General features: G+C 73.3%; 316 protein-coding genes, 4 tRNA genes, 2 pseudogenes and 1 CRISPR repeat array. Of the genes and pseudogenes, 183 read left to right on the top strand and 139 right to left on the bottom strand.

The window, feature by feature from the left end; all coding sequences use genetic code 11:
* Positions 1-411: 411 nt before the first annotated feature.
* Complete coding sequence (locus LPU61_RS21255) at positions 412-660, bottom strand: SCO4848 family membrane protein (RefSeq protein WP_043960735.1); 249 nt, start codon at positions 658-660, stop codon at positions 412-414.
* Positions 661-752: 92 nt separating this feature from the next.
* Between LPU61_RS21255 and LPU61_RS21250 the strand changes: the two genes are divergently transcribed.
* The 3 genes from LPU61_RS21250 (at position 753) to argS (ending at position 4,129) form a co-directional block, all read left to right on the top strand.
* Entirely contained in the window at positions 753-926 is a 174-nt protein-coding gene (locus LPU61_RS21250; RefSeq protein ID WP_176734417.1) for a hypothetical protein, read from the top strand.
* A 96-nt stretch (positions 927-1,022) separates the two neighbouring features.
* On the top strand, positions 1,023-2,081 hold the full coding sequence (gene trpS / locus LPU61_RS21245; RefSeq protein WP_043960736.1) for a tryptophan--tRNA ligase: 1,059 nt from the start codon (positions 1,023-1,025) through the stop codon (positions 2,079-2,081).
* A gap of 317 nt (positions 2,082-2,398) precedes the next feature.
* Positions 2,399-4,129, top strand: a complete 1,731-nt coding sequence (gene argS, locus LPU61_RS21240; RefSeq protein WP_043963525.1) for an arginine--tRNA ligase — start codon at positions 2,399-2,401, stop codon at positions 4,127-4,129.
* A gap of 33 nt (positions 4,130-4,162) precedes the next feature.
* Here the strand turns inward: argS and LPU61_RS21235 are convergent, their stop codons facing one another.
* Positions 4,163-5,470 (bottom strand): hypothetical protein, encoded by a 1,308-nt coding sequence (locus LPU61_RS21235; RefSeq protein ID WP_043960737.1) that lies wholly within the window; start codon positions 5,468-5,470, stop codon positions 4,163-4,165.
* Positions 5,471-5,637: 167 nt separating this feature from the next.
* On the opposite strand from LPU61_RS21235, the gene LPU61_RS21230 reads away from it, so the two are divergent.
* The 4 genes from LPU61_RS21230 (at position 5,638) to LPU61_RS21215 (ending at position 12,411) form a co-directional block, all read left to right on the top strand.
* On the top strand, positions 5,638-6,258 hold the full coding sequence (locus LPU61_RS21230) for a response regulator transcription factor (RefSeq protein WP_043960738.1): 621 nt from the start codon (positions 5,638-5,640) through the stop codon (positions 6,256-6,258).
* A 204-nt stretch (positions 6,259-6,462) separates the two neighbouring features.
* A complete protein-coding gene (locus LPU61_RS21225; RefSeq protein ID WP_229405836.1) occupies positions 6,463-9,513 on the top strand; it encodes a DUF11 domain-containing protein in 3,051 nt (1,016 codons plus the stop codon).
* 13 nt (positions 9,514-9,526) lie between these two features.
* Positions 9,527-10,249, top strand: coding sequence for a DUF4255 domain-containing protein (locus LPU61_RS21220; RefSeq protein ID WP_077935086.1), 723 nt, complete (start codon positions 9,527-9,529; stop codon positions 10,247-10,249).
* Positions 10,246-12,411, top strand: coding sequence for an ATP-binding protein (locus LPU61_RS21215; protein WP_229405835.1), 2,166 nt, complete (start codon positions 10,246-10,248; stop codon positions 12,409-12,411). The genes LPU61_RS21220 and LPU61_RS21215 overlap by 4 nt, the downstream gene beginning before the upstream one ends.
* 75 nt (positions 12,412-12,486) lie before the next feature.
* On the opposite strand, the gene LPU61_RS21210 is transcribed toward LPU61_RS21215, so the two are convergent.
* A complete protein-coding gene (locus LPU61_RS21210) occupies positions 12,487-13,647 on the bottom strand; it encodes a DUF4157 domain-containing protein (RefSeq protein WP_229405834.1) in 1,161 nt (386 codons plus the stop codon).
* Between the two features lie 433 nt (positions 13,648-14,080).
* On the opposite strand from LPU61_RS21210, the gene LPU61_RS21205 reads away from it, so the two are divergent.
* The 13 genes from LPU61_RS21205 to LPU61_RS21145 all read left to right on the top strand — a co-directional run bounded on the left by LPU61_RS21205 (position 14,081) and on the right by LPU61_RS21145 (position 27,406).
* Positions 14,081-15,631: a phage tail sheath subtilisin-like domain-containing protein gene (locus tag LPU61_RS21205; RefSeq protein ID WP_043960740.1), complete on the top strand. Its 1,551-nt coding sequence runs from the start codon at positions 14,081-14,083 to the stop codon at positions 15,629-15,631.
* A 30-nt stretch (positions 15,632-15,661) separates the two neighbouring features.
* Complete coding sequence (locus LPU61_RS21200; protein ID WP_043960741.1) at positions 15,662-16,102, top strand: phage tail protein; 441 nt, start codon at positions 15,662-15,664, stop codon at positions 16,100-16,102.
* Positions 16,099-16,575 (top strand): hypothetical protein, encoded by a 477-nt coding sequence (locus LPU61_RS21195; RefSeq protein ID WP_043960742.1) that lies wholly within the window; start codon positions 16,099-16,101, stop codon positions 16,573-16,575. Before LPU61_RS21200 ends, LPU61_RS21195 begins: the two co-directional genes overlap by 4 nt.
* Positions 16,572-16,730, top strand: a complete 159-nt coding sequence (locus tag LPU61_RS21190) for a DUF6760 family protein (protein ID WP_176734419.1) — start codon at positions 16,572-16,574, stop codon at positions 16,728-16,730. The genes LPU61_RS21195 and LPU61_RS21190 overlap by 4 nt, the downstream gene beginning before the upstream one ends.
* 2,727 nt (positions 16,731-19,457) lie before the next feature.
* Complete coding sequence (locus LPU61_RS21185) at positions 19,458-19,979, top strand: hypothetical protein (protein WP_229405833.1); 522 nt, start codon at positions 19,458-19,460, stop codon at positions 19,977-19,979.
* 36 nt (positions 19,980-20,015) lie between these two features.
* Entirely contained in the window at positions 20,016-20,447 is a 432-nt protein-coding gene (locus tag LPU61_RS21180; RefSeq protein ID WP_043960744.1) for a phage tail protein, read from the top strand.
* On the top strand, positions 20,444-21,175 hold the full coding sequence (locus LPU61_RS21175) for a LysM peptidoglycan-binding domain-containing protein (protein WP_043960745.1): 732 nt from the start codon (positions 20,444-20,446) through the stop codon (positions 21,173-21,175). The genes LPU61_RS21180 and LPU61_RS21175 overlap by 4 nt, the downstream gene beginning before the upstream one ends.
* Positions 21,162-22,925, top strand: coding sequence for a VgrG-related protein (locus tag LPU61_RS21170; protein ID WP_043960746.1), 1,764 nt, complete (start codon positions 21,162-21,164; stop codon positions 22,923-22,925). The genes LPU61_RS21175 and LPU61_RS21170 overlap by 14 nt, the downstream gene beginning before the upstream one ends.
* Before the next feature lie 14 nt (positions 22,926-22,939).
* Positions 22,940-23,311 (top strand): PAAR domain-containing protein, encoded by a 372-nt coding sequence (locus tag LPU61_RS21165; protein WP_052503541.1) that lies wholly within the window; start codon positions 22,940-22,942, stop codon positions 23,309-23,311.
* A 7-nt stretch (positions 23,312-23,318) separates the two neighbouring features.
* Positions 23,319-23,765, top strand: coding sequence for a GPW/gp25 family protein (locus LPU61_RS21160; protein WP_043960747.1), 447 nt, complete (start codon positions 23,319-23,321; stop codon positions 23,763-23,765).
* Positions 23,765-25,726, top strand: a complete 1,962-nt coding sequence (locus LPU61_RS21155; RefSeq protein WP_229405832.1) for a putative baseplate assembly protein — start codon at positions 23,765-23,767, stop codon at positions 25,724-25,726. The genes LPU61_RS21160 and LPU61_RS21155 overlap by 1 nt, the downstream gene beginning before the upstream one ends.
* A 16-nt stretch (positions 25,727-25,742) precedes the next feature.
* Positions 25,743-26,312 carry a phage tail protein gene (locus LPU61_RS21150; RefSeq protein WP_043960749.1) on the top strand — a complete coding sequence of 190 codons (570 nt, stop codon included), beginning with the start codon at positions 25,743-25,745 and terminating at the stop codon, positions 26,310-26,312.
* A complete protein-coding gene (locus LPU61_RS21145; RefSeq protein WP_229405831.1) occupies positions 26,309-27,406 on the top strand; it encodes a zinc ribbon domain-containing protein in 1,098 nt (365 codons plus the stop codon). The genes LPU61_RS21150 and LPU61_RS21145 overlap by 4 nt, the downstream gene beginning before the upstream one ends.
* Here LPU61_RS21145 and LPU61_RS21140 read toward each other — a convergent pair.
* Complete coding sequence (locus tag LPU61_RS21140) at positions 27,393-28,184, bottom strand: BTAD domain-containing putative transcriptional regulator (protein WP_229405830.1); 792 nt, start codon at positions 28,182-28,184, stop codon at positions 27,393-27,395. The genes LPU61_RS21145 and LPU61_RS21140 overlap by 14 nt on opposite strands.
* 273 nt (positions 28,185-28,457) lie before the next feature.
* Between LPU61_RS21140 and LPU61_RS21135 the strand changes: the two genes are divergently transcribed.
* A complete protein-coding gene (locus LPU61_RS21135; protein ID WP_052503543.1) occupies positions 28,458-28,982 on the top strand; it encodes a LuxR C-terminal-related transcriptional regulator in 525 nt (174 codons plus the stop codon).
* A 74-nt stretch (positions 28,983-29,056) separates the two neighbouring features.
* Positions 29,057-29,764 carry a response regulator transcription factor gene (locus LPU61_RS31635; RefSeq protein WP_305071964.1) on the top strand — a complete coding sequence of 236 codons (708 nt, stop codon included), beginning with the start codon at positions 29,057-29,059 and terminating at the stop codon, positions 29,762-29,764.
* On the opposite strand, the gene LPU61_RS21125 is transcribed toward LPU61_RS31635, so the two are convergent.
* A complete protein-coding gene (locus tag LPU61_RS21125; protein WP_229405829.1) occupies positions 29,757-31,070 on the bottom strand; it encodes a helix-turn-helix domain-containing protein in 1,314 nt (437 codons plus the stop codon). The genes LPU61_RS31635 and LPU61_RS21125 overlap by 8 nt on opposite strands.
* Before the next feature lie 100 nt (positions 31,071-31,170).
* A complete protein-coding gene (locus tag LPU61_RS21120; RefSeq protein WP_229405828.1) occupies positions 31,171-32,145 on the bottom strand; it encodes a GlxA family transcriptional regulator in 975 nt (324 codons plus the stop codon).
* Positions 32,146-32,199: 54 nt separating this feature from the next.
* Between LPU61_RS21120 and LPU61_RS21115 the strand changes: the two genes are divergently transcribed.
* Positions 32,200-32,655: a PaaI family thioesterase gene (locus LPU61_RS21115; protein WP_043960752.1), complete on the top strand. Its 456-nt coding sequence runs from the start codon at positions 32,200-32,202 to the stop codon at positions 32,653-32,655.
* A 105-nt stretch (positions 32,656-32,760) separates the two neighbouring features.
* On the opposite strand, the gene LPU61_RS21110 is transcribed toward LPU61_RS21115, so the two are convergent.
* The 17 genes from LPU61_RS21110 to LPU61_RS21030 all read right to left on the bottom strand — a co-directional run bounded on the left by LPU61_RS21110 (position 32,761) and on the right by LPU61_RS21030 (position 55,946).
* On the bottom strand, positions 32,761-34,374 hold the full coding sequence (locus tag LPU61_RS21110) for a polyketide synthase (RefSeq protein ID WP_229405827.1): 1,614 nt from the start codon (positions 34,372-34,374) through the stop codon (positions 32,761-32,763).
* Positions 34,374-35,459, bottom strand: coding sequence for a branched-chain amino acid aminotransferase (locus LPU61_RS21105; RefSeq protein WP_229405826.1), 1,086 nt, complete (start codon positions 35,457-35,459; stop codon positions 34,374-34,376). The genes LPU61_RS21110 and LPU61_RS21105 overlap by 1 nt, the downstream gene beginning before the upstream one ends.
* Positions 35,456-36,742 carry a beta-ketoacyl-ACP synthase II gene (gene fabF, locus LPU61_RS21100; RefSeq protein WP_229405825.1) on the bottom strand — a complete coding sequence of 429 codons (1,287 nt, stop codon included), beginning with the start codon at positions 36,740-36,742 and terminating at the stop codon, positions 35,456-35,458. The genes LPU61_RS21105 and fabF overlap by 4 nt, the downstream gene beginning before the upstream one ends.
* A gap of 130 nt (positions 36,743-36,872) precedes the next feature.
* On the bottom strand, positions 36,873-38,669 hold the full coding sequence (locus tag LPU61_RS21095) for a condensation domain-containing protein (RefSeq protein WP_229405824.1): 1,797 nt from the start codon (positions 38,667-38,669) through the stop codon (positions 36,873-36,875).
* On the bottom strand, positions 38,662-39,930 hold the full coding sequence (locus LPU61_RS21090; RefSeq protein WP_229405823.1) for a cytochrome P450: 1,269 nt from the start codon (positions 39,928-39,930) through the stop codon (positions 38,662-38,664). Before LPU61_RS21090 ends, LPU61_RS21095 begins: the two co-directional genes overlap by 8 nt.
* A 58-nt stretch (positions 39,931-39,988) precedes the next feature.
* Positions 39,989-41,851, bottom strand: a complete 1,863-nt coding sequence (locus LPU61_RS21085; RefSeq protein ID WP_229405822.1) for an ABC transporter ATP-binding protein — start codon at positions 41,849-41,851, stop codon at positions 39,989-39,991.
* Entirely contained in the window at positions 41,848-43,932 is a 2,085-nt protein-coding gene (locus tag LPU61_RS21080) for an ABC transporter ATP-binding protein (RefSeq protein ID WP_229405821.1), read from the bottom strand. Before LPU61_RS21080 ends, LPU61_RS21085 begins: the two co-directional genes overlap by 4 nt.
* Entirely contained in the window at positions 43,929-45,917 is a 1,989-nt protein-coding gene (locus tag LPU61_RS21075) for an FAD-dependent oxidoreductase (RefSeq protein ID WP_229405820.1), read from the bottom strand. The genes LPU61_RS21080 and LPU61_RS21075 overlap by 4 nt, the downstream gene beginning before the upstream one ends.
* Positions 45,914-46,708, bottom strand: a complete 795-nt coding sequence (locus LPU61_RS21070; RefSeq protein WP_077935111.1) for an SDR family oxidoreductase — start codon at positions 46,706-46,708, stop codon at positions 45,914-45,916. Before LPU61_RS21070 ends, LPU61_RS21075 begins: the two co-directional genes overlap by 4 nt.
* Complete coding sequence (locus LPU61_RS21065; RefSeq protein WP_043960759.1) at positions 46,705-47,853, bottom strand: acyl-CoA dehydrogenase family protein; 1,149 nt, start codon at positions 47,851-47,853, stop codon at positions 46,705-46,707. Before LPU61_RS21065 ends, LPU61_RS21070 begins: the two co-directional genes overlap by 4 nt.
* On the bottom strand, positions 47,850-50,987 hold the full coding sequence (gene aroA, locus LPU61_RS21060; RefSeq protein ID WP_229405819.1) for a 3-phosphoshikimate 1-carboxyvinyltransferase: 3,138 nt from the start codon (positions 50,985-50,987) through the stop codon (positions 47,850-47,852). The genes LPU61_RS21065 and aroA overlap by 4 nt, the downstream gene beginning before the upstream one ends.
* A 21-nt stretch (positions 50,988-51,008) precedes the next feature.
* Positions 51,009-51,893: an SDR family oxidoreductase gene (locus tag LPU61_RS21055; RefSeq protein ID WP_229405818.1), complete on the bottom strand. Its 885-nt coding sequence runs from the start codon at positions 51,891-51,893 to the stop codon at positions 51,009-51,011.
* Positions 51,890-52,147 carry an acyl carrier protein gene (locus LPU61_RS21050; protein WP_043960761.1) on the bottom strand — a complete coding sequence of 86 codons (258 nt, stop codon included), beginning with the start codon at positions 52,145-52,147 and terminating at the stop codon, positions 51,890-51,892. The genes LPU61_RS21055 and LPU61_RS21050 overlap by 4 nt, the downstream gene beginning before the upstream one ends.
* A 30-nt stretch (positions 52,148-52,177) precedes the next feature.
* The gene (locus LPU61_RS21045) at positions 52,178-53,308 is read right to left on the bottom strand and encodes a radical SAM protein (protein WP_043960762.1); all 1,131 of its coding nucleotides are present in this window, start codon (positions 53,306-53,308) and stop codon (positions 52,178-52,180) included.
* A gap of 19 nt (positions 53,309-53,327) precedes the next feature.
* Entirely contained in the window at positions 53,328-54,047 is a 720-nt protein-coding gene (locus LPU61_RS21040; RefSeq protein WP_176734421.1) for a Phenylacetic acid catabolic protein, read from the bottom strand.
* 110 nt (positions 54,048-54,157) lie between these two features.
* Positions 54,158-55,732, bottom strand: coding sequence for a class I adenylate-forming enzyme family protein (locus LPU61_RS21035; RefSeq protein ID WP_229405817.1), 1,575 nt, complete (start codon positions 55,730-55,732; stop codon positions 54,158-54,160).
* On the bottom strand, positions 55,725-55,946 hold the full coding sequence (locus LPU61_RS21030) for an acyl carrier protein (RefSeq protein ID WP_043960764.1): 222 nt from the start codon (positions 55,944-55,946) through the stop codon (positions 55,725-55,727). The genes LPU61_RS21035 and LPU61_RS21030 overlap by 8 nt, the downstream gene beginning before the upstream one ends.
* Positions 55,947-56,172: 226 nt before the next feature.
* Between LPU61_RS21030 and LPU61_RS21025 the strand changes: the two genes are divergently transcribed.
* Entirely contained in the window at positions 56,173-57,237 is a 1,065-nt protein-coding gene (locus LPU61_RS21025; RefSeq protein WP_229405816.1) for an IS630 family transposase, read from the top strand.
* Here LPU61_RS21025 and LPU61_RS21020 read toward each other — a convergent pair.
* On the bottom strand, positions 57,198-58,022 hold the full coding sequence (locus tag LPU61_RS21020; protein WP_082106345.1) for an SAM-dependent methyltransferase: 825 nt from the start codon (positions 58,020-58,022) through the stop codon (positions 57,198-57,200). The two genes, LPU61_RS21025 and LPU61_RS21020, sit on opposite strands and share 40 nt — an antisense overlap.
* 452 nt (positions 58,023-58,474) lie before the next feature.
* Between LPU61_RS21020 and LPU61_RS21015 the strand changes: the two genes are divergently transcribed.
* The 3 genes from LPU61_RS21015 to LPU61_RS21005 all read left to right on the top strand — a co-directional run bounded on the left by LPU61_RS21015 (position 58,475) and on the right by LPU61_RS21005 (position 62,713).
* A complete protein-coding gene (locus tag LPU61_RS21015) occupies positions 58,475-59,542 on the top strand; it encodes an SMP-30/gluconolactonase/LRE family protein (RefSeq protein ID WP_052503547.1) in 1,068 nt (355 codons plus the stop codon).
* A gap of 31 nt (positions 59,543-59,573) precedes the next feature.
* Positions 59,574-61,277: a PQQ-dependent sugar dehydrogenase gene (locus tag LPU61_RS21010; protein WP_229405815.1), complete on the top strand. Its 1,704-nt coding sequence runs from the start codon at positions 59,574-59,576 to the stop codon at positions 61,275-61,277.
* 113 nt (positions 61,278-61,390) lie between these two features.
* Entirely contained in the window at positions 61,391-62,713 is a 1,323-nt protein-coding gene (locus LPU61_RS21005) for a PHB depolymerase family esterase (RefSeq protein WP_374199704.1), read from the top strand.
* A gap of 83 nt (positions 62,714-62,796) precedes the next feature.
* On the opposite strand, the gene LPU61_RS31630 is transcribed toward LPU61_RS21005, so the two are convergent.
* Positions 62,797-64,560: a sigma-70 family RNA polymerase sigma factor gene (locus tag LPU61_RS31630; protein ID WP_305071961.1), complete on the bottom strand. Its 1,764-nt coding sequence runs from the start codon at positions 64,558-64,560 to the stop codon at positions 62,797-62,799.
* Positions 64,561-64,690: 130 nt separating this feature from the next.
* Between LPU61_RS31630 and LPU61_RS20990 the strand changes: the two genes are divergently transcribed.
* The gene (locus LPU61_RS20990; protein WP_229405813.1) at positions 64,691-67,225 is read left to right on the top strand and encodes a S8/S53 family peptidase; all 2,535 of its coding nucleotides are present in this window, start codon (positions 64,691-64,693) and stop codon (positions 67,223-67,225) included.
* Between the two features lie 451 nt (positions 67,226-67,676).
* Positions 67,677-68,114, top strand: a complete 438-nt coding sequence (locus LPU61_RS20985) for a helix-turn-helix transcriptional regulator (protein ID WP_229405812.1) — start codon at positions 67,677-67,679, stop codon at positions 68,112-68,114.
* 14 nt (positions 68,115-68,128) lie between these two features.
* Here the strand turns inward: LPU61_RS20985 and LPU61_RS20980 are convergent, their stop codons facing one another.
* The 5 genes from LPU61_RS20980 to LPU61_RS20960 form a co-directional block, all read right to left on the bottom strand.
* Complete coding sequence (locus tag LPU61_RS20980; RefSeq protein WP_229405811.1) at positions 68,129-68,989, bottom strand: hypothetical protein; 861 nt, start codon at positions 68,987-68,989, stop codon at positions 68,129-68,131.
* Positions 68,990-69,045: 56 nt separating this feature from the next.
* Entirely contained in the window at positions 69,046-69,693 is a 648-nt protein-coding gene (locus LPU61_RS20975) for a response regulator transcription factor (RefSeq protein ID WP_043960771.1), read from the bottom strand.
* Positions 69,681-70,970 carry a histidine kinase gene (locus tag LPU61_RS20970; RefSeq protein WP_229405810.1) on the bottom strand — a complete coding sequence of 430 codons (1,290 nt, stop codon included), beginning with the start codon at positions 70,968-70,970 and terminating at the stop codon, positions 69,681-69,683. Before LPU61_RS20970 ends, LPU61_RS20975 begins: the two co-directional genes overlap by 13 nt.
* A 69-nt stretch (positions 70,971-71,039) precedes the next feature.
* Positions 71,040-71,525, bottom strand: coding sequence for an SRPBCC domain-containing protein (locus LPU61_RS20965; RefSeq protein WP_229405809.1), 486 nt, complete (start codon positions 71,523-71,525; stop codon positions 71,040-71,042).
* Positions 71,526-71,541: 16 nt separating this feature from the next.
* Positions 71,542-71,862, bottom strand: coding sequence for a helix-turn-helix domain-containing protein (locus tag LPU61_RS20960; RefSeq protein WP_229405808.1), 321 nt, complete (start codon positions 71,860-71,862; stop codon positions 71,542-71,544).
* Between the two features lie 136 nt (positions 71,863-71,998).
* On the opposite strand from LPU61_RS20960, the gene nshR reads away from it, so the two are divergent.
* Positions 71,999-72,901: an NshR/TsnR family 23S rRNA methyltransferase gene (gene nshR / locus LPU61_RS20955; protein ID WP_043960775.1), complete on the top strand. Its 903-nt coding sequence runs from the start codon at positions 71,999-72,001 to the stop codon at positions 72,899-72,901.
* Between the two features lie 13 nt (positions 72,902-72,914).
* Here nshR and LPU61_RS20950 read toward each other — a convergent pair whose 3' ends face one another.
* From LPU61_RS20950 to LPU61_RS20935, 4 genes are all read right to left on the bottom strand, one after another.
* Positions 72,915-73,529 carry a dihydrofolate reductase family protein gene (locus LPU61_RS20950; RefSeq protein ID WP_229405807.1) on the bottom strand — a complete coding sequence of 205 codons (615 nt, stop codon included), beginning with the start codon at positions 73,527-73,529 and terminating at the stop codon, positions 72,915-72,917.
* Between the two features lie 46 nt (positions 73,530-73,575).
* Positions 73,576-74,784: an aldolase/citrate lyase family protein gene (locus tag LPU61_RS20945; protein WP_229405806.1), complete on the bottom strand. Its 1,209-nt coding sequence runs from the start codon at positions 74,782-74,784 to the stop codon at positions 73,576-73,578.
* 158 nt (positions 74,785-74,942) lie between these two features.
* Positions 74,943-76,370, bottom strand: coding sequence for a non-reducing end alpha-L-arabinofuranosidase family hydrolase (locus tag LPU61_RS20940; protein WP_229405805.1), 1,428 nt, complete (start codon positions 76,368-76,370; stop codon positions 74,943-74,945).
* 266 nt (positions 76,371-76,636) lie between these two features.
* The gene (locus LPU61_RS20935) at positions 76,637-77,317 is read right to left on the bottom strand and encodes a lytic polysaccharide monooxygenase (RefSeq protein WP_229405804.1); all 681 of its coding nucleotides are present in this window, start codon (positions 77,315-77,317) and stop codon (positions 76,637-76,639) included.
* Between the two features lie 277 nt (positions 77,318-77,594).
* On the opposite strand from LPU61_RS20935, the gene LPU61_RS20930 reads away from it, so the two are divergent.
* The 3 genes from LPU61_RS20930 to LPU61_RS20920 all read left to right on the top strand — a co-directional run bounded on the left by LPU61_RS20930 (position 77,595) and on the right by LPU61_RS20920 (position 82,715).
* Positions 77,595-79,496: a serine hydrolase gene (locus tag LPU61_RS20930; protein ID WP_229405803.1), complete on the top strand. Its 1,902-nt coding sequence runs from the start codon at positions 77,595-77,597 to the stop codon at positions 79,494-79,496.
* Between the two features lie 163 nt (positions 79,497-79,659).
* On the top strand, positions 79,660-82,284 hold the full coding sequence (locus LPU61_RS20925) for an AAA family ATPase (RefSeq protein ID WP_229405802.1): 2,625 nt from the start codon (positions 79,660-79,662) through the stop codon (positions 82,282-82,284).
* Positions 82,281-82,715, top strand: coding sequence for a globin domain-containing protein (locus LPU61_RS20920; protein WP_043960779.1), 435 nt, complete (start codon positions 82,281-82,283; stop codon positions 82,713-82,715). The genes LPU61_RS20925 and LPU61_RS20920 overlap by 4 nt, the downstream gene beginning before the upstream one ends.
* Here the strand turns inward: LPU61_RS20920 and LPU61_RS20915 are convergent.
* Positions 82,691-83,290 (bottom strand): TetR/AcrR family transcriptional regulator, encoded by a 600-nt coding sequence (locus LPU61_RS20915; protein ID WP_043960780.1) that lies wholly within the window; start codon positions 83,288-83,290, stop codon positions 82,691-82,693. The two genes, LPU61_RS20920 and LPU61_RS20915, sit on opposite strands and share 25 nt — an antisense overlap.
* A gap of 107 nt (positions 83,291-83,397) precedes the next feature.
* Between LPU61_RS20915 and LPU61_RS20910 the strand changes: the two genes are divergently transcribed.
* On the top strand, positions 83,398-83,814 hold the full coding sequence (locus LPU61_RS20910; protein ID WP_229405801.1) for a nuclear transport factor 2 family protein: 417 nt from the start codon (positions 83,398-83,400) through the stop codon (positions 83,812-83,814).
* A complete protein-coding gene (locus LPU61_RS20905; protein WP_043960781.1) occupies positions 83,811-84,668 on the top strand; it encodes an oxidoreductase in 858 nt (285 codons plus the stop codon). The genes LPU61_RS20910 and LPU61_RS20905 overlap by 4 nt, the downstream gene beginning before the upstream one ends.
* Before the next feature lie 69 nt (positions 84,669-84,737).
* On the opposite strand, the gene LPU61_RS20900 is transcribed toward LPU61_RS20905, so the two are convergent.
* From LPU61_RS20900 to LPU61_RS20875, 6 genes are all read right to left on the bottom strand, one after another.
* On the bottom strand, positions 84,738-85,484 hold the full coding sequence (locus LPU61_RS20900; RefSeq protein WP_229405800.1) for a hypothetical protein: 747 nt from the start codon (positions 85,482-85,484) through the stop codon (positions 84,738-84,740).
* Between the two features lie 87 nt (positions 85,485-85,571).
* Positions 85,572-86,069, bottom strand: coding sequence for a YcxB family protein (locus LPU61_RS20895; RefSeq protein ID WP_229405799.1), 498 nt, complete (start codon positions 86,067-86,069; stop codon positions 85,572-85,574).
* A gap of 28 nt (positions 86,070-86,097) precedes the next feature.
* Entirely contained in the window at positions 86,098-86,871 is a 774-nt protein-coding gene (locus tag LPU61_RS20890) for a hypothetical protein (protein ID WP_199485947.1), read from the bottom strand.
* A 360-nt stretch (positions 86,872-87,231) separates the two neighbouring features.
* Entirely contained in the window at positions 87,232-89,184 is a 1,953-nt protein-coding gene (locus LPU61_RS20885) for a carboxypeptidase-like regulatory domain-containing protein (RefSeq protein ID WP_229405798.1), read from the bottom strand.
* Between the two features lie 194 nt (positions 89,185-89,378).
* Positions 89,379-90,173, bottom strand: a complete 795-nt coding sequence (locus tag LPU61_RS20880; RefSeq protein ID WP_229405797.1) for a PrsW family intramembrane metalloprotease — start codon at positions 90,171-90,173, stop codon at positions 89,379-89,381.
* An 89-nt stretch (positions 90,174-90,262) separates the two neighbouring features.
* Entirely contained in the window at positions 90,263-91,792 is a 1,530-nt protein-coding gene (locus LPU61_RS20875) for an RICIN domain-containing protein (protein WP_229405796.1), read from the bottom strand.
* Positions 91,793-92,274: 482 nt separating this feature from the next.
* Between LPU61_RS20875 and LPU61_RS20870 the strand changes: the two genes are divergently transcribed.
* Both LPU61_RS20870 and LPU61_RS20865 read left to right on the top strand, forming a co-directional pair.
* Positions 92,275-93,702, top strand: coding sequence for an extracellular solute-binding protein (locus LPU61_RS20870; protein WP_043960787.1), 1,428 nt, complete (start codon positions 92,275-92,277; stop codon positions 93,700-93,702).
* Positions 93,699-95,735, top strand: coding sequence for an ABC transporter permease subunit (locus tag LPU61_RS20865; protein WP_229405795.1), 2,037 nt, complete (start codon positions 93,699-93,701; stop codon positions 95,733-95,735). The genes LPU61_RS20870 and LPU61_RS20865 overlap by 4 nt, the downstream gene beginning before the upstream one ends.
* Positions 95,736-95,762: 27 nt before the next feature.
* On the opposite strand, the gene LPU61_RS20860 is transcribed toward LPU61_RS20865, so the two are convergent.
* Together LPU61_RS20860 and LPU61_RS20855 are read right to left on the bottom strand one after the other, a co-directional pair.
* On the bottom strand, positions 95,763-96,170 hold the full coding sequence (locus LPU61_RS20860; protein ID WP_229405794.1) for a nitroreductase family deazaflavin-dependent oxidoreductase: 408 nt from the start codon (positions 96,168-96,170) through the stop codon (positions 95,763-95,765).
* Between the two features lie 107 nt (positions 96,171-96,277).
* Entirely contained in the window at positions 96,278-97,012 is a 735-nt protein-coding gene (locus tag LPU61_RS20855) for a hypothetical protein (RefSeq protein WP_229405793.1), read from the bottom strand.
* Between the two features lie 419 nt (positions 97,013-97,431).
* Between LPU61_RS20855 and glyA the strand changes: the two genes are divergently transcribed.
* From glyA to LPU61_RS20835, 4 genes are read left to right on the top strand one after another with little or no spacing between them, the layout of a single operon-like run.
* Entirely contained in the window at positions 97,432-98,730 is a 1,299-nt protein-coding gene (gene glyA, locus LPU61_RS20850; protein WP_043960791.1) for a serine hydroxymethyltransferase, read from the top strand.
* Between the two features lie 19 nt (positions 98,731-98,749).
* On the top strand, positions 98,750-100,012 hold the full coding sequence (locus LPU61_RS20845) for an ATP-grasp domain-containing protein (protein WP_229405792.1): 1,263 nt from the start codon (positions 98,750-98,752) through the stop codon (positions 100,010-100,012).
* Between the two features lie 31 nt (positions 100,013-100,043).
* Positions 100,044-101,294 (top strand): MFS transporter, encoded by a 1,251-nt coding sequence (locus LPU61_RS20840; protein WP_043960793.1) that lies wholly within the window; start codon positions 100,044-100,046, stop codon positions 101,292-101,294.
* Between the two features lie 33 nt (positions 101,295-101,327).
* Positions 101,328-101,786, top strand: coding sequence for a hypothetical protein (locus LPU61_RS20835; protein ID WP_043960794.1), 459 nt, complete (start codon positions 101,328-101,330; stop codon positions 101,784-101,786).
* A gap of 69 nt (positions 101,787-101,855) precedes the next feature.
* Here the strand turns inward: LPU61_RS20835 and LPU61_RS20830 are convergent, their stop codons facing one another.
* Positions 101,856-102,029 (bottom strand): putative ATP-grasp target RiPP, encoded by a 174-nt coding sequence (locus tag LPU61_RS20830; RefSeq protein ID WP_077935160.1) that lies wholly within the window; start codon positions 102,027-102,029, stop codon positions 101,856-101,858.
* A gap of 255 nt (positions 102,030-102,284) precedes the next feature.
* On the opposite strand from LPU61_RS20830, the gene LPU61_RS20825 reads away from it, so the two are divergent.
* Positions 102,285-102,905, top strand: coding sequence for a TetR/AcrR family transcriptional regulator (locus LPU61_RS20825; RefSeq protein WP_229405791.1), 621 nt, complete (start codon positions 102,285-102,287; stop codon positions 102,903-102,905).
* Positions 102,906-103,027: 122 nt separating this feature from the next.
* Complete coding sequence (locus LPU61_RS20820) at positions 103,028-104,530, top strand: FAD-dependent monooxygenase (RefSeq protein ID WP_229405790.1); 1,503 nt, start codon at positions 103,028-103,030, stop codon at positions 104,528-104,530.
* 37 nt (positions 104,531-104,567) lie between these two features.
* Here LPU61_RS20820 and LPU61_RS20815 read toward each other — a convergent pair whose 3' ends face one another.
* The 4 genes from LPU61_RS20815 to LPU61_RS20800 form a co-directional block, all read right to left on the bottom strand.
* Positions 104,568-104,840 carry a hypothetical protein gene (locus LPU61_RS20815; RefSeq protein ID WP_144420110.1) on the bottom strand — a complete coding sequence of 91 codons (273 nt, stop codon included), beginning with the start codon at positions 104,838-104,840 and terminating at the stop codon, positions 104,568-104,570.
* 10 nt (positions 104,841-104,850) lie between these two features.
* Positions 104,851-105,246, bottom strand: coding sequence for a transposase (locus tag LPU61_RS20810; protein WP_229405789.1), 396 nt, complete (start codon positions 105,244-105,246; stop codon positions 104,851-104,853).
* A 213-nt stretch (positions 105,247-105,459) separates the two neighbouring features.
* Positions 105,460-105,897, bottom strand: coding sequence for a hypothetical protein (locus tag LPU61_RS20805; RefSeq protein ID WP_043963559.1), 438 nt, complete (start codon positions 105,895-105,897; stop codon positions 105,460-105,462).
* 59 nt (positions 105,898-105,956) lie between these two features.
* Positions 105,957-108,776 carry a tetratricopeptide repeat protein gene (locus LPU61_RS20800; RefSeq protein ID WP_043960797.1) on the bottom strand — a complete coding sequence of 940 codons (2,820 nt, stop codon included), beginning with the start codon at positions 108,774-108,776 and terminating at the stop codon, positions 105,957-105,959.
* A gap of 73 nt (positions 108,777-108,849) precedes the next feature.
* On the opposite strand from LPU61_RS20800, the gene LPU61_RS20795 reads away from it, so the two are divergent.
* A complete protein-coding gene (locus tag LPU61_RS20795) occupies positions 108,850-109,254 on the top strand; it encodes a hypothetical protein (RefSeq protein WP_043960798.1) in 405 nt (134 codons plus the stop codon).
* Between the two features lie 676 nt (positions 109,255-109,930).
* Entirely contained in the window at positions 109,931-111,181 is a 1,251-nt protein-coding gene (locus LPU61_RS20790; protein WP_043960799.1) for a S8 family peptidase, read from the top strand.
* 132 nt (positions 111,182-111,313) lie between these two features.
* Here LPU61_RS20790 and LPU61_RS20785 read toward each other — a convergent pair whose 3' ends face one another.
* On the bottom strand, positions 111,314-112,885 hold the full coding sequence (locus LPU61_RS20785) for a cellulase family glycosylhydrolase (protein WP_229405787.1): 1,572 nt from the start codon (positions 112,883-112,885) through the stop codon (positions 111,314-111,316).
* Between the two features lie 856 nt (positions 112,886-113,741).
* Between LPU61_RS20785 and LPU61_RS31765 the strand changes: the two genes are divergently transcribed.
* Positions 113,742-115,757 carry a cellulose binding domain-containing protein gene (locus LPU61_RS31765; protein ID WP_308102577.1) on the top strand — a complete coding sequence of 672 codons (2,016 nt, stop codon included), beginning with the start codon at positions 113,742-113,744 and terminating at the stop codon, positions 115,755-115,757.
* A gap of 63 nt (positions 115,758-115,820) precedes the next feature.
* Here the strand turns inward: LPU61_RS31765 and LPU61_RS20770 are convergent, their stop codons facing one another.
* The gene (locus tag LPU61_RS20770) at positions 115,821-117,113 is read right to left on the bottom strand and encodes a hypothetical protein (RefSeq protein WP_229405786.1); all 1,293 of its coding nucleotides are present in this window, start codon (positions 117,111-117,113) and stop codon (positions 115,821-115,823) included.
* Positions 117,114-117,321: 208 nt separating this feature from the next.
* On the opposite strand from LPU61_RS20770, the gene LPU61_RS20765 reads away from it, so the two are divergent.
* From LPU61_RS20765 to LPU61_RS31625, 3 genes are all read left to right on the top strand, one after another.
* On the top strand, positions 117,322-118,011 hold the full coding sequence (locus LPU61_RS20765; protein WP_043960801.1) for a response regulator transcription factor: 690 nt from the start codon (positions 117,322-117,324) through the stop codon (positions 118,009-118,011).
* Positions 118,004-119,884 (top strand): cell wall metabolism sensor histidine kinase WalK, encoded by a 1,881-nt coding sequence (locus LPU61_RS20760; protein WP_229405785.1) that lies wholly within the window; start codon positions 118,004-118,006, stop codon positions 119,882-119,884. Before LPU61_RS20765 ends, LPU61_RS20760 begins: the two co-directional genes overlap by 8 nt.
* A gap of 346 nt (positions 119,885-120,230) precedes the next feature.
* Positions 120,231-122,768, top strand: a complete 2,538-nt coding sequence (locus LPU61_RS31625; RefSeq protein ID WP_305071959.1) for a tetratricopeptide repeat protein — start codon at positions 120,231-120,233, stop codon at positions 122,766-122,768.
* Positions 122,769-122,783: 15 nt separating this feature from the next.
* Here the strand turns inward: LPU61_RS31625 and LPU61_RS20745 are convergent, their stop codons facing one another.
* Both LPU61_RS20745 and LPU61_RS31875 read right to left on the bottom strand, forming a co-directional pair.
* The gene (locus LPU61_RS20745) at positions 122,784-123,548 is read right to left on the bottom strand and encodes a serine protease (RefSeq protein WP_229405784.1); all 765 of its coding nucleotides are present in this window, start codon (positions 123,546-123,548) and stop codon (positions 122,784-122,786) included.
* A 452-nt stretch (positions 123,549-124,000) separates the two neighbouring features.
* Positions 124,001-124,417, bottom strand: coding sequence for a peptidase inhibitor family I36 protein (locus LPU61_RS31875; RefSeq protein ID WP_374199703.1), 417 nt, complete (start codon positions 124,415-124,417; stop codon positions 124,001-124,003).
* Between the two features lie 365 nt (positions 124,418-124,782).
* Between LPU61_RS31875 and LPU61_RS20740 the strand changes: the two genes are divergently transcribed.
* The 4 genes from LPU61_RS20740 to LPU61_RS20725 all read left to right on the top strand — a co-directional run bounded on the left by LPU61_RS20740 (position 124,783) and on the right by LPU61_RS20725 (position 130,855).
* Positions 124,783-126,288, top strand: a complete 1,506-nt coding sequence (locus LPU61_RS20740; protein WP_229405783.1) for a carboxylesterase/lipase family protein — start codon at positions 124,783-124,785, stop codon at positions 126,286-126,288.
* A gap of 538 nt (positions 126,289-126,826) precedes the next feature.
* Positions 126,827-128,464, top strand: coding sequence for a fibronectin type III domain-containing protein (locus LPU61_RS20735; RefSeq protein WP_229405782.1), 1,638 nt, complete (start codon positions 126,827-126,829; stop codon positions 128,462-128,464).
* A 320-nt stretch (positions 128,465-128,784) separates the two neighbouring features.
* Positions 128,785-129,603, top strand: a complete 819-nt coding sequence (locus LPU61_RS20730) for a hypothetical protein (protein ID WP_229405781.1) — start codon at positions 128,785-128,787, stop codon at positions 129,601-129,603.
* 577 nt (positions 129,604-130,180) lie between these two features.
* Complete coding sequence (locus LPU61_RS20725) at positions 130,181-130,855, top strand: cytidylate kinase family protein (RefSeq protein ID WP_229405780.1); 675 nt, start codon at positions 130,181-130,183, stop codon at positions 130,853-130,855.
* A 1,206-nt stretch (positions 130,856-132,061) separates the two neighbouring features.
* On the opposite strand, the gene LPU61_RS20720 is transcribed toward LPU61_RS20725, so the two are convergent.
* Positions 132,062-133,342, bottom strand: a complete 1,281-nt coding sequence (locus LPU61_RS20720; RefSeq protein ID WP_229405779.1) for an alpha/beta fold hydrolase — start codon at positions 133,340-133,342, stop codon at positions 132,062-132,064.
* A 120-nt stretch (positions 133,343-133,462) separates the two neighbouring features.
* Here LPU61_RS20720 and LPU61_RS20715 point away from each other — a divergent pair, with 120 nt between their 5' ends.
* The 5 genes from LPU61_RS20715 to LPU61_RS31760 all read left to right on the top strand — a co-directional run bounded on the left by LPU61_RS20715 (position 133,463) and on the right by LPU61_RS31760 (position 138,698).
* Positions 133,463-135,661: a histidine kinase gene (locus LPU61_RS20715; RefSeq protein ID WP_043960810.1), complete on the top strand. Its 2,199-nt coding sequence runs from the start codon at positions 133,463-133,465 to the stop codon at positions 135,659-135,661.
* Entirely contained in the window at positions 135,658-136,452 is a 795-nt protein-coding gene (locus tag LPU61_RS20710) for a response regulator transcription factor (RefSeq protein ID WP_043960811.1), read from the top strand. The genes LPU61_RS20715 and LPU61_RS20710 overlap by 4 nt, the downstream gene beginning before the upstream one ends.
* Positions 136,449-137,387: a hypothetical protein gene (locus tag LPU61_RS20705; protein WP_043960812.1), complete on the top strand. Its 939-nt coding sequence runs from the start codon at positions 136,449-136,451 to the stop codon at positions 137,385-137,387. Before LPU61_RS20710 ends, LPU61_RS20705 begins: the two co-directional genes overlap by 4 nt.
* A 13-nt stretch (positions 137,388-137,400) precedes the next feature.
* Entirely contained in the window at positions 137,401-137,874 is a 474-nt protein-coding gene (locus LPU61_RS20700) for a hypothetical protein (protein ID WP_229405778.1), read from the top strand.
* A 176-nt stretch (positions 137,875-138,050) separates the two neighbouring features.
* Positions 138,051-138,698, top strand: coding sequence for a transposase family protein (locus tag LPU61_RS31760; protein WP_374199698.1), 648 nt, complete (start codon positions 138,051-138,053; stop codon positions 138,696-138,698).
* Positions 138,699-139,292: 594 nt separating this feature from the next.
* Here LPU61_RS31760 and LPU61_RS20690 read toward each other — a convergent pair.
* Positions 139,293-139,365, bottom strand: a tRNA-Arg gene (locus LPU61_RS20690).
* A gap of 35 nt (positions 139,366-139,400) precedes the next feature.
* A tRNA-Ser gene (locus tag LPU61_RS20685) sits at positions 139,401-139,491 on the bottom strand.
* A 1,016-nt stretch (positions 139,492-140,507) separates the two neighbouring features.
* Here LPU61_RS20685 and LPU61_RS20680 point away from each other — a divergent pair.
* On the top strand, positions 140,508-141,218 hold the full coding sequence (locus tag LPU61_RS20680) for a hypothetical protein (protein ID WP_229405777.1): 711 nt from the start codon (positions 140,508-140,510) through the stop codon (positions 141,216-141,218).
* On the opposite strand, the gene LPU61_RS20675 is transcribed toward LPU61_RS20680, so the two are convergent.
* The gene (locus LPU61_RS20675; RefSeq protein WP_043960816.1) at positions 141,205-141,978 is read right to left on the bottom strand and encodes a CPBP family intramembrane glutamic endopeptidase; all 774 of its coding nucleotides are present in this window, start codon (positions 141,976-141,978) and stop codon (positions 141,205-141,207) included. The genes LPU61_RS20680 and LPU61_RS20675 overlap by 14 nt on opposite strands.
* A gap of 157 nt (positions 141,979-142,135) precedes the next feature.
* Here LPU61_RS20675 and LPU61_RS20670 point away from each other — a divergent pair, with 157 nt between their 5' ends.
* Entirely contained in the window at positions 142,136-143,254 is a 1,119-nt protein-coding gene (locus LPU61_RS20670) for a globin domain-containing protein (RefSeq protein ID WP_043960817.1), read from the top strand.
* Positions 143,255-143,437: 183 nt separating this feature from the next.
* On the opposite strand, the gene LPU61_RS20665 is transcribed toward LPU61_RS20670, so the two are convergent.
* A complete protein-coding gene (locus LPU61_RS20665) occupies positions 143,438-144,970 on the bottom strand; it encodes a peptide deformylase (RefSeq protein ID WP_043960818.1) in 1,533 nt (510 codons plus the stop codon).
* Positions 144,971-145,425: 455 nt separating this feature from the next.
* Between LPU61_RS20665 and LPU61_RS20660 the strand changes: the two genes are divergently transcribed.
* Positions 145,426-146,151 (top strand): IucA/IucC family C-terminal-domain containing protein, encoded by a 726-nt coding sequence (locus LPU61_RS20660; protein WP_374199702.1) that lies wholly within the window; start codon positions 145,426-145,428, stop codon positions 146,149-146,151.
* Between the two features lie 76 nt (positions 146,152-146,227).
* Here the strand turns inward: LPU61_RS20660 and LPU61_RS20655 are convergent, their stop codons facing one another.
* Positions 146,228-148,078, bottom strand: coding sequence for a hypothetical protein (locus tag LPU61_RS20655; RefSeq protein ID WP_229405776.1), 1,851 nt, complete (start codon positions 148,076-148,078; stop codon positions 146,228-146,230).
* A gap of 211 nt (positions 148,079-148,289) precedes the next feature.
* On the opposite strand from LPU61_RS20655, the gene LPU61_RS20650 reads away from it, so the two are divergent.
* Positions 148,290-149,000 carry a class I SAM-dependent methyltransferase gene (locus tag LPU61_RS20650; protein ID WP_043960820.1) on the top strand — a complete coding sequence of 237 codons (711 nt, stop codon included), beginning with the start codon at positions 148,290-148,292 and terminating at the stop codon, positions 148,998-149,000.
* A gap of 108 nt (positions 149,001-149,108) precedes the next feature.
* Here LPU61_RS20650 and LPU61_RS20645 read toward each other — a convergent pair whose 3' ends face one another.
* The 6 genes from LPU61_RS20645 to LPU61_RS20620 all read right to left on the bottom strand — a co-directional run bounded on the left by LPU61_RS20645 (position 149,109) and on the right by LPU61_RS20620 (position 153,902).
* Entirely contained in the window at positions 149,109-149,642 is a 534-nt protein-coding gene (locus LPU61_RS20645) for a YbhB/YbcL family Raf kinase inhibitor-like protein (protein WP_043960821.1), read from the bottom strand.
* 144 nt (positions 149,643-149,786) lie between these two features.
* Positions 149,787-150,179 (bottom strand): type II toxin-antitoxin system VapC family toxin, encoded by a 393-nt coding sequence (locus LPU61_RS20640; protein ID WP_229405775.1) that lies wholly within the window; start codon positions 150,177-150,179, stop codon positions 149,787-149,789.
* On the bottom strand, positions 150,176-150,442 hold the full coding sequence (locus LPU61_RS20635; RefSeq protein ID WP_043960822.1) for a hypothetical protein: 267 nt from the start codon (positions 150,440-150,442) through the stop codon (positions 150,176-150,178). Before LPU61_RS20635 ends, LPU61_RS20640 begins: the two co-directional genes overlap by 4 nt.
* A gap of 83 nt (positions 150,443-150,525) precedes the next feature.
* A tRNA-Ser gene (locus tag LPU61_RS20630) sits at positions 150,526-150,602 on the bottom strand.
* Between the two features lie 109 nt (positions 150,603-150,711).
* Positions 150,712-152,075: a CRISPR direct-repeat array (repeat unit 28 nt; unit sequence GGATCACCCCCGCGTGCGCGGGGAACAG).
* Positions 152,076-152,253: 178 nt separating this feature from the next.
* Positions 152,254-153,066 (bottom strand): protein phosphatase 2C domain-containing protein, encoded by an 813-nt coding sequence (locus tag LPU61_RS20625; RefSeq protein WP_229405774.1) that lies wholly within the window; start codon positions 153,064-153,066, stop codon positions 152,254-152,256.
* 5 nt (positions 153,067-153,071) lie between these two features.
* Entirely contained in the window at positions 153,072-153,902 is an 831-nt protein-coding gene (locus LPU61_RS20620; RefSeq protein ID WP_229405773.1) for an RNA polymerase sigma factor, read from the bottom strand.
* A 704-nt stretch (positions 153,903-154,606) separates the two neighbouring features.
* On the opposite strand from LPU61_RS20620, the gene LPU61_RS20615 reads away from it, so the two are divergent.
* The 13 genes from LPU61_RS20615 (at position 154,607) to LPU61_RS20555 (ending at position 165,632) form a co-directional block, all read left to right on the top strand.
* Positions 154,607-154,987, top strand: a complete 381-nt coding sequence (locus LPU61_RS20615; protein WP_229405772.1) for a DUF6284 family protein — start codon at positions 154,607-154,609, stop codon at positions 154,985-154,987.
* Positions 154,987-155,370, top strand: coding sequence for an RRQRL motif-containing zinc-binding protein (locus LPU61_RS20610; protein ID WP_229405771.1), 384 nt, complete (start codon positions 154,987-154,989; stop codon positions 155,368-155,370). The genes LPU61_RS20615 and LPU61_RS20610 overlap by 1 nt, the downstream gene beginning before the upstream one ends.
* The gene (locus LPU61_RS20605) at positions 155,367-156,266 is read left to right on the top strand and encodes a DUF2637 domain-containing protein (protein ID WP_229405770.1); all 900 of its coding nucleotides are present in this window, start codon (positions 155,367-155,369) and stop codon (positions 156,264-156,266) included. The genes LPU61_RS20610 and LPU61_RS20605 overlap by 4 nt, the downstream gene beginning before the upstream one ends.
* Positions 156,267-156,356: 90 nt before the next feature.
* On the top strand, positions 156,357-156,818 hold the full coding sequence (locus LPU61_RS20600) for a Pycsar system effector family protein (RefSeq protein ID WP_229405769.1): 462 nt from the start codon (positions 156,357-156,359) through the stop codon (positions 156,816-156,818).
* A gap of 123 nt (positions 156,819-156,941) precedes the next feature.
* Positions 156,942-157,109, top strand: coding sequence for a hypothetical protein (locus LPU61_RS20595; RefSeq protein ID WP_229405768.1), 168 nt, complete (start codon positions 156,942-156,944; stop codon positions 157,107-157,109).
* Entirely contained in the window at positions 157,106-158,449 is a 1,344-nt protein-coding gene (locus tag LPU61_RS20590; RefSeq protein WP_229405767.1) for a hypothetical protein, read from the top strand. Before LPU61_RS20595 ends, LPU61_RS20590 begins: the two co-directional genes overlap by 4 nt.
* Positions 158,449-160,650, top strand: coding sequence for a hypothetical protein (locus LPU61_RS20585; protein WP_229405766.1), 2,202 nt, complete (start codon positions 158,449-158,451; stop codon positions 160,648-160,650). Before LPU61_RS20590 ends, LPU61_RS20585 begins: the two co-directional genes overlap by 1 nt.
* A 412-nt stretch (positions 160,651-161,062) precedes the next feature.
* On the top strand, positions 161,063-161,407 hold the full coding sequence (locus LPU61_RS20580) for a hypothetical protein (RefSeq protein ID WP_229405765.1): 345 nt from the start codon (positions 161,063-161,065) through the stop codon (positions 161,405-161,407).
* Between the two features lie 103 nt (positions 161,408-161,510).
* On the top strand, positions 161,511-162,398 hold the full coding sequence (locus tag LPU61_RS20575; RefSeq protein ID WP_229405764.1) for a bifunctional DNA primase/polymerase: 888 nt from the start codon (positions 161,511-161,513) through the stop codon (positions 162,396-162,398).
* Positions 162,395-163,627 carry a DUF3631 domain-containing protein gene (locus LPU61_RS20570; protein WP_229405763.1) on the top strand — a complete coding sequence of 411 codons (1,233 nt, stop codon included), beginning with the start codon at positions 162,395-162,397 and terminating at the stop codon, positions 163,625-163,627. Before LPU61_RS20575 ends, LPU61_RS20570 begins: the two co-directional genes overlap by 4 nt.
* Positions 163,628-163,885: 258 nt before the next feature.
* The gene (locus LPU61_RS20565) at positions 163,886-164,053 is read left to right on the top strand and encodes a hypothetical protein (RefSeq protein WP_229405762.1); all 168 of its coding nucleotides are present in this window, start codon (positions 163,886-163,888) and stop codon (positions 164,051-164,053) included.
* On the top strand, positions 164,050-164,259 hold the full coding sequence (locus tag LPU61_RS20560) for an AlpA family transcriptional regulator (RefSeq protein ID WP_036373105.1): 210 nt from the start codon (positions 164,050-164,052) through the stop codon (positions 164,257-164,259). The genes LPU61_RS20565 and LPU61_RS20560 overlap by 4 nt, the downstream gene beginning before the upstream one ends.
* Entirely contained in the window at positions 164,256-165,632 is a 1,377-nt protein-coding gene (locus LPU61_RS20555) for a tyrosine-type recombinase/integrase (RefSeq protein WP_229405761.1), read from the top strand. Before LPU61_RS20560 ends, LPU61_RS20555 begins: the two co-directional genes overlap by 4 nt.
* 135 nt (positions 165,633-165,767) lie before the next feature.
* On the opposite strand, the gene LPU61_RS20550 is transcribed toward LPU61_RS20555, so the two are convergent.
* Positions 165,768-165,854: transfer RNA gene (locus LPU61_RS20550), tRNA-Ser, on the bottom strand.
* 144 nt (positions 165,855-165,998) lie between these two features.
* Here LPU61_RS20550 and LPU61_RS20545 point away from each other — a divergent pair.
* Positions 165,999-166,973, top strand: a complete 975-nt coding sequence (locus LPU61_RS20545; RefSeq protein ID WP_229405760.1) for an NAD(P)H-quinone oxidoreductase — start codon at positions 165,999-166,001, stop codon at positions 166,971-166,973.
* Here the strand turns inward: LPU61_RS20545 and soxR are convergent.
* Together soxR and LPU61_RS20535 are read right to left on the bottom strand one after the other, a co-directional pair.
* Positions 166,970-167,449 carry a redox-sensitive transcriptional activator SoxR gene (gene soxR, locus LPU61_RS20540; RefSeq protein ID WP_043960842.1) on the bottom strand — a complete coding sequence of 160 codons (480 nt, stop codon included), beginning with the start codon at positions 167,447-167,449 and terminating at the stop codon, positions 166,970-166,972. The two genes, LPU61_RS20545 and soxR, sit on opposite strands and share 4 nt — an antisense overlap.
* An 87-nt stretch (positions 167,450-167,536) precedes the next feature.
* Entirely contained in the window at positions 167,537-168,244 is a 708-nt protein-coding gene (locus LPU61_RS20535; protein ID WP_043960844.1) for a glycosyltransferase family 2 protein, read from the bottom strand.
* Between the two features lie 124 nt (positions 168,245-168,368).
* Here LPU61_RS20535 and LPU61_RS20530 point away from each other — a divergent pair, with 124 nt between their 5' ends.
* On the top strand, positions 168,369-170,624 hold the full coding sequence (locus LPU61_RS20530; protein ID WP_229405759.1) for a hypothetical protein: 2,256 nt from the start codon (positions 168,369-168,371) through the stop codon (positions 170,622-170,624).
* A gap of 31 nt (positions 170,625-170,655) precedes the next feature.
* Here LPU61_RS20530 and LPU61_RS20525 read toward each other — a convergent pair whose 3' ends face one another.
* From LPU61_RS20525 to LPU61_RS20500, 6 genes are all read right to left on the bottom strand, one after another.
* Positions 170,656-171,273 (bottom strand): hypothetical protein, encoded by a 618-nt coding sequence (locus LPU61_RS20525; protein ID WP_229405758.1) that lies wholly within the window; start codon positions 171,271-171,273, stop codon positions 170,656-170,658.
* Between the two features lie 56 nt (positions 171,274-171,329).
* Positions 171,330-172,808: a HAMP domain-containing sensor histidine kinase gene (locus tag LPU61_RS20520; protein WP_229405757.1), complete on the bottom strand. Its 1,479-nt coding sequence runs from the start codon at positions 172,806-172,808 to the stop codon at positions 171,330-171,332.
* Positions 172,801-173,496, bottom strand: coding sequence for a response regulator transcription factor (locus LPU61_RS20515; protein ID WP_229405756.1), 696 nt, complete (start codon positions 173,494-173,496; stop codon positions 172,801-172,803). The genes LPU61_RS20520 and LPU61_RS20515 overlap by 8 nt, the downstream gene beginning before the upstream one ends.
* A gap of 69 nt (positions 173,497-173,565) precedes the next feature.
* Entirely contained in the window at positions 173,566-174,075 is a 510-nt protein-coding gene (locus LPU61_RS20510) for a hypothetical protein (protein WP_043960849.1), read from the bottom strand.
* 81 nt (positions 174,076-174,156) lie between these two features.
* Positions 174,157-175,191: a phosphotransferase gene (locus LPU61_RS20505; protein WP_229405755.1), complete on the bottom strand. Its 1,035-nt coding sequence runs from the start codon at positions 175,189-175,191 to the stop codon at positions 174,157-174,159.
* A 58-nt stretch (positions 175,192-175,249) separates the two neighbouring features.
* Positions 175,250-176,422, bottom strand: coding sequence for an acetyl-CoA C-acyltransferase (locus tag LPU61_RS20500; RefSeq protein WP_229405754.1), 1,173 nt, complete (start codon positions 176,420-176,422; stop codon positions 175,250-175,252).
* Between the two features lie 127 nt (positions 176,423-176,549).
* On the opposite strand from LPU61_RS20500, the gene LPU61_RS20495 reads away from it, so the two are divergent.
* Positions 176,550-177,059 carry a PH domain-containing protein gene (locus tag LPU61_RS20495; protein ID WP_229405753.1) on the top strand — a complete coding sequence of 170 codons (510 nt, stop codon included), beginning with the start codon at positions 176,550-176,552 and terminating at the stop codon, positions 177,057-177,059.
* A gap of 514 nt (positions 177,060-177,573) precedes the next feature.
* On the opposite strand, the gene LPU61_RS20490 is transcribed toward LPU61_RS20495, so the two are convergent.
* Together LPU61_RS20490 and LPU61_RS20485 are read right to left on the bottom strand one after the other, a co-directional pair.
* Positions 177,574-178,485 (bottom strand): rhomboid family intramembrane serine protease, encoded by a 912-nt coding sequence (locus tag LPU61_RS20490; RefSeq protein ID WP_043960852.1) that lies wholly within the window; start codon positions 178,483-178,485, stop codon positions 177,574-177,576.
* Positions 178,486-178,549: 64 nt separating this feature from the next.
* Positions 178,550-179,080 carry a peptidylprolyl isomerase gene (locus LPU61_RS20485; RefSeq protein ID WP_043960853.1) on the bottom strand — a complete coding sequence of 177 codons (531 nt, stop codon included), beginning with the start codon at positions 179,078-179,080 and terminating at the stop codon, positions 178,550-178,552.
* Positions 179,081-179,164: 84 nt separating this feature from the next.
* Here LPU61_RS20485 and LPU61_RS20480 point away from each other — a divergent pair, with 84 nt between their 5' ends.
* Entirely contained in the window at positions 179,165-179,899 is a 735-nt protein-coding gene (locus LPU61_RS20480) for a hypothetical protein (protein WP_229405752.1), read from the top strand.
* 117 nt (positions 179,900-180,016) lie between these two features.
* Here LPU61_RS20480 and corA read toward each other — a convergent pair whose 3' ends face one another.
* Entirely contained in the window at positions 180,017-181,165 is a 1,149-nt protein-coding gene (gene corA / locus LPU61_RS20475; RefSeq protein WP_043960855.1) for a magnesium/cobalt transporter CorA, read from the bottom strand.
* Positions 181,166-181,564: 399 nt separating this feature from the next.
* Entirely contained in the window at positions 181,565-182,659 is a 1,095-nt protein-coding gene (locus LPU61_RS20470) for a PLP-dependent aminotransferase family protein (protein WP_043960857.1), read from the bottom strand.
* Between the two features lie 234 nt (positions 182,660-182,893).
* Between LPU61_RS20470 and LPU61_RS20465 the strand changes: the two genes are divergently transcribed.
* Positions 182,894-183,724, top strand: a complete 831-nt coding sequence (locus LPU61_RS20465; protein ID WP_229405751.1) for a 3'(2'),5'-bisphosphate nucleotidase CysQ — start codon at positions 182,894-182,896, stop codon at positions 183,722-183,724.
* A gap of 38 nt (positions 183,725-183,762) precedes the next feature.
* Positions 183,763-184,911: a hypothetical protein gene (locus LPU61_RS20460; RefSeq protein ID WP_052503559.1), complete on the top strand. Its 1,149-nt coding sequence runs from the start codon at positions 183,763-183,765 to the stop codon at positions 184,909-184,911.
* Positions 184,912-184,917: 6 nt separating this feature from the next.
* On the opposite strand, the gene LPU61_RS20455 is transcribed toward LPU61_RS20460, so the two are convergent.
* The 4 genes from LPU61_RS20455 to LPU61_RS20440 are packed head-to-tail and all read right to left on the bottom strand — an operon-like array spanning position 184,918 to position 187,851.
* On the bottom strand, positions 184,918-185,868 hold the full coding sequence (locus tag LPU61_RS20455) for a glycosyltransferase family A protein (RefSeq protein WP_043960859.1): 951 nt from the start codon (positions 185,866-185,868) through the stop codon (positions 184,918-184,920).
* Entirely contained in the window at positions 185,865-186,830 is a 966-nt protein-coding gene (locus tag LPU61_RS20450; RefSeq protein WP_077935230.1) for a sulfotransferase, read from the bottom strand. The genes LPU61_RS20455 and LPU61_RS20450 overlap by 4 nt, the downstream gene beginning before the upstream one ends.
* Complete coding sequence (locus tag LPU61_RS20445) at positions 186,818-187,354, bottom strand: glycosyltransferase (RefSeq protein WP_082106348.1); 537 nt, start codon at positions 187,352-187,354, stop codon at positions 186,818-186,820. Before LPU61_RS20445 ends, LPU61_RS20450 begins: the two co-directional genes overlap by 13 nt.
* A 56-nt stretch (positions 187,355-187,410) precedes the next feature.
* Positions 187,411-187,851, bottom strand: coding sequence for a polysaccharide biosynthesis protein (locus tag LPU61_RS20440; RefSeq protein WP_043960861.1), 441 nt, complete (start codon positions 187,849-187,851; stop codon positions 187,411-187,413).
* A gap of 249 nt (positions 187,852-188,100) precedes the next feature.
* Here LPU61_RS20440 and LPU61_RS20435 point away from each other — a divergent pair, with 249 nt between their 5' ends.
* Positions 188,101-189,084, top strand: a complete 984-nt coding sequence (locus LPU61_RS20435; protein ID WP_082106107.1) for a sulfotransferase — start codon at positions 188,101-188,103, stop codon at positions 189,082-189,084.
* Positions 189,085-189,097: 13 nt separating this feature from the next.
* On the opposite strand, the gene LPU61_RS20430 is transcribed toward LPU61_RS20435, so the two are convergent.
* Complete coding sequence (locus LPU61_RS20430) at positions 189,098-190,024, bottom strand: hypothetical protein (RefSeq protein ID WP_043960862.1); 927 nt, start codon at positions 190,022-190,024, stop codon at positions 189,098-189,100.
* A 202-nt stretch (positions 190,025-190,226) separates the two neighbouring features.
* On the opposite strand from LPU61_RS20430, the gene LPU61_RS20425 reads away from it, so the two are divergent.
* The 16 genes from LPU61_RS20425 to LPU61_RS20350 all read left to right on the top strand — a co-directional run bounded on the left by LPU61_RS20425 (position 190,227) and on the right by LPU61_RS20350 (position 209,407).
* A complete protein-coding gene (locus LPU61_RS20425) occupies positions 190,227-192,104 on the top strand; it encodes a lipopolysaccharide biosynthesis protein (protein ID WP_229405750.1) in 1,878 nt (625 codons plus the stop codon).
* The gene (locus tag LPU61_RS20420) at positions 192,101-193,093 is read left to right on the top strand and encodes a DUF3048 domain-containing protein (protein ID WP_043960865.1); all 993 of its coding nucleotides are present in this window, start codon (positions 192,101-192,103) and stop codon (positions 193,091-193,093) included. The genes LPU61_RS20425 and LPU61_RS20420 overlap by 4 nt, the downstream gene beginning before the upstream one ends.
* Positions 193,090-194,598 (top strand): O-antigen ligase, encoded by a 1,509-nt coding sequence (locus LPU61_RS20415; RefSeq protein ID WP_144420113.1) that lies wholly within the window; start codon positions 193,090-193,092, stop codon positions 194,596-194,598. The genes LPU61_RS20420 and LPU61_RS20415 overlap by 4 nt, the downstream gene beginning before the upstream one ends.
* Positions 194,598-195,848, top strand: a complete 1,251-nt coding sequence (locus LPU61_RS20410) for a hypothetical protein (protein ID WP_229405749.1) — start codon at positions 194,598-194,600, stop codon at positions 195,846-195,848. Before LPU61_RS20415 ends, LPU61_RS20410 begins: the two co-directional genes overlap by 1 nt.
* Positions 195,845-196,705, top strand: a complete 861-nt coding sequence (locus LPU61_RS20405) for a sulfotransferase domain-containing protein (protein ID WP_043960866.1) — start codon at positions 195,845-195,847, stop codon at positions 196,703-196,705. Before LPU61_RS20410 ends, LPU61_RS20405 begins: the two co-directional genes overlap by 4 nt.
* Positions 196,693-198,228, top strand: coding sequence for a lipopolysaccharide biosynthesis protein (locus LPU61_RS20400; protein ID WP_229405748.1), 1,536 nt, complete (start codon positions 196,693-196,695; stop codon positions 198,226-198,228). Before LPU61_RS20405 ends, LPU61_RS20400 begins: the two co-directional genes overlap by 13 nt.
* A gap of 77 nt (positions 198,229-198,305) precedes the next feature.
* On the top strand, positions 198,306-199,343 hold the full coding sequence (locus LPU61_RS20395) for a glycoside hydrolase family 26 protein (protein ID WP_043963587.1): 1,038 nt from the start codon (positions 198,306-198,308) through the stop codon (positions 199,341-199,343).
* A gap of 223 nt (positions 199,344-199,566) precedes the next feature.
* On the top strand, positions 199,567-201,582 hold the full coding sequence (locus LPU61_RS20390; RefSeq protein WP_052503560.1) for a delta-60 repeat domain-containing protein: 2,016 nt from the start codon (positions 199,567-199,569) through the stop codon (positions 201,580-201,582).
* An 80-nt stretch (positions 201,583-201,662) separates the two neighbouring features.
* Positions 201,663-202,112, top strand: coding sequence for an NUDIX hydrolase (locus tag LPU61_RS20385; protein WP_043960867.1), 450 nt, complete (start codon positions 201,663-201,665; stop codon positions 202,110-202,112).
* Positions 202,109-202,879 (top strand): hypothetical protein, encoded by a 771-nt coding sequence (locus LPU61_RS20380; protein ID WP_043960868.1) that lies wholly within the window; start codon positions 202,109-202,111, stop codon positions 202,877-202,879. Before LPU61_RS20385 ends, LPU61_RS20380 begins: the two co-directional genes overlap by 4 nt.
* An 81-nt stretch (positions 202,880-202,960) precedes the next feature.
* Positions 202,961-203,692, top strand: coding sequence for a sugar phosphate nucleotidyltransferase (locus LPU61_RS20375; RefSeq protein ID WP_043960869.1), 732 nt, complete (start codon positions 202,961-202,963; stop codon positions 203,690-203,692).
* Positions 203,680-204,744, top strand: coding sequence for an iron-containing alcohol dehydrogenase family protein (locus LPU61_RS20370; protein ID WP_043960870.1), 1,065 nt, complete (start codon positions 203,680-203,682; stop codon positions 204,742-204,744). The genes LPU61_RS20375 and LPU61_RS20370 overlap by 13 nt, the downstream gene beginning before the upstream one ends.
* On the top strand, positions 204,722-205,441 hold the full coding sequence (locus LPU61_RS20365) for a CDP-alcohol phosphatidyltransferase family protein (protein ID WP_043960871.1): 720 nt from the start codon (positions 204,722-204,724) through the stop codon (positions 205,439-205,441). The genes LPU61_RS20370 and LPU61_RS20365 overlap by 23 nt, the downstream gene beginning before the upstream one ends.
* 103 nt (positions 205,442-205,544) lie before the next feature.
* The gene (locus LPU61_RS20360; protein WP_229405747.1) at positions 205,545-206,420 is read left to right on the top strand and encodes an alpha/beta fold hydrolase; all 876 of its coding nucleotides are present in this window, start codon (positions 205,545-205,547) and stop codon (positions 206,418-206,420) included.
* Between the two features lie 185 nt (positions 206,421-206,605).
* Complete coding sequence (locus LPU61_RS20355; protein ID WP_082106109.1) at positions 206,606-207,415, top strand: pectate lyase; 810 nt, start codon at positions 206,606-206,608, stop codon at positions 207,413-207,415.
* A 435-nt stretch (positions 207,416-207,850) separates the two neighbouring features.
* On the top strand, positions 207,851-209,407 hold the full coding sequence (locus tag LPU61_RS20350; RefSeq protein ID WP_229405746.1) for a VCBS repeat-containing protein: 1,557 nt from the start codon (positions 207,851-207,853) through the stop codon (positions 209,405-209,407).
* Positions 209,408-209,503: 96 nt separating this feature from the next.
* Here LPU61_RS20350 and LPU61_RS20345 read toward each other — a convergent pair whose 3' ends face one another.
* From LPU61_RS20345 to LPU61_RS20330, 4 genes are all read right to left on the bottom strand, one after another.
* Complete coding sequence (locus LPU61_RS20345; RefSeq protein ID WP_229405745.1) at positions 209,504-211,204, bottom strand: cellulose binding domain-containing protein; 1,701 nt, start codon at positions 211,202-211,204, stop codon at positions 209,504-209,506.
* A gap of 624 nt (positions 211,205-211,828) precedes the next feature.
* The gene (locus LPU61_RS20340) at positions 211,829-212,635 is read right to left on the bottom strand and encodes a hypothetical protein (RefSeq protein WP_229405744.1); all 807 of its coding nucleotides are present in this window, start codon (positions 212,633-212,635) and stop codon (positions 211,829-211,831) included.
* A gap of 247 nt (positions 212,636-212,882) precedes the next feature.
* Entirely contained in the window at positions 212,883-213,326 is a 444-nt protein-coding gene (locus tag LPU61_RS20335; protein WP_229405743.1) for an SUKH-3 domain-containing protein, read from the bottom strand.
* 112 nt (positions 213,327-213,438) lie between these two features.
* Complete coding sequence (locus tag LPU61_RS20330) at positions 213,439-213,633, bottom strand: DUF397 domain-containing protein (protein WP_229405742.1); 195 nt, start codon at positions 213,631-213,633, stop codon at positions 213,439-213,441.
* A gap of 980 nt (positions 213,634-214,613) precedes the next feature.
* Between LPU61_RS20330 and LPU61_RS20320 the strand changes: the two genes are divergently transcribed.
* Genes LPU61_RS20320 through LPU61_RS20310 form a run of 3 tightly spaced genes read left to right on the top strand, consistent with a single transcriptional unit; the run spans position 214,614 to position 216,179 of the window.
* Complete coding sequence (locus LPU61_RS20320; protein ID WP_176734093.1) at positions 214,614-214,784, top strand: hypothetical protein; 171 nt, start codon at positions 214,614-214,616, stop codon at positions 214,782-214,784.
* On the top strand, positions 214,771-215,973 hold the full coding sequence (locus LPU61_RS20315; RefSeq protein WP_229405741.1) for a helix-turn-helix domain-containing protein: 1,203 nt from the start codon (positions 214,771-214,773) through the stop codon (positions 215,971-215,973). The genes LPU61_RS20320 and LPU61_RS20315 overlap by 14 nt, the downstream gene beginning before the upstream one ends.
* 2 nt (positions 215,974-215,975) lie before the next feature.
* Positions 215,976-216,179: a hypothetical protein gene (locus LPU61_RS20310; RefSeq protein ID WP_043960881.1), complete on the top strand. Its 204-nt coding sequence runs from the start codon at positions 215,976-215,978 to the stop codon at positions 216,177-216,179.
* Between the two features lie 335 nt (positions 216,180-216,514).
* On the opposite strand, the gene LPU61_RS20305 is transcribed toward LPU61_RS20310, so the two are convergent.
* A complete protein-coding gene (locus LPU61_RS20305; protein WP_229405740.1) occupies positions 216,515-217,174 on the bottom strand; it encodes a TetR/AcrR family transcriptional regulator in 660 nt (219 codons plus the stop codon).
* A 146-nt stretch (positions 217,175-217,320) separates the two neighbouring features.
* Here LPU61_RS20305 and LPU61_RS20300 point away from each other — a divergent pair, with 146 nt between their 5' ends.
* Together LPU61_RS20300 and LPU61_RS20295 are read left to right on the top strand one after the other, a co-directional pair.
* Positions 217,321-218,121 carry an SDR family NAD(P)-dependent oxidoreductase gene (locus LPU61_RS20300; protein WP_043960882.1) on the top strand — a complete coding sequence of 267 codons (801 nt, stop codon included), beginning with the start codon at positions 217,321-217,323 and terminating at the stop codon, positions 218,119-218,121.
* On the top strand, positions 218,096-218,635 hold the full coding sequence (locus LPU61_RS20295) for a cupin domain-containing protein (RefSeq protein ID WP_043960883.1): 540 nt from the start codon (positions 218,096-218,098) through the stop codon (positions 218,633-218,635). The genes LPU61_RS20300 and LPU61_RS20295 overlap by 26 nt, the downstream gene beginning before the upstream one ends.
* Before the next feature lie 199 nt (positions 218,636-218,834).
* Here LPU61_RS20295 and map read toward each other — a convergent pair whose 3' ends face one another.
* A complete protein-coding gene (gene map / locus LPU61_RS20290) occupies positions 218,835-219,617 on the bottom strand; it encodes a type I methionyl aminopeptidase (RefSeq protein ID WP_229405739.1) in 783 nt (260 codons plus the stop codon).
* 66 nt (positions 219,618-219,683) lie between these two features.
* On the opposite strand from map, the gene LPU61_RS20285 reads away from it, so the two are divergent.
* Positions 219,684-220,001 carry a helix-turn-helix domain-containing protein gene (locus LPU61_RS20285; RefSeq protein ID WP_229405738.1) on the top strand — a complete coding sequence of 106 codons (318 nt, stop codon included), beginning with the start codon at positions 219,684-219,686 and terminating at the stop codon, positions 219,999-220,001.
* A gap of 22 nt (positions 220,002-220,023) precedes the next feature.
* On the opposite strand, the gene LPU61_RS20280 is transcribed toward LPU61_RS20285, so the two are convergent.
* The gene (locus LPU61_RS20280) at positions 220,024-221,277 is read right to left on the bottom strand and encodes a glycosyltransferase family 4 protein (RefSeq protein WP_229405737.1); all 1,254 of its coding nucleotides are present in this window, start codon (positions 221,275-221,277) and stop codon (positions 220,024-220,026) included.
* Positions 221,278-221,301: 24 nt separating this feature from the next.
* On the opposite strand from LPU61_RS20280, the gene LPU61_RS20275 reads away from it, so the two are divergent.
* The 11 genes from LPU61_RS20275 (at position 221,302) to LPU61_RS20225 (ending at position 234,343) form a co-directional block, all read left to right on the top strand.
* Entirely contained in the window at positions 221,302-222,162 is an 861-nt protein-coding gene (locus LPU61_RS20275; protein WP_229405736.1) for an Fpg/Nei family DNA glycosylase, read from the top strand.
* Between the two features lie 266 nt (positions 222,163-222,428).
* Positions 222,429-224,000: a sugar transferase gene (locus LPU61_RS20270; RefSeq protein ID WP_043960888.1), complete on the top strand. Its 1,572-nt coding sequence runs from the start codon at positions 222,429-222,431 to the stop codon at positions 223,998-224,000.
* A gap of 32 nt (positions 224,001-224,032) precedes the next feature.
* Positions 224,033-225,256: a sensor histidine kinase gene (locus tag LPU61_RS20265; RefSeq protein WP_043960889.1), complete on the top strand. Its 1,224-nt coding sequence runs from the start codon at positions 224,033-224,035 to the stop codon at positions 225,254-225,256.
* A complete protein-coding gene (locus tag LPU61_RS20260; protein ID WP_043960890.1) occupies positions 225,253-226,014 on the top strand; it encodes a LytTR family DNA-binding domain-containing protein in 762 nt (253 codons plus the stop codon). The genes LPU61_RS20265 and LPU61_RS20260 overlap by 4 nt, the downstream gene beginning before the upstream one ends.
* Positions 226,015-226,154: 140 nt before the next feature.
* Positions 226,155-226,865, top strand: coding sequence for a response regulator transcription factor (locus LPU61_RS20255; RefSeq protein WP_043960891.1), 711 nt, complete (start codon positions 226,155-226,157; stop codon positions 226,863-226,865).
* The gene (locus LPU61_RS20250; RefSeq protein ID WP_082106111.1) at positions 226,862-227,920 is read left to right on the top strand and encodes a HAMP domain-containing sensor histidine kinase; all 1,059 of its coding nucleotides are present in this window, start codon (positions 226,862-226,864) and stop codon (positions 227,918-227,920) included. The genes LPU61_RS20255 and LPU61_RS20250 overlap by 4 nt, the downstream gene beginning before the upstream one ends.
* 195 nt (positions 227,921-228,115) lie before the next feature.
* On the top strand, positions 228,116-229,552 hold the full coding sequence (locus LPU61_RS20245) for a DUF4153 domain-containing protein (RefSeq protein WP_229405735.1): 1,437 nt from the start codon (positions 228,116-228,118) through the stop codon (positions 229,550-229,552).
* A 184-nt stretch (positions 229,553-229,736) separates the two neighbouring features.
* Positions 229,737-230,087, top strand: a complete 351-nt coding sequence (locus tag LPU61_RS20240) for a hypothetical protein (protein WP_043963597.1) — start codon at positions 229,737-229,739, stop codon at positions 230,085-230,087.
* 1 nt (position 230,088) lies between these two features.
* On the top strand, positions 230,089-231,747 hold the full coding sequence (locus tag LPU61_RS20235; protein ID WP_043960893.1) for a cation acetate symporter: 1,659 nt from the start codon (positions 230,089-230,091) through the stop codon (positions 231,745-231,747).
* A 101-nt stretch (positions 231,748-231,848) separates the two neighbouring features.
* Positions 231,849-232,613 (top strand): ABC transporter ATP-binding protein, encoded by a 765-nt coding sequence (locus tag LPU61_RS20230; RefSeq protein ID WP_043960894.1) that lies wholly within the window; start codon positions 231,849-231,851, stop codon positions 232,611-232,613.
* A 26-nt stretch (positions 232,614-232,639) separates the two neighbouring features.
* A complete protein-coding gene (locus tag LPU61_RS20225; RefSeq protein ID WP_229405853.1) occupies positions 232,640-234,343 on the top strand; it encodes an ABC transporter permease in 1,704 nt (567 codons plus the stop codon).
* 7 nt (positions 234,344-234,350) lie between these two features.
* Here LPU61_RS20225 and LPU61_RS20220 read toward each other — a convergent pair whose 3' ends face one another.
* Positions 234,351-234,605 (bottom strand): hypothetical protein, encoded by a 255-nt coding sequence (locus tag LPU61_RS20220; protein ID WP_229405734.1) that lies wholly within the window; start codon positions 234,603-234,605, stop codon positions 234,351-234,353.
* Between the two features lie 48 nt (positions 234,606-234,653).
* Here LPU61_RS20220 and LPU61_RS20215 point away from each other — a divergent pair, with 48 nt between their 5' ends.
* The 13 genes and pseudogenes from LPU61_RS20215 to LPU61_RS20155 all read left to right on the top strand — a co-directional run bounded on the left by LPU61_RS20215 (position 234,654) and on the right by LPU61_RS20155 (position 247,678).
* The gene (locus LPU61_RS20215) at positions 234,654-235,148 is read left to right on the top strand and encodes an SRPBCC family protein (RefSeq protein ID WP_229405733.1); all 495 of its coding nucleotides are present in this window, start codon (positions 234,654-234,656) and stop codon (positions 235,146-235,148) included.
* Between the two features lie 333 nt (positions 235,149-235,481).
* Positions 235,482-236,024 (top strand): annotated as a pseudogene (locus LPU61_RS20210) (flavin reductase family protein); the annotation flags it as partial.
* Positions 236,025-236,185: 161 nt separating this feature from the next.
* Entirely contained in the window at positions 236,186-236,584 is a 399-nt protein-coding gene (locus tag LPU61_RS20205; RefSeq protein ID WP_043960900.1) for a DUF485 domain-containing protein, read from the top strand.
* On the top strand, positions 236,562-238,235 hold the full coding sequence (locus LPU61_RS20200; protein ID WP_043960901.1) for a cation acetate symporter: 1,674 nt from the start codon (positions 236,562-236,564) through the stop codon (positions 238,233-238,235). The genes LPU61_RS20205 and LPU61_RS20200 overlap by 23 nt, the downstream gene beginning before the upstream one ends.
* 142 nt (positions 238,236-238,377) lie before the next feature.
* A complete protein-coding gene (locus tag LPU61_RS20195) occupies positions 238,378-239,355 on the top strand; it encodes an NAD-dependent epimerase/dehydratase family protein (protein WP_077935279.1) in 978 nt (325 codons plus the stop codon).
* A 77-nt stretch (positions 239,356-239,432) separates the two neighbouring features.
* Positions 239,433-240,662, top strand: coding sequence for an LCP family protein (locus tag LPU61_RS20190; RefSeq protein WP_043960903.1), 1,230 nt, complete (start codon positions 239,433-239,435; stop codon positions 240,660-240,662).
* Between the two features lie 244 nt (positions 240,663-240,906).
* A complete protein-coding gene (locus tag LPU61_RS20185) occupies positions 240,907-242,133 on the top strand; it encodes an LCP family protein (protein WP_043960904.1) in 1,227 nt (408 codons plus the stop codon).
* A 190-nt stretch (positions 242,134-242,323) separates the two neighbouring features.
* Positions 242,324-243,262 carry an LCP family protein gene (locus LPU61_RS20180; protein WP_229405852.1) on the top strand — a complete coding sequence of 313 codons (939 nt, stop codon included), beginning with the start codon at positions 242,324-242,326 and terminating at the stop codon, positions 243,260-243,262.
* A gap of 148 nt (positions 243,263-243,410) precedes the next feature.
* Positions 243,411-243,746 carry a rhodanese-like domain-containing protein gene (locus LPU61_RS20175; protein ID WP_043963601.1) on the top strand — a complete coding sequence of 112 codons (336 nt, stop codon included), beginning with the start codon at positions 243,411-243,413 and terminating at the stop codon, positions 243,744-243,746.
* An 18-nt stretch (positions 243,747-243,764) separates the two neighbouring features.
* On the top strand, positions 243,765-244,556 hold the full coding sequence (locus LPU61_RS20170; protein WP_229405732.1) for a glycerophosphodiester phosphodiesterase family protein: 792 nt from the start codon (positions 243,765-243,767) through the stop codon (positions 244,554-244,556).
* Between the two features lie 175 nt (positions 244,557-244,731).
* Complete coding sequence (locus LPU61_RS20165) at positions 244,732-246,186, top strand: PAS domain-containing sensor histidine kinase (protein ID WP_229405731.1); 1,455 nt, start codon at positions 244,732-244,734, stop codon at positions 246,184-246,186.
* 112 nt (positions 246,187-246,298) lie between these two features.
* Positions 246,299-246,715, top strand: coding sequence for an ATP-binding protein (locus tag LPU61_RS20160; protein ID WP_229405851.1), 417 nt, complete (start codon positions 246,299-246,301; stop codon positions 246,713-246,715).
* A 72-nt stretch (positions 246,716-246,787) separates the two neighbouring features.
* Positions 246,788-247,678 carry a DUF5926 family protein gene (locus LPU61_RS20155; protein WP_043960908.1) on the top strand — a complete coding sequence of 297 codons (891 nt, stop codon included), beginning with the start codon at positions 246,788-246,790 and terminating at the stop codon, positions 247,676-247,678.
* Between the two features lie 55 nt (positions 247,679-247,733).
* On the opposite strand, the gene LPU61_RS20150 is transcribed toward LPU61_RS20155, so the two are convergent.
* Positions 247,734-248,930 carry an arginine deiminase gene (locus LPU61_RS20150; RefSeq protein ID WP_043960909.1) on the bottom strand — a complete coding sequence of 399 codons (1,197 nt, stop codon included), beginning with the start codon at positions 248,928-248,930 and terminating at the stop codon, positions 247,734-247,736.
* Between the two features lie 164 nt (positions 248,931-249,094).
* Between LPU61_RS20150 and LPU61_RS20145 the strand changes: the two genes are divergently transcribed.
* The 5 genes from LPU61_RS20145 (at position 249,095) to pheA (ending at position 252,715) form a co-directional block, all read left to right on the top strand.
* Positions 249,095-249,835 (top strand): hypothetical protein, encoded by a 741-nt coding sequence (locus LPU61_RS20145; protein WP_043960910.1) that lies wholly within the window; start codon positions 249,095-249,097, stop codon positions 249,833-249,835.
* Positions 249,836-250,012: 177 nt separating this feature from the next.
* Positions 250,013-250,471: a hypothetical protein gene (locus LPU61_RS20140; protein ID WP_043960911.1), complete on the top strand. Its 459-nt coding sequence runs from the start codon at positions 250,013-250,015 to the stop codon at positions 250,469-250,471.
* A gap of 136 nt (positions 250,472-250,607) precedes the next feature.
* Positions 250,608-250,991, top strand: a complete 384-nt coding sequence (locus tag LPU61_RS20135; protein WP_043960912.1) for an ACT domain-containing protein — start codon at positions 250,608-250,610, stop codon at positions 250,989-250,991.
* Positions 250,992-251,113: 122 nt separating this feature from the next.
* On the top strand, positions 251,114-251,749 hold the full coding sequence (locus LPU61_RS20130; protein ID WP_374199697.1) for a hypothetical protein: 636 nt from the start codon (positions 251,114-251,116) through the stop codon (positions 251,747-251,749).
* Between the two features lie 9 nt (positions 251,750-251,758).
* Positions 251,759-252,715 (top strand): prephenate dehydratase, encoded by a 957-nt coding sequence (pheA, locus tag LPU61_RS20125; RefSeq protein WP_043960913.1) that lies wholly within the window; start codon positions 251,759-251,761, stop codon positions 252,713-252,715.
* Between the two features lie 100 nt (positions 252,716-252,815).
* Here pheA and LPU61_RS20120 read toward each other — a convergent pair whose 3' ends face one another.
* From LPU61_RS20120 to LPU61_RS20110, 3 genes are all read right to left on the bottom strand, one after another.
* Positions 252,816-253,538 carry an AIM24 family protein gene (locus tag LPU61_RS20120; protein WP_043960914.1) on the bottom strand — a complete coding sequence of 241 codons (723 nt, stop codon included), beginning with the start codon at positions 253,536-253,538 and terminating at the stop codon, positions 252,816-252,818.
* A gap of 170 nt (positions 253,539-253,708) precedes the next feature.
* Positions 253,709-254,050 carry a metallopeptidase family protein gene (locus LPU61_RS20115; protein ID WP_043963608.1) on the bottom strand — a complete coding sequence of 114 codons (342 nt, stop codon included), beginning with the start codon at positions 254,048-254,050 and terminating at the stop codon, positions 253,709-253,711.
* 125 nt (positions 254,051-254,175) lie between these two features.
* Complete coding sequence (locus tag LPU61_RS20110) at positions 254,176-254,607, bottom strand: OsmC family protein (RefSeq protein WP_043960915.1); 432 nt, start codon at positions 254,605-254,607, stop codon at positions 254,176-254,178.
* A gap of 174 nt (positions 254,608-254,781) precedes the next feature.
* Here LPU61_RS20110 and LPU61_RS20105 point away from each other — a divergent pair, with 174 nt between their 5' ends.
* From LPU61_RS20105 to LPU61_RS20095, 3 genes are all read left to right on the top strand, one after another.
* Positions 254,782-255,468: a hypothetical protein gene (locus LPU61_RS20105; protein WP_229405730.1), complete on the top strand. Its 687-nt coding sequence runs from the start codon at positions 254,782-254,784 to the stop codon at positions 255,466-255,468.
* A gap of 173 nt (positions 255,469-255,641) precedes the next feature.
* Positions 255,642-256,463 (top strand): HAD family hydrolase, encoded by an 822-nt coding sequence (locus tag LPU61_RS20100; protein WP_043960917.1) that lies wholly within the window; start codon positions 255,642-255,644, stop codon positions 256,461-256,463.
* A complete protein-coding gene (locus LPU61_RS20095) occupies positions 256,463-257,275 on the top strand; it encodes an HAD family hydrolase (protein WP_043960918.1) in 813 nt (270 codons plus the stop codon). The genes LPU61_RS20100 and LPU61_RS20095 overlap by 1 nt, the downstream gene beginning before the upstream one ends.
* A gap of 38 nt (positions 257,276-257,313) precedes the next feature.
* Here LPU61_RS20095 and LPU61_RS20090 read toward each other — a convergent pair whose 3' ends face one another.
* A complete protein-coding gene (locus LPU61_RS20090; RefSeq protein ID WP_043963610.1) occupies positions 257,314-257,916 on the bottom strand; it encodes a bacterial proteasome activator family protein in 603 nt (200 codons plus the stop codon).
* 105 nt (positions 257,917-258,021) lie between these two features.
* Between LPU61_RS20090 and LPU61_RS20085 the strand changes: the two genes are divergently transcribed.
* Together LPU61_RS20085 and LPU61_RS20080 are read left to right on the top strand one after the other, a co-directional pair.
* The gene (locus LPU61_RS20085; protein WP_043960919.1) at positions 258,022-258,819 is read left to right on the top strand and encodes a S9 family peptidase; all 798 of its coding nucleotides are present in this window, start codon (positions 258,022-258,024) and stop codon (positions 258,817-258,819) included.
* A 78-nt stretch (positions 258,820-258,897) separates the two neighbouring features.
* Complete coding sequence (locus LPU61_RS20080) at positions 258,898-260,103, top strand: ABC transporter substrate-binding protein (RefSeq protein ID WP_043960920.1); 1,206 nt, start codon at positions 258,898-258,900, stop codon at positions 260,101-260,103.
* Between the two features lie 76 nt (positions 260,104-260,179).
* Here the strand turns inward: LPU61_RS20080 and ddaH are convergent, their stop codons facing one another.
* Positions 260,180-261,013 (bottom strand): dimethylargininase, encoded by an 834-nt coding sequence (gene ddaH, locus LPU61_RS20075; RefSeq protein ID WP_338390893.1) that lies wholly within the window; start codon positions 261,011-261,013, stop codon positions 260,180-260,182.
* A 59-nt stretch (positions 261,014-261,072) separates the two neighbouring features.
* On the opposite strand from ddaH, the gene LPU61_RS20070 reads away from it, so the two are divergent.
* Together LPU61_RS20070 and LPU61_RS20065 are read left to right on the top strand one after the other, a co-directional pair.
* Complete coding sequence (locus LPU61_RS20070; protein WP_043960922.1) at positions 261,073-261,528, top strand: Lrp/AsnC family transcriptional regulator; 456 nt, start codon at positions 261,073-261,075, stop codon at positions 261,526-261,528.
* Positions 261,529-261,595: 67 nt separating this feature from the next.
* Positions 261,596-263,500 carry a beta-propeller domain-containing protein gene (locus LPU61_RS20065; protein ID WP_229405729.1) on the top strand — a complete coding sequence of 635 codons (1,905 nt, stop codon included), beginning with the start codon at positions 261,596-261,598 and terminating at the stop codon, positions 263,498-263,500.
* Positions 263,501-263,623: 123 nt separating this feature from the next.
* On the opposite strand, the gene LPU61_RS20060 is transcribed toward LPU61_RS20065, so the two are convergent.
* The 3 genes from LPU61_RS20060 to LPU61_RS20050 all read right to left on the bottom strand — a co-directional run bounded on the left by LPU61_RS20060 (position 263,624) and on the right by LPU61_RS20050 (position 265,723).
* Positions 263,624-264,778: a YbjN domain-containing protein gene (locus LPU61_RS20060; protein WP_229405728.1), complete on the bottom strand. Its 1,155-nt coding sequence runs from the start codon at positions 264,776-264,778 to the stop codon at positions 263,624-263,626.
* Between the two features lie 94 nt (positions 264,779-264,872).
* On the bottom strand, positions 264,873-265,127 hold the full coding sequence (locus LPU61_RS20055) for a DUF6457 domain-containing protein (RefSeq protein ID WP_043963612.1): 255 nt from the start codon (positions 265,125-265,127) through the stop codon (positions 264,873-264,875).
* On the bottom strand, positions 265,124-265,723 hold the full coding sequence (locus tag LPU61_RS20050; protein ID WP_229405727.1) for a molybdenum cofactor guanylyltransferase: 600 nt from the start codon (positions 265,721-265,723) through the stop codon (positions 265,124-265,126). The genes LPU61_RS20055 and LPU61_RS20050 overlap by 4 nt, the downstream gene beginning before the upstream one ends.
* A 224-nt stretch (positions 265,724-265,947) precedes the next feature.
* On the opposite strand from LPU61_RS20050, the gene LPU61_RS31620 reads away from it, so the two are divergent.
* Positions 265,948-268,857: a LuxR family transcriptional regulator gene (locus LPU61_RS31620; protein WP_305071955.1), complete on the top strand. Its 2,910-nt coding sequence runs from the start codon at positions 265,948-265,950 to the stop codon at positions 268,855-268,857.
* Here LPU61_RS31620 and LPU61_RS20035 read toward each other — a convergent pair.
* From LPU61_RS20035 to LPU61_RS20025, 3 genes are all read right to left on the bottom strand, one after another.
* Positions 268,844-269,434 carry a flavin reductase family protein gene (locus LPU61_RS20035; protein ID WP_229405726.1) on the bottom strand — a complete coding sequence of 197 codons (591 nt, stop codon included), beginning with the start codon at positions 269,432-269,434 and terminating at the stop codon, positions 268,844-268,846. The genes LPU61_RS31620 and LPU61_RS20035 overlap by 14 nt on opposite strands.
* Positions 269,431-271,542 carry a tetratricopeptide repeat protein gene (locus LPU61_RS20030; RefSeq protein WP_229405725.1) on the bottom strand — a complete coding sequence of 704 codons (2,112 nt, stop codon included), beginning with the start codon at positions 271,540-271,542 and terminating at the stop codon, positions 269,431-269,433. Before LPU61_RS20030 ends, LPU61_RS20035 begins: the two co-directional genes overlap by 4 nt.
* Positions 271,543-271,609: 67 nt before the next feature.
* Positions 271,610-272,800 carry a hypothetical protein gene (locus LPU61_RS20025; protein ID WP_052503565.1) on the bottom strand — a complete coding sequence of 397 codons (1,191 nt, stop codon included), beginning with the start codon at positions 272,798-272,800 and terminating at the stop codon, positions 271,610-271,612.
* Positions 272,801-273,154: 354 nt separating this feature from the next.
* Between LPU61_RS20025 and LPU61_RS20020 the strand changes: the two genes are divergently transcribed.
* The gene (locus tag LPU61_RS20020; protein WP_043960925.1) at positions 273,155-273,727 is read left to right on the top strand and encodes a flavoprotein; all 573 of its coding nucleotides are present in this window, start codon (positions 273,155-273,157) and stop codon (positions 273,725-273,727) included.
* Between the two features lie 35 nt (positions 273,728-273,762).
* Here LPU61_RS20020 and LPU61_RS20015 read toward each other — a convergent pair whose 3' ends face one another.
* Positions 273,763-274,455, bottom strand: coding sequence for a hypothetical protein (locus tag LPU61_RS20015; protein ID WP_144420115.1), 693 nt, complete (start codon positions 274,453-274,455; stop codon positions 273,763-273,765).
* Between the two features lie 39 nt (positions 274,456-274,494).
* The gene (locus tag LPU61_RS20010; RefSeq protein ID WP_255700178.1) at positions 274,495-274,959 is read right to left on the bottom strand and encodes an RNA polymerase sigma factor; all 465 of its coding nucleotides are present in this window, start codon (positions 274,957-274,959) and stop codon (positions 274,495-274,497) included.
* 199 nt (positions 274,960-275,158) lie between these two features.
* Here LPU61_RS20010 and fdhD point away from each other — a divergent pair, with 199 nt between their 5' ends.
* Complete coding sequence (gene fdhD / locus LPU61_RS20005; RefSeq protein ID WP_229405723.1) at positions 275,159-276,040, top strand: formate dehydrogenase accessory sulfurtransferase FdhD; 882 nt, start codon at positions 275,159-275,161, stop codon at positions 276,038-276,040.
* A gap of 16 nt (positions 276,041-276,056) precedes the next feature.
* Here fdhD and LPU61_RS20000 read toward each other — a convergent pair whose 3' ends face one another.
* Positions 276,057-276,620 carry an NUDIX hydrolase gene (locus tag LPU61_RS20000; protein ID WP_043960929.1) on the bottom strand — a complete coding sequence of 188 codons (564 nt, stop codon included), beginning with the start codon at positions 276,618-276,620 and terminating at the stop codon, positions 276,057-276,059.
* A 301-nt stretch (positions 276,621-276,921) separates the two neighbouring features.
* Between LPU61_RS20000 and LPU61_RS19995 the strand changes: the two genes are divergently transcribed.
* Positions 276,922-278,283, top strand: a complete 1,362-nt coding sequence (locus LPU61_RS19995; RefSeq protein WP_229405722.1) for a helix-turn-helix domain-containing protein — start codon at positions 276,922-276,924, stop codon at positions 278,281-278,283.
* Positions 278,284-278,385: 102 nt separating this feature from the next.
* Here the strand turns inward: LPU61_RS19995 and LPU61_RS19990 are convergent, their stop codons facing one another.
* The 3 genes from LPU61_RS19990 to LPU61_RS19980 form a co-directional block, all read right to left on the bottom strand.
* A complete protein-coding gene (locus LPU61_RS19990) occupies positions 278,386-279,885 on the bottom strand; it encodes a cellulose binding domain-containing protein (RefSeq protein WP_043960930.1) in 1,500 nt (499 codons plus the stop codon).
* Between the two features lie 172 nt (positions 279,886-280,057).
* A complete protein-coding gene (locus LPU61_RS19985) occupies positions 280,058-280,576 on the bottom strand; it encodes a nucleoside deaminase (protein WP_229405721.1) in 519 nt (172 codons plus the stop codon).
* Positions 280,577-281,358: 782 nt separating this feature from the next.
* The gene (locus tag LPU61_RS19980) at positions 281,359-282,399 is read right to left on the bottom strand and encodes a DUF4192 domain-containing protein (protein WP_043960932.1); all 1,041 of its coding nucleotides are present in this window, start codon (positions 282,397-282,399) and stop codon (positions 281,359-281,361) included.
* A 174-nt stretch (positions 282,400-282,573) separates the two neighbouring features.
* Here LPU61_RS19980 and LPU61_RS19975 point away from each other — a divergent pair, with 174 nt between their 5' ends.
* The 5 genes from LPU61_RS19975 to LPU61_RS19955 all read left to right on the top strand — a co-directional run bounded on the left by LPU61_RS19975 (position 282,574) and on the right by LPU61_RS19955 (position 289,368).
* Positions 282,574-283,491 (top strand): fructosamine kinase family protein, encoded by a 918-nt coding sequence (locus LPU61_RS19975; protein WP_229405720.1) that lies wholly within the window; start codon positions 282,574-282,576, stop codon positions 283,489-283,491.
* Complete coding sequence (moaA, locus tag LPU61_RS19970; protein WP_043960936.1) at positions 283,488-284,555, top strand: GTP 3',8-cyclase MoaA; 1,068 nt, start codon at positions 283,488-283,490, stop codon at positions 284,553-284,555. Before LPU61_RS19975 ends, moaA begins: the two co-directional genes overlap by 4 nt.
* Positions 284,556-284,558: 3 nt before the next feature.
* The gene (locus tag LPU61_RS19965; RefSeq protein WP_043960938.1) at positions 284,559-284,822 is read left to right on the top strand and encodes a MoaD/ThiS family protein; all 264 of its coding nucleotides are present in this window, start codon (positions 284,559-284,561) and stop codon (positions 284,820-284,822) included.
* Between the two features lie 9 nt (positions 284,823-284,831).
* Positions 284,832-286,076: a metallophosphoesterase gene (locus LPU61_RS19960; RefSeq protein ID WP_043960939.1), complete on the top strand. Its 1,245-nt coding sequence runs from the start codon at positions 284,832-284,834 to the stop codon at positions 286,074-286,076.
* A 103-nt stretch (positions 286,077-286,179) separates the two neighbouring features.
* Positions 286,180-289,368, top strand: a complete 3,189-nt coding sequence (locus LPU61_RS19955; protein WP_043960940.1) for a UvrD-helicase domain-containing protein — start codon at positions 286,180-286,182, stop codon at positions 289,366-289,368.
* Positions 289,369-289,384: 16 nt separating this feature from the next.
* Here the strand turns inward: LPU61_RS19955 and LPU61_RS19950 are convergent, their stop codons facing one another.
* Together LPU61_RS19950 and LPU61_RS19945 are read right to left on the bottom strand one after the other, a co-directional pair.
* Positions 289,385-290,059 (bottom strand): prepilin peptidase, encoded by a 675-nt coding sequence (locus tag LPU61_RS19950; RefSeq protein ID WP_229405719.1) that lies wholly within the window; start codon positions 290,057-290,059, stop codon positions 289,385-289,387.
* A gap of 10 nt (positions 290,060-290,069) precedes the next feature.
* Positions 290,070-291,044, bottom strand: a complete 975-nt coding sequence (locus LPU61_RS19945; protein ID WP_229405718.1) for an EamA family transporter — start codon at positions 291,042-291,044, stop codon at positions 290,070-290,072.
* A gap of 834 nt (positions 291,045-291,878) precedes the next feature.
* Here LPU61_RS19945 and LPU61_RS19940 point away from each other — a divergent pair.
* The 3 genes from LPU61_RS19940 (at position 291,879) to LPU61_RS19930 (ending at position 294,604) form a co-directional block, all read left to right on the top strand.
* The gene (locus tag LPU61_RS19940; RefSeq protein ID WP_229405717.1) at positions 291,879-292,376 is read left to right on the top strand and encodes a hypothetical protein; all 498 of its coding nucleotides are present in this window, start codon (positions 291,879-291,881) and stop codon (positions 292,374-292,376) included.
* 417 nt (positions 292,377-292,793) lie between these two features.
* On the top strand, positions 292,794-293,225 hold the full coding sequence (locus tag LPU61_RS31755; protein ID WP_043963626.1) for a hypothetical protein: 432 nt from the start codon (positions 292,794-292,796) through the stop codon (positions 293,223-293,225).
* A 143-nt stretch (positions 293,226-293,368) separates the two neighbouring features.
* A complete protein-coding gene (locus tag LPU61_RS19930; RefSeq protein WP_043960942.1) occupies positions 293,369-294,604 on the top strand; it encodes an ATP-binding protein in 1,236 nt (411 codons plus the stop codon).
* A 15-nt stretch (positions 294,605-294,619) separates the two neighbouring features.
* Here LPU61_RS19930 and LPU61_RS19925 read toward each other — a convergent pair whose 3' ends face one another.
* Entirely contained in the window at positions 294,620-295,165 is a 546-nt protein-coding gene (locus LPU61_RS19925) for a GNAT family N-acetyltransferase (protein WP_043960943.1), read from the bottom strand.
* 226 nt (positions 295,166-295,391) lie between these two features.
* Here LPU61_RS19925 and LPU61_RS19920 point away from each other — a divergent pair, with 226 nt between their 5' ends.
* Both LPU61_RS19920 and LPU61_RS19915 read left to right on the top strand, forming a co-directional pair.
* Positions 295,392-295,937: a DoxX family protein gene (locus LPU61_RS19920; RefSeq protein ID WP_043960944.1), complete on the top strand. Its 546-nt coding sequence runs from the start codon at positions 295,392-295,394 to the stop codon at positions 295,935-295,937.
* A 215-nt stretch (positions 295,938-296,152) separates the two neighbouring features.
* Positions 296,153-297,598 carry a glycosyltransferase 87 family protein gene (locus LPU61_RS19915; RefSeq protein WP_043960945.1) on the top strand — a complete coding sequence of 482 codons (1,446 nt, stop codon included), beginning with the start codon at positions 296,153-296,155 and terminating at the stop codon, positions 297,596-297,598.
* Here the strand turns inward: LPU61_RS19915 and LPU61_RS19910 are convergent.
* From LPU61_RS19910 to moaC, 4 genes are all read right to left on the bottom strand, one after another.
* Positions 297,585-298,010, bottom strand: a complete 426-nt coding sequence (locus LPU61_RS19910) for a molybdenum cofactor biosynthesis protein MoaE (protein ID WP_144420269.1) — start codon at positions 298,008-298,010, stop codon at positions 297,585-297,587. The two genes, LPU61_RS19915 and LPU61_RS19910, sit on opposite strands and share 14 nt — an antisense overlap.
* 20 nt (positions 298,011-298,030) lie before the next feature.
* Positions 298,031-299,293: a molybdopterin molybdotransferase MoeA gene (locus LPU61_RS19905; protein WP_043960948.1), complete on the bottom strand. Its 1,263-nt coding sequence runs from the start codon at positions 299,291-299,293 to the stop codon at positions 298,031-298,033.
* 68 nt (positions 299,294-299,361) lie between these two features.
* Positions 299,362-299,832 carry a molybdenum cofactor biosynthesis protein B gene (locus LPU61_RS19900; RefSeq protein ID WP_043963628.1) on the bottom strand — a complete coding sequence of 157 codons (471 nt, stop codon included), beginning with the start codon at positions 299,830-299,832 and terminating at the stop codon, positions 299,362-299,364.
* Positions 299,829-300,320: a cyclic pyranopterin monophosphate synthase MoaC gene (moaC, locus tag LPU61_RS19895; protein WP_043960949.1), complete on the bottom strand. Its 492-nt coding sequence runs from the start codon at positions 300,318-300,320 to the stop codon at positions 299,829-299,831. Before moaC ends, LPU61_RS19900 begins: the two co-directional genes overlap by 4 nt.
* A 598-nt stretch (positions 300,321-300,918) precedes the next feature.
* Here moaC and LPU61_RS19890 point away from each other — a divergent pair.
* The 5 genes from LPU61_RS19890 (at position 300,919) to LPU61_RS19870 (ending at position 306,689) form a co-directional block, all read left to right on the top strand.
* Positions 300,919-303,441: a bifunctional diguanylate cyclase/phosphodiesterase gene (locus tag LPU61_RS19890; protein WP_043960951.1), complete on the top strand. Its 2,523-nt coding sequence runs from the start codon at positions 300,919-300,921 to the stop codon at positions 303,439-303,441.
* Entirely contained in the window at positions 303,438-304,766 is a 1,329-nt protein-coding gene (locus LPU61_RS19885) for a glycosyltransferase 87 family protein (RefSeq protein WP_043960952.1), read from the top strand. Before LPU61_RS19890 ends, LPU61_RS19885 begins: the two co-directional genes overlap by 4 nt.
* A 58-nt stretch (positions 304,767-304,824) precedes the next feature.
* Positions 304,825-305,460 carry a phosphoribosyltransferase gene (locus LPU61_RS19880; protein ID WP_043960954.1) on the top strand — a complete coding sequence of 212 codons (636 nt, stop codon included), beginning with the start codon at positions 304,825-304,827 and terminating at the stop codon, positions 305,458-305,460.
* A 22-nt stretch (positions 305,461-305,482) separates the two neighbouring features.
* Complete coding sequence (locus LPU61_RS19875; protein WP_043960956.1) at positions 305,483-305,878, top strand: zf-TFIIB domain-containing protein; 396 nt, start codon at positions 305,483-305,485, stop codon at positions 305,876-305,878.
* Between the two features lie 91 nt (positions 305,879-305,969).
* Entirely contained in the window at positions 305,970-306,689 is a 720-nt protein-coding gene (locus tag LPU61_RS19870) for a maleylpyruvate isomerase N-terminal domain-containing protein (protein ID WP_229405715.1), read from the top strand.
* A 57-nt stretch (positions 306,690-306,746) separates the two neighbouring features.
* On the opposite strand, the gene dnaB is transcribed toward LPU61_RS19870, so the two are convergent.
* Positions 306,747-308,993: a replicative DNA helicase gene (dnaB, locus tag LPU61_RS19865; RefSeq protein WP_374199696.1), complete on the bottom strand. Its 2,247-nt coding sequence runs from the start codon at positions 308,991-308,993 to the stop codon at positions 306,747-306,749.
* A gap of 373 nt (positions 308,994-309,366) precedes the next feature.
* Here dnaB and LPU61_RS19860 point away from each other — a divergent pair, with 373 nt between their 5' ends.
* Positions 309,367-311,109, top strand: coding sequence for a hypothetical protein (locus LPU61_RS19860; RefSeq protein ID WP_229405714.1), 1,743 nt, complete (start codon positions 309,367-309,369; stop codon positions 311,107-311,109).
* A 179-nt stretch (positions 311,110-311,288) separates the two neighbouring features.
* Here the strand turns inward: LPU61_RS19860 and rplI are convergent, their stop codons facing one another.
* The 4 genes from rplI to rpsF all read right to left on the bottom strand — a co-directional run bounded on the left by rplI (position 311,289) and on the right by rpsF (position 312,931).
* On the bottom strand, positions 311,289-311,735 hold the full coding sequence (gene rplI / locus LPU61_RS19855; protein WP_007073788.1) for a 50S ribosomal protein L9: 447 nt from the start codon (positions 311,733-311,735) through the stop codon (positions 311,289-311,291).
* 14 nt (positions 311,736-311,749) lie between these two features.
* The gene (gene rpsR / locus LPU61_RS19850) at positions 311,750-311,989 is read right to left on the bottom strand and encodes a 30S ribosomal protein S18 (protein WP_007073789.1); all 240 of its coding nucleotides are present in this window, start codon (positions 311,987-311,989) and stop codon (positions 311,750-311,752) included.
* Between the two features lie 41 nt (positions 311,990-312,030).
* Positions 312,031-312,561, bottom strand: a complete 531-nt coding sequence (locus LPU61_RS19845; protein WP_176734099.1) for a single-stranded DNA-binding protein — start codon at positions 312,559-312,561, stop codon at positions 312,031-312,033.
* 79 nt (positions 312,562-312,640) lie between these two features.
* Positions 312,641-312,931, bottom strand: a complete 291-nt coding sequence (gene rpsF / locus LPU61_RS19840) for a 30S ribosomal protein S6 (protein ID WP_043960965.1) — start codon at positions 312,929-312,931, stop codon at positions 312,641-312,643.
* A 585-nt stretch (positions 312,932-313,516) separates the two neighbouring features.
* On the opposite strand from rpsF, the gene LPU61_RS19835 reads away from it, so the two are divergent.
* Positions 313,517-314,308 (top strand): deoxyribonuclease IV, encoded by a 792-nt coding sequence (locus LPU61_RS19835; protein ID WP_043960966.1) that lies wholly within the window; start codon positions 313,517-313,519, stop codon positions 314,306-314,308.
* The gene (locus tag LPU61_RS19830) at positions 314,305-316,404 is read left to right on the top strand and encodes a hypothetical protein (protein ID WP_229405713.1); all 2,100 of its coding nucleotides are present in this window, start codon (positions 314,305-314,307) and stop codon (positions 316,402-316,404) included. The genes LPU61_RS19835 and LPU61_RS19830 overlap by 4 nt, the downstream gene beginning before the upstream one ends.
* Positions 316,405-316,479: 75 nt before the next feature.
* Here LPU61_RS19830 and LPU61_RS19825 read toward each other — a convergent pair whose 3' ends face one another.
* Complete coding sequence (locus LPU61_RS19825; RefSeq protein WP_043960968.1) at positions 316,480-317,994, bottom strand: glycosyltransferase family 87 protein; 1,515 nt, start codon at positions 317,992-317,994, stop codon at positions 316,480-316,482.
* Between the two features lie 139 nt (positions 317,995-318,133).
* Between LPU61_RS19825 and LPU61_RS19820 the strand changes: the two genes are divergently transcribed.
* Together LPU61_RS19820 and LPU61_RS19815 are read left to right on the top strand one after the other, a co-directional pair.
* Positions 318,134-318,706 (top strand): DUF2690 domain-containing protein, encoded by a 573-nt coding sequence (locus LPU61_RS19820; protein ID WP_082106115.1) that lies wholly within the window; start codon positions 318,134-318,136, stop codon positions 318,704-318,706.
* Positions 318,707-318,920: 214 nt separating this feature from the next.
* A complete protein-coding gene (locus tag LPU61_RS19815; RefSeq protein WP_082106116.1) occupies positions 318,921-319,751 on the top strand; it encodes an AfsR/SARP family transcriptional regulator in 831 nt (276 codons plus the stop codon).
* 65 nt (positions 319,752-319,816) lie between these two features.
* On the opposite strand, the gene LPU61_RS19810 is transcribed toward LPU61_RS19815, so the two are convergent.
* The 3 genes from LPU61_RS19810 to LPU61_RS19800 all read right to left on the bottom strand — a co-directional run bounded on the left by LPU61_RS19810 (position 319,817) and on the right by LPU61_RS19800 (position 324,047).
* Positions 319,817-320,338 carry a DUF2690 domain-containing protein gene (locus LPU61_RS19810; RefSeq protein WP_158499144.1) on the bottom strand — a complete coding sequence of 174 codons (522 nt, stop codon included), beginning with the start codon at positions 320,336-320,338 and terminating at the stop codon, positions 319,817-319,819.
* A 179-nt stretch (positions 320,339-320,517) separates the two neighbouring features.
* Entirely contained in the window at positions 320,518-323,382 is a 2,865-nt protein-coding gene (locus LPU61_RS19805; RefSeq protein ID WP_229405712.1) for a transglycosylase domain-containing protein, read from the bottom strand.
* Between the two features lie 191 nt (positions 323,383-323,573).
* A complete protein-coding gene (locus LPU61_RS19800; protein ID WP_043960971.1) occupies positions 323,574-324,047 on the bottom strand; it encodes a DUF5318 domain-containing protein in 474 nt (157 codons plus the stop codon).
* A gap of 174 nt (positions 324,048-324,221) precedes the next feature.
* Here LPU61_RS19800 and LPU61_RS19795 point away from each other — a divergent pair, with 174 nt between their 5' ends.
* Together LPU61_RS19795 and LPU61_RS19790 are read left to right on the top strand one after the other, a co-directional pair.
* On the top strand, positions 324,222-324,860 hold the full coding sequence (locus LPU61_RS19795; RefSeq protein WP_043960972.1) for a PadR family transcriptional regulator: 639 nt from the start codon (positions 324,222-324,224) through the stop codon (positions 324,858-324,860).
* 23 nt (positions 324,861-324,883) lie between these two features.
* Positions 324,884-325,963 carry an inositol-3-phosphate synthase gene (locus LPU61_RS19790; protein ID WP_043960974.1) on the top strand — a complete coding sequence of 360 codons (1,080 nt, stop codon included), beginning with the start codon at positions 324,884-324,886 and terminating at the stop codon, positions 325,961-325,963.
* A gap of 202 nt (positions 325,964-326,165) precedes the next feature.
* Here the strand turns inward: LPU61_RS19790 and LPU61_RS19785 are convergent, their stop codons facing one another.
* Both LPU61_RS19785 and LPU61_RS19780 read right to left on the bottom strand, forming a co-directional pair.
* Positions 326,166-326,651, bottom strand: coding sequence for a methylated-DNA--[protein]-cysteine S-methyltransferase (locus LPU61_RS19785; protein WP_229405711.1), 486 nt, complete (start codon positions 326,649-326,651; stop codon positions 326,166-326,168).
* Between the two features lie 187 nt (positions 326,652-326,838).
* The gene (locus LPU61_RS19780) at positions 326,839-327,606 is read right to left on the bottom strand and encodes a hypothetical protein (RefSeq protein ID WP_229405710.1); all 768 of its coding nucleotides are present in this window, start codon (positions 327,604-327,606) and stop codon (positions 326,839-326,841) included.
* 360 nt (positions 327,607-327,966) lie between these two features.
* Between LPU61_RS19780 and LPU61_RS19775 the strand changes: the two genes are divergently transcribed.
* Together LPU61_RS19775 and LPU61_RS19770 are read left to right on the top strand one after the other, a co-directional pair.
* Positions 327,967-328,512: a hypothetical protein gene (locus LPU61_RS19775; RefSeq protein WP_043960977.1), complete on the top strand. Its 546-nt coding sequence runs from the start codon at positions 327,967-327,969 to the stop codon at positions 328,510-328,512.
* A 39-nt stretch (positions 328,513-328,551) separates the two neighbouring features.
* Entirely contained in the window at positions 328,552-330,063 is a 1,512-nt protein-coding gene (locus LPU61_RS19770; RefSeq protein ID WP_043960978.1) for a flotillin family protein, read from the top strand.
* 159 nt (positions 330,064-330,222) lie between these two features.
* On the opposite strand, the gene LPU61_RS19765 is transcribed toward LPU61_RS19770, so the two are convergent.
* Together LPU61_RS19765 and LPU61_RS19760 are read right to left on the bottom strand one after the other, a co-directional pair.
* The gene (locus LPU61_RS19765) at positions 330,223-332,298 is read right to left on the bottom strand and encodes a S8 family serine peptidase (protein ID WP_229405709.1); all 2,076 of its coding nucleotides are present in this window, start codon (positions 332,296-332,298) and stop codon (positions 330,223-330,225) included.
* A gap of 241 nt (positions 332,299-332,539) precedes the next feature.
* On the bottom strand, positions 332,540-334,000 hold the full coding sequence (locus LPU61_RS19760) for a CCA tRNA nucleotidyltransferase (protein ID WP_229405708.1): 1,461 nt from the start codon (positions 333,998-334,000) through the stop codon (positions 332,540-332,542).
* A 126-nt stretch (positions 334,001-334,126) separates the two neighbouring features.
* On the opposite strand from LPU61_RS19760, the gene murJ reads away from it, so the two are divergent.
* From murJ to LPU61_RS19725, 7 genes are all read left to right on the top strand, one after another.
* Entirely contained in the window at positions 334,127-335,872 is a 1,746-nt protein-coding gene (murJ, locus tag LPU61_RS19755; protein WP_229405707.1) for a murein biosynthesis integral membrane protein MurJ, read from the top strand.
* A gap of 470 nt (positions 335,873-336,342) precedes the next feature.
* Complete coding sequence (locus LPU61_RS19750) at positions 336,343-337,947, top strand: protein kinase family protein (protein ID WP_229405706.1); 1,605 nt, start codon at positions 336,343-336,345, stop codon at positions 337,945-337,947.
* 43 nt (positions 337,948-337,990) lie between these two features.
* On the top strand, positions 337,991-338,773 hold the full coding sequence (gene sigM, locus LPU61_RS19745) for an RNA polymerase sigma factor SigM (protein WP_043960985.1): 783 nt from the start codon (positions 337,991-337,993) through the stop codon (positions 338,771-338,773).
* On the top strand, positions 338,770-339,741 hold the full coding sequence (locus LPU61_RS19740; RefSeq protein WP_043960987.1) for a hypothetical protein: 972 nt from the start codon (positions 338,770-338,772) through the stop codon (positions 339,739-339,741). Before sigM ends, LPU61_RS19740 begins: the two co-directional genes overlap by 4 nt.
* A 212-nt stretch (positions 339,742-339,953) precedes the next feature.
* Positions 339,954-340,907 (top strand): thioredoxin-disulfide reductase, encoded by a 954-nt coding sequence (gene trxB, locus LPU61_RS19735; RefSeq protein ID WP_043960989.1) that lies wholly within the window; start codon positions 339,954-339,956, stop codon positions 340,905-340,907.
* Between the two features lie 70 nt (positions 340,908-340,977).
* Positions 340,978-341,301, top strand: coding sequence for a thioredoxin (trxA, locus tag LPU61_RS19730; RefSeq protein WP_043960991.1), 324 nt, complete (start codon positions 340,978-340,980; stop codon positions 341,299-341,301).
* 149 nt (positions 341,302-341,450) lie between these two features.
* The gene (locus tag LPU61_RS19725; protein WP_043960992.1) at positions 341,451-342,620 is read left to right on the top strand and encodes an N-acetylmuramoyl-L-alanine amidase; all 1,170 of its coding nucleotides are present in this window, start codon (positions 341,451-341,453) and stop codon (positions 342,618-342,620) included.
* Between the two features lie 82 nt (positions 342,621-342,702).
* On the opposite strand, the gene LPU61_RS19720 is transcribed toward LPU61_RS19725, so the two are convergent.
* Positions 342,703-343,368 carry a hypothetical protein gene (locus tag LPU61_RS19720; RefSeq protein ID WP_043960993.1) on the bottom strand — a complete coding sequence of 222 codons (666 nt, stop codon included), beginning with the start codon at positions 343,366-343,368 and terminating at the stop codon, positions 342,703-342,705.
* Between the two features lie 306 nt (positions 343,369-343,674).
* Between LPU61_RS19720 and LPU61_RS19715 the strand changes: the two genes are divergently transcribed.
* Together LPU61_RS19715 and LPU61_RS19710 are read left to right on the top strand one after the other, a co-directional pair.
* Positions 343,675-344,991: a PLP-dependent aminotransferase family protein gene (locus LPU61_RS19715; protein WP_043960994.1), complete on the top strand. Its 1,317-nt coding sequence runs from the start codon at positions 343,675-343,677 to the stop codon at positions 344,989-344,991.
* Positions 344,992-344,998: 7 nt separating this feature from the next.
* Complete coding sequence (locus tag LPU61_RS19710; protein WP_043960997.1) at positions 344,999-345,997, top strand: D-alanine--D-alanine ligase; 999 nt, start codon at positions 344,999-345,001, stop codon at positions 345,995-345,997.
* A gap of 142 nt (positions 345,998-346,139) precedes the next feature.
* Here LPU61_RS19710 and LPU61_RS19705 read toward each other — a convergent pair.
* The 9 genes and pseudogenes from LPU61_RS19705 to rpmH form a co-directional block, all read right to left on the bottom strand.
* Positions 346,140-346,737 (bottom strand): annotated as a pseudogene (locus LPU61_RS19705) (hypothetical protein); the annotation flags it as partial.
* Between the two features lie 2,813 nt (positions 346,738-349,550).
* Positions 349,551-350,579: a ParB/RepB/Spo0J family partition protein gene (locus LPU61_RS19700; RefSeq protein ID WP_229405705.1), complete on the bottom strand. Its 1,029-nt coding sequence runs from the start codon at positions 350,577-350,579 to the stop codon at positions 349,551-349,553.
* Positions 350,580-350,606: 27 nt separating this feature from the next.
* Positions 350,607-351,950 (bottom strand): ParA family protein, encoded by a 1,344-nt coding sequence (locus tag LPU61_RS31615; RefSeq protein ID WP_082106118.1) that lies wholly within the window; start codon positions 351,948-351,950, stop codon positions 350,607-350,609.
* Between the two features lie 263 nt (positions 351,951-352,213).
* On the bottom strand, positions 352,214-352,927 hold the full coding sequence (rsmG, locus tag LPU61_RS19690) for a 16S rRNA (guanine(527)-N(7))-methyltransferase RsmG (protein WP_043963641.1): 714 nt from the start codon (positions 352,925-352,927) through the stop codon (positions 352,214-352,216).
* Between the two features lie 202 nt (positions 352,928-353,129).
* On the bottom strand, positions 353,130-353,726 hold the full coding sequence (locus LPU61_RS19685) for a R3H domain-containing nucleic acid-binding protein (RefSeq protein WP_229405704.1): 597 nt from the start codon (positions 353,724-353,726) through the stop codon (positions 353,130-353,132).
* A gap of 213 nt (positions 353,727-353,939) precedes the next feature.
* Positions 353,940-354,923 carry a membrane protein insertase YidC gene (gene yidC, locus LPU61_RS19680; protein ID WP_077935361.1) on the bottom strand — a complete coding sequence of 328 codons (984 nt, stop codon included), beginning with the start codon at positions 354,921-354,923 and terminating at the stop codon, positions 353,940-353,942.
* A gap of 3 nt (positions 354,924-354,926) precedes the next feature.
* Positions 354,927-355,214 carry a membrane protein insertion efficiency factor YidD gene (gene yidD / locus LPU61_RS19675; protein WP_077935362.1) on the bottom strand — a complete coding sequence of 96 codons (288 nt, stop codon included), beginning with the start codon at positions 355,212-355,214 and terminating at the stop codon, positions 354,927-354,929.
* Complete coding sequence (gene rnpA, locus LPU61_RS19670) at positions 355,211-355,627, bottom strand: ribonuclease P protein component (protein ID WP_043961004.1); 417 nt, start codon at positions 355,625-355,627, stop codon at positions 355,211-355,213. The genes yidD and rnpA overlap by 4 nt, the downstream gene beginning before the upstream one ends.
* 36 nt (positions 355,628-355,663) lie before the next feature.
* On the bottom strand, positions 355,664-355,801 hold the full coding sequence (gene rpmH / locus LPU61_RS19665; RefSeq protein WP_013736606.1) for a 50S ribosomal protein L34: 138 nt from the start codon (positions 355,799-355,801) through the stop codon (positions 355,664-355,666).
* Between the two features lie 620 nt (positions 355,802-356,421).
* Between rpmH and dnaA the strand changes: the two genes are divergently transcribed.
* The 5 genes from dnaA to LPU61_RS19640 all read left to right on the top strand — a co-directional run bounded on the left by dnaA (position 356,422) and on the right by LPU61_RS19640 (position 363,070).
* Positions 356,422-358,317, top strand: a complete 1,896-nt coding sequence (dnaA, locus tag LPU61_RS19660; protein WP_043961005.1) for a chromosomal replication initiator protein DnaA — start codon at positions 356,422-356,424, stop codon at positions 358,315-358,317.
* Positions 358,318-359,197: 880 nt separating this feature from the next.
* A complete protein-coding gene (gene dnaN, locus LPU61_RS19655) occupies positions 359,198-360,331 on the top strand; it encodes a DNA polymerase III subunit beta (RefSeq protein ID WP_043961006.1) in 1,134 nt (377 codons plus the stop codon).
* A gap of 40 nt (positions 360,332-360,371) precedes the next feature.
* Positions 360,372-361,244: a phosphogluconate dehydrogenase (NAD(+)-dependent, decarboxylating) gene (gnd, locus tag LPU61_RS19650; protein ID WP_043961007.1), complete on the top strand. Its 873-nt coding sequence runs from the start codon at positions 360,372-360,374 to the stop codon at positions 361,242-361,244.
* Between the two features lie 16 nt (positions 361,245-361,260).
* Positions 361,261-362,394, top strand: a complete 1,134-nt coding sequence (gene recF, locus LPU61_RS19645; protein ID WP_043961009.1) for a DNA replication/repair protein RecF — start codon at positions 361,261-361,263, stop codon at positions 362,392-362,394.
* A 7-nt stretch (positions 362,395-362,401) separates the two neighbouring features.
* Positions 362,402-363,070, top strand: a complete 669-nt coding sequence (locus LPU61_RS19640) for a DUF721 domain-containing protein (protein WP_374199701.1) — start codon at positions 362,402-362,404, stop codon at positions 363,068-363,070.
* A gap of 172 nt (positions 363,071-363,242) precedes the next feature.
* Here the strand turns inward: LPU61_RS19640 and LPU61_RS19635 are convergent, their stop codons facing one another.
* On the bottom strand, positions 363,243-363,797 hold the full coding sequence (locus LPU61_RS19635) for a hypothetical protein (protein ID WP_043961011.1): 555 nt from the start codon (positions 363,795-363,797) through the stop codon (positions 363,243-363,245).
* 519 nt (positions 363,798-364,316) lie between these two features.
* Here LPU61_RS19635 and gyrB point away from each other — a divergent pair.
* Complete coding sequence (gene gyrB / locus LPU61_RS19630; RefSeq protein WP_043961013.1) at positions 364,317-366,263, top strand: DNA topoisomerase (ATP-hydrolyzing) subunit B; 1,947 nt, start codon at positions 364,317-364,319, stop codon at positions 366,261-366,263.
* Positions 366,264-366,419: the final 156 nt, after the last annotated feature.

Raw genomic sequence — 366,419 nt, 5'->3', positions numbered from 1 at the left:
TCACCGTCTCTGCCGTGTCAAACCGTGTGTCCCGGTCTGTCGTGCTTCGTACGGATCCGGCACCGGTGAGCGCGCGCAGCGGCGAACCACTGCTCGTGATCATCGGATTTGGCAGGCCGGCCGTCGTGGTCTCCCACGATCTCGCCCGGTTCCCCGCCGATCGTCAACCTTACCCGGTCGGTTTCGCCGCTCCAAATCCGCCCTGCGGCAGATCCGGTGGCCCCGCCCGGCTCGCCCCCGGAGGGTCGAGCTGTGCTGTCCGGCGCTCCGGCCTCCCAGGACTTTCGCCCTGTTTCGTCCGTTCCGCGCTGGCAGAGAGAAAGTTACGCGTCCCGGGGTTTCAACGTCAAATCGGGGGGTAGAGGCCCGCGTCACACCATTCGTGACCGAAGATACCCGCAGCTCAGCGGGTCAGCCCCGGCTTCGGGCGCCCCGCCAGCCCCGTACGCCGAGGACACCGACCGTGGTGCCGATCGCCAGCGACGCCGCGATCAACAGGGCGTGGATCCAGAGGAACCCGGTGGGCGTCCCCTCGCCCACGACGCCGCCGGCCCACGCGCGGGGGTCGTTCCAGATGGCGACGGCGAACCGGGGCCAGATCACCCACGTCCACACGCCGACCCCGACGAGGAAGAGCGCCCAGCCGCGCGACAACACCATGGTCCGCGAGTATGCCAGCGGGCCCGCGACGCGTACCCCGTTTGGTCTGTGAGGGGCGCACGGACGGCGGCCTGGCGGTCTATCGTGGAAGCGTGGTCCGGCCCTGCACCCTCGCGCCGGAGGCCGTCGACGGCCTCCCGGTGGGTGCCGCGCCGGTGCCGCCCGGCAGCTCCGGCGACGGCCGCGAGCGCATCCTGGACGTCCTGCGTGCCGGCGGACTGCGGTTCCGCGCCGGCGGGCGATGGCGCACCGGCTCCCTGATCTGACGAGCCGATCCACCCGACCTCCGACGGGCATTCGCCCGAGGTCGGTGCGCGCCCGCGCGCCTCCCACCGCTTCCACGGCACGAAAGGCACATCCCCATGTCCGTCGCACGGATGCTCACCGGTGACCGCCCGACCGGGCGGCTGCACCTCGGCCACTACGTCGGCAGCATCGCCAACCGGGTGCGGCTGCACCAGCGTTACGAAAGCTTCTTCATCATCGCCGACCTGCACATGCTGACCACCCGCAACACCCGCGAGGACATCGCCGCGGTGTCCCGCAACGCCCGGGAGATGGTCACGGACATCCTCGCCGCCGGCGTCGACCCCGCGCGGGCCACGTTCTACCTCCAGTCGGCCATCCCCGAGGTCGGCGACCTGAACACCCTGCTGCAGAACCTGGTGACCGTGCCCCGGCTGGAACGGGTGCCGTCGCTCAAGGACATGGCCCGGGCCGCCGGCAAGGAGGAGATGCCGTACGGACTGCTCGGCTATCCCGTCCTCCAGGCCGCCGACATCCTCTGCGTGAAGGGGCAGGTGGTGCCCGTCGGGAAGGACAACGCGGCGCACGTCGAGGTGACCCGGGAGATCGCCCGCCGGTTCAACCACCTCTACGGGGAGGTCTTCCCCGTGCCGGAGACGATCGCCGCCGAGACGCCGTCGCTGGTCGGCACGGACGGCCGGCGGAAGATGAGCAAGAGCCTGGGCAACACGATCTCGCTCTCCGCCGACGCGGCCACCGTCCGCCGGGCTGTCATGGGGATGTACACCGACCCGAACCGGGTGCGCGCGGACGTCCCGGGCACGGTGGAGGGGAACCCGGTGTTCGCGTACCACGACGTGTTCAACCCCGACCGGGCGCAGGTGGCGGACCTGAAGGAGCGGTACCGGGCCGGCCGGGTCGGCGACGTCGAGGTCAAGGAGCAGCTCGCGGTGGCGCTGAACCGGTTCCTCGACCCGATCCGGGAACGGCGGGCCCGGATCGAGGCCGACGCCGGCCTGGTCGACCAGCTCATCGTCGACGGCACGGAGCGGACCCGGGCCGAGGTGCGGCGCACCCTGGTCGAGGTCCGTCGGGCGATGGGGCTGACGGGGGCGTACCAGCAGGTGCGGCGGCGGGCCGAGCGCGCCCGCCGGGCCGCGGGCACCCGGACCTGACCTGTCGGGTACGCCGGGAGCGGGCTGGCCGGAGCGGGAAACGCGGCAGCGTCCACCGGGCCGGCCGGCTATGCTCCGCCACGTGATCAGCCGCGGCAGCCACGCCACCGCCGACGCGTCCCAGGACGCCCCGGTCGGATCGGTGCGCCGCGAGCGACGCCGGGCTCGGACGAGCCCCCGTCGACGCTGAGCTGACCCACGTTCTCCTGCGACCGGCGGATCGAGCCGCCGGTCGCGTACCCGATCAGGCTCTCGCTCCGTCGGAGTCCCTTCCGGTGGTCCGTCCGACGGCGGGCCCGAGCGAGATCGGCGTACCCATGGATCTGGAGCAGTTGCTGGCCGACCGGCTGGCGCCCGCGTTCACGGCGGTGGCCGGCGCCCCGGTCGACCCGGCCGTGCGGCGCTCGGCGCACGCCGACTACCAGTCGGACGCGGCCCTGGCGCTGGCCCGGCGGCTCGGCCGCCCGCCCCGCGCGATCGCCGCAGAGGTGCTGGGCCGGGCGGTCCTGGGCGACCTGTGCGCGGCGGCGGAGGTGTCGGGGCCGGGCTTCATCAACCTGACCGTCGCCGACCAGGCCCTCGGCGCGGCGGTCGCCGGGCTCGTCGGCGATCCCCGGCTCGGCGTGCCGCGCGTCGCCGGACCGGAGACGGTGCTGATCGACTACTCGGCACCGAACGTGGCGAAGGAGATGCACGTCGGCCACCTGCGGTCCACGATCATCGGGGACGCGACGGCCCGGCTGCTGCGGTGGCGGGGCCACCGGGTGATCCGGGCCAACCACCTGGGCGACTGGGGGACGCCGTTCGGGATGCTGATCGAGCACCTGCTGGACCTCGGGGAGGCCGACGGGGCGGCCGAGCTGTCGGTGGGCGACCTGGACTCGTTCTACCGGGCCGCGCGAGCGAAGTTCGACGCGGACGAGGGGTTCCGGGCCCGGTCCCGGCTGCGGGTGGTCGCCCTGCAGGCCGGCGACGAGCGGACGGTACGGCTGTGGCGGCTGCTGGTCGGCCGGTCGGAGGGTTACTTCCTGGGGGTGTACCGGGCGTTGGACGTGACGCTCACCGAACGGGACTTCCAGGGGGAGAGCCGCTACCAGCCGATGCTCGGCCCGGTGGTCGAGGAGCTGGACCGGCTCGGGCTGCTCCGGGACAGCGACGGCGCCGCCTGCGTCTTCCCGCCCGGCTCGGTGGGCCGGGACGGGGAGCCGCTGCCGCTGATCGTCCGCAAGCGGGACGGCGGGTACGGCTATCCGGCCACGGACCTGGCCGCGCTGCGGTACCGGACCGGCGAGCTGGGAGCCACCCGGCTGCTGTACGTGGTGGGCCTGCCGCAACGGCGGCACTTCGAAATGGTCTTCGCGGTAGCCGCTGCGGCCGGCTGGCTGCCCGGGGCGGCCCGCGCCGAACATGTGGGCTTCGGCTCGGTCCTCGGCGCCGACGGGCGGATGCTCCGCAGCCGGGCAGGCGCCCCGGTCAAGCTGGCCGACCTGCTGGACGAGGCGGTGGCGCGGGCCACCGAGTTGGCCCGGCGCAAGAATCCCGGGCTGGATGCCGCGGAAGTGGCCGAGGTGGGCCGGGCGGTCGGCATCGGCGCGGTGAAGTACGCGGACCTCGCGACCGACCGGCACCGGGACTACGTCTTCGACTGGGACCGGATGCTGTCCCTGGACGGCAACACCGCCCCCTACCTGCAGTACGCGTACGCGCGGATCCGGTCGCTCTTCCGGCGGGCGGGGGCGGACGGGCTGCCGGCGGCGGTGGAAGCCGCACGGGTGCCGCTGGCGGACCCGGCGGAGCGCGCACTGGTGTTCGCGCTGCTCGGCTTCGCCCCGGTGGTGGTCGAGGTGGAACGGACGTTGGAGTTTCACCAGCTCGCCGGCCACCTGCACCGGGTGGCCGCGGCGTTCAGCGCGTTCTACGAGCGGTGCCCGGTGCTGCGCGCGGAGGGGGCCGTCCGGGAGGGCCGGCTGGTGCTGTGCGGGCTGACCGCGCGGGTGCTGCGGCAGGGCCTGGACCTGCTGGGCATCCGCACCCCGGAACGGATGTGAGGCGCGCGGAAAGCGGCGGCCAGGCGCTCACGGTCAGTCCTCCGGGTCCGGGTTGTCCCGGAGGATGCCGTTGAGGTAGAGCGACTCGCGGCAGGTGGTGGCGCGGGGGGCGTTGGCCGGGGTGCCGGGGCGGCGGCAGACCACCGTGAGGGTCACCCGGCCCCGGGCGGGAACGCGGATCGGGGTGACCGAGTGGTAGTCCTGGTTGCGGAAGTTCTCCAGGGCGTAGGTGACGACCCGCACCTGGTTCGCGGTGACCGTCAGCGTGCCCTCGTCCCCCTGCACGTTGTCGACCAGGAAGTCGGTGAGCAGGAACGTCTTGCCCGCCGGGACGGTGTAGCTGCGCTCCGCCGAGCCGTTGGGGCTGGTGCGGAAGGTGATGGCGACGGAGAACTGCTCCCCGCCGAGGCCACCGGCACCGGCGGGGCCGCCCACCCCGCTGCCGTCGGTGCTGCCGTCGCCGGGGGTCCCGCCGCCCGGGGTGCCGGCACCGGGCGGGGTGGTCGTCGGGGCCGGGTTCGGCGCGGCGCTGGGCACCGGCTCGCCCCGCGCGACCTGCCGGGCCTGCTCCGCCTCCACCGCCTCCCGGGCGGCGGTCTCCACCTGCGGGCGCAGCAGCCCGAACCAGAGGGCCAGCAGCGCCAGGAGCAGCGCAAGCAGGGCCGCCAGCAGCTTCAGCAGCCCGGCCGAGATGATCGGGCGCTGGACGAAGACGGCGTCGAGGCCACGGGCCCGGCCGTCCGAGGTGCGCAGCTCGACGGCGAACGGGTACTCCTTCGGCGCGCCCCACCAGAGCAGCCGGCGGGCGCGTACCCGGAGGGGGGTCTCGGCGCGGGTGCCGTTGGGCACGGTGACCGGCTCGGCGGGCAGCGCGAACGTCACCTGGTCGGTGCCCTCGGCGGCGGCGAGGCCGACCTGCTCGGTGACGTTGCCGAGGTTGTCGGTGTCGATGCGGTAGCGGGCCCCGCGCAACCCGCTGCGCGACGGCGGCTGCACCTGCGCGGCCAGCTCGGAGAACGGCTCGACGGTGAGGATGCCCTCCTCCACCACGGCGGAGTCGGGGTATTCGGCGGGGACCACGCGGACGCCGAAGGGCCGGTCGCCGGCGTCCACCCGGGCGGAGCGGGGCGGGCGGAAGGTGACCGTGACGGTGTCCGAGCCCGCCGGGTAGAGGTTGAGCGTGGGCGGCTGCACGGTCACCCACTCGCCCGGCACGCCGAGGATCTCGAACCGGTACGCCTCGACCGTGTCGCCGGCGTTCCGCACGGTGACCGGGACCTCGACCTCGCCGCCGGGGGCGACGCTCACGGAGGTGCTGGCCAGATTCGCCGATGCGCGCATCTGCTGGAGCGTAGGAGCGCTTCTGCGGCCTGTCAGGGGCCATCGGGGTACGACGGCGGGCAGAGGTCGCTGCCCGCCGGGCGACGTTAAGTACACGCAAAGACACCGCGCCCATACTCGCCGTGCCGTCGGCCCGCCGGCCGTCGGCACGGGGAGAGGAGGCGAGGATGCAGCGGATACCGGTCTACGTGCACGCGACGGATCCGATCTCGTGGACGGGCGTGACGGGGCAGCTCACGGGTCGTCCCGAGGTCAGGGTCCTGGCCCAGGCGGACGCCGCCGAGGCGGCGGTCACCCTGGTCGTCGTGGACAGCCTGACCCCGCCGGTGGTGCAGGCCCTGCGGCGGCTGCGCCGGGAGCAGAACCGACTGGTGCTGGTGCCGGCCACCATCGACGACGCCCAGCTGTCGGCCGCCGTCGAGTGCGGGGTGGTGGGGGTGGTACGCCGCAGCGAGGCGTCCGCCGGCCGCCTGGTCGAGGTGATCCTGTCGGCGGCGCGGGGCGAGGGGAGCGTCCCCGCCGACCTGCTCGGTCGGCTGCTGAACCAGATGCGCCGGCTCCAGCGGGAGGTGCTCGACCCGCGCGGGCTGAGCCTGGGCGGGCTGAGCTCGCGGGAGGTGGACGTGCTGCGGCTCGTCGCCGACGGGTTCGAGACGCGGGAGATCGCGGCGAAGCTGTCGTATTCGGAGCGCACGGTGAAGAACGTGGTGCACGGCATGACGACCCGGCTGCACCTGCGCAACCGGGCGCACGCGGTGGCGTACGCGCTGCGGCACGACCTGATCTGAGCGGCCGGATCCGGGCCGCACCGGCGGGCCGGCCGGGGCGGGGCCGGGGTCGCCGGTGCGGGCGGGTGTTGCCCGTACCGGCGGCGGTTCTGCCCCGGTCCCTGGCCGGCGGTCCCTGTGCCGGGCGACGGCGGGCGGCCACGATGGCCCTCTGGGCCCTGCGCGACGTGGCCGCCCGCCCGCCGTCTCCCGTCGAGGTGCCGATTGCGTCCCACCCGAAGGTCTCCCCTCGTCGCCGCCGCGACGGCGGTCGCCGCGTTGCTGGGCGCGTGGGCGCTGGGCGTCCCGCCCGACCGGGCGTCGTACGCCGAGCCGGCCGACCCGCCGCCGGTCACCGACCTGCGGGTGGCATACCTGGGCACCGGGCACCGCAGCATCGGCGTGGTCTCCGGCACCGGGGCGGAGGCGACCGCGCCGCCGTTGTTCGGCGGCGGCCCGGCGCACTTCGACGACGAGGTGTCCGCCACGGGGGACGTGGTCGTCTGGGTCAGCCGGCGCGGGTCGGAGCTGGCCCAGCTCTGGATGCGCCGTGGCTCGGGGGAGCCGACCTGCCTGGTCGACGACCCGGTGCAGGTGGCCGGGGCGCCGTCGGTGTCGCCGGACGGCACCCGGGTCGCCTTCGAGCAGACCCGGGAGGGCGTGGGGAGCTGGCACGACATCTTCGTGGTCGGCGTCGACGGCACCGGGCTGCGGCAGGTCACCGACGGCACCAACGACAACCGCCGGCCCACCTGGTCACCCGACGGCACGACGCTGGCGTTCGAGCGGCGCGACGACGCGGGCGTGCCGCAGGTGCACCGGGTGCCGGTCGACGGCGGGCCGGTGACCGCGCTGACCGCCCGGCCGGAGGGGGCCGGGGAGCCCGCGTGGGATCCGGACCCGGCGCACGACCGGATCGCGTACACCGCCGCGCCGCAGGACCCGGACGCCCGGCAGATCCACCTGATCAACACCGTCGGGGGCGACGACCGGCTGCTGCTCGCCCCGTCGTGGGACAGCCACCAGCCGAGCTGGTCGCCGGACGGGACGACCCTGGCGTTCCTGAGCCGGACCACCGACGACGGCACGCGGGGGGCGTCCGACCTGGTCTACACGGGGGTGCCGCGCCCCGACTGGTGCCCGTGCGAGGCGGTGCTCCGCCTCGCCGAGGACCGCCTCGTCGGCGATCCCGCCTGGTACGTCCCGCCGGGTGCCGGCGCGCCGGCGCTGGTGGTCAGCCGGACGACCGCACCGGACCGGTACACGGTGACGTTGCAGGACGTCCGTCCCGACGCCACCGACCCCCGTGACCTGGGGCTGACCGTGCTGCGGGAGGACCCGGGGGCGGCGACGGATCCGGACCTGCTGTGGCGGCCCGTCGACGGCGACCCGTGGACGGCCCGCCCCGACTACTCGCCGGACGGCCGGCGGATCGTGGTGAACCGGTTCGAGACCGTGGGCGGCAACCGGGTGTCCCGCCTCTGGATCGTCGACGCCGACGGCGGAAATCCCCGGCTGCTTCCCCTCGCCGGTCGCGGTGCCGCCGACGTCGAGACCGACCCGGTGTGGTCGCCGGACGGCACCCGCGTCGCGTACGCGCTGGCCGGGCCGGGCGGGCCCAGCCGGGTGGTGGTGGCAAACGTGACCACCGGGGAGCACCTGCTCACCGTCGGGTCGGGCGGCGATCCGGACCGCTCCGACAGCCAGCCGGCCTGGTCGCCGGACGGGTCGACGCTGGCCCTGGTGCGGGGCCAGCCGGACGGGGCGGCGGCCGACAGTCACGTGTGGACGGTCGACGCCCGCGACGGCAGCGGGCAGCGGGACCTGACCGCCGTCGGCTGCCCCGGGTGCGTCGGGGCGGACTACGGCCCGAGCTTCTCCCCGGACGGCGGCCGGATCGCGTTCGGGCGGGGCCCCGACGGGCTGGTCGTCACCGGCACCGACGGCGACGACTGCCGGGTGCTGGCGCCGCAGACCCCCGGGGCGGGCTGCGCCGGCCCGCTGGTCGCCCCGCCGGACGGCCCGCACCGGCCCCGGGACGTCGCCTGGTCGCCGGACGGGCACCGGCTCGCCCTCAACTCGCGCCGGTACACCGACCCGGCCAGCCCCGAGTACGTCAAGACGTACGACTTCGACACCGCCGTCTTCGACGGGCTGACCTGGGAGTTCCCCGGCCGGCACCGGAAGCCGACCTGGCAGCGGTCGGTGGACCTGGCCACGGACGTGGCGGAGCCGCCCGCGCCGGTGCGGGTCGGCGAGCGGACGACGCTGACGTTGACGGTGACCGACCGGGGGCCGACCCCGGCGGCGAACGTCCGCCTCGACCTGCGGGTGCCCGACGGGGTCCGGGTCACCGCGCTGGAGCCGGAGGTGGGCTCCTGCCAGCTCGCCCCGCCGGGTTGCGACCTGGGGCCGATCGGGCTGGGCAACACGGTGCGGGTACGCGTGGAGCTGACCGGGGTGACCGCCGGGACGTACCCGCTGGAGTGGACGGTCGGTGGTTGGACGGCCGACGCCCGGCCGTCGGACAACACGGCGTCGGTGCCGGTGACGGTCGTCCCGGTCCCCCCGCCGACGACCACCCCGCCCCCGGCCACCCCGACGCCGACCCCGACGGGCCCGCCGCCCACCAGCCCACCGGCGGCGGGCCTCGACATCACGGTCACGGTCGACCCCGTCCCGGCGTACGTGGGTGGGACGGTCACGGTGACCTACACGGTCCGCAACACCGGCGGCCGGCCGGCGACCGGCATCCGGATCACCCCCGCCCTGCCGGCGGGGGTGCCGGTGCGCAGCAGGCCGGCGGGGTGCTCCGCGACCTCCTGCCCGGTCCCCGACCTCGCCCCGGGCGCCCGCCGGTCCCTGGAGTTCGTGCTGGCCCCGGGCGCGGCCACGTCGATGACGGTGCGCGGCACGGTGGCCGCCGACGGGGGTCTCGACGACACCGCCCAGGCGCCGTTCCGGGTGCTGCAGCCCCGGATCGTCGCCGTGCCGGCCATCGGGCCGCCCGGCTTCGTCACCTCGGTCCGGGGCACCGACTTCCCGCCCGGCGTGCCGGTGCGGCTGGCCTGGGACGTCGGCCTGACCGCGGCCGCGAATCCGGCCGTGCCGGCGGCCGACGGCACCTTCGCCGCGCAGCTGCTGGTGGTGCCGCGCGACCAGCTCGGCCCTCGAAGGATCCTGGCCACCGGCGCGGGGTTCGGCACCGTCCGCACCGACTTCCGGGTGATCCTGCCCGCCCAGCAGCCGCCCGGCCTGCTGTTCCGTGGCTGGTGAGGGGACGACGAGGATGATCCACGAGGTGGACGAGGCGCTGCACGCGCTGCTGACCGAGGAGATGCTCGCCGGCACCGACGTGCAGCTCGCCTTCGACGCGCCGACCCGGGAGTGGGAGGCCCGCCGCAACGCCCCGACGGTGAACCTGTTCCTCTACGACGTACGCGAGGAGATGACCCACCGTCGGGAGGGCCGGGTCGAGGAGTACGACGCCGACGGCGCGGTCGTCGCCGAGCACCGCCCGCCCCGGTACTTCGCCCTGTCGTACCTGGTGACGGCGTGGACGGCGCAGCCGCAGGACGAGCACCGGCTGCTGTCGGTGCTGCTGGCCGGGCTGGTCGTGCACGACGTGCTGCCGCCGTCCCGGCTCGTCGGCGGGCTGGCCGCGCTGGGGCTGACCGTGCCGATGAGCGTCGCGGTGCCGCCGTCGCGGGACCGGGGGCTCGCCGACATCTGGTCGGCCCTCGGCGGTTCGCTGAAGCCGTCGCTGGACCTGGTGGTGACCACGCCGATCGCGGCGTCCGCGACCTTCGCCGCCCAGCCCGTCACCGACGGGCTCCGGCTGCGCGCCGCCGACCGGGCCGAGCCCGTCGCGGGCGGGGAGACGCGGCGGCTGCGCCACCCCGAGCCGGTGGACACCACGACCCCGATCGGCGTACGTCGGGCGCGGGGCACCGCAGCCGAGCGGCAGCGCCGGCAGGGCACGGGCGGGCCCATCCGGGGCGGCCGGCGGTGAGCGCTGCCGTCGAGGCGGAGCCCGGTGCGGCCGCGCCGGAGGGCCCACCTTCCGGTGCCCGGCGGTCCGATCGGGTCGAGCCGGCCGGCACCACGTACCTGCGGGCCCGGCTGTTCCTCGTGGAGCAGCGGGTCCGGCGGGCCGTCGCGGCGGCCCGCGCGGCGGACCCGGCCCCGGACGACCCGCTACGCGGGCTGCACGTCTCCGACGACGACGCCTGGCGGCTCGCCGACGGCCCGGCCCCGCCCGTCCCCGACGAGATCGCGGCGGAGGCGGTGGAGACGGCCGACCGGTGGGCCGACGGGGCCCGGGCGGCGGGCGCCCGGGTGCCGCTGCGGGAGGTGGCCGAGGAGTTCCGGCTGGGCCCGCTGGACGTGGAGGTGCTGCTGATCGCGCTCCTGCCCGACCTGGACCGGCGCTACGAGAAGCTGTACGGCTACCTCAACGACGACGTGACGCGCCGCCGCGCCACGACGGGGCTGGCCCTGTCGCTCTGCGGCGTCTCCCCGGCCGCCGGCCCGGCCCGCGCCCGCCTCGCCGACACCGGGCCGCTGGTGGCCGGGGGACTGCTCCTGGTCGAGGAGCCCGACCGGCCCTTCCTGACCCGTTCACTGCGGGTGCCGGACCGGGTGGCCGGGCACCTGCTCGGGCACGCCGGCGTGGACGAGCGGCTCGACGGCCTGCTCCGTCGGTCGGGTCGGCCGGGGGCGTCGGCGGGGCCGGTGGCCGCCGGGTTGGCGGCGGCGATCCGCGCCGGTGACCGGTTGGCCTACCTGCGCGAGGAGCCCGGCGGGGCGGCCGACGAGGTGGCCGCCGCCGCCCTCGCTGCGGCCGGTCGGGGCGTCCTCGCCCTCGACCTGGACGTGTTGGGCGTCGACCCCGCGCCGGAGGAGGCCCTGGCCTGCGCGGTGCGGGAGGCCCGGCTGCGGCGGGCCGGGCTGGTCTTCGGCCCGGTCGACGCCCTCGACCCGGCGGCGGGCGCGGCCCCCGCCCGGCTGCTGCGCCGGCTCGCCGGCCTCCCGGTGCCGGTGCTGCTCACCGGGCGGCTGCGCTGGGATCCGCACTGGGCGGAGGAGTCCCCGCTGCTGGTGACCGCCCACCCGGTCGGGGCAGCAGAGCGGGCCCGGCTGTGGCGGGACACCCTGGCCGGCCGGTCGACGCGGCTGGCGGACGATGTCGACCCGGAGCGGGAGCTGTCGGCGTACGTGCTGTCGCCCGACCAGACGCGGCGGGCGGCGGTCGCGGCGGCGCAGCAGGCGGTGCTCGACGGTGCCGACCGGGTCGCCGCCCGGCACGTACGGGCCGGGGTGCGCTCGCAGAACGCGGCGGCGCTGGAGAAGCTGGCCCGGCGGGTGGAGCCCGCCGTCGGCTGGGACGACCTGGTCCTCCCGGCCCCGGTGCGGGAGCAGCTCACCGAGCTGGCGCTGCGGGTCCGCCACCGCGAGCAGGTGCTGGGCGGCTGGCGGCTGCGCCCCGGCGGCGGGCGGGGCCACGGGGTGACCGCCCTGTTCGCCGGGGACTCCGGCACGGGCAAGACGATGTCCGCCGAGGTGGTCGCCGCCGACCTGGGGCTCGACCTGTACGTGGTGGACCTGTCCACCGTCGTCGACAAGTACGTGGGTCAGACCGAGAAGAACCTGGAGCGGATCTTCACCGAGGCGGCCGGGGTGAACGGGGTGCTGCTGTTCGACGAGGCCGACGCGATCTTCGGCAAGCGATCGGAGGTCAGCGACGCCCACGACCGGTACGCGAACCTGGAGAGCGCGTACCTGTTGCAGCGGATGGAGTCGTTCGACGGCGTGGCGGTGCTGACCACGAACCTGCGGGCCAACCTGGACGAGGCGTTCCTGCGCCGGCTCGACGTCGTCGTGGACTTCCCGACCCCGGACGCGGCGCAGCGGCGGGCGTTGTGGGACCGCTGTCTCGGCGGCGAGCTGCCCCGGGCCGACGACGTCGACCTGGACCGCTGCGCGCGGGACTTCGAGCTGAGCGGGGGCGGTATCCGGGCGTGCGTGGTCAGCGCCGGCTATCTGGCCGCCGAGGCGGGCGGCCCGGTGACGATGGCGATGCTGGTGGCCGCCGCCCAGCGCGAGTACCGCAAGTTGGGCCGCCTGGTGCTGCCCCGAGACACACCGACCGGCCGGGTGCCGCACCGTCGCTGACCCGCCGCGCCCGGCGGGCACGCGCTGGACGCGGCTGGGGACGGCACGGTCACCGCGACGACCGGCGCGACCCGGTCAGAGCGAGACGGTCCACTCGTGGTCGCCGGCGGCGGCGTGGTCGATCGCGCCGCTCTGCGGCGGGTCGTCCGGGTCGAAGTCGGAGGTGAGGGTGTGCACCATCTCCGGGCTGCTGACCCAGGTCTGGCTCTCCACGTCCCGCCGCCTGACCCGCCACCGGAACCGCACCTCGTACTCGGCGAGCCAGCTGCCCTCGCCGATCGCGCTGGTGGTGGAGAAGCCCGGATCGTCGTTGAAGACGATGGCCGCCGGCATGGTTTGGATGACCGGGTTGGAGTAGTTCGGGCGGTACGGCCCGTCCTGCACCCAGGGCCGGTTGACGCGCTGCGGGGAGCCCACCTCGCCGTCCTCGTCCACTGTGTAGGCGACGAACTGGTCGGTGACCTCCTGCCGGAAGTCGTAGAGCGTCGCCGCCGACAGCGCCGCGTTGTCCGGCCGGTGCAGGGTGGCCACCTGGGTGAACCCGATGGACTGGCGCGTGTCCAGTCGCTGGGTGGCCGGGCCGGTGTAGGAGGAGGTGAAGGTCAGCCGGGGAGCGTTGAGGTCCGCCTCCGGTTTGGACTTCGACCGGGTGGCCCGGCCGCTGTACGGCTCGCTACGGTTGGTCGCCCTGGTGCCCTCCGCCTTCGGCAGCCGCTGCACCGGGGTCTGCGCGCCGGGGCCGGCGAGGGCGGGCAGCTCGACGGTGGCCGGGTCGGCCTGCGCCGGGACGTCGGTGGCGAGGGCGCGGTGGGCGTTGGCCTCGGCCTCCCGTTCGAACCGGTCGCCCGGGTCACTGACCCGCAGGCCGGAGCCGTTGTCGGTGCCCGCGACCGGGCCGAGCCGCTGCTGGATGACGTGGGTCAGCTCGTGGGCCAGGGTGTGCCGGTCGCCGCCATCCTCGCCGAGCACCACGTGGTCGCCGGACGTGTACGCCCGCGCGCCCAGCTCGGCCGCCGAGGTGCGCGCGGTCGTGTCGTCGTGGATCCGCACGTCGGAGAAGTCCGACCCGAGCCGGGCCTCCATGTCGACCCGGGTCGCCTCGTCGAGCGGCCGCCCGCCGCCACGCAGCACCTCGTGCACGGTGGAGCGCTGGACGGCGGGGGCGTCGTGGCCGCAGCCCGCGCCGTGCTCGTGCCGGTCGCGCTCGATGGCCCGGGTCGCCGCGCGGTTGCCCACGGCTCGTTGCAGCGTGAGGATCTCCCCGGGGCTGTGCCTCGCAGCGACGCCGACGCCGGGTGCGGGTGCGGGTGCGTCGCCGCGCCGGCCGCCGGGTGGGGCGGGGCGGGGCCGCTCCTCGCGTGAGCTGGATGTCGCTGCGGGCCGCTGCGCGCGCACGTCGGCACCTCCTCGTTGCGAGGGCGGGCATCGACGTACACGGTAGTCCCGGCTCCGCGGTCCGGTCGAGGTGCGCGCGGACAGGATCAGAGGCCGGTGCGACCGGGCCGGCCTGCGGGACGGGTGCCCGCCGGGCGGCGCACGTCCGGCGGGCACCCGCACCCCTGCCCCTGCGGCGCGGGACTCTGCCCCCGCGCGGCCCGTAGGGACCTTCCCGCCGGCTCCCCGGCCGAGCAGGCTGGCCAGCGTCCGCCGACCTGGCAGAGGAGCTTGCATGCCGACGTACCTGTCCCCGGGCGTGTACGTGGAGGAGGTGCAGAGCGGTTCGCGTCCCATCGAGGGCGTCGGGACCGCCGTCACCGCCTTCCTGGGATTCGCCGAGAAGGGGCCCTTCCACGCGCCGACCCTGGTCACCAACTGGAGCCAGTACGTCCAGCTCTTCGGCGGGATGGTCGAGGGCGCCTACCTGGCGCACGCGGTGTACGGGTACTTCGCCAACGGCGGGGGCGTCTGCTACGTGGTGCGGATCGGCGACCCGTCGACCGGCCGGACGACCGGCGGCCGGGGCGGGCAGAAGGCGCTGCCCGCCGGGGAACCGTCGGCGCTCGGCACGTTCCGGGTGGCCGCCCTCCCCGCCGGCGGCGGCGAGATCAGCGTGGAGGTCGCCGACGTCGAGGGCGAGGGGGCCGGCGAGGACCGGTTCCGGCTCGTCGTGCACCGGGACGGCCAGGTGGCCGAGGAGTACGACGGCTCGTTCCGGCGCAACAGCAAGACCTCGGTGGTCAGCCAGGTCCGCGAGCGGTCCAAGCTGATCACCATGGAGGAGGTCGGCCCGGCCAACGCGCTGGCCCGGCCCGCCAACCAGACGGTCACCCTGGCCCCGGCCACCGCCCCCGGCGACGCCGTGCCGGCCGCCCTCACCGCCGGCGAGTTCGCCGGGGACGTCGACTCCCGCACCGGCCTGGCCGGCCTGGAGGCCATCGACGAGATCACCATGGTCGCCGCGCCGGACCTGATGGGGGCGTACCAGCAGGGGGTCGTCGACCTGGAGGCGGTCAAGGCCGCCCAGCTCGCCCTGATCTCGCACTGCGAGCAGATGGGCGACCGGATGGCCCTGCTCGACCCGCCGCCGGAGTTGACCGCCCAGCAGGTGCGCGCCTGGCGGCAGGACGAGGCCGGCTACGACTCCCGGTACGCGGCCCTCTACTACCCCTGGGTGAAGGTGTTCGACCCGAGCACCGGCCGGGCCGTGTTCATGCCGCCGAGTGGGCACCTCGCCGGCCTCTGGTCCCGCAACGACACCGAGCGGGGCGTGCACAAGGCCCCCGCCAACGAGGTGGTGCGGGGCGTGGTCGACCTGCAGAACAACGTCACCAAGGGCGAGCAGGACCTGCTCAACCCGATCGGGGTCAACTGCATCCGGGCGTTTCCCGGGCGCGGCGTCCGGGTCTGGGGCGCGCGCACCCTCTCCTCCGACCCGGCGTGGCGCTACATCAACGTCCGGCGGCTGTTCAACTACGTCGAGGAGTCCATCCTCCTCGGCACGCAGTGGGTGGTGTTCGAGCCGAACGACCAGCGGCTGTGGGGCACGATCCGGCGCAACATCACCGCCTTCCTCACCGAGGAGTGGCGGCGGGGCGCGCTGTTCGGGGCGACCGCCGCGGAGGCCTTCTACGTCAAGTGCGACCAGGAGACCAACCCCCCGGAGGTGATCGACCGGGGCCAGGTGGTGTGCGAGATCGGCATCTGCCCGGTCAAGCCCGCCGAGTTCGTCGTCTTCCGGCTGGCGCAGTTCTCCGACAGCACCAGCCTGGTCAGCGACTGACCGAACAAACCCTGACGAAAGGCGGCCACGATGGCCAGTGGTGACACCCTTATCGTGCACAGCTTCCAGGTGGAGCTGGGCGGCATCCAGGTGGAGCTGGTGCAGGAGGTCAGCGGCCTGACCGTCGAGCTGGACTCGATCGAGGTCAAGTCGGTGACCGCCACCGGCGAGCTGATCATCCGGAAGATCCCGGGGGCCCGGAAGGCCGGCGAGGTCACCATCACCCGGGGGCTCGACAAGAGCAGCGCCTTCACCGACTGGATCAAGGAGACGTTCCTGAAGGGCGCGGTGGAGGCGGCCCGGCAGAACATCAGCATCATCCTCAACAACGCCGACAAGTCCGAGACGCGGCGCTTCGACCTGTCCAACGCGTGGGTGAGCAAGTGGGAGGGGCCGGGGCTGAAGGCCGGCGACCCGACGGCGGCGACCGAGAAGGTCACCGTGGTCTACGAGGAGATCAGCGCGCAATGAGACGCCGTGGTGTCTCGGCCGGGGGCCTCGACACCCTCGTCGACCCGGCCGGCGGCCCGGAGGAGGCCGCCTCGCCCGTGGTCGCGCCGGTCGCGCCCGTCCGGCTCCAGACGGAGTTCACCTTCCAACTTCCCCGGGGGTACGTCGACGAGGACGGCACCGTACACCGGGACGGCAGCATGCGGCTGGCCACCGCCCGCGACGAGCTGGCGCCCCTGGTGGACCTGCGGGTCAAGCAGAACCCGGCGTACCTGTCGATCGTCCTGCTCAGCCTGGTGATCACCCGGCTGGGCACGATCACCCAGGTCCGGGCGGAGGTCGTCGAGCGGCTCTTCGCCTCCGACCTGGCCTTCCTGCAGGACCTGTACCGGCGGATCAACGCCGAGGGGCACACCCTCGCCGAGGTCACCTGCCCGGCGTGCGAGTCGGTCTTCGAGGTGGACCTGGCCGGTGGTCGCCCGGGGGAATCGTGACGTACGGGGCCGACCGGCTCCACGAGGAGGTCTCGTACGTCGCCTACCACTTCCACTGGCCGCGCACCGAGATCCTCGCCCTCACCCACGCCGAGCGGGCCCGGTACGTCGCGGAGATCGCCCGCATCAACACCAGGATGAACGAAGGTCAGTGAGGCGCGATGGGGCTACGCGACAGGATGCGGCGGCTGGCCGCCGGCACCCGCGCCCGGGTGGCCGGCACCGTCGGTGACGCCCGCCCGTCCCCCGCCCCGGCCGGGCCGGCGGGCCCGCCGCCGCCCGGCGACCCGGGCAGCGTCCCCACAGATGCCGGCGACCCCGGCTGGCGGGCGCTGCCGCCGCTGATGCGGGCGGTGTCCACGGGTCCGCTCCAGGTCGCCGACCTGCCCCGGTTCACCGACCGGCTGGCCACCTACCGCGACCCGACCCTGCGCACGCCGCTCGACCACCTGGTCAGCGACCAGGCACCGCTCGGGGTCGTCCACGACCTGGCCCGGCCCCGCCCGGCCCGACCGGACGCCGGCCGGGGGCCGGCTCCACAGTTGCCCGCCGTCCAGCGGAGGGTCGCCGGTCTCCCCGCCGACGGCCCGGGGGCGGACCACCCGGCCGCCGATCCGGCCACCGGCGGCGCGCCGGCCGTGCCTACGCCGGTCCCACCCCTGGCTCCGGCACCGCCCCCGGTGTCGGCACCGGCCTCGACGTCAGCTCCGACCTTGGCGTCGGCCCGGCCCCTGGCTCCGGCCTCGGACCCGGCGACGGCACCGGCGGGGGTTGCGGCACCAGCGGGTGCCTCGCGCCCGCCCCTGGTGGCGGCCACGAAGCCGGCCGGGGCTGCGGCAGGGCCAGGGGCAGGGGCAATGGTCACCGCGCCGCCACCGGGCCCGGTCCGCAGGCTGGCCGGTGCGCCGCTGCCGGCCCGTCGGCCGGCCACGGTCCAGCGGGCCACGCCGCCCGCGACGGCGGCGACGGCCGTCCCCCCTCCGACGGGCCGCCCCCCGTCGGCCGCCGATCCGCGCCCCGCCGGGCCCGTCGCCCCGACCGGCGGCCGGACCCGCACCGTTCCGGCCGCCCCCGGCCCCGCACCCTCCGGCCCCGCACCCTCCGACGCCGCCCACTCCACCGCCGCCCATCTCACCGGCGCCCCGCCCAGCGGTGCCACCGGCAGCATGCCGCCCGGCCGACCGGACGCCACGGCTCCGCCCGCCGGGCCCGACGGCGGATCCCCACCGGGTGCCCCGGATGGCGGGTCGGCCGCACCGGTCGTCCACAGTGGATCAGGGCAGGGGCGCGGCGGGCCACCGCCGGTGCGCCCCGCCGCCCGGCTCGGCCTCGGCGACCCGCTGCCCGCGCTGCCCGGGACCGCCCGACCCGGCGCGGCCGGGCGACCGGCTCCACCGGGACCCTCCATCGGCACGACCGCCGGCGACCTGGCGGGCCGGGGGCCGTCCGGCCACCCGCCGACGGTGCAGCGCGCACCGGCCGGTCGGGAGCCGGCCGGGACGAGCACCGGCCCGGGCCCACGACCGGGCGGCGACCCGCGCCGGTCGACCGGTCCCGAATCGACCGATCCCGGGGAGCGCCGTCCCGGACGCGCCGGCCTGGGGCCGCCGCTGCCCGCCGACGCCCCGCCCCCGCTGGTGCGCCCGACCCCGCCCACCAGCCACGACGCGCTCCCGACCGACGCCTCCCGAGGCGGGTCCTCCCGGCCCGGCACACCATCGGCCGTCGCCCCCGCAGGCGGTGCCGACCGGCCGGCCCCCGCGCCGCCGCGTCCCGCCCCGACGGGCGACACCCCTCGGCCCGCTCGCCCGGCCCCGGCCGGCGCACCGGCCACCCGGGCGGGGGGAACCCGGCCGTCGCCGGGCACGCCGGACGGCCCCCACCGCGCCACGGACGGCGACCGGCACCGGGCGATGCCCGTACCGCCACGCGTACCGGTCCGGCCCCCGGTCGGCGGCGCGTCGGGCGGTGCCGCCGGCACCTCGTCGCGGCCGGCGGTGCAGCGGCTCCGGTGGCGGCCGGCGGACCTGCCCGGGACCGCAGGCGGTCCCCCGGCGGTGGTCGCCCCCTCCGGCAACACCGGCCCGGACCCGGCCGCCCGCGCGGTGCCGCCGCCCGCACCGGTGCCGCAGGGCGTGCCGTCAGCCGGCGTCGTCCCGCAGGGAGCACCGCCGCCCGCGCCGGTCCGCCCCCGCGACGCGCCGCCCGCCCGGGTCCCGCACGACGCGCCGCCCGCCCCCGACGCGCAGGGCGCGCCGGCTACTTCCGCGGTGCAGGGTGCGCCGGCTGCTTCCGTCGGGCAGGACGCGCCGCCCGCCTCCGGCACTCAGGGCGCGTCGCCCGATCCGGCCGGTCCGCGCCGGGTTCCGCTGCTGGCCGGACGCGGGCTGCCCCTGCTGACCGGGGCATCGGCACCGGCCGGCGCGGTCCCGGCCGGTGCACGGACCGGGGTGCCGGTGACCTGGCGGACGCGCGGTGCGGGCAACCCCGAACCGGCCTCCGCCGGGCTGTCCGGCGGGGCGGGAACCTCGTCCGGCAGGGCGGGAACGCAGTCGGGCAGGGCGGGAACGCCGTCCGGCGGCCCGACCGCCGTCCAGCGGGCCCCCCGGTTCGGCGCGGGCAGCACGCCCCGTCCGGCGGCCACGGCCGACGGACGACCCGGCGGGGGGAGCCCCCAGCGAACGGGCCGGCACCGGTCGGGACCATCCGGCGCGGGCGGGCCGGCCGGGGCCAGCGGCGGTCGGGCACCCGACGGCCACGGCACGACCGGACCCGTCGGGGCCGGTCCCGACGGCCGGACCGGGCAGGGCGGGCAGAACAGGCAGGGCGGGCAGGGCGGGCGGGCGGATGGTGGGCCGGGCACCGGGCGGGGCTCGGTTCCCGTGCTCCTCCTCGCCGGGGCGGCCACCCCGGCACCGCACGCGTCGCCGGGCACGTCGCGGCGGCAGGCCGACTTCGCGGGCGTACCGCTGCCGACGCGGCGGGCGGCGGGCCCGGTGGCGGCCGGCGGACCGGACGGCACCACGGGCCCGGCGCGGCGGACGAGCACGGCGACGGGGGTCGCCAGCGGCACCCCGGCGGCCGTCCAGCGGGCCACGGCCCGGCCGGACGCGACGAGCGGCACCGGCACGACGAGTGTCGCCGGGGCCCGGCCGGGGGGCGGCGGGCCGGCGCGGCGGGCCGCCCCACCGGCGGCCGTCCAGCGGCGGGAAGCCGCCGTGAGCACCGGCACCGCCCCGGAGCCGGACCCGGGGCCGGACCCCGAGACCCTGCTGCGGGGCTTGGACCGGCGGCACCTGGACGCCCTGGCCCACCGCCTGGTCGAACCGGTCAGCCGGCTGGTCCGGGCCGACCTGCGGGCCGCCCGGGAACGGACCGGCCGGTGGCGGGACGGCACCCGATGAGCCGGCGCACCGATCAGCACGAGAGGGGAGACGGCGATGGCCGGTGACGACCCGGGGACCAGCGTCCACTTCCGGCTCCAGATCGACGGCATCGACCTGGGCGACTGGAGTGGCTGCGACGGGCTCGGCTGCGAGGTCGAGCTGGAGCAGTACCAGGAGGGCGGCAACAACGAGTTCGTCTGGCAGTTGCCGTCGCGGCTGCGCTACTCCAACGTCACCCTGACCCGCCCGCTGACCAGGGACACCGCCAAGGTCTCCAGCTATCTCGCGCAACTGCCCAGCGGGGTGCGCCGGGGCACCGCGCAGATCGCCGCGCTCCGGCCCGACCTGGCGATGCTGGTGCAGTGGGGACTGGCCGACGTCGTCCTGGTGCGGTGGTCCGGGCCGTCGTTCGACCCGAACCGCTCGGAGGTGGCCAGCGAGAGCATCGAGCTGGCGTACCACGGCTTCCTGGAGGTCGGCGGATGAGGTCACGGGCCGGGAAGGTGGCGGCGCACCTGCAGCGGTACCAGCCGCCCACCTCGGGCGGGAACCAGCCGGGCGGTGCCCTCGGCGGGCCGATCACCTTCATGTTCAACCCGCAGCAGCTCGCGCTGACCAAGTCGGCGAGCTGGATCCCGCACGTCGTACGCGGGGCGGCGGACGTCGGGGTCGCCGAGTTCAGCGGGTCCGGGCCCCGGACGCTGACCCTGGAGGTCTTCCTCGACGCCACGGACACCCACTCCCGCACCGTCCAGGACCGGGTCGACGCCCTGCTCACCTGCTGCGTGCCCACCAAGGCGAGCATCGCGGCGAAGGCACCGTCCCCGCCGTGGGTGAAGTTCGCCTGGGGGCAGTTCCAGACGGTGTCGTTCTACTCGTACGTCAGCCAGGTCAACGCAACCTACAGCCTGTTCGACCCGGACGGCACCCCGCTGCGGGCGACCTGCTCGCTGACGCTCAACGAGGTCAGCGGCTCCACCCCGGGGCAGAACCCGACGTCGGGCAGCCGCACCGCCCGCCGGGTGCACCGGCTGGTCGCCGGGGACTCCCTGGAGCTGCTGGCCCACCGCGAGTACGGGGACCCGACCGCGTGGCGGGTCATCGCGGAGGCCAACGACATCGACGACCCGGTGCGGCTGCGCCCCGGCCGCCAACTCCTGCTGCCCGCGCCGGAGGAACTGCGTACCGGGGAGGGCTTCGATGTCCAGCGGTGACCACACCAACAACCTGGTCGTGGGCCTGCCCGGCGCGCTGCCCCGGGCCTGGGCCGACCGGCTGGTGTCGGCGGTGGTGGAGGACAGCACGAACCTGGCCGCCACGGCGACCCTGCGCTTCCGCGACCAGCAGAGCCGGTTCCTGCGGGACAACGGGGTGACCATCGGCACCGACGTGACCGTCCGGGTCCGCACCGGCCGCGACGCCGCCCCGCTGCCGCTGTTCGCCGGGGAGGTGGTGACGCTGGAGTCGGAGTACGACGGGGTCGGCACCTTCACCACCGTCCGGGCGCTGGACCTGTCGCACCGGCTGATGCGGGGGCAGCGGGTGCGCAGCTTCGTCAACCGCAAGGCCTCCGACATCGCCCGGGAGGTCGCCGCCGCCGCCGGGATCCCGGTGGGCCGGATCGACCCCACCCCCACCGTGTACGAGACGGTCACCCAGCCGAACGTCAACGACTGGGAGTTCCTCAAGATGCTCGCGGTCGACAACGACGCCGAGGTGGTGGTGGTCGACGGCCGGTTCTTCTTCCGCCGGTCGGTGCGGGCCGCCGCCGCGCCGGGCGCGGGGGTCACCGCCGAGCAGAGCCCGTTCGTGGTGGAGATGAACGAGAACCTGCTGTCGGTGCGCTCCACCGTCACCTCCGTGGGTCAGGTGGCCGGGGTGACGGTGCGCGGCTGGGACGTGCGGGCGAAGCGGCCGGTGAGTACGGAGGTCGCCACCGACGCCAGCGACGAGGTGCAGATCGGCACCACCCCGGCGAAGGCGGCCCAGCCGTTCGGCGCGGCCCGGCTCTGCGTGGCGGACGTGCCCTACCGGACGGTGGCCGAGACGCGGGCGGTGGCCGGGGCGGTGGCGGCCGACGTGACGGCGGCGTTCGCGGAGCTGGAGGTGGGGATCCGGGGCAACCCCCGGCTGCGGGCGGGGGTGCCGCTGTCGCTGCAGCAGGTGGGCGCTCCGTTCGAGGGGAAGTACACGATCACGGCGAGCCGGCACGTCTTCGGCCCCGCCCAGCTCTACGAGACGTGGCTGACGGTCAGCGGCCGGCAGGACCGGTCGACGTGGGGCCTCGCCACGGGGGCCGCCGCGCCCGCGCGGGCGACCCGGATCCCGGGGCTGGCCGTCGCGATCGTCACCAACACCAAGGCCGACGTGGACCGCCGGCACCCCGAGCGGGTCGGCCAGGGCTGGGTGCGGCTGCGCTTCCCGTGGCTGACGGACGCGCCGGACTACGAGACGGACTGGGTGCGTACGGTGCAGCTCGGCGGCGTCGGCGGGGGCGGGGTGTTCTGCCCGGAGGTCAACGACGAGGTCCTCGTGGGCTTCGAGCAGGGGCTGCTGGACCGCCCGTACGTCATCGGCGGGCTGTACAACGGGGTGGACAAGCCGTCGGTGCACGAGGGCGCGCTGGTGGACGCCTCGTCGGGGCGGATCAACCGCCGCTCGTTGGCCTCGCGTCGCGGGGACCGGATCGAGTTCCTGGAGTCGGCGCTGCCCTCGGGGCCGCGCGGGATCCGGCTGACCACGGCCCGGGACCGGCTGACCGTGCACCTCGACGACCGGCGTACGGCCGTGGTGGTGCACAGCGACGGCAGCGTCGAGATCGAGGCCCGGCAGCAGGTCACGGTGAAGGGGCGGGGGATCACCCTCGACGCCGGGGCGGGCGAGCTGACCCTGAAGGGCCGGTCGGTCAGCGTCGACGGCGGCACCCAGGTCGACATCCAGGCACCACTCGTGAAGCTCAACTGACCGGAGGGACGCTCATGCCGCCGGCCGCGCGCATCGGTGACAAGATCAGCCACCTGGCCACCGGGGTCACCCCGGGGCCGCCCACGGGGACCATCGGGCCGCCGGGCGGGCAGGCCCTGCCGCCGGGCACGCCCGGCGCCCCGCTGCTCGGGGTGTCCAGCGTGCTCATCGCCGGCAGGCCGGCCGCCGTGGTCGGCACGGTCTGCGTCTGCGAGAAGCCGCCGCAGCACGCCGTGCTGCTGCTGACCAACCGGATCGTGCCGGCGGTGCCGCCGCCGCTGCGCCGGGTGCTGATCGGCGGGCACCAGGCGGCGCGGCGCGGCGACGCCACCGGTTGCAAGGCCGTGGTGAGCACCGGGGCGACGACCGTGCTGATCGGCGGGTGAGGCGGCGGTGGCCGAGCAGTTCATCGGGGCGGGCTGGGCGTTCCCGCTGCGCACCGACGCCACCGGCGGCATCGCCCTGGTGGACCGGGAGCGGGAGATCGTCGAGGCGATCGGACTCATCCTCGGCACCGCGCCGGGCGAGCGGCCGATGCGGCCGGAGTTCGGCTGCGGGGTGCACGACTACGTCTTCGCCCCGGCCGACGAGAACACCGCCGGACGGATCGCCTTCGAGGTGCGCCGGGCGCTCGACCGGTGGGAGCCCCGCATCGACGTCACCGACGTGGTGATCAACTTTGACGCCGAGGACGCCGGGGTGCTCTACATCGACGTCCGCTACTCGATCAGGGGCACCAACGACCCGCGCAACCTGGTCTTCCCGTTCTACGTCATCCCCTCCCACGAGGAGAGCACCCTCTCGCGCGGGGGAAGCAACCACGAGGAAAGCGCCGCCTGATGCCGCTGCCCGCGCCCAACCTGGACGACCGCCGTTTCCAGCAACTCGTCGACGAGGCGAAACGCTTCATCCAGCAGCGCTGCCCGGAGTGGAGCGACCACAACGTCTCCGACCCCGGGGTGACCCTGGTCGAGACGTTCGCCCACATGGTCGACCAGCTGCTCTACCGGCTCAACCGGGTGCCGGAGAAGAACTACCTGGCGTTCCTCGACCTGATCGGGGTGCGGCCGTTCCCGCCGACGGCCGCGCGGGGCGACGTCACGTTCTGGCTCTCCGGCCCGCAGACCCAGCCGGTGCTGCTGCGCGCCGGCACCGAGGTCGGCACCGAACGCACCCAGACCGACGAGGCCGTCGTGTTCACCACCACGACGGACCTGGCGGTGGTGCCCTGCGAGCTGACCCGGCTACGCAGCCACCCCGCCGAGGGCCCGCCGGCGGACCGGACCGAGGAGCTGCTCGACGGCCGGGACGTGTCCTGCTTTCCCGCCGTCCCGTCGGTGGGCGACGCCATGCTCGTCGGCCTCTCCGCCGCCGTGCCGTCCTGCGCGGTGCTGCTGCGGATGGACAGCCGGGTGGAGGGCGTCGGCGTCGACCCACGCCAGCCGCCGCTGGTGTGGGAGGCGTGGACGGGTGAGCGCTGGTCGCCGTGCGACGTCGACCACGACGACACCGGCGGGCTGAACCGGCCCGGCGAGGTGGTGCTGCACGTGCCCGCCGCCCACGTCACCTCCGTGGTGGCCGGGCAGCGGGCCGGCTGGCTGCGGTGCCGGCTGGTGGCGGCCCGGCCCGGCCAGCCGTTCTACGCCGCCTCGCCGACGGTGCGTTCCGTGGAGGCGGCCACCATCGGCGGCACGGTCGGCGCCGTGCACGCCGAGACGGTCCTCGGCGAGCAGGTCGGCGAGGCGGAGGGGGTGCCCGGCCAGCGGCTGACGGTGGCCCGGCCGCCCATCGTCCCCGACGAGCACCCGCTGGTGGTGGAGAGCAGCGACGGCACCGGGTGGCTGGAGTGGACGGAAGTGGAGACGTTCGGCGGGTCCGGGCCGGGCGACCGGCACGTCGTCGTCGACCGCACCGCCGGGGAGATCCTGTTCGGCCCGGCCGTCCGGCAACCCGACGGCACCCTGCGCCGCTACGGTGCCGTGCCGACGGCCGGTTCCCGGATCCGGGTGCGGCGCTATCGCACCGGGGGCGGGCACAGCGGCAACGTCGCCCGGGGGGCCCTGGCCGTGCTGCGCAGCTCGATGCCGTACGTGTCGCGGGTGGAGAACCGGGCCCCCGCCACCGGCGGCGTCGACGGGGAGACCGTCGCGGAGGCCCGGCTGCGCGGGCCGGTGCAGCTGCGGGCCCAGGACCGGGCGGTCACCGCCCGCGACTACGAGCTGCTGGCAAGGCAGGCGTGCCCGGCCGCCGCCCGGGTCCGGTGCCTGCCCGCCGGTGACGGCAGCGCGGCCGGCGGCGTACGCCTGCTGGTGGTGCCGGAGGCCGTCGCCGACGAGGAGGGCCGCCTCCACTTCGAGGACCTCGTCCCCCCGGACGGGATGCTCGCCACCATCGCCGAGCACCTGGAAGCCCGCCGCCCGATCGGGGCGCGGCTGGTCGTGGAGCCGCCGTTCTACCAGGGCGTCACGGTCGTCGCCCGGCTCGTCCCCCGCCCCGACACCGCCGTCGCCCAGCTGCGGGCCGAGGCGACGGCCACCCTCTACCACTATCTCGACCCGGTGCGCGGCGGGCCGGAGGGGACCGGCTGGCCGTTCGGGCGGCAGGTGCACTCCGGCGAGGTGTTCGGGGTGCTGCAACGGCTGCCGGGGGTCGAGGTCGTCGAGGAGGTACGCATGTTCCCCGCCGACCCGCTGACGGGCCGCCGGGGCGAGCAGGTGACCCGGATCGAGCTGGACCGGCACGCCCTCGTCTTCTCCCACCAGCACCAGGTCCGCGTCGACGAGCACCGGTCGGGTGCCTGAGCGAGAGGGGGGTGGCATGCGCGCCGCCGTCGAGGGGCTGGCCACGCCCGACCCGCTGGGTCGGCGGCTGCCCGCCGTCTACGCCGCCGACGACCTGGCCCAGCGCCTGACCGGCGCGTACGACCAGGTGATCGCGCCGGTGCACGCCACCCTGGACAACCTGTGGGCGTACTTCGACCCGGCGCTGGCCCCGCCCGACTTCGTGGACTGGCTGGGCGGCTGGGTCGCCGCCGGTGGCCCGCCCGACGGGGCCGGCGACGACCGGCGGCGGGTGGTCGCCGGTGCGGTCGGCCGGCACCGCGTACGCGGCACGGCCGCCGCGCTCGCCGAGGAGGTGCGGCTCGCCACGGGGATCGCCGCGGAGATCGTCGAGAGCGGCGGCACCGCCTGGTCGGCCACCCCCGGCGGCGCGCTGCCCGGGTCGCCCGAGCCGGCCCTGACGGTGCGGATCCGCGTCGCCGAGCCGGGCCCGGCGCTCGCGGCGCGGCTGCGGGCGGTCATCGAGGCGAACAGGCCGGCGCACGTGCCGTACACGGTGGAGGTGCTGCCGCCCGACGGCGGCCCGGCGACGGGTGGGGCGCGATGAGGACCTGCGACAACTGCGGCGCCGAGGTTTCCCCCGGCGACGGGTTCTGCGGCAACTGCGGTGCGTTCCTCGCCTGGAACGACCCCACGCCGCCGCCCGCCCCGACGGCCACGGCCCACGATGCCACTGCCGAGCCCGTCGCGGACACCGCCGCCGAGCCCGTCGCGGACGCCGGGGACACCGCCGCGCGGCGGGCCGCCGCGCTCGTCGTACCGGTGCGCCCCGCCGACGACGACGGACCTGGCGGGCCGCCCGACCCGGTGCCCGCGGCGGCCCCCGCCGAGCCGCCGCCCGCCGCCGACCAGCCCCGGGCGGTGCAGCCGGGGTTGCCCGTGGCCCCCGCGCCGGTGGTCCGCGACTTCGCCGGGGACACCGCTGGCGCGCCGGGCGACGTGGTCTGCCCGGCCTGCGGGACCGGCAACCCGGCGGGCCGGTCGTTCTGCCGCCGCTGCGGCGGGCCGCTGGCCGCGCCGACGGGCCCGGCGGGGGCCGTGCCGTGGTGGCGTCGTCTGCGCTGGCCCCGGCGGCGACCCGGCCGGGGCGGGCTGCGCCGGCTGCTCGCGGTGCTGGTCGTCCTGGCCCTGCTCGCCGCCGCGGTCTGGGCGGCGGTCCGGTTCGGTCCCCGGGCCGTCGACGCGGTGCGGGACCGCACGGCGACGCCCGAGGCCGTCCTGCCCAGCGCCGTGGTGGCCTCCAGCGAGGCGCGCGGGCACCCCGCCCGGTCCGTCGTGGACGGCCTGAACAACCGCTACTGGGCGCCCGCCGCCGACCGGCCCGCCGCCGGCCAGTACGTGGAGTTGACCTTCGACCCGCCGATCCGGCTGATGGACCTGATCGTGCACACCGGGGCGTCGCCGCAGCAGGACGCCTTCGTCCGGCAGGCGCGACCGGCCGAGCTGACGATGACCCTGTGGACCGGGGACGGCCCGAGCAGCGCCCGGCAGCTGCGGCTGACCGACCGGCCGGGGCCGCAGACCTTCCACCACGTGGTGGGCGGGGTGACCCGGCTCCGGTTAACGATCGACGCCAGCTACGGCGCGCAGCGGGGGCGGGAGGTGGCGCTGGCCGAGGTGGAGGTGTTCAGGCGGCCGTGACGTGCACGGGCCGGGCCGCCGACGGGTGGGCCACGCCCAGCGAGCGCAGTACCCGCTCGTACGTCTGCTGGCTGCGCCGGGACGCGGCCACGTCGCCGGCCCGGCGCTGCGCGGCCACGAGCAGCCGCCAGCCGTCGTCGTGGTAGCCGTCCAGCTCCAGCGCCCGCCGGGCGGCCAGCACCGCCGCCCGTGCCCGCCCCCGGTCCAGTTCCACCCGGGCGAGCAGCGCCGCCGCCTCCGTCGCCCGCGCCCGGTACCGTTCCCGGTCGGCGACCACCCATTCGGCGGTCCCGTCCTCCGGCAGCAGGTCACCGCCGTAGTGGTCGAGTGCGCCGCGCAGCGCCCCGGTGACCGTGGTGGCGTCGCCGGTCGGCCCGGCGTGCCGGGCGACGGCCAGCGCCGCCTCGAAGGCCAGCACGTCGCTGCCGCCGCCCGGCCCCGGGTCCAGCAGGTACGACGCCCCGTCCCGGACGACGAACCGGGACGCGCCCCGGGCCACCCCGGGCTCCAGGAAGGTGCGCAGCGTCGACACGCTCACGTGCAGGTTGTTGACGGCGGCCCGTTCCGGCAGCTCCGGCCAGAGCGCCGCCATGATCCGTTCCCGGTGCACGGGCCGGCCGGCCTCGGCCGCCAGGTAGCGCATCAGGGTCCGGACCCGGGGCCGGACGCCCGACCAGACCACCGGGACGCCGTCCAGTTCCAGCCGGAATCCGCCGAAGCACCGCAACCACAGGCGGGGGTGTTCTGCCGCAACGATCGGGCGATCCCTCGAAATCATGTGATCTGTCTCCCTTGCCGCCACGGCGACGCCGACCGCGCGCCGGCACGCGCCGGACGCCGACACCGGGCCGCGCGGGGCGACGACGCCGGGGCGGCGCAGGCGGGACGGCCGGTGCTGGGGAGGTGGCGACGTCGACGCCGCGGGGGACAGTGTGCGCGGCGCGCGGGGGACATGGACAGCCGTCATTTTGGGGACTTCTCCGGCATCTACCATCGGTAGCGCTCGGTACACGCTGGGGTTCGGGCACCCCTCCTCCCCGGGAGCAACCTGATGCCGACCGTCGATCCACCCGACGCCGGCCCCGCGCCGGTCGTCGTCCGGTGGGACCGCCTGACCGGCGAACGCTGGCCGGAGCTGGCCACGCTCGCCGCCGACGGGCTGGTGCTGCTCGTGCTGCCCCGCGCCACCACGGTCGACCCGCTGGCGTTGCTCGCCGCCGGGGCCCGGGCCGTCCTGCGCGACGGCGACGGCGTCGACGAGCTGGAGCTGGCCCGGTCGGCGGTGCTCACCGGCGGGTCGTACCTGTCGCGGAGCGTGGCGGCGCTGGTCGGCGGCCGACCGGACGGCGGCGGCCGGGCGTCGCCGGGCGGGTCGGAGGTGTCGCTCGGCCCCCGCGAGGTGGAGACGCTGCGGTGCATCGCGCAGGGCCTCACCCACCGGCAGGTCGCCCACCGCCTCGGGGTGACGGAGCAGACCGTCAACACGTACGCCAAGCGGCTGCGCCGCAAGCTCGGGGCGGCCAACAAGGCGGAGCTGACCCGGCGGGCGGTGGAACTCGGCTATTTGTCGGTGTGAACCCGTTCTTGCCGGTCGTCTTGCCTCGCCCCGCCACCCGCACCGTAGTTGACTGCTCACCGAGGGGTGGGGCGATGTTCGACGTGTGTGTGGTGGTGGCCGAGCCGTTGGCCCGGCGCGGGGTGCGCCAGCTCATCGACGGCAACGACCGGGTGCGGAGCCTGCGCGCCGTCGACGCGGTGAGCGAGGTGGCGGCCGGGACGGTGGCGGTCGTGGTCCTGGTCGACCCGCCACCGCAGGTCCTCCGCTGGTCGTGCGCCCGGCACCCGACGCTGGTGATGGTGCCGGAGTCCGCGGAGGGCGCGACGCTGGACGCGATCCGGGCCGGCGCCCGCTCGGTAGTGACCACCGCGACCGAGCGGGTCCACCTGTGGACGGCCCTCGACGTGGTCGCGGCCGGCGGGTTCTACCTGTGCCCGACGCTGTCGGCGCGGCTCCGGGCCTGCGCGACCGGCCCGGAGGCGGGGCGGCCGGTGGCCGGCGGAGGTCGGGCCCCGGCCTGCGCGCCGGGGCCCGGCCCCGGCCGCGACCGGGCGCGCTTCCGGCCGCCCGGCCGCCCGGCGCTCGCCCCCCGGGAGGCGGCGACGCTGACGCTGATCGCCCAGGGGCTGACGCACGCGCAGGCCGCGCGCCGGCTCGGCATCTCCGAGGCGACGGTGAACACCTACCTCACCCGGATCAGGTCCAAGCTGGACGTCGGGAACAAGGCGGAGCTGACCCGCGAGGCGATCACCCTCGGCCTGGTGCGGCGGCGGTCGGGGAGCACCGACCCGGTCACCTGAGGGAACCGGGCCCGCCGGCCCCCGCGCCCCGACCCCGCAGGTGGGCGGCCAACCGCCCCCGGGCCGCCTCCCGGTCCCCGGCCACCTCGTCACCGGCGAACCGCTCGGCGGCGAACAGCGCCAGCAGCGTGTGCAGGACGTACCGGCCGGGGGCCGCGCCGGTGCCGAGCAGTCCCGCGTCGACCAGCCTGTCGAGCCGGTCCTCGGCGACCGGCACCGGCTCGCCGGACAGCGCCGCGACCACCGGCGCGGTGTACTCCGGCAGCGGGGCCGCGCCCAGCAGCCGGAACGTGCGCCGGACGGACGGATCGAGCAGCCGGTACGACCGTTCGAACGCCCCCCGCACCTGGATGTCGCCGGCCCGCAGCAGGTCGAGCCGGCGCTGCTCGTCGCGGAGCCGCTCGACGAAGCACCGCGCGCTCCACTCGGGCCGGACCGCGAGTCGGTTCGCGGCGGCCCGGAGGGCGAGCGGCAGCCCGCCGCAGAGCCGGCCCAGCTCCGCCGCCGCCGGGTCGTCGGCGGCGATCCGCCCGCCACCCACGGACGCGGCGAGCAGGGTGCGCGTCTCGGCGTCGGACAGCACGCCCAGCGGCATCCGGTCCGCCCCGACCAGCCCGGCCAGGGCGTTGCGGCTGGACACCAGCACCAGCCAGCCCGGCCCGCCCGGCAGCAGGGGCCGTACCTGCGCCTCGTCGCGTGCGTCGTCCAGCACCAGCAGCCCGCGGCGGTCGGCCGCGAGGGTGCGCCACAGGGTCAGCCGGGCGTCCGTGGCGGGCGGTGGGGCCGTCACGCCGAGGGCGGTCAGCAGTTGGTCGAGGGCCTGCGCCGGGGTTGTCGGCTCGTCGTCCAGGCCCCGCAGGTCCACGTACAGGGGCCCGCCCGGGAAGCGGCGCGCCAGCTCGTGTGCGGCGTGCACCACCAGGCTGGACTTGCCGACACCAGGCGCGCCGCTGACGACCACGACCCGGCTGACGCCGGACCGTCCGGCCGCCTCGGCCGCGCCGGCCAGCCGGCGCAGTTCCCCGGCCCGGCCGGCGAAGTCGGCCAGGTCACCGGGGAGGGAGCCCGCCCCGTCGTCCCACCCGCCCCCGCGGGCCGCGGTGAGCAACCGGGACCGGTCCGGCTCGGAGAGGCTGAGGCGGTCGGCCAGTTCCTGCACGGTGCGGCGCTGCGGCCGGGCCACGCGGCCGAGCTCCAGGTTCCGCACCGTACGCACGGCGACGCCCGCGAGGTCGGCCAGCTCCTCCTGGGTCAGGCCGGCGTCCGTGCGGTGCCGCCGCAGCAGGGCGCCCAGCCGGCCGTTCATCCCGACGTCCCCGAGACGCCGACCCCATCCGTGAACGTCACCCCACGGATAGTTACAGAAACCACGGGCCGGTGCCCAACCCCGGTCCCGCCCGACGGGGTCACGGGGCGTCGACGGTCCTGCGGCGCTCGGCCCGGAAACGCGACGGGGTCACCGCGTAGTGGGCGAGGAACGCCTGGCGCAGCGACTCGGTGGAGCCGAAGCCGCACCGCCGGGCCACCGCCGCGAGCGGAAGCGCGGTCGACGTCAGCAGGTGCGCGGCGGCCTCGGTGCGCGCCCGCCGCACGTACTGGGCGGGGGTCGACCCGGCGTGGGCGAGGAAGAGCCGGGAGAGCTGCCGCTCGCTGACCCCGGCGAGCCGGGCCAGGGTGGCGGTGCCGAGGTCGTCGGCCAGGTGGGTGGCGACGTGGCTGCGGGCCCGGCGCACCACGAGGTCGTCGGTCGAGCAGCGGGCCAGGAACATGCTCAGCTGCGCCTGGGTGCCGGGGCGTTGCAGGTAGGCGACCACGCCCAGCGCGACGCCCCGCGCCAGGGCCATGCCGTGGTCCTCCTCGACGAAGGCGAGGGTGAGGTCGAGGGCGCTGGTGACGCCGCCGGAGGTGGCGACGTTGCCGTCGCGGATGTAGATCGGCTCCGGGTCGACGGTGACGTCGGGATAGCTGCGGGCGAGCTGGTCGGCGTACATCCAGTGGCTGGTGGCCCGGCGGTTCGCGAGCAGGCCGGCCTCGGCGAGCACGGTCGCCCCGGTGCACACCGACGCGACCCGGCGGGCCAGCGCCGCCAGCCGGCGCACGTGGCCGGTCACCAGCGGGTTGGCGGCGGCCCGCGTGTGGCACAGGCCGCCGGAGACGACCAGCGTGTCGACGGGCCCGGTGCACCGCTCCAGCGTCTCCTGGGCGCAGAGTCGCAGGCCGGAGTCGCAGGTGATGGGCCGCCCGCCGGGCGTGGCCAGCACGATCCGGTACGGCGGGTCCGCGCCGATGCGGTTGGCGATGTCCAGGCTGGAGCTGACGCAGGCGATGTCGATCAGCTCCGCGCCCTCGTAGCCGACGATCAGGACCGTTCTCTCCCCCATCGCCCCACCGTACGAGACGACCGGAAGAGATCGATCACGACTTATAGTGTGGCCATGGCGTGGCAACCGGTGATGGCGATCGACGAGGCGCGGGCGTGGCTCGCCGAGATCCTGTCCGGCACCGACCGGCTCCGGGTGGAGGCGATCGACGGCGGCCGGGTGGTCTGCGCCGCCGGCCCCGACGGGCTCGAACGCCGCATCGACGGGGCGCTGTCCGGGCCGGCCATGTTCTGGGCGATCGACCTGGCCGGCTTCGTCGCGGTGAACGTGCTGGTCGGGCCAGCGCCCGCGATGGCGCTGGCCAACAGCAGCATCAGCTTCCTGGAGCCGGCCGAGCCCGGCGTGCTGCGGGTCGCCGCCGAAGTGGTCAACATCGCCAGCCGCTCGGCGGTCGTGGACGCGCGGGCCACGGACCACCGCGGCCGCCTGGTCGCCATGGCCACGCTGCACTTCGCGCTGCCGTCGCGGGCCGCCCGCGCGGCCACGCTCGCCGCCCAGGCCGGGGCGTAGCACGGGGCCGCCCAGGTCGGAGCCGAGTCAACCGGGCCGGAGCCGAGCCAGCCGGGCCGCACGGGCCGGGGCGGAGGTGCCGGCCGGACCGGGTGGCCGGGGCGGTCAGGCCGGGGCGGAGAGGTAGGTGCCGCGCTGCCACGGGTAGCCGGGCAGCGAGACGACCGCCCGGCCGGGCGGGGCCGGCACCGGCTCGTCCGCGTCGAGCGCCCGCACGGCCGGGTGCGCCTCGCCCGCGGCCAGGGCCGCCAGCGCCGCCGCCGCGCCGGCCGGCTCGGCCGCCTCGACCCACACCGCATGCTTGAGCCGGGTACGGCCGCCGGTGGCGGTCGACGCGAACGCCGGGTAGTCCGCGCCCGGCAGGGCGGCCAGGTGCGTCGCGTACCGGCCGGCCAGCTCGGCGAGCGCGCCCGGGGTGGCGGCCGACACGGGGAAGCCGCGCGCGGCAGGCGCCTCCCCGGCCGGCTCCGGCGGCGGCGCCGGGGACAGCACCGCGAAGGCGTTGGTGCCGCTCATCCCGTACGAACTCGTCGACGCGCAGGGGCCCAGCCGGTCGTCCCAGGGCACCGCCGCCGCCGCGATCTCGATGCCGGTGCCCGCCAGGTCGACGCGCGGGTTGAGCGCCCGGTAGTTGGCCTGCGGGGCGATCGTGCGGTGGTGCAGGCACAGCACGGCCTTCACCAGCCCGAGCACCCCGGCGGCCGACTCGGTGTGGCCGACGTTGCCCTTCACCGAGCCCACGTACAGCGGGCGGCCCTCGCGGCGGCCGAGCGCGGCCACGACCGCCTCCAGCTCGGACGGGTCGCCCAGCGGGGTGCCCGTGCCGTGCGCCTCGTGGTAGCCGACGTCCCGCGCGGACACGCCGGCCGCCGCGAGGACGGTGTCGATGAGCCCCGCCTGGGCCGACACGTTCGGCGTCGTGAACGTCGCCGTACGCCCGTCGTGGTTGATGCCGGTGCCGCCGATCACCGCGAGGACGCGGTCGCGGTCCCGGCGGGCGTCGGCGAGCCGCTTGAGCACCAGCAGGCCGCAGCCCTCGCCCCGGACGAACCCGTTCGCGTCGGCGTCGAACGGGCGGGAGCGGCCCTGCGGCGACAGCGCGCCGGTCTGCGCCACCGCCCGGGTGGTGCCCGGGGCGAGGACCAGGTTGACGCCGCCCGCGAGGGCCACGTCGCAGTCGCCGTGGGCCAGCGCCCGGCACGCGGTGTGCACCGACACCAGCGACGACGAGCAGGCCGTGTCCAGCGCGAACACCGGACCCCCCAACCCCAGGGTGTACGCGACCCGGCCGGCGGCGAACGCGTGGCCGTTGCCGATGGTCCAGTACGAGTTGGGGTCGCCGGAGAGCCACTGCCAGTAGTCCCGGCCGGTGATGCCGACGAACACACCGGTGGACGCGGCGACGGCGGCGACGGGGATCGCCGCGTGCTCGAACGCCTCCCAGGCGACCTCCAGCAGCAGCCGGTGCTGCGGGTCGAGCACCCGGGCCTCCTTCGGCGCGATGCCGAAGAACTTCGGGTCGAAGTCGAACGCCGCGTCGAGGTATCCGCCCCGGGTGACCATGCCGTCCCATGCCGCGCCGAACGCGTCACGCCGGTCGGCCGGCAGGTCGCCGGTGAGGTCGCGGGCGTGCAGGATGGCCGACCAGTACGCGTCGAGGTCGGCGATGCCGCCCGGCGCGCGGACGGCCATCCCGACCACCGCGATGGGTGTGCCCACTACAGGACCCGGTGCATCCAGCCGTGGGTGTCCTCGGCCCGGCCGTACTGGATGTCCAGCAGGTGGGTGCGGAACTGGCGGGTGTACTTGCCGGGGGTGCCGTCGCCGACTTCGGCGGCGAACTCCTCGCTCTTGAACCCGATGATCGGGGTGATCACGGCGGCGGTGCCGGCCGCGAACGCCTCCGTGACCGTGCCGTCGGCGAGCCCGTCGCGGATCTCGTCCATGCCGATCGACCGCTGCACCGGGTCGAGGCCGTGCTCGGCGGCGAGCGCCAGCACGCTGTCGCGGGTCACCCCGTCGAGGATGGTGCCGAGGCTCGGCGTGACGAGCTGCTGGTCGCGGGTCACGAAGAAGACGTTCATGGTGCCCGACTCGTCGATGTCGCGCCGCTGCTCGCCGCCCAGGTAGAGCACCTGCTCGCAGCCGTGCCCCAGCGCCTCGCGCTGCGGGGCGAGGCTCGCGGCGTAGTTGCCGCCGCACTTGGCCGCGCCGGTGCCGCCGATCGACGCCCGGCTGTACTTCGTAGAGATCCACAGGGTCACGCCGGTGACCCCGTTGGGGAAGTACGACCCGGCCGGGCAGGCGATCACGCAGTAGGTGACCTGCTGCGCCGGCCGCACCCCGAGGAACGCCTCCGAGGCGAACATGAACGGGCGCAGGTAGAGGCTCTGCTCCCCGCCGTACGGCGGCACCCACGCCTCGTCGGCGCGGACCAGCGCGGCGACGCTCTCGACGAAGGTCTCCTCGTCCAGCTCGGGCAGGACCAGCCGGTCGGCGGACGCGGCGAACCGACGCGCGTTGAGGCCGGGCCGGAACAGCCAGATGCTGCCGTCGGCGCGGCGGAACGCCTTGAGCCCTTCGAGGATCTCCTGCGCGTAGTGCAGGACGGCCGCCCCGGGGTGCAGGGTGAACGGGGCCAGCGCGGTGACCTGGTGGTCGTGCCAGCCCGCGTCCGGCGTCCACGTCACGGTGACCATGTGGTCGGTGAAGTACCGGCCGAACCCGGGGTCGGCGAGGATCTCCTCCCGCTGCTGCTGGGAAGTCGGGTGGTCGGTTCGCCTCAACCGGAACTCGGCGGTCATCTGGGCTCTCCTCGGGACGGTGGCTCGGTGAAGACGGCGACGCAGTTCTGCCCGCCGAAGCCGAAGGCGTTGGTGAGCGCGGCCCGCACCGGCATCTCCCTGGCCTGGTGCGGCACGTAGTCCAGGTCGCACTCCGGGTCCGGCTCGTGCAGGTTGATCGTGGGCGGCACGACCTGCTCGCGGATCGCCATGGCGCACACCATCGCGCCGAGCGCCCCGGCCGCGCCGATCAGGTGGCCGAGCATCGACTTGGGCGCGCTGACCGCCACCCGGTCGGCGGCGTCGCCGAGCGCGGCGCGGATCGCCACGGTCTCCGTGCGGTCGTTGGCCTTCGTCGAGGTGCCGTGGGCGCAGATGTAGTCGACGTCGTCGGGGCGCAGCCCGGAGCGGGCCACGGCCTGCCGGATCGCGGCGGCGGCGTGCACGCCGCCCGGGGCGGGGGCGCTCACGTGGAAGGCGTCGCTGGTCAGCGCGCCACCGGCGAGGGTGGCGTAGGGGGTGGCCCCCCGGCGGCGGGCGTGCTCGGCCGACTCCAGGACCAGCACCACCGCGCCCTCGCCGAAGACGAAGCCGTCGCGGTCGGCGGAGAACGGCCGACTGGCGCCCGCCGGGTCGGCGTTGCGCTCGGACATCGCGCCCATGCTCACCAGGCCGGCGAACATGGCCGGGGTGATCGCCGCGTCGGTGCCGCCGCAGACGACCACGTCCGCCTCGCCGCTGAGGATCAGGCGGCGGGCGTCGAGCAGCGCGTACGCGCCGCTGGCGCAGGCCAGGGCGCTGGCGTTGACCGGCCCGTGCGCGCCCAGGTCGATGGCGATCTCGCAGGCCGGCATGTTGGTCAGGGAGGACGGCACGAACTGGGCGCTGGGCGCGGACGGCACGGGCGCGAGGAGCCCCCGGGTGGCCGCCTCGACGGTGTCGAAGCCGGCGACGGCCGCGTTGACCACCACGCCCACCCGGTCGGCGTGGTCGGGGTCGACGGTCAGGCGCGCGTCGGCGACCGCCTCCCGCGCGGCGACGACCGCGAACTGGCTGAACCGCGCCATCCGGCGGGCCCGCTTCGGGGTGAAGTGCGCCGCCGGGTCGAAGCCCCGCACCTCGGCGGCGATGCGGGTGGGCAGGTCGGCGGCGTCGAACGCGGTGATCGCGCCGACGCCGGACTTGCCGGCCAGCAGGCCGTGCCAGGTGCTCTCCCGGTCGAGGCCGAGCGGCGTGACGGCACCGATGCCGGTGATGACGACGTCGCCCCCTACCATCCCGCCACGGCCCCACTTCTCAGGCATCGAACGACCCACCGCAGACTATCAATCGCCGTGACCGCGCGGCAGGCGTCCGTGCGGCGGTTGCCGCTTTCGCCGACCTCTCCGCCGCGCATGCCGGCCGCCGCGCCGGTCGTCCCGGGGAGCCCGCCGGTCATGCCGGCCGCCCCGGGCCGCGTGCCGCGACGGGCACGCCCCGCCAGGCGTCGGGCCCGGCCCCGGCGGGCGGGGCCGCCACGCAGGCGACGTACCCGTCGGGCGCGGCCACGCCCGTGCGGCCCGGCAGCAGGTCGAGCACGCGCCGGTGCAGTTCCTCCGGTACGGCCGAGGCGTCGGCGACGTACGCCGTCAGCCCGGTGTCCGGCGCGGGCCCGGCGGCGAGGACGGCGACCTCGACGCCCCCGGCCGCCTCGCGGACCAGCTCCGCCACGTCGGCGGGGCGCACCCAGCCGGCGGGGGTACGCACCCAGTCCGCGCCCCGGACGGCGGGGGTGAGGCCGATCCGGTCGGGGATCTCGGCGACGCGGATCTCGTCGGCGACCGCGTCGCACAGCAGCGTCTCGATGCCCCGCACGATGGTCTCGCCGAGCGCGCCCGGCAGGTACGTCGTGTCCACCAGCAGGCCGAGGCGGCAGATCCCCTCCCCGGCGTTGCTGGCGGCGACCATGAACTTCATGTCGCTGCGGGGCAGCGGGTCCAGCCGCGTGTAGCGGGACCCGGCGCGCAGCTCGGCGAGCCGGTCCGGCCCCGGTTCCGGGCCGGTGACGGCCCAGTCGTTGCCCCGGTGCCCGTTGTTGAAGTAGGTGGACAGGTCGAACGACACGCCCCGCCGCCGGCCCACCTCCTCGACCACCGTCCGGACGGCGCGTGGGTCGCACTGCGCCCGGCGGTACGCGTCGAACGCGGGCCGGTGCGTCTGCCGGATGGCGGTGAGCAGGTCCACGTCGCGCGGGACGGTGAACGCCAGCAGCGCGTCCAGGGTGTTCAGCGCGATCAGGTCGCGGCTGCGCCGGTCGAGCCGGTTCCCCGTGATCAGCTTGAGCACGGCGGTGTCGTGGCCGTTGTAGGCGGTCAGGACGAGCGTGGTGAGGCAGAGCAGCACGGTCGAGAACGACGTGCGGGTGCGCGCCGCGAGGGCGGCCGCCGCCGCGGCGACCGCCGCCGAGTCGAGCAGGTGCCGCTCGATGGGCTGGTCGCCGGTGGCCGCGCGCGGCAGGTCGAACATGGACGCCGGCGCGGTGGACAGGCCCTGTTCCCAGTGCCGCAGCCCGAGCCGGCTCTGCTGCTGGCCGGCGGGTGAGCCCTCGAAGGCGGCCTGCTCCAGCGCCTGCGGCACGCCCCCGCCGGCCGCCGGCTCGGCACCGACGGGCGGCCCGACGGCGGCGGCCGACGCCGGCTCCGGCTGACCCCGCTCCCCGGTGAGCCCGGCGAGCAGGAGGTCGACGAACGTGTGGAACGCCCAGCCGTCGAACGCCAGGTGCGACCCGACGAGCGCCACGGCGGTGACCCGGCCGTCCCCGTCGACGACGCAGCCGACCCGCAGCGGCCACTCGGCCTCGTGGTCGAACGCGGTCTCCGCCAACCGCCCGGCCAGTTCCTCCGCGACGCGCGGCGGGTCGTCGTGCCCGTCGGCCACCACGACGTCGTACGCCCCCGAGGCGTGGACCTCCTGGCGGGGCTGGCCCGACCGGGCCACGTACCGGGTCCGCAGCGTCTGGTGCGCCTCGATCAGGTCCCGCAGGGCCGCGAGCAGCCGGGCCTGCCCGACGGGCTCGGCGAGCACGAGGGGCTGGCCGATGTTGAACTGGTTCGCCTCCTTGCCGAACCACTGCATCGCGTCCCACATCACGCTCTGCGCCCAGGTCAGCGGCCCGGACGCGGCCTCGCCGACGGCGAACGGCAGGTCGAGCACGGCCGGGTCCGGCGGGCCGCCGGTGGTCGCGTCACGCACGGTGCCCCCCGTTCACCGGTGCGGCGGCCGGGCGACCGCCCTTCGGGGTGAGGCGCAGCGGCAGGTGGTCGAGCCCCCGGAACGCCGGGCTGGGGATCTTGACCAGCTCGCCGATCAGCTCGATGTCGTCGGTGCGCTCGATGAGCAGGCGCAGGAACGTCGCCGCTTGGAGGCGGGCCAGGTGCATGCCGACGCAGGTGTGGATGCCCGCCCCGAAGCCCAGGTGCCCGTCGGTGCGGCGGTCGATCCGGTACGCGTTGGGGTCGGGGAACTTGCGCGGGTCGCGGTTGGCCGCCGCGAACGACAGCTCGACCCGGGCGTCCCTCGGGATGGTGGTGTTGCCGACGACGACGTCGGTCGTGGCGGTGCGGAAGACGTTCTGCACGGGCGGGTAGAAGCGGGCCGTCTCCTCGATCGTCGCCGGGATCAGGTCGGGCCGGCTGCGCACCAGGCGGAACTGGTCGGGGTGGTTCAGCAGGGCGTCCAGCATGTTGCCCAGGAAGTGCGTCATGGTCTCCTGGCCGCCGACGAGCAGGGTGAGGCAGAGCCAGAGGATCTCGTTCTCGGTCACCCCGCCCTTCTCGGCGGCGGCGAACAGCTTCGACACCAAGTCGCTGCGGGGCGGCTGCGCCCGGCGCTCCTCCAGCAGCCCACCGAGGAAGGTGGACAGGCCGGCGACGGAGGAGAGCGCGGACTTGGCGGCCCGCAGCCGCAGGGCGTTCTCGTCGGGGTCGTCCGGGGCGTCCTCGCCGACCTTGGCGTTGGCGATGAAGCTCTCCAGCACCCCGGCGGTCAGCTTGAGCTTGGCGAGGTTGTCGCTGGGCACCCCGACGATCGTGGTGACGACCTTGACGGGCAGCAGGATGATCGCCTGCTGGACGAGGTCGATGTCGCCGGTGGCGACGGCCTCGTCGAGCAGCTCGCCGCAGACCTGCTCGATGAACGGCCGCCAGAACTGCACGCCACGGGGCGAGAAGTCGTGCCGGATCAGCCCACGCATCCGGGTGTGGTCGGGCTGGTCGAGCCCGAACAGCACGGGCAGCGTGGACCGGTGGTAGGCGATCCCCTCGGCCGAGGAGAGGCCGCCGTGGTCCTTGGCCGCCGCGCGCACGTGGTCGTACCGGATGACCAGCCACATGTCGCGGTCGGCCAGGTACAGCGGCTCCTCGTGGCGCAGCAGCTCCGCGTACGCGGGATAGGGGTCGTCCATGGCGCTCGGGGAGAAGGGGTCGAACTCTGCGGTGTGCGTCGCGCTGGTCACTGACGGGTCCTCCGGACTTCGCTGTGGCTGGTGGGCCGGACGTCGGCGTCCACCCCGGTCACCGGTACGCCCTCGCCTGCAGCTCGAACATCTCCGCGTAGAGGCCGTCGGCGGCGATCAGGTCGGCGTGGCCGCCCAGCTCGGCGACCCGGCCGTCGGCGAGCACCACGATCAGGTCGGCCAACTGGACGGTGGAGAAGCGGTGCGACACGAACACGCTGACCGCGCCGGTGGCGGCGGCGACCCGGGCGGCCTGGAGCCGGTACCGCTCGAACATCGCGTGCTCGGCCTCGGCGTCGAGGGCGGCGGCGGGCTCGTCGAGGACGACCAGCAGGGGGGCGTCGCGCATGAACGCCCGGCCGAGGGCGAGCTTCTGCCACTGGCCGCCGGAGAGTTCGGCCCCGTCGGCGTACTCGCGGCCGAGCTGGGTGTCCAGGCCGGCTTCGAGCTGCCCGACGAGGTCGCCGGCGCCGGCGCGCTCCAGCGCGGCGCGCACCGCCGGCTCGTCGTCGAGCCGGGGCAGGTCGCCGACGCCGACGGTCCGCCGGGCCGGCAGTTCGAGGCGGACGAAGTCCTGGAAGCCGGCCGCGATCCGGGCCCGCCACCCGGGCAGCGACAGGTCGGCCAGGTCGACGCCGTCGACGAGGACCCGGCCGGCGGTCGGGCGCAGCAGCCCGCAGACGAGCTTGACGAGGGTGGTCTTGCCGGCGCCGTTGTCGCCGACGATCGCCACGGTCGCGCCCGCCGGCAGGTGCAGGTCGAGGCCGGCGAGCACCGGCTGCTCCCCGCCGGGGTAGCGCAGCTCGACGCCGACGAGCCGGATGCCGTCGCGCAGCCGCTCCGGCGGCGGCGACCCGGCCGGTGCGGCGGCGGGAGGCACGGCCGGAAGGGCAGGCGACGCGGCCGGAGCGGCGGCGGGGCGGGCCTCGTCCCGGTCGGCGCGCTCCCCGGCCCGGACCAGTTCGTGGACCTCGTCGAGCCGCTGGTAGACGCTGCGCAGCCGCTGGAGGTCCTGGAGGACACCGACCGCGGCGGCCACCTGCTGGTTGACCTGCGCCGCGATGGTGATGACCAGGATGACGTCGCCCACGCCCCGACGGCCGGCGACGGCGTCGCGCAGGATCAGGAGCACGGCGGCGATGTAGCCGCCCGCGAACGCCAACTGCCCGAGCATGCGGACGAGGCTCGCCACGGCCTGCGTGCGCCACAGCCGCCGGGTGGCGTCCTGCCAGAACGCGCCGTGCCGGCGGCGTACCTCCTGTTCCAGGCCGAAGACCCGCAGCTCCTTGCCGGACGCGGCGTGGGTGGCGAGGCGGAACAGCCCCAGGGCCCGGCGGGTGGACTCGGCGCTGGCCTCCCTCGACCGGTCCACCATCCGCTCCGCCCGGCGGCCCGCCAGCAGCGGCGGCACGGCGACCAGCGGCAGCAACAGCAGCAGCGGGTGCAGCGAGGCGAGCACCGCCGTCGTCAGCGTCATGGACACGGCCAGGCCGACGCCGGTCAGCACGGCCTGGAGGCCGACGCGGAGCTGCTCGACGTCCTCCTCCAGGATCCTGACCTTGTCGGCGAACTCGGGCTGTTCGAAGTGGGCCATCCCGGCCGAGCCGTTGGTGGCGTCCATCAGCTCCTGGTGCAGGTGCAGGACGTCCAGCTCCGACAGCTCGAAGTACGCGATGTGCGCGAAGTGGCCGAGGGTCAGGCCGGCGATCAGCAGCACCGCCACGGCGACCCCGGCGAGGCTCGCGGCGACCGGCCGCCCGGCGTTCGCGGCCTCGAACAGGACGCGCAGCATGATCGCCACCAGGGGCCACGCCGCCGCGCCGGCGACGACGAGCACCAGCGCCGTGACGGCCTTGCGCCGGTCCTGCCGCAGCGAGGTCCGCCACAGCGACCAGGCGGCCGACAGCAGTCCGCGACTCATCCGAGGCTCCGTTCCTGTCCGATCTCCGCCGGCGCGCCGTCGCCCTCCGGGCCGCCCGGGTCGTCGCCGTCCCGGCCGCCCGGGTCGCCGCCGCCCGGGTCGTCCGGGTCGTCGCCGTCCGGGCGGTCGTCGAGGAACCGGGCCGCCTGCAACTCGAACAGCCGGGCGTACCGGCCGCCGTGGCGCAACAGTTCGTCGTGCGAGCCCTGCTCGACGACGCGCCCCTCGGCCAGCACGACGATGTGGTCGGCGCGGCGCACGGTGGCGAACCGGTGCGAGATGAGGACCGTGGTGACGCCCGCCGTGGCGGCGATGATCTCGTCGAAGAACCGCGCCTCGGCGCGGACGTCCAGGCTGGCCGTCGGCTCGTCGAGGACGAGCACCGACGCGCCGTGGCGGACGGCGAACAGCGCCCGGGCGATGGCGAGCCGCTGCCACTGGCCGCCGGAGAGGTCCACCCCGCCGCGCAGCTGCCCGGACAGCGGGGTGTCCAGCCCTCGCGGCAGCGCGTCGAGCGTGCCCAGGATCCCCGCCGCCTCGGCCGCCGCCCGGATGCCGGCGAGGTCACCGGCGTGCCCGGCGGCACCGAGCGCGATGTTGTCGGCGGCGCTGGCCTCGTACCGCAGGTAGTCCTGGAAGATCACGGCGAGGTTGCCGCGCCAGCGCGCCACGGGCAGGGCGTCGACGGGCTGCCCGCCCACGGTGATCCGGCCCGAGGTCGGGGTCGCCAGCCGGGCGAGCAGCTTGACCAGGGTGGTCTTGCCGGCGCCGTTGAGCCCCACGATCGCGGTGCACCTGCCCGGGGGCAGGGTGAGGTCGAGGTCGGTGAACACGGGCGCGGACCGGTGCGGGTAGCGGTAGCACACCGCCTCGAACCGGATCGGCACGGCGGCGGGCGGCGCGCCCGGCTCCCCGGCGGGGCGCGGCGCGGGCACCGGCGGGGGTGCCGATGCGGGAGCGAGGGCGGGGGCCTGGACCGGGGCGGGGGCCTGGGCGGGGGCGGGGGCCTGGGCCGGGGCGGATCGGGCCCGCATGCCGGCGCGGAACTCGTCGACCGCCCGGTAGGCGTTCATGCCGAACTGGGTCTGCACGTCGGCCTCGGGATAGAACTCGCCGAGCTGGATCGCCGCCAGGACGGCCTGGATGACCAGCGCCAGCCGGGTGAGGTCGACCTCCCGCTGCCCGCCGGCCAGGCCCAGCGCGGCGAGGACCGCGACGAGCACCACCAGCCCGAGGGCCGTGTAGCCGAAGTAGGGCCGCAGGTAGACGCGGCGGCGCTCGGCCCAGACCGGGCGCATCCAGTCCAGGTACGCCGCCGCGTACTGCTCGCGCAGCCACGGCAGGAGACCGAAGACGCGGATCTCCTTGGCGGCCGGCTTGCCCGTGGCGACGGAGCGGAAGTATGTCAGCCGGCGCACCCGGGCCACGATCGTGCCGTAGATCGCCGCGTACTTGCGCAGGCCACCGCGCTGCCCGTGGCGGAACGCCAGGACGGCGGCGAGCAGGCCCACGCCCGCGAACCAGGAGAACACGACGCCGACGACCACCGCGTACCCGGTGAGCTGGCCGTAGCGGGCGAGCAGCGCCAGCATCCCGGCGCAGGCGGCCCCCGGGCTCTGGATGCCCTGCTCCACCTCGCGGGACGCCTCGCTGAGCCGGTCGGTCAGCGCCCGGTCGTCCAGCGGTTCCATGCCCGGGCTGCTCAGCGCGGCGGCCATCAGCTCGTCGGCGACCCACCCGTCGACGCGGCGCTGGACCAGCAGCCCGGTGGTGAGCTGGAGCTGGGCCAGCAGTTGCTGCGCGCTGAGCGCGGCGGCGGCGACGACGAACGCGGTCACCAGCCGCCCGAACGCCGGCGAGTCCACGCCGTCGCGGACGGCGGCGGGCAGCCGCCCGACGAGCAGGCTCGTCATCACGATGAACAGCACCGGCGCGGCGGCCAGCAGCACGTTGTTGACGACGGCGGCGGTCACCGCCGCCCAGCCCGCGCGCGGCAGCAGCCGCACGATGCGCCACCGGTCCACGGCGGTGCGCCGCAGCACGCCGAGCGCGGTAATGCGTTCCGGCCCGTCGACGGTCATACCCGTTCCTCGATCCCAGCGAGTTGGTCGGCGCGGTCCTGCGCGCGCCGGAACGCCTCCGCCGCCGCCCCGCCCTCGGCGAAGGCCCGCACCGCGTCCAGCCCGGCGGTGTCCCGCGCGCCGCCGACGACGTGGTGCCAGACGCCGGCCGCGCGCACCGTCGCGACGAGGCCGTCGTCGGGCACCTGCCCGGCGGCGATCACCACCGTGTCGGCGGGTACGGTGCGCGGCTGCCCCTCGGCGTCGGCGAAGTGCACCCCGGCCGGGCTGATCCGCAGGTCGCGGACGCCGGGCACGACGTCGACCCGCTGCCGGCGCAGCTCGGCGAGCACCGCCCACCGCGTCGAGCGCCCGAGCCGGGGGCCGAGCCGGCGGCCCCGGTGCAGCACCGTGACCCGCCGTGCCGGCCCGGCCGGGTGGCTGGCCAGGTGCGCCAGGTCCACGGCGACGCCGCCGCCGCCGATCACGACGACGCGTTCCCCCAGCGCCCCTTCGGCGAAGGCGGCCGGGTAGCCGAGCACGTGCGGCAGGTCGGCGCCGGGGATCGGCACCGGCCGGGGCAGCACGCCGGTGGCGACGACCACCCCGTCGTAGCCGCCGAGCAGGTCCCCGTCGGCGGCGGTCACGGGACGGCCGGTACGCAGCTCGACGTCGAGCCGGGCCAGCTCGGCGACGAGGAAGCCGATCGCGGCGAGGTAGTCGGACTTGCCGGGCACCCGGCCCGCCAGCCGGAACTGGCCGCCGGGCTCGTCGGCGGCCTCGTACACGGTGACCCGGTGCCCGGCCAGCGCAAGTTCGCGGGCGGCCCTGAGGCCCGCCGGGCCGGCCCCGACGACGGCGACCCGGCGGGGCGACGCGGCGGGCGACACCGCCGGCTCGTGCTCGCGCCCGACCCGGGGGTTGACCATGCAGGACACCGGCTCGTCGGCCAGCGACCGGTCGATGCAGGACTGGTTGCAGGCCACGCAGACGTTCACCGGCCGGCCGGCGCGGGCGTTGGCGACCAGCTCCGGGTCGGCGAGGAACGGCCGCGCCATCGACACCAGGTCCAACGGCGTGCCGGCGAGGACGGCCTCGGCCTGCGACAGCCGGTTGATCCGGTTGCTGGCCAGCACGGGGAGCGCGCCGACGGCCTGCTTGACCGCCGCCGCCACCGGCACCCAGTGCCCGGGCGGGACCACGGCCTGCACGGTGGGGACCGGGGACTCGTGCCAGCCGACCCCGACGTTGAGGGCGTCCGCGCCGGCGGCGGCGAGCGCGCGGGCGTACGCCAGCACGTCGTCGCGGGTCGTGCCGCCGGCCATCAGGTCGTCGCCGGTCATCCGCATGATCACCGGAAAGTCGGGGCCGACGGCCGCGCGCACCGCCCGGACCACCTCCACCGGGAAGCGGGACCGCCGCTGGGGGTCGCCGCCCCACTCGTCGTGGCGCTGGTTGGTCAGCGGGGAGAGGAACTGGTCGAGCAGGTAGCCCTCCGAGCCCATGATCTCCACGGCGGCGAAGCCGAGGTCGCGGGCGTGGGCGGCCCCCCGGGCGAAGTCCGCGACCGTGCGGGCGATGCCGGCGGCGTCGAGCGCGGTCGGGGTGTGCCGGGAGAACGCGCTGTGAACGGCGGACGGGGCGACCGGGTGGGGGCCGCCCGCCGCCGGCCGGGCGTACCGGCCGGCGTGGAACAGCTGCAGCGCGAGCAGCCCTCCGGCGGCGCGCACCTCGGCGGCGACGCGCCGCAACCGGGCGCGGAAGCGGGCGTCGTCGAGCACCCCGTAGCCCGGCCCCCCGGCGCCCTCCGGGCTGACGGCCGCGCCGCCGGTGACCATCAGCCCGGCCCCGCCCCGGGCCCGCTCGACATAGAACGCCGCCAGCGCCGCCCCGCCGTCGTCGCGGGCCTCCCAGCCCAGGTGCATGGCCCCGGTGACGACGCGGTGCGGCAGCGCCAGCCGGCCGATCCGGCCGGGGCGCAGCACGTGCTCCAGGCCGGTCGTCATGTCAGGGGGGCGGTCAGGTCCTGGACGAACGGCGGCGAGACGATCGACAGGCCGCCGTCGGCGACGATGGTCTGCCCGGTGATGTACTCGGCCGCCGGGGAGAGCAGGAACGCGACGACGTCGGCGATCTCCTGCGCGGTGCCCATCCGACCCTTGGGGATCTTGGGCAGCACCGTGGACAGCGGGGCCATCCCGGGCACGTCGTAGAAGTACTGCGACGACTCCGTCTCGATGATGCCGCCGTTGACGGCGTTGACGTTGATGCCGCGCCCGCCGAACTCCAGGGCCATGTAGCGCACCCACGCCTCGATCGCGGCCTTGGCCGCGCCGAGGTTCGCGTACGTGGGGTAGGCGCGGATGCTGCCGTAGCTGGACAGGGCCACGATCCGGCCGCCGTCGGGCATCAGCCGCACCGCGTGCTGGCAGCCGAGCACGAACGCGCGCAGGTTCATCGCGTACGAGCGGTCGAGGTGGTGCACCTTCAGGTCCATGATGTTCTTGAACGAGCTGGCCGCCGCGTTGCAGACGAAGTAGTCGAGGGTGCCGAACTCCTGCTCGGCGGCGGCGAACAGCCGGTCGATCTCCTCGGGCTGCTCGACGTCGGCGGCCACGGTGAGCGCCCGGCCGCCGAGCTGCTCGATCTCCTTGCGGACCTGGTCGGCCAGCTCCGCGTTCTTCTTGTAGTTGACGACGACCGAGCCGCCGCCCCGGGCCAGGGTGAGCGCGAGGGCCCGCCCGATGCCCCGGGAGCTGCCGGTGATCAGTGCGGTCTTGCCGTGGTAGCTCGTCACCGTTGCTCCGCCAGGATCTCTCGTGCGATGACCGTCTTCTGGATCTCGTTGGTGCCTTCCTCGAACCGCTGGGCGCGGGCGTCGCGGTAGACGCGCTCGATGGGGCTGCCCTCCCAGTAGCCGATGCCGCCGTGCGCCTGCAGCGCCTTGTCGGTGACCCGGGTCAGCATGTCGACGGCGACCAGCTTGGCCATCGAGGACAGCGCGTCCGCGTCGGCGGCCCCCGCCTCCCACCGCCGCGCCGCGTGCAGGGTTAGCTGCCGGGCGGCCTCGATGTCGGCGGCGTTCTCGGCGAGCGCGAAGGCGATCGCCTGGCGGGCGGTCAGCGGCTTGCCGAAGGTGACCCGGCGGCGCGCGTGGGCGACCGCCAGCTCCTGGGCGCGTCGGGCCAGGCCGACGCAGGTCATGGCGACGCCGATGCGGCTGGGGGTGAGGAAGCCGCCGAGGGCGACCGTGAGGCCCGCGCCCTCCTCGCCGAGCCGGTTGGCCACCGGCACCGGGGCCCCGTCGAAGATCAGGTGGGCGTGGTCGGTGCCGCGTACCCCCATGGTGTCGGCCATCGGCTCGACCCGGACGCCCGGGACGTGCCGGTCCACCATGAGCGCGACGGTGCCGTCCTTGCCGGTGGTGCCGGCGAGCCGGGCGAACAGCAGCCAGTAGTCGCAGCTCACCCCGAAGGTGATCAGGTGCTTCTCGCCGGAGAGGAGGTAGGTGTCGCCGTCGCGGACCACGCTGGCGCGCAGGTCGGCCCCGGTGCCGGCGGTGGGCTCGGTGAGGGTGAACGCCACCCGCAGGTCGCCGGCCACCTGCGGGAGCACGAACCGCTTGCGCTGCTCGTCGGTGGCGAACTGGTCCATGGCCCGCCAGACGCCGTTGCAGACGTGCACGATCATCCGCAGCGACGCGTGGGACATGGAGAACAGTTCGAGCAGCCGCAGGTACTGCGTGAAGGAGAGCCCGGCGCCGCCGTACTCGGCCGGGGCGGCCAGCCGCAGGTAGCCACGGTCGCGCAGGTCGTCCCAGAGCTGCGGCGGCACCGCCCGGGTGCGCTCGATGGTCTCGGCGTAGTCCTCGCCGGGCCCGCGGACGAACGCCTCGACCTCGCGGGCGAGCGTCGCGAACGCCTCGCCGTCGTCGTCGGTCACGTGGCCTCCTCGCTGATGATCTGCTTGAGCTGGTCTCGCAGCACGAACTTCTGCACCTTGCCGACCACGTTGCGGGGCAGCTCGGGCACGGTCTCCAGCCGCTCGGGCCAGTACTGCTTGGCGACCTTGCGCTCGTCCAGGAACCGCCGCATCCCGTCGAGCGTGAGCGGTTCGGACGAACCCCCCGGCCCGGCCGCCTCCGGTCCGGTTACCTCCGGTCCGGTTGCCTCCGGTCCGGTTGCCTCCGGTGCCGGCTGCGGCACGACGAAGGCGCAGGCCCGTTCGCCGAGGCGCGGGTCCGGCATCGCGACGATCGCCACGTCGCGGACGGCCGGATGGGTGTGCAGGAGCTGCTCCACCTCGGCCACCGGGATCTTCTCCCCGCCCCGGTTGATGACGTCGCGCACCCGGCCGGTGATCCGCACGAAGCCGGCCTCGTCGATTACCGCCAGGTCCCCGCTGCGGTACCAGCCGTCCGGCGTCAGCGCGGCGGCCGTCCACTCCGGATGGTCGAGGTAGCCGGCGAAGAGGCAGTCGCCGCCGACCTCGAAGTTGCCCTCGGTGCCGGCGGGCAGGACGGTGCCGTCGTCGTCGGTGACCCGGATCCGCACGCCGCGCAGCGCGCGGCCGTCCGTGCCCCAGGCGCGGGCCGGCTCGTCGGTCGGCGCGGCGAGCGTGCCGAGGCAGGACTCGGTGGAGCCCCACGCGCCGCACACCGCAGCCCCCAGGGTGCGGGTGGCCCGCTCGGCCAGCGTGCGGGGCACCGCCGCGCCGGTGGCGACGAAGACGCGCAGCGCCTCGGGCGGCCCGCCGCCGGCCTCGACGGCGTCCACCAGGTCGGCGAGGAACGGCGTGGCGGCCTGGACGAAGGTCGCGCCGGTGCGGTGCAGGGTGGCCAGGGCGGCGGGGCCGCTCCAGACGGGCTCCAGCACGACCGGCGCGCCGAGGACGAAGCCGACCCACATGCCGTAGAGGAAGCCGGTCTGGTGCGCCAGGGGCGACGGCACGTACAACCGGTCGGCCGCCGTGAGCCCGAGGTGGCGGGCCTGCATGGCCGCCGCGCGGGTCAGCGTGTCGGCGCGGTGCAGCACGCCCTTGGGCTGCCCGGACGTGCCCGAGGTGAACATGAGCTGGGCGAGGGCGTCCGGGGCGGGCCGGCGGGCGGCCAGGGCCGCCGCGTCGGGACGCTGCCGGGCGAGGGCCGCGTCGAACCGCTGCCACCGCGCGGCCGGGCCGCCCTCCGGCGGCGGAACGGACGCCACCGGACCCGCCAGCTCCGGGCCGGGGCACGCCGCGCCCGGGGACGCCGCGCCCGCCGGCAGCGGGCCGTCGCCGCCGACGACGAGGACGTGCGCCACGGCCGGCGCGCCGGGCGCGGCCAGCACCGACGCGGTCTCGGCGACGTGGTCGCGCCCCCGGAAGGCGGCGGGCACCACGAACACCCGCGCCCGCGAGCGGCGCAGCAGGTCGTCGACCTCCCGCTCGCGGAAGAACGGCATCATCGGGCAGCAGACCGCGCCGACGCGCAGGGTGGCGAGGGTGAGCACGACGAACTCGTGCCAGTTGGGCAGCTGCCAGGCGACCACGTCGCCCGGCCCGACGCCCAGCTCCAGCAGCAGCGCCGCCGCGGCGTCCGCGCGCCGGTCCAGCTCCCGCCAGGTGAGTACGCCGCCCGGCCGCCCCGGCGAGGCGGCCTCGATCACGGCGGCGGTGCCCGGGTGGGCGCGGGCGTGCCGGCGTACCAGGTCGGCGGGGCCGGTGGCGGCCAGCCGGGCCGGGGACGGCAGCGCCGCCGGCCGGGCCGGCTCCCGGTCGGCCGGCGGCCTGTCGACCGGTGCCCGGTCGACGGACATGTTCAGGCCGACCGCGTTCATCTGGTCGAGGAACTGCGGATAGGAGATCCGGTGGGCGTTGGGGTAGGTGAGCCGGCTCTCCCCGGAGGCCCGGGACGCGGCCACGGCCAGGGCCATCAGCACCCGGTGGTCGTTGAACGACGACAGGTCGGCCTCCCGCAGCCGGTCCACGCCGTCGCAGACGAGCCGGTCGGCGTCCAGCCGCACCCGCCCGCCCATCCGGTTGAGCTGGAGCATCGCGGCCACCCGGTCGGACTCCTTGAGCCGCACGTGCGCCACGTTCTCCAGGACGGTGCTGCCCCGGGCGTGGGCCCCCAGCACGCTGAGCACCGGGAGCATGTCGGGCACGGCGCGGCAGTCGACGCGTACGCCGCCCAGCCGCGATCCGTCGTGCCGCACCCGCGTCCAGCCGGTGGCCGGGTCGCGCAGCAGCGGCAGGCCCATCTCGCGCAGGTGGTCCAGCAGGTCGGCCTCGGGGTGGTCGACCTCGCTCGACGGCCCGGCCGGCAGCCCCCGGAAGAGGACGTCGGACGGGTGCAGGGCCGCCGCCGCCAGGCCGAAGGCCGCCGCGCCGACGTCGGGCGGCAGGTGGACCTCGGCGGGGGTGGCCCGCTGCCCCGGCTCGATCTCGAACCGCCGCCCGTCCGCGCCGACGCTCACGTGCAGGCCGAACCGCCGCATCATCGCGATGGTCAGGTCGACGTAGGAGCGTTCGTTGAACGGGCCGACGACGTCGACCACGGTCGGGCCCGTGGCGAACGGGCCGACCAGCAGCAGGCTGGAGATCCACTGCGAGAGGGTGCCCGGGATCTCCACCCGGCCCCCGGTCGGCGGGCGGGCCGGGACCCGGATCGGCAGGAGCCCGCCGGTGGACTCGATCTCCACGCCGATGCCGGCCAGCGCGTCGAGCAGCGGGCCGATGGGCCGCCGCCGGAAGTACTTCTGGCCGGTGATGGTGACCGGCGACCCGGCCAGCGCGGCCAGCCCGGTCAGGAAGTAGAGCGTCGTGCCGGAGCTGCCGACCGAGACCTCCGGGCGGACCGGCCGGTAGGGGCCGCCCCGCACCACGAACGTGTCGTCGTCGACGGTGATCGACGTGCCGAGGTCACGCAGGGCGCCGATGGTGTGGCGCACGTGGCCGGCGCCGCAGGCGCCGTGGATGCGGCTCGTCCCGTCGGCGAGCGACGCCAGCATCAGCGCGCGGTGGGCATGGTATTTCGATGCCGGTATGTCCAGCTCGCCCACGAGGGGTTCGCTGGTCCCCTTGATGACAAGACGCACGGTCGCTCCCCGCAGTGTGTGTCAGCCGGTCGCGGTCTCGCCGCGCGACGCCGTCGTCCCGCCGGCCGGAGCCGTCGCGGCGGGGGGCACGCCGGTGCCCGTCGCCGGCGACACGCCGACCCCGCCGAAGACGGCGTGCATGCCGCCGTCGGCGTGCACCACCTGCCCCGTGGTGTGCCGGGACAGGTCCGACAGCAGGAACAGGACCGCGCCGACGACACGCGCCGGGTCGGCGCGGTCCCAGCCCAGCGGGGCCCACCGCTCGTACTGGTCGGCCAGCTCGGCGAAGGTGCGCACCCCGCGCGCCGAGACGGTCTCGACCGGGCCGGCGGCGACCAGGTTGACCCGGATGCCGGACGGCCCGAGGTGCAGCGCGAGGTAGCGGGCGACGGCCTCCAGCGCCGACTTGTAGACCCCCATCCAGCCGTAGCCGGGCAGCGCGCGGGTGGAGTCGACGGTCAGGCCGACCGCTGCGCCGCCGCCCGGGGCGCGCGCGAGCAGCGGCGCGAGCGCGGTGGTGAGCTGCTGGAAGGAGTACGCCGACGCCCGGAACCCGTCGAGCACGCCGCTGGCCGGCGCGCTGACGAAGCCCGGGCCCAGCGCGTCGGGCGGCGCGGCGGCGATGCTGTGCAGCACGCCGTCGAGCTGCCCCCAGCGGCTCTCGATCTGCTCGGCCAGGGACGCGACGCTCTCGTCGGACATGACGTCCAGGTCGAGCACCTCGGCCGGGGACGGCAGCAGGTCGGCCACCTTGCGGGTGATGCGGGCCACCCGACCGAACGAGGTCAGGACGACCTCGCAGCCCTCCCGTTGCAGGGCCGCCGCCACGTGCCAGGCGATCGACTCGTTGTTGAGGACGCCGGTGACGAGGTAGCGGCGCTTGTCCAGGCTGAGCAGGGAGGTCAATGTGACGCGCCCGCGACGATCCGCGTGACGAGTTGCCCGATGGTGACGTCGGCCAGCTCGCTGCGCGGGATCTCCACCTTGAACTCCTTGACGACCATGGCCATCAGGTCGGCGACGTCCAGCGAGTCGATGTCGAGCTGGTCGAACTTGGCGTCCGGGGTGATCGCCTCCTCGTCGACGCCGAGGTCGATCAGCTCGACGCGGAGCCGGTCGGCGACGACGGACTCGGTGATCGGGGCAGAGGGGGAAGACATGCGGGGCACTCCTTCGATCGGATGGGTTGGCTACGCGGCCAGCGGCGCGCGGCGGGCGAAGTTGGCGTGGTGCCGCTGCGCCCAGTACCACTGCCGCCAGTAGCTCTCCGCCAGGTCCAGCCAGGTCTCCAGCCGGCCGACGTCGTCGAGGAACCGGTTGGCGCTGACCAGGAGCCAGCTGTAGACGCCCTGGCTGTCGCGGCAGTCGGCGCAGTTGCCGGACGTGCAGCAGAACTGGAGGGTCTGGTAGTCGGCGCCGTAGACGGCGAAGCCGTCCAGGACGGGGTTGCCGTTGGCGATCCGGTCGGCGTGGTCGGGGTGCTCGACGCTGATGCTCGGGCAGACGTCGTAGCCGAACTGACCGCCCCAGTGGCTGCGCCCGGTGATCAGCGTCTCGATGAAGTACGGGTGGCTGACCACGGTCTCCGGATACTGCTCCTTGATCCGCAGCGCCTCGGCGAGGGTGCGCTGCTCGTTGTCGATCCGCAGCGCGTGGTCGCTGCCGTGGTCGGAGTAGAAGTTGAAGGTGACCTGGTTGCCGTTGTCCTGGATGGCCCGCACCGTCGGCTCGACGTACTGCAGGCCCTCCTCGGACAGCGCGTACACGAAGATGACGCGCGGGTCGTTGCGGTAGTGCCCGAGGGCGGTCTCGAAGAGCCCGGTGAACGCCGATCCGTTCGGACGGTAGCCGCGCAGGGAGTCGTCGAGCGGGCCGCCGCCGAACAGGCTGATCGCCACCGCGACGTCCTCGAACCCGGCGCGCGGCAGCGGCCGGATCCCGTTGGTGGAGATCGTGACGTACGGGAGCCGCTCGACGAACGGCACGACCCGGTTGAGCACCAGCGTGGGCTCGCCGCCGATGAGCGTCGCCTGGGTGACGCCCCGGGCGACGAGCGAGTCGACGAAGTCGGAGATGACCACGGGGTCCGACGTCTCCGGGACGGCCGCGTCGAAGCCTCCCTCGAAGTACCAGCAGCCCTTGCACCGGATGTTGCACGTGGTGGTCAGGTGGACCTCGGACGCGGTGACCCGCAGGCCCATGTCCCGGACGGCGGCGAGCCGCCCGGCCAGGTCGGGGCGGCCGGCGAGCAGCGCCTGGAGCCGGGCCTTGGCCTCCTTGCGGGAGGGCGGGCGTGGATTGATGGCGACAGGGGTGGGCATGACGCGGTCGTCCCTTCCGTCAGTCCGGTACGACGAGCCCGAGGGAGTGGATGCGGGGCGTGACCGTCTGCAACCACTTCTCCAGGGCCTCGCGGTTGGTCGTCCTGCGCAGGCCGAACCGGACCGCCCGCTTGGAGCGCTCGGAGTCCGGCGTGCCGAAGAGGCCCTGGAACACCGGCCACAGGCGGTTGAGGCCCGCCTGAAGCTGCTCGCGGCCCTCGTCGGTGGTGGCCAGGTTGCGGCAGACCCGCGCGCCGTGCGCGATGTGGATCTTCTCGTCCAGGATGATCGTGCGGACGGCGTCGGCCCAGGGCTTGTAGCTGCTCTCGGCGAACTCCCTGATCATCAGCAGGGCGCTCTCCTCGCCGATGTAGGAGTAGATCCCGCGCTCGGCCCACGTGGTGCACTGGTGCAGGCGCTTGTCGGAGAAGAGCCGCCGCTCCTCGATCGTCTGCTCCTCCATGTAGGTCGTGTCGATGCCGATCTCGGCGAGGACCCGCTTGCCGATCTTGTAGTGGTCGTACTCCTCCGCCGCCCGCTCGGCGCACACCTGGCGCTCCTCGGCGTTGGGGGCCAGCGGGATGAACATCATGGTGTAGTCGTCGCCGCCGGAGAGCTCGCCCTCCGTATTGATCATGACCTGGCTGATGAGCGCCTTCTGGTACGCCCGGGGCATGCGCTTGAACTCTTCGGGGGTGCGCACCACGACTTCCTCGTCGTCGAGGATCTCGACTGACATGACAAACCACCTCCTGTCGACTAAAGCCCGAATGGTGCCGGCCGGAAAGAATGGGATGCCGCACCGTTACGGCATTCCCGCCTAATCGCGTGGAGTTCTGGTGGCCCGAATCAGGTCCGGGTCGGTGAAAGACCGTCGACGGCCAGCCGCTGCACTTCCGGCCGCTGGATCTTCCCGAGCGGGGTACGGGGGAAGGCGTCGACGCCGATCTCCTTGAGCGCGACGAACCTGCGGGGCACCTTGAACGGGCTCAGGAACCGCAGCAGCGTCGCGCGCCAGGCGTCGTCGTCGGCGACGGCGCCGGGCAGCAGCGTGTAGACGAGGATCAGCTCCACGCCCGTGACCGGGTGCGGCAGCGCCGCGACGACCGCGTCCTCGACGCCCGCCAGGTGGGGCACCGCGTTCTCGATCTCGGCGGGGTAGACGTTCTCGCCGCTGACGATGACCATGCTGTCGATCCGGTCGACGATGGACAGCTCGCCGCGCTCGTCGAGGTGCCCCAGGTCGCCGCTGCGCACCCAGCCGTCGTCGAGCCGCTTCGCGGTGAGCTCCGGCGCGGCCTCGTAGCGGGTGAAGATGCTCGGGCCGCTGAGCAGGACCTCGCCGTTCTCGCCCGCCGGGACGTCCCGCCCGTCCGGGCCGACCACGCGCACCCGGGCGAACGGCACGGGCAGGCCGGCGCTGCGGGGCTCCCCCGGCCGGCGGTCGCGCGGCTCCACCGTCGTCAGGGAGGTCATCTCCGTCATGCCGTACACCTGGTAGACGCCGATGCCGAAGGTGTCCTCGAAGCGGTGGATCAGCTCCGGGCCGAGCGCCGAGCCCCCGGCGAGGACGCCCTTGAGGCTGTCGGTCGCCGGCCGCTCCGGCCGCTCCACCAGGTTGGCCAGGTAGGCGTTGACGACCAGCGTCCAGGTCGGGCGGTGCCGGTCGACGTAGTGCCAGAACCGCACCAGCGCCGTCTCGGAGCGCACGCAGACCGACCGGCCGCCGCTCCACAGCGGGGTCAGCGTCGGGAACCCCTGCCCGCCGGCGTGGAACAGGGGGACGACGTTGAGGAAGACGTCGTCGGGGCCCGCGTCGGCCCACTTCACCATGGCCAGCGAGTTGGCGAGCAGGCTGCGGTGCGACAGCACGACGCCCTTGGGGACCCCGGTCGAGCCGGAGGTGTAGACGATCTCCGCGTCGCCCGCCCCGCCGTCGCGGGGGGCGGTCAGGTCCCCCTGGTACGCCGCGCCGCGCGCCAGCACGTCGGCCAGGAGGGCCTCGGCGTCGTCCACGGCGACCCGGCGGGGCCCCGGGCCGATCTTCGCGGTGACCGGCGTGGGGGCGAGCACCAGGGCGGGCGCGCAGTGCGCGAGCAGCGCGTCCAGCTCTCCCGGCCCCGACTTCGGGTTGAGCGGCACGAGCACGCGTTGCGCGGCGATGACGCCGATGAACAGCAGCGCCGTCAGCGAGGAGTTGTGCATGACCACCGCCACCCGGCCGCCCGGTGGCACGCCGTGCTCGTCGAGCAGTGCGGCGCAGCCCCGGGTGAAGGTCAGGACGTCGGCGAAGCTCGCCGTCCGGCCGCCCGGCTCGGCGGGGACCAGGTACGGGCGGTCGCCGTGGCGCTCGGCGGCGGCGCGGACGAGGTCGAGCAGGTTCGTGGTGACCGCGAGATCCGGCTCGTCCAGCGGACTAGGCATGTGTGCTGTCGCTGCCGGCGGCCGCCCCCACCAGGTCACAGAGGCGGTTCACCGTGGGATTGTCGAAGATGACGTCGACGACGTCGACCCCGTAGGCCGTCTCGACGCGGGTCACGATCTCCACCGCCGCGACCGAGTCCATGCCCAGCGCGACGAGGTCCTCGTCCGGCCCGAGGGTGGAACGGTTCAGCACGTCGGCGCAGATGGATGTCATCTTCAGTTGCAAATCGGTCATAGTCACTGAAGCGGTCTCCATGTCAATGTGATTCCACGGGCCACCGCGACCTTGCAGCAGCGAGCGAATCCCTCGCTTGGGAACTCGTCGGGACCATACCGAGGGGGCCTGACGCTGTCCAGAAGGGACATCGATTCGTCCCACCACCTGCGACGTCCGAATATCTGCGCCACAAATTCGTTTACATATATGTACCATCGGCCGCATGGGGGGAAAGGGCCGGCCGAAGGCCGAGCTGATGCTGAGCGAAGAGGAACGGGCACGGCTGGCGCGGGGCGCCCGGGCGGCCCGCTCGACACAGGCGTACGCGCTGCGCTGCCGGATCGTGCTGGCCTGCGCCGACGGTGCCAGCAACGCGGAGGTCGCGGCCCGGTTCGGCGTGTCACCGCCGACCGTGGGCAAGTGGCGGTCCCGGTTCGTGGCGCGCGGGCTGCCGGGCCTCGCCGACGCACCGCGCGCCGGCCGGCCCCCGACGATCGGGCCGGGCCGGGTGGAGCAGGTGGTGGCCGCCACCCTCAGTTCGCAGCCGGAGCGGGCGGCCCGCTGGTCCCGGGCGTCGATGGCCGCGCACAGCGGGCTGTCCGCCTCGACGGTCGGCCGGATCTGGCGGCGGTTCGACCTGCGGCCGCACGTCCAGGACGGGCACCGGCTCGCCGCCGACCCGCGGTTCGTGGCGCGGGTCGTCGGCGTCGTCGGCCTCTATCGGCATCCGCCGGGGCGGGCGGTGGTGCTGTGCACGGACGACGCTCCGCCGACGCGGGGCCCCGGGTGGACCCGGTCGACGACCGTGCCGGCCCCCCGCGCGCCGGCCGGCGGGGCCGCGACGGGGCGCGGGGGGAACCGGTCCGCCGAGTACCGCAGGTTCCTCCTCGCCGTCGACCGGGCGGTGCCGGCCGCACTGGACGTGCACGTCATCTGCGACGACGCCGCCGTGCAGGGATCGGCGGCGGTGCGGGCCTGGCTGGCCCGCCATCCCCGCTTCCACGTCCACCTCACGCCGGCCGGCCGGTCGTGGGTGGAACAGGCCGAACGGTGGTTCGCCCTGCTCGGCGAGGAGCTGCCGGCCTGGGCGGGCGGCGACGCCGGGGCCGACAGCCGAACCTGGGTGGCGCAGCCCCGCACCTGGTGGCGAGCCCCCGGGGAGGTCCGCCGCTCGCTCGCCGGGCATCGTGAGCGAACACCCGGACATCGTGAACGAACTTCGGGCGCGGAGCCGCCGCCCGACGGGCCTCAGGGCTTGCGGGCCACCCCGCCGACGATGGTGTGGTAGGTGGCGGTCTGCTTGGGGTCCTCCTCGCCGTCCGGGTGCCACTCCGCCAGCGGGACCAGCCCGGGCGGCAGCAGCTCCAGGTCGCCGAAGAAGCCCATGATCTCCTCGCGGGTGCGCCACCGGCCGGTACCGAGGGTCGCGTTGAACACCTTCTCCACCGCCCGCGCCCGCTCCGAGACCTCCGGCTGGGCGTCGCCCGGATCGTGGAAGTGGGAGATGGCCAGGTAGCTGCCGGAGGGCAGGGCGGCGACGAGCCGCCGGGCGACGCCGGCGGGGTCGTCCTCGTCGTTGAGGTGGTGCAGGATCGCCAGAAGCAGCAGGCCGACCGGCTGGTCGAAGTCGATCAGCTTGCGTTCGGTGAGCTGCGCCAGCAGCTCCTCGGGCCGGCGGGCGTCACCCCCGAGCACGGTGGTGGTGCGGGCGTCGGCGAGCAGGGCCCGGCCGTGGGCGAGGGCCATCGGGTCGTTGTCCACATAGACCACCCGGGCGTTCGGGTCCACCTCGTGGGCGATCTCGTGCACGTTGCCCTGGGTGGGCAGCCCGGAGCCGATGTCGAGGAACTGCCGGATGCCGGCCTCGGCCGCGAGGAATCTGACCGATCGACGGAGGAAGGCCCGGCAGGCCAGCCCCGCCTCGGGACCGTCCGGCGTGACCTGCATGGCCATCTGGGCGGCCTGCCGGTCGACCGCGAAGTTGTCCTTGCCGCCTAGGTAGTAGTCGTAGACCCGGGCAATGCTGGGCCGGGTGGTGTCGACGCCCGGAGGCGCCACCTTTTCGCTGGTCAACGCTTCGACCCCTCCGTACACGGCCATGGTCGCTCACAGACTGGCGGGGAGACCACACACGACACCCATGGCTGCCGAACCGACGCCGGCCCACGAAAGTTGAGGCCGGATGTGCCCTGAGGGTAGATGAGCAACCCCGAAACGTCGATTCCGCCCGCGTCGGGTCAGGCGCCCAGGGCTCGAACGGTGCCCACTCCCGACGAAAGCCATTGAAGCTTTGCGATATTACCGGGCCATTTCGCCCAAACTCAAGACCCGCGCAGCACCCCGCCCCACATGGGAAGTTGGCGGCAACGAAATCATGCGGATCGATGGATTAGGACTTATGCTGCCCGATGTCCCCATCGCGCCCGACGGGCTCGCCCGCCGCCACCGGAGCCACTCGGCGGATCCGTCACCGCGCCACCCCGCGCCCGCCATCGGCGGCGGGCCCTCGCCGATCGGAGCCCCCGATGGTCCCGACTCCCACACTCGCCGCGCTGGCCAGCCTCTGCCTCGCCCTGCCCGCCGCCGTCCCGGTGGGCGCCGCCGCCTCGCCCCCGCAGATTCTTCGCGCCGGCCATGTGAGCGCTCACACCACGACCGCGCTGGCCGGGCCACCCGGGGCCCCGCCCGGCGTCTGCCCGTCCGGCGCCAGCTACGGCCCGCCGCTGCCGGCGACCTCGGTCACGGCGGCGAAGATCCGGGGCGGCTTCTCGTTCCTCGAAGGGCCCGTCTGGCTCGCCGACCGGGGCTACCTGCTGGTGTCCGACATGGGCGCGGCCACCGGGCCGGAGCGGGTCCAGCCGTCGACCATCCGCCGCTTCACCCCGCCGGCGACCTTCGACACGTTCCTCGCCAACTCCGGCAGCAACGGGCTCGCCCTCAGCCCCGACGGGCGGCAGCTCGTCGCCGCCACACACGACCAGCGCAGCGTCTCGTCGTACCGGATCGACGACCTGACCCGCGGCGTGGTCGCCGCCAACTACCAGGGCCGGGCGTTCAACTCGCCGAACGACGTGGCGGTCCGCTCCGACGGCGTCGTCTACTTCACCGACCCCAACTTCCAGCGCGGGGCCCGCGCCGACCAGATGAGCGGGCGCACCAGCGTCTTCCGCGTCTCCGGCGGCCAGGTGTCGCTCGTCGACGACGCGCTGCGCCAGCCCAACGGCATCGCGCTCTCCCCCGACGGCGCGACGCTCTACGTGGGCGCCTACGGCGAGAACAAGATCTACAAGTACGCCGTCGCACCCGACGGCAGCACCGGCCCCCGCAGCGTCTTCGTCAACTACGTCGGCGGCCCGGACGGCGCCACGATCGACTGCGCCGGCAACGTGTACTGGGCGTCGGGCTTCGACGGCCTGGTCCACGTCTACTCGCCCACGGGCGTCGAGCTCGGCACCGTCCGCTCCGGCTCCACGGGCACCACCAACGTGGCGTTCGGCGGGTCCGACCGGCGGACCCTCTACGTCACCTCCGGCCCCACGAACGACTCCGGCCTCTACAGCGTGCGGCTGAACGTGCCCGGCTACCCGTACTGACCGCCAGGATCGACCGGAAGGGACGAATCACGTGTCAACCCGCCCCCTCGCCACCCTCGCACTGCTGACCAGCGCCTGCACCGTCCTGGCAGGTGCACCCGCCATCGCCGCGCCACCGCCGGCCGGCGGGTCGACGGCCGCAGCCGCCCGGTCCGCCGCCGACACCAGGCCGCCCACCCCGCCGACCAACCTGCGCAGCAGCAGGCTGACCTGCCAGTCCGTCACGCTCACCTGGTCCGCGGCCCGCGACGACGTCGGCGTCACGAACTACGACGTCTACCACGACGGGCAGCTCGTCACCTCCGTCGGCGGCAGCACGCTGACCGCCACGCTCACCGTCGCGCAGGGCGTCACCTGGGGCTGGTACGTCAACGCCCGGGACGCCGCCGGCAACGTGTCGCAGGCCAGCGCCACGCTCACCGTCACGCCACCGTTCTGCCAGGTCGACACGTCTCGGCCCAGCACGCCGACCAACCTCGCCGCCACCGCCAACGGCACCGACGTGCGCCTGACCTGGTCGGCCGCCACCGACAACGTCGCCGTCACCCGGTACGACGTCCTGCGCGGCGGCACGACCGTCGGCTCCGTCACCGGCACGGCCACCAACCCGCCCGCCACCACGTTCACCGACACCGGGCTGGCGGCGAACACCCAGTTCAGCTACACCGTCGTCGCCCGCGACGCCCAGGGCAACGCCTCGACGGCGAGCACCCCGGTGACCGTACGCACCGGCTCGGCCTGCACGAGCGCGGTCTGCGGCACGACGGTGGTCACCACCGAGCGGGACCTGCCGTGGGGGCTGGTGCAGCTCTCCGACGGCACCGTCCTGTACGGGCGGCGCGACCTGTTCGACGTCGTCGCCATGAACCCCGACGGCACCGACAAGCGCAGCATCGGCTCGGTGCCGAACGCCGCCGGCACCAACGGCGAGGGCGGCGTTCTCGGGCTGGCCGTGGCGTCGACCTTCGCCACCGACCGGTGGCTGTACATCTACCACACCACGGCGACCGACAACCGGATCGTCCGCATGCGCTACGACGGCACGCTCCAGACGAGCAGCCTCCAGGTGCTGGTGACCGGCATCCCGCGCAACAAGTACCACAACGGCGGTCGGCTGCGCTTCGGCCCCGACGGGATGCTCTACGCCGCCACCGGCGACGGGCAGACCCCGGACCGCGCCCAGGACGTCAACGACCTGGCCGGCAAGGTGCTGCGGATCCGCCCCGACGGCACCGTGCCGGCGGACAACCCGTTCGGCAACCAGGTGTGGAGCTACGGCCACCGCAACCCGCAGGGGCTGGCGTTCGACTCCCGGGGCCGCCTCTTCGAGCAGGAGTTCGGCAACAACGTCATGGACGAGACCAACATCATCGTCCGGGGCGGCAACTACGGGTGGCCGGCCTGCGAGGGCACGGTCGGCGACTGCGCCAACCCCAACTACCGCGCACCGGTACGCACGTACCCCGTCGCCGACGCCTCGTGCAGCGGCCTCGCCATCGTCCGCGACGTGGTGTACCTCGCCTGCCTGCGCGGCAACCGGATGTACCGGGAGGTGATCAGCGGCGACACCCTCACCGACGTGCAGCAGTACTTCGTCGGCACCTACAGCCGCCTGCGCACCGTCGAGCCGACCATCGACGGGAACCTGTGGCTGACGACGAGCACCGGCGGCGACAAGGACAGCGTCCCGAACAACAGCAACGAGCGGATCCTCAAGGTGACCCTCGGCAGGTAGCCCCACCCCACCACCATCCCCGTCCCACCAGATCGGAGCCCATGTCCGTGAAGCGTCTACTCAGGGCGGTGGCGGCCCTCGCGGTCGTGCCACTGCTCGCCATGACGGTGCTGATGGCCGCGCAGCCGGCCTCGGCGGCGGCCCTGACCCAGGTCACCAACTTCGGCAACAACCCCAGCGGCCTCAACATGTACCTCTACGTGCCCGACAACGTCGCGCCCAGGCCGGCGCTGCTGGTGCTGATCCACTACTGCGGCGGCTCCGGGCCGGCGATCTTCAACGGCAACGGCCGCGACTACGTCACCGCCGCCGACCGGTACGGCTACATCATCGTGCTGCCCGAGGTCACGCGCAGCAGCAAGTGCTTCGACGTCTACTCGCCGCAGGGGCTGCGGCGCGGGGGCGGGAGCGACTCCGACGGCATCATCTCCATGGTCAACTACGCGAAGCAGCGGCACAACGTCGACCCCGCCCGAGTCGTCGTCAGCGGCTTCTCCTCCGGGGCGATGATGACCAACGTGATGGCCGCCGAGTATCCGGACGTGTTCGCCGCCGGCTCGGCGTTCAGCGGGGTGCCCGCGACCTGCTTCGCGACCGGCAGCAGCACCAACACCTGGAACGGCCAGTGCGCCGGTGGGCAGATCACCAAGACCGCCCAGCAGTGGGGCGACGCCGCCCGCGCCATGTACCCCGGCTACACCGGCCGGTACCCCCGGATGCAGTTCCTGCACGGGACCACCGACACCACCCTGTCGTACGTCAACTTCGGTGAAGAGATCAAGCAGTGGACCAACCTGCACGGGTTGAGCCAGACGCCGGCGTTCACCGACCGCCCGCAGTCGAACTGGACCCGCACCCGGTACGGCGACACCGGCACCCGGGCGACGGTCGAGGGCATCAGCATCAGCGGCGTCGGGCACGAGCTGCCGCAGGCCGGTCAGATCGCGTACTCCATCGCCTTCCTCGGTCTCGACGGCACCACCACCACGCCGACGCCGACCCCGACCCCGACCCCGACGACCCCACCGCCTACGACCCCGCCGCCGGCGGCCGGGGTGACGGTCGTCGGCACCCAGTCGGGCCGCTGCCTGGACGTGCCGACCAACGGCGGCAACGGCGTCCAGATCCAGCTGTGGGACTGCCACGGTGCCACCCAGCAGCGCTGGACCTACACGGCGGGCAGGCAGCTCACGGTGTACGGCACCAAGTGCCTGGACGCCAGCGGCGCCGGCACCAGCAACGGCACCCCGGTGATCATCTGGGACTGCCACGGCGGCACCAACCAGCAGTGGAACGTCAACGCCGACGGCACCATCACCAACGCCCAGTCCGGGCTCTGCCTGGACGCCAGCGGGTTGGGCACCGCCAACGGCACGAAGATCATTCTCTGGTCCTGCAGCGGCCAGGCCAACCAGCGCTGGACGCTGCGGGCCTGATCCACGCGCCCTGGGGAGTCGTCCGGCCGGACGACTCCCCAGGAACGGCACGGGCGGGGCGGGGTCGCGTCGACTCCGCCCCGCTAGCCCGGCCGCAGGCACGGATCGGTGACCGGGTAGGACGGGCTCTGCGCGGTGCGGCCGTCGGCGGCGGTCGCCCGCACCGTCCAGGTCAGGGCCGACGCGCGGAGCTGGCCCACGCTCGCCCGCGCCGACGACCCGTCCACGGTCATGGCCCGGCTCGACGCGGTCCCACCGGACGCGGTCCAGCGCACCTGGGCCGCGTCGATCGCGGCGCTGCCGGTGGCCTGCACGACCAGGGTGTAGGTGTCCGCCCCGCAGCGCACGTGCGCGCTCGCCCGCAACGTGAACGCCGTGGCCAGCTTCGGCGTGCCCGTCGGCCGGGGCGCGACCGGCGACCCGGTCGGCGAGGCCGTCGGTCCGGGCCCGGAGCCCGGTCCGGCGACCGGACCGGTCGCGCCGGGCGGCGGCGCACCGGGCGGGACCGCACCGGTTGACGTGCCGCCGGTGCCGTCCGGCTCGGGTCCCGGCCCCGCCGGAGCCCCGGAGCCGCCGGGCGCGGCGGCGTCGGTCGGGCCCGCCGACCCCACCGGGGGCGTCGCCGTTCCGTCGGCCGCCGCGCCGGAGGTCGCCGCCACCCGGTCGGCGGCCGGACGACCGGGCCCGAGCGCCCAGGTGCCGGCCGCTGCGAGCAACACCAGCAGCCCGGCGCTCGCCGCCAGCCGACGCCGCCGCCGGGACCGCGACGCCGCACGCGGAGACTCCGCCCCGGCCCGCGGAGCCGCCGCGCCGCCCCCGGCCAACGCGGTGGCGGGCCCGGCGGCGGGCCGCTCCGCCGACCTCGCGGCGTGCCCGCCCTCCTCCGACGCCGCGCCCTTCTCCGGCCCGCCGTCCGGCCCGGCCGTCTGCGGCGGGCCGGCGGGCTCGACCGGTGCCGGCGGCGACGCGGTCGCCGCGTCGGCGGCGGACGGCCCGACCCCACCGTCGGCCGCCCCGGTCACCCCACCGTCGGCCGTCTGCGCCGGCCCGCCGTCGGGCGACCCCGGCCACACCGAGTCGGCCAGCCTCGGCCACACCGTGTCCGCGACGACCAGGAACCCCGGAGCCGTGTACGCGGAGAGCAGCGCCGCCGGGTTGAGCTGCTCGCGCCGGAGCAGCCCGCAGGTGGCGCAGCCGTCGATGTGCCGGGCGACCCGCTTGCGCAGGGTCGGGGTGAGCCGCCCCTGCCAGCCGTCGAGCACACCGGCGAGGGCCGGGCAGTCCCGGGACCCGCTGCGGGCGACGAGCAGCGCGCCGAGCGCCCGTTCGAGCTGCGACCGGGCCCGGGACAGCCGGGCGTGGGCATGGTTGGTGGGTACCCCGAGAGCCGCGCCGATGTCGACGGAGGACAGGTCGTGGCGGATCGCCAGGTGCACCACCTCGCGGTCGCCCGGGTTGAGCGCCGCCGCCGCGCTGTGCACGAGCTCACGCACCTGGTCGGCGTTGACCCCGGCACCCGGGTCGACGGTGTCGGCCACCGGGTCGCCCGCCTCCTCCAGGGCGGAGGATCGGGACCGCTCCCGCAACTGCCGGAGGCATTCGTTGCGCACGATCGCGTACAGCCAGGGCCGCAGCCGGTCGGGGTCACGGAGCTGGTCGATGCGCCCGCTGGCGGTGAGGAACGCATCGTGGACGACGTCCGCGGCGGCCTCCGGCTCGCGCACCAGCACCCGCGCGTACGTGTAGAGCCGGTCGGCGTACCGCCGGTACATGCCCTCCAGGCCGGCCCGGTCGCCCCGGCGCACCGCCTCGACGAGCGCCCTGTCGTCCTGTGCCGCCGTGTCCATCCGTGCCCCCACCGCTCTCCGACCGGTCCAGTAGAACGGAAAAGATAAATCCCGGTGCGTTTCTGTTGGCATGCCGACCCGCCCGCGCTCCCACCGGTGTCAGCGCACCGCCGACACCGAGGAGACGCTCATGACACCGACACCCGCCAACCGCCGTACCGCCGCCGTACCGCGCCGGATCCTGGCCGCCGCCGTGGCGGCGCTCGCCGCAGGCATGGTCACGAACACCGGGGCGGCCGCCGTCGCGGCGCCGGCGCCAACCAGCACCGCCGCGCCGGCAACCGCCGACCTGGCCGTGACGCCCGGCGGCACCGGCGCCGAGCCGCTGGCCTTCCGGGTCGACCCGGGGCTGGCCCCTCCCCGGCTGCCGATCGACCCCGTCGGCCGGCTCGGCACCGACCGGCAGCTCGGCGTGGTGGCCGGGCCGGACGGTTCGCCCGCCGGCCTGGTGCTCGACGAGGTGATGGTGCGGGTCGCCGACCAGGCCGAGTTGGACGCCTTCCTGACCCGCTGGGGCGGTCAGGTGCTCGACTCGTTCGCGCCGGACGAGCAGGGGCAGGACCACCTGGTCCGAGTGGACGCCGACCGCGCAGACCCGGCCAAGCTGGTCGAGGACCTGCGGGCCGCCGAGCCGGGCCAGTCCGGCACCTACCGGGTCGGCGACGAGCGGGCGCTGCGGCTGCTCGCGCTCGCCGCCGCCGAGTGGCGGGCGGGGACCGAGCTGGTCCTCGACTGGCTGGTGGAGCCGACCGGCATCGCCGACGGCGAGGTCTACGAGGCCCCCGACATCACCAACAACGTCTTCGACTGGATGTTCATGGAGTACGGCGGCGCGATGGACATCGGGGTCGCGCCGGCCTGGCAGCTGCTGGAGGCCAAGGGCAAGCTGACCAAGCAGGTGAAGTACCTGGTGCAGGACGGCGGGTTCCAGTCCAATCCCGACTTCCCGACCAAGGTGTCCCTGCACTCGGTGGAATGGGGCAAGACCAACACCAACGACTGCACGGGCGGCACGCCCTGCCCGTGGCACGCCACGGACGTGGTGCTCGCCGCGATGGGCCGGGTCGACAACGGCTACGGCACCGCCGGGCCGGCCGGGCCGGTGGTCGACGAGCTGGTCGCCGTGCGCAACGGCATCGAGTACTGGACGGTGCTGCGCCGGCTTGAGAAGGCCGCCGAGGCGAGCCACCCGGACGTGGTCAACCTCAGCTTCACCCGCGACGTCAACCTCGGCAAGTCCTCGGCCAGCAAGTGGACCGACCGGCGGATGAAGCACATCCGGGACACGGGGGCGCTGATCGTCTCGTCCGCCGGCAACGACACCGCGAACATCGACGGCGACACCCTCTACGTGCCGTGCGAGAGCACCCACGTCATGTGCGTGGGCGGCATGAGGACGGACGCGACGCTGGACGGCATGTCCAACTTCGGCACCAGTGACCTGACCACCTCCGTGGAGATCTACGGCCCGATGTGCGTCAATGGACTCAAGGACCCCGGCAACCCGGCCGTCAACAAGACGCACTCCCAGTTCTGCGGCACCAGCGCCGCTGCGCCGTTCGTGGGTGGCGTCGCCGCGCTGGTGATGGCCGCCGACCCGAGCCTGACCGCCGCGCAGGTCCGGGACATCCTCAACGACACCGCGCACGTCGGCGGGCTCGGCGCCAAGGTGACGGGCAGCCAGCGCCGGGTCGACGCCCTGGCCGCCGTCGCCAAGGCACTGGGGGTCAAGGTCGACAAGCCCGCGGTGAGCATCAGCGCGCCGACGACCGGTCAGCACGTCGGGGTGGGCCAGTCGGTCGACCTGTGGGGCAAGGCGACCGACTTCCTCGGCAAGCAGCTCCCGATCACCTGGATCAGCAGCCTCGACGGCGTGCTGGGCCACGAGTCGCAGACGTTCGTGCCGTCGCTGTCGCCCGGCACCCACGTCATCACGGCCAAGGCCACCGACGGCCTCGGGCGCACCGGCTCGGCGACCGTCTCGGTCACGGTGGTGGACAGCCCGACGACCGCGGCCATCATCTCGCCGCCGGTCGGGCTGACGCTCGCCCCGGGCCAGTCCGTCAGTCTGGTCGGCACGTCACACGACCCGGACGCGTTCGGGCCGGTGCCCGACGCCGAGGCGTCCTGGACGGTCCGGCGGGGCGGGACGGTGGTCCACCAGCAGACCGGGCACCAGGCGCTCCTGCCGGCCGGCAAGGTCACGGCGGGGTCGTACACGGCGACGTTCACGGCCGGCGGCGCGAGCGCGCAGCGCAGCTTCACGGTCACCGCACTGTTGGCCGGGCAGAACCGGCCGACCGCCACGATCACCAAGCCGGCGGCGGCGCTGGACCTGTCGGTGGTCGACGGCAAGCCGAAGGTCGTCGCGTTCGCCGGCACGGCCACCGACGTGGAGGACGGCGCGGTCGCCGGGACCCGCTACCGGTGGACCGCGTACGGCGACGGCGGCGTCAAGAAGGTGCTCTGCCAGGGCAGCGCGGTGCCCACCGGCGGCCCGGTCGACGACATCGTCCTGCCGAAGAGCTGCGGCAGCTTCAGCGCGGAGCTGGGCCTGGGCAAGGACAACATCACCACCTGGTCGGTGTGGCTGGAGGTCTTCGACTCGGCCGGGCTGGTCGGCGTGGACTCCGTGCCGGTGCGGATCCAGGTGGCCACGCCCTGACCCGGGCGTCCGTCGGTCACCGGGCCCGGCCGAACGGCCGGGCCCTCCCGGCTGGGCAGCCCTCGGTGGGCCGCGGAACCCAGCATGCCTCGGGCACTCCCCGTGATGATCGCGGAGCCGCACCCTGCGGCCAGTCGACCTGACTCTTCGTGATTCTCCTCCGGCCCCCATGGACGCCCTCGACCCCTTTGCTCTGCACCCATCGGCGCAGCACCTCGCCCGACCAGCGCTCACACCGGAGCACGGACGATCAAGGCCGTGACGGCCGATGACGCTACGTGGCTGTTGCGCAGGTGGGTGCAGAGCAAAGGGATCGGGGTGGGGTGGGCCGGCGAGCGAGGCGACCACTCGACGTCACCGATCGGCGCGGGGAGGGAGCGACCGGAGGAGATGGCGATGCCAACGGCACGGTCCTTCGTCGCGGCGCGGACGGGGTGGCATGATCCCGGGAATGATCAGCGGTGCCGCCGAAGCCCAGCGCCTGCGCGACCTAGCGCGGCTGCGGCGGGTCCGCGACCGGATCGACCGGGACTACGCCCAGCCGCTGGACGTGGAGGCGCTCGCCCGGGGGGCGAACATGTCGGCCGGCCACCTCAGCCGCCAGTTCCGCCTCGCCTACGGCGAGTCGCCGTACTCCTACCTGATGACGCGCCGCATCGAGCGCGCGATGGCGCTGTTGCGCCGCGGCGACCTCAGCGTCACCGAGGTCTGTTTCGCGGTCGGCTGCGCGTCGCTGGGCACCTTCAGCACCCGCTTCACCGAGCTGGTGGGGATGCCGCCCAGCACCTACCGGCAGCGCGCGGCGCTCAGCACGGTGGGGCTGCCGGCCTGCGTGTCGAAGCAGGTGACCAGGCCCGTCCGGGACACTCCCCGGCACCAGGCGACCTGACCGGGGGAACCCGATCACCAGCCGCCCTGGAAGAAGGCCAGGAGCGCCGGTGCCGGGTCCGCCGCCGTGGTCGCGTTCGCCACCGCCAGCGCGACCGCCGGCAGCAGCAACAGCGCCGAGAGAAGACCGTACGCCGCCAGCACCTGCCGCTTCCGCCGGTCAGCGGGGCGGGTCGCCGCGAATCTCCGCCAGGCCAGCACGCTCGTGGCGACGAGGACCACCGCCACGACGGCGGCTGTCCCGGCCATCGCCTCGTGATACCAGGAGAAGTCGTCGATCATGAGGTCGAGGGCGGGTGGGATGCTGCCACTGGGGCCGCCCGACTCGGCCAGTCCCCGCTCGACCTGGGTCAGGGTGTCGGCGAGGTCCGCGTCGGTCACGCCTTCGGTCAGCATCGGCAGCAACGAGGCGAAGGGCGCGACGGCACCCTGGACGTTGGCCATCACCATCGCCAACGAGAACGGTGCGAGCACCGCGACGAGGACGCCGGCCGACGCGAGGGCGGCCCGCTTTCCCGCCCCGAGACCGCCGGCCGTCACGAACGCCCTGGCGAGACGAAAGCCGAGGGCAACCAGCACGGTCAGCAACAGCGCGGCGAGCACGGCCTTGACCAGGTGGTAGCGGGACCAGTAGTCGACCACCCGCGCCAGGTCCGGGGGGAGGTCCCGGTCGCCGGAGCGCCAGTATGCGACGAACGCCGCCCGCAGGGCCTCGCTGAGGTCGCGCCTGTCGACGATGCCACCCGCCCGGTCCGCCGTCAGCGCGGGCGGGGCGACGACGAAGGCGACGACCAGGGCCGCGGCGAGTACGCCGAGCGCGGCGACGACCCGGCCGGAGACGCCCGCCGGGTGCGGCGGGGCAGCGGAACTGATCACGAGGGCTCCCTGGATCGATCGAATGGGTGAGCGGGGCTGGCCGTCCCGGTCGTGGATCACGGTTGACCCCGCAGGTACGTGAGGACGGCGAGGACCCGCCGGTTCGTGTCGTCGCTGACCGGCAGGCGCAACTTGGCGAGGACGTTGCCGATGTGCTTGCCCACGCCGGCCTCGGTCAGGGTGAGCATGCGGGCGATCGCGGCGTTGGAGTGGCCCTCGGCGACCAACGCCAGCACCTCGCGCTCCCGGGGCGAGAGGTGCTCGATCGGGTCTCGGCCCCGCAGCATCAGCTGACGCACCACCTCGGGATCGACGACCGTGCCGCCCTCGGCCACCCGCCGCAGCAGGTCGGCGAACTCGGCGACGTCGGCCACCCGATCCTTGAGCAGGTAGCCGATGGCCCGGCCCTGGCCCGAGCCGAGCAGCTCGCCGGCGTAGCTGTGCTGCACGTACTGGCTGAGCGCCACCACGGCGAGGTCGGGGCGCGCCGCGCGGAGGGCCACGGCGGCCCGCAGCCCCTCGTCGGTGAAGCCCGGCGGCATGCGGACATCGGTGACGACGAGGTCGGGGGCGGTCTGTTCCACCGCCGTCACCAGGGCGGCGGCGTCACCGACGGCGGCGACGACGTCGAAGCCGAACCGGGAGAGCAGCCCGACCAGCCCCTCGCGCAGCAGGACCGAGTCCTCGGCGATCACGACGCGCACGGCAACTCCACCCGCAGGGTCGTCGGCCCGCCGGGTGGGCTGGAGATGAGCAGCCGACCGCCGGCTGCGGCCGCCCGGTCGGCGAGGCCCGTGATGCCCGACCCGCGCGACGGGTCGGCACCGCCGCGCCCGTCGTCGCGCACCTGGACCGTCAGCATGCCGCCGGATCGTCGGGCGGCGACGGTGGCCTCGGTGGCGGCGGCATGCTTCACGGCGTTGGCGAGCGCCTCCGACACGGCGGCGTAGGCCACCGTCTCCACCGCCGGCGGGAACCGACCCGGGTCGGCGTCGACGTGGACCCGGAGAGGACTGCCGGCGGCGAGCTCCTCGATCGCGGCCCGCAGCCCGAGTTCGCGCAGCGTCTGTGGGCTGATGCCCCGGATCAGGTCGCGGAGTTCCGCCATCAGGGCCTTTGCGTGGTCGTGCGCCGAGGCCACCGCGACCGCCGCGGGCGAGCCGCTCGGCAGGTCGAGCCTGGCGAGGCCGAGCTGCATGGTCAGGCTCACCAGCCGCTGCTGGGCGACGTCGTGCAGGTCACGCTCGATGCGGTGCCGCTCGGCGTCGAACGCGTCGGCCAGCCGCGCCCGGGACCGGGTCACCTCGACCAGTTCGGCTGCGGCCGGGTCGGGCTCGCAGCACAGCAGCAGCCGGGCGAGCGCGGCGTGCCCACCGCCGAACGCCGAGGTCAGATAGAGCACCGCCGGGATCAGCACCAGCCCCAGGACGGCACGGCTGACCGCGCTGCCCGTCGACTCCATGGTGACCAGCCGGTAGTGCACCGCGATCGGGGTGGAGACGACGAGCAGGCCGGCGAGGCCCAGCACGCCGAGCCACACCGGCGCGATGATGCCGAGGAGCAGCAGATAGGCCACGGAACGCCAGGTGGCCGGGTCGGTGTAGAGGTTGCCGCTTCGACGCGCCACCGCCGGGGCGTCGTCGGCCAGCCGCAACCGCCACCGCTCGATGCCGGCCATGGCGATGGCCAGCTTCGGCACCGTCAGCGCGAGCAGGCCCACCCCGACCAGGCTGAGCACCACCGCGACCGACACGTAGGTGCCGGCCCACCAGTGTGGCGCCGCCCCGACCGCCCGCGCCCCTTCCGCCTTGAGCACCCCGACGGCCAGGGCCAGCGGAGCCAGCGGGAAGGAGAGCACGAGCCAGAGCAGACCCGAGGCCACGGCCGTGGTCGCGGTGTAGACGATCCCGCGCCACGGCCACGTCGACAGGAGGAAGCCAGGCCGCATCACCGCCCTGAGCAGCGTGGTCGTCGACGTCATGCGCCCAAGCTAGCCAAGGGGACCGGTGCGAACCAGGGCGCTGGACCGAGTCTTCGGGTGGGGCTGGCCCTACCCGGCGAGCAGGCCGTCGATCTGGCCCAGGGCCTCGCGGAGGCCCTCCTCCATGCCCATGTTCACCATCCGCTCGAGCTGCTCGGCGTCGACGAAGCTGCTGACCAGCGTCAGTCGGGTGCGCGCACCGTCGGCCGTCAGCGTCGCGACGGCGTGGGTCGGCCGGTCGGTGTCGGTCGGGGTGCCGTGCTCGTCCGAGAAGCCGTCGTCGAACTCCAGCCGGTGCGGCGCGTCGAGCGCGGTGATCCGCCACCAGCCGCGCGCCTTCTCGCCCTCCGGGCCGGTCATGTAGTAGTGGGACCAGCCCCCCACCACGAAGTCGTGCTGCTCGAACGTGGCCGGCCAGGTCGGCGGCCCCCACCACCGCTCCAGCTGGCGGGCGTCCGCCCACACCTGCCATACGCGCTCGACCCCGGCGTCGAACTCGGCGACGAAGGTCAGCGTCAACGCCTCGGTGTCCTTCTGGATGCTCGTCACGGGCATGGTTCGGTTCCCTCTCTCAGTCTTCGGCGATCAGCTGGTCGATGCGGGCCACACGTTCCCGCCAGATCTCCTCGTACGCGTCGAGGAGCCTGGCGGCCCGGCGGAGCACGGTCATGTCCGCGTGCACGAGCTGCTCCCTCCCCCGCCGCTCCTTCGTCACGAGCGAGGCTCTCTCGAGCACCGCGACGTGCTTCTGCACGGCCGCGAAGCTCATCGGGTAGTGCCGGGCGAGCGCCGAGACGGACTCCGCGTGGCGGATCACCCGGGCGACGATGTCGCGCCGGGTGGCGTCCGCGAGGGCGTGGAAGACGCGGTCGGCCTGCTCCCCGCTCACCATTTCTACAACCATATGGTTGTACGTTAGTGGCGGCCGGCGGGCGGCGCAAGCGACTCGGCGCATTACCCCGACCGGCGGCGCTCCGCCCCGGTCCACCACGGACGGGGCCGATCACGCCTCTGTTAGGGTCGATTTCGTGGTAAACCTCGACGTCATCACCGACCGGTCGGATCCGGCCGTGCAGCGGATCGCCGACGTCACCAAACCCTCGCGGTCCGTCGTCCGCACCGTGCTCATCGAGGACGCCGAGCCGCTGGTCGAGTGCATCCGCGCCGGGCTGGAGTTCATCGAGGTCTACGGGGTGGAGACCACCCCACTGCCCGGCGAGGTGCTCGCGGCCTGCAGGCAGCGGGAGATCCCGGTCCGCCTGGTCGGGGCACCGATCATGAACGACCTGTTCAAGACGGACAAGAAGCCCAAGGCGTTCGGGATCGCCCGGGTCCCGAGGCCGTGGAGCTTCGACGAGTTGGCCCGCACGACCGGCGACATCATCGTGCTGGACGGCGTGAAGATCGTCGGCAACATCGGCGCCATCGTGCGCACGTCCTTCGCGCTCGGCGCCGGCGGCATCGTGCTCGTGGACAGCGACCTCACCACCATCGCGGACCGACGCCTGGTCCGGGCCAGCCGGGGCTACGTCTTCTCGCTCCCGATCGTGCTCGCGTCGCGCGCCGACGCGATCGCCCACTTCCAGCGCACCGGCGTCCCCCTGATCGCCTTCGACACCGAGGGCGACCTCGCGGTCGGCGACCTGCGCGACGCCGACGAGCAGCTCGCGCTCCTGCTCGGCAGCGAGAAGACCGGCACGTCACGCTCGTTCGAGAGCATCGCCAGCCACTCGGTGTCGATCCCCATCAACCCGGCCGCGGAGTCGCTGAACGTCTCCGTCTGCGCCGGGATCGCGCTCTACGAGCGTTCCCACTGGAACCTCGCCGACCGGCGGCGCGCGCCGCAGCCGCCCCGGGCCGAGCGGCCGGCCGCGGGGCGCGGCTCCGGGCGGCCCACGCGACCGGCCTACCCGGGCCGCCGGAGCCGCTGACCCGACCCGTGCGCTACCTCCCGCCCGGCACCTGGTCCTTGATCTCGTCGTAGCCGACCTTCCCGGGTGCCACGGTCGGGGCGTAGATCACGCGGAGCACGCCCGTCGGATACGCCTCCGTCGCCGTCACCCTCAGGTGGTACGGCGCGTCCCCCTCGTCGAACAGCCGGCGCCCCTTGCGCGCCGCCACCGGATGCACCAGCAGGCGCAGCTCGTCGACCAGCCCCGCGGCGAGCAGTTGCTGCACCACGGAGATCGACCCGGGGATGAGAATGCCCCGGATGCCGGCGTCGGACTTGAGCGAGGCGACAGCCTCCAGGAGATCGCCGTCGACCAGCTCGGAGTTGCGCCACGAGAACTCCAGCGGCTGGCGCGAGACGACCACCTTGCGCATGTCCCCGAGCTGCTTGGCGAACGGCGCGTCGTCCCCACCCGCGGCCTCGCGGTCGGGCCAGGCCCCGGCGAAGCTGTCGTAGGTCTCGCGGCCGATGAGCAGCACGTCGGCGGCGTCGTAGTCCTCGCCGACGGCGCGGCCCATGTTCTCGTCGAAGTACGGCATGTGCCAGTCGGGATCGATCTCGGCCACCCCGTCGGCCGAGATGAAGAGCGTGGAGATGACCTTCGCCATCGGATGCCCCCTTGGGATCAGGTGATTCGGTAGGCAGACCGGCGCATCATCCCAAACTCATCGGCCGGCCACCGGCCGTCTCGCGCAGGTGGGAGCGGTCGACGCCGGCCAGGCCGACCACCTCGGCGTCGTTCAGCGCCCCGCAGTCCAGCCCGCGCAGCAGGAACCCGGCGAGCGCCCGGGCGGTGGCCGGCTCGTCGAGGATGCCGCTGTCGACCCGGTCGAGGTACGCCCGCAGCCGCCCGGCAGCCGCCGGCAGCCCGTCGCGGTAGAAGGCGAACGTCGCCGCGAAGCGGGTGGGCAGCTGCCCGGGGTGCAGGTCCCAGCCCTGGTAGAGGCCGCGTTCCAGGGACCGGCGGACCAGCCGCAGGTGCAGCGCCCAGCCGGCGTGCACCGCCGCGCGGTCGCCGGTCGGCAGCACGTTGGTCGACCCGTCGCTGACCGCGACCCCGGTGCCGGCCGCCGCCACCTGGAGCACCGCCTTGGCGTGGTCGGCCACCGGATGCTCCAGGCTCTGCCAGCCGGCGGCGACGCCCAGTGCCGCCGAGTAGTCGTAGGTGCCGTAGTGCAGCCCGACGCAGCGCCCGGCGGCGGCGTGCACCATCCGGGCGACGGTCGCCGTGCCGTCGGCACCGAGCACGGCCTGTGGGGTCTCCACCTGGATCTCGAAGCGCAGTGGCGGCAGCCGGTGGGCGGCCTCCAACTCGGCGCAGAGCTGCACCATCGCCTCGACCTGGGGCAGCGACGTCACCTTCGGCAGGGTCACCCGGAACCCGTCGGGCAGGCTCCGGTGCCGCAGCAGCGCGTCGAGGAAGAGGTCGAGCGTGCGTACCGCCCGACGGCGGGTCGCCGGCTCCAGCGACTTGATCCGCAGCCCGACGTGGCGGGGCACCGGCCCCCGGGCGAGCGCGGTGGCGGCGGCCCGGACGGCGGCGTCCTCCTCGGCGTCGCCCCGGACGCCGTACCCGTCCTCGAAGTCGATCCGCAGGTCCTCGATGGGCTCGGCGGCGAGCTTGGCGCGGACCCGGGCGGCCAGCGCGTCGGCCACGCCGGGCAGCGGGCCGTACCGGTCGAGCGCCGCGAGCGCGGCGGCCCGCCACTCGTCGACGGTGTGCGGGCCGTACCGGTCGGCCGGCACGTAGACGGTGTGCACGGGCTGGCCCGTCGGCGGGAGGCCCGGGTATCGCGCGGCCCGCTGCCGGTCGTCGTCGGCGAGGAGGGCGTCGAGCCGGTGCAGGACTGCAGGGTCCAACATCCATCGATCATCCCGTATGCGGGCAGGGCGAGGAAGCCCGGCGACGCGGTCGCCGTGGACCACCACGACGATGCGGCGGGCCCGGCCTGCGCCGGACCCGCCGCTCGATCGAACTCACGCCGGCCGCTGACTCACGCCGTCAGCGTCGGCTCGCGCTGTCAGCGCTGCAGGGTCAGCAGACCCGGCCGGTACGGCAGGAGGCCGTAGTCGACGCCGTTGGAGCTGGGGGAACGACCCTGGTAGAGCAGCTGCAGGTTGCACGGGTCGACGGTGAACGTCTGGTCGGCGCTGGTGCGGATCAGCTCACCGTGGCTGATGTCGTTGGTCCAGGTCGCACCGCTGTTGGCCTTGCCGGCGAACGGGTTGCTCTCCGTCGCCGCCTGCGGCGTCCACGAACCACTCAGGCTGGTGGCCGTGAACGAGCGGAAGTAGCGGCCCTGCGAGCCGATCGCCTCGACGATCATCAGGTACCGGTCCTGGCCCTGGAGCTTGTAGACCTGCGGTGCCTCGAACAGGTTGTTCGTCGTGTCGCTCATGATCGTCGTGTACGACGAGCCGAAGCTGCCCGGGAAGTTCCCGATCGGCATGCTGGCCCGGTAGATCTTGCCGTTGTCCCCGGCGAAGAACAGGTACATGTTCGTGCTGTCGGCGATCAGGGTCTGGTCGATCGGCCCGGTGCCGGAGCCGGTGATGCTGCCCGTGAACAGCGTCTGCGGCGCGGACCACCCGTTCGGGTTGGTCGGGTCGGTCGACGTGCGGTAGTTGAACGCCGCGCCGCCCCACTGGTAGGCCAGCACCCAGATGTTCTTCGGCGCGAAGTAGAACAGCGTCGGCGCGACCGTCCCCGAGGACATGGTGTTCTGGCTCGCGGTGGCCATCTCCGACCAGTTGGTGAACAGCCCGAAGTTCATCGAGCCCCACTTGGTGCCGAAGTCGTGGGTCGTCGCGTAGACGAGCTGCTTGCCGTTGTAGGGGGCGACGGTGAAGTCCTTCAGCGAGACCCAGCCGGACTTCGGCTGCGCCAGCGCGCCCGTCGACGACCACCGGTACGTCGACGGCAGGTTGCACGTGCCGGTAGGCGGCGGCGTCGTCGGCGGGGGCGTCGTGGGGGGCGGCGTCGTGGGAGGCGGGGTGGTCGGGGACCCCGTCGGCGGGGTCGTCGGCGTCGTGCCGCCGTTGCACGTCACGCCGTTCAGGGCGAAGCTCGTCGGCGCCGGGTTGCTGCCCGACCACGACCCGTTGAAGCCGAACGACACCGAGGCGTTGGTCGCGATCGCCCCGTTGTAGCTCACGTTCTTCGCGGTGACCGCGGCCCCGCTCTGGGTGACCGTCGCGTTCCACGCCTGCGTGACCGTCTGGCCAGCGCCGTAGGACCACGTCAGCGTCCAACTGCTCAACGGGTCGCCCAGGTTGGTGATCGACACGTTGGCGCCGAATCCGTCCTGCCACTGCGACGACACGGCGTAGTTCACCGAGCAGCCGGCGGCTGCGGCGTTGGCCGGCAACGCCACGGCGACCGTCGCCGAAGCCAGCAACGCGACGCCGGCGGACACCACACTGACATTGGTCGCTTTGGATCTTGCCATAAGGCATCCTCCTGATGGGACGGCGGCCTGCAATTGGTGGTGGTCTCAGCATGTGACCGTTAACAGCCGCGTCAGGTATGTTACGGGAGCGCTCCCAACGCCTCAAGACATCGACGCACTTGCCATCTGTTCAGCCCGACCAGACTGAGCCCCGACTCAGCAGGGAGCGGGCCGGTCCCAGGCGGGGCACCCCACACAGCGCCGGCACCGCCCCGGCCCGGGGTGTCGTCGGGCCGGAGCGGTGCCGATGCTGCCGGTCGTGCCGATCAGGAGAAGTTCACGTCGCTGCACCACATGTAGGCCTGGTCGAGGTGCGACGCCTGCCAGATGACGAAGACGATGTGGTGACCGGTGTATCCGGAGGTCGAGACGTTGAACGTGATGTTCTGCGCCGGCGCGTAGCGCCCGGTCTGCGTGATGAAGTCGAGGTTCCCCCAGCCGAGACTCTGGGTGGCGGGGTTGAACCCCTGCTTGCTGACGTAGACCTTGAAGTAGTCAGCGCCGTGGCTGGCCTGGTCGTAGAGCTGGATCGAGAAGTTGCGACCGATGTTGGTCTTCTTCCACGCGCCGGGCCTGTTCAGGCTGTCGTTCCGGCTGAGGGCGTTGCTGCACAGCTGCCCGTCGGGAGTCTTGGCCTGGAACTGGCCACCGAGGCCGTCCCGGAGCGCGCTCATCCAGTTCCACATGGTGTCCGGGTTGGCCTGGAATGCCTGGTAGCACATAGGGTCCTGCTGCTGCATGGCCGGGTCCGTGTGATGACTTCCCCATGCCTGCCAGCACTGGTAGGCGCGGGTTGCCGGGCTGACGATCGTGCCGTGGGCCTGGGCCGCGCCGGCCCAGGTCAGCGTGCCGGCCAGCATGGCGAACACCACGACGAGCGCCTGCACGGACCGACGGACGGCCGAGGGGGACCGCCGACCGGATTGATCGGACTGGGGTGGAAGCACAGCACATCCTCCTTCTCCGGCGCTCAATATAGGGTTAAGAGCGCTTTCCACCAGCATCGCACCAATAGGTCACTATATCAATGATCATCTATAGATATCTGGCCGAGAAGGACATTCGGCGTGCTCCCCGTGGCTTCGATCCCGGCCCTCCCCGGGGTAGGTAGCCGGGGCGGGGGCGGATTGAGTAGTCGTTGCTCAGGATGCGACGGGGCCTCGTCCCGAGACTGGTTCCAGCGAGCCGGGGATCCCGGTTCACCGGTCCAGGAGCGACGAAACCATGCCGTACACCACCTTTGCCCGTACCGAGAGACACCGCCGACGCCGCCGACGCCTGGCTGCGGCGGCCCTCGCCGCCGTCACGGCCGCGACCGTCTCCACCGTCGCTGCGGCCCCGCCCGCCGCGGCGGCCACCGGCCCTAACCTGCCCGACCCCGAGCGCTACTCGGTCACCTCGACCGGCTGGGGCTGGTTCATGTCCGCCGACAAGAACACGATCAACACCTGGGCCACGCAGAACAACATGCGGGTCATCGACATCGAGGTGGAGACGCCGACCACCTTCACCGCCGTCCTGGTCGGCAACAGCGGCGCCTACCAGCGCGGCGTCACCGGGCCCACCTCGTGGACGACCGGCGAGACGCCCGCCTCGCTGGGCACGAAGCTGGCCAACGGGATGCGCCTGCTCGACCTGGAGCGCTACGTCGACAACGGGCAGACGAGGTTCGCCGCGGTGCTGGTCGACGACCCGGCCAGCAACCACCACGAGACCCGGTGGTACTACAACGGCACGATCGACACCATCAACGGCTGGGTCGCCGCCAACAACGGCCGCCTGATCGACGTCGACTACGTCTCCCCCGGCCGGTACGACGCGGTGATGATCAAGAACGACGGCGTCGACTACCAGCAGTGGAACTGGCTGCCCTCGGCCACCCTCGACGACATCAACGCCGAGATCCAGGACCACAGCAGCCGCGTGGTGGACGTGGAGCCCCTCGGCGCGGGCCGGTTCTCGGTGCTGTTCACCCGCAACGACCTCGCGGTCAACCGGTGGACCTGGTTCGGCGCGCTCACCTTCCAGCAGGTCCTCGACCTACAGAAGACCGAGGGCTACCGCCCGGTCAACCTGCGGCCCTACTGGCTCGACGGGCAGCGGCGCTACGCCGGCGCGTTCATCGAACAGGTCGGCGGGGTGCAGGGCGAGGCGTGGCAGGCGATGCGCAACGTCTCCGGCGACGCGAACTTCGGCTTCTACCTCAAGCAGGTCGACGGCGCACCGATCAACAGCTTCCTGTCCAGCCTGCCGTTCGAGCCGGCCAGCTACCTCAAGTCGCTGCACCACGTCCAGGCGCTGACCGAGGTACGCAACGGCGGCGTCACCCTGAACACCCCGATCACCTACTTCGCGAACCCGAACGACCCCAACAACAAGGACGTGTGCGCGTACGACGGGCAGGGCAACCCGCTGACCACCGCGCCCCGGACCGAGCCGCTGTCGTCGGTGCTCTCCCGGACCATGAAGAACTCCGACAACCGCACCACCGACGCCCTCTACAACCGGTACGGCCGGACCACCCTGAACGCCACCGCCGCCGGCCTCGGCATGAAGGACACCGTCGTCAACCACCGGATCGGCTGCACCTGGCTCGCCCCCAACCAGGTGGCGGCGAACAACCGGACCACGCTGGAGGACATGGGACGCCTCTACGAGGCGGTCTACCGGACCAGCAACCCGGTGCTGGGCACCGGCGACGAACGCACCCAGTTCGGCAACCTCATGTTCAACGGCGTCGACGGCTGGGCCGACCTCGTCCGGCAGGAGGCCGCCAAGCTGGGCAAGTCCGACGCGGTGGTCACCGAGTTCCTGGCCAACATGAGGTACGTCGGCAAGCCGGGCGGCTACCGCAACGGCGCGGCCGACTGCACCGACGCCGGCTGCGTCCGGGAGCTGATCCGCAGCACCGGCGGGGGATACATCGCCCTGCCCGTGAAGGGCGCCCACCGCGGCTACGCCCACCGGGGGTACGTGCTCGGGGCGTACTACGACGGCACGTTCGACTGCGGCCCGGACGCCACCCGCAACTGCGCCGACGAGTACGCGCTGCTGTCGCAGGGCCGGTTCGACGCTCTCGTGGCGATGCTCCGCCCGCAGGTCCGCTCCGCCCTGTTGACCTGGTGATCCGTACGGAAGATCGGGCGGCCGGAACCACCGGCCGCCCGAGCCGTGCTGTGCCTTCGGACGATCACCGGCCGCTGCCACGGGTGCGAGGATTGGCCCCGCCGGGCCGGCTGGCGGGCCGTGCTGCCGGCACCGGGGCGACCGGGCAGGACAGGGGGCGACGGTGGCGACTGCGACCGCGATCGGTTGGCCGTTCGTCGGCCGGCACGCCGAGGTGGAACAGGTGACCGACGCGCTCGTCGCCGGGCACCTCGACGCGGTGCTGCTGACCGGCGCCTCCGGGGTCGGCAAGAGCCGGCTGGCGCGGGAGTGCCTGGCCGAAGCGGAGTCCCGGGGCCACCCGGTCGCGCACGTGGCCGCCACCGCCAGCGCCTCCGCCGTACCGCTGTCCGCGCTGGCCCCGCTGCTGCCGGCCCAGGTCCAACTGGCCGATCCGCACCAACTCTTCGAGGCGGTGCGCCACCGGCTGCGCGAGCAGACCGGCGGCCGGCGTTTCGTCCTCGCGGTGGACGACGTCGACCTGCTCGACACGGTCTCCCTGGCGTTGTTGCAGTTCCTGCTGGCCGACGGCAGCCTCTTCGTGATCGCCACCCAACGCACCGAGAGCCAGGTGCCGGACGCGCTGGACAGCCGGTGGCGGGACGGGCGGGCGCTGCGGCTGCGGCTCGACTCGCTGGAACGGCGCAGCGTCGAGACCCTGCTCCACTTCGCCCTCGGCGGCCCGGTCAGCGCCGCGGCCAGCGAGGCGCTCTGGCAGGCGAGCCAGGGCAACGTGCTCTACCTGCGGGAACTCGTGAGCTGCGGGCAGCGGGACGGCACCCTCGTCTGCGCCGACGGGACGTGGCGGCTGACCGGCCCGCTGACCGGCAGCGCCGGCGTGGTGGAGATGGTCAGCCGACGGCTGCACGCCCTGACCCCCGGGCACCGCGCGGTGCTCGAACTGCTGGCCCTGTGCGAGCCGCTGGGCGTGGACGACCTGCTGGCGCACGCACCGATGGACGTCCTGGCCGATCTGGAGGAGCAGGGCCTGGTCCAGGTCCGGGAGGACGGTCGCCGACAGGACCTCACCCTGGTCCATCCGCTGCACGCTCAGGCGCTGCAACGGGCCATGCCCCGGCTGCGCGCCCGGTCGCTGTTGCTCACCCAGGCCGACCGGATCGAGGCGTACGGGGCCCGGCGCAGTGGGGACCCGCTGCGGCTGGCCTCGTGGCGGCTGGACGCGACCGGCACCGCCGACCCGGACCTGCTGGCCCGGGCCGCCCACCTGGCCCGGTTCGCACACGACCTGCCCCGCACCGCGCGCCTGGCGGAGGCCGCGCTGCGGCACGGCCCCGATCCGGCGGTCGGCCTGCTGCTCGGCGCGGCCCTGCACGAGCAGGCCCGCTACGTCGAGGCGGAGCGGGCGTTCGCCGCGGCGGCGGGGGTGGCCGGCGGGCCCCCGTTGCTGCGGCTCGCGGTGACCCGGGCACTCAACCTGCTGCACGGCCTGCGCGACGTGGCCGGGGCGGACGCCTGCCTGGCGGACGTACGCGCCCAGGTGCCGCCCGACCATCCGGCGCTCGCCGCGGTGGAGGCGCTGCTGCTGAACGAGACGGACACGGACTCGGCGCTGCGGCGGCTGGGCGACGAGCCCGCCGACGAGCACCACGACCTCAGCCGGGTGCTGTGGCTGCGGACGCAGGCCACCCTGCTGGTCGACGCCGGGCGGGTGGTCGACGCGGTGGCCGGCGCGGAACGGGGCGTCGACCTGCACCAGCGGCTCGACCACCGGATGGTGGTGTCGCACCCGGCCACCCAGCTCACCGTGCTCGGCGAGGCGCTGCTGCGGCAGGGCCGCCTCGACGAGGCGGCGCAGGCCGTCCGGCGGGGCCTGCGCCTGGCCGTCGGCGACGGCGTCGATTCGCTGATCGGGGTCTTCTCGGCCCAGCTCGGCGCGATCGCGTTGCTGCGCGGCCTGGTCGTCACCGCCGAACGGCACTTCCGGGAGGCGCTCGCCCAGCTGCGCGGGACCGGCCGCCCGGCGGCCCTCGGCGGGGCGCTGTCCGGGCTGGTCGTCTCGCTGGCCTGGCAGGGCGTGCCGGCCCCGGACGAACCGCTCGACGATTCGGAGCGCGACCTGCTCACGCCGGCTGCCCGGGCCTGGGCGCTGGTCGGCGCGGGGCAGCAGCGGGAGGCCCGCCAGGAGCTGCTGGCCGGGGCCACGACCGCGCTGGGCCGGGGCCGGCGGGGGCTGGCCGTGGAGCTGCTGCACGACGCGGTGCGGCTCGGCGACCAGGACGCCGCCCGGCAGCTGCTCACGGTGTCGGGCGTGCAGGGCCAGCTCGCCGCCGCGCGGGTCGGGCACGCCCGGGCGGTGCTCGACCGCGACCCGGAGGCGCTCACGGCGGTGGCCCGCGCGTTCGAGGCGTGCGGTGCGGACCTGCTCGCGGCGGAGGCGCTGGTCACCGCCGCCGACCTGCACCGGTCCGCGGGCCGCCCCCGGCAGGCGGCGCTGTGCGCCAACCAGGCGGCGGCGCTCGCCGCGCGCTGCGAGGGGGCGCGCACGCCGGGCCTGCTCACCTCGTCGGCGCAGCAGCCGCTGACCGCCCGGGAACGCGAGATCGCGCTGCTGGTCGCCGGGGGCCAGAGCAGCCGCAGCATCGCCGAGACACTGGTCATCTCGGTGCGCACCGTGGACAACCATCTGCAGAGCATCTACGCCAAGTGCGGGGTGAACAGCCGCAGCGAGCTGGCCGAGATGATCGGGCCGGTGGGTCGGGCCCGCGCCGGAGAGGACGGTGCGGCGTGAGCCCGGAGCAGGTGGAGCTGGTGCGGGACAGCCTGCGGGCGATGGCCCCCCGGTTGGACGCGGTGGCCGACGACTTCTACGGACGGGTGTTCGCCCACCACCCGGAACTGCGGGCGATGTTCCCCGCGGAGCTGGCCGGCCAGCGGGAGAAGTTCGCCGAGGAGTTGCAGACCATCGTGGCGGCGATCCCGGATCTCGACGGGTTCCTGGCCCGGGCCCGGCTGCTCGGGGCCCGGCACGGCGGGTACGGGGTCCGCGCCGCCCACTACCGGCTCTTCCGCGACCTGCTGCTGGAGTCGTTCGCGGCCGAGTTGGGCGAGGCGTGGACCGAGGCGCGCGCGAGCGCCTGGCGGGGCGCGTACGACATGGTGTCCGAGGCGATGATGATGGGCACCACCCGGGCCCGTCAGCCGTCGTTGTTCCGCCGCTGACGTATCCCCGGACCGGGGCCGCCGGTGGCCGTCCCGCCGCCCAGCACCGACCGGGTCAGTGCGCCCAGTCCGGCGTCCCATTGCTCGGCGGACCAGTCGCGCAGGTGCTCCACGAGGTCGCTACGGACGGCCGCCAGCAGGGCGTGGGCGAGGTAGTCCGCCGCTTGCGGGCCGCGCGCCTCGGACACGAGGGCGGCCAGCAGGGCGTGCCAGTGCTCGTAGGACTCGGTGCGGTAGGGGCTGCCGTCGCCCGCGTTCTCCAGGGCCAGGGTCAGCACCCGGTTGTCCCGCTTGAACCTGACCAACTCGCGGAGCAGGTGCAGGGCCCGTTCGGCAGGTGAACCGCCCGCTCCGTCCGCCGCGAGGGCCGCCCGCAGGTCGTCGCCGCGTCTCTCGTAGAGGGCGCGGACGAGGCCCACCCGGTCGCCGAAGTGGCGGAACAGCGTGCCCTTGCCCACGCCCGCGGCGGCGACGATGTCGTCCATGGAGACCTGCTCGGGGTCGGTCGCGGCACCGAACAGCCGGTCCGCCGCGGCCAGCACCGCCTCACGATTGCGTACCGCGTCGGCGCGCACACCCCACCCCCTCGCAAACGGACCAGCGGTCCGCTAAGCTGGAAACGGACCAGCCGTCCGCTAATGGTAGTCCGCAGCGAACGGCCACCGACGACGAAGGGACGACCGTGTCGCACCCCGCCACCGACCTGTTCCACCAGGCCATGGATCTCCTGCTCGCCAAGGACATGGCGGGATTCATCGCACTGTTCGCCGACGACGCCGTGCTGGAACTCCCCTTCGCGCCGGCCGGGCAGCCGGACCGGGTGGCCGGCCGGGCCGCCCTGCACGACTACCTCATCGGCTATCCGCAGCTCCTCGACGTCCGCGAGATCACCGACGTCACCGTGCACGAGACCGCAGACCCGACGGTGGTCGTCGCCGAGTTCACCGCCTCCGGCGTCGTCGTCGCCACCGGGAGGCCGTACCAGCTGCGGTACATCGCCGTGCTGACCATCCGCGACGGACGCATCGTGCGCTACCGCGACTACTGGAATCCGCAGGCCGCGCAGGAGCTGCTCGGCGAAGGGCTGCTGCACTCATGATCCTCGTCATCGGGGGCACCGGAACGACCGGCCGGCTCGTCACCGCCAGACTCGCCGCCACCACCCACCCGACCCGCGTCGCCAGCCGCCGGGCATCCGCCGGAGACGTCCGCTTCGACTGGTACGACCGCAGCACGCACGCGGCCGCGCTGGACGGCGCGACCGGCCTGTACCTGATCGCGCCCGTCGGCGACGCCGACCCGGCACAGGTCATGCTGCCCTTCCTGGGCCTGGCCCGGCAGGCCGGGGTGCGACGGGCCGTCCTGCTCAGCTCCTCGGCGATCGAGGCGGGCGAGCCGGGGCTGGGAGAGGTGCAGTCCCGGCTGGGCGGGATGTTTCCCGAGTGGGCGGTGCTGCGGCCGTCCTGGTTCATGGAGAACTTCGTGGGCGACCACCCGCACGCGACGAGCACCCGGGAACGCGGCGAGATCGTCAGCGCCACCGGCGACGCCCGAGTCGGGTTCGTCGACCCGGCCGACATCGCCGAGGTGGCGGTGCGCGCCCTCACCGACCCGACGCCGCACGACACCGAGCACGTCATCACCGGCCCCGAGGCGCTGAGCTACGCCGACGTCGCCGCGATCCTCACCGACATCGGCGGCCGGCCGGTCCGGCACCGTGCCGTCGACGAGGACGCGCTCGCGGCGTACCACGAGGCGCACGGCCTCCCGCCCGACTTCGCCCGGCTCCTCGCGGGGCTCGACACGGCGATCGCAGCCGGCGCGGAGGACCGGACCACCAGCACCGTCGCGGACGTGACCGGCCGCCCGCCCCGGTCGTTCCGGGACTTCTGCCGGGACCGCCTGCCCGACGGGCTCCCGACCGTGGGCGGCGCGGGGCGACCGGGCGCCTGACGCCCGGAGAGGCACCCACCCGGTCCCGCTTTCGGGTCGGCTTCCACCGGCCCGGCAGCGGGACGTCCGTCAGTCCCGGCCGAAGACGCCGCTCAGGGCCACCTCCGCCGAGCAGCTCAGCTCGCCCGGCGCGAGCTGCGTGTGCGACGGCCGCCAGAGCCGGGCACCGCCGGCGGTGACGCGGGCCATGACGCAGTCGTACTGCGCCGCCCGCAGGGCCACGCCGACCTGGCCGCCCTGGCCGAGGACCTCCTGGCGTACGGCGGGATCGATCCCGAGCCCGGCGAGCGCGGCCCGGACGGACGCCTCCGTGGGCTCGGCCTTGTCCAGCGCCTTCGCCAGCCGGTCGTCGACGCCCCGCAGCGACGGGTCCCTGCTGACCGGCACGGGCTCGCCGGCCGGGCAGTCGACGTCGTCGGCGCGGCTGTCCTCGTCGGGCCCCAGTTCGAGGCGGAAGCAGATCGGCACGTCCCGCTCGTCGATCACCGACCGGTCCGCGCCCAGTTCGACGCCGTGCCCGACGACCCGCAGCACCAGGGTCACGCCGGTCTGCCAGTGGGCCTCGCCCCGCACCGAGAGCACCGTGACGTCGGGGTGCTGGCCGGCGGAGTGCACGAAGTCGTCGGCCTTGTAGATGTGGTCGTAGTCGAAGCGCTGCTCCACGGCGTCCACCTTCTTGGCGGCGTCGGCGACCGCGCTGTCGTGCAGCGGATCCGAGGGGCGGAGGAAGAACCAGTACGTGCCGGCCGCCAGCAGCACCACCACGGCGCACAGCGCCACCGAGCCGTACACCAACCACCGGGAGACCGCCCTCACCGGGCCTATTCTGCCGGCCACGGGTCCCTCCCCGCTGCCCCGGAACCGGACCGTCCTGCACCGACGGGCCCGTCGGTGCAGGACGGGTCACCGGTCCTGGAGCAGCCCGCGTGCGGTCATGAAGGCGCGCAGCGTCTCGGCGTCCTCGGTGGACATCAGGCCACGTGGGATCACGGTCGCCGGCATCCGGCCGACGTACACGATCCAGAACTCCGGGGTGACCCGCACCTGATCGACCCCGTCCCACGCGATGCCGCCGGACTCCGAGCCGCTGCGCATCATGATGTTGGTGTCGGTGATGTCGTAGCCGCCCTCGACGGCATAGCTGCCGGACCGCCGCCGGGCCCGCCACCGCACCCACGGCGCGTACAGCATCGACAGCAGGCCGCCCACGAGCATCGCCAGCCACAGCGACGAGAACTGCTCGCCCCGCGCGGACCCCCGCGAGACGGCGAACCCGATCGCCCCGACCACCGTCAGCACCGCGCCGACCAGGCCGTACCTCCGCAGCCGGACGCTGCTGAGCGCCGCGGCCACGCGGCCCGGGTAGTCAGGGTCGGCGGGTACGTCGAAGCGGATGTGCACGCCAGAACGATAGTGCCCCCGCCCGGCCTCAGCAGCCCAGCCGCTGGGTGGAGAGCGCGATGTCGTCGATCCAGAGGTCGAACTCGCCCGGCGTGGTGCCGCCCTGGTAGAGCTGCCAGCCGATCTTGACCGTGTCGACCGCCGGCAGAACGAAGGGGACGTCGTTGCCGCCGTGTTCGGTCGTGGAGGCGGTCAGCTCCGGGTTCGCCACGCCGTCGATCCACACCGCGACGCGGTTGTCCGCCGGGTCGAGTTCCCACTCGAAGCACTGCCAGGTGTCCTCGGTGACCGGGGCGGACTCCCGCCAGTTGGTCCAGTCGCCGGTCGGGCCGCCGTCGGCGCCCACGCCCCAGAAGGTTCCGGGGACCGTCGGCGCGTACTGGCCGCCGACCGGGCGCACGACCTCCGAGCTGCCCGTGCCGGTCGCCTCCACCAGCGTGAAGTGCGCCCAGTCGGGGGCGGTGGGGAAGGCGTCGACGCGCAGGCGCATCCGGCCGAAGAAGCGGTTGCCCGGTGCGGCGAAGTCGTCGACGCGCAGGAAGGCGCGTCCGTTGTCGACGGTGTGGACGTGCAGCACCTGGTTGCCGTGGCGGGCCCGCTCGACGGTGAGCGTGCCGTTGCGCGTGTCGACGCCCCACTTCAACGTGCTGGGACCGCCGGGCGGCAGCCGCTCGAAGTCTTCGCAGAAGAGCAGGCCACGGTCGCAGGACCGCGGGGAGACGCCCGACGCACCGGCCGGGACGCTGCCGGCGGCGCTGCCGATGATCAGGGCGGCGGTGAGCACCGCGAGGAAACTGCGCATGGTCATCCTCCATGACGTCCGGAGCCTCGGCCGTTTGCGGCGGGTCGGGGGTCGCACGTCTCGGTCGTGCGGGACGGGAAACGGACGGCGGGGCACCTGCCCGTCGTCGCGGAACTGCCCGGCGATGCGGCACGCGCCCGCCGAAGCGGCGCGGTGCCGGCGCTGCGATGCTCCCGTGCTCACCGTTCCCAGCGCGGTTGCCCCCGTGCTGCGGCGATGTGATCCATTCCAGCACGCCGCACCCGTTCCGGCAATATCGACGACCATGAGCGCCGTTCCGGTCGGCGCGACGACCGGCGCGGGCACCGCGCGCCCCGGAGGCGGTGGGGCCGGCGAGGCTGTCGGCCGGCCCCACCGGGCTCACCCGGCGGTCAGCCGCACGTCGGCCGGCCGGAAGCCGCCCGCGTCGGCGCGGACCGACAGCACGTCACCTGACGCGGCGGGCACGTCGAACGAGACGGTGCCGTCCGCGCCCGTCGTCGCGGTGACCCCGCCGGCCTCGACGGTGGCGCCGGCCACCGGGCGGTACGTCGCGTCGGCCGGCACGCGGCTGTCGACCGTCACCCGGATCCGGGCGGTGCCGGCGGTCACGGCGGTGGCGGTGGCGGTGAGGCGCAGGCCGGGCTGGTGTACGCCGGGGCACGTCGCCTGCGTCGGTACGCCGCCGAGTCGCCTGCCGTCGACCTCGCTTTCGATGCTGCCCCGATACCGGTCCTGCCCGAGGACGGTGAGGTCGGCCCGGAGGTAGCCGCGCCGGCTGCCGGTGAGGCTCAGGTCGGCCTGGTAGACGCCGAGGAGGACCGGGCTGGGGGTGGCCATGCTCTCCGAGCCGTCGAGGAACGTGACGCCGTCCTCGGAGTAGTGGTCGTAGTCGACGGTCCACGACCCGGCGGCGAACGTGCCGAGATACCGGACGCGGGCGGTGCCGGCGGCCTTGCCCTTGATCGTCCGGTCGGTCACCGCGTGGGCCCCCATCCCGACGTAGCGGTCGTACGGGATCGCCCAGCTGGCCATGTCGACCGTGTCGAGATCGACGACCGGCTTCGGGGCGGTCGGCTTCCGGTCGGGGAAGGACAGGATCTGCAGCCGGACCCGGTCGGCGGGGTTGCCCGGCGCGACCTCGGACGGGTCCCGGAACTCGGTGACGAGTGCCCTCGTGCCGTCGGCGAACCAGCTCCAACCACGGATGTGCCAGTTGTCCTCGGGGACGACGGGCTGCCCGCCGTAGGTGCCGGACTGGGCACCCCGGGGCATGAGCCACATCTCGTTCATGCACAGCCGGTTGTTCCACAGCGCGATCCGTCCGAGCTGGGAGAAGCTCATCAGGTCGATCAGCGGCGGCCGGGTCACCTGGGAGAACACGGTCATCCGGTCGAGGCCCCGGCCGGAGCTGTAGGCGAGGCTGGTGCCGTCGGGCGAGGCGGCGTACAGCTCGTTGTAGTCGAGGTCCGTCGTGACGCGGGTGCGCCGCCCGGTGGCCAGGTCCAGCTCGTAGATGTCGTAGTTGAGCGCCGTGCCCTCCGTGCCGTACTTGAGGGTCCGGCCGCCGTCGGCGAAGGCGCCCGTCTCGTAGTAGCGGCTGCCGTCGGACCACGCGGCCACGTCCGAGTCGAGGCGGTACGGCGGGTTCAGCACGAGCGGATCCCGCACGGTGTACTTCGTGCCGTCGGCGTGGAGCCGGCCGATGACCATCACCGAGCCCTGGAGCGTCCGGATCTCCGCCCACTTGACGTACCTGCCGTCCGGCGAGACGGACACCGTCCGGTTCTGCGCCCCCTCAAGGAGGGAGTTGCGGGGGAACTCCAGTGGTTGCCGCCGCAGGGTCCGGCAGTCGTAGACGCTCGGCAGGCACTCGACGATCGCGTAGCTCTGGTCGCCGGTGCCGGCGGAGAGTGGGTTGAGCCCGTCCGGCAGCGCTTCCGTCACCCTGTCGACGGGGCTGGGAACCTGCACCAGCATCCGCCGTTGGTCGGGGAAGATGTCCGGGCTCCAGGCCGACTTCATCCTGCCGCAGGTGATGCAGCGGAAGCCGGTCCCGTCGAGGTCCATCACCCCGACCTGCTTCTCCCCTTCGGTGGGCGCGAAGGTGGTGACGATGTGCCGGCCGTCGGGGGCCAGGTCGGCGCTGAAGTTGGTGCCGCCGGTCTTGGGATCCTGCGGGACCACCCCGCCGGGGAAGGGGATCGTCGCGACGACCTCGATCGGTTCGTAGTGTGGGCCGGGGGAGGTAGCCGGTCGCGTCCGTGCGCTCGCCGGCGGCACGGCCGCGGCCACGGCCAGGACGACGAACGCCGTCAGGAGGCGTCTGCGCATGCTGCTCCTCGGGGTGTGCTGGGCGGCGGGCCGGGTGGCCCGGTGCTCGCCACCACGGTCGCAGCGGCACCTCGGAGCCGGGCCGGACGACGATGAGAGCCCGTCATGAGCCCGGCGAGGCAGCGGGGTGGCACCACCAGCAGCTGCACTGTCGCGGCTGCGCCTGAGCGGCGCGGCTCACGGTCGGCCGGCTGTCACCCGGCCATCGGCGGTCCCGCGATCCGGGCCCGGGAATCGGCCCGGCGGTACAGGTGCATCTGCAGCAGCACCCAGCCCAGCGAGACGAGGCCGACGACCACGTACGCGATCTGGCTGGCGAAGGTGTCCCAGCACGCGTGCAACGCCACCGCGGCGACGAACGTCGCCCCGAACACGATCACCCGGCGCGCGCTGGGCGCGGCGGCGAGCGCGAACAGCGCGCCTGCGGTCAGCCCGGTCCAGGACAGGTGGGCGGCGGGGGCGGTCAGCCCGCGCACGAGCAGCGTCTGCTCGACGTCGCCGAGGTTGCCCTGGGACTGGACGAGGGCGGTGAACGCGTACCCCATGGTCTCCAGGGCGGCGAACCCGGCGCCGCTGGCGACGCCGATGACCAGGCCGTTGCTGGCCGAGCGGTGTCGCCACCAGAACAGCAGGATCAGCACGGGGGCGACCAGCTTGGCGGTCTCCTCGATCAGCCCCACGAACAGCATCGGCAGGGCGCCGAGGCTGCGCAGGGTGTCGTACTCCAGCCAGCCGGCGGCGACCACGCCGATGATGCCGCCGAAGAACGCCGCCGCCGCGATCACCGACCCGGGCACCTGCCAGTGGCCCGAGCGACCCTGCGCGAACGTCAGGAACGTCGCGGGGGCGATGGACGAGCCGAGCATGATGAGCGCCGGAATGAAGTTGATGTTCCGGGTGTCGACGAGCGTCGCCAGCACGAGCATGTACAGGGCTACGCCGAGCACGAGGACGGCTACCCACGCCCACCGGCGTCCGAACTTGGCCATGCCGGGAGTATTCCAAGGTCAGGGTCGGGGCCGGAAGGTGCGCTCAGCCATCACTTCCGCGCCGCCGACGGGACACGACCGGCCGGTCGTCAGACTGCCGTACGCGACCACTGCTGGTTGGTGCCGGTGTTGCACGCGTACTGCTTGAGGACCACGCCGTCGGCGGTCGACGCGGCGGGCACGTCCACGCACCTGCCGCTGTGCCGCGCCCGGAGCTGGAAGTAGCTGCCGTTGGCGACCATCTGGAACTGCTGGTTCGTGCCGCTGCCGCAGGTGTACTGGATCAGCTCGGCACCGTCGGCGGTGGAAGCGCCCACCACGTCGAGGCACTTCCCGCTGTGCCGGCTGACGATGCGCCAGTAGCCGCTACCTGCGTCCTGGAACTGCCACTGCTGCCACGCGTTGCCGCCGTACGTGTACTGGCCGACGCGCGCGCCGTTGTCGGTGTTCGGCTGCTGGACGTCCATGGCCTTGCCGCTGTGGCGCACGGTGACCCGGTAGTACGTCCCCGTGGCCGGCGGAGGCGTCGTGGGTTCGCTGCCGATGGTGTCGCCCCACCCGTAGCGGACCCGGTCGGCGCCGGAGGGGTTGCGGACGGTGAGGTTGAGGTCGGTGCCGCTGCCGCCGAGCGAGTACATCGAGTACCAGTCGTAACCGATGCTGCCGGGCTTGCCGCCGAGGGCGGGCCAGTAGGTGCCGCCCATCTGGTTGTCGCGCATGACCTGCGCCATGGCGCGGATGTAGCGGACGAAGTTGTCGGTGCTGTTGGCGTCGGCGTAGTTGCGGCCGTCGTTCATGGGCGCGCCGAACTCGGTGGCGACCGCCCGGGAGGCGCAGTTGCCGAGCCGGGCCTGGATGTGGCTCCGGAAGGCGTCGTAGGTCATCTCGCCGTAGAAGAAGGCGTAGTAGTGGAACGACAGCAGCGTCGCGTTGAAGCGGCTGTCGTTGCAGATGTCCCGCAGGTCCTGGCTGAAGCCGGTACCGCCGATGAGCACCCGGCCGGGCACCGCCGAGTAGTGGTAGCTGAGCCAGTTGGCGGCGACGTTGCGCCACTCCGTCGAGCTGTAGCCGTGCGGCTCGTTCATCGGCTCGAAGTAGACGTTGGGGTCCGAGCCGTACGCGTTGGTCACGGTGGACCACATCGCGTTCCACGCGGTGAGGTTCGTGATCCTGCCGCCGGAGGCGGCGCCGTCCTCCCAGTAGGCAAGGATGACCTTGAAACCGCGGGCGGTGGCGGCGTCGATGGCGCCTCGATAGGCCTCCCACCACGCCGTCCCCACCGTGTGGGTGTTGATGGGCAGCCGGATGGTGTTGACCCCCATGGTGGCGGCCATGTCGTCATAGAGGGCGTTCGCCTTGGCCCGTACCGTCGCATTGCTGTCGGACGAACTCAGGCCCTGCACGACGAGGGGGCCGGTGCTGAAGTTGTCACCCAGCACGGCCCAGTTCATGCCACGGAACTGACTGGTGGCGGCAACGGCCGGTGTCGACACGACGGCGACGCCGCCGACCATCGCAGCCATCGCGGTCACCAGCGCGATCAGCAACCGACGTGACGACCGGGCCACTCGACGGGAAACCACGGTCACGACGTCCTCCAGGAACGGTGCGGGCAGCATGTTCTGGCTGTTAACTCCACGTTTCGGCCCAGTGTTAGCGATCTCATCCGGGCTGTCAAGACATCGAGACTGCTCGCTTGAATCGACCCTCCCCCACCGCGAACAAGGACGCTCACAGCGCGACCACCCTCAATGGCAACACCCCGCCGAACGAGTCACCGGTTGACCAAAGACATTGATCTTCGATGATGCTGATCTGATTTCCGGAAATCGCTCCACCCCTAGGCGCGACTTTCCGAAATGTGTAAAGTGAGCGCACCGCCGGCCAGCCGATGTCGGGCCAGCGGCGCGTGTCCCGGAACAGGTCGGGGGAGGGCCACCGCGCACCGGGGCAACTTTTCCGATGACTGCGCGCCAGAGGCCGGCTGCGACCACCCGACCGGGCAAGCGCCCTCGTGTGCGGGTCGCCTGCGCCCAGAGAGGGCAGCACGCCTCTCGGCCGCCTCCGGCGTGCAGCGGCGAGGCGAAGGAGGCGACAGGCCATGGAGGACAACCCGTTACGCACCCGACGCGGCTTTCTGGGCATGGGGGTGGGACTGCTCGGCGCGGCCGGCCTGGCCGCGTGCGGGGACACCTCGTCGGCGCCCCGCGTGCAGGCCGAGGTCCCGAAGGAACTGATCGACGCTGCGGCAGCGCTGCGGGGCTCCTCGATGGGGATGCTGTCGCAGAAGCTGTACTCGGAGGCGGCGAACGCGGCGCTCGACAGCTCGATCAAGAACTTCGCCGACGCCACCGGCACGAAGATCGGCAACAGCCTGGTGCAGGCCGACGCCGGTGACGCGGTCGCCAAGATCCACGCCGAGGTCGAGGGTGGCGTGGCACGTGACCTCGCGTTCATGACCGACTCGCGGTTCGTCGCGCAGTTCCAGGCGCTGGGCGACCTGGAGGACGTGACGGACGTCGTCCAGGCGCTGACGGCGAAGTACGGCGAGCCCACCGCCGAGTCCAAGAACTACTGCGTCTTCGACGGCAGATGGTTCGCCATCCCCTACCACTTCATCGGGATCGGGTCGTTCCTGCGCAAGGACTGGATGCAGGACAAGGGCATCTCCCCCAAGGACGTCTACACCTGGGAGGAGTTGCGGGACGTGTGCCTGGCGATCTCCGATCCGGGCAAGCGCAGGTTCGGCTGGGGCATGACCGTGAACCGGTCCGGCGACGCCAACGGCATGATCGAGGCGTTGATCAACTCGTACGGCGGGGCGATCGCCTCCAACGACGGCAGGAAGGTCACGTTCGACTCGCCCGAGACGGTGCAGGCGGTGACCTTCCTCGCCGACATCTACACCAACCCCCGGTTCAAGCCGATGCTGCCGCCGGGCGTGGCCGCCTGGACCGACTCCAGCAACAACGAGAACTGGCTCGCCGGGATCCTCGGCTACACCCGCAACCAGTTCAGCGTCTACGCGGACTCCAAGACGAAGAAGAACCCCGTCTACGCCAACACCCACGTCTTCGCCGACTGCACCGGGCCGGCCACCGACACGTCCCTGCTGCTCGGCCAGTCCCAGAGCTTCGTCGTCTTCAAGGGCGCCAAGAACGCCGCACTCGCCAAGCTCCTGGCGCAATACCTGATCACCGCGCCCGCGCTGCTCGGGGTGGCGAAGGAGGCACCCGGCCTGGCGCTGCCCGCCTGGGACAAGGTCTGGGACGCCGACCCGTTCTTCACCAGCGGCGACCCGGCGTTCCCCGTGATGCGCAAGATCACCCAGCAGACGCTGCCGCTGTCCACGAAGAACGGCCTGGACTTCCCGCAGAAGGCCAGCGCGGGCCAGCAGGCCGCCGTCGGGGCCTACGTCCTCACCGACATGATGCAGCAGGTCATCCAGGGCACGCCGCCGGCGCAGGCCGTGCAGGCCGCCCACGCCAAGATGGTGCAGATCTTCACCCAGCAGGGGCTGCCGCAGTGACGTCCACCCGGTCGGCATCGGCCCCGGCGGCGGCAGCGCCCCCGCCGCCGGGGTCCGGCTCCCTCACCGCCACCCAGCGACGGCTGGGCCGCGACTGGCGGCTCGCGGCGCTGTTCCTGGCGCCCACGGCCGTGCTGGTCGGCAGCCTCGTGCTCGTGCCGATCGCCTGGTCCATCGTCACCAGCACCACGGAACGGCACGGGCAGCACAGCGTGTTCGTCGGCCTGGCCAACTACGCCGCCCTGGCCGACGACGAGCAGTTCCGCACGGGCGTGGTGAACTCGTTCGTCTTCACCGCCTACGCCGAGGTGTTCAAGGTGGTGCTGGGGCTGTCGGCCGCCCTGCTGCTGCACCAGCTGCGCCGTGGCCGGGCCGTGCTGGCCGGGCTGCTCCTGTTGCCGTGGGTGGTGCCGACGGTGGTCACGGCGTTCAGTTGGCGCGCGCTGCTCGACCCGATCTTCGGCAGCGTCAACGTCCTGCTCACCGACTCGGGGATCGGGCCGCTGCTGGCCAGGGCGCACCTGGTCGAAGCCTGGCCGGCGGGCTGGCTGTCCGAGGCGTCGCTGGCCATGCCGTCGGTGATCGGAGTCAACGTGTGGAAGGGCGTGCCGTTCTTCACCGTCGCGTTCCTCGCGGGGTTGAAGGCCATCCCGGCGGACCTCTACGAGGCGGCGACCGTCGACGGTGCCTCGCCGTGGCAGCGGTTCGCCCACGTGACGCTGCCCGGGCTGCGCCACGTGATCACCGTGACGGTGACCCTGTCGTCGATCTGGACGTTCAACAACTTCGACCTCATCTGGTTGCTGACGCAGGGCGGCCCCGGCAACGCGACGGCACCGTACGTGCTGGTCGCGTACTCGAAGGCGATCCTGCAACTGCAGTACGGCGCGGGGGCGGCGGTCACGCTCGTGATGCTGCCGGTCATCGGCGGCCTGGTGTACGTGCTGGTCCGGCTGTTGCGCCGGGACGCCGGCACCGAGCCGCCCCGCCGGGCCCGCGCGACGCGGAAGGCCCGTACCGCGTCGACGGCCCGTACCGCGCGGAAGGCCCTGCCGTGGGCGGTCGCCGCGGTGGTCGCCGGCCTGCTGGTCTGGGCGTCGCCACACATCGCCTGGAAGGCGGCGCTGCTCCTCGGGGTGCTCCTGCTGGTCGCGGCGGCGGTCGGCCGGGTGGTCTCGGCGCTCGGCGCACGGGGAAGCCGCCGGTCGTCGGCGCTGGTGTCCGGGCTGGCGTCCGGCGCCGCCCTGGCCCTGTTGCTGGTCTTCGTCCTGGCCCCGCTGTACTGGATCGCCGTCACGGCCTTCAAGTCCGAGGGTCAGATCGTCATGCGCGTCCACGACCTGTGGCCGACCCCGTGGACCCTGCAGCAGTTCACCGACCTCTTCGCCACCAAGCCCTTCGGCCGCTGGTATCTCAACACGGTGCTGGTGTCCGTGGCGTCCACCGTGGTGGCGCTGGTCTGCGCCGCCCTCGCCGGCTACGCGCTGGCCCGGCTGCGGTTCCGCGGGGCGCAGGGCTTCACCGTCACGGTGCTGATCACCTACGTCATGCCGGGCGCGCTGCTGTTCATCCCGCTCTACCAGCTGCTCATCGGGGCGCGGCTCACCGACTCGTTGTGGTCCCTGGTGGTGACGTACCCGACGTTCACGCTTCCGTTCGCCACCTGGCTGCTGACCGGATACTTCGCGTCGATCCCCGTCGAGTTGGAGGAGGCCGCGCTGGTCGACGGCTGCACCCGCCTCCAGGCGTTCGGCCGGGTGGTGCTGCCCCTGGCCAAGCCGGGACTGCTGGCGGTCGCGCTGTTCACCCTGACCAACGCGTGGAACGAGTTCCTCTTCGCCTTCGTGTTCATCACGAAGGACGAGTACAAGACCCTCCCCGTCGGGATGCAGTCGATGATCACCGGGGACGTGGTGCCGCAGGGGCAGCTCGCGGCGGCGTCGCTGCTCGTCAGCATCCCCGTGGTGATCATGTACGCCTTCGGGCAGCGCTTCCTGACCGAGGGGCTCACGGCGGGCGCGGTGAAGGGCTGACCCGGCATGTCAGCGCACCGTCACCGGCTACGGCGCGGGCTCCAGCACGACGACCGGGATCTGGCGGTCGGTCTTCCGCTCGTAGTCGGCGAAGCCCGGATACGCGGCCTTCTGCGCGCTCCAGATCCGCTCCCGCTCGTCCCCGGCGGCGACCCTGGCGACCAGCTCGACCGTCTCCATGCCGATCTCGGCCCGCACCCGGGGATGGGCGAGCACGTTGTGGTACCAGTCGGGATTCGTGGGCGCGCCGGCCTTGGACGCGAACACGGCGTAGCCGCCGTCCACCTCCTGGTACATCATCGGATTCACGCGGGCCTGGCCGCTCCTGGCGCCGACGGTGTGCAACAGCAGCAGCGGGGCACCGGCGAACTGGCCGCCCACCCGTCCACCGTTGGCGCGGAACTCGGCGATGACCTTCTCGTTCCAGTCGCTCATGACCACTCCTCGCCCCGCCCGCCCCGGTTTCCTGCGCACCATCCTGCCAGCTCCGGCCGGACACGACAGCGCAACCGGTGCGGGGCGGGGCGGGACTCAGATCCTGCTCAGCCGACCACGGCCACCCCGGACTGGGACTCGCCGAACTCCCAGCCCGCCACCAGCTTGCGCCGACCGTCGAGGGCCGAGGTGCCGGTCGGCCACTCGCTCGCGCCCAGGTAGCAGGCACCCGCTGCCCGCGACCAGAACGGCTCCAGGCAGTGCAGGCGCAGGTGGTCACGTAGCTCCGGCGGCTCGACCCCGGCCAGCGCCTCCGCCCAGCGCTGCTCGACCCGCCGCTGACTGTTCGAACCGAGCACGGCCAGCGCCGGCAGGCGGTGCGTGAACGTCGCCATGCGCATGGCGTCGTGGAGCGTGCCGTCCGTGGCCAGGCGCAGCAGCGCCGTGATGCGGTACCTCAGGCGCCGCGCCGACTTGGCCGCCAGTTCGATGCCGTGGCGGGCGAGGAGCACGCCCAGGTCGGCGCCGCGTACGAGCATGTCGGGATCGGCCGCCCGCACGTCGGCGAGGAACGCCGTCGGCAGCACGTCGTCGGCCCACTCGACCGCGAACAGCGAGTTGGCCAGGTCGAACTCCCAGGCGAGGGCCGCATGGTCGTCGTCGAGGTAGCAGGCGACGTCTGGCAACGCGACCGGGGCGGACGACGCGAGGGCGGCCGTGGTGAGCCAGGGGGCCGGAAACAGGAACTCGTCGAGGGTGTCGCCGCCGTAGTAGGCGTCGTAGGAGCCGGCGGGAAGATCGGACCGCCCGAGCAGGGCGGCGAACGCATGCGTCAGGTCCACGCCACGCAGTCTGGACCAGGGGTACGACTCCGGCGGGCCGGGCGGGCCGTCGGTGGAGTTGGCGACCGGCGCGTCACCGTCCGGCCTGAACCGGCAATGCGCCGTCCCGCAATCACGGATTCACATTAATCCGGTAACTGCCGTCAGCCGCCCCGGTTCGACGAGCACCGCCGCGGAGGAAGCGGCAGCTCACCACCGTCCATCCTGGAAGCCGGCCGACCGGGGTGCGACTTAACAATCGTTAGACATCGACCCATGTGGCCTTTCCGTGAACAGGAGGAGAAGAGCATGAGCAGTGTTGACATCGACCATCGCTACTGTTTGAATTACCCCCGTCACAGGGAGAGACGCCCCTGAATTCTCGCGGACCCCGGTCAACCGATCCGCTTCAACGCATTCTCATCCTCGCTGGAGGGGCGATGCCCATGCGCGCGTTCACCGAGCCGGTCGACGCATTCTTCAATGCCGGGCTCGACCGGTCCGACCCCGGCGTGCAGGAGGCGATCAGCCGGGAGGAGGGCCGCCAGCAGCGCCAACTGGAGCTGCTCGCCCCCAAGAACTACGCCAGCATGGCCACTCGGGAAGCGTTTCGATCGATCGTTTCCTTCACCACCATCGAGGGCTACCCGGGCAAGCGGTTCCATGCCGGAATGGACAATCTCGACGTCATCGAAAACCTCGCCCGGGACCGGGCGAAAGAACTTTTCAAATGCCGGTACGCGAATGTCCAGCCACATTCCGGCACCCAGGCCAACCAGGCGGTTTTCTTCGCCCTGCTCCAGCCGGGCGACACCGTCCTCAGCATGTCGCTGGATGCGGGCGGCCACCTCAGCCACGGCCTACGCTCGAACTTCTCCGGCCGGTACTTCACCGTGGTCAGCTACGGCATCGACCCGCAGAGCGGCCTGATCGACTACGACCAGCTCACCGCACTCGCCCGAGAGCACCGCCCGAAGCTGGTGGTCGTCGGCGGCTCGTCGTACCCGAGGGCCGTCGACTTCGCCCGGATCCGGGCCGTCTGCGACGAGATCGGGGCGTACCTGCTGGCGGACATCGCCCACTTCGCGGGCCTGGTGGCGGCGGGGGTGCACCCCTCCCCCTTCCCCCACACGCACGTGGTGACCAGCACGACCAACAAGAACCTGCGCGGGCCCCGGGGCGGCCTGATCCTCACCGACGACCCCGACCTGGGCCGGCGACTGGACTCGGCGATCTTCCCGGGCGTGCAGGGCGGCCCGCTGCCCGAGTTCATCGCCGCGAAGGCGGTCGCCTTCGGCGAGGCCCTCCGACCGGACTTCCGGGAGTACGCCGAGGCGGTGCTCGCCAACGCCCGCCGGCTCGGCGCGGTCCTCGCCGACCGTGGCTACGACATCGTCACCGGTGGCACGGACACGCCGATCGTCATGGTGGACCTGCGCCGGCACGGCCTCACCGGCAACGTCGCCGAACGCAGCCTGGAGAACGCCGGCATCCCCTGCAACAAGAACCTCGTCCCCGGTGACCCGCACAAGCCGTCGGTCACCTCCGGGCTGCGCTTCGGCACCTCGGCGGTGACCACCCGAGGGCTGCGCGACGCGGAGCTGCGCGTCCTCGCCGGGCTCGTCGCCGACGTCCTCGACGGCCTGGTCAACCAGCCCGAGCACATCGCCAAGATCGAGACCGAGGTCCGGACCCAGGTCGAGGAGTTGGCCGGCCGGTTCCCCATCCACCAGCACTGACCCACCGGAGGGTGGACCGATGGCACACATTCTCTTCGTCGACTCGAACGTGCCGGGCATCGACGCCATGCGGCGGGCCCTGTCCGCCGGGCACCGGGTCACGTTGATCACCTCGACCGACTACCGGATGTACCCGGACAACGCCGAGACCGCAGCGGCCTTGGCCGCCGTGCACCGCAGCCGCCGGATCGAGATGGCGAGCGACGTCGCGGCGCTCACCGCGACGGTCCGTGCCGTGCTGGCCGAGGAGCCGGTCGACGCGGTGATCACGCAGAACGAGTTCTGCGTGGAGGCCACCGCGCTGATGGCCCGGGAACTCGGCCTGCCGTTCACCGACACCGACGCCGTGGTCACCGCGCGGCACAAGGGACGCACCCGGGAGCGGCTCGCGGCGGCCGGGCTCGCCTCCGCCCGCTACGCGGTCTCGTCGACCGTCTCCGAGGCCGTCGCGGCGGCCGAGGCGATCGGCCTGCCGGTCATCGTGAAGCCGCCGAGCGGCGCCGACAGCATCCTCGCGTTCCGCGCCGACACGCCCGCCGAGGTGGCGGACGCGGCCCGCCGGGTGCTCGACGAGGTCGAGCGGCTCCCCCGGCTGATGCACGACCAGTTCACCCGGGGCGTGCTGGTCGAGCAGTACCTGATCGGGGACCTCGTCTCCGCCGAGCTGGGGGCCGGGAACGGGCGCTTCTACCGGTTCATGCTCTCCGGACGCCCCCGGGCGATCACCAACGAGTGCGTGGAGATGGGCGCGTTCATGCCCGCGGACGTCACGCCCGCGACCGCCGACCGGTGCTTCGCGTACGCCGAGGAGGTCTGCCGGGCCCTCGGCCTCGACCTGGGGATCTTCCACATCGAGCTGATGGTCACCGCCGACGGGCCGGTCCTGGTCGAGGCGAACCCCCGGCTGATGGGCGGGGTGATGCCCAGCCTCTACCAGCACGTGACCGGGGTGAACATCCACGACAGCCTGCTCCGGATCCACCTGGGCCAGCCGGTCGAGGAGCCGCTGCCGGTGGCGACCTCGTGCGTGACGACCCGGAAGCTGATGCCGTTGCGGGCGGGCCGGCTCGCCGACGAGATCCCGCTGGAGTGGCTCGACCAGTACGACGACCGGGTCATCGCCTTCGACCCGTACCGGTTGACGCCCGGGGCGCAGGTCGCCGAGCTGGAGATCCTGGCGCGCTACCAGGTGCGGGGCGCGGACCTGGCCGAGGCGAGCCGGGAGGCGGACAACCTGCTGGGCCTCTTCGAGAAGAGCGTCGGCGTACCGCTGATCCGGTGACCGGCACGCCCGAGTGAGGGAAGGCGGCACGATGGAAACCCGCGACAGCCTCCGTACGCTGGCCCGGTCCCGGCCGTTCGTCGCGCTGTGGAGCAGCATGTTCGTCAGCACGATCGGAACCGGCCTGCTGCTCGTCGCGCTCTCGGTGGCGTACTACCAGCGCAGCGGGGAGGCCCTCGCCGCCGGGCTGGTCTTCGCCGCGCAGTTCCTGCCGCTGATCGTGCTGATGCCGATCGCCACCCGCCTCTGTGACCGGCTGCCGACCCGGACCCTCATGGTGCGGCTCGACCTGGTCTCGGTGGTGGTGTCGCTCGGCATCGGGGTCGTCTTCGGGGCCGCCTTCCTCCCGGTCTTCCTGCTCCTCGTCGCCCGGGGCTTCCTGGAGATGACGACGAAGTCCGCCCGGGGGGTGGCCATCAAGACATACCTCCCGGACGAACTGGTGGAGCGGGGCAACACCCTGCTGAACAGCGCGTACTTCCTGGGGTCGACGGCCGGGGGCCTGGTCGGCGGGGTGGTGATCGGCCGGGTGCCGGTCGTCGTCGTGGCCGCGCTCGCCTCGGTGGGCTTCGCGGTCTCGGCGGCCTGCTGCCGGGCCCTGCCGCCCGCGCCCGCCCCGGGCAGCGGAGCCGGCGTGGCGTCCGGGGTGTGGCGTCGCTCGCTGGGGGTGCTGCGGCGGGACACGGAGCTGACCCGGGCGTTCAGCTACCTGGTCGCGACCGTGGTGCTCTTCCAGGGGGTAAACCAGATCGCCCGGGTCTGGCTCCCCCTGACCTGGCTCGGCACGCCGGCCAGTGGCGCGGCCTGGCTGGAGGCGGTGAGCGTCTCCGGGATCGTCGCCGGGATGGTCCTGGTGATGGTCGGCCTGCCGGCGCGCTGGCGGCTGCCGGTCCGCCTGCTCTTCGCGCTGACCGCCGGACTGATGCTGGTGCCGTTCGCCACGCACCGGACGGCACCGGCCTTCGCCAGCTACTTCGTCTACACGATGGTCTTCGAGATCGTGTACCTGGTCTCCTTCGGCGTCGTGCTGGCCCGCACCGACCAGGGCGACCTGCCCGCCGTGATGGTCCTCTTCTACGGGGTCGCGTTCTCCGGGATGACCGTCACCGTGATCGCCGTGGGGGCGCTCACCGACCGGTACGGGCTCCCCGCCGTGCTCCTGGCGGTGGCGGTGGCCGCGCTGGCCACCGTGGTCGGGACCGAACGCCGGGCCCGCCGCGCCGCCGGCCGGGCGGCGGTGGTCGCGCCGCCGGCCATCCCGCAGGGCGCCCGCCCCTCCTGAAGACGCCCGCCTCTCCCGGACAGGTAGAACGCGATGAACATCCGCTTCGTGAAGCTCCAGAGCGGCACCTCCGACCACCTCGTCGTCAACGCGGTCGACGTACCGGCCCGGCACTGGGCCGGCCTGGCCCGCAACCTGTGCCAGCCCACCCGGGGTGCCGGGGCGGACGTCCTGGTCGGCATGGTCCACACCGGTCAGGGCCGGTTCGACCTCAGCTGCCTGGGCGGCGACGGGGTCACCGTGCCGGCGACCGTCTGGACCGCTGCCGCGGCGGCGGTCGCGATCCGCCGCCGGTACGGCTACCAGGCGGTCCGGCTCCGCGCCGATCACCTGGCCTTCGAGGTCTCGGTGGCGGGGCAGGACGTCCGGGTGCACCCGGGTGGGCACCAGTCGGCCCCGGACCACCCGGACGGCTGGCAGATCAGCGTCCGGTACGTGTTCGACGGCGAGATCGCGCACCACGCCCCCGCCAGCGACCTCTTCGCGGACTGACGCCTCCCCGCCGCCCGGAGCGGCCGGCGCCGACCTGCCCGGGGAGGGCGGGTCGGCGCCGGCGGCTGATCAGAAGTCGCTGTCGGTGTCGTTCCGGCCCCCGCTGGGGATGTCGTCGATGGTCTTCGACGAGCCGCCGGCGTCCCGCCTCGGCAGGCCACCCAGCATCCGGGCGAGCTGCTCGTCGGCCAGTTCCACGCCGTCGGCCGGGATGGTGTCGATCCGCACGGTCTTGCGCCTCATGTCGTACCCCTCTTCACCCTGATGGAACGCCCGGCTGCTCAGCCGGACGGTTAGCAGCAGTGTGTGCCGCCGGCGCGGCGTACGGACCGGGGTTCTCCCTGGTCTGGGCCCCAGTCCTGGCTGGTGGCCAGCGCCCCCGGGCCGACCGGGCGGCTCGCGGCCAGGGGCACGTCGTGGAGGTGCCCGCACCCCGGCGACGAATTCCTGCGGAGCACGCATATTTGCGTCTCACGCAACCAATGCTAGTGTGGCGGCATGACGGGGCTGCGGGAGCGCAAGAAGGCCGAGACGCGGGCGGCGCTCAGCTGGGCGGCGATCCACCTCACCGCCGAACGCGGCTACGACAACGTCCGCGTCGAGGACATCGCCGAGGCGGCCGGCGTTTCCCCGCGCACCTTCAACAACTACTTCTCCAGCAAGGCGGAGGCGATCGCCTGCCGCCACCTCGACCGCAGCCTGCGCACCGCGGCCGCGCTGCGCGAACGCCCCGCCGACGAGCCGCTCTGGGCGGCGCTCACCGCGGCCGCACTGGAACAGTTCACGCCCGGCCCCGAGGTCGAGGCGATGCCGTCCCCCGCCCACGCCCAGTGGGTGGCCGGCGTGCGGACCATGCTCGCCGAGCCCGCGCTGCAGGGCGAGCGGCTGCGCGCCGCCGCGATCGCCGAGGCCGGGCTGGCCGCCGCGGTCGCCGAACGCACCGGCACCGACCTCGCCACCGACATGTATCCGAGGCTCGTCGCGGCCGCCGCCAGCGCCGCCGTCGGCGTCGCCATGCAGCACTACCTCGACAGCGGCGACCCGCCCACCCCGATCGAGCGCCTCATCACCGACGCCTTCGCCCAGGTCGCCGCCGGCCTCCCGGCACCGCCCCGCTGAAGCCCGGCCCCCGCCCGGGCCACCGTCCCACCCACGCCTCAGTCGCGTCACACCTCCGCGGCGGGCCGGCAGCGCGCCGCGCCCGTCGTGGCGAAGACGCACACCCTGAAGGGACCACGATCATGATCGACGTCCTCATCGCCGGGGCCGGCCCCAACGGCCTCATGCTCGCCTGCGAACTGGCCCTCGCCGGCGTCCGTCCCGTCGTCCTCGAGCGCCGTCCCACGCCCGGGGGTGAGCCCCGCGCCAACGGCCTCGTCGGCCAGGTCGTCCGCCTGCTCGACCGGCGTGGCCTCTACGCGCGGCTCAGCGGCGAGAGCAGCCCGCCGTCCCCGCAGCCGGCCTTCACCTTCGGTGCGTTCCCGCTGGATCTCACGGTCCTCGCGGACAACCCGCACTACGTGCTCGGCGTGCCGCAGGCCCAGCTCGAGGCCGCCCTCGTCGCCCGGGCCGCCGAGCTCGGGGTCGACCTGCGCCGCGGCCACGAGGTCGTCGACCTCCGCCAACGGCCCGACGCGGTCGAGGTCTGCCTTGCCGACGGTACGCAGCTCACCGCCCGGTTCCTCGTGGGCGCCGACGGTGGTCGCAGCACGGTGCGCCGCCTCGTCGGCATCGACTTTCCCGGCGTCACCGACGACCGGTCGGTCTCCCGTACCGCCACCGTGACCGTCCCCGCGTCCTTCCTCGACCCCGCGACCGGCGGCCTGCGGGTCCCCGGGTACGGCGTCGTGCCCCCGTTCCAGCACACCCGTACCCCGCACGGCCTGGTCGCCTGGGCCCCGTTCCCCGGCCGACCGGCGCTCCTGACCACGACGGAGTGGCCCGACGCGCCGACGAGCGACGACGCGCCGATGGAGCTGGCGGAGCTACGCGCCAGCGTCGCCCGGGTGCTCGGCGCGGACCTCCCCGTCGGTGCTCCCGACGGCCCCGGTCTGCTCCGGCGGTTGACCGGCCGCAACACCCGGATCGCCGCCCGCTACCGCGCCGGTCGGGTGCTCCTGGTCGGCGATGCCGCGCACGTGCACCCCGCCATCGGCGGTCCCGGTCTCAACCTGGGCCTGCAGGATGCCGTCAACCTGGGTTGGAAGCTCGCCGCCACAGTGCGCGGCTGGGCACCGCCGGGCCTGCTCGACACCTACGAGACCGAGCGCCGGCCCGTCGCCGAACGGGTCGTCATGTCCACCCAGGCGCAGTCGGCGCTCATCGGCCCCGGCGACGAGATCACCGGCCTGCGGCAGCTCTTCGCCGAACTGCTCCGCCTGCCGGAGGTGACCGGGCACATCGCGGGGCTGATGTCCGGCGCGGACGTCCGCTACCCCGCCGACCCCGCCGACCCGTTGGCCGGCCGCAGCGCCCCCGACGTGGTCGCGCACGGCGACCACGGGCCGACGCGGCTCGCCGAGCTGACCCGCACCGCCCGGCCGCTGCTGCTGGACTCCACGGGGACCTACGCGGAGACCGCCGCCGGGTGGCGCGACCGGGTCGACGTGGTCACCGGCCCGCTGGAGGGCACGACCGCGACCGCCTTGCTCGTACGCCCCGACTGCTTCGTCGCCTGGTCCGCCGGCGACGCCGACACGCTGCGCGCCTCGCTCACCCGGCACTTCGGCCCTCCGTCAGCGTGACGGCGCGGGAGTCAGCCGGCGGCTCCGGACGACGACGTCACGACCGCTCCCGCTGCGTCAGCTCCCGCATGCGACGCAGCAGCGCGGCACGTCGGCGGTGCGCCCGCACGGCCAACACCAGCGCCACCGCGACGAACAGGCCCCCGGACGCCAGCGCAAACCCCAGGCCGGCACCGCTGCGGGCTGCCGCGACGGCCGCGATCGTGGTGGTGACGACGGAGGCGGCCAGGGCGATCCAGGCGGCGACCACCTGTTCGGAGGCGAACAGCGGCACCCTGCGGGCGGAATCAGCAGCCAGCCCCCTTGACATCCTCTCCGTTCTAAAGGATGGAGGTTCCCTCCATGCTGCGTGTGGGACACGCGGCGTGCGGGTGGGTTACCGCTTCGCCGCGCGGTGCCGGGACGAGCCCTGGTCTTACCCGCGCTCCACGGTCGTGTGAGTTGTCCGCCTGCCCGGCGGCCAACACGTTGATGGCGGCGTTGACGTCCCGGTCGTGGGTTGCTCCGCAGGGGCAGTCCCACGACCGGACGTTCAGCGTCATCTTCTCGGTGATCCGGCCGCACTGCGAGCACGTGCGGGTGGAGGGGAAGAACCGGTCGACCCGGGCGAACGTCCGCCCGTACCGGGCGGCCTTGTACTCCAGCAGGGTGGTGAAGCCGGCCCAACCGGCGTCGTGGACGGACTTTGGCGAGCCGGGTCCGGCCGAGACCGGCAACGCACCACCTCGGCCAACGCCGCCCGCTCGCCGAGCTGGGCGCGCACCACCAGCAGCGCATCGGTCATCTCGTCCTCCTGTCACCAGGAACAGTCGGGCGAGCTGCCGATCAGGTTCACGGCCCACCCACCTGCGGCGGCAGGGCTGCGGGGGGTGCGGGCCCCCGTCGGTCGACCGCCGAGCCGGGCGGCGGGCCTCGGCCAGGACGGAGTGCTAGACGTACGCCTGCTGGAACGCGCGGCAGAAGTCCCCCTCGGTCACCATTCCCTTGCCGCCTCCGCCGACGGAATAGCCCTGCCGCGACAGGGTCTGGATCGGATCGAGCACCTCTCTGACGAAGTGCCGGGTCCACTCGCTGACGTCCTGCCTGTCGTGCAGGGAAAGCGGGGCCAGGATGGCCAGGCTTCCGCCGGGCCATTTGAGGGCGCCCCAGAAGACGCGGTAGAGACCCACGCGGCTCATGATCAGGCCATCGGCTCTGACCTCGTGGTCCTCGGCGAGGCGGGGGGCCACCGCCACCACGTCGCCGACGATCCGGGCGAGATCGCCGGAGCCCTGCACGGTGATCACGAGGCCCACCGCCTCGACGATCCTGTACAGGGTCTCCACGGGCGTGCCTTTGGCCTGGTGCGCCAGCTCGAGTGGGAACATGGGGTGAGCCACCTCCGTGGTCTGGTCGGATTGCGTACCCGTGCTGTCTCGGTCGTGGGTCATTCCTGTTGCGGGTGGCGGTTCAGCAGCGCAACCAGCGACACCGCCCCCCTGCGTAGGGGCAGCGTCGCCGACCCGGCGACGGCGATGATCTCCTCGGCGCGCGCGACGGCGTCGGCCAGGGTGGGGGGCCAGCCGCAGTCGATCCACGGCGGCGCGTCGCAGGGAGCCTCGTCGGCGGCCGACGACGGCGCCCAGGGCATGACCGGTCCGGCGGAGAGGGTCATCGACGGCAGCGGCTCCACGAACGGGGCGTCCCGGTCGGCCTCTGCCGGAAGCGCCGGAGACAGTGGGGTCGGCCCGACGCGGCGCAGCGTGCCGGCTATTCGCAGCGACTCGAGCAACTCGGCGAACTGGCGGTCGCGGCCACTGAGGCGAGCGGACTCCAGGACCTCGTCGTTGGCGTGGTCGAGGGCGGCGCGCCAAGCCGCCCGCTCGCTGACGTGCGCGAGCCGCCACGACATCGACTGCATCGCCGCCCACGCGCCGGCCAGCAGATCGAACCTCTGGCCGCTGTCACCCGGATGGGTCAGCCCCTCGTTGAACGCGGCCTGGGCGTAGGCCAGCCACTGCCCCGTCCTGCGGTAGTGCTCCTGTGCCTGCCGAAAGTTCGACCGGGCTCCGCTCACGTCGCCCCGGTGCCGGGCGACGGTCCCCAGGCCGAGTCTGGCGTCGGCCGCCTCGTGCTCGTTGCCCACCGTGTGGAAGTGCTCCAGCGCGAGGCCGTACCTGAGCTGCGCCTCCGGCAGGTCGCCCGCGCGGAACGCGACGAGACCCAGGTTGTGGTTGGCGCGGGCGGCCCGCTCCGCCGACGGTTCGCCGGCCTGCCAGTGCCGCAGGGCGGAGAGCAGGTGGGCGCGGGCACGCTCGAAGGACTTGACCCCGGCCAGCGCCAACCCGGTGTTCTGGTCGAGTTCGGCGAGCTTGCCACCCAGTTCGCTCTCGTCGCACGTCTCCCGGTACAGGGCACCTGCCTGGTCCAGGTGTTCGAGGGCGAGGTGCGGGCGGCCGAGTTCGATCAGGACGGCACCCAGGTTCACCAGCGTGTCCGCCGCGTGGCGGCGGAAGCCACCCCTGAGCAGGGCTTCGGCGGCCGCCCGGTACTGCTCTGCGGCTACGTCGAGCTCACCGCGCTGGAACGAGACGTTGCCCAGGTTCTGCCCGACGACGGCCGTCTGCCGATCGAGGCCGAGGTCCCGGTACAGAGGCAGTGCCGTCCGGTACCGGTCGGCGGCCTCCTCCAGGTCTCCCAGGAAGTAGGCGGTGTTCCCGACGTTGGTCGTGGCGTCGGCGACGCCCTTCGGGTCGCCGCAGGCGGTGAAGGCGGCGAGGGCGACAAGATAGTGCTCGCGCGCCTCCTGCCAGTCGGCGCGGCCGAACGCCGCCACACCGGCCGCCAGGCTGCTCTTCGCCACCTCGGCGGGATCGCCGGCCGGTGGCTCCCGGGGGACGTCGCGACGTGGTGCCTCGGGCACCGGCCGCCGCACGACGGGCTGGTCGAGTCCTGGGATCGTGCTGACCGCGGCGTCAGGAACGTCGTAGGTCACCAGGGCCGACCACACCAACGGTGCGTGCAGGCGGCGGGCGGCGTCGCTGCTCGCGGAGCGCCAGCAGTCGAGCCGGTCACGTTGCCACGCGCCGACGGCCCCGACGGGATCGGTCGCTCCCAGTGCCGCGTCGACGGCCAGCGCGAGCGCGGTCGTGGCCGAGCCGATCGGCGCCCCGCCGGCCACCAGGCGCTCCGAACCGTCGCTCGGCAGGCTCCACCGGGTGGCGATCACGGTACGCGCGCCCGCGTTCAACGCCGCGAGGGTGAGGCCGATCTGCTCGGCGTACCCGGCGTCGTCGGACTGGCAGGCGACGAAGCCCACCCGGCGAGGGGCGGGCCACCGCGCCGGTTCCCTGAGCCACTGCCCGGCGGTGAGCCGCGAGTCCCCAATCTCCACGTCGACGGCCAGCTCCAGGCCCGCCGAGGTCGGCATCGCCGGGTCCGTGGCGGAGGCGTGGCCGACGAACACCAGGCGGGCCCACTCCTCCGCTTGGAGGGTCGCGGCCAGTTCCGTGGGCGAGCAGCCCATGGTCGCACCCGCGCCGAGCAGCGCGTCGTCGTCGCCACTGCGGCTGCGCCACGCCTCGGGCACCCCGTCGGGGTAGATGCGTCCGCCCCCGGCTCGGCTCCCGGCCGCCGTGGGATCGACGACCCGCACGGCCCGGCCGCCACCGGCCCAGGGCAGTGCCGGCCTGGCCAGGTTGACCAGCAGGGCCGGGCTGACTCCACCGAGGACGCTGGCGCGCTCGACGAGCCGGACGTCGTGGTCGTCGTCGATGACGAGAAGCTCCCACGGCACGCTCGACAGGCCGGGACCAGGAGCTACGACGAGCGTCGTGTCGTCCGCGTGCGACGTCCTGAGCCGATCTCGCAGCTCCTGTGGCAGCAGGATGCCGCCCAGCTCGCGGCACAACGCGAGGTTGCCGGCCGGATCGACCATCGCACCGGTCCAGGCGCGTCGGGCGGCGGCGTTGAAGAGGGCGACCTTTTCCCGGGAGAGTTCGATACGGCTCGCGATGGCGGACGCCATCGATGCGTCGTCGTCCCGGGGAACCGCGTCCCTGATGCGGCGATCGAGGTCGGCAAGCGTCGCCCGTTCCGTTGCGACGAGGTCCGGAAGCGAAGCCGCCAGGGTGGCCAAGGGCTCGGTCAGCCGGTCGAGGTCGATCGAACCCACGGCCAGGGGATCGGCGCTGCCGGACGGGCGCACGTCCGCGCTGAGCCACCAGTGGGCGTGCTTGGCGGTCTGCCAGAAACCGAGCCACCACACGCGTCCAGATCCGGGGTAACCCTCCACACGGTCCTCCTACGATCACGGTGCGCGGGTCTGCCAGCATGTCCGCATGACGCAACTGATCGTTCCGCTGGACGACGGTTCCTCCCTGGTGCTGGACGGGGTTGCCGGAGACGAACTGTCGGACGCGGCCCACACTCTCGGCGTCGCCGACTTCCTCCGCGACGCCGTTCTGGCTGGTGTGGCCGGGAACTTCACCTACGACGTGCTGAAGGCCGTGGCGCTTGAGCTGCGCGCACGCGGAATTCTGGTGAAGCAACCCCCGGCGAGCGCTGCCAGCATCGCCTCGGCGATAACGGCCCACCTCACCTCGGTCGGATATCGGACGATCGAGATCCTGCAGGTCGTGCAACTGGTGGACAGGTCGTGGTCCGCAGAGGGAACTGCCGATCAGCGTCCGTTCGCGGTTCGCACCGACCCCGAGGGGCAGGTCATGCAGATGCAGGTGCGGTAACGGCCTGTCAGCCGTTGCCGCAATGCGGGCACTTGCGCACTCGATCCGACTTGGGCTGCCCGCAGTAGGCGCATTCCACAGTTTCCGAGATCATGGTGTTCCTCCCGACGCCGCATGAACCGAGGTCACCGCTTCGACACCGTACGCTACACGCCTGCGGCGCGGCGACCATCGATCGAAGGGACGGCCCCACGGGTACTTGGGGATACCGGCGACGACGCAACCAGGACCGCAACTCTCCCGGAAGCCGCTGTAACGATCCTGGGCTGGCATCGGGCCCTCTTCCTCGTGTGGGGCTCGTACCTAGAACAACGCCGATCGCCATCAATTTGGTTGAGTGACGCCGGAGCCCTGCCGGGCAGAGCCAGCCGCACGGGCGGCAAGCAGCTCGTCGCCACCCGGTCACGACTGCGACGGGGGCCATGGGCGACATCCCTGGCGAGGCACCCGCGGCCTCGCGCCGGCAACAGCCGCAGTCGAGGTCCGGGACAACCCTGATACATCAGGCAAGAACTCTTCTCACCCCACGCTGAAAAAGACTCATCTCGATTGGATCGGCGAATTCATCCGTGGAGTCAGATCGAATATCCGTTGTACGCTCCCCCAAAATCTTTCGGACCATTCGATCGGCACGTCGCGCGGCCGCCGGAATGGCCGGAACAAGGGAGGCTGGGAGATGGGAATCCACCGCCACGCGATCTTCGCCCGCGGGCGTCGAGCCGGAACCGCCGTCACGGCCACGCTCGCCACCGCGGCCGTGCTCCTCACCATGACTGCCGGACCGGCCACCGCGGCACCCACCGCCGAAGCGCCGTCCGGGACGGCCGGCGGGATCCTCGGCGCCGGCGACGCCGCCCGCGTGCCCGGCAGCTACGTGGTCACCCTCAAGGAAAGTGGGGGCTCGGTCGACGATCGACACGTCGGCGCGGCCCGCCTCGCCGACCGGTACGGCTTCCGCCCGGACCAGGTCTGGCGCGACGCGCTGAACGGCTTCTCCGTGCGGACCTCGGAGCAGGTGGCCCGCCGGTTGGCCGCCGACCCGGCGGTGGCGGCCGTGGAGCAGGACCGGCTGACCAGCTTGGCCACCACCCAGACGAACGCGCCGTGGAACCTCGACCGGATCGACGCATCGCTGGGGCTCAGCGGCACCTACAACTTCACCAGCGTCGGGACCGGCGTCCGGGCGTACATCGTGGACAGCGGGATCCAGATCAGCCATGCCGACTTCGGCGGCCAGGCGGTATACGGCTACGACGCCGTCGACGGCACGCTGCCGGCGAACGACTGCAGCGGGCACGGCACCCACGCCGCCGGCACCGTCGGCGGGACGACCTTCGGGGCGGCCAAGAACGTCGTGCTGGTCGCGGTCAAGGTGTTCGACTGCGCCCTGCCGAGCACGCTGTCGATGTTGATCAACGGGATCAACTGGATGATCGCCAACCACCCCGCCGGGCAGCCGGCCGTGGCGAACGTCGGCGTGTTGACCAGCCCCACCGTCGCGCTCGACGCCGCCGTGACGAACGCGGTCGCCGACGGCATCACGGTGACGGTCCCCGCCGGCAACTCGAACGTGAGCGCCTGCACCGTCTCACCCGCGTCGGTGCCGACCGCGCTGACCGTGGGCGCGACGCTGATGAACGACAACCGGGCAAGCTGGTCGAACTTCGGCCCCTGCCTGGACATCTTCGCTCCCGGCGACCGCATCACGTCGGCCTGGTGGAGCTCGACCACCGCGACCCAGACGATCAGCGGCACCTCGCACGCCGCGCCGCTCGTTGCCGGCGTTGCCGCCCGGGTGCTCAGCAACAACCCGACCTGGACACCGGCCCAGGTGGCCAGCTACCTGTTCGGCGTCGCCAGCCCGGTCGTGATCAACCCGGGGGCCGGCTCGCCCAACCGCCTCCTGTACCTCTCCCCGGCGCTCTGACCCGCACGGCCGCCGCGCCGAGCAGGTCGACGGCGTGGGCGACAGGGGCCCGCGAGCGGCCGCTCCGGGCCTCAGCGCCCTGACCGCGCGGGCCGGGCGTCCGTGACGCCCGGCCCGCGGCTCACGGCCTGCTCAGCTCGCCGCGCAGGACAACGACGGTACGCCGTTGGTGCCGCTCGACGACCCCAGGAAGCCGAAGGTCGTGCTGCCGCCGGCACTGAGCGAACCGTTGTAGCTGACGTTGCGGGCGGTGACCGTCGAGCCGCTGGTGGTCAGCGTCGCGCTCCACGCCTGCGACACCTGCTGCCCGTTCGCGAACGTCCAGGTCACCGTCCAACCGCTGATCGCCGAGCTGCCCGCGGTCACCCGCACCTCGGCCTGGAAGCCGCCCTGCCACTCACCGGTCAGGGTGTACGACGCCGAACAGGACCGCCCGCCCGACGGCGGCGTCGTCGTCGGGGGCGGGGTGGTCGGGGGCGGGGTGGTCGGCGGGGCGGTGGTCGGCGGCGTGGTCGGGGTGGTGCTGCCGACGGCGCTCATGATGGCGTCGATGATGCCCTGCTGGGTGACCGTGGCGCTGCTGCGGTTGAACAGCCCGAACCCGTACGCCCCGTTGTAGCCGTTGTCCCAGTAGGCGGTGGCCGCCCCGTACTTCTTGGCGGTGGACACCAGGGTGCGCGCGTAGTCCGCGCGGTACCTGTTGTTCGTCGAGTCGGCCGAGGTCTTGTCGACCGAACCGTACTCACCGACGAACACCGGGTAGCCACGCGAGACGAAGGTGTCCCGCACCTTCTTCAGTTGCCCGTCCATGAAGTCCTGCTGTCCCCAGGTCGACTTCCGTGCCGGGTTGGTGGCGGCCGGCCCCCACTGCGTGATGGTGCCGTTCTCCTCACCGGCGAAGTCCCAGGGGTCGTAGTAGTGCACGGAGATCATGAGTCGCTGCTCGTTGGCCGGGATGGACGACGACCGGTACTGGTCGGTCGGCAGCACGAATCCGTAGTTGCCCACCGTGTAGTCGATGTTGGTGTTCCAGCCGGGAACGAGCAGCCAGCGCGAGGTGTTGTTCCCGCCGGTCCGCCGGACCGTGTCCACGAAGATCTGGTTGTAGGCGTTGATGTTCGAGTAGCACGGCTGGGTGGGATTGCCGTACTGGCCGTCGAACTCCTCGTTCATGGATTCGAGGATGAGGCGTTCGCTGTAGCTCTGGAACCTGGTCGCGACCTGCTGCCAGACCTTCTGGTACTTGTCCCTGATCGTCGTCTGGTTCGACGAGTCGCAGATCAACCAGGAGCCGGTGACGGTCTTGTAACCGTCGCCGTGCATGTTGATCAGCACGTACAGACCGCGACCGTAGGCGTAGTCGACGATTTCCTGGATCCGATTCAGCCAGGCGGCGTTGATCGTGTAGTTCGGGGCGGACCCGATGTTTCCCAGATAGGAGACCGGGATGCGGATCGTCTTGAATCCCGCCGCCTTCACCCGGTCGATGAATGCCTGCGTCACTACCGGGTTGCCCCATGCCGTCTCGCTGGGGATCCCGTTGACGTTGGCCTCCAGGGCGTTCCCCAGATTCCAGCCCGCCCCCATGTTCGCGACGAGCTGGGTCGCGTTCAGCTGGGCCATGCTGTCGGCCGACGCGGCACTGGGCAGCACGGCTGTGGTTCCGGCCAGCGCCAGTACGCCGGACAGTAGGGCGAACTGCACCTTCCTGAGTGTGGGTTTCACAAGCATCTCCCGTCTTCGAACCAACCGTCACGCTGGGTTGTCGAAGCGATTCGACGATATTTCGATTGCCTTCGTTGGCAGTCGATGGCCGCCAAAGAATAGATGCACATGCATGAATGGGGCAAGGTTGCGGCCGGCACGTCCGGTCGAGGACCACCCGCGTGCCACCTCCCGCCCAGCGTCGGGCCACGGGATGGACCGCCACCGAGCACGACGCACACAGCGCGTCACCGCCAACGCGAACACGGTGCGGAGCCGCAGGATCGCTGCCTGGGCACACCGCCCGGGCCCCGCCCGAAGGGGGTGGCTGCGATCCGGGCCAAGCACTGCTCGACCCCTACGGAGCCACGACAGGCCTCGCCACCGGCGGGACGGAAACTTTCCCGGCTCTGCTCCGATAGTTTCCAGCCCGCAGCGACCCGTTCATTGACGAACATCGACGTCAGGGCGTAGCGTCGGCGTAGAAAGTTTCTAGATGAAGCCGCTCCTCCGCTCCCGATCTCCCTGGCAAGGAAAACCGAGCGATGAACAGAGCGATACGGAAAGGTCGCCTCCGGCCCACCGCCGTCGCCGTCGCCGGGCGTTGGCCGGGCGACTCCGCCGCAACTGGCAGCGTGACGGTTCTCGGCGACCGGATCGGCCGGGCAACCGGAGTGGAAGAGCTTCGCGGCGGCACGAACGACCCGCCGGTTTCCTGCTGTGGCCGGAGCTCTTCACCACCACGAGAAGCGGCACCCCGGTGACCGGCACCCCGGGCTGGGCTGTTCCGCCGTCGTGACAAGCAATCGGCTGTGCGGCCGTACGGCACGCTCCGTCAATCCCGAGAAAGGTCCCTATGAAGAACAGACGCTTCGCGATCTGGGCAACGATCGCTCTCCTCGCCATCGGTGGCGTCGGGACCGGTGCCCTGGTGGCCCCGGTCTACGGTGCGACCACAGCGGCCGGGAACAGCTCGCCCGGCTTGGCCGCCGGCGGCTGCGTCGCGGATCCCGCCCTGCGCGGCGCGACGAAGAGTCCGCTCTACACCGTCACGGCGGACGCCGCGCCGCTGTTCGTCGAGAAGATGACCAAGTACGCGCCTGAGATGCAGGTGCACTATGCGCACTGCTCCATGGCGGGAGCGGGCACGGCCCAGTTCTCGGTCACTGTCGCCGAGGGCTTCAGCTCCTACACCGTCAGCCCCAAGAGCCGGAAACTCGCCGTCGCCCGCAGCGGCAACACCATCACCTTCAACAGCGGCCCGAACTACCTGATCGTCCAGTTCGACTCCAAGGAGCTGCTGTTCATCCTGATCGACGCGCCCGAGACGAACGCGCCCCAGTTGGGAGACGCCAACGTCAAGAACCTCGCCGACTACGGCGTCGACAACACCGGGGCGACGCTCGTCACGGCCAAGATCCAGAGCGCCATCGACGCCGCGTCCGGGGCGACCCGCAACATCCTGTACGTGCCGCCGGGCCGGTACCAGGTCGGTGAGCTGTGGATGAAGAGCAACATGACCCTCTACCTGGCAACCGGTGCGGTCCTCTACGGCTCGAACCAGAAGGCGGACTTCAACACCGGCAGCGGTGGGGTGAACATCGAGGGCATGCAGCACGCCTCCCTCCGGATGTACCAGGTGAGAAACGCCAAGCTGCTGGGTCGCGGTGTCATCGACGGCAACGGGAAGTACCTGCGGGCCCAGGGCATCAACCTGGCCCTGCTGAAGATCGAGGAGAGTTCCGACATCCTGGTCGACGGTGTCACCGTCCGCGACTCCAGCTACTGGAACACGCTCATCTACCGCAGCGACAGGGTCACCATCAAGAACTACAAACTGATCAACTGCCGGCCCACGACGGGGTACAACAACACCGACGGCGTGGACTTCGACGAGTCGACCAACAGCCTGCTGTCGAACGCGTTCCTCTACACGGGCGACGACAACATGGCGACCAAGAACGAGTTCGCCAACAGCGGCACGATCAACACCAAGAACGTCATCCACGAGCACATCGTCTGCTACAGCAACTCCGCCTGCGCGAAGATCGGCACCAAGACCGAAGGCAGCTCCATGGACGGGATCGTCTTCCGCGACATCGACGTGGTGAAGGCCGGGCGTTCAATGGTGATCGACGCAGTCGACACCGCCGTCGTCTCGAACACCCGGTGGGAGGACGTCAGAGTCGAACAGACCGACAGCCTGATCGACCTCCAGGAGGATCGCCCGCCGTCCTGGCGGACGGTGAAGAACACCTCGACCATCCGGAACGCCTACTTCACGAACGTTTCCTCCGACGTGAAGAAGGTCGTCAACCTGCACGGAAAGTCGTCGACCGTCAACATCAGCGGCGTGCACTTCAGCAACTTCACCGTCCAGGGCAAGCCGGTCACCAGCCAGACCGACTCGGACGCGACCTGGAACATCAACGCCTACGTCTCGAACATCACCTTCTCCACCGCGCCGCCCACCACCCCGCCGCCGACCACCCCACCGCCCACTACCCCGCCGCCCACCACGCCTCCGCCGACCACCCCACCGCCGGGCCAGTCCGGTGCCTGCGAGGTGGGCTACACGATGAACTCCTGGAACGACGGATTCACCGCCAGCATCCACATCACCAATCGCGGCACGACGACGATCGACGGTTGGACCCTGGCGTTCACCCTGCCCAGCGGGCAGACCGTGACCGGCGGCTGGAACGCCACCTTCACGGGCTCCAGCGGTCAGATCTCCGCACGCAACGTCTCGTACAACGGCACGCTGGCAGCAGGCGGATCCACCGACATCGGCTTCCAGGCCACCCACACCGGCAACACCGCCAAGCCCGGGTCATTCACCCTCAACGGCGTCAGCTGCGCGGTCTCCTGACGGGAACGTCCGGTCGGCCGCCGTGGGCCGCACCCCGCTTCGGGGCGCGGCCCACACCGGCCGCTACCTCGATCCCCGGCGAAGCTGGGGATCGATCTTCTCTGCGTCGACCACCGTGAAGGAGGCGTACGGGTCGACGCAGCCGCTGATGACCGCCTCGGCCTGCTGATCGCCGAGCAGCACCGAGCGGAAGAACGCGGTGACGTAACCGGCGCTGACCTGGCGTTGTTCGGTCTCGGTCAGTTTGCGGGTCACGTGCGACCACTCGATCGGCGGCTCCGGCGTGCCGCTGTCCGGGTCCCAGTCCGGGAACGTCGGGGTGCCGCACCAGCCGGGCTCCGGGCCGAATCCCTGGTCGTCGATTGCTCCGACCTGCCCACTCTCGGGAGACCACTGGGTGTTGAGGAAGTTGTGGTTGGCGCCGCGCACGTGCCAGGTGTAGATCGGCTTTCGGGTGTGACCGGTTGCCAATCTCGCGTAGTCGAGACCCTGCTCGCTGTCGCAGCCGCCCACCCAGACCGCGAGCGGCGCCGAGGTCACCCGGTAGAGCTTGGCGTCCGGGGAGCCCGGGTTGGTGGCGTTGCCCGAGCCAGCGGCGGCGAGGGCGAGGACGCCGGCCAGTCGTACGCCTGCCGGAAGATCGGCGCGGTGGACGTCCGCGGCGTGCCAGGCCACCGCACGGCCGCCACGTGAGTGCCCGAGTGTTCCCGTACGGGAAAAATCGATCTTGCCCCTGAAGTCCGGCTCCGGGCCACTGAAGTGGCCGGCCAGGGCGCCACGGCCGGTGCGGGCCAGTTCGGTCCAGAGCGCGAGGTGCTTGTTGATGAGTTTCGAGCGGGCGTTGTCGGCCTCGGTGCCGATCTGGCCGGCATTGATTCCGTTCGCGCTGATCGAGATGACGATCATGCCCTGGGCGGCGAGCTGTTGCGCGAGGTAGTCGTAGCCGCGATAGCTGGGCAGCGCCGCGACACCGGGCGCACAGGGCCACTGCCAGAGCCGGTGGATGGCCTCCAACCAGCGCGGATCGTCGTAGTAGTCGTCCGGCGACTCCTTCTCGATCCGAGCCGCCTCGGCGTCGGCGGCGCGGTCGGCGCACGTGCCCCAGTAGCCGTGCGAGAGCACCACCAGCGGAAACGGCCCGCTGCCGGTGGCCGGGTAATGCACGTTGCCGGTCAGCTCGATCGGTGCCAGGGTCGGCGAGTCCGGGCCGTCGGTATGGAAACCGGCGACCGTGAAAGCGCTGTCGCCGAGGGTGTAGTCGAGCGACCGGACCGGATAGGTGCGGCCCTTCGCCTGGGCGGGCGACGTGGGCACCAGACCGGCTGCGACCAGGACCACCGCGGCCAGGCCTTTCAACAGTGACAACTTCTTCTCCTTCGCAGGGACAGGGTCTCCGTTGGAGCGAGTCGGACGACCCGGACGACCTGCCTTCCCCGTGACAGGACCGCGGCGGTGCCACCGGCAGGGAGATCCTGGCGGCCACTTGTCAGAGACCTGTTGTGATCCGGTAGTGGTCCCGTTTTCGACCTGTTTCGATGCCCTGACGCCTCATAGACTCGCCGCCGTGAACGCGCACGTGCTCGTCGCCGAGGACGACCCCAAGCAGGCCGAGTTGCTCCGGCGATACCTGGAGCACGAGGGCCACCGGGTGTCGGTGGTCCACGACGGCCGGGCCGCCCTGGACGAGATCCGCCACTGCCCGCCGGATCTGCTGGTGCTGGACGTCATGATGCCGCGCGTCGACGGACTCGACGTGTGCCGCATCCTGCGTCGGGACTCGGAGGTGCCGGTGCTGATGGTCACCGCCCGCAGCACCGAGGACGATCTGCTGCTGGGCCTGGACCTGGGCGCCGACGACTATCTGACGAAGCCCTACAGCCCGCGGGAACTGGCGGCGCGGGTCCGCACCCTGCTCCGCCGGACCCGGTCCACGGCTGCGCGGCCCGTCGCGCCGTCACTGCGGGTGGGCGACCTCCTGCTTGATCCGGTACGCCACGAGGTCACCGTCGCGGGCGCCCCGGTGGTGTGCACCCCGGGGGAGTTCGCCCTGTTGAGCGCGTTCGCGGCGGAGCCGGGGCGGGTGTTCAGCCGCGATCTGCTGCTCCGCCGGCTGCACGGGCTCGATTCGTACATCACCTGCCGCACGGTCGACGTGCACGTGATGAACCTGCGCCGCAAGATCGAGGCGAACCCCCGCCGCCCGGTACGGCTGCTCACCGTGTACGGCATCGGATACAAGCTCGCCGATGGCTGAGCGGCACAGGCGCGGCAGCCTCCTGGTCCGGCTGCTCGGCCTCAGCGTGGTGATCTCCGTACTCTCGATCTCGGCGACCGCCTGGCTCGCCGTACGCGACACGACCAGGGCGCTCCAGCAGGAGCGCGGCCGGGCACTCGCCGACGACGCGAGAATCTACGACGCCCTGCTCGGGCACGCCGCGACCCATCGGGACTGGACGGACGTGCTGCCACTGGTGCGGTCCCTCGCGGCGACCACCGAGCGACGAGTCGTCCTGACCGACCGCAACCGAGCCCCGATCGCCGCGTCCGGCGAGGGAGCACTGCCGCAGCGGGCCTCCGCCACCGTCGACCCGCTCGACGTCGACACCAGCCTGGCCGCAACGGCGGGACGCGGCGGCATCGACGCGCGGGCGACCGGCCCGTACCAGCTACCGAACGCCGAACGCACCGCGCTGCGCAAGATGGCGGAAAGAGCGCGGGACTGTCTGCGCGGCCCGGTAGATGTCGCCACCGCAGTCCCGATGATCGCGGCGGAAGGGCTACTTCCGGCGTACACCGACGCGGAGATCGTCGTCGCTCCCGGCGGTCGGCCCCGCATCGAGTCCCGAGGCACCGCCGTCACCGGCGACATCCGGTGTGCGAAGGCGTTCGACGCGTTGGCTGAGCCGACCCCCACCGAGCGGAGAGCGCTGGGTCAGCTCGACGACCTGGTCAACACATGCCTGGGCCGCCAGCGGATGCCAGCGGTGCGAGCCGACCTCGACGGACAGTGGACCCCGACCAGGGCCGACCCGATCACCGCCGAACAGCGCGACGACGTCAACGGCTGCGTCTCCGAGGCACGGCGCACCCAGATGGCCGACTACGTCGCGCCGCCCGTGCTGCTGTTCGTCACCGAGCCGGGCACCCCGACGCCGGTCGGCGCCTTCGACCTCACCCCGGCCAACCGGTTGCGGATCTTCGGGGTCGCCGGGCTGGTGCTGCTCGTCGCGGTCGGTGTCACGGTCCTGGTGGGGGTACGCCTGGTCCGGCCGCTACACGCGTTGACCGCTGCGGCCGGGCGGATGCGCAACGGCGACACCGCGGCACGGGTCCGGGTCTCCGGGCGCGATGAGATCGCCCGACTCGGCAACGCGTTCAACGAGATGGCCGAGCAGCGGTGCCGAGTCGAGCAGTTGCGCCGCGACATGGTCGGCGACATCGCGCACGAGATGCGTACGCCGGTGACGAACATCCGTGGCTGGTTGGAGGCGGCCGAGGACGGAGTGGTCGAACTGGACGTGGGCCTGGTCAGCTCGCTGCTGGACGAGGCGCTGCTGCTCCAGCACGTCATCGAGGACCTCCAGGACCTCGCCGCAGCCGACGCGGGCGAGCTGAAGCTGCACCGGCGACAGGTCGAGGTGCCCGAACTCCTGCAGGAGGTGGCGGACGCCTTCGCCCCCGCCGCCGAGTCCGCCGGGGTCGCGCTGGTCGTCGATGCCACACCCGGCACTCTCAGCGCCGATCCGATCCGGCTCCGGCAGGCCATCGGCAACCTGATCACCAACGCGATCCGGCACACGCCCGCCAACGGCAGGGTCACCATCTCCTCGCGGACTGGGGGTGTGCACGCCGAGATCGTCGTGGCCGATACCGGGCCGGGGATTCCGGAGGAACAGCGTGGCCTGGTCTTCGAACGGTTCTGGCGGGCCGAGAAATCCCGCAACCGGCAAATGGGCGGCAGCGGTCTGGGGCTCGCCATCGTCCGTAAGATCGCCGAATCACACGGCGGCACCGCAGAGGTCTCCGGCACCGCCGGGGCGGGAGCCGTGTTCACGCTTCGCCTTCCGAACCCGTCCGGTGAGACCGATCGACGTCGCGGCTCTGTCCCACTCGCCTGCCGGCCCTGACTCCCGCCGCCGATTGTGCGAACAGGGCGCGACCCGGGCCACGATCGTCGCCGCCGGGCCGGGCGAAAGGCGACCAGGGCGCGGAAGGGAGTCATGCGTGATGCGGCGTCTGAAGATGCTCCCTTACCCGCTGGCTGCCGTGGTCACCGGCGATGCGACGCGTCAGACGCGGGGCTCAGCAAGCAGCGGGTGGTGGTCGAGGCGGTCCGGCTCGCCGACCGCGAGGGGGTCGACGGGCTGAGCATGCGACACGGCGGTGTGGACGGACGCCAACTCCCGACGTCAATACAACATCGGATAACTTCTATGCATTGATAGACTCGTCCGGCGTGGAGGGCTCGGACGGGTGAGCGAAGTGGGCGGAAATGCGCAGCAGGCGTCGGCCTGGTTCGCCGACGAACTCCGACGCCTCCGGCAGCTTTCCGGGGCCCCGTCGTTGAACACCCTGGTCGCCATCTCGACAGCGCAGGGGCAGCCACTGGCCCGCTCGACGATCAGCGACAAGCTGAACGCCAAGTCGTTGCCTGACTGGCCTTTCGTCGTCGCCTTCGTCAAGGCGTGTGTGGCGCACGCCGACCGGGCCGGTGTCCGCCTCCCCGCCGACCTGACCGAGATGAGGCACTGGGATGCGAGACACTGGCGGCTGCTGCGGATCGCCGACGCCGCCCATACCGAGGATCGGCTGCGGGCCGCCGCCCACGCCCAGATCGGCCGCCGCACCGGCAGTGCCGCGCCGGCCAGCCAACCCGAGCCGCCGGTTCCCGGATCGTCACCGACCGGGCAAGGGGCGGGTGCCCTCGACAGTGTGACGCCCCGGCAACTGCCGGCGGCCGTACCCCATTTCGTGGGTCGCAGGGCGGCGCTCACCGCACTGGACGCCCTGCTGGCGCACCGGCACCGCGCCCCGGGCACCACGACGATCTGCCTGATCAGCGGTACGGCCGGGGTCGGCAAGACGAGCCTGGCGGTCGGCTGGGCGCACCAGGTTGCCGACCGTTTTCCCGACGGACAGCTCTACGTCAACCTCCGTGGGTTCGACGCGACCGGGCCGGCGGCGAGCCCGGCGGAGGTGCTCCGCGAGTTCCTCGAAGCTCTCGGAGTGCCGGCGCAGCGCGTCCCGGCGGGACAGGATGCCCGCTCCGGGCTGTACCGCAGCGTGCTGACCGGCAGGCGGGTGCTGGTGCTGCTCGACAACGCTGGTGACGTCGACCAGGTCCGCCCCCTGCTGCCCGGATCGCCGGAATGTCTGGTGGTGGTCACCAGCCGTGGGCACCTGGCGGGGCTGGTGACCATCGAGGGGGCGGTTCCGCTCCTCCTCGACCCGCTGCCGCGGCGGGAGTCGCACGAGTTGTTGTCCAGGCGACTCGGCGCGGATCGGCTGGAGAACGAGCCGGAGGCGACGAACCGGATCGTCGACGCGGCGGCGGGGCTGCCGCTCGCGCTGGCCATCGTGGCAGGGCGTGCCGCCGTCCAGCCGGCTCTCGGCCTCGGTCGGCTCGCGGACGAGCTGACCGGGTCGGACGGCCTCGACCGGTTCAGCCACGGAGATGCGGCCACCGACGTCCGGACGGTCTTCTCCTGGTCGTACCGCAATCTGGACGCGACCTCGGCGCGGGCGTTCCGGCTGCTCGGACTGCACCCCGGGCCGGATGTCTCGGTTCCGGCGCTCGCGAGCCTGGTCGGCGCACCGGTGGCGGAGGCGGGTCGGACCCTGGCGGCGCTCGTCCGCGCTAACCTGCTCTCCGAGCATCTCCCACAGCGGTACGTCCTGCACGATCTGCTGCGCGCCTACGCGGCCGAGCTGGTCGCCGAACACGAGCCGGAGCAGGCCCGACGGCAGGCGCTCGGCCGGCTCATCGACTCCTACCTGCACACCGGGTACGCCGCAGACCTGCTCCTCTACGACCAGCGGGACCCGATCAGCCCCACCCCGGCCCGGCCGGGCACCGCGATCACCGCGCTCATCGACCGGGCGGCGGCGTGGCGCTGGTTCACCAGCGAGCACCGAGTCCTCCTGACCGTCATCGGCCTCGCCACGGACGCCAGGTTCGACACACCCGCCTGGCAGCTCGCCTGGGTCGTCAACACGTACCTCGATCGGCTCGGGGCCTGGCAGGAGCAGCTCGTGGTCCAGGAGTGGGCGTTGCTCGCCGCGTCGAGGGTGGCCGACCGGGACGGGCAGGCCCGCGCCCACCGGAACCGGGCCGTAGCCTGCCTGCGGCTGGGGGACCACCACCAGGCCCGGGTGCACCTGCGCCGGTCACTGCGGCTCTACGCCGGCCTCGGCGATGCGATCGGCAGCGCTCGGGCTCATCTCAACCTCGGCATCCTGGCCGAGCGGCTGGGCCGGTACGAGCAGGCGCTCCAGCACGCGCAGCAGGCCCTCGACCTGTTCACAGCGGCGGAGAACCCCAACGGGAGGGCGAACGCGCTGAACAACATCGGCTGGTACCACAGCCAGCTCGGCAACCACCGACAGGCGATCGACTACTGCACGCAGGCGCTGGTGCTGCAACGGCAGGTCGGCAACCGGTACTGGCAGGCGCACACCTGGGACAGCCTCGGCTACGCGCACCACCGGCTGGAGCAGCAGGCGGAGGCGATCCGCTGCTACCGCAACGCGCTCGCGCTGTGGCGGGAAGCGGCCGAGCGCTACTACGAGGCGACGACGCTGACCCATCTCGGCGACAGCCACCGTGCCGCAGGTGCGCCGGGCCCCGCTCGGCGGGCCTGGCGGCGAGCGCTGAAGATCCTGGAGCTGCTCGGCCACCCGGACGCCGATCAGCTCCGGGACCGGCTGCACGCGGAGCCCGCCCGGTTTCGTGACCAGCGGGCCGAAACGCTGTCGGGGCGGGCGACGGAATCTCACCGCGCGCCCCGATAGCGCAGGTCGGAGGGGTCAACGCCACTGCATGAAGTTGTTGATGATCGGTAGCGTCATCCGGACGGCGATGTTGTTGGTGGCGCTGGGCCCGCTGCCGAAGGGTCCACGGGAGAGGATCCCCAGCACCATCGGAGTCGGGCACACGCAGGGCGGCGGCGGGCACGGACACGGGACCACCAGCGGTGGCCGCACCGGGCACCAGTCTTCCGGGTCGGGCGTGTAGTAGACGGGGCTGCCGTCCAGCCCGCTGACGAGGGGATGCCGAACGTAGAGAGCGGCAGCGTCCTCGGCCCGGACGGCGTCGTCGCTCGCCCATTGTCCGGGCCGGTCGGTCGGATATCCCTGGGTCCTGGTGCAGGATCCGGTCACCGGTTGGGTCGGATAGCCGAGGTTGAGCCAGCCGGTCCTGGTGCCGATCGCGCAGTTGAGCTGCGCCGCTCCGTAGTCGAAGGCCGGGTCGCCACCGCCAGGGGCATTGTTCGCGCCCGTCCAGTTCGAAGGGACGAAGAGCCGGAGTGCCGCGCACCCGCCGAAGGGTGCCGTCGTGCCGTCGTGCCCGGGGTACGCGACGACGTTGGTACGCCAGGTGCCGCTGGAGCCGCCGGAGTGCAGGCAGTGGGCGGCGGTCGCCACGGTACGTTCGCTGATCATGAAGCCGGTGCACTGGCCGCCGGCGAAGACCAGCCGAACGACGGCGCTGGCGGGAAACGTGGTGGTCGGACCGACCGGCACCCGGGTGTCGGGGCCGAGGATCGCCTCGATCCCGACGGCGGGAGTCACGCCGACGGCCGTGCCATCCACCGGTGCCGTCGTGCTCACGGGCCGGTGACCGGACTGGGCCGGTCCGGCGCTGGCGGGTCGGTCGGTAGCCGTGGCGGCAGCCGCTGGCCCGGCCGGAGGGGCTACGGTGGCGACGGCAACGGCGGCTAGGGCTACTACCGCCCATCTCTTTCCCAGCATGGCTCTCCTCTGGTCGAACGGGGATCCCCCCGCAGTCACGCCTGTCTCGACCAGGCTGCGCAGAGCCCGGGCTGTCCGGCTGGTTCCCGGACACCGGAGCACCGCCGGCCGGACACCGACCGGTCATCACGGATGCCCACCCGGACGTCGGACACCTGCCGGCCCGGTCGGCGAGACCTGACCAGCCGGATTGCGACAGAGCCGGAGTGTCGACACACTCCCGAACCGGAGGAACCGGGTGACACGCGGTCGCGTGCCACCCGGCGGTGGCCTTACCGAGGCACCCAGGCACTCTCGGGCGTGAACCCTCCGAAGTCCGGCAGGGAGCTGTTGCCAGGGACCTCGAAGGCCCCCCCGGCGCAGTCGTCGTTCATGAACATCGCAGCACTCCGACTGTTGGTGTTGATCGCGGAACGCGCACGGTCTCCCCAACCGGCGTCCACCAGACTTACGCACGTACCGGGCGATACCAGGGAGCTCAGGGTGAGCCGCTCCCCGGTGAAGTTGGTGCCCTCGAACAGGCAGAGCGTGTTGATGAAGGGGCAGTCACCAACGGCCGGCGTGCTACGTGCGGCGGGGCCCGGACTCGCTGCGGCAGGGGCCGAGACGGCACCCAGAAGCGCTGCCAGGAGGCCGGCCGCCACCAAGGCACGTGGCAGCCGCCGAACGGTCGGTGGAACGGGTTGCATCATCATCCCAACACCTTTCTCTGCTCCGACTGGTCTCGATGCCGCGCCTTCGGCTGCGGTGGCGCGGACGGATGACGAACCCGGGTCGGGCGGGTTCGAGCCGTGCGAAGATGCGCGGAGGTTTGTCCGCCTGATCGAGTGCAAGGCCACCGTCTGGGAATGTCGAGTCGTCCACTGACGATTGCTGAGGGTGGGAGTACGCGCTGGGTCACGCGGTTGCAGTGTCGAAAAACATGACTCGCACCAATTGCTCCACAAACATCGATAATAGTCGATGCGTCCGGTCTACGAAAGACCTAAATGGTTTGCCGGTGGTCGGCGGGCGCTGGGATGCTGCGGCCGACCGGGATCGGGGAGGCGCCAGCATGCAGTCGGAGTCCGAGCCGGAAGCGCGAACCATGGTCGGTGTCCTGCGTGGCAGCCGGGAGGCGGGCCTGGCGGTGTTTCGCGGCATCCCGTACGCCGAGCCTCCGGTTGGCGGCCTCCGGTTCGCCGCGCCGCAGCCGGGGCGCGGCTGGGAGGGCGTGCGTCCGGCGGTCGCCTACGGTCCGCCGCCCCCGCAGCCCGGCGCGTTCGGGATGTCCCCGCAGAGCGTCGGCGACGACTGGCTGACGCTCAACGTCTGGACGCCGGCCCCGGACCCGGCGGCGCGGTTGCCGGTCATGGTGTGGATCCCCGGTGGTGGTTACCTCGTCGGCTGTTCCGGCCTTCCGGAATACGATGGCGGGCATCTCGCCCGCAGCGGAACCGTGGTGGTGACGCTCAACTACCGCCTCGGTTTCGAGGGTTTCGGGGAGATCGACGGGGCCCCGGCCAACCGGGGGCTGCTCGACCAGGTCGCGGCCCTGGAGTGGGTACGGGACAACATCCGCGCCTTCGGTGGCGACCCGGACCGGGTGACGGTCTTCGGGCAGTCGGCCGGCGGCGGCTCGGTCGCCGCGCTGCTGGCCATGCCGCGCGCCGCCGGACTGTTCCGGCGCGTGGTCGCGCAGAGCATTCCGGGTACGTTCTTCTCGCCCGACCTGGCCGCCGACATCGCCGCCGCCTGCGCCGCCGAGCTGGGGGTACGACCAACCCTGGCCGACCTGTCTACGGTGGCTCCGGCCCGGCTGCCGGCCGTGGGCCAGGCGATCTCGGCCAGGATCGTCGCGTGGCGGGAGCGTTGGGGGCGGATCACCCACCGGCCGATCCCGTTCGCGCCGGTCGTCGATGGTGACGTGCTGCCGGCGACCCCCTGGCGGGCGCTTGCCGATGGCGCCGCGCGGGACGTCGAACTGCTCGTCGGACACACCCGGGACGAGCACCGGCTGTTCAGCCTGCTCGACGGCGTACTCGGCCAGGTCACGCCGGAGCAGGCCGAGACCGCGCTGCGGATGTTGGCCCCGGGCACGGACGGCTCCTGCCGATACCGGGAGGCGTTCCCTGATGCGACCGATGAGCAACTGTACGAGCTGGTCAACGCGGACTGGCTGTTCCGGATGCCGAGCCTGCACCTGGCCGACGCGCAACTCGCCGGTGGCGGCCGGGCCTACCTCTACGAGCTGACCTGGCCGGCGCCGGGCCTGGGCGGCAGCCTGGGTGCCTGTCACGGCCTGGACGTGCCGTTGGTCTTCGGCAACCTGACCAGCGGGCAACCCGCGATGCTGATCGGCGATCCGCCCGCCCCGGCGGCGCAGGAGCTGTCCGGGCAGATTCGCGGGGCGTGGACGGCGTTCGCCGCGAACGGCGATCCCGGGTGGCCGTCGTACGACGCCGGTCGCAGCACGCGGATCTTCGACGAGCAGCCGGCGGTCGTCGCGTACCCGGAGGAAACCTCACGGCGGCTGTGGCGGGACCACACCTTCGCCGCGCTCCCGCTGCTGGTCCGGTAGCGCAGTCGCCGCTGGGCTGCCGTGCCGGTGCCGATGCGAATGGCAGGCATCGGTCGCGAACCAGCACGCCGCCCTTGACGGGCGTGAAGTTCCAGACGTGGATGCCCGTGTCGATGCGGAGGCCCTCACCGACTGCCGGCCCGGACCAGCGGATGCACGTGTTGTCCTTGAGCTGGTGGACGGTGGAGGTGATGGACAGGGTCGCGGCAGGAGTGTTCGGCGTCTCGGGTACGGGGGTGGTCCACCGGAACTGCGAGCCCGCGCGCAGCGCTCCGCGGTCCAGCCGCTTGGCGACGTGCCCACCTTTCCCCGATGGCGACGGCGGGACCCGCTCCCGGTCGACGGTGACAGCTCCGACACAGAGCTGATCGCCGCTGCGGCCGGGGGCCGGGTCGACGCGCTGCGCCTGCTGCACGAGCGGCCCCGGGCAGGTACCGCGCGAGCGGCTCCGGCGCGGGGCCGCCCGGCCCCGCGGGCCGTCCGCGACCGGCGAACCGGTGTGCGGGCGTGGTTTGCGTACCCCTGTCACCCTCACCGCGTGTCACCCAAACTGATGCGCGGCCTCGCCGCGTTCGCGCTGGCCCTGGGGCCAGTCGCCGTGTTCACGGAGCCCGCCGTGGCGGCGCCCGTGTGTGACGTCCCCGAGCCACCTCCGGTGTGCGGCGGGGACGTCGACGAGGACAACGCCTGGGTCAACCTCACCTCGGCCAGCCGGGTACCGACCGGCGTGCAGGTCAAGGGGAGCGCCGGTGACCCGGACGCCACCACGTCGGTCCAGGTCATCGCCAAGATCTCCGGTGTGGAGGTGGGCCGGTTCAGTGTCGCCTCCGGCTCGGCCTTCATCCGGACCCTCCCCGCCCGGTACGGGGACACCGTCTGCCTCACCGTCGTCAACCAGGGAGCCGGGGTCGGCGAGACCGCCTGTCGGGCGCTCGCCGTCCGGTTCGACCCGTTCGGCTCGTTCGACGAACTCTCCCCCGGACCGTCCGGCCTGCGGGTACGCGGCTGGGTCATCGACCCGGACACCGCCTCGCCGCTGACCGTGTCGGTGCGGGTGAACGGCCGGCTGCACACCGCGTTGGTCGCCTCGACGACCCGTACCGACGTGGCCGCCAGCTACCCCGCCTACGGCGGCGACCACGGCTTCGACCTGCTGGTGCCGGCGGCCCGGGGCGACCACACGGTCTGCGTCACCGCGCTCAACGTCGGCGTGGGGGTGGACACCGCGCTGCCCTGCCGGACGGTCACCCAGGGCGGCGCACCGGTGATCGACCACTTCCTGGTACGGGCCCCCGACTACCCGACCCCCCGGATGGAGGTCGACGTACGGGTGGGCACCCGGGACGCCACCCAGGTCAGCGTGTGGCGCGGCCCCACACCGAACGGGCCGTGGACCGACTGGCCCACCCCGCACAGCACCTGGAGCAACCCGGCCGGGTACTGGGAGATGGACCTGACCGTGGACTGGGGGCGCACCTACTGCTACCTCGCCACCGCGTACAACGCGTACGGCTCGCACACCCCGCCGGCGGTCTGCGCGACCACCTGGGCCGGGGCGTACCCCCAGCCGGCCCGGGTGGGGGTGACCGGAGTCTCGGACAACTCGATGATGCTGAGCTGGGACGACGTCGCCATGGGCGAGGCCGAGTGGCGGCTGGTCCGGTCCGGGGTGCCCGACGTGGTGCTGGCCGGCACCCCGGGCACCGGACGGATGAGTCACCTGGTCACCGGGTTGCAGCCCGGCACCCAGTACTGCTTCCTGCTCGGGGCCCGCTCGCCTGGCTGGGCGGGCAACCCGTACTTCTTCTGCCAGTGGACCGCGAAGGCGGCTGCCGACCCGACCACGTTGCAGGGCGTGGCGGCCATGAACCTGTGGAACTGCGACCCGCGCGGTCGGGCCGGCACGGTGTGGTCGACCGACGCCAACGGCCGCTGGGTGCGGCAGGGCGCGCTGCCCAGCAGCCTGGCGGCGGGGGCCTGCGGCCCGGCGACCAGCGCACCAGCGGCCCGGGTGACCCTGCCCGGCGGGCGGACCACCACCCTGGCGGTGGTGGTGGTCGACGGCCGGTACTGCGTCGCCGACGACCCGTACGACGCCAACTGCCGGGTCTGGCAGACGCCGCCCACGCTCGGCGACCCGAAGGGCATCACCGAGAACCGGCTCCTGTTGGGTTGACCGTGATGTCCAGGGGTGGGCACGACGCTGTCGGCCCACCCCTGCGCGGTTCCCGGAGCACCATTCACGGCAGATCGTCGATTGGTCGTGTCGACGCCGGCCAAACTTTGGCTCTGGCGGAGCCGAAGGAACACATCTGCGGCGAACGCCTCAAGCCGTTGCCGCACCGGAAAGGCCATCAGGGGTCACGCCATCGTCGAACTACCCGAACCGCTTCCGGCGTCCCAACGACGCGCCGACCCAACAAAGCACTACTGGTCCGCAGGAGGTCCGTGCCCGAGATCAGCGGTGCAGCACACGGCCCTCTCGTATCATGGCCCATGATCGTCGGCGGCGTGGAGGGGCGGAGCGTGTCGGACTGGGAACAACTGCTTATCCGGGAGTTGCAGCGGTTCCTGCCTGAGCCGCTGACGGACGACTCGCGCAGGGCCCACTACGCGTTCTACCACTGGGACGACATGCTCGCCAGCGAGTTCTTCGAGGACGCGGACCTCGACCGACTCGCCGCGCTCGCCGAGCCGCAGTCGTGCATCGTGGCCGGGAACGGAACGAGCGGCATCGGCTGGGACCGGTGGGCGTTCGACCTCGGCCGCTCGATCTTTCCGGTCGACGACGCGGGAAAGATCGAGGCGCTGGCGGGCGGGCCCGCCGCCGACCTGCTGGCTGCGGCCCGCCCCTCCGGCGGCCGGGCTGTGGTGCCCGGTGTCGAGCTGGCGCGGGTGCTGAGCCGGCACGGCGTGGCGCCGGAGGACCTCGCCGAGGACGGCGTGGTCATGCCGATCCATGTGCGGGTGGTCACCGACGGGAGCCTCCTCGACGCGCTCCGGGCGGCCACCTGCACGATGAACCGAGCCGGGCTGGAGCCCGCCGATCCGGACGCCGAGGTCGACCCGCGGTGGCGGGCGGCGCTGGACGGGATTGCCGACGTTGAGCTGCGCTCCCACCTGAGCGCGCTGTTCCTCGACGCCGAGTCCGCCCGGGCCTACGGCGGCGAGTACTGCGGAGCCCGCTGGCCGTGCGGCAGCGAACCGGTCCGATCCGCCGCCGCCCGGGTCGTCGCAGGTTGGGAGTTCGGCGAGGGCCAGGCATGGTCGGCGATCGTCGAACTGGCCGACGACCACCGACCGCCGAAGGTCTGAGCCAACCAGTCCCATGTGCCGGCGGGAGGGGCCGCGCCGCGTACTGCCGCTTCGGTCGGGCAGCACGTCGACCCGACGGTGAGTGGCGGCACGACCCATTGCCCCGAGCGTCGGGTGTCGATGGTGCTGTTGACCCCGTCGAAGTTCACCACGTGCAGGGCGGACGCCTGATAGCCGCACTGGATGTAGGTGTGGGAGGCGGTTCCACGCCAGGCGACATCACCTGCCGCCAACCCGTGAAACCGCTAACCGCAACAAGCGCCACCGAACCTAACGAAGCCCGACCCTGACCGAGCATCTCGCCGCTCGGCCAAGGGACCGCATCCGGGAGCAGTCCCACACCGAACCGTCACCCCACCTACGCATATGGCCGCCCTCATCTCGTGCACCACGTCGAGCCTCGGCGTCGATCCTCGCACAAAGAAGTCGATTGCCGTCGGGCATGCAACAGCGTCGATGCCAAACGGTCATCACAGGGCAGTCTCGTTCACTCGAGACATGCCGGGCGTGGAAGGCTGGCCGGGAACAAGGGCCGGCTCGAAGCATTAGCCTTCGCGAGACCAGAACGGGGCAGGACATGGACCGAGGCACCCGCGACGAGATGCTCGCCCGCCTGGCCGCGGCGGTCGGATCCGTCACCGTCGCACACCCGACGCGGGTGGCCATCGACGGACCTCCCGCCGCCGGCAAGACCACCCTCGCCGACGAACTGGCCGTCCTCCTGCGCGCGCAGGGCCGCGACATCATCCGCGCGACGATCGACGACTTCCTCTTCCCCCGGGCACAGCGCTACCCGCGCGGCGAGTACTCCGCCGAAGGCTGCTACCTCCACACCCACGACCACGACGCGCTGAACCGGATGCTGCTCGACCCGCTCGGGCCGGGTGGGGATCGACGCTTCCAACACGCGGTCTACGACCACACCACCGACACCGCGCTGTCCCCGTCGCTCAGGACCGCCCCCACCGATGTCGTACTGATCTTCGACGGCGTCTTCCTCCTGCGCCCGGAACTGATCCACCGATGGGACCTGCGCATCTTCGTGTCGACCGCCCTCGAGAGGACCGTGGATCGCGCCGTGGTCCGAGAACGCCGGGTGTCATCCCAGGCCGACGTCGAGCGACGCTGGCGCGAACGCTACATCCCCTCCCAACAGCTCTACCTCGCCACCGCCCGCCCGACCGACCACGCCGACATCATCGTGCACAACGACGACCCCCAGCAGCCGACCTGGGAAACCCGAACACACTGACCACACCCAGTTTCGGCATCGAGGCCCACCGCTGACCGTTCCGAAGGGCAGTCCCTGAGGTTCCCCCGACAACACGAGTTCGTTCTCGCCTGATAGTTCGAGGCGACCAAAGCGGATAGGTGCTTCGGTGTGCTCATGATTCGCACAAGGTTGCTCCGTTGGGTGACCCCTGGGAGGACGGAGTGGGTTCTGCTCCTGATCGCCGCGATCGTTGGCGGGCTGGTGTGGAAGGCGGGTGCACCCGAATGGGCGGGCCTGGTCCTGTCGCTCGTCATCGCCTTGCTGATCCGATGGGTACGGCAACAAGGACTCATCGATCAGGCAATCGTCCGCTGGCTCCACCGTCATGAGGAGCCTTCCGCTTCCTGAGAGCCGGCGGAAGCCTCCAGCGGAGGGACTGAACCGCCGCGGTCCGGTCTCACCACGACGCCCCAGGGTCGACCGCCGCGCAGGGCCACCCGCACGTGCAGGAGTCAGATGCGTCGGCCTCCCGGCCATCACCGCCGATGATCGCCTGGATGACATCCCGACCCCTGCGCGCCACCCTGCGCCAGCCCAGGTCAACGGCGACCGACCGACCCGACACCCACCTCGGAAAACAAGATCCGCAGGATCGACCACAGTGGACGATGACTGAACCCTGACGTGCCGGCGCCCCGTCCATGATCCAGACCAGCCGACACGCAAACGCACTGGTCAGCACCAACCAGCACGAACCCCGGCCGGGACAGCACACCGACAACGGAGCACCATCGGAGCACCAGATTCCAAATTCCGGGACGATCCGTCCCAACCTGCGAAAGCGATCAAGGCCGTGACCGGCGCTTCCGCTGGTCACGGCCTTGATCGTGAAGTGCGCCCGAAGGGACTCGAACCCCTAACCTTCTGATCCGTAGACGACAAGCCAGACGCCCCAGCTCACAGCCTTGATCAAACGCGTCCACCCATTGGGGGGGCATAGATAGATTCCGTTGTCACGGGCGACCGGCGAAGCATCCGGTGACCCCTCTGTGCGCGAAACGATCGCTCGCACACCGCGATCCCGTCGAGCACATTCTCCTTCGACGACCATGTGCTCGACACCGCCGTCGCCGTCGGCGCGAACCCCACCGGCCCACCCGGCTGGGCCTGTCCGCGCAGGACACCTACTCCGGCCCGTGGCGTCGACGCCGAGCCGACGCTGGAACGATCGTCGCCGGGTCCGACTCACGACGGGGGTTGGGCAGAGGTGTAGGGCGGCAGCGGCAGTGGCTCGTCGCGGAGGAACGCGCGGAGCAGCGCGTCGTATGCCTCCGGCTGGCCGGCGGCGATGTCGTGTCCTGTATGCGGTAGGTAGACCAGGGTCGCCTGCGGCAGCGTGCGTCGGTATTCGTACGTTTCCTCCCATGGGACGAAGTCGCACTCGCCGCGCATGATCAACGCGGGTACCCGGGCCTGCCGGAGCGCGGGCCGCGGGTCGGGGATGTGTGCGAAGTCCTCGACCGTCTGTTGGTTGACGTAGAAGCCCTGGTGGTTGTCGTGTGTCTCGGCGGGTGCCGAACCGGGACAGCGGGCGGTGTCCTTGCCGAGCACGGCGACGGCGTGCATCAGCGCGTCCGCCTCGTCGTCGCCGACGAGCGCGCGCGCCGCATTCGGGTTGACGCCCTGCAGGATCGCCTGGGCGATGACCCGGGGCGAGGCGAACAGGTCGTCGCGCTGCCGACGCTGCTCGGCGGTCATCCGGGCCCAGGGGTCGCCGCCTCCACCGTCCGGGTAGGCGCCCGCCCAGATCGGTCCGGGCGAGGTGAACACGGCCCGGGCGACGTGCTGCGGGTGGGCCGCGAGGTACTGCGCGGCGAGCGATCCGCCCCAGGACTGCCCGACGACGATGATGCGCTCAGCGCCCAGCTCGACGCGGATCGCGTCGAGGTCGGCGACCTGCCGGGCGACGGTGTAGCCGGTGACGTCGGCGAGCCGGGTGGACCGGCCGGCGCCGAGCTGGTCGTAGGCGTAAACCTCGAAGCCGTCGGCGGCGAGCAGGGTGCCCACGGCGGGCATGCCTTCGCCCGGGGTGCCGGGGCCGCCGTGCAGGAAGAGCACGGGCGTCGGGCGGGGCGTGCCGGAGGCGACGGCGTGGACGTACGCGATCCGTGATCCGGTGGGCAGGTCCCAGAACCGGACGCCGGCGGGTGGGGGCGGGGCGGCCGGGTGCGGGCCGGGCCGGAACACGGTCGCGGCGGCGAGCCCGGCGACGGCGACGGTGACGGCGACGGCCAGCACCGTCGCGGCGCGGCTCCGGCGTCGTACGCCGAGCAGCGCGAACGCGGGCCGGGCCAACAGTTGGGCGACGGTACCCAGCAACACGAGCCCCATCGCACACAGCAGCGGTATCCAGGCGGTGACGAACGCGGTGGCGACGAAGCCGGCGGCGCCCACCGTCACGGCGGTGGCCACGGCGACCGGCAGCAGCAGGACGCCGGTGCTCCGGCGAAGGAAGGAACGAACCATGAAGATCATGCTGGCTGGTGACGGGTGCAGGCGCGTCGTGCCGCAGGACGGCTTCCGCGCGCCCCACCCCCGTCTCGCGGCGGGGGTCCCCACCGGCCGGGCGGCCCGTACGATCGGGGCATGCGACGCTGGGTGCCGGACCTGGGTGACACCTGGGTGCCCGGTGCCGTGGCGGTGTCGCAGGTGCTGTGGTGGCTCGCCGCGCGGCCGGACCCGCGGCTGGCGCCCGGCGTCTGCGCCATCGCCGTGGTCGCCGTGGTCGCGCTGCTCTACCGCCGGCGGGTGCCCGGTCCGGCGCTGGCCTGCGCCGCCCTGGCCACCGCGCTGGCCGCCCCCGCCGTCGGGTCCGCACCGGCAGGCCCGGCCGCGGTGGTGCTGACGGCGTACGCGCTCGCGGTGCACCGCACGGCGGCGGTCTCGGCGGCCGGCGCCGCGGCCGTGGTGGCCGGGTTCGCCGTGACGACGGCGGCCTCCGGCGGGTCGGTGCGGACCACTCTCGCGGTCGCACTCCAGCTTGGTGCCGTGGCGGCCGGGGTGTGGGCGGTCGGGCGGTTCCGCCGGCGGGTCCGCGCCGACCGGGCCTCGGCCGAGGTCTTCCGGGCCGCCGTGGACGGGTTCGTGCCGCTCGCGGTCGCGCAGGAGCGTCGGCGGCTCTCGGCCGAGCTGCACGACGTGGCCGGCCACCGGCTGACCGCGATCCTCGTGTCCGCCGGTGCGGCGCTGCGCCTCGCCGACCCGGTGCTGCGGGAGCGGGCGATCGAGCACGCGATCGGTGCCGGGCAGGCGGCGGTCGACGATCTGGACCGGGTGATGGCGTCGGCGGGACGGGATGGCGAGGTCGGCATCGAGGCCGTCGACGAGTTGGTGGCGGGCCACCCGTGGGTGCGCTACGAGCGCACCGCGCGGATCGTCCCGCCGGCCGTCGCGGCCCTGGCGCACGGGATCGTCCGCGAGGCGCTGACCAACATCATGCGGTACGCGCGGGGCGCGGCGGCGTCGGTACGGATCACCGCCGACCCCGGCGGGTTCACCGTGACGGTGCTCGACCGTGGTGGCAGCCGCGCGGCCGGCGACGTGGGCAGCGGGCACGGCATCGCCGGGCTTCGCGCCCGGGTCGAAGCGGTCGGCGGCGACCTGGACGCCGGACCGGACGGACCGGGGTGGCGGGTCCGAGCCCGGCTGCCATGGCGACCCGAGGCGACACCGGGCACGCCGCCGAGAACCGGAGCGACGCCGGGCGTCCGGACGTGGGCCGGCGCGGCGGTCCGCGACCGGGCGATGGTCGTCCTCGCGCTCGGGCTGTCCATGGGCACGGTGCTGCTGCCGGGCGGAGACAGCCCCGATCCGCTGGCCGCGCCGATGCCGGCGGCGCTGCTGGTCGCGCTGCTGGTGCTGCACGCGCTGCCGTTGGCGTGGCGCCGGCTCGCGCCCGGCCCGGCGCTGGTCGCGGCGCTGGCGATCCAGGTCGCCTGGCTTGCTGGCACCGCTGCTGGCTGGACCCGGCACGACCCGGCGGAGACGTTCCTGTGGTGCTGGTGGGTCGAGCTGGCGCTGGTGTACGCGGTGGGCGCCTACCGACCCGCAACCGGCCTCGGGTTCGCCGCGCCGTTGGCGGTGGCCGCCGTGGGCGGGGTGGCCCTGGGCTCGGGCACCGACATCACCGGAAACCGCGCCGCGGCCGGTGCGGTGCTGGGCGTCATGCTCGCGGTACCGCTGGGCACTGGCTGGCTCGCCGGCAGGCTGATGACGGCGCGCCGGTCCCGCCGGGCGGCCGCCGAGGCTGCCGCACGGGAGACCGTGCACTGGCACGCCGACAGCGCGGCGCGGGACGAACGCGCGCGCATCGTGGACGGCCTGCGCGGCAGCGCGCGGGCACACGCCACCTCAGCGCTCGCCGCGGCCGAGGCGGGCCGGCTGGACGAGGTCGCAGCGCAGGCCCGCGCCGGCCTGGTCGCCCTTCGACGGCTGTTGCACGGGCTGCCCCAGGACTGGCCCGACCCACCGCCCGCCATCGCCGCCCTGTTCGACCTGGCGGCACGCCGCCGGTCGGCGCTGCGGTTCGTCGGCGAGCCGCGGTCCTTGCCCGCGCCCCTGGAGGTGGCCGCGCACCGGGTGGGCGCGGCGCTCATCGCCGACGGCGCGGTGGCCACGGTGACATACGGCGCCAGCGGCATCGGCCTGGAGGTACGCCGCTGCCCGCCCGTCGGTGCGGAGGTGCTGCGGTCGCTGCGGGAGTCGACGGACGCTGCCAACGGTTCGGTGGCGGTCGACACCGACCGCACCACGGTCCGCGTCTGGTTGCCGGAGGCGCTGCGGTGATCCGGGTCATCGTCGCCGACGACGAGGCCACGGTGCGCGCCGGCATCGCCGCGATCCTCGATGCCGAGCCGGACATCGCGGTCGTCGGCCAGGCCCACGACGGCGACTCGGCCGTCGCGCTGGTCGCGTCGACCACCCCCGACGTCGCCGTCCTGGACGTGCGCATGCCTGTCCGCCGGCCTCCTGCCCCGGATCCGTCGGTTTGGGGGGTCCGCCCGGACGGCCCGCCGCCGAGCCCGCCGACCTGCGCCGACGGGATCGCGGCGGCCGCCGCGATCGGGCAGCGGCACCCGGCGACCCGGATCGTCATGCTGACGACGTTCGGCCTCGACGAGTACGTGTTCGCGGCGCTACGCGCCGGAGCGGCCGGGTTCCTGCTCAAGGACGCGGAGCCGGAGCGGGTCGTCGACGCCGTCCGGGTCGTCGCCGCCGGGGACGCGATGCTCGACCCGGGGGTCACCCACCGGCTCATCGACCGGTTCGCGACCGGGCCCGGGCCCGAAGACGCCGCACGCCTCGGCGGGCTGACCCCACGCGAGACGCAGGTGCTGCACCAGGTGGCACGCGGGCTGTCCAACGCCGAGATCGCGGCGGTCCTGGGCATCAGCGCGTCGACGGTCAAGGACCACGTCGCGGTCGTCCTCGGCAAGCTAGACGTGCGCGACCGGGTGCAGGCAACGATCGCGGCGTACGAGGGCGGGCTGATCCGCCCGGGAGTGGGCGAGCAGCAGGCCCTGGAATCGTCGGGGCGCCACGGGTCTCCACCGTCGAAGGGCCGGCTGCTCGGATGAAGGTCCGGCTGGTCGACCATGCCGCACCAGGCCCCTACCGCCCCGTCGACTCCCTGAGTTACGCGCGGCTGTCGGAGATCGGCTCTCTCGACGAGGTGCTCGCCTTCGTTGGCGGGCTGCACGCGGCGGACCCCGGGGTCCGGTTCCTCTGCACCCTCGACGACCTGAACCAGTGCTGCTACACCAGCATGCACGCCGCCGAGGACGACCGCATCCACACCCCGTACGGGCAGATCGACTTCGACGACCCGCGGGCGGTCCACGCCCACCGCCTGGCGAGCGGCTGGCCGCGGCCCCGCCCGAACTGCGGGCAAGGATCTGGGCCGAGGCCGCCGCCGCGGTGCTGCGATGTGACCCGGCGCAGGCACTCGATCTGCTCGAACGGTACGCACCGGAGGAGTCGCTACCCGGCCCGCTCGACGCGTACGGACGACTCGCGGCACACGATCCGGGTCGCGTCGCCCGGCTGCTCACCACACCCGGCCGCGCGGCCTGGCTACGACGGACCGCACTGCCGCCGCCTCGCGGTCCTGCCCACCGACGAGCTGGTGCCCCTGGCAAGCCGGTACCGGGAACACAGCCGGGCGCTGGCGACGCTGCTCGACGCCGTCGCCCCGGCCCGGCGCGCGAACCTGTACGACCGGGCACTGTCCGAGGTCGACACGGCGATGCTGATCCCGGCTGCCGAGATCATGGAGGTGCTACCGGCCGCGGTCCGGATCCGCGAGGCAAGGCGGGTGCTGGGCCTGGCGAAGATCCAGGAGCGCGAGGCGGAGGTACGCCTCTGGAGCGCGTACCTGGCCTGGCCGGACGCGTCAGCGGCGCTGGGCGTCGCGCTGCGCTCCGGTGACGCGCGGTGCGATGGCGCTCGGGAATGGCCGCCATACAATCGCGGTAAGGCGGAGCGCCAGGCCGAGATCCCGGCACCGGTGTGAGGGAGGGGTCAGGATGTTCGGCAGGATGTTTGACGCGATGATCGGCAGGATCATCGGTTCGACGAACAACCTCAGCGATCAGATGGACCAGCTCAGGCCCGACCTGAGTCGGGAATCGCTCGGCGTCGGGCCCGACTTCCCCGGGATCGCCCCGAACCCGCTGATGAGCAGTGATGCGCGGAAGCGCAATGCGGAACTGCGTACGGGGGCGCTTGCGCTCGGCGTTCTCGTCGACTGGCGGGAGGTGAACAGCAACCCTCGCGTGATCCTGATGTTCGACGTGGAGACCGCCGACGGCATCTCGTTCCGCGGTATCGCAGACGAAGGCCTCACGATCACCGAGCTCACCCGACTCGCCCCAGGGCAGACGTTGCCCGTGCGCTACCGGCCGGCCGTCATGGACCACTACGTCGCCCTTGCCCGGGACGCGGACCCCGCCCATGTGCAGCAACTCTCTGACGAGATCGCGCGCCGCAAGCGGACCTGATCCGAAGCCATTGAGCGTTCTTCAACTGGCTTTGTGCTGGTGGGGATGGGTTCGGGTGCCCCGACAGCGGGTTGAGGTGAGGCTCCCGGTAGGACAGCGATCGACCAAGAAAGATGCCCCCACCGGGAGCCTCGTCGCTGTCTCACCCCGCCTCGATTCCGTTGTCCAACCGATCGTTGAACCACCTCGCTGACCTGATCCACGCCCACCGCCACCAGCAGCGATCCCACTGGCGTCGACTCAGCCCCGGCCGGCAGGCCCTACTCGCACTGGCTCATCTACGCAACGGCGACACCTTCACCCGTCTGGCCGCGGGCTTCGGCGTCAGTGTGGCCACCGCCCTGCGCGCACAGGGCCGCGACATCATCCGTACGACGATCGACGACTTCCTCTTCCCCCGCGCACAGCGCTACCCGCGCAGCGAGTACTCCGCCGAAGGCTGCTACCTCCACACCCACGACCACGACGCGCTGAACCGGATGCTGCTCGACCCGCTCGGGCCGGGTGGGGATCGACGCTTCCAACCCGCGGTCTACGACCACACCACCGACACCACGCTGTCCCCACCGATCAGGACCGCCCCCACCGATGTCGTACTGATCTTCGACGGCGTCTTCCTCCTGCGCCCGGAACTGATCGACCAATGGGACCTGCGCATCTCCGTGTCGACCGCCCTCGACAAGACCGTGGATCGCGCCGTGATCCGCCAACGCCAGGTGTCATCCCGCGCCGACATCATCGTGCACAACGACGAACCCCAGCAGCCGACCTGGGAAACCCGAACACACGACCACACCCGATTCGGCATCGAGGCCGAACGCTGACCATCCCGAAGGGCAGTCCCCCACCGTGTAGGGGCTGTACTAGCAGGCGCGCCAGTCGACCAGTTCCCACCGCACCGATATACCCGCGCCCACGCACAGTCCGGCCGTGTCACGTACCACCGGTAGGTCCCGGCGGGACGCGTGAGGTGGCCCGTCATGCCGACGGCCCGGCGTGCCCCCCGGGGCTCCGCCGCGCTGGTCAGAAGTGCGGGAATCAGGTGCGTGGACCTTTCGGCAGTCACCGGCGACCCTTGGCCTGGCCGTTGTCCCGACCCTTGTTCGGCACCTGTGCCCGCCCAGGTCAACCACGACCGACCACCCAGACGTCCACCCAGCCAGGCAAGATCCACGACACTGACCACAGTGGACAGCAGTCGCACCCCGACGCACTGGCACCCGTCCATGATCCAGACCAGCCGACACGCAAACGCACTGGTCAGCACCAACCAGCACGAACCCCGGCCGGGACAGCACACCGACAACGCAGCACCATCGGAGCACCGGATTCCAAATCCTGGGACGATCCGTCCCAACCCACAGAAGCGATCAAGGCCGCGACCGGCGTTTCCGCTGGTCACGGCCTTGATCGTGAAGTGCGCCCGAAGGGACTCGAACCCCTAACCTTCTGATCCGTAGTCAGATGCTCTATCCGTTGAGCTACGGGCGCTTGCTGCTGGGCCAGTCTACACACCGGCTTTCGCGCGGAGACTCCGGGATTCGAACCCGGGAGGGGCTTTAAGACCCCAACCGCATTAGCAGTGCGGCGCCATAGACCAGACTAGGCGAAGTCTCCCAGGTGGCCCGTAGACCACCGCGCCCGAGGATACAGGCCCGCACCCTTCCGGGGCAAAGCGACTATCGCAGCGCTGCCGGCCGGGCGGGGAGGAACGCCCGGTGCCGGGCGGACGGGTGCCTCCCACGCAGGCGTTTCCCCGCTGTGCGGCTCCCGGATCGGGGCTAGGCTCCATCGACATGGAGGAGCAGTCGCCGCGCGACCCGTCCCGCCGCGAGCCTGGTGAGGGTGCGCGACGACGCCGTTCACCGAAGGCGGCCTTCATACCGCCGGTCGTCCCCGAGCCCGCGCCACCGCCGGCGGAGGATCAGGCACCCGAGGGCCCCGAAGCTCCGAAGGCCCCGCGCCCCCGGTCGCGCCGGCCGCGAGCGGCCCCCGGGGTGATCTTCCAGCCGCCCGCACCCGACCAGCCGGCATCGTCGCCGCCGGGCCCGGGGCGGGTCGCGGCCCGGCCGGCCCCGGCTTCTTCTGCGGCCTCGGAGGCGCCCGCGCCGGCCGAGGGTACGGCTGGGCGACGTGATCAGCCACACACGGACGCCGGAGAGGCGCCGGCCGGGCCCGCCGAGGTGGAGCCGGCCGGGCAGTCCCCCGCAGGGGACGTACCCGCGAGGACATCCGGGACCGGCCCCGCCGGGGAAACGCCCGGACCGAGCGCCGATGCTGCAGCGGAGGTCGGGAGGACGCCGGGCGAGCCTGAGCGGGCTGCGACGGAGGACACCCCCACCCGCCCGGCCCCTCGGCCACGGGCTGTCCGGAAGGCACCTGCCCGGAAGGCGACGCCAGGCAGGGCGGCCGCGCCGGGCGGGACAGCCGCGAAGGCGAGCGAGCCGCGACGGGCCACGCCGGCAGGGAAACGATCGGAGGGGGCCACCACCACCCCGGCCGGGCCGGTGCCCCCGGTCGTGTCCGTGTCCGAGCAGCCGACCCGCCCGGGCCCTGCCCCGGAGGCCGACGCCGGTACGGGTGGACGGGCACCAGGGGCGGCGTCGGCGCGTATCTCCGAGGATGACCCGCGGGTGACGGCCGGGTGGGCGCTCGGCCACCCGGACCTCGCTCCGGAGCTGCTCGCCCTCGCCGCCGTGCGGACGCTCGGACCGCGCGCGGCCGACTGGGCCGCGTGGCATCGCGCCGCCTACCCGGCGGCTACGCCGGACGGGTTGGCCCGGCTCGCGACCCGGCGATTCGTCCGGCTGGCCGGGGCGGGTGGGGCCGTGGCGGCGCTGGCCGGCCTGTTCGCCCCGGTCGTGGAGCTGACGGCGGTGTTGTGGGCGCAGGCCAACCTGGTGCTGCACCTGGCGGCGGCGTACGGACGGGATCCGGCCGATTCCGAGCGGGCGGTGGAGCTGCTGGTGTTGACCCGGGTGCGTCCGGATGCGCAGAGCGCCCGGGCGGCACTGGACGCGGCAGAGCGGATGAGGGCGGAGCGGACGGCGGCGGAGCGGACGGCGACGGGACGGGGGTCGGCGGGGCAGGCGACGGCGGGGGCGCCGCAGGCGGCGAGAGCGGTCTGGCGGCTGGCCGCGCCGCTGACCGGGCGGCCCGGCGGGTGGTTGGGGGTGCGGGTGGTGTCCCGGCTGCTGCCGGGGGCGGCGGTGCTGACCGCGGCCGTGGGCGACTCGGCCGCCGCCGAGCGGCTGGCGGCGCGGGCCGTCGCCGCCTACCGCCCGCGCCCGGCCTCGACCCCGGCCCCGGAGGTGCCGCCCCCGGGGCCGGTCAGAGCCAGCTGAACCAGGCCTTCGGCAGGAGCGCGTAGCCGACGAAGGCGACCACGTCGAGCAGGGTGTGCGCGACGATCAGCGGCATCACCCGCTTGGTGCGCAGGTAGAACAGGCCGAACACGACGCCCATCACGGCGTTGCCGACGAACGCGCCGAAGCCCTGGTAGAGGTGGTAGGAGCCGCGCAGCACGGCGCTCGCCGCGAGCACCGCGCCGAGCCGCCACTGGAGCTGGCGCAGCCGGGTGACCAGGTAGCCGACGACGATCACCTCCTCCAGCACGGCGTTCTGCGCGGCGGCGAGGATCAGCACCGGGACGGCCCACCAGACGTCCGGCAGGCCGGCGGGCACGAGGGTGGCGTTGACGCCGAGCTGGGCGGCGGCCCAGAACAGGGCGAGGCCGGGCAGGCCGATGAGCGCCGCGAGGCCGGCACCGCGGGCCAGGTCGGAGCCGGGCCGACGCAGGTCCACCCCGAGGGTACGGCCGGGGTCGCCGGGGTCGCGGGCCAGCAGGTGTACGGCGAGCAGCACCGGCAGCAGCGCGAAGACGATGCCGAGCAGCTGGTAGGTCAGGTCGAGCCAGGGGCGGGCCGAGTGCGAGGTGTTCAGCGCGGCGGTCTGCTTGGACAGCGGGCCGTCGGCGGTCAGCTTCGCGATGATCGACACGAGCGCGTAGACGGCCGACTGCCCGAGCGACAGCCCGAGCACCAGCAGCGTCTCCGTGCCGAGGACCCGGCGGGACACCGGGCGGGTGAGCTCCTCAACGGTCACCGCACCACTGTGCCCGACCACCCGGCCCGGCGGACACGGGTCAACCGGGCGGTGTGAGGCGATCGCACATTCTGTGCGACCGACGGGCACGCTCCGTGGACATTCTATGGGTGCCCGATCGCCGTCAGCCCGATCCGCCGTCAGGAGGAGCGCCCCCGTGGACCATGTCGCGCGGTTGCTGAAGGAGAGCTGGACCCTGGTCGAGGAGGACCGGGACCGGCTGAGCGGTCACTTCTACGCCCGGCTCTTCCTCCTCGACCCCGCGCTGCGTCCGCTCTTCCCGGTCGAGATGACCGGCCAGGGTGACCGCATCCTCGACGCGATCGTCACCGCGACCCAGGTGGTGGACGATCCGGAGAGCTTCGACGAGTATCTTCGCTCGCTCGGCCGGGACCACCGGAAGTACCACGTTGACGCGGCGCACTACGAGACGATGGGTGTCGCGCTGCTGGACGCGCTGCGCAGCACCGCCGGCGACGGTTGGAACCTGGAGTACGACCAGGCGTGGCGGGACGCGTACGGGGCGATCTCGGCGAAGATGCTGGCCGGGGCGGCGGCGGACGACAATCCGCCGTTCTGGCACGCGGAGGTGTTGACCCACGAGCGGCACGGGCAGGACACCGCGGTGTTGACGGTGCGCGCCCTCCAGCATCAGCTGCGGTGGCGGGCCGGCCAGTACGTCAGCGTCGAGGTGCCCCGGCACCTGCCCCGGGTGTGGCGGACGTACTCGGTGGCGAACGCCCCGAACGACGACAACGTCCTGGAGTTCCACGTCCGTACGCCCCCGGGGGCCGGTTGGGTCTCCGGGGCGCTGGTGCGGCGCACGAGGCCGGGCGACCTGCTGCGCGTGGCCGCGCCGATGGGTTCGATGGTCCTGGACCGTGACTCCGAGCGGGACGTGCTCTGCGTTGCCGGCGGGGTGGGGCTGGCCCCGATCAAGGCGCTGGTGGAGGAGCTGGCTGGCTGGAACCGGGCCCGCTGGGTGCACATCTTCTACGGTGCCCGCCACGCCGCCGACCTGTACGGGCTGGCCGGGCTCCGCGAGCTGGTGGAGGCCCACCCGTGGCTGTCGGTGACGCCGGCGTGCAGCGAGGAGCCGGACTTCGACGGCGAGCGGGGTGACATCTCCGATGTGATCACCCGCTACGGCCCGTGGACGACCCACGACTGCTACGTCTCGGGCTCCGCGCGGATGGTCCGGTCGACGTTGCGGGCCCTCGCGGAGGACGAGGTCCCACCGCCGAACATCCGGTACGACACCTTCGGCGACCTGTAGGTCGGCCGGCAGCCGTCGTTCCCCGCCCGGCCGGCAAGCCGGGCGGGGTCGGTGGCAGAGAAGCTTTCCTCCCCCCGAAAAAGACCGGGTCGCGTGCCCCCGCCCCCTGGGGCACGCGACCCGGTCCCCCTCTCGTTCCAGGGGCACCCGGCACGGATCACTTCGACTCGGGGTCGCCTCCGCTCAGTACCGCCAGGGGGTGCCGGTCTCGCGGTATTCCTCGACGGGCACCAGCGGCACGCCGGGCGTCATCCGGTCGACGTACAGGCGGCCTTCCAGGTGGTCGACCTCGTGTGCCACGAGCCGGGCCATGGCGAACTCGAACGAGGTGATGAGGCGGGTGCCGTCCCACTGGGCATGTTCGACGTCGATGCGCAGCGGCCGGGGCACCAACCCGCGGTGGTCGAAGAAGGAGAGGCAGCCCTCGTACTGCTCGTCGGTCTCGGGGGACGAGTCGACGACCCGGGGGTTGAGCAGCACCACCGGCTCGGCGGCCCGGTCGGGCGGGCGCACGACGGCGGCGGCCCAGGCGAGGCCGAGCTGCGGCGCGGCGATGCCGACGCCCTTGCTGAACGGGTGCAGCTCGTCGAGGCGGACGAGCGCCGAGCCGAGCCGTTCGACGACCTCCCGGGCGATCCCCTCCTCGGCGGGCAGGTCGAACTGGCGGCTGGGCTGGCGGAGCAGGTCCGCGCCGCGCTGGACGATGCCGAGCCCGCGCATCCGGTCGCTGGCCCGCACCCGGGCGACGCCGGCCGGGCCGCCCGGGTCGGAGTCGGGCGGGCGGCTGCGGAATCGCCACTGCAGCCGGTACCGGGCGTTGAGCGGCGGGTCCTCCGTCGCCCAGTCGAAGACGGCCCGGTCGGCGCGGTCGTGTCGGACGACGGGGCGGCGCAGCGGCCCTTCCTCCGCCGAGAGCGAGGTCTCCAACCCCCAGACCTGGGGGTCCAGCTCCGCGGGGAGGTCCAGGCGCACCGCCAGGTGCCGGGTGGGCAGGCGTACGGCGCGCTGGAACCAGGGGCCCCACTTCTCGCGGCCGACCTGGTACGCGTATTCGATGGTGACCCGGTCGCCGGGGTAGAGCGGGAACCGGCCCTCGTCGTTCTCGAAGAGCAGCCAGATCTCCTTGAACGCGTCCCGGTCGTGTTTGGCCCGCCAGTGCATCGGCTCGGGCTGCCCGCCGCCGTCGTCGCGGTGCGCCCGCAGTTGCAGCTCGGCGAAGGTGAGCGGGTGCTCCCGGTGGTGCCGGTTGGACCGGCCCGGGTCGTTGGGGTAGCGGTCGACGGCGACCCGGACGAGGTAGCGGGTGACCGGTTCGGTGCCGGCGTTGTAGAGCTCCCGGCGGATGAGGCAGTGGTAGGCGTCGTCGGTGTGGGTGAGGACGGCCTGTTCGCGTTCGACGATGAGCCCGGTGCCGGGGGGCATCCACTGGCCGGGGGCGGGGTGGTCCCGGGCGGGCGTGGCGGAGCGGCCGTGCCGCAGTTCGTCGTACTCCCGGAAGCGTTGCCAGATCGCGCCGCTGGCCTCCAGGACGGCCTCGGCCCGGCGGGCGAAGTCCTCCGTGGGTCGGTGCCGTCGCCCCTCGACGTGGCTGACGTAGGACGGGTCGAAACCCATCAGTGTGGCCAGCTGCTTCTTGGACAGCCCCCGCTCGGTCCGGTGCCGGGCAAGTTCGGCCGCGAACGACTCGGCGGCCCGCTCGATGGGAGAGGTCGTCATCAGCTTCCTCAACGCCGGGGAGTATCAGTTTCACGTTCCGTACGTGAACCCGCACAGGAATGACATCTTGCCGACACTCAACTTGACAATTCACCCACGAACGTCAATTATTTCGCGACCCGAGCGCCGGCCTCGCACCTCCCGCCGCCCCCGGACTTCCGCCCGCCGACCCTGCGGCTCGACGCCGCTCCGGGCCCCGGCCCGGCGTTTCCGCCGCCCCGGGCCGGGTAGTAGCGGCGCATGACCCTCCCGGTCGACGGGCCGCCGGAGTGACCGGAGCCTCCCTCCAGCACCCAGGTGAGGCTTTCCTTATCCGACCGGGATGGTTAGGCTAGCCTTAGTTCACTGGCCGGCGTGTCCGGCGGGCGCAGAGGCGGGGGGATCAGGTGACAGCGGTGCTGCCCACGCGGGAGACCGCGACGCCGCTCGCCCCGGTGACCGACACCCTGCGCGCCATGTTCGGCACCGACGACCTGCCCGGTCTCGCCCCGGGGCTGCTCGTCACCGACGACCGGTTCGGCTGGGCCCCGGCCACCACCCTCGTCGACGGCAGCCGGCTGCCCGAGCTGCTCGCGGCCGCCGCGCTGCGCTGGGGCGGCACCCCGCACGCCTGCGCCGCCCTGGCCTGGAAGTCGTACAGCTACTGGGCGGCCCTGCCGGCCGTCCTCGGCTGGGCGGCGGCCCGCCGGGTGCCGCTGCTCGACCCCGCCGACGTGTTGATCCACTTTGAGGACCATCGCCCGCTGGTCACCCTCGGGCTGCGCCGGTCGACCACCGTCGCGGTGCTCCCCGGCGACCCGCTGGCCCTGGCGGGGCTCCCCGAGATCCGGGTCGTCGCCGACGAGGCCGCGCTGCTGGCCGCGCTCCGCGCCTCGCTGCTCGACGCCCACCTCGCCCCGCTGGTCGCCGCCATCCAGGCCGAGGTCCGCATCGGAGCCCGTACGCTGCTCGGCTCCGTCGCCTCCGGCATCGCGCACGGCGTCCTGCGGGCGGCCGACGCGCTGCCCGGCCCCGCGGCCCGGCACGTGGAGACGCTGCTCGGCGCGCTCGACCTGGCGGACCTGGTCGAGCTGGTGCCCGGCCCGGCCGGCGAGCCGACGGTCCAGCGCCGCACCTGCTGCCTCGCGTTCACGCTGCCCCGGCCCAAGGTCTGCCAGGGCTGCTGCCTCCGCACCGCCTGACCCGCCGGCCGCCCGCGCTCGCCCGCCGACCGCGCTCTCCAGCAGACCGGGCCCTCCGGCCGGCTGCCGCCGGGCTTCAGTTCGTCAGCGGGCGGACGTCCCACACCCAGGCCCCGCCGGTGTACGTGGGGCGGATGCCGGTCAGCTCGGTCATGCCCCGGCGCAGCGCGTCGGCGTGCTCGTGCGGGCCGAGCACGACCACCCCCGCCCGCCAGTACCGCAGGTCGTCCACGGCGCTGACCCGGGTCAGCGGGGTGACCGGGGGCACCTGGCCGGTGCGCCGGATGGTGATGAAGAAGCTGCTGGTGGGGCGGGGCGGCGCGGTGAACAGGGCGATCCGCCCCTCCGGTGCCCGGGGGCGGGTGTCCGGCCCGAGGAAGTAGCCGCGCGCCAGCGGCAGGTCCAGCCCGGTGGCCGCCGACCAGCGCAGCGGGTCCGGGTAGTCGGTGTCGGGCAGCGGCAGGGTCACCACGCTGCGGCCGCCGGCCACGTACGGACGCCAGGCACCGGAGGTGACGAACTCGGGCACGGGGTCGAGGCGGGCCGAGGGCAGCGGGGTGGGGAACGCGGGGAGCAGCGCCATGGTCAGCACGGTGGCGGTGGCGAAGCGGATCTGCGGCCGGGCGGCGGGGTGGTCCCGGGCGAGCCGGCGGGCGCAATCCGCGCCGAGCGCGAGCAGCACCCCGACGATCGGTACGGTCGCCAGCGCCCACCGGGTCGGCACCACGGAGTGCAGGATCGGCAGGTCCTCCAGCGCGGCCCAGGGGCCGGCGATGCCGGTGGCCCGGCCCTCGAACTGGATCTCGCGGCCGAGCGAGAGGACGGCGAAGAGCAGGCCGACCGCCGCGAGGCCGAGCACCACGGGGCTGCGCCGCAGCCACCACACGATCGCGCCCACCAGCACGACGAGCGGCCAGCCGAAGAAGCCGTTCTCCTCGGTGGGGTTCTTCACCAGCTCCCGGTTGGCCTCCGGGTTCCCCGCGACCGACTCGCGGGCGAACGCGGTGAACGCGGCCAGGTCGGTGCGGTAGCCACGGATCAGCCGGGACAACCCCTCGTATGCGCCGGGGCCGAAGAACTGCACGTAGAGCGGGTAGGCCAGCAGGGCGGCGGAGAGGACGGCGGCGACCGCGAGGCCGGCGAGGAAGGGCCGGGCCTGCCGGCGCAGGTCGGGCCGGCCGAGGGCGAGCGCGACGACCACGACGCCGAGCCCGATCGCGGTCATCAGCAGGATCTCCAGGTTGATGAACGCCTGCCAGACGATCACGAGGCCGAGCAGCACGCCGTTGCGCAGCCACCGGCCCCCGTCCGCCAGCCGCAGGGTGCGCCAGACGATGAGCGGCACGACGAACTGGCTGACGATGTTGGGGTGGGCGTTGGCGTGCGACACCATCGCGGGGGCGAAGGCGCAGAAGCCGGCCCCGAGCCAGGCCGGTCCCCGGGCACCGATCAGCACCCGGGAGAGCACGAAGTACCAGGCGGTCGCGGTGACGATCATGCCGCCGGTGAGAAAGACCAGGAATGCGGTACGCGGGCCGAACAGGACGGTGATCGGCGTCATTGGCAATGAAATGGACAATACGGATGTATTAGCCATCAGATTCACGCCGTCCGGCACGTTCATCCGGTCCGAGCCGAACGGGTATACGAAATCGGTCACCACGCGCGCGCCGTGCGCCAGCATCCATTCGAAGAGCGCCTGATCGGATCGGTTGTCCCGCACCCCGTGCGCCGGGTTCAACCAGAAGCGCAGCGTCACCCAGAACGCGATCAGCGCGAAGCTGAGCACGGCGGCGGCGTCCGTCCACCGACCCCGGCGGGTCGCCGCAGCACCGGCCCGCCGCTCTTCGCGGGCGCCCTGCGCCGGGGAGCCGCCCCCGCCGCCCCCGGCCTCGCCGTCGGGGCGGCCCGATTGATTAGTAGTCATGACAATTCGTAGAGTAGTCAGGGTTTGGCACTGACGTGACATGTTTCTGGGGACTGGCGTACTATGTGCCGGGTTCGCCGACCGCCGATCTCGTGCCCACCCCCGACCGCAATTCGGCCACTTCGGTGCCCCGATTTCCCCGCCGTCCGCTTCGGATGGTTCACTCTGTCGGTCCCGGGGCAGGTCGAGTCACACCGTGAGGAATCGACGCATGGCAGATATCACTGGGGATCAGCGAGTCCAGTCCGAGGTCCTCGAGGGGCTCGCGACGGCGGTCAACCACCGCAGGTGGTTCGTCGAACTGGCCGTCCCGCACCTCGGTGACAACCCTATCGAGATCGGCAGCGGGCTGGGCGACTACGCCCTGGAGTGGTCGGCGCACCTCCCCCGGTTCACGGCCACCGAGGCCGACCCGGATCGACTGATCGCGCTGAAGGAGCGCCTCGCCGAGCAGCCGACCATCGAGGTGCGGCAGATGCTGCTGCCGCACTCCGAGCGCGGGGACTACAGCGCCGCCGTCTCGTACAACGTGCTGGAGCACATCGAGGACCACGTGGGCGCGCTGCGCAGCATGCGCGACCTGGTCCGGCCCGGCGGCAACGTGATCATCATCGTGCCGGCGTTCGAGTTCGCGATGAGCCCGGCGGACATCGCCACCGGCCACGTCCGGCGGTACACGAAGAAGACCCTGGCCGCCGCGATGACCGAGGCCGGCCTGACCGTGGAGAAGATCCACTACGCGAACGCGCTCGGCCTGATCGGCTACTTCATGGCGACCAAGGTCTTCCGGCTGATGCCGAAGGAGGGCCCGATGGTCAAGGTCTACGACACCCTGGTCCTCCCGGCGACCAAGGCCGCCGAGCAACTGGTCCGCCCCCCGTTCGGCCAGTCCGTCTTCGCCGTCGCCCGGGTCCCCGCCTGACCCGAAGCCCCTCCTGCGACGATCTTGCACTTAGGGCCCCGACAGAACGGGCAAAGGCCGCGAGCGGCGGGCCCCAAGTGCAAGATCGCGGAAGCGGAGTGGGCAGGGTCAGTCCTTGACCTGGTACGTCGGGCGGATCACCGCCCGGGCCAGGGTGTGGAAGGCCAGGTTGAAGCCCACGTACGCGCAGCTCGCCCCCGCGCCCACGTCGAGGCGCTCGACGTCGACCGCGTGCACGGCGAAGACGTACCGGTGCGGGCGGTCGCCAGCGGGCGGGGCGGCCCCACCGAACCCGGTGTCGCCGTAGTCGTTGCGGACGCTGAACGCGCCGCCCAGGTCGGCCTCCTTGACGCCCCGGGGCAGCTCGGTCACCGAGGCGGGCACGTCGACCAGGACCCAGTGCCAGAAGCCGCTGCCGGTCGGCGCGTCCGGGTCGAAGCAGGTGACCACGAAGCTCTTCGTCTCGGCCGGGAAGCCCGACCAGGCCAGGTGGGGCGAGACGTTCTCGCCGCCGACGCTGCCGTGGGCGTACCGGGCGTCCATCGGCTCGCCGTTGTGCACGTCGTCGCTGGTCAGGGCGAACGACGCGACGGTGGGCAGCAGCTCGTACGGGTCCGGGGCGATCGGTCGTTCCAGGGACATCGGGGATGGTCCTTCCGGTGGACGTGATTTCCTGCGCCCCTTCTTACCCCGCGACGTCCCGCCTATCGACCACCGGCACGCTTTCGATCCCTGCTCGTCGCGCTGCCTGCAAAGCCCTTGACGCGACGGTGTCTGCATCCACCGTCAGAGGCGGCGGATGACCAATCCGGGCTTGACGTCTGCGGCGGCCGACAGTCGCGCGATGTCCTCGGGGTCGCTGGTGAACACGATGCCGCCGCAGGCCAGGGCAACATTGACCACGCAGGCGTCGACCACGTCACGCGTGCCCGCCTTGCCGCACAGGACACCGGCCGCCTTCGCCAGCTCGACCCCGACCGGAACGACCTCGCAACTGTGCAGGAACCGACCGAGCTGGACCTGCCGACGGGCATCGCGCCACGCCTGGCCCACCACGACGGACGGGATGAGCAGGCGTCGCCCCTCCTCCACGGCCAGGTGGTGGATAACCCACATCCGCCGGTCGTTGCCGTCGATCGCGAGCAGCACCCCGGCGTCGTAGACGTAGGGAATGCTCACGCGGCAGCTTGCCCTGCGACACCGAGCGCCTGGGCGTCGGCGGCGGCCATCTCGGCGCGCGCTGCGGCGAGTTCCTCCACCGTGAACGCTCCGTGCTCGGCTTGCCACTCCGCGACCAACCGTCGACCCACCCGCCGCCGGAGTTCGCTCTCCGCTGCGCTGGCGACCAGCCTCGACAGCGGCACTCCATCCTCACTAGCGGCCGCGCCGAGCGCTTCGACCAACTCTTCGGGGAGGGTGACGGTGATCTTCCTAGCAGCCATACAATCACCATACCGCGATATGGCGGTCTACCACACCGCGCCGCGGCACCACTTCATGGGTGTTTTCGCTGCCCAGGAAGCGGAGGGTGTGGGATTCGAACCCACGAAGACATCGCTGCCTTACCGGTTTTCAAGACCGAGAGTCACACGGCCCTGACCTGCCCCGATAGCACCTGATCGGTGACAGCCGACACGTACACGACATGGAGGGACCGAAGGTAGAGCGCGGAGAACAGTAGACGTTCACTCCGGCCGACATCCGGAACATGGGATTACCCCCGCGCACGCGGGGAACAGCCCGGGGCAGGGCCGCCGCTGACCGTGATGTCGGGATCACCCCCGCGCGGGGAACAGGCACCGCCGACGATGTCCTGCGTTTCCGCCGCCGGATCACCCCCGCGTGCGCGGGGAACAGGTGCACGACCAGCCGCCCGTCACGCTGCCCGAGGGATCACCCCCGCGCGGGGAACAGCCCGTCGGCCGCGTGCACCCGGAGTATCAGCCCGGATCACCCCGGCGTGCGCGGGGAACAGAGGGCACGTCGAGCCTCCCAGCAGGCGTGCGTGGGATCACCCCCGCGTGCGCGGGGAACAGCTCGGCGTCGACGCGGACGGCGAGAACGAGAGCGGCTCACCCCCGCGTGCGCGGGGAACAGGCTCTGCGCCTACTGCGACGGAGGCGGAAGGGGGGATCACCCCCGCGTGCGCGGGGAACAGGTCGCCGACGTCGAGGCGGCGGCTACGGCCCGGGGATCACCCCCGCGTGCGCGGGGAACAGTGCTCGCCCACGGTCGCGTTGCCGCGACGCACGGGATCACCCCCGCGTGCGCGGGGGAACAGCGGGTCGCACCGGCTGGTGCCGGATGTCTGGAGGGATCACCCCCGCGTGCGCGGGGAACAGAGAGTCTGGGCAGCGGGCTGCCGATCGCGGCGGGGATCACCCCCGCGTGCGCGGGGAACAGGCGACAGGGGTTTACGACTCGTACGTGGCCCAGGGATCACCCCCGCGTGCGCGGGGAACAGCACGTCATCTTTCGTTCCCCGGTCGATGAAGAGGGATCACCCCCGCGTGCGCGGGGAACAGCCGCTGCCCGAGGACGACATCAACGCCAGCCACGGATCACCCCCGCGTGCGCGGGGAACAGGCTCTTGTCCGCGCTGGCGACGCCCTCGGCTCCGGATCACCCCCGCGTGCGCGGGGAACAGGCGTGCAGAACAGGCACCTCGGCCGGGTCGTCGGGATCACCCCCGCGTGCGCGGGGAACAGAGCAAGCCGCCGCCGTCGGCGAAGGACCGGGCGGGATCACCCCCGCGTGCGCGGGGAACAGCTGGCGCTGCTGATGCTGCCGTTCGGGCACATGGGATCACCCCCGCGTGCGCGGGGAACAGGAGTCGCCGAGGTCGTCCATCCCGTCGGCGGCCGGATCACCCCCGCGTGCGCGGGGAACAGATCCCTGACTTCACAGACCGTGCGCTATAGAACGGATCACCCCCGCGTGCGCGGGGAACAGGTCAGCCAGATTCGCGCGCTGGTGGTTGACACGGGATCACCCCCGCGTGCGCGGGGAACAGGAAGGGGGTCCGCCGGACGACGGGCTACCGCCGGGATCACCCCCGCGTGCGCGGGGAACAGGCTTCCTGACCTGGACCACTAAAGATCAACAGCGCCGATTTCATTCACTTCCCCGACCAAGACCCCTCCGCCCGTGCCGCCCGGTTGCTGGTGAGAGGGTACCGCTGACTCGCCAAGCTCGGCGCGCGCCGCGCCCCCGGTGGCCGGACGGCCCGGGCGGCAGGCCGAAGAGTGGAAACCTATCGAGGGTCGGCTACGTATACGAGCGTAGCGTCATCGCTCTTCTTGTTGCGCGGCCACTGGAGGGCGACCGGGTCGGATTCTTCGAGCTGGCGCACACGCCGGAGCACCTCGCTTGGCCCTTGATTCTCCAACAGGTCGAGCATTTCCCTCCAGCTAACGTCATTGAACATGCGCACAAGCCTTGCCGCTCCATCGGTCAGCAGAATCGACCGAGTGACGGTTTCAATGGGCACCGCTTCAACGATTGCGTGACTAACTACCGCGGGGTCTGCTGCCGAAACCCAGAAGCCACCCTCAGCGTTTCGGGCGGCTAGCTCAGCGTGCTTCATTCGGATGAGGGCATCGGCCTTCTCGGCTGATCCGATCGGGTGTTCGTCCGCTTCTCGGCGCTCTGCCTGCGCAGTCTTGTCCACCCGATCATCAATGATGACGCTTAGGTGTGAGTCGGAAGCAAGGATGATGCCAACATCTCCGAGGACTAGGTATTCGAGGTGACTGGGCGTGCGACGGAGAACGGCCACGGCAGCCGAAGGGGTACCGGGACTCGTTAGGTCGCAGTCAGGGTGCTTCCCGGCAACGGCGTTGATCGCCGTCGCCAGGGCCGCCGGCAATGTTACTGATGCGTCGCTTGCCTGTGCTGAGACTGCGGCACCGAGCTGGGCCGCGTACCAAGAGACGCCGTGGATGCAACCGGTGTCGGTCCGGGCGGTCGCGCCGTCTAGCACCACGACCAGATTCGGCGATGCCGAGAACCAGTCTTCATTGAGCTTGTCTGCCTTCGACGGCTCTGACGCTGCAAGGATCCGCATTCTTCTCAGCTCTCGTGGCGGTAGATCGAAGTCACGCGCTCGCAGGAAAGAATCTTCCTTGGGTTGGCCGGGTCATACTCGCAGCGAACCACCATCGAGAACCGGCGGCTCTTAAGCTCCTTGTGGAGCTGAGCAAGGTTGTTGGCGACGAAGTGGGCAGCGCCTAGCGTGCCTTGTGCATGTGTGCCAGCAAGGTACAGGAACGATCCCTTGCCGTCCGGTCGGGGCAAACGGCCAATGTAGCCGTAGTCCGCTGATTGCCCGTCGTCGCGGGGAGAGCGGTACTCGGTTTCGCCGTCGATGAGGTACCAGCCACGTTCATCGGATGCGAAACGCAGATGTGGATCGGCTTCCATCACCTGGCCCACGAAAGGCAAGAGCCGTGGTGAGGTGAGGACAATAAGGTTCGGGCGATTCAGATGCACGAATCCTGGGGGCGGGACCACCTCGTAATTGGCGTCCAGTCCGACCGTCCGGGCCAGGTCCGCTAGGACGTTGTAGGCCGCGAAGCTCTCTGCCGAGAGCATGTCGCCCGGGTCGTGCCGGCCAGACTCCTGCTTGCCTCCGATGGCAACCGTCAGCCGGCCAGTGCCGAGGAAGGCACGTTCGGGGCGGGTGCCAGCGGAGAGCAGTTGCGAGACCCGCGATCGAGACATGTCGAGCAGGTCTGCGATCTGCGCCTGCGTCATGCCGTCGACCAGGAGCTGTTCAAGTGCTTCCCGCCGGATCCGTGACAGTTCGGCGATCGCGGCTTGGTAGTCCTCGATCAGCGTATGCGCGGCCCTTGCTCGCTCTCGCGTGTCGCCCACGGTGGCTACCGCTGCGGGGTCCTTCACCCGGCGCTCCCTTCGTCAAGGGGGCTAATCCTACCTGAGCTGCCTTGACCCACCCGAACGCCTGCCGCCTTGTGAGTGGGGGCGAACTCGCTTGTTAAGGGGGGTTGACTCGCCTTGGCGGAGCATGTTCAACTTGTCGCCACCACCCCCCTGGATCGCAGGGTTAAGGGGGGTGAACCTGTCGGTTGGTTGGCGGCGTCGGCGTTGCGGCTTCGGCTGCGGCGTGCGCGTACGGGCCCCGAGCACACGTTCATTGAGAACTTCACAGCACGAAGCGCCGCGTTGATTCGTCTACGGTATGCCTGCCTTGATCCACACGGTGGCCGACCTCGGTAAGTCCCGAGCGAGCGGGCCGAGTGGGCGGATCTGGCGCGCGGTTGCTTCTGCCACTGATCGCTCCCTGTCGATGGGGGTCGCGCTGTTACGGCGCGGCCCCCGCTCCGGAGGGCTTTCCCCGGCCCGCTGTGTTCGGGCCGTGCGTGACCGGGGCGTGATCGCCCCGCGCTGTCTACCTGACCTGTAGGGAGAGGTGATCTCGCTATGTCCGTGCTCGCTGCGTGTGTCCGCGTCACGACCAAGTCCAGCGCCACGTGGCGCACCTGCACCGCGTGCGGGGGCCTCGCCCCGCTGGCCCCCGCCGAGCAGCACTGCCGGCCCTGCCGGCAGTCGTCGCGCTCTCGCCGTAGCGGAAGGAACCGATCGAAGTGACCACCGACCACGACCCCACTATGGGGCCGACCGCCGCTGACCTGGCCGCGATCGAGGCCGAATGGCCGCTGATCGCCGCCGAACTGGACCTGCTCGATGCTGAGATCAGCCTGATCTACGCTGCCGACCACGGCGGCCCGACCGCGCTGGACTGGCGGCGGCTGCGCCGGGCGGAGGCCCGCGTTACCCGCACGGCCACGACAACGGTCCGCCCGTCCTGGAGCGCCGACGGGTGCGTGTCGCACAGCCTGGCCGTGGTCGGCTGGACCGGTTGCGGCTACGGCTGCGAGATCATGCGCTGCCCCGACTGCGGTGGTGAGCAGGTCCTTCACCGTACCGAAGACGGGTGCCGGGCCGGCATGGCTCACGCGGCCTGATGTCCCGCATCCGCGCCGCCTACTGGGACCCGGACGGCGACCGGTACGGCATCCCTACCTTCTGGTGGCGAGGTGCCCCGCCCGGCTACGCCACCCGCCGTCAGCTTCGCGCCGCTGGCCTGCGCCCCGCTCAGCCGGTCGCCGCTCAGGTGCTCTGGCGCGGTGTCGGCGGCACCCGCGCCGCGTACCTGTACCGGGTTGACCTGGCGCGGCCGAAGCGCACCGCCACCCCCGCCCAGCTCCGCGCCGTCCGCGCCGCGCTCACCGCGCGCCGTACCTGCCGCGTCTGCGGCGTGACCCGCTCCTACTACATCCCGCGCTCGGTGGGCGAGTGCCTGACCTGCGCCGCCCCGGCCACGTTCCCTGAGGAGGAAGCAGCATGACCGCCCCGACCATCAACGGCACCCGCTACCCGCAGCCGGTAGAGACGCTGCTGCCGGCCGCCCGTGATCTGCCGCTGCCCGCCGGGCAGCAGTTCCCGTCGCGGAACCGGTTGATGCGTGAGTTCCGCATCGGTGCGGCGAAGGCTGACGACCTGCTCGCCCGCCTCAAGTCCGAGCACGCCGACCGGAGCCGGGCCGAGACGCTGCGCACCGCGATGATCGTGCGCGGCGCGCTGCTGACCCCCGCGACGGCCGCCGACGAACCCGCCGCGCCCCGGCTGGACTACCCCGAGCCGATCGGCCCGGACCCGGCCCCCGCCGCCATCGTGGCCGAGCAGACCGCGCCGGCCCCGCCGGCCCCGGCCGTCGCCGTGGACAGCGTGCCGGTCGAGCAGGTCGAGCAGGTCGCGGTGGTCAGTCACCCGGGTACGAAGATCAGCCCCGACCGGCACGGCAAGCAGGCCCAGGGCCGTGGGTGGGCCTACGTCGGGGTGATCCTCGGTGGGGTGGTGTCGATCGCGGCGAACGTGGCGCACACCTACCTTCCGAAGCCGCCCGACGGCGCACCGCTCGGGTGGGCCCCGGACCCGGGGTGGTCCCCGTCGCCCCTGGCCGTGGCGTTGTCGGTGTTCTGGCCGGTGGCGCTGTTCGTCGCGGTGGAGATCCTGACCCGCATCCCCTGGGGCGAGGGATTCAGTTCCGTGGTCGCCCGGGTCGCGGGTGTGCTGCCGGTCGCGGTGGTCGCCGCCGTGGTGTCCTACCGGCACCTGTCCGGGCTGCTGGAGCACTTCGGCGAAGACCCGCTCACCATCGCCATCGGCCCCCTCGCCGTCGACGGCCTGATGGTCATGGCATCGGCCGCGCTGCTGGTCACGAACCGCCGTAGCCGTACCTGACCCCGCCCGGCGGCACAGCCCCTGGCTCGCAACCTGTGCTGTGCCGCCGGTCCGGTCACCCAACCCCTACAAGAGAGGAGGGCACCTCTGATGGTGCCAGACACCACGTTCCTCACCGCCGAGGTGGCCACGGTGCGCGCCGAGTTGGTCCGCGTGGACGCGAAAGCCTCGACGCTGCTCACGCTCGCCGGCACCGCCCTCACCGTCGGCCTGGCCGTGCTCGCCCGCGCCGACCTGCCCGCCCCCGCCCTCGCCACCGGCGCGGTAACCGTCGGCGTGATCGGTGTCGCAGTCGGGTTGCTGGCCTGCGCGGTGCGCCCGTCGCTCGGCGGCGGGCACGGCCTGATCCGCTACGCGACCAGCGCGCCGGGGGACCTGATGACCGACGCCGCGCTGCCGCCGCTGAGCATGGCGTCCCTGCGAGCACACGAGCTGGTGTGGCTGTCCCGAACCACGGTGGCCAAGTACCGCCGCGTCCGGACCGCCGTCGACCTGCTGCTGTCCGGCCTGGCCGGCACCGCGCTCACCGCCGCCCTGGTCCTGTTCGGCTGACCGGCGCTCAACCGCTACCCCTTCCACTGAGAGGAGGCACCGGTGATGGTGCCGAGAAGTGAGCAGATTGACCGGCCGCGCGTGGCTGCGGCGGCGGTCGGGTCGAAGGATTCGCGGGCGGGGTTGGCCGTCGGATTGACGGTCGGCGGCCCGGTGGTCGTGTTCGCGACCGGGTTCGGGCTGGCCCGTGACGCGCAGGTCACCGGGTGGCTGCTGCTGGCCCTGCTGATCGCGGCCGGGGGCTACGGGATCGTGCGGTGGCTGCTGCGCTCCCGGGCAGGCCGACGGTGAGCACCGACACGACCGAAGCCACGCCGCCCACCACCGACCCGGAGCAGGGCCACGGCCCCGGTAGCGACGTCGGGGGCGATGGCCTGCCCCTAGCCGACGCCGACGCACCGGACGCAGAGCCAACCGCCGACGACACCGGAGGTGACCCGCCCGACGGCGACGGCCCGACCGGGTTTCCCGGTGGGGCGCTGCTGCTCAGTGCCGCTGACGTCCTGGCCGTGGGCGGTGGGGCGGTGTGGGCCGGGGCGACCGGGTTCGGTGCGTTGCTGCTGGCCGCCGCCGCGACCGCCGCCGCCGGACTCGCCATGGCCGACCGGAAGGCCAAGCGGGACCGCGCACGCCGCGACGCCGCCGGCCGTACCGGTCAGGTGGCGCGGTCGTCGCGGCGGGCCGCCGCCGCTGGCGGTATCCCCACCACCACCCGGGGTCGGGGTCGGGCCGGCGGCGGAAAGGGTTCACCCGGCGGCGGGCTGTTCGGCCGGGCCAGGCCCGGCGGGAAGAGCAGCGGAGCGGGCCGCCCTGCCGCCGGTGGCCTGGCCAGACCCACCGGCCGGAAGGGTGCCGCCGGTGGCACCGGCGGCGGTGGGCTGTTCGGGCGGACCAAGCCCCGTACGGGCAACGGCTCCACCGGCGGTGGGCTGTTCGGCCGGGGCAAGTCCACCGGCGGGAAGGGCACCCCCAGGGGTGGGCTGCTCGGACGCGGCAGACCCGGCGCGAGCAAAGGCGGCACCGGCGGTGGACTGTTCGGCCGGGGCAGCCCCAGCAAGGGCCGGAAGCCGCAACCGATCACGGGCGTGCGTCCCCGCACGGGTGCCACACCCCGGGGCAAGTCCACCGGCCCGAAGCCGGCCCCGAAGCCGATCGGCGGCCCGGAGGAAGCCGCCCGCCTCGCCGAGGAAGCCCGCAAGGCGCGAGAGGCCAGCGAGCGCAACAACCCCACGAACGGCAACGGCCCGGCCGGATTGGTCGGGTCGCTGGAGATCACCGCAGGAGGTGGCGCAGCCATGGGCAACTTCCCTCTCCCCGGGGCCGCATCGGAGTTCCGATCGGCCGCGAGCAGGTACACCCCCGATGACATGTACGAGTTTGGGGCGCATCTGGCGCAGATGCCCGCCGCGATGCTCGACATCGCTGAGGGCTTGAAGGCGATGGCGTTGCGCACCCACGCCGAGCGGCCCGTCGACCCCCGCGTGGTGGAGGCCCTCGCGGCGCTTTACCAGGTGCAGCGGGCCACGATCGCCGCCGCCGAGACGATCGCTCCGGTGTTCCGCAAGGTCCACGAACGCGACCTGGCCCGTAAGGAAGCCCCGCGCACCAACGAGCAGGAGTGGAACGTTTGATGACCGCCACCGACACCAACCCGCAGATGGTGCCCCCGGCCGCCGTGCCGGGGGCCACCCCCAACCCCGCCCCTGCCCCGGCCAAGCCGGCCCGGGGGCGGGCCATGTCGTGGGCCGCCTACGCCCTGTCCACCTGGCACTGGCGGCACCCCCACCCCGCCTGGGGCACCCTCAACGCCGCCGGGGCCACGCTCGGTGCGGCGAGCATCGCCGCCGCCGCGCAGGTGCCCGGCCCGTTCGCCGCGATCGGCGGGGCGCTCGGCGCGGCCGGCGCGGTCGCCGCCGGCATGGCCGACGACCTGCCCGGCCACCGGCTGCTGTGGCGCGGCTGCTGCTGGATGATGCCCGGCGCGTGGGCGACCACCGCCCTGATGACCGACGCGGTGTGGTCGGGGTGGGCGGTCGGCACCCTCGCCGCCGGCACCGCCGGGTTCGGCACCGTCGCCACCGCCATCGGCCGCACCCGCCGCCGCCGCGCCACCGCCGCCCAGCAGCACGCCGCCGCCATGGACGCCGCCACGCGCCGCGACCGGCTCGCCGCCGTGTGGGAAGCCCGTATCGCCCGCGTCACCGACGTGAAGGTGAGGGTGCGCAACGTGCAGGGGTGGGCGACCCGCACCGGGTTCACTCTCGACGCCGACCTCCCGGCAGGTGGGGCGACGTGGCGAGACATCGCCCGCCGCACCGAAGGATTGGCCGCCGACGCACGGCTGCCGCACGGCTGCGAGGTCACCGTCGAACCCGGCGACAGCCGCGGCGCGGTGCTGCTGCACGTCTCCACCGTCAACGCCCTCGCCCAAGACCACTACCTCGACGACTACAGCCCCCTATCCATCAACAACCCCCTGGCCATCGGGCCGCTGCGCAACGGTGAGCAGGCCGTGATCAACCTGCGTTACGCCTGCGGCGTGCTGGTCGGACAGACCGACTCGGGTAAGACCAACCAGTTGCAGACCATCAACACCCAACTCGTGCGCTGCGTCGACACCCTCGTGTGGCAGATCGACCTGGCCGGCGGCGGGCTGTCCCGACCGTGGGTCACCCCCTACGCCGAAGGCCGCGCGCCCCGTCCCGCCGTGGACTGGGTCGCTACCAGCATCGCTGAGGCGGAGATCATGGTTCGCGCCGCGATCGAGATCATCAACGGTCGTAAGCCTGCGTATCAGCAGCGGATGCGGGCGGCGAACGACGACAAGATCCCGGTCGGGCCGGACCTGCCCGAGATCGTGATCGTGGTCGATGAGATCAAGACGGTGCCGCCGCACATCGTGAACATGCTCGCCCAGATCAGCGACACCGGCCGCGCCGCTGGAGTCCGCACCCTGTGCTGCGCGCTGCGGGCCACCGACGACTACCTGCCCATCGCCATCAAGGAGCAGGCTCGGATCAGGATCGGGATGCGGGTCACGGATGAGAAGGAGCTGAACTACCTGTTCGGCTGGAAGTACAACATCGACGCCGAAGCCGCCCCCTACCAGGGCTGCGGGTTCCTGCTCGCCGGCAACCCCGGCGAGGCCGCGCCGATGCCGTTCAAGGGCTACCGCACCGACCCGAACCGCATCGACGCCGCCGCCGTCGCGGTCGCCCCCTGGCGGCCCGACCTCGACGCCATCTCCGCCCAGCTCGCCGGCAAGGTCGCGGTCAAGGGCACCCGCCCGTATGCCGATCGGTGGGCCCGCACCATGCCCACCCTGTTCACCGACCCCATCACCATCACCACCCCCGCGAGCACGCCGACCACGCCGCCGCCCGCTCCCACCGTCGGCACCACGCCGGCTGCCGGTGGTGCGGGGGCGGACATCGCGCACCTGTTCGACCCGATCCCCGGCGACACCCTCGACGCCGCCCTCGACCGGTTCAAGACCATCGCCGCCCGCAACATCAACGAACTCGGCATCAACATGACCACCGCCCTCAAGCACCTCAACCCCAACCCGGTGCCGGAGTTGCTGACCCGCGCGCTGGAGGCCACCGACGCCAACGGCGGACGCATCCACACCGCCGACCTGGCGACCCGCCTCGACATGGACCCCGCCGAACTCGGCACCGAGCTGGGACGGCTCCTGCGCGACGTCGATGTGGAACGGCACAACGCCACCGGCCGCGTCCGGATCGGAGAGTCGTCCAAGCCGGGATACCTCGCCGCGACTCTGCGTGAGGCGGTCGACGCCTACCGGGGCGGCACACAGCGGGCCGCCTGACCTCCCACAAACCGGTGTGGGAGTCACACGCCAACGCCTCCCACAACCGTGGGAGTCACACAGCCCGTGCCACCCCCCGAAACAGCCGCTGAACTGCACGTGTCAGGCGTGTGACTCCCACACTCAACAGGGGGGTTCCGGCCCGAAAACCGGCCCGGAACCCCCCGTGTCCCGGTCGCCTCCCACGCCTCACACACGGCACCGCCGGGCACCCTCCCGGCGCGATCCCGCACACCCACAGACGACTACCCACAGTCAACGCTGAGGAAGGTCATCACCGATGACCGATCACCTACCGCAGTCCCCGGCCGATGCCCTCCGTGCCACTGCCGCCTACTTGCGTCGGCACGGCTGGCACCCCGGTCCCGGCCTTTACGACCCGCACCACGGCTGCACCCACGGCGGGTGTCGGGTGGTTCGCTCCGGCATGTACCCGGCCAGCATCTACGGCGCGATCCGCGCCGCCCTGCTCGGCCGCCCGCGCTGGTTCGCCATCACCGACCCCACCACCGCCGAGACATACGCCGCCGCCGTCGACCACCTCACCCGACACCTACGCACCCGCACGGTTGCCGACCTGCACGCGGCCATCCTGCCCTGGGAACGCGCCCCGGGTCGCACCCGGCAGCAGGTCATGACCGTGCTCCTGTCCGCCGCCGGCACCGCCCCCGCCACCCCGGCCCCGGCAGCACGGCTCGCCCCCGTCATCCCGCTGAACACCCGTCGTCCCGACGTTCGGCCGCGCCGGATCGCCTAACCCCGAAGTGCCTGATCGGCGCGCTCCGCGCGCTCACCGCCAGGTGGCCAGCGTCCGCGCGGCGCTGGCCACCGTCCCGCCTGCGCCAGGAAGGAGACACCCCATGCCCGACCTGCTCGCCGCCGCCCTCGACTACGCCGCCCAGGGCTGGCCGGTATTCATGCTCGCCCGCTCGAAACGACCCGTCGCCAACTGCCCGCCCTGCACCGATCCTGGCCCCGACCACGACCGCGACGCCTGCCCGTGTCTGACCTGCCACGGCTTCTACGCCGCCACCACCGACCCCGACCGGGTCGCCGCGATCGTGGCCGCCGTCCCCGCAGGGCAGCTCGCCCTGCGCACCGGTGCCCCGTCAGGGACCGTCGTGGCCGATGTCGACCCCGCCCACGGTGGCCGCGACACCATGAACGCTCTCATCGGCCGGGGGTTGCTGCCGCCGACCGCGTACGTGGTGACCGGGTCCGGTGGCCTGCACCTGTACTACCAGCACCCCGGCGACCCGGTGCCGTGTAGCCAGGGCAAACCCGGCCAGGGGCTAGGGCCCGGTGTCGACGTGAAAGCCGATGGCGGATACGTGGTGCTACCCCCGAGCGTGCATCCACGCACGGGCCGCCCGTACCAGTGGGCACCCGGCAGGGAGATGAAGGAGATGCCCCCCGCGCTGGTTGATGCCTGCCGACCGGCCCCGCCAGCACCACCGCCCACCACCCCGCACTGCCCGACCAGCACCCGCGCGGCGGGAGGCATCTCCTTCCCCGACCGGCTGTTAGCCGCGCACCTGCACGCGATCACCACCGCCGCCGAGGGAACCCGCCGCACCACCCTCTACGGCGCCGCACGCGGGGTGGCCCGCATGGTCGCCGCCGACGCGATCAGCCGCGACGACGCCATAGCCGCCCTCACCACCGCCGGCCGCGCCGCCGAGCAAACCGACCGCGACATCCGCGCCGCCATCCGAGGTGGCTTCCACGCCGAAGGACTCGCCGCATGAACCCACCCACCAGCACCACCGGCCAGCCCGAAGACGGCGCGGCGATCCTCGACCAGGTCCACGCCTGCCTCACCAAGTACGTGATCCTCCCCAGCCCCGAAGCCGTCGACGCGGTGGCGCTGTGGATCGCCGCGACCCACGCCCAAGCCGCGTGGGCACACGCGCCCCGCCTCGTCATCCGGGCACCGGAGAAGCGGTGCGGGAAGTCGCGGCTTCTCGACGTGGTCGAGGGCACCTGCCACGACCCGCTCATCACCGTCAACGCCTCACCCGCCGCCGTCTACCGGGCCATCGGCACCGGCCAACCCCCCACCCTGCTCGTGGATGAGGCAGACACCCTGTTCGGCGGGAAGAACGCCGACGCCAACGAGGACCTACGCGGGCTGCTCAACGCCGGTCACCAGCGCAACCGGCCCGCGATCCGGTGGGACAACAACACCCAAAGCCTGGAGAAGATCCCCACCTTCGCCATGGCCGCCCTCGCCGGCATCGGGGCGATGCCCGACACCATCGAAGACCGCGCCGTCGTCATCCGCATGCGCCGCCGCGCCCCCGGCGAGCAGGTCGCCCCCTACCGCCACCGCCGCGACGGCCCCGCCCTCCGCGCCGTCGCCCAACGCCTGGCCGGATGGCTCCGCGCCAACCTCACCGCCCTCGAAGCCGCGGAACCGCCCATGCCGGTAGAGGACCGGGCCGCCGACACCTGGGAACCCCTCGTGGCCGTCGCCGACCTCGCCGGGGGCACCTGGCCGACACGCGCCCGCCAGGCCGTCACCGTCCTGACCGCCGAAGCCGACGACGCCGGCAACGTCTCCCAACGCGTCCGGCTCCTCGCCGACATCCGCACCGCGTTCGCCACCCTCGGCGACCCGCCCGCCGCACCCACCGCCGACCTACTCGCCGCCCTCAACGGCGACCCCGAGGCACCCTGGGCCGACAGCGGCCCCAACGGCCTGACCGGCAAGAAACTCGGCGACCTGCTCCGCGAGTTCGACATCCGCTCCGACACCATCCGCTTCCCCGTCGGGCAGGCCAAGGGCTACACCCGCGACGCCTTCACCGACGCCTGGCAGCGCTACTGCCCCCAACCCGAAACCCCCTCCACCGGGGTATCCGTACCATCCGTACCAACCTCGTTTCCGCAGGTCATCGCCGGTACGGATAACCCCGCTGGTACGGATCGATCCGTACCACGACGCACCCTCACCGCCGCCCCTGGTACGCATTAATCCGTACCGCGATCCAATCCGTACCGCCCCTGAGCAGGCAAAACGAGCTTGGTACGGATGGTACGGATACCCCCGGCCAAGCCGACCCACCAGAACGGCCCGCTGAGAAGCCCTCAGCCGCACCGACCCACACCCGTACACCGGACGGCACCGGCTCGCGGCCTCACGACGCTCTCAGCGGGCCGCTCTGCGCCCATCTGCGCAAATACCTCCCGCTTTCCAACCCCGACGGCAGCCGTCGACCGAAAGGCGCTCTGCATGCGAATCAGGCTGCACGGCACACCCGCTGAAACAGCCGCCGCCCTCACCGCGCTCGCCCGTGTCCTCACCATCAACCGCGCCAGCCAGCCCTACCCCGACCGGCACCCCTCCACCCGGCACCGCATCTACCTCGACGCCACCCCGAGGAAGGACAGCCGCCCGTGACCGCCAGGCCGAAGCGCACCACCCCCACCGGCAACCTGCTCACCCTCGCCGAAGTCCTGGACGAACTCCGCGTACCCCGGTCGACCTTCTTCAAGTGGAAGGCCACCGGCCGCGCGCCCCGAACCATCAAGTACCCCAACGGCAGCCTCTACGTCCGCCGCCGCGACCTGGACAACTGGCTCAACGATCACGAGGAGGCCGCTTGAGCAGCTATGACGTACGCATTCACGCGATCCTGACCAACTCCCTCGCCGGCAAGAAGAAGTCCTACACCGTTCGATGGAGGGTCGCCGGCAAGTCGTTCCGGAAGACGTACGCCACCGGGGCGCTCGCCGAGAGCTTCCGGTCGAAGCTGGTCGTTGCCCAGCGCGAGGGAACGGCTTTCGACGAGAAGAGCGGGCTGCCGGAGCCGATGGCCCGGGAACTGAACGCCCGCAACTGGTATGACCTGGCTGTCGCGTTCGTGGATATGAAGTGGCCGCGTGCCGCCGCAACGCAGCGCAAGAGCATCGCCGACGCGCTCACCACGGCCACGCTCGCCCTGCTCGCCACGTCGCGCGGCGCACCCGATGACGCCGAGATCCGGCACGCCCTCTACACCTGGACCTTCAACAAGTTGCAGCGCGACCGCGACAACGGCCTGCCACCGGAGCAGATCGCGCCCGTCGTTCGCTGGCTCGCCGCGAACACGCTCCCACTGTCCGACGTGGCGAACCCCGCTACCACCCGAAAGGCGCTCGACGCGCTTACGGTCCGGATCGATGGCGGCCCCGCCGCCGCGAACACCGTCGCGAGGAAACGGGCCGTGCTCTACAGCGCCTTGAAGTACGCCGTCGAACTCCGCTATCTCGACGCTCACCCGATGGACTTCATCCAGTGGCGAGCGCCGAAGAACACCGACCAGGTCGATCGAAAGGTGGTGGTGAATCCCGAACAGGCCCGTTCCCTGCTCTCGGCGGTGCGCAACCGCGACCCACACTTGGAAGGCTTCTTCGCCTGCATGTACTTCGCCGCGCTCCGCCCCTCCGAGGTGATCCACCTACGCGCCGACGAATGCGAGCTACCCGAAACCGGGTGGGGATGGCTCCACCTCAGCGGATCGACTCAGCAGGTGGGCGAGGACTGGAGCGACGGGGGCACGTCGCTGGAAGACCGGGAACTCAAGCACCGGGCGAAGAAGGCGACCCGCGACGTACCGGCCTGCCCCGAGCTGGTTCGCATCCTGCGGCACCACCTACGGGAGCACTGCCGCAACGCCAACGGCCGGATGTTCAACGCCGCCGGTGCCAGGGTGGCCCCGGTGTCGAAGAGCACCTACCTGCGTGCCTGGCGACAGGCCCGAGAGGCAGCCTTGACGCCCGCGCAGCAGCGGTCGCCGCTGGCGCACCGGCCGTACGACCTGCGGCACGCCGCCGTGTCGCTCTGGCTCAACGCCGGGGTGCCCGCTACCCAGGTCGCGCAGTGGGCCGGACACAGCGTGCACGTCCTGCTGAAGGTCTACGCCTCGTGCATCGACGGCCAGGACGAAGCGGCCCGGAAGCGGATCGAGGGAGCGTTGGGCACCGAGGAAGCCGAGTAGCGCCGACACGAATACGACACGACCAGCGAGACGCGTTGGCCCCCGGCGGGACGAAGTGAGACTTCCTCACGAATGACGAAACGGCCTCTGGCTGGCGTCCGCGCTGGTCAGGGGCCGTTTCTGCTGTCCAGAGAGCGGAGGGTGTGGGATTCGAACCCACGAAGACATCGCTGCCTTACCGGTTTTCAAGACCAGCGCCATCGGCCACTAGGCGAACCCTCCCGGCGCGTGCCCCGCAGGGCACGACCGTTGCCTAGTCTGCCAGAAGCCGGCCAACCCGCGACTCACCGTCCCACCGGCACCGGGCGTCGACGGACCGGGACAGCCCGGACGTGGAGGGCGCGCCGGATCGGGTATGACTGGGCCATGCGCGCGATCACGATCCCGGAGCCCGGTGGACCCGACGCACTCGTCTGGGCGGAGGTGCCCGACCCCGAGCCCGGCCCCGGCGAGGTGATCGTCGACGTGCGGGCCAGCGCGGTCAACCGGGCCGACCTGCTGCAACGGCAGGGGCACTACCCTCCCCCGCCGGGCGCGCCCGCGTACCCCGGGTTGGAATGCTCGGGGGTGGTCAGCGCGATCGGTGCCGACGTGGCCGGGTGGGAGGTGGGCCGGGAGGTCTGCGCGCTGCTGGCCGGCGGCGGGTACGCCGAGCGGGTGGCCGTGCCCGCCGGGCAGTTGCTGCCGGTGCCGGACGGCGTCGACCTGGTCGACGCGGCGGCGCTGCCCGAGGTGGCGTGCACGGTCTGGTCGAACGTCGTGCGGCTCGCCGGGCTGGCGCGGGGCGAGACACTGCTGGTGCACGGCGGGGGCAGCGGGATCGGCACCTTCGCCGTGCAGCTCGGCGCGGCGCTCGGTGCGACGGTGGTGGTGACCGCCCGTCCGGCCAAGCACGAGCGGCTGCGCGGGCTGGGCGCGACGCACGCGATCGACTACCGGGAGCAGGACTTCGTCGAGGAGGTCCGCCGGGTCACCGACGGCCGGGGCGCGGACGTGATCCTCGACATCATGGGCGCGTCCTACCTGGCCCGGAACGTGGCGGCGCTGGCCACCGGCGGCCGGCTGGTGGTGATCGGGATGCAGGGCGGCCGGAAGGCTGAGCTGGATCTGGGGGCGCTGCTGGCCAAGCGGGCGTCGGTGGCGGCCACCGCGCTGCGCTCCCGGCCGCTGGCGGAGAAGGCGGAGATCGTGGCGGGCGTACGCGAGCAGGTGTGGCCGCTGGTCGCCGCCGGCGCGGTCCGGCCGGTCGTCGACCGGCGGCTGCCGATGGCCGAGGCCGCCGAGGCGCACCGCCTGGTCGAGTCCAACGCCCACGTGGGGAAGGTGCTGCTGACCGTCTAGGCGGGGGCGCAGTCGCCGCAGGCGGAGGCGGCGGGCTCGGGGCGGGGAAGTATGAGCCGGGCGCCGGGGCCCTCGCCGGACAGCTTGTCCTCGGGGTTGTAGAGGACGCAGCGCTGCAACGACAGGCAGCCGCAGCCGATGCAGCCGTCGAGGTCGTCGCGGAGTTTGGTCATCAGGCGGATCTTCTCGCTGAGCCGGGCCCGCCAGGCGGCGGAGAGCTCGGCCCAGTCGGCCGCTGTGGGCGTGCGGGAGGCGGGCAGGGAGTCCAGCGCCTCGCGGATCTCCTCCAGTGAGACGCCGACCTGCTGGGAAACGCGGATGAACGCGACCCGGCGCAGCTCGGTGCGGGCGTAGCGGCGCTGGTTGCCGCCGGTGCGGTCGGCCCGGATGAGGCCGAGGCGCTCGTAGTAGCGCAGCGCCGAGGGTGCGACCCCGCTGCGCGCGGCGAGCTGGCCGATGGTCAGGGATTCCTGCATCACGTCGCCTTGAATTGAAGTGGACTTCAACTCGACCAGGCTATCGGCACGGCCCGCATGACCGCCAGCACGGCGGAGCCGTCGGAATCAGTGCTGCGAGGCGCCCGCGGGGCGGCGGCGGGTGCGCTCCCGACCGAGGATCCAGATCGCCTCGACGCCGTCCTTCCAGGTGATCTTCTTGCCCTCCTCGCGGCCGCGCGCGCGGTAGCTGATCGGCACCTCGTACGGGCGGATGCGCCGGCGCAGCAGCTTGCCGGTCACCTCCGCCTCCATGCCGAAGCCCCGCGAGCGGATGTCGAGGGAACGGTAGAGCGCCACCGGCATCAGCTTGAAGCAGGTCTCCAGGTCGCCGATGTACGAGTTGAACAGCACGTTGGCCGCCATGGTGACGCCCTTGTTGCCCATCACGTACCAGAAGCTGTAGGCGCTGTGGCTGCCGAAGGTGCGATTGCCGTAGACCACCGTGGCACGGCCGTCGAGCACCGGGTCGAGCAGCTTGGGGATGTCCTGCGGGTCGTACTCCAGGTCGGCGTCGAGGATGACCATGTATTCGCCCTCGGCGTTGTCGACCGCCGTCTTGATGGCCGCGCCCTTGCCGGCGTTGCGCTGGTGGGTGATCACCCGCAATCGCGCGTCGTCGGCGCGGCCGAGGACCTCCCCGGTGCCGTCGCGGCTGCCGTCGTCGACCACGACCAGCTCGATCTCGCACGGATAGTCGACCGCCAGTGCCTGCTTGAGGGCATCCGCGATGCGTTCTTCCTCGTTGTAGACCGGCATGAGGATCGAGAGCTTCACGGGAATCTCCACGCTAACGGCGACACGTCGGGCTTAGCCTAGCTTGGCAGCTCAGGGCGGCGGGGTGCAGCACCGCCGGGCGTCGGGCTCGGCGCGTTCAGCCGGATGGTGTTTACTTCGCGCCATGTCGGCAGCCGGCTCCCTGCTCGTGGCGGCCCCGCTCGTCGCCGTCCTGTCCCTCGCCGTGGCGCTGCGCCCCGCCCGGCCGGACACCGTCGCCCCGCTGCGCCTCGCCGTGGTCCGGGCCGCGGTGGTCACCGGCGCGTTCGCGGTGCTGACCGTGGAACTGCTCGGCGCGTTACGCCTGCTGACCCTGCCCGCGTTCGCGGTCGCGTGGCTGATCTTCGTCGCCGCCACCGTGACGGCGGCGGGCTGGCGACGCCGCCGCACCGCCGCACCGACCGGGTCCGGCGCCGCCCGGGACCTGGCCGCCGTCCGGGCCCGGCTGACCGACCGATGGCGTACGGCCGGGCGGGGCGAGCGCCTGCTCGCCGGCACGGTCGGCGGGCTCGTCCTGGTGGAGCTGCTGATCGCGCTGCTCGCCGAGCCGAACAACTTCGACTCGCAGACCTACCACCTGCCGAAGGTGGAGCACTGGGTGGCCCAGGGCAGCCTGGAGTTCTGGCCCACCGCGATCCACCGGCAGGTGACGATCCCGCCCGGCGCGGAGTACCTGCTGCTGCACCTGCGCCTGTTCACCGGCGGCGACACGCTGCACAACCTGGTCCAGTGGGCCGCCGGGGTGGGCTGCCTGCTGGCCGTCGCCCGGATCGCGGCGCAGCTCGGCGGGGGGCGGCGGGCCCAGCTCCTCACCGCGTTCGTGCTGGGCACCACGCCCATGGTGGCGCTGCAGGCGACCAGCACCCAGACCGACCTGGTCTGCGCCGCATGGGTGGCCTGCGTGGCGACCCTCGCCCTGGACGGGCTGCGCCGCCGGGCCGGGGTCGGCACGCTGCTGCTGCTCGGCGCGGCGACGGGACTGACCGCGGTGACGAAGACCAGCGGCCTGATCGGCGTCGGCCCGCTGCTGCTGCTCTGGGGGATCGGCCAGCTCCGGCTGGCGTACGTCGGCGGGATCGTGCGGGGCGCGGACCGCGACCGGCGGGCCGGGGCCAGGGTCGACGGACCGGCCCTGCCGGCCCTGGTCGGCGCGGGTCGCGTCGGACTGCCGACCGGCGGAGCCGACCCGGTGGCCCCGCCCGCAGCGGCCGACGTCGCCCGGCCGGGGACGGGCGGCGGCGCGCCGGAGCCGCCGGGGTCCCGCGCGGGCGGCGTGGCCCGGACGGTGGCCGGCTCCGTGCTGGTGGTGCTGGTGGCCCTGCTGGTGGTCGGCCCGTTCCTGGCCCGCGTGCAGGCGGAGTTCGGGCACCCGTTGGGGCCGCCGCGGCTGCGCGAGTCCATCCCGATGGAACGGCACGACCCGCCGTCGGTCCTGGTCAACGCCCTGCGGATCGGGCACACCGCGCTGGACACGCCGCTCGCGCCGGTGCGGGCGGGCACCGCCGAGGCGATCATGGCCGGGGCGCGGGCGATCGGCGTGGACCCGCAGGACCGGGCCATCACCTTCGGCCGGGAGACCTTCCCGGTGCCGTCCTGGTATCCCGACGAGGACCGGGTGGCGTTCCCGCTGGCCGGCGCGCTGGCGCTGGTCGGCGCGGCGCTGGCGCTGGCCCGGCCGGCCCGGGTCAGCCCGACGGCGGCCGGCGCCCTGCGCGGGTACGCGATCGTGGTGGTGACGGCCGTCGCGCTGCACACCGCGATGATCAAGTGGCAGCCGTGGGGGAACCGGCTGCTGCTGTACGCCCTGGTCCTGGCGGCCCCGCTCGCCGGGCTCTGGCTGGACTCGCTCTTGCGCCGCCGGCTCGCCCCGAGGCCCGGGGCCGGGGTCTCCGGCGGCGCTCCTTCCGCCTCGGGCCGCCGGTCGGTGGCGGTCGGACTGGCGGTCGCGATGCTGGCCGGGTCCGCGCTGGCCGGCGTGCTCGCCCTGTCGTACGGCTTCCCACGCCGGCTGGTCGGGGCCGGCTCCGTCTTCACCACCTCGGAGTGGGATACCCGCTTCCTGCGCCGGCCGCAGTGGGCCGACGAGTTCCGGGCGGCGGCCGACGCGGTCCGGGCCAGCGGTGCGCGGCGGATCGGACTGGTGCAGCAGAACGACAACTGGGAGTACCCGTGGTGGCTCCTGCTGCGCGACGCCGACGGCCGGCCGCCCGAGCTGGTGGCGCTCCAGTCGGTGCTGCCGGACCGGCCGCCGGCCGACCCCGCCTCGACGGACGCGATCGTCTGCACGGGCACCCGGAAGGTCTGCGCCGACCTGGTGCCCGCCGGTTGGACGCTGACCTGGCGGGGCTACGTCGGATACGCCCTGCCGCCGCCCCGCTGACGTGGCGGGTTGTTGGCAGGGTCCTGCTTGCTCACTTGAGCAGGACGAGCCGGGCCTTGGCGGCGTCGCCGTCCTTCGCGCCGGCCACGCCGACCGTCGCGCCGACCCGCACCGCCTCCGGCTGGATCGTCTTGCGCCGCTCGACCACCCGCAGGTCGTCGCCGAAGGTCCACGTCATCGTGAACCCGTCGGTGGACTTCACGGTCATCGAGTCCCCGTCGATCGCGGTGACCTCGCCGCGCTGCACGGCGACGGTCCTCGTACCACCGTCCTTCGTGCCCACCACGACCTCGCCGTGCAGGGTGTTCTTCTTCCGCAGCAGCACCCGCGCCTGCCGGCGCTTGCGCCACTCCTGCGCCCGCTCGCCCCGCCGCTCCTTCGCGTCGGGCTCGCCGCTGGCCGGCGCGGACGAGCCCGGCTGTGTCGAGCCCGAGCCGGCCGGGGCCGGGGCGGCCACCAGGTCGAGGTCGCCCGGGTCGAAGCCCAGCGCGGTGAGCGCCTGTCCCTCCGCGCCCAGCGCGGCGGACACGTCGACCGCGACCTCCTTGGAGGCGTCCTGCGCCACCTGTGCCGGCCCGCAGCCGGTGACGCTCAGGGCGACCGCCGCGAGTAGCGAGGTGGCGGCGACCGCGAATCCGTGACGTGCCATGGGTATCCCTCTCGTCGGTGAGGGTCCCAGCGTCCCGCCCCGGTGCTCAGGGGGCGTCAGCGCGATGTTCGGGTCAGGTAAGGGTCGGCCGGCAGCCGCACGGTGAACGCCGCGCCGCCCTCGGCGGCGTGACCGGCGGAGATCTCCCCGCCCAGCCGGCGGACCAGCCCGGCGGCGAGCGCCAGCCCGAGGCCGCTGCCGACCTTGCGTACCCCCCGGTAGCGCGCGTGCAGCGCACCCCGGTCGAACGCCACCGCCAGGTCGTCGTCGGTGAAGCCGGGGCCGCCGTCGCGCACCTCCAGGATCCCGCCGGCAGCCGGGTCGGCTCCGGCGGGCCGGGCCGCGAGCACCACCGGCGCACCCGGGGGTACGACCCGCAGCGCGTTCTCCAGCAGCCCGTCGACCACCTGCCGGATGCGCCCCGGATCGGTGTACGCGGGCACCACGCCGTCGGGGATCTCCATGCGGAACGTCACCCCCACCGCCGCGCAGCGGTCGGCCCACGTGTGCTCCGCGTCGGCGGCCAACCGGGCCAGGTCGACCGGCACCGGTTCGAGGGGGAAGTCGGCGGCCTCCAGCCGGGCCAACGCGAGCAGGTCGCGGACCAGCCGGTCCAGGTGCTCGGCCTCGGCCAGCATGGTGCGCCCGGTGCGCGGCGTGTCGTCCGCGTCGATCACCCCGTCGGCCAGCGCCTCGGCGTACCCGCGGATGGCGGTGAGCGGGGTGCGCAGCTCGTGGGAGACGGAGAGCAGGAACTCCCGCTGCCGGTCCTCGCTGGTGGCCAGCGCGGCGGCGAGCCCGTTCAGGGCCAGCGCCAGCTCGGCGACCTCGTCGGGCGGCTCGACCGGCACCCGGACGGCCCGGTCACCGGCGCTGAGCCGGGCGGCGGCGGTCGCGGCGACGCGGATCGGGCGGGCCAGCCGGCGGGCCAGCAGCATCCCGGCCGCCAGGCCGGCGGCCAGCCCGGCGAGCAGCGGCAGCCAGAGGCCCCGGACGACCCGCCCCCACAGGCCGGGGGTGGCGGGCCGGGTCAGCACCACGCCGTCCCCGCCGGCCAGCGGTCGCCCCTCGACGAGGGCGCGCTCGCCGGAGACCAGCCGCCGGCCGGAGACGGTGTTGCCGGCGGCGACCCGGTTGACGACCTGCCGGGGCAGGCCGGCACGGTCGACCGTGCCGGCGCGGATCACGTACACGTCGATGTCCTGCTCCTGGAGCTGGCGGATCAACCGTTCGCCCGCCGCGTCCCGCTGCCTCGGGGCCCGCACGCGCAGCACGTCGGCGGCGAGCCGCGCCTGCGCCGCGAGCGCCTCCTGGTCGCGTCGCTCCTGCCCGCGCACCGCCAGCGGGACCGCGACGAGCGCGGTGACCAGCACCGAGACGAGGGCGACCGCGCAGGTGACGAGCACCGCGCGGGCCGTGAGCGTACGCCCGGGGCGACGCCGTCGCGGGCCGGCCGGCCGCGGGCCGATCACCGGCAGCGCGACGGTGGGCTGGGCCGGCACGGACTCCCCCGGCGTCGCCGGTCGGTCAGCCATCGGCGGCGTACCCGACGCCCCGGTGCGTGCGGATCACCCCGGCCGCCCCGCCCAGCTTGGCCCGGACCTGCGCCACGTGCACGTCGACGGTGCGGGTGCCGGAGTGGGCCGCGTACCCCCAGACGCCGGCCAGCAACTCCTCGCGGGTGAAGACCCGGCCGGGGCGGGCCATCAGGTGCGCGAGCAGGTCGAACTCGGTCGACGTGAGCTGCACCGGATCGCCGGACACGGTCACCGTGCGGCGGGTCGGGTCGAGGGTGACCGGGCCGACCGTCCGGGGCCGCTCCACGCCCTCCGGCACGCCCGCCGTGCGGCGCAGCACCGCGCGGACCCGCGCCACCAGCTCGCGCGGGCTGAACGGCTTCGTCACGTAGTCGTCCGCGCCCAGCTCCAGACCGATGATCCGGTCCACCTCGTCGTCGCGCGCGGTGAGGAAGAGCACCGGCGTCCAGTCGCCGGCCTCGCGCAGCCGCCGGCAGATCTCGGTGCCGGCGAGCCCGGGCAGGGCGATGTCCAGGACACAGGCGACCGGGCGCAGCCGGCGGGCGGCGGACAGCCCCGCCGCGCCGTCGCGTTCCAGATGGACGCCGAAACCGTCCCGCGTCAGGTAGAGCCGGACCAGCTCGGCGATCGCCGGCTCGTCCTCGACGACGAGGACCAGCCCGCGCTGCGGTGCGTCGACGGTCACCGGACCATGATTGCCGACCACCGCCCGACCGAGGGCGTCAGGACATGTTCGGATCAGGTAAGGACCCGATCAGTGCACCACGACGGGCCGGAACGCGGCACCCCGGGCAGCGGTCGGCGCGTCGCCGATGGCGGCCACCACCCGCTCCCGCGAGCTGCGCAGCCGGGTGCTGAACGCGTGGTGCAGCAGCGCGTCGAGCTGCCACACCTGCCTCGGGTGCTGGACGCGGATGACGAAGCGTTCCCGCACGCCGTCGATGGCCGTGGCGGCCAGCTCGACCGCCGGCTGACGCGGGTCGGCGCTCCAGGTGACGTCGCTCAGCTCGCCCAGCTCGGCGTTGAGGTGCAGGCGGAGCCGGTGCAGCACCCGGGTCTGCCGGGTGACCACGAGCCGGCGGTGGGTGAGCAGCAGCAGGTATTCGCCGGCCGCCCGGTCGGGTCGGCCGCACCGGGCGACCAGGACGCTGGCGTCGCCGGCGCCGACGCAACGGCGGAAGACCGGCACGTGCCGGCTGACGGCCTGCACCGCCAGCCCGGTCTCGGCGGCGGCCGGAAGGAACGTGCGGGAGAAGACGTCCATGACGTGACCAACGAGCCCGCCCCGCGCCTGATATGGGCAACCGCCAATCTACGGAACTTCCACGTGCGCGGTGGACGGCTGTCAGAGGCGGTCGGGTTCGAACAGCTCGGCGAGCCAGCCGGGGACCGCCTCGGCGTACTCGGCGCGGGCCGGGTCCGGCGTGCTCAGCGCGCGCCGCCAGGACAGCGCCCGGCTGACCTTGGTCACCGTGACCGCCAGGGCGGCCGCCTCCCGCAGGTCGGCCCGGTCGTGCCGGTCGGTCCACGGTTCGAGGTACGCGTCGCGCAGCCGCAGCAGCACCGGGTCGCCGTCGGGCAGCTCGAAGGAGTGCGCCACGGAGTTCAGGGTCACCAGCAGCGTGCCGAACGGATGGGCGACGGAGGCGTCCCCCCAGTCGAAGAAGCGGTGGTCGGCGGCGAACACGTTGCCGTCGTGCAGGTCGTCGTGCTGCACGCTGGCGGGCACCCCGAACGCGGCGAGCCGGCGGCAGCGGTCGGCGTACTCGGGAAGGAACGCCCGCAGCCGCGCCGACGTCTCGGGGGTGAGGCCGCCCTGCACGCCGAGGAGTAGGGCGTCGGGGTCGTCGAGCAGCCCCGCGAGGAGGGCGGGCAGCGCCTCGGGGCGGTGGTCCGGCACCCCGAGGGCCAGCAACTCGCCGACCCGGGGCGCGACGGCGCGCTGGAACGCCGCGTACCGGGGGAGGACGCGTTCCCAGACGGCCGGGTCGCGGTGCCGGGCGAGCGCGTCGCGCAGGGTCTCGCCGCCGTCGGGCAGCAGCGACCACCCCAGGTCGGCGTCGACCGCCACCGGGTCGGGCACCCGGCCGGGGGCGATCCGGGCCAGCGCGCCGAGCAGCCCGGCCTCGAAGCGGGTGCCGGCGTTGTTGGCCTTGAACCAGTACGGGCCGGCGTCGGTGGGCACCCGCCACACCAGTGACCAGGGCCGGAGGCGGGGTTCCACCGGCCCGGTGATCCGACGGCCGACCCGGTCGAGCCGCCCGGCGACCCAGTCGTGGGCGCGGGCCTGCCAGCCCGGGTCGGCCCAGTCGGTGGACGGCGTCGGGGCGTCGGCGGGCGGGGTCAGCGCGTCGGCGGGCGATGTCGGTGCGTCGGTCACGGTGGGCAGGGTAGGCAGCGCCGTGCCGGCCGGCGAGGGGTTTTCCCCGCCCGCCCGCTCAGAGCAGCTCGACGATGGTGGCGTTGGCCATGCCGCCGCCCTCACACATGGTCTGCAGGCCGTAGCGGATGCCGTTGTCGCGCATGTGCTGGAGCATCGTGGTCATGATCCGGGCCCCGGACGCGCCGAGCGGGTGCCCCAGGGCGATCGCGCCGCCGCGCGGGTTCAGCCGCTCCGGGTCCGCCTCCGTCTCGGCCAGCCAGGCCAGCGGCACCGGGGCGAACGCCTCGTTCACCTCGTACACCCCGATCTCCTCGATGCCCAGCCCCGCGCGGCGCAGGGCCTTCGCGGTGGCCGGGATGGGCGCGGTGAGCATGGTGACCGGGTCGTCGGCGGCGACCACGGCGGTGTGCACCCGGGCCAGCGGGCGCAGGCCGTGGCGGCTGGCCCACTCGGAGGTGGTGACGGCGAGCGCGGCGGCCCCGTCGGAGATCTGGGACGCGGACCCGGCGGTGACCACGCCGTCGGCGCGGAAGGGGGTCTTCAGCCCGCCCAGCCTCGCCAGCGAGGTGTCCCGGCGGATGCCCTCGTCGGCGGCGAACTTGCCGCCGTCGGCCAGCGCCACCGGGGCCAACTCCGGGTCGAACGCGCCGGCGGCCTGCGCGGCGGCGGCCTTGACGTGGCTGGCGAGGGCGAACTCGTCGAGCTGCGCCCGGGAGAAGTGCCAGCGGGCGGCGATCAGCTCGGCGCCGACGCCCTGGTTGAACGGCAGCGGCTCGTCCCCGGCGAAGCCCTCGACGCCCCGGTAGCGGTCGCGGACCTGGGCGCTGAACGGCGTGCCGCCGACGACGCTGGAGCCCATCGGCACCCGGGTCATCGACTCGACGCCGCCCGCGACGACCAGGTCGGCCTGCCCGGACAGGACGGTGGCGGCGGCGAAGTGCAGGGCCTGCTGGCTGGAGCCGCACTGCCGGTCCAGCGTGGTGCCGGGCACCGACTCGGGCCAGCCGGCGGCGAGGACGGCGTTGCGGGCGACGTTCCACGACTGCTCGCCGACCTGGGACACGCAGCCCCAGACGACGTCGTCGACCTGCGCGGGATCGATCCCGGTGCGCTCGGCGAGGGCCCGCAGCACGTGGGCCGAGAGGTCGACCGGGTGTACGGCGGCGAGGCTGCCCTCGCGCCGCCCGACCGGGGTGCGTACCGCACCGACGATGACCGCGTCACTCATGTTTACTCCCCGGTAACCTGGCTGCCCCGATAGTACGTCTTCCGCCGCCCGGCCGTCCCCCCGCGCCGGCCGGGCCGGTCGGGGGCGGGCCCCTGTCACGGGTGGGCCCGGCTGGCATCCTGGTGGGATGGAGTCGGCACTGACCCCCGCAGCACCGTCGGCCCGGCAGTGGCGGGTCCCGCCCACCCTGCCGGCGCTCAAGCTGGTCGGCGCGGCGGCGCTGGTCGGGCTCGGGCTGGTGTTCGCCGACGGCGACCGGGTGCGGCTGGTGCTCGCCGGGGTGCTGGCCGCCGGACTGGTCGGCTGGGCGCTGCGGGACCTGCTGGCCCCGGTGCGGCTCGCGGTCGATCCGGCGGGGATCACGGTGGTCCGGGGCTTCGCGGGCCGGCGTCGCCTCGACTGGGGCGCCGTCGAGGCGATCACCGTGGACCGGCGGCCCCGGCTGGGCCTGTCCACGGAGATCCTGGAGATCGACGCGGGCGAGTCGCTGCACCTGTTCGGCCGCTACGACCTGGACGCCCCGCCCGGTGAGGTGGCCGACGCGCTGCGCGCCGCCCGCGCCCGGTCGACGACCGGGATGGGTGAGCCGGGCGGCCCCGGCGGCGCGGGCGGGCCGGGCGGGCTGGATCGCCCCTAGCTTGTCGCGCCCGAGCCGCCGCCGCGGTCCGGGCGACGGCCCGGCGGCGGCTCCGCGTCCTGCCGCCCTGTCGTCCCGCCGTCCCGCCGCTTCGCCGTTCCGCCGACGCCACTCGGAGGCACGACGATCATTCTCGGGCCCGGTGACGGAAAGCAACGAGCCAGCGCGGGGCCAACCACCTGCTCCGGCCCTTTGCTCTGCACCCGGATACGCAACGGTCTACATAGCGCAACCGGTCGTCACCACCCCCGCCCTTGACCATCCCGCGTCAACGCAGCTCAGGCTGATGCTGCTTATATGGGTGCAGAGCAAAGGGAGCGCCGGGCGTGGTGGCAGGCCGGCAGGAGAACACTCGGAGTGAGATCGGCCGGCCGGCGGGGACCGCCCCGCCATGACGCACGGAGAGTGGGCACAGCCTGTGCGGCGGCCGGCGTTCCCGGGCCAGGGCCCGCCGCCTCCGGCCGACCGGGGCCGGACGGGGCTGAACGGGGCCGACCAGGGCTGAACGGGCCGGCTAGCCGGTCAGCGTCAGGGTGCGCACGACCGCCAGGGCGAGCAGCGCCACCAGCAGGACGGCCGCGCCGGCGACCTGGAACAGCGTCCGCCGGGACCGGGGCGCGTACGCCAGCACCAGCGCCATGGCCCCGCCGGTCACCAGGCCGCCGAGGTGACCCGGGATGGAGATGCCCGGCACGGTCAGGGTGAAGACCAGGTTGATCACCAGGACCGGCAGCACCGAGGAGATGTCCCGCCCCATCCGGCGTTCGATCACGATCAGCGCGGCGAAGAGGCCGAAGATCGCGGTCGACGCGCCGGCCGTGGTGGCGTTCTCGGCGCTGAACAGGTAGGCCGCCACGTTCCCGCCGAGGCCGGCGATCAGATAGAGGGCGAGGAAACGCAGCGGGCCGAGGTTGGCCTCCAGGGACCGCCCGAGCACCCACAGTGCCCACATGTTCAGCAGCAGGTGCACGATGCCGTAGTGCAGGAACATCGCGGTGACCAGGCGGTACCACTCGCCCTGGGCGATGCCGTGCACACTGCCGTCGGGGAAGAGAGCCTGCCCGAGCACCGAGCCCCAGTCGGTGAGCGGGGTGCTGCCACCCATCAGGCCACCGAACCCGGAGCCGCCGGCCAGCGCGTCCCCGCCCCGGTCGGAGGCGATGGACAGGAGCATGAGCAGCACGTTGAGCGCGATGAGTGCCTTGGTGACGTAGCCGAGGCGGCCGACGGCACCGCCACCGAAGGCGGTGCGCGCCGGCCGCACGCTGCGGCGTCCCTCGTCCACGCACTCCGGGCACTGGTGCCCGACCGAGGCGTCCCGCATGCAGTCGGGGCAGATCGGCCGGTCGCAGCGGGTGCAGCGGACGTACGTCTCCCGGCCGGGGTGCCGGTAGCAGACCGGGGTGGTCGGCGGGGACTCACTCACGGCTGCTGCCTCCCGGTGCGGCGGGGCGCTCGGTCATGCGAGCAAAGGTACCTCGCGCAGCCGGTCAGGCCGGGACGCGCTCGATCTCGACGCGCTCGATGACGACGTCCTGGAGCGGGCGGTCGCTCGGGCCGGTGGGGGTGTTGGCGATCGAGTCGACGACCTTCGCCGACGCCTCGTCGGCCACCTGACCGAAGATGGTGTGCCGGTTGTTCAGGTGCGGGGTCGGGCCGACGGTGATGAAGAACTGCGAGCCGTTGGTGCCGGGCCCGGCGTTCGCCATGGCCAGCAGGTACGGCCGGTCGAAGCGCAGCTCGGGGTGGAACTCGTCACCGAACTTGTAGCCCGGACCGCCGCGACCGGTGCCGGTCGGGTCGCCCATCTGGATCATGAAGCCGCTGATCACCCGGTGCGAGATCGTGCCGTCGTAGTACGGCCCACTGCCCGGCTGACCCGTACGCGGGTCGATGTACTCCTTGTTGCCCTCGGCCAGGTCCACGAAGTTGCGAACCGTCTTCGGCGCGTGGTTGGGGAACAGCTCCAGCCGGATCGGGCCGGCGTTGGTGTGCAAGGTGGCGTAGACAGCCTCGGCCACGGGTACTCCTCAGTCGTTGGTCAGTTCCATGCGGATCCTCCCATGTGCCCGTTCTGGCAGTGCGGAGGCATCCGAAGGTGGAGGATGACGAAGGAACAACTCCCAGGAGGTGGGACCGTGTTTGGAATCGTGCGGCGCAAGACCCAGGGGCAGCTGGCGAGGGCCGAGCTGAACCAGGGCATCGGCCACCTGCGGCAGGCTGCGACGTACGCCGCCAAGGGTGCCGGCGCCACGGTCGGCCCGCGGGTCCAGGCGGCCCGGGGAGCCGTCGCGCCGACCGCCCTCGTGGTGCGGGACCGGGCGTCCAGCGGTCTCGCGTCGACGGTCGCGGCCCTCGCGCCGCTCGCCCTGGCCGTCCGTAACGCGCAGGCCGAGGCGGCCGGGAAGGCCGTCGCGGGGAAGAAGGCCGCCGCCGCGCGGCAGGCCGCCGTGAGCAGGAAGGTCAAGGCGAAGAGCATGAAGGCGAAGCGGAAGCAGAAGCGTTCGCGGGGCACGATGGTCGGCCTGCTGGCCGCCGGCACGGTCGCCGGCCTGGCCGGCGCCATGGCGCTGCGCCGCCGCCGCGAGCAGCAGGAATGGTCCGAGTACGACCCGACCCGCACCCTGGAGCCGGCCCGCGACGAGGTGGACACCCTGGTCGTGGAGACCCCCTCGGCCAACTCCTCCACCCCCCGGCCCGCCGCCCAGCCGGTGGTCCACCCGACCGACAAGGTCCCCTCGGTCGCCGAGGGCGCCCGCGACGTCTCCGGCCGCCCGGCCGACAACCTCGACAAGGCACTCAGCAAGGAGAAGACGGCCGGTTCCGGCGGTCGCCGCTGACCCTCGTGCCACCGCCCGCGGCGCGGCGACGACCCCCGTCGTCCCGCGCCGTGGGCGATGTCGGCACAGCCAGCCGCTACGGCGGAGCCGTCAGAGGCAGCCGCTGCGGCGGAGCCGTCAGAGCCAGCCGTTTCGGCGGAACCAGCGGTAGAGCGCGAGCGAGATGGCGAGCATCAGGGCGAGCACGACCGGATAGCCGTACGTCATCTTGAGCTCCGGCATGTTCTCGAAGTTCATGCCGTAGATGCCGGCGATGGCGGTCCAGACCGCCGCGATGGCCGCCCAGGCCGCGATCTTGCGCATGTCGTTGTTCTGGTCGACTGTGACCTGCGCCAGCCGCGCCTGGAGGATCGAGTTGAGCAGGTCGTCGTAGGAGTTGACCTGTTCGACGGTGCGGCTGAGGTGGTCCTGCACGTCCCGGAAGTAGCGCCGCACCTCCTGCGGGATCTCCCGGCTGACCTGCGCGGTGAGGGTCATCAGCGGGCGTTGCAGCGGGACGACGGCCCGCTTGAACTCGACCAGTTCCCGCTTCATCTGGTAGATCCGCTGGATCCGGCCGCTGCTCTGCCGGTCGAACACGTCAGCCTCCAGGACGTCCAGGTCGTCCTCCAGCTGGTCGGCCACCTCCAGGTAGACGTCGACCACGCGGTCGGTGATCGCGTACGCGACGGCCCAGGGGCCGTGCGCCAGCAGGTCGTGCTTGGCCTCCAGGTCGGCGCGGACCGGGGCGAGCCGGCAGGCGTCGCCGTGCCGGACGCTGATCACGAAGTTCGGGCCGATGAAGAGCATCACCTGGCCGGTCTCGACGACCTCCGAGTTCTCGGTCAGCTCGTCGTGCTCGCAGTAGCGGGCGGTGCGCAGCACCAGGAAGCTGACCTCGCCGAAGCGTTCCAGCTTGGGCCGCTGCTGGGCCTTGACGGCGTCCTCGACGGCCAGCTCGTGCAGGCCGAAGGTGGCGGCGATCGCCGTCATCTCCGCCAGCTCCGGCTCATGCAGGCCGATCCAGACGAAGCCGCGCTCGCGGCGGGCGGCGGCCAGCGCCTCCGCGTAGTGCCGGTCGCCAGGCTGCCGCCGGCCGTCGACGTAGAGGGCGGAGTCCATGACCGCGCTGCGGCCGGTGCCGGTGCCGGCCGGTACGGCGGTGCGCTGGCTGCCGTCGGCGTTGAGGATCCGGGTCATCGCCCGCACCGGGGCCCAGGCCCGGGGCTTGATCGCCCGCGCGCCCGTGGGCGACGTGGCCTCGTTCCGCTCCGTCCGGTCCGACATGGCGACCCCCTCCCCACGCTGCCGCGACCGCCGATGCCGCCGCGGGTTGCAGGGTACGCCCGCCGGAGGCGGATCGACCGCCGCCCGCCGCAGCGCGGGCCGACCGCCACCGCACGCCGCACGGCGGGCCCGACCGACGCTGCCGCCGGGACCGGTCGGGTCGGGGCGGCGCCGGGTGGGCCGGGTCGCATCAGGGGGGTGAGGGGCGGCCCGGCCCACCCGACGCCCTTGGGGGCGGGGGTGATGCCTCGCGCGCCGCCGGCCGGGCCGCCGGGCCCGCGTCGGGGCAGGCAGGCCGGCCGGTGTGAACGGCGCTCGCAGCATTGTGGGCCGTGGATCGGCCGGGCGGGAGACCCCACCCGGCCCACACCACCGTGTTGTGACCAAACTGACAGGCAATCAGCCCCGAACGGCCGCCATCGCCTCCGCGAGTCGACGAACACCCTCGTCGATCCGGTCGGCCGTGACCGCCGAGAAGGCCAGCCGGAGGGCGTGCTGCCCGCCGTCGACCACGAAGTCACTGCCCTTGACGACCGCCACGCCACGCTCGGCCGCCGCCGGGGCGAGGCGGTCGACCAGCACGTCCTCGGGCAGCTCGACCCAGAGGAAGTAACCGCCGTCCGGCTCGACGAAGCGCGCCTCGGGGATGTGCCGGCGCAGCGACTCGGCGAGCACCCGGGCCCGCTCGCCGAGGGCGGTGCTGACCTTCTCGATCGAGCGGGTGATGTCGCCGGAGACGCAGAACTGGTGCACGATCGCCTCGGACACCATGCCCGGCGAGATGTAGAGGCTGGTGGCCTTCTTCGCGATGTCGCCGATCAGGTCCGCCGGCCCGACCAGGTAGCCGACCCGTACGCCGGGGCAGACCGTCTTGGTGAAGCTGGAGGCGTGCACCACCACGCCCCGGGTGTCCATCGACAGCATCGAGGGCAGCGGCTCGCCCCGGAACCGGATGTCGGCGTACGGGTCGTCCTCGAAGAGGGTGAAGCCGTACTCGGCGGCCAGGTCGAGCAGTTCCCGCCGCTTGTCCAGCGACAGCGTGACGCCCGCCGGGTTCTGGTAGTTCGGGATGACGTGGGCGAGCTTGGGGCGTACCCCGGACTCCAGCAGCTTGCGCAGCTCGGCGGTGTCCAGGCCGTCGGGCTGGACGGTCACGCCGTGGACCTCGCCGCCCATCCGCTGGAGGTTGAGCAGCGTCCGGTCGTACGTGGGACGCTCCACCACGACCGAGTCGCCGGGCCGGACCAGGTGGTCGAAGAGGAACGCGTCGGCCTGGAGCGAGCCGTTGGTCACGAGCACCTGGTCCGCCTCGACGCCGTGCTTGTCGGCGATCCACTTCCGCAGGGGCGGGTACCCGACGGAGGTGCCGTACGCCGTGACCCCGGCGGGGTCGGCGTCGAAGGCGCGGACGGCGGCGGCCTTGAGCCCCTCGACATCGACGATGTCCAGCGAGGGAGCGCCACGGGCGAAGGAGATCAGCTGCTCGGCGGTCATGCGGACGAGCCTAGGGCCTGGCCCGGGCGCTCCGACCGGCATACACGCCAAGTTCAACATGCGGGCAGTCCACGGGCGGCGAACGGCCGACGCGGGGAGCACCGAAGGTGCGGGACACTCGTTGTCGATTATCGGACCGGTGTCTGGCCGCGACCGCGCGACCGCCGAAGGATGGCGTCCGCCGGACGGCGCAGGACGGTCCGGCGGTGGCACCGGAGGAGTGGTGAGTTTCACGTGACCGAGGACGGTACGGGTCGGCTCGACGACCAGGCGTTCGCCGAGTGGCTGGCCGGCGAGGCCGGCGTGGCGCTGACCGCGCTCCGCGCCGAGCAGGGCTTCGCCGACGCGAAGGCGCTCAAGGACGCCGGCGACAAGGTCTCCCACGACCTGATGTCGACGGCCCTGGCCCGGTGGCGTCCGGCCGACGCGGTGCTCTCCGAGGAGCAGGCGGACAGCCGGCGGGCCTGGGCCGACGACCCGTCCGCCGGGGACCGGCCGACCCGGCTCACCGCCGACCGGGTGTGGATCATCGACCCGCTGGACGGCACCCGCGAGTTCTCCGAGTCCGGGCGCGACGACTGGGCGGTGCACGTGGCGCTGTGGCAGCGTTCGGCCGGCCCGGACGGCGCGCTGGTCGCGGGCGCGGTCGGCATGCCGGCCCGGACCGGCCCCGACGGCACGCCGCTGGTGCTCGGCAACCGGGTCCCGGCCGCGCCGGCCGTCGACGGGCCGCTGCGGATCGCGGTGAGCCGCAGCCGCCCGCCCGCGTTCGTCAGCGAGCTGGTCGAGGGCATCGGTGCCAAGGCGGTGCCGATGGGCTCGGCCGGGGTGAAGGTCTGCGCGGTGGTCACCGGCGAGGTCGACGCGTACGTGCACGCCGGCGGCCAGTACGAGTGGGACTCGGCGGCCCCGGTCGCCGTGGCCCTCGGCGCGGGCATGCACGCGTCCCGGATCGACGGCTCGCCGCTGCGCTACAACCGGGACGACCCGCGCCTTCCGGACCTGCTGGTGTGCCGGCCGGAGCACGCGGGGTCCCTGCTCGCGGCCATCGACCGCTACCGTTGACGACGCCCGCTTCCGGCACCGCCGATCCGAGGAGGGTCATGAGCACCGGCCCCACCGCCGCGCCCACCCTCGCGCCAGCCCCGCCCGAGCCCGACCCGCCCCGTCGCCGGCGGCGGCTGCTGCTCGGCCGCTGGTGGCTGCTGCCGCTGACCGCCGGCGCGCTCGTGCTGGGCACCACGGTCGCCCTCGCCACCAACGGTGACCTGCCCGGCCGGCCGGCACCGACGGGCACCGACGCCACCGGCGGCAAGGCCGGCCTCGGCCCGGCAGCCACCGGCAGCCGCCCCACGCCGGGCGGCAACGAGGGCTTCGGCGCGGGCCCCAGGTCGGGCTCGCCGAGCCCGAGCGTCAGCGGCGGGGCCACCTCGGGTGGCTTCCCGGGCAGCCGGAACACGCTGCCGGGAGCGAGCATCTACCTGCAGAACGGCGAGAGCTTCGCCGCCGGGCTCGCCCGGTCCGACCGCAGCTACGGCCCGCTGCGCATGGTCCGGGTCTTCTATCCGGGGCTGCCGCCGTCCTGGTCGGGCTCCCGCGCCGACGTCGCCGACCGGACGGTGGTCGTCTCGTTCAAGGCCCCGCCCGGTGAGGTGGCCGCCGGCAGGCACGACTCGCGGCTCGCCGCCTGGTTCCGCTCCGTGCCCCGGGACCTCGACGTCTACTGGTCCTACTTCCACGAGCCGGAGGACGACATCGAGCGCGGCTCGTACACGGCCGCCCAGTACCGGTCCGCGTGGAAGCGCCTCGCCGGCCTCGCCGACCGGGCCGGCAACGCCCGGCTGCGGTCCACGCTCATCCTGATGTGCTGGACGCTCAACCCGAACTCCCGGCGCAGCTTCGACGACTACTGGCCGGGCGGGGACGCGATCGACGTGCTCGGCTGGGACTGCTACAACAGCGGCGGGAAATACAACAGGTACACCGACCCGGCGCAGGTCTTCACCCCGATGATCAACAAGTCGAAGGCGCTAGGCAAGCCGTGGGGGCTCGCAGAGACCGGCAGCGTCCGCATCGCCGGGGACAGCAGCGGCACCGGCCGGGCCGCATGGATCCGGTCGATGAGCCGCTACCTCGACGGGCAGCGCCCGCTGTGGGTGGCGTACTACGACTACGAGGTGGCCGGCGGCGACTTCCGGCTCCTCGACGCGCCGAGCCGCGAGGCGTGGCGAGCCTGGTGCGCCGCCTCCTGACGAGGCTCAGATGCCCCGGCCGCGCTTGTGCAGCGTACGCAGGACGCGGTCGGGGTCGACGGCCCGGCTGGCCACGGCCAGGGCCAGGTACGCGCGCGGCTCCCGGGGGTTGCGCGACAGCGTGCGCCGCGCCCAGCGCACGGCCTCGCCCCGGTTGCCCAGCGCCGCCTGGGCGAACGCGATCTGCCCGCTGACCCGGGCCTCGCCGGCCGGCACGGTGGCGAACTCCGGGTAGCGGCCGAGCAGCCACTGCAACGCCACGGAGATGGTCTCCCAGCGCTGGGCGAAGTATGACCGCTTGTGCCAGCGCACCGTCACGTACGGCTGCGCCAGGTTGACCAGCGGGGCGTGCCGGGCGGCCCGGAGCAGGAACTCGTAGTCCTCCGCGTAGCTGCCCGGGATCTCCTCGTCGACGAGCCCGATGCCGTCGAGCAGCGCGTCCCGGCGGATGAGGAACGTCGACGGGTGCAGCTCGGTGTGCCGGTCGCGCAGCAGGGCGGCCAGCGGCACCCGGTCGACGGGCAGCACCCGGTCGACCTGGCGGCCGTCGTAGTCGACGCGGATGCCGCAGCTCACGAACGCGCCGTCGCCGGCGGCGGCGAGCGCCGCCACCTGCGCGGCGAGCTTGCCGGGCAGCCACTCGTCGTCGTCGTCGCAGAACGCCACCAGGTCGCCGGTGGCGGCCAGGATGCCCGTGTTGCGGTTGCCGGCCAGGCCGGGGGTGCGCTGGTTGACCAGCACGGTGACCCGGGGGTCGTCGGCCAGCGACCGGTCCGGCTCGGACTGGTCGTAGACGACCACCACGTCGACCCGGCCCGGGTAGTCCTGGCCGAGGATCGCGTCGAGGGCCTTGCGCAGCAGCTCGGGGCGGTCCCGGGTGGGGACCACGGCGGTCACCGACGGGTACGTCGCGCCCGGCTCGGCCGTCGCGCCCGCGTCGTTCACCGGCTCGGTCATGGTGCCTCCGTGGAACCCGGGCGGCCGAGGCCGACGTATCCGTACCGCAGACGCAGGGGCAGCGTCGCGGCGCTCACCACCACCCGGCTGCGCGACGGCAGGGCCGTACGCCAGGCGTCGTCCTGCCGGACCCGCAGCGGGCCGGCGTTGAACCGCAGCGGGTTCCCGGCGATGCTGTGCGCCCGCCGCAGCGGCGCGGGCGACGGGTCGAGCACCCGCAGCGCCTCGGGGTCGTCGGGCAGGCCGGCGAAGCGGCGCAGCCGGGCGACCGTGCCGCGCGGGTCGGCGGTGAAGTCCTCGTAGCGCAGCCGGACCACCGGCGCGCGGGTGGCCAGCAAGTGGAACGCGGCGTTCTGCGCCGTCCACAGCTTGCTCACCGTGAACGGCGAGAAGGTCGGCATGTACGCCTCGGCGTCGACCACCTCGGGCCGGCGCACCTGCTTGGCCCACGAGTAGGCCACCGCCCGGCTGTCCCGCACCAGGTGCAGCACCCGCAGGTCGAGGTCGTCGGCCCAGCGCAGCGCGAACGCCGTGGACGCGTGCTTGCTGGAGTCCACCACCAGCCGCGCGCCGGTCACCGCCATCGCGGCGGCGTAGATGCGGGTGTAGAGGTCGGCGTAGCGGCGCACCTCGTCGAGCTGCGCGGCGGGCAGCTCGGCGCGGGCCAGCCGGGGGATGTGCCGGGTGCGGTCCACCGCGTCCTTGAGCGCCAGCACCTCGGCGCGGTCGACCGCCGACCAGCCGCCGAAGGCGTGCTCGCCGACGCGCTGCCAGAAGTCGCAGGCGGTGAACCGCTCGCCGCAGCCGCACCGCTCGTCGCCGCCGAGCGCCCGCTCCCACAGGTGCACCACCTCGCCGACGGCGCAGACGTCGGGGTGCTGGGCGAGGATCAGCTCCAGGAGGGTGGAGCCGCTGCGCCCCAGCCCGCCGACGAACAGCACCCGGGCGCTCACCGCCACCACCTGCGCCGGCCCGGCGCCCGGCTGGCACGGACCAGGTCCTCGACGATCCGGCCCACCGCCGTGGCGGCGGCGACCCGGGGGTCGGGCCGGTCCGGGTCGGCCGCGAGGGCGTACGTCAGCGGGTCCGCCACGCCCTTGTCGAGCGCCTCGACCAGGTCGGCCTCGGCCTCGACGAGCTTGACCATCCCGGCCGCGCCGAGCCGGCGGGCGAAGAGCTGCTGGTGGTTGTCGACGTGCTCGTCGCGGGTCGGATCCCGGGGCACCACGATCGGCAGGTGCCCGTGCCGGCGGGCCTCGGTGATGGTGGCGGGACCGCCGTGGCAGACCACCAGGTCCGCCTCGGTCATCGCCCGCTGGAGCTCGTCGTGGGCCAGGAACGGTGCCCCGCCCGGCACCCGGGGCGCGCGGCTGCGGCCGTGCTGCACGACGAGGCGGACCTCCGGCGCGGCGGCGTCGCGGCCGGTGTGCCAGCGTTCCAGCCAGTCGACCAGCCGGTCGAAGCGGTGCACGTCCGTGCCGACCATGGCGAGGATCGTGCGGGGGGCCGGGGAGTTGCCGCGCTGGCGCGGGATCGGCAGGCTCACAGCAGGTTTCCCACCACGGTCGCCTTCGGGTAGAGCCGGCGCTGCTCCTCCCACTGCACGAGCATCGCCGAGAGGAACGGCCGGCACAGCCGGGCCGACAGCGTCGGGGTGTCGATCCGGTCGTACACCTCGATGTAGACCGTGGGGATGCCGCGCAGCCGGGCCACGATCACGAACGGCAGGGCGACCCCGGCGCCGGTGGTGACCACCGCGGCGACGTCCCGCCCCTGGAACACCCGCACGGCGAGCCACAGGTTGCGGGCCAGGTTCTTGAGGTTGCGGGTGGTCGGGTGGTGGGCCCAGACGACGTCCTCGCCGTCGAGCAGCGAACGGGCGTCCGGGGTGTCGAAGGTCACCCAGGAGCGGGCCCGGTCGCGGTACCACGGTGCGAGCGCCACCAGTTGGGCGAGGTGCCCGCCGCTGGAACCGACGAGCATGACTTCACCAGACTCCACGTCCACCCGCCTCCCGAGGGCCCACCGCGCCCCGGGACGCGCCCACGGGGGGCGGTCGACCGGGCGGCGCGACGCCGCCACAATGTAGCGGCCTCCGGAACAGAAACATAAGTGGCGTTCACCATCATCCGGCCTGTCGGATGGTTGCCAGCAGGACCTTCCGCCAATGCCGGGCTCCCCCGTTGCGCACCTAGACTGCCGCTGACAGCACCGGGGGCGAGGGGATCGCGGATGACCGACCAGACGGCCGAGGCAGCACAGGGTGCCGGCAACGGGGTGACCCCCGACCCGGTCACCGTCCTCTACGTCTGCGGCATGCCGCGCAGCGGCTCCACGCTGCTCGACCTGATGCTCGGCCAGTTCGTCGGGCACTGCGACGTCGGCGAGCTGTTCTACCTGTGGCAGTCCGGCGTCGAGCGCAACTTCCGGTGCGCCTGCGGCGAGCACTTCGACGCGTGTCCGTTCTGGGGCGAGGTGGGCCGCCGGGCGTACGGCGGGTGGTCGGAGATCGACGTGGCCGACGTGCGGGCGCTGCAGAGCCGGGTCGACGCCACCGCCAAGATCCCGCTGATCGTGAACCCGGGGATGTCCACGGCCTTCCGGCGGGACCTCGACCGCTACACCGAGCTGCTGACCCCGCTCTACCGGGCGGTGGCCGAGGTGTCCGGGGCGCGGGTCGTGGTCGACTCCACCAAGCGCCCCTCGCTGGCGTACATCCTGGCCCGCGCCCCGCAGGTCGACCTGCGGCTGGTGCACGTGCTGCGCGACCCGCGCGGGGTGGCGTACTCGTGGAGCCAGGTGGTGGAGCTGCCCGAGGGCACCTCGACGAAGGGCCGGATGAACCAGCGGTCGGCGCGGCTGACCGCCCGGCGCTGGGTCACCGTCAACGCGATGGTCGCCGCGCTGGGCCGCCGGGGCGTGCCCCGGGTCACCGTCCGGTACGAGGACCTGGTCCGCGACCCGCGCGGGGAGCTGGGCCGGATCGCGGCGCTGACCGCCGACGTGACCGAGGTCGTCGACCCGCTGGAGTTCCTGCGGGACAACGAGTTCGAGCAGGCCGGCTCGCACGCGGTGGCCGGCGGCCGGATCCGGATGCGCAGCGGCCCGATCACGCTGGCGCTGGACGAGAAGTGGCGTCGCGAGTACGCCCCGGGGCCCCGCCGCCTGGTCGGGGCCATGACCTGGCCGTTGCGCCGCCGCTACGGCTACCGCTGACGGGCGCCGCCCCTCACACCCCGGCGGCCAGGTGGGCGTCGAGGGTGTCGATCAGCTCGGGGGCCCGCTCGTAGTCGAACTTGCGGGCGAAGTGCGCCCCGCTGGCCAGCGCGAGGGGCAGGTCCTCGGCGGTCAGCGACTTGGGGTGGTTGAAGGTGCTGTTGCGGAAGTCGAAGTAGCGCTTGCAGTCCGGCACCAGGTTGAACCGGTCGGCGCTGCACACGATCGTCTGGAAGACCGCCTCGACCGGGGAGAGGCAGTGTCGGAAATAGTCCACCACGTCCGGTCGCCGGTCGAAGTAGTCCCGCAGGTACGCCACCACGGGCCAGCTCAGCGAGGAGAACGCCGACCCGCCGTGCAGCCGCAGGTCGGGGCCGAACGGGGTGCGGGCGCGGCGGCCGAGGGCCAGCCCGTACGACACGTGCACCCGCACCAGGGGCTGCACCCGGTTGACCGCCTGGAGCGGGCGGAGCAGCTTCTTGCCCCGGGGGCTGAGCGGCAGCACCCGGCGGTGCTGGAAGTGGTAGCGGGAGCGGACCCGGCTGCGCGGCCAGTGGCTCTCCGGCCCGAAGGCGTCCCAATATTCCATGAACCCGTCGGCACCCGAGTCGACCAGCTCCGCCTCGCAATCGCCGAGGGGCCGCAGCGGGTAGTCCTGACCGGTGATGTTCACCAGCCAGTCGACCTGCACCCCCTCGTCGTTCAGCCAGTCGACGGCGGCCATGTAGCGGTCGACATGACTGAAGTCACCGTATCCACCCTCGTGCATCTGCACGACGACGTCGGTCATCGAACGCAGCTCGGCGAGGTCCGGCGGGGCACCGTTCACGTCGTGGCTGACGTGCACAATGCTGTCGGGACTGTACTTCTTCACCGCGTGCACCAGCCGGTTCAGCTGCTCCGGCGACCGGTGGCTCTGGATGTGGTAGCAAAACCGCACCCGCCTATCCTCCCTTGCGACGCCGTTGCTGGAAAGCGACGCTTCGTCGGCTTCCCCTGACCGCCCGGATCAGGGAGACTCAGGTTTCCGCCGTGACGCCGTCCGTCACGGACGACTGGCCGGTCCGGTCCAAAGGGAGCGACACACCCCGATGCCCTCGTCTCACCACGCCGATCTGCGCGACTCAGACGGCCCCACCCTGATGACCTACCTCGAGTGGCTACGCCGCCGGTGGTGGATCCTCGTGGTGGCCGCGCTGCTCGGCGCGGGCGCCGGCATGCTGGTCAGCCAGGTGCAGACCCGCACCTACGTGTCGACCACGTCGCTGCTGGTCCGCCAGGTCGGCCCGGACGCCAACCCCGGGGCCAAGGTCAACCTCGACACCGAGGCGCAGGTCGTCCGCTCCCTGGTGGTCGCCGAGCGGGCCCAGGCCCTGCTGAAGACCGACCTCCCCGCCGAGGATCTGGTCCGGTCGCTGTCGGTGACGGTGCCGCCGAACAGCCAGGTGCTCCAGATCGCGTTCGAGGCGGCCAGCCCCGAGGCGGCGCAGGCGGGCTCGCACTCCTTCGCCCAGGCTTACCTTGACCTGCGGCTGGCCACGGCCACCCGGTCCCTGGAGAACGAGACCACCGCGCTCAAGCAGCAGATCACCGAGACCAACAAGCAGCTCGCCGCCGTCGCCGGCAAGATCGCCGCCGCGCCGCCGAACTCGGTGGAGCGCGCCCGCGCCGAGGCCGACCGCAACGTGCTGACCAACCAGCTGGCCAGCCTCAACAGCCGGCTGAGCCCGCTGCTGAGCACCGCCCTCGACCCCGGCGAGATCATCTCCGACGCGCCGCTGCCCCGGAAGCCCAGCTCCCCGAACACGACCCTCAACCTGGCCAGCGGCCTCGGCGCGGGTCTGCTCTTCGGCATCGTGGTCGCCCTGGTGCTGGACCGGCTCGACACCCGCGTGCGGCGCGGCCGGGACGTCGCCGACCGGCTCGGCGTGCCGATGCTGCTGGAGCTGCCGACCGGCCAGGCCGGGCTGACCATCCTGCCGGCGGGGCACGAGGTCTCCCGCGAGCTGGGCCGGCTGCGCAACGTGCTGCTGTCGACCATGCCCGAGCCGCAGCCCGGCCGGGGCCGCCAGCTGCTGCTCACCGACACCTCGCCCGGCCCGGCGGCCGGCTTCGTCGTCGGCAACCTCGCCGCCGCGTACGCCCGCACCGGCGCGCAGGTCGCGGTGGTGACGACCAAGCGGGACTCCCCGCTGCCCACGATGCTCGGCGGGATCAAGCCCCGGCACACCCTCGCCGACGTGCTGCGCCACGACGTGTCGGCGCTGACCGCGCTGACCCCGGCCCCCGGCCTCGGCCAGTTGCGGGTGCTGTTCCCCGGTGCCCTCGACACCGAGGTGGAGCTGCCCGTCGCCATGATGCTGGAGGTCCTCGGCGAGCTGGCCGCCCGCTTCGACCACGTGCTGATCGAGACGGCCCAGCCGACGGCGGCGGTGGAGGCGCAGGCGCTGGCCCGGCACGTCGACGGGGTGATCCTCGTGATCGAGGGCGGGCAGACCCGCAGCAGCGAGATCACCGCCGCGATCCACCAGTTCGAGCAGGTCGACGCGCCGGTGCTCGGCGCGGTGCTGGCCCCCCGGCTGGCCGAGCGCGTCCCGGCCCCGCCCGCGGCCCCGGCGGCGCGGCGCGACGGCCCGCCGTCGCCCCGCCCACGGCCCAACCCGGCGGTGCCGTCGCAGGCCGGCCCGCCCAACATCGAGTCCACGATGATCCTGCCCCGCCCCGCCACCAGCAACCGGGACACCCGCCCGTCGGGCGGCGGCCGGGACGCCCGCCCCTCGGCCGGCGGCCGGGACGCTCATCCGCCGGCCGGCCCGCAGGCCTCCGCCAGGCCGCCGACGCCGCCCCCGGCGGTCCAGGGCCCGCCGCCCGTCCCGCCGAAGCCGGTTCCGCCGGCCCGGCCGACGACGCAGCCGAAGCCCCCGGGCAAGTCCACCGTCTACCGGTCGTCGCGGGACTCCGACGGTGTCGACCCGGGTCGATACTCGATGGCCCTCGACCCGGTCGAGGACAGGGAGTGAACCGCCGGCGCGCCCTGGGCAGCACGCTCTCGGTGGCGCTGGTCGCCGCGTTCGGCGCGGGCTGCGCCGAGGAGCAGCCGCCCGGGGCCACCAACGTGGTCGACCCGGGCTCACCGGCCCCCCGGCCCACCCCGACCCCGAGCCTGCCGACCGCGCCGCTGTCGGGCAAGCCGGTCGCCGAGGAGGTCGCGGGCCGCCAGGCGGTGGTGGTGCCGGTGCGGGTGACGCCCGGCACGAGCCCCGTCGGGCTGGCCGAGGCCGACGTGGTCTACCAGGAGTTCGCCGAGTCGGAGAGCCTGCACCTGACGGCGGTCTACCAGTCCCGGGACGCCGCGAAGGTGGGCCCGGTCGCGGAGATCCGCCCCGTGGACATCCGTACCGTCGGCGTGCTGCACCCCTTCGTCGGCTACGCGGGCGGGCCGACCGGCTTCCTCAACCAGTTCGCCGCCGCCGAGCTGAAGGGCGTCACCCCGACGCAGCGCGAGGGGGCGTTCCCGTCGGGTCAGGCGTCGACCGCCGCGCTGCGGGCGGCGGCCCCGAAGGGCGGCGCCGCGCCGACCCCCGTCCTCGACCACGCCACCCCGGGCGCGCCGCTTGCCAGCCAGGGCGTCGCCCCGGCCGGCAAGCTGACGATCGCCGCCCCTGGGCACCCCACGCAGACCTGGGCGTACGACGCGGCCAGCGCGTCGTGGCGGGGCAGGGTCGGCAAGGTCACCGTGAGCGTCGCCTCGGTGGTGGTGCTCACGATGGAATACCGCACGCTCACCGTGCGTAAGCCCAGCCCCCGCTCGCTGCCCGGGGCGAACGTCTACGGCTCCGGGGCGGCGCTGGTGGTCTCCGGCCCGTCCAGCGCCAAGGCGCAGTGGAGCAAGCCGGGGCAGAAGCTGGTCTGCAACGTCACCGACGAGGGCGGCTTCCAGGTCCGGCCGCAGCCCGGCCCGGCCTGGGTGATCTACGCCCCGAAGACCGCCAAGGTCAGCGTGACATGACCATGGCCGCCCCGCTCCGGCCGGCACCGGGACCCGAGCCGGCACCGGCGGGACGGCGTCCGGCCGGCCCGCCGCAGCACCCCGCGCAGCACCCGCCGGAGCCGGCCCGGCGCTGGTCGCTGCGGCTGCCCGTCGCCTGGCCGGTGACCGCGCTCTTCGTGCTCTACCCGGTGTGGTGGGCGCTGGGCCTGCCCTCGTTCATCTTCGCCATCCTCGCCATCCCGATGGCGTTCCAGCTCTACCGGCGCGGCAACGTGAAGGTGCCGCCGGGCTTCGGGATCTGGCTGATCCTGCTGGCCTGGGTGGTGCTCTCGGGGCTGATGCTCGGCATCACCGCACCCAACACGCTCCCCCCGAGCGGCTCCGGCCGATTCATCGGCTGGGGCATCCGGGTGATGAACTACACCGCCCTGACGGTGACGATGCTCTACGTCCTCAACCTCAGCGAGCGGGAGCTGCCCCGGGGCCGGTTGGTGAAGCTGTTCGGCTTCATGGCCGTGGTCACCGTCATCGGCGGGTACGTCGGCGCGCTGTTCCCGCAGCTCAAGTTCGTCGCGCCGCTCAACTACATCCTGCCCGCCGCCATCGCCAAGGAACCGTTCGTCAACCGGCTGATGCACGTCGAGGTCGCCCAGGTGCAGGAGGTGCTCGCCGGGGAAGCCAGTTCGCCCCGCCCGGCCGCCCCCTTCGAATACACCAACACCTGGGGCGAGAACATGGCGATCCTGCTGATCTGGTTCATCGTCGGCTGGGTGGTCCTCGGCCGGGGGCCGCGCCGGCTCACCGGCTACCTCGTGGTGGTCGCCGCCGTCTTCCCGATCGTCTACTCGCTCAACCGGGGGCTGTGGATCGGGCTGGTGGTCGGCGCGGTGTACGTCGCGGTGCGGCTGGCGCTGCGCGGCCGGGTCGTGGTGCTGGTCGGGCTGGCGCTGGCGAGCGGGCTGATGGGGGTGGCGGTGCTGGCGTCCCCGCTGGGCGACCTGCTCAACGAGCGGATGGCCAACGGCCACAGCGACGACATCCGGGCCACCCTGTCCAGCGGCGCGGTCGAGGCGGCCAACCATTCGCCGGTGCTCGGTTACGGGGGCAACCGCGCCCTGATCGGCAGCAACCGGTCGATCGCGATCGGCAAGTCGGCCGAGTGCAAGCAGTGCGGCAACCGGGAGCTGGGCAGCAACGGGCAGGTGTGGAACCTGCTGACCGGCCAGGGCTGGGTGGGCGCGTTCTGCTACAGCGCGTTCTTCCTGTGGTGCCTGTGGCGGTTCCGCCACGACAACACCCCGATCGGCATCGCCGGCAGCCTGGTGCTGATCCTGATGCTGTTCTTCCAGTTCCTCTACGGCTCGTTGAACACCACCCTGGCGTACGGGCTGATCAGCGTGGCGCTGCTCGCCCGCAACGACCTGCACCTGCGCGCCGAGCGCCGCGAGGCCCGGCTCGCCGCCGTCGAGGCCGCGTCCGCGCCGGCCACGCCGGGTGCCCGGCCCGAACGGCGGTTCCGCTGATGCTCACCCCTCCCCCCGGCGCCGACGCGCGCGGCGCGTACCTGCCGGAGCTGGCCGGTCTGGTCTGGCCGGCACCGGCGCGACCGGCGCTGCGGCGCGGCGGCCGGGCCGGGTTCGCGGTGGTGCCGTCGGCCGCGCGGCCCCGGCTGCTGGTGCCGGCCGGCTCCCGACGGGCGGCGGCCGGCGCGGTGCGGCACTCCACGGAGGCGCAGAGCGCGAAGGCCCGGCTGCGCCGCGCGGTGCTGGCCACCGCGTTCCGCACCGGGCTGGGCCGGCTCGCGTTCCGGGACCGGCTGGTCGTCGACGCGGGCGGCAACGCGGGCGATTCGGGCGGCGGCGCGCTCGACGCGCACCTGGCCGCCGTGCTGGGCCGCCCGGCGCTGCTGAGCATCCACATCGGGCCGGCGCGGGCCAACCGCAAGCCGGTGGTCCAGCTCCTCGACGCCGCCGGCGTCCCGATCGGGTACGCGAAGCTCGGCGTCGACCCGCTCACCCGGGCCCTGGTCGAGGCGGAGGCGGCGGCGCTGGCCCGGCTGGCGACGCTCGCCGTGCCCGGCGTGCAGGTGGCCGAGGTGCTGCACCACGGCGTGTGGGGCGGGCACGCGCTGCTGGTGCAGAGCGCCCTGCCGGTGGGGCTGCCCCGGGCCGCGCCCGCGCCGGCCGCCGAGGCGGAGCGGGCCGCCATGGTCGCGGTGAGCCGCTGCGTCGGCGTGGACCACCGCCCGTACGCGGGCAGCGCCCACGACCGGCGGCTCGGGGCCGAGCTGGCGGCGCTGGGGGACCGGCCGGAGGCGGCCCGGCTGCGCGCGGTGCTGGACGAGGTGCGCCGCGTCGACCCGGTGCTGGGCCTGGGGGCCTGGCACGGCGACTGGAACGGCGGCAACAGCGCCGCCCTGGCCGACGGCCGGGTGCTGGTGTGGGACTGGGAGCGGTTCGCCGACGACGTGCCGCTGGGGTTCGACGCCCTGCACCGGCGGGTGCAGACGGCGATCACCCGGGCCGGGGTGGAGCCCCGGGCGGCGGCGGCGCGGCTGATCGCCGGGGCGACCGACGACCTGACCCCGTTCGGCCAGCCGGCCGGGGTCGCCGACCTGGTGGCCGTGCTCTACCTGGTCGAGCTGGCGGCGCGCTACCTGCGCGACCGGCAGGCCGAGGCGGGGGCGCGGCTGGGACACGTGGACGCCTGGCTGCTGCCGGCGGTGGAGGAACACCTGGCCGGACGGCCGGGTGCGGGAGGAGTGGCGAAGTGACGCTGGTCAAGGCACAGGCGCGGCGCGCGGTGCGGTCGGTGAGCCGGACGTACGGCCGGTGGACCGCCGGGTCGCGGCTCGCCCCCGACTTCCTCATCGTGGGTGCCCAGCGCTGCGGCACGACCTCGCTGTTCAAGACCCTGTCGCAGCATCCGGCGGTGCTGCCGGCGGTCTACCACAAGGGCGTGCACTACTTCGACACCGGCTACGACCGGGGGATGGACTGGTATCTCGGGCACTTCCCGACGGTGCGCCGGGCCGAGGCGGTCCGCGCGCAGGTCGGGGTGCGCGGGGTGACCGGCGAGTCGAGCCCGTACTACATGTTCCACCCGCTCGCGGGGGAGCGGATCGCGAAGGACCTGCCGGGGGTGCGGCTGCTGGTGCTGCTGCGCGACCCGGTGGAGCGGGCGTACTCGGCGCACACCCACGAGGCGGCGCGGGGCTTCGAGTCGGAGGGCTTCGAGCGGGCCCTGGAGCTGGAGCAGGAGCGGATCGCCGGGGAGCGGGAGCGGCTGCTCGCCGACCCGACGGCGCACAGCCACCACTTCCAGCACAACGCGTACCTGACCCGGGGCCAGTACGTGGAGCAGCTCGAACGCCTTGAGTCGATCTTCGGTCGGGACCGGCTGCACGTGATCGACGCGGACGACTTCTTCGCCGAGCCCCGGCCGGCGTTCGACGCGGTGTGCGACTTCCTCGGCCTGCCGCACTGGGCGGACATCTCGTTCGGCAAGCACAACGCGCGGTCCCGCTCGCCCATGGATCCGGCGCTGCGGACCCGCCTGGAGGAGCACTTCGCCCCGTACGACGAGCGGTTGAGCACCTGGTGGGGACGCGTGCCGTCGTGGCGACGGTAGCCCCGGCCCGGTCGGCCGCCGGCGAGCTGGGCGGCGCGGCGCGGCACGGGGTCGCGAACCTGCTCGGGGTGGCGGTCGCGGCGGTCGCCGGGTTCGGCCTGAACATCATCGTCACCCGCGGCTGGTCCATGTCCGACGCGGGCCTCTTCTTCGCCGCCACCAGCGCTTTCATGATCGCGTACGCGGCGGCGCGGCTGGGCACCGGCGTCGGCTCGGTCTACTTCATCAGCCGCTACCGCACGCTGGGCCAGCCGGAGCGGCTGCGCGCGTCGGTGCTGGTGGGGCTGCTGCCGGTGCTGGGGGTCGGCACGCTGATCGCGGTGGCCGGCTGGTGGGCGGCCCCCCGGATCGTGGCGCTGACGTTCGACGAGCCGGTGCCCGGTGCGGTGCGCGCGCTGCGGGTGCTGCTGGTCTTCGTGCCGGTGGCCGCGCTGTGCGACTTCGCCCTGGCCGCCTGCCGGGGCTTCGGCAAGATGCGCCCGCTGCTGCTGATCGAACGCCTCGGCCGCACGGGGTTGCAGGTGGCCGGGGTGGGGCTCGCCGCCCTCCTCGGCCTCTCGGCGACGACGGCGCTGCCGCTGGCCTGGGTCGCGCCCTACCTGCCGGCCGGCCTGGTCGCCACGGTGTGGCTGGCCCGGCTGGTGCGGCGCGCGGAGCGGGGCGCGCAGGTGCCGGCGGTGTCGCTGCGCGAGGAGTTCGGGCCGTACTGGCGCTACAGCGGGCCCCGGGCGCTGAGCGGGCTGGCCCAGATGGCGGTGCAGCGGCTCGACATCGTGCTGCTGGGCGCGCTGCGCGGGCTGTCCGAGGCGGCGCTCTACACGGCGGCCACCCGGTTCCTCGCCCTCGGGCAGCTCTCCGGGCAGGCGCTGTCCACCGCCGTGCAGCACCGGCTGGCCGAGCACCTGGTGCGCGACGACCGGGACGCGGCGGGCCGGCTCTACCAGGCCGCGACGGGCTGGCTGGTGCTGCTGGCCTGGCCGGCGTACCTGCTGTTCGCGGTGTTCGCCGAGCCGATGCTGCACCTGTTCGGCGAGGGATACTCCGCCGGGGCGCGGGTGACCGTGTTCCTGGCCCTGACGATGCTGGTGGCCACCGGCTGCGGCATGGTCGACACGGTGCTCAACATGGCCGGGCGCACGTCCTGGACGTTCTACAACGCGCTGGCCGGCACCCTGGTCAACGTGGTGCTGAACGTGCTGCTCATCCCGCGCTTCGGCATCATGGGGGCGGCGGTCGCCTGGTCGGCGTCCATCCTGATCACCAACCTGGTGCCGCTGGCGCAGCTGCACCACGCGTACCGGATGCACCCGTTCGGGCGGGGCACGCTCGCCGCCGCCGGCCTCGCGGTGGCGTGCTTCGGCGTGCCGGCGTTGATCGCCCGCGCGGTGCTCGACTCCGGGCCGGTCACCCTCGCGGTGCTCGCGGTGCTCGGCACCGCCGGGTATCTCGCCGGTGCGTGGCGGCTGCGGCGGGTGCTCCAGCTCGACGCGTTGCGGGCCCTGCGCCGGGGCCGCCGACGCTGAGGCCCGGCGCGGGTCTCACAGCCACGGAAACGACCGCCGCCGGGCACGTCGGCGGCATGGGGAAGGTGCGGCAGACGATGAAGCGGTTCCACAGGGCGGCGGCGTTCCTGCTCGCCTCGGCGCTGGCCGTCACGGCCTGCTCCGAGCAGGCCCCGGACTTCGTGCCGCCCCCGTCCAGCGCCGCGCCGACGGTGTCCCCCCGCACGACGGACGACCTGGCCACCACGGGCCGGGGCCCGGAGCTGCCCGAGAAGGGCGCGTGGCTGGGCGCGTGGGTGAAGCCGGACTGGCAGACCCCGGAGGGGCGGGTCGAGGCGCTCGCCGCGTTCGCCGCACAGACCCAGGGCAACGTGAACCTGGCGCACATGTTCCACGAGTGGGAGGACGACTTCCCCGGCCCCACCGAGCACGCCTTCCAGGCCGCCGGGAAGCTCCAGATGATCTCCTGGTCCGGCGCGGACACCCGGTCGATCCGCGACGGCGTCTACGACCAGCTCATCCGGCAGCGGGCCGAGAAGATCAAGCAGTTCGGGGTGCCGCTGCTGCTGCGCTGGCGGTGGGAGATGGACCGGCCCAACCTGCAACAGAGCATCCACTCGCCCGAGGACTACGTGGCGGCCTGGAAGCGCATCCGGGGCATCTTCACCGAGGTCGGCGCGACCAACGCCGGCTTCGTCTGGTGCCCGCACGTGCAGGGGTTCGTCGACTCCTCCCGTGACGCCGCCGCATACTATCCGGGCGACGACCAGGTCGACTGGCTCTGCACGGACGTCTACCCGGGCAAGGGGTTCGAGGGGTTCGCCCCGCAGATGGACAAGTTCATGGCGTTCGCCGCCCAGCACCCGCGTCCGATTGTGATCGGCGAGTTCGGCGTGACCTACCCGGGCTCGCCGGGGCAGCGCGGCGCGTGGCTGCGCGAGGCCGGCGACTACATCAAGCGGCACCCGCAGATCAAGGCGGTCGTCTACTTCGCCGCGAAGCAGACCAAGCCCGCGTACGACAGCACCTTCAACGACGACCCGGACGGGCTGGCCGCGTTCCGGGAACTGACGGCCGACCCGTGGTTCTCCGCGCCGCCGCCCCCCACCCCGGCGCACGGCCCACGAACCCAGTGACCTCGTCTTTTCGTCCGGCGCGACCGGCTGTCCCGGCAACGGCCGACGCGTTGTCGGCCACAAGACGCAACCCGGGGTAGACGCCGCGCCTTCCGTGCGCAATTGTGTCATCGAGCTTTCCGTCCCCCGGTCGCCGCGTCAGCGCCCGGCGGTCACCGAACGGGTTCGCCCGCTCGCACGGAGGCACCTCACATCGATCTCCGCCGTTCATCCGGAGTTGCCCGTGGCCCGTTTCCCGGCGCTTGGTCGCCGACCTCTCGCGGTCCTGACCGCCGCCGCCCTGACCGTTTCCGGCATCCTCGTCGCCGGCCCGGCCCCTGCGGCGCCCGACCACACCACCGTGGTCGGCGCGGTCCCCTCCGCCCTCACCCCGAACATCGTGGACGGCACCGTCTTCGCCATCCACGACGCCGGCAGCAAGGTCATCGTCGGCGGCTCGTTCACGCAGGTGAAGAACCGCAACTCGGACGTCACGATCGCCCGCAACTACGTGCTGGCCTTCGACAAGACCACCGGCCAGGTGGACACCGCGTTCGCCCCGGTGGTCGACAACGAGGTCAGCGACATCCTCGCGGGCCCGACCGCCGGCACCGTCTACCTCGCCGGCAAGTTCAACACCGTCAACGGCACCAACCGCCGCAAGCTGGCCCTGCTCAACCTCGCCGACGGCAGCGTGGTCACCAGCTTCCCCAACCTGGCCTTCAACGGCCTGGTCAACGACGTCGTCAAGGTCGGCAGCCGGCTGCTCGTCGGCGGCATCTTCACCACCGCCGCCACGAAGCCGCGCAACGGCCTCGCCTCGCTCGACGCCGTCACCGGCGTGGTGGACGACTACCTCACCACCTCGCTGACCGAGCACCACAACTACGACGGGGTCAGCGGCGCGAACGCCGGCATCGGGCCCGAGAAGCTGGCCGTCTCGCCCGACGGCACCCAGCTCGTGGTGATCGGCAACTTCAAGAAGGCCGACGGGGTGCTGCACGACCAGGTGGTCCGGATCAACCTGGGCGCGTCCGCCGCCACCGTGTCGTCGTGGAACACCAACCGGTTCGAGCCGCGCTGCGCCTACAAGTCGTTCGACTCGTACGTGCGGGACGTCAGCTTCTCCCCCGACGGCAGCTACTTCGTCATCGTCAGCACGGGCGCCCCGTACGCGGGGACGCTCTGCGACGCGGCGGCCCGCTTCGAGACGTCGTCCACCGGCACGTCGGTCCAGCCGACCTGGGTCGCCTACACCGGCGGCGACACGTTCCTCTCCGTGGGCATCACCGAGCAGGCGATCTACGTCGGCGGCCACTTCCGCTGGCTCAACAACACCTCCGCCACCAACTCGGCGTACCCGGGCGCGGTGGCCCGGCCCAGCATCGCCGCGCTCGACCCGCTCAACGGCCTGCCGCTGTCGTGGAACCCGGGCCGGCACCCGCGCGGCTACGGCGTGGCAAAGCTGCTGGTCACCCCGGAGGGCATCTGGCTGGGCTCCGACCAGGAGTACATCGGCAACTTCCAGTACCGCCGGGGGCGGATCGCGTTCTTCCCGCTCAGCGGCGGGGCCGCCCCGCACTCCACCGCCACCGCCTCCCTGCCGGGCAAGGTCTACCTGGCCGGGTTCAGCAGCGGCTCGGTCAACGCGGTGCAGAGCCGGACGTACGACGGGACGAGCGCGATCGGCGCGGCCACGGCCGTCGCCAACCCCGACGGCACCACCTGGTCGTCGGCGAAGAGCGCCTTCTGGGTCGGCGGCACCCTGTTCTACGGGATGAGCGGCGCGCTGTGGCGGCGCACGTTCGACGGCACCACCTTCGGCACCCCGACGAAGGTCGACCCGTACCACGACGAGCTGTGGGACACGGTGGTGACCGGTTCCGGGTCGGAGGGCCAGACGTACGCCGGCAACACGGTGAGCTTCTACCCGGAGATCGCCAACGTGACCGGCATGTTCTACACCAAGGGCCGGCTCTACTACACGCTCAACGGGCAGAGCGGCCTGTACTGGCGCTGGTTCAACCCGGACAGCGGCACCGTCGGGGCGGACAAGTTCACCGCGGCCACGACCGGCTTCGCCGACTCGGCCGGGGTCTTCGTCTCCGGTGACCGGATCTACCTGGTCAGCCGGCTCCTGGGCAACCTGTCGTCGGCCAGCTGGGTCAACGGCGCGCCGTCGGGCAGCTGGACGGTGCGCAGCAACCGCCTCGTCAACGGCATCGACTGGCGGGCCAAGGCGGTCTTCGTCGGGCCGTGACCCGAGCACGACGCCAGCGGTGACGAGCCGGGGCCGTACGGGGCATCGCCCTGACGGCCCCGGCTCGCTACTGTCGTGACGTGCCCACCGAGCCTCTCCGCTGCGCCGGCGCGCTGATCGTCGACGACGACGGCCGCCTCTTCTTCCAGCGCCGGTCCCCGCAGCGAGTCCTCTTCCCCGACACCTGGGACATCGTCGGCGGCCACCTGGAGCCGGGCGAGGAGATCGAGGACACGCTGCGCCGGGAGGTCACCGAGGAGACGGGCTGGACGGTGTCGCACATCCTCGGCACGGTCGGCGAATACCGGTGGACCGGCAACGACGGCCTGGCCCGCATCGAGAGCGACTTCCTCGTCCGGGTCGACGGCGACCTGACCCGTCCCCGGCTGGAGGAGGGCAAGCACACCGAGTTCCGCTGGCTGACCGAGCGGGACCTGGCCGTGCTGGACGAACACCGCGACGTCAACGACGGGCTGATCCGGCGGATCGCCGAGGACGGCTTCGCGGCGCTGCGCTCGATCGGTCTGTGAGCGACGACGTCGAGCTTCCGCCGCACCGGTTCGCCGGGCTGGTCGCCCCGGCAGTCGACCGGGTCTTCGCCGCCGGCATCCTCGCCGGGCGGGACGGGGGCGGCGCGGAGCTCAGCCAGCGGTACGGCGGGCCGGCGGCCACCGGTTTCCTCGTCGAGTTCCGCACCCGGCTGGCCGCGCCGGGCGGGACGGTCGACCCGGCGGGCTTCGCCGCGGTCACCCGGTACCGGGACCCGGCGTCCTGCCAGCGGGCGCTGGACAAGCAGGTCGCGTACGGGATGCTGCACCGCCGCCCCGACGGCTGCCTCTGCGCCACCGAGCGCGGCCTCGCCTTCCTGGCGGAGCTGTTCCAGGTGCACGCCGAGGTGACCGAGGAACTGTGGGCCGGGCACGACGAGCGGGTGCTCCGGCTGGTCGAGACCCTCGGCCGGCTGCTGGCGCACGCGCTGGTCAGCGCCGAGGAGGAGACCGACGTGCTGGGCGACGCGTTCGCGGTGACCGCGCCGCCGTACGAGCCGGACGGCACCGCCCCGGGGGTGCTGCTGCTCAACCGGCTGGGCACGCTGCGCTACCACCGGGCCGACGCGCACGCCGCGGCCTGGACGGCGGCGGGGCACACCGCGCTGAGCGTCAGCGAGCTGCCGGCGGGCCCGGAGCGGCTGGCCATCGAGCTGGAGACGGACCGCCGGGCGGCCGGCCCGTACGCGGCGCTGACCGCCGAGGAGCGGCTGACGATGCTGGCGGACCTGGCCGCCCTGCCGGGCTGACGCCCCGGTTGGCGGTGGGCGGGGTCGGCCCCGGCGCTATCCTCCACCGGTGACCCGGAGTCGAACCAGGGAGGCAACTGCATGATCGGGATGGTCCTCGCGGCCGGTGCGGGGCGTCGGCTGCGCCCGTACACCGACACCCTGCCCAAGGCGCTGGTGCCGGTGGACGGTGACACCACCATCCTGGACATCGCGCTGCGCAACCTCGCCGAGGTCGGCCTCACCGACGTGGTGGTCGTCGTCGGGTACGCCGCCGACGCGGTCGTCACCCGCCAGGCGGAGCTGGAGAAGCGGCACGGCGTCACGCTCACCCTCGTGCACAACGACAAGGCCGAGGAGTGGAACAACGCGTACTCGCTGTGGCTGGCCCGGGAGCACTTCGCCAAGGGCGTGCTGCTGGTCAACGGCGACACCGTGCACCCGGTGAGCGTCGAGCGGACGCTGCTGGCCGAGCGCGGGCCGGGCATCCTGCTCGCCGTGGACACGCTCAAGACGCTGGCCGAGGAGGAGATGAAGACCACCTTCGACGCCGCCGGCCAGCTCACCCGCATCACCAAGCTGATGGACCCGGGCGAGGCGTACGGGGAGTACATCGGCGCGACGCTGATCGAGCCGCAGGTGGCCGACGCGCTCGCCGACGCGCTGGAGGCGACCTGGCGGCGCGACCCGAACCTCTACTACGAGGACGGCTACCAGGAGTTCGCCGAGCGGGGCGGCGAGGTGCGGGCCGCGCCGATCGGGGACGTCTCCTGGGTGGAGGTCGACAACCACGACGACCTGGCCCGCGCGCGGGAGATCGCGTGCCGCTACTAGCCCGGACGATCCTCACCCCGCTGCACATCGACGTGCGGCGGGGCGCGGTGGCCGACCTGGCGGCGATCCTGGCCGACGGGCGGATCTCCTCCGGCGGGGACGTCGCCGTGGTGGTCGGGCCGGGGCAGGGCGGGCAGATCGCCGAGCTGATCCGCCCGTCGCTGCGCTCGGCCGACGTGTTCACCGTCGCCGGGGGCACCCTGGAGGCCGCCGACGACCTGGGCGGGAAGCTGCGCGCCCGGTCGTACGACGCGGTGGTCGGCATCGGCGGCGGCAAGACGATCGACGTGGCGAAGTACGCGGCCACCCGGCGCGGCCTGCCCATGGTGACCGTGGCGACGAGCCTCGCCAACGACGGCATCGCCTCCCCGGTGGCGTCGCTGATCACCGGCGGGATCAAGGGCTCCTACGGGGTGCACATCCCGATCGCCGTCATCGTGGACCTCGACTTCGTGGAGGCCGGGCCGGAGCGGCACAACCGGGCCGGCATCGGCGACGTGGTGAGCAACATCAGCGCGCTGGCCGACTGGGAGCTGGCCCGCCAGGTACGCGGCGAGCCCGTCGACGGCCTGGCCGCGTCGCTGGCCCGGATGGGGGCCGAGGCGGTCCTCGCCCACCCCGGCGACATGACCGACGACGCGTTCGTCACCGTGCTGGCCGAGGCGTTGATCTCCAGCGGGCTGGCGATGGCGGTGTGCGGCACGTCCCGCCCGTCCAGCGGCGGCTGCCACGAGATCATGCACGCGATCGACGCGCTCTTCCCCGGGACCGCCTCGCACGGCGAGCTGGCGGGCCTCGGCGCGTTGTTCTGCACGTTCCTGCGCGGCGACGTGCGCCGCTTCGCGGAGATGTCGGCGTGCCTGGCCCGGCACAACCTGCCCCGGCTGCCGGCCGAGGTGGCGCTCACCGACGACCAGTTCGTCGAGGCGGTGCAGTTCGCGCCGGCCACCCGCCCCGACCGGTACACCATCCTGGAGCACCTGGCGATGTCGGCTTCCGAGACGCGGGAGCGGCTGGCAGACTACGCCGGTGCACTCCGCGACCTTGGCTGATCCCGCCCGCCCCTCCGTAGCCGACTTCCACCGGGTCAACCGGGGCGGTGGCCTGTTCAGCGAGTCGGTCAGCCAGTGGCTGGGCGCGGTGTTCGCGCTGGTCGCCCAGCGGCTCGGGCTGCGCCCCACGGCGCTGACGCTGGCCAACCTGGTGCTCGGGCTGGCCGCCTCGGTGACCGTGGTCGCGCTCGCCGACGAGGTGGCCGCCGGCACCGTCCCGGCCTGGGTGGTCGGGCTGGCGGCGCTGGTCGGCTGGCAGGTGGCGTACTCGCTGGACTGCGCCGACGGGCAGCTCGCCCGGGTGACCAAGACGGGCAGCCCGGCGGGCGCCCGGGTCGACGTGCTCGCCGACGTGGCCGCCCAGATCGCCCTGGTGGCCGCCCTCTCCGCCACGGCCGTGGCGCAGCGCCCGTCGACGCCGACGTGGCTGGTCGCCCTCTTCGCGGGCACCTGGATGGTCAACCTCGTCACGTCGGTGATGCAGTCCGGCCCGAACGCCGCCAGCATGGTCACCTCGACGTCGCTGCCGGTGCGGCTGGTGAAGCTGGTCCGCGACTACGGCGCGGTGATCTTCGTGGCGGGCCTGGTGCTGGCGTTCGCCCCGGCCCTCACCTTCTGGGTGATCGTGGCGTTCACGATCGTCAACGGCGGCTTCCTCCTGGCGAGCATCGCCTTCTCCGCCCGCGCCTCGTTGTAAGGAAGGGCACCTTGTCAACGCCTTCTGCATAGCAGGGGCCCCTTCTTGACCGCCGCTGGGCGGGGGCGCTGGGCGGCGGCGCTGGGTGGGAGGTGGCGGCGCGGTGCGGGCGGTGCAGAAGGTGCGCCATCGACGGGCCGACGTCGACGGGCTGGAGGTCTTCTTCCGCGAGGCCGGACACCCCGGCCAGCCGGCCGTGCTCCTGCTGCACGGGTTCCCCAGCTCCTCGCACACGTTCCGCGAGGTCATGCCGACGCTGGCCGACGTCGCGTACGTCATCGCGCCTGATCTTCCCGGCTTCGGGATGTCCTCGTCGCCGACCGTCGAGCAGTACGACTACACCTTCGAGAACCTCTCCCGCACGATCGGGAGGCTCCTCGACCAGCTCGGGGTCGGACGCTTCTTCGTCTACCTGCACGACTTCGGCGCGCCGGTGGGATACCACCTGGCCACCCGTGCGCCGGATCGCGTCCGCGGCCTCGTCGTCCAGAGCGGCAACGCGCACGAGGACGGCCTCGGCGGGCAGTGGGACGACGCCAGGGCGTACTGGGCCGACCCGACCGACGACAGGCGCGCCGAGTTGCCGGACTGGTTGACCTTCGCCGGCACCCGTGACCAGTACGTCGCCGGGCTCCCCGAACGCCTGCGCACGCTGCACGCGCCCGAGTCGTGGCACCTCGACTGGGAGCGGATGGGCCGACCCGGCAACCTCGACGCGCAGTTCGCGCTGTTCGGCGACTATGCCAACCACCGCGCCCGGTTCGGCGAGATCGCCGCGTACCACCGGGACCACCAGCCGCCGGCGCTCGTGCTGTGGGGGCGGCACGACGCGTACTTCGACGTCGACGAGGTTCTCGCGTACCACCGCGCCCTCGACCGTATGGACGCGCACATCTACGACGCCGGGCACTTCCTGCTGGAGACGCACGCGGCCGAGTGCGCCACCCTCATGCGGTCGTTCGTCCTCGACAACGTGTGACGGGGAGAGGGCCGATTTCGGCACTCACCAGGGAAGCCCCTTCCGTGCCATCGACGGTTGTCGTACCGTAACAACTCGTAGGCAAGCGCTTTCCCAGTGCGTGCGGCGCGCACGGAAAGCGTCCCTACGCACGCGGACGCACGTCCGTCACACCACCCCGTCCCTTGATCCCCTTCGGAGGACACGTGACCACACGTGAGAACGGCGCGACGCCCCGCCACCGGCGGTGGCGGCTCGCCCTGCTGCCGCTCGTCACCGCAGGACTGGTCGCCACCGGCCTGGCCGTAACCCAGACCGGTGCGCAGGCCGCCACCTGGCCGACGCCCAAGAGCACCACCACCGTGACCAGCACCCAGTCGGTCAGCGGCACCAAGGACTTCGGCCTGGTGCGCTACAAGGCCGGCGGCGCGATGGGCGACGGCGGCCAGAGCGAGAGCCAGAAGCCGCTCTTCGAGCTGGCCGACGGAGCCGTGGTCAAGAACTTGATCATCGGCTCGCCGGCCGCCGACGGCATCCACTGCAAGGGCAGCTGCACCCTGATCAACGTCTGGTGGGAGGACGTGGGCGAGGACGCCGCCACGTTCAAGGGCGGCTCGTCGGCCAACTACACCGTCGATGGCGGCGGTGCCCGGTCCGCCTCCGACAAGGTGTTCCAGCACAACGGCGGCGGCAAGCTCACCATCAAGAACTTCGACGTCAGCAACTTCGGCAAGCTGTACCGGTCGTGCGGCAACTGCTCGACCCAGTACAAGCGGACGGTCGTCATCCAGAACGTCACCGTGACCGCGCCCGGATCGGCGCTCGCCGGCATCAACACCAACTACGGCGACACCGCGACCTTCTCGGGCATCACCATCTACGGCGACAGCAGCAAGAAGATCTCCATCTGCGACCGCTACACCGGCAACAACACCGGCAAGGAGCCCGTGAAGACGGGCAGCGGCCCCGACGGTACGTACTGCAAGTACACGTCGTCCAACATCGTCTACAAGTAGGGCCCGGCAGGCGCAGTTTCGGCCGCGACCCAGGCGGGCCACGCACACATCGTGCGTGGCCCGCCGCCTCGTGGAACCGTCAGCAGACAGGCCCGGCCCCAGCGCCGACTTTTCCAACCATCCCGGTCCACGCGTCGGATCGTGGACACACTGGATCGGCCACTCCCCGTAGTCTCCATTTCGGACGCATTCGCCCCAGCATCTAGCCAAGTCGGGAGTTACGCCCCGGATGTGTCCGGGGTGACCTGTGCGTTCAGTCATCGACGTCTGCCGTGGCGCGGGCAGTCCGCTCCGTCGCTCGTACAGGCCGACAGGGCCTGGCGTGCCGACGACCTGACCCGCTCCTCGAACCTGCGACGTGCGGACGTGCGCTAGCGACCAACGGGGAGGAAGACTGTGCGTGGATCCGGCGGGCGAAGGCTCGCGACGGTACTGATGATGGCGGGTGTCCTCGCCGCTCCGGGTGGGATACCGACCCAGGCCAGGGCGGCGGCTCCGGCTTGTCCGACGGCGGCCGGCCTGCTGGCCGCGCTGCGGGCCGATCCCCTCACCGACGAGGCGGCCGGGAATCCCGCCGTGCTGGAGGGCGTGAGCTGTGCCCTGCCCTGGGCCACCGCGGTCGTGCCGGCGGAGGGGGAGTACGACGCGTCCTTCGTGCTGTTCCGCTACGAGGATGCGGCGGAGCAGTGGAAGCCGCTCAACGTCGGTTCGGGCGGGGTCTGCGACGAGTCGGTGCCGACGGAGATCGCGGCCCAGCTCGACGGATGCCAGCTCAACGACCCCGGCGACGAGCTGCCCGACGCCGATCCGGTCGAGGAGACCGAGGATCCCTCGGCGACCCGGGACGCCGACGGTGGCACGATGTCCGCGTCGGCCTCCGCGATCGGTGGGCCGATCACCCGAAACGAGATCATGCAGCGCGCCCAGGGCTGGGTGGACCACCAGCCCGGCCCGTACAGCCAGCAGGGGTTCTCCTGGGACCCCACCCACACCCGCAAGTACCGGCGGGACTGCTCGGGGCTGGTGGGCATGGCCTGGCACCTGAACGCCGACCCGAGCACGCGGACGCTGCCCCAGTACTCCAACCAGATCAGCAAGGCGGACCTCCAGGCCGGCGACATCCTCAACATCGCCTCGAAGCACGTCGTCCTCTTCAAGAGCTGGAAGACCGACCGCCGGCACTTCACCTACTACACCTTCGGGTCGACGCCGGTGAAGATCAGGACGGCGGCGATCGACGCCGGGACGATCGACAGCCACCAGGCCACCAGCTACGTGGCGCGGCGGTACACGAAGATCGCGGCACCCTCCACGCCGCCGCCCCCGCCGACGCCAGCCGGGCGCGCCGCCCCGACGGTCGCGTACGACCAGGGTGACGGCACGATGCGGATGTACCGCTGGCTCTCCGACGGCAACTCCTTCAACCGCACCACCGACTACGACTCCGGAGCCTTCCGGCTCAGTGCCGTCGGCGACCGCATGGCCTCCGGCGACGTCAACGGCGACGGCAAAGACGACATCGTCATGGCCTACCAACAACCCGACGGCACCTTCTCCTACTACGTCTGGCGCAACGGCAACTCCGCCGCCAGCGTCTGGTACGACAGCGGACCCTTCACCCTCAGCAGAGTCGCCGGCCGCCTCGTACTCGGCGACTTCAACGGCGACCGCAAAGCCGAACCAGCAATGGCCTACGACCAAGGCGACGGCACCATGCGGACTTACCGCTGGCTCTCCGACGGCAACTCCTTCAACCGCACCACCGACTACGACTCCGGAGCCTTCCGGCTCAGCGTCGTCGGCGACCGCATGGCCGCCGATGACGTGGACGGCGACGGCAAAGACGACATCGTCATGGCCTACCAACAACCCGACGGCACCTTCTCCTACTACGTCTGGCGCAACGGGAACTTCGCCGCTCGTGTCTGGTACAACAGCGGGCCGTTCAGCCTCGGCAACGTGGCCGGTCGCCTCGTGCTCGGCAACTGGTAGCCACCGCCCCGGGCACGCCCCGTGAGAACGGTGCGGCCCCTCCGTCGCCGGAGGGGCCGCACCGTTGGCCCGATCTCTGTCCTGCCGGTGTACCGGTCAGACCACCGTGCAGGCGACGCCGTTGAGGGTGAAGGCGGTCGGCTCGGCGGTGCTGCCACTGGTGGTGGCCTGGAAGCCGACGTTGATGGTGGCTCCGGGGGCGATCGTGGCGTTGTAGTCGACGTTGCGGGCGCTCACCTGGCCGCTGGACGGCGAGTAGGTGGCACCCCAGCCCGAGGTGATCGACTGGCCCGAGGGCAGGGTGAAGGCCAGCGTCCAGCCGTTGATCGCCGAGGTGCCCGTGTTGGTGATGTCGATGCTGGCCGTGAAGCCGGTGCCCCACGAGTTCATCGTGTAGGCGACCCGGGGACCGGTGCCGCCAGCCGGGGGCGTGACGGTGGGCGTGGGGGTCGGGGTGGTGGGCGGCGGCGTGGTCGGCGGCGTGGTGCCGTTCACGCTGGTCACGAAGGTCATGATGCTGCGGGCGGGCAGCGTGACGGTGAGGGAGCCGTTGGACATGGTGAGCGCGTTCTGGGGCGCGACGGTCCGGCTCGCGTCGGTCAGCCAGTTCGAGACGCTGCCGGACGCGGTGGCACCCGACAGGGTGAACTGCTGGCTCACCGACGAGGTGTTCTTGTTGACGGCGACGATGACGACGGTGTCGCCGCCCCGGTACGCCGACACGTAGACGTTCGACGCCGGGTTCGCCGTCGCGTCGATCCGGGTGTAGCCGGGCCGGACGAACCGAGCGAAGTGCGCCATCATGGCACCGCGCTTGCTGATCTGGCCGTCCTCCCGCATGGGGCCGTAGCTGCGCCGCAGGTACCACCACACGTACGCCTGGAACTCGGCGTCCACCATGGCGCGGTGGATGTGCTCGCCCACGTCGAGCGCCTCGGGCCAGGCGTCACCCGAGTTGGCGTTGCTGTTGGGGTAGTAGACCTCGGTCATCCACAGCTCTTTGCCCGCACCCTTCTGCTTGAAGAGGGGGTACGGGAAGTTCGAGTACGACGTCCCGTAGAGGTGGGCACCGATGATGTCCACGTTGGCCAGCGCGGCGGCGTCGTTGAGGATCGGGTCCGACATGGACTTGACATACTGGAACGACTCGGGCGCCATGACCCTGGTGCTGATCGAGCCGGCGTTCTCCTTCAGGAACCGCACCATTTCGGTGGTGGTCCACCAGGTCCAGTCGTGCGCGTAGTCGGGCTCGTTCTGCACGGAGATGCTGTAGAGGGGCACCCCGTTGTTGCGCATGTAGGTGGTGAAGTCGTTGAGGTGCTGCGCATAGGCGGCGTACGAGCTGTAGCGGAGCCGCTTCGCGTTGGTCTGGCTGCCCCGGGTGAAGGTCTCGATCATGCTGGCGGGCGGGTTCCACGGCGACGCGAAGACGGTCACCCCCAGCTCGACGGCGCGCTTCGCCGTCGCGAGGTCGCGACCGAAGTCAGCCGAGCTCTCGCCGACGGGAATCCGCAGGATGGAGAAGCCCAGGCGGCCCTCGCCGGTGCCGAACGCCGTCTCCCGCTGGGAAGCGGTCAGGTCGCCGATCCAGGCCGCGTGGGCCATGGCGCCGTACCCCTTGATCGTCTGCCGCTGGGCCGACACGTTGATGGTCGCGGGTGCAGCCGAGGCGCCCGTGGCCCCCAGCAGTGTCCCGGCCGCCGCCGCGACCGGCACGGCCCCCACCGTCGTCAGGACGGTTCTCCGGCTCAGCGTGCGCCGCTCGCCGCTGACCGGCCCGTTCTGATCTTGCGTCATGTTGCGTCCTCCTGGCTGGTGGTGGTGATGCGCGCGTGCCCCGGTCCTGCCCGGACCGGTCGGCACCGCCCTCCAGCGTCGCCTTGGGGACTGCCCTTGACCCCGGCGTCAATGACCCGTCGGCTCTCATCGACTGACGCCACTGTTAGCGATAACAGATCGAAAGTTTAGGTTCCGTCCATAACACGGGTCAAGCACCCAGCGGGCCGATGAGCAGGCGAACCGGCACCGACACCGGCGATGACCGGCACCGTCCAGCCACGGCCAGGCACCACCAGGAAGGCCGCGAGCGCATCAACAACCTTTCGACGTACGCGAACGGCCCGCCGACCGGTCCACCAGGACAAGATGCGCCCGCGATCTTGCACTTAGGGCCCAGGCAAGAGGGATGAATCCCTCTTGTGAGGGGCCGAAAGTGCAAGATCGGCGCGTCGTGGAGGGCGGAGGGCTGCGGCCCAGGAAGCAACGCGCCCCGGCTCCGAAGTGGGGAGCCGGGGCGCGTCACTGTGTAGCCGGTGCGGAAGGCCGCGCTAGTTGCTCTTGAGGGTCGATGTACGTGCGCCAGCCCTGGGCGTCGAAGGCCAGCTTCGGGCCGAACTCAGCGGGTCGCCCGACCGACCGGCATCATCCGTGCGACCCGACGGAAGGCTCACTCAGATGCATGACGACCATGGCGCCCTGGCCCTCACCGAACTCCCAGCCGGCGATCACCTTGCTGCCCGGCAAGGCGGCGATCGGCCCGAAATCGCTCGGGCACTCACCGGGGCCGAGGTAGTACGCGCCGGCCATCCGTGCCCAGTGAGCGTCGAGACACAGCCCACGAAGATGCCGTCGTAGCGCATCGTCGCCGACCTGGTCCAGGGCCGATTCCCAACGAGGGTCAACCACACTGACCTCGGACGTGACGTACCCATCCCGCACGAGGCTGTCGCCGATGTCGGACAGGCCGTCCGGAGCGCTCATCGTCCACGTCGCCGCCCGCATCGCGTCCAGCAGCGAGCCGTCCGTCCGTGGCCGCAGAAGCAGGTGGGGAAACAGCCGGTAGCCGTCGGGGGTGAGTTCGTCGAGACTCAGCGAGCCGGCCTGTAGCGCCCTGCCGATGTCCCTGCCCCACACCAGGGCCCGGTCGTCGTCCGTCGTGACGGTCAGCAGCGGCTGGAGCGCGGCGGGCCGCACCTCCGTGGCGACGAACGCCGACCTGGCCAGGTCGGGCACCCAGCGGTCCGGATAAAGCCCCTCGCCGCCCTGGTCGCCTGACCTCCCGTCGACCTCGGCCACGAGTTCGCCGGGGTCAAGGTCCTCAAGCGCCTCGCCGGCGGTCTCGTCGTCGTAGTAGAAGACCGCGTACGTCCCTGCCGCGTCGAACTCCGCCAACGGCTGGCCGAGCATCAGCCCGAACGCGTGACCAAGCAGGTCGTCCCAGTCGGACACGACGTCTCCTTCGGATAGTTGTCGCCCAGCGTGACCGGCACCCCGGAACCGCGCACGGGTGATCATGCCAACCCCGTATGACAGGCTGCGGAGCGCAGGGCACGTGAGACAGCTCCACACCTGTCGTGCGACAGCCGAGATGCGCAAAGCGCCCCGGCTCCGAGAAGGTAAGCCGGGGCACGTCACTGCCTCGCTGGTGCGAGCAGCGGCGCTGGACCGTGTTTCAGAAGTCAGAACCTCGGTAGGTCTAGCCGCCGGCTTGGAGCCGTGTAGGCATCGTTCCCTCGCACAAGGCAATCAGGCCCTGGTCGCCTGGCCCGAAAGCGGCAACCCAAGTCTCGACCAGGAGAATCACGCCCCGATCGTCCATCCCGAGGAAGTACCGACCCTGGTCCAACTCGCCCAGCGGGTAGAGCGACCGTCCGGTCTCATCACCCCACGCCAGGAACCGATCCTCCTCACCGACGCAAAGCGACGGATTCAGCTCGAACGGGACGCGCGCCGCCGTCCGTCCCGGTCCATCAAGATCGACGACGAGTTCGCCGAACTCGGCGAGGAATGCCTCTGCTGCCGGGTGCATGTCGAGCCCAACCAGTTCCGCTCGCCATCGCGCCGTCTCCACTCGCCGCCCCAAGCGCCACCCAGCACGCTGCAACGCCCGCTCGACGTCAGGCGGGAACCTCCCGACCATGCGCTCTCCTTACCCCGCTGCTGACACCATCGCCTAACGCAGCTCCGGAGGTTCGCAACCCCGCCGGTCCAGAACCAACAACGGCTCGCCACACACTGATAAGAGAAACGGCCTAGTTGCTCTTGAGGGAGTCGATGAACGCGCGCCAGCCACGGGCGTCGAAGGCCAGCGTCGGGCCGGACTTGTCCTTGCTGTCGCGGACGGCCACCCCGTCGCGGAGGTCCGCCACCTCGACGCACGCGCCGCCGTTGCCGTCGCTGCGGGTGGACTTGCGCCACACCGCGCCGGTGAGGTCGGGGTTCGACATGTCAGCCTCTACTTCATCTCGTCGGCGATCCGCCGGATGGAGCTTCCGGGACCTCATTTCAGCTGAGCGCCAAGCTTCGCAGGCATGAGTGGCGGATGCGCCAACTACACCTATACCGCAGGCGCTGACGAGCAGCAAGAATTCGGGCAAAACTTCTACGCGAGCGCGCGGATCCCGCCGAACGGGCCAAAGCGTCAGTAACCCGGCCGTTGCGCGTCCGATCTCCTGACTGCTCAGATCTCTGGCGGCGGCGGCTCGTCCGCTCCCCGCGCCTTCCACGGCTGGTGCACGGTTATCCAAGCTTCCACGTCCTCCACCAGCCAGACTGCCCCGCCAGCCAACCGGTCAAACGGCTCGGGGAAATCAGGTCGACTGGTGAGCTGGACGACCCGGACGCGCGAGACGCCCAGGCGCTCCTGAAGCTCTGCACTCCCGTACAGCTTCCGCCGCCAGCCCATTGTTGAAGCATCCTGAGCCGACCCCCTTACTAATTCGAAAGTAGGGACGAATCACCTTGAAGTGCTGGCAGGAAGCCATCTGTACACCCCCAGACCCCCCTGTCATACTTGACAGGGGGTCGCCGATAGGTTCCCCTGGATGGGCAACGGAGACGGGGCTACCAACCGCTCGGATCGTGCACCAGGCACAGCGGATGTCGCTGGCGCGCTGGACGAAGCACAGCAGCAGACCGGGTTGCGGCGAGGCTCAGCTCCGAGGTGTTGGCCCATGGGAAGAGAGAAGTCACTACATTCGGGAGGACTCATGGCTCGGCATGCGAAGAACCCGACACGCCCCGGTCTGCTGCGCCGGCTCCGGCCCTTCAAGCCCCGTCGCGCGAACCCACCCGACTGTCTCTGCCCACCGAGGACAGTCCCGGATCGGCCGGCGGCATACCGGGCCATCGGCGTGGCGCGGGTGCCCTACCTGCCGGAACGGCCGGCGCCGGCCCTCGCCGGGGACCATCGCGCGGGGCGCTGGTCGTGACGGCACGGCGGAAGCCCGAGCGCGAGGACCGGGGCGAGCAGATCCAGGCGGCCGAGCGGGAGGCCGCCCGGCAGCGGATCCTCGCCCAGGCTGAGGCGGAGCGGATACCCGCCGAGGAGAGCACCCGGGCGAAGCCGGACCGGCGGTGGCAGCGTGAACAGCCCTGAGCTGCTGCCGGTGGGCCGGCGGGTGGCGTACTGGCGGGGGCGGCGGAGACTGTCGCAGCAGGTGTTCGCCGATCGGCTCGGCAGGTCGAAATCCTGGGTGGACAAGGTCGAGCGGGGTGTGCGGTCGCTGGACAAGGTGTCGACGTTGCGGGACATCGCCGCCGTGCTGCGGATCGACACCGCCGTGCTGCTCGGCCGGGACGCCCAGCCCGCCGCCATGGCCGAGCGGGTCGAGGGGATGGCGCGGATCCGGGAGGCCCTGTCGACGTACGAGATCGCTCTGGGTCGGCCGGTGGCCCGCAACGGTGCCGTGCCGGCGGACCGGCTGGCCCGGGACGTCGAGCACGCGTGGGTGACGTTCCAGCATGCCCGGTATCCGCAGGCTGTCGCCGCCGTGCCGGGCCTGCTGGCCGGCGTGCAGCGGGCCGCCGCCGACGATCCGGGGTGGGGCCGACCGCTGCTGGTGGAGGGGTACCGGCTCACCGCGTCGGTGCTGGTGAAACTCGGCGAGGTCGAGCTGGGCTGGCTGGCGGCGGACCGGGCGATGGCCGCCGCGACCGGCGATCCCGTGCTGGTGGCCGCCGCTGCGGTGCAGCTCGGCCAGGTGTTCCGTGCGGCGGGGCGGGCTCGGGCGGCGCAGTCGGCGGTGCTGGCTGCCGCGTACCGGATCGCGCCGGCCGATCCGGCGGAGGGTGCCCCCGGCGCGTTGTCGTTGTGCGGGACCCTGCTGGTGCAGGCGGCCCTGTCGGCGGCCCGCCGGGGCGACGACCGCGCCGCCGACGAGCTGCTCGACGAGGCCGCCGGCATGGCCGCCCGGGTGGGCGACGGCCACGATCATCATCGGACGGCGTTCGGGCCGACGGCCGTGGACCTGGCCCGCGCCGCCGCAGCCCTCGACCTGGGCGACGCGGGCAAGGCGGTCGCCTGGCACGAGCGGACGACCCGGCGGGACGGCTGGCGGTGGCTGCCGCTGGAGCACCGGGCGGCGCACCTGGTCGACGCGGCCCGCGCCTACGCCTGGGCCGACGACCCGGCCCGCGCGGGTCGGGTGCTGCTCGACGCGGACCGGCTGGCACCCGCAGAGGTACGCCACCGGCCGGCCGCCCGGGAGGTGCTCGCCCAGGTGGCCCGCGACCCGCACGCCCCGGCCGCGATCGTTGAACTCGCCGTCGCCGTCGGGGTGACCTGAGGATGACCGGGCCGTTCCTGTCGCTGGCGCAGATCCGTAACCGGCTGATCCTGACCGCCAGGGCGGTGCTGCGCGATCATCGGGCCGGGCCGGACGGTCGCTGCCGGGTGTGCCGGACGCTGGGGTGTCGGGTGGCGACCGCCGCCCGCAACGTCATCGACGCCGCCACCGAGATCGAACTCAGGCCAGCGGACGACCGGTGGTAGGCACCGACACAGATCTTGGAATCAAATGGCCCCTCCAGGGGCCGACTTCTTCCAAGATCTACGCACTGATCGGCGGGTTACTGCGCCGACCAGCGGGCCATGGTTCCGGCTACGTGCGGAACACGGCCGCCCTGGGCGAACGAGGTGCCTTGGCACCAGGAGTGAAGTCGGCCCATCCCAGCTCGGGGTCGCGCCGGATCAGGAAGCAAGGTCGTGCTCGATCAGGGAAAGAGTGGTGTCGTGGCCGCTTGGAGGCCACTCTTTCCGCGATCGAGCACGACCTTGCACCTCTCGCCCTTCTCGTCCTCGCGGTCGACCAGCCGTACCCACACTGGTCAGCGGCCCTGGTCGGCTGGCGGCTTCTTGAGGAGCAGGCGGACAGCCTTGTCGACCCGGATGCCGGGGTCCATGAGGGGCAGTGCGCGGACAGCCCCGACCAGGAGTTGGATGCTCGCCTCGACGAGCACCGGGACGGTGAACGGTTGTCCCGCGCGGAGCCATTCCACGGTGAGCCGGTCCACTCCGTCGCCGAAGGCCCGTAGCGCCATGGCGACGGCGGGGTTGTCGGGGTCGAGCCCGAGGATCAGGCAGAGGTCGTGGAGGCCCTCGCGGCGGGCGGCTTCGAATTCGGCGGTGCCTTCGGGGGTGCCGGAGTCGGACAGGACGAGGTTGAGCGCCAGGTCCGGATGGTCCGCCAGGTAGGTGAAGTGGCCTTCCCAGTAGAGGCGGATGCGAGCGCCGGGGGGGAGGTCCGGGCGGGTGGCCGGCAGGCTTCCGAGACCGCGGCGGGCTGTGCGTAGCGCTGCCAGGTATGCGCCGCACTTGTTGTCGAAGTGGTGGGCGAGCAGCCCCTGGGACACACCGGCGGCACGGGCGATGTCGCCGACCGTCACCTCGCCGTAGGGCCGCCGGGAGAACTCCGCCATTGCCGCAGCCAGCAGCCGTTGGCGGGTCTGCTCGGCGGCGGCCTGGCGTTTCGTGGTCGGTCCGGTCACGTGCCTGTGCTCCTTACGCGTCGCTCCCACAGCCAGTGTTGCACGCCGTTCATTGAACGCTGTTCAGTGATATCGATCTCATTGACCGGCGTTCAACGAAATTCGTACGGTGAGCCGAGCGGAACCCAGCGCAAGGGAGGCACGGCATGTCAGGGGAGTTGGCCGGGCGAACAGCGATCGTCACCGGCGGGGCACAGGGAATCGGTGCGGGGGTGGCAAAGGCGCTGCACGCCGCAGGCGCGACAGTGGTGATCGCCGACGTTCACGTCGCCGAGGGGGGCAAGCTCGCAACGGCCCTCGGCGAGCGGGCGCGGTTCGTGGAACTGGACGTGCGGGACACCGGAGCCTGGTCGCGGGTCGTGGCCCAGGCGCAGCGCGCGTACGGGCGGGTGGACGTGCTCGTCAACAACGCGGGCGTCGCCGCCATTGCGCCGTTCGCGGAGCACAGCGAGGAGGCGTTCCGGCGGGTGCTGGACGTGAACGTGATGGGGCTGTTCCACGGCATCGCCGCCGTCGCGCCCGCGATGCGGCAGGTCGGCGGAGGTTCGATCATCAACGTCGGCTCGATCGGTGCGTTCCGCGCCTACCCGCTGATGACCGGCTACATCACGAGCAAGTGGGCGGTCCGCGGGCTCACCAGGGCCGCCGCCCTGGAGCTCGGCGCGGACGGCATCCGGGTCAACGCCGTCCACCCCGGGCAGACCGAGACGCCGTTGACCGACGGCGCTGACTTCGACACCGCCCACGTCGCCCTCAAGCGCGTCGGGCAGCCGGCCGACATCGCCGGTGCCGTGCTCTTCCTCGCCGGCGACGGTTCCCGATTCGTCACCGGGGCGGACCTGGTCGTCGACGGTGGCGACATCGCCGGTGCGGCGAACTGGGCCTCGGTGCCCGACCAGAACGGAAGGGAGGGCGATCGGCATGGATCCGCTCAACTCGCGGCCTGACCGGAGCGACCCGATCTGGACCGCCGCCAACGGCTTCGTGGTGCGCGATACCGAAGGCGCCCTCAAGCTGATCAACGGCGGGCAGGAGATCATGCGCGTCAAGGTCACGGGGAGCCAGACCGATGGCCGGTTGAGCCTGATGGAAGGCCGGATCGCACCCGGGTTCGGCAACCTTCCGCACGCTCACGGAGCCGAGGACGAGGCGTTCTACGTGGTGTCCGGCGAGTTCCGGTTCATCAACGGCGACCGCACCTTCACCGCCGGTCCGGGCGACTTCGTCTACATCCCGCGTGGCACCCGTCACGGGTTCAGGAACCTCGGCACGGAGGAGGCCAAGCTGCTGGTCTTCTACACCCCGGCGGGGGCCGAGGAGTTCTTTCTCCAGCACGGCGAGGATCCTGACCCGTCCGGCAAGCTGCCGCCCGTGTGGACGGCGGAGAAGTTCGCCGCGCTGGGAGAGTCGCTCGACGCCCACCACATGATCCTGCTGTCCGACGGCGACGACTGGGCCTGAGCCGCCGCCCGATCCGAACACGAGTCGCGCGAAGCCCGCCGAGCAGGCTGAACGGGCCGATGCCCGGACCATCCGGTCCGGGCATCGGCTGGACCGGAGCAGGGCAGGTCGACTGTTCGGGAGGGTTTGCCGGACCGGGCTCCACCTCCGAAACCCGGTAGGCGGGTCCGCTCGACTCAGCGGAGCCAGGGCTGCGGCGTCACGACTGCGGCTGCCTCGGCAGGGTGAGGATCTCCGCCCCCTCCTCGGTGATGGCGATCGTGTGCTCGCTGTGTGCCGTACGGCAGCCCGTCTTGCTGCACAGCGTCCACCCGTCTTCGTCGGTGATCAGCTCGTCGGTGTCCGCCATGATCCACGGCTCCAGGGCCAGCAGCAGCCCGGGGCGCAGCTTGTAGCCCCGGCCGGGCCGCCCGGTGTTGGACACGTGCGGGTCCTGGTGCATCGTCGACCCGACGCCGTGCCCGCCGAACTGCGTGTTGACCTGGTATCCCGCCTCGTTCAGGGTCGAGCCGATGGCGTGGGAGATGTCGCCGATGCGGGCCCCGGGCCCGGCGGCGGCGATGCCGGCGGCGAGCGCGCGTTCGGTCGCGGCGATCAGCGCCAGGCTCTCCGAGGGCTTCGAGTCGCCGACGATGAAGCTGATGGCCGAGTCGGCGACTACCCCACCCACGGAGACGGCGAGGTCGAGGGAGAGCAGGTCGCCGTCGGCGAGCGCGTAGTCGTGGGGCAGCCCGTGCAGCACGGCGTCGTTGACGGAGGTGCAGATGTAGTGGCCGAACGGCCCGCGCCCGAAGGACGGCGCGTAGTCGACGTAGCAGGACGACGCGCCGGCCTCGACGATCATGGCCTGGGCCCACCGGTCGATGTCGAGGAGGTTGGTGCCCACCTCGCAGCGGCCCTTGAGCGTCTGGAGGATGTCGGCGACCAGGGCGCCGGCCTCCCGCGCCCGGGGCAGTTGGGTGGGGCTCAGGATCTCGATCATGCGGCGCCTTCCTCGTGCCACCAATAACTATCCCGGCCATACTATCCCGGTACTAGAATCGGTCGCATGGTCAGGTTGCCGCTCACCCCCGAGGAGGTCGAGCGCGGGCAGCGCCTCGGCGCCCTGCTGCGCCACGCCCGGGGGGACCGCTCGATGCTCCACACCGCGCTCGACGCCCGCGTCTCGCCGGAGACCCTCCGCAAGATCGAGTCGGGGCGCGTGGCAACCCCGGCCTTCTCGACCATCGCGGCGATCGCCGACGTCCTCGGCCTCTCCCTCGACGCCGTGTGGGCCGAGATCAACAAGGCCGAGGTCGACAGGCCCGTGCGCGCCATCGAGCCGACCGACCCCCGCCGCCACGCACCCGAGCGGCTCGCCTCGTAGCAGCCGAAAGGCTCGGGAGGACTCAGCGCGCCAGTGAGGCGTACACGTCGATGAGGCGCTTGGTGACCACGTCGGGGTGGAACGTGCGCTCGTAGCGCAACCGCGCCGGGGCGGCCAGCGCCGCCGCGCCCGCGCGGGCGACCGGCAACGCGGCGGCCATCGCGGCCGGCTCCGGGGCCACCACCCAGCCCGTCTCGCCCTCCTTCACCCCGTGCGGCAGCGCGACGCGGCCCACCCCGGGGGCGGCCGTGGCGACAGCGGCCGGGCCGGTGCCGGCGGGCTCGCGGGGGGCGTCCGCGCCGACGAGGTACGGGATGCCGCCGAGGGCGGTGCCGAGCACCGGCCGCCCGCTGGCCAGCGCCTCGATGATCACCGTGGGCAGCACGTCGTGCCAGGTGGACGCGGCGATGATCACCGCGCTGGCGTCGATGGCGGCGCGCACCCCGGCGCGGTCCAGCGGCCCCAGATAGGTGACGTCGGCGCGTTCGGCGGCGGCGGCCTCCGCCAGGTGGCGCAGCTCGCCGTCCCCGGCGATGCGCAGCGGGCCGAGGGAGCCGTCCGGGTGCCGCCGCCAGGCGTCCAGCAGCAGCCCCAGCCCCTTCTCGGGGGAGAGCCGCGCCATGTAGAGGAACCCGTCGCCCAGCGGCGCGGGGGTGCCCGGGTCGGGGATGCCGTTCGGCTTCACCACGATCCGCTCCGCCGGCACCCCGTAGTCGCGCAGGTGGTCGCCCACGGCGCTGGTGAGGGCGATGAACCGGTCCACCGAGTGCCAGGTGCCCCGGTGCACGGCCAGGGTGGTGGCCATCAGGGCGCTCTGCGCCCGCGACCCCCGGTAACACCGGTGCACGATCGCCGGCACGCCCAGCGCCTTGCCCCGGCAGTCCTGGCAGATCACCCCGTCGCGGAAGTAGAGCCCGGAGGAGCAGACCTGCCGGTAGTTGTGCACCGTCTGCACCACCGGCACGTTGTGCTTGTGCGCGGTCCGCACCACCCAGGGCGAGAGCAGGGGGTACGGGTTGTGCAGGTGCAGCACGTCCGGCCGGTGCTCGGTGATCAGCCGGCTCAGCTCCTGCTGGGCGCGGGGGGCGTAGATCGGGGAGATCGGCAGCAGCGCCTTCGCCGTCTTCGGCAGGCTCGGGATCTCGTCGGAGCTGCGCAGGAACGGCAGCACCTCCACGCCGGCCGCGCGGAGCTGGGCGATCTCCGCGTCGACGATGGTGTTCTCGCCGGACGGCTGGGCTTCCCGGTACCGGTTGTGCGCCACCACGATTCTCACGGGTACGAAGGCTACCGTTGCAGCATGCCCGAACTTCCCGAGGTGGAAGCGCTCGCCGGCTACCTGCGGGAGCGCGCCGTGTCCCGGCGCGTCGACCGGGTCGAGGTCGCCGCGATCAGCGCCCTGAAGACGTACGACCCGGCGCCCGCCGCCGTGTCGGGGCGCACCGTCACCGACGCGCGGCGGCACGGCAAGTTCCTCGACGTCGTCTTCGACGGCGACCTGCACCTGGTGGTGCACCTGGCGCGGGCGGGCTGGCTGCACTACCGGGAGTCGTTCCCGTCCGGCGCGCCGCTGCGCCCCGGCAAGGGGCCGATCGCCCTGCGGGTGCGGCTCGACGACGGCTCCGGCTTCGACCTGACCGAGGCGGGCACCCAGAAGAAGCTGGCCGCCTACCTGGTCGCCGACCCGGCGGCGGTGCCGGGGGTGGCGAAGCTCGGCCCGGACGCGCTGGCCGCCGACCTGCCCACGTTCGCCGCGCGCCTCCGCAGCCGGCGGGGCCAGGTCAAGGGGGTGCTGACGGACCAGTCGGTGCTGGCCGGGGTCGGCAACGCGTACTCCGACGAGATCCTGCACGCGGCGAAGTTGTCGCCGTTCGCGCTGACCGACCGGCTCACCGACGATCAGGTCGCCGCCCTGCACGAGGCGACCCGGCGGGTGCTGGGCGACGCGGTGTCCCGCTCACTGGGACACCGGGCGGCGGAGCTGAAGGGCGAGAAGCGTTCGGGGCTGGCCGTGCACGCCCGGACGGGCCTGCCGTGCCCCGTCTGCGGCGACACGGTCCGGGAGGTCAGTTTCGCCGATTCGAGCCTGCAATATTGCCCGACCTGTCAGACCGGCGGGAAGCCGTTGGCTGACCGACGGTTGTCACGAATCGTACGGTGAGTAACGACACCCGGGGGTTACGGAGGGGAATCGCCTCCGGAGCGCCGATCCTCCCGGTCCGCGCCTCTACCCGGCCCGTCATCCATCGGTATAGTGGCCCGGTCCCCGGCTTTTCGCACCTGAGGTGGAGCCGGCCGGATCCCATGCGGCGCACTGGGCGCGAAGTCCCTCGGGTCGACGTCCGGCGCGGGCCCCGCGTGGGAAACTGAACGGTGGGCGACCCGGGCCCTCACTGCGAGTGAGCGGCGCGCGTCATGCGGGAGGACATGGGTGAGGTGACGACTAGCCTCCAGCGCCCGGTAACCAACACAGGCCGGAGCCAACTCGTGCGGCACGTCGACAGCTTCGAGATCCAGCCGCCGACACCGCCGTCCCACAACGGTGTCCCCCGGTCGGCGTGGGCGCGGGCCCGCCGGCGCGTCTCCCGCTGGCACCGCCCCTACACGGCCGCCCTGCTGCTGGTCGACTTCTTCGCCGTGGTGCTGGCCGACTGGGCCGCGCAGGAGGCGTTCGGGCAGGCCCGGGCCGGCTTCTACAACGCCCAGGAGGACCCGACCTGGTTCTACACGGTCGCGTTCCTGCTGCTGCCGCTCGGCTGGCTGGTCATCCTCTGGGGCAACCGGGCCTACGACCGGCGTTACATGGGGCTCGGGCCGGACGAGTTCAAGCGGGTGATCCGCGCCGGGGTGGCGGTGGCCGCCACCGTCTCGTTCATCGCGTTCGCCACCAAGACCGACCTGTCCCGTTACACGGTCGGTTTCGCGCTGCTCGGGGCGTTGGTGCTGATCCTGCTGGGCCGCATCCTGGCCCGGTTCACCCTGCACGCGGTGCGCCGCCGGGTCGGCCAGGCCGGGCACCGGATGGTGCTGGTCGGCACCCTTCCCGAGTGCCTGGAGGTCTACACCGCGGTCACCCGCAACCCGAGCGCCGGGCTGGTCCCCGTGGCCATCCACATCACCGACGGCTACGCGGCGGCCCGGGGCATCCAGACCCCCGTCCCGGTGTACGCGGGCCGCGACGTCCTCGCCCTGGTGCGGGAGGTCGGCGGCGACACGATCGCGGTCTGCGGCTCCGCCAGCGCCGAGCCGGGCGAGCTGCGCCGGCTGGCCTGGCAGCTGGAGGGCTCCGGCGTCGACCTGGTGGTGGCCCCGCAGCTCACCGACATCGCCGGCCCCCGGGTGCACATCCGCCCCATCGAAGGGCTGCCGCTGCTGCACGTCGAGGAGCCGACCCTGTCGGGCCCGGCGCTGCTGGCCAAGAACCTGATGGACCGGGTCGCCGCCGGCCTCGGCCTGCTCCTGCTCGTGCCGGTGTTCCTGGCGATCGGGGTGGCGATCCGGCTCTCCGACCCCGGCCCGGTCTTCTTCCGCCAGCCCCGCGTCGGCCACGAGGGCCGCACGTTCCGGGTGTGGAAGTTCCGCACCATGTACGTCGACGCCGAGGACCGCCTCGCCGGCCTGGTCGACCAGAACGAGACCGACGGCATGCTGTTCAAGATGAAGCACGACCCTCGGGTCTTCCCGGTGGGCCGCTTCCTGCGGGCCTCCTCGCTCGACGAGCTGCCCCAGTTGATCAACGTGCTGTGGGGCGAGATGTCGCTGGTGGGGCCGCGTCCGCTGCCCGCCGACGACGGTGACTTCCTCGGCGACGTGCGCCGCCGGCTGCTGGTGCGGCCCGGCATGACGGGGCTGTGGCAGGTCTCCGGCCGCTCCGACCTGTCCTGGGACGAGGCCGTCCGGCTCGACCTCTACTACGTCGACAACTGGTCGCTGGCGTACGACCTGAGCATCCTGTGGCGCACGGTGGGCGTGGTGCTGGCCCGCAAGGGCGCGTACTAGCGCGCGGCGACGGCAGCCGTCAGGATCGCGGGGTGGCTGGCAACCTCTCCGCCGTGCTCGGCGTCGTCTCCCTGGTCACCGCGCTGGGCGCCGCCCTGTACGCGGTGGTCCGGCTGCGCGCCCGCCGGGGCATCGCCACCGCCACCCAGCGGGCCACGTACGAGGTGCTGCACACCGCCGGGCTGGCCGCCGAGCCGCTGCGTACGGGCCTGAGCGCGGCGGGCGCGGCGAAGGCCGTACGCCATCTGCGGGCCCTCGTCGGCGCGGCCGGGCTGGCCCTGACGGACCGGGACGCGCTGCTCGCCCTCGACGGGCGCGGCACGCACCACGCCGACCAGCTCGTCGCGGCGGCCCGGCGGGCGGCCTCCGGCGGGCGGTCGACGGTGCTGGGGGAGGCGGAGCTGCACTGCGACCGGGTCGACTGCCCGGTGCGGGGAGCGGTGGTCGCGCCGCTGCGCGCCGACGGCCGGGTGGTCGGCGCGCTGATCGCCGTCGCCGACGGCCCGCCCGCCCCGGGGCTGGTGCAGGCCACCCTGGAGACGGCGCACTGGGCCGGCAACCAGCTCGCCCTGGCCGAGCTGGACGCCTCCCGGGAGCGGCTGGCCCGCGCCGAGGTACGCGCGCTGCGCGCCCAGATCAGCCCGCACTTCATCTACAACGCGCTGACCGCCATCGGCTCCTTCGTGCGCACCGACCCGGAACGGGCCCGGGAGCTGATCCTGGAGTTCGCCGAGTTCACCCGCTACTCCTTCCGGGCGCACGGCGAGTTCACCACCCTCGCGGAGGAGCTGCGCTCGATCGACCGCTATCTGACCATCGAGCGGGCCCGGTTCGGTGACCGGCTGCAGGTGCGGCTGCAGATCGCCCCGGAGGTGCTGCCGGTGACCCTGCCGTTCCTCTGCCTCCAGCCGTTGGTGGAGAACGCCGTCCGGCACGGGTTGTCCCGCAAGCCCGGCCCCGGCATGGTGAGCATCGAGGCCCGCGACGCGGGTGCCGAGTGCCACATCACGGTGGAGGACGACGGAGTGGGCATGGACCCGACGACACTGACCGCCGGCATCGCCGAGCTGGCCGGGGCCGGCAGCGACCCCACCGACGACCCGGGCCAGCACGTCGGCCTGTCGAACGTCGACGAGCGGCTCCGCTCGGCCTTCGGGGACCGGTTCGGCCTGGTCGTCGAGACGGGCCTCGGTTCGGGCACGAAGGTGAGCATGCGGGTGCCGAAGTTCCACCCCGGTGTGCGGGTCGCCTCGTGACCAGCCCCGGCTTCCTGCGGGTGCTCGCCGTCGACGACGAGCCGCCGGCGCTGGACGAGCTGGCGTACCACCTGCGGGCCGACCCCCGGGTGGCCCGGCTGCACACGGCGGGCGACGCCACCGAAGCGCTGCGGGTGCTCCGCGACGCCGACGTGGACGTGGTGTTCCTCGACATCCGGATGCCCGGCCTCGACGGGATGGAGCTGGCCCGGGTGCTGCGCCGGTTCGCCCGCCCCCCGGCGATCGTCTTCGTCACCGCGTACGACGACGGGGCGGTGGACGCGTTCGACCTGGGCGCGACGGACTACGTGCGCAAGCCGGTGCGGGCGGAGCGGCTGGCCGAGTCGCTGCGCCGGGTCATCGGCTCCCGGGTGGTCGCCACGCACCCGGCGGCGCTGGCCCGCGCCGAGGAGGACCCGACGATCCCGATCGAGCTGGCCGGGACGACGCGGATGCTGCCCCGTTCGGCGGTGCGCTGGGTGGAGGCGCAGGGCGACTACGCCCGGCTGCACACCGCCGACGGCTCGCACCTGGTGCGGGTGTCGCTGGCCACCCTCGCCGAGCGCTGGGCCGACGCCGGGTTCGTCCGCATCCACCGGTCGTACCTGGTGCAGCTCAAGCTCATCGCCGAGCTGCGGCTGGTCAACTCCGGGTACGTCGTGGTGATCGACTCGACGGAGCTGCCGGTGAGCCGCCGGCACACCCGGGAGCTGAAGGACAAGCTGGTCCGCGCCGCCAAGCAGGACTGGAACCGCTGACGCAGTCTGGTCGGCCAGGTTGTCCACAGCGCTCGTCCACGGGTTATCCACCGGGTTATCCACAGGTGTGGAGAGTTCTCCACAGGTTGTTCACAACGCTCCCCACCGATCTCCACAGCCGCTGCCTACAGTCAGCTGCCATGAGGGAACGCAGGATCCTGGTGGTCGAGGACGAGCGGACGATCGCCGAGTCGGTCGCCGCCCGGCTGCGGGCCGAGGGATTCACGGTGGAGACCGCCGGGGACGGCCCCACGGCGGTCGCCCGGTTCCGGGCGTGGCAGCCCGACCTCGTCGTACTCGACGTGATGCTGCCCGGCTTCGACGGCCTGGAGGTGTGCCGGCGGATCCAGGCCGGGCCGCCCGACGCCACGGCGGCGGTCCGCGCCCACCGGCCGGTTCCGGTCCTCATGCTCACCGCCCGCGACGACGAGACCGACCTGCTGGTCGGGTTGGCCGTCGGCGCGGACGACTACCTCACCAAGCCGTTCTCGCTGCGCGAGCTGGCCGCCCGGGTGCACGTGCTGCTGCGCCGGGTCGAGCGGGCGGCGGCTGTTGCGCCCGCCGCGCTCACGGTCGGCGACGTGGAGATCAACCAGGCTGAGCGTCGGGTGTCGCGGGCCGGCGTCGAGGTGCACCTGACGCCCACCGAGTTCGACCTGCTGGTGCACCTGGCCGGCCGACCGCGCACGGTGCTGCCCCGGGAGCGGCTGCTCGCCGACGTCTGGGGCTGGGCCGAGGGCTCCGGCACCCGCACCGTGGACAGCCACGTCAAGGCCCTACGGCGCAAGCTCGGCGCGGACCTGATCCGCACCGTGCACGGCGTCGGGTACGCGCTGGAGGTCCAGCCGTGACCGACCGCCTGGTGACCTGGCTCAACAAGGTGCTGCCCCGCCCGCTCGACCCGGTCCGCTCGATCAAGGTGAAGCTCGGCCTGCTGCTGGTCGCGTCGGGTGCCGCCGGAATGGGCTACTTCTGGTGGGCCATCGGCTGGCTGCCGCCGATGACCTCGCTGACCGCGATCGGCCTGGCCCTGCTCACGTCGCAGGTGCTGGCGCACGGGATGACCTCCCCGCTGCGCGAGATGACCGCGGCGGCGGGGGCGATGGCCCGGGGCGACTACTCCCGGCGGGTGCGCGCCACCTCGCGCGACGAGGTGGGCGAGCTGGCCCACGCGTTCAACAAGATGGCCGCCGACCTCGCCGCCGCCGATCAGCGTCGGCGGGAGCTGATCGCGAACGTCTCGCACGAGCTGCGTACCCCGATCACCGCGCTGCGGGCGGTGCTGGAGAACCTGGTCGACGGGGTCGCGCCCACCGAGCCGGCCGCGCTGCGGACCGCGCTGGCCCAGACGGAGCGGCTCGGCCACCTCGTCGCGGACCTGCTGGACCTGTCCCGGTTGGACGCCGGGGTGGTGCCGCTGCGCCGGGTGCGGATCGACCTGGTCGACTTCCTCGGCGAGGCGGTGGAGCACGCGGCGGCGACGTCCGCCGGGGTCGGGCGCGACGTCCGGTTCCGGCTCCACCCGCCGACGGCCCCGCTGACCGGGTACGCCGACCCGGGGCGGCTCCACCAGGTCTTCGCAAACCTCCTGGACAACGCCGCCCGGCACAGCCCGCCCGGCGGGACGGTGCTGGTCAGCGCGGCGGAACGCGACGGCCGGCTGCACTTCGAGGTGGCCGACGAGGGCGACGGCATCCCGGTCGAGGAGCGGTCCCGGGTGTTCGAGCGGTTCACCCGGGGCGACCGGTCACCCGGCGGCGGCACCGGCCTGGGGCTGGCCATCGCGCGCTGGGTGGTGGAGCTGCACGGCGGCACGATCGCCGTCCTCGATCCGCACCCGGAGTCGCCCGGCGCACCCCCGGGCTGCCGCATCCGGGTCACCCTCCCGGCCACCGCCCCGCTCTGACCCGGTCGCTTCCTCTCTTCTCCCTTCCCGGCCCGACTTGTCCCTTCCCGGCCCGACCGAGGAGTCACCATGCCTGTTGCACCCCAACCCGCCGGGAGATCTTGGTACGAAACGGCCCCCATGAGGGCGCATTCGTACCAAGATCTGAAGGCGTCGCGGGCGACAGACGGTGCTCGCCCTGTCGTACTCGGCGCGGTGGCCGGTGCCGCCGTCGTCGCGGCGACGGTCGTCCCGCTCGACCGCCCCGGCCTCGGTTGGCCGCTCGCCACGCTCGTCGCCACGGCCGCCCTGGTGACGGCGGCCCGCGCCACGCCCGCCCCGGCCGGCGGGGTCGCAGCGGGGGTGGCCCGTCCCGACGCCACGGGGGCGCCGGGGCGGGCCGCCCGGCTGGTCTGGGCCGCCGCGACGATCGCCCTCGTCTCGGTCGGGTACGTCCGGGCCGCCGGCTGGCTCTTCGCGCTCTGCCTGCTCGCCGCCGTGGTCACCGGAGCGCTCGCCGTGGTGGGCGCCCGGACGCCGCTCGGCATGCTGGCCGCCGTCGCGCTGACCCCGGCCGCCCCGTTCCGGGCGCTGCCCTGGGCGGTACGGGGTGCACGCCGCATCGGCCCGGCCGCCTCGACGCTGCGGCGCGCGCTCGCCACCGGCGCCGCCTCGGTGGGACTGCTGCTCGTCTTCGGCCTGCTGCTCGCCTCCGCCGACGCGGTCTTCGCGGACCTGCTCACCGGCGCGCTGCCCGAGGTCGGCGTCGGCGGGGCGGTCGGTTGGCTGTTCCGCGTCGCCCTGGTCGGTGGCGGGCTGCTCGGCGCGGCGTACCTGGTGGTCGCGCCGGCCGACCTGGACAGGCTGCGGGCCGCCCCGGCCCGGTCCGTGCGCCGGCTGGAGTGGGCCGTGCCGCTGGCCCTGCTCGACGCGCTGTTCGCCGCGTTCGTGCTGGTGCAGCTCGCCGTGCTGTTCGGCGGCTCCGCGCACGTGCTGCGCACCGCCGGCCTCAGCTACGCCCAGTACGCCCGCGGCGGGTTCTGGCAGCTGCTCGCGGTCTCCGCGCTGACCCTGCTGGTGATCGCCGGAGCGGCCCGCTGGGCGCCCCGCGCCACCCGCGCCGACCGGGTCCTCGTCCGGGTCCTGCTCGGCACGCTCACCGCGCTCAGCCTGGTCGTCGTCGCCTCGGCGCTGTATCGGATGCAGGTCTACGCCGACGCGTACGGGGCGACCCGGCTGCGCCTGGTGGTGGCCGCCGTCGAGCTGTGGCTCGGGGCCCTGTTCGTGCTGGTCGGGGTGGCCGTGCTGCTGCTGCGGGCGGGCCGGCTGCCCGTGCTGGTGGTGGGCACGGCGGTGCTCGCCCTGCTCGGGCTGGCCGCGGTGAACCCGGACCGGCTGATCGCCGAACGCAACGTCGACCGGCACCGGCAGACCGGCCGGATCGACGTGTCGTACCTGTCGGGGCTGTCGGCCGACGCGGTGCCGGCGCTGGCCCGGCTGCCCGAGCCGCTGCGCTCCTGCGCGCTGCGGGACCTCGCCGGCACGTTGCCGGCCGACGGTGCCTGGACGGCCAACCTGGGTCGGGCGACCGCCCGCGACCTGCTCGCGGCGGGACCGATCGGCGCGCCGGCCGTCGACTGCGGGAACCGGTGAGCCGGGGCGATACGCCCAGCGGCCACACCGGTCTTGACATTCCCACCGATCGGGCCAGACTGCCGGGGTGGCCGCACCCGACGACCCCGCACCGGCACCCCGGGCACCGGCCCGGGACGAGACGCCGGGCGGCACCCCGGGCCAGGCGACAGGCGCAGCGCCGACCGCGCCCGGCCGGACCCGGATCGTGCTGGCCGAGGTGTCCCGCCGCGAACCCGACGCCGACCGGGCCCGCGCCGAGCTGGCCCAGCAGACCCGGGTCGGCGAGGCGCTGGTCCGGGGCCTGGTGCGGGCCCAGCTCGCCCTGGCGCTGCGGCTGAGCCTGGTGGTGCTGATCGGCCTGGGCGGCCTGCCCTGGCTGTTCGCCATCGCGCCTTCCGTGGGGCGGGTCACCGTGTTCGGGATCAACCTGCCCTGGCTGCTGCTGGGGCTGGTTTCCTTCCCGTTCCTCATCGCCGTCGGCTGGGCGTACGTGTGGCTCGCCGAGCGCAACGAGCAGGACTTCACCGACCTGGTCCAGCGGCCGGAGCGCTGAGATGGGCAACGGGTACGTCGTCCCCGCGATCGTCGCGGTCACCCTGGTCACGGTCGGGATCGGCTTCTACGGGCTGCGGCTGGCCCGGACCACCTCCGACTTCCTGGTCGCCTCCCGCTCGGTCAGCCCGACCTGGAACGCCGCCGCGATCGGCGGGGAGTACCTGTCGGCGGCGAGCTTCCTGGGCGTGGCTGGGCTGATCCTCAAGTACGGCGTGGACGTGCTCTGGTACCCCGTCGGCTTCGCCGCCGGCTACCTGGCCCTGCTGCTGTTCGTGGCCGCGCCGTTGCGCCGCTCCGGGGCGTTCACCCTGCCGGACTTCTGCGAGGTGCGGCTCGGGTCGCGGCGGCTGCGTACGCTCGCCACCGCGTTCGTGATCTTCATCGGCTGGCTGTACCTCGTGCCGCAGCTCCAGGGGGCCGGGCTGACCCTCGCCACGCTGACCGGGGCGGCGTACCCGGTCGGTGCGCTCGTGGTGGCGGTGGTGGTCACCGCGAACGTGGCGCTGGGCGGGATGCGGGCCATCACCTTCGTCCAGGCGTTCCAGTACTGGCTGAAGCTGACCGCGCTCGCCGTACCCGCGATCTTCCTGGTGTTGCAGTGGCAGGCCGACGCCCGCCCGGCGGTGACCCCGCCCGACGGGCCGACGTTCCGGACCGCGACCACCGTCGTGGTCGAGCACCGCGCGACCCTCACCCTCCCCGACGGCGACATCCGCGAGGTACGCCCCGGCGACCGGCTCGACTTCGCCGCCGGCGACCCGGTGCCGCAGGTCTCCGGCACGGCCACCGACGCCGCGGACTGGCTGCTGCCCAGCGCCGCCGGGGACGACGACCGGGGGCTGTTCGCCACGTACTCGCTGATCCTGGCCACGTTCCTGGGCACCATGGGGCTGCCGCACGTGCTGGTGCGGTTCTACACCAACCCCGACGGGGCGGCGGCCCGGCGCACCACGCTGGTGGTGCTGGCCCTGGTCGGCGTGTTCTACCTGCTGCCCACCCTCTACGGGGTGCTGGGCCGCATCTACACCCCGCAGTTGCTGGTGACCGGGCAGACCGACGCGGTGGTGGTGCTGCTGCCCGGCGCGGCGCTCGGCGACGGCCTGACCGGCCGGCTGCTCGCCGCGCTCGTCGCCGCCGGGGCGTTCGCCGCGTTCCTGTCGACGTCGTCCGGGCTGCTCACCAGCGTCGCCGGGGTGATCTCCACGGACGTGCTGGGGCGCGGCTCGGTGCGCGGCTTCCGGCTGGCCACGGTCATCGCGGGCGGGGTGCCGGCGGCACTCGCGCTGAACGTGTCGGGGCTGGACGTCTCCCAGGTGGTCGGGCTGGCCTTCGCCGTCGCCGCGTCGAGCTTCTGCCCGCTGCTGGTGCTCGGCATCTGGTGGCGGGGGCTGACCGACGTGGGGGCCGCCGCCGGGGTGCTGGCCGGCGGCGGGGCGGCGATCGGGGCGGTGCTGGTCACGGTGCTCGGCCCGCCGCTGTCCGGCTGGCCGGCCACGCTCACCGCGCAGCCGGCGGCGTGGACGGTGCCGCTCGCGTTCACGGTGATGATCGCGGTGTCGGTGGCGTCCCGGCGGCGGCTGCCGGCCGACGTGGCCGGCACCATGCTGCGCCTGCACTCCCCCGAGGCGCTCCGCGCCGAAGGAAGGGCCCCTTCTTGACGCATCCGGTAGGGAGGGGTTCCCTTCTCACCCTCGGGGAGGAGGCGCAGGTCGTCCCTGGGCGGGAGCGGTCGCTGGCCAGCGCCGGATACGGTCGGTACATGACTGATGAGCACCCCGCGCTCGTGCTGCGTGGCCTCGCCAAGCGGTTCGACGGCAAGGTGGCGGTGGCCGGCGTCGACCTCGACGTGCCGGCCGGTTCGTTCTACGGGCTGCTCGGCCCGAACGGGGCCGGCAAGACCACCACCCTGTCCATGGCGGTCGGGCTGCTGCGCCCTGACGCGGGGGGCGCCTGGGTGCTCGGGCACGACGTGTGGACCGACCCGGTCGGGGCGAAGCAGCTCCTCGGCGTGATGCCCGACGGCGTACGGCTGTTCGACCGGCTCAGCGGGGCGGAGCTGCTGGCGTACCACGGTCTGTTGCGCGGCATGGACCCGACGGTGGTCGACCAGCGCGCGGCGGAGCTGCTCGACGTGCTCGCCCTCGGCGACGCCGGCCGGACGCTGGTCGTGGACTACTCGGCGGGCATGAAGAAGAAGATCGGCCTGGCCTGCGCGCTGCTGCACGGGCCCCGGCTGCTGGTGCTCGACGAGCCCTTCGAGGCGGTCGACCCGGTGTCGGCGGCCCTGATCCGGGACATCCTGCACCGGTACGTCGTCGGCGGCGGGACGGTCATCTTCTCCAGCCACGTCATGGAGGTCGTCGAGCGGCTCTGCTCGCACGTCGCGATCCTCGCCGAGGGGACGATCAAGCGGGTCGGCACGCTCGACGAGGTGCGCGGCGACCGCTCGCTGGAGGACGTGTTCGTCGAGGTGGTCGGCGGGCGCACAGCGACGGGCGAGGAGCTGGCGTGGCTGTCCCGGTGACCAGCGCGGGCCAGCGGGGCGCGACCATGGCGGTGACCGGGCCGGGCGGCCAGCCGGCCGAGCGGGTCCGCCCCGTCTCGGCCCGGCACTTCGTCCGGCTGAAGCTGCGGGTGATGGGCAACAACTTCCGGGGCCAGGGCTGGCGCATCGCCATGTTCGTGGGCGGGATGATCGCCGGGCTCTGGTTCGCCGCCACCGGTTTCTTCCTGCTGGCCGCCCCCGGGCTGGCCGACGAGCCGACGTACGCGCTGATGGCCGCCGCGTTCGGCGGCGGCCTGCTGGTGCTCGGCTGGCTGCTGCTGCCGCTGGTCTTCTTCGGGGTGGACGAGACGCTCGACCCGGCCCGGTTCGCCCTGCTGCCGCTGTCCCGGCGCACCCTGGTCACCGGGCTGTTCGCCGCCGCGCTGGTCAGCGTGCCGGCGGTGGCGGCGCTGATCGCGACCGGCGGGCTGGTGCTCACCTCGGGCCTGCTCGGCGGCGCGGCGGCGGCGCTCGTCGCGGCCGTCGGGGTGGTCGCCGGGCTGCTGCTCTGCGTCGCGGCCAGCCGGGCGATGACCAGCGCGTTCGCGACCATGTTGCGCTCCCGTCGGGTACGCGACCTGGCGGCCGTGCTGCTGGCGGTGCTCGCCGCGCTGCTCGGCCCGTTGCAGATCGCGGTGCTGGCCGCCGTGCAGCAGGCCGACTGGGACCGGCTGACCGGGGTGGCCCGGGTGGTCGGCTGGACCCCGTTCGGCGCGCCGTGGACGGTCGGCATCGACGTGGCCGAGGGGCGGGCCTGGGCCGTGCCGGTGAAGCTGCTGATCACCGCGCTCACGATCGGCGCGCTGCTGTGGTGGTGGTCCCGGTCGCTGGAGTCGGCCATGGTCGGGGCGGCCAGCCACGGCCGGATCAGGGCGCGCGGCGGCGCGGCGGGGGCCGTTTCCGGCGCGGTCGGGCAGCTCTTTCCGAAGGCGGTCGGCTGGGCGCGGCGGGACCGGTTCGGCGCGCTGGTGGCCCGGGAGTGCCGCTACTGGTGGCGGGACGCCCGGCGGCGGGCCAACCTGATCACGATCGCCGTGGTCGGCATCTTCGTGCCGGTGATGGTCAACTTCGGCGGGGCGAGCTTCTCCACCGGGGAGGGCATGGAGTTCGCCGCCCCCGACTCGTCCCCGGTGCTGGTCAGCATCTCGATGGTCTTCGTCGGCCTGCTCGCCTCGGTGACCCTGGCCAACCAGTTCGGCTTCGACGGCAGCGCGTACGCGGCGAACGTGGTCGCCGGGGTCCCCGGCCCGCTGGAGCTGCGGGCCCGGATGGCCGCCTTCTCGGTGTACGTCCTGCCGATGCTCGCCGTCGTCACGGTGGTCCTGGGGGCGCTGCTGGGTCGGCCGGCGTGGCTGGGCGTGATGGCGGGCAGCCTCCTCGCCACGTACGGTGCGGGGCTGGCGATCAGCGCCTTCGTCTCGGTGCTGGGGGCGTACTCGCTGCCGGAGACGAGCAACCCGTTCGCGATGAACAGCGGGGCCGGGGTCGCGAAGAGCTTCCTCACTCTGCTGTCGATGCTGGGCACGGCGGTGGCGAGCGTGCCGATGGTGGTCGCCGCGGCGCTGCTCGGCGACGCCTGGCTCTGGCTGGCCCCGCCCCTGGGGCTGGCGTACGGGCTGGGCGCAGCGCTGCTCGGCGCGTACCTGGCCGGTGACGTGCTGGACCGGCGGGCCCCCGAGCTGCTGACGGCCGTGACCCCGCGCCGCTGAACGCGGTTCAGCGGCGGCGCAGGAACGCGTAGAACAGGCCGCTGTTGCTGGAGGAGCTGACGTTGACCAGTTCCCACCCGTAGGGGGTGAGGTATTCGACGGCCTCCAGGAGCTGGGTGACGCCGCTGCTGCTGAGTCGCGGGCGGGCGGCGATGGCGAGGTGCCGGTGGGGATAGCCCCGGAAGTCCACCTCGTTGCGGAGCACGGCGTCGGCGGCCACGACGCGGGTCTGGGCGAGCTGCTGCGGCGTCACGGGACTCATGCCCGGCACGATAGGAGCCCCCCGCACGCACGCCGGCACAATGGGGCGATGCCTGTCGTCGAGTCGGTGATCACCGTGCCGGTGCCGCCCGAACTGGCCTTCGCGGTGTCGCAGACCGTCGCGCCGACCCGGTACCGCTGGGACCCGTTCGTCCGCGAGCAGCACTTCACCGACGGGGCGACGCGCCCGGGCAAGGGCGTGCGCACCTTCACCCGTTCCCGGCACGGCCTGACGATGGTCAGCGAGTACGTCTCCTTCGCGCCGCCGAGCCACGTCGGGATGAAGATGGTCCGGGGCCCGTGGTTCTTCGAGATGTTCGCGGGCGGGTGGCGGTTCGCCCCCGGCCCGGAGCCCGGCACGTCGGTCGCCACCTGGCGGTACCACTTCCGCTGCCGGCCGGCGTTCCTGCGCCCCGTCGCGCACCGGGTCGGGAGCTGGCTGCTCGGCCGGGACATCCGCCGCCGGATCGCCGGGTACGCCGCCGGCTGCACCGACCCGGAGGTGCTGGCCGCCGCCCGCCACGCCCTGCGCTCCGACGAGTGACCGCGCGGCCCCGCGCCGCGCCGCCGGGTCACCGTGTCTCGTTGCTCTCCGTGGTCACCCGCTCCCGACCCTCCACGCCCTCACCTCCCCTTTGCTCTGCACCCATCCGCGCAGCACCCTCCTGAGCTGCGAGGGTGCGGGGCCGACGGAGCCGAGGCATGCGGCCATCGGTTGCGCTCGGTGAGCGATGCGTATCCGGGTGCAGAGCAAAGGGGGCGCACGGGGGTTGCGGTGCCGGAGAGGGCGGAAGGGCTGCGACCGTCGCGGTGCGGCGGCGGGCGGGCCTGAGCGCGGGCCCGGCGGAAGGGTCCGACCGGCGGCCGGCGGGGGCCGGGTGGGGTCACAATGTTTCACGTGAATCCAGAGCCGGGTGCCGAGATCCACCACGTCGACCCGTTCGCCGTACCAGCGGGACAGCGCTCCCCGGCCCGGCGGCTGCGGGGTCGGCTCGCCGCGCCGGTCACGCTGTGGACCGCGCCGGGCCCCGCCGGCCTGACGGTGTCCTCCACGCTGGTCGCCGAGGGGGAGCCGGACCGGCTGCTGGGCCTGATCGACGCGGAGTCGGACCTGTGGGCGGCGGTCGAGGCGGCGGGGCGGTTCGCCGTCGCGCCGCTGGGTCCGCCGCACCGGCAGCTCGCCGACCGGTTCGCCGGGCTGTTCCCGTCGCCGGGCGGCCTCTTCGCCACCGGCGCCTGGACCGAGACCGAATACGGCCCGGTCCCCGCCGACGCCGCCGGCTGGGCCGGGTGCCGACTCGACACCGCCCGCGAGTACGGCTGGGCGCTGCTCGTCGAGGCCACCATCGAGTGCATCGACCTGACGCGGGAGGGCGACCCGCTGCTGCACTACCGGGGTCGTTACCACGAGCTGACCTGACCAGCCACCACCGGTCACCGGAGTGACCTGGGTCACTCGGCGCAGGCAGGCGACCGCTCGGCGCAGGTGGAGACCCTCGTCGATCCACGTCTTCCCGGGCGGGGCGCGCGGTTCCTACCGTGCGCGAAACCCCCTACGCCTGTGAAGGTGGTGATCCACAGATGTCCACGGACACACCCCCGCCGGACGCACCGGCCGAGCCGGAGACGGCGGGCCCGGCCGCGTCCACGGCGGACCGGTACCTCGCCGTACAGCGTTCGGACGAGTTCGCCGGGTTACGTCGCGCTCTGCGCGGCTTCATCTTCCCGATGACCGTCGCGTTCTTCCTCTGGTACGCGCTCTACGTGATCCTCTCCGCGTACGCGCGGGACTTCATGGGCACGAGACTGTTCGGCAGCAACATCAACGTCGCCCTGATCTTCGGCCTGCTCCAGTTCGTCTCGACGTTCCTGATCGCCTGGCTCTACTCCCGGTTCGCCGACCGGAAGATCGACCCGATCGCCGACCGCATCCGCGCCGAGATGGGGGAGGTGACCCATGAACACGGTCCTCGCGGCTGAGGCGGGCAGCGGCACCGCCCGCAACCTGACCATCACGCTGTTCCTGGTGTTCGTGGCGGTGACCCTGGCCATCACCATCTGGGCCAGCCGGCAGACCAAGACCGCCACCGACTTCTACGCGGGCGGCCGGTCCTTCTCCGGCTTCCAGAACGGCATGGCGATCGGCGGCGACTACATGTCGGCCGCGTCGTTCCTCGGCATCGCCGGCATCATCGCCCTCTACGGCTACGACGGCTTCCTCTACTCGATCGGCTTCCTGGTCGCCTGGCTGGTGGCGCTGCTGCTCGTCGCCGAACTGCTGCGCAACTCGGGCCGGTACACGATGGCGGACGTGCTGGCGTTCCGGATGCGCCAGCGGCCGGTCCGCACGGCGGCGGCGGTCTCCACCATCACCGTGTCGATCTTCTATCTGCTGGCCCAGATGGTCGGCGCGGGCGCGCTGGTGGCACTGCTGCTGGGCATCAAGCCGGGCACCACGTTCCTCGGCATGGACGCCGACACCGCGAAGGTCGCCACGATCATCATGGTCGGCGCCCTGATGATCATCTACGTCACCGTGGGCGGCATGAAGGGCACCACGTACGTCCAGATCGTCAAGGCGTTCCTGCTGATGACCGGCGCGCTGGTGATGACCCTGCTGGTGCTGGCGAAGTACAAGTTCAACCTGTCGTCGCTGCTCGGCGACGCCGCCGCCTCCTCGGGCAAGGGCAGCGCCTTCCTCGAACCCGGCCTGCGGTACGGCGTCGAGGTGGCCGGGAACGCGACGCAGACCTTCTACAACAAGGTCGACCTGCTCTCGCTCGGCATCGCGCTGGTGCTCGGCACGGCGGGCCTGCCGCACATCCTGATCCGCTTCTACACCGTGCCGACCGCCAAGGCGGCCCGCAAGAGCGTGCTCTGGGCGATCGGCATCATCGGCTCGTTCTACCTGCTCACCCTGGCGCTCGGCTTCGGCGCGGCGGCCCTGGTGGGCGGCCCGGCGATCACCGCCCAGGACAAGGCCGGCAACACGGCCGCGCCGCAGCTCGCCGAGAAGCTGGGCATCGACTTCCTCGGCGGCGACCTCGGCGGCGCGACCATGCTGGCGATCATCGCGGCGGTGGCCTTCGCCACCATCCTGGCGGTGGTCGCCGGGCTCACCCTCGCCTCGTCGTCCAGCCTGGCGCACGACTTCTACGCCAACGTCATCAAGAACGGGCAGGCGTCGGAACGCCAGGAGGTCCGGGTGGCCCGGGTCTCGGCGCTGGTCATCGGCGCGGTCTCGATCGCCCTGTCGATCTACGCGCAGAGCCTGAACGTGGCCTTCCTGGTGGCGCTCGCGTTCGCGGTGGCCGCCTCCGGAAACCTGCCGGCGATCCTCTACAGCCTGTTCTGGAAGCGGTTCAACACCTCCGGCGCGGTCTGGGCGATCTACGGCGGACTGCTCGCCGCCGTGCTGCTGGTGTTCTTCTCGCCGGTGGTCTCCGGGGCGCCGACGTCGATGTTCCCGGACCACGACTGGCACTGGTTCCCGCTGTCCAACCCGGGCATCCTCTCCATCCCGTTCGGATTCCTGTGCGGGTGGATCGGCACGATGATCTCCAAGGAGAGCGACGAGGAGAAGTACGCCGAACTGGAGGTGCGTTCCCTCACCGGCGCCGGCGCGCACTGAGGCCGGTACGCACCGGCCCGGGTGCGTGCCGATCCCGCTCGGCCCCGCACCGGCCGAGCTGGTTAAGAAGGGCCCCCTGTACAACGTTTCGCGTTAACAGGGGGCCCTTCCTTCCATCTCGTGCCTGTATAGGCTGGTCGGCATGAAGGTTGCCCCGCGCTTCGGTCCCGGTCACCGCGTCCTCGTCACCGGCGGCGCCGGCTTCGTGCCGTCGCACCTGGTCGACACACTCGTCGCCCGCGGCTGCACGGTGGTGGCGCTGGACAATTTCGTCACCGGTTCCAAGGACAACGTGGCCCACCTGCACGACAAGCCGAACTTCACGCTGGTCGAGGCGGACATCTCCGACGGGCTGCCGACCCACCACCCGGCGCTGGCCGAGCGGTTCGACGCGATCATGCACATGGCCTCCCCGGCCAGCCCCACCGACTTCGCCACCCTGCCGGTGGAGATCCTCCGGGTCGGGTCGGTGGCGACCCTGCACCTGCTGGACCGCGCGGTCGCCGACGGCGCCCGGTTCCTGATGGCCTCCACCTCCGAGGCGTACGGGGACCCGAAGGAGCACCCGCAGCGCGAGACGTACTGGGGCAACGTCAACCCGATCGGCGTGCGCAGCGTCTACGACGAGGCGAAGCGGTTCTCGGAGGCGGCCACGATGGCCTACCACCGGTACCGGGGGCTGGACGCCGCGATCGTGCGGATCTTCAACACGTACGGCCCACGGATGCGGCCGGACGACGGCCGGGCGATCCCGACGTTCATCTCGCAGGCGCTGCGCGGCGAGCCGATCACCGTGCACGGCACCGGCAACCAGACCCGGTCGATCTGCTACGTCGAGGACCTGGTGCGCGGCATCCTGCTGCTGCTCGACTCGACGGAGACCGGCCCGGTCAACTGCGGCACCGAGCACGAGCTGACCATGCGGCAACTGGCCGAGTTGATCGTGTCACTCTCCGGCAGCACTTCCGAGGTGACGTACGTCACCCGGGCGGCCGACGACCCGGAGATGCGCCGCCCCGACCTGACCCTCGCCCGTGAACTGCTCGGATACGAGCCGGCGGTGGCGCCCGAAGACGGCCTCCGACGCACGATCGAGCACTTCCGCGAGCGGCTAGGGTAGCCGGTCGGCGCGCCGCGGCCCGCCGGCCGACCTGCGATTGAGGGCGACACTCGACGGGGCTACGTACCCTCGGGTACATGTCAGCGACCGCTTCCGCCGGCGTTCCGTTCCCCCACCTGCGTCGCAGCGCGGGGCGTGCCCCGGTGCCCGGCCCCGGCCAGGGCGGCTCGGGGCGCGCCCGCGTGCCCGGGGCCCAGTGGTATCCCACCCACGACGACCGGCCCCGGGGCGGCGGCTTCGGCGGGTCGGACGGCCCCGGCGGGCCCGGGGGACCGGGCGCTCCCCGGCGGGCCGGTGGAGGCGGGCCGCGCCCGAGGTGGGGCCGGATCGGCCTGGTGGCCGGCGTGGCGGTGCTCGTCCTCGCGCTACTCGGCGGGGCCGGGGCGTGGTTCTACACCCGCAACCTCAACCAGGACCTGGCCCGCACCGACCCGTTCTCGGAGCTGACCGGCGGCCGACCGCCGAAGGCGGTGGACGGTGCGCTGAACATCCTGCTGGTCGGCAGCGACTCGCGGGACCCGGACGCCCCGGTGGACCAGCAGAGCCAGTGGCGGGCCGACACGATCATCGTCATGCACATCCCGGCCGACCACAAGTCCGCCTACCTGGTCTCCATCCCCCGCGACCTGTACGTGCCGATCCCGGAGAACGCCCAGGCGGACTGCGCCTCGGGGCAGCGGGCGAAGATCAACGCCGCGTTCGCGTTCGGCGGCCTGCCGCTGGCCGTCAAGACGGTGGAGTGCTTCACCGACGTCCGCATCGACAACGTGATGGCGATCGACTTCGCCGGGTTCAAGCAGGTCACCGACGCGCTCGGCGGGGTGGACCTGAAGGTGGAGCGGTCGATCACCTCGATCCACAAGCCGTTCCGCAAGTTCACCAAGGGCACCATGCACATGAACGGCGCGGAGGCGCTGGACTGGATCCGGCAGCGCAAGCAGTTCCCCGACGGCGACTTCGCGCGGATGCGCCACCAGCAGGAGTTCCTCAAGGCCCTGATGGACAAGGCGGCCAGCACGGGCACGCTGACCAACCCGAAGAAGCTCAACGCGTTCCTCCAGTCGGTGACGGACGCGGTGACCGTGGACCAGGGCTTCTCGCTGGTCGACATGGCGCTGCAGTTCCGCAGCCTGCGCGGGGAGAACCTGATCTTCGTCACCAGCCCGAACTCGGGAAGCGACACGATCAACGGCGAGTCGGTGGTGGTCTCGGACCGGGAGAAGGCGCTGGCCATGTACCAGGCGATGACGGCGGACAAGATGGCCGAGTGGGTGAAGGCCAACCCGCCGGAGGGCAGCTCGGGGTGACGAGTTTCCGGTAACGGAGACGGATTCGGGTGGTCGTTACTTCGACACACATCAGCGCCGGTCGGCGGCCGGACCCCGTTCCACCGGGGGCCTTACCGCCGACCGGCTGATTTCTGTTGACCGAACGGGTGAATTCCGCAGGCAACTACCAAGATAACTGCGAATAGCCGGGGGACGAACTCGCCTTGACGGGAAGCGGTACGTACAGTGGTCCCGCCCCCCGATCACGCGAGCTGGAGCACGCATGCCGGTTCATACCAGCCGTCGCCCTCCGTCGCAGGAGCCCGTCGGCGCGGTCGCACGGGTTCCGTCGGCCATCCCGTCGCAACCCCGCAGCGGCGGCCGACCCCCCGCCGACGTCCCCGCCCGTAAGCGCAAGAAGCGCCGCAAGGACCCGCTGTGGGCCCGCCTCACCGTCGTCTTCGGCGCGATCCTCATGATGACCAGCGGGATCGCCATCGTCGGCAGCAAGGCGTTCATCAGCCAGGCCACCGGCAACATCGCGCAGCGCAACCTGCTCGGCGACGCCGGCAAGTCCGACGCCGAGGGCGGGGCGAGCCTGGACGGCCCGATCGACATGCTGCTGCTGGGCGTGGACGCCCGCGAGCGCTGGGCCGCCGACGACGTCCGGGCCGACACCATCATCGTGCTGCACATCCCCGCCTCGCACGACCAGGCGTACCTGATCTCCATTCCGCGCGACACCGAGGCGCAGATCCCGGCGTTCAAGAAGAGCGGCTACGGCGGCGGCACCGACAAGATCAATGCAGCGTTCCAGGCGGGCGCCCGCAACGGCGGCGGCTGGGAGGGCGGCGCGCAGCTGATGGCCCAGACGATCAAGAAGATGACGGGGATCAGCTTCGACGGCGCGGCCATCATCAACTTCGGCGGCTTCAAGGGCGTCATCGACGCCCTCGGCACCGTGCGGATCTGCGTGAGCCACGAGGTGAAGTCGCACCACATGTCGTACGTCGACGGCAAGCCGATGTGGAACGCCGACGCGAAGAAGACCGGCAAGCCGATGACCCCGGTTGTGCACAAGAAGGGCTGCCGGGACATGAAGGGCTGGGCCGCCCTCGACTACGCCCGGCAGCGCTACGGCCTGCCGAACAGCGACTACGACCGCCAGCAGAACCAGCAGCAGCTGATCAAGGCGATGGCGAAGAAGGCGACCGAGAACGGCACGCTGACCAACCCGGTGAAGCTCAACGGGCTGATCAAGGCGGCCGGCAAGGCGTTCGTCCTGGACACCGGCGGCGTGCCGATCATCGACTTCATCTATACGATGCGCGGGGTCACCGGCAACGACCTGACCACGCTGCGGACCAACGGCGGCACGTTCCACGCGAACGCCAGCGGGACGAAGGAGTCGCTGAGCCCGCAGACCATGGAGATGTTCCAGGCGATCAAGAACGACAAGCTCGCCGAGTTCGTCTACGCCAACCCGAGCGTGCTGTCGACCCGCAAGTAGCACCCTGATCAGGGGAAACCCTCCGCCGGACCCGACGCCCCCCGTAGCCTGACGTGAGAACCATTCACGTGCGGCGACGGGGGGCGTCACGGCCAGGTCGGGGGAAACCGGACGGGGACGGCGGGGACCGGCCCGTCGAGGCGTACCCCGCTGGAGCCGAATCCTGCTCGGGGCCGGCCTCGCCCTGGCGCTGCTGGCCGCCGGCGCGGTGGTCGGGCTCCGGGCCCTCGGCCACCGGTACGAGCGCACGGTGACCCGGGAGGACCTGCTCGACGCGGATGCCCGGCGCGACCGGACGGACCTCGACGGGGCGCTCAACTACCTTCTCGTCGGCTCGGACCGGCGGCCCGGCGCGGCCGGCGACGACCAGCGCTCCGACACCATCCTGGTCGTGCACGTGCCGGCCGACACGAAGAGCGCCTATCTGGTCTCGTTCCCCCGCGACCTGTTGGTCAGCATCCCGCCCGGGGGAAACGGCTACGGGGGCGGCAGCGACAAGCTCAACGCGGCGTACGAGCACGGTGGCGGCGGCGAGGCCGGCGTCCAACTCCTCTCGGCCACCCTCACCCGGCTCACCGGGCTGCGCTTCGACGGGGCCGCCCTGATCGACTTCGCCGGGCTGCGGCAGGTGATCGACCTCCTCGGCGGCGTACGCATGTGCGTCGACACCGAGGTCCGCTCGATCCACACGGGGACCCTGTTCAGCCCCGGCTGCCAGCAGATGGACGGCGCGCGGGCGCTGGACTACGTCCGCCAGCGCTACGACCTGCCCGGCGGCGACTACGACCGGCAGCGCCACCAGCAGCAGCTCCTGCGGGCGATGCTGGACCGGGCCGGCGAGACGAACCTGCGTCGCGACCCGGTGCGGCTCGACCGGCTCATCCGGGCGGTCGGCGCGTCGCTGACCGTCGACACCAACGGGGTGCCCCTGGAGGACCTGCTGCTCACCCTCCGGGACCTCCCCCCGGACGCGCTGACGGGCGTCCAGGTGCCGTCCCACCCGCAGACCATCGACGGCATCTCGTACGTCGTGCTCGACGGCGGGGGCGGCGCCCTCTTCGACGCGGTCCGGGGCGCCCGGATGCCCGGCTGGGTCCAGGCCAACCCGCGCTGGGTGACCCATCTCTGAGCCGCCTCCACCCTCGCCTTCCCACCCGCCGCCGAGCCGCCCCCACCTTCACCTCCCCACCCGCCGCTGACCTGCGGATTCGTCCCGACCCGCCCGGATTCGCACGCCCCCGACCGGGCGGCCGGGCGAGGCTCTAGGCTTGGTGACCGTGTTCGGACCCCAGGTTCCCACCGTGCCCGTGACCGAGATCGCCGACGACACCTACCTGCTCGACGTCCGCGAGGACGACGAGTGGGCCGCCGGGCACGCCCCCGGCGCCCACCACCTGCCGATGATGGAGCTGCCCGCCCGGATGGCCGAGGTGCCCACCGACCGCGACGTGGCGGTCATCTGCCGCTCCGGCGGGCGCTCGGCGCAGGTGGTGGCCTACCTGCGGAACAACGGCTGGGACCAGGTGCGCAACGCCGACGGCGGAATGCGCCAGTGGGCGGCCGTCGGCCGACCCGTGGTGGCCGGGGACGGCGGGCCGGGCCAGGTCATCTGAGAGCGACGGGCGACGGGCATGGGTGACCCCCTGGTCTTCGCGCACCGCGGCTCCTCGGCGGACCTGCCGGAGCACACGCTCGCCGCGTACCTGCGGGCCCTCGACGAGGGCGTCGACGGGCTGGAGTGCGACGTCCGGCTGACCCGCGACGGGCACCTGGTCTGCGTCCACGACCGGCGGCTGGACCGCACCAGCAACGGCACCGGCCTGGTCAGCGTCCGCACGCTGGCGGAGCTGGAGGCGCTGGACTTCGGCTCCTGGCACCCGGGCTGCGTGCCGCCCGACGGCGACGAGTTGCCCGACGAGTCGCACACGCGGCTGCTCACCCTCGAACGGCTGCTCGACGCGGTGCTGGCCGCCGGCCGCCCGGTGCGGCTGCTGATCGAGACGAAGCACCCCTCGCGGTACGGCGGGCACGTGGAGCGCCGGCTGGTGGCCCTGCTGCGCCGCTACGGCCTGGCCGAGCCGGACCCGGACGCCCTGGTCCAGGTCACCGTGATGTCCTTCTCGCCGCTGGCCGTGCGCCGCGTCCGCGACCTCGCCCCCGGGCTGCCCACGGTGCTCCTGCTGGAGGTGCTGCCGCGCTGGCTGCGGCTCGGCCGGCTGCCGTTCGGCACCCGCATCGCCGGGCCGGGGGTCGAGCTGGTCCGGGCCCGGCCGCGCCTGGTTCCCGCGCTGCGGGCCGCCGGCCACCAGGTGTACGTCTGGACCGTCAACGAGCCCGCCGAACTGGACCTGCTGCTCGACGTCGGGGTGGACGGCATCATCACCGACCGGCCGGCGCACGCGCTGGCCCGGCTGGGCCGGTGAACGGGTCGGGCGGCATCGTCCGCCGCCGAGGTCGCCTCCGCACCGGACGGGGCCGGTGAACCGGCGGGGCGGCGTCGTCCGCTGGCTGGTCAGGCCGGGTTCGCCGGGCGGCGCGGGTGCCGGGGCCGCCCGCGCGGGGGTGTCGGGGAGCGGGTCGGCGCGGCACACTCGGGACATGCCGGAGCGTACCGACCTCGCCGCCCTGATAACCGGCCATGGCAGGGTTATCGAGATGATCAACTCTGGTGAAGCCGGTCTGCCCGTCCTCGCCCGGCTGCTCCAAGTGGTCCAGCCGGCGATCGGGGCGGCCAGCACCGCCTTCGTGGAGTTCGCGCCCACCGGCGGCCGGGTGATCGCCGCGACCGGGGGTGCCGAGTGGGCCGTCGGCCGGCCCGTGTCGCCCACCGACCCGGCCACCGTCTGCCTGCTCTCCGGCCCGCGGGTCCGTGACATCCGGGTGGACCGCATCCCCGGCCCGATCGGCGCCGAGCTGGTCGACCGGGGGCTGCGTCGGATGGTGGCCGCCCGCGCCGAGATCGGCGGGCTGACCGTCGGCAGCCTGCACGCGTTCTACCCGGACGACGACGACTCGACGGCCGCCGGGCAGCACGAGGTGGTGGCGTACATCGCCTCCTGCATCGCCCACATGTACAGCGACCAGAGCGGGCTGCCGGTGCACGGCGACGGCCCGGTGGTCGCGGCGCTGGCCGACGGGCTCGCCGTGGTCGACCGGGACGGGCGCGTCCGGCTCTGGAACCCGGCCGCCGCCCAGGTGACCGGCCGGTCGGTCGCGGAGTCGCTCAACCGCGCCCTGCCGTTCCCCCTCCCCCCGTCCGGGCAGGTCCTCGACCACCGGCTGCCCGACGGCCGCTGGATCAAGATCACCTCGGGCGAGCTGCCGGGCCCCGGGGCGCTGCGCGTGGTCACCTTCCGGGACATCACCGACCAGCAGCTCCGCGACCAGGACCGGGACCTCTTCGTCGCGGTGACCAGCCACGAGCTGCGCACGCCGGTCACCGTCATCAAGGGGTACGCCGACACCCTCACCGAGCACTGGGACTCCCTGACCGAGACCGACCGGCGGCAGGCCGCCCGGGTCATCGGGCAGCGGGCCAACGAACTGGCCCGGCTGGTCGACCGGCTGCTCACCTCGGCCACCGAGGGCCGGCCCGGCGAGCCGTCCGTCCCGTTCGACCTGGGCGAGGCGCTCCGGGCCGCCGTCGCCGACCTGCCCACCGACCTGCGCCGCCGGGTCGTCCTGCACGTGCCCGAGGGCCTGCCGAAGGCGCTCGGCAGCCGGCAGTCGCTGACGACGGTGCTGACCGAGCTGGGGACCAACGCCGGCAAGTACTCGGCGCCCGACACCCCGATCGAGATCACCGCCGGAGGCAACGAGCGGACCGTGTCGTTGCGGGTCAGCGACCGGGGCATCGGCATCCGGCCGGAGCACGTCGAGCGGGCGTTCGACCGGTTCTGGCAGGGCGAGTCCGGCGACCGCCGGGGATATCCGGGGGCGGGTCTCGGCCTCTATCTCGTCCGCCGGATCGTTGAACAGCAGAACGGCTGGGTGTCCCTCCGGCCGAGGGAAGGTGGCGGTACGGTCGCAGAGGTCCGGCTGCCACGCGGGTGAGCCCGGCCGGCGGGGCCGGGGCCACGGTTGCGAGGCAGGTCTCCGCGGCCGGGGTGTGGTGGGGCGAGAGGAAGCGACGGTGGCGGGAGAGCCGGTCGAGAGGTCGTGGTGCGTGGTGGTGCCGCACCACCCGACCGGTGCGCGCCTGGCCCGGCACCGGCTCGCCGACGAGCTGGCCGACGTCGTGCCGTCGATGCTCCTGGCCGACCTGGTGGCGGTCCTGGCCGAGCTGGTCGGCAACGCCGTCCGGCACGCCGAGGCGCTCCCCGGCGGGGTGGTCCGGGTGGCCTGGCGGCTGCGCCGGACCCCCGACGGGCAGTTCGTCCAGCTCCGGGTCACCGACGGCGGGGCCGCCGCCGGGCCGCTGGTCCGGGTCACCAGCCCCGATGCGGTCGACGGCCGGGGCCTGCACATCGTCGCCGGCCTGGCCAGCCGGTGGGGCGTCGACCGGGACGGCCTCGGGCAGTGCGTGTGGGCCGAGTTCGACCCCGCCGCCACGCCCCGCACCGATCTCGTCGCCGCCGGCTGAGCCACGCCGGGCCGTCCGTGCGGGGCGGGTCCTCCCCACCCCGGCGGGCCGTGGGCTCTAGGCTGTCTCGCCGTGAGCAAGCGTAGAAGGATCCAGCGGGCCGCCGACGTCAGCGCCACCGGGAAGCGGGAGAAGGTGCGGGACGTCTTCGTGCCCCGACCGTTCGAGGGGCTGGCCGACGAGCCGGAGTGGATCGCCCTGCGTGAGCTGGTCCCCGCCGCGTCCGCGCCGCTGCGGCTCGTCCCCGAGCTGGTCGAGGAGCACGGCGACCGCCCGGTCACCCTGGCCACCGTGCTGCCGATGGCCGCCCCGGCGATGACCAAGGCGGACGGTCGGGTCTTCGTCGGGCTCCAGCGCCACCAGCAGTCCGGCGACGTCTCCCGGGACCTGGCCGAGGCGCTGCTCTGCGCGCTGCGCACCGAGCCGGGCCGGACGGTCACCGTGCCGCCGCTGCCCGGCCCCGGCCCCCGCCTCCAGGACATCCTGGTCGACGGGCCGCTGGAGATCAGCATGCACGAGGGCTTCGAGTTCTGGCTCGACCCGGGGGCGGCCGACGACCCGACCGTCCAGGCGTCGCTGGAGCGGGCCAACGCGGCCATCTACCCGACCGTGCGGCTGGCGGCGGCGCGGGCGGCGTACTGGTGTCAGGTGCCGGAGAAGGCGCACGTCCGCTGGGTGCTCCCCGACGACGAGGACGCCGCGCTGGACGCCCTGGCGCGGCTGAGCGCCGCCGGCACGCTGCCGCTCGCCGGGGGCACGAAGTTCGCCGGCATGTTCCGCGCGCACGGACGCCTCGTGCCGGTCTGGGACCTGCCCGAGGACGTCCCGGCGGCCGACTGGGAGGAGCCGGTGCGGGAGTTCGCCGAGCGCTACGCCGAGGCCCTCGCCGAGAAGGAGCCGCTGGACGCGGCGGGCCGCCGCGCCCGGCACGGCCTGCTCGGCCGGCAGCTCACCCTGCGCTGAGCCGCGCGTCAGGAAGGGCCCCTGTGCGACGTCTCGCGTCGACAGGGGCCCTTCCTTACTCCCGGACCAGGGGGCAGGACATGCATCTCGGGCCGCCCCGGCCGGAGCCCAGCTCGGAGCCGGCGATCGGGATCACCTCGATGCCGGCCCGTTCCAGCTGGGCGTTGGTGCCGGTGTTGCGCTCGTAACCGACGCAGAGCCGGGGGGCGATGGCGAGGGTGTTGTTGCCGTCGTCCCACTGCTCCCGCTCGGCGGTGACCGGGTCGAGGCCGGTGTCGATCACCCGGAGCTGGTCGAGGTCCATCGCGTCGGCGGCGGCCCGCAGGAACGGCGCGGGGCCGTCCACCTGCGGCTCGCCGTCGGGGCCGGCGACCACCGTGTACGCGACGAGGCTGCTCGCCACGTTCGCGTACATCAGCACGGCGTCGACGTCGACCATCGTGCAGATGGTGTCCAGGTGCATGGTGGCGCGTTCCTGGGCGATCGGCACCACCAGGATGGTGTGCGCCAGCCCGGCGGCGAAGACCTGCCGGGCGAGCCGCTCCGCGCCGGCCGGGGTGGTGCGCTCGCCGACCCCGACCGCGAGCACGCCCGGGGCCAGCAGCAGCACGTCGCCGCCTTCCAGGTGCTCCAGCCTCGGGTGGTAGACGAACTCGGTGCCGACGAAGCGCGGGTGGTGCCGGTAGATCGCGTCGGTGATGCTCGTCTCTCTTCGGCGGGCTGGCATGGCCAGGCTGGTGACCCCGACCCGGTCGCCGATCCACAGTGACGAGTCGCGGGTGAACAGCAGGTTGGGCAGGGGATCGATGACGAAGTCGTGCCGGTCCATCAGGGAGTAGACGAGCCCGCCGGGCCGTTCCCGGCTGATCCGCAGCTCCTCGTGGGCGAGCCCGGCGATGAGCACGTCGGCGAGGGCGGCGGGGTCGAGGTAGGCGAGGTGGTCGGCCACCCGGCGGCGCAGGGTGTCGCCGAGCCGGGGCGAGCTGAGCACCTGCTCGGTCAGCTCGGTGCGGGCCTCGGCGACGGCGAGGGTCTCGGCGAGGAGGGTGGCGAGGTAGAGCACCTCCACCCCGCGGGCGCGCAGCTCGGCGGCGAACGCGTCGTGCTCCTCCTGTGCCCGTCCGACCCATGGGATAGCGTCGAACAGCAACGAGTCGTTGTTCCGGGGGGTGAGTCGGGCCAGTTCGGGGCCCGGTCGGTGCAGCAGCACGGTGCCGAGGCGGCCGACTTCACTGTCCACGTAGTGGGTCACCCGGCCAAGGGTAGGGCAGGGTTTGGCGGCATCCGGTAAAACGTCTGTGGATGAATATGGCATTCATCCGCACTCACTCCGGCGCTCCGACTTGCCGGGTACCCGGTATGTCAACGTAGGGTAGTGAGGACATAACTTCGAGGGACCTTTTGCCGGAGGTCGCGATGACTGTCTTTCCCGCACGTCGAGCCGCACCCACCGCACGGGCACTGCCGCCCGTCTCGGTGCCACACCCCAGGGCGGATGCCCCCGGGGTGCTCGACCCGACCCGTCCGAGCCCCCTGGAGTGGGCCCGGCGGCGGCGCGCCGAGCGGGGGGCCCGCCGGTTGGAAGCGGCCGGGGCCCGCGCCCTGGGCCGGCTCGACCATCTGGGGCCGGGGTGGCACGTCGTCGAGTGGCCTCGCACGGACACCACGGATCTCCTCCTCGACCCCGCGCAGGACGACCGGGCCGGGTTCCTCGCCATCGGGCCGGGCGGCCTGTTCGCGGTGACCATCGCCGACCACGGTCGCGCCCGGGTGCTCGTAGCCGGTGACGTGGTGCAGATCAACGGCAAGCGCCCGCCGTACGTGGCCGAGGCCCGCCGGGACGCCAAGCGGGCGAGCAAGGTGCTCTCCCAGGCGGTGGGACTGCCCATTCCCGTGACGCCGGTGCTGACCTTCGTCGGTTCCGGCGTCATCAGCGTGTACGGCCTGCCGAAGGACTGCCTCATGGCCACCCACCGCGAGCTGGACCGCCTGCTCGTGGCCGGGGGCAACCGGATCACCCCGGCCACGGCCGAGAAACTCGCCCGCGTGGCGCAGCACCCGGGGACCTGGATGAACGGCACGTACCGTCCAGCAGGCGACTACCGGTGGTACGACGGCGGCCGAACGGCGGCTGACAAGCCGGCCAACCGCCGGTAACGTCTCCCGCGACGCCACGCGGTCCGGCCCGCACCCGGAGCAACCACCGGCCGCGCCGGCGCCGGACGCCCGGGTGAGGGCAACCGATCCCCGGCGTCCCGGCGGCCCCAGCGCGGTCGGCGGCACCCACAACGACCGGTTAGCGTGGACAGACCGTCGGTGTACATAGGAGGCGCGGTGGCCCACGTCGAACTCTCGCTCTCGGAAGTGTTCGCGCCCACCGCCCGGACACCGCTGGAGCAGAAGTCCGACAACTTCGGGCAGTGGTCCGCCACCGTGACCCGGGCCGACGAGCCCTGCCTCCTGATCGACGCCGACACCCGGGTCGTCGCGGTGTCGGCGTCCGGTTGCGAGTTGCTCTGCCTGGGCTGTCCCGACGACGTGATCGGCCTGCCCCTGCTCGACGGCTGCCTGCGGCTGCTCGACTTCACCGCCCACCGGGGCGAGCTGACCGAGCAGGAGACCGACAAGATCCCGCCGCTGCTCGCCCTGCACTCCGGGCGTCTCGCCCGGGGGCTGCTGCGGGTGCAGGCCGCGGCGGCGGGCCGGACGGACCCGACGGTCGACGCCATCTCGACGCCGGTGCTCACCGACGGACGGGTCGCCGGGTCGCTGACCTTCTTCTCCGAGGTCTGACCCGGCTCCGCTGCGGCCCGATCCCGGCTGCCCTGTGGACCGATGCGCCGCACTGCGGGCCTGACCTGGGCGAATGTGGCATCCGCCGCACCCTCGGGAGCTGTGGCGGACACCCGCCAGGCCGTAGGGTGCCCTCATGGTCGATGTCGCTCTGCTGCCGGGGGAATACGCGGTGTGCCGGCTGGTCGCCGGTTCCGTCCTCGGGCCCGCCCTCTGGGGCGAACTGGGCGACGCCGAGGTGGTCAGCGTGAGCTGGGCCGCCGACGGGGTCTCCGTGATCTGCCCGGTCCCCCGCGCGCCGGCCGAGGTGGAGACCGACTGGCGTTGCCTGCGGATCGTCGGCCCGCTCGGGCAGGCGGTGACCGGCACCCTGGCCGCGCTCATCGGCCCGTTGACCGAGGCGCGGGTCGATCCGGTGGCGTTCTCCACGTACGACACCGACCACGTGCTGGTCCCGGCCGTGCGGCTGGGCGAGGCGACCGCAGCGCTGCGCCGCGCCGGCCACCGCGTCCTCGACTGACGGCCCCCGGACGGTCGCCCGCGCGAGACCTGCCCGGTGGGCCTTCACGGCCAGGCCGATGGCTCCTACGATGAGCTCGGCCGCCCGGCCACAACGACGTCCTCCGATGCAAGGATCGGCTCGTGCCGCCATCCGCACCGCACCGACCGGTGTCCCGCGCGCCCGGCGCCCCCGGTCCGTCCCGCGCGCCCGGTCACGCCGGTTCCTCCCGGGTGCCCGGCTGCTCCGGTTCGCTCCGGGTCCCCGGCGCGGTCGTGTTGCTCGCCGTCCTCGCCGGCACGCTCGCCGGCTGCGGCACGCCGCCGGAGCTGCGCCAGCCCGCCGCCCTGCCCAGCATCGGCACGCCCGGCACCACCCCGTCGGCCTCCGCCCCGCCCACCGGCCCGGCGACACCGCTCACCCCGCCGGCGGCGGGGCCGCCGACCACCCCGGCCTCCGACCTGGTCGCCGGCCCCTGCCCCGACGGCCCGTCGGTGGACCGGGTCGTCGCGCTGCTGCGCGGCCCGGCCGGGGTGCTGTCCCGCTCGGTCGCGGTACGGGCGGGCGACGGCCCGCTCTGCGCCGGGGACTGGCAGTACACGGTGCTGCGGGTGACCGGGCACGAGGAGCTGCAGGTGGTCACCCGGGGCCGGCCGGGCGACCTGGAGCTGGTCACCGCCGGCACCGACGTCTGCACCATCGAGGTACGGGTGGCCGGGCCGCCCGGCATCCGGGCACTCGCCTGCGACGCCGTCCCCGGTGCCGTACCGGGTGCGTAGGCTGGCGGCATGCCGGGAACACCGCCCACCCGTTTCGTCTACCTCGGCCCCGAGGGCACCTTCGCCGAGCAGGCGCTGCGCACCGTGCCGGCCGCCGAGCGCGGCACCCGCACGCCCGCCCGCAGCGTCGGCGAGGCCCTGGAGAGCGTCCGCGCCTCCGAGGCCGACGCGGCCCTGGTGCCGCTGGAGAACTCGATCGGCGGCGCGGTCGGCGTGACCCTGGACGAGCTGGCCGAGGGGGAACCGCTGGTGATCACCCGGGAGGTGATCCTGCCGGTCGAGTTCGTGCTCGGCGCCCGCCCGGGGACGTCGCCGGAGGAGATCCGCTCGGTGGCCGCCCATCCTCAGGCGTCCACGCAGTGCCGGGGCTGGCTGCGCGCCCACCTGCCGGACGCGGTCGTGGTCGACGTGCTCTCCAACGGGGCCGCCGCGGCGGGCGCGGCGACGGGCGAGTACGACGCGGCGATCTGCGCCCCGATCGGGGCCGCCCGGCACCGGCTGGCGGTGCTCGCCGACAAGATCGCCGACCATCCCGACGCGGTGACCCGCTTCGCGCTGCTGTCCCGCCCGGGCCCGCCCCCGCCCCCCACCGGGGACGACCTCACGTCGCTGGCCGTCTACATCGCCCATGACCGGGTGGGCGCGCTGCTGTCGGTGCTGATGGAACTGGCCGTGCGCGGGGTGAACCTGACCCGCATCGAGTCCCGCCCGACGGGCGAGGCGCTGGGCCGGTACGTCTTCTTCCTCGACTGCACCGGCCACGTCGCCGAGCCACGGCTCGGGGAGGCGTTGCAGGGGTTGCGCCGGGTCTGTGCCCAGGTGCGGTTCCTCGGGTCGTACCCCCGGCACCGGTGGGCGCAGCCGGCGGGCGACCGGCCCATCCCCGCACCGGCCGGCCTGTCGGACGCCGACTACGCCGACGCGGCGGCCTGGCTGGCCCGGTTGCGCGCCGGCGAGCTGAGCTGACCCCGGCCTCGCCGGCCCGGCTCGCGGCGGCGAGCTGAGACCGGGGCGCCCCGTGTCGGGCGCCCCGCCCGGGTCAGCTCGTCGCCGGCCCGGCGACGGGTCAGCTCAGCAGGCCGCCGAGCAGGCCGCCCTGCTGCTCCTGGGCGCCGCTGCCCGCGATCGGCGGCTCCTCGGAGGGCTGCACCACCACGAAGCCCTGCCCGGCGAAGCTCATCGTGAACGCCTCGCCGGTGCTGCGCCCCAGCAGCGTGCCCAGGCCGAACTGCTCGGCCCGGTGGTAGCCGGTCTGGAGGTTGGCCGACCAGCAGACGGCGGCCTGCGGGTCGACGTAGGTCGGGGCGTCGACGTTGAGCACCACCGGGGTGCCCTTCGTGGTGATCGCGATCCGGCCGTGGCCGGTGAAGACGCAGTTGAACAGGCCGGACGAGGAGGCCATCCCGGCGCCGCCGACCATGCGGATGTCGTACTGCAGGGTGGAGTCGAAGGCCAGCACGCTGGATCCGTTGATCGACAGGGCGTCGCCGGGCTCCAGGTCGATGATGTGCACGTCCTTGGCCAGCTCGGCGAGGAAGACGTCGCCCCGGCCGGTGAGCTTCATCAGCGGGACGCCCTCGCCGGTGAGCTTCTGCTTGAGGAACTTGCCCAGGCCGCCGGAGCCGAGCGCCTGGAACTGCACCTGACCCTGGTAGGCGACCATCGACCCGACCCGGGCCATCGCCTCGCCGTTCAGCTCGATCTTCAACATCTTGGAGTTCTGCAGCCGCATGCCGGGCTGGGTGGACTCCTTCTCCAGGTTCTCGGCGGAGAACAGCGCGCTGCGCATGGAAATGCCTCCTGACTCGGGGTGTCTGCCCGGAGGGTAGGTGACCAGCGCAACCGGTGACATCGGCCGAGCGGGGCCGGCCCGCCGTCGCGGGGCGCGGACCGGACGGACGGGGACGGGGACGGGGACGCCGGCGCGGACCGGACGGAGGGGACTCCGACGCCGACCCGTCAGCCCCAGCCGAGGTCGTGCAGCCGTTCGTCGTCGATGCCGAAGTGGTGGGCGATCTCGTGCACCACGGTCACCGCCACCTCGTCGACGACGTCCTCCTCGCTGTCGCAGATGCGCAGGATGGGGTGCCGGTAGATGAAGATGCGGTCCGGCAGGACGCCCGCGTAGTCCCAGCCCCGCTCGGTGAGGGCGTGCCCCTCGTAGAGGCCGAGCAGGTCCTCGTCGCCGGGGGGCGGGTGGTCCTCGACGAGGATCACCACGTTGCTCATCAGCCGCAGCAGTTCCTCGGGGACCTCGTCGAGGGCGTCCCCGACCAGTTCCTCGAAGCGCTCCCGGCTCATCTGGACCGCCACGCCCCCATTGTCCCCGAGCCGCCCCCGCGCACGGGGCCCAAGATCCCTCTCGTACGGAAAAGTCCCCGTCCGTGCGGACGGGGACCCTCCGTGTCACGTGGGCGCGGGGAGCCTCAGGAGGCGAGCCGGGCCGTGAGGCTGATCTGGGCACCCGGGGAGAGCAGGCGCGAGATCGGGCAGTTCTCCTTGGCGGTCTCGGCCAGCTTGGCGAACTGGGCCTCGTCGAGCCCCGGGGCCTGGCCGACCGTCTCCAGGTCGATCCGGGTCACGGTCATCCCCGCGTCGGTCTTGTCGAAGTGCACCTTCGCGGTGGTCTCCACCGACGTGCCGGTCGCGCCGGCGTCGGCGAGCTGCTTGGAGAACGCCATCGAGAAGCAGGCGGCGTGGGCCGCCCCGATGAGTTCCTCGGGGTTGGTGCCCTCGCCCTCCTCGAACCGCGACTTGAAGGAGTAGTTTCCCTGGAGCCCGCCCTTGCCGGTGCGGACCGTGCCGGAACCCTCGGTGAGATCGCCCTGCCAGCGTGCGGAAGCGGTACGGATAGGCATGAGCCGACGCTAACCGAAAGCCGGGCGGCGGGCGACCCGGTGCCCGTGATCCGGCCACGCCGATCGTGGCGGTCGCGTTCCCGGCCACGCGGTGCCTGCTGTGTCATGATTCGGCTCAGGCCCACGAGGTTCAGGCCCGCGAGGTTCAGGCCCACGAACGCGGAGAGGTGGCCGATGTCCGACGATCTTTCCATCCCCCGGCAGGACAGCCGGGCCGGCGGTGCCAGCGTCGTGGAGTGGGGTGGGCCCGAACCTGCCCCGTCGGGGCGGGTGGGTCGCCCGCTGTCCCGGCTCGGGCGGGACCGCCGGATCCCGCTGGTGGCGGCCGGCCTCGGCGGGGTGGCCGCGTTCGCCTCGCTGGTCGGGGAGTGGCTGGTGATGACCGTGCCGACCGGGGGGCCCGAGGGCGACACGCTGCGGGTGCCGGGCGGGGTGTCCGACGTCGGCGGCTTCGGGCTGGGCTATCTGGTGGGCCTGTTCGCGCTGGTCACGGCTGCGGCCCTGGCCCTGCGGGGCAGCGCCGCCGTGCGGCACGACGCGCGGGTCGCCGGCCTCGCCCTGTCGACGGCCCTGGTCGGCGTCCTGGTCGCCACGTCGGTGTCGCTGGACGACTCGGGCCGGCAGGCCCTCTACTCCTCGGAGGACGGCTTCCAGGTCGAGTACGGCCGGGGGCTGGTGGCGGCCTTCGCGGCCTGCGTGCTGTTGGCGGCGGCGCTGTACCTCGCCGGCCGGACCGAATCCGGGTCACCGGACGAGAGCGCGCCGCGGGCGGAGCACCCGCCCGCCGAGGAGACCGACCTGCCCCTCGGGCCGGCCGACCTCACGGTGCAGCCGACGGTCCCCTTCGCCCGCCCGGAATAGCGCCCGGGGCGCGCGCAACCTGGGTGTGGTGTCGAGTTGCCGCCCGGTTCGCAGGCAAGCCATGGCCGCGCCCGGTTACGCGAGGTACGGTGGCTGCCCGCCGTCACTGCTGGTCGAGGCACCGACGACCCAGAGACAGGGCCGGCGCGACGGCGGCGGGCGAAGGAGGAACCATGACCCGCCCGGGGCTGCCCAAGCTGATCGCCACCGACCTCGACGGGACGCTGGTCCGCAGCGACGAGACCGTCTCCGCGTACACCCATGAGGTGCTCGACCGGGTGCGGGCCGCCGGCATCCCGGTGGTCGGCGCGACCGGCCGGGGTCCGCGACTCACCGAACTGACCCGCAACGACATCCGCGCCGCCGACTTCCTGGTGCTCGCCGGCGGTGGCTGGGTGGTCGACCAGAGCGACCCGGCCGGCCCGGAGTTGCTGCGCGAGGAGCGGCTCTCCCGGGAGGTGCTGGCGCGGCTGCTCGCCGACCTGGAGGCCGAGGTCGGCCCGCTCACCGTGATGGTCGAGGCGTCCGGCGAGGCCGGTGCCCCGCTCTGGGGCGACTACCACCCGAGCTGGCCGTACCCGGACCTGTTCGAGCCGCGTACCCGGGACGAGTGCCTCGGCACCGACGTGATCAAGGCGTTCGCCCGGACCGCCGACCACCACGTCGACGCGCTGCTGGAGACCGCCCGCCGGATCATCGGCCCCGAGGTCGCCGCGCTCACCCAGGCCGGGCTCGGCTTCGTCGAGATCTCCCCGCCCGGGGTCGACAAGGCGTCCGGGCTGCACGTCGTGGCGCAGCGGCTCGGGGTGGACCCGGCCGACGTGCTGGTCTTCGGTGACATGCCCAACGACCTGCCGATGTTCGAGTGGGCCGGGTGGTCCCGGGTGGCCGTCTCCAACGCCCACCCGACCGTCCGCGCCGCCGCCGACGAGGTGACGCTGCGCAACGACGACGACGGGGTCGCGGTCTACCTGGACCGACTACTCTCCCGGTGATGGGAGAGACACCTCGGCTGGTCGCCACGGACATCGACGGGACCCTGCTCACCGACGAGCGGACGCTCAGCCCCCGCACCCGCGACGCGCTGGCCCGGATGTCCGCGCGGGGCACGCCGGTCGTGCTGGTCACCGGCCGCCCGATCCGCTGGCTCCAACTGGTGTACGAGCAGCTCGCCGAGCCGCTGCCGGCGATCTGCGCCAACGGCGCGGTGGTGTACGACCCGGTAGCCGACGAGGTGCTCCGGGCCGACCCGCTCGCGCCGGAGCTGCTCGCCGAGGTGGCCCGGCGGCTGCGCGCCGAGGTGCCCGGGGTCAGCTTCGCGGTGGAGATCGTGGACAGCCGCGAGATGCGGCACGAGGCCGGCTATCCGCTGCGCTGGGACGCCGACGCGGAGGCGATCCGGGCGATCACCTCGCCGGAGGAGCTGCACTCGGTGCCGGCGGTGAAGCTGCTGGCCCGCGCCGGCGAGCAGGACCCGGACGTGTTCGTGGAGGTGGTCGCCGGGGCGCTGCGCGGGCTGGCCGAGGCGACCCACTCGTCGTACACGGGGCTGGTGGAGATCTCGGCGGCCGGGGTGACCAAGGCGGCGGGCCTGGCCTGGTACTGCGCCCGGCTCGGGATCGACGAGCGGGACGTGCTGGCCTTCGGCGACATGCCCAACGACGTGCCGATGCTGACCTGGGCCGGCCGGGGGGTGGCGGTGGCGAACGCGCACCCCGCCGTCCTGGCGATCGCCGACGAGGTGACGGCGGCGAACTCCGCCGACGGCGTGGCCGCGTACCTGGAGAAGGTCTTCGGGGTGGGCTGAGACGCGCGCCGGGCCTGCGGCGGCCCGGCGCGCGACGGTCAGAGGTATTGCCCGGTGCTGTGTCCCTCGCCGCCCTGCGGCTGACCGATGCCCGGCATGCCCGGCATCATCCCGGCGGGGCCGCTGGGCAGCGCCTGCCGGCCGGAGCGCATCTGCTCCAACTGCACGCGGGCGGCCATCTGCTGCGCCACCAGGGCCGCCTGGATGCCGTGGAACAGCCCCTCCAGCCAGCCGACGAGCTGGGCGTGGGCGATCCGCAGCTCGCCCTCGCTGGGCGCCTTGTCCTCGGTGAAGGGCAGCGAGATCCGCTCCAGCTCGTCGCGGAGCTCGGGGGCCAGGCCCTCCTTCAGCTCGACGATCGACCGTTCGTGGATCTCGCGCATCCGGTGCCGGCTCGCGTCGTCGAGCGGGGCTGCCTTGACCTCCTCCAGCAGCTGCTTGATCATGCTGCCGATCCGCATCACCTTGGCGGGTTGCTCGACCAGGCGGGTCGGGTCCTCGCCCGCGGCCTCGTCGGTCTGCACGGTGCCGACCGGGCGGCCGTCCGGGCCGACCACCACCACGGTGCCGGATCGCCCGGTGCCGTCGCGGCCCGGCTCGTCGTCTTGTCCAGCGGAGTGCGCTTCGGTCATGCGTTCCATCTTGACCCAGGCGACGGGCCGCCCGCTCGCCGGGACCGGCACCGGGTCGCGGGTGTTCCCCGACCGGGCACCCTCGGGGCCTTCTGCCGCGCTACCGTCGCCGGCATGCCCGCCGACCCCCGTTCTGTGCTCGACCGCCCCGCCCCCGCGCCGGACGCCACCGTCGCCTACGGCGGGCACCCGGACCAGGTCGCCGACCTGCGCCGTCCGGCGGGGGACGGCCCGCCGCTCCCCCTGGTCGTGGTGGTGCACGGCGGCTTCTGGCGGGCCGAGTACGACCGCGGCCACACCGGGCCGCTCGCGGCGGCGCTGGCCGCGCTCGGCTATCCGGTGGCCCAGCTGGAGTACCGGCGCACCGGACAGCCGGGCGGCGGCTGGCCGGGCACCCTCGCGGACGTGCTGGCGGGCGTCGCCGCGCTGCCCGGGCTGGCCGGGCCGGTGCTGGGCGACCGGCTGCGCCCGGGGCCGCCGCTGCTGGTCGGCCACTCGGCCGGCGGTCACCTCGCCCTGTACGCCGCGGCCACCGCACCGGGGACGGTGGCGGGGGTGCTGGCGCTCGCCCCGGTCGCGGACCTGACCGAGGCGTACCGGCTGGACCTGGACGGCGGGGCGGTGGCCGCGCTGCTCGGCGGCGGGCCGGCGGAGCACCCGCAGCGGTACGCCGCCGCCGACCCCCGCCTGCTGGTGCCCATCCCGACACGGACGGTGATCCTGCACGGCCGGCTGGACCGGCAGGTGCCGATGGGGGTGAGCCGGTCATATGCCGCCGCCGCGCGGGCGGCCGGCAGCCCGGTGGAGCTCGTAGAGCTTCCCGAATGCGAGCATTTCGGGCTCATCGACCCCGAGTCGTCCGCCTGGCCGGAGGTGGCCCGTGGGCTGCGAACCTTGCACTTTGATCACTGAACATTGACGCAGCGTCGCCGAACCGGTAGAACGCCGAGGGGACGGTATCGGCCCAGCTCAGCTCCCGGAAGGAATTCGGTGTCCCAGATGAACCGCAGGCGGGCACTCCAATTGTTGGCCGCCCTCGGTACCACGGGCCTGACCGCCGCCTGCGCCACGGACGGCGACGAAGGGCCGGCGACCCCCACCGGCAAGCCGGTCAAGATCGGTCTCATCGCACCGCAGACCGGTGGCTTCAAGGCCATCGGCGACGAGATCGTCAACGGCTTCCAGCTCTATCTCACCCTCAACGGCCAGCAGCTCGGCGGGCATCCGGTGACGGTGGTGACCGCCGACGAGGGTGAGACCGCCAAGACCGGCAAGGCGGCCGTCGACAGCCTGCTCAAGCAGGGCGTGCTCGCGCTCACCGGCGTGGTCAACTCGGCCGTCATGGTGGGCATCCGGGACACCGTCGAGAAGGCCCGGGTGCCGCTGGTCGGCTCCAACGCCTCGCCGAAGAGCCTCCAGAGCGTCGTCTACATCTGGCGCACCTCCTACGTGCTGGACGAGCCGGGCCGGGCGATCGGCCCGTACATGGCGCAGCGGCTGCCCACCGGCAGTCGGGTCGCCATCATCGCCCCCGACAACCTCGGCTCCCGGGACGTGATCCAGGGGCTCCAAGCCCAGTTCAGCACAGCCGGAACGGGCGACCCCCGGATCGCCGACCCGGTGATCTGGACCGACACCAGCAGCACGCCGGGCGGCACCGCGTACACCGCCGACATCCGCACGGCCCTGGCCCGCCAGCCGGACGCGATCTTCTGCCACTTCGCCGGGCCGGCGGCGGTGCAGTTCATCAAGCAGCTGTACCGCGAGGGGTGGACGGGCCCGATCTACGCGCCCGGCTTCCTCACCGAGGGCACCGTGCTCGACGAGGTGCAGGAGGTGGAGGCGCGCAACATCGTGACCGCGCTGAACTACTCCGCCGACCTGAACAACACCGCCAACCGCACCTTCGCCTCGGCGTACCGCAAGACGCACGGCGCGTCCCCGACCACCTACGCGATGGCGTCGTACGACGCGGCGCAGGTGCTGGACAAGGCGATCCGGCTGGCGGGGGGCGACCCGACCCCGCAGCAGGTCAACCTGGCGCTGGGCAAGATCGGCCAGATCGACAGCCCGCGCGGGGCGTGGCAGTTCAACCAGCCGCGAACACCCCAGCAGAAGTGGTACCTGCGCAAGGTGCAGCGCGACGGCCAGGTGCTCTCCAACGTCCTGATCAACGAGCTGGCCACGCTCGGCTGACCGCCCACCCGACGACACCGCGCGGGCCGGTCTCCCCCCAGGCGAGACCGGCCCGTGCGCGGGTGGGTCGCGCCCGTCAGTCGCGCAGCTCCGCGATGCAGCACTTCACGCTGCCGCCGCCCTTGCGCACCTCGGTCAGCTCGACCGGCACGGGGGTGTAGCCGGCCGCCTTCAGCTTGCCGGCGAGCCGGGACGCCTCGCTGTTCAGGACCACGTTCGCCCCGTCGCTGACCAGGTTCAGGCCGAACGCCAGGGCGTCGACGTCGTCCGCGACGATCGCGTCGGGGAAGAGCTGGGCGAGGACCCGCTGGCTGGCCGCCGAGAACGCGCCCGGGTAGTAGACGATGTTCCCGTCGTCGATCGAGGCCAGCGCCACGTCGAGGTGGTAGAAGCGGGGGTCGACCAGGTGCAGCGACACCACTGGTCGGCCGAGCGCCTCCTGCGCCTCGGCGTGCGCCGGCAGCTCGGTGCGGAAGCCGTGGCCGGCGAGGACCAGCCCGCCGTGCGCCTCCGGCAGGTACGCGAAGTCGCCCTCGCCCTCGTTGGTCTCGTTCGGGGCGATGAAGTGCCAGCCCCGCTCCTCGTAGAAGGCGCGGTGCGCGGCGGCCTCGGCGGCCCGCTGCTCGTGCTTGAACCGGGCGCCGTAGACCGTCCCGTCGACGACGAACGCGCCGTTGGCCGCGAACACCATGTCGGGCAGGCCGGCCTCGGGGGTGAGCAGGTGCACGTCGTGGCCGAGACCGAGCAGCGTCTCGCGCAGCCGGTCCCACTGCTTGACCGCCAGCGCCGCGTCGACGGGCGTGGTGACGTCCATCCACGGATTGATCGCGTACGCGACGGCGAAATGCTCGGGCGAACACATGAGATATGTCCGCTTTCTGGGGATCCGGTGCTGGTTCACGGAAACCAAGAGTAGGTAGCCTTGAACCTTGGTAACAGCCACAACCATTGCTTCCTGAGGGCGGAACGTTGCAGATAGACGCGGTGGATCAGCGAATCATTGCGTTGCTGGTGGCGGACGCCCGCGCCTCGTACGCCGACATCGGCAGCCGGGTCTCGCTCTCCGCCCCGGCCGTCAAGCGCCGGGTGGACCGGCTACGCGCAGCCGGGGTGATCCGGGGATTCACGGCCGTCGTCGACCCGGCCGCCGTCGGCTGGACCACGGAGGCCTTCGTCGAGCTGTTCTGCGCCGGGCGGACCACCCCCGCCCAGATCGGGGTGGCCGTGCGCCGGCATCCGGAGGTGGTCGGGGCGTACACGGTCTCCGGGGAGGCGGACGCGCTGGTGCACCTGCGCGCGGCGGACATCTCGCACCTGGAGGAGGCCCTCGAACGGCTGCGCGCCGAGTCGTTCGTGACCTCCACCCGCAGCACCATCGTGCTCTCCCGCCTCGCCGAGTCCCCCGGCGTCGGCCCCTCCACCTGAGGGACGCCGACCTGAGCCGCCCGGTCGGGCACGGGAACCGGAGTCGGACACGCGGCGTCGAAGCGGCATGACCCGGGCAACCGTCACCGCCGCCGTCGGCACGCTGGCCGCCCTGACCCTGCTGGCCGGCAGCGCCGCCGCGAGGCCGGCCCCGGAGCCGGCGCCGCCGACCGCCGCGCCCCGGCTGGTCTCCTTCGACACCTGCGCCGACGCGCTGGCCCGGCTGCGCGCCGCCGCCTCCGCCTCGGTCGGGCCGTGGGGCTTCCAGCCCGGCTGGCGGACCGGCTTCGCCACGGGCGGGGCCGGCGAGCCGCTGGCGCTTTCGAGGGCGGGAGACGGTGCCCGGGCGGCGCAGGGCGCGACGCCGGAGCACTCCGGCACCAACGTCCACGAGCCCGGCGCCGACGAGCCGGACCTGGTCAAGACCGACGGCCGGCGGATCGTCACCGTCACCGGGGGCGTGCTGCGGGTCGTCGACCCGGCCACCCGGCGCACGAGCGGACGGCTGGACCTGACCGGCGACGACGCGCGACCCGGGCCGGGGGAGGGCAGCCTGCTGCTGCACGGCGACCGGGCGCTGGTGCTGCTCCGGGGCAGCACGCCGGTGCTCCCGAACGGCACGTCGGCCCGCCGGCCGGCGGGCGGGCCCACCGGGGCCAGGCTGCTCCTGGTGGACCTGGCCGGGCGGCCCGCGCTGGTCGGGACGTACCGGATCGACGGGAGCCTGCTCGACGCGCGGCTGACCGGCCCGACGGCCCGGGTCGTGGTCCGCTCCCAGGCCCGGCTGGTTTTCCCCGAGCCGGGCGACGGGGCCACCGAGGCGCAGCGGCTGGCCGCGAACCGGGCGGCGATCGGCCGGGCCGACCTGGACGCGTGGCTGCCGGCGTACGACTGGACCGAGGGCGACCGGCGCGGCGGCGGCCGGGTCGGCTGCGACCGGCTGGCCGCCACCGCCGACACCACCGGCACGGCCCTGCTGACCGTGCTCAGCTTCGACCTGGCCGCCGGCCGCCTCGGCGACGGCGACCCGGTGAGCGTGGCCGGCGACGCGGACACCGTCTACGGCACCGCCGGCAGCCTCTACCTCGCCGGGCAGCGGCAGCGGCCGGGCCAGCTCCGGCCGCGCGGCTGGGGCGGGCCGGCCGGACGCGACCCGGGCACCGCGATCTACCAGTTCGACACCCGCGCGCCGGGCCGCCCCCGCTACCTGGCCGCCGGCAACGTGCCGGGCACGCTGCTCGACCAGTACGCCCTGTCGGAGTGGCAGGGCCACCTGCGGGTGGCCACCACCAGCGGCGACGACCGGGGGCCCCGCCCGACGACCGAGTCGGGGGTGTACGTGCTGACCCGGCGGGGCGACCTGCTGACCCGGGTCGGCGCGGTCACCGGCCTCGGCCGGGGCGAGCGGATCCACTCGGTGCGCTACCTCGGCCCCACCGGTCACGTGGTGACCTTCCGGCGCACCGACCCGCTCTACGCGCTCGACCTGACCGACCCGGCGGCGCCCCGGGTCACCGGCGAGCTGAAGATCACCGGGTACTCGGCGTACCTGCACCCGGCGGGGCCGGGGCGGCTGCTCGGGGTCGGCCAGGAGGCGGACGCCGACGGGCGGGCGCAGGGCCTCCAGGTCTCGCTGTTCGACGTCGCCGACCCGGCCCGGCCCACCCGGCTGGCCCGCCACCACCTGCCGGGGGCCGGTTCGGCCGTGGAGTTCGACCCGCACGCCTTCCTGTACGACCCCGGGACGGGGCTGGTGGCGCTCCCCGTCCACGACGGCGGGCTGCTCCTGCTGCGGGTCGCCGGGGCGACCATCGTGCCGGCCGGCACGGTCACCCACCCCGGCCGCGCACCGGTGAGCCGGTCGTTGCTGGTCGGCGGCGTCCTCTGGACCGTCTCCGACGCCGGCCTGCAGGCCGACGACCCGGCCGGCGACGCCGGGCCGGTCAGGATCGCCTGGCTCCCGGCGACCTGACCCTCCGAGCCGGCGGGTGGGGCCCGGCACTCGGGCCGACCGGGTCCCACCCGCCCCCGCGTCGTCGGGGGAGCCCTGCGGGCGGCAGAGATCAACCGGCCGCGGAGGACCCTGCCGTCGGCCTCAGAGATACATGCCGGTGCGGTGCTCGCCCTGGTCCCGCCGGCCGGGCTTGTCGCCCTCGCCGAAGAACCGCTTCCCGCCGAACTCGCCGTGCAGCCGGTCGTCCAGCTCGTCGGCGAGACCGGTCATCACCTGCACGGCCAGCATCAGGTGGGTGGCCTGGAAGTCGCGACCGAAGACCGGGATGGAGGCCCAGACCGTGTCGTCGGCGCAGTAGAGCCGCCCGATCGGCATCCGGTTGGTCAGCTCGGACAGCTTCACGTAGAGCCGCTCGGTGGGCTCGACCTCCGTGAGCACCGGCGAGAAGACGTCGACCAGCGGCGGGTTGTCGCGGACCCGGACGAAGACCATCGCCGACCCGGCCCGGATGTTGATGTCGCCGTCGGAGTCGACCTGCAACTTGTCGGAGTCGGACTTGAGCATGGCGGACACCACGGTCCGCACCTGCTCGGCGAGGGCCAGCACGTCGGTGCGCGGCCCCTGGGCGGCGGCCAGCGCCTCGTCGAGGTCCGCCTCGACGTCCTGGTCCGGGCCGAACTCGCTGCGCGCGGTGCCCAGCGGCTCCATCGGCACGGGCCCGCCCTCGGCGTCGTGCACCAGATAGACCAGGAACGCCGGGTGCGGGGCCCCGTAGACGTCCCGCAGGGTGCGGGAGAGGAGGGCGGCCAGCCGGGTCGCCTCGGTGGTGTCGCCGGTCAGCCCGAAGTGCTCGCCGGAGCCCTCGACCACCCCGGGCGGGGACCAGCCGAGCGCCACCATGTCGGCGACGGCCGCCCGGTCCAGCCGGTAGCCCTGCGGCAGGGTCGCGTTGCCGACGGCCCACGCGGAGAGCCGGCCGTCGTCGGCGAGGTCGATGCTGATGGAGTAGATGGCGTCGCCCGTGCCGGAGGCGGTGGGGTCGAGGGTCAGCTCGACGTGCGTGCCGGCGGGCAGCTCCCGGAGCCGCTCGGCGAGGGCCCGGGCGAACTCGCGCCACGCCTGGGTCACCTTCGCCCGCAGGTCGGCCGTGGTCGGCTCGTCCAGCAGGATCGACTCGTGCTGGTGCTCCGACGGGCCGCCGGACGCCGACGGGCCGCCGTGCTCCGGCTCGCCGTCGTGCTCGGGGGTGCCGCCGGGCGGGTCCGAGGCCGGCGTCGAGGGGTGGCCTACCGTCATGATCGCCTCCGTCCGTTGCGGTCACCCTACCCAGGCCGCCCGAAACCCGAATCAGGCCGGACCGGGATCGGACACCGACGCGCCGGGGCGGCCGTCAGGCCGGGGGCCGGTCCCCCAGCTCGACCGGCCAACCGCCCGCCAGCGCGCTGAGCCGGTCGGCCGCCGCGACCGGATCGGCCCCCCGTCCCACGGCCACCCCCAGCAGGTACGCGGAGACCGGCGCACCGGGCCGTAGCACCTGGTGCGCGACGTCCCGGGCCAGGTCGAGCACCACCGGCACCGGCACCTCGGCCGGGTCGAGGCCCAGCTCCGCGCAGGCCGCCGTCACCCAGTCCTCCAGCGTCGTCACCGTGTCCACTCCTCCGCCCGGCGTACGTCATCGTCAGTGTCGCAGTCGAACCAGGGCGGCGGGCCCGTCCCGGACCAGGGCACGTCGCGCACCGTCAACCCGGCGAGCAGGGCCCGCACCGCCGCGCCGCCGAGCGAGCCGCCCCGGGCGGAGGCGAGGCGGCCGAACGCGGCCCGCAGCGGCGCGACCCGCCACACCCCGCAGAGCTGCTGCCGCCGGCCGTCGCCGTCGACGAGGCACACCCCGTCCACGGTCGGGTCGGCGAGGTGGTCGCGCAGCAGGCGTACCGCGTCCCGGGTGAGCAGGGGCAGATCGGCGGCGAGCAGCGCCACGGTCGTCGTGCCGGCGGGCAGCAGGGACACGCCGGCCGCGGCGGCGGCCACCGGCCCGCCTCCCGGGGGGCGTTCCCGGGTCGACCGGACGCCCGGCGGCACCGGCCCGGCCGGGCCCACCACGATCCGTACGTCGGCGTCGGCGACGGCGTCGAGCACCCGGTCGCGCATCGGCCGGCCGCCGACCGGCACCCCGGGCTTGTCCACGCCGCCCATCCGGCGCGCGGCCCCGCCCGCCAGCACGACCGCCGCCCAGTCCCCCACGCGGCCACCGTACCGCCCGGTGGGGCCGTGGGGGCATGTCGCGCAGTCGACAGGCGAAGCGCCGGACGTCGGTCCGGCGGGGCCTGTAAATCTTGTTACTTACTTCCTAGAGTGACGACTCAGGAACGTTACGTTTCGAAGTCCGCCCCACCCGTCGGGTCCGGCCGATCACGACCGCTCCTTCAGCCGGGCGTGACGTTCTTCGAGGTGGACGGAGGTGCCACATGTCAGCAGGTGACCACACCGAGCTGCCCGTCCTGGTCGGCCGGGACTCCGAACGCGCGCTGCTGCGCGAGGCGCTGGACCAGGCCCGCGCGGGATGCGGCGGCGCGGTCTTCGTGGTCGGCGGCGACGGCCTGGGGAAGTCCCGGCTGACGTTGGAGGCGACGCACCACGGGCGGCAGGCCGGCATGGCGGTGCTGGTGGGCCGCGCCGGCTCGACCGGCCGCGCGGTGGCCCTGCGCCCCCTGACCGAGGCGCTCGCCCCCCTGTCCCGCACCGAGCCCGTCCTGGAACACGCGAGCCTGCGGCCCTACCGGTCCGCCCTCGGCAGGCTCATCCCCCAGGACCTGTCCGTGGGGACGGCGGGTCCACCGTCGCCCGTGCTGCTCGCCGAGGCGGTGCTGCGGCTGCTCTCGGTGACCGGGGCCGGGCGGGGCTGCCTGCTCGCCCTGGAGGACCTGCACGACACCGACCCGGCGACCCTGGCCGTGGTGGAGTACCTGGCCGACAACCTCGCCGACCAGGGCGTGCTGCTGCTGGCCACCCTCCGCGCCGAGCCGGGGCCGGCGTGGGACCTGGCGCAGGCCCTGGGCCGGCGGTGCAGCGGCACCGTCCTGCGCCTCGAACCGCTGAGCCGGCGCGCCGTGCGCCTGCTGGTGGCGTCCCGGCTGGGCCTCGCCCCCGAGCGGATCGCGGAGCCGGTTCTCGACCGGCTCTGCCGCGACAGCGCCGGCAACCCGTTCCTGGCGGCGGAGCTGCTCCGCGCCATGCTGGACAGCGGCAACCTGGTGGTGCACGACGACGGGTGCCGGCTGGTCGACGGCGTACCCACCGAGGTGCCGCCGACCGTGCGGCGCAGCGTCACCGACCAGGCCGACCGGCTCGGCCCCGCCGGACGGCACCTGCTCACCGCCGCGGCCGTGATCGGCGAGCGGTTCCCGGTCTCCGTGCTCGGCCTGGCGCTGAAGATGGGGCAGGACGACCTGCTCCGGCACCTGCGCGCGGCGGTCACGGCCGGACTCGTCACCGCCGAGGGCGGCGACCACGACTGGTACGCGTTCCGCACCATGACCACCGCCGTCGCCCTGCTCGGCCAGCTCACCCCCACCGACCGGGCCGCTCTCGCGCACCAGGCGGTGGACGCGGTGAACGAGCTGCACCCGGGCCTGCCCGGGGACTGGTGCCGGTTCACGGCCCGGCTCACCCGGCTGGCGGGCGACGTGCCGGGCGCCGTACGGCTGCTCGCCCTCGCCGGTCGCCGGGACCTCAACGCCGGGCGGCTCCGGTCGGCCGCCGACACCCTCGACGGGGCGTGGCGGCTGGCGGCGGCGGGGGTCGACGTCGCGCTGCGCGCCGACGTGCTGCACGAGCTGCTGTGCGCGCTGCTGGAGAGCGGCGAGGCCGGGCGCGGGCTGCGGCTGCTCGACAGCCTCGACGACCTGTGCCACCCGGCGGTCCCGCCCGAGCGGCTGGCGGCCGTGCACGTCCTGTTCGCCCGGCTCGCCCTGCTCGCCGGACGGCGTACCGACGCCGCCGCGCAGCTCGACTCCGCCCGGACGCTGCTCGGCCCCGGCGCGTCCGAACGGCAGACCGCGCCGGTCGACGCCGTCGCCGCCCACCTGGGCCTGGACGCCCCAGGGCGGGCCACCCGGCTCGCCACGCGCGCCGCCGCGGCGGCGGAGAGCGCCGGGCTGCCCGGCGTCGCCTGCCTCGGCTGGCAGGCGCGGGGCGTGCTGGCCCGCCGGACCGGGCCGGAGGGGGCCCAGCCCTGCTTCACCCGGATGCGCCGGATCGCCGAGCGGCACCACCTGCCGCTGTGGCGCACCCGGGCCGCCGCCCTGCTCGCCGAGCAGCGGTGGCTGCTCACCGGTGACGCCGACGCGCTGGCCCGCAGCGCGGAACGGGCCCGGCAGCTCGGCGCCCACGCGCTGCGCCACGCGGTCGACGTACGGCTCGCCTGGGACCACGCGCTGCGGGCCGAGTACGCCGAGGCCGAACGGCTCGTCGAGGAGTGCACGACCGACGCGCAGCGGCTCGGGCTGGGCGAGTCCGCGCCGCTGCTGTCGCTCGTCCGGGCCGTCTGCGCGGGGCACCGGGGGCGACGGCACGAGCTGGACGCGGCCCTGGCCGGCCTGTCGGGCGACGGCGAGCCGGTGGCGGCCCTCGCCCACGGCATGGCCGCGGCGGTGTGCGCGCTGCTGGAGGAGGACCCGGCGCGGGCGCGCCGGGAGCTGGACCGGGCGGCGGCGTACGACGCCGGCTGTCCCGCGCCCTATCCGCTCGCCGGCCAGCACGGGCTGGCCCTGCTCCTGGCGGTGCTGCCCGGCGACGCCGACCGGCGGCTCTGCGGCGACGCCGGTGGCACGCCCGCCGGGCGGCTGCACTGGAACCGGCAGTTCGCCCTGCTGGCGAGGGCGGTGCTGCTGGGCCGGCGGGGTGACCGGGAGGCGGCCGGCGCGACGGTCGCGGCCCTCCGCCGGACCCCCACCCACCCCGTGGCGCTCCACCTCGGCCTGCGGCTCGTCGCGCCCTGCGCCCACGCGGACCGGTGGGGTGAGCCGGTCGACTGGCTGCGCGGCGCGGAGGAGTACTTCCGGCTGGCGGGGGTGCCGGCGCCGGCCCGCGCCTGCCGGGCCCAGCTGCGCGACCTGGGGGTGGTGGTGCCGCACCGGCGCATCGGGAGCCGGGTCCCGCAGCCGCTGCGGATGATCGGGGTGACCGAGCGGGAGTACGAGGTGCTCCAGCTCATGGCGGACTGGTCCGACAACCGGAGCATCGCCAGCGAGCTGTTCATCTCGCCACGCACCGTGGAGAAGCACGTGGCGAGCCTGATCGCCAAGACCGAGCAGGCCAACCGGGCGGCGCTGAGCCGCTACGCCGCCCGGGTCCGCGAGGAGGTCAGGCCGGACTGACCGTCCGGTAGCGGCCACCGAGGAAGACGGCGGGGTCGGCGTCGTCTGCGGCCTCGCACCAGTACGGGGAGCCGAGCACCAGCACGTGGTCGGCGACGGCGATCACCTGGGTCACCGCGCACACGGCCGCCGCCATCGCCCCGTCGAGAAGTGGCATCCCGTCGAGGGCACGGTGCGCCACCCCGGCGAACCGGTCCTCGACGGCGCCGGTGGCGAACCGGTCGGCCAGCGCACGCTGCCGGCGGCCCAGCAGGTTCACCGCGAACCCGCCCTCGGCGGTGATCGCGGCGAGGGTGCGGCTGGTCCGGGCCAGCGAGACGAGGAGCAGCGGCGGACGCAGGGACACGGATGTGAACGCGTTCACGGTGCAGCCGACGGGGTGCCCGGCCGCGCGGCTGGTCACCACCGCCACGCCGGTGGCCCAGCTGCGCATGAACTCCCGTAGCTCCGGCCCGCCGACGGGGGTGGCCCGATCGGGACCCGAGCCGACCGGAGCCGCCCGGTCCGGCCCCGGGACGCCGGCGGGCGCGGCCCGCTCCGGGCCGGTCGCCGCGTGCCGGGGGACCACGGTGGTCATCGCGCGCCGGCCAGGTCCGGCCGTCCGGCCGCCCCGCCGGGCCCTCCGGCGGCGGTCCCGTCGAGTTCCGCCTGGCAGCGGGCGCGGCGGCCGATCAGCTCCGCCCGGTCCGCGCCGGGCAGCTCCAGCGCCCGGCCGTAGTCCGCGACCGCCTCCGCCCACCGGCCCGCCGCCTCGTGGACGAACCCCCGGTTGTAGAGCAGGTCCGGGTTGTCGCCGTCCACCGCGAGCGCGGCCGTCAGGTCGGCGACGGCCCTCCCGTGGTCCCCGCCGTCGAATGCCAGGGCGGCCCGGCTGGCCAGCGCGGCGACCAGCCCCGGGTCGGCCGCCAGCGCCTCGTCGAGGTAGCGGCGGGCGTCCGCTTCCGCCCCGTCGGCCAGCGCCAGCACGCCCCGCAGGTGCAGCAGCCGGGCGTCGGCGGGGTGGCGCAGCAGGCCCTCCTCGACGTGCGGCCGGGCGGCGTCGACGGCCCCGTCGTCGAGCAGCAGGCTGACCAGGTTCACCCGGGCGTCGAGCTGGTCGGGTTCCAGCTCCACCACGTAGCCGAAGTCGGCGATCGCCCCGGCCACGTCACCCAGCTCGGCCTTGAGGTCGGCCCGGTTGTAGTACAACTCGAAGAACGGCGGCGACAGGCTGATCGCCGTGTCGCAGTCGGCCACCGCGCCGGTGAGGTCGCCGAGCCGCCGCCGGACGTCCGCCCGGTCGAAGTAGTAGTCGGCGTAGTTCGGGTCCAGCTCGATGACCCGGGTCAGGTCGATGAGGGCCTCGTCCAGCCGGCCCAGGGCCAGGTACGCCTTGCCCCGGTTGTGCACGAGCACCGAGCGGTGCAGCCGGTGCTTGTCGCCGGGCAGCTCGCGGTCGAGCCGGTCGAGCCCGTCGTCGACCAGCCGCAGCGCCGCCGCCACCCGGCCGAGCCGCATCTCGATCAGCGCCAGCCCGTTGTTCTGGAACACCGAGTGGAAGGCCCGCTTCTGCGGGTCGGGCAGCAGCGAGGCGATCGCGATGGAGTTGTTGATGTAGCCCCGGGCCAGGTGGTGGTCCTTCAGCTCCTCGGGATGAAAACGGGTGTAGAGCATCGCCAGCGCGTACCCGGTGGACATCTGCAGCTCGGGGTCCGCGTACCGGCTGCGCAGGTCGAGGTACGTGGGTTCCGCCTCGACGGTGCGGCCGAGCACCACCATGGCCGAGCTCGCCCGCGTGCTGAGCAGCCAGAACCGCTCCATCTGCGTGTCCGGGTCGACGATCGCCCGGCCACGGGTCCCGTAGTCGATCACCGCGTGGTAGTAGCCCAGCGCGCCGCAGTGCCGCGCCGCCTCGTACAGCGCCTCCGCGCCGGCCCCGGCGGGGTCGCTGCCGCGCTCCAGGTGCCAGGGGATCGCGCCGAGTTCCAGGCTCCATTCGCCCCGCTCGCGCAGCAGCGCGGCGCGCGCGTCGTGCAGCGTCGCCCGCACCTGCGGGTCGGCCTGCTGGTACGCGGCCGACTCCGCCGGGTCGGTGGAGGTGCCGTCGGCGTCGACGTACGCCCGAAGCAGCGCCGCCGGCCCGCGCCCGGCGGGGCCGGCGGCCCGGGGCAGCTCCGGCAGCCGGTCGGCGTACCGGTCGAGGGCACCGGTCAGCTCCGGCTCCAGCGGTGCGCCGTCGGTGCCGACGAGCACCCGCACCACGTCGGGTCGCACCCGCCGCAGGAAGATGGCCAGGAACTCCTGGTCGGTGGGGTCCGCCTGGTCCACCCGGTCGAACGCGAGCCGCAGCGGGAGGCGGCCGGCGCGGGTGGCGTACCCGGCGAGGAACTCCGTCGCGCCGTGGGCCAGCCGGCGGGTGCGGTTGGCCGGGTAGATCCGGGTCCGCTCCTCGGGCACCGCCAGCGAGGTGAGCGTCTCGGGGGCCGCGTCGAGCGTCCCGCGCAGCTCCGGGGCCGCCGACAGGATCTCGGTCAGGTGCCGCTGCACGAGGTCGGGCCAGCGTTCGTACGCCTGCGGCACGAGCTGCCGCAGCACGCTGCCCAGCCCGGTGTAGGGGCCGCGCAGGCCCCGGTGCGAGTCGACCGCGAGATCGACCTGCTCGCCGTCGACCGGCGCCGGCCCGATCCGCCATTGATGTGCAGTCATGCCGTTGCTCCTCGCTTGGTGGGCCTTGTTCGCGGTGGGTGTCGGGGGAGGTGGGCCGGGCGGGCCGTCAGCCGGCCTCGGCCGGCTCCGTGGCGGGGGCGGGCCGCCGTCGGGTACGCCCGGCGAGCAGCGGCAGCAGCACGATCTCGAACGTGACCAGCAGCAGCGAGCCGACCGAGTCCCAGAAGCCGGGGCCGGTGGGCGAGCCGTGCGCCAGGGCGGTGAAGACCCGGGAGGCGAACTCCAGCACCAGCGGCGCGGTCCACAGGGTGACGGTGATCAGCAGTGCCGCCACTCCCCCGCAGGTGATCAGCGCGAACCAGGGGGCGAGCTGCCGGTCGCGCGGGGACCAGTCGGCGTCGGCCAGGTCCGCCCGGCGCACCCCGGGCAGCCAGGCGAGCCGGTCGCGCAGCCAGGCGCGGCTCACCTCGTCCAGGTTCGTGCAGCCCAGCGCCGTGGTCGCCACGTAGTACAGGTCGGTGCGCAGGAAGACGTAGCACTGCCAGGACATCCGCAGGAGCACGGTGTACGCCACCGCCAGCGCGAGCCGCCCCGGCCAGGACAGCCCGTCGGACAGGCCGGCCCACGCGACGAGCACCAGCGCGCCGAAGAGCACCGCGTCGGCCAGCAGCCCGGCCAGCATCGGCAGGTAGCGCTGCCGGGCCGGCACGGTGAGCAGGGCGTCCAGCTCGGTCTCCACCACCGCGTAGTAGAGCCGGCGGCCGACCCGCATCTTCGTCGGCAGGCCGAGCCGGCGGGCGGCGAGCAGGTGGTACCACTCGTGCCACAGGATGGCCGGCGACTGGCACAGGGCCAGCCCGAGCTGCACGGCCAGCAGCGACGGGACGAAGAAGACGTTCGAGGCGTGCGGTCGCAGCTCCGGCCGGGACACCATGGCCACGGCGGCGGCGACCACGATCAGCGCGTACGCCGCCCAGGCCGGCGGGGAGAAGGCGGCCCGGCCGAGCCGGCGGAAGCGTACCTTCGGCGCGGTGGCCGGCGGTTCCCCGTCGGCCCGGACGAAGCCGAGTTCGCGCAGCGTGTCGACGAAGTCGGCCATGTCGACGGGCTCGCCGAAGGTGCGCTGGTACCACTGCTCCGCCTCACCGACCGGCATCCCGTCGGCGAGCCGGCGCAGCAGCGCGACGCCGTCCTCGGGCAGCAGGGCGAAGGACGTGGCGTCGACCCGGCCGACCGTCACCCCGTCCCGCTCCGGCACGTAGGTGAGCGGATGGAACTCCAGGCGGGTGCTTGACATCGCTCCTCCAGCGCGTGGACCGGGCCTTTCGGGGTGGCCTCCCAGGGGTGGACCCGGCGACGGCCGTCCCGGCTCGGGAGCCGGGACGGCCGGACCGGTCAGCAGCAGTCGGTGCAGTACAGCGGCGCCGACGTGGTGAGCTTGATGGAGCCCGTCTTGCGGATCGTGATCTTCTTCATTTCCGTTCACCTCCTCGGCCGGCTGGTCGTTGGGGCGGCCGGCTGAGGACGAACCTGCCAGCCGGGCGTGCCCGGCGGCATGGGGAGCGACACCCAAACTCCCGCTCCGCGGCGGGGGCGAAGATGGGGCCGTTCCCCCATGTCCCCGGCGTCGCCGCGCCGCGACGCTGTCCGGATGCGAGACGACGCGCTTTCGGTGATCATCTGCGGCTCCAGCGCCGCCATGGCCACCTCCGGCTACCTCTCCTGGCTGCGCCAGGAGATCGACCTGCCGCTGCGGGTGCTGCTCACCGCCAGCGCCGAGCGGTTCGTGCAGCCCCAGGTCGCCGCCTGGTACGCCGACGAGGTGTACGCCAGCGGCGACCCGACCCTGAACCCGACCGAGTTCGCCCGGCGCTCGCTCGGCATCGTGGTCCTGCCGGCGACCGCCGGCACGATCGCCGCCGCGGCACTCGGCCTGGCCGGCACACCCGCGCAGACCGCCCTGCTGGCCAGCGAACGCCCGGCGATCTTCTTCCCGAGCATGAACAGGTCGATGTGGACGAAGAAGACCACCCGGCGGCACGTGGAGGCGCTGCGCGACGAGGGCCACACCGTCGTCGAACCGCAGGAGCGGGTGATCTTCGAGCTGTGGCGACGGGAGAACGCCCTCGGCATCGCCATGCCCCCGCCGGACGCCGTCGCCGAACTCGTGGTGAGCTGGCTGGAGAGCATCCTGGCCGGCGACTCCGAGGAGCCGGCCGCCTGACCGGGAGGCGGGTCAGCCGCTCACCGGCACTGCGGTCAGCCGCCCACCGTCTCCGCCGCGGCGGTGACGGTGATGCCCTCCGCGAAGCGGACGATCTGGTCGTCGCCGAGGCCCAGCGCCGCCGGGACCTGCACCAGGACCCGCCGCCCCGAGGCGTCCGGGAAGATCAGCCACCGGACGTCCGACAGCTTGCCCTCCGCCTCCCACGGGAAGCCGAGCTGGCCCGCCCTGCCGTCGACGTCGACCCGCGTCACGGGCGTGCCCTCGGGGAGCCGGGACAGGCTCTGCAGGGAAACCGCGATGCGGCCCTGGAGGCTGACGGCGCGCCCGGGCACGGGCGCGGCCGTGGACTGGCCTGGCGGCGCCACCACGAACGCGCTCCGGTCCGACGAGACCACCTGCCAGCCCTCCGGCACGGTGCTCACCTCGAAGCCGACCGGCTGGGCGCCGGTGTAGGCGACGAGTCGCAGCCGCGCCGCCTGCGTTCCCGTCGGCGCGGGCCCGTACGCGGCCGTGGTCGTGGGCGGGGCGCCGCCGAACTGCCCCGCGCCCACCACGACGACGGCGACGGCGACCACGGCGGCACCGGACCACGCGAAACGCTGCCGCCGGCGGCGGGTCAACGCCCGGTGCCCCCGGGCCACGTCGCCGGCGACGACGTCCGGGTCGGTCTGGTCGGGCGTGACGGCACCCGGCAGGGCCCGCAGGACGTCCATGACGTCTGACATGTCGGTAACTCCTTCGATCAAGTCGGATCAGGGGTCGGATCAGGCGTAGTCGTACGTGTGCGTGGGGAGGAGCGCCCGTAGCCGCTCCAGCCCACGGGCGCTCTGGCTCTTGACGTTGCCCTCGCTGCACCGCATCGCGTCGGCGGCCTCGGTGACGCTGAGCCCCTCGACGTACCGCAGGACCACCGCCGCCCGCATGCCCGTCGGCAGGGTGGCCAGCAACGCCAGGACCCGCGTCCCGTCGCCGCCCGGGTCCTCGCCGGCGACGACATCGGGCAACTGCGCGTGCACCCGCTCCCGCCGGTGGAACAGGCTGCGGCGCTCGTCCGTCGCCGCGTTCACGACACACCGCCGCGCGTACGCGTACGCGGTGTCCGGCCGCACCCTCGGCCAGGCCAGATACAGCCGGGTCAGTGCCGTCTGCACCACGTCCTCGGCCCTGGCCAGGTCACCGGAGACCAACAGCGTCGCCACGCGCACCAGTGCGGCGCGCCGGGCTGTCACGAACTCGGTGAACTCGCGATCCCGTTCGGAAGGCCGCTTCACAGGCCACCCACCTCTTCTCGTCCCCGCTTGCCACTCGGACACCCCTCCTACGGGATCGCCCCCGCATCCGTTGCATCCCGGGCGAGGAGGCTCGCCGCCATCGCCGGTGGCCAGGGTCCGCGCCTCGCCCGGGTCACCGGTCGGGCAGGATGGCGGGATGGGACGGGCGACTGACCGGCGGAACGTACTGCGGATCGACCTCGACGCCGCCGACCCGGCCCGCGTCGCCACCCGCCGGCCGGACAGCCTCTCCGTCGAGGAGCCGTTGGAGATCCGGGTCGGGCCGGCCGGGCCGGGCCGACGGCGGCCGTTGGCGGTGACCATGCGTACCCCCGGCGACGACCTGGACCTGGCGATCGGGTTCCTGCTCACCGAGGGGCTCATCCGAGGCGACGCGGACGTGCGCACCGCGCAGCTCTGCGCCGGCCCGGACACGCCGAACACGTACAACGTGGTCGACGTGGTGCTCGCACCGGGCGTGCCCGAGCCGGCCGCCGACCCGACCCGCAACTTCTACACCACCAGTTCCTGCGGGGTCTGCGGCAAGGCCAGCATCGACGCGGTGCGGACCCGCTCGCCGTACGCCGTCGCGGACGACCCGCTCACCGTGCCGGCCGCGCTGCTGGCCGAGCTGCCGGAGCGGCTGCGCGCCGCCCAGCGTCACTTCGACCGCACCGGCGGGCTGCACGCGGCCGGGCTGTTCACCGGCGACGGGGAGCTGGTGGTGCTGCGCGAGGACGTCGGCCGGCACAACGCCGTCGACAAGGTCGTCGGGTGGGCCGTCCGGCAGGGCCGCCTGCCGCTGGCCGGGCACCTGCTGCTGGTCTCCGGCCGGGCGAGCTTCGAGCTGACCCAGAAGGCGTGGATGGCCGGGGTGCCGCTGCTCGCGGCGGTCTCCGCCCCCAGCACCCTGGCCGGTGACCTGGCCGAGGAGGCGGGCATGACCCTGGTCGGTTTCCTGCGCGGCCGGACCATGAACGTCTACACGGGCGGCCACCGCATCGCGGCGGCGGGGCAGGGCGGCGTCAGCAGGGGCTGAGCCGTCCAGGCTGAGGTCAGCCGTGCTGGTCGAGCAACTCCTCGACGCGGGTGAACAGCTCACGCAGGTTCGGCTCGGCGGTGAGGGCACGCGCCTCGGGCAGGCTCAGCCAGCGCAGCGCGGCGGCCGGCTGCTCGGGCCGGGCCCGCTCGGGTTGCCCGGTGGCCAGCACGAACCGCAGGTCGGCGTGCTCGTGGGCAGGCTCGGTGGCGCTGGCCGGCACGGGCAGGACCACCACCTGCCTGATCGCGCCGTCCGGCCAGCACACCAGGTCGTCGAGGCTGGTCTCCTCCGCCCCCTCCCGCAGCACGACGTCGAGCGGGTCGCGCTCGCCGGGGTCCCCGTGGCCGCCGATCTGCAACCAGGACCGCATCCGGACGTGCCACCGCAGCAGCACGCGCCGGGTCGGCGGGTGGACGACCAACGCCGACGCGGTGACGTGCAGCGGCAGCTCACGGGACCAGGGGTCACCGGCCGCCACGAGGTCCAGGACCCGGCGCACGTCGGCGCTCTCGGCGGCGGTGCGCGGCCGGTAGCCGGCGAGCAGTGCCGCGATCGGCACCGGTGCGGTGTGGTGCATGTGCGGCTCCTGCGGTGCCGGGATCCGGAACGGGTCATCGTATCGAGCCGGAGTCCGTCGCAGGCGGACCTACCCGCACGCGGTGGCGACCGGGCGATGGCGGCGGCCGGCGATGGCGGCTGGTGGCGATGGCGGCTGGTGGCGGCTGGTGGCGGTGGCGGTGGCGGCCGGTTACTCACCAGTTGTTATGGCGATGCTCACGCCACTGTGGATATCGTCGCCCCATCGCGCCGTGCCACGATCGACACACGCTCAGTGAGCGCAGACGTGTCAGCGGTTGTGGGGGGACATGCGCGTCGGCATGCAGCATCGAGCTGGTTTCGGGCAGTGGCTCCGGGCGCTGCGGGACACCCGCGGCCTCACCCAGGAGGAGCTGGCCGAGGCGTCCGGCTCCAGCGTCCGCACCATCCGGGAGATGGAACGCGGCCGGGTCCGCACACCTCAGCGTCGTACGGTCGCACTGCTCGCCGACGCGCTCGGCCTGGCGGGCGCGGACCGCGACCGCTTCGTCGGGCTGGCCCGCGCCGGGCACCGCCCGCAACCCGACCCAGGGATCGTCGCCGCGTCCCCGGTGGTCCCCTCGGAGCTACCCGCCGCCGTGCCGAACCTCGTCGGCCGGGAGGCCGAACTCACTGTGCTGGCCCGGCTCACCACCGGAGTCACCGACGGCAGCGCCACGACCGCCTCCGTCGTCGTGCTGCACGGCCCTCCCGGCACCGGCAAGAGCAGCCTCGCCGTCGCCGCCGGCCACCGCCTCGGCACCGCGTTCACCGACGGCCAGCTCTTCCTCGACCTGCACGGCACCGCGCTCACCGACACCGGGCGGGCCGACGGCGGACGGGCCGTGGGCGCGTGGGTTGATACCGGGCGGGTCGACACCGGGCGGACCGGCGGTGCGTTCGCCGGCATCGTCGATCCGGCCGAGGCGTTGGCCGGGCTACTGCGCTCGCTAGGGGTGCCCGAGGAGGCGATCCCGGGTCCGTCGGAGCAGCGCGGCCGGCTGTTCCGCACCCTCACCCGGGACCGGCGGCTGCTGATCGTGGTGGACGACGCCGCCGACGAGGCCCAGGTACGCCCGCTCCTGCCGGCCGGGCGGCACTGCCTGACCCTGGTCACCAGCCGGCGACCACTGACCGGGCTCACCGGCGCCGTCCGCGTCCCCGTCGGGCTGCTCGCCCCGGATGCCGCCTGGCGGCTGCTCGCCTCGATCACCGGCGAGGATCGACTGGCCGCCGACCCGACGGGCACGGCCGAACTGGTCGAACTCTGCGGCCGGCTGCCGCTGGCGATCCGGGTCGCCGGGAACCGGCTGGCCAGCCGGCCGGGCTGGCCCGTCGCCCAGCTCGTCGCCCAACTCGCCGACCCACGCCGCCGGTTGACCGCGCTGACCGCCGGGGACCTCGACGTCCGGGCGACGTTCGACGTGTCGTACCGCCGGCTCGGCGCGACGATCGCCGGGGTCTTCCGAAGGGCGTCCCTCGTGCCGGGGGCGGAGTTCGACGCCGGCCTACTCGCCGCCGTCACGCGCGTCGACGTCGAGAGCGCGGCGGCCGCCGCCGAGGAACTGGTCGACGCCGGCCTGCTGCTGCCCCGGGGCGACCGGTACGCCTTCCACGGCCTGACCCGCATCTACGCCCGCGAACGCCTCGCGCTGGAGGAGTAAGGGCGCGGTGGGCTCAGCGCGGCATGCTCGGCGTGGATGGCAGAGCGGTGGGTCCCACCGGGTGCCCGCCCGATGGGACCCACCCGTGGTGGGAAGCTGAGGTCAGGAGCAGGTGGCGCCGTTCAGGGTGAACGGGGCCGGGTTGGTGGGGGCCCCGTCGGCCGTGAAGCCGAAGCTCACCGAGCCACCGGACGCGATCGTCGCGTTGTGGTTCTCGTTGCTGACCGTGACGGTCGCGCCGGTCTGCTGGAAGACGCCGTTCCAGTGCCCCTGCACGACCTGGCTCCCGCCGAACGTCCAACCCACGTTCCAGCCGGTGACCTGCGGGCCGTCGTTGTAGACGGTGACGGCCGCCTCGTAGCCGGTGCCCCAGGAGTTGACGACGGCGAAGGACACCCGGCAGGTGGCGGCCGTCCCGGTGACCGGCACGATGTCGCCGAAGTCGTCCCGGGCGGTGGCGAAGTCCTGGAACCCGAACCCGGGCCCCGCCGAGCGGGTCGTGGTGCCGGCGGCCAGGACGGTGCCGTTGGCGTTGACCGCGTACACCGGGCCACCGCTGTCACCGCTGCGGGCCGACTCGTCGCCGTCGAGCTGGGTGGCCTCGACCAGGTCCTCCCGGTCGTCGTAGTGGAACTGCACCTCCAGGTTGCAGACCGGGACGCCGATCTCCCAGGCCGAGGTCGCCCCGGACTGGCACAGGATCTGGCCGGGGAACACCTCGGTCCAGCCGACCACCCGGGCCTTCACCTCGTCGTTCGAGCCGCCGACGTAGAGCCAGCCGCCGGCCGACGGGGTGCCGATGAGCATCGTGTCGTGGTCGGTGTTCTTGTGGGTCTGCACGCCGATCGGCTCGCCCTGGCCGTCGCTCCACTGCGACCCCACCGAGCCGCAGTGCCCGGCGCTGAGCAGGTGGTTGGTGCCGGCCGCCACCTCGCGCACGCCGAAGCCGACGGTGCAGCCGGCACCGGAGTCGTTCCAGATCCGGGCCCCGCCGTTCCAGGGCGCGGAGTCGTCCTCACGCGAGCGGGGAACCAGCCGGTCCCGCTCGACGATCGTGGTGCGTACCCCGGTCGCCGGCAGCTTTGGCAGCGCCGCGTCGGCGTCGTCGACGGCGATCTCGATGCCCGAACCGTCGGTACGCAACCGCACGTCGTGCGCCGAGTCGCGCGCGTCGCCGTCCACCACGGGCGCGATCCGCGCGGCTGCGGCGGCCAGTTCGGTCTTGGCGTACGCCGCCTTGGCGACCTCGACCGGCGCGATCCGGCGGGCGACAGCGACGGCCGAGGCGACGTCGGCCGGGAGGCTGCCCTTCCACCAGAGCGTGACGTGGTCGCCGACCAGCCCGATCCCGGCGTACCCGCGCGAGGGGGCGCGCTCGACGGCGGCCCGCAGCCCGGTGGCCGCGTCGACCAGCGGCACCTGCGCGACCATCCGGTCCCGGGTGCCGCCCGGGATCAGGTCGAGGATCGTCGTGCCGCCCGCCCCCGGGGCAGGGGCGGCCTGCGCGGGGGCGGGGGCCGCCGCCGGACCGGCCAGCGCCGTGGCACCGGCGAGGACCCCTGCGGCGAGGAGGCGAGAGGTCACCTTCCAGGTTCGTTTCATGACTGAGAGTCAACCCACGACGGTACGCCCGAACCAGGCAGGACGGGCGGCAGGAGGCTCCTGCCGCCCGTCCTGCCGGCCGCCTCCACGGCTCACCCGACCCGCACTTTCATGATCGTCTGTCGTTTTCAGACACTCCCGCCGGCGTGTCGTCTCACCTTTCAGCAGACGATCATGGACCCGTCGAGGGCGACGACACGGTCAGGAGGGACTGGGCCCAACGGCGCGCGCCGGATTCCGGGGCGGTTTCGCAGTAGCGGCGGAAGAGACTGCGACTCTCCTCGCGGCGGATGCCGCCGAACAACTTCGGTGGGGCGAACCAGGGCAGGTCGGGGCTCGGCCGCCAGGCAGCCGCAAGCGCGGCCCCGCCGTCACTCGGCGACTCCAACGCGAAGTAACACTCGTCCACCCTCATCGCCATGGCCGCGCCCAGGCACATCACGCAGGGCTCCAGGCTCACCGCGAGTCGCACCGGGTACGGCCGGCGACGCCAGCCCAACGCCTCGTCGGCCTGCATCATGGCGAGCAGATCGGCGTGCACGAGTCGTCGCCCGCTCGTCCGCTCCTGCGTGTACGCCCGACCGATGATCTCGTCACCCAGCAGCACCACCGCCCCGATGGGCTGCTCGCCGACGGCCAGCCCCTCCTCGGCGGCCTCCAGCGCGGCCCCTACCAACTCGTCCGGAGTCATCCTCGAACCCTATCGATCGACGACCCTCTACACCTGACACAAGCCAACAGGCCATCCACACCGACCTGCACCAACACCATGCGTGGCATACCGACAAGAGCCGGGGCGCAAAGCAGGGGCAAAGAGCATCCACACCAACCCCCTGCCGCACCCGGACCACCCATGCGAACGCGGGGAGCAGCGCACGAACCACGGGGACACCCCCAGCGGTACGGATCACCCCCGCGCACACGGGGAGCAGGTGCCTGCTGATGCAGCGAGGGGCCCGGATCTCGGATTACCCCCGCGTGTGCGGGGAGCAGGCTTCTTGGCCTGGAGCGCTAAAGATCAAGTGTGCGGTCTTCCTTCACTTGCCTGCGCAAGATCGACTCCTGCCTCACACCATTCTCGGCCGCTTCGGGCCGCGCACAGCATACGGCGGAACCGAATCGATGCGGGTGTGCCGCAAAGCGTGAAAACACGACACCACTCCGCGACAGACAATCGCGCAGCAACAGCCACCGACCCCCTCCCAGACAGACGATGAATCCGAGCCACGCATAGATCTTGGTGCATTTCAGCCCCCAGAGGGGCCGTTTCTCACCAAGATCTACCGCTTGGGGAAGCGAGCCGGGGCCGGGTGGGGCCCGCCCGCGGAGGGATCAAGCCTGACCGCCCGGAGCGGGCGGGCCCCGGCGAACCCCCACCCACACCCGCGACAAGCACACGGAGCAGGCCAGCAAGAACCAACAGAGCCGACCAGACAACCAGACGAGCGAGCCGACCAGCGTCCGCCTGACGAATCAGGGATCACGGCGACGTCGACGGCGACGGAGCACCCCCGGGGGACGGTTCGCCGGCCAGCCGTCGAGCTGCGACGGCGGCACCCCGCGACGCAGCAGGTCGTCGAGGAGCAGGCCGAGCGAGTAGTTCGGATGTGCCTCCAGCACCCGTTCCAACGCCACCGCCGCCAGCGCCCCCTGCCCCGCCCGCCAGCAGGCGAAGGCGAGCAGGGAGCCCGGGGCAGCGATCAGGTCCCGCTCGGCGCGGCGCAGGACGTCCGTCCAGAGGGCGATGTCCCGGTCCCGCCCGTCGGTGCGTTCCCAGGCGTGGTCCCGGACGGGCAGGTGGGTCAGCAGCAAGGTCAGCCAGGCCACCTCGTCGTCGGTGAGCCGCTCGCCCCGGCGGCTCCCCCGCAGGGCACCACGGACGGCGTCGATGCCGGCCCGGCGCAGTGCCCGGCCGCCGAGCAGGTCGGCCTCGCCGGCTGCGGTGATCAGGGCGTCCAGTTTGCGTTCGGCGCGGTCGACCGCGTGGCGCATCGCCACCCGCGCCGGGCCGCCGAAGGGGGCCACCTGCGCGGTCAGGGCCGCCCGGTCGGGCAGCGCCACCTGGCCGGCGAAGACGGCCGCCGCGCTGACCTCGCTGGTGCCGGTGTCGTACGGGGTGCCGTCGGGCGGGCAGCAGGCCGGATCGTCGCACAGGTACGACCAGTATCGACCGCCGGTGACCCGCAGCACGTCGAGCACGGCCAGCCCCGCCGCGGTCAGCGAATCGCGTACGGCGTCGACGGCGGGGGTGACCCCCGAGGCGTCGCCGTAGCCGAGCACGGTGGCGGACTCGGCGCCCTGCCGGGCGATCACGCCGGCCAGGTGGACGGCCGGGTCCAGCGGGTCGTCGCCGGGGCCGGGCAGGTCTGCGCGGGCGGCGAAGACGATCCGCCGACCCTGCAGGGCGACCACCACCACGCTGTCGGCGGGGTGGAAGCCGAGCAGGTAGGGCACGGCGGCGATGAGGTCGGCGGGGGAGCGGACGGTGAGCCGGGCGGGATCGGTGCGGGTCATGCAGGCAGCGTGGGCCGGGCGGGGGGCCCTCCGGGGGGCCTGTGGACGACACGCCGAGTTGTCCACACTACTCACAGTATTCGAGCAGCTCAGCGCGGTGCGCCGGTGGTGTATCGACGGCGCGGAGGAGAGGCGGCCCGCACGGCGGGGCGGCGCAGCGGCTACCTTGCGCACATGGACCTGGCGTACCTGCGGGCGCATCCGGAGCACCTCCCGACGTTCCTCACCCACCAGCGGATCCGGGAGACCCCGGTGGCCGGCGGGGACGTCTGCGCGGCCTCCCGGTTGACCCTGGACGACGGGCACTCGGTCTTCGCGAAGACGTGGCCCGCGGAGCGGGCGGGGCGGCCGGTGCCGGAGGGCTTCTTCGCGGCCGAGGCGGCGGGGCTGCGCTGGCTGCGGGAGGCCGGCGCGGTGGCCGTACCGGACGTGGTGGTGGCGCTGCCGGAGCTGCTGGTGCTCGACTGGGTGGAGCCCGGCGAGCCGACGCCGGAGGCGGCCGAGCGGTTCGGCCGGGAGTTGGCCGCGCTGCACCGCGCCGGGGCCCCCGCGTTCGGCGCGGAGTGGGCCGGCTTCGTCGGCGCGCTCCCCCAGGACAACACGCCTGACGACGGCCCCTGGCCGGCGTGGTTCGCCCGTCGGCGGCTGCTGCCGTACCTGCGGATGTCGGTCGATTCCGGCGCGCTCACCGCCGCCGAGACCGCCCTGGTCGAGCAGGTCGTCGAGCGGGTCGGCGAGTTCGGCGGCGACGAACCGCCGGCCCGGGTGCACGGCGACCTGTGGCCGGGCAACGTGCTCTGGGGGGCCGACGAGCGGGCGTGGCTGGTCGACCCGGCCGCGCACGGCGGACACCGGGAGACCGACCTCGCCCAGTTGGCGCTCTTCGGCGGCCCGCCGCACCACGAGCGGATCATGGCGGCCTACCGGGAGGCGTGGCCGCTGGCCGACGGGTGGCGCGAGCGGGTGCCGCTGCACCAGTTGCACCTGCTGCTGGTGCACACCGCCCTGTTCGGCGCGGCGTACCGCGATGCGGTCAGTGCGGCCGCCCGGGACACCCTGCGCGGAGCGGGGCGCGCTACCGTCGAACGGTGACCGCCGCGCGAGGGACCGACGGCGTCCTCGTCGACCGGTACGGCCGCGTCGCCCGGGACCTGCGCGTCTCGCTGACCGACAAGTGCAATCTGCGCTGCACCTACTGCATGCCCGCCGAGGGGTTGCCCTGGCTGGCGGGGCCGCAGCTGCTGAGCGACGACGAGATCGTCCGGCTGGTGCGGGTGGCGGTAAAGCGGCTCGGGGTGACCGAGGTGCGGTTCACCGGCGGGGAGCCGCTGATCCGTCCCGGGGTGGTCGGCATCGTCGCGGCGGTGGCCGCGCTGGAGCCCCGGCCCCGGATCTCGCTGACCACGAACGGGCTCGGTCTCGACCGGCTGGCCCCGGCGCTGCGGGCCGCCGGCCTGGACCGGGTGAACGTGTCGCTGGACACCCTCGACGCCGCTCGGTTCGCCCGGCTGACCCGGCGCGACCGGCTCGCGGACGTCCTCGCCGGGCTGGCCGGGGCCGCCGCCGCCGGGCTCACCCCAGTCAAGATCAACAGCGTGCTGATGCGGGGCGTCAACGACGACGAGGCCCCCGCGCTGCTCCGCTTCGCCCTGGCCCACGGCTACGAGCTGCGGTTCATCGAGCAGATGCCGCTGGACGCCCAGCACGGCTGGGACCGGGCCGCCATGGTCACCGCCGACGAGATCCTCGCCACCCTCCGCACCGGAGGCGACGCGCGCACCCGAGGCGACGCAGGCACCGGAGCTACCCGCCGCACCGGCTTCGATCTGACCCCCGACCCGGCCGAGCGGGGCGCGGCCCCCGCCGAGACCTGGCTGGTCGACGGCGGTCCCGCCCGGGTCGGGGTGATCGGCAGCGTCACCCGCCCGTTCTGCGGCGACTGCGACCGCACCCGGCTCACCGCCGACGGGCAGGTCCGGGCGTGCCTCTTCGCCACGGAGGAGTCCGACCTGCGCGGCGCGCTGCGGGCCGGGGCGGACGACGACGAGCTGGCCCGGCGGTGGCGGGCGGCGATGTGGGGCAAGCGGGCCGGGCACGGCATCGACGACCCGACGTTCCTCCAGCCGGCCCGGCCGATGTCCGCGATCGGCGGGTGACCGGTGCGCCACGACGTGCCCGACCAGCTCACCATCCGTTTCTTCGCCGGTGCGCGGGCCGCCGCCGGCACGGCCGAGGAGACCGCATCCGCCGGCCGCAGCCTGGACGAACTCACGGACGAACTGACACGACGGCACGGCGAGCGCCTCGCCGCCGTGCTGAGGGTGGCGAGTTTCCTGGTCGACGGCGTGACCTGTCACGATCGCCGGACACCGCTGCCGGCAGGGGCGACGATCGACGTGCTGCCGCCGTTCGCGGGCGGCTGAGGAGGCTCGGTGTTGGCGGTTGTGGCTCTGGTGGGCTTCGTGCTGGTCGTGATCGGCCTCATCCACCTCTACCTGTGGAAGCGCCTGGTCGCGGACACCACCACGTCCCGGCGGCTGCGCCGGGCCGGCGTGATCGCGGCGGCGCTGCTCACGCTGCTCGTGCCCGCCACGATGGCCGGCACCCAGAACGGCCTGTACTGGCTGGCCTGGCCCGGGTACGTATGGCTGGCCCTGATGTTCTACCTGCTGGTCGCGCTGGCCGTGCTGGAGGTGCCGATGCTGGTCGCCCGGCGGATGCTGCGCCGCCGGGCGGTCGCGGCCGAGCCGGCCGCCGCCGCGCCCGAGCCGGTGCTCGTCGGGGCGTCCGGTGCCGCCGACCCGCCGGCCGCCGAGGCCGTCGACCAGCCCGACCACGACCCGTCCCGCCGGCTGCTGCTGGCCCGTGGGGCGGCGATCTTCGCGGGCCTCACGGCCGCGGGCACCGTCGGGTACGGGGTACGCAACGCCCTCGGCCCGCCCCGACTGGACCGGGTGCAGATCCCGCTGGCGAAGCTCCCGCGCGGCATGGACGGCCTGCGCATCGCCACCGTCTCCGACATCCACCTCGGCCCGCTGCGCGGCCGGGCGCACACCGAGCGCATCGTCGCGATGATCAACCGGCTGGACGCCGACCTCGTCGCGGTCGTGGGTGACCTGGTCGACGGGTCGGTCGCCGAGCTGGGCGAGGCGGCGGCCCCGCTGGGCAACCTGCGCTCCCGCTACGGCAGCTTCTTCGTCACCGGCAACCACGAGTACTACTCCGGCGTGGAGGAGTGGGTGCGGGAGGTGGACCGGATCGGCCTGCGGGTGCTCCAGAACGTCCGCCAGGAGATCCGCACCCCGGCCGGGGTGCTCGACCTCGCCGGGGTGAACGACGTCACCGCCGCCGGGACCGGGCTGGCCGCCCCCGCCGACTTCGCCGCCGCGCTCGGCGGCCGGGACCCGAGCCGCCCGGTGGTGCTGCTGGCCCACCAGCCGGTGGCGGCCGTCGAGGCCGCGAAGTTCGGCGTGGACCTGCAACTGTCCGGGCACACCCACGGCGGCCAGATGGTGCCGTTCAACCTGGCCGTCCGGCTCCAGCAGCCGGTCGTGTCCGGCCTCGGCGAGGTCGACGGCACGAAGGTGTACGTCACCAACGGCGCCGGCTTCTGGGGGCCGCCGGTGCGGGTGGGGGCGAACCCGCAGATCACCCTTGTGGAGCTGCGCACCCCCTGATCGGCGTAGCGCGCCCTCGCCCCGGTGTCCAGACAAGGATTGCTCAGGTCACGCGTACGCGTGGCGGCGGGCGGGCGTCGGGGCGGGCGTGACAGGATGCGGCGTGCTCCCGTTCAGCGCCGTACCCCCGGCCGGCCCCTCGCCGTTCGTCGCGGACCTGCACATCCACTCGAAGTACTCGCGCGCGTGCAGCCGCGACCTGACCACGCCGAACCTCGCCTGGTGGGCCCGGCGCAAGGGCATCGGGGTGCTCGGCACCGGCGACTTCACCCACCCTGCCTGGTACGACCACCTGCGCCAGACGCTGCACCCGGCCGAGCCGGGCCTATACCGCCTCTCCCCCGAGACGGAGCGGGACGTCGCCCGCCGGCTGCCGCCCCGGCTGGCCAGCGAGGCGGAGGCGGACCCGGTCCGGTTCATGCTCAGCGTGGAGATCTCCACGATCTACAAGCGGGACGACCGCACCCGCAAGGTGCACCACCTGGTCTACCTGCCCGACCTCGACGCGGTGGAGCGGTTCAACACCACCCTCGGCCGGATCGGCAACATCGCCTCCGACGGGCGGCCCATCCTCGGCCTCGACTCCCGGGACCTGCTGGAGATCACCCTGGAGGCCAGCCCGGACGGCTACCTCGTGCCGGCGCACATCTGGACGCCGTGGTTCTCGGCGCTGGGCTCGAAGTCCGGCTTCGACGCGATCGCCGACTGCTACGCCGACCTGGCCGGGCACATCTTCGCGGTGGAGACCGGACTGTCGTCGGACCCGGAGATGAACTGGCGGGTCGGCAGCCTCGACCGCTACCAGCTCGTGTCCAACTCGGACGCCCACTCGCCGCCCGCCCTGGCCCGCGAGGCGACGGTCTTCGCCACGGGCCGCGACTACTTCGCGATCCGCGAGGCGCTGCGCACCGGCGACGGGCTCGCCGGCACCATCGAGTTCTTCCCCGAAGAGGGCAAGTACCACGCCGACGGGCACCGGCTCTGCGGCGTCAACTGGTCGCCGGAGCGGACCCGGGCGGCCGGCGGTCGCTGCCCCGAGTGCGGCAAGCCGCTCACCGTCGGGGTGCTCAGCCGCGTCGAGGAGCTGGCCGACCGGCCCGAGGGGCACCGGCCGGCCCACGCCCGGGACGTCACCCACCTGGTGCCGCTGGCGGAGATCCTCGGCGAGCTGAACCACGTGGGCCCGAAGTCCAAGAAGGTCGAGGGGAAGCTCAACGACCTCGTGGCCGCGCTCGGCCCGGAGCTGGAGATCCTGACCCGCGCCCCGCTCGACGAGATCGGCCGGGTCGGCGGGGAACTGCTCGCCGAGGGCATCGGCCGCCTGCGCCGGGGCGACGTGCGCCGGGTGCCCGGCTACGACGGCGAGTACGGGGTGATCACCCTCTTCGACCCGGCGGAGCTGGGCGGGAAGGGGACGGGGGCGCAGGCGGAGACGCTGTTCGACGTACCCGTGCCGGCGCAGCGACCGGCCGCGGAGCCGGCGGCGAAGGCGAAGCGCCCGGCCGCCGCGAAGGCCGAGCCGAAGCGGAAGCCCACCCCGCCGGCCCCGCCGCCGCCGATCCCGCCGCAGCCCTCCCCGCACGAGCCGTTCGAGCCGATGCTCGCCGGGATGGAGGAGGTCGGCACGGGGCTGCTGGACCGGCTGGACGCGATGCAGCGGGTGGCCGCGTCCGCGCCGGGCGGCCCGCTGCTGATCGTCGCCGGCCCGGGCACCGGCAAGACCCGCACGCTGACGCACCGGATCGCCTACCTGTGCGCCGAGCTGAACGTGTTCCCGGAGCGCTGCCTCGCGATCACCTTCACCCGGCGGGCCGCCGAGGAGCTGCGGCACCGCCTCGACGGGCTGCTCGGGCCCGTCGCCGAGGACATCACCGTCGGCACGTTCCACTCGCTGGGCCTGACCATCCTGCGGGAGAACGCGGGCACGGCCGGGCTGCCGGCCGACTTCCGCATCGCCGACGACGCCGAGCGGGCGGCGGCCAAGGCTGAGGCGGGGGAGGACCAGGCGGCGTACACCGCGCTGCTGCGCAAGCGGGACCTGGTCGACCTCGACGACCTGCTCACGCTGCCGGTGGAGCTGCTGCGCGCGGACCGGAAGCTGGTGCAGCGCTACCGGGACCGCTGGCAGTGGATCTTCGTGGACGAGTACCAGGACGTCGACGCCGTCCAGTACGAGCTGCTGCGGCTGCTCAGCCCCGCCGACGGCAACCTGTGCGCGATCGGCGACCCCGACCAGGCGATCTACTCGTTCCGGGGCGCGGACGTCGGCTACTTCCTGCGCTTCTCGCAGGACTTCACCGACGCCCGGCTGGTGCGGCTCAACCGCAACTACCGCTCGTCGGCGCCGATCCTCGCCGCCGCCGTCCAGGCCATCGCGCCGTCGTCGCTGGTCCGGGGCCGCCGGCTCGACCCGGCGCGGCTCGACCCCGAGGCCCCGCTGGTCGGCCGGTACGCCGCCGCGTCCGTCGCCGACGAGGCCGACTTCGTCGTACGCACCGTCGACGACCTCGTCGGTGGCCTGTCCCACCGGTCGCTGGACTCGGGGCGCATCGACGGCCGGTCCACCTCGCTGTCCTTCTCCGACATCGCCGTGCTGTACCGCACCGACGCGCAGGCCGCCCCCATCGTGGACGCCCTGGCCCGCGCCAACGTGCCCGTGCAGAAGCGCTCGCACGACCGGCTGCGCGACCGGCCCGGGGTGGCCGCGATCGCCCGGGAGCTGCGGCACGCCGACGGCTCCGGCGGCCTGCCCGCCCGGGTGCGGCTCGCCGCGCAGGTCGTCGCCGACCGGTTCGCCACGCCCACCCTCGACGGCTCCGGCGTGGTACGCCCCGAGGAGGTCCGCGCCGCCGTCGACCTGCTCACCCCGCTGGCCCGCCGCTGCGGCGACGACCTGGAGCTGTTCCTGTCCCAGCTCGCCACCGGCGCGGAGGTCGACGCCCTCGACCCGCGCGCCGAGGCGGTCACCCTGCTCACCCTGCACGCCGCGAAGGGGCTGGAGTTCCCCGTCGTGTTCCTCGTCGGCTGCGAGGACGGGCTGCTCCCGCTGCGCTGGCCCGGCTCGACGCCCGACGAGGACGCGATCGCCGAGGAGCGGCGGCTGTTCTTCGTCGGCCTCACCCGCGCCCAGGACCGGCTCTACGTCAGCCACGCGGCCCGGCGCGCCCGGCACGGGGCGGAGCGGGACTGCCGGCCGACGCCGTTCCTCGACGTGATCGACCCGGGGCTGTTCGAGCGCCTGGGCGAGGCGGAACCCCGCCGCCCGAAGGACCGCCAGCTCCGCCTGCTGTAAGAGAAGGCGGGGCGGCTCAGGCGGTGAGGGTCGCCAGCCAGGCGCCGGCGAGCAGGGCCGGCCCGAGCGGCAGCAGGGTCTCCCGGCGGGCCCGGCGAGCGGCCAGCAGGCCGAGCACGGCCAGCCCGTGCAGCACGTGCGGCAGGACCAGCCCGGTCAGCAGCGCCGGCCAGCCCAGCCAGCCGAGCGGCAGCCCCAGCACGGCGGCCAGCTTCACGTCGCCGAAGCCGAGCCGCGAGCCGGGCAGGAGGGCGAGCAGCGCGTACCCAAGGAACGACAGCCCCGCCCCGGCCAGCGACGCGAGCAGCCGGCCGGGCCGGCCGTCGACCGCCGCCGCCGCGACCAGCCCGGCCACCGCGCCGAGCGCCGCCAGGCCGACCAGCGGGTCCGGCAACCGCAGGCAGGCCAGGTCGACCGCCGCGAGCACCAGACCGACCGCCGCCACCGCGAGGAACGCCGGCAGCGCCGGGCCGACGCCAGGCGCGACGCCGAGCCCGCCGAACACCACGGCGGCCACCGCCACCCAGGCCACCGCCCTCCCCCGGGTCGGGACAAGCCGGGGTACGCCGGTGAAGCGCCCCGCCAGCCACGGCACGAACGCCCCGGTGACCGCTCCGGTCAGGGCGAGAACGAGGACTCCGACGGTCGGCCGGCTGGTCAGGGCGAGAACGAGCACGCCGGTGGTGGGCACCGGCCGGACGCTACCGCCGGGCGGGTCGGGTCGCCGTCCCGGTGCGCCGTCCGGGGCGTTCCGTGCTGACCACCAGCGCGACCCCGGCGACGATCACCGCGCCGCCGAGCAGCACCTGGGCGGTGATCGGCTCCGCGACCAGCAGCGCGCCGAGCGCGACCGCGACGACCGGGTTCACGTACGCGTAGGTGGACACCAGCGAGATCGGCGCGTGGTGCAGCAGCCAGACGTACGCGGTGAAGGCGACCAGCGAGCCGGCGACCATCAGGTACGCGAGGGCCAGCCAGGACCGTCCGGTGACCTGCCCGAGGTCGAGGTCCCGCAGTTCGCCCCGGGCGGCGGCGAGCACGGTCAGCGCCAGCGCGCCGGCGACCATCTCGTAGACGGTGGCGACGAACGGATCCGTGGGCATCCGCAGCCGCCCGGCCAGGTAGGACCCGACCGACCAGCAGGTGGCCGCCGCGACCACGGTCAGCGCGCCGGCCAGCGGTGCCGCGCCCGACCCGCCGGTCGGCAGCACGAGCAGGACCAGGCCGAGGAAGCCCAGCGTCACCCCGGCGAAGGTCCACACCCGGGGCCGGTCGCCGCCGAGCGTACGGAGCAGGACGACCAGCAGCGGAACCGTGGCGACGAGCAGCGCCGCGATGCCGGAGGGCACCGCCGTCCCGGGCGGCCCCGACTCGGCGAGCACCACGAGGCCGTTGCCGCCGGCCAGCAGGAGCACGCCGACGAGTGCGGCGGAGCCGAGCTGCCGCCGGTCGACGCGCAGGGCGCCGGCGCCGCGGCGTACCCGGAGGAAGAGGGCGAGCACGGCGGCGGCCGCGCCGAACCGGAGGCCGGCCGACGTGAGGGCCGGCAGCGACTCCACCGCGACCCGGATGGCCAGGTAGGTGGAGCCCCAGAGGACGTTGACGACGGCCAGCGCCGCCCAGATCAGCGCCGGTCGGGCCGCCGGCGCGGCGGCTGCGCCGGTCGGCTCCGGCACGTTCGGTAGGGGTGGCGTAACCCGCCGGGGTGGTGATGTCATCGGTTCGCCACGCTACGGTGACCACGGCGTCGGCGTCCCTGGTTGGTGGCCGGCCTCACCGCTCGGGGTAGGAGGGTGTGCATGTCGAACTACGGACCACCGGGTGAGGGTCCCGCCGGGGCGCGGCCCGGGCGTCGGCCCGACGACGGGTACGGCACGCCGGCCGAGCCGTGGGCGGACGACGCCTGGGGGGATCCGGATCCGGCGGCTCCACCCCGCCGCCCGGGCGCGCCGGAGCCGGGGTACCCGGCGCAGGGCGGCTACCGTCCCGGGCCGGCCCCCTATCCGCAGGGCGGCCACCGGCCCGAGCCTGGCCCGCACCCCGGCTATCCGCCTGAGCCGAGTCCGCGATCCGGCCATCGGCCCGAGCCGGGCCCGCACCCCGGCCGTCCACCCGAGCCGGGCCAGTATCCGGGCTACCGGCCCGAGCCGGGTCCCTACCCGACGTACGCCGGGCAGCCGCCCGAGCCGGGTCCCGCCGGGCGGTACGGTCCCCCGCAGCCCGGACCCCACCCGGCCGACCGGGCACCGTGGCCGGGTGACCCCGGCCGGTTCGCGGCCGGTGCCCGGGAACCGCAGCCCGGCCCGTGGGGCGGGCCGGGTCCCCGCGACCCGGGGCACCCCGACGTCTACCGGCCGGCGGGGGTCGGCCCGGCGCACCCCGGGGACCGGTACGCCGACGACCGGCAGGCCCCCGCGCCGTACCCGAGGACGGGCGGAGCGCCGCCGTACCCGGGGGAGCCTGCGCCGCCCTACCCCGCCGGGGGTGCGCCTTCGTATCCCGGGCGGCCCGTGCCGCCGTACCCCGGGGAGGCGGGGCCGCCGGCGGACCGCAAGCGCGGACGCGGTCCGCTGACCGCCGTGCTGGCCACCCTGGTCGTGCTCGCGCTCGTCGGCGGCGCGGCCGTGTGGTATCTGCTGCGGCAGGACGACGATCCGCCGCCCGCGGCGGGCCCCGCCGCGCCCAGCGCCGCTCCGACGGTGGAGGACACCCCGGCGGCGCCGACGACCGCGCCCACCGCCCCGGCGCCCGAGTCGTCGGCGGATCCCCGGTTCGTGAAGGTGGGTCAGTGCGTCCGCAACGAGGGGCCGGCGGGCGGCAAGCCCAAGCTGCTGATCAGCCCGTGCGGCCCGAAGACGTACGAGGTGCTGCGCCGGTTCGACGGGCAGACCAGCGGGGAGAAGGACGCCGAGGCGAAGTGCGCCAAGGTCACCGGCTACACCAACTGGTACTTCTTCGACAGCCAGCTGGACACCCTGGACTTCGTGCTCTGCCTGAAGCTCCGCTGATCCGCGCCGAAGCCGCGCTGACGCCGCTCATCCGGTGCCGCGCCCTCCGTCCGCCACACCCCTGGGGGAGAGATGTCATCGTTCGGACCGCCCGGCTCCGGCGCACCCGACGACCCGTACGCCAGGCCGCCCGCCGGCCCTCCGGTCGACCCGACCCTGCCGCAGTGGGGCCCGGCACCCGCCGGTGACCAGCCGGGGTACCCGCCGGGCCAGCCGGGCTACCCGCCGGAACAGTCGGGGTATCCGCCGCCCGGCCCGTTCCCGCCCGGCGGCCAGCCGGGTGGGTACCCGCCCCCTGGCCCCTTCCCGCCGGTCAACCAGCCGGGGCCGGCCGGGCCGTGGGGCCCGCCGCCGCCTCCGGGGTACGGGCCACCGCCCGTCGCCCCGCCCGCGCCGCGCCGGGGCGGCCGGATCGCCCTGATCATCGCCCTGGTGGTCGTGCTGCTGCTCTGCCCCTGCCTCGCCCTGGCCGGGTGGGGGATTTGGCAGGCGGCCGACGACGACGGCGGCTCCGCCGCGCCGACGGTGACCGCGCCGACGGTGCCGACGGGCGAGCCGAGCGACGTTCCGACGGCCGCACCGACCACGGCCGAGCCGAGCCCGACCGAGGACGACGACCGGGACTTCGCGAGGGGCGACTGCGTGGTCAACGACGGCACGGACGCCAACGCCGACCTGCGGAAGGTCCCGTGCGGACCGGACACGTACGAGGTCCTGCTGCGCATCCCCGGCACCACGGACGGCGACCGGTGCAAGACGGCGTCGCCGGACGCGACCGCCAACTTCGTCAGCGACAACCCGGTCAACGCCCTCGACTACGTGCTCTGCCTGAAGAAGCGCACCCGTTGAGAGCGGGCCCGCTACCCGAAACTAGGGCTGTCTAGCGTCCACGCTAGACAGCCCTAGTTTTGCCTCGACGGCCGACGACACGCCGGTAGGGTCCTCTACGGATGTCTAGCCCCGCAGCTAGACGGCCCGATACTGTGCAATTCGTGGATCCGGTCCGCAACCCGTACGCCCCGGGCGCCGGCCAGCGCCCGCCCGAGCTCGCGGGGCGGGGGCGGGAGCTGGACGTCTTCGACGTCGTGCTGGAGCGCATCGCGCGGGGCCGCCCCGAACGCAGCCTGATGCTCACCGGCCTGCGCGGCGTGGGGAAGACCGTTCTGCTCAACACCCTGCGCTCGCAGGCGATCACCCGCCTCTGGGGCACCGGCAAGATCGAGGCGCGACCCGACCAGTCGCTGCGCCGCCCAGTCGCCGCCGCGCTGCACATGGCGGTGCGGGAGCTGGCCCCCCGGCACCGCGCCCCGGACCGGATCGACGCGTTCCTCGGAGTGCTCAAGGCGTTCGCCCAGCGGTCCGCGCCGACCGGCCGGGCGGGTGCGGCCCCGAAGCTGCGCGACCGGTGGCAGCCGGGCATCGACGTGCCGGCCGCGACCGGCCGGGCCGACTCGGGCGACATCGAGATCGACCTGGTGGAGCTGCTCAGCGACGCCGCGGCGGTGGCCGCCGACGTCGGCACGGGCATCGCCGTCTTCATCGACGAGATGCAGGATCTCGGCCCCGAGGACGTCTCGGCGCTCTGCGCCGCCTGCCACGAGCTGTCGCAGCTCGGCGCGCCGCTGATCGTGGTGGGCGCGGGCCTGCCGCACCTGCCGGCCGTGCTCAGCGCCGCCAAGTCGTACTCGGAGCGGCTGTTCCGCTACCAGCGCATCGACCGGCTCGACCGGATCGCCGCCGACCAGGCGCTCTGCGCGCCGGCCGAGCGCGAGGAGGTCGAGTACGAGCCGAAGGCCCTCGACCTGCTCTACGAGAAGTCGGGCGGCTACCCGTACTTCGTCCAGGCGTACGGCAAGGCCACCTGGGACCACGCGCCGCGTTCCCCGATCACCGACGCGGACGTGCGGGTGGCCGCCCCCGAGGCGGAGGCCGAGCTGGCGGTGGGCTTCTTCGGCTCCCGGTTCGAGCGGGCCACGCCGGCCGAGCGCGAGTACATGCGCGCCATGGCCACCCTGTCCCTGGTGGAGGGGGACGCGGGCGGCCGGGACGACATGGACGCGGCCGTGCCGACCGCCGAGATCGCCCGGGCGCTCGGGCGCAAGCCGGCGAGCCTCTCCCCGGCGCGGGACGCGCTGATCAAGAAGGGGCTGATCTACTCCGGTGAACGCGGCACGGTCGCGTTCACCGTCCCGCACTTCGGCCGTTACCTGCGCACCCAGCCGGCCTGAGCACGCGCCGGGTGGTCAGACCTTCGACCAGGGCGGCGGGAACAGCACCTCGCCCCGGGGCACGGGCCCGTCCCCGCTGGTGCTGGCGGGCAGGACCAGCGCCTGCCACGGCTCGCCCAGGCCGGACCACGGGCTGGTCAGCCCCATCCGGTCGGCGCGGGTGAAGCCGAACCGCCGGTAGTAGCCCGGGTCGCCGAGCACCACCACGAGTCGCTCGCCGAGCTCGGTGGCGGCGTCCAGGGCGGCCTGCACGACGGCCGTGCCGTGCCCGACCCGCTGCCGGTGGGGGGCGACCGCCACCGGGCCGAGGGCCAGCGCCGGGGCGCTCCCGCCGTCGTCGCGGACGTGGACCCGGGTGAGCAGGGCGTAGCCGACCACCTCGCCGCCGTACTCGGCGACCATGGCCAGCTCGGGGATCCAGGCGTCGGTGCCGCGCAGGTCCTCGACCAGCCCCACCTCGGGCGGGGTCGACACGTCCGGGCGGGCGAACGCGGCGGTCAGCACCCGCCGGACGGGGCCGGTGTCCGCCGGGCCCTCGGGCCGCAGCCGCAGAGTCGTCACCCGGGCGAGGTTACCCGCCGGGCCGGGTCCACCACCGACGGTCGCCCCGATCGGCGTGGCGCTCCCGTGGCGGACGGGCCCGCATCGGCGTGGTGTTCCCTTGCCCGACGGGTCCCGATCGCCGCGCCGACCCGCAGGCCACTGGCCCGGCGGCGACGTCCACGTTCACCGATCGGATCGGGCCGTTGCAGGGGTAGCGGTGCCCGCGACGGGGTATGACTGACCCATGACACCCGTGCGTTCCCTCGCCCGCGTCATGTTGAGCGGCATCTTCGTGGTCAGCGGCGCCCGCAACCTTCAGCATCCGGGGCGGCTGGTGCCGGCGGCGAAGCCGGTCACCGACCGGGTGACCCCGCTGCTCCAGCAGGTCTCCCCGCGCATCCCCACCGACACCGAGACGTTGATCCGCGCCAACGCGGCCACCCAGCTCGTCGGCGGGCTGATGCTGGCCACCGGGAAGTTCACCCGCCCGGCCGCGCTGCTGCTCGCCGGCACGCTGATCCCGACGACCGCCGCCGGCCATCCCTTCTGGAACAGCGCCGACCCGGCCGAGCGCATGCAGAACCAGGTCCACTTCCTGAAGAACCTCGGGCTCTTCGGCGGGCTGCTGCTGGCCGCCGCCGACACCGAGGGCAGGCCGGGCCTGCGGTGGCGCGCCGGTCACCGGATCGGCCACTCGCGACGGTCGGTGGCCCGGGCCGTCCGGACGGCCCGCCGCGAGGCCCGGATCGCCGTACGATCGGCCGCCACCGCCCGTCGACTGCCGGGCTGACCTGCGGCGCGACCCCTCCCGGCGTTGGCCCGCCCCCACCAACGCCACGAATTACCTGAACCGCCCGGTAGGCGTTAACGCGGTGGAAATGTAAAAAACCAGTGTGGGATCGGACACGGTCGCATAACGCGGGAGGCATCAACGTGAGGCGCCGTTCTAGGCTCCGTGCTGGACCTGGACGGGCAGGACGACCTTGGTATGGGGGTGGCCACGACGTGCCGGCGACCGTCGGACGACGGATGGACCGCCTCGCTCCGGTCCGTCGCGCGACCCGTGGGGTGGACCGCAGGACGGCGGTGCGCGCCGGTGTGATCGCCACCGTCGCGTACGCGGCGTGGCTCGCGATCGGCGCCTTCGGGCGGCCGTACAACTTCTTCGACATGAAGATCTACCACGGCGCGGTGGTGTGGTGGGCGAACGGCAACGAGCTGTACGAGTTCATCGCCCCCTCCACCACGCTCGGCTTCACCTACCCGCCGTTCGGGGCGCTGGTGATGCTGCCCATGGCGCTGGTGCCCGTGGAGGTCGCCGGTTGGCTGAACGCGCTGGCCAGCATCGGCGCGCTGGCCCTCGTCCTGGCCGGTCTGCTGCGGCCGATCGTCGACCGGCTGGGCTGGCCGTTGTGGTACACGGTGGGCATCGCGACGCCGATGGCGATCGCCATCGAGCCGGGGCGCGAGACCCTCGGCTACGGGCAGGTCAACCTGCTGCTGTTCGCCCTGATCATGGCCGACCTGATCGGGCTGCGCTGGCGGGCCCGGCGGGGCACCCGGTTCGACGACGCGGTCGGGCCGCTGCGGCGGTTCGTGTTCAGCGGGGCGTGGGCCGGGGTCGGCATCGGCCTGGCCACCGCCGTCAAGCTGACCCCGGCGCTCTTCGTCGCGTACCTCGTGATCACCCGGCAGTGGCGGGCGGCGGCCACGGCGGTCGGCACCACGATCGGGGTGACCCTCGCCGGCTTCGCGCTGGTCGGCGCCGAGTCGCGGGCCTACTTCGGCGGCGTGCTCTGGCAGACCGAGCGGGTCGGCGCGGCCGACATGACCCCAAACCAGTCGCTCGCCGGCCTGCTGGCCCGGCTCTACGACTCGATCGAGACCCCGGGGCTGCTCTGGCTGTCGTTCTCGGTGCTGGTGCTCGCGCTCGGGCTGTCCCGGGCCGTCAGCGCGCGCGCCGACGGCGACGAGCTGACCGCGTTCACCCTGGTCGGGCTCACCGCGAACGTGGTCAGCCCGATCTCCTGGTCGCACCACCTGGTCTGGGTCATCCCGGCGGTCATCGTCCTGGCCGACGCCGCGCTGCGCCGCCGCGAGGCGAGCCGGGGCGTGGCGCAGCGGCCCGGCCAGGCGTCGTCCTACGGCGGGCTGCCCGGGGTCAACGGGCTGCGCCCGCCGATCTGGTATCCGACGCTGACCGGCCTGCGGCACGGCGTGGCGGCGGTGGGGCTCTACCTGCTGTTCCTGATCTCGCCCATCTGGCCGTACGAGCACCAGCTCCCCGAGGTGTCGCACTACCAGGACGGCCTGTTCGGCGCGCTGATGGAGAACTCGCTGGCCGTGGCGCTGATCGTGCTGGTCGCCGCGCTGCCGTGGCGGCCGGGCGCCGAGCCGGCCTTCTACGCCGACCGGTTCGGCCGCGCCGCGAGCGCCGTCAGGGGCAGTTGACCCACTCCTCGGTGCCGTCGGCGAACACCTGCCGCTTCCAGATCGGCAGCCGCGCCTTCACCTCGTCGACCAGCCGGGCGCAGGCGGCGAACGCGGCCGCCCGGTGCGCGGTGCTCACCGCCGCCACCAGGGCCGCGTCGCCGATGACGAGCGGGCCGACGCGGTGCGACACGGCGACCGCGTAGACGTCGGGGTCGGCGGCGACCTCGGCGGCGACCTCCCGGAGCACGGCGGCGGCGCTCGGGTGCCCCTCGTACTCCAGGCTGAGCACCGCGCGGCCGTGGTCGTGGTCGCGGACCACGCCCTGGAACGACACCACCGCCCCGGCCCGCCGGTCGGCGACCGCCGCCTCGTGCGCCGCCAGGTCCAGCGGCTCGGTGGTGACCGTGCCGAAGACGGTCGGCTCCTCGATCGTCACCGGGTGCCCCCTTCTCACGGACACGACCGCTCCCCAGGCAGCAGCGGCAGCGGCACGACCGGCACCCGCGCGCCCGGCTCGCCGGTGCTGCCGGGGCGGATGACCGCGAAGCCGTCCGCGCCGGCCAGCCCGCGCAGCATGGCCGACCCGACGTGCCGGACCGGGTGGGCGGTGCCGGCGACGCGGTCCAGCCGGACCAGGGCCAGGTGGGTGTAGTCGCCCCGCCCCGGCACGGCCTCGGCCAGCGTGGCGTGCGGCAGCACCGGCATCGGCCGGCCCTGCAGGCCCGCCAGCAGCGGCGCGACCAGCGAGACGAGCGCGACGATAGCGGACTGCGGGTTGCCGGGCAGGCCGGCGACGAAGCGGACCCGGCCGTCCGGGTCGACCAGCCGGGCCAGGAGCATGGGGAACCCGGGGCGGACCGCGACCGTGTTGACCACGTAGTCCGCGCCGAGCGCCTCCAGGGTGGGGTGCAGGTGGTCGACCGGGCCGTGCATCGTGCCGCCGGTGGTGCAGACCAGGTCGGCGGTGGCCAGCGCCGCGCGCAGGGCCGCCACGTGCGCCGGCAGCGTGTCGGCCACCGGGCCGACGACGTCGGCCGGGCGCACCTGGCAGCCGTACCGGCGCAGCCACGCCGGCACGGCCGGCCCGAGGGCGTCTCGCACCCGGCCGGCGGCCGGCGGCCCCGACGTCAACAGCTCGTCGCCGAAGACCAGCAGCGCGGCGCGGGGCGACCGGCGCACCCGCAGCGTGTCGTGGCCGCAGGAGGCGGCCAGGCCGATCACCGCCGGGTCGACCGGGGTGCCCGCCGGGAGCAGCTCCTCACCGGCGCGTGCCTCCTCGCCGGGCTCGCGCCACTCCGGGCTCGGCCGGGGGGTGCCGGCGACCCGGCCGTCGGCGGTGCGGGTGGACTCCTCGACCCGCAGGATCGCGGTGACCCCCTCGGGCACCATCGCGCCGGTGGCGATCTCGACGGTGGTGCCGTCGTCGGTCAGCGGCGCCGGGCTGCCACCGGCCAGCACCCGGCCGACGACCCGCCACGGACCGTTCCCGCGCACCGCCCAGCCGTCCACGCTGGAGGTGGGGAAGGCGGGCAGGTCGGTGCGGGTGGTCAGCGGCTCGGCGAGGGTGTGCCCGTCGGTGTCGGCGAGCGGCCGACCGACGGCGGGCAGCGCGGCGGCGAGGCCGACGGCGTACACCCGGGAGCGGGCCTCCTCCCAGCCGGCCGGCGGCGGTACGGCGACCTGTTCCGCGGCGGACGCGGTTTCCGTGCTCACCGGCCGAGCCTATCGTCGGCCGGCGGGACCCACCCGGCCAGTGGCGCGCCGTCCCGGGTGCCGGTCGCTCAGTGGTCGCCGCCGCGGAGCTGGTCGACGGCGTGGGTGAGGATCGGGCCGAGGACGGCGAGCCCGTCGCGGGCGCCGCCGGTGGAGCCGGGCAGGTTGACGACCAGCATCCGGCCGACGACCCCGGCGACGCCCCGGGACAGCGCCGCCGTCGGCACCCGGTCCCGGCTGTGCGCCCGGATCGCCTCGGCGATGCCGGGGATCTCGTGGTCGAGCAGCGCGCGGGTCACGTCGGGGGTGCGGTCGGTCGGGGTGATGCCGGTGCCGCCGCTGGTCAGCACCACGTCGACCCCGTCGGCCAGGGCGGCCCGCAGCGCCGCGCCGACCGGCTCGCCGTCGGGCACCACCACCGGGTCGTCGACCTGGCAGCCCAGCTCGCGCAGGCCGGCGACGAGCAGCGGGCCGCTGGTGTCGGCGTAGACCCCGGCCGAGGCGCGGTTGGAGGCGACCACCACCCGGGCGCGGATCACGGCCGGTCCGCCGGCCGCTGCCACAGGCCCGTCTTGCCGCCCTCCTTGCGGAGCACCCGCACCGCGTCCACCGACGCCGCCGGGTCGACCGCCTTGACCATGTCGACCAGGGCGAGGCCGGCGACCGCGACGGCGGTCAGCGCCTCCATCTCCACGCCCGTGCGGTCGGCGGTCCGCGCCGTGGCGGTGATCTCGACGGTGTCGTCGGTCAGCGCCAGGTCGACCGTCACGCCGTGCAGCGCGATCGGGTGGCAGAGCGGGATCAGGTCCGGGGTCCGCTTGGCCCCCATGATGCCGGCGAGCCGACCGACGGCGAGCGCGTCGCCCTTGGGCAGCCCGTCACGGCGCAGCAGGTCGACCACCTCGGCGGTGGTCCGCAGCCGGCCGGCGGCCACCGCGAGCCGGCCGGAGACCGCCTTGGCGGAGACGTCGACCATGCGGGCCGCGCCCGCCGCGTCGACGTGGGTGAGCTGGGCGGGATCCGTCACGGTCGCGAGCCTATCCTCCGGTACGCCCGGCCCCGGTTCCCACCTTCCCCGGCGCGGGGCGGTCCCGTGGACGGGCGTCCGGACGGACAAAGGAATTGCATCGACGAGACGGCGTTTCCCCGCCGGGGGTCATTCGGTGCGACTGCCGGGAGTCGGTCCGTCCCGGTGCGTCACGCTGCGACGGGAGACACCGCCACTTCCGGGGCGAGCGGGAAAGAAACACCCGAAGCGCGGATGAACCGAGAGGCGGACCTCGCCAGACTGGGTACGGGGACGAGCCGTACTCTTTGCCGACCACGTAGCCGCGCGACACAGAAACGACAAGCGCGACGCAATTCCCTGTAGAGCGCTCCGCACAGGTTCCGTAAACACACCGTGACAAATCATCCCCGGGTTGGCTTATATTGCGCATACCGACATTTATCAGTACAGAATTGGACGGGACCGGCCTTAAGCTTTCCTCCGTCAGACAGGAACGGCAGAAAGGCTGGGGGCTGTGATGAAGTCGCACGAGTGGAGTTGAGAGCACTTCTCGGAGCGGACAATGGCCAGTACCCTGAGGAACGCATAGCCATCGGTGACAACGCGAGGACGATGGGTGGCCGCTCCGACGAATCGACGGACCGAGACCGATCGGCGACTCCAGTCGCTAGTCGGTCTCGTCGTCGTTTGTGCGTCCGCCGCCCTCGTCGTCTCCACCGACCAGCTCCTGGCCGGGAACGACCCCGGCAACCTGGCACTCTGGGCGGCGCTCGTCTCGCTGGTCGCCATCGGGGTCACGGTGAAGGTCCGGGTCCGGATCAGAGCCACCAACCACGACATCGCCTGGACCGAGACCGCCATCCTCATCGGCCTGGCCGTCGCCCCCACCCCCATGGTGGTCCTGGCCACCAGCCTCGGCATCGCGATCACCACCTGGCTGCACCGTAAGACCACGCTCAAGACGCTGTTCGGCATCGGCAAGAACACGCTGGTCGCCGCCGTCGCGGGGGCGACCCTGCACGCCGCCGGCTGGCGCACCGGTGACGACCTGATCGTCCATCTCGTCCTGCCGCTCTCCGTCGCCTACCTGGCGGCCGTGGTCCTCGACGAGCTGGTCACCCTCCCGGTCATCGCGATGGCGACCGGCGAGCGACTGCGGGACCTGTTCCGGGAGGACTGGGGCCTGCGGGCCGCCACCGCCGCCGCCCGGCTCCTGGTGATCATCGGCACCGTCTTCATCCTCCGGGCCGACAGCCGCCTCCTGCTCGCCGTCCCGCCCCTGGTGCTGAGCCTGCACCTGCTCTACAGCAACCGGGTCCGCACCCGCACCGAGCAGCAGGCGTGGCAGCGCCTGGCCCGCACCACCGACGCGCTCAACGTCGTCGACCTCGACAAGGTTCTCACCACCGCCGTCACCCAGGCCGCCGAGTTGTTCTCCGCCGACGAGGTGGAGATCTCCCTGCGCGGGACGGGCCGGACGGTCCGCGGCTCCGCCGGCACCCTCACCTACGACGGGCCGACCGGCCCCGGCGGCACGGCGCACGGGTCGGTGATCTCCGCCCGCCTGGAGGGGCACGACCGCACCGTCGACGTCGGCACGCTCCGCCTGCGGTTCCACGGCCCCGTCCAGTTCTCCGAACGCGAGCAGTACACCCTGCGCACCTTCACCTCGGCGCTGTGCACCGCCGTCCGCAACGCCCAGGCGTACGCCGAGCTGGCCCGCGTCGCCGACGAGCACGCGTACGCGGCGACCCACGACACCCTCACCGGCCTGGCCAACCGGCGGCACCTGCTGGACCAGGGCAGTGAACAGCTCAACGCCCGGCACGCCGACGGGGTGACCGCGCTCGTGCTGATCGACCTCAACCACTTCAAGGAGGTCAACGACACCCTCGGCCACGCTGCCGGCGACCAGGTGCTCCTGCAGGTCGCCGACCGGCTGCGCGGCGCCGCCCAGGGCGACGACCTGGTGTCCCGCCTCGGCGGCGACGAGTTCGCCGTGCTCCTGCGCGGCCTGCCCGCCCCGGCGGTGGCCGCGCACCGCACCGAGGCCCTGCTCGCCGCGCTGCACGAGCCCCTCGACGTCGACGGCATGCGGATCAGCGTGGAGGCCAGCGGCGGCATCGCGATCGCGCCGGCCAGCGGCGGAATGCCCGAGCTGCTGCGCCGCGCCGACGTCGCGATGTACCAGGCGAAGCGCGCCGGCCAGCGGATCGCCACCTACGCCCCGGCCCGGGACACCGCCGACCTCGGCCGGCTCACCCTCGGCGGTGAGCTGCCCCGGGCGGTCGCCGACCAGGAGTTCACCGTCAACTTCCAGCCCATCGTCGACCTCGGCACCGGCGAGGTGACCAGCGCGGAGGCGCTGGCCCGCTGGCACCACCCGGTGCACGGCATCATCGACCCGCTGCGTTTCCTGGAGGCCGTCGAGCGCTCCGGCCTGCTCCCCGCGTTCGCCGAGGCGATCCTCGACCAGGCGCTCATCGCCGCCAACAGTTGGCGCGACGCCGGCTTCGACCTGCCCGTGGCGGTCAACGTGTCGCCGCGCAGCCTGCTCGACGCCCGCTTCCCCGGCTCCGTGCTGGCCCGGCTGCGCGCCCACGACCTGCCGCCGGACCGGCTGGTCCTGGAGCTGACCGAGACGCTGACCCTCAGCCAGCTCGACGTGGTCGACCGGGTGCTCAGCCGGCTGCGCGACGAGGGCGTCCGGCTGGCCCTGGACGACTTCGGCACCGGCTACTCGTCGCTGTCCCTGCTCTCCCGCATCCCCGTCCACGAGCTCAAGATCGACCGCAGCTTCGTGTCGGCCATGGAGGGGTCGGCCGAGGCAGCCGCCGTCATCCGGTCCACCCTCGACCTCGGCCGCAGCCTCGGGCTCACCGTCGTCGCCGAGGGGGTGGAGAGCGAACCGCAGCGCCGTGCCCTCTGGGAGCTGGGCTGCACCGCCGGGCAGGGCCACCTCTTCGGCCGGCCGGTGCCGGCCGGCACGCTCCTGTCCACCCTGCACCGCGGCTTCGGCGGTCGCACCGGCACCCTCGCCCCGCCGCTGCACGACGCGGGCACCGTGGTCCGGCTCCCCGCCGGGCGGCGGCAGGGTGGCCGCAGCCGGGGAGAGCGTCTGCCACACTTGCCCGCGTGACCGCCGCCGCCGACCGGGCCACCCGCGCCCCCGCACTGTGGCGCAGGATCGACCGGGCCGCCGGCGGCCTCGCCCTCGACCTCGGCCTCTACGGTGCCTCCGCGGCGTTCGCGGCGGTCACCGCCGGCACCTCCACCCTCCCGCCGCACCGCGCCTGGGGCACCGTCGCCGCGTTCGGCTACCTGCTCGCCGCGCTCGCCGTCGCCGGTCAACTCGCCGCCCGCCGCCGGGACGCCGGCACGCCGCTCGCCGCCCTGCCGGCCCGCTGGGCGGTCACCGGGCTGGCCTGGGCCAGCACCACGCTGCTGCCGCTGCTGGTGCAGAGCGCGCAGCGGGCCGCCGGCCGCACCGACCGGGCGCAGGAGGAGGTGGTCGTCGTCGAGCACAGCGGCAACCGCCTCGTCGAGACCGGCACGCCCTACCTCGGGCACGACGCGATCGCCGCGCTCCCCGCCGACGAGCGGCTGCTCGGCTACACCCCGTACCAGCCGGGCATGGCCCTGTTCGGCCTGCCGCGCGCCGTCGCGGACGGCTGGTGGACGGACGCCCGGGTCTGGTTCGCCGTCGCCACCGCGCTGCTCCTCGCCCTGGCGGTGGCCGCCCTGCGCACCGGGGCCCCGGCCACCCTCGGCGCCTCGGCCGCCGCCGGCGACCCGGCCGGCGACGGCGACCGGGCGGCGGCCGTGCTGCGCGGGATCCAGGCGGCGACCGTGCTGCCGGTCTGCGCCCTCACCCTCGCCACCGGCGGCGACGACCTGCCGGTGCTCGCCGCCTGCCTGCTGGCCCTCGCCCTCGCCGCCAGCGGCCGGCCGGGCCGCGCCGGCCTCGCGATCGGCGTGGCGGGCGCGTTGAAGCTCTTCGCCTGGCCGGTCGCCCTCGTGCTGATCGCCTGGGCGGCCACCCACCGCTGCGCCGGGCGGCTCGCCGCCGGCGCGCTCGGCGTGCCGGCGCTCGCCCTGCTCCCCGCCCTGCTCGTCGACCGCGACGCGCTGGTCGAGAACGTGCTGCGCTTCCCGCTCGGGCACGGCCTGGTGACCAGCCCGGCACAGTCCCCGTTCCCCGGTCACCTCATCGCGACCGCCCTGCCCGCCGGCCGGGTCGTCGCCGCCGCGCTGCTCGTCGCCGCCGGGGCCGCGATCGCCGTCCGGCTCCTGCACCGCCCGCCCCGCACGGCCGCCGCCGCCGCCCTGATCTGCGGGTACGGGCTGCTCGCGGCGATCCTGCTGATGCCCACCACCCGCTTCGGCTACCTGCTCTACCCGGTGGCCCTGCTCGCCTGGGCAGCCGCCCTGGCCCGCCCCGCGCCGGGCCCCGCCGCCCCCTGACCGGGGGGCTTCGCCCCGACGGCCGGCGCGGTCGACCGGCACGGCGTACACCTGAGGTATGACGACGACCTTCCACGACCGGGAAGACGCCGGCCGGGTCCTCGCCGACCGGCTCGCCGGCCTCGTCGGGCACTCCGACGTCACCGTGCTCGGGCTCGTCCGGGGCGGCGTGCCCGTGGCCCGGGTGGTCGCCGAGCGGCTCGGCGTCCCCCTCGACGTGCTGGTGGTCCGCAAGCTCGGCCTGCCCCTGGCCCCCGAGGTCGCCTTCGGCGCGCTCGGCCCCAACGGCGTGCGGGTGCTCAACGAGACGGTGGCCGCCCGGCTCGACGCCGGCGAGGTCGCCGACGTGCAGCGCCGTGAGCAGGCGGAACTGGAACGCCGCGAGCAGCGCTACCGGGCCGGGCGACCCCCGCTCGACCTGACCGGCCGCACCGCCGTCGTCGTCGACGACGGCCTGGCCACCGGGGCGACCGCCCGCGCCGCCGTCCAGGTGGCCCGGCACCTCGGCGCCCGCCGGGTGGTCGTCGCGGTGCCCGTCGGCTCGCAGCAGGCGTACGAGATGCTCGCCGCCGAGGCCGACGAGGTCGTCTGCGCCGAGCGGCCCGCCGACTTCGGCGCGGTCGGCGCCTACTACTTCGACTTCCACGAGGTGTCCGACGACGAGGTGACCAACGCGCTCGCGGCAATCGGGTGACTTGACCGGGTACCTTCGGGTAATGCAGCTCACCTGTCCCAAGTGTCACGGAGACATGCGCCAGTACGAGCGCAGCGGAGTCGTCATCGACCAGTGCGGCGAATGTCGGGGGATCTTCCTCGACCGCGGCGAACTGGAGAAGCTGTTCGAGGCCGAGGCGAACTGGAACCGGCAGCAGTCGGCGGGCGCCCCGAACCAGGCCCGGCCGGCGCAGGCGCCCGGCGCATACCCGCCGCCTCCACCTCCCGCCCCCCAGCCGGGCTACGGCGCGGTGCCCCCGCCCCCGCCGCCGCCCCCGACGCACGGCTACCCGCCGCCCGCCCCCGCGTACGGCGGGCACGCCCAGCCGCACTACGGCTACCACGGCCACTACCGCCGCAAGAAGCACCACGGCTTCCTCGGCGAACTCTTCGACTGACCCGTTCAGGCGACGTGGGGCAGATCCGGTCCTGGTGACCGCCCCACGTCGCCGACATGCCAGGAGACGCCCGGCGTGCGAGGCTGCGTCCATGACGGCCGTTTCGCAGCCCGAGGCGCTGGCGCAGGCGTACGCGGGGATCACCGACGTCGTGGCCCCGCTCGACGACGCCGGCCTGCAACGGCCCACCCGGTGCCGGGGCTGGCTCGTCGCCGACCTGCTGTTCCACGTGCTCTGTGACGCGCAGCGGGCACTGGTGGCGCTCGCCAGCCCCGCCGACGGGCCGGCCGACTGCGACGACGTCTCCTACTGGCGGGCCGTCACCGCCCCGGCCGACGGCACCGGGACCGGTCGGCGGGCGGCCCGCGACGAGGCCGGCAGCGGTGGCCGGCACGCCTCGTGGGTCCGGCGCTCGGCCGCCGCGTTCGAGCGCCCGAGCGGGGTGGTCCGGGTCTGGGCCGACACGGCCCCCGCCGCCGTGCGCGCCGCCGCCGCGGCCGACCCGGCCGGCTTCGTCACCACGCAGGGCCACGTGCTGCGGGTGCCGGACCTGCTGGCCACCCTCACCACCGAGGCGGTCGTGCACCACCTCGACCTGATCGTCGACCTGCCCGACGCCCCGCCACCGGCCGCGTTGCCCGTCCGGCTCGCGGTGGCGAGCCTCTGCGGGCTGCTCAGCGACGACGCCGTCCGGCCCGTCGGCTGGGACGACCGGGACTTCCTGCTCAAGGCTGCCGGCCGGGTGCCGCTGACCGACCGGGACCGGTGGGAGTTGGGCGAGGCCGCCGGCTGGTTCCCGCTGATCGGCTGAACCGACTGGGCGGCCGGGTCACTGGGAAGCGGCCAGGCCGGAGGGTGCCGCGCCGGCTCAGACGATCGCCATGTCGACGAAGCGGGACAGGTGGAGCTGCGCGGCCACGGTGATCGAATCGGTCGGCCCGTTTCGGTGCTTGGCGACGATGAAGTCCGCCTCCCCGGCGCGCGGCGACTCCTTGTCGTAATAGTCATCTCGGTGCAAAAGGATTACTACGTCAGCATCCTGCTCAATCGAGCCGGATTCTCGCAAATCGGACAACTGCGGTCGCTTGTCCGTACGCTGCTCCGGGCCACGGTTCAGCTGACTCACCGCGATCACCGGGCACTCGACCTCCTTGGCAAGCAGCTTGAGGCCACGGGACAGGTCCGCGACCTCCTGCTGCCGGCTCTCGGTGCGCTTCGGCGACGTCATGAGCTGGAGATAGTCGACGACGATCAGCTTCAGGTCGTGCTTCTGCTTGAGCCGACGCGCCTTCGCCCGGATCTCCATCAGGTTCATGCTCGGCGTGTCGTCGACGAAGAGCGGCGCCTCGCTGATCTCACCCATGCAACGGGCCAGCTTGGTCCAGTCGTCGTCGGAGAGCTGGCCGCTGCGCAGCACGTGCAGCGGGACGCGGGCCTCCGCCGAGAGCAGTCGCATGACGATCTCGACCTTGCTCATTTCGAGCGAGAAGATCGCCGACGCCTGGTTGGCCCGGATGGCCGCGTTCCGGGCGAAGTCCATGCTCGCGGTGCTGTTGTGCGTCGGGATCATGGACCGGCCGGCCAGGTAGAGGTGGTCCGGGTTGTCCACCGTCACGCAGCGGACCGGGACGCTCGGCACCGGCCGGACGTCGACGATGAACCGGGCGCGGGCGTCCGGGGCCGTCCGCTGCCGCGCGGCGTGCGCCGCCCGCCTGTCCGCCAGGCGGAAGACGGTGTCGGGCGTCGAGAAGTCCACGGTGTACGCGGCGGGCGAGCCCTCCCGTGCCGGCTGCTCGTCGATGGTGCACTGGTAGCCGAGGCCGACCACGAGTTCCCGGACGCAGCCGGCCAACCGGCGGGAGGTCGAAACGTACCGGAGGGTCCCGTCGGGGCGCACCGTCCCGGCGGCGTCCATCAGGCCCGCGAGCAGTTCCCGGCGCTGGTCCTCCGACGCGCGGAGGTACTCCGGCGGGAGGTGCGGCTCGGCGCTGCCCTCGCCGACGCCCACCCCGAGGGTGTACGGCGCGACGGCGAGATCCCGCTCGGGCAGCCGCAGCGGCGCGCAGTTCCCGACGGCGTGGCGGGGTTGCCGGCCCGCCGCGTCGATGTGCAGCGTGGCGGCGATCCGGGCGGTCGTCACCGCGTCCTGGGCGGCGGTGGTCCGCCACAGGTGCTCGGCGTCGGCCACGACGACCGAGCCGTCGGAGAACTCGACCTCGTAGCAGGGGCGGTCGTGCCGCACCTCGAAGGCGGCCGTGACGGTGGTCGGTGTGCCGTCCGCGGCGAGGAGCCGGTCACCGACCGCCACCTCGCCCATCGTGGTCCAGCCGTCGGGGGTGGGCAGCGGGGTGTCGAGCGCGAGCGCCTTGCCCAGACCGGGTCGGCCGGCCACGATGATCAGCTGACCGGGGTGCAGGCCGTTGAGCAGCCGGTCGAGGTCGGTGAAGCCGGTCGGCACGCCGGTCATGACGCCGCCCTGGGCGCCCACCGCCTCGATCTCGTCGAGGGTCGGCTGGAGCATGTCCGCGAGGATGGCGAAGTCCTCGCTGACCCGGCGCTCGGTGATCTCGTAGACCGCCTGCTGCGCGAGGTCGACGATGTCGTCGACGTCGCGGCTGCCGTTGTTGCCGGTGCCGTACCCGAGCTGCACGATCTTGGTGCCGGCCTCGACGAGGCGGCGGAGCACGGCCCGCTCCCCGACGATGCGGGCGTAGTAGGCGGCGTTGGCGGCGGTGGGGACGGTCGCGATGAGGGTGTGCAGGTAGGGCGCGCCGCCGATGCGGGCGAGGTCGCCCGAGTCGGCCAGGGCGGCGGCCACCGTGATCGCGTCGGCGGGCTCGCCCCGGCCGTAGATGTCGAGGATGGCGTCGAAGATCGTGGCGTGCACCGGTCGGTAGAAGTCGGTGGACTTCAGGATTTCGACGACGTCGGCGATGGCGTCCTTGGACAGCAGCATGCCGCCGAGGACGCACTGCTCCGCGGCGACGTCCTGGGGTGGGGTCTTCTCGAACTGGCCGTCCCGCTGCGCGGGTGCCGGTGGCTGGCCGCCGCCCCGTGGTTCCGTCCGCATGTCGTCGGTGACCGACACGGGATCCCCCCTCCGCTGCGTCGGCATGGACTACCGCTCCGCCGCCGGGCACGACGACGTCCGATCGGACCGGTCGGGTCGATCGGGGGGTCATCGCACCGTCGGTCGAGAGGCAACCATACGGAACCCGAGGTCAGCGACTCAACCAGGCCGGTGGACGAGCCTTGGGACAACCTGTGGACGCCGGTGGACAACATGTGCGCAGGGTGTGCACAGGTTGTGGATAAGTGTTGGGGAATTCTGGCCCGAACCGCCGTGACCTGCGCAAACACCGTCCCCACCCTGTGGAGGAGAAATTTCTGGTGAGCTTCCCCGGCGCTTCGTCCCGTACTATCTCCTGCAAACGGCTACACCTGGACAGCGGATTGCACTTTCGGTTCAGAAGGGTCACGCTCCGGCCGTGAGACACCGGGACTGGGGACGCGGGGAGGGCAGCCCGCGCGAGTGGCAGGCAAGCCTCCCGTGGGACGCCTCCGGCGACCAGCCTCCGGTCGACCCGCCCAGCTCGGCCGTCGAGCGCTACCGCACCCCGAGCCGCCGCCGGGCCGCGCGCCGTGGTCAGCAGGAGCCGGTCGAGACCTACCTGCCGCGGTGGGCGCTGGACTCGGGTGTCGAGCGGGCCGACGGCGGGGGTCGACACGCGGCCCCCGACGACGACGATGACGACGTCCGGCCCCGCTCGGGCTCGGGCTGGCGCACCACCGAGACGACCACCAGTTGGCGGCGCGTCAGCGAGACGACGTGGCGGGACGTGCCCGCGATCGAGGCGGCCCCCGAGCGGGAGCGGCCCGGCGGATGGCGAGACGTGCCCGCGATCGGCGCGGCCCCGGAGCCCGAGCGGCCCGGTGGCTGGCGCGACGAGCCTTCCCGCGACGAGGGTTACGTGGGCAGCAGGCGGGCCGACGAGGACGATCCGGTGTCCGGCGCGGCGCGGGCGGCCCGCCCCCGCCGGTCGTCGTCGCGCCGCCCCCAGGTGGTCTGGTCGGGCCTGGAGGACGTGGGCACCGCGACCGGCGCGGACGCGACGGAGGGTGGGGGGCGGCGGACCCGCCGCAGCCGCCGGGCGGGCGCGGACACCTGGTCCGCACGACCGGCCGTGGACCCGTGGGAGCGGGGCTCCGCGGACGCGCCGGAGACCAGCAGCGAGGCGCCCTCCTACCAGCCGGCGGTGGACCCGTGGGACGCCTCCGGCGTGCACGCGTGGGACCGGTCGGCGGTCGAGAGCCGGTGGGAGTCACCCGACGGCGCGGCCCGCTGGGACCAGACCGGCGAGATCGGCGACATCGGCGACATCGGGCGGTGGGACCGCACCGGGGAGATCGGCCGGTGGGAGGAGACCGGGGACGTCGGCCGGTGGGACCAGACCGGGGAGATCGGCCGCTGGGACCGGGCCGGGGAGACCGGGCGGCGGGAACGGTCGACCACCGAGACGGGGCAGTGGGGCCGGGTCGACGACGGGCAACGGTGGGATCGGTCGGTGGAGCCCCGGTCCGGGGACGGCTCGATCGAGGGATGGTCCTGGCCGGAGCACGTGGAGGGGTTCTGGTCGGGCACCCGGCTCGCGGGCGACGATCCCCGGTGGATGGACGCGCCGGCGTCCGCGCCGCGGTCACCGGTGGTGCCGTACACCGCCCCCCGGCCGCGGTCGGCGCCACGGCGCCGGGCGGAGCCGGCCCGGCGGAGGGGCGAGCCGGTCGGCGCGCGGACGGCGGACGTGCCGTCCCGTCGGCGGGCAGAGTCGACACCCGCCAGGTCCTGGAACCGTCGTCTCGAAGACGACCTGCTCGACCCGGATCCGGGCGGGCCGTTCCGGCCGTTGGTCTACACGGCGGCGTGCTATCTGCTGCCGGCGGTGCTGGTCTTCGTCTGGCTGCTGACGCTGGACGGGCAGGCACCGGCCGGCTGCGTGACGGACATCAGCGGTGGCGGCTGCGACTCGCCACGGTCGCACGCCATCGGCTCGCTGGTGAACGGGGCACCCCGGTTCGGCCTGGCGCTGGCCAGCAGCCTCCTGGTCGCGCTGCTGCTGCGGCGGGTCGGCACGACGTGGCGGTCGGCGACGGTGGCGCTGGCGGCAGCCGTCGTCGGCGGCGGGCTGTCGACGGTGATGATCAGCGCGGTGACCGGCCAGCCCATCGGCTGACCGAGGCCGCACGCTCGGCGACACTCCGCCGCAGAGCGGGCCGTCCGTCTGCTCGCGCCTTCCACGGTTGAGCGGATCGTCTGCCTGCGCCGCCGGCCGAGCGGGATCGTCCACCCGTCGAAGCGGAAGGGCCCGCACCGGCGATCCGGTGCGGGCCCTTCGCGTGGTGCTGTCGGGTGTCAGCCCTGGACGACGTTCAGGTCGAACTTGGCGGTCACCTCGGGGTGCAGCCTGATGCTGACCGGGTACGCGCCGAGCGACTTGATGTGGCCGGGCGTCTCCAGCCGTCGACGGTCGAGGGCCGGGCCGCCGGCCGCCTTGACGGCATCGACGATCTCGGCCGGGGTGACCGAGCCGAAGAGCCGCCCGCCGTCGCCGGCGCGGGCCTTCAGGCTGACCTTGAGGCCCTCGAGCTGGGCCTTGACCTCGTTGGCGTGGCCGAGGTCGCGGATCTCGCGGGCCGAGCGGGCCCGCTTGATGACCGTGACCTGCTTCTCCGCGCCCTTGGTCCAGGCGATCGCGAAGCCCTGCGGGAGCAGGTAGTTACGGCCGTAGCCGTTCTTGACCTCGACGATGTCGCCCGGGGCACCGAGGCCGGACACCTCCTGAGTCAGGATGATCTTCATATCGGTGCCTCCTCTCAGCGGGCCGTGGCCGTGTACGGCAGGAGCGCCATCTCGCGGGCGTTCTTGACCGCGCGGGCGATCTGCCGCTGCTGCTGCGAGGTCACGCCGGTCACCCGCCGAGCGCGGATCTTGCCGCGGTCGGAGATGAACTTGCGCAGCAGCGCGGTGTCCTTGTAATCGATGTACGTGATCCCGTCCTTGTCGAGCGGGTTCACCTTCTTCTTTGGTTTGCGAAGTGCAGCGGCCTTGGCCATTGCTCGGGCTCCTGGTTTGCGATCGCGGGCGCTCGGCGCCATTAGAACGGAGGCTCCTCGTCGAAGTTGCCGCCACCCGAACCACCGCGCGAGGGAGCCGGCGCAGCCGAGGCCCAGGGGTCGTCGAAGTTGCCTCCGCCGCCGCCCTGGTTGCCACCACCGCCACCGCCGAAGCCGCCGCCACCGGAGCGGGACATCTTCTGCACCTTCGCCGTGGCGTAGCGCAGGGACGGGCCGATCTCGTCGACCTCCAGCTCGATGACGGTGCGCTTCTCACCCTCGCGGGTCTCGTAGGACCGCTGACGCAGCCGGCCCGACACGATCACCCGGGCACCGCGCTGCAGCGACTCGGCGACGTGCTCGGCGGCCTGCCGCCAGACCGTGCACGCGAGGAACAGCGGCTCGCCGTCCTTCCACTCGCCGGACGCCTTGTCCATGAACCGGGGCGTCGAGGCGACCCGGAACTTGGCGACCGCGGCCCCCGAAGGGGTGAAACGCAACTCGGGGTCATCGGTCAGATTGCCGATGACCGTGATGGTGGTGTCTCCTGCCATGACCATCTCCTCGCGCACTCATCGTTCGCCGTACAGGCTCTCAGGGCCCTACGACAACCTCGATGAGGCTGATCCGGGTGGTGAACCGGGTGGACTGTTAGCGCGTCTCCGGCCGGATGACCTTGGTGCGCAGCACGGACTCGTTGAGCCGCAGCTGACGATCCAGCTCGGCCACCGCCGCAGGCGTGGCCTGCAGGTCGACGACAGCGTAGATGCCCTCGGCCTTCTTGTTGATCTCGTACGCGAGGCGCCGGCGGCCCCATACGTCGGTCTTCTCGACCGAGCCACCCGCGGTCCGGATCACGTTCAGGTACGTGTCGAGCGACGGGGCGACGGTGCGCTCCTCGAGGCTGGGGTCGAGGATCACCATGATCTCGTAATGACGCAAGACGTGCTCACCTCCTGTGGGCTAGGCGGCCACGGTCCTTCCGTGGCAGGAGGTCTGGCGTCGTGACCGCTCCGGACCGGGGGAACCCAGCCGGACGCGGACAACCGGACCAGGATACCCGGCCCGGACGATCATGCCCGGGCAGGTCGACGTCGGCGGTTCCCGCGCCGCCGCCGGGACGCGACCCGGCGGCGGGCAGGGGCGCGCGTACGGGAACCGGGGGCCGGGCCGACGACGCGCGTCGAACCCGGCCCCCGGTCACGAGGCCGCGGGGCGTCCCGTCCGCATTCCTTGGGTGGGACCTGGGGAGGAACGACCACACCGATGAGGTTGGACCGAAACGCCCCGCGGAGCTTCTTGTGTTGTTATCCGACCGTACAACGATTTCGTCACGTGTGGAGAGAATCAGCACTTTTGCCCGATGATCGGCAGAAGGCCCGCCGTCGATCCCACCCGGACCAACGACCGGCGGGCCGGCCGGGTGACGACCGGTCGACCCGCCGACCGACACCGCGACCCGACCGACACCGCGACCCGGCCGCTCCGTCGCCCCGCACGTCGGTGCCTCGACGTAGGCTCGCCTGCATGCGTATCGGAGCCCACGTCGATTCCGCCGACCCGCTGTCCGAGGCCACCGCCCGAGCCGCCGACGCCGTGCAGTTCTTCCTCTCCGATCCGCAGGGCTGGAAGGCCCCGAAACCCAGGGAGGACGCCGACCGGTTGCGCGCCGCCGAGGTCGACCTCTACGTCCATGCGCCGTACGTCATCAACGTGGCGACGCTGAACAACCGGATCCGCATCCCGAGCCGGAAGCTGCTGCTCGGCCACGCCACGGCGGCGGCGGAGATCGGCGCGAAGGGCCTGATCGTGCACGGCGGGCACGTCAACGCGGGCGACGACCTGGCGGTCGGGTTCGACAACTGGCGCAAGACCTTCGCGTACGCGGCGGACGCCGGGGGCTTCGCCCTGCCGGTGCTGATCGAGAACACCGCAGGTGGGGACAACGCCTGCGCCCGACGCCTCGACGCGCTGGCCCGGCTCTGGGACGCGCTCGGCGACTACGAGGTGGGCTTCTGCCTCGACACCTGTCACGCGCACGCCGGGGGTGAGGAGCTGCTCGACCTGGTCGACCGCGTGAAGGCGATCACCGGGCGGATCGACCTGGTGCACGCCAACAACTCGAAGGACACGTTCGGTTCGGGGCGGGACAGGCACGACAACCTCGACGGCGGCACCATCGACCCGGAGCTGGTGGTGGCCGTGATCCGCGCGGCGGGCGCCCCGGCGATCGTGGAGACCCCCGGCGGCGTGGACGGTCAGGGTGCGGACATCACCTTCCTACGCGACCGACTCGCCGTGGGGAGCCCGGCCGCATGACGACCGAGCAGTCCGGCGCCACGGACGAGGCCACCGCCGCGACGAAGCCGACCACGGCCGGCGCCCCCGCGGCGGACGCGGCCGGGCCGGACGCCACCGGCACGGAGCCGGCCGCGGGCGGGACAGCCGGGACCGAGCCGGCCGTCGGCGAGACCGCCGGGAAGGCCACCACCTCCGGCGACCAGGACGCCCGAAAGGACGGCGAGCCCGGGAAGGACGGCGGCACCGAGGACGCCAGCAGCGCGAAGGGCGGCGACACCGACGCCGGCGGTTCCAGGGACGGCGACGGCACGAAGGACGACAGCAGCGGCAAGGAGGGCGGGAAGCCGGACCGCTGGGAGGCGTTCGCCCCCGCCCCGGAGCCGGTGCCGGGTCGACTGCGGCGCGGGCTGCGCGCGGTCGGCCGTTTCGGCGTCCACGAGTGGACCCTGGCCGTGCTGGGCTCGCTGGCGCTGGCCGTCGCGCTCACCTGGCCGACGCTGCGCTACCCGCGCCACACGCTTCCGCAGGACTACTGGGACCCGAGCCTCCAGACCTGGCAGATGGCCTGGTCGGGGCACATCCTGAAGACCAACCCCGCGCAGCTGTGGCACTCCAACACGTTCTTCCCGGAGCCGTGGAGCTTCGCCTTCTCCGACACCCTGCTCGGGTACGCGCCGGCCGGCATGATCGGCACTGGTCCCGAGGCGGCCCTGCTCCGCTACAACATCATGTTCGTGCTGGCCCACGCGCTCGCCACGCTCGGGGCGTACGTGCTGGCGCGGCAGCTCGGGGCGGGGCGAGCGGGCGCTGCGGTGGCCGGGGTCGGCTACGCGTACGCCCCCTGGCTGCTCGCCCAGGCGGGGCACCTGCACATCATCTCCAACGGCGGCATCCCGCTGGCGCTGGCCATGCTGGCCCGCGGGCACGGCTGGTCGCTGCGCCACGGCTACCGCCCCGAGCGGCGGCACGCCGGGTGGGCGTACGCCGGGTGGGTGGTGGCCGCCTGGCAGCTGAGCCTGGGCTTCGGCATCGGGCTGCCGTTCGCGTACGTGCTGGCGGTGGTGACGCTCGTCGCCACCGTGACCTGGTTCGTCCGGCGCCGGTCGGTGCGGCGGCCGTTCGGGGTGCGGCTGCTCGTCGCCGACGTCGTCGGCGCGCTGCTCTTCGCGGGGGTGGGCGCCCTGCTGGCCGTCCCCTACTTCAAGGTCGCCGAGCTGCACCCGAACGCGGCCCGCACCCTCGACGACGTCGGCATCTACTCGCCGCCGCTTGCGGGCTTCTTCACCGCACCGGCCGAGTCCCGCGTCTGGGGCACGCTGCACGAAGGGGCGCGCGCCGGGCTGCCCTGGAACTCCCCGGAGATGACCCTGCTGCCCGGCTTCGTGCTCTACGCGCTGGCGGCGGGCGGGCTGTTCTTCTCGGTGTGGCGGCTGCGGCACAGGCTGCTGCTGCTCGCCGGGGTGGTGGTGACGGCGGTCCTGGCCATGGGCACCCGGTTCTTCGGCGGCACCTTCACCTACGGTCTGCTGTTCGAGTATCTGCCGGGCTGGAACGGCCTGCGCACGCCGGGGCGGATGATGCTCTGGACGACGCTGCTGCTCGGGCTGCTCGCCGCCGGGGCGGTCAGCGCCTTCGCGATCCGGGTGCGCGAGTGGGCCGCCGAGCGGGTCCCGCCGTGGCCGGGCCCGTGGCTGCGGCTGGCCACCGTGCTGCCGCTGCTGCTGGTGATCGCCGAGGGCCTCAACGTCACCCCGCATCCGGTGGTGCCGGTCCAGCCCGCCGCGATGCGGTCGGTGGACGGCCCGCTGCTCGTGCTGCCCAGCGACCAGGGCCCGGACCAGCTGGTGATGCTGTGGTCGACCAGTCGGTTCCAGGACGTGGTCAACGGCGGCAGCGGCTTCACCCCGCAGCGGCAGATCGAGATCCGGAAGGCGACCGAGACGTTCCCGGACCAGGCGAGCGTGACCTACCTGCGTGCCCTGGGCGTGCGCAACGTGGTGGTGCTGCGCGACCGGATCGCCGGCACGCCGTGGGCCACCACGATCGACGCCCCGGTCGACGCGCTCGGCATCACCCGCGAGCAGGTCGACAACGCGGTGGTCTTCCGCCTCTGACGGCGCGCCCGGCTGCCGCGCCGGGCCCGAGACGCGGCCGGCCCGGGCCGGAAGCCCGGGCCGTGCCGAGCACCGTCAGGCCGCCGTCGGGGCGGGCACGGCGGCGGGCTCGCTGGGCTCGGGTCGCCGTCGCCACCGGTCCACCCAGGGCGCGTCCGGCGCGCCGTCGAGCACCCCGCCGTCGGGGTCGTCGGCGTAGGTGTCCCGCACCGCGTCGCGCTCGGGGTGCAGGATCTCCTTCACGACCAGCACGCAGAGCAGCGCGACGGTGCCCAGCCGCAGCGTCGCCGCCAGCACGAATACCCCCTCGGGGAAGACCGGGCGGCTGGTCGCCGAGCCGAGCAGCTCCCCGTAGAAGGCGGCGAAGTAGCCGATCTCGGCGACCTGCCAGGCGATGAAGGCACCCCACTTGGGGCGGGCGAGGACGACCAGCGGCAGCAGCCAGAGGACGAACTGCTGCGACCAGACCTTGCTGAAGATGAGGAACGCGGCGACGACGAGGAAGGCGAGCTGCGCCAGCCGGGGCCGCTTCGGCGCGCGCAGGGCCAGCACCGCGACGCCGAGGCAGGCCAGCCCGAACAGGGCGTACGAGAGCCAGTTCAGGGTGGGGATGTTGGCGTTGAGCCACTCGAACGGCCCCATCGAGCCGGGGCCACCGGTGTTGACCTTGCCGTCGAGGTAGCGCCCGATGTACCAGAGCGTGCCCCAGTCGATGGGCCGGGTGGTGTTCAGCTCGAAGAAGCGGTCCCAGTTGTCGCGGTAGGGCACTGCCGCCGGCAGGTTGACCGCGACGAGGGCGACGAGCGCCGTGCCGACGGCGGTGAGGCCGGCGCGGATCCGGTTGGCGCGCAGCGCGAGCACGAGGATCGGCCCGAGGACGAACAGCGGCCACATCTTGGCCGCGCCGGCCAGGCCGAGCAGCACCCCGGCCAGTGCCGGCCGGCTGCGGGCCCAGGCGAGGAAGCCGAACGCGGCCAGCCCGACGGCGAGCAGGTCCCAGTTGACGGTGGCGGTGAGGAACAGGGCCGGGGCCAGCGCGAAGAGGGCGGCGTCCCAGGGTCGTCGGCGGCGCAGGGCGAGGATGACCGCGACGGTCGCCACGGCGAGGGCGCTGAGCACCAGGGCGTTGGCGTTGTACGCCCACTGCCCCTGGTTGATCTCCGGGTTGTCGACGCCGAGGGCGTGCACCGGCAGCCCGAGGGCACCCATGAAGTAACCGGTCAACACCGGGTATTCGACGGGGTGGTCCCGGTAGGGCACCTTGCCCTCGTTGAGCCCCTCGGCGTAGTAGAGCGCCAGCACGTCGGTGTAGCACATCCGCGTGTACTGGATGTTGTTCTGCCACGCGCCGTCCTGGCAGGGGGACTTCTGCACCCAGTGCAGGGCGAGGGTCAGGCAGGCCAGGGCCAGCACGATCCGGGCGGCCGTCCAGAACCGGCTCTCCCGGTCGGCGGGCCGGTCCAGCGCCACCGCGTGGTCGCCCAGCGGGCCACCGATCAGCTCGGATGCGCCACGGACGAACCCGTCCGACCGGGACGGGTGGTCACCAGTGCCAGCGTCGTCTGTGCCGGCCGTCGGCTGGATGCTCATGAATGGCATCCTGCCGCACAAGTGCGTTCTGGACGAGAGCTTCGGGCGTTAGACCGCAGGTTGCCGAGCGACTGGAGCCCGGCGGGCCGCCTGACCCCGCCTGTGTCGGTTCGATGATCGAACGGTGGCCCCTGCCTGCATGATCTGCCCATTATTCAGCTCAAGTGATTGGACCATGCCGATGCCGTTCCTCAACCGCGGCCTGCGCTCCCGAGCCGGATTCGACGGGCCGAGTCACCACCGTCTGGCGAGGCCGGGTGCCATCATGGCCGCCGCGGCCTCCGTCGCCGCGGTGCTCCTCGCTCCCGCCAGCGCTTCCGCAGCCACCGTGGGGTGTGGCAGCCCCTGCGACAACAAGGACCCGCAGACCTACACGGCGGTCGTGGGAACTGGGAGCGGCAGTTGTTACCAGGATGCGATCACGGCGGCCTCGACCACCTACGCCGAGCTTCGGTACAGCCCCTGGTGCCGGACCGCGTGGGCCCGACAGACGGGAAGCATCGGCTACATGAGCGGGGTTCTGGTCCAGAGCTACTACACCGACGGACGCCTGCGCGCGACGTACGACGACATCCCCGGGTACGCCGGAACGTGGTCCAGCATGGCGAACGACAAGGGCCTGCTCGCCCGCGCCTGCTTCTACCAGTACAACTCCGAGCTTGATCAGGCGAACGACAAGAAGACCATCATGTATTGCACCAGCAAATACTGAGCTGCCCAGCGGGCGCCCCGACGGCGTGTTGCCGTCGGGGCGTCCGGCCCGCCGGGGACAGACGGCCTGCGCCCGGCCCACCGCCACCTGGCCGGCCTCAGCCGCGCCCCCACGGCCCGACCACGCTGCGAAGTCGCTTGACGAGCATCGAGTAATGGCTATGCTTGGCGTGACCTTGGACTAGGGTCGCATCAATACTGCACGGGGGCATGAATTGAAATTCGCATTCCTTGGTCCATTAACAATCAAATCAGGATCATCGACACTGTCGTGTTCGGGGCCACGCAACAGAAGCCTCCTCGCGGCTCTCCTGCTGGACGCCAACCGGACGGTCTCCATCGACCGGTTGATCGACGTCGCCTGGGATCATCCCCCGGAGACCGCGCGCCAGCAGGTGCAGAACAGGATCGGCCGACTCCGCGCCCTGCTGGGGCGCACGCCTGGCCAGGGGATCCGCAGCACCGGAGGCGGCTACCTGCTGGAGGTCCGCGAGGAACAGGTCGACGGGCTCAGGTTCCGTCGGCTCTGCGCCGAAGCTGAGCAGGCTCGACGACTCGGCGAACTTGATCGCGCGGCCGAACGTCTCCACAGCGGCCTCGACCTCTGGCAGGGCTCCGCCTTCCAGGACATCGACTCGCTGACGTTACGCGGAGACGCGATCGGGTGGGAGGAAGCCCGACTGAACGCCGTCGAAAGCCTGGTCGACGTCGAGTTCAGTCGACATCGGCACAACAGCATCCTGATCGACCTACACCACTGGGTCCAGCGCTACCCGTACCACGAGGGCCTGCACTGCCGGTTGGCCGAGGCGCTCCACGCCAGATCACGTACCGGCGAGGCCCTGCACGTCCTGCAGCAGCTCAGTGCCCGGCTCACCCGGGAACTCGGCATCGACGCCTGCGCCGCCGTCCAGAGCCTCCAGCGTCACCTCGGGAGGACACCGGACGTGGACGAGCCCGCGCAGGTGCCCGGGGCCGTTCGCCGAGCCTCGCCGGGAACGATGCGGGTACGCCGTTCGTCTCTTCCCGCCGTCCCGACGGCCTGAGCGAAAGTGGGGCGGCGGCCCGGTCGTTCCTCCGGGCCGCCGCCCCACCAGGGTCACCTGTCGCCTCAGTACTTGTCCGTCCACCAGGTGGTGGGGCCGGCCGACGCCTCGGCCCGGGCGAGCAGGCCCGCGTCGTTGACCATGGGCGTGTAGTAGGCGCCGGCGAATCCGCTGTAGGAGGTCCGGACCGCGCCGCTGGTGTAGTAGCTCTTGACCGTCGGGTAGTAGAAGTCCGAGCTGACCCGGGCCCAGGCGGTCCGGCACCTCGGGCTGTACCGGAGCTCGAGGTTGATGCCGTCGGTGTTGGACTTGGCGGTCACGGCATCGTCAGCGCAGTAGTGGTAGCACGTGCTACAGCCACTGGAGTAGATCTTGTAGCTCGCGGGGTTCTTGCCGTCGCACGTGGCGCCGCACCCGGTCGCCAGCAGCTCCGCATCCGAGATCATCGTCCCCTCTTCCGGGTCGAGGTTCTCGGGGGTGACGACGGCGGACGCCGGGGTCACGCCGTGCGGCGCGGACGGCGCGGCACTCGCCACCGATGGCGCGAGCAGTCCCGTGGAAAGACAGAGCGCCAGCACAGCGCCCACCTGAGCAGTTCTTCTTCCGAGCAAGGTGCACCTCCAAGACATCAGCTGCCGAAAGGTTCTCTCAGGCACTCACCGCCGGTTCATCGTTTCGTCACCGGTCCCGGTCGAAGGGCAGCGGAGGCGCGAACGGCGGCCGGACGTGAAGTCCGACCGCCGTTCGTGATGTGGTGACCGCTCAGCTACTCCCGCGCGCGGGGTGCGAGCGTCGGCAGAATGCCTCCCCCGTTGCCTCCGCCTGGTCGTGGATCGGTCGGGTTACCACCCGGCGGGGTCGGGGACTCGGGGCCACCAGGATTGTTGGGGCCACCGGGGCCGGGGTTGGTGGGGTTCTGCTGGCAGAAGATGTCCAGCGGGTTGCAGTTCGGCACTTCGGGGGTGGTCGGCGGCGGCGGGGGCGGCTCGGTGCCGTTGCCGGCATCCTGGTCACCCATCCCGGTGGCCGCCGGCAGGCTCTCCTTGTCCTTGCCGTTCAGTGCCGCGTTCATGTAGCGCTGCCAGATGGCGCCGGGCAGCTTCGAGCCACCGATGTCGTTGCCGTCCTTGTCGATGATCTGCGGCTTCTTCGGGTCTCGGCTGCCCACCCAGACGGCGGTGGCGAGCTGGGGGGTGTACCCGACCATCCAGGCGTGCGCGTTGTGCCTGCTGTCGTACTCCCAGGTACCGGTCTTGGCTGCGGCCTCCCGACCGCCGTCCAGGGACCGGTTGTTGGGGCCGGGGATCTGCTTGAGGACGCCGGTGACCTCCTTCGCGACGTCGGCGCGGATCCGCTGCTGCGGCTTCAGCTTCTCGCTCGCGACCATCTCCCACTTGCCCGTGTCGACGTTCTGCTTCTCGACCTTGATCACGAAGTGGGCCTTGTTGTACTTGCCGTCGTTCGCGAGCGTGGCCAGCCCGTTGGCGTGGTCGAGCACCGTGACCGGGTACTGGCCGTAGCCGATGACGCGGTCGAACTTGCTGGGGGCGAGATCCTTCGGGTCGTTCTTGTTGAGGTCGTACGCCTTCGGCGGGTCGACGGTCCAGATCGTGGATACGCCGGCCTGCTTGGCCATGTCCAGCACGGCGGACGGCTTGATCTTCTCGGTGACGTGGAAGAAGGGCACGTTGTACGACTGGATGGTGGAGAACTCCAGCGTGCACCACTTGCCGCAGGTCCGGCTCACGTCCCGGTTGGCGTTCTGTACCGGCGAATCGAAGCCCTCGGGCTTGAACGGGGTGGCATCCCAGTGCGACTTCACCGAGATGCCGGCGTTCACCGCCGCAGCCAGCGTGTAGACCTTGAACGACGAACCGGGCTGGTGCCCGCCGACGAGATCGCCGTTCTTGTCGGTGTTCTTGCCCGCGTAGTCGAAGTCCGCGCCGCTGTCGCCGCCGTAGTAGGCGAGCACCCGGCCGGAGTTCGGCTCGATCGAGACGACCGCCGCCATCAGGTTCTTGGGCTGGTCGTTGAGCTCCGAGTTCTTCTTGGCCCGCATCGCGGTGTTCTCGGCAGCGGTCTGGAGCTTCGGGTCGATCGTGGTCTGGATGCGGTAGCCGCCGTCGCGCAGCGCGTCAACGCAGCTGATCTTGCCCGCCGCCCCGCTGTCGGAGCAGATGCCCCACTGGTCCATCTCCTGCCGCACGTAGTTGATCACGTTGCCGCGCGGGCTCGCCACACCGAACGCCGCCGAGCCGGCCTTCTTGGGGCTGAGCGTCTTCGGGTACTCGGCGTCGGTGGGCCGCTTCGGCGTGTTCGGCGCGTCGATCCAGCCCTCGGCCGCCATGCCGTCGAGCACGTAGGTCCAGCGCGACTTGGCGTCGACCGGGTTGACCGCCGGGTCGTATCCCTGGTGGGTGTCGCTCGCGACCGGCTGCTTGATCAGCCCGGCGAGCACCGCCGCCTGGGCCACGGTGAGCTGCTTGGTGTGCACGCCGAAGTAGGTCTGAGCCGCGGCCTCGATGCCGTACGCGCCGCGCCCGAAGTAGATCACGTTGAGGTAGTGCTCCATGATCTCGGGCTTGCTGTACTTGTCGTTCAGCTTGGAGGCGAGGATCGCCTCCTTGACCTTCCGGGCGTACGAGTCGTCCTTCAGGTTCTCGTAGGCGTTACGGGCGTACTGCTGGGTGATCGTCGAGGCGCCCTGCTTGTCGCCGCCGGAGAGGTTGTTCCAGGCCGCGCGGGCGATGCCCTTGTAGTCGACGCCGGAGTGCCGGTAGAAGTTGCGGTCCTCGGCCGCGGCCACCGCGTGCTGCACGTGCTCCGGGATCTCGGTGATCTTGACCAGCTGACGGTTCTCGCTGCCGAGCTTGGCCAGGACCGTCTTGTTGTCCTTCGCGTACACCGTCGTGGAGAGCGGCAGGGGAACCTGCGCGGGCAACACCACGGTCGTCGAGTAGTAGGTGAAGCTGACGACGCCGATGCCGGCGAGCATGATGAAGACCGCGAAGCCGGCGATCATCATGTTGATCCGCCGCCGCTTCTTCGCCCGCGCGCTCGCACCCGGGTCGCGGGCGCCCCGGCCGCTCCGCCCGCCGGCCGGGCCCACCGGCCCGCCGGGACCACCAGGCCCGCCGGGACCACCAGGGACGGAAGCCACCCCGGCCCGACCGACGGAGGCCCGCCCGGCGAGCCCGCCGACGGCCGCCGCGCCGACGCTGGCCCGCCCACCGGGCGCCGGGGACACCGGCACAGACGCCCGGCCCGCACCGGCTCGCCCGGCAGCTGGCGCCGGGGAGACGGGCACCGAGGCCCGGCCGGCCCCCGCGCGCCCGACCGAGGCGGAGCCCACCGAGGCGGAGCCGGCGGCGGCTGTGCCGCGCGGCGGCACCGCTGCGGAGCCGGCACGCGGCGGCACCGCCGCCGAACCACCCACCGAGGCGCGGCCACCCGCAGCCTGGCCGCGGGGCGGCACGGAGGCGCGGCCCGGCTGTGCCGTACCCTCTGACCAGCTGCCGCGGGCGTCGTCGCCGCGACGGTACGCGTCGGCCGGGCCCGCACCCGGGTCGCCGTGGGCGCCCGGTATCTGGGCCCGCCCGCGCGAGGAGCTGGGATCGCCGTACGAGTTCATTCCTCACACCCTGCCGGTCGCGGTGGGACGCGATCGCGCCGCCACCGGTTTGCCGTGAGCTGAAACACAGGACGCCGCCGCCCGAACGAGTCGGGCCGAGGGCATCACTTCCGGATCAATCGGACCTATCGGCCCTAAGAGCTGTCGGCCGTCCCGCCTCCTCCACATCGGGCCAACCGAGTCAGCTGGGTTCACCGTTGCGCCTCTCGCCTCCGCCGAACGGCCGGGCCGGCACCCGGGGCCGTGGCGGCCGAAGCGCCGGCCGCGCCCTGGTCCGACCCGTTCTCCGCGCCGCCGGCCAGCCCGTCCCGGCCCAGCAGGAACTGCTCGACGAGGTGGTTCCAGCCGCAGCCGAGGCACACCTCCACCACGAACACCTGGAACTCACGCAGCGTCATCGCCAGGACGGGCAACTCGGCAAGGGTACGCGCCTGCCCGGCGGACTGCTTGAGTTCGTCCCCGTAAATGTAGTGGACGTGGGTGAGGTTCTCGCTGCGGCAGATCGGGCAGCGCTCCTCGGTGGGTTCACCGTGGAAGCGGGCGGCGTTCTTCAGGTACGGCGACGCGTCGCAGACGTCGTACGTGCCCACCCGGCCAGCGAGAAGTTCACGCAGCACCGCTCGCTTCCGGAGCGAGTAGTCGACGACCTGGCGCTGCGTACGCATGCGGAGAAGGGTACGCGGTCCGGCGCGGCGAGGCGACCACCGTCACAATCGGTGACCCCGAGAATTCGGCGTGGGGGTTTGCCCTGATCCTTGGTGAGCGGCTAACGTGCGATGTATCGGTCCGATACATCGCGGTGGTTGAGTCTCCGCGTCGGGGGTAAGAAGGGGTGGCCCGTGCTCGATCTCGCCATCCTCGGCCTCCTCCAGGAGTCCCCGATGCACGGCTACGAACTCCGCAAGGAGCTCGCGGCCAAGCTGGGCGCGATCCGCGCGGCGATCAGCTACGGCTCGCTCTACCCCACCCTGCGCCGACTGCAGGCGGCCGGGTGGATCACCGAGGCCGACGAGACGCCCGCCACCGCCGAGGAGGTCCCCGCACTGACCAGCCGCCGGGGGCGGGTGGTCTACAAGATCACTGCGGAGGGCAAGGAACGCTTCGCCCAGCTGATCGCGCAGGCCGGCCCCGAGACGTACGACGACACGGGCTTCGGCGTGCACTTCGCGTTCTTCGCCCGCACCGACCAGGCGACCAGGCTGCGCATCCTGGAGGGCCGCCGCCGCAAGATCGAGGAACGCCGCGAGGGGCTTCGCGACGTGCTGGGCCGGGCGGCCGAGCGCCTCGACGCGTACACCCTGGAACTTCAGCGCCACGGCCTCGACGCCTGTGAACGCGAGGTCCGCTGGCTGGAGGAGCTCATCGCCAACGAGCGCTCCGGCCGTGCCCCGACGGTCCCGGACACCGGGACGGCCGGCGGCCGACGAGATAACGACAGCCCGCCTCCGCCTGGAGAGTCCAGGAAAGAGCGGCCGTGATGAAGAAGAAGGAGGCAGACGCTATGGGCTCCGTCCGCGTCGCCATCGTCGGTGTGGGTAACTGCGCCTCGTCCCTCGTACAGGGCGTGGAGTACTACCGCAACGCCGACCCGAACGACCGCGTCCCGGGTCTCATGCACGTCACCTTCGGCGACTACCACGTCTCGGACGTGGAGTTCGTCGCGGCGTTCGACGTCGACGCCAAGAAGGTGGGCATGGACCTCGCGGAGGCGATCGTCGCCAGCGAGAACAACACGATCAAGCTCTGCGACGTGCCGCCGACCGGCGTCAGCGTGCAGCGCGGCCCGACCTTCGACGGCCTGGGCCAGTACTACCGCGAGATCGTCGAGGAGTCGGACGCCGAGCCGGTCGACGTGGCCAAGGCGCTGCGCGACGCGCAGGTCGACGTCGTCGTCTCCTACCTGCCGGTCGGTTCCGAGCAGGCCGACAAGTTCTACGCCCAGGCCGCGATCGACGCCGGCTGCGCGTTCGTCAACGCCCTGCCGGTCTTCATCGCCTCCGACCCGGAGTGGGCGAAGAAGTTCACCGACGCGGGCCTGCCGATCGTCGGCGACGACATCAAGAGCCAGGTCGGCGCGACCATCGTGCACCGGGCCCTCGCGAAGCTGTTCGAGGACCGCGGGGTCGAGCTGCTGCGCACGTACCAGCTCAACTTCGGCGGCAACATGGACTTCATGAACATGCTGGAGCGCAACCGGCTGGTCTCGAAGAAGATCTCGAAGACCCAGTCGGTCACGTCCCAGATCCCGCACGAGATGCAGAAGAGCGACGTGCACATCGGCCCGTCGGACCACGTGCCGTGGCTCGACGACCGCAAGTGGGCCTACATCCGCCTGGAGGGCCGCTCCTTCGGCGACACCCCGCTCAACGCGGAGCTGAAGCTCGAGGTGTGGGACTCGCCGAACTCGGCGGGCGTCATCATCGACGCCGTCCGGGCCGCGAAGATCGCCCTGGACCGCAAGATCGGCGGCCCGATCCTGTCGGCCTCGTCGTACTTCATGAAGTCCCCGCCGGTGCAGTACGCCGACCACGACGCGCACGCCGCCGTCGAGGCGTTCATCAAGGGCGAGGTCGAGCGCTGACGCGCTGACCAACAGCACGATCACGGAGGGCCGGGTCCGTCGGGACCCGGCCCTCCCCAGCCCATGATCGTCTGTCGTTTACGGACACGACACGCCGTTCCTTCTCTCGGTAGACGTCAGACGATCATGGCCCCAGCCCTGGGTTCACCCTTTCGTAGGCAGCAGCACCACGAGTGGACCGTGCTTCGACGCATCTGCACGGTCAGGACCAGGCGCGGCGCAGGGCGACGCCGGCCTCCAGCTCCAGCAGCTTCACCTTGCGGGGCAGGCCGCCGCCGAACCCGACCAGTTTCGCCCCCGCACCCACGATCCGGTGGCAGGGGACGATCACGGGGATCGGGTTGCGGTTGCAGGCCACCCCGACGGCCCGCGCCGCCCCCGGGTCACCGCCGCCGACCAGCCGGGCCACCTCGCCGTAGGTCGACGTCTCCCCGTACGGGATGCGGGTCATCTCCCGCCACACCGCGCGCTCGAACTCGGAGCCCCGGCGCGCCGCCACCGGCACCGTGAACTCGGTCAGCTCCCCGGCGAAGTATGCCCGCAGCTCGGCCACGGCCCGGCCGGACAGCTCGTCGCCGGGGACGTCGACGGCGCTCTCCACCCGCCCGAAGTGCGCGCCGCACACGGCGTCGTCGTCGGTGGCCACGGAGAACGCGCCGATCGGGGAGCCGAGCACAGTCCAGCGCACGCCCCATTCTCCCCCGCCAGCGCGACACGCCCCGACCGGCCACCCCGCCGACCGAGACTTCGTGCTCGCCGACCCGACCGGGCGGGAGCTGGTGCGGCAGCCGCTCCCGCCCGAGTTGGTCGACCGTAACCTCGCCATCGCGCCCGGCTGACGGTGCGGGCGGCCGTGAACTGTGCCCACCCGGCCGCTAGTTCCCGTAGGAGATGCTCCATTCCTTGCCGTCGAAGAGGGCCTTGGCGCTGGTCATGCCGTCGGGGTACACCACCTTGGCCGGCTGGGTGAGCTCGGAGACGTCCATCACCTCGCTGCTCGCGAAGCTCCCGAAGGCGACCCAGTAGGTGGGTTTGGGGTCGAACTCGACCCCGGTGTTCGGCACCGTCGGCACCACGAACGTGCCGGCACCCGACATACCGATTCCCACGCTTCCCTGGTCGTCGTTCCCCGGCCCCGGCACGGTGTCGTCCTCCTTGATCATCAGGCTTCCATTCTTTCCGGACGGGCTGGTTGGGCCGAATTCGAAACCGCCGTCGACGTAGGAGAGGGCCACCAGATTGTTCTGGGTCAGGTCGGCCTGGAGGATCTGGCCTGCCACGAACTGCGTACCGGGGACGAGAGTTCCGACCTGACCCCAGACGAAGTTGTAGTCGATGCTCCACTGATATTCGATAGTCGTCGACGGGTGGCACATCTTCGACATCCAGGCGAGCGTGGCCGCGTCGCTCGGAAGCACGGGGTTCTCCTGGAAGAGGATGGCATTCATGCCATCCAGCGCAGAATTGTTCGAGATCGTGATGCTGTAGCCGACCGCGCCCTTCTTCGATTGGATGCCGTGGGACGATGCCGCACGCGATGCGGCCTCTGCCCGGTCGGTGAGGCTTGTGCCGAGCAGGGCGGCGCCGAGGCCCGCACCCAGCGCGGCAAACCCTCCCCGTCGACTGATCCTGATCTCTCTCATCACTCCTCCTCGCTCACGAACAATTCCCCTGCCGACACCCTAAGAAAGGAGAGGAAGCGTCAGGGTCTCGAATCAGAAGGATCTCACTCTCGATCGATAAAATTTGAGAGTATCAATATGCTATGTAGGAACTCCTTACCAGGGCAAGGGCTTCCCCGCTGCGCGGTATGGTCAACTCCCGCGCGCCGAAATTTGCAGCTCAGACGAGGGCTGATTTACGCGGTATTGCAGCGGAAGGCGCCTTAGGTGTGAATGACCTCAGCGCCTTCGACTCCGCCGGACACCGCAGCCGGTTCCGGCCGGTCCGGTGGACCGGGAAAGCACGACGTCCCGCGTGACGGGGCACCCCGCCACACCCGGATGACCTTGCACAGGGCGGCTACCGTGCAGGTCGTGGCCACCGGAACGCTCATCTTCCTGATCATCGGCGGGGCGGGCGTCGGCGTGCTGGCGCTGGCCCTGCTCGGCACCGAGCTGTTCCACTTCAGCCATCCCGGTGCCGACGGTCCGGTGTCCCTGGAGGCGGTCGCCGGGTTCGCCGGCGCGTTCGGCTTCGGCGCGGCGATCGTCAACGAGCTGCTCGGTGCGCGTACCCCCGGGATGGTGGCGGCGGCCGTGGCCGGCGGCGCGGTGGCGGCGGTGCCCACCGCGTGGGTCGCGGCCCGGATGAGCCGGGCGGCCCGCACCATGCGCACCGACCCCACGCCCACCCGCCACCACCTCGTCGGCGCGCTCGGCCTGGTCGTGACCCCGATCCCCGTGGACGGCTACGGCGAGGTCAGGGTCCGCGTCGCCGGCCAGCCGGTCAAGCTCAACGCCCGCGCCGACCGGCCGATCGGAATGGGCGAGCAGATCTTCGTGGTCGAGGCCCTGAGCGAGACCAGCGTGCACGTCGAGACCTACTGACCCCACCGTCCCCCTCCCCTGTCGCAGAGCGGAAGTCGTATGCCCCTTCTCATCGCCATCGGCGGCGCGGTGCTCCTCGTCGTCGTCCTCGTCCTGTTCGTGCTGTCCCGGATCAAGGTCGCCGGGCCCAATGAGGCGTTCATCGTCACCGGCCGCAAGGGCCGGACCACCGAGACCGCCGACGGCGGCCGGTCCACCGACATGTCCGGCCAGAAGGTCGTCCTCGGCGCGTCGGTGTTCGTGCTGCCCGTGGTGCAGAAGCTCCAGTCGCTCGACCTGTCCAGCCGCCGCATCGACGTCGGCATCAAGGGCGCCGTGAGCAAGCAGGGCATCCGGGCCGAGCTGCACGGCGTCGCCATCGTCAAGGTCGGCGGCACCGAGGACGCGATCCGCGCCGCCGCGCAGCGCTTCCTGCACCAGCAGGACGAGATCGACAACTTCACCCGCGAGGTGCTGGCCGGCGCGCTGCGTTCGATCGTCGGCCGGCTCACCGTCGAGGAGGTCATCCGGGACCGGGCGGCGTTCGCCAGCGCGGTGGCCGAGGAGGCCGAGCACTCGATGACCAACCAGGGGCTGGTGCTGGACACCTTCCAGCTCCAGGACATCGTCGCCGAGGGGTCGTACCTCCAGGACCTCGGGCGGCCGGAGGCGGCCCGTGTCCTCAAGGACGCGGCGATCGCCGAGGCCCGGGCCCGGCAGCAGGCCGAACAGGAGCGGCTGCTCGCCGAGGAGGCCATCGCCGAGGCGAACCGGAACCTGTCGCTCAAGCAGGCCGCCATCCAGGCGGAGATCGACGCGGCGAAGGCGAAGTCGGCGGCGGCCGGCCCGCTCGCCCAGGCCGAGCGGGACCAGGCGATCCTCTCCGAGCAGCAGAAGGTCGCCGAGCGCAACGCCGAGCTGAAGCAGCGCCAGCTCGACACCGAGGTCCGCAAGCCGGCCGACGCCGCCCGGTACAAGGTGGAGCAGGAGGCCGAGGCGGCTCGCAACGCGGCGGTGCTCAACGCCGACGCGCAGCGGCAGGCCACCATCGCCGCCGCCCAGGCCGCCGCCGAGCAGGCCCGGCTCACCGGTGAGGGCGAGCGGGCCCGCCGGGCCGCGCTGGCCGAGGCGAACGCCATCGAGGGCGCCAAGGAGGGCGAGGCCGAGCAGCGCCGCCGGTCCGCGATCGCCGAGGCGGTCGAGCGGGAGGGCCAGGCGGAGGCGGCGGCCATCCTGGCCAAGGGCCAGGCCGAGGCCGACGCGATGGCCCGCAAGGCCGAGGCGTTCGCCGCGTACGGGGAGGCAGCGGTGCTGGACCTGCTGGTCCGGGTGCTGCCGCAGGTGGTCGAGGCCGCCAGCGCGCCGATCGGCGCGATCGACAAGATGACGGTCATCTCCACCGACGGGGCGTCGACGCTGACGAAGTCGGTGGCGAGCAACGTGGCGCAGGGCCTCCAGCTCGGCACCGACCTGACGGGCATCGACCTGGCCGGCCTGCTCGCCAAGCTGGGCGCGGCGCGCAACGCGGGCACCGAGGCGGCCACGGTGGACGGGACCGCCGTCGACCGCTGAGCCTGATCAGCAACACGAAGCCGGCCGGGCCCGTCGTGGCCCGGCCGGCTTCGCTTTCGGTACGGAGGATTCGGCCGTCCCGGGAAAGGCCGGCGCCCGCCGGACCACCCCGGTCGTTGGGGGCGGTGCCGACGGGCGCCGGATTGTGGTGCGGGATCCTCAGGCGAGGCCGATGGTGAACTGCTCCCAGGCGCCGACCGAGGTGCTCTTGGCGATCAGCGGCTTGCTGCCGCCGCTGTCCGCCTTGACGATCTTGCCGTTCGCGTTCGCGTACAGGTGGACGGTGCCGTCCGGGTGGTGCCAGCCGACGAAGAACGCCTCCCAGTCGCTGACCGCGCTGCCCTTCGCCAGCAGCGGCTGGGAGCCGCCGCTCTGCGCCGTCACGTACTTGTTGTTGACCAGCGCGCGGAAGGCGACCCACCCGTAGCCGAGGTCGACCAGCTCGTACTTCTCCCACGCGCCGACCGCGGTGCTCTTGGCCAGCAGCGGCTTGCTGCCGGCGCCGTCGGCCGCCACGAACTTGCCGTTGGCCTTGGCCTTCACGCTGACGATCGGGTTGGGTGCCTCGAAGTCGAACTTCTCCCAGGCGCCGATGCTGGCGCTCTTGGCGAGCAGCGGCTTGGTGCCAGCGCCGTCGGCGGCCACGTACTTGCCGTTGACCTGCGCCTTGAGGCTGACGCTGCCGTCGGTGTTGTTGACGAGCGCGAACTTCTCCCACGAGCCGATCGCGGTGCTCTTGGCGATCAGCGGCTTGCTGCCGCTGCCGTCGGCCGCGACGTACTTGCCGTTGGCCTTCGACTTGAGGGCGACCACCCCGCTGCTGACGGAGACGACGTCGAACTTCTCCCACCCGCCGAGCTGCCAGCTGCGGGCGATCAGCGGCTTGGTGCCGCCGCTCTCGGCCACGACGAGGGAGTCGTTGACCCGGGCCCGCAGGCCGACGTTGGTGCGGGCCACCGGGGCCGCGCCCACGTGCGCGAGCCGGTCGATGCTGCCCGCCGGGCCGAGCACCGCGCCGGAGACGCCGTTGGTGACGACGGCGTTGCGCACCTGCTGCGGGGTCCAGCTCGGGTTCTGGGCGAGCAGCTGGGCGGCGATGCCGGCCACGTGCGGCGCGGCCATCGACGTCCCGTTGATCGTCTCCGTCGCGGTGGTGCCGCCGATCCACGCCGAGGTGATGCCGACGCCGGGAGCGAACGTGTCCAGGCAGGTCCCGTAGTTGGAGAAGCCGGCCATCATGTCGACCCGGTCGGTGGCGCCGACGGTGATGGCGGCCGGCGCGCGGGCCGGGGAGTACGCGCAGGCGTCGTCGGCCTCGTTGCCGGCGGCGACGACGTAGGTGATGCCCTGGCCGATGGAGGTGGCGATCGCGTCGTCCAGCACCGGGTCCACGTCACCGCCGAGGCTCATGTTCGCCACCGCGGGCTTCTGGGCGTTGTTGGTCACCCAGTCGATCCCGGCGACGACCCCCTCGGTCGAGCCGTAGCCCTCGCAGTCGAGCACGCGGACCGCGACCAGGTCGACGTCCTTGGCGACGCCGTAGGTGGTGCCGCCCACGGTGCCCGCCACGTGCGTGCCGTGGCCGTTGCAGTCGGCGGCGTCGCCGCCGTCGATCGCGTCGAACCCGGAGCTGGCCCGGCCGCCGAAGTCCTGGTGGTTGATGTTGATGCCGCTGTCGATGATGTACGCGGTGACGCCGCTCGACGACGGGTACGTGTAGGACTTGCTCAGCGCCGGAGTGGTCTGGTCGATCCGGTCCAGACCCCACGAGGGCGGGTTGGTCTGGGTGCCGCTCGCCGAGACCTTGCGGACCGGCTCGACGTACGCGACGTCCGGGTCGGCCGCCAGCCGCTTCGCCTGAGCGGGGGTGAGCTGCGCGGAGTAGCCGCGCAGGGCCCCGGTGAAGACCTTGCGCACCGTGCCGCCGTTGGCCTTGGACAGGGCCTTGACGGTGCTGCGGGTGGTGCTCGCGCTGGCCTTGCCGTTCTTCAGCTTGACGATGTAGCGGCCCGGCACGACGCCCTTGGTCGAGGCGTCACGCGCCTGCGACCGCTTCGGCGCGGTCAGGTTCGGCCGCACCGGGTTGCCGGCGGCGTCCAGGCTGGACGCCTCCACGCCGGCCGTCTCCGGGCTGGCCTGGGGGGTCGGTTCGGCCATCGCCGCGCCGCCGGTGGTGGCGAGGGCGATGGAGGTCGCGGAGGCGAGGGCGAGCCCGGCCACCGCAGAGCGGCGCATTACGCCACGACGTGTCAAAGAGATCTCCCCGTTGCAGCATCGGCCATCCACCTCGGACGGCCGAGAACAATGAATCAGGCCTCACACTGAAATGGACAGGAGGCCACGATGATGTTGCATCATCATGGACGCTGCTCGAACGGAATTACCTCAGCCGATCGGTCGATACGCTGCCGTCGCGTCGTCAGTTTCCCGACAGGACGGGCGATCGGGGCGTCGCGCCGTCCCGGCAGACCCGGGATCAGCCGCCGACGCCCTCTTCGCGGGCCCAGCGCAGCAGCTCCGCCTCGGCCTCGTCGCGGTCCAGCGGGCCGCGCTCCAGGCGCAGCTCCTTGAGGTGCTTCCAGGCCCGGCCCACGATCGGCCCCGGCGGCACGCCGAGCAGCTCCATGATGGCGTTGCCGTCGAGGTCGGGGCGGACCCGGGCGAGGTCCTCCTCGGCGGCGATCCGGGCGATCCGCTCCTCCAGCGCGTCGTAGTCGGCCGCGAGGGCCGCCGCCTTGCGCCGGTTGCGGGTGGTGCAGTCCGAACGGGTCAGCTTGTGCAGGCGGGCCAGCAGGTCACCGGCGTCGGTGACGTAGCGGCGGACCGCCGAGTCGGTCCACTCGCCCCGGCCGTACCCGTAGAAGCGCAGGTGCAGGCCGACCAGCTTGACCACCTGGGCGGTGACGTCCTTCGGGTATCGCATGGCCTTCATCCGGGCCTTGGTGAGCCGGGCGCCGACCACCTCGTGGTGGTGGAAGCTGACCCGGCCGTCCGACCCGACGGCCTTGGTGGCCGGCTTGCCGACGTCGTGCATCAGCGCGGCCATCCGCAGGACGAAGTCGCACCCGTCGGTCTCGTACGACACGGCGTTGGCGACCACGGTGAGCGTGTGCTCGTAGACGTCCTTGTGCTGGGCGTGCTCGTCGATCTCCAGCTTCAGCCCGGTCAGCTCGGGCAGGAAGCGGTCGGCCAGGCCGGTGTCGACCAGCAGCCGCAGGCCGGTGATCGGGTCCGCGCCGCAGAGCAGCTTGGTGAACTCGTCGCGGATCCGCTCGGCGGTGATCCGGTCGAGGTCGGCGGCCATCGAAGTCATCGCGGCCCGCACGTCGGGGTGCACCGCGAAGCGGAGCTGGGCGGCGAACCGGGCGGCCCGCAGCATCCGCAGCGGGTCGTCGCCGAAGGACTCGGCGGGGGTGCCCGGGGTGCGGATCACCCGGGCGGCGAGGTCGTCGAGGCCGCCGTGCGGGTCGGTGAACCGGTGCGCGGGCAGGCTCACCGCCATCGCGTTGATGGTGAAGTCGCGACGCCTGAGGTCCTCGGTGAGGCTGGTGCCGTACTCCACGATCGGGTTGCGGCTGACCTGGTCGTACGCCTCGGCGCGGAACGTGGTGATCTCCAGCCGCAGCCCGTCGCGTTGGCAGCCGATGGTGCCGAACTCGCGCCCGGTCTCCCAGATCGACTCGGCCCAGCCCTTGACGATCCGCAGGGTCTGGTCGGGGTGGGCGTCGGTGCAGAAGTCGAGGTCGTCGCCGAGGCGGCCGAGCAGGGCGTCGCGCACCGAACCGCCCACCAGGTGCAGTTCGTGGCCGGCGTCGGCGAACCGGCGGCCAAGCTCGTCGGCGACCGGCGAGACGCGGAGCAGTTCGGCGACGGCGTTGCGCTGCGCGGCGGTGAGCTCGCGGCGGTCGGCGGCGTGGGGTGCGGAGGCTTCGGACATGGGATCGCCAGCCTATCGGTCGGGTCGGGGGCCTGATCCGCCGGGCGCGGGTAACCAGCAGGTGTTGACTATGGTCATGGTGTGCGGGCCGGTGCCCGGCTCCGACGTACCCCTGGGAGGCTGGAGATGAGCGGCGGTCTCTACCGCAGCGCGAACGCCGCGCAGGGCGGCGGCCGGCCCCCCGGCGACGACGCCACCTTCATCTCGGCGGAGCCGCTGAACCAGCCCGCGATCGAGTCGACCGCGCCGCCCCAGGAGCAGGTCGCCGAGGCCAGCGCCGCGACGAACAGCGCGGTGATGGCGATCGGCAGCCTGGTCAGTCGAGGTACGGGCTTCCTGCGCACGCTGGCGCTGACCGCCGCGCTGGGCGGGGCGCTGGTCGGCGACGCGTACACGACGGCGCAGATCCTGCCGGGGATGGTCTACGAGTTCCTGCTGGGCGGCATCCTCACCAGCGTCCTGATCCCGGTGCTCGTGCGCCGCCGCAAGGCCGACGCGGACCAGGGGCAGGCGTACACGCAGCGGCTGCTGACGCTCGCGGTGGTCACCCTGGCCGCCGCGGCGCTGCTCGCCGTCGTGGGCGCGCCGGTGCTGACCGCGTTGTACGCGAGCGACAAGTCCAGCGGCGACTACCAGTCGCTGGTCACCGACCTGTCGTACCTGATGCTGCCGATGATCTTCTTCACCGGTCTCAGCGCGTTGATCAGCGCGGTGCTCAACACCCGGGGGCACTTCGCCGCCCCGATGTGGGCGCCGATCCTGAACAACCTCGTGGTGATCGGCACCGTCGGCCTCTACATCGCCATCTTCGGCGCGGAGATCGTCGAGCCGGAGCAGATGACCACCGGGCGGATCCTGCTGATCGGCGGCGGCACCCTGCTCGGGGTGGCGATCCAGGCGGCCGGGCTGCTGCCGGCCCTGCGCAAGGTGGGGTTCCGCTGGCGGCTGCGGTTCGACTTCCGGGCGCTGGGCCTGGGCGAGCTGGGCCGGCTCGGCGCGTGGATGTTCTGCTACGTGGCGGTCAGCCAGATCGGCCTGATCGTCCTGTTCAACCTGCTCAACCGCGCCGGCCGGGAGAACGCCGCCGGCCCGCTGATCTACAACAACGTCTTCCTGCTGCTGATGATGGCGCACGGCATCATCGCCGTGTCGATCATCACGGCGCTGATGCCCCGGATGAGCGCCGCCGCCGCCGACGGCCGGTACGCCGACCTCGCCGCCGACTTGTCCCGGGGCACCCGGACGGTCACGGCGGTGCTCGCCCCCATCGCGGTCTGCTACGCGGTGCTCGCCGGCCCGCTGTCGGTGACGCTGTTCCGCTACGGCGCGTTCAGCGACGAGAACGCCACCGCCACCTCGCTGGTGCTGCTGGTCGCGGCGCTGGCCCTGGTCCCGTTCGCGGTCAGCCAGTTGTTCACGTTCGCCTTCTACGCGCTCCCGGACACCCGCACCCCGGCCCTGATCAACATTCCGGTGGTGGCGCTGCGGATCGGCGTGCAGATCGCGCTGTTCGCCGCCTTCTCCGCCACCTTCGCGGCGGCGGGGATGATGATCGGCAACGCGGTCTCCTACCTGGCCGCCGCCGTGTTCTCCGCGATGCTGCTGCGGCCCCGGGTCGGCCGGATCGGGCTGGGCGGGATCCTGCGCACCCTCGGCAAGGTCCTGGTGGCCGCGCTCGGTGCCGCGCTGGCCGGCCTGCTCGTGGTGAACCTGCTGCCGGGCGGCGACACACTGAGCTGGCCGCAGGCCGTGTTCCGGCTGGTCGTCGGCGGCGCGGTCATCGCGGGGACGTACCTCGGGCTCGCCATGGTGCTGCGGATCGGCGAGATCACCGAGGTGGTCGGGATGGTCCGCCGCCGCCTCGGCCGCTGACCGGGCCCGCTGGCCGCTTCGGGCCAGCCGGTCGAGCGGACCCTCCGCTCGGCAGACACGGAGCGTGACCGAGGATCACCAGGCTGGGGACAGCCCTGTGGATAACTCAGCGATTCGCCGCTCAGCAGCCATAAGGCCCTGTGGACAACCAGCCGTAAGGCTGAGTATGGCGGGCCGTTCGGCGGGGAATCCGTCGCCGTCGCCCGGACGCCACACCGGCGCGGCCCCTGCAACGACTACTTGCCGTCAACCTCTAGATTGGCTAGTACATGTGCCAGCAACGCGGCCGACAACGGTCGTAACCGGACAGGCGCGGCCACTCCCGGCACCTCAGCCGGGTACGCCGGGAAGATGACATGTCGGGGAGGCCGGCAACCCGGGTAAGGTCGCTCTCGACGGGTACGGCTGACCCCCGGCGCTCCGCGTCGAGACCGTCGGTCGGTTCCTCAACAGGCAGAGCGGGAAGCCAGATGCCCAGCAGCGCGGGTCCATCGATCGACACGATCACCGAGGGAGGACGGGTGACCCAGGTCGGCGAGGGTCAGCAGGCGGAGGAGAGCGCTCCGCCGATCATGACCTTCGGTGCTCCCACGGCCGGTGAGATCCTCGCCGAGCGGTACGAGCTGGTCGAGCACATCAACAACGACAGCGCGGGCCGGCTGGTCTGGCGCGGGGTCGACGTGGTGCTGCGCCGCCCGGTCGCGGTCGTGCTGCGTTACCCGGGCGGCGACTCGGCCACCGAGATGCTCCAGGCGGCCGTCGCGGCCAGCCGGGTGATCCACCCCAACCTGGTCGGCGTGTACGACGCGATCGACGAGGCCGAGCGGGCGTACGTGGTCCGCGAGTGGGTGGACGGCCGGTCCCTGCGGGAGATGGTCGCCGACGGCCCCCTCGACCCGGGCCGGACGACCGCGATCGGCAACGCCGTGGCCAGCGCGCTGGCGGCCGTGCACGCCACCGGCATGGTGCACGGCAACGTGCACCCGGGCACCGTCATGATCAGCGATGAGGGCCGCGTGGTCCTGGCCGACGCCCGCACCGACGGCGCCGACAGCCAGGAGAACGACGTCCGCGCGATCGGCGGCATCCTCTACTTCGCCCTGACCGGGCACTGGCCGCACGCCGAGGCCCCGCTGCACGGCGCCACCGCCGGACACGGCCGGGCCGCGATCCCCGACGCCGTGCGCGACGCCAGCGGCGCGATCGCCGCGCCCCGCCAGGTCCGGGCCGGCGTGCCGGCCTACCTCGACGACCTCACCATGGACCTGCTCGACGCTGGCATCGCCCCGCCGCCGTCGGACGTGCTCTCGGCCGAGCTGGCCCGGCTGGACATCCCGGTGGAGGACGACGGCTACCTGGAGCCCGCCGGCCCGCTGCGGTTCGCCGCCGACAACGGCGAGGAGCCGTCGCCGCTGGCCTCGGTCGCCGGGCGGAAGGTCGCCGTCGGCATCGCCGGCCTGCTGGCGGTCGCCCTCGTCGGCCTGCTCATCGGCATCAGCATCCTCGGCAACGACGACGAGACGCCGCAGACCGAGCCGGTGGCCCGGCCGTCCAGCAGCGCCCCGGCGGCCGAGGCGACCCCCGCCGCCGCCGTGCGCAAGCTGTCGGTGACCGAGGTCCGCATCGTCGACCCGGACAGCAAGCTCCGCGACGAGCTGGGCGGGGCCGAGAAGGTGATCGACGGCGACGCGGACAAGGGCTGGGACACCGACACCTACACCCGGTCGAACTTCGGCAACACCAAGAGCGGCATGGGCGTCTGGATCGACCTCGGCGAGGAGCGCACCGTCAAGTCGGTGCAGGTGAGCCTCTCCGCCACCGGGGCCTCCGCCCAGCTGTTCGCGGGCACCACCGACCCGCCGCCCACGTCGTCCGGCGACAAGGAGCTGTTCGCCAGCTACAAGAAGAACCCGATCGGGCAGCCCTTCGAGCAGCACGACGGCACCACGATGACCTTCAACGGCTTCGACGCCGACGCGAAATACCGCTACCTGCTGTTCTGGATCACCGAGCTGCCCCCGAACGACCGGGGCTACCAGGTCGGCGTCCAGGAGATCACGGTCCAGGGGTCGTGAACCGGGGCCCGGCGACGGGGCACCGCAGCGATCGGGCGCGGTGATGGACGCTCACGGCGAGCGCGCGAGCGACGTCGACCTGCTGCGCGCCCACGTCGCCGGTGACCGGGACGCCTTCACCGAGCTGTTCCACCGGCACCGGGACCGGCTCTGGGCGGTCGCCCTGCGGACCCTCGGCGACCGCGAGGAGGCCGCCGACGCCCTCCAGGACGCGCTGCTGTCCGCCCACCGGGCGGCGGCCCGGTTCCGGGGCGACTCGGCGGTGACCACCTGGCTGCACCGGATCGTGGTGAACGCCTGCCTCGACCGGATCCGCCGCCGGCAGGCGCACCCGACCGTCCCGCTGCCCGACGGCACGCACGGCGTCGACGGCGGCCCGTCGACCGGCGGGTTGGAGCCCGCCGCCCCCGTCCAGGACCACGACACCGCCCTGGTGGTCCGGCAGGCGCTCGCCGAACTGCCCGTCGAGCAGCGGGCGGCGCTGATCCTCGTCGACGTGCAGGGCTACCCGGTGGCCGAGGTGGCCCGCATCCTCGACGTCGCCGAGGGGACGGTCAAGAGCCGCTGCGCCCGGGGTCGGGCCCGGCTCGCCGTCGCCCTCGGGCACCTGCGTACGGGCGCACTGCCCGACGGCCCGGCCGGCGACGCCGCAGGGGCGGGCCGACAGCCCGGCCCCGCCGTGCGGCTGGCCTCGCCGCGCGCCGGTGCCGACGGCTCCCACGGCCCGGACGTGCCCGCCGTCACCCAGGGGAACCCCCGGCCGGCCGACGGCGTCCGATCAGGGTCGGGACGCTCCCGGCGCGTCGCCAACCAGGAGGACTCGTGACTGCCGGGGGGTTCAGGGAGGTCGACCTCGACCTGCTCGCCGACTACCTCGGCGGCGCGTTGGACGGCACCCCCGACGAGGCGGTCGTGGCGCGGCTCGTCGCGGAGGACCCGGCCTGGGCCGAGGCCCACGACGCGCTGGCGGCGGCCCTGGCCCCGGTCGGCGACGCCCTCGCGGCCTGGGCCGGGCCCGCACCACAGATGCCGCCGGTGGTCGCAGACCGGATCACCGCCGCGCTGGCCGGTGCCGGCCCCGGCACGCCCGCCGGTGTCACCGACCAGCCCAACCGGGCGGGCCTCGCCGACCCGGCCCGGGTCGGCCGGGTGCCCGCCCAGCCCACCGGCGGTACGCGCCGGCCCGCCGGCGGTCCCGGCCCGGCGACCGGCCGCCCCGGGGGCCGTGGGCGGCGCTGGGCGCGGCTCGCCGGGCCGGTGGCCCTGGCCGCGGCCTCGGTCGTCGCCGTCGGGTTCGGGCTCAACCAGGTGGTCGGCGACAGCGACCAGAGCGGCGGCACGGCCGACCGGGCGATCAGCGCGCAGGCGGAGTCGGGCGGCGGCGCGTTCACCATCGCCGGCGCGCCGCGGCGCTCGGGCACCGACTGGACGCCGGAGACCCTGGCCGCCGGCGGTCGGCCGTCCCCCGGTGCCAGCGAGCCGCCGAGGTCGTTCGGGTCGGGGCCGGACGCGCCCGTCGGGGGCGACAGCGGCGAACGGATGCCGGCCGTCGGGGACCTGGGCCGACTCACCGGCACCGCCGCCTTGGCCGACTGCCTCACGGCCGTCAGCGCCGAGCACGGGGCCGGTCCGCTCACCGTCGACCTCGTCGACTACGCGCGTTTCCGGGGCGCGCCGGCGCTGGTCGTACGCTTCGTCGACCCGTCCGGGGAGCGCTGGGCGTGGGTGAGCGGCCCCGAGTGCGGGGTGCCCGGGTCCGGTGCCGACACCCGCTACCGGACGCGGGTAGGGTGAGGCCGCGGCCGGCCCGGCGGGCCTCCACCGGCCGCGCCTGATTCACATCTGCCGTTCTTCCACGTGACGTGACCCACCGGATGACCGGCTCGGGAATCCCCACTTCGTACGATGACGTTCTGCAAGTCAGTAGTCGGCGTCCGCGCGGCGTCGACGCTCCGACCGGCATCGGTGCGCGTGCCGATGGCGACCACACACATCGGGAGACGGCAGTGGACGAGGTCCGCAACCTGATCATCATCGGCTCCGGGCCGGCCGGTTACACGGCGGCGGTCTACGCCGCGCGCGCCAACCTCAAGCCCCTGGTCATCGAGGGCGTGCAGTCCGGCGGTGCGCTGATGACGACCACCGAGGTGGAGAACTTCCCCGGTTTCGCCGACGGCATCCTCGGCCCCGAGCTGATGGACAACATGCGCAAGCAGGCCGAGCGGTTCGGTGCCGAGTTCCTCACCGACGACGTGACCCGGGTCGAGCTGACCGACACCGGCAGCGTCGGCTCCGACGCGGTGAGCACCGTGTGGGTCGGCGAGACGGCATACCGGGCGAAGGCCGTCATCCTCTCCACCGGCTCCGCCTGGCGCCCGCTGGGCGTGCCGGGCGAGCAGGAATACCTGGGCCACGGCGTGTCGTCCTGCGCCACGTGTGACGGCTTCTTCTTCCGCAACCAGCACATCGTGGTCGTCGGCGGCGGCGACTCGGCGATGGAGGAGGCCAGCTTCCTCACCCGGTTCGCCGAGTCGGTCACCATCATCCACCGGCGCGACTCGTTCCGGGCCAGCAAGATCATGGCCGAGCGGGCGCTGGGCAACGAGAAGATCAAGGTCGAGTGGAACAGCGTGGTCGAGGAGGTCCTCGGCGACGACGGCAAGGTCACCGGCGTCCGCGTCCGCAACGTGCACACCGGGGAGGCCAAGGTCCTCGACGTCACCGGCGTCTTCGTGGCGATCGGCCACGACCCGCGCAGCGAGCTCTTCCGGGGCCAGGTGGAGCTGGACGACGAGGGGTACGTCAAGGTGCAGGCCCCCAGCACCCGCACCAGCGTCCCGGGCGTGTTCGCCGCCGGTGACGTGGTCGACCACACCTACCGGCAGGCCATCACCGCGGCCGGCACCGGCTGCGCCGCCGCCCTCGACGCCGAACGTTTCATCGCCACGCTCGAAGGCTGAGCGCGCACCCGGGCTTCCCGGGCCACCGAACGACTGAAGGAACACATCGCAAGCCCGTAGGAGGGTCATAGTGGGAGCGACAAAGGCGGTCACCGACGCGAGTTTCGCCGTCGACGTGCTGAAGTCCGACAAGCCGGTGCTCGTCGACTTCTGGGCGGAGTGGTGCGGCCCGTGCCGCAAGGTCTCGCCGCTGCTCGAGGAGATCGCCGGCGAGATGGGCGACCAGGTCAGCATCGTCAAGCTCAACATCGACGAGAACCCGGAGACCGCGCGCGCGTACCGGGTGATGTCGGTGCCGACCCTGACCGTGTTCAAGAACGGCGAGCCGGTCCAGTCGATCGCCGGCGCCAAGCCGAAGGGCGAGCTGGTCAAGCTGATCCAGTCCGCGCTCTGACAGCCGCTACGCGAAGCCCCGTACCCCGTTGGGTGCGGGGTTTCGCGTTTCGCGGCCCTGACCTGCGCGGACACCGCCACCTCGGGCGGCCGGACCGCATAGCCTCAACCCGGGAGCCGCCGGCCGGCGACCCTGCGAAGGGGGCGAGCGTGCGTCCGATCCGACCCGGTGACCGTGGACCGGCGGTGCGCGAGATCCGCGCCGTCCTGACCGGTCTCGACCTGCTCGCGGCCGGACCCTCGGCCGGCGACGAGTTCGACGCCGACACCGAGCGCGCCGTGCGGGCGTTCCAGCAGTCCCGGGGGCTCAGCGTCGACGGGCGGGTCGGCGCGGAGACCTGGCGCGCCCTGGACGCCGCCCGCTGGCGGCTCGGCGCGCGCACCCTCTACCACGCGGTGCCGGAGCCGCTGACCGGCGAGGACGTCCGGTCGCTCCAGGAACGCCTGCTGGAGATGGGGTACGACGTGGGACGCGCCGACGCCGTCTACGGCGTACGCACCTCGCGGGCGGTGGCCCAGTTCCAGCGCGAGATGGGGCTCAAGCCGGACGGCTCCTGCGGCCCGCAGACCATGGGGACGCTGCGCAGGCTGGGGCGGAAGGTGGTGGGCGGCCGGCCGCAGTGGCTGCGCGAGTCCGACGCGATCCGACAGGCCGGCCCGACCCTCGTCGGCCGGACCGTGGTCATCGACCCGGGGCACGGCGGCACCGACCCCGGGGTGGTGGTGCCGGACGGCCCGCTGCGCTGGACCGAGGCCGACCTGGTCCACGACCTGGCCAGTCGGCTGGAGGGGCGGCTCGCGGCAGCGGGCGTGCGGGTGCAGCTCACCCGGGGCCCGACGCCGCACAGCTGCCTGCCGGACGCCGAGCGGGCGCAGCTGGCCAACTCCCTCGGTGCCGACGTGTTCATCTCGCTGCACACCGACGGGCACGCCAACCCGGAGGCGGAGGGGGTGGCCACCTACCACTACGGCACCGGCAACGGGGTCACCTCCGCGACGGGCGAGCGGCTGGCCGGGCTGGTGCAGCGGGAGATCGTGGCCCGCACCGGCCTGCGGGACTGCCGTACCCACGCCAAGACGTGGGAGCTGCTGCGGCTGACCCGGATGCCGGCGGTGCGGGTGGAGGTGGGCTACCTGACGTCGCCCACCGACCGGGGGCGGCTGGTCGACCCCCGGTTCCGGGACCGGCTGGTCGAGGCGATCGTCGCCGCCGTCCAGCGCATGTACTTCCCGATCGAACGGGACGTGCCCACCGGCTCGATCGACGTCAGCGCGCTGCGCGCGGCGGTCGCGGCAGGTCGCCGGGTGGGCGCGAACTGACTGAGCCGCCCGGCCCGGGACGGCCGGCACCCGTGTGCGGGGCCGGTGCCCGACGGCGGCGGGGGCGTCGGTGGCAGGTCTGTCAGCCGCCGGTGGAGCGGGTCGCCGGGGCGGGCCGGACCGGCCGGAGCAGGGTCTCGGGGCTCATCGACCCGAGCAGCTTCTCCAGGGCGTACTCGACGTCGGACTTCCAGCTCAGCGCGGTGCGCAGCTCCAGCCGCAGCCGGGGAAAGCGGGGATGCGGGCGGACCGTCTTGAAGCCCACCGACAGGAAGAAGTCGGCGGGGGCCACGCACCCGCCCGCCGGGTCGCCCTCGTCGCCGAACTTCGCGTCCCCGAACGCCTCGATCGCCTTGATGCCACGCTTCGTGAGGTCCCGGGCGACGCCCTGCACCAGCATCCGGCCGAGCCCGCCACCGGCGAAGGGCGCGACCACGTGCGCGGTCATCAGCAGCGCCGCGTCGGCGGAGACGGGTGAGGTGGGGAACGCCATCGAGCGGGGCACGTAGGCCGGCGGGGCGTACATGACGAACCCGGCGGGCATGCCGTCGACGTACGCGAGCTTGCCGCAGGAGCCCCACTCCAGCAGCGTCTGCGAGACCCAGGCCTCCTTCTCCAGCCCCGGGTCGCCGGCGGCACACGCCCGGTCGGCCGAAACCGGATCAAGCTCCCAGTGGACGCACTGCCGGCACGGCCGGGGCAGGTCCTCCAGGGTGTCGAGGGTCAAACTGACCAGACGTCGCGACATCGGCGCATCCCCACCTTAGGCTCGGAGGCGAGAACGACGCCGCCGCCTTCGGTACCTCCGACGAGCGATCGTACGCCGCCGGACGGCGGTACGGGAGGGGACGCGCGAAACACCCCGCAGCGCCCATGCGGGCCTGCCGTTGCGCCGCCGGGCCGGTCCGGGATGTGGACGGCCGGCAAATCGATCGGCCCGTCCGAGCGGGAAGGGACTACCATCGGTGGTCTGCGTCCCGTGCCGCCATGGTCTGCGGTGTCCCGGGTACCCCCGGGGGGCGGGAGCCGCCCGACACGCGATCGAGGTGATGTCATGACCGGCACGACGCTCGACGACTACACCGACCGGTACGCCCGGCGCGTCCGGGGCATGACCGCCTCGGAGATCCGCGCCCTGTTCGCAGTGGCCAGCCGGCCCGAGGTGGTCTCCCTCGCCGGCGGCGCGCCCTACATCGCCGCCCTGCCGCTGGACGCGGTGGGCGAGATGCTCGGCCGGCTCGGCTCCGAGCACGGCGTCACCACCCTCCAGTACGGCATCGGGCAGGGCTCCCTGGAGCTGCGTGAGCGGATCTGCGAGGTGATGGCCTTCTCCGGCATCGACGCGTCGTGCGGGGCCTCCCCGGAGGACGTGGTGGTGACCGTCGGCGGTCAGCAGGCCCTCGACCTGGTGGCCCGCCTCTTCCTGGACCCGGGTGACGTGGTGCTCGCCGAGGGGCCGACCTACGTCGGCGCGCTCGGGGTGTTCCAGGCCGCCCAGGCCCAGGTCGTGCACGTGCCGATGGACGACGACGGGCTGATCCCGGAGGCGCTGGAGACGGCGGTCGCCGAGCTGGCCCGGGCCGGGCGGCGGGTGAAGTTCCTGTACACCATCCCGACGTACCAGAACCCGATGGGCGTGACGCTCAGCGAGGAACGACGCGAACGGGTCCTCGACATCTGCGAGCGCGCGGGCCTGCTGGTGATCGAGGACGACCCGTACGGGCAGCTCGGTTTCGAGGGTGACGCCCCGCGGCCACTGCGGGCCCGGCGGCGCGACGGCGTCTTCTACCTCAGCACCTTCTCCAAGACCTTCGCTCCGGGGCTGCGGGTGGGCTGGATCCTGGCCCCGCACGCGGTCCGCGACAAGCTGGTCATCGCCAGCGAGGCGAACATCCTCTGCCCCAGCGGGTACGCCCAGGCCGCCGTCTCGACCTACCTGGGGACGATGCCGTGGCGCGAGCAGCTCAAGGTCTACCGGGAGCTCTACCGGGAGCGCCGCGACGCCCTGCTGGCCGCGCTGGAGGACCTGATGCCGGCCGGCACCACCTGGACCAGGCCTACCGGCGGCCTCTTCGTCTGGGCGAGCCTGCCCGACGGCCTGGACGCCAAGGCGATGGTGCCGCGCTCGATCGCGGCCCGGGTCGCGTACGTGCCGGGCACCGGCTTCTACGCCGACGGCACCGGCACCGGCAACATGCGGCTCAACTACTCCTTCCCCACGCCGGAGCGGATCCGGGAGGGCGTGCGCCGGCTGGCCGGCGTGATGGAGCAGGAGATCGCCATGCGCCGGGTCTTCGGGAACACCGTCGGTCGTCCCGGTTCGCGGCGGGGGCAGGCCGGCGCGGACACCCCGGGACCCGACTTGGCATGATTCCGGCATGGCTGCGATCCCTGCCGAGCGAATCACCGTGACCGCCCCCAACAGCACCACCGAGCTGCACGTGCTGGTGCTCGCCGGTGGCCTCTCCTACGAGCGGGACGTCTCGCTCCGTTCCGGCCGCCGGGTGCTGGACGCGCTCCGCGCCGTCGGGGTAGAGGCGGAGCTGCGGGACGCCGACGTGGCCCTGCTCCCGGCGCTGGTCGCCGACCCGCCGGATGCCGTGGTGATCGCCCTGCACGGCGCGACCGGCGAGGACGGTTCGCTGCGCGGCGTGCTCGACCTGTGCGACGTCCCGTACGTCGGCTGCGACGCCCGGGCGTCCCGCGTCGCCTGGGACAAGCCGTCGGCGAAGGCGGTGCTCCGCGAGGCTGGCCTGCCCACCCCCGACTGGGTGGCCCTGCCGCACGACCGCTTCTCGGAGCTGGGGGCGGTGGCGGTGCTGGACCGGATCGTCGACCGGCTCGGGCTGCCACTGATGGTGAAGCCGGCGCAGGGCGGTTCCGGCCTGGGCGCCGCCGTGGTCCGGGACGCCGCGTCGCTGCCGGCCGCGATGGTCGGTTGTTTCGCGTACCACTCGACGGCGCTGGTCGAGCGGTACGTCTCCGGCATGGACGTCGCGGTGTCGGTGGTCGACCTCGGGGAGGGCCCGCAGGCGCTGCCCGCCGTGGAGATCGTGCCCCGCAACGGCGTGTACGACTACGCCGCCCGGTACACCGCCGGCCGGACCACCTGGCACACCCCCGCGCGACTCGACCCGGAGGTCGCCGACACGGTGGCCCGCGTCGCCGTGGCGGCCCACACGGCGCTGGGGCTGCGCGACCTGTCCCGGGTCGACCTGATCGTGGACGCCGACGGCCAGCCGCACGTGCTGGAGGTCAACGTCTCGCCGGGCATGACGGAGACGTCGCTGCTGCCGCTCGCCGTCCAGGCCGCCGGGCTGGACTTCGGCCGGTTGATCGGCTCCCTGGTGACCCGGGCCGCCGCCCGGCGCGGCTGACCGGCTCCTCCGACGCGGCCGACCACCCGCCCCCGCTACCGGGCGGCGTCGGTCGGCCCGTCCGCCGGCTCCGGGATCTCCTCGGCGGCCTCGATCACGCCGACGCCGTCGTCCTCGCCCACGGCGTCGGAGGACGACTGGGTGCCGATACTCGACGGCGCCTGCCACTGGATTCGGGGCGGCTCGGCCAGCGGCCGGCCACCGAACTCAGCCAGCCAGGCGGCCACCATGGCCAGGTTCTCCCGCCACTGCTGCTCGGAGATCGGCGGGAGGATGGAGTCCCACAGCGACAGGAACGTGCCCCGCAACTGGAGCCGCCCGTACGGCCGGGCGAGGAACCACAGGTGCAGGTGGGCCGATCCGTCGCCCCACCGGTTCACGTGGACGCGGGCGACGCCGTCGAGGGACCGGATGGCCTTCTCCAGCCGTACCGTCATCACGCCCAGCTCGGCGGCGAGAAGATTGGGCAGGTCGCCCAGGTCGAGGTGGGAGCGGGACTCCAGGATCAGCACCATCGGCAGCCCGGTGGGCCGGTCCATGGCGCGGACACGCCACCGCTCGCCAACCCAGATGTACGCGTCGTCGGGCGCGGCGCAGGCCGTGCACTCCCGGTTGCCCTCGCCCTTGCGCGGGGGTTCCACCGGGACGGGATCCTCAAGGTGCTTGACCCGGAGGTCGCCCTCGAAGGGAAAGGAAGGCCAGGAGGTGAAGTCGGGGACTGCGGGAGGGGTGTCGTGCACGACGCTGACCCTAACCGAGCAAGCGGGCCCTGTCCCTACCTGATTCGTCCAGCGTCGAGGGCGGCCGGGCCCCTCGGACCGGGCCCGCGCGGTCGCCGGACGGGGCGAGTTCCGCACCCCCGCGCAGTGCCGTCCCGCGCGGTCCACGAGCGTTGTCCACACGTTATCCACAGGCCGTCGAGACCGTCGCCACGGCCCGTCGTCCACAGGCTGACAACGCGTTTCACGCGGGGTTTCACGTGAAACAGGGTGGGGCTGTGGAAAACCGCTGTGGATAACTCCGCGCTTCTCGGCGAGGGTTGTGCACAGCCTCTTGTCTCCCTCGTTCCTAACGAGCCGGCGGCCTGCGGGTCGCTGCCTGAGCGCCCGAAGATGGGGCCGATCTGCCGCCGTCTTCCGGGCCGGGCGACGCCTGCTCCTGGTGCCGCGCGGGTCGGACAGGCCATCAGAGGGGCGCAGCCGGGCGTCCGCAGATGGCCGCGCCCTGGCTCTCCGGGCTCCCGAGGCCCTTCCCACGTGACCGTCCCCGGATGACGGGGAACTGACCATCGGCGAAGGGCTCCACGACTCCCACCGACCCGACGCCGGTCGCGACCCTCCCGTCATCTCGGCGCGGGCGCGCACAGCGCAGCCGCGTGGTGCCGTCGGTGTGCCCGCTGCCGACCGGGGCGGCGAAGCGGCGGCAGCCCGTCGGAAAGGTGCGGTCGTCATGACCGCCGAAGACCGGCTCCCGTGGGCATCCAGCCGAACGGCGACGGGGCGACGTGCTGGTGCCGACCTTGGTGCTGGACCGTCGCGGCTGCTGCTGCACCCGTCGCGGCTGCTGCTGCACCCGTCGGGGCAAGCGACGCCGTCGGGGCAGTGGCGACCGTCAAGCGCAACACGGGCCGGTCGAGGACCGCCGAGCGCAACACGGGCCGGTCGAGGACCGCCGAGCGCAACACGGGCCGGTCGAGGACCGCCGAGCGCAGCGCGGGCCGGTCGAGGACCGCCGGCCGGGCTCCCGAGGCTCGAGGACCGCCGAGGACCGCCGAGGACGGGAGATCGGGGAGATCGCCGTTGGCGCGCGGCGAACAACTCGTCGCTTCGCGACCGCACAGGAGAAAGCGGGCCAGCCCGCTGAGGAGGCCGTGCAGGTCCGAACCGGCGAGCGGGGTGCAATGGGGTCGGATCGCAGCCTGCGATGGCGTGAGGGCCAGCTGATGGTCTGCCGCCGCTTCACGGGCGACAGCCTTGGCCTGCCCCGGTCTCTCAGGTCGCGCTCGTGAGGGGCCGCGTCCCCGACAAGGGCTACGGGTTCAGGGCCGGGGTGCCGGAGCCCGGCCGTACTTGCGCCGACCAGAGGGGGCACCGGAGCCGCCTCGCGCCGCGCACGTCCGGGGCCCGCCATTCCCGGCCGCGGGGCACCGATCGGACGGTCCCGAGCGTGTCCCCGAGCGTCCTGCCTTCTCCGCGCCCCGGCCTCCCGATCCCGGCTTCCACGTCCCTTCGTGTCCGATGGCTCCTGAAGCCACGCGCTCCGGCCGGCGGCTGGTGCCGCTGGTGCCGGCCCCGGGACGCGGCCCTGGGTCGGCGTGCTGCGTGTCGGCACCGGTGATGCCGAGGGTTTCCCGGCTTCCGGTTCCACGTGAAACAGGGCGGCAGCTCGCCTCCGCACGGGGCCGGGATGGGCCGTTCCCTCGCCGCCCCGGCGGGGGGCGAGCCGGAGGGGATCACCGAGCACAGCTACTCGGGCATCGGCCGTCACGAGCCACAGACCGCGAGCGAGGTGGAGCGGCTCATCGTCACCAACTCGCCGCCGCCGCTCCCCTTGCCGGGCCTGCGGCTGCCGAATGCCTCGCGGCACGGCACCAGCTCCCGACACGGAGGACCGTTTCACGTGGAACCAGTGGGGCGGGACACTCGCGGCATCGGGCGGGCCAGGCGGTGAGTCACGCGGATTCGGCCGGCGGGACCCGAACCTCGGTGACCGGCTCGGACGCTGTCTGCGGCGGCTTTACGGGGCGAGAGCCTGGAGCCGGGGCATGGTGCTGAGTGGCGTCCGTGCGGATGTCCTCGTTTCACGTGGAACCCGTCTACAGGCTGATCGCCGAGGACCTACGCAGCTCGGGGTCGACACGGCGGGCCTCCTCCGTCCGGCGGCCCTCCTCCCTCCGGCACCCGCCACCATGTCGGCGACATCGCGGTATCCGGGGCCTCGGGATACCCCCATGTCGCCGACATGGCGAGCAACGACGCCAGGTCGGCGGTGACCGCCATCGGATGCCCGGCCGGGGAGAGGCCCAAGTTGGCGGAGGCGTAGGCCCTGCCGGCCCCGCATAGCCCATTCGAGGCGCGCACGGCCGGCGCGGGCGGCGATCCCGCGAGCCGACGGCGGCAAGCCCGCGTGCCAACGGCACCGATCCCGCGAGCCGACGGCGGCAAGCCCGCGTGCCAACGGCACCGATCCCGCGTGCTCGGCATTACCTGTCCGCCAACGTCTTCTGCGTGTGCGAGGAGCTCCGGAGCTGATCGTCGGCCGAAACGTGTCCCGCCTCCCACCACCAGGGGGCGAGCCCGCCTGGCGGTCACCTCCGACGGCGGGCAGCCCACCGACGACCGGGAGGTTTCACGTGGAACGTGTCGGCGACCACGGCGCACGGAGGTGGATGGCCCCGCACCGCCTCACGGAGCCTGGGCCGCATCGTGCCGACCGACACGGGGCGATGACTGCCGGAAGGCGATGCCCCTCGGGACCACCCGGGCAGCAGCCCGAAACGCCGCCGGCCGCGTCGCCCGGGTGGGACGGCGCGGCCGGCGGGCAGGCGCGGAGGTCAGTCCTCGGAGGTGTCCTCTTGACCGACCCCGATGATGCCGACGATCCGTTCCAGGTCGTCGACCGTGGCGAACTCGATGGTGATCTTGCCCTTGCTCCGGCCGATGTCCACCTTCACCCTGGTGTCGAACCGGTCGGAGAGCCGGTCCGCGAGGTCCGTGAGGGCCGGGGCGTGGGCAGTGGTCCGCCGCTTCGCGGCCGGGGCCTTCGCCGGCCCGTCCGCCAGCGCGAGCGCGACGATCTCCTCGGTCGATCGGACGGAGAGCCCCTCGGCGACGATGCGTGCCGCGAGTTGCTCCTGCGCCTGCGCCTCGTCCAGGCTCAGCAGCGCGCGGGCATGGCCGGCGGAGAGCAGCCCGGCGGCGACGCGGCGCTGCACCTGGGCGGGCAGGTTCAGCAGCCGGATGGTGTTGGAGATCTGCGGGCGGCTCCGGCCGATCCGGCGGGCCAACTCCTCGTGGGTCGCGCCGAACTCCTCCAGCAGTTGCTGGTATGCGGCGGCCTCCTCCAGCGGGTTGAGGTTGGCCCGGTGGATGTTCTCCAGCAGCGCGTCCCGGAGCATGGCGTCGTCGCGGGTGTCCCGGACGATGGCGGGAATGTTCTCCCGGCCGACGGCCTGCGCGGCCCGCCAGCGGCGCTCGCCCATGACGAGTTCGTACTTCTCGCCGTCGAGTGCCCGCACCACGATCGGCTGGAGGAAGCCGACCTCCTGGATGGAGGTCTTCAATTCCTCCAGCGCCTCCTCGTCGAAGACCTGGCGGGGCTGCTTCGGGTTGGGCACGATCGCGTCGACCGGCACCTCAGCGAACCGGGCACCGGGCACCGGGCTGAGTTGAGGCTCGGACGGCGGCATGGCCACAGGGGCCTCGACGTCGACCGGCTCCGCCATCGGGGCCGGTGCAGAGGCCGGGACGGGCGCCTCGCCGTCTTCGGGCATCGCCGTCGTCGTCTCGACGGGCTGGACCGGGCCGGTGGGGATCAGCGCCCCGAGCCCTCGACCCAGACCCCCCCGAGGACGGTTCTTCATACGATGCCTCCCAGCGACTTGTCCGCACTACGCATTCCGGCTCACCGGCTCCTTGACCCCACGCTCGGCGATCTCCTGGGCGGCCTCGAAGTAACTCGTCGCCCCCCGTGAACCGGGATCGTAGGTCATGACCGACTGGCCGTAGCTCGGTGCCTCGGAGACTCGGACGTTCCGGGGGATCACCGCCTGCAGGACCTTGTCGCCGAAGTGGTTCCGGACGTCCTGCTCCACCGCGTCGGCCAGCCTGGTGCGCCGGTCGTACATGGTGAGCAGGATGGTGGAGACGTCGAGCCTGGGGTTGAGGTGCTTGCGGACCAGGTTGATGTTGTTGATCAGCTGGTTCAGCCCTTCCAGCGCGTAGTACTCGCACTGGATGGGGATGAGGACCTCCTGCGCGGCCACCAGGGCGTTGACGGTGAGCAGGCCCAGCGACGGCGGGCAGTCGATGAAGACGTAGTCGAAGTGGCCGGGGTAGGCGTCGATCGCCCGGGACAGCCGCGACTCACGGGCCACCACGGACACCAGCTCGATCTCTGCGCCCGCGAGGTCGATCGTGGCCGGTACGCACCACAGGTTGGGGATGCCCTCGACGCCCTGGGCCACCTCCTCCAGGGGGACGCTGTTGATCAGGCAGTCGTAGACGTCCGGCACGCCGGTGTGGTGCGGGACGTTCAGCCCGGTCGACGCGTTGCCCTGCGGGTCGAGGTCGACCACGAGAACCCGGTTGCCGTGCAGGGCGAGCGCCACCGCCAGGTTCACCGTGGTCGTGGTCTTCCCCACGCCGCCCTTCTGGTTGGCGACGCACATCACCCGGGTCCGCTCCGGACGCGGCATGGTCACCTCGCCACTCGGATTAAGGATCTGCACGGCGCGCATAGCCTCCATAGCCAACGGTGGGTCATCCTCTTCGCGCGTCGGGGTTTCACGTGAAACGTACGCGGCATCGGCCGGTTCGGTGCCATAGGCCCCGGCCGGCGGTGCCGGCGTGTCGACTGGAACGGCGGCTCCCGGGGCCGCGTCGGGCACCACGTGCGGTGCGGGTTGCTGGGGGAGCACGACGGCAGGCCGGGGTGTCGACTCGAAGTGAGCGGAGAGCCCCGGGTCGGACCCGTCGGCCGCCGGAACGCCGGGGCGGCCGGCCCTGCCGTAGACCGTTCCGGACGCCTCCGCCCGGGGGGCGGTGGTGCCGGTGCCGGCGGCGACAGGGGCGTCGCGGCGCGGAGCGGAGCCGCCGCCGATCGGGTGTGCCGCCGCCCCGTAGGCGTCGCCGGGCCAGCCGGGCTCGTCGGTTTCACGTGAAACGGGGCCCGCTGCGGACCGCTCTCCGCGACCGTTCACCCGTGGATCGTCGTACCTGCCGTCGTCATGCACCTGTCATCCCTACCCGCTCCGGATGGTCGGCCCGCACCCCGTCGTCTTGGCCACGCTCGTTCGCATCACGGAGCCTACGGCCCGGCGGGAGCGGCCGGGACCCCCTCGGGGTCAGATGCCGTCCACTCCACACTATCGACGCGCGGTCAGCCTACGGCGGACGGGCGCGGCCGGTCCACGCCGGATTTCCCGCCCGCGCGTGCCCGCACCCGTATCAACGACCCGACCTGCGGCGGGAAGCCGGCGCGAGGGGACGAAGGCGGTCAGCGGCCCCGGCGACGCCCGCCGCGCGAGCGCTTCGCCGCCGACTTGACGCGGGGCTGGTTCACCACCCGCTCGCGCACGATCTCCACCACCGTCGCCGGCGGCTCGATCACACCGACCCCGCAGCGCTGCACGGTCGGCTCGCCCCCGCCCAACTTGGCGACGGCCTCGGCGTGCTCCGCGATCTCGTCGGCGGCGGAAGCGCCCTTCATCGCCACCAGCCGCCCGCCGCGCACGGTCAGGGGGAGACACCAGGCGGCGAGGCGGTCGAGCGGTGCCACGGCGCGAGCGGTGACGATGTCCGCGCTGAAGGGGCCGACCCCGGTCGAGCCGGTCGCCGCCTCCTCGGCCCGCCCCCGGAAGACCCGGACCGTCTTCGCCAGCCCCAGACTCTCGACCACCTCGACGAGGAACGAGGTGCGTCGGGCCAGCGGCTCGACCAGGGTGACGGTCAGGTCGGGCCGCGCGATGGCCAACACCAGCCCGGGCAGGCCGGCACCCGAGCCGACGTCGAGCACCGACGCGTCCGGCGGGATCCGTTCCGCCACCGCGGCACAGTTGAGCAGGTGCCGGTCCCAGATCCGCGGTGCCTCCCGTGGCCCGATGAGGCCGCGGACCACCCCGTCCGTGGCGAGCAGTTCCGCGTACGCGGCGGCGAGTTCAAGCCGGTCGCCGAAGAGGGCACGGGCGGCCTCCGCCAGCTCGGGCGGCAGCGTCGCGACGGCCGGATCCGGTGCTTCCCCGGTCGGGCGGGGCGCATCGTCCCCGAGGGCCGGTGCCGTCACGCTGGGCGGCGCGGCCTCGACGCCGGGCGCTGCTTCGTCGGCCGACCCGGGCCGGGCAGGCGACGGCCCGGGCGGCGTGCCACCCGGGCCGGACACGGCTGCCGCCGTGGTGTCGTCGTGGGTCACCCGGTCAGTCCGCGGGCCGGACGACGATGCGGCGGTTCGGCTCGACGCCCTCGGACTCGCTCTCCACGCCGCTCATCGCGTTGACGACGTCGTGGACGCACTTGCGCTCGAAGGCGGACATCGGTTCGAGCCGCACCGGCTCCCCGTACTCCTTGACCTTCTCCACCGCGTTCTTGGCGACGGCGGCGAGCTCCTTGCGCCGGGTGGCGCGGTAGCCGCCGACGTCGAGCAGCAGCCGGCTCGGAGTCCCGGTCTGCCGGAACACCGCCAGCCGGGCCAGCTCCTGGAGCGCCTCCAGGGTGGCCCCGCGCTGCCCGACCAGGTTCTGCAGTCGGCCGCCGACGACCTCGACCACCGGACGGCCACCGGACACCAGCTCGTCGATGTCCCCGTCGTAGTCGAGGATGTCGAGCAGCCCTTCGACGTAGTCGGCGGCGATCTCGCTCTGCCGGAACAGCTCGCTCTCGGCCGGCGCCTTCTTCTCCCGGGGAGCGGCCCCGGTCTCGGCCTCCTCCTCCTCGGTGTCGTCGTCGGTGGCCTCGATCGGCGTGCTCTCCTCGTCCACTGACTGGTCAGCGCTGGGGATGCTGGTCTCGGTCACGGTCTCATCTCCGTACTCGCTCGGCCGGACCGTCGGGTCCGCTGGTTCCCCGGGGGCCGGCGGGAGATCACCGGTGCCCACGGGCACGTCTGTACGGGCGGCTGTCGCCCGCGACCGCGCTACGCGCGGTGGGTCGGGCCCGGCGCTGCCCCACGGGCGGCGGCCAGGGCCCGGTCCCGCCCGTGCCGGGCGGCCGGCGCGGGCGGGGAGGCGTCAGCCCTGGCGCTTGGCCGGGCCGCTCTTCTTCGGGTTGACCGGCTTGGCACCCGGCTTCGGGCCGGCGACCTTCGGCGTGGCCGGCGCCTGCTTGACCGGAGCGGGGGCGGCCTTGCGGCCGAACAGGCCGGCGGTCTTCGCCGGCTGGACCGGGCTGTTGGACTTGACGCCGGTGCGGCCCGGGGTGGGCGGCGGCGGGTACTTGCGCAGCACCCACTGCTGCTGGCCGAGGGTGAACAGGTTGTTCGTGACCCAGTAGATGATCACACCGATCGGGAAGATCGCGCCGGAGACGAGCAGCGACAGCGGGATGCCGTAGAGCATCAGGCGCTGCACCATCTTCTGCTGCGGGTCCTCCGCCCAACCGGTCTTGAGGATCATCTGGCGGCTGGTGAGGTAGGTGGTGCCCATCATCACCAGGACCAGGATGCCGGCGATCACCTTCACGGTGGTGCCGTTGGCCCCGAGGCGGGCCAGCTCGTCGGCGGTCGAGCCGAACTTGCCGGCGATCGGTGCGGTGAAGAGCTTGGCGCTGGAGGCGCTGTCGAACTGCTCGACCGTCCAGCCGTAGAGCGTCTTATTGATCTTGGCCGGGTCGAGGCGGCGCAGCACGTGGAAGAGGCCGAGGAAGACCGGGATCTGGAGGAACATCGGAAGGCAGCCCATGAGCGGGTTGGCCTTTTCCTTCCGGTAGAGCTCCATCATCTCCTTCTGGAGCGTCTCCCGGTCACCCTTGTGCTTCTCCTGGAGCTCCTTCACCTTGGGCTGGAGCGCCTGCATGGCCCGCTGGGACTTGATCTGCTTGACGAAGACCGGGAACAGGATCACCCGGACGGTGACCACCAGGAAGACGATGGCCAGGATCCAGGCCCAGTTCGTCCCGATCACCGCGTCGACCGGTACTCCGATGGCGTCCCAGGCCGAGTGCCAGGTCAGCAGGATCCACGAGATCGCGTAGTAGATCCAGTCCAGACTGAACAATTCTCAGGCTCCAGTCACTTCGGCACGGCGGCGACCGCCCGGCTCGGGCACCGGGTCGTGTCCACCAGGGTGAAAGGGGTGGCAGCGCAACAACCGTCGGACCGTCAGACCGGCACCCCGAATCGCGCCGTGCCGGGCCACGGCCTCAAGGGCGTACGCACTGCACGACGGGTAGAACCGACAGCGGGCCGGCAGCGCCGGGCTTATCCAACGACGGTACGCGACGATGGGGCCGGTCAGCACCCGGGCACCCAAGCTCGTCGACGGCGACGCCGTGGAATCGCTGCTCATCGGGGCCGCCGCCCCCGGGGGGCGCGGGCTGTGGCGATCGCCGCGTCGAGGTCGGCCCCCAGCCGGGAGAATGACGCCTCGGCTGCGGCCGGGAGTGCCCGTACGACCAGGGTGCTGCCCTCGGGCAGGGCCGCGAGCCGCTCGCGGACCAGGTGCCGCAGCCGACGCCGGACCACGTTGCGGACGACGGCGGGGCCGACGGCCTTGGACACGACGAAGCCGGCGCGGGTCGCTGCGGAGGTGTGCTCCGCAGCGGTGGTCCGCGCCGGCTTCGGCGAGACGTCCGTCGGTGTCCCCGGTGTGCCGGGCAGGGTCAGGTGGACGACGAGCACGCCACGGCCCGCCCGGCGACCAGCCCGGACCGCTGCGGCGAAGTCACTGCTGCGCCGCAGTCGTTGCGCGGCGGCCAGCACGACTGCCCACGTCCCCCGGACCGGCCCCGGTCGGCCTCAGGCCGACAGGCGGGCGCGGCCCTTGGCGCGACGGGTCGAGATGATGGCGCGTCCGGCCCGGGTGCGCATACGCAGCCGGAAGCCGTGGGTCTTCGCGCGCCGGCGGTTGTTCGGCTGGTAGGTGCGCTTGCTCACGTCAGGCTCTCCGTTTTCGTACGCCCCGGGCGCGGGATCGCCGGGGTCGTGTGGTGGTCCAGGCCACCTCGGCGGTGGCCCCCGATCGGTGCTGCCCGGCGGCGCGGAACCTCGGCGATGCGAGGGAGGCGACCGCGGACAGCAAGCACGCACCACCCTAGCAGAGGGCGGCAGAGCAGCCGCTCCAGCCTACGCAGAGGGGCAATGAGCGTCAAACACCCCGCCACACCCCCACAGCGCCCCTGACCACGACCGAAGCGCTGCTTTTCACTGATGTCGCCAAGGGTGCCACCGCGTCGACGGTTGATGGCCCCGGCCCCGCGCTGTTAGCGTGCGCGTTTGCGGTCGGCGTCGTCGCCCCGTTCCCGTCGTCGGGCGAGACGGTCGTCGTCGAGCAGGACCGGACTCGGGCAAGACCCGACCAGGCAGTGAATCGTTCGGCACGGTGAAACCCGCTTCAGCGCCCGTTCAGACAGGGGGCAGGTCCCACCCGCTTCGGGCGGGGGGCCACAATCGGTCAGTACACACAGGCTGTGGATAACTTGTGGACGACGGCCGGTGAGCCGTCCGGCTGGACCACCGCGGCGGTCGGGAGCAGAAGCGAGGGGGGTGGCACGACGGTGGCCGGTACGACCGACCTAGCCGCGGTGTGGACGGCGACCACGGACGAACTCGCCGACGAGATCATCTCCGCGCAGCAACGCGCGTACCTGCGGCTCACCCGGCTCCGCGCGATCGTCGAGGACACCGCCCTGCTCTCCGTGCCGGACGCCTTCACCCGCGACGTGATCGAGTCCCGGCTGCGGCCGGCCATCACCGAGGCGCTGACCCGGCGGCTGGGCCGCCCGATCCAGGTGGCGGTGACCGTCCGGGTCGCCGAGGACCCCTCGGGCCGCCCCGCCGGCACGGTCTACCGCAGCACCCCGGACGCCGGGCCGGGCGAACAGCCCGCCCTCGACGGGTCCGCCGGCTTCGACTCCGCAGCGGCGTTCGACGCCCGGGGATACGACGAGTCCGGCGCGGGCCGGCACGAACCCGCGCTCGGCTTTCCCGCCCCGGGCCATCCCGGCCACGACGAGCCGGGCGCCGACCCCGCGCGGCCACCCCACCCGGGCCAGGACGGCACCGCCGGGCATCCCGGGCACGGGGCGGCGGAGCCGGGGCCCGCGTCCCGGCCAGCCCCGACCGACGACGGGCACCGCCCGGGGCTGGTCCCGGCCGCCCGCGACGCCCAGGAGCCCCTGTTCGGCGACGCCTTCGCCGAACCGCTGGTGCCGGGTGCCGACCGGCGCGGCTTCGAGGAGCGGCCCCGGCTCGACGTCGGCGGGGCCCGGCCCTACGAGGGCCGATACGCGGCCGGCGCCGTGCCGGCTCCCCAGCGGCTGCCGCGCGACGGCGGCACCGACAGCGGACCGGGTCGCAGTGGCATGGATCACCGTCCGGGCGGACGGGACGACCGGCGGCTCCCCGGCGGGGCGGAGACCGGTGGGAACCGGCTCAACCCGAAGTACATGTTCGAGACGTTCGTCATCGGCTCGTCCAACCGGTTCGCGCACGCCGCGTCCGTCGCGGTCGCCGAGTCGCCGGCGAAGGCGTACAACCCGCTGTTCATCTACGGCAGCTCCGGGCTCGGCAAGACGCACCTGCTGCACGCCATCGGTCACTACGCCACCACGCTGGGCAACGCCCGCTCGGTCCGGTACGTCTCGACCGAGGAGTTCACCAACGACTTCATCAACTCGGTGCGCGACGACAAGACGAGCGCGTTCCAGCGCCGCTACCGCGACGTCGACATCCTGCTGATCGACGACATCCAGTTCCTGGAGAACCGCGAGCGGACCCAGGAGGAGTTCTTCCACACCTTCAACACGCTGCACAACGCCAACAAGCAGATCGTCGTCACCTCCGACCGGTCGCCCAAGCAGCTCGCGACGCTGGAGGACCGGCTGCGCACCCGGTTCGAGTGGGGGCTGCTGGCCGACATCCAGCCGCCCGACCTGGAGACCCGGATCGCGATCCTGCAGAAGAAGGCGGCCCAGGAGCGGCTCTACGCGCCGCCGGACGTGCTGGAGTTCATCGCGTCGCGGGTGTCGAACTCGATCCGGGAGCTGGAGGGGGCGCTGATCCGGGTCACCGCGTTCGCGAGCCTCACCCGGTCGACCGTCGAGCTGTCGCTGGCCGAGGAGGTGCTGCGGGACTTCATCCCCGACGGCGCCGGCCCCGAGATCACCGCCGACCAGATCATGGTCTCCACCGCCGACTACTTCGGGGTCAGCCTGGAGGACCTGCGCGGGCACTCCCGCTCCCGGGTGCTGGTCAACGCCCGCCAGGTCGCCATGTACCTGTGCCGGGAGCTGACCGACCTGTCGCTGCCCCGGATCGGGCAGGCGTTCGGCGGGCGGGACCACACGACCGTCATGCACGCCGACCGGAAGATCCGTCAGCAGATGGCGGAGCGCCGCTCGCTCTACAACCAGATCGCCGAGCTGACCAACCGGATCAAGCAGACCACCTGAGGCGTACGCCCACCACGCCCTCGCCCGCAGCGGCGACCGACGCCCGGCCGACCACGGCCGGGCGTTCTCGCGTCCCGGGGCGGCGTCGGCCCCCGCGCCCGACCACCCGGGTCGACGTGACGCCGGTCACTTCCAGGCCCCGGAGCCGTCGTCCACAGGTGCACCGGGACGCCTCGTGTTGACCCTCGACCCGGTTCAGGCCCCAGGATCGGCGCATGCTCGTCCACGGTTTCCACACGCTGTCCACAGCCGGTTGTCCACCGACGGTGGAAAACTACGCACGGTCCGACCTCGGTTACCCACAGGCTGTGGACAAACCCTGGGGACGGACCTGTGGACGCCTGTGGACGCCTGTGGACGATGCCGCCCGTCGCCCACAGGCAGGGCGACGGCTGTGGGCTTCCTGTTGAAGGTTCTGGGGACAACGACGCGAAGACCGGTGCGGCCCGTCCACAGGACTGGGGAGAAAGTCGGTGGATAACCGGTGGATAACCGGTGGACGGCGGTGGACAACCCGGTGGATCGGAGGGCCTGTGGACGACCGGCCCGGTTTTACCCCGGGTTCTCCACAGGCTAACCACCGGTGGATAACGTGCCTGACCTGCACAGACGCGGGTTTTCCACAGTTTGCACAGGTGCTACGAAGACGATGAGTTTGTTCTTCTAAGAGAACAAAAACCAATCATCACCGTTGGACTTCCTGTGGATGGGGCCGGAACGGCCGGAGACAGTCGCTCCGGCACCGGCCGGATCCACGGGGTCGGGCGCACAGCCGATGCCCACGCGCCCTAAGGTGCGATGGGAACCCGCACAGTCAGGCGGGACGGTGGGCAGCGGTCGGCATGAGAGAGTTGTCGCTGACGTCGACGCGGAGGCATTGATGAAGTTCCGAGTGGAGCGCGACGCGCTCGCCGAGGCCGTGGCGTGGACCGCGAAGAGCCTGCCCAACCGGCCGTCCGTGCCAGTCCTGGCCGGCGTGATGCTCCGGGTGACCGACGGCAACCTGCAGGTCTCCGGCTTCGACTACGAGGTCTCCAGCCAGGTGACCGTCGAGGTGCAGGGTGACGCCGACGGGGCCGCCCTGGTCTCCGGCCGGCTGCTCGCCGAGATCACCAAGGCGCTCCCCGCGAAGCCGGTGGACATCGCCGCGGTCGGCGCGCACCTCGAACTGGTCTGTGGCAGCGCCCGGTTCACCCTGCCCACCATGCCGGTGGAGGACTACCCCGCCCTGCCCGAGATGCCGGAGAGCACCGGCACGGTCGACGCCGCCGCGTTCGCCGCCGCCGTCGCGCAGGTCGCCGTGGCCGCCGGGCGGGACGAGACGCTGCCGATGATGACCGGCGTCCGTATCGAGCTCTCGGGTGGCAACCTGGCCATGCTCGCCACCGACCGCTACCGGCTCGCGCTGCGCGAGATGGAGTGGCACCCGGACGACCCCGAGGTGAGCATCAACGCCCTGGTGCCGGCGCGCACCCTGCACGACACCGCCAAGGCCCTCGGCCCGCTCGGCGGGCACGTGACGATGGCCCTGTCCCAGGGGGCGGCCGGCGAGGGCATGATCGGTTTCTCCGGCGGCACCCGGCGCACCACCAGCCGGCTGCTCGACGGCGCCAACTACCCGCCGGTGCGCTCGCTCTTCCCCGCCAGCCACAACGCCGAGGCCCGCCTCGCCGTCAGCACCCTCATCGAGGTCGTCAAGCGGGTGGCGCTGGTCGCCGAGCGCACCACCCCCGTGCTGCTCAGCTTCAGCTCCGACGGCCTCGTCGTGGAGGCGGGCGGCACCGAGGAGGCGCGGGCCAGCGAGGCCATGGAGGCCACCTTCACCGGCGACCCGCTGACCATCGGCTTCAACCCGCAGTACCTCATCGACGGGCTGGCCAACCTGGGCGCCCAGTTCGCGCAGCTGGCGTTCGTCGACGCCTTCAAGCCGGCGGTGATTTCCCCCGCAGGCGAGGATGGCGAGGTCATCCCCGGGTACCGGTACCTCATCATGCCGATCCGCGTCTCCCGCTGATCGCGCATACCCGACCCGGACGCAGCGGAGGTAGGAACACATGCAGCTCGGCCTCGTAGGACTCGGCCGCATGGGCGGCAACATGCGCGAGCGGCTGCGCGCCGCCGGTCACGAGGTGGTCGGCTACGACCGCAACGCCGACCGCAGCGACGTCACGAGCCTGGCCGAGCTGGCCGAGAAGCTCGACGGCCCCCGGGCCGTCTGGGTGATGGTCCCCGCCGGCGTCACCGACACCACCATCGACGCCGTCGCCGAGCACCTCGGCGACGGCGACATCATCATCGACGGCGGCAACTCCCGGTTCAGCGACGACGCCCCCCGGGCCGAACGGCTCGCCACGCGCGGCATCGGATACCTCGACGTCGGCGTCTCCGGCGGCGTCTGGGGCAAGGAAAATGGCTACGCCCTGATGGTCGGCGGCGCGCAGGAGCACGTCGACCGGCTGATGCCGATCTTCGAGGCGCTCAAGCCGGCCGGCGAGCACGGCTTCGTGCACGCCGGCCCCGTCGGCGCCGGCCACTACGCCAAGATGGTGCACAACGGCATCGAGTACGGCCTCATGCACGCCTACGCCGAGGGCTACGAGCTGCTCACCAAGTCCGAGCTGGTCACCAACGTGCCGGGCGTGTTCAAGTCCTGGCGCGAGGGCACCGTCGTCCAGTCCTGGCTGCTCGACCTGCTCGACCGCGCCCTCGACGAGGACCCGGACCTGTCCGACCTGAGCGGCTACACGGAGGACACCGGCGAGGGCCGGTGGACGGTCGACGAGGCCATCCGCCTGGCCGTGCCGCTGAACGTCATCGCCGCCTCGCTGTTCGCCCGCTTCACCTCCCGGCAGGAGGACTCTCCCGCCATGAAGGCCGTCGCCGCCCTGCGCCAGCAGTTCGGCGGCCACGCCGTCCACAAGCGCTGAGCGGCGTCCGCCACCCGTGTACGTCCGCCGGCTCGAACTGGTCGACTTCCGCTCCTACGAGCGGGTCGCCGTCGACCTCGAACCCGGCCCCAACGTCCTGGTCGGCGCCAACGGCACCGGCAAGACCAACCTCGTCGAGGCGCTCGGCTACGTGGCGACCCTGGGCTCGCACCGGGTCGCCACGGACGCCCCGCTGGTGCGGCTGGGCGCCACCTCGGCCGTGATCCGCTGCGCGGTGGCGCACGACGGCCGGGAACTGCTGGTCGAGCTGGAGATCGTCCCCGGCAAGGCCAACCGGGCCCGGCTGGGTCGTTCACCGGCCCGGCGGGCCCGCGACGTCCTCGGCGCGCTGCGCATGGTGCTGTTCGCCCCGGAGGACCTGGAACTCGTCCGCGGCGATCCGGCGGAACGCCGCCGCTACCTCGACGACCTGCTGGTCAGCCGCCAGCCCCGCTACGCCGGGGTACGCGCCGACTACGAACGGGTCGTCAAGCAGCGCAACGCCCTGCTGCGCACCGCGTACCTGGCCCGCAAGACCGGCGGGTCGCGCGGCGGGGACCTGTCCACCCTCGCCGTCTGGGACACCCACCTCGCCCGGCACGGGGCCGAGCTGCTCGCCGGCAGGCTGGAACTCGTCGCCGCACTCGGCCCGCACGTCACCAAGGCCTACGACGCGGTCGCCGCCGGCAAGGGCGCGGCGGGCATCACGTACCGGCCGTCGGTGGAACTGACGGACCCGGTGGCGGACCGGGCGGCGCTGGCCGAGACGCTGCTCGCGGCGCTGGCCGAGTCCCGGTCCGCCGAGGTGGAGCGCGGCACCACGCTCGTCGGCCCGCACCGCGACGACCTGGCCCTCACCCTTGGCCCGCTGCCCGCCAAGGGGTACGCCAGCCACGGTGAGTCCTGGTCGTTCGCCCTGGCCCTGCGGCTGGCCGGATACGACCTGCTCCGCTCCGACGGCATCGAGCCGGTGCTGGTGCTCGACGACGTCTTCGCCGAGCTCGACGCGGGCCGCCGCGAGCGGCTGGCGGGGCTGGTCGGCGGGGCGAGCCAACTGCTGGTGACCTGCGCCGTGGACGACGACGTGCCGACCGGCCTGCACGGCGTCCGCTACCAGGTCGGCGATGGCGAGGTGCGCCGTGCCGGATGAGCAGGAGCTGCCGCCGGCCCGGCTCGGGCCCCGTACCCCCGCCGTCGGGCCGGGTGGCCGGGACGCCGCAGCCCCGGGCGGCGGCGCACGCCGCGGTGCCGGCCGGGCGGCCGACGGGACCGGACGGCCCGACGGCCCGGCCGCCGCGGGCGGTGGCGACGCGCCCGCCGGGACGGCGGGGCCGGAACTGGCCCGGGCGGTGCTGGACGCCGCGCGGGCCCGCCGCGAGGCGGCGGCCAAGACCCGCCGCCGCAGCGTCGTCTCTGGCGACGGCGAGGGCGGGCGGCGGCTACGCGGCTACTCCGGCCCCGGGCCGGACCCCCGCGACCCGCAGCCGCTGGGTGTCGTGCTGGGCCGGCTGATGAAGGCGCGCGGCTGGGAGCAGCCGGCCGCCGAGGCGACCGTGTTCGGCGCGTGGGAGCGGGTCGTCGGCCCCGAGGTGGCCCAGAACAGCCGCCCGGTCAAGCTGGAGGACGGCGAGCTGACCGTCGAGGCCCGGTCCACCGCGTGGGCGACGCAGCTGCGGCTGCTCGCCGCCTCCCTGCTCCGGCAGATCGCCAGCGAGGTGGGCCACAACGTGGTGCGCAAGCTGCACATCCACGGGCCGGCCGCGCCGTCCTGGTCCCGGGGGCCGCGCCGCGTCCGGGGCAGGGGCCCCCGCGACACGTACGGCTGACGCCGGGGCCCGCGCGGACGGGCCTGGGCCGCGTCCGACGGGTCCGGGCCGCGTCCGACGGGTCCGGGCCGCGCGATGTCGGCGACGTGGCGGTATCCCGGCCGCCCGGATACCGCCACGTCGCCGACATGGAGTCGATCACCACGCGCGGGACGGGCCGGCGCCGGGCGGGTCAGGCGTCGGCGTAGACGGCGAAGCCCCGGTCGGCGCAGCGGCGGTAGAAGGCCGCCAGCACACCCAGCTCGGCGCAGGTGAAGTCCCACTGCGGCGGGTCGCCGTTCTCGTCGCGCAGCCCGTCCAGGCGGGTGTCGAGCCAGCGCAACTGCTGCTCGGCGAGGCGGCCGTCGCCGAGCAGCCCACGCAGCACGGTGCTGACCGAGTCGAAGGTGACCGTCTCTCCGTGCGGCCGGTGCCCGGCCACGAAGCGCTCGATCCCGCCGGCGATCCAGGCGCAGCCGTCCGGGTCGATCACCGGATCCTCGTCCTCGGCCGCGTTCTCCGTGGCGTAGAGCACATTCTCCAGCCCGAGCAGCAGGTCGACCAGCTCCGTGTAGGCGGTCGCCCGGACCGTGCCGGTCTTTGCGATGTGTTCGGCGAGAGCCGCCGTCGGCGCGGAGATCCGCGGCAGGTCGACGATCTCGCCGAAGTCGACGAACTCGGCCGGTGCGACCGGATCGTAGAAGCGGCCGGTCCGCGGCCAGTGCACCGCGACGTTGTCCAGCCCCATCTGGCGTCACCCCTTGAGAGCACGTGTCGAAGCGTTCGGGTCGATCGTCCGGTTCCGACCGGAAAAGATCAAGACCGGCCACGCTGGGCGCCGCAAACCTACGCCCACCGTCCCTCCCGCCGCGACCCCCACCCCCCGAGTCCCGGCGGCGGCGCCGCCACCCGATCCGGGGCTCGCCCGTAGGGGGAGTCGCGGGTGGCGCGGATCGGCCGGCTACGGAGTTCTCAGCCGCCGCGAAGGGGTGCCGAGTGGCGGTTCTGTCGTCTGCGCACAGTAAGATTGAGGGCGAGACGAAGACCCGACACGGTGCGACGGACACGGGCCCACCGGCCCGAGATCATTGTCCCACGTCGGGTCGAGCCGATCGCGATCCGCGGGCATCCGCGGCGACCGGCGCTCCGGCCCGTGCCCCGGTTCACGCCCGGTGCCGGTCCGCGCGCCGACGTCGCGTCCTGTCCGCCGAACCCGCGCCCGACTCGCGCCGCTTGCGGCGCTGGCGGCGCGAGAAAGTGGCCGAGGGTGGCAGCGCAGGACAAGCAGGAGTACGGCGCCGAGTCGATCACCGTCCTCGAAGGGCTGGAGGCGGTCCGCAAGCGGCCGGGCATGTACATCGGGTCGACCGGCGAGCGCGGTCTGCACCACCTGGTGTGGGAGGTCGTCGACAACGCGGTCGACGAGGCGCTTGCCGGCTACTGCGACACCATCGACGTGGTGCTGCTGGCCGACGGCGGGGTCCGGGTCACCGACAACGGGCGTGGCTTCCCGGTCGACCTGCACCCCAAGTTGAAGAAGCCCGGCGTCGAGGTGGCACTCACCGTGCTGCACGCCGGCGGCAAGTTCGACGGCAAGGCGTACGCCGTCTCCGGCGGTCTGCACGGCGTCGGCGTGTCCGTCGTCAACGCCCTGTCCACCAAGATGGCGGTGGAGATCCACAAGTCCGGTTTCGTCTGGCGGCAGCAATACACCAACTCCAAGCCGACGCCGCTGGAGAAGGGCGAGACCACCGACCGCACCGGCTCCGCCGTCGCCTTCTGGCCCGACGCCGACGTCTTCGAGACCGTCGACTTCGACTTCCAGACCATCTACCGCCGCCTCCAGGAGATGGCCTTCCTCAACCGGGGCCTGACCATCCACCTGCTCGACGAGCGGGTCCCCGAGGGCGAGGAGGGCAAGACCCGCGAGGTCACCTTCTGCTACAAGGGCGGCATCGCCGACTTCGTCCGGCACCTCAACGCCTCCAAGAACCCGATCCACAAGACGGTGGTCGAGTTCGGCGCCGAGGAGGAGGGCATGTCGGTCGAGATCGCCATGCAGTGGAACGAGTCGTACGGCGAGTCGGTCTACACCTTCGCCAACACGATCAACACCCACGAGGGCGGCACCCACGAGGAGGGCTTCCGCGCGGCGCTGACCAGCGTGGTCAACCGCTACGGCGCGGACAAGAAGCTGCTCAAGGGCGACGAGAAGCTCTCCGGGGAGGACATCCGCGAGGGCCTCGCCGCGATCATCTCGGTCAAGCTGGCCAACCCGCAGTTCGAGGGCCAGACCAAGACCAAGCTCGGCAACACCCCGGTGAAGAGCTTCGTGCAGCGGGTCTGCAACGAGTGGCTGGTCGACTGGTTCGACCGGAACCCCGCCGAGGCGAAGATCATCATCACCAAGGCGTCCCAGGCCGCCCGCGCCCGCATCGCCGCCCAGCAGGCGCGCAAGCTGGCCCGCCGCAAGTCGCTGCTGGAGTCCGGCTCGATGCCGGGCAAGCTCGCCGACTGCCAGTCCACCGACCCGCGCGAGTCCGAGGTCTTCATCGTCGAGGGCGACTCGGCCGGCGGCTCGGCCAAGCAGGGCCGCGACCCGCGCACCCAGGCGATCCTGCCGATCCGCGGCAAGATCCTCAACGTGGAGAAGGCCCGGATCGACCGGGTCCTGAAGAACAACGAGGTCCAGGCGCTGATCACCGCGCTGGGCACCGGCATCCACGACGACTTCGACATGGAGAAGCTGCGCTACCACAAGGTGGTGCTGATGGCCGACGCCGACGTCGACGGCCAGCACATCCAGACGCTGCTGCTCACCCTGCTGTTCCGCTTCATGCGGCCCCTGGTCGAGCTGGGCCACGTCTACCTGGCCGCCCCGCCGCTCTACAAGATCAAGTGGAACAAGAAGGGCGACGACGCGCAGTACGCGTACTCCGACCGCGAACGCGACGGGCTGATCGCGCTGCGCCAGCAGAAGAAGCCCAACGCCAAGCCGGACGACATCCAGCGCTTCAAGGGCCTCGGCGAGATGAACTACCCCGAGCTCTGGGAGACCACGATGAACCCGGCGACCCGCACCCTGCGTCAGGTCACGCTCGACGACGCGGCGGTGGCCGACGAACTGTTCAGCGTGCTGATGGGTGAGGACGTCGAGGCGCGCCGCTCGTTCATCCAGCGCAACGCCAAGGACGTCCGCTTCCTGGACATCTGACGGAGCCGGCGGGACCGCCCGGCCGTCCACCGGCGGCCCGCCGATCCACAGAGTTATCCACAGTGTGGCCGGTTTCCACAGCGGTTATCCACAGCACGAAACCGACTCTGATTCTGATAAGGGTTAACAGTGACCGATACCCCCGAGTCCACCCCG

The sequence above is a fragment of the Micromonospora sp. NBRC 110038 genome, from assembly GCF_020884815.1.
GTDB lineage: Bacteria > Actinomycetota > Actinomycetes > Mycobacteriales > Micromonosporaceae > Micromonospora > Micromonospora haikouensis.
This window is presented reverse-complemented; position numbering and strand designations above follow the sequence as displayed.

Bases quoted from the DNA above. Each gene is read 5' to 3' on its own strand.
- LPU61_RS21255 (WP_043960735.1), bottom strand. From the start codon at position 660: ATGGTGTTGTCGCGCGGCTGGGCGCTCTTCCTCGTCGGGGTCGGCGTG.
- trpS (WP_043960736.1), top strand. From the start codon at position 1,023: ATGTCCGTCGCACGGATGCTCACCGGTGACCGCCCGACCGGGCGGCTG.
- argS (WP_043963525.1), top strand. From the start codon at position 2,399: ATGGATCTGGAGCAGTTGCTGGCCGACCGGCTGGCGCCCGCGTTCACG.
- LPU61_RS21235 (WP_043960737.1), bottom strand. From the start codon at position 5,470: ATGCGCGCATCGGCGAATCTGGCCAGCACCTCCGTGAGCGTCGCCCCC.
- LPU61_RS21230 (WP_043960738.1), top strand. From the start codon at position 5,638: ATGCAGCGGATACCGGTCTACGTGCACGCGACGGATCCGATCTCGTGG.
- LPU61_RS21220 (WP_077935086.1), top strand. From the start codon at position 9,527: ATGATCCACGAGGTGGACGAGGCGCTGCACGCGCTGCTGACCGAGGAG.
- LPU61_RS21205 (WP_043960740.1), top strand. From the start codon at position 14,081: ATGCCGACGTACCTGTCCCCGGGCGTGTACGTGGAGGAGGTGCAGAGC.
- LPU61_RS21200 (WP_043960741.1), top strand. From the start codon at position 15,662: ATGGCCAGTGGTGACACCCTTATCGTGCACAGCTTCCAGGTGGAGCTG.
- LPU61_RS21195 (WP_043960742.1), top strand. From the start codon at position 16,099: ATGAGACGCCGTGGTGTCTCGGCCGGGGGCCTCGACACCCTCGTCGAC.
- LPU61_RS21180 (WP_043960744.1), top strand. From the start codon at position 20,016: ATGGCCGGTGACGACCCGGGGACCAGCGTCCACTTCCGGCTCCAGATC.
- LPU61_RS21175 (WP_043960745.1), top strand. From the start codon at position 20,444: ATGAGGTCACGGGCCGGGAAGGTGGCGGCGCACCTGCAGCGGTACCAG.
- LPU61_RS21170 (WP_043960746.1), top strand. From the start codon at position 21,162: ATGTCCAGCGGTGACCACACCAACAACCTGGTCGTGGGCCTGCCCGGC.
- LPU61_RS21165 (WP_052503541.1), top strand. From the start codon at position 22,940: ATGCCGCCGGCCGCGCGCATCGGTGACAAGATCAGCCACCTGGCCACC.
- LPU61_RS21155 (WP_229405832.1), top strand. From the start codon at position 23,765: ATGCCGCTGCCCGCGCCCAACCTGGACGACCGCCGTTTCCAGCAACTC.
- LPU61_RS21150 (WP_043960749.1), top strand. From the start codon at position 25,743: ATGCGCGCCGCCGTCGAGGGGCTGGCCACGCCCGACCCGCTGGGTCGG.
- LPU61_RS21145 (WP_229405831.1), top strand. From the start codon at position 26,309: ATGAGGACCTGCGACAACTGCGGCGCCGAGGTTTCCCCCGGCGACGGG.
- LPU61_RS21140 (WP_229405830.1), bottom strand. From the start codon at position 28,184: ATGATTTCGAGGGATCGCCCGATCGTTGCGGCAGAACACCCCCGCCTG.
- LPU61_RS21135 (WP_052503543.1), top strand. From the start codon at position 28,458: ATGCCGACCGTCGATCCACCCGACGCCGGCCCCGCGCCGGTCGTCGTC.
- LPU61_RS31635 (WP_305071964.1), top strand. From the start codon at position 29,057: ATGTTCGACGTGTGTGTGGTGGTGGCCGAGCCGTTGGCCCGGCGCGGG.
- LPU61_RS21125 (WP_229405829.1), bottom strand. From the start codon at position 31,070: ATGAACGGCCGGCTGGGCGCCCTGCTGCGGCGGCACCGCACGGACGCC.
- LPU61_RS21120 (WP_229405828.1), bottom strand. From the start codon at position 32,145: ATGGGGGAGAGAACGGTCCTGATCGTCGGCTACGAGGGCGCGGAGCTG.
- LPU61_RS21115 (WP_043960752.1), top strand. From the start codon at position 32,200: ATGGCGTGGCAACCGGTGATGGCGATCGACGAGGCGCGGGCGTGGCTC.
- LPU61_RS21105 (WP_229405826.1), bottom strand. From the start codon at position 35,459: ATGACCGCCGAGTTCCGGTTGAGGCGAACCGACCACCCGACTTCCCAG.
- fabF (WP_229405825.1), bottom strand. From the start codon at position 36,742: ATGCCTGAGAAGTGGGGCCGTGGCGGGATGGTAGGGGGCGACGTCGTC.
- LPU61_RS21085 (WP_229405822.1), bottom strand. From the start codon at position 41,851: ATGAGTCGCGGACTGCTGTCGGCCGCCTGGTCGCTGTGGCGGACCTCG.
- LPU61_RS21080 (WP_229405821.1), bottom strand. From the start codon at position 43,932: ATGACCGTCGACGGGCCGGAACGCATTACCGCGCTCGGCGTGCTGCGG.
- LPU61_RS21075 (WP_229405820.1), bottom strand. From the start codon at position 45,917: ATGACGACCGGCCTGGAGCACGTGCTGCGCCCCGGCCGGATCGGCCGG.
- LPU61_RS21050 (WP_043960761.1), bottom strand. From the start codon at position 52,147: ATGTCTTCCCCCTCTGCCCCGATCACCGAGTCCGTCGTCGCCGACCGG.
- LPU61_RS21045 (WP_043960762.1), bottom strand. From the start codon at position 53,308: ATGCCCACCCCTGTCGCCATCAATCCACGCCCGCCCTCCCGCAAGGAG.
- LPU61_RS21040 (WP_176734421.1), bottom strand. From the start codon at position 54,047: ATGTCAGTCGAGATCCTCGACGACGAGGAAGTCGTGGTGCGCACCCCC.
- LPU61_RS21035 (WP_229405817.1), bottom strand. From the start codon at position 55,732: ATGCCTAGTCCGCTGGACGAGCCGGATCTCGCGGTCACCACGAACCTG.
- LPU61_RS21030 (WP_043960764.1), bottom strand. From the start codon at position 55,946: ATGACATCCATCTGCGCCGACGTGCTGAACCGTTCCACCCTCGGGCCG.
- LPU61_RS21025 (WP_229405816.1), top strand. From the start codon at position 56,173: ATGGGGGGAAAGGGCCGGCCGAAGGCCGAGCTGATGCTGAGCGAAGAG.
- LPU61_RS21015 (WP_052503547.1), top strand. From the start codon at position 58,475: ATGGTCCCGACTCCCACACTCGCCGCGCTGGCCAGCCTCTGCCTCGCC.
- LPU61_RS21005 (WP_374199704.1), top strand. From the start codon at position 61,391: ATGGCCGCGCAGCCGGCCTCGGCGGCGGCCCTGACCCAGGTCACCAAC.
- LPU61_RS31630 (WP_305071961.1), bottom strand. From the start codon at position 64,560: ATGGACACGGCGGCACAGGACGACAGGGCGCTCGTCGAGGCGGTGCGC.
- LPU61_RS20990 (WP_229405813.1), top strand. From the start codon at position 64,691: ATGACACCGACACCCGCCAACCGCCGTACCGCCGCCGTACCGCGCCGG.
- LPU61_RS20985 (WP_229405812.1), top strand. From the start codon at position 67,677: ATGATCAGCGGTGCCGCCGAAGCCCAGCGCCTGCGCGACCTAGCGCGG.
- LPU61_RS20970 (WP_229405810.1), bottom strand. From the start codon at position 70,970: ATGACGTCGACGACCACGCTGCTCAGGGCGGTGATGCGGCCTGGCTTC.
- LPU61_RS20965 (WP_229405809.1), bottom strand. From the start codon at position 71,525: ATGCCCGTGACGAGCATCCAGAAGGACACCGAGGCGTTGACGCTGACC.
- LPU61_RS20960 (WP_229405808.1), bottom strand. From the start codon at position 71,862: ATGGTGAGCGGGGAGCAGGCCGACCGCGTCTTCCACGCCCTCGCGGAC.
- LPU61_RS20950 (WP_229405807.1), bottom strand. From the start codon at position 73,529: ATGGCGAAGGTCATCTCCACGCTCTTCATCTCGGCCGACGGGGTGGCC.
- LPU61_RS20945 (WP_229405806.1), bottom strand. From the start codon at position 74,784: ATGTTGGACCCTGCAGTCCTGCACCGGCTCGACGCCCTCCTCGCCGAC.
- LPU61_RS20940 (WP_229405805.1), bottom strand. From the start codon at position 76,370: ATGGCAAGATCCAAAGCGACCAATGTCAGTGTGGTGTCCGCCGGCGTC.
- LPU61_RS20930 (WP_229405803.1), top strand. From the start codon at position 77,595: ATGCCGTACACCACCTTTGCCCGTACCGAGAGACACCGCCGACGCCGC.
- LPU61_RS20905 (WP_043960781.1), top strand. From the start codon at position 83,811: ATGATCCTCGTCATCGGGGGCACCGGAACGACCGGCCGGCTCGTCACC.
- LPU61_RS20890 (WP_199485947.1), bottom strand. From the start codon at position 86,871: ATGCGCAGTTTCCTCGCGGTGCTCACCGCCGCCCTGATCATCGGCAGC.
- LPU61_RS20885 (WP_229405798.1), bottom strand. From the start codon at position 89,184: ATGCGCAGACGCCTCCTGACGGCGTTCGTCGTCCTGGCCGTGGCCGCG.
- LPU61_RS20880 (WP_229405797.1), bottom strand. From the start codon at position 90,173: ATGGCCAAGTTCGGACGCCGGTGGGCGTGGGTAGCCGTCCTCGTGCTC.
- LPU61_RS20875 (WP_229405796.1), bottom strand. From the start codon at position 91,792: ATGCTGCCCGCACCGTTCCTGGAGGACGTCGTGACCGTGGTTTCCCGT.
- LPU61_RS20870 (WP_043960787.1), top strand. From the start codon at position 92,275: ATGGAGGACAACCCGTTACGCACCCGACGCGGCTTTCTGGGCATGGGG.
- LPU61_RS20860 (WP_229405794.1), bottom strand. From the start codon at position 96,170: ATGAGCGACTGGAACGAGAAGGTCATCGCCGAGTTCCGCGCCAACGGT.
- glyA (WP_043960791.1), top strand. From the start codon at position 97,432: ATGCCCATGCGCGCGTTCACCGAGCCGGTCGACGCATTCTTCAATGCC.
- LPU61_RS20845 (WP_229405792.1), top strand. From the start codon at position 98,750: ATGGCACACATTCTCTTCGTCGACTCGAACGTGCCGGGCATCGACGCC.
- LPU61_RS20840 (WP_043960793.1), top strand. From the start codon at position 100,044: ATGGAAACCCGCGACAGCCTCCGTACGCTGGCCCGGTCCCGGCCGTTC.
- LPU61_RS20835 (WP_043960794.1), top strand. From the start codon at position 101,328: ATGAACATCCGCTTCGTGAAGCTCCAGAGCGGCACCTCCGACCACCTC.
- LPU61_RS20830 (WP_077935160.1), bottom strand. From the start codon at position 102,029: ATGAGGCGCAAGACCGTGCGGATCGACACCATCCCGGCCGACGGCGTG.
- LPU61_RS20825 (WP_229405791.1), top strand. From the start codon at position 102,285: ATGACGGGGCTGCGGGAGCGCAAGAAGGCCGAGACGCGGGCGGCGCTC.
- LPU61_RS20820 (WP_229405790.1), top strand. From the start codon at position 103,028: ATGATCGACGTCCTCATCGCCGGGGCCGGCCCCAACGGCCTCATGCTC.
- LPU61_RS20815 (WP_144420110.1), bottom strand. From the start codon at position 104,840: ATGTCAAGGGGGCTGGCTGCTGATTCCGCCCGCAGGGTGCCGCTGTTC.
- LPU61_RS20805 (WP_043963559.1), bottom strand. From the start codon at position 105,897: ATGTTCCCACTCGAGCTGGCGCACCAGGCCAAAGGCACGCCCGTGGAG.
- LPU61_RS20795 (WP_043960798.1), top strand. From the start codon at position 108,850: ATGACGCAACTGATCGTTCCGCTGGACGACGGTTCCTCCCTGGTGCTG.
- LPU61_RS20790 (WP_043960799.1), top strand. From the start codon at position 109,931: ATGGGAATCCACCGCCACGCGATCTTCGCCCGCGGGCGTCGAGCCGGA.
- LPU61_RS31765 (WP_308102577.1), top strand. From the start codon at position 113,742: ATGAAGAACAGACGCTTCGCGATCTGGGCAACGATCGCTCTCCTCGCC.
- LPU61_RS20760 (WP_229405785.1), top strand. From the start codon at position 118,004: ATGGCTGAGCGGCACAGGCGCGGCAGCCTCCTGGTCCGGCTGCTCGGC.
- LPU61_RS31875 (WP_374199703.1), bottom strand. From the start codon at position 124,417: ATGCAACCCGTTCCACCGACCGTTCGGCGGCTGCCACGTGCCTTGGTG.
- LPU61_RS20740 (WP_229405783.1), top strand. From the start codon at position 124,783: ATGCAGTCGGAGTCCGAGCCGGAAGCGCGAACCATGGTCGGTGTCCTG.
- LPU61_RS20730 (WP_229405781.1), top strand. From the start codon at position 128,785: ATGATCGTCGGCGGCGTGGAGGGGCGGAGCGTGTCGGACTGGGAACAA.
- LPU61_RS20725 (WP_229405780.1), top strand. From the start codon at position 130,181: ATGGACCGAGGCACCCGCGACGAGATGCTCGCCCGCCTGGCCGCGGCG.
- LPU61_RS20720 (WP_229405779.1), bottom strand. From the start codon at position 133,342: ATGGTTCGTTCCTTCCTTCGCCGGAGCACCGGCGTCCTGCTGCTGCCG.
- LPU61_RS20715 (WP_043960810.1), top strand. From the start codon at position 133,463: ATGCGACGCTGGGTGCCGGACCTGGGTGACACCTGGGTGCCCGGTGCC.
- LPU61_RS20705 (WP_043960812.1), top strand. From the start codon at position 136,449: ATGAAGGTCCGGCTGGTCGACCATGCCGCACCAGGCCCCTACCGCCCC.
- LPU61_RS20700 (WP_229405778.1), top strand. From the start codon at position 137,401: ATGTTCGGCAGGATGTTTGACGCGATGATCGGCAGGATCATCGGTTCG.
- LPU61_RS20665 (WP_043960818.1), bottom strand. From the start codon at position 144,970: ATGACGACCTCTCCCATCGAGCGGGCCGCCGAGTCGTTCGCGGCCGAA.
- LPU61_RS20660 (WP_374199702.1), top strand. From the start codon at position 145,426: ATGTTCGGCACCGACGACCTGCCCGGTCTCGCCCCGGGGCTGCTCGTC.
- LPU61_RS20655 (WP_229405776.1), bottom strand. From the start codon at position 148,078: ATGACTACTAATCAATCGGGCCGCCCCGACGGCGAGGCCGGGGGCGGC.
- LPU61_RS20650 (WP_043960820.1), top strand. From the start codon at position 148,290: ATGGCAGATATCACTGGGGATCAGCGAGTCCAGTCCGAGGTCCTCGAG.
- LPU61_RS20645 (WP_043960821.1), bottom strand. From the start codon at position 149,642: ATGTCCCTGGAACGACCGATCGCCCCGGACCCGTACGAGCTGCTGCCC.
- LPU61_RS20635 (WP_043960822.1), bottom strand. From the start codon at position 150,442: ATGGCTGCTAGGAAGATCACCGTCACCCTCCCCGAAGAGTTGGTCGAA.
- LPU61_RS20625 (WP_229405774.1), bottom strand. From the start codon at position 153,066: ATGCGGATCCTTGCAGCGTCAGAGCCGTCGAAGGCAGACAAGCTCAAT.
- LPU61_RS20610 (WP_229405771.1), top strand. From the start codon at position 154,987: ATGTCCCGCATCCGCGCCGCCTACTGGGACCCGGACGGCGACCGGTAC.
- LPU61_RS20605 (WP_229405770.1), top strand. From the start codon at position 155,367: ATGACCGCCCCGACCATCAACGGCACCCGCTACCCGCAGCCGGTAGAG.
- LPU61_RS20600 (WP_229405769.1), top strand. From the start codon at position 156,357: ATGGTGCCAGACACCACGTTCCTCACCGCCGAGGTGGCCACGGTGCGC.
- LPU61_RS20585 (WP_229405766.1), top strand. From the start codon at position 158,449: ATGACCGCCACCGACACCAACCCGCAGATGGTGCCCCCGGCCGCCGTG.
- LPU61_RS20575 (WP_229405764.1), top strand. From the start codon at position 161,511: ATGCCCGACCTGCTCGCCGCCGCCCTCGACTACGCCGCCCAGGGCTGG.
- LPU61_RS20570 (WP_229405763.1), top strand. From the start codon at position 162,395: ATGAACCCACCCACCAGCACCACCGGCCAGCCCGAAGACGGCGCGGCG.
- LPU61_RS20565 (WP_229405762.1), top strand. From the start codon at position 163,886: ATGCGAATCAGGCTGCACGGCACACCCGCTGAAACAGCCGCCGCCCTC.
- LPU61_RS20545 (WP_229405760.1), top strand. From the start codon at position 165,999: ATGCGCGCGATCACGATCCCGGAGCCCGGTGGACCCGACGCACTCGTC.
- soxR (WP_043960842.1), bottom strand. From the start codon at position 167,449: ATGCAGGAATCCCTGACCATCGGCCAGCTCGCCGCGCGCAGCGGGGTC.
- LPU61_RS20530 (WP_229405759.1), top strand. From the start codon at position 168,369: ATGTCGGCAGCCGGCTCCCTGCTCGTGGCGGCCCCGCTCGTCGCCGTC.
- LPU61_RS20525 (WP_229405758.1), bottom strand. From the start codon at position 171,273: ATGGCACGTCACGGATTCGCGGTCGCCGCCACCTCGCTACTCGCGGCG.
- LPU61_RS20520 (WP_229405757.1), bottom strand. From the start codon at position 172,808: ATGGCTGACCGACCGGCGACGCCGGGGGAGTCCGTGCCGGCCCAGCCC.
- LPU61_RS20510 (WP_043960849.1), bottom strand. From the start codon at position 174,075: ATGGACGTCTTCTCCCGCACGTTCCTTCCGGCCGCCGCCGAGACCGGG.
- LPU61_RS20500 (WP_229405754.1), bottom strand. From the start codon at position 176,422: ATGAGTGACGCGGTCATCGTCGGTGCGGTACGCACCCCGGTCGGGCGG.
- LPU61_RS20495 (WP_229405753.1), top strand. From the start codon at position 176,550: ATGGAGTCGGCACTGACCCCCGCAGCACCGTCGGCCCGGCAGTGGCGG.
- LPU61_RS20480 (WP_229405752.1), top strand. From the start codon at position 179,165: ATGACGAAGGAACAACTCCCAGGAGGTGGGACCGTGTTTGGAATCGTG.
- corA (WP_043960855.1), bottom strand. From the start codon at position 181,165: ATGTCGGACCGGACGGAGCGGAACGAGGCCACGTCGCCCACGGGCGCG.
- LPU61_RS20470 (WP_043960857.1), bottom strand. From the start codon at position 182,659: ATGACCGCCGAGCAGCTGATCTCCTTCGCCCGTGGCGCTCCCTCGCTG.
- LPU61_RS20460 (WP_052503559.1), top strand. From the start codon at position 183,763: ATGAGCACCGGCCCCACCGCCGCGCCCACCCTCGCGCCAGCCCCGCCC.
- LPU61_RS20455 (WP_043960859.1), bottom strand. From the start codon at position 185,868: ATGACCGAGCCGGTGAACGACGCGGGCGCGACGGCCGAGCCGGGCGCG.
- LPU61_RS20445 (WP_082106348.1), bottom strand. From the start codon at position 187,354: ATGGTCGGCACGGACGTGCACCGCTTCGACCGGCTGGTCGACTGGCTG.
- LPU61_RS20440 (WP_043960861.1), bottom strand. From the start codon at position 187,851: ATGCTCGTCGGTTCCAGCGGCGGGCACCTCGCCCAACTGGTGGCGCTC.
- LPU61_RS20435 (WP_082106107.1), top strand. From the start codon at position 188,101: ATGACCGACCAGACGGCCGAGGCAGCACAGGGTGCCGGCAACGGGGTG.
- LPU61_RS20425 (WP_229405750.1), top strand. From the start codon at position 190,227: ATGACCTACCTCGAGTGGCTACGCCGCCGGTGGTGGATCCTCGTGGTG.
- LPU61_RS20415 (WP_144420113.1), top strand. From the start codon at position 193,090: ATGACCATGGCCGCCCCGCTCCGGCCGGCACCGGGACCCGAGCCGGCA.
- LPU61_RS20410 (WP_229405749.1), top strand. From the start codon at position 194,598: ATGCTCACCCCTCCCCCCGGCGCCGACGCGCGCGGCGCGTACCTGCCG.
- LPU61_RS20395 (WP_043963587.1), top strand. From the start codon at position 198,306: ATGAAGCGGTTCCACAGGGCGGCGGCGTTCCTGCTCGCCTCGGCGCTG.
- LPU61_RS20375 (WP_043960869.1), top strand. From the start codon at position 202,961: ATGATCGGGATGGTCCTCGCGGCCGGTGCGGGGCGTCGGCTGCGCCCG.
- LPU61_RS20350 (WP_229405746.1), top strand. From the start codon at position 207,851: ATGATGGCGGGTGTCCTCGCCGCTCCGGGTGGGATACCGACCCAGGCC.
- LPU61_RS20345 (WP_229405745.1), bottom strand. From the start codon at position 211,204: ATGACGCAAGATCAGAACGGGCCGGTCAGCGGCGAGCGGCGCACGCTG.
- LPU61_RS20335 (WP_229405743.1), bottom strand. From the start codon at position 213,326: ATGGTCGGGAGGTTCCCGCCTGACGTCGAGCGGGCGTTGCAGCGTGCT.
- LPU61_RS20330 (WP_229405742.1), bottom strand. From the start codon at position 213,633: ATGTCGAACCCCGACCTCACCGGCGCGGTGTGGCGCAAGTCCACCCGC.
- LPU61_RS20310 (WP_043960881.1), top strand. From the start codon at position 215,976: ATGACCGGGCCGTTCCTGTCGCTGGCGCAGATCCGTAACCGGCTGATC.
- LPU61_RS20300 (WP_043960882.1), top strand. From the start codon at position 217,321: ATGTCAGGGGAGTTGGCCGGGCGAACAGCGATCGTCACCGGCGGGGCA.
- LPU61_RS20295 (WP_043960883.1), top strand. From the start codon at position 218,096: ATGGATCCGCTCAACTCGCGGCCTGACCGGAGCGACCCGATCTGGACC.
- map (WP_229405739.1), bottom strand. From the start codon at position 219,617: ATGATCGAGATCCTGAGCCCCACCCAACTGCCCCGGGCGCGGGAGGCC.
- LPU61_RS20285 (WP_229405738.1), top strand. From the start codon at position 219,684: ATGGTCAGGTTGCCGCTCACCCCCGAGGAGGTCGAGCGCGGGCAGCGC.
- LPU61_RS20275 (WP_229405736.1), top strand. From the start codon at position 221,302: ATGCCCGAACTTCCCGAGGTGGAAGCGCTCGCCGGCTACCTGCGGGAG.
- LPU61_RS20270 (WP_043960888.1), top strand. From the start codon at position 222,429: ATGGGTGAGGTGACGACTAGCCTCCAGCGCCCGGTAACCAACACAGGC.
- LPU61_RS20255 (WP_043960891.1), top strand. From the start codon at position 226,155: ATGAGGGAACGCAGGATCCTGGTGGTCGAGGACGAGCGGACGATCGCC.
- LPU61_RS20235 (WP_043960893.1), top strand. From the start codon at position 230,089: ATGGGCAACGGGTACGTCGTCCCCGCGATCGTCGCGGTCACCCTGGTC.
- LPU61_RS20230 (WP_043960894.1), top strand. From the start codon at position 231,849: ATGACTGATGAGCACCCCGCGCTCGTGCTGCGTGGCCTCGCCAAGCGG.
- LPU61_RS20225 (WP_229405853.1), top strand. From the start codon at position 232,640: ATGGCGGTGACCGGGCCGGGCGGCCAGCCGGCCGAGCGGGTCCGCCCC.
- LPU61_RS20220 (WP_229405734.1), bottom strand. From the start codon at position 234,605: ATGAGTCCCGTGACGCCGCAGCAGCTCGCCCAGACCCGCGTCGTGGCC.
- LPU61_RS20215 (WP_229405733.1), top strand. From the start codon at position 234,654: ATGCCTGTCGTCGAGTCGGTGATCACCGTGCCGGTGCCGCCCGAACTG.
- LPU61_RS20205 (WP_043960900.1), top strand. From the start codon at position 236,186: ATGTCCACGGACACACCCCCGCCGGACGCACCGGCCGAGCCGGAGACG.
- LPU61_RS20200 (WP_043960901.1), top strand. From the start codon at position 236,562: ATGAACACGGTCCTCGCGGCTGAGGCGGGCAGCGGCACCGCCCGCAAC.
- LPU61_RS20195 (WP_077935279.1), top strand. From the start codon at position 238,378: ATGAAGGTTGCCCCGCGCTTCGGTCCCGGTCACCGCGTCCTCGTCACC.
- LPU61_RS20190 (WP_043960903.1), top strand. From the start codon at position 239,433: ATGTCAGCGACCGCTTCCGCCGGCGTTCCGTTCCCCCACCTGCGTCGC.
- LPU61_RS20185 (WP_043960904.1), top strand. From the start codon at position 240,907: ATGCCGGTTCATACCAGCCGTCGCCCTCCGTCGCAGGAGCCCGTCGGC.
- LPU61_RS20170 (WP_229405732.1), top strand. From the start codon at position 243,765: ATGGGTGACCCCCTGGTCTTCGCGCACCGCGGCTCCTCGGCGGACCTG.
- LPU61_RS20165 (WP_229405731.1), top strand. From the start codon at position 244,732: ATGCCGGAGCGTACCGACCTCGCCGCCCTGATAACCGGCCATGGCAGG.
- LPU61_RS20145 (WP_043960910.1), top strand. From the start codon at position 249,095: ATGACTGTCTTTCCCGCACGTCGAGCCGCACCCACCGCACGGGCACTG.
- LPU61_RS20135 (WP_043960912.1), top strand. From the start codon at position 250,608: ATGGTCGATGTCGCTCTGCTGCCGGGGGAATACGCGGTGTGCCGGCTG.
- pheA (WP_043960913.1), top strand. From the start codon at position 251,759: ATGCCGGGAACACCGCCCACCCGTTTCGTCTACCTCGGCCCCGAGGGC.
- LPU61_RS20120 (WP_043960914.1), bottom strand. From the start codon at position 253,538: ATGCGCAGCGCGCTGTTCTCCGCCGAGAACCTGGAGAAGGAGTCCACC.
- LPU61_RS20115 (WP_043963608.1), bottom strand. From the start codon at position 254,050: ATGAGCCGGGAGCGCTTCGAGGAACTGGTCGGGGACGCCCTCGACGAG.
- LPU61_RS20110 (WP_043960915.1), bottom strand. From the start codon at position 254,607: ATGCCTATCCGTACCGCTTCCGCACGCTGGCAGGGCGATCTCACCGAG.
- LPU61_RS20105 (WP_229405730.1), top strand. From the start codon at position 254,782: ATGTCCGACGATCTTTCCATCCCCCGGCAGGACAGCCGGGCCGGCGGT.
- LPU61_RS20100 (WP_043960917.1), top strand. From the start codon at position 255,642: ATGACCCGCCCGGGGCTGCCCAAGCTGATCGCCACCGACCTCGACGGG.
- LPU61_RS20095 (WP_043960918.1), top strand. From the start codon at position 256,463: ATGGGAGAGACACCTCGGCTGGTCGCCACGGACATCGACGGGACCCTG.
- LPU61_RS20090 (WP_043963610.1), bottom strand. From the start codon at position 257,916: ATGGAACGCATGACCGAAGCGCACTCCGCTGGACAAGACGACGAGCCG.
- LPU61_RS20085 (WP_043960919.1), top strand. From the start codon at position 258,022: ATGCCCGCCGACCCCCGTTCTGTGCTCGACCGCCCCGCCCCCGCGCCG.
- LPU61_RS20065 (WP_229405729.1), top strand. From the start codon at position 261,596: ATGACCCGGGCAACCGTCACCGCCGCCGTCGGCACGCTGGCCGCCCTG.
- LPU61_RS20060 (WP_229405728.1), bottom strand. From the start codon at position 264,778: ATGACGGTAGGCCACCCCTCGACGCCGGCCTCGGACCCGCCCGGCGGC.
- LPU61_RS31620 (WP_305071955.1), top strand. From the start codon at position 265,948: ATGTCAGCAGGTGACCACACCGAGCTGCCCGTCCTGGTCGGCCGGGAC.
- LPU61_RS20035 (WP_229405726.1), bottom strand. From the start codon at position 269,434: ATGACCACCGTGGTCCCCCGGCACGCGGCGACCGGCCCGGAGCGGGCC.
- LPU61_RS20030 (WP_229405725.1), bottom strand. From the start codon at position 271,542: ATGACTGCACATCAATGGCGGATCGGGCCGGCGCCGGTCGACGGCGAG.
- LPU61_RS20025 (WP_052503565.1), bottom strand. From the start codon at position 272,800: ATGTCAAGCACCCGCCTGGAGTTCCATCCGCTCACCTACGTGCCGGAG.
- LPU61_RS20020 (WP_043960925.1), top strand. From the start codon at position 273,155: ATGCGAGACGACGCGCTTTCGGTGATCATCTGCGGCTCCAGCGCCGCC.
- LPU61_RS20015 (WP_144420115.1), bottom strand. From the start codon at position 274,455: ATGTCAGACGTCATGGACGTCCTGCGGGCCCTGCCGGGTGCCGTCACG.
- fdhD (WP_229405723.1), top strand. From the start codon at position 275,159: ATGGGACGGGCGACTGACCGGCGGAACGTACTGCGGATCGACCTCGAC.
- LPU61_RS20000 (WP_043960929.1), bottom strand. From the start codon at position 276,620: ATGCACCACACCGCACCGGTGCCGATCGCGGCACTGCTCGCCGGCTAC.
- LPU61_RS19995 (WP_229405722.1), top strand. From the start codon at position 276,922: ATGCAGCATCGAGCTGGTTTCGGGCAGTGGCTCCGGGCGCTGCGGGAC.
- LPU61_RS19990 (WP_043960930.1), bottom strand. From the start codon at position 279,885: ATGAAACGAACCTGGAAGGTGACCTCTCGCCTCCTCGCCGCAGGGGTC.
- LPU61_RS19985 (WP_229405721.1), bottom strand. From the start codon at position 280,576: ATGACTCCGGACGAGTTGGTAGGGGCCGCGCTGGAGGCCGCCGAGGAG.
- LPU61_RS19980 (WP_043960932.1), bottom strand. From the start codon at position 282,399: ATGACCCGCACCGATCCCGCCCGGCTCACCGTCCGCTCCCCCGCCGAC.
- LPU61_RS19975 (WP_229405720.1), top strand. From the start codon at position 282,574: ATGGACCTGGCGTACCTGCGGGCGCATCCGGAGCACCTCCCGACGTTC.
- LPU61_RS19920 (WP_043960944.1), top strand. From the start codon at position 295,392: ATGACACCCGTGCGTTCCCTCGCCCGCGTCATGTTGAGCGGCATCTTC.
- LPU61_RS19880 (WP_043960954.1), top strand. From the start codon at position 304,825: ATGACGACGACCTTCCACGACCGGGAAGACGCCGGCCGGGTCCTCGCC.
- LPU61_RS19875 (WP_043960956.1), top strand. From the start codon at position 305,483: ATGCAGCTCACCTGTCCCAAGTGTCACGGAGACATGCGCCAGTACGAG.
- LPU61_RS19870 (WP_229405715.1), top strand. From the start codon at position 305,970: ATGACGGCCGTTTCGCAGCCCGAGGCGCTGGCGCAGGCGTACGCGGGG.
- dnaB (WP_374199696.1), bottom strand. From the start codon at position 308,993: ATGCCGACGCAGCGGAGGGGGGATCCCGTGTCGGTCACCGACGACATG.
- rplI (WP_007073788.1), bottom strand. From the start codon at position 311,735: ATGAAGATCATCCTGACTCAGGAGGTGTCCGGCCTCGGTGCCCCGGGC.
- rpsR (WP_007073789.1), bottom strand. From the start codon at position 311,989: ATGGCCAAGGCCGCTGCACTTCGCAAACCAAAGAAGAAGGTGAACCCG.
- LPU61_RS19835 (WP_043960966.1), top strand. From the start codon at position 313,517: ATGCGTATCGGAGCCCACGTCGATTCCGCCGACCCGCTGTCCGAGGCC.
- LPU61_RS19830 (WP_229405713.1), top strand. From the start codon at position 314,305: ATGACGACCGAGCAGTCCGGCGCCACGGACGAGGCCACCGCCGCGACG.
- LPU61_RS19825 (WP_043960968.1), bottom strand. From the start codon at position 317,994: ATGAGCATCCAGCCGACGGCCGGCACAGACGACGCTGGCACTGGTGAC.
- LPU61_RS19820 (WP_082106115.1), top strand. From the start codon at position 318,134: ATGATCTGCCCATTATTCAGCTCAAGTGATTGGACCATGCCGATGCCG.
- LPU61_RS19805 (WP_229405712.1), bottom strand. From the start codon at position 323,382: ATGAACTCGTACGGCGATCCCAGCTCCTCGCGCGGGCGGGCCCAGATA.
- LPU61_RS19800 (WP_043960971.1), bottom strand. From the start codon at position 324,047: ATGCGTACGCAGCGCCAGGTCGTCGACTACTCGCTCCGGAAGCGAGCG.
- LPU61_RS19790 (WP_043960974.1), top strand. From the start codon at position 324,884: ATGGGCTCCGTCCGCGTCGCCATCGTCGGTGTGGGTAACTGCGCCTCG.
- LPU61_RS19780 (WP_229405710.1), bottom strand. From the start codon at position 327,606: ATGAGAGAGATCAGGATCAGTCGACGGGGAGGGTTTGCCGCGCTGGGT.
- LPU61_RS19775 (WP_043960977.1), top strand. From the start codon at position 327,967: ATGACCTTGCACAGGGCGGCTACCGTGCAGGTCGTGGCCACCGGAACG.
- LPU61_RS19770 (WP_043960978.1), top strand. From the start codon at position 328,552: ATGCCCCTTCTCATCGCCATCGGCGGCGCGGTGCTCCTCGTCGTCGTC.
- LPU61_RS19765 (WP_229405709.1), bottom strand. From the start codon at position 332,298: ATGCGCCGCTCTGCGGTGGCCGGGCTCGCCCTCGCCTCCGCGACCTCC.
- LPU61_RS19760 (WP_229405708.1), bottom strand. From the start codon at position 334,000: ATGTCCGAAGCCTCCGCACCCCACGCCGCCGACCGCCGCGAGCTCACC.
- murJ (WP_229405707.1), top strand. From the start codon at position 334,127: ATGAGCGGCGGTCTCTACCGCAGCGCGAACGCCGCGCAGGGCGGCGGC.
- LPU61_RS19750 (WP_229405706.1), top strand. From the start codon at position 336,343: ATGCCCAGCAGCGCGGGTCCATCGATCGACACGATCACCGAGGGAGGA.
- sigM (WP_043960985.1), top strand. From the start codon at position 337,991: ATGGACGCTCACGGCGAGCGCGCGAGCGACGTCGACCTGCTGCGCGCC.
- LPU61_RS19720 (WP_043960993.1), bottom strand. From the start codon at position 343,368: ATGTCGCGACGTCTGGTCAGTTTGACCCTCGACACCCTGGAGGACCTG.
- LPU61_RS19715 (WP_043960994.1), top strand. From the start codon at position 343,675: ATGACCGGCACGACGCTCGACGACTACACCGACCGGTACGCCCGGCGC.
- LPU61_RS19710 (WP_043960997.1), top strand. From the start codon at position 344,999: ATGGCTGCGATCCCTGCCGAGCGAATCACCGTGACCGCCCCCAACAGC.
- LPU61_RS19700 (WP_229405705.1), bottom strand. From the start codon at position 350,579: ATGAAGAACCGTCCTCGGGGGGGTCTGGGTCGAGGGCTCGGGGCGCTG.
- yidD (WP_077935362.1), bottom strand. From the start codon at position 355,214: ATGAGCAGCGATTCCACGGCGTCGCCGTCGACGAGCTTGGGTGCCCGG.
- dnaN (WP_043961006.1), top strand. From the start codon at position 359,198: ATGAAGTTCCGAGTGGAGCGCGACGCGCTCGCCGAGGCCGTGGCGTGG.
- gnd (WP_043961007.1), top strand. From the start codon at position 360,372: ATGCAGCTCGGCCTCGTAGGACTCGGCCGCATGGGCGGCAACATGCGC.
- LPU61_RS19635 (WP_043961011.1), bottom strand. From the start codon at position 363,797: ATGGGGCTGGACAACGTCGCGGTGCACTGGCCGCGGACCGGCCGCTTC.